The following is a 456051-nucleotide window of genomic DNA, read 5'->3' on the forward strand; positions in this document are numbered from 1 at the left end:
AGTACATCTTCTCCCGGCTGAACGACATCGGGGTGCCGACCCACTTCATCCGCCGGCTGAACATGCGCGAGCAGCTCATCCGGGAAGTGGAGATCATCCCGCTTGAGATCGTGGTGCGCAACGTGGCCGCCGGCTCCATCTCGACCCGCCTCGGGATCGAGGAAGGCACCCAGCTGCCGCGCTCGATCATCGAGTTCTATTACAAGAACGACGCGCTCAACGACCCGATGGTGTCGGAAGAGCACATCACCGCCTTCGGCTGGGCCACCACCCAGGAAATCGACGACATCATCGCCCTCGCGATCCGCGTCAACGACTTCCTGTCCGGCCTCTTCCTTGGCGCCGGCATCCGTCTTGTGGACTTCAAGATGGAATGCGGCCGCCTGTGGGAGAACGACATGATGCGGATCGTGGTCGCTGACGAGATCAGCCCCGATTCGTGCCGGCTCTGGGACATCAAGTCGAACGACAAGATGGACAAGGACCGCTTCCGCCGCGACATGGGCGGCCTCGTCGAGGCCTATACCGAGGTCGCGCGCCGGCTCGGGATCCTGATGGAGAACGATCCGACGCAGGGCAAGGGTCCCGTCCTCGTGAAGTGAGACGTCAATTCGGGCGGGGGCGTTGAGTCCTCTACCCGAAAAGTGCTAGGCGGGGGCCGGATCGGCCCCCGTTTTGCGTTGCTGAGCCCCATACGGGCTTGGCGATGCCCGGCGGTAGGCAAGCAACAGCGCGGGCGCAAGCGCGTGCCATGAAGGCGAGGTTTCCATGAAGGCCCGAGTGATCGTCACCCTCAAGTCGGCGGTGCTCGACCCGCAGGGCAAGGCCATCGAAGGCGCGCTGCGGTCGCTGGGTGTGGCCGGCGTGCAGAGCGTGCGGCAGGGGAAGGTGTTCGACGTGGAGCTGGCCGGCAACGACCGCACCGCCGCCGAGGGCGCCCTCAAGGACGCCTGCGACAAGCTCCTCGCCAACACCGTGATCGAGACCTACAAGGTCGAGTTCGCCGAGTGATGTGATATTCTGGCGGCCGCTTCAGGGAGCAAGGCCGCCGAGAGGGCATGATGGCCGAGATCACCAACGAGCTTCTCATCGAGGTTCCGAAGTCGATCCCGCGGGACGCAGCCCCCGGCCGGCGAGCCATGACGGCTCGCGAAGAGGTGATCGCCCGGCGCGATCCCCGACAGGCCGTGGGGCAGGACATGAACACCATATACGGCATGCACGCGGGCCGTGACGCGCGGCTCGCTCGCATCGAACGCAGGCTCGGCCTCGTCGGCATCCACTGAGAGATCATGAAACCAGCCGTCATCCTCTTCCCTGGCTCCAATCGTGAGCAGGACGCCGTGCGCGCGCTGCGGCTCGTCGCCGGCGCCAAGCCCCAGGTGGTGTGGCACGCCGAGCACGAGCTGCCCAAGGGCACCGACCTCGTGGTCCTGCCCGGCGGCTTCTCCTATGGCGACTATCTGCGCTGCGGCGCCATCGCCGCGCGGGCGAACATCATGGACGCGGTACGCGCCCACGCCGCCCGCGGCGGCCTGGTGCTCGGCATCTGCAACGGCTTCCAAATCCTGTGCGAGGCGGGGCTGCTGCCCGGCGTGCTGGTGCGCAACGCCCGCCTGCGCTTCGTCTGCCGCGAGGTGCTGCTCCGGGTGGAGCGGGCCGATACGCCCTTCACCAAGGCCTATCGCAAGGGCGAGCTGATCCGCATCCCGGTGGCCCACGGCGAAGGCAATTTCACCGCCTCCGAGGCCAACCTCGCGCGGATCGAGGGCGACGGCCGTGTCGCCTTCCGCTATGCGCGCCGCGACGGCCAGATCGACGAGACGGACGGCCCCAACGGCGCCATCAACGGGATCGCCGGCATCTATTCCGAGAAGTTCAACGTGCTCGGCATGATGCCCCACCCGGAAAACTACATCGAGCCGGAGATCGGCCCCACCGACGGACGCGGCCTCTTCGAGAGCCTCGCCGGCGCCCTCAAGGCGGCGTGAGCCGCGGCCTCAATTCGGATCGACGCCCGTGAACCTCATTCCCAATACCCCCCGCATCACGCCGGAACTCGTCGCCGAGCACGGCCTGAAGCCGGAGGAGTACGATCACTTCGTGAAGCTGATCGGCCGTGAGCCGACCATCACGGAGCTCGGCATCGTCTCCGCCATGTGGAACGAGCACTGCTCGTACAAGTCCTCCAAGGTCTGGCTGCGCACCCTGCCCACCACCGGCAAGCGCGTGATCCAGGGGCCGGGCGAGAATGCCGGCGTGGTGGACATCGGCGACGGCCTCGCCGTCGTGTTCAAGATGGAGAGCCACAACCACCCCTCCTTCATCGAGCCCTATCAGGGCGCGGGAACGGGCGTGGGCGGCATCCTGCGCGACGTGTTCACCATGGGCGCGCGGCCCATCGCGGCGCTCAACGCCTTGCGCTTCGGTGACTGCCACAATCTGAAGACCCGCCGCCTGCTGGCCGGCGTGGTGGCCGGCATCGGCGGCTATGGCAATTCCTTCGGCGTGCCCACGGTGGGCGGCTCGGTGGGCTTCCACAAGCGCTACAACGGCAACATCCTCGTCAACGCCATGGCCGTCGGCCTCGCGAAGACCGACGAGATCTTCTACGCGGCGGCCACCGGCGTCGGCCGCGCCATCGTCTATCTCGGCTCGAAGACCGGCCGCGACGGCATCCACGGCGCCACCATGGCTTCGGCCGAGTTCGGTGCCGACGCCGAGGAGAAGCGCCCCACCGTGCAGGTCGGCGACCCCTTCGCCGAGAAGCTGCTGCTGGAAGCGTGCCTCGAGATCATGCAGGCGGGCTGCGTGGTGGCGATCCAAGACATGGGCGCCGCCGGCCTCACCTGCTCCGCCGTGGAGATGGGCGCCAAGGGTGACCTGGGCGTGGAGCTGAACCTCGACGCCGTGCCCTGCCGCGAAACCGGCATGACGGCCTATGAGATGATGCTCTCGGAGAGCCAGGAGCGCATGCTCATGGTGATCGCCGACGGCAAGGAAGACGAGGCGGAGGCCATCTTCCGCAAGTGGGGCCTCGACTTCGCCATCGTCGGCCACACCACCGACACCCTGCGCTTCGTGGTGAAGCACAAGGGCCTCGTGGAAGCAGACCTCCCCATCAAGGAGCTGGGCGACGAAGCGCCGGAATACCGTCGTCCCTACGAGGAGCCGGCCCCGCGCCCCGAGATCCTGCCTTCGGACGTGCGCACCACCGCCTCGGTGGCGGACGCGCTGGAGCGGCTCATCGCCTCCCCGGACCTGTGCTCCAAGCGCTGGGTGTGGGAGCAGTACGACCACCTCATCCTCGGCAATACCGTGCAGCGGCCGGGCGGCGACGCCGCGGTGGTGCGCGTGAATGACGGGCCCAAGGCCCTCGCCATGACCACCGACGTGACGCCCCGCTATTGCGAGGCCGGCCCCTTCGAGGGCGGCAAGCAGGCGGTGGCCGAGGCGTGGCGGAATCTCACCGCCGTGGGCGCCACCCCCATCGCCGTCACCGACAACCTGAACTTCGGCAACCCCGAGAAGCCGGAGATCATGGGCCAGTTCGTGGCCTGCGTGAAAGGCATCGGCGCGGCCTGCGAGGCGCTGGACTTCCCGGTCGTCTCCGGCAACGTCAGCCTCTACAACGAGACCAACGGCAAGGCGATCCTGCCCACCCCGACCATCGGCGGCGTCGGCTTGATCGAGGATCTCGACCAGACCATGACGCTGGATTTCAAGGCGGCGGGCGAGCCGGTGCTGCTCATCGGCAAGACCAAGGGCTGGCTCGGCGCCTCCGCCTTCCTCGCCACCGTGTGCGAGCGCGAGGAAGGGGCCCCGCCCCCGGTCGATCTCATCGCCGAGAAGCGCAACGGCGACTTCGTGCGCAACCTCATCCGCGACGGCGTCGCCACCGCCGTGCATGACGTATCGGACGGCGGCCTCCTGGTCGCACTGGCCGAAATGGCCATGGCCAGCGGCATCGGCGTCTCGCTGGAAGACGCGCCGGACGGCATGGACCCCTATGCGTGGTGGTTCGGCGAGGATCAGGCGCGCTACGTGGTCACCGTCGCGTCCGGCCAGGGCGCCGAGGTGATCCACAAGGCGGAGATGGCCGGCGTGCCGGTCATGAAGATCGGCAAGACCGGCGGCGACCGCTTGATCGTGCCGGACGACCGCTCGATAGTCGTGGAATCGCTGAAGGATCGGCACGAGACGTGGCTGCCCATCTACATGGGCGCCTCGTCCTGACGCTTTCGCGCACAGCAAGGACGTTTCGACCATGCCCATGAATGCCCGCGACATCGAGCAGCTCATCAAAGATGCGCTGCCCGACGCGACCGTGGTGATCGAGGATCTGGCTGGGGACGGCGACCACTACGCCGCCCGCATCGTTTCGGCCTCGTTCCGCGGCAAGAGCCGGGTGCAGCAGCACCAGATGGTCTATGCCGCCCTCAAGGGGAACATGGGCGGCGTGCTGCACGCCCTCGCCCTGCAGACCTCCGCGCCGACCGAATAGAGCGGCTTCCTGCGCACCGCGTGCGCCGCACCATCGCGGCGCCCCAACACGCGCCTGTGCAAGCGTGTCGCCGCCGTGTCGCGCCCTGCACCCTTGCGCTTTGGGCCACATGGGCCGATCTTTATCGGCGGAAGGCCTTCTTTCCGGCCGCAGACATTGGATTTGAGACCATGGGCATTCGTGACGATATCGACGCCATCGTGAAGTCTGGCGATGTGGTGCTGTTCATGAAGGGCACGCCGCAGTTCCCGCAGTGCGGCTTCTCCGGCCAGGTGGTGCAGATTCTCGACCACGTGGGCGTCCCCTTCAAGGGCGTGAACGTGCTCGAGAACGACATGATCCGCCAGGGCATCAAGGACTACGCCAACTGGCCGACCATCCCGCAGCTCTACATCAAGGGCGAGTTCGTGGGCGGCTGCGACATCGTCCGCGAGATGTTCCAGTCGGGCGAGCTGGTCCCGCTGCTGGAAGAGAAGGGCGTCGCCATTCGCGACCGCGCCATCGGCTGATTCTAGCAGCGTGAACGCACCGCCATCGGCGCCTGAGGCGGCCTTGCCGCCGGCCCCGCTCCCGCCGCCGCAAGCGGCGGGTTGGGGGCTCAAGGTCGCCATGGCTTTCGGGCTGCTGGCGGATGCCGGTGTCGTCATCCTGCTCATCGCCATTTCCGGCTTCGTCTTCGGCGGGCCGGAAGGTGCGCGGGGCGAAATTTACGCCGTGATGGAATGGGCCGGCGCGGTGGCGACCTTCGTCGTTCCGCCTGCGATCGGTCTCTGGTTCTGGCGGCGCGGCCGGCCCGATCTTGGCATCGCGCTCGCATGGCTTCCGCCGCTCGCGGCACTGGCCGCCTTGGCCCTCGGGCTGCTCTAGATCACCCCTGCCCGGCCAATAGCCGGCGGCGCGATGCCGCCGGCTATTTTCGTGCGAGTCTCAGGCGGCGAGACCCTTCTGCCGCTTCGCCGCCGTCAGCGTGTTCTGTAGCAAGCAGGCGATGGTCATCGGCCCGACACCGCCGGGAACCGGCGTGATGAGGCCGGCAATGCCCTGCGCTTCCGCATAGGCCACGTCGCCCACGAGGCGCGTCTTGCCGTCGTCCTTCGGCACCCGGTTGATGCCCACGTCGATCACCGTCGCGCCCGGCTTGATCCAGTCGCCCCGCACCATCTCCGGTCGGCCCACCGCCGCCACCAGGATATCCGCCGTGCGGCATTCGCCGGGCAGGTCGCGGGTGCGGGAATGGGCGATGGTGACGGTGCAGTCTTCCTTCAGCAGCAGCTGCGCCGCCGGCTTGCCGACGATGTTCGAGCGGCCGACCACCACCGCCTTGAGGCCGGCGAGGCTGCCGAGATGGTGCTTGAGCAGCATGATGCAGCCGAGCGGCGTGCAGGGCACCAGCGCGTCGAGACCCACCGCGAGGCGGCCGGCATTCACCACATGGAAGCCGTCCACATCCTTGGCGGGATCGATGGCGGCGATGACCTTGGTGGCATCGATCTGCGCCGGCAGCGGCAGCTGGACGAGGATGCCGTTCACCGCCGGGTCGGCGTTCAGCTTCGCCACGAGGGCGAGAACGTCCGCCTCCGGGGTATCGGCCGGCAGCTTGTGCTCGAAGGAGGCCATGCCGGCCTCGGCCGTCTGGGCCGCCTTGTTGCGCACATAGACCTGGCTGGCAGGGTCCTCGCCCACCAGAACCACGGCGAGGCCGGGGGTGAGGCCGGCGCTGGCCTTGAGGGCGGACACCTCCTCGGCGATGCGGGCGCGCAGGCCGGCCGCGAAGGCCTTGCCGTCGATGGGTTTGGTCTCGATCACGAAGCACCCCCAGGAATCATCGGGAGACCGGCGCTGGGCGAGGCCGGCTCCGCTTGCTGTTCGGCAATTCCCCGTCCTTGTCGGCAGGCGGGGCGGCTGAGGCAAGGCCAAATGCATGCCGGAACGCCGCAGCTGTGGTGCTTACAGCGCGCATATATTTCGTGTAAAGAAAATTATCTTATCTGATGGAAAGATCAGGCCCGCGCCGCGCCGCCCGCGCTGGCCTGCAGCGTCTCGTCCTGCCGACGCAGCATGTCGATGGCGGCGGCGATGGGGAGCGGCGGGGCGAACAGGTAGCCCTGGGCGGTCGGCATCCCGATGGCGCGCAGGAAGCGCAGCTGCTCCCGCGTCTCCACCCCCTCCGCAGTCACGTTGATGCGGAGCGACTGGGCGAGCTTGAGCTTGTGCTCGATGACCGCCGCCACGTCCGGATCGGTGCAGGCCTTCAGCGTGAAGGAGCGGTCGATCTTGATGCGGCTGATGGGAAAGCGGCTGACATGGTGCAGCGAGGCGTAGCCTGTGCCGTAATCATCGAGGGCGATGCCGACCCCGAGCGCGCGCAGCGCTTCGAACGTGCGGCTCAGCTCCGACGCGGTGTTGAGCACGATGGTCTCCGGCACCTCGATCTCCAGCCGCGCGGGATCGAAGCGAGTCTCCTGGAGGATGGTCGCGACCTGCTCGGCGAAGTCCGGCGCCTTCATGGTGGCGGGGGCGATATTCACGGAGATGGACATGCCAGGCAGGGCCGCCGCCTCGATGCAGGCGCGGCGCATGCCGTAGAGGTCCAGCCCGGCGATGATGTGCATCTCCTCGGCCATGGCGATGAACTGGGCCGGCAGCAGGCGGCCGAGCCGGGGATGGTCCCAGCGCAGCAGCGTCTCGAAGCCGACCACGCGCCCGCTCACCACGTCCACCTGCGGCTGATAGGAGATGACCAGCTCGCCCCGCTCCAGCGCCCCGCCGAGGGCGCTTTCGATCTCGCGGCGGGCATTGCGCTCGCTCTCGAGCTGCGTGTCGAAGCGGCAGAGGGTGTCGCCGCCGGTATCCTTGGCCCGGTAGAGCGCAATGTCGGCCCGCCGCATCAGGTCGCTGGCGGAAACCGCATCCTGCGGCGCCTCCGCGACGCCGATGGAGGCCGAGACGCGGATTTCCCCGGCGCCATCCGGAACGGGCGGCTTCAGCTCCGCCCGCAGGCGATTGAGAACCTCGTCGATTTCGCCGGGGTGCGCGGCCGGGAAAAAGGCGACGAACTCGTCGCCGCCGAACCGCCCCACCACGCCACGCTCGCCGATGGCGGTGGCGATGCGGCCCGCGACCGCCTTCAGCAGCAGGTCGCCGGCGCCGTGGCCTGCGGTGTCGTTGATGAGCTTGAAGTCGTCGAGGTCGATGAAGAGCAGCACCAGCCGCTGGTCGGACGCCAGGCCCGCGAGCGCCGATTCCAGCGCCTCGATGAAATAGCCGCGGTTGAACAGGCCCGTCAGATAGTCGCGCGAGGCCATCTCGCGGGCCTGCGCCTCGCTTTCGGCGAGGACGGCGGCGACCCGCATGGCGCGGAACATCATGACGAGGAAGGTCACCGAGAGCAGCGTGGTGAGCACCGCCAGTGCTGGCAGGGCATTGCGCAGCAGGCTCCGGCCGGGCTGGGCGCCGCGCCAGGCCAGTTCCGCCTCGGTGCCGTCATAGAGATTGGGGACGGCGGTGCCGACGCGGTCGGGATGGTTGGTGGCGCCGCGGCCGGTGCGCAATTGCACGTCGTGCAGATGGGCGGGCGCGGCGAGGCTCTGGAGCAGCGAATCGTCGAGCAGGTCCACCGTCACCGCCACCAGTGGCTGCGGCGCCTTGATGTCATCCGTCCGCTCCGAGAACGGGCGGGCCACCAGGATGCCGGCGCCGTCCTTGCTGGCGACGAGGCCGGCGCGGCCGGCGCGGCCCTCCGCCAGAGCCCGGGCAACGGCGGGGCGGATCCAGGCGTAGGCCTTGCGCTCGCCCGGCTTCCCGTTCTCGGACGAATAGAGCACGTCGCCGTTGGCGTCGGTGATGTAGATGAATTCGAGCCCGAACCCCTCGTTGAGCCGCCGGCCGAAGCGCTCGTGCAGCCGGGCGAGGTCGCCGGCCGCAAGCTGGGTCAGGACCTGCTTCTCGTCTTCCGAGGTGGCCATGGCCTGCTGGATGAGGGATTCATGGGCCTGCAGCGCCGCCAGAAGAGCCAGCCGCTCCCGCATGCCGGCCTTCTCGTCCTGCTTCATGCCGGCATAGATGAACACGCCGACGAGCCCCGCCACCAGAAGCGCGAGCGCAGCCAGCCCGGCCAGGAGCGGAATGTGGACGTGACGGCCGGACGGGCGAGAAATGACGACACCCTCCCTGGAACCTCGTTCCAGATCGAAAATGCCGCGCTGAGAGCCGGAATTGACGCCGCGCGGCAGAAAATGCGGCTGTGACGGCCGGATTTATCTCTATGTCCGATAGATTTGGACCTTGCGCAAGGTTGTTTCGACCTTCTCCAAATCCGTGCCGCCGACCGGCGAGCGAGCAACCATCGGGGTTCAACCAGGGGGACGTCTTCCGCCTCGACGGCAATCTATACTGACGCAGCGACAGGGGCCGTCACGGCGCCCGGCGCGGCGCGGGGCGCGCATTCACCTTGCAGTGCAGCACCTTGCACTGCACACGCCGGATGGTGGCGGCAAAAAACAACGCCGCCCGGCTGAGGATGTCCCAGCCGGGCGGCGAAGTATTACCCAAGGTGAAGCCGCCGACGGCGGCGGCTTTCAGCTGGCGGCAGGCACCAGGAAGCGGTCGGCATCGGCGCGCGTGGCGACGATTTCGGTCAGCTCTCCGACGCCGGTGGTGAGCAGCACGCGCTCCACCTGCGGGTCGCAGTTGAACAGCACCAGCTTGCCGCCGCGCTTGTAGAGGGACTTGGCGTTGGCGAGGATGAGGCGGATGCCGATGGAGGCGAGGAAGGTCACGCCCGCCATGTCCACCAGCGCCACATGGGCATGGCTCGCCAGGGCGCTGAAGGTGGTCTCGATTTCCGCCGCGCCGGCAATGTCCATGCGGCCGGCGAGGGAAATGACGATCTGCCCGGGTTCGAGCGGAGTGGAATCGAGCTTCATGGCGGTCCGCCGTGGTTCGCTGAGCCGTGCGCCCGCAACCGGTGCGATTGCGGGCTATCCGGCTCCTCTTCCCACCCGGCCTTTACAGTTTTGTGACAGCGCGCCGGGGCGGCCCGCCTGCCCCGGCAGCGCGGGGCGGGCGGTCAGCCGAGGGCAGCAATGCGTGCGTCCAGCGCCTCGCCCACCGGAAGGTCCGCCACCTCTTCCACCGCGAGGCCGCCGCCCGCGAGATGATGGACCATGGGGAAGAAGCGCCCGGCGCAGCCCTCGCTCTTCGCCAGCATGTCAGTCCAGAGCCGGTCGAAGGTGTCGAGCACCGGCCCGAGTGGCGCCACGGGAAGCTGCTGGCCGGAATAGCGCGGGAATTTGTTGGTCAGCTTCTTCCAGTCGTCCTTGAGCGCGTCGCGCAGCACGGGGTCAGCGGTGAGGCGGGCATCACGGCCGCCGCGCTCGTAGGTGGCGCGGGTTTCCATCAAGGAGAGGAGCAGCGCGTTGGACCGGCTCCGCAGCAGCGGCCGCAGGCGTTCCACGAACAGCTTGCGCAGCGCATCCACATAGTCCGGATCGGAAAGGCCGACCTCCTGGCCGCCCACTGCGGGACCGGGGGCGAACTTCGCCGCCGCCGTGGCGAAGCGTTCTGCCGGCCAGTCCCCAGCCGGGCGGGAGGTGAGGAGCAGGACAATGCCGGGCGGGATCGCTCCAGGGCCGGGCAGGAGCGCGAGGGCCTCAGCATCCGCCCCTTCCAGCCCGTCGATGCAGACCAGCAGGCGCTTGGCCCCCTGCCCCGTTGCCGCCCCGGCGAGCGCCGCGAGCCAGCCGGCGAAGGTGTCCGGACTGGCGGATGCCCCCGACGCGTCCGGCGCGGGACACGCGAATTCGGCCTCAAACGCTGCCTTCAGCGCCTCGACCAGCGCCGCCGGGCTCGCGTCTGCCGCAAGGCCCACGGCGATGGCGCGGGCGCCGCTGGAGATGGCGCTGTCGATGCCCTCAGGACTGCCGTCGTTGGCGGTCCGCCGGGCGATGATGCCGCGCACGAACCGCGTCTTGCCGGCGCCGGCAGGCATCCGCAGCCAATAGAGGCCGCTTTCATGGCTGACAAGGAAGGAGCGGAACGGGGTCCGCACATGGGCGGGGGACACGTAGTCCGAGTCGGTCTCAAGGGAGAGCGGGAACGGCTGGGCTGTCAGCTGTGCTGTCATGGGAGGCTCCGGGGCGAGAGCATGGATCGCCTTCCGGCCGCTCTCGGTCCCGGCGGGTTTCGGCCAACAATCCAGACAGGAAACCCCAAGCATTTAGCGTGCCCCGGCCGGATCGCCGGGGGCACGTCGCCCGCCGCCCTGCCCGCGGCGCCTCAGCGCTTGCGGTCGCCGCCGGCGAAATTGCTGGTGTGGCCTTCCTTCGTCGCCTGCGCGCGCCAGGCCTTGGCCACCGCCTTCAGCTTCTGGTCGGGCGCGATGCGCGACACCATCTGCTCCGCGCGGGTGCTGCCGCACGACGGGCAGACGGGCGTGTCGGACGACGAGATGAGGAGTTCGAACTCCTTGTCGCAATCGGGACAATGGAAATTGTAGAGCGGCACGCCGAGCCTCCTGTCCTGTTCCGGGGGCACGTCCGCGCGTCCGGCGCAAGTCCTTGAAAGACCACGCGCAAGCCGCTGCCGACGTGCTGCGGCGCCGCGCTGCCGCCGTCGCCCGGTAGCGCGCGCCGGCTTCTGCCAAGCAGGAAGTGGGCCAGATGGCGGAGGAGCGTCCGTCAGCCCACGGTCTCGATGCCGAGCACCTTCTCCAGTACCCCGGCGGGGTCTTCATCCAGCATCAGGGACGTGCCCATGAGCAGCGCCTTGGCGCCGGCCGTGGCGAGCCGCTCCCGGTCTTCCGCCGTGCCGAGGCCGCCTTCCGCCACCACGAAGGCCTTTTCCGGCGGGATCAGCGGGATCAGCGCCTCGCAGGTGCCGGGCACGAGCTCGAAGGTGTGGATGTTGCGGTTGGTGACGCAGATGAGGTCCGACCCCGCCGCCAGCGCCGCTTCCACATCGGCGGGGGTATGCACCTGAACCAGCACGTCGAGGGCAATGGAGGCGGCGCGCTCGCGATAGGCGGGAAGGTCCGGCCCCAGCAGCGCCGCCGAGAGCACCACCGCATCCGCGCCGGCGAGCCGCGCCTCAAGGATCTGGTATACGTCGTAGATGATGTCCTGGGCGAGGATGGTCAGGTCCACCGCGCCGCGCACGGTGGCGAGGTCCGAATAGGAGCCGCGGAAGGATTGCCGCTCCACCGCCACCGAAAGGGCCGCCGCGCCCACCGCCTCGAAATCCTCGGCCAGCGCCTTGTAGGGCACCATGGTCTTCAATGCCGGCTCGAACGGCGAGCCGCCCTTCAGCTCGCAGATGATGCCGGGCTTGCCGGTGGCCCGGAAGGCGGCGGCGAGCGCGCCCTGGAAGCCGCGGGTCATGGGCATCTCGCCCACCTTGCCCTGGATCTGGCCCAGCGAGCGGCGGGCCTTGGCCTTGGCGAGCTGGTCGCGGCGCTGGAGGAGAAACGGCTTCAGCCGGCTGCTTTCGGGCAGGATCATGAAAGAACGTCCACGGCAAAGGAGGCAGAGAAACGAGGCGCGCTAACGAACGGGACCAAACGCCCCGATTTGAAAAAGTCGCTTCAGCTTCACAGATTTCGCGCGCTTTGGCCATGCCGCTTTCGCACCGCGGCAGAGGCGGCGGCGCGGTTGGCCCTTTCCTCTCGCAGCGCAACGCGCGATGATCCGCCCATTCTTTGCTTGATCGAGTTTTTGAAGATGTTCACGCGCGTCTGCAAAGCGGAAACCGTTGCCGAAGGTGGCATGCGGCTGGTGATCGCCGACAATCACCTCATCGTCCTCGCCTGGCCCGACAATGGGGAGATCCGCGCCTTCCAGGGCGTCTGCCCCCATTCGAACGCGCCGCTCAACGAGGCGGAGTTCGACGGCACCGTCCTCGTCTGCCCCATCCACCGCTGGACCTGGGACCTGAATTCCGGCGCCCCCCTCGAGCCGCAGGAAAGCGCGCTCGCGGAATATCCGGTGAAGGTGGAAGATGGCGTCGTCTATATCGACACGGAAGGCATAGAGCCCCTGTTCGCCGCGCCCTGAGAGCGCCGCAGCCAGCCCAGACAATCAGTGGAGGCGCCGCGCCGGGTGCATGGCCGGGGCGCGGCCAAAGCCGGAGTTCGACCCGTGACAGATGAGACCGCCGCCCAGACCGCCATCATCGTCGGCGCAGGCAAGGGGCTGTCCGCCTCCCTCGCCCGCCGCCTCGCCCGCGAGGGCTTTCGCGTCGCCCTCGTGGCGCGCGACGTGGACAAGCTCGCCCCCCTCGTCGCCGAGACCGGGGCACGCGCCTACGCCGCCGACGCACAGAACGCGCCCGCCATCGAAGGCGTCTTCGCCGAGGTGGACAAGGCCTTCGGCCCGCCCGACCTCGTGGTGTTCAACGCCTCCATGCGCTACCGCGGCCCGGTGGAGGTGCTGGACCCGGCCGACGTGATGGAGGCCTATTCCGTCGGCGCCTTCGCCGGCTTCCTCACCGCGCAGGCCGCGACGCGGCGCATGCTGGCGCGGGGACAGGGCTCCCTCTTCTTCACCGGCGCCACCGCCAGCGTGAAGGCCATGCCCCATTCGGTGCCCTTCGCCATGGCGAAGTTCGCCCTGCGTGCGCTGGCGCAGGGCCTCGCGCGCGAACTCGGCCCGCGCGGCATCCATGTGGCGCACTTCATCCTCGACGGCGGCATCGCCTCGTCCTGGGCGACGGCGGGAGAGCCAGGTCCGGCGGACAAGTGGCTCGATCCCGACGCCATCGCCGAGACCTACCTGTCCGTCCACCGCCAGCACCGCTCGGCCTGGACCTGCGAGCTGGACCTGCGGCCATGGGTGGAGAAGTTCTGAAGCCCCTGCGTTAAGCCTGCCGCCGCCCGTGCATTGTGGCGGGCGGGGCGGCATGCCATCTTCCGGTCCCAACGACGGGAGGATTTCGTGCCGCATTCCATGGTCAACGGCCGCCAGATCAAGGCCGGCCGCGCCCTGCTCGGCTGGTCGCGCAAGGATCTGGCCGAGCGCACCGGCGTGACCGCCGACACCGTGAAGGTGGTTGAGCAGGATGCCGTCACGCTGGAAGCCCTCGCCTCCACGCGCACCCGGCTGTGCGCCACGCTCGAGGCCGAGGGCATCAATTTCCTGAACGGCGGCGGCATGGGCGTGCAGATCGTTCCCAAGGACGAGGGCATCCGCGCCGAAGACCTCAACGCCTCCAACGACGACTGACGAGCCCCATGATCCTGCACAATTTCGCCGCCCGCCACTGGATCATCGTGGCGATCATCCTCGTCATCGCGACGCTCGCCTATCTCGGCAGCTGGTCCTGATCGGCTGATCGCGGACGCGGAAGGGCATCTCCGCAATCACCTTCGTCATGGCCGGGCTTGTCCCGGCCATCCACGTGGTCAGGCCGGGCAAGCTTCCTGTGAGCATCGCGCCATCGGCCCGACGTGGATGCCCGGGACAAGCCCGGGCATGACGGCTTGAAGGCGGATAAAGACGCGCCTTCGCTCGTCATTCGTGCCCGATTCCCAAGCCCTCGTGGACCGGGCCCCTCCCCTCACTTCACCAGCAGCAGCGCGAAGCCGTCATAACCTTTGGTGCCGACGGTCTGCACCGCCGTGGCGGTGAGGCGCGGTTCGGCGCCGGCGATCTCGTAGGTGCGGCGGATGCCGTTGACCGAGGCGTCCTCGCTTTCGGCATCGAGCACCCGGCCGGCGCGCACCACGTTGTCGCAGACGATGAGCGTGCCCGGCCGCGACAGGCGCAGCGCCCAGTCGAGATAGGCCGGATTGCTCGGCTTGTCGGCGTCGATGAAGATGAGGTCGAACGGCCCCGCCCCTTCCGCCGCCAGCACCGGCAGCGTCTCGATGGCCGGGGCGACGCGCAGGTCGATGCGCTCGGCCAAGCCGGCGCGGGCGAAATTGGCGCGGGCGACGGCGGCGTGGTGGGCGTCCGCCTCCAGCGTCACCACCGTCCCGTCCTCGGGCAGAGCCCGGGCGAGGAAGATGGTGCTGTAGCCGCCCAGCGTGCCGATTTCGAGGATGCGCCGCGCACCCATCATGCGGGCGAAGATGTGGAGCATCTGCCCCTGCGCCGCCGAGACGCTGATGGCCGGCAGGCCCGCTTGCTCACAGGCGGCCTGCACGTCGTCGAGCACCGGATCGGCCGGCAGCAACTGCTCAACGATGAAGGCGTCCATCTCCTCCCAGAGTGGCGAATGCATGTCCCTCTCCCACGATCATTGCCGGCGCAATGAATACCGCTTGCATGAAGGATTTGCGTCGGCTGTCCGGGTTCAATCCTGGTCGCTCTCCCGCGCGGCGCGGATGGATAGCACGGCATAGGCCACCACCAGCGCCAGCTCCACCAGCGTGAACAGCATCAGCCGTGTCATGCCGGCCGGCGCCCATACGCCGAGCACCACCTGAGTCAGTGTCGCGAGTAGCCAGAGCACGATGGCCCAGCCGGCGCGCAGCCAGAGCCCGACGCCGGCGATGGGATCGATGATCGCCGCCCAGATCACCGCCGCCTGCGCGGCCATGGGCATGGCTTCGAAGCGGCTCGCCGGCCCGTCGCCGATGCCGAGGATCACCGCCCAGTGGATGATGCCTTCCAGCAGCAGAAAGGCCGCGACGCCGCGCAGGAACAGGAACAGCCGCCGCCGCCAGGGCGAGAGATTTTCCCATTGGGCTCGGGCGCTGGCGTCGATGGGATCGTAATGACTCATGTGCCGGGGGCCAGAAGTTCCAGTTCGTCGGGTATGGGATCGAAATGCGCCGCGATGACGGCCGGGTCCACCTCCGCCAGGGTCGCCGGCTGCCATTGGGGGGCGTTGTCACGATCAACGAGGACCGCGCGCACGCCTTCGTAGAAATCATGCCCCGCCGCGACGCGGTTCACCACCCGGAATTCCAGCTTCAGGCAGTCACCCAGCTCCAGCTCCGGCCCGCGCCGCATCTGCTCCATGGTGATGGAGAGGCTGGTGGGCGACTTGCCGGCGATGTCGGTGAGGAGCGTGGTGGCGAACGCCGCATGGGGTCCCTCGCCCTCCGCCACCGCCTGCAGCGCGCCGAGAATGCCGGCGAGGTGGCCCCGCCCGAAGGCGTCGGCGATGAAGTCCGCGCGATCGGCGAAGGCGCCGGGGCCGGGCTCGATGCGATGGTCGGCGATGATGCGCTCCACATCGCCGCCCGCGCACAGCGCCTCCTCCAGCGCCGGGAAGGCGGCGCTCGGCACCACGTCGGTCGCGAGGCCGCAGGCGAAGGCCTCGGCGGCGCGGATGCGCGTGCCGGTCAGCGCCAGGAACACGCCGAAAGCGCCCGGCAGGCGCGGCAGCACATGGGTGCCGCCCACGTCCGGGAACAGGCCGATATTCACCTCCGGCATGGCGAACAGATACTTGTCGCCCGCCACACGGTGCGCGCCATGGGCCGAGAGGCCGAAGCCGCCGCCCATGCAGATGCCGTCGACCAGCGCCACATAGGGCTTGGGGAAGCTGCCGATATAGTCGTTGAGGACATATTCCTCGCGCCAGAACTGCAGCGATTCGGCGGTGTTGCCGGCGCGGCCGAGGTCGTAGAGGGAGCGCACGTCGCCGCCGGCGCAGAAGGCCTTCTCGCCCGCCGCCTTGATGACCACGCGGGTGACGGCCGGGTCCTGCGCCCATTGCCGCAGGCGCGGCAGTATCTCGCGCACCATGGAGAGGTTGAGCGCGTTGAGCGCCTTCGGACGGTTGAGGGTGATGACCCCGGCTTCGCCCTTCACCTCGAGCAGGACTTCAGGCTCCGTGGTCATTCATCCCTCCCCGTTCCGCCCCCGCCGCTGAGCGACGGTCGTTGCCGGCAGGGTTAGACGCGGCCGGAGGGAGCGTCAACGCGAGCCGGCGCACCGTGGCCGTGCGGCTGCGCACACGCTGAACGTGCACGCACGGGTGAACTTGCCGTGACGCTCCGCCGCGTCCCCTCGCGGGCGGAGGTCGGCGGGTCTATAAGGTCGGCTTGGCGCCCCTTCGCGGGCGAACGAAGAACGAGCGCATCATGCCCCTCTCCAAGCCCCGCCTGCATGCCGTTTCCGAAGCCGAAGCCACCGCCAGCCGGCTCGGCCTCGTCCACCGCCCCCGGCGGAACCGGAAGACGGACTGGGCGCGCCGGCTGGTGCGCGAGGCGACGCTCACCGTCGACGACCTGATCTGGCCGATCTTCGTCATGAACGGGCAGGCCACCCGGACCCCCATTCCGTCCATGCCCGGCGTCGAGCGCCTGACGGTGGACGAGGCGGTGCGCGCGGCCGAGATGGCGGCAAAGCTGAAGATCCCGGCCCTCGCCATCTTCCCCTATATCGACCCCTCCCGTCGCGACCCCACCGGCAGCGAGGCGCTGAACGACAACAATCTCGTCTGCCAGACGCTCCGCGCCATCAAGGCCGAAATTCCCAACCTCGGCCTCATCACCGACGTGGCGCTCGACCCCTTCACCAGCCACGGCCATGACGGCCTGCTGGAGGATGGCCGCATCCTCAATGACGAGACGGTGGAACTCCTCGTGCGTCAGGCGCTGGTGCAGGCCGAGGCCGGGGCGGACGTGATCGCCCCCTCGGACATGATGGACGGCCGTGTCGGCGCCATCCGCGCCGGGCTCGACGCCAACGGCTTTGAGGACGTGCAGATCATGTCCTATGCGGCGAAGTACGCTTCCGCCTTCTACGGCCCGTTCCGCGACGCCATCGGCACCGCCAAGACCCTCTCGGGCGACAAGCGCACCTATCAGATGGACCCCGGCAATGGCCTGGAGGCCATCCGCGAGGCCGCCCTCGACGTGGAGGAAGGCGCGGACATGCTGATGGTGAAGCCCGGTTTGCCCTATCTCGACATCGTGTGGCGGCTGAAGGAGGCCTTCGGCCTCCCGACCTTCGCCTATCAGGTGTCCGGCGAGTACGCGATGATCGAGGGCGCCATCCGCAACGGCTGGGTGGACGGCGACCGCATCGTCCCGGAGAGCCTGCTCGCCTTCAAGCGCGCCGGCGCCGACGGCATCCTCACCTATTTCGCGCCGCGCGTGGCGCAGGCCCTGGCCGAACGGGGCTGAAGCCCCTCGCGGGAGAAGACGAATGACCGTGCCCGCGACGGCGCTGGAAATCGAAACGCCTCGGGACCTGCCCGTCACCCTCGCCGATGTGGAGGGCGCGTGGCCGCTGGTCCGCGCCTCCGTGCTGCGCACGCCGACCCTGCGCGCCCCCCGCCTCTCCGCCTTCACCGGCGCCGAGGTCTATGTGAAGTACGAGAACCTTCAGGCCACCGCCTCCTTCAAGGAGCGCGGCGCGCTGGTGAAGCTCTCGCGCCTCACGCCGGAGGAAGCGCGGCGCGGCGCCGTCGCGATGTCGGCCGGCAACCATGCGCAGGCGGTGGCCTATCACGGCACGCGGCTCGGCATCTCCACCCTCATCGTGATGCCAGAGACGACGCCGCAGGTGAAGGTGGCCGCCACCGAGGCCTTCGGCGCCGAGGTGGTGCTGTTCGGTGAGACCGTGGCCGACGCCTATGAGGAGGCCGAGCGCATCTCCAAGGCGCAGGGCCGCGTCTTCGTCCACCCCTATGACGATGTGGACGTGATCGCCGGCCAGGGCTCCGTGGCGCTGGAGATGATCGAGGACGGGCCGGCCTTCGACGCCGTGCTGGTGCCCATCGGCGGCGGCGGGCTCATCGCCGGCATGGCAGTGGCCTTCGCCGGCCGCTCGCCTGCCACGCAGGTGGTGGGCGTCGAGACCCAGCTCTATCCCGCCATGTGGACCGCCATGACCGGCGAGGCCCGCCCCTGCGGTGGCCCGACGCTGGCCGAAGGCATCGCCGTGCGCAACGTGGGGGAGATCACCTCCCGCATTGTCCGGCGCCTCGTGCCCCATGTGGTGCTGGTGGACGAGACGGCGCTGGAGCGGGCGGTGAACGCCTTCCTCATGCATCAGAAGACACTGGCGGAAGGCGCGGGCGCCGCCGGCCTCGCCGCCCTCATCGCCGAGCCGGAGCGCTTCCGGGGCAAGACGGTGGGCCTCGTCGTCTCCGGCGGCAACATCGACCCGCGCATGATCGCCGGCATCCTGCTGCGCGAGCTGGAGCGGGAAGAGCGCATCGTCTCCTTCCGCCTCACCATCCTCGATCGGCCAGGCATGCTGGGGCGCATTGCAACCCTGCTCGGCAAGCTCGGCGCCAACATCCTGGAAGTGCACCACCGCCGCACCTTCCTCGACGTCCCCGCCAAGGGCACCCGCCTCGACCTCACGGTGGAAACGCGCGACCAGGCCCACGCCGAGCTGATCCAGAAGGCGCTGGAAGGCGAAGGGCTGCCGGTGCAACGGCTGGGGGCGGGTGGCGCGGACTGGTAGGGGGTCGGCCCTTACGCCGCCCTGTCAGCCAATGGGGCGTTCCCGTACGTTGTTCGCGTCATGCCCGGGCTCGTCCCGGGCATCCACGTCAGGCCGGCGCAACACTGCGCCGCAAGGTATCCCCGGCCAATCTACGTGGATGGCCGGGACAAGCCCGGCCATGACGGCAGCTCTTTTACCGGGACGCCTGCTCGCGCAGTCGCGGGCCGCCGAACCGCCCTCGCGCCCCGGACGCATGCAGCGATAGCGGAATACGAGCCGGGGGCCAGCGCAGGGGTTCGCCGAAGGCGCTTCCGAACCCGATGACCCTCGGATTTAGCTCGCTGCGCGGGTGTCTTGCGCTGGGCCCCGGATCCGCGCTCCGGCTATCGCCGTCGCTTGTCCGGGGCACAGCCCTCTCAAGCCCGACCGAACACCCGCTTGAAGATGTTGTCCACGTTCTTGAAGTGGTAGCCGAGGTCGAACTTCTCGTTGATGTCCTCCTCGGACAGATACTTGCGCACGTCCGCATCGTTGAGGAGGAAGGTGCGGAAGTCGCCCTCGCCGCGCCAGACGCGCATGGCGTTGCGCTGCACGAGACGATAGCTGTCCTCACGGCTGGCGCCCTTCTGGGTGAGGGCGAGGAGGACGCGCTGGGAGTGGATGAGGCCCCCCAGCTTGTCCATGTTCTTCTGCATGTTATCGGTGTGGACGACGAGCTTGTCCATCACGCCGGTGAGACGCGCGAGGGCGAAGTCCAGCGTCACGGTGGAGTCGGGCCCGATCATGCGCTCGACGGAGGAGTGGGAGATGTCCCGCTCGTGCCACAGGGCCACATTCTCCAGCGCCGGGGTCACATAGGCGCGCACCATGCGGGCAAGGCCGGTGAGGTTCTCGGTGAGCACCGGGTTGCGCTTGTGGGGCATGGCCGAGGAGCCCTTCTGCTCGGGGGAGAAATACTCCTCCGCCTCCAGCACCTCGGTGCGCTGAAGATGCCGCACCTCGGTGGCGAGCCGCTCCACGGAGGAGGCGACCACGCCGAGCACGGCGAAGAACATGGCGTGCCGGTCGCGCGGGATGACCTGGGTGGAGACGGTCTCCACCTTCAGCCCCATCTTTTCCGCCACATGGGCCTCAACCGCCGGGTCGATATGGGCGAAGGTGCCCACCGCGCCGGAGATGGCGCAGGTGGCGATCTCCTCCCGCGCCGCCACGAGGCGGGCGCGCGAGCGCTGGAACTCGGCTGCGGCGATGGCCAGCTTCACGCCGAAGGTGGTGGGCTCGGCATGGATGCCGTGGGAGCGGCCGACCGTGGGCGTCAACTTGAACTCGAACGCCCGGCGCTCCAGCACCGCAAGCAGCTTGTCCACGTCGGCGATCAGCAGGTCTGCCGCGCGGGCGAGCTGCACGGCGAGGCAGGTGTCCAGCACGTCCGATGACGTCATGCCCTGATGAACGAAGCGCGCTTCCGGCCCCACGAACTCGGCGAGATGGGTGAGGAAGGCGATGACGTCGTGCTTCACCTCGCGCTCGATGGCGTCGATGCGCTCCACGTCGAACTCGGCCTTGCCGCCCAGCTCCCAGATCTTGGCTGCGGCCTCCTTGGGGACGATGCCAAGCTCGGCCATGGCGTCGGCGGCATGGGCCTCGATCTCGAACCAGATGCGGAAGCGGGCCTCGGGGGACCAGATGGAGGCCATTTCCGGCCGGCTGTAACGCGGGATCATGGATCGATGCTCGTCAAAATGTCAGGCAGGCGGCTCGTCTAGCAGATGACGGCGGCCGGGGGTAGCGGCGCGGCTCACGCCTTGCGGCGGCCGGCGGCGCTGACGCGGCGCGCCAGCGGCAGCATGACCACCGGCAGCAGGTAGATGGGAAATTGTGCTGCCGCTACGTAAAGCCACGTTTCGTGTGGCAGGACGGCGCCGGTGGCGGCGATCACCACCGCCATGTTGCGGTGGCCGCCGCAGAAGCCGAGCATCATCGCATCCCCAGGATCGACGGCGCGGAAGATGAGCGCGGTCGCGCCGAAGCCCAGCAGCGAGACGAAGAAGGCCAACGCGACCAGCCCCGCCATGAAGCCGGGCTGGTCGAGGAAGGCATAGGTTACCCCGTCCATCAGCCCGACGGCGAGAAGGCCCAGCAGCACCACGTTCAGCCCGTCGAGATGGGCGGAAATGGCTTCCACACGCTTGAGACCCAGCAGCCGGCGGATGAGGAGGCCGGCCCCCATGGTGCCGCCCACCACCGCGGCGAGCCTGAGCGCGAGCGCCAGCGGATCGAGCGCCAGCGCGCCGCCCGAGAAGTGGAACACCAGCCCGGGCGCGGTGAGCGGCGTCAGCGCCATGCCGCCGAGCATGGTCACCAGCACCAGCCGCGCATCGAGGCCAAGCAGCGCCGCGAAGGCGGGGGCGGACATGATGGGCGGGGCCGAGGCCTGCATGATGAGGGCGAGCACGATGGCGTTGGGCTCGCCGAGAAGCCGCGTGAAGAGCCCCATCGCGAGCGGCAGCACCAGCATGACCCAGGCGCAGGCCAGCACTGCGATGCCCGCGCGCCGCACGGTGAAGGCCCCGGCCATGGAGGTGCGCACGAAGGCCAGCACCAGCAGCGCGAGGATGGTGGGCACCACCAGCGGCTTCGCCAGCGCCGCGAACGGCGGCAGGGCGAGCCCGATGAACACGCTCAGCGCCACCGCCGGCGCGCTCCGCCGGCCAAGCCAGGCCAGAAGGCGCGTCAAAGCGAGCGCGGGCAGGAAGCCAGGGCTCATGGGCGAGATCTTGTGCGGGAAAGGGGCATCGAATGGGCCTCGGTCGCTTCTAGCCCCTGCCGGTATCTAATGGAAGCCACGGACGTGTCACCCATGGTGATCGGCCAGAACCGGCCGGCTCCCTCTCCCCTTGCGGGAGAGGGCTGGGGTGAGGGGTGTGGCGCCGCAAGAGCAGAGGCGCGAGAGGGTGGAGAGGCCCCCCTCCCCCCAGCCCCTTCGCGCTCCGGACGCATGGAGCGCAGCGGAGTGCGAGCCGAGGCACAGCGCAATCATATCCGCTTGTCATCGCCCGGCGTGTCCGGGCGATCCACCGTGCCGCTTGAGCAATGTCCGAAGGATTAACCAGGCCATTCCGTGGATCGCCCGGACACGCCGGGCGATGACGGCGACGCGGGAACTATTGTGCTGAACCCCGATCAGCGCTCCGGCTGTGCCGTCGCTTGTCCGGGGAACGGAGCGCTGGCGGCCAGGGGTCGCCGCCCCACGGAAACCCACCACTGGCGGCCGGGGCGTGTTCCGGGTAGCGTCCACGGGAAACCGGAAACACCCCTTGCCGAAGCGCCCAACCAAGCCGCCCACCCGTACCCACGCCAGCAAGGACGGCCGCGCCGCCAAGCCATCCCACGCGGAGAGGCCAGCACGCGCGACGAAATCCCGTGCCGCGCGCAAGCAGGCCGCCGCGGCCCATGAGGCGGCGGCGCTCGCCGTTGCGCCGCTGGCCACCGGCGAAATGCCGACCAAGGCGCAGGTGCTGGCCTTCATCGCCACCCAGAACGGCGAGGTGGGAAAGCGCGAGATCGCCCGCGCCTTCGGCCTCTCGGCGGCGCAGAAGGTGGAATTGAAGCAGCTCCTGCGGGACCTCTCCGAGGAGGGCACGGTGAGCCGCGAGCGGCGGCGCCTGCATGTGCCCGGCGCGCTGCCGGCGGTGGTGCTGGCCGACATCGTCTCCCGCGACGGCGACGGCGAACTGGTCGCCGTGCCCGTCGAGTGGGACAGCGAGGCCCAGGGCGAGGCACCGCACATTCTCGTCCAGGTGCCGCGCCGCGCGTCGGGACCGGCGCCAGGATTGTCGGACCGGGTGCTGCTGCGCATCGTGGAAGGCTCCATCGAGCATGCGGTCCCCCATGTGGGCCGCGTCATCAAGGTGCTGGAGAAGGCCCGCAAGCAGACCATGGGCATCTTCCGCGCCGCTCCGCAGGGCGGCGGCGGGCGCATCATCCCCATCGACAAGAAGCAGCTCGGCCGCGAATTGCAGGTGCCCCCCGGCGCCGAGCATGAGGCGGAGGACGGCGATCTCGTCACGGTCGAGCTGATGCGCCAGCGGGTGTTCGGCCTGCCGACCGCGCGGGTGAAGGAGAAGCTGGGGTCGCTGAAGTCCGAGAAGGCGGTGAGCCTCATCGCCATCCACGCCCACGGCATCCCCAACGCCTTCCCGGACGTGGTGCTGAAAGAGGCCGAGGCGGCGAAGCAGATCACCGTGCGCGGCCGCGAGGACTGGCGCGGTCTGCCCCTCGTCACCATCGATCCGCCGGACGCCAAGGACCATGACGACGCCGTCCATGCGGCGGCGGACGAGGACGGCGGCTTCATCGTCACCGTCGCCATCGCCGACGTCTCCGCCTATGTGCGGCCCGGCACGGCGCTGGACCGCGAGGCGCTGATCCGGGGCAATTCGGTCTATTTCCCCGATCGCGTCGTGCCCATGCTGCCGGAGCGCATCTCCAACGATCTGTGCTCCCTGCGCCCGGACGAGGACCGGCCGGCGCTGGCGGTGCGCCTCGTCATCGGCGCGGATGGGAGGAAGCGCAGCCACAGCTTCCACCGCATCCTCATGCGCTCGGCCGGCAAGCTCGCCTATGCGCAGGCGCAGAACGCCATTGAGGGCCGCACCGACGACATCACCGATCCGCTGGTGGAAGGCGTGCTCAAGCCGCTCTATGCGGCCTATGCCTGCGTGAGGAAGGCGCGCGACGCCCGCCAGCCCCTCGACCTCGATTTGCCCGAGCGCAAGATCATCCTCAAGCCCGACGGCACGGTGGACCGGGTGGTGGTGCCGGAGCGGCTGGACGCCCACCGGCTGATCGAGGAGTTCATGATCCTCGCCAACGTCGCCGCCGCCGAGACGCTGGAGGAGAAGAAGACTCCCCTCATCTACCGCGTCCATGACGGCCCGACGCTGGCCAAGCTCTCGGCCCTGCGCGACTTCCTCAAGACGCTGGACATCGGCCTGCCGAAGACCGACCAGGTGCGCCCCTCCCACTTCAACCGCATCCTGGACGAGGTGAAGGACACCGACGCCGCCCCGCTGGTGAACCAGGTGATCCTGCGCAGCCAGAGCCAGGCGGAGTACGCTTCCGAGAATTACGGCCATTTCGGCCTGAACCTGCGCCGCTACGCCCATTTCACCTCGCCCATCCGGCGCTATGCGGACCTCATCGTCCATCGCGGGCTCGTGCGGGCGCTGGGCGTGGGCAAGGACGGGCTGCCGGACGATGCCACCGTCGAGAGCCTCGGCGAGGTGGCGGCCGCCATTTCCGTTACGGAACGTCGCGCCATGGCGGCGGAGCGGGAGACGGTGGATCGGCTCATCGCCCATCACCTCGCCGACCAGATCGGTGCCACCTTCAATGGCCGCATCACCGGGGCGACCAAGGCGGGACTCTTCGTCGCGCTCGACATCACCGGGGCGGACGGCTTCATTCCCGCCTCAACCCTGGGCCAGGACTATTACCGGTACGACGAAGTGCGGCAGGCGCTGGTGGGGGACCGCACCGGCGAAATGCACCGCATCGGCGACCGGGTGGAGGTCAAGCTGGTGGAGGCCGCCCCGGTGGCCGGTGCGCTCCGGTTTGAGCTTCTGAGCGAAGGCTCCTATGTAAAGGGACCACGCGGGGGTGGACCGCAGCGCCGCGGTGCGCCGTCCGGTTTCGCCGGCAGGCCGGGCAAATCCTTGCCGGGCCGGGCAAAACCAGGCAAGTCGGGTTCCGGCAAGGCCAGCCCCGGCAAGGCCAAGCCCGGAGGTGGCAGGCGCTGAGGCGTCCGGCCGGCACAACGTTGGAGAAGCGCGCTCCTCAGGAGCGACCGAGAGGTTCAGGACCGTGACCACGCCGACCGGCATGACCGTGACCCAGAAGCTGTCGGCCCCCGATGAGGCGCCGACCGGCAATGTTCCGGGCGCGCCTGCCGTCGGCGGCGCCTTCGAACTTCCCCCGCCCCGCCGCGAGGTGCCCGGCGCGCTGATGCGGGGCGCGCGGTGCCTGTGCCCCGCCTGCGGCTCCGGCAGCATGTTTTCCAGCTACCTGAAGGTCACGCCCTTCTGCGCCACCTGCGGCGAGGAGCTGTATCACCACCGCGCCGACGACGCGCCGCCCTATGCGGTGATCTTCGTGGTGGGCCACATCGTGGTCCCGCTCATGGTGCTGGTGGAGGAATTGTACCGGCCGGAGGTGTGGGTGCACCTCTCGCTCTGGCTGCCGCTGACCTTGGTGCTCTGCCTCGCCCTGCTGCCGCCGCTGAAGGGCATGCTGGTGAACCTGCAATGGGCGCTGCGCATGCACGGCTTTGATTCCGGCAGCGACGAACGGGAGGCGCCGCCCGAAGGCGCCATCCGTCCCGTCATCCGCGCCGTCCGTCCGACCCTCTGAGAACCATGAACGATTTCGCGACCCGCCTGACCGCTTCCGAGCGGCGTCAGGATTCCCCGAACGTCCGCCCGAGCGACGCCGCCACCCTCATCCTCATCGACCGCAAGGGCAAGAAGCCCCGCGTGCTGATGGGGCGGCGGCATCCCAAGCTCAAGTTCCTGCCGGGCGTCTACGTCTTTCCCGGCGGCCGGCTGGAGAAGGCCGACAAGACCATGCCGGTCTACGGCTTCCTCGATGCCGACAGCGAGCGCCGGCTGCTCACCAACGTGCAGCGCCCGAGCCTCGGCCGCGCCCGGGGCCTCGCCGCCGCCGCCATCCGCGAGATGTATGAAGAGACCGGCCTGCTGGTGGGCACCAAGGAGTGCGGCGCGCCGGAAGCCCCCTGCGACGACTGGCGGGTGTTCGAGGAGCGCGGCGTGTTCCCGGACCTCGGCGCCCTCAGCTTCGTCGCCCGCGCCATCACCCCGCCCCGCCGCCCCCGGCGCTTCGACACCCGCTTCTTCGTCGCCGACGCCTCGGCCGTGTGCGACGAGGTGAAGGGGCTGGTGGGCGAGGATTCGGAACTCATCGATCTCGCCTGGCTCACCTTCGCGGAGACGGAGAAGCAGGAGCTTCCCACCATCACCCGCGTGGTTCTGGAAGAACTGGCCGCCCGCATCGATGCCGGGTTCGGCCCGCGCCTGCCGGTGCCCTCCTACGCCATGGTCCGCGGACACTTCGTCCGCACCCTCCTGGATTGAAGCCGAACGCGATGCATGCTCCCCACGGGTCCCTCGGCCACATGAGCCGGACGGCCTCCATCGCAGCCGCGATCTCCGCCATCACGGTGGTGGGTGTTGGCATCAGCCTGTCCATCCCCCTGCTGGCGCTGGAGCTGGAATCGCGCGGCATCGCCAACAAGTGGATCGGCATCAACACCGCCGTGGCGGGCATCGCCACCATCTTCACCGCGCCCTTCGTGCCGCTGCTGGTGCGCAAGATGGGGCTGCGCGCGCTGCTGGTGGGGGCCATCATCCTGGCCGCCGCGAGCCTCGTGGGCTTCAAGGCGGCGCCGTCCTTCCTCATGTGGTTCCCGCTGCGCTTCGCCTTCGGCGCGGCGCTGTGCATCCTGTTCGCGGTCTCGGAATTCTGGATCAATGCCCTCGCCCCGCCGAACCGGCGCGGGCTCATCATGGGCATCTATGCCACCGCGCTGTCGCTGGGCGCGGCGCTGGGGCCGACCATCCTCAGCGTGCTCGGCGCCTCCGGCTGGGCGCCCTACCTCGCCGGCGCCGTGGTGCTGCTGCTGGGTGCCATCCCCATCCTGCTGGCGCGGGGAATCACCCCGCGCATCCATGACGACAGCCATCACGGCGTGCTCACCTTCGTGCGCCGCTCGCCCTCGGCGGTGCTGGCGGCGCTGGTGTTCGGCGCCATCGAGACGGCGGTGATGACCTTCCTGCCGCTCTACGGCCTGCGCCTCGGCCTCTCCGAGACCAGCGCGGCGCTGCTGCTGACGGCGGCGGTGCTGGGCAACGTCGCCTTCCAGATCCCCATCGGCCTCATCAGCGACAAGGTGGACCGGCGGGTGCTGCTGTTCTGCTGCTCGCTGGCGGGCGCAGCGGGCGCCTTCACCTTGCCCTTCGTGCCGGTGTCGAGCCCGTGGTTCCTGGCCATGATCTTCCTCGCCACGGGCGTGGTGGGCTCGCTCTACACCGTGGGCCTCGCCCATCTCGGCGAGCGATTCCATGGCGCGGACCTCGCGGCAGCCAATGCGGCGTTCGTGATGCTCTATTCCGTGGGCCTCATCGCCGGCCCGCCTCTGGCCGGCGCGGGCATGGACCTTTACAACCCCTATGGCTTCGCTTTCGTCATCTCCACCATGCTGGCCGTCTATGCGGCCATCGTCGCCGGGCGGCTGATGACACGGGGCCGGAGGGCGGCGTGATCCACCGCAAGGATGGCCCACCCTTGACATTATGGGCGCATTGAGAGAGTTTCCGCGCCCACGAGCCGCCGGAGACCGGCAGCGCGTCCGTTCTTCTTTTCGCCACCTCACGGTTTGCAAAAACCAGACGGTCGCACGCCGCACGCGGCACCCAGGGATCAAGACATGGCCAAGGCTGCAACCATCAAGATCAAGCTCCTGTCCTCGGCGGACACGGGCGTGTTCTACGTCACCAAGAAGAATTCCCGCACCAAGACCGACAAGATCGTGCTCAAGAAGTACGATCCGGTGGTGCGCAAGCACGTCGAGTTCCGCGAAACCAAGATCAAGTGATTCCGCTGCGGCGCTGGACATCGGCGCCGCGCGGCCTACAATCTGAGGTTCATCGTGACTGGACAGGGCACCCTCCGGGTGCCCTTTTCTTTTGCGCGGGAGACGGGCGCCGGGAGGCGCCCTTTTCGTTTGTGCGGTCGGGCGGCGGGTGATTCCCCCTACCGCCCCTGCCGCAGCGCGTTGAGCACGGCGATGGAGGCATAGCCGTCCGCCGGCGTGATTCCCGCTTTCTGCTGGAAGGCGCGCACCGCCCGCATGGTGTCGGCGCCCACGCGGCCATCGGATCCGCCGGTGTTGAAGCCGGCCGCCGTGAGGCGCTGCTGCACCTCCTGGATCTCCGCCAACGTCAGCGCCCGCTCGCCACCGGGCCAGGAGGCGACGAACGGCCCCTCCCCCATCACCCGGTCGCCCAGATGCACCACCGCCAGCGCGTAGTTGGAGGACGGGTTATAGGAGCGCACCGCATAGAAATTGTGGAGCAGCAGCAGCGCCGGCCCGCCCGGACCACCCGGCAGCCAGAGCCGCGCCGGCTCGTCATAGGCGGACAGCGACTGCCCCTCGATGGTGGTGAGACCGAGTTCGCCCCACTGGGAGAGCGGGCGGCGCGTCTTGTTGTCGGCGAGGTCGGAATTGAAATTGCCCGGCAGCTTCGCCTCGAAGCCCCACGGCTCGCCGCGCCGGTACTTGCCGCGCTTCACCAGATAATTGGCGGTGCCGGCCAGCGCGTCGTCCGGCTTGCCGAAGGGGGAGATGCGCCCGTCGCCGTCGAAATCCACGCCCATGTTGAGCCAGACCTCGGGCATCCACTGGGTGTGGCCCATGGCGCCGGCCCACGAGCCGGTCATCTCCTGCGGCGTGCCCCAGCCGCGCTCGACGATGACGAGGGCGTTGAGAAGCTCCGCCTCCCAGTATTTGCGCCGCCGCGCATCACCCCACGCCAGCGCCGCCAGCGAATTGAAGATGGGCTTCATGTGGGCGGGGTTGGAGAGCACCTCGCCATAGGCGCTTTCCATGCCCCAATAGCCGAGCATCACCCGGCGATCGACGCCGAACGCCTGCTCGATGCGATCCAGCAGCCCGGAATATTGCTTGGCTTTCTGCCGGCCGGTGGAGATGCGCCAGTCGGAGACGCGGCGGTTGAGATACTGCCAGGACTGCTCCGTGAACTCTTCCTGGTTGCGGTCCTGGGCATAGACCGCAGTGTCCGGCTTCAGGCCGCTGAACACCTTGTTGTAGGTGGCATCCGACACGCCGCGGGCCCGGGCCCGGGCGCGGAAGGTCTCGACCCATTTGGGAAACGGCTGCGCCGCCTGCTGGGCGAAGACCGGCGGGGCGAGAAGGCCGGTACCGGCCAGAAATGCGCTCCCCGCAAGAGAGAGGGTAAAGGCGCGGCGGCCGATGAGCAGGCGGGATCGGTCGTCGGTCATGTCTCTCCCGGTCAGGTCAGCTAGAGGAGGTGAAGGGCCGGGCGGAGGCCAGCACCTCGGGATCGGCCACGGTGCGGCCGACGATGGCGGTGACACGCTCCGGCTCGAACGGCCGCAGCGTGGAGATGAGGCGCACAGGCGCCGTATCGGGCGGCGCCACGGCCGGGCCGATGAGCTGCGTCACCCGCCGGGCGATGGCGGGGGCGGGGTCGATCCAGGTGACGGGCCACGGCGCGAGGCGCTCGAAGCGGTCCACCAGCAGGGGATAATGGGTGCAGGCGAGAACCACCGTGTCGGTGCGCCGGCCACCGGCGGAGACGAAGCAGGGCGCGATCTCGGCGAGGATGTCTTCATCATCCACCGGATCGCCGGATATGGCCGCCTCGGCGAGGCCCGCGAGGCGATCGCTGGGCACGAGGGCCACGTCGCAGCCCTGCGCGAACTCGCGCACGAGGCCGGCCGTATAGTCCCGCCGGACGGTGCCGGGGGTGGCGAGAACGCTGACCCGTTTCGTCCGCGACGCGATGCAGGCCGGCTTGATGGCCGGCACGGTGCCGATGAAGGGCAGCGCATGGCGCGCGCGCAGGCTCGGCAGCGCCAACGTGGAAATGGTGTTGCAGGCGATGACCACGAGATCGGGCGAAACATCGGCGATCAGGCGGTCCACCACATGGCCGACGCGCTCCAGCATCACGTCGTCGGTGAGCGCGCCATAGGGAAAGGCCGCATCATCCGCCGCATAGACAAGGCGCGCATCCGGCCGGGCCTTGGCCACCTCGCGGAAGACGGACAATCCGCCCACCCCCGAATCGAACACGAGAATGGTCGGCGCGACGTCGGGGTGGGACGCGGTCGCGGTCAGCGGGGCGGCGAGGGAGGTCACGGCGGAACTCTCGATGGCAGCGTATGCCATGGCTTATCCTCAATGGCGCAGGCGAGATTGTGACGGCAGCACCGTAAAGGAAGGGTGAGCGGCGAGCGCGTGGCACGGCGGCCGCTGCGGGCGCACGCCCCAGAGACTGAGCGCCGCCGTCAGGCAAGCCAACGAAACGCGCGCCGGACCGAGGCGTGGCCATTGGCATGGATGGGTTCGCCATGGGCCATCACCACGCGCTCGATCGGCCATCGGAGGATCCGTTCAAGCCCCCTTCTGGCAGCCTCGCGGTCCACGAAGGCCACGCGGAACTTCCTCGGAACTTCCGGCTCGGGCGCGGTCATCAGGTCGATCCTGGCGACCCAAGCGCGCCAGCCTGTGAACCAAGTGGGTGCGAAATGCTGGATGAGGTCGGTAACGAGCAGCGTGGCGCTGGGGCGATGGAAGAAGACCACCTCGGTGGTGATCAGATTGCCCTGCATCGGCACCTGATCGATGTCGGCCGCCCAGTCCGAGGGAGGCTCTTCGCCGAGTTCTACCGCCATATCGAGGTCCGGGCGGCGTTGGCGAAGTCCCGGAGCGGCATGGATGCGAGCGGCGGGATAGGCCACCTGCCATTGGCCGAGGAACCGGTCGTGCAGCGTGTTCGGCGCGATCAGGTACCGCAAGGGACCGAGGGCCTCGACCGCGCGCCGCAGCGCATCGGACAGCGCGACGGGTGACCAGATGAACAGCGATCCTTCCGCCAGCCGAACCACCACCGTGCGGGTGGGATAATGGAAGCCGGCACCAGCCGTGACGACCGGCCCGTCGGCGATCCAGAGGTTCGGTCCAAAAGCCTGCAAAGCCGTCATGCGGCGACCTTTCGATTGCCAAGGCTCGTGCACTTGAGCGAATTAATTTATACTCATGTATAAAATTATACATGAGTATAATTATGTCTTCTGTCAAGCGCACCGACCGATCGCGCGGCCTTATCCTTGACGCCGCCGACACGGTGTTCCGTGAGAAGGGCTTCGCGGCCGCCGGCGTGGAGGAGATCGCCGCCCGCGCGGGGCTAACCCGCAAGACGGTCTACAACCTGTTCGGCTCCAAGGAGGAGATCGCGCACCACCTGATCGCGCGTGCCGAAGCGCTGGATCAGGGCTATCGCGCCCGCATGGCGGCGAACGAGAATGCGCTCCGCGTGCTGGAGACGATCCTGTTGGACAGCGCTAAGTGGTGCCTGGCCAACCCCTCCCTCGCGCGTCTGGCGCTGGCGCCGGCAGAACGGCCGCGCCTCGAACCGCCCGCCGATCGGCCGTCCTTTCAGGGGTTGGTCCGGGACGTGCTGCTGCTCGGCCAAAGGCAGGCGGTGATCCGCGGCGACGAGGATGCCAATTTCATGAGCCTGGTGCTGCTGGGCGTCTATGGTCAGGCCATGCTGACCGCGCTGGCGGGCGGGCGGTTCGACCCGCATGACGTCTTGCGCCTGATCCGGGTGGTCGTGGAGGGCATCGGCCACCAGACCACATGAGAGGCCCCCGCCCCCACGCCGAAACGTCAGCGCCGTTGACGCTTGACATACGCTATATCTGAATGACTATAGCTTCATTGCCAGAGCGGGTTTGGATCATGGCCATGCAGGACGAGGCGCCGCAGCGGGACGACATCATCGGGCAGGATCTCCTGTCGTTCGACGTCGCGGTGGACGGCAGCCGTTTCCGCATGAGCTTCAGCCAGCCGGACGGCTCCAGTGCCTCGCTGAACCTGCCCTCGGACTGCCTGCGCGCTTTGGTGATGACGCTGCCCAAGATGATGGCCGAGGTGCTGCGCGCCCAGTACAAGGACGAGAGCCTGCGCCTCGTCTATCCCGCCCACATGGTGCGGGTGGAGCAGGCCTCGGAGCCCTCCACCCTGATCCTCACCCTCGCCACGCCGGACGGGTTCGAGGTGTCCTTCGCGCTGGGCGGCCGACAGCTCCAGACGCTGGCCGCGGCCCATGCCAGCATCGGCCGCACGAGCGAGGCGGCACCTGTCTTCAACTGAGATTCATCCCTTTTTTGCCGAGCGACCAACCCCAACTGACCCGTTCGATTTTCCTCAAGACAACGCGATTTCACGCGGACCGGCACCCACTTCCCCGGAAAGCGTCCTGATCTCTCGTGTGGCATCTCGAACCGGAGGCACCGGGAGCCGAAAGGCCCCCGGTGCCAATTTTTTGCGTCAGCGGACCGGATAGGGGCGCCGCCGCACCGGTGGATCAACCCGCCTTCTTGAACTTCGCCGCCTCCTCCGAGCCGCCGGTAGCATTGCCCTTGGAATAGGAATGGGCGCCGACGCCGGCGAGGGTGCCGCCCTGGACGATGAGATATTCGTCGCGGATGGGGCGCCCCTCGAAGAAGCATTCGAGAATTTCACGCGTGCCGGCCGCATAGCGGGCCTGAGCGGTGAGCGAGGTGCCGGACATGTGCGGGGTCATGCCGTTCCACGCCATGGTGCGCCAGGGGTGATCGGCCGGCGCCGGCTGCGGGAACCACACGTCGCCGGCGTAGCCGGCGAGCCGGCCGCTCTCCAGCGCCCGGGCGATGGCGTCGCGGTCGCACAGCTTGCCGCGCGCGGTGTTGACGATGTAGGCGCCGCGCTTGAACAGCTTCAGCGTCTCCTCGTTCACCATGTGCTCGGTCTCGGGATGCAGCGGGCAGTTCAGCGTCACCACATCGCAATGGGGGTACATCTCCTCGCGGGTGGCGTGGAAGGTGAGGTTCAGCTCCTTCTCGATGGCCTCAGGCAGGCGGTGGCGGTCGGTGTAGTGCAGCTTCACGTCGAACGGCGCGAGGCGGCGCAGCACGGCAAGGCCGATGCGGCCGGCGGCCACGGTGCCGACGCTCATGGCCTCAAGATCGTAGGAGTGCTGCACGCAATCGGCGATGTTCCAGCCGCCCTTCCGCGCCCAGTCATGGGCCGGCAGATAGTTGCGCACCAGGCCGAGAATCATCATCACCACATGCTCGGCGACACTGATCGAGTTGCAGTAGGTGACCTCCGCGACGGTGACGCCCCGGTCGATGGCCGACTGCAGGTCCACGTGGTCCGAGCCGATGCCGGCGGTGAGCGCCAGCTTGAGGTTCTTGGCCTTGGCGAAGCGCTCGGGCGTCAGATAGGCCGGCCAGAACGGCTGGGAGATGACGATGTCCGCATCCACCAGCTCCTTCTCGAACACCGAATCCGGGCCGTCCTTGTCGGAGGTCACCACCAGCGTGTGACCGTTGGCTTCCAGATATCTGCGCAGCCCCAGTTCGCCGGAGACGCTGCCGAGCATGGTGCCGGGGATGAAGTCGATGGCCTTCGGCGTCGGCAGGGTCTGGCCGCCGGGATAGTGGTCGATCTTCGGCAGGTCGTCGCGGGCATAGGTCTTCGGCAGGCCGCCGATGGGATCGTCGTAGAGAACGCAGAGCACCTTGGCCATGGTTTCCTCCTTGAGGCGATGGAGGCGCGCGTCCGCGATCGCCGGATGGAGACCGGCGCCGGTCGGAACGGGACGCATTTGGGACGATCCGCGGGGCGGCCTGAGGCCACCGCGCCGCGCTTCCATCTTGAGGCCGGCGCAGGTCGCGTCCGGCTTGTGCGAGTTAAGGACGGGGGCGGCGGCCGGTCCAATCGTTTGGCGGCAACGATTGATAGCCTTCTGCGATAAGCGCCCTCAGGCGCAGGCGGTGAGGGCCGGCGGACGGGCCACGCTCTCGCCCAGCCGGCGCGCCGCATGGCGCATGAAGGCGCCGGCCAGCGGCGATTGCGGGTCGCGATCGGAGGTCACGACGCCGACGCTCTGGCTGTGCACCGGGTCCACCAGCGGGATCGCGACGAGATGGTCCGGCGCCTCGAAGGTTTCGAGATAGGTGTGGGGCACGATGCCGGACCACGCCCCGGAGCGCACCAGCGACCACACGCCGAGAAAGGTGTTGGCCTCGATGCGCGGATTGGAGGCCACCCCCGCCTCGGCGAGGATGCGGTCGACGATGCGCCGGTTCTGCATGTCGCTGGTGAGCAAGCACAAGGGATGCGCCGCCGCCTCCGACCAGCCGATGGCGTTGCGGCCGGAGAAGGCGCCGGCGGCGGTGACGAAGACATAGGTCTCGTCATAGAGCGCGATGGAGCGCACCCGCGCCAGCGGCTCGTTCTCGAAATAGGTGACGCCCGCGTCGATATCGAGCGTGTCGAGCCCGCGCTGGATGGCGGTGGAGGCAAGCGAGAGCAGTTGCACCCGCACATTGGGATAGCGGGCGCAGAAGCCGTTCACCAGTGCCGGCAAAGCGGGGATGGCGGCCGGAATCGCGCCGATCCGCAGGGTGCCGGACAGGCCGCTCGACGCGTCCGAGAGGTCCTGCCGCATACCGTTATAATCGGCCACCATGCGCTGCGCCCAGGCGAGCACCCGCTCGCCCTCCAAAGTCAGCCCCAGGAAGCGGTGGGAGCGGATGACGAGGGGCAGGCCCAGCTCCTCCTCCAGCTTGCGGATGCCGGCCGAGAGGCCCGGCTGCGACACCCGGCAGGCTTCCGCCGCCCGCCCGAAATGCCCCTCGCGGGCCACCGCCACGAGATATTCGAGCTGGCGCATGAACATGTGTTTGCCCTTCCTGGTGCCTGCATGCCTATCTTATATATCGATGGGAATAGCGACAAGGTGCCCCGGGGTTTGATAAGCTGCGCGTATTGGAGAGGCGCCGTCGGTGCGCGGGCTCCGGACGAGGTTCTATGGCGTCGCTGAGCGTGAGAATCGATCTTGCTCCCGGAGGCCGGCTCGGCCCCGGCAAGATCGAGCTTCTGGAGAAGATCGAGGCGCTCGGCTCCATCTCCGCGGCGGGGCGGGAAATGGACATGTCCTATCGCCGGGCATGGGAACTGGTGGAAGAGCTGAACGCGCTCTTCCCTGCCCCGCTCGTCTCCGCCCGCTCCGGCGGCAAGCACGGCGGCGGCACGGCGCTCACGGCGCTGGGGCAAGCGGTCGTCGCCAATTACCGCGCGATCGAGAAGGCCGCCGATGCAGCGACCCGCGCGGCCGTGGCGGAGCTGGAGGCGGAACTCGCCGCCACCCCCACCGCGGCCGAATAATCCCTTCCCCTCAAGCCCGCGCGGCGCCTGAGCGTAAGGCGCGCGAACTCCGCGCGGCCGGCTCTAGGCCCGCGCCGCCCGCAGCGCCGCCGCAGCCGCCACAGGCCCCAGCACCAGCGCGAACAGAGCGAGCCCCGCCAGCACGCGGAACGGCGTGCCGAACGGCACCGGCCCCACCACCGCCGCCTGCGTCGCCGACACGGCGAAGATCAGCACGGGGATGGTGAGGGGAATCACCAGCACCGCGATCAGCAGTCCACCCCGCCGGAACGCCCCGGCGAAGGCCGCGCCGATGAGGCCGAGAAAGGTCACGGCCGGCGTGCCCACCAGCAGCGTCAGCACCACCGCGCCGATGGCGGCGGGCTCGAGATTCAGCATCAGCGCCAGCACCGGCGCGGCGAGCACCAGAGGCAGGCCGGTGGCGAGCCAGTGGGCGAGGCCCTTGGCGGCCGCGGTCAGTTCCAGCGGCAGGGCGGAGAGGGTGAGGGCATCGAGCGAGCCATCCTCCGCATCGGAGGCGAACAGGCGCTCCAGCCCGATGAGGCTCGCCAGCAGCGCGCCGATCCACAGGATCGCCGGGCCGATGCGCGCCAGCAGCACGAGGTCCGGCCCCACCGCGAACGGCACCACCGTCACCACGCTGAGGAAGAACACCACGCCCAGCCCCGCGCCCCCGCCGGAGCCCAGCGACAGCGCCAGATCCCGGCGCACGATGGCAAGGAAGGCGGCGATCATGGGCGGCCTCCCAGCCGGAGTTCGTCCGTGGGGCCGAGGTCGAGCGGCGCGTGGGTGGCGGCGATGAGGAGGCCGCCATCGGCGAGATGGGCACGGCCGAAGGCGGCGAAGCGGGCCTGCGCCTTCACGTCGAGAGCGGTGGTCGGCTCGTCCAGCACCCATATCGGACGCTTGGCGACGAGAAGGCGGGCGATGGCGAGGCGGCGCTTCTGCCCGGCGGAGAGCACCTGCGCGCGCAGCCGGCCGAGGCCGCCGAGGCCCACCTCCTCCAGCGCCTCTTCCACCTGAAGTCCGCCGCCGCCGAGCACAGTGCGCCAGAAAGCGAGATTGGCGGCGACCGTAAGCGCGCCCTTCACCGCATCCTCATGCCCGAGATAATGCAGGTGCTCGCCCACGGACTCGCCGCCGCCCGAAGAACCGTCATCAAGGCGCACGGTACCTGAGGTGGGGGCGAGCAGTCCGGCGAGGATGCGCAGCAGCGAGGATTTGCCGGCGCCGTTGGGCCCGACCACCACCAGCGCCCGCCCGGCGGCCGCCGACACGGCAAGGCCCTCGAACAGGAGCTTGAAACCTCTTCGGCAGGAAAGGTTATCCCCTACCAGCGCCTTGACCGTCATGCGTTGCTCACCCCTGCCTTTTGGTGCATTGCACATTCAACGCTGTTATCGCATGACCGCGCTTTGAAATGGCTCTATAAAGCCCGCAGCCGCGCCGTCCAAGGTGGTGGAGAAAAGACCTCCACCGTCGAAGGAGGTGCTGTTTCGGTCGATCATCGAACCGGAGTTTTCCAGCCGTGACCTCCCTCGACAGCTTCAAGTGCCGCACAACCCTGACGGTAGACGACAAAGAGTACGTCTATTACGATCTCGCGCTGGCGGAGAAGAATGGCCTTCCGGGCATTTCCGCCCTCCCCTTCTCCATGAAGGTGCTGCTCGAGAACCTGCTGCGCTTCGAGGATGGTCGCTCCGTCACGAAGGAAGACGTGATCTCGGTCGCCGACTGGGTGAACAACCGCGGCAAGGCCGAGAAGGAAATCGCCTATCGCCCCGCGCGCGTGCTGATGCAGGACTTCACCGGCGTTCCGGCGGTGGTGGACCTCGCCGCCATGCGCGACGCCATGGTGGCCCTCGGCGGCGATCCCGAGCGCATCAACCCGCTGGTTCCCGTGGATCTGGTGATCGATCACTCAGTGATCGTGAACTTCTTCGGTGACAACAAGGCGTTCGGCAAGAACGTCGAGGAAGAATACAAGCAGAACCAGGAGCGCTACCGCTTCCTGAAGTGGGGCCAGAACGCGTTCGACAATTTCCGCGTCGTTCCGCCCGGCACCGGCATCTGCCATCAGGTGAATCTCGAATACCTCGCCCAGACCGTCTGGACCCGCAAGGAAGAGATCGGCGGCAAGAAGGTCGAGGTGGCCTATCCCGATACGCTCGTGGGCACCGACTCGCACACCACCATGGTCAACGGCCTGGGCGTGCTCGGCTGGGGCGTGGGCGGCATCGAGGCCGAGGCGGCCATGCTCGGCCAGCCCATCTCCATGCTCATCCCCGAGGTGATCGGCTTCAAGCTCGACGGCAAGCTGCGCGAGGGCATCACCGCCACCGACCTCGTGCTCACCGTCACCCAGATGCTCCGCAAGAAGGGCGTCGTGGGCAAGTTCGTGGAATTCTACGGCCCGGGCCTGGATCACCTCTCCCTCGCCGACCGCGCCACCATCGCCAACATGGCCCCGGAATACGGCGCCACCTGCGGCTTCTTCCCGGTGGACAAGGAAACCATCGACTATCTCGACGAGACCGGCCGCAAGGACAGCCGCGTCGCGCTGGTGGAGAAGTACTCCAAGGCGCAAGGCATGTGGCGCAAGAAGGACACTCCGGACCCGGTGTTCACCGACACCCTGGAGCTGGACCTCGACACGGTTCTGCCGTCCCTCGCCGGCCCCAAGCGCCCGCAGGACCGCGTGCTGCTCTCCGACACCAAGACCGGCTTCGTGTCCGCCTTGGAAGGCGAGTTCAAGAAGCCCGGTGAGGCCGCCAAGCGCGTTCCCGTCACCGGCACCGACTACACGCTCGGCCACGGCGACGTGGTGATCGCCGCCATCACCTCCTGCACCAACACCTCCAACCCCTCCGTGCTGATCGCCGCCGGCCTGTTGGCCAAGGCCGCCGTGAAGCGCGGCCTGAAGTCCAAGCCGTGGGTGAAGACCTCGCTCGCGCCCGGCTCGCAGGTAGTGGAAGGCTATCTGAAGGCCGCCGGCCTGCAGGAATATCTCGACGACGTGGGCTTCAACCTGGTCGGCTTCGGCTGCACCACCTGCATCGGCAATTCCGGCCCGCTGCCGGAGCCGATCTCCGAGGCGATCAACAAGAACGACCTCGTGGCCGGCGCCGTCATCTCCGGCAACCGCAACTTCGAAGGCCGCGTGAACCCGGACGTGAAGGCGAACTACCTCGCCTCCCCGCCTTTGGTGGTCGCCTATGCGCTCGCCGGCTCGCTGCAGATCGACCTGACCACCGAGCCTCTCGGCACGGACAAGGACGGCAAGCCCGTGTACCTCAAGGATATTTGGCCTTCCAACAAGGAAGTGGCCCAGTACATCCGCGAGAACGTTACCAAGAAGATGTTCAAGGAAAAGTATTCTGACGTTTTCAAGGGCGACGAGCACTGGCAGAAGATCGCCGTGCCCACCGGCCAGACCTATGCCTGGCAGGACACCTCGACCTACGTGCAGAATCCGCCCTATTTCGTCGGGATGCAGAAGCAGCCGGAGCCGGTCAAGGACATCATCGATGCCCGGATCATGGGCCTGTTCCTCGACTCCATCACCACCGACCACATCTCGCCGGCCGGCTCCATCAAGCAGGCGTCCCCGGCGGGCCAGTACCTGATCGATCATCAGGTGCGCCCGGTGGACTTCAACCAGTACGGCACCCGCCGCGGCAACCATGAAGTGATGATGCGGGGCACCTTCGCCAACATCCGCATCAAGAACCAGATGGTGCCGGGCGTGGAAGGCGGCGTGACCATCCACTATCCGGATGGCGCGCAGCTGCCCATCTACGACGCGGCCATGCAGTACAAGGCCGAGGGCGTTCCGCTGGTGGTGTTCGCCGGCAAGGAATACGGCACCGGCTCCTCCCGCGACTGGGCGGCGAAGGGCACCAAGCTGCTCGGCGTGCGCGCCGTGGTGGCCCAGTCCTTCGAGCGTATCCACCGCTCGAACCTGGTCGGCATGGGCATCGTGCCGCTGGTGTTCAAGGACGGCGAGAGCTGGCAGAGCCTCGGCATCAAGGGCGACGAGATCGTCACCCTCAAGGGCATCGAGGGCGACCTCAAGCCCCGCCAGACGCTCACCGCCGAGATCAAGTTCGCCGACGGCACCGTGAAGAACGTCGAGCTCATCTGCCGTATCGATACGCTGGACGAGCTGGACTACTTCCGCAACGGCGGCATCCTGCCCTACGTGCTGCGCTCGCTCGCGGCCTGATCTCCTTCGGGGGCCCTTGGGGGTCCTGACAGAGACGTGACTGACGCCGGCCCGACGCCTGTCGGGCCGGCGTTTTCATGTGGCGGGCGTGTAAATGATACCGCTCCGACACCCTATTGTGACTGGAGTGCGGTGCGTCGGTCGGTTATTGCGGGGACACATTCCGCCAACAACCGCATTGCGCCCCATGATGTTGAACCGCTCCGCCCTCGCGCTCGTCCTCGCCCTCGCCGCCTCGCCGGCGCTGGCGCAGACCCAGCCGAAGGTGGTGGTGGAGCTGTTCACCAGCCAGGGCTGCGCCTCCTGCCCGCCCGCCGACGCGCTGCTGAACGATCTCGCCAAGGATCCGCAGGTGCTCGCGCTCACCCTCTCGGTAGACTACTGGGACTATGTGGGCTGGAAGGACACCCTCGCCCTCCACGGCCACTCCCTGCGCCAGAAGGCCTATGCCGAGCAGCGGCCGGACAAGAAGATCTACACCCCCCAGATGGTCATCGACGGCCAGATCGCCGCCAAGGGCAGCGACCGCGCCGCCGTGCAGCGCGCCGTCATGACCGCCCGCGCCTCCGGCGGCCTCTCCCTTCCCGTCGAGGTGAAGCGGGACGGCGACGCCCTCGAAATCACCCTGCCCCAGCCCCTCTCCATCGAGGACGGTGCCGAGCTGTGGGCCTGCCCGGTGTCGCGCACCCAGTCGGTCTCCATCGGCCGCGGCGAGAATGGCGGACGCAACGTCACCTACTCCAACGTGGTGCGCGGCTGGACCCGCGTCGCTCGCTGGCAGGGGGATGTCCGCACCTTCCGGGTGCCGCTGAAGGACCTCCACCGGGAAGGCATGGATGCGGTGGCGGTGATGGTGCAGACCGGCACCCCGGCCGCCCCCGGACAGATCGTCGGCGCGACCCTCTTCCCGCTCGACTGAACCGGCATTTCACCGAACCTGCGCCGAACCCACCCGAACCACCCGTTTTAATCGCCTGAATCGTCCCGGCATCCCGGGCCGATTCGGCTCGCGCTGTGCGTGGTCGCGGGGCCAAAAAAAAGGCCATCCGCATGGGATGGCCTACATCGGGGGTCTGAAGTCGGTGCGTAGCAGTGGCCGGTTCGCGCACACCCCGGGGGGCTGGGGGGCTGGGATAGACCGGAGCGCCTCGCGAACCGGCCCTGCTACACGAAGAAAGATCGCGCCGGCCCGCGGCACGCGATTGGCCGAATTCCGGCGACACTGTGATTCCATTGACGTTGGCGTGATAGGTATCTAGATGCCATCCGGAGATCGGGAGCAGCCGGCTACGGATTGGCCTTGAAAGGGCTCGCCGGCAGAGGGATCATGTGGAAATGCAAGCGTCCCAACCCCGGCAGCCCCGCTGGAAAGTGACGCCAGACAAGGACAAGGAGGCCCGATGGGAGACATCGAACCCATAGTCCTGCAGCGGCGCGGCGCCTCGCCGGTCCAGCCCTCCACGCCCACCCCCGCCCCCCTTCGCGTCACCTTTGACCGCCGCGAGCTGGACCGGATCCTCGACCTCTACGGCCGCATGGTCGCCCAGGGCGAATGGCGGGACTACGCCATTGATTTCCAACGCGACAAGGCCGTCTTCTGCATCTATCGCCGCGCCATGGACGTCCCTCTCTACCGCATAGAGAAGGACCCCCGCCTCGCCCGGAAGCAGGGCATCTATAGCGTCGTCTCGCAGACCGGCCTCATCCTGAAGCGCGGCCACGAACTGCCCCGCGTCCTGGCCGTGCTCGAAAAGCCGCTGCGCACCATCTGAGCCGGCGTCCGGACACAAAAAAAGGCCGGGACATGCCCGGCCTGAAACTCTGATGCGAAATCCGAATCAGCCGCGATTCGCGCCCTTGCGCCGCAGGCGGACGACCACGTCCACGCGGGCGACCTCATAGCCTTCCGGCGGCTCAGGCAGCAGGTTCACAGCCACGTCCGCAGCCGGAATGTCCACCAGATCGTTCTGGCCTTCGACGAAGAAATGGTGGTGGTCGGAGGCGTTGGTGTCGAAATAGGTCTTCGAGCCATCCACCGCAACCTCGCGCAGGAGGCTCACTTCCGTGAACTGGTGCAGCGTGTTGTAGACGGTGGCGAGCGACACCGGGAAGCGCGCCTTGATGGCTTCCTCGTGCAGGATTTCCGCCGTCACATGCCGGTCGCCCTTGGCGAACAGCAGCCAGCCGAGGGCCAGACGCTGGCGGGTGGGCCGCAGGCCAACTTCCTTCAGCATCTCGCGAACGTCATGGAACGGGCAGCCGGTGCGACGCGTCGTGTTCACATCCCGCAGCTGGGCGACGGGAAGGATCGGTTCGACCTGCATGTCACCGCCCTGGGAGAAGGAGGTGCTGAAGGTGGTACGGGCGCGGGGCATCTCGGTCATTTCGGCTGCAATCTTCGTAGCTAAAACCAAAATATGCGCCGCCGAGGGAAACGCAATGCGAATGCCTCCGAAGACGACTAGCAAATTTATACCCCATGCTGCACAGCAGCGCCATACGGGCGGGCCTGAGTAAGAACATTTCCAAGGTAGGGGCGCACCATCGGCCCCTGCGTCACTTCAGGTCACATGAGCGTCAATCAACGCCCCGCGCATGGACAATGACGCCTCGGCCAAGCTATCGCGGGGCTTGGCCGTCGACCGCGAACGGAGCTTGCCTTGTATCCGACCACGAAGGAAACCGCGTCCCTGCTGCTGGTGGCAGGCTCTGTCATGGCCCTCAGCGCTGCCTGGTATTTCCAGCTGGTCGTGGGGCTGGCGCCCTGCCCCCTTTGCCTCGACCAGCGCATCGCCTATTACGCCGCCATCCCCTTGGGACTGATCGCCTTCTTTCTCTCCCGGAGCGGCCGGTCCGGACCGGCGCGGGTCCTGCTCGCCCTGCTGGGCGTCGCTATGCTCGCGAACGCTGGCCTTGCGATCTACCACGCCGGCATCGAATGGCAGTTCTGGACCGGTCCCACGGCCTGCACCGGCGCACCCGTGGCAACGAGCAATGTGCTCTCCGCCCTCAAGGGCGCCCGCGTGCCCCGCTGCGACGAAGCGGCGTGGCGGATGTTCGGCCTGTCCATGGCGGGCTGGAACGCGTTGATCGCCCTGGGGCTGTCCGCGGTCGGGTTCGCTGGCGCGACGACCGGTCGCAAGGCCTGATCGGGGCTGGGACGAGACCAGTCCCAAGGGCGGCCAATCTATGTCACTTCATCCGAATTATGGGCGCCCGATCTCATCTGATCCTGTCGTTAGCTTTAGCTGCGAAGGCGATAGCCCGTGAGCTTCTCGAGCTTTTCGAGGCGTTCCTCTCTGTTGGCGCACCCGACAAGCTCGCGCTCATACTCCACGACTTTTGATCCGACCAGAAATCGATACCAGCCTCCCTGCAGGAAGTGGTAGATCAAACCAGGTTGCCCATCAAAAAATCCAAGCTTTAATATGTATCTATAAATAAAAAACCCTGCAGGCCCCACCCACAAAGGTAATTTGTTATAAACCCCCTCCTTAATCCAACGCTTTATCGAAGCCTGGAAAGACGCAGAACCGCCTGGGATTTCCTCGTCCATCGGAAAGAGGCGGTACTTTCGATTCAACACATCTATAGCTTCGCGTGTAGCGTATTTATTGTGCTTGTCCGTGAAGAAGGTGAGATCATTGATATTGTGGTCTGAAAAACCGCCGTCGAACGTCACGGTTCGTCCGCCCCACGTGATGATATGCTCGTCCATCCACCGGTTCTCGACCCGCCCGTGACCGCGCCGCCAAATGCGCAGGAGGATGAGCGGATAGCGCCCACCGTGCCGAATCCAGCGATCCATGAAAATGTGCTTGCGCTTCAGGTTAATGCCAACCACATCGGTGCCCAGCGTCGGCAGCTTCGCCTCGATTTCCGCCGCGAGATCGGGCTCGATCACCTCGTCGGCATCGAGACGCATGATCCAGGAACCGGTGATCGGCGCGTTCTGGACTCCCCACTCGAACTGCTGTGCCTGATTGACGAACTTGTTCTTTAGAACCATTGCGCCGCCGGCTTCCGCGAGTTCGACGGTTCGATCGTTGGAAAAGCTGTCGATGACAAAGATTTCCTTGGCGATCCCACGTATGGATTCAAGCGCGCGGACGATGTGGCGCTCTTCGTTGTACGTGAGGATGACGACCGACAGGTCAAGCATCGTTCTCCCCCCCGGCCAGGATCTCCTGGAACTCCTTGGCAAATTGCTGGTCAGGCGCCCATCCGGCGACCGCCAGGTTGGCTTCCAGGTGGCGCTCCGCAAACATGGAGGACAGGACAACGCCGGTCGGATTGTTGGCGAAGGCGTACCGCATCAGGCTCTCCGGCTCCCAGCGATCGGTCGCGATACCCCATCGGCGGGCGAAGGCTTCCAAGCGTGTACGCTTGGCGAGATCGAGCCCCCTGATCCGCTCAAGCGCGCCCGAGCCAATGACGCCATGGGTGGCGAGCAGAGGCTCTCGTGCCCAAGGAAGCCGTCGCACCGCATCCGCGGCGCCATCAAAGGGCGAATCCGGGAACTGAACCACATCCGGCTGCCGGCCCGCTGAGGCGGCGGCGCCGATCGCCGCAACAGGACCGGCGACCGAGATCGCGCGGATCTTCCCCTTGGTGACCAATGCCTGAAGCGCGGCTTGTGTCTCGGCGCTCGCGACGCTCGTCGGCAACGGATCATGGAAAGCAAAGACGTCCAAGTAATCGGTTCCGAGCTGGCGCAGGCTTTCGTCCAGCCACGTCTCGATCTCCGAAGGCGCAATTCCCCTGTTCTCGCCCGTCCCGCGCGAGCGCCGCGCCACCTGCCGCAGCCCTGGCACCAGGCTCACAGCGCGTCGAGCCAGCGGCCGCAGCACCTGCGCCGCGAAGGACACATTCGGGCGGGAAATGCCGAACTTGGAGCAGATGACCACATCCTTCCGCCGCGCCCCCAGGCTCTTGCCCAACAGTTGCTCGGCATGACCGTCCCCATATGGCGGCGCCACGTCAAACCATGTCACGCCGCGATCCAAGGCGCGGGCGATGGCTCTCTCTCCGTCTGCCTGCGAGACGCGAGATCCAAGCGAAGCGCAGCCGAAGGCGATGCAAGACACCTCGCGCTGAAGGGCGGGGACGAAAACCTGTCTCAAGCACGTGCCCCTTCATGAAGGAGAGATGAATTGGGCTCGGCGGCGACATCCGCCCCCGCGCACTTGAGCCCCGCCAGATGGTCGGCAAGCCGCAGCCCGAGGGCCACCGCAACAAACGTGGGATTGGCCTGTCCCGACGACGGCAGCACCGAGCTTCCCGCCACGAACAGATTTTCGACGCCATGAACCCGGCACTGGGCATCGACCACCCCGTCGGAGGGCGTCGCGGCCATGCGGGTGGTGCCCGCCTGATGGAAGCCATCCGCGGCCTGGTCGAGCACCGCCGCCAGACGTGCCTCTCGATCGGCCTGGCGGTAGATCAGCTGCCCCACCCCGCCACGCTGCAAGGCTGCATCGATGAGCTCGTGGGAGCGCACGACGGATTCCGCATCCCCGTGCGCAAATCTCAGGTCCACGTCCAGATAGGGCATGCCCAGAGCATCGAAGCGATCGGAAAGGACCACCCGCGAAGCAGAATGCGGCGCGTGCTCCCCGTGATAGTGCAGCGAATAACGACCCGCCCTATTGCGGACGATGAAGCCCGGTTGACGAGGTTTGGTGAGGAAACGGGCTCGCAGGATTTTCAGGATGCCCGACAAGGTTCCGAATGGTGAGCGCAGCACGTTCCGGACGTGGCGCCCCCAGTGGCGCGGCTGGCCGCCGACGTGCGCAACCCGGACCCCCTCCGAAGCAAGCCGGCGTCCAACCGGGGCGAAGGCCAATGCACACCAAACCAGCGAAAGCACACCATTGCCATGCTCGTGCTGGTGGAATGGCGGATTATCGATCCAGAAGGCGGTGTTCAGCACCCCCTCCCGCATCTGTGTCTCGCCCGGCAGGTTCATACGCCGCCGAACATAGGCGCCCTCATCTTGGAAGAAATCATGGTCTGCGACCGAGGTTGGATCGGCCAGCACGATCTCGGCAATCTTGCCGGAGATGTGCCCCATGTAGGTCCGGCCCAGAGGCCCCCCAACGCCCCCGAAGGCGCGCGGATGCGATCTCTGAGACACAAGGAGAAGTCGCGCCGTTTCCAGACCGCCACAGGCCAGCACTGTGAGCGGAGGCGTGATCCGCAGGGAGCCCAAGGCGCCGCCAACCGTGAGAGACTCGACCCGCCGCTCATTGGCATCGAGATGCACGGCGGTGACGGCGGCCCCGAGAACCACGGTGATGCGACGAGACGTTTCGAGGCGCCTGCGATGCAGGACACCCATGTTGATCTGAGGCGTCCATCGCTCCAGGCGCTGGAACTCCACGTCTCCTAGCGAGCCGACCGCGGAAAGCGCGGTGAAGCGCGCCGGCCCGATCCCGAAATAGGCGGAGGCCCGCGCGTAATAGGTCTCGATTTCGGCGTGGGGAATGGGCCAGACCGCATCCGGCACGGACGGCCGATGGGCAAAGTCGATGTCATCGAATGGGACGCATCGCCCGCCCCACCAGCGCGATGTGCCCCCCAAGGCGCGGCACATGGCGATGTCCGTCGGCGCGTGACGCTGCTCATCGACCTTGTGGCCGGCACCGAGGCCCGCCGCGAAAGCGTCGGGCTGCTCCTGGCCCGCCTCCAGGAGCAGAACGCTCAGGCCAGCCTCCTCACACGCCAGCGCCACGGCAATGCCCACGGGGCCGCTGCCGACGACGCAGACGTCGTGCGGCGGAAGGCCCGACAATTGGCCGAGAGAGACGAACATTTCTGCCGCGCCCTAGTTGGGACAATCGGGGAAGCGAACGTTCCGGGGCTTGATCGCCTTGGCCGGATTGCCCACGTAGACCGTCCAGGGTTCGAGATTCTTGAAGGCGCAAGACCTCGCCCCCAGCACCGCACCCCGTCCCACCGTCACGCCCGGTCCCACGAAAGCCTGCGCTGCCACCCAAGCCCGGGCCTCGATCCTGATCGGCGCCGAGCGCAGCTGGAAATTGACGTCCTCGATGTCATGCGTGCCGGCGCAGATGTAGGCGCCCTGCGAGACCAGGGCATAGGGCTCGAGCACGATGCGGCCCATGGAATAGACCGTCACATCAGGCCCGATGAAGGCGTAGTCACCCACCTCGAGATTGGCCGGAGACCAGATTCGCGCGCTCGGATAGATCCCGGCCGTGGGGGCGATCGTCGCGCCGAACCCGCGCAGGATCATGCGCCTCCACCCGTGCCACTTCGGCAGGGTCCACCGCGCCAGCAGCAGCCACGTGATGCGAAATGCCGTGCGGTGAAGAAGGTTCGCCAGGGTGAAGCTGGACCCGCCACGCCAAGTATCCACCCGGCTCGCATCAAGAATATCTCTATCGCTCATAGCTTGGCCTCACCCCTCATCCCTGACGCCCGTCTCACCGGAATTGATCGGCGGAGGAGAGATAGTCCTTGACGTAGCGGGTCAGCCCCTCTTCCAGGCCCGTGGTCGGCCGGTTATAGCCGGCCGCCGCGAGCTTATCGAGCGCCGCGCAGGTGTAATACTGGTACTTGCCCTTGAGGCTCTGCGGAAGATCGATGAACTCGACACGTTCCTCGACGCCCATGGCCGAAAATACGATCTTGGCCTTGTCTAGGAACGAGCGGGCGGATCCCGACCCGACATTGTAGAGGCCGGACTTCACGCCTTGGGTCTTCAGCGCCCATAGCGCGACATCAACGCAGTCGTCGACCCACACGAAATCCCGCAATTGCTCACCGTCAGCATAGTCGGGATTGTCGGAGCGGAACAGGCGGACGAAGCCCTTGTCGCGGATCTGCTCGAACAGCTGGACCGCCACCGAGCGCTGGCCGCCCTTGTGGTACTCATTCGGTCCATAGACGTTGAAGAACTTGAGCCCCGCCCACAGGGGCGGCGTCGGCTCCCCGCGCTTCACCCGGTCAACGACAAAGCGATCGAAGACGTTCTTGCTCCAGCCGTAGGGATTGAGCGGCCTCAGGTCGGACAGATAGGCCTCGTCGTCGCGGTCCAGAAAGCCCTGATCGCCATCGCCGTAGGTGGCCGCCGATGAGGCATAGACCAGCGGGATCTGGTTGGCGGTCGCGAACGTCCACAGGTCGATGGACAGACGCACGTTGTTGTGGACGATCAGGTCCACATCCGTCTCGGTGGTCGTGGAGATGGCACCCATGTGGACGATGCCGGCGATCTTGGAGGCGTTGGCCTTCAGGAACGCATCGCACGCCTCCGGGCGCACCAGATCCAGCAGCCGGCGCTTGGCGATGTTGCGCCATTTGATGTCATTCGTGCCGAGGGTATCGACGATCACGATTTCCTCGCCTGCGGCATCGAGCGCCGCCGCGATGTTCGAGCCGATGAAGCCCGTCCCGCCGGTAATCACATACATGGGTATCGCATCCTAAGTTCGGCCGGCCATGGCGTCACGGCATGCGTCGTTGAGATCCTCGGCGGCGCGGCTGACCTCGAACGAGGACAGGAATATCGCGCGCGCCCGTTCACCGATCACCTGGCGTTCGTCGATGCTGAGAGCGGCAAAGCGGCGCAGCAGGCGGACAACGCCCGGCCGGTCGTCCTCATCCGCGAAGCCGCCGCCTGCGGTCACCTCACGCCAGATATTGACCTTGTTGGTGATGAAGACCGGCTTGGCGCAGGCCATCGCTTCGGCCACCACAATCCCGAAGTTCTCCTGGTGTGAAGGCAGGACGAAGGCCTCGCAGCCGTGGAACCCGCCCCACTTGGCATCGCCCCGCAGCATGCCCGGCCAGTGGATACGGTCGGCGATGCCGCGCCGCTCGGCCTGAGCCTTCAGTTCGGCAAGATAGTCGTCCGAGACCGGGCCGGCCATGACCAGATCGACATCGCCCCCGTCGCTCGCGATTTCGGCAAAGGCATCGATGAGCAGATCGCAGCCCTTCTTGGGATGGATGCGGCTGAGATAGAGCAGATAGGGGCGCCGAAGGTTGGGCACCAGCGCGCGAAACGCCTCGGTCTGCCCGGGGCGCAGCGGGCCGGGATCGGAGGTACCGTAGGCCACCACCCGCTCCTTCGCCCGATAGGGCGTGAAGGACTGACGGGCGAGAATGCGCTCCTCCTCGCTGGTGAAGAGCACGGCCCGCGCATTGTTCACGAGCGGGCCTTCGTTGAACCACCAGAGCGCCTGCTTCATCGCGCCCTTGAGGGGGAAGTTCCGTTTGAACCAGGGGTCCAGCATGCCGTGGCTCATCACGAGATAGGGCACGTCCGCGCCCACAAGCGCGGCACGCGCCCCCACAGTCGAGAAGTTCCAGAGCCCATGGACCGTTACCACATCATAGTCGTGCGTATGGGCCTTCAGCCAAGGGATGAAGGCCGGGCAATAGCCGTAGCGATGCCAAGGACGCCTCACGCCACCAGAGGTCTTGTCCATCGGCTCGCCGCACGCGAAGACCTTCAGCGGAAAATCCTTCACCCACGGCGCATCCGGCGGATCGAGACACACCACGTGCTCCTCAACGCCCGCGGATGCGTGGAACGGAGCCTGCTGACGGATGCCCTCGATGGGGCCTCCGTGCCGTGGATCCACGCTGGCAATGACCCTTAGTCGCAACCGCATTGGAACCCCGAAGATTGAAACATGAAGTGAGTTCCCATGCGCGTTGGGGCGCCAAAGAGAATGTCAGGCATCGCAAAGTAGATTTGCGACAATATACATTCAAATGACCCCATCGTGGAGCTTATAGTAACTGAGCATGCGGCTGTCGTCGCCATAAGCCGGTTCACCGCCCGAGCATCAGGACAAGCACGGACATGCCACCATGGAGCAGCAGGAGTGCCGCCGCGATGCCGGTGGCCCCTTCCGACAGCGCCCAGCTGTAAGCGAGCACTGCGCACAAGGCAGTCAGCCCCACGAAAAGATAGGACAAGCGCACATGCCGGTTGATGGCGGCGATTGGTGTGAACAGGCATCCCCACCACATCTCCGCCGCCACCGCAGCGTTGAGCAGGGCGAAGAACGGGTAGACCACCGCCACGTGGCCATGCGTCCACAATTCCATGACGTAGGGACCGAGCGCCCACAGGCCGAGGCAGTAGGCGACGATGCCCGCAATACCGATCAGCACATGGATGCGCTTCAGCCTGGCGAAGGCGCTGGTGTTTCCCTGCCCATGCAACCGGGAATATTCGGGCGCAAAGGAGTAATTGATGAGGTTGGCGGCGGACGTCCCCATGCGCGCCAGGGTCCGGGAGGTGGAGAACAGTACGGTCTCCTGCGCGGTCGCGACCGCACCCAGCAGCACGATCGGTCCCTGGATCGCCAGAGCCTGCGCGAGCCCGAGCAGCATGTAGCTGAAAGAGGGATTGGCCATGCGGCGGATCTCGGCGAGCCGAGCGCCCTTGAGCCCGAGTGGAATGTCCGGCGCCACGCTTCTCAGCCAGATCCACAGGCCGAGCGTGCAGGCGACACGCATCACCAGCACGGCCAGCGCCGCCAGCTCGACCCGCGTGGTGAGCAGGGCAACGGCTACCGTGGCGATGCCCTCCAGCAGGCGCGACGTCGCACCCCAGGTCACTTCGGCCGCCGGCCGGCCGGCGGCGCGCACCCCGGCGCACAGTAGAAGGAGGAACTGGTTCACCACCACGCTGCCCACCAGGAAAAGAATGGTGAGCTTGGCAGCGGTCTCGGTGAGCGGACCAAGAGCGAAAGCCTGCGTCAGCGTGACGGCCTCGATGCCGAGGCCGCAGGCGGCAAGGATAACCGCCGCAGCCACCAGCAGCAGGGCGAAGACGCTGTGATAAACCCGCAAGACACCGGCGTGATCGGATGACGCAGCATGCATCACCATGCTGTTCTTTGCCACCAGGGTGAAGCCGAAGTCGCTCAGCGTGAGATAGCTCGGCACCGCATAGAGCACGAGCCACCCGCCGTAGCGATCCGCCCCCCAGGCGGAGAGCAGGAACGGCACCTGCAACAATTGCACTGCGATGATGACGATCTGGTTGTAGATCTGCGCGGTGAAGGTGAAGCCCACCCTGCGGAAGGCGAGAAGGCGGCTCATGTCAGCATGCACCTTCTCTGCCGGTCGGCGGTTGCAGGATAATGGTCCCGATCACAGCGCGCGATCCTTCCGTCAACCGAGCAGCTCGGCAACTGCGGACACGACCTGCTCCACGGCGATGGCCCGGACGCCGCGCATGTCATGCAATGTCCGGTTATCACCCACGTAGGGATGCCACTTTCGCGGCCGATTGAAGTCTCCGAACAAACCGACGCACGGCACACGCACCGCCGAGGCGAGATGCAGCGGACCGGAATCGTGCCCGATGAACACTCGCGAGCCCTTGATGGCCGCCGCCGATTCACGCGGCGAGAGCGTGCCGCATTGGTTGGAGACCGGACCAGGCCAGGCATCGCGCACCGTCTGTACCCGCTCGGCATCCTCGCGCGCGCCGACCACGAGCAGGCCATGGTCCGGCCGGCTTCTGCCGATCGCCGTCAGAAGCCGGCGCCAGTTATCGATGCCCCAATCCTTCTGCGCCGCCTTGCCGCCCATGTTGATAGCGATGACCGGCGCCCCACCGAGCCCGGCCACGGCCTGACTGCCGGCAGCGATCTCCGCAGCATCAAGCGAGAGATCCCAATTGGCCTGATCGTGCAGGTCGATGGGGCCGAGGCAGCTGAGCGCACGGGCCAGGCGCTCGCATTCCGGCTCCTCCTCCCCCGAGCCCTGCACGACGCGACAGGTGTCGAGATCGCGAGTCCACGGGACGCCGTGCAAATTTCTGAAGCCGCACAGCCGGAAATAGGCAACGTCCCGATACACCCCTGCAAGGCCGCGGGAGGGCATCAGGTAGATCATGGTGTCTGTTTCAAGCTCCAACAGCCGGCGCCGCAGATCCCACAGCGCGGCGGGACTGCGCGTGCCGACGGGATAGGAAATGGCCCGGTGAACCAGCGAGGTTCCGAGCACTGTGAGCAAAGGCGCAGCCTTCGAGGAAATGGGAATGTTGGTAAGCACGATGCGCTCGTGCTCCGGATAAAGCTCGGCGATCCGTCGGAAAAACGGCACGGCGATGATGGTGTCGCCGAGGCTGCCCAGGCGATAGATGAGTAGGCGCTTCATCAGAACAGAATCCCAGGGCGGGGCGGAGCGCGTCCGAAAGCAGAGGCCATTCAGCTGGAGCGCGCTTGGGAGAGCAGGGTAGAAAGGGGCGGCGCGAGAGGCTTCTCAGACGGCGGGAGCGGTCGCTTCGGACTCAGCCCCCTCCCTCATGCGGCGTATCGTGTTTGTCGTACTGCGCCCAGGCACCAGCTCGAACCGTAGCACCCGTCCGCCGCGCGCCAGCACGCTGTCGGCACCCACGATTTCGGAGACCTGGTAGTCGGCCCCCTTCACCAGTACGTCGGGCTTCAGCTCTTCAATCAATTCCTTGGGCGTGTCCTCCTCGAACACCACCACCAGATCGACAGACCCAAGGGCAGCGATCACCTGCGCGCGGTCGGTCTCGCTGTTCACCGGCCGCGTCGGCCCCTTGAGGCGTTTAACGGAGGAATCGGCGTTCACCGCCACGACGAGGCGATCGCAGTTCGCTCGCGAAAACTCGAGGATGCCCACATGGCCGACATGCAGCACATCGAAACAGCCATTGGTGAAGCCCACGGCAAGTCCGTGCCGTTGCCAGGCCGCAACCTGCGCAGCCGCGTCCTTGCGCGACACCACCTTTACCAAAGAGGGTGGCCCTTCGGACGGGCTTTGCCTGTCGAGCTCTACGATTAGCTCGGCGCGCGAGACTGTAGCGGTGCCGCGCTTGGCCACCACCACCCCCGCCGCCGCATTGGCGATAAAGGCCGCCTCCTCCAGTGGACCGCCAGCGCCGATAACAAGGGAAAGGGCAGCGATAACCGTATCGCCAGCACCGACCACGTCGGCCACTTCGCGCGCCGCCGTCGGGATATGCACTGGTTCACCCGTCCTCTGGACAAGAGTCATCCCCTTCTCCGAACGCGTGACAAGCACGGCGCCGATGTTGGTATCGGCCAGCACCTTACGGCCGGCGGCGACAGCGGATGCGTCGTCATCACCCTGAATGCCGGTGGCCATCCAGACTTCATGCAGATTGGGCGTGACGAGCGTGGCGCCATCGTAGCGCGAGAGGTTTGAAGTCTTCGGATCAACGATGATGGGCGCCCCACGGCGGGTCGCGACTTCCACGGCCCGCTGAATCACCCGGGGCGTCAGCACCCCCTTGGCGTAGTCCGACAGCACCAGCACGTCGTGCTCCGGCAGCGCGGCCACGACCTGCGCGATGATCGCGTCCTCGATCTCCTCCGCCACAGGAGAGCTGTCCTCACTATCCGAGCGCAGCATGTGCTGGCCTTGGGCGACGAAGCGCACTTTTTCCGTCGTGGGGCGGGACGGCGAGGCCAGGAACATGGACACGACCCCGGGAGTCTCATCGACGATCCGACGCAACTCGGCACCGCCCGCATCCGCGCCCGTGACGCCGATGAGCGTGCACTGCCCCCCGAGCGAGGCAATGTTGCGTGCCACGTTGGCGGAGCCGCCCGCGATGGTGGTCGAACCGGTCACGGAGAGGACCGGGACGGGGCTCTCCGGCGAGATGCGACGGGCCGATCCCGTCACAAAGCGGTCGAGCATCACATCGCCGAGGCACAGGACACGCACGCGCGGGAAAGAATCAATAATGGACATCTCGCCCCCTCGAAGTGACCAGACCGCTCGGCTGGCAACATCCTGTTCCAAATGTGGGCCCTGCGCCCTTGCGACGTACCATCTGCGGCACCATGGAATCCCTTCAACGCCACGCTGGTCCGGCCGGCGTCGACAGCCGCAGGTCGCCCCACCTGAGGGTTTTCACGCTCGCGCCCATCCCGGTGGAAACCAAGTCTCGCTCCGAGGCCTGGGCGGCCTCGATGTCCGCCACCGCGATGTTTTCGTCTACCGGACCCAGCGTCACGCTCGCAGTCAGGAGGGTTGAACCCAACCGCTCGGGAGAGATGTGGCCGTTGAGCGGAATCGCCAATTCCGCCGCGGCCAGCCCTGCCTCGGTCCGCACGGTCCAGCGACCCGACATGTCCACGCCGTCGAACATGCAGGGGCCGCCGCGCACCACGGCCTTCCAGTTCTGGCACGCGAGGACGAAGACACCGGCATCGAGCTGCTCGGCATGGGCACCCGCGCCTTCAACGGACACGCGAAAAACGAGGGACTTTCCCGGATAGCCGGATCGCGAGCGGTCGGCGGATACGTGCCTGTCACCACTGTTGATGACGGGATAGCAGGCGATGAGAACGCTGCGTTCCTTCTGCTGCGCCCTTATGCCGAAAGACGCGAAATCATATCCGTCCTTCATCACACGCGCGCGGAACACGGCCGGCTTGGGCAAGGCCTTCCAATAGCCGATCAGGGGACGAGCCTGGACCCAGCAATTTCCGATTGACGCGCTCCCCAAGCAAACGTCCTGTTCGAGCCACGTGGTACTCCATAACTCCTCGCCGGATTCGGGAAAGCTCCGCACACGCTCCCGAACGTTCCGAGGCAGCGGGTTCCGGTCCGTGAAATAGACCTGCAAATCCTCCGGACAGGGAAGCATGTTCCAGCTCGGCGGCTGCAAGGGAAGATTGCGATCGACGACCTCCCGACCCAACCGAACAGCCACCTGCGACCATAAAAGCGGCGTCAGCAGGTCTGCATAATACCGGCTATGCGGACCAGCCCATTGCCCAGTCGCGGGATGGAAATGGAACGCGACGACCTCCCAAGCCGATCGCCAAAGAGAGCGCAGCGACTGGAAGGGCGCCTGATCGCCAAGATAATGAATCGAACTTTCGAACTCACTCAATGCGGTGAGCGTGTAGGTCGGGCTATTATATTCAACAAATCCACCCTGATCACGCGTGTATCGAAAGAACCGATCAAGCAGATTTGCACCGTATGCGGACAAATCGGGCCGGCCCAAAAGACGGCCGCTCATGGCGGTCACGCGAATGGCCATCGACACCACATTGGTCGCATCGAGACCGACATTGCGGCGCATGATGCAACCGCAAGCATGGTTCAAGGCAGATCGTGCACGCTCGGTCGCTTCGGCATCCAGCAGCTCGGAATGGTTCCAGAGCATCTCGCAGTATCTGGCACCTATGAAGTTCGCCCAGTTGAGATCGGGTGGGCGCATTGCAGAAAGCGGCTCTTCCGCAAACCATGGCCACGTCCCATAGGTCGGGCTAGCCTGATCTACATCTTGTAGCTGCGCCATACGCTCGATGATCCGGGCGATGCGATGCCTTGCCTCCGGCTGGCCGTAATCTGCCAACGCAACGGCGTAGTCCATGCTGTCGCGCGTCGGGTGAACCTGCATTGCCTCCGTTGTCAACGTAGCGTAGCCAGGTCCTCCACCGTGCCGAACAAGGAGCCCGGCAACTTCGTCCCACCGCGTCGGCGCCATCCGCTTGTCAACGCTGTAGCCAGGCTCTGCTGCTGCAGGATCGATGGTCAGGCCAAAGAGACCTCCCAGCAGAGAGCCCGATAGCAGCTCCAGAATTTCTCTGCGTTGCAGCTTCATGAATCAAGCTCCGCCCAGAACCGTTGCAGGCTCAAGCGAGGAAAAAGCGCGACGGACTTTCTTGTCATTGGGATTGCGCCCCCTCTTGCGGAGGCTTGGCAATTCCCATGGCATCGAGCGCGACCTTCACAACGACAGCAAACGCCACGATAAACAGTAGGTTACGAAAAATATAAATAAATACGCCCGATAAATCAGCCTCTACGATAATAAGAAAAGACGTCCCTATAAAGAGCCCGAAAGGATTTCCGAACAATGGACCAGACAGGCCATTGAGAATTACAAAAAGAATCAAAACAGCGATGCCGGGCAAAAAAAGCACGCCCAAGCCACCACCGACCGCGAAAGAACTCGCAACCAAGCCAACTACCGGCCGAGCAACAATCCCACGGGCACGGAAATTGTAAAACCAGGCAATCTCATCAACGGAAGCGGCAGCACTCTTGGTCACCAAGAAAGATGGCAAGACGCTGGACCACACATTTAATGCATCAAACCCCATTTCCCCTACGGTTTCCGAACCACTCACCACAAGGTTAATAGGGTGGATCAAGCACAGACGGTCAATGTTGAGCATAAATGGAAAAAAATAGTTTAGCCTCGGATCACTCGAAGCACCATAACCCGCCAGGACAGCCTCCGACTGCGCCTGCAATTCGAAAGGATCGAATGATGCCCGCTCCATTACCTCATACGCCAGATCCAAACGCTCCAAGATCGGCAATTCTTTCGCCTGACCGCGTGTAATGTGAATTGCAGGGGAAACATAAAACATCAAAATGAAAGTCAACGCACCACCAAGTACAGCTTCACGGATAATATTGATCCTGGATTTGTTCATCAGGAACACAACGAACGCAGCCGATATACTCGCAATAAAAGACTGTTTTACATTTCCCGCCAATGACACAAACATGATTATCAAAAGCATTCCGCCCAAACGAGCAATACCGCGCCGACTACCGTGTCGGTCAGAAAACGCTAGCGACGCTTCGCAGACCACCGCAAATATCGTTATGAAATAAAACGTGCCAAAAAATCCAATTCCTTCACCGCTATCAACGGCCACTTGCGTCGCCACAGGCCGAAGAAAAACATGCAACGTATCAAACGCAATCCCAATTGGAAAAAAAATCGAAACGCATTTACCAAGTATGGCATCGTCCGATAGATAAGATGACATTTCCCTTGAAAATTTAAACCTGAAACCAATATTACGCGAAACGACATATGCAACAGTTATAGACATAAATCCGGCCAGAATAACAACGGATGCCAAATCTGGGACATCTAGATTTTCATCGACCGGCTGCAAAAGAGCGGTTTTAATTACCAAAGCAAACGTTCCATAATATAAAATAAACAAGAAATATAGAATATCACCCGCACGATGATCTCGAATTGACAAGGAAAAGCAGCCGCAAATGGATATAAGGTAAAGTGATAAAATCACAAAAATATTCGCGCCCATAAAAATCTGGACGCACGCGAGGGCGGTAACAAGACAAAAGTAAATGACAGGTGCGGTCGACTTCATTTTACCACCCTTAATTCAGCGCCCTGTCACGATCGCTACTCGACACAAATTCGCTCCTATTGCGCCGCGCGAAAGTCGCATTAGCTTCGCTGTACAAAAAGCACTTGCTCCATTTTATCCATCGCTCCCTTCTCGGACAAGGTCGCAGCAAGAGCGAGGCATTGCTCGCGGGTTTCCGCCACAGCGCCCGCGGCGTGCGCACTCAGAGCATCGGCCATCGCGCGCGGATCTCCCGGCGTAACAAGGGTCGCGGCGCCGACGAGGAAGTCGGCAAGTTCGGTTCCCGGCTCGGCCGTGACCAAGATCGGCCGGCCGCTCGCCAGCATGCCGCCGAGCTTGGACGGCAGCACCAGATCCGCTGCGCTCGCCTGCTGCGGCAGAAGGTGCAGGTCGCACAGGCTCAGGAACTCGGGCAGACGGGCATAGGGCTGGAACGGCAGGAAATGCACGTTGGGAAGGCCCGCCGCCTGCCGCTGTAGGTCTGCTAGCGAGGGCCCCTCGCCCGCGATGGCGAAGACGATGTCGGAGCTGTCCGACAGCTGTCTCGCGGCCTCGACCACCACGTCAAGCCCCTGCTTGGGGCCGATGTTGCCGGAATAGAGCGCCACGAAGGCATCGCGCGGCAGGCCAAGCTCCTCGCGATAGGCATAGGCCGTCGGAAGGGGACGAACGTGGCCGAGATCGACCCAGTTGCGCACCAAGGCAATGCGCTCCTCGGGAATACCCTTCTGAGCGATCCGCTCCGCCATGCGCTGAGAGATGGTGACGATGGTGTCGAACCGCGACAGGCAAAAACGCTCGAACGCCGCAGCGAGCCGCTTCAGCCCCCCTGCACCGCCCAAATGCCCCACCGCGAAGGCCGCATCCACTTCCAGATCCTGCACATGCAGCACGGTGCGCGCGCCGGTCAGCCATGCCGAGAGCAGCACGAACGGGGCCGCAAAGAGCGTCGGCTCGATGGAAAGCACGGTGTCCGGCCGCCGGCGCAGCGCCCGCCACAGCGTCACAGGGGCTGAAGAGGCGGCGAACGACATGGGCGCGATCAAGCGCCAAATGCCGCCCATGGCGGACCTGACCAGCACGGGACAGCGGTAGAGCCGTGCACCGTCTCGCTCTTCTGTGGAATAGCGGTTGCGATAAGGGGCCTTCACCGTCCAGCCGGGGTAATGGGGCGGCGCGGTCACCACCTCAACCTCATGGCCGCGGCCAGCCATGAGCGCCACCAGCTCTCCGGTGTATTTGCCGCAGCCTGTGAGTTCCGGTGCGTGGTTCATGGCAGAGACGAGGAGCTTGCCCATTTAAATTCCGTTCTTGACGCGCGCCTGTCGCCGCAGCCTCAGCTCGCGGCCCTGAGCGCGCCCTGGTTCTCCAGGAACCAGCGGTAGCTCGCTGAAATGCCCTCGCGCAGGGGGATGGAGGGCGCCCAGCCGAGCGCACGCAGGCGGTCCGCGCTCATCAGCTTGCGCGGCGTGCCATCGGGCTTGGAGAGGTCGTGCACGATCTCGCCGGTAAAGCCCACCACGTCGCAGACCGTGCGGGTCAGCTCCAGGATCGTCACGTCGTCGCCCGAGCCCACGTTGACGTGGGTGTCGTCCGAATAGGCCTTCATCAGAAGCACACAGGCGTCGGCGCAATCGTCCACGTGGAGGAACTCGCGGCGGGGCGTTCCCGTGCCCCACATGACGATTTCCTTGTCGCCCCGCAGCTTCGCCTCATGCGCCTTGCGGATGAGCGCCGGCATCACGTGACTGGAATTGAGGTCGAAATTGTCGCCCGGCCCGTAGAGGTTGGTCGGCATGGCCGAGATGAAGTCACTGCCGTGCTGTCGACGGTAGGCCTGCGCCAGCTTGATGCCGGCGATCTTGGCCACCGCGTACCATTCATTGGTCGGCTCAAGCGGCCCAGTGAGCAGGGAATCCTCGATGATGGGCTGCGGCGCCATCTTGGGGTAGATGCACGACGACCCCAGAAACAGCAGCTTTTCGACACCGAAGCGGTGAGAGGCCTCGATGATGTTCGCCTCGATCATCAGGTTGTCATAGAGAAAATCGGCCGGATAAGTGTCGTTGGCGAGGATGCCGCCGACTTTCGCCGCGGCCAGGAACACCGCGTTCGGCCGGGTCCGTTCCAAGAAAGCGCGCACGGCAGCCTGGTCCTTCAGGTCCACTTCGGAGCGGGACGCAGTAATGACCTCGCACCCCTCCCGTCCCAGCCGTCGAACGATGGCCGAGCCCACCATGCCGCGATGGCCGGCGACCCAGACTTTCTTGCCCTCGAGCGCGTAGGACCCCATCTCAGGCTTCCTTCATGACGGTCGAGGTCTGCATAACCTTGAGGTCCTCGGCGACCATCTCGCGGCAGAGCTCACGCACCGAGGTCTCGTGGCTCCAGCCCAACTTCTCGTGGGCCTTCTTGGGATTGCCAATGAGCAGATCCACCTCGGTGGGGCGGAAGTAGCGCGGGTCGACCTCGACGAGGCAGCGGCCCGACAGCTTGTCGTAGCCCTTCTCCTCCACGCCGCTGCCGCGCCACTCCAGCTCGATGCCCACGTCCTCGAATGCCCATTGAACGAATTGGCGCACCTCCGTGGTCTCGCCAGTGGCGAGCACGTAGTCGTCGGCGGTTTCCTGCTGAAGGATCAGCCACATGCCGCGCACATACTCGCGGGCATGGCCCCAGTCGCGCTTGGCGTCGAGATTGCCGAGGTAGAGCTTTTGCTGCTTGCCGTGCCGGATCGCGGCGACCGCGCGGGTGATCTTGCGGGTGACGAAGGTCTCACCGCGCAGCGGGCTCTCATGGTTGAACAGGATCCCGTTGGAGGCGTGCATCCCGTAGGCTTCGCGGTAGTTCACCACGATCCAATAGGCATAGAGCTTGGCCGCCGCGTAGGGGCTGCGAGGATAGAACGGCGTGGTCTCGGACTGCGGCACTTCCTGCACCAGCCCGTACAGCTCTGACGTTGAGGCCTGATAGAAGCGCGTCTTCTTCTCAAGGCCCAGGATCCGGATGGCTTCGAGGAGGCGCAGAGCGCCGATCGCATCGGCATTGGCCGTGTATTCCGGCGTCTCGAAGGACACCTGCACGTGGCTCTGCGCCGCAAGGTTGTAGATTTCGTCCGGCTGACACTGCTGCACAACCCGGATCAGGTTGGTTGAGTCGGTCATGTCCCCGTAGTGCAGGACGAACCGCGGATCGGCCTCGTGCGGGTCCTGGTAGATGTGCTCGATGCGCCCGGTGTTGAAGGATGAGGAGCGGCGCTTGATGCCGTGAACGGTGTATCCCTTCGCGAGCAGCAACTCTGCCAGGTAGGCGCCATCTTGACCGGTCACGCCGGTGAGAAGTGCAACCTTGCCGTTGGACGGAACCTTCACGGACATTTATCGCCTCACTTTATGCTAATAGCTCCGCAGCGGCCCGGCCCATCCGGCCCGGCCCCGCCCGGCCCCCAAATACCCAGAACTCGCGTAGGACGCACGCCGCCGCGACATGGCGCGCTACCGCACTGCGGGTGAAACGACAGCGTCGCTCCGCCCAACTTTATCTTCGCACGACACCCGCAATACGTGCGTACAACACGGTAAACTCAACCCGCCGGAGCGAGCACATATCGGCAAATCTTCGATCGGACGCTACAGTTCATCAATGACAGAAGCAACGCGACGCACTTCCGACCATCCAGTCTTTCGAAAATGCCGCGCCCGCCGGCACGCGGCCCGGACACCAAGCGAACCGGATCGCCCTTCTTCAAGCTGCCGTCGACGACAGTGATGCCGTCGTTGGCCGTGGCGGCCACCATCGCTTCCACTCCCCATGCGGAACCGGCTGCGGACGCTCGCGCGCCATCACTGTACCGGGCACACCCAAAGTGCTGTTGATGGATCGCCAGCGGCGACGATCAGGATCTAAGCGCGCGAAACCATAGCGAGGAAACATGAAGGCACGGATGGTTTCGATCCGAAGGGCGCGCCGCCACGCTTGCCACATCCGGGGGAAGAACACCTCGAAACCCTGGCGATCGAGCTGCCCCTGCGCCACCGCCTCCATGCGCGGGAGCGCATAGATCACATGCCAGCGCGGCCGGGCGACCATGAGGAAGGAGGGAAGCGTCATTGCCGTGAATCTATCTCGCCACGCGCTTGACCAATTCGCTAAGCGAGCAATCCACCAATGCTGGACGAAGCGACACCTCCCAGCACGAGAGAGCCGAAATCCAGCCTCGAAACGCCCGCCCCCGACGCTTTGACGACATACGCCCAACCCGACCCACCAACGCACCAAGCAGGTCCATCAAGCGCCCGCACGCTGCGCATACGAGCAACGCCGACAAGACGACGAACTACGTAGATTGCCTTAGCCGATGCGCATTTATTTTGCAATGCAGAAAATTAGGCAGAGATAAAAGAATCAATTAATTCAATGAATTGATGAAGCCACACCAAGACACACCTTCGACCCGCCGCGCGTTCATTGCGCACCGCACTCTTGTGGTGCCCCACACCGCCGAAAGCCTCCCAAACCCCACAGAAGGTCGGGAGAGAGCCCACGCCGCGGAAGGCAAACTCGGCAGATCGTGTCGGCACGACACGCCCAGCGCCAGAAACTCGCACAGCGCACCACCAGCCACCCATACGCACCTGACGAAGAATTGAGTCGATCCAAATTTCGCAAAATGCAAAAAACAATGAAATTGAGGCTAATGGAAAAGTAGAAATCCGACATGCGACAGATTGACAGACAGCACCGCTGACACAGGAATGCAGGCCAAGGCACCAATATTTCGGCACCCTCTCCTTATCCAGTCCTCGGCAGAGGCGGAGCCACCCTCAATTTAACACCCATCCGCGAGCGTCCGGAACGTCGATTTTGCATTTGCGAACATCCGCGATCCATACTTCGGCCCCCGGCACACATCGTCCACACCCCCTAAAGCCGCCGCGCGAGGCCCAAGTGGCCGAACCCGTTCGGATCCATGGAACCTTTTGTCGCACAACTATAAATTCTCAACGATCGCGCACATTTGCAAACCGACGAGCGCTGAAACATCGCCGCCTTCCGACAGGTAGGGTGACCGGACTGATCGCGCGTTTGGTTGCGCTGCAGCATGGCCTCGCGCTACAATATTGCGCATAACTTATTCATTGCAGTGTACTGCAAAACGTCATTGAGAATCCGTATCGGTACACGTAATTAGCGGCCAGCTGACCTCGTCTGGTCGCGCAGCTTGGGGAAGTGGGGATCATGCGGGTTGCGATGATTGGCGCGGGCTACGTGGGATTGGTGTCTGGGGCCTGCTTCGCGGACTTCGGCCACATTGTCACCTGCGTGGACACGCATGCCGGCAAGATCGAAGCCCTCAAGCGGGGCGAGATTCCGATCTATGAACCCGGCCTTGCCGAGCTCGTCGCGAGCAATGTGAAGGCCGAGCGTCTGTACTTCACCACCAGCCTCGCGGAGGGGGTCAAGGACGCCGACGCCGTGTTCATCGCGGTGGGTACGCCCTCGCGCCGGGGCGACGGCCACGCCGACCTGTCCTACGTGTACCAAGCCGCGCGTGACATCGCCGCCGCCATCAGCCGCTATACGGTCGTGGTGACCAAATCCACGGTGCCTGTAGGCACGGGCGACGAGGTGGAGCGCATCATCTGCGAGACGCGCCCGGAGGCGGAATTCGCCGTCGTCTCCAATCCCGAGTTCCTCCGCGAAGGCGCAGCCATCACCGATTTCAAGCGCCCCGATCGCATTGTGTTGGGCACCGAGGACGAGCGCGCCCGCCATGTGATGACCGAGCTCTACCGTCCGCTCTTCCTCAACCAGTCGCCGCTGCTCTTCACCTCGCGCCGCACCGCCGAGCTGACCAAGTACGCAGCAAATGCCTTCCTCGCCACCAAGATCACCTTCATCAACGAGATCGCCGATTTGTGCGAGCAGGTGGGCGGCAATGTCCAGGACGTGGCCCGCGGCATCGGCCTCGACAACCGCATCGGCTCGAAGTTCCTGCATGCCGGCCCGGGCTACGGCGGCTCCTGCTTTCCGAAGGACACCCTCGCCCTCATGAAGACGGCGCAGGACTATGGCACCCCCGTCCGCATCGTCGAAACCGTGGTGGCGGTGAACGACCAGCGCAAGCGCGCCATGGCGCGCAAAGTCACCGAGGCACTCGGTGGGTCGGTGCGCGGCAAGACCATCGGCGTGCTGGGCCTCACCTTCAAGCCCAACACCGACGACATGCGCGATGCGCCCTCCATAGCCATCATCACCGCCCTCCAGGACGGCGGCGCCATCATCAAGGCGCATGATCCTGAGGGCATCGAGCAGGCCAAGCTCGTCCTCGACAACGTCACCTATGTGGACAATCCCTATCAGGCCGCCGAGGGCGCCGATGCGCTGGTGCTCGTCACGGAGTGGGACGCCTTCCGCGCGCTCGACCTAAAGCGGATCCACAGCATGATGGCGCAGCCAGTGGTGATCGACCTGCGCAACATCTATCGCCCAGACGAGATGGAAAGCCTCGGCTTTCGCTATTCCAGCGTTGGCCGGCGCAGCTTCGCCGGCGCCTGAGCCGCATTGCCGCCCGGCCGCACTCCTTGTGCAACGGGCAGCCGCATTGCGGTAGACTGCCTCGTTCCAACGCCAGGCGCCTTCCATGACAAGCCAAACTCAGCCCGAGACCCACCCCGCCGACGGAAAGATCATTCCAGTCGTTCTGGCTGGAGGATCGGGAACGCGTCTGTGGCCGCTCTCGCGCAACAGCCTGCCGAAGCAATTCCTGCCGCTCGCGTCGGAAAAGACGCTGTATCAGGACACGCTGCTGCGGTCGGCGCCCGACGACGTGTTCGGTCCGCCCGTGGTTGTGGCCAATGAGGAGTTTCGCTTCTTCGCGCAGCGTCAGGCCCGTGCAATCGGCATCGACGCCACCGTCATGCTCGAGCCTGCCCGGCGCGACAGCGCCCCTGCCCTTCTCGCGGCGGCCCGCTATGTGGCTGACACCTACGGTCCAGAGACGCTGGTGCTCGCGCTCGCCTCCGACCACGTGGTGCAGGACAAGGCGGCCTTCCGGGAGGCCGTTCTGCTGGGCGCGAAGATCGCACGCCTCGGACGCATTGTGACCTTCGGCATCTCACCCACGGAGCCGCGCACCAGCTACGGCTATATCCGGCTCGGCACCGAGCTTGACCCGCTCGGCGCGTATGAGGTGGACTCCTTCGTCGAGAAGCCGGATCGCGCGACGGCAGAGCTTTACGTCCAGGCTGGCTACCTCTGGAATTCCGGCAATTTCCTCTTTCCCGCCGGTCTCCTCCTGGAGGAGGCCGAAGGCTATGAGCCGGCCATCTCGGCCGCCGTCAACTCGGCCGTGGCGAACGCCAAGGTTGATCTGGTCGGCTTCCTGCGTCTCGATTCGGCGGCCTTCAAGTCGGCCCCCGCCAAGTCCATCGACTTCGCCGTGATGGAGCGCACGCGCCTTGCGGCGGTGGTGCGCGGCAGCTTCGGCTGGTCGGACGTTGGCGCGTGGGACGCGCTCCATGAGATCGGCTCACATGACCCGAAAGGCAATGTCACGGTCGGATCCGTCCAGTTGCTGGACACCGCCAATTCCTACGTCCGTTCGGATGGCCCGCTGGTGACCACCATCGGGATCGACGGCCTGTCCGTGATCGCGACCTACGACGCCGTGCTGGTCATGCTGTCCAACCGCAGCCAGGACGTCAAGCACCTCGTCAATCTGCTGAAGACGCACAACCCCCGGGAGGTCGACGAGCACCTCACCGTCCACCGGCCGTGGGGCACGCTGGAGAGCGTGTGCGAAGGCGAGCGCTTCCAGGTGAAGAAGATCGTCGTCGAGCCCGGTGGCGTGCTCTCGCTGCAGAAGCACTACCACCGATCCGAGCATTGGATCGTGGTGCACGGCACGGCCGAGGTCACGCTGGAGGATCGCACCTTCATCGTGCACGAGAACGAATCCACCTACCTGCCCATCGGCACCGTCCACCGCCTCAAGAACCCAGGCAAGATTCCGCTGGAGCTCATCGAGGTCCAGACCGGCTCCTATCTTGGCGATGACGACATCACCCGCTTCGAGGACATCTACCAGCGCGCCTAAGCGCGCTGGTCCCGAAGAGCGGGAAAGGGCAGCCTAGGCGAGGCCGCCGGCCTTCAGCAGAACCACGAAGGCCGAGAGGATGTGGTAGAAGGACGAAGCTGGCGCCGCCTCGTCCAGGAACGAGCCATCGGCCAGCCACTGGTCGCGCCACAGGCCGGCCACGGGCACGTCCAGATACACCTTCAGAACCTCGAACGCCTCGCGCGCATCGGCAACGAAGCTTTCCCGCGCCACGGCGTCAGTCGTCGCAGCTGCAAACACAAGCGCGGTCCGCAGGCGCTCCGTCTGCGCCCACAGCCGGGCGCGTGGAACGGTCGGCGTTCCCGCGGCATCCACGGCGAAGATCGCCGCACGGCGGTCCGGGGCGATGCCGAAGCGGGTGCCGAAGGCGTAGAGCCGATCCGCCGCAGCGCGGTGATCGACAGCCAGCAGGTCGCCCGCATGGCGGAACAGATAGGCCCACTCGAACTGGTGCCCCGGCTCGCGCACGGCGCCCGGCGCGCCTTCCGCGAAGTTCCAGTCCCCATTGTAATATTCGCCGATGGCGCCGGTCTGCGGATCCAGGAGGCGCGTCGCGCCCAGTTCGACGATCGCACGCGCGACACCTTCGAAAGGCTCGCTGACGCCCTCCGCGACCCACGCGAGCTCGGCTTCCAGAAGGTGCATGTGCGGATTGGAGCGCAGCGGGAGGACACGGGGCGTCGCCTCCTCGAAGCCGATCACCGGGTGCGCGCGCTGCGCCGTCAGTTCAGCCTGCAACGAGCGGGCTGCCGCGAGCAAGTCCGTGTCTCCGATTCCAGCCCCATGGGCATGGGCGAGGGCGAACAGCACGAACGCCTGATCGTAGAGGTCGGCCGTCTCGTCCAGGGGCGAGCCATCCGGTGTCACGAGGCAGCGGAAGAGCCCGTCCGGACGGCGGAAGCGGCTCATGAAGAAGGAGAGGCCGTGCGCGGCGGCTTCTCGCCAGGGTCCCTGCCAGCCGAGGCGCCCGCCCTCGATGAAGGCATAGGTCTGCCGCGTCTGGACCCGCAGACGGCGCGGCGCGATCACCGGCTTTCCATCGAGCGCGATCTTCTCGTAGAAGCCACCCGCCGGGTCCGCGCCCACCTGCCACCAGAGCGGCAGCGCGGCATCGAACAGCCATTCACGCGCCCAGCGAGCCTCGGCCTCGAGCTTCATCGCGACTCCCCCATCTCCGCAGCGGCCGATCTTGACCGGCCGAGCCGAACACCGCCATTTCTGCTCCCATTGCACTGCAGCGACAAATTGTATCTCCTCGTGCCCCTTGGGCGGAACGGAGCCGTGGCCTTGTGTTCTCATGGCCCGGCCCTTGTGCTAGAGCACGCGCCGATGCGGCTTTGTCGCGAGGCGAGCCCGATTCCATCCGGTCCTTGGAAAGGTGGATACGCTTGTGACGGCATTCCTCCCGCTTGGCCTGCCCGACGTCATCCTCGTCCGGCCGCGCCGCTTCGGCGATGCGCGAGGCTATTTCTGCGAGACCTATGTGAAGCCCGTATATGCGGCGAACGGGATCGGCGCGGATTTCGTGCAGGACAACGAGTCCTTGTCGGCGCAGGTCGGCACCATCCGCGGGCTGCACATGCAGGCTCCCCCCTTCGCCCAGGCGAAGCTAGTGCGGGTGCTCTCCGGCGCCATCTACGACGTGGCGGTGGACGTGCGGAAGGGCTCGCCTACCTACGGCCAATGGGCCGGCGCGCGGCTCACGGCCGAGGGCGGCGAGCAGCTATACATACCCCAGGGTTTTGCCCACGGCTTTTGCACCCTCGCGCCGGACACGCGCGTCGCCTATAAGGTGGACGCGGTCTATGATCGGGCGAGCGAATGCGGGATCATTTGGGACGATCCGGACCTCTCCATCGACTGGACCCTGGGTGACGGCGAGAAGATCCTCTCGGAGAAGGATCGCATCTTGCCTCGCCTCAAGGATTTCGACAGTCCGTTCGCCTATCAGGGGACGGCGGCGAACGAAAGGTAGCTTCATGCGGGTGTTGGTGACGGGTGGCGCGGGCTTCATCGGCTCGGCAGTGGTGCGGCACCTCGTGGGGCTTGGCCACCACGTTCTGACCTTCGACAAGCTGACCTATGCCGGCAACCTCGCCTCCCTCGCGCCGGTGGCTGAAGATCCGCGCTATGCCTTCGTGCAGGCCGACATCTGCGACGCCGGCGCCGTGCGTGCCGCACTGGAGGGTTTCAAGCCCGACCTCGTGATGCACCTCGCTGCGGAATCCCACGTGGACCGCTCCATCGACGGGCCGGGTGACTTCATCTCCACCAATGTGGTTGGCACCTACACCATGCTGCAGGAGGCCCTGCGCTACTGGCGGACACTGCCGGGACCGCAGAAGGAGGCCTTCCGCTTCCACCACATCTCCACTGACGAAGTGTTCGGCAGCCTCGGCGCCGAGGGGCTGTTCCGGGAGGACACCCCCTACCAGCCGAACTCGCCCTACTCCGCCTCCAAGGCGGCCTCCGACCATCTGGTCCGCGCGTGGTTCCACACCTATGGCCTGCCGGCGGTGATGTCGAACTGCTCGAACAATTACGGGCCCTACCACTTCCCCGAGAAGCTCATCCCCCTCGTCACGCTGAACGCGCTGGAGGGCGCGGATCTGCCCGTCTACGGCACGGGCGAGAACGTGCGGGACTGGCTGTTCGTGGAGGACCACGCCGAGGCCCTGTTCCTCATCGCCACCAAGGGTCGCCCGGGCGAGAGCTACAATGTGGGCGGCGCCTGCGAGCGGCGGAACATCGACGTGGTGCGCACCATCTGCGCCATTCTCGACGATCTCGTGCCGGACGCCACCATCGGCAAGCGTGAGGGGCTGATCCGCTTCGTCACCGATCGGCCTGGCCATGATGCGCGCTATGCCATCGATTTCTCCAAGCTGAAGGCGGAGCTCGGCTGGTCGCCGCGCGAGACGTTCGAGACGGGTCTTGAGAAGACCATCCGCTGGTATCTCGCCAACCGTCCGTGGTGGGAGCCGCTGCGCCAGCGCTATCAGGGCCAGCGGCTGGGGCTGGACAAGGCGCCGACCACCGGCGCGAAACTGGGGCTCGCATCTTGACGCGCATTCTTCTGTTCGGTGCCGGTGGACAGCTCGGGCGCGAAACGGCTGCGCTGGCCGGTGAGCGGGGCATCGATCTCGTTGCCCTCGGCCATGCCGACCTCGACATTTCCGATCCGGTTGCCGTCGCTCGCGCGCTTGAAGCGGCGCGTCCCGATGCGCTCATCAATGCCGCGGCTTACACCGCCGTGGACAAGGCCGAGAGCGAGCCGGACCTCGCCGCCCGCATCAATGCCTTCGCGCCCGGCCTCATCGCCGAGCGCTGCGCCCGCTATCGCACGCCCTTCATCCATGTCTCCACGGACTACGTGTTCGACGGCACCAAGCGGGGCGCCTATGTGGAGGCGGACCCGGTGGCGCCCCTCGGCGTCTACGGCCGCACCAAGGCCGCCGGCGAGGCGGCGGTGCGCGCCGCGCACGAACGCCATGTCATCGTGCGCACCTCGTGGGTCTACGGCGCCCACGGCAACAATTTCCTTAAGACCATGCTGCGCCTCGCAGGCGAGCGCGATCAGTTGCGGGTCGTGGCCGACCAGCGCGGCTGCCCCACCGCCACGCGCGACCTCGCCGAGGCGGTGCTCGCTGCCGCGCTGGCGGCCGCCAAGGGCGATGCCCGCTGGGGCACCTACCATTTCGCCGGACGCGGCGTGACCACCTGGCACGGCTTCGCCAGCGCCATCGTGGCGGCGGCCGAACCCCACACCGGCCGCAAGCCGGAGGTGACCCCCATCACCACGGCCGATTATCCGACGCCCGCCAGCCGCCCGAAGAATTCGGAACTGGCCAGCGACCTGTTCGAGCGCACCTTCGGCGTGCGTGCCGCCCCGTGGGAGCAGCGCGCCCGCGAGGTGGTGGACGCGCTGCTCGCCAAAGCCTCGCTCGCCACGCCCCCCCAGCCGGAGGCTCAGGAGCCCGAGAAGGCGCCCGCCCCCGCATCCGCAATTCCCGCGCCGCAATCCGAGGAAGCATCGTGAAGGGTATCATTCTAGCCGGCGGCTCCGGCACCCGGCTTCATCCCATCACGCTCGTCGTCTCCAAGCAGTTGCTGCCGGTCTACGACAAGCCGATGATCTATTATCCCCTCTGCACGCTGATGATGGCGGGCATTCGGGACATCCTGATCATCACCACGCCGCACGATGCCGCGCTGTTCCAGGCTTTGCTGAAGGACGGCAGCCAGTTCGGCATCAACCTCACATATGCGGTGCAGGAGCATCCGCGCGGCCTCGCCGACGCCTTCATCGTCGGCCGCGAGTTCGTGGGCAATGACCGCGTGGCGCTGGTGCTGGGCGACAACCTCTTCTTCGGCCACGGCCTGCCCGAGCTTCTGGCCGACGCGGCGCGGCGGGAGACGGGGGCCACTGTGTTCGGCTATCCGGTCCAGGACCCCGAGCGCTATGGCGTGGCGGAGATGGACGCTTCCGGCAAGGTTCTGTCGCTGGAGGAGAAGCCGAAGGTTCCGAAATCGAACCTCGCGGTGACCGGCCTCTATTTCTACGACAACCGGGTGGTCGATATCGCCGCCAACCTCGCCCCCTCCCCGCGCGGCGAGATCGAGATCACGGACGTCAACAAGGCCTATCTTGAGCTCGGCGAGCTACGCGTCGCCATGATGGGCCGCGGCTTTGCCTGGCTCGACACGGGCACGCCGGATTCACTGGTGGAGGCCGCCCAGTTCGTCCAGATCCTGGAAAAGCGGCAGGGCCTGCGCATCTCCTCCCCCGAAGAAGTGGCCTACCGCGCCGGCTTCATCGACCGGGCCGGGCTGGAGGCGCGGGCGCACGACCTCGCCAAGTCGAGCTACGGCCAGTATCTGGCGCGCGTGGCCGCCGGCACCGCCTGACCAACGGACGGGGCCAAGAGAAACGAGCCCATGGGCCGCGCCGACTGCGGACACCCGCCGCACTTTTGAAGCGCGGCCACATCCTGTAGGGTGGCGGCCGTCTTCCCTTGCTTGAGCTTTGCGGGGTCATCGCCGTTCCGGCGCGCCGCACTTTGTCGAGACCGGACTTTCGAGATGAGCAATTTCAACGAAGAGACCGTCACCAGCGTCCACCACTGGACCGACAACCTCTTCTCCTTCACCTGCACCCGCGATCCCGGTCTGCGCTTCCTCAACGGCCAGTTCACGATGATCGGCCTGCTCGTGGACGGCAAGCCGCTGCTGCGCGCCTATTCCATGGCGAGCGCAAACTACGAGGAAGAGCTGCAGTTCTTCTCCATCAAGGTGCAGAACGGCCCCCTCACCTCCCGCCTCCAGCACCTCAAGGTGGGGGACAAGATCCTCGTCGGCCGCAAGCCCACCGGCACGCTGGTGCAGGACAGCCTGCTGCCCGGCAAGCGCCTCTATCTCCTCTCCACCGGCACGGGCCTCGCGCCCTTCCTGTCGGTGGTGAAGGACCCGGAGGCCTACGACCGGTTCGAGAAGGTCATCCTCATCCACGGCACCCGCACGGTGGCCGAGCTCGCCTATGACGCGTACCTGACCCAAACCCTGCCCGACGACGAGATCCTCGGCGAGGAAGTGAAGGCGAAGCTCGTCTACTACCCGACCGTGACGCGCGAGCCCTTCCGCAACCAGGGCCGCATCACGGACCTCATAACCTCCGGCAAGCTCTTCACCGACCTCGGTCTCCCGGTCATGTCGCCCGAGGAAGACCGCCTGATGCTCTGCGGCAGCCCGCAGATGCTGAAGGATGTGGTGGACCTTCTGGAATCGCGTGGCTTCGCCGAGGGCAGCCAGTCGGCGCCGGGCCACTACGTCATCGAGAAGGCATTCGTGGAGCGCTGAGGCCACGTCTCAGCCGATCAGACGGTCAATGGGCAGCGCCGGGTCGTAGCGGCCGCAGTATCTCGTCGAGGCGCGCCGCGAGTAGCTCGTGCGCTTCCTTGGAAAGGTGAACCTCGTCGGTGGCGAGATGCCATGGCAGGGTCGTCTTATCGCCGACGAGCAACGCATCGGCATCCAGGATCAGGACGTTGTCTGCCGCCAGCCCGCGAATGTGGGCGTTCACCTCGTCGATGATAGCATAGACCCGGTCGGACCAGAACGGCCGCCGGATCAGCCTCGGTGTCGTCGGGCGCACGATGGTGGACACGATCGCGACCGCACCGGACGCAGCGGCTTCCTGCGCGAAGCGTAAGCGTCGTCCCGAGCGCACCTTCATCGGCAGGGCGCGAGAGCGCAGTTTGACGATCCTGCATGGAGGATCGTTTTGTGTCTGGGCTTGACCATAGACTTGAGCCGGAGGTTGAGGTCCGGCGCTTCGAAGTGATCACCGGCGCGATGGGGCGCCGACGCTGGACGGCGGACGACCGGGCGCGGATCCTGGAAGAAACGCTCGTTCCCGGTGCCGTGGTCTCGGCGGTTGCCCGTCGCCACGGCCTGACACCGCAGCAACTGTTCACCTGGCGCCGTGCGGCACGCAAGGCAAGCGAGATGATGCCGGCGTTCGTGCCGGCCGTGGTCGCGCCGGAAGCGGCTCCGGCATCTGCGTCCGTCCCACCGTCACGGCCGAAGCGGCGTGGCCGGCGACGTCGCGCGGCAGCCATCGAGGTCGATGTCGGCGGGGTCAGGGTGACAATCGAGAACGGGGCCTCGCCGGCCACCATCGCAGCGGTGATCGGCGTGCTGAAGGCCGGGTCGTGATCGGCCCGAGCGGCGCAGTCCGCGTCATGGTGGCGACGCGGCCGGTGGACTTCCGCAAAGGGGCGGAGGGGCTCGCCGCCTTGGTGCGCGAGACCATGGGCGCCGATCCGTTCTCCGGCACGGTGTACGTGTTCCGGGCCAAGCGCGCGGACCGGGTGAAGCTGGTGTTCTGGGACGGGACCGGCGTCGTGCTGGTGGCGAAGAGGCTGGAGGATGGGGAGTTCCGCTGGCCGAAGATCGAGGACGGCACCCTGCAGCTGACGGCGGCCCAGCTCCAGGCCCTGCTTGAGGGCCTCGACTGGCGACGGGTCCACGAGGTGCAACGCACGACGACACCGGTCGCCGCCAGCTGAAGAGGCTCGCAGGGGCCCGGCGAATATGATTCTATCTTTGCCATGGCTTCGCTCTCCACCGAGCTCCCCCACGATCCCGAGACGCTCCAGGCGATGCTGGTCGCGCGGGATGCGGAGATCGAGCGCCTGAGCCAGATCATCAAGGAGCTGCAGCGTCACCGCTTCGGGCGCCGGGCGGAGAGCCTCCCCGAGGACCAGCTGCTGCTGGCCCTGGAAGAGGCCGAGCAGGTCGAGGCCTCTGGCTTCGCCGCATCCGAGGATGAGGCGCCGGCCGAGAAGGCCGAACGGGTCGCCAAACGCCGTACGAACCGGGGCGCTGCCCGCCCATCTGCCGCGGATCGAGACCGTGGTCGATATCGAGAGCGACATCTGCCCGTGCTGTTCCGGCAAGCTGCACCGCATCGGCGAGGACGTGGCCGAGCGGCTCGACATGGTACCCGCCCAGTTCCGCGTCCTGGTGGTGCGCCGGCCGAAATATGCCTGCCGTTCCTGCGCCGACGTGGTGGTGCAGGCTCCGGCGCCGGCACGGCTGATCGAGGGCGGACTGCCGACCGAAGCGACCGTCGCTCATGTGCTCGTCTCCAAATATGCCGACCATCTGCCCCTGTATCGCCAGGCCCAGATCTACGGGCGCCAGGGCATCGCGCTCGACCGTTCGACGCTGGCGGACTGGGTCGGGCGCGCGGCCTTCCTGCTGCGGCCTGTCCATGAGCGGCTGCTGGCGGTGCTGAGGGCCTCGCCCAAGCTGTTCGCCGACGAGACCACGGCGCCGGTGCTCGATCCCGGGCGAGGCCGGACCAAGACCGGGCAGCTCTTCGTCTATGCCCGTGATGACCGTCCATGGGGCGGCGCGGGTCCGCCTGCCGTCGCTTATGTCTATGCGCCGGATCGCAAGGGTGAGCGGCCCATCGCCCATCTCGACGGCTTCACCGGCATCCTGCAGGTCGACGGCTATGGCGGCTACAAAGCGCTGGCCGGACGCAACACGGTGAAGCTGGCGTTCTGCTGGGCGCATGTGCGCCGCCGCTTCTACGAGCTCGCCCAGGCAGGCCCGGCGCCGATCGCCAGTGAAGCCCTGCAGCGCATCGCCGAACTCTACCACGTCGAGGCTGCGATCCGGGGCCGGCCCCCGGATGAGCGCCAGGCCACGCGCCGGGAGAAAAGCAGACCGACCATCGAGGCCCTCGAGCCGTGGCTGCGGGCGAAGCTGGCGCTGATCAGCCAGAAGACCAAGCTCGCCGAGGCGATCCGCTATGCGCTCTCGCGCTGGGAGGGCCTCACCCTGTTCCTCGACGACGGCCGCGTCGAGCTGGACAACAACATCGTGGAGCGCTCCATCCGACCCTTGGCCCTCACCCGGAAGAATGCGCTCTTCGCCGGCTCCGACGGGGGTGCCGAGCACTGGGCCGTCATCGCTTCGCAGGTCGAGACCTGCAAGCTCAACGGCATCGACCCCCAGGCCTATCTCGCGGACGTCATCACCCGCATCGTCAACGGCCATCCCAACAGCCGCATCGACGACCTCATGCCATGGGCCTACCCAGCACAGCCCGCCCTCAGCAACGTGGCCTGATCACGACGGTTACCGCGAAGCGTGACACGTTGGCCTTGAGGTTGGCCACGGCCGCCCGCTCCATGCCGGGAAGATTGGCGGCGGCCACCGCATCATTGATGCCCGTGACGATGAGCACCACCCTTGGCCGCAGATCGATGACGTCGTTCTGGAATCGATAGCTGGCCTGGACCGAGCTCTCGCCCGACACGCCCCGGCTCACCACCTGCCATGCCGATCCGGTGTCCCCGCTCACAGTGGTCTGGTGGGCGCGGGAATCGCCGAAGATGACAATGCGATCTTTGCCACTCGACTGCAGCGCCCGGTTCGCTTCGGCGAAGCGTCCCGGATCGATGGGACGCAGACGGAGCTCGGACCGGTCCTGGAAAAATGATCTGGCACCCATGACCGCTGACGTAAGCGAGCCGGCAAGAAGCAGGCAGAGGAGACTCAACACAACAAGAGCCGCTGCCGGCCAATTCATCGCCTTGGGTCCATACCTGCGACGCACTCCCGGATCATCCCTTCCCGACCGGCCGCGCATCAACCGGCGGTCGGCAATCCGGTCAAAGCTCTCGTCACGTGGTGGGGCCCACTTTGGGCACAGCCTCGGCGGCATCCTGCGCGGACGGCGCCCCAGGACGCCGAAGGACGCGCTTCCTGATCAGCTTTCGCTCCTCGCGCGGCAGGAAAGACCGGCCGAGGCCAAGGCCGACGACGGACAGATAGATGATCAGGAAGCCAGGGATCTGCAATGGAAAGTCGAAACTCGTATGAACGAGCCCGATCATACCGACAAGAAGCCCGGCCAAGATATAGGGATCGCTGGGCCGGCGGATGGCCCCCCGCACCAACAGGAACCCGCAGAGCGCGACAAAGGCGAACACCACCAGTGCGAGCGGAATGCCGCCTTCGAAGGTCAGCTCGAGGGGCGTGCTGTGGCCGATATCGAACACGGCCAGCGTTCCGAGATCCTCAGTGCGGAACTGTGGGAAGCTCTCCGCGAAACTGCCCAGCCCGTAGCCGATGAGGGGCCGATCAGCGATCGCACCGATCATCATCTCGTAGGCTTCGTAGCGTCCGAGAATATCGAAACCGAGCTTCGCCTGTCGCTCGCGCCATGCCCCGCCCGACACGCCGTAGACGAGGGACAACAGGACGAGAATGCCGAACGCGACCTTGAAGATGGAGGCGCGCTTGCGCAGGCGAAGCTTCGAGACGATAGCGCCGATCGCCGCAAGAAGCGTCAGAACGACACCGGCGCGCGAAAGCGTCAGGGGCAAAAGGACCAGCACGAACAGACCAGCAAACGCAGCTATGGTGCGGCGGCGGCCGCCCTCGCCACTGAACAGGCCTGACAACGGCTTGTTTTCGCGCACCGCGACAAGAGCTGGAGGCAGCAGCAGGGCCAGCACGATGAGCGCGGCCGACCCGAGATAGATCGCCGAGGTATTCTTGTTCAGGAAGAAGGTCGTCAGCGAACCATTCTGGTCGAAGGGGCGCAGACTGTCGGAATCGAAGATGAATCCGACCAGCCCAATGAAGCCGTAGATACAGGCAGCGCCGACAATGGAGCGCAACACGATGTCGGCCCGGCGGCGATCGGGGCCAATGATGATGGCGGCCGTCAGCACCAGTGCCGCCAGGAGCGGCCGACCGAGAAAGAGGAGCGGCGAGTGACGGACCGAACCGGACAGGGGAGGAATTTCCATGCCCAGGATCTTGCCCGTCTCCGACCATATCGGGAGCGGCGCGGGGCCTGGAGAGATGGACTGAAGGAAGGCGACGAGAGCATAGGCCGCCAGAACGATCAGCAGCCCCCCCAGCACCAAAGCCGCCCCACGTGAGACGTCGCGATAGCTGATGAGGAGCACGGAGACCGCTGCGAACGCCGTCCAGACCTGGACCCAAAGCAGCGCGACCGATCCGTCCGGAACGGGAGCCAAGATCACCATGGCCAGGAAAACCCAGAAACCCATACGATCCGTCAGGCTCCGCGCGCGGCGCCGACGCCCGCGGACCTCCGGCGATCCGTCCGCTTTTGCCTCGTCTGTCACTTCCACGGCCGGCTCCCCAGGGGTTCGACCGCCGGCAGATCGATGTCCTCGCCACCATTGCGGATAACGTCGGCCGCACGCTTCTGGGCCCGCTCAGGCGCCTGGGCCAAGACGTCGCGGATGAAGACGCGGGCGTCCGGCTTGGCGGCGAGGTACTGCTCGCCTACGAATTCACCCCATTGCTTCACGGCGAGCCAGTTCACTGACTGCTTCAAGTCGGCCAGTTCAGCCGGATCCAGCTTGGGATACAGCGAAAGCAGGATCTCCATGCGACGGATGAGGGGCCAGCCCTCGTAAGCTCCTGTCTGGAAAGACTTTCTCAGGTAAGTCCGCAACAGCGGCGAATCCTCGTTCCGGATATGCTCGATCCAGGCGAGAATGGTCCAGGCCCGGGGCGATCCTGGACTGCACGCCAAGCTGGCCTTTGCCGCCTGCTCTGTCGCCGTCAGCCGTCTGTCCGCGAGGTCGGCATCATCCCCTTGAAACGCAGTTTCTGCGAGGGCGGCGCGGACAACGGCGAGGTCCTGAAGCGCCTGATAATCACAGACTGGATCCGATAGTACCACGGACATATCTGCGTCCATGGCCTCGATCAGCGCCGCATCGTATGGTTCACCCGCCATCATGTGCAACGCTACGGGGCGAAGAAACAACCCTGAATCTATGCGCTTGACACCAGTCGACACGGACAGCCAGAGCGCGGCCCCAACGACCATGACGAGGCCCACAAGGCGGGCCGCCAGCTTCACAACAGGCTTTCCAGCCGAACTCGGGTAACCCTCCTGGTGGGGACCTCCCGTGTCGGAAACAGCCCCCTGGCCGGCCGCAGCGATCGCGGCCTTGATCGGATCAGGACTCCCGGCCATAGCTCGCATAGTATTTGTGGTAGTAATACTTACTACCATAGTCCTCAAGGCTGCGCAGCGCCTTCAAGTCAGCCTTATTCAACAGGCAGCCTAGCACTTTTTCGTAGACGGTCGGCGCATTCTGCAGCGTATTCGCGACCAGATCCCGGTTCGAAGAGCCCCAGTCGAGAACGTAGACATAACCGTCCACGATATGAGTGGATGCCATGACGTCGACAACGGGTGCGAGCGGCGGGAAATCGATGACGATATAATCAACTTCCCGCTTCAAGGCGTCCAGCACCGCGGACATTTGCTCCGAGGCCAGAATCTCGTTGGTGTGAACGATGTCGCCGGGCACGACGGCGGGAATGAAGCGCAACCCCGTCATCCGGTCAACGATGCTCACCTCTTCGAGCGTTGCCTTACCAAAAACCAGCTCGAGAAGACCGGCACTGCGGCCGGGCGCCAGTCGGCGCGTCAGGGTCGGATTGCGCAGATCGCCGTCGATGAGGACACAACGCTGTCCGCTATGGGCGATCAGCTGAGCAAAATTCGCCGAAACCGTCGACTTTCCTTCTTTTGGCAGCGTCGAGACGATGCCAATCACCTTCACCGCTCGGCTGTGAATTGACACATCTGCCGCAACCTTGACCGAGCGCAGTGTCTCGGAAAAGCGCGAGAAGGGATCGGAAGTCACCTGGCGCATAATGCCGGTGGAGCTGTCGAAGGCACTCTGGCCCGCAGGAACCGGCGTCGCCACCGACGAGGGCAGCAGCGGCAGTACGCCGAGGCAATCCAGCCCCAGATAGCGCTCCACGTCAGCCGGCAGCCGGAAGGTCCGGTTCATCCTCTCGCGCCACATGCCAACGCCGAATCCGGCCAGCAGCCCGACGAAGAGGCCACCCGCGACAATCAGAGTGGTTCGCGGAGAAGTCGCGCGCAGGGGCGGCGAGGCGTCGGTGATCAGGCGCGCTTCGGTTATCGGAAACGACTGCTGCTGCGTCGCCTGCATGAAGCGCTGCAGGAAGTTGTCGTACAGTGCGCGATAGGACTGCGCATTGCTTTCGAGTTCGCGAAGCTCAACCTGAGCCTGCCCGGTCAGCTTGGCCTGGACCATCAACTGCTCAAGGCTGGACGAAAGGCTCGCCTCACGAGCGCGGGAGATTTCGAGATCGGACTTGTAGGTCTCGGCAATGCGCGACAGCTCGGTGAAGAGCGAGCGCTGCAGACCCTTGATCTCGCTGTTAAGATTGATCACCGCGATATGGTCAGGGCCGTAGCGCTTGGACCAGTCCGCCTCGCGCTTCACGGCATCGAGATACTGAGTCCGCAGGCGGCTGATGACCTCGTTGTTGAGCACATCCGAAACGACCTCATCGCTCGTGCCCGTCACGCCGCCCTGCTTGATAATGCTGTTGACGCGCTCGTAGCGCGCCTGCGCCTCGGCGACGGACGTCCTCGCCGTGATCAGCTGAGTATTCAGCTCGGACAGCTGCTGGTCCGAGATAAGGCCCCGCTGCGTATCTATGATGTTGTTCTTGGCCTTGAAGTCCTGCACCGCACGGTCAGCTGCCAGCGCCTGATCGCGCAGTTCGGCGATGCGGTCCTGAAGCCAGACGCTGGCGCGACGGGTCGCCTGATACTTGGCCTCAAGCTGGTCGACGATATAGGCCTCGGCGAGCTGGTTCGCCACGTCGGCCGCCTGAGTGGGATCGGCCGACCTGTAGTCGATATTGATGACGTAGCTCAGGCCAACGCGCTTGACACGCAAACGCTTGCCGAAATCGATGATCTGCGTCCGTTCGAGCTCGTAGTCGCTCTTGGGCGTATTGCTGACGAGGAAGGGCAGCAAGAACCCGGCCACGGAGCTGAATACCGAGTTGCCGTTCTCCTCGATTTCCTTCTTCTTCGCCTCGACGAGCTTCAGCTCCTTGATGACCGCCTTGGCGATGCGCTCCGACTGAAGAATCTGGACTTGGCTGTCGATGCCACTGGAGTCCATCACGCCGGTCAGCTGAGGCATAACCTCCAAGCCGCGGGCCTGCTGCGTATCGATCAGCAACTCGGCGCTTGCCGTGTATTGCGGCGTTGCAACAAAGCAATAGAGAGCAGCAAGACTCGCCAACGCGCCTGCAACGATTGCGATGACCCACTTCTGACGCCGGACCACCTGAAGCAGATTAACCAGATCGAGCGCGCCTTCGGTCTGGATATTCAGAGACTTCCCCGGCCCAGACTTGTCGATACGAAGCATGCCGCTAAAGCCCCGCTAACATCAGATGCAGTCGAAGCACACGCACCGCCCAAGCAGAAGCCCGGCAAGCTGACACCCCGAAAGGATTCCTGCCGAGTACGCCCGCGCGACTGGGCGCATCAAACGAAAGTGGCCCGCCTCACGCATCCCCTGACCAACTCAATCGCGACGGTCAAGGAACAAAGGAAGTGGGCCACCTGATTGGTTTTGTAAGGCGGATCAGCAGCCGAAGCGGCAGAACGGCGAAACCGGACGGCCGAGGAACTTACTGATGCGCTGGTCATACTTGTAAGCGCGATACTGGATCAGCGACCACTTCCAGCCACCAGCATTGTTGGCGGCAGCCTGGGTGCCAAAACGGTTGGCCGGCTGGAAATTGGCGTTGCTACGCAGAGACGCAAAACGCTCACCCCAAAGGCCGGCAGCCTGCGACGGCATGACCGCCCCAAGGACCAGACCCGCGACAGCAGCGCCCGTGAGCACCGCCTTGATCTTGGAAACTTTCGCCATCGCCCGCACTCCGATTAAGTGGACCATGTTTACCACAAGCCCTGTGGCGCTGCAACAATCCCGGGAAAACGCCTGCACGCCGGACGGCAAGTCTACTGGACTTTCGCGAAAAACGACCTACCTTGCTACCCAGAACTTGCGCGGCGGACCTGAAGTTCCTGCCCACCTTCATCTTCTCCGGCGTACTCTTCAGGACCGGTGATGACCGGATCGTCCCTTCTAGTACGTTGAGATATAATGGGCGCAAGCTTGGCCGTCTGACTGGCCGTCTCTTTCGCCTGAGGCACGCCGGGCGCTGATACCTTCAGGCCGTGGCGCTCTCGCCACACCAGCACAAGACCTGCTGAAACGACCGCCCCCGCCCCCATCAACACCAGAGAATCGGGCCATTCCCCGAAGGCGAGCACCCCGAACAGGGTGGCCCAGATCAAGGTCGCATAGTTCAGCGGTGCCACGACCGAGGCCGGCGCATAGCGCGTGGCTGTGGTCATCAGGATCTGGCCGAGCCCGCCGGCGATGCCGGTCGCAATGAGAACGAGACTGGTGCGGAGATCCGGAACGACCCATCCCAGCGGCAAGGTCGCGAGACCCGCGAGAGACGCCACGATGGAGAAGTAGAAGACGATCGCTTCGCTGGTCTCCGTCCGCGTCAGATGCCGGACCTGGGTGACCGCGAGCCCGGCGATCACGGCCCCGACCAGGGCCATGGCCGCCCCGATCAGCGGCCCCGGCCCACTCCCCAGCGAGGCATGGGTAAATGAAGGCCACAGCATGAGGAGGATGCCGGCAAAGCCGACACCAAGCACCGCCCAGCGATAGGCAGGGACGCGCTCTCCCAGAAGAACGGCGGCGAGAAGCACGGCGACCAGCGGCGTCACGTAGGTAAAGGCAACGGCCTCGGCGAGCGGGATGAAGGCAAGCGCTGCGAAGCTGAGCCACATGGCGCTCACGCCTACCAGCCCGCGCACCACATGGCCGAGCGGCTGGCGCGTGACGAGCGCGCTGGTCATCCGCCACTTCCACAGCAGCCAGATCACCAGCGGGATGAGGCCGAAGGCGCTGCGCGCGAACACGACCTGTCCGCTCGGCACATCGTCTGCCACGAAGCGCACGAGCGCGGACATGATGGCGAAGAAGAACGTGGAGCTGATTTGCAGGGCGATGCCTGCTGGGGCATTCATGAGGAAAATCCGATGGGTAGACGTCATATAGCGCCTTGAGGACGGGACGGGCATGCGGATGCTGCAAGGCAGAGGTTCGAGCCCCGCGTCCAGGGAGGAGGAGCCGGTGTCATCTCGGGAGCTGGGGGAAGCGCCGATCTTCGGCCGAAACGTCCTGCGGGCGTTCACGTCGCGCGCATGCCGCGCCCTCCGGGCCGCGATAGCGGGAGGGCTTGCCGTCCTGATGTGCGCGGCGGCCGCAATCCCGCTCAAAGGAGCCGAGGCTGCGCAGGACCCGGTGCGCATGGTTCTCGATCGGCCCACCCTCACCGCTCTGGAGGGCCGGGGCTTCGCATTCGCCGCCCTTCTCGGGGCCCCGCGCGCCGCCACGCTGGCCGAGCTTCGATCGGCCAGCCCAATCTATGCCGACCTTGCCCGCTGGATCTCCGATGACGTGAAGGCGCTGCGCGCCGAGATGGCTGCCAACCGACGGCCGCTGCACGAGGTCACGGACGACAATGTCGGACGGATCATGGACCTGCGCTGGCTCGCCTCGCCCCTCGCCAGCTTCAGGCTCATCGGCGTGGTCAACCGGACGGACCGGCGGGATTTCACCGCGCTCACAGATCGGCCGTCGTGCGGCGAGGTACGGCTCATCTACCGCCTCGCCTACCGTTTCCAAAGGGGCGCCACCACCTACGCGTCGCGGCTGCCCATCAACATCAATGCGGTGTTCGACGCCCCTCACGCGCCAGGTGGCGCATGCCCCGATCTCGCCCGCTTCTGGACGCCGCCGCCCGCGCTTTCCAGGTCCGGGGACATGGCGGAGTGGCTTGCCGCCGGCCCGCTCCGCGGCCTTTCCCTTCGGCAGATCGAGGTGAATGCGCAGGTGGTGCGCCTGCCCTCCGGCATGGAGACGGAACTGGGCGGCCAGGCCATCTATCTGATGCGCGTCTTCCGCATCGAAGGCGACCATCTGGTGCCGAAGCCGCTTGAGAACACGCCGGACGTGGCGCGCCTGTCCAAGGATGCCGCGCTGAAGGCCCGGCTCGTCGACTATGTGCGCGGCCATCTTCCGGAGATCGATCGCAGCGTCTATCAGCTGCCGGACGCCTTCTTGGCGGAAAAGGCGCTCTCCTTCTCAACCTTCGGCAGCGCGCGTACGGCGAACCACCCGTTCGCCAGCCTGTTCACGCCTTCGGATTTCGCCGGCCTTGCGTATGAGCAGCTCAGCTATGTGGCCTCCCCGGCAGGCCTGATCGCTCGGCTCGACGACAATACCTGCACCGGTTGCCATCAGGGCGCAGCGACAGCGGGCTTCCATCTCATCGGCTTCGATGAGCCCGGCACATCGCCTTTCAACGTGGTCAAGGTGCCGGTCTCGCCGCACCTTCATGCCGACGATGTCAGGCGCCGGGCCTACCTTCACGCCCTTGCAGAGGGTCGTACGCCTGAAACCTTCCGCCCGCTGTCCATGACACCGCCGGCCGACTGGTCTCGCCCGGGACTGCCCGCGGCCGGGGCCGCGGCGGCGACCATGGCCTGCCTACTCCCCCAGCACGAGACAGCCTTACGCACGAGCTGGCGATGCGGCGAAGGATTCGCCTGCGAGGCGATCGCCCACAACCCGCGCCTGCCCGTGGGGACCGGGCAATGCATGCCAAAACGCGCCACCGGAATCGTTTCCGGCATGGCCTGCCTTTCGGGCGAATTGGTGCCCGGCGTGGCGCCTTATCTCGACCGGTTTCGGATCGTACGGCAGATCAACAGCCCTTCCCCCTCGGCTTCGCCGGCTTCCTACACCTGCCGCCCCGCCAAGCTCGGCGTTCCGGGGGGCTCCGCATACCGCCAATGCACGGAGGCGGAGCGCACCTTCGCCGGCAAAGGCGCCTCAGGCGATCAACGCCCCCCGGAGATCTGCGCCTTCGTGGGCGGGAAAGCCTTCGATTTGTGCGTTGCAACAGATAATTTCGCAAAATGCATGAGCGCCAGCGTCGCCCGCGGCAATCGCCCGGCATGCGGCGAAGGCCGATTCTGCCGGGAGGACTTCATGTGCCAGGCTCTTCCGTCGAATCTGGCCGGCGCCGCGGCTTTGGCCAACGACACCGGATACTGCTCGCCCACCTACTTCGTGTTCCAGATGCGCATCGACGGCCACCCCGACCCCGAACGCGGCGTGCCGTAGTGAGGTATCACTATATTTTTCAAGATGTTGTGAACCCCTCCTCTCCGTCAATGCCCCGCTTGCGTCGGATCGCCGGCGCACCCAGCGCGCCTCGCAGCGGCGTATTGACGCATCGCGGTAGTCCAGTGGGCGAGATTGCGGAGGGTCAAAAGGGTCGCGGGCGGATAGTCAAAATTCTTGATTCGAGGGCGAAAGGCGCGGCGTTGGCCGTGAGACAAACCTTGGGCTGCGAAAAGGTGCATCGCCGGTATGTCAATGCCAAAAGACGAGGCTTCCGCCGTTAGGCCAAGCACTTGGAATTTATTCTGCGGTGCAGCATTGCCCAAAACTTGAGCGCACGACTTGAGCGACATCATCGCACAAGTCGACGAGCCATCTCGACGAGCAAAAAGTCATTGTCCTGTTTTCATCTTCCGGCATTCAACTCACCTACACACGATTCGGACAGGCATTTATTTGAGATTTTTCGGATATTTCGACGATCTATTCTTACTGTAACTGATTGTTTCAAGGATATGACGCTGGAGTATACACCCTCTGGCCCGGCTTTACTCACTTGTCGATCTCCTGCCGAAGTGCTATGTTCACCTCACAATTTCACATCTCCTTGCGGTAGCCATCTGCCGACTGAGGGACGAATGTCGCTTTCCACGGACAACATGCGGGTTGAACGGGCGAGCGAAGCGCATCGGTCTGGGGTCACCCCTACGCTCGACTACGCGTCGATGCCGCCGCTCTTCGTTGTGGCCGACGTCGTCCTTATTCTGGGACTGAGCATCCTCGTCGATTTCCTGTTCTCGGCACAATTGAGCAGCGGGTTCGAGGTCACGCAGCCCGTTGGCATCGGCATTCTCGCGGCTGTGGCCTTCGTGCTCACCACCATCTCGCGCGGGCTCTACAAGCCGTGGCGCATGGTGCGTGTGGTCGAGGAAGTGCGCGCGACGATGGTCAACTGGACCTTCGCCATCCTCGTCGTCGCAACGGTGATCTTCTGCCTCAAGGTGGCGGGAAGCACGTCGCGCGTCTCCACCGGGGCCTTTGCCGTTCTCGGCTTCTTCGCTCTCCCGGCAGCCCGTTGGGCGATGGCTGTCTGGCTGCGTCGGGCCATTGCGAGCGGCGCCGTGAAGGGACGCGCAACCATTCTGGTCGGCGACGCGGGCGAACTCGCCAAGGTGGTACCTGCCCACATGCTGGTGCGGCTCGGCCTGAACGAGGTGCGGCGCTTCAGCCTCTCCACGCCGGATGGTTCTGCGAAGGAGCTGCTCTCTACATCCGACAAGGATGCGCTGAAGGCGGCGCTGCAGTTCGCCCGGCAGCACCGCGTCGAGGAAATCGTCCTCGCCATGCCGTGGAGCGACGTGGATCGGCTCGATGCCGTGCGCGCCCGGCTGCGCTCGGTGCCGCTTCCGGTAAAGCTTCTTCCGGACGAGATCATCAGCGAGCTGCTCGACGCGCCGCGCGTCGATTTCGGCTCGTCCATCGCCATTGAGGTCCAGCGCGCACCCCTGTCGCGCTTCGAGCTGGCGCAGAAGCGCCTTCTGGACATTGCCGTCGCCAGCTGCGCCGTTCTCCTGTTGCTGCCCCTGTTCGCCATCATCGCCACCGCGATCAAGCTCGACAGCCGCGGCCCGGTGATCTTCCGTCAGCGCCGCAACGGCTTCGGCGGCCGTGAATTCACCATCTACAAGTTCCGCTCCATGACGGTGATGGAGGACGGGACGAAGGTTGTGCAGGCGCAGCGCAACGACAAGCGCGTCACGCGTGTCGGCCGCTTCCTGCGCGCATCGAGCCTCGACGAGCTACCGCAGGTGCTAAACGTGCTGTTCGGGCAGATGTCCATCGTGGGACCGCGGCCCCATGCGATCGCTCATGACGACGAATATTCGAAGCTGATTTCCGGCTATGCGTTCCGCCACCACGTCAAGCCGGGCATCACCGGCTGGGCCCAGGTGCAGGGCTTCCGCGGCGAGACTGCGGAGCTTGAGCAGATGGAGCGCCGGATCGAGATGGACCTCTGGTACATCAACAATTGGTCGGTCTGGATCGATATCAAGATCATCCTGAAGACCTTCCTCGAGGTCCTGCGCAAGGAAGCCTATTGAGGCGCTGCCGGGGGAGCATGGCGGTTCGGCCCGCTCTCCTGCCTTGCGATGAGCCTTCCGGATGCGCGACTGAAAAGGCGCATCGTTCGCTCGGCGGCTTTGCCTGTCCTGCGACCCCGATCAATCGGCTCGCCCGTTGAAGCACCGCAAAAGCGCCCCTGCCAGCGGTCGCGAACCTTGACCAAATTGCTCCTGCTCCCTTGCCGCCGGGTCGCCTAGCCGGACAACGTAATCGCAAATCCTCGGCAATATTTGATTAACCCTACCGTTTGATCAAAGCAGACGTCGGATCATTTTTCATCGCCCCCTTCCCACCCATTTGAGTAAATGCAACGCAACAATCGCGCTAACGACTGCTGGGGGGCAGATAAAATGATAGCCGAATCCGTTCTGGCCCTATGGGGCATGTTGTGCTGCTCGGTGGCCTATATCGTCTTCATGGTCCGCGTGAGCTGAGGGGAGAACGGGAGGGCCAAGAGCCCGCCAGCAGTTCGCCCCGCTCACCCTGACCCGCTCTTGGGCAGAGCCAAACGCCGGAGAAGCCCGGCGCGCTCCTCGCTCCGAACTCGTGCCGCCCTCCCCTTGCTGGCTCACTACGAACAGGTGGCCGAACCCTGACGGCCGCCGGCTCGGTCCGCCCCCTGCTCTTTGGGCGCGTTGATGCCGCGGGAGCGCTGATCTAAGAATGCGGGCGACCCCGGCGAAGCTTCCGCCGTCCGGCGCGATCTTTGCGGGGACCGTTCTTGACCTTCACCAAAGCCCCCATCTTCGTCACCGGCGCGGCCGGTTTCATCGGCGCCGCCGTCGCCGAGCGGTTGCTTGCGATGGGGCAGGCCGTCGTCGGCATCGACGATCTCAACGCCTATTATGACGTGCGGCTCAAGGAAGCCCGGCTCGCCCGGCTGATGAGCCACCCCGGCTTCAGCTTCGAGCGCCTGACCTTGGCGGACCGCGCCGCCACCGCCGATGTCTTCGCCCGCCACCGGCCGAGCCATGTGGTCCATCTCGCGGCGCAGGCGGGCGTGCGCTACTCCATCGAGCATCCCGAGACCTACATCGACTCGAACCTCGTGGGCTTCGGCAATGTGCTGGAAGGCTGCCGCCATGGCGGCGTCGCGCACCTCGTCTATGCCTCATCGAGCTCGGTCTACGGCGCCAATACCGATTTGCCCTTCCGGGTGGAACAGACGGTGGACCACCCCATCAGCCTCTACGCCGCCACCAAGAAGGCGAACGAGCTGATGGCCCACGCTTATTCCCACCTCTACCGGCTGCCGGTGAGCGGGCTGCGCTTTTTCACCGTCTACGGCCCGTGGGGACGGCCGGACATGGCGGTGTTCCTGTTCACCGATGCCATCTGGCACGGCCGGCCGATCAAGGTGTTCAACAACGGCGACATGCAGCGGGACTTCACCTTCATCGACGATGTGGTGGATGCCGTGGTCGCTCTGCTCCCCAAGCCCGCGACGCCCGATCCCGCCTGGACCGGGGCGGACCCGGACCCGGCGACCTCGAACGCGCCCTATCGCATCTACAATGTGGGCAACCACAGCCCCGAGCCGCTGATGGCGCTGATCGGCCATATCGAGGAGGCTTTGGGCCGCAAGGCGGAGCTGGACTTCCAGCCCATGCAGGCCGGAGACGTGCAGGCCACCTTCGCCGACGTCACCAGCCTCGCGCAGGCGGTGGACTTCGCGCCGCGCACCCCCCTGAAGGAGGGCGTCGCCCGCTTCGCCACATGGTATCGCGAGGTCTGGCTCGGCCAGATCGCGAAGGAAAACTAGGCGGCCTCAGCCGCGCGAATTGTCCTCGACCATCCGGGCGACGGCATCGCCGGCGGCGGCCAGCGTCTCCGGCTCGCGGGCGCGCACCACGAGATTGGTCTTGTAGCGCCCGTCCACCTCGTCGCGGAACGGGTAGGAGCCGATGATGGCGTCGGGATAGGTCTCGGCGATCTTGCGCAACGGGGCGGCGATGTCGCCCTCCTTCGCCTCGGCGAGGATCGTGCGCGAGAGCATGGGCCGGCCCTTGCGCAGCTCCGGCAGCACCGCCTCCAGCATCGACTGCATGATGCGTGGCACGCCGGCCATGACGATGACGTTCCCGATGCGGAAGCCAGGCGCCTTGGACACCTCGTTCACCACGAGGGTCGCGCCGGCGGGAATGCGCGCCATGCGCAGGCGCGCCTCGTTCAGGTCCTTCTCGGCGATATATTCGAGCAGCATGGCGCGGGCGCGCGGATCCACGTCGATGGAAACCCCGAAGGCCTTGGCGATGGCGTCGGCGGTAATGTCGTCATGGGTCGGGCCGATGCCGCCGGTGGTGAAGACATAGTCGAAGCGGGCACGCAGCGCGTTGACCGCCGCCACGATGTCCTCTTCCACGTCTGCCACCACCCGGACCTCCCGCAGGTCGATGCCCACGTCGGTCAGCCGCTCGGCGATGTGACCGATATTCTTGTCCTTGGTCCGGCCGGAGAGAACCTCGTCGCCAATCACGATCAGCGCAGCCGTGACCGATCGCGCGTCGCCTGCCTCAACCATGTCTCAGATCCCTGCCCTTGCCGGCGTCAGCCGGGGTTTGTTTGCCTAAAATCAAGGCACATTTAAAGCGTGAGCGGCGCATTCGCTCCGCTTTCCCGTTTAGCACTTCTTTGGCACGATGTTTGTTAAGTTCATGGGGTGCTTCCCCGGGGCGTGGAGTGTCGATCCCAATGCCGCATGCGTTCGATGAAATGTCCAGTACCGACGGCGGGGTAAGGCCGGCCTACGAGACCCTCCAGCGCTGGCTCGCCGAAGTGCCCCAGGACGTGCTGGACCATCGGCGCAAGGAGGCCGAATTCATCTTCCGGCGAATCGGCATCACCTTCGCCGTCTATGGCGAGCAGAACGCCCAGGAACGCCTCATCCCCTTCGACATCGTGCCCCGCATCCTCACCAAGGACGAGTGGAGCCGCCTGTCCCGTGGGCTCGAGCAGCGCGTCAAGGCGCTGAACATGTACATCAAGGACGTGTACTCGAAGCGGGAGATTCTCAAAGCCGGCGTGGTGCCTGAGAACCTCGTCTACCAAAACCCCGCCTTCCGCCCGGAAATGAACGGGCAGCGCGTGCCGCACGATCTCTATGTCCACATTGCCGGCATCGACATCGTCCGCACCGACCCCGACAAATTCTATGTGCTGGAAGACAACGCCCGCACCCCGTCCGGCGTCTCCTACATGCTGGAGAACCGGGAAATCATGCTGCGGCTGTTCCCGGAGCTGTTCTCCATGCACCGCGTCGCGCCGGTGGAGAATTACGCCGACGACCTGCTCGCCACCCTGCGCTCGCTCTCGCCCCATGGCGGCCATGAGCCGAACGTGGTGATCCTCACCCCCGGCATCCACAATTCGGCCTATTACGAGCACTCGTTCCTCGCGGACAAGCTGGGCGTCGACCTCGTGGAGGGTCGCGACCTGTTCGTGAAGGATGCGGTGGTCTACATGCGCACCACCGAAGGGCCGAAGCGGGTGGACGTGATCTACCGCCGCCTCGACGACGACTTCCTCGATCCCCTCGCCTTCCGCCGCGACAGCGTGCTCGGCGTGCCGGGGCTGATGAGCGCCTACCAGGCCGGAAACGTCACCCTGACCAATGCCGTGGGAACGGGCGTCGCCGACGACAAGGCCGTCTATTCCTACATGCCGGACATCATCAAGTTCTACCTCGGCGAGGAGCCCCTGCTCCCCAACGTGCCGACCTGGCGCTGCCGCGAGGCGGACCATCTGAAGTACGTGCTGGAGCACTTGCCCGAGCTGGTGGTGAAGGAAGTGCACGGCTCCGGCGGCTACGGCATGCTGGTGGGCCCGGCCTCCGACAAGGCGCAGATCGAGAAGTTCCGCGACAAGCTCAAGGCAGACCCGGCCAACTTCATCGCCCAGCCGACGCTGGCGCTCTCCACCTGCCCGACACTGGTGGAAAAGGGCATCGCCCCGCGCCACGTGGACCTGCGCCCGTTCATCCTCTCCGGCTCCGACAAGGTGCGCATCGTCCCCGGCGGCCTCACCCGCGTCGCCATGAAGGAGGGCTCCCTCGTGGTGAATTCCAGCCAGGGCGGCGGCACCAAGGACACCTGGGTGCTAGACGCATGAGCGCGAGCGCTCACGCTCTGGGTCCTCGACGCATGAGCGCCGGCGCTCATGCTCTGGGTTCTGGATGCAGGAGCAGGGGCGCTCACGCTTTCGCTTTTCCACGCATGGGCGCTATCGTTCGTGCAGGTTTCTCCCCGCGCACGGGCATCCCGGCCCGTGCCACAGCCGGAGCCGGGGCCCCGCCCGGTTCCCCCGCCTGAACCGCCCCCGGAGGCGCCACGCCATCCGGGTGCAGGACGCATGAGCGCGGCCGAACCGCGCCGCGCACCCTCTCCTTCCGCAACGGGCTCCCCATGCTTTCCCGCACCGCCGACAACCTCTACTGGCTGACCCGCTACGTCGAACGCGCCGACTGCCTGGCCCGCATCCTCGACGTCTCCCAGCGCCTCGCCTACACGCCCGTGACCTACGGCGGCTCCACCAACGAGTGGAGTTCGGCCGTACTCACCGCAGGCTGCGCCGACGAGTTCGTCGCGCGCTATGGTCCGCTGGAGGAGGCGAAGGAGGAGAACGTGGTGTCGTTCCTCGCCTTCGAGTCGGAGAACCCCTCCTCCATCCGCAACTGCTTCGAGGTGGCCCGCACCAACGCCCGTTCGGTGCGCACGGCGCTGACCTCGGAGATGTGGGATGTGATCAATTCCGCCTGGATCGAGCTGCGCAATTTCCCCAACCGCGCGTTGACGCGCGACGAGCTCTCGCGCTTCCTCGCCTTCGTGAAGGAGACGTCGCTGCGCTTCGACGGGGCGACTTTCCGCACCATGCTGCGCAATGACGGCTACTGGTTCGCTCGCTCCGGCGCCCAGCTGGAGCGTGCCGACAACACCGCCCGCATCCTCGACGTGAAGTATCACGTGCTGCTGCCGGAGAAAGAGCACATCGGCGGCCCGCTCGACTACTTCCAGTGGGCGTCCATCCTGCGCTCGGTCTCGGCGCTCACCGCCTTCCACTGGGTCTATCGCGACAGCGTGAAACCGTGGCTGGTGGCGGATCTGCTCATCCTGAACCGGCAGATGCCGCGTTCGCTGGCGGCCTGCTACGACAGCCTCGCCCGCAATCTGGACGACATCGCCTCGGTCTATGGTCGGCAGGGTCCGTCCCAGCGGCAGGCGCGTGCCATGCTGGCGCGGCTCACCAACAAGTCCATCGACGATATCTTCCAGACAGGCCTGCACGAGTTCATTTCCGAGTTCATCTCGGACAACAACAAGCTCGGCGCCGAGATCACCGAGCAGTATCTGACCTGACCCCGGGGCCGATCGCGGCCCCATCAGCTTCCCCGTCGGCGCGGCCGGCTCGCGCCGGGGGACTGTCAGTCGCGGCGCGCGCGCCGCATCGTCACCAGGGACTCCCGCAATGCGCATCCGCATCCGCCACGAGATCACCCAGCGCTTCGAGCCCGGCACCCGCAACATGGCCGTGACCGTGCGCCTGACCCCGCGCGCCCATGAGGGCCAGTTCATCCTGCGCTGGGCGCTGGACCTCAATTCCGACTGCCGCCTCCACCCGCAAGAGGATGCGTTCGGCAACCTCTGCCACACCTTTTCCGTGGACGGGCCGGCCGATCAGCTGACCGTCTGCGCCGAAGGCGAGATCGAGACGCAGGACACGACCGGCATCGTGCGCGGCACGGTGGAGCGCTTCCCTCCCTCCCTGTTCCTGCGCCAGACCGACCTCACGGAAGTTGATCCGGCCGTGGCCGCCCTCGCCGACGCGATCGAAGCGCCCAAGGACGACCCGCTGGCCCAGCTCCACGCCCTCATGGTCAAGGTTCACGAGAGCGTGGAAGAGCAGGAAGGCCCGACGCTGGGCGATCCCCTGAGCGCGGCCGAGGCCGTGAAGGCGGGCACCGCCTGCGCCGGCAGCATCGCCCATGTCTTCACCGCCGCCGCCCGCCATCTCGGCCTGCCGGCGCGCCACATCTCCGGCTATGTCGCGCCGGAGACCGGCGAGGAGGGCGAGGGTGAGGCGCGGCATTGGGCCGAGGCCCATGTGCCCAAGATCGGCTGGGTCTCGTTCGATGCCGGCCGCAACATCTGCGGCACGGAAAACTATGTCCGCCTCGCCGTGGGCCTCGATGCCGTGGGCGTGCAAGCGCTGCGCAGCACCGGCCTCGATGTGGAGGAGCGCATCAGCGCCCTCGACGGCCGTGCCCCGCAGAAGCTGGCGCAGGCCCAGAGCCAGGGACAGAACTGACTCCGTAGCCTCTGAGCAGAAGATGAGCCGGCGCAGGATGGAGCCCGCGCCGGGCCAGACGCAAAGCCGCGCCAACGCTTGATTTTTCGCGTATCGCCCGCGCCCATGCGCTAGCGCAAGGACGCGGCGCCGCAGACCGTCTAGGCAGGAGACATCAGCCCCAGCCGAGGATCGGCCGCGATGTCCATCCACACCCCGTCGTCGCCTCCCGCCGAGGGCGCGGCCCATGCCGGACTGCCTGCACCGACGCTCTTCGCCAGCCGGCAGGCCACCCTGCCCCCGGTGAAGCTCTCCGTCCGCCATGTGAGCTTCTATTATGGCGACGCGATCGCCCTCAGGGACATCTCGGTCGACCTGCGCGCCAACTGCGTCACCGCCTTCATCGGCCCGTCGGGCTGCGGAAAGTCGACGCTGCTGCGGATCTTCAACCGCATGTTCGAGCTTTACCCGGACCAGAGGGTGGAGGGCGACGTTCTGCTCGACGGCGTGAGCATTCTCGGCGACGCCATGGACCCTGCGCGCGTCAGGGCGCGCATCGGCATGGTGTTCCAGAAGCCGACGCCGTTCCCCATGTCGATCTACGACAACGTGGCCATCGGCCTGCGCATCAATGAGGAGCTGAAGCCGGCCGATCTCGACCTGCGGGTGGAGGAGGCCCTGCGCAAGGCGGCCCTTTGGGACGAGGTGAAGGACATCCTGCCCCGGAGCGGCCTCAGCCTCTCCGGCGGCCAGCAGCAGCGCCTGTGCATCGCCCGCACCATCGCCCTCAAACCGGAGGTGATCCTGCTCGACGAGCCCTGCTCGGCCCTCGACCCCATCACTACGGCGCGGATCGAGGAGACCATCGAGGAGCTGAAGGCGCACTACACCTTCGTCATCGTCACCCACAACCTCCAGCAGGCGGCGCGCATCTCCGATTTCACCGGCTTCATGTATCTCGGCGAGATGGTGGAGTTCGGGCCGACGCAAGACCTCTTCACCCACCCCCGGGACCGGCGGACGCAGGATTACGTCACCGGCCGGTTCGGCTGAGGTCATCAGCTGCGCGCCGGTGCGGGCTTGACCCCCCGCCCGCGCCCTGCAATCTCCTCCCCCAACAGGGAGACATGCGCATGACCGCCACGCCGGCTTACGATCCGCAGAACATCTTCGCCCGCATCCTTCGCGGCGAACTGCCGGCGCACAAGGTCTATGAGGACGACAAGACCCTCGCCTTCCTCGACATCATGCCGCGCTGCCCCGGCCATACGCTGGTCATCCCCAAGGCGCCGGCCCGCAACATCCTCGACATCGCGCCCGAGGACCTCGCCTATGTGGCGACCATCGCCAAGAAGGTGGCCATCGCCGGCATGAAGGCCTTCGGGGCGGATGGAATCACCATCCAGCAGTTCAACGAGGAGGCCGGCGGGCAGGTGGTGTTCCACCTCCATGTCCACGTCATCCCGCGCCATTCGGGTGTGCCCATGAAGCCGCCCGCGAGCGAGATGGAGAAGCCCGACGTGCTCGCCGCCCATGCGGAGCGGCTGCGCGCCGCCCTCGCCGGCTGAGCCGCCGCGTGGATCTGCGCAATGCGGCCGGGGTGAAGGTGCGCGCGCCGGCGCGACTGCATCTCGGCTTTCTCGATCTCGGCGGATCGCTCGGCCGCCGCTTCGGCTCGCTCGGCATCGCGCTGGAGCGGCCGGGCACCGAGGTGACGGTCCGCCGCAGTACCACGGACGCCGCCGAGGGACCGGACCGCGACCGGGCCGCCCGCGCGCGGGATCTGGTGCGCGACAAGCTCGGCATAGACGGGCGTTTCGCCATCGACGTGGACGCCGCTTTGCCGGCCCATGGCGGGCTCGGCTCCGGCACGCAGCTGGCTCTGGCGGTGGGCGTCGCGGTAGCAAGGCTCTCCGGGCATGATCTGTCGCCCCGGGCGGTGGCCACCGTGCTCGGGCGCGGCCGGCGCTCGGCCATCGGCATGGAGGCGTTCGCGGCCGGCGGGGTGATCCTCGACGGCGGCAAGGCGCTCGATGGCCCAGAGGCCAGCGCGCCGCCGCCTTTGCTTTCGCGATTCCCGGTGCCGGAGAGCTGGCGCATCCTGCTGGTGTTCGACGCCGCCCGCGAAGGCTTGAGCGGCCCGCAGGAGACGGCGGCCATGGCCACCCTGCCGCCCTTTCCGGCGGAGCAGGCGGCCCATCTGTGCCACCGCATGCTGCTTGAGGCGCTGCCGGCGCTGGCAGCTGCGGATGCGGACGGCTTCGGCAGCGTCATCGGCCACTGGCAGCGCGTGCTGGGCGATCATTATGCCGCGGCGCAGGGCGGCGGGCGCTTCCTGAGCCCGCAGGTTGCGGAAGCCATCGCTGCAATCGAGGCCGAAGGCATCCCCGGCGTCGGCCAAAGCTCGTGGGGGCCGACCGGATTCGCCATTGTCGATGGCGAGGAGACTGCGGCGCGACTGGCGGCCACCTTGCGCCGCCGCTTCGCATCGTTCACAAACCTGTCATTCGATTGCGTGCGAGGAAACAATCAGGGCGCGGACATCATCGCTCTCTGAGTACCGCCCGCGCGGCACCGGACAGGACGGGAGGAAGGCGCGTCACCGCACAGGCCGCGCCGCATAAAAGGCCCCGCAAGTGGGCTCCGAACCAACAGGCTGGGATCCAGATGGATATTGCTCTCATTGCCATTTCCGCCCGGCCGCTGGCGGCCAGCGCCGCCCGCGCCGGCTTCGCGGCACTCTCGTTCGACCTGTTCGCCGATCTGGATACCTGCGCCCACACCGCGCGCTGCGTGCGCGTGCACAAGAAGAACGGCTGCGCCTTCGACGGGGATGACCTGATCCAGGCGCTCCACTCCCTCGCGCCCACGGGTCTGCCCGTGGTGCTGGGCGGCGGGCTTGAGGACGACACCGCCCTCATGACCCGCATCGCCGAGCGCAACCCCATCCTCGGCAACGCGCCGGCGATCGTGCGCGTGCTGAAGGACCCCATCGCCCTTGCCGCCCTCGCGGCCCATCTCGGCGTCCCCTTCCCGGCCGTGACGCTCGAAGCGCCCACCGCCGAGACCTTCGGCGGCACGCCGGTGCTGGAGAAGAAGATCGGCGGCGCCGGCGGCGCCCATATCAGCCGCAGGGCCCCCGGCGATCTCTCCCCGCCTGCACCGGGCCACTATCTCCAGCGCGAGGTGGAGGGCCAGTCCCTCTCGCTGCTGCTGCTGTCCAATGGCAGCGCCGCCCGGATCGTCGGCGCCTCCCGGCAATGGCGCTCGCAGGACGAGGAACATCCCTTCCGCTATGGCGGTGCCACCGGGCCTGTGGCCCTGCCGGAAGCGTTCGCCGCCGAGATGCTGAAGGGGGCGCTCAGCATCACGCTCGCATGCGGCCTGGTGGGGCTCGTCTCGCTCGACTTCGTGGTGAACGACGACAACTGGTTCCTGGTGGAGGTGAACCCCCGCCCCGGCGCGACCCTCGACATCTTCGACACAGATCCCCTGCCGCCGCTGCTCGGCCTGCACCTCGCGGCCTGCGGCGGAAAGCTGCCGGAAGTGCTGCCCGTGCCCGCGCAGGCGCACGCCGCCGGCGTCATCTATGCCGCGCACGACATGGTGGTGCCGCAGGATGCGTGGCCCGAATTCGTGGCCGATCGTCCGCCGGCAGGCGCCTCGGTGCTGAAGGGGGCCCCGCTCTGCACCGTGCGCGCGACCGGCCCCACGCCGGAAGTCGCCGAGGCGCGGATGCGCGAGCGCACGCAGGCCCTGCTGCGCGACTTCGGCCTCGGCGCGGTAATGGAACCCGCTCCGTGATCCCTTTCCCCGTCACCGCATGAGGGCTCTTGCGCCGGCCGAGGTGGCGGAAGCCTTCCGCGCCGCCTGTCTTGCCGAACTGTCGGCGCTGAAACCCGGCAACGTGCATGTCTTCGCGGCCGGGCACGGCATGGAAACCGCACAGTTCGAGGCCGCAGCCACAGCCGCAGCGCCGGCCGTGGCCGATCCGACCCTTCGCGTCGGGGCGCGGGTGCTGGCGGCGGTGGAGGCCTCCCTCGCTGTCGCCGGCTGCAACACCAATCTCGGCATCATCCTGCTCTGCGCGCCCCTTGCGATGGCGGCCGAGAGCGGCGGACCGCTTCGGGAACATCTGACCGTCGTCCTGGATGGCCTCGATCTTTCAGATGCGGCAGCGACCTTCCGCGCCATCGCGGCCGCCTCGCCCGGTGGCCTCGGCGCATCGGCCGAGGCGGATGTGCGCGCTCCGGCCAGCGTCACGCTCAAGGACGCCATGGCGCTCGCCGCCGATCGCGACGCCATCGCCCGCCAGTATGTGACCGGATATGCCGACCTCTTCGCGCTGGGTGTTCCCGTGCTTGCCGGTGAACCGCTCGCGCGTCAGCGCATTGAAGACGCCTACCTCGCCTTCCTGGCGACACTTCCAGACAGCCACATCGCCCGCAAGTTCGGGCTGGCGCAGGCGGAAGCCGTGCGGATGGAGGCAGCGGCCTTCCGCGGCAGGCTCGCTGGCCTGTCACCGGCAGAACGCCACGACGCGCTCCTCGCTTTCGATGCCGCTCTCAAGGCCCGCGGGCTCAACCCCGGCACCAGCGCCGACCTCACCGTGGCCAGCATCTTCGCCGCGCTGATGACTGCACGGGCCGAAGCCTGAGGCGGAGCGGCCCCTAGTCCCCTTGTAAGGTGGAAAGGGCGCACGATGCCGGGCGCTCCGCCCGGCTCGCGCGCCCGGACCTTTCAGAACTTCACCGCCAGCGTCGCCTTGCCAGCGTTGTAGCTGGTGCCATCACCAGCCATGCCCTCATAGGCCAGCGAGAAGGTGGCGCCCGTGCTGAAGGCGAAGTCGACACCCGCCGAGCCGACGATGCTGTCCTCGGCGATGGCGAGGCCGTCGATGCCGAAGGCGGTGCCGGTGTTGATGAAGCTCAGCACCGTCTGCGGCGTCACATCGCCGAAGGCGTGCCGCCAGCCGGCCGAGGCATGGGGCGTCACGACGATGCCTGAGGCGTTGAAGCTGGTGGCGATGCGCAAGCCGAGGGTGGAATAGGCGGTGTCGAACGACGAGCCGGTGGAGGCGAGGCCGGCGATGGGCGCGTTGTTCTCGATGAAGCTGCCGAGGTCCACGCTGGTCCAGCCGATGCCGGCGAACGGCTCCAGCGCCACGCCGCTGAACGCGAAGGTGTAGCCGGCCTCGGCGAAGAGGTTGCCGGCGGTGCCGTTATAGCTCGCCTTCGGGCTTTCGCCGGTGAGGGCGACGAAGCGGCTCTGGTCGATGCTGCTCCAGCCGTAGCTGGCGCCGGCGCGGAGCTTGATCGCGTCGAAAGTCGCGCCACCGTAGGCGGCGATGCGCCAGGTCTCGGTGTTCGCGGAAGCCGCATCGGCGCTGGTGGAGGCGGAGGAATAGCCGGCGGCGAGGCCCAGCACCCAGTTGCTGGCGGAGAGGTCCGCGCCGATCAGCAGGCCACCGAGATTGGTGTCGGCGGCCGCGGCATTGCCATTGGCGGAGGTGGAGAGCCACTGGCCGTAGCCCTGCGCCCAGGTGGTCCACACCGGACCCGGCTCGGGCGCCTTGACGGCCTTGAAGGCCTGCGCGCCCGGCGTCGCCGGATCGGCATAGGCGCGGGCCGGACCGCCAGCACCGAGCGCGGCTTCCGCGCCCTTGGCGCCGGTGTAGCCCGCCTGCCGCAGACGGCCGAGGATGAGGTCGTTGACCATCATGTTCTCGGTGGCCATCTGCCCGGGCAGGGTGGCGTAGAGGTCACCAGAGAGCTGGGAGAGGGCGAGACTGGGGCTGTCGCCCAGCGACTGGGTGACGAACGCGGTGTAGAGGGCGGACGTCTTCGTCGGCCCGATGCCCGCGCGCTCCAGCGCGCCGGCCACCGAACGCTGGTTCGGGGTCGCGGCGTAGGTGGCGAAGGCGATGCCGTTGCGTTCGAGCTCCAGATAGACGTGGGTCGCGTCGTAGCTCAGTTCCGGAGCGATGAAGAGATACGCGGGTCCGTAGGTGTTGAGCGTTCCGAACGTCCCGCTGATCCCGCCTGCGGACGACAGGAGGGTGTAGCGCGCGCCCCACTCCAGTTGACCTGCGACGAAGACCCGGTTGTCCGCCCCGTTGAGGGTCGTCTTTCCATCGACCTTGATCAAGTCGGAGGAGCCATCGGGATTGATGTTGGCCCAGTAACTGGTGTCGGTCAGGGAAACATCGCCCTTCACGGCGATGGTGCCCGTCGCGTTGGACGGGCCGGTTGACGGGTCGATGATGATGTCCACCGCATCGAGGCTGCCAATGGTGCCATGGCCCCAGATTCCGCGCGGCCCGGTGGAACCTGCCTCGCTTTTGAAGTGGGCGTCGGGGGCATAGAGGTCATTAAGACCAAAGCTCCCGCTCTTGCCCATGTTCAAGGTGCCGGAGAAGGTGCTGGTGCCGGAGAGATAGACCGACCCGTCGGTGACCACTTCCTCGAAATGGCGATAGGTCGCGGCGTTCCCCACTTGGCCGAGATCGAAGTCGAGCACCCCGCTCGTGGTCTTGAGCGAAAGCGTATCGACCCCGCCCTGCGCATCGACGATGCCGACCACCTTGCTGCCCGCGCCGACGACGAACAGGTCGTTGCCGTTGCCCATCTGCACCGCATAGGTGGTGCCCGAGATGGTGCCGTAATTGACGACGGTGAGGGACTTGGTGGGATCGACGCCCGAATTCACATAGCGGATGCCGTAGCCGTCGAGGCCCTGGATGGTGCCGTAATTGGTGATGCTCATGGCGGCGTAGGCATCGCCGCTGTTGCTGTCGTCGACCAGGATGCCGTTGTTGGCGCCGGAGATCAGGGCCGAGGTGTGGGCGGCGTCGCCATTGGTGATCACGCCGCCGCCGATGGCGATGCCCTCTGAGGTGCTGGGCGTCGTCTCGCCCGGCTTGATGCCCTTGGAGCCGAGACCCTCGATGGTGCCGTAGTTCAGGACCGTGCCGGCATGGTCGAAGTCCACGCCGTCGCCATCGCCGAAGCTCGCGGCCGGATCGAAGGTGCCGGAGATCGTGCCGTAATTGGTCAGCGTGCCCGTGCCGTTGGAATTCACGCCCGAGCCGTTGCGGCCCTCGATGGTGCCGTTGTTAGTGACGATCAGGTTGTCGTCCGAGCCGGTGGCCTTGATGCCGTGATAGGCGCCGGAGATGAGGGCGCCGGCATAGTTGTTCACCTTGAGGGTGATCGCCTGCCCCTGGTCATCGCCGCTCACCTTGACGGCGGAGTTGTTCTGCGTGTCCGCGGTCCCAGCGGCGTAATAGGACGAGATCGTCCCGTAATTGTTGATCGTGACGCCGTTGGTGCCCTGGATGCCGTCATTGTCGGCGGCGGTGATCAGGCCAGTCTTCTCGTTGGTGATCGTGATCGTCGCGTTGGTGGAATAGATGTCGCCGAGATCGATCCCCTGCCCGCCCGACTTCGACTGGATCGTCCCCGCATTGGTGATGGAGATCACCGGCGCGGCGGTGCTGGTGGTCTTGGACGAGATCTTGATGGCATCATCCGTGCCGGTGATGACGCCGCCCGCCTCATTGGTGATGGTCAGGCTCTTCAGCGTGTCGAAGTTCGATGCGGTGTCGAACTTGATCGCCCGCTTGCCGGACGAGGTGGTCTCGATCGTCCCGGAATTGGTGATGCCGATGATGCCGCCGCCGAGGCGGATGGCATCCGAGCCGGCCGAGGAGATGGTGCCGGTGTTGCCGATGGTGACGGTGGCGGTCGCCGAGGTCGCCTTGTCGAAGTCCAGCGCCTGCCCGGTCTGCGAGCTGATCGTGCCGTCGTTGTTGACGATGACCGTGCCGTTGGCGAGCGGACCGTTGATGCGGAACGCGTCGTCCTTGGAGGTGACCTTGCCGCCCACCTTGTTGTTCAGCGTGAAGCTGCCGGTGAAGGCACCCGTGGTGTCGATGGTCCGGTTGGTGGAGGTGATGGTGCCGGAATTGGTGATGACCACACCGGGAGAGGTCGTGGCGTTGCCGTTCCAAACGATGGAGGCGGAGGAGCCGGTGTTCAGCGTTGCGCCGGCATCGATGGTGCCGGTGTCGCTGCCGGAGACGGTCTGCTGCCCGGTGGCCGGCGGCACGGTGAACGATCCGGCAAGGGCGGGCATCGCGGAGCCGGAGCAGACGAGAGCCAGGACGAAGCGGCTGGCGGACGACTGAAGCAGCGGCAGACGGATCATCATGGAGGGCAATTCCGGGCGCGAGGATCGAGAAGCTCGGCCCTGCCTAGGGGTGCGATGCTACAGTTCCATGACACGGGGCACCCTTGCGGCACCTCCATTTTCCAGTGTGGCGAGAAGGTTACAGTGAACCACGCTCCAGACTGGGCGTGACGCGCTTCTGCAACCGCGACTGACTTACCCTACGTCACGCCCATCGACGCGCGGTCTCGGGATCGATCCGTCCGTCATGGAGGGCGCTCGCCACCAGCGCGCCGGCGATTCCCGCCTGGGCGAGCGTTTCGAGATCGACCGGCCCGCGTACGCCGCCGGCAGCGTAGAGCGCCGGCGTCACCCCCTGCCGCTCGGCCAGCCGGCCGGTGCGCTCCAGCGCATCCATGTCCGGCCCCTCGCCGCTGCCGACACTGGCGAGCGTCATGACGATCACGCGCTCAGGCCACAGGCGTGCATCGCGGTGCGCACGCTCCGGACCGCGCGGTCCCGCGGCATCGTGGTCCAGGGAGAGAATCACACCGTCCACCGCGAGCGCGGCCTCCACGTCGGCCTCGCCGAGGCTTTCCGTGCCCACGATGGGAATACCGGGTCCGGATTTGGCGCGTGCGGCGATGCGCGCCGGGTCACCCTCCCCGGCGTCCACCCAAAGCGCGAGGCCGGGGAAGGTGCGGCGGAGGTCGCGCAGCGCCGCGTCATTGCCGCCGACGCCGGTTATCGCATCGATATCAGCCACATAGAGGGTGCGGAACGGGGCGAGCGACAACAGCCCCGCCACCACGTCGCAGGGCGTTGCGGTGGGCGAAAGCGGCGTGACGATGGGGCGATAGGCCTCGCGCTCGCCCCTGTGGGCACGCACGACCACCCCTCCCTTCAGGTCAACGACGGGGATAAGCTGCATATCGAGGTCCGGCTGAGCTTGTGCGAGAGGAGCCCCATGCGCGTCTTCATCTGCGAGTACGTGACATCCGGTGGCATGCGCGACAAGCCCCTGCCGGAGGCGGCTCTGGCGGAGGGTCGCCTGATCCGCGACGCCATCGTCACCGATCTCCAGGAGCTCGTCGGCATCAACGTGGTGCTGGCCTATGACGACCGCCTGCCGCCGCCCAACGAGGAGGCGGTGCCGGTGCGCAAGGGCGCAGACCCGTGGATCACCTGGTCCGGCCTCGCCCAGGACGCCGACGTGGTGTGGCCCATCGCCCCCGAGGCCGGTGGGCTTCTGGCCCGTCTCGCCCGGCTGATGCGTGAGGGCGGCGCCCGCACGCTCGCCAGCTCCAGCGAGGCCATCATCCTCACCTCGAACCGGATGGCGCTGGCCCGCCGCCTCGCAGAGTACGGCATTCCGCACGTGCCGACCTATCCGATCGACGCGCTGCCCTCCGGGCTCGACGGCGATCTGGTGACGCGGCCCGAGGAAGGCACGGGCTGGTCGGCCGCCCGCGCCTGGCCGAACAGGGCCGCCCTGCCCCGCTCCGGCGGCCTCATCGTCCAGCCCTTCCTCAACGGCAACCTCGCCAGCCTCAGCGTGCTGGTGCGGCCGGACGGGGTGACGCTGCTCGCGGCGAACCGTCTCAGCATCAGCCACCTTGTGGGCGTGTTCGCTTTCGAGGGCGTGCAGGTCGGCGGCATCGCGGATGAGGACGGACGCCTCGCCCAGACAGCGCGACGGGTCGCGGAAGCCATTCCCGGCCTCTCCGGCATCGTCTGCATCGACGTGATCCTGACGCCCGAAGGCCCGGTGGTGGCGGAGGTGAACCCCCGCGTCACCGCGTCCTACGCCGGGCTTCACGCCGCGCTCGGCGTCAATCCGCTCGCCTTCGTGCCCGAATTGATCCGCGAGGGCGTGCCACCCTCCATGCCGCGTCTGCCGCGTCCGACACCGGTCGAGGTGAAGATCCGTTGAAAGCAGCCGGCGAAACCAATAGGAAGGCAGCGAGTTTGAGGCAGGGGGTGCGCCCGTGGCGACGCCTCCTCGCGAGGATGAGATGACCTCCGACGATCCCACCGCCCTTGCGGACACCCAGCCCGACGCGAGCTCCGCGCCCCGCACCCGCCCCCACAACACCGACCGGCTGTTCCTGCGGCAACTGCCCTTCTATGCGCGTCACGGCGTGTACGACGCGGAGCGGGAGCTGGGTCAGCGCTTCATCATCGATGTGGACTGCTGGCTCGACACCCGCCCCGCCGCCTGGGCGGACGATGCGGCGCTCACGGTGTCCTACCAGGGCATCTACGAGCAGGTCGCGGCGGTGGTGGCGGATGATCCCGTCCACCTCATCGAGACGCTGGCGGAGCGCATCTCCACCCGCCTCCTGGACCATTTCGAGATGGTCGAGCAGGTGCGCGTGGTGGTGCACAAGCCCGGCGCGCCTGTCACCGGCGTGTTTGGCGATGTCGGTATAGAGATCGTCCGCACCCGCTGAGGCGGGGCAAGACGAAACCCGATCGGACTGCCGTCGGCTCAGCCGCCGGATCGAAGGAGAGCACAAGGTGAGCGTTGCGGTGAGCCTCAAGACCTATCTCGCGGACTGGGCAGGGAGCGACGCCTCTCGACAGGCCGTGGCCGCCACCGTGACCGCCATCGCCGAAGCAGGGCTCGGCATCGCCGACCTCGTGGCCCGCGGCCCGCTGGAAGAAGGGCTCGCCAATATCCGTGGCGTCGATCCCAATGCCGGCGGCGACGCCCAGAAGGAGCTGGACGTGGTGGCCGAGGAGCTGATCCGCGAGAAGCTCCTGCCGACCCCCACCGCCTTTCTCGCCTCCGAGGAGAGCGAGGAGCTGATCCCGCTCAATCCCGAAGGTCGCCTCGTGGTGGCGGTGGACCCGCTGGACGGCTCGTCCAACATCGACACCAACGTGTCCGTGGGCACCATCTACTCCATCATGCCCTATGACGCTTCGGCGTTCGCCAAGCCCGAGGACGCGGTGATGCGGCCGGGCTCGGCGCAGGTCGCGGCCGGTTTCCTCGCCTATGGCCCGGCGACCATCCTCGTCGCCACCTTCGGCGAAGGCACGCAGGTGTTCGTGCACGACCGCCGCACCGGCGAGTTCCTGCTGGCGCGCAGCGATGTGGAAATCCCCACCGAGACCAAGGAATACGGGATCAACCAGTCCAACGTCCGGCACTGGGACGCGCCCATGCAGCGCTATCTCGCCGATTGCCTCGCCGGCAAGGAAGGCCCGCGGGGCAAGGACTTCAACATGCGCTGGGTCGGCTCCATGGTGGCCGACGCCTTCCGCATCTTCACCCGCGGCGGCGTCTACGTATACCCGCGCGACAAGCGCAAGGGCTACGACAACGGCCGCCTGCGCCTGATCTACGAGGCCTTCCCCCTCGCCTTCCTGGTAGAGCAGGCCAAGGGCGGCGCCACCGACGGCACGTCTCGCATCCTCGACATCACCCCCCACCACATCCACCAGCGCATCCCGCTGGTGTTCGGCTCCAAGGCCGAGGTGGACACCATCGCGTCCTATTACTGACCAAGCGGTCTCCCGCTGCCCCCGTGGGGACGTCTCCCCACGGGCCACTCTCTTGACCTCCCCCGGAAAAAAACGTTCGATCGTTTCCTTGAAGCGCAGCCGCCGGCAGAGCGGTGCCGTGGGAGGTGACGATGCTCGTTCCGGCCGATGACTATGCGGGGCTGCTGCGCGCCTTTTCCTGGCAGGTGCCGGCCCGCTTCAACATGGGCGTCGCCTGCGCCGATGCCCATGCGGACGGCTCGGGCAAGCCGGCGCTGATCTTCGTGGAGGAGACGGGCGCCGTCCGCTCCTACAGCTTCGACGAGCTGAAAGCTCTCACCAACCGCTTCGCCAATGTGCTGGTCGCCAAGGGCCTCGGGCCCGGCGACCGGGTGGCGGTGTTCCTGCCGCAGGCGCCCGAGACGGCCATCGCCCACATCGCCGCCTTCAAGGCGGGGATGATCTCCGTGCCGCTCTTCACCCTGTTCGGCGACGAGGCGCTGGAATTCCGCCTCGCCGCCTCGGGCGCCAAGGTGCTGGTGACGGACCTCGGCGGCCTCGCCAAGCTGATGCGCGTGAGGGATCACCTGCCGGACCTCGCCCACGTCTTCGTCATCGGCCCGGACGCGGGCGGCGCCCTCTCCTTCGACGCGGCGCTGGCGCAGGGCTCGGACCGCTTCACGCCGGTGGATACGGGGCCGGACGATCCCGGCATCATCATCTTCACCTCGGGCACCACCGGAAACCCGAAGGGCGCCCTACACGGCCACCGGGTGCTGCTGGGGCACCTGCCCTGCATCGAGTTCGTCCACCAATACATGCCGCAGCCCGGCGACCTGCACTGGACGCCGGCCGACTGGGCGTGGATCGGCGGGCTGTTCGACGTGCTCTTCCCCTCGCTCTATTTCGGCGTGCCGGTGCTCGCCCACCGGGCGAAGAAGTTCGATCCCGACGCCGCCATGGCCCTCATGGCGGACCACCATGTGCGTAACGTCTTCCTGCCGCCCACGGCGCTGAAGCTGCTGCGGCAGGCGGATGTGAAGCATGCCGGCCTGAAACTGCGCTCCCTCCTCACCGGCGGCGAGACGCTGGGGGCGGAGCTGGGCGCGTTCGTGCAGGAGCGGCTGGGCGTCGAGGCGCGGGAGATCTACGGCCAGACCGAGTGTAATCTCGTGGTCGGCTCCAACTCCAGCTTCTTCCCCATCCGCCCCGGCTCCATGGGCAAGGCCATCCCCGGCCATGACGTGCGCATCGTGGACGACGCGGGCCAAGAGCTTCCCCGCGGCACGGAGGGCCATATCGGCATCCGCCGCGGCGATCCGGTGATGATGCTGGAATATTGGAAGAATCCCGAGGCCACCGCGCACAAATATGCTGGCGACTTCCTCCTCACCGGCGACATGGGCCGGCAGGATGAGGAGGGCTATCTCTGGTACGTCGGCCGCGCCGACGACGTGATTACCTCAGCCGGCTACCGCATCGGCCCCGGCGAGATCGAGGACTGCATCCTCAAGCACCCGGCGGTGGCGCTGGTTGCGGTGGTGGGCGTGCCGGATGCGCTTCGCACGGAGGCGGTGAAGGCCTGGATCGTGCCCAAGGCGGGCGTCGCCCCCTCCGAGGCGCTGGCGAAGGACATCCAGGACTTCGTGAAGACCCGCCTTTCGGCCCACGAATATCCCCGCCACGTCGCCTTCACCGATACCCTACCCATGACCGCCACCGGCAAGATTCTCCGCCGTGAGTTGCGCGCCCGGGGGTAGCCGGGAGCCGCCCCCGACGTTCCCGGGAAAGACTGCGGCGGATCGCGCCTCAAAGCCGTAAGCCGGCTGTCAGCTTGGCTTCCTAGTGTCATCGCCGTACGAGGGGAGGCTTGCGGTGCGTGCCCCCATCGCTTACGGGAGGGGCTGCCTGAAATCCGTAAGCTGGCCCGAGGCCGGATAGGTAGTGACATTCGACATGGGGGAGGCCGCGGCACTCTCCTCCACGTTCCCGGGAGGACCTGCGCAGGCTGTCCCCAGCGCGACCGTACCTTCGACCCGTCGTTTCGCAAGGCCGCAGGATAACGCACAAAGAATGCCGGATTCCGCGCCTGTTCCCTTCGGTTCCCCGTCTTCCCGCGGCCCCGGCATCGTCCGGCAGAGCAGCGCCGAGCCCGAATCCGATGCGGCCGTCGGTGTGCTGCCCGCGGTGCCGCGCCTGTCAGTCATCGTCCCCACCTTCAATGAGCGCGGCAATGTGGAGCGCATGCTCGTCGGCATCGACGGCGCGCTGAAGGGCGTCCCCTACGAGGTCATCTTCGTCGACGACGATTCGCCTGACGGAACGGCGGACACCGTGCGGCAGATCGGCGAGCGGGATCCCCGCGTCCGCTGCATCCGCAGGATCGGCCGGCGCGGCCTCGCTGGCGCCTGCATCGAGGGGATGCTGGCTGCCCAGGCGCCACTCGTCGCCGTCATCGACGGCGATCTCCAGCACGATGTGAACGTGCTCAGGACCATGCTCGATCGGTCCCCCGACGCCGACCTCGTGGTGGCCAGCCGCTATGTGGATGGCGGCAGCGCCGACGGGCTGAACCGCCGCCGCGGCGCCATGAGCCGCACGGCAACCGGCATGGCGCGCCGCATCCTCGGCATCAAGACGTCCGACCCCATGAGCGGCTGCTTCCTCATCCGCCGTGCGCTGGTGGAACGCCTCGCGCCCTCCCTCTCGCCGAACGGCTTCAAGATCCTCCTGGACATCATGACAGCAAGCAAGGAACCGATGCGGATCGTGGAAGTGCCCATGGCCTTCGCCGCCCGCGACGAGGGTGACAGCAAGCTCGACAGCCGCACGATGCTCGACTTCCTGACCCTCCTGATCTTCAAGGTCAGCGGCGGTGCCATCTCGCCCCGGTTCGTCTGGTTCTCGGCCGTGGGCGGCGCGGGGCTGGTGCTGCACCTGCTGATGCTGAAGGGCGGGCTGCTCGTCGGGCTTGGCTTCGCAGTGGCCCAGTCCATCGCGACCATCGGCGCCATGACGTCGAACTTCGCCATGAACAACGTCTTCACCTATCGCGACCGGAGGGTGAGCGGCCTCGCCATGCTCCCAGCTTTGCTCAAGTTCTACCTCATCTGCGGTGCCGGCGCGGTGGCCAATGTGGGCGTCGCCAGCTGGGTGTTCGAGGGCGGATGGCGCTGGTGGCTCGCGGGCGTTGCCGGCTCCATCATCGGCGCGGTCTGGAACTTCGCTATGACCTCCCTGTTCGTCTGGGGACCCTCCAAGTGAGCGTTTCCACGCCAGGTCTCGCGCGGCCTGGCGTCGGCGACCGACCTGCGGGCCTCCGGACGCTGCAGGAGCGGATTTCGCCCGCCTCGGCCCTTGCCGCGGTGCTCATTTTCGCGCTGGCCGTGCGTCTCCTGTTCGCGGCAACCACCGGCCTCGGCAACGACGAATCCTACACCGTCGTCACCAGCCGCATCCCCGCGCTCAGCTATTTCGACCATCCGCCAATGGCCTGGTGGCTGGCGCATTATTCCGCTGTCCTCTTCGGCTCGGAGGCGCCGCTCGCAGTGCGGGCGCCGTTCCTGCTGCTCTCCACCCTCTCGACCCTGCTCATGTATCTGCTCACGGCCCGGCTGTTCGGCCGCTGGGCCGGTGTGTGGGCGGCGCTGCTGATGGCCTGCGCGCCCGTGCTGGGGCTCACCAGCGCCACCTGGGTGCTGCCGGATGGACCGCTCATCGCCTTCCTGCTCGCGGGGTCGCTGGTGATCGCGCACGTCCTGTTCGACGAGCGGGCCCATCCTGCCCTGTGGCTGCTGGCCGGTGCCTTCGGCGGGCTGGCGCTGCTCTCCAAATATCACGGCGTGTTCCTGTTCGCCGGCACCTTCCTGTTCCTGCTGCTGTGCCCGCGGCAGCGCAAATGGCTCGCCACCGTATGGCCCTATGCCGGCGGCGTGGTCGCCCTCGTCCTGTTCTCGCCGGTCATTGCCTGGAACATCGGCAATGGCTTCGCCTCCCTCGCCTTCCAGAGCGCGCGGGCGTCGGCGGCGGGCTTCCACCCGCTGATGGCGCTGATGGTGGTGGGCGGCATCGCCCTGTTCCTGACGCCCTGGATCTGGGTCGGCCTCGTGGCGGCGGCGGTGCGCGCGCTCAGGGCCCGGCCCGTCAACCCGCGCGCGCTCCTGCTCATATGCCTCGCGGCCGGACCGGTGCTGGTGTTCCCGGTGGTCGCGGCCTGGTCGGGTGCCAAGCCCTTCTTCCACTGGGCCGCGCCCGGCTATCTCATGCTCTTCCCTCTGCTCGGCCGGGCCACCGCGCGGCGCTGGGCCGCCAACGCCGCGATCCGGGGCTGGACGGTCTGGTCCGCCGGCTTCACCGCAGCGGGCGTGGCGGTGATCGCCACGGTCTCCATGGTTCCGTCCCTCGGTACGGCCTTCTCAGCCACCGGGGGCGATCCGCTGCGTGAACTCGCGACCTGGAGCGATCTCGACGCCGCGATCCGGCGCCAGGGGCTGACACCCGGCCCCTATGCCTTCGTGGTGACGCCCGTCTGGCACATGGGCGGAAAGGTGGGCTATGCTCTCGGCCCCTCCTGGCCGGTTGCCTGCATGGGGGACGATTGCCGCGGCTTCCTCATGAGCGACATCCAGCACGGCCGCAAAGGCGCCGATGCGGTGCTCGTGCTCGACGCCGCCGGCTCCAACGCCCAGATGAACGCCATGCGTCGGCGCTTTCAAAGCGTCGAATCGCTGGGAACGGTGGAAATCCGCCACGCCGGTACGGCGGTCGCGCTGGTGGTGCTGGCGACGGGGCATGGCTATCTCGGCGACGCCTCGCCGCGATAGCCCCGCGCGGGGCTGCTTTTGGCCCCCCCTACCCCGTCTCTTCAAAAGCCTGCGCCGTGAGAGTTTGGCTTTGAGCGTCGCAAGCGAGGGCGGTGGCCAGTGGCGCGCGCTCGCTCTAAGCGACGGTTAGGAGATGCTGCGCGGCCGTGACCGATTGCGCGCGTCCCAGAGCGGCGGCGGCACCTCCAGCGCCGATGGGGAGGGCCTTCCCCCGGCGTGCGGACCCGGGTGTCACCGAGGCCAGCCAAGCGCTCCAGCGGTCTCCGCTCCCGGCCTCCACCCAAGGACCGGCTTTGTGGCCCAGAGGCTTCGGCAATTGGACCGCAATGGACGCCACCACCAACGACGTCGGCCTCTCCGCCAAAACGCAACAGAGGGGAGCCGTTCCGGCCAAATGGCAGGAAAGGACCAAGCCGTCCGTCGGCATGAAGGCGGCGGCTTGGTTCATTCCATACAGATGCGCAGCGGCCGCACGACACGATGGGCCGCCGCCCCGACGCCTCTCAAATCGCCCTGGAAGGGTCGAGAGAGCCTGACGTCGCCGAAGGAGCATCTTGGACGCTCCGCGGCATTATCAGAGGCTCTGGAGCCGTCGTAGGCGATGGCGGGGTGCGGACTGCCCATCCAGGGCGCCATGGGAATGCATCCCCGGCCTTAGGGGCGCCCTTCGAGGGCCATCAGCCCGCTGATCTAAGCCAGTTTGAAGAAGGTCAGGCCGCGTGCCGCGCAGGCCGAGCACAAGCGGCAGAAAGGGTGCCGGTCTGAAGTCATCGAGCCGGTGTGAATTCGAAGAGGAGGATGCCCCAAGCGCAGCTGGCGCGGAGCGAATAGCCAAATCATCTCAGGGTGATGAATGGCGGGAGTGACGGGGCTCGAACCCGCGACCTCCGGCGTGACAGGCCGGCGCTCTAACCAACTGAGCTACACCCCCGAACCGGCGGCAGGTCTTGCCGACCGCCGAGGAGAGCGGCGTGGTACGGCACCCCTCCGCCCAAGTCAAGCAAGCCGCGCATTTTTTGCCGGGAAGTTGTCCACAGCCCCCTTAGAATTGAGCTCTGGCAACGCTTTTCGGCACTACCGACGCTCTGTGTTCTGACCTGTGGATGAAGGGATTCGCGGAGCGCGCGGCGGCGCGAACGGCGCACACGCGCGGGGGCGGAATCGCGGATGGCGAAGTGAAGAGAGAAAGGAGCCGGACATGGTGGGCGGTGACGGGCTCGAACCGCCGACCCTCTCGGTGTAAACGAGATGCTCTACCAACTGAGCTAACCGCCCGGTCGTCGCAGGACCTTCCGGCGCTATAGTCCGCCCGGGCCGCAGCGGCAAGGGTGGGCATGCGGCTGGAGCGTGGACAGCGGCTGCACGACGACATGGCGCGTGCCCGTCCGCCGGACGCCCTCAGGAAAAACGGCTTTGGGAAACGTCGGCACGATGGCCGGATCTTGCGCTTGGCGCGCAGGCGCTTTGTGCGCCTCCGATCCGCGAGGCTGGGGCTCGCCGGATCGGGGACGCTCCGCCCGGTACGGCCGGGCCGGGAGCGTCCGGATAGCCCTCCGGACATCGATCCGGAGAGGCACATGCAGCGGCAGTACGGCCGGCGCAGCGCGCGCCCGGGCCGAGGGCCGGATCAGTCGTTGACGGCTTCCTTGAGACCCTTGCCGGGGGTGAACTTCGGCGCCTTGGAAGCCTTGATCTTCACCGGCTTGCCGGTGCGCGGGTTGCGGCCTTCACGGGCAGCGCGCGTCACCACGGAGAAGCTGCCGAAACCGATCAGCTTGACTTCCTCGCCATCCTTGAGCGCCTTGGCGATGATGTCGAAGGTCGCGTCCACAGCCGCAGCCGCAGCGGTCTTCGTCAGCTTTGCCTCTTCGGCCACGGCGGCGATCAGTTCGTTCTTGGTGGTCATCTGACCTTTCCTTCCGTTGTCAGAACGCGAATCGTGCAGGGCGAGCCCCGACGAACGGCGCGAGCATCACGGAAAATAAGGCTTTTGCAAGCGCGATTGGCGCCAAACCCGCACCAATGCACGATTTTGCGCTGTGCGCCTGCGAAGAAGCGGGGTGCGGGCGAGGCGTGGCGCTGCGTCGGCTACGCCCCTAAGTCATTGAAAAGACTGAGGGCGCGCCCCGCACACCCCGAAGGTCCGGGGATGGCGGCGACACGCCCTCGAAAATTGTTCAGAAACTGTTGAAACAGGCCGGGTTGCGGACAATCCGGCCTGTTTTTTCGCGTCAGTGGGCGACCACGCCCGCATTGTCCTCGTCGGCGACCGGCGGGTTGTTCACCGGACGCTCTTCCCAGGTGATCGGCTCGGGCGGGCGAACCAATGCGTTGGCCAGCACCTCGTCCATGCGCGACACCGGCACGATCTCCAGCGCGTTCTTCACGTTGGCCGGGATATCCGCCAGATCCTTGGCGTTCTCCTCGGGGATCAGCACCTTCTTGATGCCGCCGCGCAGGGCCGCAAGGAGCTTCTCCTTGAGACCGCCGATGGGCAGCACCCGGCCGCGCAGGGTGATCTCGCCGGTCATCGCCACGTCGCGACGGACGGGGATGCCGGTGATGACCGACACGATGGCGGTGGCCATCGCGACGCCGGCGGACGGACCGTCCTTCGGGGTCGCCCCCTCGGGAACGTGGACGTGGATGTCGCGCCGCTCGAACAGAGGCGGCTCGATGCCGAAGTCGACTGCCCGCGAACGGACGTAGGACGCCGCCGCGGAGATGCTCTCCTTCATCACGTCACGCAGGTTGCCCGTGACCGTCATCTTGCCCTTGCCGGGCATCATGAGGCCCTCGATGGTCAGCAGCTCGCCGCCCACCTCGGTCCAGGCGAGGCCCGTGACGACACCCACCTGGTCCTCGCTCTCCACCTCGCCGTAGCGGAAGCGCGGCGCGCCGATGAAGTCCTCAAGGTTCTTGCCCGTGACCTTCACCGACTTCTTCTTGGACAGCATGAGCTCCTTCACCGCCTTGCGGGCGAGGGTGGAGATCTCACGCTCGAGGTTGCGCACGCCCGCTTCCCGCGTGTAGCGGCGAATGAGGGTGAGCAGGGCCTCGTTGTCGATGGTCCACTCCTTCTCGGTCATGCCGTGCTTCTGGAGCGAGTTGGGGATCAGGTGCTTGCGCGCGATCTCCACCTTCTCGTCTTCCGTGTAGCCGGCGATGCGGATCACCTCCATGCGGTCCAGAAGGGCCGGCGGGATGTTCAGCGTGTTCGCCGTAGTCACGAACATGACGTTCGAGAGGTCGTAATCCACCTCAAGATAGTGGTCGTTGAAGGTGTGGTTCTGCTCGGGGTCGAGAACCTCGAGCAGGGCCGAGGACGGATCGCCGCGGAAATCGGCGCCCATCTTGTCGATCTCGTCCAGCAGGAAGAGGGGGTTGGCCTTCTTCGCCTTCCGCATCGACTGGATGATCTTGCCCGGCATGGAGCCGATATAGGTCCGCCTGTGGCCACGGATCTCCGCCTCGTCGCGCACGCCGCCGAGGGCCACGCGCACGAACTCACGGCCCGTCGCCTTGGCGATGGACTTGCCGAGCGAGGTCTTGCCGACGCCGGGAGGGCCGACGAGGCACAGGATGGGCCCGGTGAGCTTGTTGGCGCGGCTCTGGACCGCCAGGTACTCGACGATGCGCTCCTTGACCTTGTCGAGGCCGTAGTGATCGCTGTCGAGGATCTCCTGGGCGTAGTTCAGATCCTTCTTGACCTTGCTCTTCACGCCCCACGGGATGGAGAGCAGCCAGTCCAGATAGTTGCGCACGACGGTGGCTTCAGCCGACATGGGCGACATCTGGCGGAGCTTCTTCAGCTCGTGCGTCGCCTTCTCGCGGGCTTCCTTGGTGAGCTTGGTCCGCTTGATGCGGTCCTCCAGCTCCTGCAGGTCGTCCTTGCCGTCCTCGTCGCCCAGCTCCTTCTGGATCGCCTTCATCTGCTCGTTCAGGTAGTACTCGCGCTGGGTCTTCTCCATCTGCCGCTTCACGCGGGTCCGGATGCGCTTCTCCACCTGGAGCACGGAGATCTCGCTCTCCATCAGGCCGAGCACCTTCTCGAGGCGATCGGGAACCTTCAGGGTCTCGAGCACGCCCTGCTTCTCGGGGATCTTCACCGCGAGATGCGAGGCGACAGTGTCGGCGAGCTTGGAGTGGTCGTCGATCTGGCTGACGACGCCGACCACCTCGGGCGACACCTTCTTGTTGAGCTTCACATAATTCTCGAACTCGGTGACCACCGAGCGCGCGAGCGCCTCGCCCTCGACGCGGTCGCCGACCTCGTCATTGAGCGTGATGGCCTCGGCCTCGTAGAGGTCGGTCCGTTCGGTATAGCGGGTCACCTGGGCGCGGCTGACGCCCTCGACCAGCACCTTCACGGTGCCGTCGGGCAGCTTCAGCAGCTGCAGCACGGTCGCGAGCGTGCCCACCGAGAAAATGGCCTCGGGGGCCGGATCGTCATCCGACGCATTCTCCTGGGTGGCGAGCAGGATGTAGGTATCGCCGCGCATAACCTCTTCGAGAGCGCGAATGGACTTTTCGCGGCCCACGAACAGGGGGACGATCATGTGGGGAAACACCACGATGTCGCGAAGCGGGAGGACCGGGAAGGTCTGGGACACTCCGGCAACGAGCGGCGGGCGCGGCTTCTGGCTCGTCATGACGCAATCCTTTCAAGAAGTGCACGCGCTGGATTTGGGCGCAGAACTGCGTTGCCGCGCGTGCACGCGGCCGGAGACGGGCGTGGATTTTCAATGCTGAAGCGGCTTGCGCCGCAGGAGGCACGAGGTCCGACCCCCGAGACCGGAACTTTCGAAAAGTAGATGGACACGCAACCTGCCCGTTTCAAGGGCACACCATTGACCTCTTTGGAGGATCGTCCCTTGCGGGCGAGCCCCCCGAGAAGAGGGCGAACCGGCGCGTCGGCCCCGGTCGTCATCTCCCGCCTCATGCCCCGGGCCCTGACCCGAACCGGGACCATCCGCCGGCCGGAACGGATCCGGGCCGGCTGAACTCCGGTCGTGTCCCGCCCTCTCCCGAAACCGCGAGGTCTGGGGAGAGGTGCGGGGCGCGACACGTCACGCACTGGCGCCCGCGTCGCCGACGCGATCGGCATAGATGTAGAGCGGGCGCGCATTCTGCTCGACGACTTCCCGGCTGATCACCACTTCCTCGACCCCTTCGAGACCGGGGAGATCGAACATGGTGTCCAGCAGGATGCCTTCCATGATGGACCGGAGGCCACGGGCGCCGGTCTTGCGCTCGATCGCCTTGCGGGCGATGGCACCGAGGGCCTCCTCGTGGATGGTGAGGTCCACGCTCTCCATCTCGAACAGCCGCTGGTACTGCTTGACCAGGGCGTTCTTCGGCTCGGAGAGGATCTTCTTCAGCGCCTCCTCGTCGAGGTCACCCAGCGTCGCCAGCACGGGCAGGCGGCCGATGAACTCGGGGATGAGGCCGTACTTCAGCAGATCCTCGGGCTCGACCTCGCGGAACACCTCGCCGGGACGACGATCCTCGGGCGGCGCCACCTTGGCCTGGAAGCCGATGGAGGTGGAGCCCTTGGAACGGGACGAGATGATCTTGTCGAGGCCGGCGAAGGCGCCGCCGCAGATGAAGAGGATGTTGGTGGTGTCCACCTGCAGGAATTCTTGCTGGGGATGCTTGCGGCCGCCCTGCGGAGGAACGGACGCGACCGTGCCTTCCATGATCTTCAGCAGGGCCTGCTGCACGCCCTCGCCCGAGACGTCGCGGGTGATGGACGGATTGTCAGATTTGCGACTGATCTTGTCGATCTCGTCGATGTAGACGATGCCGCGCTGCGCCCGCTCGACATTGTAGTCGGCAGCCTGGAGCAGCTTGAGGATGATGTTCTCCACGTCCTCGCCCACGTAACCGGCTTCGGTCAGCGTGGTGGCGTCGGCCATGGTGAACGGCACATCGAGGATGCGCGCCAGCGTCTGCGCGAGCAGCGTCTTGCCCGAGCCGGTAGGCCCGATCAGCAGGATGTTGGACTTCGCGAGTTCCACGTCGCCGTGCTTGGTGGCGTGGTTGAGACGCTTGTAGTGGTTGTGCACCGCCACGGAGAGGACCTTCTTCGCGTGGTCCTGGCCGATGACATAGTCATCGAGGACCTTGCGGATCTCCTTCGGGGTCGGGATGCCATCCCGCGACTTCACCAGAGAGGACTTCGACTCTTCCCGGATGATGTCCATGCACAACTCGACGCATTCGTCGCAGATGAACACGGTGGGTCCGGCGATGAGCTTCCTGACCTCATGCTGGCTTTTGCCGCAGAACGAGCAATAAAGCGTGTTCTTGCTGTCGCTGCCGCCGGTCTTGCTCATCTCACGTCTCCTAACGCCCTCACGAACCGGACATATGACCGGCCGTCTCGTCAGGGCCTCATATGGGGCTTGTACGAAGCAAAAACCTCGCCAAGCCCGAATGTGGTGATCAACTCGCCAAAAGCCAACCACCCTGAGGCGACGCGATCAAGGCAGGCTGGCGACATTCCCCAGACCAAGGGACGCGCCGCCGCCGACCTGAAGGTCGCGCCGTCCGCCGATCGTCTGCCCACGACCTTTCGCAAGTCTGAACCCGGAACTCATTACGAAGTCCGGGCCCCGACGGTTCATGGCCCTGAAACGCGAAGGCCCCCACCATCAGGCGGGGGCCGACTACGCGGCATCCGATGCCGGCTTAACGACATGCAAGCGCGATCTTGCACCGCACGCAAGTGGGGCAATGCGTGAACGCCGGGCGTGTTGCCCAACTATCGCAATCGCCCCGTCTGCGCTTGCGGCCAAGCTCGTGCTCGACCTCAGGCGGCCTTCACGGCCTCGTCGGTCGGGCGCTTGTCGATCACGGAATCGATGAGCCCGAACTCCTTGGCGGCTTCCGACGTCATGAAGTTGTCGCGCTCGAGGGCGTTCTCGATGGCCTCGAAGGGCTGGCCGGTATGCTTCACGTAGATTTCATTCAGCCGCTTCTTGAGGCTGAGGATTTCCTGAGCGTGGAGCATGATGTCCGTCACCTGGCCCTGGAAGCCGCCGGACGGCTGATGGACCATGATTCGGGCGTTAGGCAGCGCGAATCGCATCCCCTTCTCGCCTGCGGTCAGCAGCAGCGAGCCCATGGAGGCCGCCTGGCCGATGCAGAGCGTCGACACCGCCGGCTTGATGAACTGCATGGTGTCGTAGATGGCGAGGCCCGACGTCACCACTCCCCCGGGGGAGTTGATGTACATCGAGATTTCCTTCTTCGGGTTGTCCGCCTCGAGGAACAGCAGCTGCGCCACCGCGAGCGTGGCCATGCCGTCCTCGACCGGGCCGGTGAGGAAAAGGATGCGCTCCTTCAGGAGGCGGGAAAAGATGTCGTAGGACCGCTCGCCACGGTTGGTCTGCTCGACCACCATGGGGATCAGGTAATTCATGTAAGTATCAACAGGATCACGCATCTTAAAACCCCCAGGGGCGCATAGGGAGGGCGCGGGTAAAGGCACGCCGCTGCCGGCGTGCCGCGCGAATTCGTCGCAGGACGGATCGCGACCCGAGCCTCAGGCCGCCTTCTCGTCCTCGTCATCCTTGAAGAGCTCTTCCTTGGTGACCGTCTTCTCGGTCACGTTGGCAAGCTCCAGGAGGAAGTCGACGACCTTCTCCTCGAACAGGGGGGCGCGCACGGACGCCAGAGCCTCGGGGGTGCGGCGGTAATAGTCCCACACCTGCTGCTCCTGGCCGGGGAACTGGCGGGCCCGTTCGACCACCGCGCGCGTCACCTCGTCGTCGGAAACCTGGATATTGTTGCGCTCCCCGATTTCCGCAAGCACCAGGCCGAGGCGCACGCGGCGCTCGGCGATGCGGCGGTAGTCCTGGCGAGCCTCGTCCTCGGTGGTGCCTTCATCGACGAAGGTGCGGCCCTGGGCGGCGAGATCCTCGTTCACCCGGCTCCACACGCCGTAGAACTCCTGCTCCACGAGGCCTTCCGGCACGTCGAACTTGTGGGTCGCGTCGAGGCCGTCCAGCAGAGCGCGCTTCACCTTCTGGCGGGCGGCGCCGGCATATTCCTGCGCGATGCGGGCCTTCACGGTCTCCCGGAGCTTCTCGACACTCTCCTGGCCGAGAGTCGCGGCGAAGGCATCGTCCACCGCGATCGCACCGGGTGCGTCGACGGACTTGACGGTCACTTCGAAGGTCGCGGCCTTGCCGGCGAGTTCCTTGGCCGCGTAAGCCTCGGGGAAGTTCACGTTGAGGGTGCGGTTCTCGCCCGCCGAAGCGCCGACGAGCTGCTCCTCGAAGCCGGGGATGAAGCCCTTGGAGCCGATGAGGACGTCGATGTCCTGGCCTTCGCCGCCCTGGAACTTCTCGCCGTCCACATAGCCGGTGAAGTCGATGGTGACGCGGTCACCCTCGGCGGCCGGGCCTTCCTTGGTGGCGAAGGGGCGGTTGGCATCGGCGATGCGCTGCACCGCCTCGTCCACCTCAGCCTCGGTCACCTCGACCACGGGCTTCTCGACGGAGATGTCCTTGAAATTGCCGAGCTCGATCTTCGGCAGGATCTCCAGCTCCACGTCGTAGGCGAGGTCCTTGCCGCCATCGAGCAGGGTCTGGAACTGGGGGTCCTCTTCCGGACCCTTGATCCGGGGCTGGAGCGCCAGCTTGAAGCCGTGCTCCTCGACGATCTTGCCGTTGGTCTCGTTGACGGTCTGCTCGATGATCTCGGACATCACGGACTTGCCGTAGACGCGCTTGAGATGGGCCACGGGCACCTTGCCGGGGCGGAAGCCGTTCAGCTTCACCTGGCCCTTGAGCTCGTTGAGCCGGGCGTCGGCCCGGGCGTCGAGGTCGGCGGCGGACACCACCACACGGAAAGCGCGCTTGAGGCCCTCGGCCCCGGTCTCGGTCACCTGCATCGTCTTGCCTTCACATCCTCATCGCGCCAGGCGCGTTAACTTGAATTCAGCGCTGTCACCGGCATCCCGCGGCAATCGCCGGAGGCCGCGCGGCACGGTGGACCTGCCCCGACCGGACCACCTTGCGGCGGCCGGCGCGCGGGCTTGCGGCGGCATTGGTGCGGGCGGAGGGTTTCGAACCCCCACGACTTGCGTCACGGGAACCTAAATCCCGCGCGTCTACCAGTTCCGCCACGCCCGCGGCCCCGTCTCGCCAAAGGCCCGTCGCGCCCAAAGGCCCGTCATGCCTGCGAGGTGTCGCCGGGCACGGGGACGGCACCGAAGCGCTTGAGCGCACGACGCCTCCGGGCACAGCTCCACCGCTCGCGCACGAGGCCGCACGCGCCGTTCGGGTCGCGGCTTATATCATGCCCGTGCGGTCGCGCAGCAAGAAAATGGCGCCCGCGACCGCACGCTCCCCATCGCGCGTGCATCACGGCACGACGCCGCATCCCCGCCCGAGGAGCAGCCTGCGGAGCGTATGGCCGGCCGGCGGAAGATTGTATGCCGCCAAGCTTTCGCTCGCAGATGAGATCAAAGGAGGTGCCGCGTCGACGGAGCAGTCCGTGCAGCGGCGCTGGGGAACGCTTGAGCAAAGCCGCTTGCCCTTTTTCCGGCCGCGTAACATGGTCCACCCACCCCGCCAGGAGATGCCGCGTGAGCCCGTCGATTCCCTCTCGTCGCAACGTTCTCAAGGGGGCTGCGGCCCTGTCGTTCGCCGGCGCTGCCGGTGCCCTGTTGCCGGACTGGGCGTTGGCGCAGGGCCAAGGCGCCGGCCCCGTCTCGCTCACGGCCACGGAAGGCACCCGGCCGGCCATCGCCGGTCAGGGCAACCTTGCGCTCTTCAACGATTCTCTGCCGGGCCCCGTGCTGCGGGTGACGAAGGGGAGTGAACTTCAGGTCCAGTTCGCCAATGCGCTCAAGGAGAGCGTGGGCCTGACGTGGCAGGGCGTGCGGTTGCCGACCGATGCCGCCACTTCCGCCTCCGCGGCCGTCGCTGGCGGGCAGAACAAGCTGATCCGGCTCACGCCCAAGGATGCCGGCACCTTCTGGTACCACGCCACGTCCCCGGCCCTCGCCCGCCGCGCGCTCTCCGGCGCGCTCATCGTGGCCGAGCCCGGCACGCCAGCCTACGCCTCCGACAACCTGCTGTTCATCCAGTCGTTTCCGCCCGAGAGCGGGGTGCCGATCTTCCCGGTGAACGGCGAGTTCTCGCCGACATTTCAGGGTCCCGCCAGCGGACGCAGCCGGCTGCGGCTCGTGAACGCCACGCCCCTGTTCCTCCGCCTGCGGCTGAAGGGCCCGGCCGCTTACGCCATTGCCATCGACGGGCAGCCGGTCGCCCAGCCGTTCGAACTGAAGGACGGCCGCCTCCAGATGCCGCCGGGCGGGCGGGTGGATGTCGCCGCGACCATCGACGACGCGGATGCCACCATCATCGAGATCGAGACATCGCAGGAGCCGATCCGGCTCGCGGTGGTGACGCCGGTCGGGCCCGCAGGCCCCCTGCCCTCCGGCCCGCCCGCGCCGCTCCCGCCAAACGATTTGCCGGCTGACATTCCGCTGAAGGATGCCGTTCGCGTCGAGCTGCCCATCGGAGGGAAGAGCGGCGCCTCCACCTCGCTCGGCACCGTGAAGTCAGGCAAGGCAATGGTTCTGACCCTCACCAACAGCCTCGATGCTCCGGTGTCGGTCCATGTCGCCGGCCACGCGGTGCGGCTGCTCGACGGCCTCGACGATGGCTGGAAGCCGTGGTGGCACGACACAGTTCCTGTGCCGGCTAAAGCGACAGTAAGGGTGGCCCTTCTGGCCCAGACGACCGGGACGTGGAGCGTTACGGCGCAGCGGGGCGGCGATGGCGAGGTCGTCGCCTCGGCGACGTATCAGGTCACGGCCTGACCGGTTTTTCCCGCCGAATCAGAGACCTATGCGGCCGGAACCGCCCGGCCGCCCGGCGCATAGGCCCCGCTGGGGCGCGTGACGACGTGGCCCGCCAGACGAAGATGTCGACTTTGATTCGCTTGCGCGCGTCAAGCTTTTTCGATGGCAGCGTATAGCCGGCTATAGACCCCTCTCAAAGCCTCTGGCAGATCGTCCGCGATAAGCCCCGGCCCGGCCTCCCGGGCTGCCTCTCCGTGCAGCCAGACGGCGGCGCACGCCGCCTCGAAGGGCGGCATGCCCTGTGCCAGCAGGCCGCCGGCGATACCCGCCAGTACATCCCCTGCCCCAGCTGTCGCCAGGTAGGGCGGCGCATTCTCGGCGATGGCGGCTCGGCCGTCGGGATGGGCGATCACCGTGTCCGCCCCCTTCAGCACCACCACGGCCCCGAGCCTGCGCGCGGCGGCGCGGGTGCGGGCGAGCTTGGAGGGTGCCCCGAGAACATCGCCGTCGCCATGGAACATGCGGGCGAATTCACCCTCGTGGGGGGTGACGATGAGGCCGGCGCTGGATGCCGCCACTGCTGCGAGCGCCCAGGGCACGCCCTCGTAGCTGGTCAGCGCATCGGCATCGAGCACCAGGCGGCGGCCGGGGGCGGCCACGTCGATCTTGCAGCGGGCCTCCGCTCCACTGCCGAGGCCCGGTCCCAGCACCACCGTGTTCAGGCGCCGGTCTGCCAGCAACTCCGCCAGCTCCCCTGCCCCATCCACCGGGCGCGGCATGATGGCGGCATAAGAGGCCGCCTGCAGCGGCAGGGCCTCCCGCGGCAGGGCGATGGTGACGAGCCCGGCGCCGGCCCGCAGCGCGCCGCGCGCGGAAAGCCGAGCGGCGCCGGAGGTCCAGGCCGGGCCGCTCACCACCACCGCATGGCCGCGGGAATATTTGTGTCCGCCGGCGGTAGGGACAGGAAAGGCATCCCGCCAGAGGGCCGGCATGTCGACGAACGTCTGCGGGCGAATCGCGTCCAGCGCCTCATCGGGAATGCCGATGTCGGCGACCCGCACCCGCCCGCACAGGCTGCGCCCCGGCTCCAGCAGATGCCCCGGCTTGCGGCGAAAGAAGGTGACCGTCTCCACGGCCTGCGCCGCCGCGCCGCGCACCTTGCCGGTGGCGCCGTCCAGCCCCGAAGGCAGGTCCACGGCGACGATGGGCTTGCCGGACTGCGCCATGCGCTCCACCAGCGCCCGCGCCGCGCCGTCGAGGTCACGGGCGAGGCCGGCGCCGAACAGGGCATCCACGATCACCCCCGCCTCATCGAGATCGACGGCGGCCGGCTCCTCCACCGCCCCGCGCCAGCGCTCGGCGGCGCGGCGGGCATCGCCGGTCAGCTTGTCCCTGTCGCCCAGCAGCGCGAGGCGCACCTTGAAGCCCCGCTGCGCCAGCACCCGCGCCGCGACGAATCCGTCGCCACCGTTATTGCCCGGACCGCAGAGCACGAGGATGCGCGTGGGATAGGGGTAGCGGGCGACCGCATCGGCCACGGCGGTGCCGGCGCGGTCCATCAGCGTCATGGACGGCGTGCCCATTTCGACGGCGAATTTGTCCGCGCGCGCCATTTCATTCGGATCAAGCAGTGCGTGCACCGATGCCCCCGTCCTCAGATGCTCAGATCATGCTCATGTCGGCGAACTGAAAACCGGCATATAAGCTCAATAATTCATCACGCAGATCAAGAACTAGGCATTGCGCCCGACCCGACTTGCTTGTCTTCTGCATGGGCAAATGACCCAAGGCATGGCACATATCATGCTTACAAAAGGCGTCTCGACCGTGCGGCGGCGGATCGGGTCAGGGAGACGGAGCGGATGAAGAAGATCGAGGCAATCATCAAGCCCTTCAAGCTCGATGAGGTGAAGGAAGCCCTTCAGGACGTCGGCCTGCAAGGCATTACGGTTACGGAGGCCAAGGGATTCGGCCGCCAGAAGGGCCATACCGAGCTCTACCGCGGTGCCGAATATGTGGTCGATTTCCTGCCGAAGGTGAAAATCGAGGTTGTCCTCTCCGACGATATGGTAGATCGAGCCGTCGATGCCATTCGCCGTGCGGCCCAGACCGGGCGGATCGGAGACGGGAAGATCTTCGTGTCGTCCATCGAAGAGGCGATCCGTATCCGGACCGGCGAATCCGGCCTCGACGCGATCTGACGCGTCCAAAACAAATCGTCCAAGAAACGAACTGCAGGCCAGCAGAAAGGTAGCAAACCCCATGACGACCAAGACGGCCAAGGACGTCCTCGATCTCATCAAGAGCGAGGACGTGAAATATGTCGACCTGCGCTTCACCGATCCGCGCGGCAAGTGGCAGCATGTCACGTTCGACATCAGCATGGTCGACGAGGAATTCCTGACCGAAGGCACCGCCTTCGACGGTTCGTCCATCGCCGGCTGGAAGGCCATCAACGAGTCCGACATGCTGCTCATGCCGGATCCGACGACCACCTGCATCGACCCCTTCTTCTCGGAGACCACGCTCTCCATCGTCTGCGACGTGCTTGAGCCCACCACGGGCCAGCCCTACGGCCGCGACCCGCGCTCCATCGCCCGGAAGGCCGAGGCCTATGCCAAGTCCACCGGCGTGGGCGACGCGGTGTATTTCGGCCCCGAGGCCGAGTTCTTCATCTTCGACGACGTGCGCTTCAAGGCGGACCCGTACAACACCGGCTTCAAGCTCGACTCCATCGAGCTGCCGACCAACGGCGACACCGAGTATGAGGGCGGCAACCTCGGCCACCGCGTGAAGACCAAGGGCGGCTACTTCCCCGTGCCCCCCATCGACTCGGCGCAGGACATGCGCTCCGAGATGCTGGCCGCCATGGCCAAGATGGGCGCCAAGGTGGAGAAGCACCACCACGAGGTGGCCTCCGCCCAGCACGAGCTCGGCCTCAAGTTCGGCTCGCTCGTGACGATGGCCGACCACCTGCAGGTCTACAAGTACTGCATCCACCAGGTGGCCAACATCTACGGCAAGACGGCGACCTTCATGCCGAAGCCGGTGTTCGGCGACAACGGCTCGGGCATGCACGTGCACCAGTCGATCTGGAAGGAGGGCAAGCCCCTCTTCGCCGGCGACAAGTATGCCGATCTCTCCGAGTACTGCCTGTGGTACATCGGCGGCATCATCAAGCACGCCAAGTCGCTGAACGCCTTCACCAACCCGCTGACCAACTCCTACAAGCGTTTGGTCCCGGGCTATGAGGCCCCCGTGCTGCTCGCCTACTCGGCGCGCAACCGCTCGGCCTCCTGCCGCATCCCCTACACCAACAACCCGAAGGCCAAGCGCGTCGAGGTTCGCTTCCCCGATCCCGGCGCGAACCCCTACCTCGCCTTCGCGGCCCTGTTCATGGCGGGCATGGACGGCATCCTGAACCGGATCGACCCCGGCCAGGCCATGGACAAGGATCTCTACGACCTGCCCCCGGCCGAGCTGAAGCAGATCCCGACCGTCTGCGGCTCGCTCCGCGAGGCGCTTGCCTCCCTCGAGGCGGACCACGAGTATCTGCTGAAGGGCGACGTGTTCCAGAAGGACTTCATCGAGTCCTACATCGACCTGAAGATGGCCGAGGTGATGCGCTTCGAGATGACGCCGCACCCGGTCGAGTTCGAGATGTACTACTCGGTCTGATCGACCTTCATCCCAAAGCAGAACGGGCGCCCTTCGGGGCGCCCGTTTTCGTTTGTGGCGGTGTCTTGCGCCCGTCCGGCTCGGTCGCCCGGCTCAGCCAGCGTCGCCGCCCTCGCCACTCCCTGCCGACCCGCCACCCGTCTTGCGGGCAGCAGCGCGGGCGTTGTTCTCGGCCTTGCGGGCCTCGCGCCCTTCCCTGCCCTCTTCCAGCGCCGTCACCGCCCCATGCAGGGTGGCGAGGTCCTGCCGGGTGAGACCCAGCCGGTGGAAAATGTTGCGCAGGTTGCGGATGGTGGAGGGTGCCTTCTCCGGCGAGCGGAAGAAGCCGGAGGTCTGCAGCGCCGTCTCCAGATGGTCGAAGAAGGCGAAGAGATCGCCCTTGTCGGCGAGCGGCGAGCGATCCGGCGGGGCGAACGGCAGGGCGCCGCCGCTTTCCGCCTTCGACCACTCATAGCCCGCGACCGCGACGCAGGTGGCGAGGTTCAGCGAGGCGAAGGCCGGGTTCACCGGAAGGGTGAGGATGGCATCGCACAGCGATACCTCCTCCGTATAGAGGCCGGTGCGCTCGCGGCCGAACACCAGCGCCACCTCCTCGCCGGCGGCCATACGGCTGCGGGCCTCCGCCGTGGCCTCATCCGCCCCGACCACCCGCTTCGCCATGCCGCGCTCGCGAGCGGTGGTGGCGAAGGCGAACTTCACGTCGTGCAGCGCCGCGCGCAGGTCCGGGAAGAGCTGCGCCTCGTCGAGAATGCGGTCGGCCCCGGCGGCGAAGGTGCGCGCCCGGTCGTTCGGCCAACCCTGGCGCGGGTTCACGATGCGCAGGCGCGACAGGCCGAAATTGCCCATGGCGCGCGCCGCCGAGCCGATATTGTCCCCAAGTTGCGGCTCCACCAGGATGATGAGCGGCCCCCCCGCCGTCCACGGCTTGGTGCTGTCGGTACCCGAACCCGGCATGTGGTCTCCCTTGTCGGCGCCTTGGTCGCACACGGCGCCCGGACGTGTCGATACCCGGACGAAAGGCGGGCCCCGCGTGGGAAACGATCTCACGGCATTAGCCGGGTTTCCGTCTTGCGCCGCACTGCACCGGTGCTATAGCGGCCCGTGCCGGAGGCCGGTGGCGCCGCAATGCAGCGCCATCGCCTCCCCCGCTTTACCAAGGCTCATTGAGCAGTCGCGAAAGGCCGTCCCATGGCGAAGATCAAGGTGGCAAATCCGGTCGTCGAGCTCGACGGCGACGAGATGACCCGGATCATCTGGCAGTACATCAAGGACAAGCTGATCCACCCCTATCTCGACCTCGACCTCGAATATTACGACCTTTCCGTCGAGAACCGCGACGCCACCAACGATCAGGTCACGATCGCCGCCGCCGAGGCCATCAAGAAGCACGGCGTGGGCGTGAAGTGCGCCACCATCACGCCGGACGAGGCCCGCGTGAAGGAATTCAACCTCAAGGAAATGTGGAAGTCGCCCAACGGCACCATCCGCAACATCCTTGGCGGCGTGATCTTCCGCGAGCCCATCATCTGCAAGAACGTGCCGCGCCTGGTGCCGGGCTGGACCCAGCCCATCGTCGTCGGCCGTCACGCCTTCGGCGACCAGTATCGCGCCACCGACTTCAAGGTGCCCGGCAAGGGCAAGCTGACCATCTCCTTCGTGGGCGAGGACGGCACGAAGATCGACAAGGAAGTCTACAGCTTCCCCGGCGCCGGCGTGGCCATGGCCATGTACAACCTCGACGAGTCGATCCGCGAGTTCGCCCGCGCCTCGCTCAATTACGGCCTGCTGCGCAACTATCCCGTCTACCTCTCCACCAAGAACACGATCCTCAAGGCCTATGACGGCCGCTTCAAGGACATCTTCCAGGAAGTCTACGAGGCCGAGTTCAAGGCCGAGTTCGACAAGCGCGGCCTCACCTACGAGCACCGCCTCATCGACGACATGGTGGCCTCGGCCCTCAAGTGGTCGGGCGGCTATGTGTGGGCCTGCAAGAACTACGACGGCGACGTGCAGTCCGACATCGTGGCCCAGGGCTTCGGCTCGCTCGGCCTGATGACCTCGGTGCTGATGACGCCCGATGGCAAGACGGTGGAGGCGGAAGCCGCCCACGGCACCGTCACCCGCCACTATCGCGAGCACCAGAAGGGCAAGGAGACCTCCACCAACTCCATCGCCTCCATCTTCGCCTGGACCCGCGGCCTCGCCCATCGTGCCAAGCTCGACGGCAACGAGGAACTCGCCAAGTTCGCCGCAACGCTGGAGAAGGTGTGCGTGGACACGGTCGAGGCCGGCGACATGACCAAGGACCTCGCGCTCCTCGTCGGCGCCGACCAGAAGTGGCTCTCCACCACCGGCTTCCTGGACAAGGTGTCGGAGAACCTCACCAAGGCCATGGCGGCCTGAGGCACACGACATTTGGCGGCAGCCCAGGCCGCCGCCGCAATCCCGAAGGGGCCGCCATGCGCGGCCCCTTTTCTTTTGGCGGGAAAGGTCAGGCGGCCGGAGCGTCGCCCTCGGGCCTCACGTCCGGATGGAGTTCCGAAAGCCGGCCGATCACGTCGGGATGGCGCAAGGCGAGCATGTACAGCTCGTTTTCCTCGATGGAGAGGATCTTGGTCTTCGCGACCGCCCGTACCGCCACCGGATCGGGCTTCGTGTGACCCGGCAGAAGCCCGAACACCTCGCCCGGCCCCAGCGTGCGGACCCCGTCGGTCCCCTCCATCTCCACCTTTCCCTCCAGCACCACGAACAGGTGCGCCGCCTCCTCGCCCCGCCGCACCACATGATGGCCGCGGTCGAAGCTGCGGGAGTGCAAAACCGGCAGGATGTCGCCCAGCACGGGCGCTTCGAGGTCGGAAAAGGGAGGCAGCCGGGCGATCATGGAGAAGGTGACGACGAAATTGTGCTTCGAGATCACCTCGGCAAAGGAGCCGGCGATAATGGCGATGGGCAGCGCCAGCATCATCAGGCCGGAAATCATGGTGATGCCGCCGATGAGCCGGCCGAGATTGGTCACCGGCACCACGTCGCCATAACCCACCGTGGTCAGCGTCGTGATCGCCCACCACATGGCGAGCGGGATGGAGCCGAACTTGTCCGGCTGAACATTGCGCTCCGTGAGATACATGGCGGTGGCCGACATGAGCACGCCGGAGCACAGGATGATGAGGCAGGAGAGCAGCGCATAGCGCTCGCGCTTGATGGCGAGATAGAGCGCGTTGAAGCCGGAGGAATAGCGCGCGAGCTTCAGGAAACGCACGAGGCGCAGCACCAGCAAAGCGTGGGGATCGAAATCGGTCGCCAGCGCCACGAACCACGGCAGGATGGCGATGAGGTCGATCAGCGCCGGAACGGTCAAGGCGTAGCTGAGGCGCGCGCGGGTGTTCGACATGCTGCGCCTGAGCGGATGCTCCGGCGCCACCCACAGGCGGAAGCCGTATTCCACCGTGAAGATGAGCAGCGCGGTGAATTCGCCGATCTTGAACCACCACGCGTCGCGGATTTCCAGGGATTGCACGGTCGCCAGCACGGCGCCGGTCACCGACAGCAGCACCATTCCGATCAGGAAATAATGGACGAAGTCCGCCGTGCGGTCGCCGGGAAGGTCTCGCTCCAGGATGTCGAACACACGCCGCCGGGCCGATTGCTCCTTCATCTCGTCCTCAAATCCCCTGCCCGCTTTGGCTTCGCGCGCCACCGAGCGCTGTCTCGATGCGGGCTCGGGCGCGCTCGGTGCGCGCCGCCACCACCTCGTCCGGCAAACCAAGCTGCGTCAAGAGGCGCGCGGCGAGCTGCAGGCTCGCCTCCTGCGCCTCCGGTATCACGCCTGATACCCCGAGCGCCGACAGCCGGTGAGCATGCTCGGTATCCTTCGCGCGAGCGATGATCGCCGCGTCCGGCCAGTGCTGGCGCACGGCACCCGCCATGCGCTCGGCCGCGTTGGGGGCATCGAGGGTCACCACGAACACGGTGGCGCGCTCGGCACCCAGGCGCTCGAGCATCTCCGCGCGCCCGGCATCCCCGAAATAGACCGGCAGGCCTTCGACCCGCGCCTCGGCCACGCGGCGGGGATCGTTGTCGAGCGCCACATAAGCGACGCCCTCTTCCTCCAACGCGTCCGCCACCATGCGGCCCACCCGCCCGAAGCCGCCGATGACCACATGGCCCTCAGCGCTGCTCTGCACCGGCGCGGCGAGGTTGTCGTTGAGGCGGGCATCCAGCGTCCGCCCCAGCCGCCGGCCCAGCCGCGCAAGGAACGGCGTTGCCGCGAGGCTTAGGCCCACCATGGCGATGAGGACGCCAGCATCGGCCCGCGGCAGCGCGCCGCTCGCCGCCAGAAGCGCCAGCACCACGAGGGCGAATTCCCCGGTTTGCGCCAGCAGCACCGCCGCCTCCGCCGCCGCCGGTGGCGCAACTTTCATCAGGCGGCCGGCGGCATAGGTGAACACGACCTTCACGGCGAGGATGCAGGCGACGCCGCCCAGCACCCAGCCGAGCCGGGGCAGCACCACGGCGAAATCGACGCTCATGCCCACGGTGACGAAGAACACGCCGATGAGCAGGCCCTTGAACGGCTCCAGATCCACCTCGATCTGGTGACGGTAGGCCGTCTCCGACAGCAGCATCCCGGCAAGGAAGGCGCCGAGCGCGCTGGAGAGACCCGCCCGATGGGTGACCGCGGCGGAGCCCACCACCACCACCAGCGTGATCGCCATGATGAGATCGCGCGAGCGCGTGGAGGCGGCAGCCGCGACCAGAGGCGCCAGCACGAAGCGTCCCGCCACCAGGATCAGCGCCACGGCGCCCACCGCCTTGACGAGCGCGAGGGCGGCCAGCGTCAGCACGTCCGGCGCATTGCCGGTGAGAAGCTCCGCCGCCAGGAGGATGGGCACCACCATCAGGTCCTGAAACAGCAGGACGGCGATGACGAGCTGGCCGAGCGGGGCAAGGGCACGGTGCTGGTCGATGAGCAGCTGGCTCACGACCGCCGTCGATGAAAGGGCGAGCGCCGAGCCCAGCACCAGAGCCACACCCGGCGGGTATCCGACGAGCACCGCCCCCAGCGCCAGCGGGACACCACAAAACACCACCTGCAGGCAGCCGACGCCGAACACCTCGCGCCGCAGCGCCCACAGGCGCGCGGTGGAGAATTCAAGCCCCAGCAGAAACAGCAAGAAGACGATGCCGAGTTCGCCGAACGGCGCCGCCCGTTCGGGACTGGAAATGGTGACGAAGCGGACCAGCGGCAGCGTATCGGCCAGGCGCCCGAGCCCGTGCGGGCCGACGAGCGCTCCCACGGCGATGAAACCCACCACGGCGCCGATACGGGCGCGGTGAAAGAGCGGCACCAGCACCCCGGCGGCGAGGAGATAGACGAACGCATCCTTCAGGAAGCTGTCGTTCACCGCACCGCCACTCCGCTGCCTTCCGCCGGCGCCCCCACCCCTGTGTGGCAAGAAGGAATGACGCTGCGCAAGGGGCTTACGTCAAATCCACCCCGAACGCGTCAGATAAAACGCGCCTGAGCGCTACCCGGGCCGAACCGGGCGGCCGCAGTGTCGCGGACGCCGTCAGGTTGCAAGACCGCCTCGCGGGTCAACCCGCGAGGGCGGCCTCAATGGCGGAGAGGGCCGCGTCGGCCTTGTCGCCGTCGGGTCCGCCGGCCTGGGCCATGTCGGGACGGCCACCGCCGCCCTTGCCGCCCAGCGCCTCGGCGCCCCGACGGACCAAAGCAACGGCATCGACGCGGGCGGTGAGGTCGGCGGTGACACCCACCACGATGCCGGCCTTGCCGTCGGACGTGACGCCGACGATGGCGACGACGCCCGAGCCGATCTGCTTCTTGCCCTCGTCCACCAGGCCCTTGAGATCCTTGATCTCGATGCCTTCCACCTGACGCGCCAGGAGCTTGATGTCGCCAACCGTGCGCACGGCGTCGCCCGAGCCCTGGTTGCCGCCCATGGCGAGCTTCTTGCGGGTCTCGGCCAGCTCACGCTCCAGCTTGCGCCGCTCCTCCACGAGGGCGGCGACGCGCGCCTCCACCTCGGCCACCGGCGCCTTGAGCGTGGAGGCGGTGGCAATGAGGGCGGCGCTCGCGCCGTTGAGATGCTTGCGGGCCGCGCGGGCGGTCAGCGCCTCGATGCGACGGACGCCGGACGCCACCGCGCCCTCGGAGACCACGGAGATGAGGCCGATGTCGCCGGTGCGCTTCACATGGGTGCCGCCGCACAGCTCCACCGAGTAGGGCGCTCCGTTGCCGTCGTCCGTCCCCATGGAGACGACGCGCACCTCCTCGCCATACTTCTCGCCGAACAAAGCGCGGGCGCCGGACTTGATGGCGTCGTCCACCGCGAGGATGCGCGTCTCCACCGGCTCATTACGCAGCACGAAGCGGTTGGCGATCTCCTCAACCTCCGCCACCTCGGCCTCGCTGAGGGGCTTGGGATGGGAGAAATCGAAGCGCAGGCGGTCGGGGGCGACCAGCGAGCCCTTCTGCGCCACATGCTCGCCGAGCACCCGGCGCAGCGCCTCGTGCAGGAGATGGGTGGCGGAATGGTTGGCGCGCACGGCGGCGCGGCGATCATGCTCCACCTCCAGCACCAGGGCGGTGCCGGGCTTGAGCGTGCCGCTCTCGACCTTCACATCGTGCAGGAACAGGTCGCCCAGCTTCTTCTGGGTCGCGCGCACCTCCGCGACGATGCCGCCCTCGCCGGTCATGCGGCCGGTGTCGCCCACCTGACCACCGGATTCGGCGTAGAAAGGCGTCTGGTTGAGCACCACGAGGCCGGTCTCGCCGGCATTGAGGGCCGCAACCTCGGCGCCGTCGCGCACGAGGGCGGTGACCACGCCTTCCGCCTTCTCGGTATCGTAGCCGAGGAAGTCGGTGGCGCCGACCTTGTCGCGCACCGCGAACCACAGCGTGTCGGTCGCCGCCTCGCCGGAGCCGGCCCAGTTGGCGCGGGCCTCCGCCTTCTGACGAGCCATGGCGGCGTCGAACGCGTCGGTGTCGACGCTGATGCCGCGGGCGCGCAGGGCGTCCTGGGTCAGATCGAGAGGAAAGCCGTAGGTGTCGTAGAGCTTAAATGCCACCTCGCCGGGGAAGCTCGCGCCGGAGACGAGGCCCTGGCTCTCCTCTTCGAGGATGGAGAGGCCGCGCTCGAGCGTGCGGCGGAAGCGGGTCTCCTCGAGCAGCAGCGTCTCTTCGGCCAGCGGCTCGGCGCGCACGATCTCGGGATAGGCCCGGCCCATCTCGCGCACCAGAATGGGCACGAGGCGGTGCATCAGGGGATCCTTGGCACCGAGCAGCTGCGCGTGGCGCATGGCGCGGCGCATGATGCGGCGCAGGACGTAGCCGCGGCCCTCATTGGAGGGCAGCACGCCGTCGGCGGTGAGGAAGACCGACGCGCGCAGGTGATCGGCGATCACCCGGTGGCTCGCCTTCTGCGGACCCTCGGGATCGACGCCGGTGAATTCCGCGACCTCGGCGATGAGGGCGCGCATGAGGTCGGTTTCGTAATTGTCGTGGGTGCCCTGCAGCACCGCCGAGATGCGCTCGAGGCCCATGCCGGTGTCGATGGACGGCCGCGGCAGGCCGACGCGCTCGCCGCCCGGCAGCTGCTCATACTGCATGAACACGAGATTCCAGATCTCGATAAAGCGGTCGCCGTCCTGGTCCGCCGAGCCGGGCGGGCCACCGAAGATGTGGGGGCCGTGGTCGAAGAAGATTTCCGAGCAGGGGCCGCACGGGCCGGTGTCGCCCATGGACCAGAAATTGTCCGAGGACGCGATGCGGATGATGCGGTCGTCGGAAAGCCCGGCGATCTTCTTCCACAGGCCGTAGGCTTCTTCGTCCTCGCTGTAGACGGTGACGAGCAGGCGGTCCTTCGGCAATTCGAAGGTGCGGGTCACGAGGTTCCAGGCGAGCTCGATCGCGCGATCCTTGAAATAGTCGCCGAACGAGAAATTGCCGAGCATCTCGAAGAAGGTGTGGTGCCGCGCGGTGTAGCCCACATTGTCGAGGTCGTTGTGCTTGCCGCCGGCCCTGACGCACTTCTGCGACGTCACCGCCCGCGAATAGGGCCGCTTCTCGACGCCGGTGAAGACGTTCTTGAACTGCACCATGCCCGCATTGGTGAACATGAGCGTGGGGTCGTTATGCGGCACGAGGGGCGACGAGGCGACGGCCTCGTGGCCCTCCTTGACGAAGTAGTCGATGAAGCTCGACCGGATCTCGTTGACGCCGCTCATGTGCCGGCACTGTCCCTCGGAGGCCGGGCCTTGCGGCCGCCGGCTCTGGTGATCGCTGCGCGCGCCAGCGCCTTGGGCCGAGCTTGGGGCCATCCCTCGGGCGTCGCGCGGTTCCCTCGGCCGACGCGGCCGGCGGAACCGGGTTCGTTTAACGATGGGCCCGCCACTTGTCCAGAAACGCGAGGCAGCAAAGGCAGAGCGGGCGGAGCCTTGCCGGCACCGCCCGCTCTAAAAGGCTGTCAGGACCACGTCCGGGGCTGACGCATCACGCGTCGGCTTCCGACCCCTCGGCATCCTCTTCCGGATCGCCGGCGAGAATCTTCTCGGCGATGAGGCCGGCATTCTGGCGGATGGCCGCCTCGATGCGCGCCGCCACCTCCTGGTTCTGCTTCAGGAAGGTCTTCGCATTCTCGCGGCCCTGGCCGAGGCGCTGGCTGTCGTGGGAGAACCAGGCGCCGGACTTCTCAACCACGCCGGCCTTGACGCCGAGATCGAGCAGTTCGCCGGTCTTGGAGACGCCCTCGCCATACATGATGTCGAACTCGACCTGCTTGAAGGGCGGGGCCAGCTTGTTCTTCACCACCTTCACGCGGGTCTGGTTGCCCACCACCTCGTCGCGCTCCTTGATGGCGCCGATGCGGCGGATGTCGAGGCGGATCGAGGCGTAGAACTTCAGCGCGTTGCCGCCCGTGGTGGTCTCCGGCGAGCCGTACATCACGCCGATCTTCATCCGGATCTGGTTGATGAAGATGACCATGGTGTTGGACTTGGAGATGGAGGCGGTGAGCTTGCGCAGCGCCTGGCTCATGAGCCGCGCCTGCAGGCCGGGCTGGTTGTCGCCCATCTCGCCATCGAGCTCAGCCCGGGGGGTCAGGGCAGCAACCGAATCCACCACCAGCACGTCGACGGCGCCGGAGCGCACCAGCGTGTCGGCGATCTCCAGCGCCTGCTCGCCGGCGTCGGGCTGGGAGATCAGCAGATCGTCGAGGTTCACGCCCAGCTTGCGGGCATAGATCGGGTCCAGCGCATGCTCGGCGTCGATGAAGGCACAGGTGCCGCCGCGCTTCTGGGATTCGGCGATGGTGTGAAGCGCGAGCGTGGTCTTGCCCGACGATTCGGGGCCGTAAATCTCCACGACGCGCCCCTTGGGCAGGCCGCCGATGCCCAGCGCGATATCGAGTCCCAACGAGCCGGTGGGAATGCTCTCGATCTCCAAGGCCTTGCCGCCCTTGCCGAGCCGCATGATGGAGCCTTTGCCGAAATGCCGTTCGATCTGCGAGAGCGCGGCATCCAGCGCCTTGGTCTTGTCCATGGAAGAACCTTCGACGAGTCGGAGTGTTGCCTGAGTCATCGCCGCGCTCCGGTGCCGGTGCAAGGGGAATTAAGAACGTAGCGGTTGTACCCCTTCTGTTCTCTGTTCGCAATATGTTCTCTTTTGTCCACAGTGTGTGGATAACATTTGGTATAACAGAGCGCCTTCGAGCTGCTGCCGGGGCCATCGAGGCCCCGGCCCGCTCCCCTCAGTAAATGCCGGTTTCCACAGCCACGCGCCGATAGCCGGCGCCGGCCGTGAAGCCTCCGTCGATCACGAAGTCCTCGCCGGTGATGAAGGCGGAGCGATCCGAGGCGAGGAACAGCACCAGCTCGGCGATCTCCTCCGGCGTGCCGCTGCGGCCCATGGGTGTCATGCCGATCATCGGCTGGAGATGCGGGCTCGCGGCGTTCAGGGCCGTCACCACGAGGCCGGGGCATACGGCGTTCACGCGGATGCCGCGCGCGGCATATTCCATGGCGGCGCTGCGGGTGAGGCCGCGCAGGCCCCATTTGCTCGCCGTGTAGGCCGGATCGTAATGGCCGGAAAAGGCGCTGTTCGACGAGATGTTGACGATGCTGCCGCCGCCGGTCTCCTCCATCAGCGGCGCAGCGGCCCGGATGCCGAGGAAGGCGCCGGTGAGGTTGACCTTGAGCACCCGCTCCCACGCGTCCGGCTCCGTGGCCGAGACGGTGCTGCGATTGATGATGCCGGCATTGTTGATGAGGATGTCGAGCCGCCCCTTCCAGGCCCGCGCCGCCTCGATGGTCTGAGACCAGTCGGCCGGGTTGGTCACGTCGAGCGTGCGGAAGCGGGCTTCGATGCCTTGGGCGGCGAGTTCCGCCACGAACGCCTCGCCCTCGGGTGCGAGCACGTCGCAGACCAGCACTGCCGCGCCCTCGATGCCCAGACGCCGCGCTTCCGCCGCCCCCTGCCCCCGCGCGCCCCCGGTGACGATGGCGACGCGCCCCTCCAGTTCCTTCATGCGTTTCTCCCCGGCTTATCTGTTCGGGCCCGGCTGGCCGTCTGCTCTCGAGCCCGATCGCAGCCGCCGGAAAGCCCCTTGCCACAGAATTTAGAATAAACTAAAAATCGCATAATACGAGATTAATCGTCACTCAACGATCTCCGGACTCGACATGCTCGCAGAACCGGGACGCGGGGGAGGGAAAACAATGCTGCAAGGAAAGGTCGCCCTCATCACGGGGGCGGGCATCGGGATTGGCCGTTGCGCGGCGGAGCTGTTCGCCCGCCATGGCGGGCGCATCGTCGTCGCCGAGATCAACGAAGAGGCCGGGCGGGAAACGGCGGCGCGCATTCATGCCGCCGGCGGTGATGCGCGGTTCGTGCGGACCGACGTGACCGATGCGGCGAGCGTCGAGGCGGCGGTGGCGGCCGGCGTCGCGCACTATGGCCGTCTTGACGTGATCTACAACAACGCCGGGGGCTCGACGACCCGCGACAGCGATCTCACCCGCGCGCCGGACGACGAGTTCTGGCGGGCGATGACGCTCGATCTGCATGGCACCTGGCTGGTCAGCCGCTTCGGTATTCCCGAGCTCATCAAGGCCGGCGGCGGCGCGGTGGTGAATGCGGCGTCCGTGGTGGCCCTCATGGGCTGGCCGGGCAAGGATGCCTACACCGCCGCCAAGGGCGCCGTCGCCGCGCTCACCCGCTCCATGGCGGTGGAATACGCGCCCCACAACATCCGCGTGAACGCGGTGGCGCCGGGCGTCACCCGCACGCCGCGGGTGGTGGCGCAGCTGGAGCAATTGGAGACCACGCAGCGGCTCACCGCCGCCCACCTGCTGGGCATGGTGGAGCCGGAGCATGTGGCGCAGGCGGCGCTTTTCCTCGCGTCCGAGGCGTCCGGCCGAACCACCGGGCATGTGCTGCCCGTGGACAGCGGCCTCTCCATCTCCTGATCCAACCCAACGTCCTCGTCGCGCACGCAGACGGCCGAGCACCGTCCTGCGGCGCGCGGGTGTGATCCCCACCGGCGGGATCAGGACCTCAGCCACCCGCCCTACAGGAGGGGTCTGTTGATCATCCATATCCTCAACGGCTTCGTTTACGGGGGCCTGCTCTATCTGGTCGCCATCGGGCTGGTGCTCATCTTCGGGATCCGGCAGGTGGTGAACTTCGCCCACGGCAGCCTCTTCATGCTGGGCGCCTATGTGGGCTATGCGGCCACCGCGATTGCCGGCTTCTGGGCGGGCGTGGTGGCGGCGACGCTGGTGCTCGCCATCCTCGGCCTGCTCCTTGACCGCGCGGTGTTTCGCCCGCTGCAGGACCAGGACCCCATCGTCACCCTGCTCGTCACCTTCGGTCTCCTTCTGGTGATCGAGGATCTCGTGCGCACGGTCTGGGGCAAGGACACGCTCACCATCGCCATGCCCGACCTGCTCAGCGGCACGCTGCGCATCGCGGGCGAGGACTTTCCGGTCTACCGCCTGTTCGTCATCCTGGTCGCGGCGGGCATGGGCGCGGGGCTCACCTTGTGGCTGAAGCGCAGCCGCATCGGCCTTTACGTGCGTGCCTTCGCCTCCGATCCCCTCACCACCGGCACGCAGGGCGTGGACACCGAGCGCGTGAGCGCCGCCGTGGTCGCGCTGGGCGCGGGATTTGCGGGGCTCGCGGGCATCATCGCAGGGCCGCTTCTCGCCCTCTCGCCGGCCATGGGCGGGTCGATCCTCATCGAGAGCTTCATCGTGGTGGTGGTGGGCGGATTCGGCAGCTTCTCCGGCGCCTTCGTGGCGGCCCTGGTCATCGGCCAACTCCAGAACCTCGGCATCGTCTTCATCCCCTCCTTCTCCACCATGATCCCCTTCCTGCTCATGATGCTCATTCTGCTGTGGCGTCCCCTCGGCCTCACCGGGAGGGCGGCATGACGAGCCCAGCCACGCTCACGGCCACCGCCCCGGCGCGTCCGGCGCGCGCGCCGGGCAGTGTCCTCGCCCTCGTCGTGTTGGGGACCGGATGCCTGCTGCCCTTCGCCGGCGCCTCGCCGCTTCTCCTGTCGCTGCTGGTGCAGGCCATCATCGGCGCCATGCTGGCCACCGGAGTGGGCTTCCTGGTGCGGCAGAACGGCATGGTCAGCTTCGGCCATGCCCTGTTCTTCGGCCTCGGCGGCTATGTGCTCGGCGTGCCCATGGCGCATGGGCTGCTGCCGCCGGAAATGGCGGTGCTGCTGGCGCTGCTGGTGCCGGCGCTGCTGGCCTTTCTGCTCGGCCTCGTCATCACGCGCATTCCCGGCGTCGCCTTCTCCATGCTCAGCCTCGCCTGCGCGCAGACCTTCTACGAGGTGGTGCTGAAGGTACGCACCCTGGCCAACGGCGACGACGGCATGTCCGTCACCTTCCCCGCCCGCCTGTTCGGGCTGGACGTGGGGCTGCTGCAGGATCCGCGCTCCATGTACCTCATCTGCTGGGTGCTGCTGGCGGCCGTTCTCGTCGGGCTGTGGCTGTTCACGCGCTCGCCCTATGGCCTGCTGACCCTCGCCATCCGCTCGAACGAGGAGCGGGCGCGCTTCATCGGCTACGAGACCGTGGTGCCGCGTGCGGCGGTCTATGCGCTGTCCGCCGGCGTCGCGGGCCTCGCGGGGGTGCTCGCCACCTTCTACAACGGCTTCATCTCTCCCGACATGATGCACTGGACCCTCTCCGGCTCGGCGCTGGTCATGGCCGTCATCGGCGGCACGCGGGCCGTGTGGGGGCCGGCGCTGGGCGCGGTGGTGTTCTTCTTCTTCAAGGAGATCGTCGGCGACGCCACCGAGCACTGGCCGGCGGTGATCGGCATCACCCTCATCGTGGTCACCCTGTGCGCGCCGGCCGGCCTCAGCGGGCTGCTCGCACGCCTCTTCGCGCGGAGGGCAGCATGACACTTCCGGCCATCGAGGGGCGCGCCCTCTCCCGCACCTATGGCGGGTTCCGCGCGCTGGACGGCGTGGACCTGAAGGTAGCGCGCGGCGAGGTGCGCGGCATCATCGGCCCCAACGGAGCAGGAAAATCCACGCTCATGGACGTGCTCACCGGCCGTGCGGCCTCCCGCGGCGGCACGGTGCTGCTGGGCGGGCGGGACATAAGCGCGCTGGCGCCCCGCGCCCGCCAGCGCGCCGGCCTCGCCCGCTCCTTCCAGAAGACCAATGTCTTCCTCGATCTCACCGTCGGCGAGCAGATCCGCCTCGCCGGCCGCTGCGCGACGCTCGACAACGGCGAGGAGGTGCTGGTGGCGCTGGGCCTCGCCGAGATCGCCCATCGTCCCGCAGCCGACATCTCCTATGGCGACCGGCGCCGTCTCGATCTCGCTTTGGCGCTGGTGGGGCGCCCGCAGGTGCTGCTGCTCGACGAGCCGGCGGCCGGCCTCACGGTGGAAGAATCCCTCGCCATGGCCGACCTGCTGAAGGATCTCGCCCGGCGCTGGCACGTCACGGTGCTGCTGGTGGAGCACGACATGGAGGTGGTGTTCGGCATCTGCGACCGCATCACCGTGCTCCATCTCGGCCGCCTTCTCGCCGAGGGCACCCCAGCCGAAATCCGGTCCGATCCGCGGGTCATCTCCGCCTATCTGGGGACTGCTGCATGACCTTGCTCAGCTTCGATGCCGTGGATGCCTTCTACGGGCGCGCCCAGGTGCTGAGGGGCGTGAGCCTCGCCATCGGCAAGGGCGAGCGCGTGGGGCTGCTCGGACGCAACGGCGTCGGCAAGACCACGGTGGTCAACGCCCTGCAGGGCATCGCCCAGGTGGGCCGAGGGGCCGTGGTGATGGCCGGGCAGCCGGCGCCGCGCATCCGCCACTACAGCGCCGCCCGGGCCGGCATCTCCGTGGTGCCGCAGGGTCGGCGGATCATCCCCGCGCTCAGCGTGCGGGAGAACCTCCTGCTCGGCGCCGCCGTCGCCCGTCCCGGCCCCTGGACCCTGGCCCGCGTCTTCGAGCTGTTCCCGGTGCTGAAGGAGCGCCAGCACACGCCCGGCACCGCCCTGAGCGGCGGCCAGCAGCAGATGCTCGCCATCGGCCGCGCCCTGATGGCCAACCCCGACCTCCTCGTGCTGGACGAGCCGTCCGAGGGGCTGGCGCCGGTGATCGTGGATGAGCTCGCCGAGGTCTTCGTGCGCCTCGCCGACGAGGGCACGAGCCTGCTCCTCATCGAGCAGCACATCAGCCTCATCCGCCGCGTGGTGGAAAGATACCACATCATGTCCAAGGGGATGATCGTCGACAGCGGACCGCTGGCCCAGCTGACGACGGAAAAGCTCAAGCAACACGTCGCCGTTTGAAGGCGTGAACAAGGGTGGAACTGCCAATGGGATGGACGATGCGTTTGGGCGGCGCGCTCGCGGCCGCCATGATGCTGCCGGTGGCGGCGATGGCGCAGGAGCCGCTGCGGATCGGCGTGCCGACCGCGCTGACCGGCACCTATGCCGACCTCGGCAGCCAGGTGAAGCGCGCCATCGCCTTCGCCGCCGCCGAAGCCAACGCAGCGGGCGGCATCGACGGCCACAAGGTGGAGGTGGAATACCTCGACACGGAGGCCAAGCCCGATCTCGCCCGGCGCCAGGCGGAAAAGCTCGCGCTCCAGGGCAACAAGGTGCTCATCGGCGCCATCGCCTCCGGCGAGGCCCTTGCCATCGCTCCCCTGCTGGCGCGTTGGGACGCGCTCTACATCGCGACCACCAACAAGAGCGACAAGATCACCGCCGAGGCCTGCGTGCCGCGCATGTTCCGCGTCAACCGGCCGGACAGCTCCGACGCCGCCACCATGGCGCCCTGGCTGAAGGGCCGCAGCGAGGAGACATGGGCGGTGATGGCCGCCGATATCGCCTGGGGCCGCGATGTCGCCGCAAGCTTCGGCAAGGCCGCCGCGGCACAGGGCAAGAAGGTGGTGCTGGAGAATTTCTCCGCCCTCGGCACCAACGATTTCGCGACCTACATCCAGAAGATCAAGGATTCCGGCGCCAAGGGCGTGTGGGTGGCACTGGCGGGGCGCGATGCGGTGAACTTCGCCATGCAGGCCAAGCAGGCCGGCCTTCTCGACAGCGCCACCGTGGCCGGGGTTAGCTTCGTGACCGACAACACGGTCGCCTCCATCGGCGATGCGGCCAAGGGCGTCGCCGGCATCATCAATTACTCGTCCACCCTCGACAATCCGGCCAACAAGGCGTTCGTGGCGGCGTGGGAGAAGGCCTATCCCGGCACCACGCCGACGAACTTCGAGGGCGAGACCTACATCGCGATGCAGGTGCTGTTCCAGGCGGTGAAAGCCGCCGGCAGCGTGAAGGCGGCGGACATCGCCAAGGCCCTGCCGGGCCGCACCTACGCGACCATCCTCGGCGACCAGCAGATGCGCCGCGAGGACAACCAGCTGGTGGGGCCGAACTTCTTCGGCGTGGTCGAGGTGTTCGACGGCAAGCTGCGGCCGGTGGTGAAGATGTCGGTTCCCGCGGAGACCGCCACCGTCGCGCCGAGCCCGGCCTGCAAGATCGCCGGCTGACAAGGAGGGGCGGCGTTCGCGGGAGCGCCGCCCGTTCTCATTCCACGGGAGAGGCATCCTCGGGGGCGAGGGTGCGAATCTTGCGCGGACGCGCCGCCCGCTGCGCCGGCCGGTCCCCGGCCTCGCCGGCGATGGCGCTGGTGATGCGGGCGGCCAGCTGCTTGATCTCGCTCACCAGATCTTCCTTGCCGGCGCTCTGGAAGCGGGACTCGCGCACCGCGAACACCACGCTGCCGAGGATGCGCCGCTCCGCATCGAACACCGGCGCGCCGATGCCCACGAGATCGGGGATCACCTCGCCCCGCGTGACGCAATAGCCGTCGCGACGCAGGCGGGACATGTTGGAGCGGAACTGCTCCCAGTTCTCGCCGAGGCCGGCCTCGCGCACCAATTCCCCGTGCCACAGCATGATGTTGCGCAACTGGTAGGGAGTCAGATGGGCAAGGATGGTCTTCGCCATGGCGCCGCGGAACATGGGCATGGGGCGACCGCGCTCGTAATATTCCGGCACCGAGCGCTCGGGCCAGACGATATCCGCGCACATGACCTTGTCGCCGTAGTAGCTGCACAGCATCACGTTGATGCCGAGGCGCGCGCTCACGTCCCGCATGGGCGCGCCGGCGCGGGTCAGCAGCGGGTCGGCCCGGCGCACGAGGCGGTCGAGTTCGATGATGCGCGGGCCGAGCACATAGCTGCCGCCGGTGGTGGGCGCGAGCAGCCCCGAATCGCACAAAGACTGGATGTAGCGATAGGCCGTGGCGCGCGAGGCACCGGCCGCCTGCACGTCCTCGAGCTGGATGCTCATGCGCTCTTCGCCGAAAAGGTCCAGAACCTTCAGCATCTTGTCGAGACTGCTCATGGCTGCGTCCCTCCGGCTCGCCGCTTCATGCACCCGGGGCGCACCATCTGTCGGCGCATTATAGGGTCCATGTCCGCGAATTGAAATTTGCGAGCAGTTTCAAAATCTGCCCCGCCGCGCCCACCTCGGCGGCTCGACCCTGCGACGTGGCCGGCAGGCAAGGCTCTGCAAAGCGCGCCAACACAATGCCATGAGACATTGACATAGCTCAAGATGCGGAAATAGTCTCACAATACGAGAATAATATAATAACTAGGAAGCGCCGTGTTCAGTTCTGAAGAGGCTCCGATGGGGGCCCTTGTCGCATCTGCATGTCCCCGGAAGGACCGACCGTGACGCCCCGCGCGCCCTACGACCTCACCGGCATGCGCATCCTGCTTACCGGCGCTGCCGGCGGCATTGGCCGCGCGACGGCGCAGCTGTGCGCGAGCCTCGGTGCCGAGATGGTGCTGACCGACGCCGGGCCCGCCCCCGGCCTTGCCGAGGACCTGCCGCGCGATCACGGCCAGGCCCACAGCTACGCCGCCTGCGACGTGCGCGACCGGGCCGCGGTGGAGGCCCTGTGCCAATCGGCCGGCCCCTTGGATGCGGCGGTGCTGAATGCCGGCATCTTCCCGCAGGAGCAGTGGCTTGCAGACGATTGGGACGACCTGTTCCACGAGGTGATGGCGGTGAACGTGGCCGGGCCGGCGCATTTTGCCCGCGCGCTCGTTCCAGCCATGAAGGCGCGGGGCAACGGCCGCATCGTCCTCCTCGGCTCGGTTGCCGCCCACACCGGCGGCACCTATGCCCATTCCCCGGTGAGCTATGCGGCGTCCAAGGGCGCGGTCCACACCTTCGTGCGCTGGCTGGCGCGCCGCGCCGCGCCGGAAGTGCTGGTGAATGCGGTGGCGCCCGGGTCCACCCTCACGCGCATGGTGGCCACTGCCGATCCCAAGGCGCTGGAGGCGATGCCCGTGCCGCGCTTCGGCCGGCCGGAAGAGATCGCCTGGCCCATCGCCTTCCTGTGCTCCCCCGGCGCCAGCTTCGTGTGCGGCGCCATTCTGGACGTGAACGGCGGCGCCTACATGGGCTGAGGGCCCAAGCGTCCTTCAATCGGGAAAACACCATGTTGCTGGAAGGCAAGGTTGCCATCATCACGGGCGCGGGCAGCCCGCAGGGGATCGGCTATGGCGTGGCGCGCCGCTTCGCGCGGGAGGGGGCGCGGGTGGCGTTGCTCGATCGCTCGCCCCGGCCGTCGCAGGAGATGGAGCGCGAACTTGGCCCCAACGCCATGACGGTGGTGGCCGACGTGCGCGACGAGGCGGCCTGCGCCGCCGCCATCGCCGAAGTGGTGGAGCGCTGGGGACGCCTCGACGTGCTCGTCAACAATGCCGGCGTGGTGCAGGCCCGCCGCACGCGGGACATCTCGCGTGACGACTACGATCTGGTGCTGGATGTGAACCTGCGCGGCACGCTGCTCATGTCCCAGCAGGCGCTGGCACACATGGGGCCGGGCGGGTCCATAGTATGCATCGCCTCCATCGCCGCCCAGCGCGGCGGCGGGCTCATGGGCGGGCCGCACTATGCCGCCTCCAAGGGAGGCGTGCTGGCGCTGGTGAAGTCCATGGCCCGCGAATTCGGGCCGGCCGGCATCCGCGTCAATGCGGTCAATCCCGGCGTCATTCTCACCGGCATGACCGCCGGAGCCTATGAGGGCGAACGGGGCGCGAGCGTCATCTCCACCATTCCGCTCGCCCGGCTCGGGACGCCGGATGACGTGGCCGGCGCCTGCCTGTTCCTGGCTTCGGATCTGGCCGGCTACATCACCGGAGCGTCGGTGGATGTGAATGGCGGAATGCACATGCACTGACGGTCGGCGCATGTTGACACTAGTCTCATAAAATGAGATTTTTAGTTATTCGCTCTTAAGGCAGAAAACGACCTGCAAAGGCAGGCAGCATTGGGCGCCCCGACGTCCGATCATGGGGAGGAAACACAGATGAAGCGCATGCTGGCCCGCACCGCCCTTGCCCTGGCGGTGGGCGGTCTTTCCCTCGCGGCGACCTCCGCCGCACGGGCGCAGTTCACCGATGGAGTCGTCCGCATCGGCGTGCTCAACGACCAGAACGGCATCTATGCCGACATGGCCGGCCCCGGCTCGGTCGCGGCCGCGAAGATCGCGGTGGAGGAGATCGGCGGCAAGATCGGCAACACGCCCATCGAGATCATCGTCGGCGACCACCAGAACAAGCCGGACATCGGCCTCAACATCGCGCGCAAGTGGCTGGACGTGGACGGCGTCGACATGATCGCCGACATTCCCAATTCCTCCATCTCCCTGGCGCTGGTCCAGCTGGTGAAGGAAAAGAACAAGGTGGCCGTCATCGCCACCTCCAACAGCAATCGCCTGACCGGTGATTCCTGCACGCCCAATCATGTCCACTGGACGCTGGACAATTACTCCCTCGCCAAGAGCACGGCGACGGAAGTGCTGAAGTCGGGCGGCAGCAGCTGGTATTTCGTGACGGTGGACTATGCCTTCGGCCACGACATGGAGCGCGAGGCGGGGCAGATCGTGAAGAATGCCGGCGGCACCGTGGTCGGCTCCGTCCGCCACCCGCTCGGCTCGTCGGACCTCTCCTCCTTCCTGCTGCAGGCCCAGGCCTCCGGCGCCAAGGTGATCGGCTTCGCCAATTCCGGCGCCGACTTCACCAATTCCATGAAGCAGTCGGCAGAATTCGGCCTCACCCAGGGCAAGCAGAAGCTGGCAGCGCTCGCCGTGTATCTCACGGACATCAAGTCCCTCGGCCTCACCAGCGGCCAGGGGCTCTATCTCAGCGAGCCGTTCTACTGGGATCTCAATGACCAGACCCGCGCCTTCGCCAAGAAGTTCTCGGAGAAGATGAACGGCGCCATGCCCACCTCCTTCCAGGCCGGCGTCTATTCAGGCGTGCTGCATTATCTGAAGGCGGTCCAGGCCCTCAACAGCGACGCGGATGGTCGCGCCATCGTCGCCAAGATGAAGGATCTGCCCACGGACGACCTCGCCTTCGGCAAGGGCTATGTGCGGGCCGACGGCCGCAAGATCCACCCCATGTACCTGTTCAAGGTGAAGAGCCCGGCCGAATCCAAGGGACCGTGGGACCTCTACACCAAGATCGGCGAGACACCCGCCGACCAGGCCTTCAAGCCCCTCGAGGCCGGCGGCTGCGCGCTGGTGAAGCAGAACTGAGTCCGCCGGGCCTTTCCCTTTCAGCGAAGCCGGGAGGCTGCGGGCTCCCGGCCGAATGCCCCGCGCATCCACAGTCCCGCATCGATTTTCAGGAGCAGAAGATGGTCGCAATCACCCCCGGCCTCGCCGGCGAGGACAAGCTCGGTCCGAAAGATTCCCGCTACGTCGACGTGCCGAGCCTGCCGTGGAAGCCCACCCCCACCAAGGGCATCGACATGAAGATCCTGCTCCTCGACGAGGAGACCGGGCTCATGACCGCCCTCTTCCGCTGGCAGCCCGGCACGGAGCTGCCCCGCCACGAGCATGTGGAGATCGAACAGACCTACGTGCTGGAAGGCAGCATCGTGGACGCCGAGGGCGAGGCGCTCTCCGGCAATTATGTCTGGCGCCCGGCCGGCAACCAGCATGTGGCCCGCTCTCCCAACGGCGCGCTCGTCATCTCCATGTTCCTGCGTCCCAACAAGTTTCTCGACGGCGACCTCGCCGGTCAGGAACTGAAGTAAGTCCAGGGACACACCGGGGCGGCCGGGCTTGGGTCCGGCCCCTTGGCTGAACGAGAGAGCGTCATGCGCATCGTCCGCTTTGAACATCAGGGCCGCATCCAGTTCGGCACGCGACGGGATGACCACGTAACCCCCTTCGCCGGGGTGGCAGGGGGATCCTTCACCGCCCTTCTGGCGGCCCTTGCGGACGGCGCGCATGTCCCGCAGGCCACCCCCATTCCTCAGGCGCAGGTGAGCCTGCTGCCGCCGGTGCCGCTCACCGGGAAGATCATCTGCATCGGCCTCAACTATGCGGACCACGCCCGCGAGGGCGGCCACCCCATTCCCACCTATCCGGCGGTCTTCCTGCGCACCGCCACCTCGCTGGTGGGCCACGGGCAGCCGCTGGTACGCCCGGCGCTCTCCGAGCAGTTCGACTATGAGGCCGAGCTTGCGGTGGTGATCGGGCGGACCGCGCACCGCGTCCGTGCGGCCGATGCCCTGCACCATGTCGCGGGCTATTCCTGCTTCAATGACGGGTCGATCCGGGATTTCCAGCGCAAGTCCACCCAGTGGACCATGGGCAAGAACTTCGACCGCTCCGGCTCCGTCGGCCCTGAGCTGGTGACGCCGGACGAGTTGCCATCCGGGGTCGACAATCTGCGCATCGCCGCGCGCCTCAATGGCGAGACGCTGCAGGACGGCTCCACCCGGGAGATGATCTTCCCCGTGGCGGATTTGATCGAGACCTTGTCCGCCGTCATGACGCTGGAGCCCGGCGACGTCATCGCCACCGGCACGCCGGCTGGCGTCGGCTTCGCCCGCACGCCGCCGCGCTTCATGGAGGCCGGCGACCTCATCGAGATCGAGATCGAGGGCATCGGCATCCTCGCCAATACCATCGTGGACGAGGCGCCCGACGCCGCCGAACAGGAAAGCCATCGCCCATGATCGTCGAAGAGCGGATGTACGTGCTCCACACCGAGGTGAACATCGCCGACTACATGGCGATCTACACCAGCGAGGGCCTGCCGCTGCAGCGGGAGATTCTCGGCGGCTTCCTCGGCTATTTCACCACCGAGATCGGCACGCAGAACCAGCTCGTCCATTTCTGGGCGTATGCGGACCTGGAGGAGCGGCGCAAGCGGCGCGAGAAACTGGCGGCGCAGCCCGGCTGGCAGGCGTGCCTCGTGAAGATACGGCCCATGATCATGACCATGGAGAACCGCATCCTCGTCCCCACCGCCTTTTCCCCCTGGCCCGGCGCGACGCCGAGCCTCGCGGCGGGCAGCGGGCAGGCGTGACGTTTTCCGTGTCGAGCAGGCCTTGCAGAGATTGACGTTGCAAGGCCTCCTCGGCCGAACCGATTTCAACGCCCTTCCCCCTACAGCCTCCTCCAGCAGCCCCGCTGCGCGCACCGTCTTCGCAGATGCAGTGAAACCTTGAGCCCTCCTGCCGCGTTGAGGCGTCAGACACGCGAGACCTACCCATCCTCGGTAGTCATCGCGCCGGCGCCGCCGGAGGAGACACACATGCGCATCGCCCAAGTCGCGCCGCTCATCGAGAGCGTGCCGCCGCGCCGCTATGGGGGAACCGAACGTATCGTCTCCTACCTCACCGAGGAATTGGTGGCGCAGGGCCATGACGTGACGCTGTTCGCCAGCGGCGACTCGCTCACTTCAGCCCAGCTTGAGCCCATGTGCGAGACGGGTTTGCGTCTCTCCACCGGCCCCGTCGATCCCGTCGTCTTCCACCTGCTCATGCTGGAGCAGGTGCGGCGGCGCGCGGACGAGTTCGATCTCATCCATGTGCATGTGGACGTGCTGCACTATCCGGTGCTGAAGGAGCTTGCGCCGCGCACGCTCACCACCCTGCATGGCCGGCTCGACAGCGTCGCCGCCCAGCGGCTCTACGCGCTGTATGACGAATTTCCGCTGGTCTCCATCTCCAATCACCAGCGCAAGCCCATGCCGCCGGTGAACTGGGCCTCCACGATCTACCACGGCCTGCCGGAAGCGCTCCTGCCGTTCAATCCGACGGGGGGCGACTATCTCGCCTTCCTCGGCCGCATCTCGCCGGAAAAGCGCCCCGACCGCGCGATCGAGATCGCCGCCCGCGCGGGGCTGCCGCTCAAGATCGCGGCGAAGGTGGACCAGGCGGACCTGGAATATTGGGAAACGAAGATCCGCCCCATGGTGGAAGCCACCCCCGGCGTCGAATTCATCGGCGAGATCGACGAGCGGCAGAAGGCGCAGTTCCTCGGCAATGCCAAGGCCCTGATCTTCCCCATCGATTGGCCCGAACCGTTCGGGCTGGTGATGATAGAGGCCATGTCCTGCGGCACGCCGACCATCGCCTATGGCTGCGGCTCGGTTCCGGAGGTGCTGGAGAACGGACTGACCGGCTACATCGTCCGCAGTCAGGATGAGGCGGTGGCCCGCGTCGCCGATCTGGACCGGCTCGACCGCGCCGCCATCCGCCACACCTTCGAGAAGCGTTTCTCGGCGGCGCGGATGGCGCGGGACTATGTGGCGCTCTACCAGCGCCTTGCCGCGCCCTCCTCCCCCCGGATGGTGCCGCGTGAGTTGGTCAACGGGAGCCTCAATGTCGCCGTCTGACGCCGCGGCCCGGGCTGCCGCCGCAGACTCGCAGGAGCCGGGCTATGCCATCGCCGCCAGCGCCTCGCAGATCGAGGCGATGCCGCGCACGCTCAAGCACGACGAGACGTTCGCCGTGTTCGATGCCCATGGCGATGCCGTCCCCGGTCTCGCCAGCAACCATGGCCTGTTCCACCGCGACACGCGGCACCTCTCGCAATTCTTCCTCACCATCGACGGGGTGCGGCCGCTGCTACTCGGCTCCACGGTGCGGGACGACAACGCAACGCTGAGCTGCGACCTCACCAATCCCGACCTGCCGGCGCGCAACGGCGAGGGCGAGCTGGCGCACGACCTCATCCATTTGCGCCGCTCGCGCTTCCTGTTCCGCGGCGCGTGTCATGAATGCCTGTCCGTTCGCAATTTCGATGGCGAGACGCGCACCTTCGAGATCGGCCTCTTCTTCGATGCCGATTTCGTGGATTTGTTCGAAGTGCGCGGGTCGCATCGGGCAAAGCGCGGGCGGATGGCGGCGCCTGTGGTGGGGGAGAGCCATGTGGTCCTCTCCTATCGCGGTCTCGACGAGCACACCCGCACCACCCGCCTCGCCTTCGCCCCCCGGCCCAGTGTCCTGAAGGCAGATCGCGCGCTCTACCGGCTGACCCTGAAGCCCGGCGAGGGCTTCGTGATTTTCGCGGAGATCCGGTGCGACGGCGCCGAGCCGGAGCGCGATGCCCGGCAGGCGTTCCGGCTCGGCCTCAAGGACATCCGCGCCGACATGCGGATACGGACGGCGCGCTCGGCGGGCGTTTCCTCCTCCAACGATCATTTCAACGAGGGCCTGCGCCGCGCGGTGAGCGACCTCAACGTCCTCATCACCGATCTGCCCGAAGGCCCCTACCCCTATGCGGGCGTGCCTTGGTTCTCGACCGTGTTCGGACGCGACGCGATCATCACCGCGTTCGAGACCCTGTGGCTGACGCCCTCTCTGGCGCGCGGCGTGCTGCTGCATCTCGCCGCCAACCAGGCCACCACCTTTGATCCCGAGGCCGATGCCGAGCCCGGCAAGATCCTGCACGAGGTGCGCTTCGGCGAGATGGCGGAACTCGGCGAGGTGCCGTTCCGCCGCTATTACGGCAGCATCGATTCCACCCCGCTCTTCGTCATGCTGGCCGGCGCCTATCTGGAGCGCACCGGCGACGTTGAGACGGTTCGCATGCTGCGGCCGGCCATCGAGGCCGCGCTCGACTGGATGCGCGAGCATGGCGACCGCGACGGGGACGGCTTCATCGAATACGGCCGCCGACGCGGGGACGGGCTGGTGAACCAGGGCTGGAAGGACAGCCACGACAGCATCTTCCATGCGGACGGACGGCTCGCCAAAGGCCCCATCGCGCTGGTGGAGGTGCAGGGCTATGCCTATGCGGCGTGGAATGCCGCGGCCGCCATTGCGCGCGTCCTCGGCGCCCCGGATGCGGCGGAGGCCCATGCGGCGCGGGCGCGCGACCTGCGTGCCGCCTTCGACGCCGCCTTCTTCGACGCGGCCCTCGGCACCTACGTCCTCGCGCTGGACGGCGACAAGGCGCCCTGCCGCGTCCGCACCTCCAATGCCGGGCACGCCCTGTTCTCCGGCATCGCCCTGCCCGAGCGGGCGGAAGCGGTGGCGGCGACCTTGATGAACAGCAGTTCCTTTTCCGGCTGGGGCGTGCGGACGCTCGCGGCCGGCGAGGCGCGCTTCAATCCCATGAGCTATCACAACGGCTCGGTGTGGCCGCACGACAACGCCGTGGTCGCGCTGGGGCTGGCGCGCTACGGCTTCCGGGCCGAGGCGGCGCGCATCTTCGAGGGGCTGTTCCGAGCCTCGGTCTATTTCGACCTGCGGCGCATCCCCGAGCTGTTCTGCGGCTTTGCCCGCCAGCGCAACCGGGGGCCGGTGGGCTATCCGGTCGCCTGCGCGCCGCAGGCCTGGGCGGCGGCGGCTCCTCTTGCCCTTCTCCAGGCCTCGCTTGGCCTCAGCTTCGACGTGGCGGAACGGCGCGCGGTGTTCGAGCGGCCCATGCTGCCGGAATTCCTCGACACGCTCACCCTCACCGGCCTCGCCGTCGCGGATGGGCATATCGACGTGAAAGTGGAGCGTGTGAAAGCCTCCGCCGCCCTGTCGGTGATCGACCGGCAGGGCGACGTCGGCATTCGCGTGGAGTCCTGACCCTATTCCGCCGCCGGCGGATAGTTGGAGGGGAAAAGCGCCTTGCGAGAGTCCTCGTCGCCCGACGCCTTGAACGCGTGGTCCTTGCCCACTTCGCGGGCGCGGGCGGCGGCGGGGCGGGCGTCGATCTCGGCGAACCAGCGCTTGATGTGCGGGAAGCGCGCGAGAGGATCATCCTCGCCCTTCAGCACGCGGGACGCCCGCCCGATCCAGCCCCAGGCCGACATGTCGGCGATGGTGTAGTCCGCACCGGTGACATAGGGGCGGGTGGCGAGCAGGTCGTCGAGCACCTGATAGTGCCGCTCCGCCTCGCGTCGGTAGCGGTTCACGGCATAGCCGAGGCCCTCGGGCGCGGCGTGCTGGAAATGCACCGCCTGACCGGAGAAGGGCCCGAGACCGCTGGCCAGGAACAGGAGCCAGGAGAGCAGTTCCGGCCGGTCCTTGGGATCACCACCGAAGCGGCCGGTCTTCTCGGCGAGGTAGAGCAGGATCGCGGTGGAATCGAACACCCGCGCCTCGCCGCCGCCCGGCCCTTCCGTATCGACGATGGCCGGCACCTTGCCGTTGGGATTGATGGCGCGGAACGCCGGCAGGTGCTGCTCGCCCTTGGCCGTATCGACCGGGACGATCTCGTAGGGAAGGCCCGTCTCCTCAAGGAAGAGCGCGACCTTGGCCGGGTTGGGCGTGGGATGGAAATAGAAGCGGATCAACGGGATCACCCTTCGCTGGCAGCCGCCGAAGCGGGCACGTTTGCGTTTTAGAACGACTGATATAGAATGCACGCATCGGACACCCGCGCAAGCTGTCCGCATCGCAAAATACTGTCGCATGCCAGATCTCGGCGGCGGCATGACACGCCATGGATGATCCAGAATGATCGACCTGCATTATTGGCCGACCCCGAACGGTCACAAGATCACGATGTTTCTCGAAGAAGCGTGCGTCGACTACACCATCATCCCCGTCGACATCAACGCAGGCGACCAGTTCAAGCCGGATTTTCTGGCCATCGCCCCCAACAACCGCATGCCAGCCATCGTTGACCATGCCCCCACCGATGGTGGCGCGGCCATTTCGGTGTTCGAATCCGGCGCCATCCTGCTCTATCTCGCCGAGAAGACCGGCCGCTTCGTTCCCACCGACGTGCGCGGCCGCAAGAGCGTGCTGGAATGGCTGTTCTGGCAGGTGGGCGGGCTGGGTCCCATGGCGGGGCAGAACCACCATTTCGTCCAGTACGCCCCGGAGCGCATCCCCTATGCCATGGAGCGCTACGTGAAGGAGACGAACCGTCTCTATGGCGTGCTCAACACGCGCCTCGGCAAGAGCGCGAACGTGGCGGGCGAGGAGTATTCCATCGCCGACATGGCCATCTACCCCTGGATCGTGCCGCACCAGCGTCAGCAGCAGGATCTCGACACCTTCCCGAACCTGAAGCGCTGGTTCGAGGCGGTGGCGGCGCGCCCGGCCACCATCGCGGCCTATGCGAAGGGCGAGCCCTTCACCAAGCGTCCGACGGTGACCGAGGAAGGCAAGAAAATCTTGTTCGGCCAGACCGCACACTAGGCCGGATGACGTCTCCCCCGGCGCGGGTTACGCTGCGCCGGGAGAGGCGGAAAGACGCGGGAAAGACAGGGGACCATGGCGCGGCCGAGGGCGTTCGACGAGGGCGAGGTACTGGACGCGGCGCTGCGCTGCTTCTGGACCCGCGGCTACGAGGCGACCTCCGTGCGCGATCTCGCCTCCTCCATGGGCCTCACCGGCGCGAGCCTCTACAATGCCTTCGGCGACAAGCGCACGCTCTATGAGAAGGCGCTGGAGCGCTATGCCAGCCACAGTATGGCGGAACGCATCCGCCGGCTGGAGGCGCCGGACATCGCCCCGCGCGACGCCATATCCTCCTTCTTCCGGGAGACACTGGAGCGGGCGCTGGACGATCCCGAGATGAAGGGCTGCTTCGTGGTGAACGCCGCGGTGGAGATGGGGCCGCACGACCCCGAGCTTCGCGCCGCCGCCCTCGCCTCCCTCGGTGAGGTAGAGGCCTTCCTCACCCGCCGCATCGAGGCCGGCCGCGCGGATGGCACCATCCAGAACCGGGAAACCGCGCAGGAGCTGGCGCGCATGCTCCTCGGCGTCCATCTTGGCCTCCGGGTGCTGGCGCGCCTGCGCCCCGGCCGCGAACTGCTGGAGGGGGTGGTGAAACCCGCCCTCGCCGCCCTCGATCCGCACGTGCCGGGCTGATCCCGCCCGCGCCCCCGCCCTCCACGACAGGACGCCGCCCATGATCCGGGCCTATGTGTTCGATGCCTATGGCACGCTGTTCGACGTCCAATCGGTCAGTGCCGTGACCGATGCGGCCTTCCCCGGCCATGGTGAGATCATCACCCAGGTGTGGCGGATGAAGCAGCTGGAATACAGCTGGCTGTGCTCGCTCATGGGTGATTATCAGGACTTCTGGTCCGTGACCCGCCGCGCCCTCACCTACACGCTTGGCATCCTGGGGCTTCAGCCCAGCGAGCGGTTGTTCGACGACATTGCCGAGGCCTACAATCGCCTCACGCCCTATTCCGATGCGGCCGAGGCGTTGGCAGGCCTGACGGGCGTGCGTCGGGCGATCCTGTCCAATGGGAGCCCCGCCATGCTCCAGGCGCTGGTGGGCAACTCGCCGCTCGCGCCTTTCATCGAGGACACCATCAGCGTCGATCCCAAGCGCTGCTTCAAGCCCGACCCGCGCGCCTACGAGTTGGTGGAGGAACGACTGGGCGTGAAGCCCGGCGAGGTGATGTTCGTCTCCTCCAACGGCTTCGACATCGCCGGTGCGAAGAGGTTCGGGTTCAACGTGGCCCGCATCTCCCGCGTGCCGCAAGCCGACCTCGCCGCCGAGCTTGCAGGAAGCGGCCCCTTGTCGGCATCCGCCTTCTACCGCGCCCTGCGGACGCAGGAGGAAGCCCTCGGCTATCCCCCGGACATAGTGGTCACGAGCCTGTCCGAGCTTGCGGCCCCTCCTACTCAAGGCGGAGGCCGGGAGCCTATTTCAGCAGCGCCTCGGTGAAGTCCTCCTGAAACTCTTTCAGCTCCACGGGATTGATGTCCGAGACAGCCCAATAGGACAGCCCCGCCTCGCTCCAGCCCAGGAGCGTATAGCCGTCGCGGCCCTTCACCGTGCGCGCGCCGGACGCGCCGGGCCAGACGAAGACGTTGATGACATGGCCGTTGCGGCGATAGACGAGGGCCGCGACCACCCGTCCCCCCACATAATCGAGCCGGCCGCCCACGAGCGGAAACCCGCGTGCGGCGAGGTCCACCACCGGCGGGGAGAAATCGATGCGGCCGCCGAACCACGGCTTCACCGTGTGCTGGTTGGACGACGCCACGTCGGTGAGATGGTCCGCGAGCAGGGATCGCACATGACCGGCGACTAACTCGTCCTCCAGGGCACCCCCGCGCGGCGGCAGCACTGCGATGACCAGCGCCACCGCCAGCACCGCAAGGGAGGGCACGAGGCTCCACCGCGCGAACCGTTCGCCCATCAGGGTGCGCCCCATACCACCCCTCAAGCGGCGCCACAGCGTAGCGGGGCTCCAGGCGGCCGGCGAGGCATTGGCCGCCTCCGCCGCGAGGGCAGCGACCACGCTCTCGCGCAGCCCCTCCGGCACCGGCCACCGCGCTTGCCCGGAGGCTAGGAGCGCATGGCTGCCTTCGAGCCGGCGCAGGTGCGCGGCGCAGGCCGGACAAGAGGCCAGATGCCGCTCCACCTCCAAGACGTGGACGGCATCGAGTTCCCCATCGAGGTAGGAATTGAGGAGCGCGTCCCACTCCGCGCAGGGTTCGGGCGCGCAATCCGTGCTTTCGCTCATCGCACCGCCTCCGCCCCGGCGGCGACGCGCTCCCACAGGTCGGCGAAATGGCGTCGCGCGCGGGAGAGACGCGACATGACAGTGCCCACCGGCACGCCCGCGACGTCGGCGATCTCGCGATAGGAGAGTTCATCCAGCTCGCGCAGCACCAGCACCTCGCGCAGGGGCTCGGGCAGCAGCTCGAGAATGCCGCGCACCCGGTCGGCCTGCGAGCGGCGCAGCAGGATTGTTTCCGGCGTCTCGCCGTCCACCAGCAGATCGAGCGCGTCTTCCGCTTCGCTGCCTTCTTGTGCGGCCACCGCGTCCGGCGCGCGGCGCTGCATCTCACGGCGCCGGTGATCGCGCCAAGTGAGGTGGCAGTTGCGCACGATGGCGAGCAGCCATGCCCGCGCGCTGCCGCCCTTGAAATCGGCGAAGGCGCGATAGGCCCGCAGATAGGCGTCCTGCACGATATCCTGCGCGGCATCAGCATCGCAGGTGAGATAGCGGGCGAGGGTATAGGCCGCATCGAGATGCGGCAGCACGCTGGTGCGGAAGTGCGCCGCCTCAGTTGCGGTCAGCGGCCGTCCGGGCCGCACGTCCTCGGCACGCCCGGCCGCGCCCTCCGACGGAGCCGCGGCGACGGCGAAGAACGCGCGCACAGCTTCGGCGACGGCCCCGAAAACACCGCCTAGGACGCCGCGCCTGCCGTCCGCGCTCGGGCCACGACAAGGCCGCGCGCATGCCTGCGGGAAGGCCGCAATCGAGATCATCCCGTCTCCGTTCCGGATGGAGGGGGCAGCCGCAGCCGCCCCGGACCGGGCATCAGCCGCCCGCCTTCACGATGACCTTTCCGACCATGTGCGGGTGAAGGGAACAGAAATAAGAGTAATCTCCCGCAGTCGTGAAGGTGAAGGAGAACTTACCTTCCGTATCGAGAGCCTTCGACCGGAATGCCTGCTTCTTATCGACCACCGTATGAGGAATATCGTCATTATTGACCCAGGTCACCGTGGTGCCTGGCGTGACGGTGACTTCGGCCGGTGTGAAGGTAAAATTGTCGATGCTGACCGTGACATCCTCGGCAGCGGCCGGCGTCGCGAGGGCACCGAAGGCAAGACAGATGGCGAGGACCGCGACCTGAGGCGGAAGGGGAAGAGGCGACTGTTTCACAGATGAAGCTCCTGACGGATGACACCGGCCGCAGCCGGCCATGACGGAGGAAGGGCGACGGGGGCGGCTCAGCCTTCGAGCGGCGTGTCGATGATGGCGAGCGGCTCGGAGCCGCGGACGAAGTTGACCGTGGCGATGCCGAGATTCTTCTTCAGTTCGCCCGCCGGCAGCTTCAGCGGCCCGGGCGAGGGCGCGGTGCCGGGGGCGGGCTGCGGGAAGGCCGTGGACCGTGCGGTGTGGAAGGAGACATTGCCCTCCACCTTCTGCATCACCTGGTGGATGTGCCCGTTGAGCACCGTCACCGAGCCGAACCTCTTCAGGTAGGACAGGGCCTCCAGCCCATCGGCGGTGCCCCAGCCCCATTCGGGATAGACGGTCCACAGGGGGATGTGGGCGAACACCACGAGGGGTGTCGAGGACGGCAGGCCGGCGACATCGTTCTCCAGCCATTCCAGCTGCTCGGTGCCGAGATTGCCGAGGCCGCCCGCCTTCAGGTTCACCACGTTCACCAGCGCGATGAAATGCACGCCGCCATGGTCATAGCTGTACCAGCCGGCGCCCTTCGCGCCCTTGCCGTAGCGGTCGAGATAGGCCTTGCCCTGACCGTCGTCGAGGAGGTCGTGCTCGCCGGGCACGTAGAAGACGGGGATGCCGGCCTCCTTGATGATCTGATCGGCGTCGTCGAATTCCTTGTCCTTGGACAGGTGGCTGATGTCGCCGGTGTGGATCATGAAGGCGGGCTTCTCCTTCAGCGTCCGGATGCGGGCAACCGCCTCCCGCAGCGTGCCAAGCGCATCCGGATTGGCGGCCTTGTCGAAGCCCACATGGCTGTCGGAAATCTGCAGGAAGGTCAGCGCCTTCTGCGGCTCGGCCGCGAGCGCGCGCCCGAGACCGACGCCGCTCGCGACGCCGCCGGAGATGGACCACAGGATGCCGGTGCCGGCCCAGGTCATGCACTCAAGGAAGCCGCGCCGGTCGATGCCGTCAGCATCAAGGCGCGGGGCGGTCTCGGAGGACGGCCGTTCGTGTCTGCTCATGGATCTCTCCGCATGGCGCCGGGGGCTCCCGGCGCTGCGACCGCGCACCCATATGGAGCGGCGCGGTCGAAGCGTGGGCGTCACCTCAGGGCGTCCCACATGGGCAAAGACCGGGGAGCGAGCCGGTTTATTCCCGACCGGAGAGATTTTTTGCGGCGGATGACACCGGCAAAGCGGCGAGCCGGCTTCGCAGGCGGGGCACGGTGAAGGTCACGAAGGCCCGCAGCTTAGCCGCCGGCAGGCGCGCCTCGGGATAGACGATGGCCACCGGCAGGGGCGGGCCTTCATAGTCCTCCAGCAGTAAAGAGAGGCGCCCGGCGGCCACCGCCTCCTCCACCTGATAGGAGAGCACGCGCGTGATGCCGCGCCCGCGCACGGCCGCGTCGATAGCCGCCTCGGCACCGTTCACCACATAGTGCGGGCGTACCGTCACCTGCTTGCGCGAGCCGCCTCCAGGACCAGGCGCGAAGCTCCAGATGGAATTGTCGGTGATCTGGGAGAAGGAGACGATGCGGTGGCCGGCGAGGTCCGCCGGCACCTGCGGCATGCCGTGGGCGGCGAGATAGGCGGGGCTGGCGCAGACCACGCGGCGCACCTCTCCCACCCGGGCGGCGACAAGGCTGGAATCCGGCAGGTGTCCGATGCGCACTGCCGCGTCGTGGCCTTCGTCGATCAGGCTCACCACGCGATCCACAAGCAGCAGGCGCGCTTCCAGCTTCGGGTTCGCCTCCAGCAGGTCCTCCACCAGCGGCGCCACATGCAGCCGGCCGAAGGTGACGGGCGCAGTCAAGGAGAGGAGGCCGCGCGGGTCGGTGCGCTCGCCGGCCGCGAGCTGATCCGCCTCGGCGAGTTCGGCGAGGATGGCGCGGCAGGCTGCGAGATAGCGCTCGCCGGCCTTAGTGAGGTGCAGCGCGCGCGTGGTGCGGTGAAGGAGGCGCGTGCCCAGCCGCTCCTCCAGCAGCGCCACTGCGCGCGTGATCGCTGCCGGCGAGCGCCCGAGCCGCCGCGCCGCGCCAGCAAGGCTCCCCTCGTCCAGCGCGGCGACGAAGGCGGTCATGGCGTCGATACGGTCCATCGCCTGATTTCAGATAATGAAACAATAGCTTTCAAATTATAGCCGTTCTGCACAAGAGCGGGAAGCCCTAGCTATTGGTCACCGGGCCGCGATGAAACGACGGCCCGCCCCGAAGCGAAATGCGAAAGGCGCGCCCGTGAACCACTCTTCGAGCCGCATCCCGGCCCTCGATCCCGCTACCACCACCGGCAAGGCGAAGGACCTGCTCGCCGCAGTCCAGGCGAAGTTCGGCGCCACCCCGAACCTCTTCAAGGTCGCCGCCAACGCCCCCGCCGCTCTGGAAGGCCTCATCGGCCTGTCCGGCGCGCTGGGCGGCGGCGCGCTGCCGGCGAAGATGCGCGAAAGCCTCGCCATCGCCGTCGCCGAGGTGAATGGCTGCGACTATTGCCTCTCCGCCCACACCCTCATCGGCAAGGGCGCCGGCCTCTCCGACGCCGATATCACCCTGGCCCGCGCCGGCCGCGCGGCTGACAGCAAGGCGGAAGCCGCCATCGCCTTCGCCCGCGCGGTGGTCTCGCGCCGCGGCCAGGTGAGCGATGCGGACCTTTCCGCCGCCCGCGCCGCCGGCCTTGATGACGGCGCGCTGGTGGAGGTGGTGGCGCACGTCGCCGTGAACATCTTCACCAACTACCTCAACAACGTCGCCGGCACCGAGATCGACTTTCCCGTGGTGCGCTCCGGCACGCCGCGGGCCGCCTGAGGCCTGCGGCCGGCATCCGAACGCGCTCCACCGGACGAACCGCCCCTCAAACGGCGGAGCGTGGGCGGGTGCCAGCCGAAGCCTCACAGCCGGGCCCCTCAGGGGGCCCGGCACCTTGTGCTTTCAGAAGGAGGCTGTCATGTCCGAACCCCTTACAATCACGCCCTCCAGCGATGTCGCCTTCACGGCGGCGGTGAAGGCGGCGCAGCAGGCGCGCGGCTCCCGCCAGGCCTATGCCCGCGTCGAGGCGCGCGGCGGCTTCCGCACGGAGCTGACGCCGGATTTCGTGCAATTCCTCGGCGGGATCGACACCGCCTTCCTCGCCACCGCGAATGCCGACGGCCAGCCCTATGTCCAGCATCGCGGCGGGCCGAAGGGCTTCATCCGAGTCCTCGACGCGCACACCCTCGGCATGGCGGATTTCAGCGGCAACCGGCAGTACATCACGGTCGGCAATGCCTCGGAGAACCCGAAGGCCTTCCTCTTCCTGATGGACTACACCCACCGCCGCCGCATCAAGGTGTGGGGCGAGCTCTCCGTGGTGGAGGGCGATGCGGACCTCGTGGCGCGCGTGATGCCGGAGGATTACGGCGCCATTCCCGAGCGCGCCTTGCTCTTCAAGGTCTCGGTCTGGGACATCAACTGCCCGCAGCACATCCCGCAGAAGATCGACGCCCCGCTCGTCGCCGCCGCCCTGCAGGAGCGCGAGGCGCGCATCGCCGCGCTGGAGATGGAAGTCGCGCGCCTGCGCGGCCTGGTCGGCGCGGGCGATGCCGCAGGTACGTGAAGCAAATCCCCCGTTCACTCGTTCGTGATCGACGTAACGGGAGCCGCTTCCGCCGCGAATTCACTCACAGACAAGCAAAACCAGAACGGGGACGAGCCATGATCGACCTGCGCGAGGGCGTGCGCACACGCGCCCCGGGGTCTGGAGACCTGTGCGCCATCGCCGTGATGGCGAAGGCGTCCGCACCGGGCCGCACCAAGACCCGGCTCTGTCCGCCGCTCGATCCCAGGGAGGCGGCGGCGTTCAACACCGCCTTCATCCAGGACATCGTGGGCAACATCCTCGCCGCCGGGCGAATGGCGCCCGTCACGCCCTACGTGGCCTATGGGCCGGCGGGGGCCGCGCATTTCTTCGATGCCGTGCTGCCGCCGGGCGTCGGCCGGATGGAGGCAGTGGCCCCCGACTTCGGCGCCTGCCTGACGATGACCCTCGCTCACCTCTTCGACCTCGGACATCCCGCAGCGGCCGTATTGAATGCCGACAGCCCGACATTGCCCCCCGCCCTGCTCGCGGAACTCGCCGATGTGCTGGCCCAGCCCGGCGACCGCGCGGTTCTCGGCCCGTCCACGGACGGCGGCTATTACGTACTCGGCCTGAAAGCGCCGCACTGGCACCTGTTCGCAGACATCGACTGGAGCACTGAGCGCGTCTTTGAGCAAACGCTGGCCCGCGCCGCCGAGATCGGCCTTCCCGTCCATGTGCTGCCGCCCTGGTACGACGTGGACGATGCGCAGGCGCTGCGCCTGCTCCATGGCGAGTTGATCGCAGGCGTCCCCTTCGGCACCGCGCCCCTCGCCCGCGGCGCGGCGCGCAACAGCGCGGACCTGCTCCGGCGCCTCCTCGCCCAGGGACGCCTCGCCGAACGGCTCGGCCTGCCCGTTGCCGATATCGATGCTCCCTGCCGCCGCGCCTCCTGATCGCGGCCGCCTCCCCCTTCCAGCAACGGATCCTGACGATGAACGCTCTCACCCCCGGCGCGCCCGCCGTCTCCCGCCGCTATTTCGAGCGGGCGGAAACGGACCGCACCAGCGTGCCGGTCCGAAAGCCGGTTTGCCTCTATCTGGAGACCACGAACCGCTGCAACCTGCTCTGCACCACCTGCCCGCGCACCTATGAGGAGCTCGAGCCGCCGGCGGACATGAGCTGGGAGCTGTTCACCTCCATCGTGGACCAGATCCCCGATCTCGAACGCTGCGTGCTGCATGGTGTCGGCGAGCCCATGCTGGTGCCGGACCTCGACCGCATGGTCCGCTATCTCAAGGACCGCGGCACCTACGTGCTGTTCAACACCAACGGCACGGTGCTGACCGAGAAGAACGGCCGGGCGATGATCGCCGCCGGCCTCGACGAATTGCGCGTCTCCCTCGATGCCGCCAACGCGCATTCCTACCGCGCCATCCGCGGCAAGAACTACTTCGACCGCATCCTGAAGAATGTGCGCGCCTTCCGTGACCTTCAGGAGCGCGAGGGCCACACCAATCCCCGCGTCTCCGCCTGGCTGACGGGCCTCAAGGAGACGATCTCCGAACTACCGGACTTCGTGCGTGTGGCGGCGGAGCTGGGGGTGCGGGAAGTCTATCTTCAGCGCCTCGTCTTCTTCGAGCAGGAGGCCATCGGCCGGGCCCGCCCGGACCAGGCGCTCTATGAGCAGATCAACACCGACGAGGCCGCCTATATCGCCGAGGCGGCGCGGGTGGCGGCGGAGCTGGGGATGGTTTTCTCCGCCTCCGGCGCGGCATCCGAGCCCGGCATGAGCCTGAAGCGGCCGGAGGAAGGCTCGCCCTGGTCCATGTGCCGGCGGCCGTGGACGGTGATGTACTTCACCGCCAACGGGCGCGCCCTGCCCTGCTGCATCGCGCCCTTCTCCCAGCGCGGCTACGAGAACTACACGCTGGGCGATGCGACAACCCAGTCGCTGTCCGACATCTGGCACGGCGACGCCTACAAGGCGTTCCGCGCCGGCCTCCTCTCCGAAACGCCGCCGGCCGCCTGTGCCAATTGCGGCCTGCGCTGGAGCCTCTAGATGGCCCGCGCAGGCGCTCCGAGGGTCGCGCTCGTCATCCCGACGCTGAACGAGTCCGAGGCCATTGCCGGCACCCTCGCGGAGATTCCGACCGGCGTCGTGGATCTCGTGGTGGTCGCCGATGGCGGCTCCATCGACGGCACGCAGGAGATTGCGGCGGCGGCGGGGGCCACCGTGCTCGCCTCCGGCCGCGGCTTTGGCCGTGCCTGCCTGGAAGGCGTGTGCGAGGCCCGCGACGCCGACATCATCGCCTTCATGGATGCGGATGGGGCGGACGACCCTGCCTTCCTGCCGGCGCTGCTGAAGCCGCTCGTCGATGGGAAAGCCGACTTCGCCATCGCCTCCCGCACCCGTGGTGTGCGCGAGCCCGGCGCCATGGCCTGGCATCAGGTCGCGGCGGGGCGCGCGGCGGGCTTCGGCATCCGCGCCCTCTACGGCGTCGCCTATTCGGACATGTGCACCTTCCGCGCCATCCGCCGCGACGCGCTGGTCGGTCTCGGCATGCGGGAACTCACCTACGGCTGGAACATCGAGATGCAGATGCGCGCCGCCCGCGCCGGGCTCGCCATCGTCGAAATTCCCGTCGCCTACCGCCGCCGCAGGGGCGGCGTCTCGAAGGTCGCCGGCAACCTCTCCACCACCCTGACCGCCGGCACCCGCATCGTCTCCACCTTCCTGCGGGTCGCGACCGGAAAAGCCCCGCCAGCGGCCACCCCCGCCGTCGCGCCGAACAAGATGTGAGTGATCGCCATGCTGCTGCAGCCCCTCGACGAAGCCGACGACATCTCGCGCATGCGCGCCGTGCCTGTACCCTCCAGTTTCCTGCCGTCCGGTTTCCTGCCGCTGATCGAGCGGGCGGACCATCGCGCGCCGTCGGTGTTCCGGCCCGAGAACATGATGCGCGAGGCGCGCCGCCAGAAAGGGCTCGACGCCGGCCCGGTGCCGCGCGTGGTGCTGCTCGATCCCGACGGCGACATGGTGGACTATGTGCGCGCGCATTTCGGCGCCGTCCGCTCGCCCTACTGGGCCTGCTACCACACGGACATGTGGACGTGGGAGGTGGAGGGCCTCTCCTTCGGCATCGTCGGCTATGCGGTGGGGGCGTCCTTCTCCGTGCTGGTGGCGGAGCAGGCCTTCGTCTGCGGCTGCGAGCTGCTGATCTCGGTCGCCTCGGCCGGGCAGATCGCCGAGCACGCGCCGCCCTCCTACCACATCATCATCGACCGGGCGCTGCGCGACGAGGGCACGAGCTACCACTACCTGCCGCCCGCGCCCTTCGCCCCGGCGGACCCGGAGGTCATCACCATCGCCCGCGCCGCCTGCAGCGAGGAAGCGGGGCCGGTGCTGACCGGCGCCACCTGGACCACCGACGCCCCCTTCCGCGAAACCGAGGCCGCCATCGCGCGTCGCAAGGCCGAGGGCCTGCTGGCGGTGGAGATGGAAGCCGCCGCGCTCTACGCCTTCGCCCACGCGCAGGCCAAGCCTGTGCTGTGCCTCGCCCACGTCACCAACCAGCTCGGCCGGGTGCATGGCGACTTCGAGAAGGGCGACCACAACGGCGCCGCGCGCTCCATCGCCCTCGCCGCCGGCTTCGCCACCGCCTGGATGGCGCACTGCGCCGAAACCGTTTCCCTGCGCTGAGAGGACGGCCCCGATGCTCGACCGCACCGCCTATCTCGCCCTCGACGCCGTGAGCCTGCCACGCCGCCTCGGCGGACGGCCGGAGCTTCTGGACCGGCTCGGGCCGGCCGAGGCCTGGCAGGTGCGCGAGGTGGGGGACGGCAACCTCAATCTCGTCTTCATCGTCGAGGGGCCAAAGGGCTCCATCGTGGTGAAGCAGGCCCTGCCCTATGCCCGCGTGGTGGGCGAGAGCTGGCCCATGTCCCTCGACCGCGCCTTCTTCGAGCACGAAGCGCTCTCGCGCCTCGGCGCGCGCGATCCCGGCCGCACGCCGGAACTCATCGTCTTCGATCCCGCCCAGGCGATGCTCGCCATGGAGCACCTGACCCCGCACAAGGTGGCGCGCCGCGCTTTCATGGAGGGGGAGGAGCTGCCGCTCCTCGGCACGCATCTCGGGCTCTACCTCGCCCGCACGCTCTTCCGGGGCTCGGACTGGTCCATGCCCACGACGGCGCGCAAGGCCGATCTCGCCTTGTTCGCGGGCAATGCGGAGCTCGCCGGTATCACCGAGGAACTGGTCTTCTCCGACCCGTTCAAGGCCGCCGCCCTCAACCGGCACACGCCGGGGCTCGAAGACATCGCCGCCGCCTTCCGCGCCGACCGCCCGCTGAAGCTCGCGGCAGTGGAGATGAAGGCGCGGTTTGCGACCTGCGCCGAGACGCTTCTGCATGGCGACCTGCACACCGGATCGGTGATGGCGACGCCCACCGACACGCGGGTGATCGACGCCGAGTTCGCCCTCTATGGCCCCATGGGCTTCGACGTGGGCGTATGCCTCGCCAACCTCTGGATGGCCGCCTTCGCGCAGGAGGCCCACCGCACCGACGCGCGGGCGGCGGCTACCTATTGCGAATTCCTGCTGGCCACCGCCGGCATCCTGTGGCGGACCTTCGAGGCGGAATTCTCCCGCCTCTGGGCGAGCGAACGCACCGGCATCCTCGGCGGCGCCGACCTGTTCGAGGCGCAGGGGGACGAGGCCGGCGCGAAGGCGGCCCTGACGACCCATCTCACGTCGGTCTGGCAGGATGCGCTGGGCTTCGCCGGCATGGAGATCAGCCGCCGCATCCTCGGCCTTGCCCACATAGCCGAGTTCGAGACCATCGCGGACATCGGCCTGCGCGCGCGACTGGAACGGCGCGCCCTCGCCTTCGGCCGGCACCTCGCGCTAAACCGGCGGCAGATCCCCTCCATCGAGGCGGCGAACCTCCTCGCGGAAACGCAAAGGGCGCGGCCATGACCGCACCCTTTCCCGATCAGCGCCGGGTGATGGCGATGCGGATGATGTCGTCCGCCGACACGTTCTGGCCCGCGCCCGCCGTCCAGGAGGCGAGCTTCGGCAGGTCGTCGCGGGGGATGTCGAGGAGCGCGATCTGCCGGCCGAGGATCGCCACCGTCTCGATGGGCACCGGCACCGGACGTCCGCCACGGCCGAACCAGCCGCCCACCGGCACCACGAGCACGATGCCGCCCTCGGGTGTGCGCGCCACCTCGGTGACGAAGCCCAGTGTGCGGTCATCGAAATCGAGCAGCGGCAGGCCCACGAGATCGCCCACCCGCACCTTCTGGGGAAAACGCTCCGCCATCCGCTCGGCGGGGGTGAGGTCGTCCTCCCCCGGCGCGGTCTGTGTGTTGGCGTGGGGTGGACCGCCCGCGAAGGCCGGCGCGCTGATACCGGCCGCGCCGAGAACAAGGGCGAGCGCAAGAACAGAACGACTTGGGCGCATGAAAAGACTCCATGTTCGTTTATCTGACGATATACATCGCCATATACGATCCGCGGTCAATATTTATTACACGATCCAAAACTAAATATAATAAACCCGAAGCAAGAGTGATGCACATGAAAGAACATACATCAAGACGCATGCATCCGCTTGCCTTGCGGATCATGCACTGGACCAACGCCATCGCCATGATCGTGATGATCGGCAGCGGCTGGAAAATCTACAATGACGAGGTGATCTTCGGCTTCCTGCACTTCCCGCAGCCGATCGTGCTCGGCGTGTGGGCCCAGCACGCGCTGCAGTGGCACTTCTTCGGCATGTGGGTGCTGGTGCTGAACGGCCTCGCTTATCTCGCCTACGGCATCGCGACCGGCCGCTTCGCCCGCCTGCTCTTCCCCATTCGCCCGCGCGAAGTGATCGCCGAGGCCGTCGCCGCTTTGACCTTCCGCCTCAAGCACCAGGATCTGACCCACTACAATGCGGTGCAGAAGGTGCTCTATGTGGGTGTCATCACCATCATCGTGGTGCAGGTGGCCTCCGGCCTCGCCATCTGGAAGCCGGTGCAGTTCTCCGGGCTCGTCTCGATGTTCGGCGGCTTCCAGTCCGCACGGCTGATCCACTTCCTCGGCATGGCGACCATCGTGCTGTTCATGGTGGTGCACGTGGCCCTGGCGCTGCTGGTGCCGAAGACGCTGCTCGCCATGTTCACCGGCGGCCCCCGCCTGCCCGACCCCGCGCCCCTGCACGCCGATGGCGCGCCCGCGCCCGATCCCTCGCGCTGACCTGAGGCCACGCAAATGTCCCTCCGCTCCTTCTTCCGGCCAAACCGGACCTCCATTGCGCGACCCGACCAGAGCCTCATGGTCGAGAACCGGGCCCTTCTCGAGCGTATCGACCGCCGCAAGCTGCTGCGCGGCTCGCTGAGCCTCGGCGCGCTGTCGCTCCTCGCCGGCTGCGACATCTCCAATCGCGAAGAAGTCCAGGGGGTTCTACGAACTGTCTCCGACTTCAACGACGGCGTGCAGGCCGCTTTGTTCGACCCGAAGCGGCTCGCCCCCACCTATTCCCGCGACCTCGTGGTGAAACCGCCACGCTTCAACGCCTATTACGAGATCGACGAGGTGAAGCCGGTGGACCTCTCCACCTGGAAGCTGGAGCTGTCCGGCCTCGTGAAGGACAAGCGGCCGTGGACGCTGGATCGCGTCAATGCCCTGCCGCAGCAGGAAGTGATCATCCGCCACATCTGCGTGGAGGGATGGGATTATATCGGCCAGTGGTCCGGCCCGAACCTGAGGGATTTCCTCACCCGCGTGGGCGCGGATCTCTCGGCCAAATACATCGCCTTCTACGGCAATGACGACTACATGGAGAGCATAGACATGGCCTCCGCGCTCCATCCGCAGACCATCCTCGCCACGCATTATGCGGGCGAGCCCATCACAGACCCGTTCGGCGCGCCCATGCGGCTGCGCACGGCGGTGAAGCTCGGGTTCAAGAATCCCAAATGGATCCGCGCCATCGAGGTGACCAACACCTACCCCCTCGGCTTCTGGGAGAAGCAGGGCTTCAACTGGTTCGCCGGCCTGTGACGGCCGGCGCCGCCCGCTAATGGTGTCCCTGCCGAGCCTTCTCTCGTGCATCCCGCTGGCGCTCCTCCTGTGGGTCACGCCGGGCTGGTTTCTGGCGCGCGGACTGGGCCAAGGCCGAACGGCGGCGCTGGCGCTGGCGCCCGCGCTCGGCTGGGCGACGCAGAACCCCGCCGCCCTCGCCCTGGCCCATCTGTTCGGCCTTTCGCCCGCCGTGGTCATTGGATCGGCGGCGCTGGTGAGCCTGTGCGCGCTCGCCCTTCCGCGTGCCTCGGCTGGAGCGCGATTTCCCGTACTCGCGCTCGCCTTCGCCGGGCTGCTAGCGCTGGTGCCTATGCTGGGCGTGCTGCCGAAGGTGATGCCGGACGGGGTCATCGCGCTCGCCTCCCCCATCTACGACCACGCCAAGATCATCCTGATCGACGAGATCGCACAGAACGGCACCATCCCACCCGCCAATCCGGTGTTCGGGGCAGGCGGCGCGGCGGGGACGGTGGCCTATTATTATCTCTGGCACTTCGGCGCGGCGGAACTCGCCATCCTGTCCGGCGCGCACGGCTGGGCGGCAGATGCGGCGGCCACCTGGTTCACCGGCTTCGCAGCGCTCGCGCTGGTAGGGGCTCTCGCCTTCCGACTGCGCCCCGGCATGTCCGCCCCACTCCTTGCGCTCCTCGCCGCATCGGCGGGCTCGCTGCGGCCGGTGGCGGCGGCGCTCTTCGGCGGGGCGCGGGTGGATTTCGCGCTTGAACCCGCCTCGGGCCTCGCCGGCCTCCTCTACCAGACGAGCTGGAGCCCGCATCATGTCGCCTCCGCCACGGCCTGCGTGACCGCGGTGCTGCTGATGGCACGGTTGCGCACGGGCTCCGGTGCCGGGCCAGGGGCGGTGATTGCGGGGCTGATCGGGCTCGCCGCAGCAGCGGCCTTCGGCAGTTCCCTGTGGGTGGGCGGCGTCACCTTCGCGATGGCGGGGACGACGGCGGCGCTGGTGCTGGCATTCTCCCGCCCGGCGAAGGGCCGCCTGCGCTTTCTCGCGGCGCTCGCGGGCGCGGCGCTCGTGGCGCTGGTGCTGGTCGCCCCTCTGCTGGTGGCGCAGATCCATGCGGCGGCGGCACGGGGCGGCGGCACGCCGCTTCAGTTCGCGCCCCTGCCCGTGCTCGGCCCCGGATGGACGGAAGCCGCACGCGCGGTGCTCGATCCCCTCGCCTATTGGCTGGTGCTGCTGCCGGTGGAATTCCCCGCCAACCTGTTCGCGGGGGTGGCGGGCCTCGCTCTCGTGCTGGCCGGGCGCACGGGCGGCAAGCCGGCCCGGCGGCTCGCGCCGCCACTGGCGGCGCTGGCGATTGTCGCGCTGGCGGTGAGCGCCACCCTGCAGAGCACGGCGGGAGAGAACAACGATCTCGGCTGGCGCGCCGTGCTGCCCGCCATTCTGGTGCTGGCAGCCTTCGCGGGCGCGGCACTGTCGGCGGCACTGTCTTGGGCCGTGCAATCGATGCGCGCTCGGCAAGGTCGCGTCGGTCTCGCCGTCGGTCTCGCTCTTGTTGCTCTCGGACTGCCGGACACCTTCGCCCTCACCCACCGCAACATCGTGGGCGAACCGAGCACAGACGGCCGCGTCTTCGCCGACGACCCGGCTCTGTGGCGGGCAGTGCGACGGGAGATCGGTCCTGAGGTGCGGATCGCCAGCAATCCGGCGCGGCTGGAAAAGCTGACGCCCTGGCCCATCAACCTGTCGTGGGCCCTCCTGTCGCGCCGCCGCTCGTGCTTCGGCGGGCCGGAGATGGCGCTCGCCTTCGCCCCACTCTCGGCGGCGGAGCGCGCTGAAGCGGCGATGCTCTTTGAACGGGTTTTCGCTGGCACCGGAACGGCGGAGGACGTTGCGACCTTGCGCCGGACCTTCGGCTGCGGCGCCATCGTCGTCACCGCGCAGGATGGCGCCTGGAGTGCCGATCCCTTCGCGTCCAGCCCGCTCTATCGGCTGGTGGAGGAAGAAGATGGTCGGTGGCGCATCTATGTGGCGAGCGAGCCCGTGCGCTGACACCCTCCTGAAACGCGAAAAGCCGGCCGCGATGGGAAACCACCGCGGCCGGCTTTTGTGAGAGGCGCTCAGCTGTTGCCGAGGCCGCGATCACCGAGCTTGAACAGCGCGCGATCGGCATCGGAGAGGTTGTGCTCGGGCTTCTGCGCGCCGGCAAAGCCGTGGTGCGCCCCGGTATCGACGCCATAGCCGAGCGGCGCATGATCGGTGGGGGTGATGCCGGCCGCGACGCGCAGGCTTTCGCGGTTAACGGCAGTCTCGGTCTCGTCGGCGAAGGCGGCGGTGCCGAAGGCCAGCGCAGAAGCGAGGACGGCGAGGGAAAGGATCGACTTACGCATGTATTTTCTCCAGTATCGAAGCGTTGATGCTGGATATTCCGCAAATCCGGGCATTCAAGTTACAGGCAAGACGAAATAGACGTTCAACAGATATTGAGATCTGGTGCGCGCCTGCCGAAAGACGCCCAAACGCAGTCCCGGCAAGGTCTCCCCGGCCTTTCCCCGCCGCCCTCGCATCCTCGTGATCTCGTCGCCTGTAACCTTTCAGCGCCGCCCCGCGAATTCGTGCTCATGAGGGGGATCTTCATGAGCCGAGAAACCGATCTGGAAGCGCTGATGCGCGCGAGCCAGTCCGGCGATGCCGAGGCGCACCGGGCGCTTCTGCAGCATTTGTCCGTGCGTCTGCGCAGCTATTTCCGCAACCGCCTGCGCCGCAGCGGCGCCGGGGCGGACGATGCGGAGGACCTGGTGCAGGACACCCTTCTGGTGCTGCATACCAAGCGCCATACCTATGATGGCTCCTCGCCCGTCCTCGCCTGGACCTACGGCATCGCCCGCTACAAGCTCATCGACCATTTGCGTCTCAACGCGCGGGCGCTCCGCAACGTGCAGATCGACGACATGGACGATCTGGCCGACGTGGACAGATACGAGGCGGTGGATACTTCGCGTGAACTGCACCGGGCGCTGGAGACCCTGCCCCGGCATTTCCGGCTGCCCATCGAATACGTGAAAATCGAGGGCCTCAGCATCGCCGAGGCCGCAGCCCGCATCGGCATGACGGATGCCGCAGTGAAAATCGGAATCCATCGCGGCATGAAGAAGCTTGCTGCCCTTTTGTCGGAGGCACGCCCATGAACACCGACGACCTCATCGATTTCCTCGCCACACGCGTCGAGGCGGTGGACCCGGGCCGGCAGGACCGCCTGCTGACGCTCGCCATGGCGGGCTCGCTCTGCCTTGCGGCGGTCGCCTGCGTCTTCGCGCTGGGGGTGCGGCCGGACCTGTTGCGGGCGGTGGGCACGTTCGACTTCGTGCTGAAGGTCGGCTTCCTCGCCACCATGGTGGCCATCGCCGCCCACGGGCTGCGCCGCGCCGCGCGAGCCGGGCGGGCAAGCGGCAAGCTGCTCCGCCTCGCCCTTTTGCCGCTAGCGCTGGTGTGGTTCGCGGCGGTGATGCAGATCGTCGCCACGCCCGCGACCAGCGGCATGGCGACCATGTTCAACGACTGGTACGTCTGCGTGCTCGCCATTCCGCTTCTGTCGGTCATTCCGCTCGTGGTGCTCACGCTGGTGCTGCGCGAGACAGCACCGACCGACCTGCACTATTGCGGGGCGCTGCTCGGCCTTGTGGCCGGCGGCATCGGCGCGCTCGCCTATGCGTCCTTCTGCGTGAACGATGCGCCGGTCTATGTGGGCATCTGGTACGCGGCGGGCCTTGCCATCGTCGCCGGCTTCGGTTGGCTGACGGGGCCGCGCTTTCTCAAGTGGTGAGCCACGCCCCGGCCGCCGCCCGCGCGGGAAACGCGGACGGCGGCCGGGTCATGTTCCCCTCAACGCGCGGCGGGCTTGCCGGGCGCGATGGCGGGGAGCGAGCGCGCGAGGAAGTCGCGCATCAGGACGGCGATCTCGGCGCCCTTGTCTTCCAGGGCGAAATGGCCGCTGTTCAGCAGATAAAGCTCCGCCTTCGGCAGATCCCTGAGATAGGCCCGCGCGCCGGCGGCCGGGAAGATCTCGTCATTGGCGCCCCAGACGATGAGCGTCGGCGGCTTCCTCTCCCGGAAGAAGGCGTGGAACTGCGGATAGAGGGCGATGTTGCTCGCATAATCCTTGAACAGATCGAGCATGATCTCGTCCACGCCGGGCCGGTCGAGCAGCGCCTGATCCACCAGCCAGGTGTCGGGATCGATGCGGGAGACGTCGGCAACGCCGTTCACATATTGGGAGCGGGTCGCCTCGGGCGTCAGGCCCGCGCGCAACGCCTCCCGGTTGGCCTGAGATCCGTCCGCCCAATAGGCCTTGAGCGGCGACCAGAAGGGGCTCAGGCCGTCTTCGTAGGCATTGCCGTTCTGCACCACCAGCGCCGTCACGCGCTCGGGGTGCTTGAGCGCCAGCCGGTAGCCCACCGGCGCGCCGTAATCCATCACATAGAGTGCGTAGCGCTCGGCCCCGAGGGTGCCCATGAGCCCGTCCACGAGATCGGCGAAGGCGGCGAACCCATAGGTGAATTGCGCGCGGTCCGGCACGCCGCTGTGGCCGAAGCCCGGATAGTCCGGCGCGATCACCCGGTAGCGGTCGGCGAGCAGCGGAATGAGGTTTCGGAACATGTGCGAGGACGAGGGAAAGCCGTGCAGCAGCAGGAGCACCGGCGCATCCACAGGCCCCGCCTCGCGATAGAAGATCTCGACTCCGCCGATGCTTTTGGACCGGTAGTGCACCGTGGGCGAGAAGGCGGCCGGCACCGTGGGCGTGGCGGCGGGCGCGGCCGGCGAAGCGGCGGATGTGGGGGTGGGCAGCGACAGGGCGACGAGGACGGCCATCGCGGCGAGCGAAATCCGTCCCGAAATTGAGGTTGGGGAAAGCGTCAGGGGCACGAGGCTGGCTCCATTGGAGGGCCGCCGCGCCGGAGGGCCCGGCGCGGCGGTGTCGGGATCGATCTCAGGCGATGCGGGCGAGAAAGCCGCGGATGGCGCCGGCGATCTCCGGCAGATGGGTTTCCAGCGCGAAGTGGCCGGCGTCGTATGTGTGCACTTCGGTCGCGGGCACCAGCGCCTTGAACAGGTCGCGGCCCTCGGCGGTGAAGAAGGGATCGTTGTCGCCCCACACCACGAGGATGTTGGGCTGGCGGTCCTTCAGATAGGCCTGGAAGGCGGGATAGGCGCCCACATTGTCCTGGTAGCGATAGAGCAGTTCCAGCTGGATCCGGTCGTTGCCGGGGCGGTCGAGCAGCGCCTGGTCGTGGGTCCAGGTGTCGGGCGAGAGGCGGTCGGCGCGGGTGGACGAGCCGTGCTCGTACTGGAAGCGCGTGGTCTCGGCGGCGAGGAAGCCGCGGACGGGCTTCTCCGTCTCCGCGTTGCGGTCGGTCCAGTAGGGGCCGAATGCGGCGGCCGCATTGGCGTGGAAGCCTTCGAGGTTCGCCACCGCGTTCTGCACGATGAGCCCCGTGACCCGCTCGGGATGCCGGGCCGCGAGCCGGAAGCCAACGGGGCCGCCATAATCCTGCATGTAGAGCGCATAACGGCGGATGCCGAGCCCTTCGAGCAGCGCCTCAACCACATCGGCGAGCTTGTCGAAGCTGTAGGCGAACGCCTCGGGCGCCGGCGCGCTGGACTGGCCGAAGCCCGGATAGTCCGGGGCGATCACCCGGTAGCGGTCGGCCAGCGCGGGAATGAGGTTGCGGAACATGTGAGAGGAGGAGGGAAAGCCATGCAGCAGCACGACCACCGGCGCATCGGCCGGGCCGGCCTCCCGATAAAAGATGTCGAGCCCCTGGATGGCGGCGCGGTGATAGGCGACCTCGGTCCGGGCGCCGGGGCGCGCGGGGGTGTTGACGGCATGCATGGAATGTCTCCGCGTAACTGGCTTAATGCCACTTATGGGGTTACACGCCATTCATAACCTGTCAATGCCATTTTATAAGGTTACGTCCGCAATGCGCGCTTGTGCGCACCCGGTAATCGCTTATCTTTCCGGTTACACGTCCGCCGAAGCCTCACCGGCACAATGCAGGGTCAGGCGGCAGACAGACGAGAGAATCGCGTGAACACACCGCAGGAGAACGATTTCCGCGACGGGATGCCCTTTTTGGGCAGTCGCCTGTGGATCGATCTCGTCAATTCCGCCCCGGCCGCACTGGGCGATTTTCTCGCCACGGACGATGGCTGGCACCGCTGGCTGCAAGCTGCCGGGCTCGATGCCGGCGCCGCCGATGCGCTGCGGTCACAGGCGCTCGCTCTGCGTGAAACGCTCGCCCGCCTGTTCGAATGCCTCAGGACCGGCAGCAGGCCGAAGCCCGCCGACCTCGAGCGCGTCAACGACCTGCTTGCGGCGGGTGCGCCCCAGCCGCGCCTCGCCTGGCGGGGCGGCGCGCTGGTGGTGGAAGAGCACAGGCCGGAGGGTGCCGGCCCGCTCGCCGCCATCGCCGCCGATTTCGCGGATTTTGCCGCCCGTCACGAGCCGGCGCGGCTCCGGCACTGCGCCAATCCCGAGTGCAGCCTCGTCTTCTACGACACCGCGCGCAACGGCACCCGGCGCTGGTGCTCCATGGCCGCCTGCGGAAACCGCAGCAAGGTGCGCAGCCACCGCCTGCGCGCATCGGCTGTCACCGAGGGATAGGCCCCGTTCAGCAGGCCCGCTGGCCCGCGTCCCGTTCCACCGCGCCCGGCGGCACGAAGACCGCCGCCTGGCCAAGGCGCGCCTCGAACTCCTCCGCAGGCACCGGGCGGCCGAACAGATAGCCCTGCCCTTCCGGACAATGGCGCTCGGCGAGGTAGGCCCGCTCGGCCTCGGTCTCGATGCCCTCGGCGATCACGTCCATGTCGAGAGCCCGCCCCATCTCCAGGATGGCGGCGATGACCGCCGCCTCGCGCGGCGCGTGCAGCATGGCCTGAACGAAGCTGCGATCGAGCTTGATGCAGCTCACCGGAAACCGGGTCAGCAGGCTGAGCGAGGCATAGCCGGTGCCGAAATCGTCGAAGGCGATACGGACGCCCATCTGCCGCAGCCGCGCCAAGGCGTCGATGGCGTTGGAATGATCCGAGAGCACGATGTTCTCGGTGATCTCAAGCTCCAGCGCCTCCGGCGGCAGACCGTGCCGCGCCAGCGACTCCTCCACCTCGCGGGGTAGATCGCCGGTGCGAAACTGCGAGGCGAAGAGATTGACGGCCATGCGGAAATCGGCGGCGCCCTGCCGTCGCCAGCGGGCCGCCTGGGCGCACCCCTCCTCGATGACCCAACGCCCAACCTGGGGCGCCAGCGCACTCCCCTCCAGCGTCGGCAGGAAGGCCGCCGGAGACAGCAGGCCGCGGCTGGGATGCATCCAGCGGATGAGCGCTTCCGCGCCGATCAGCGCCCCGTCCGACAGGCGCACCTGCGGCTGATAGAAAAGCAGGAATTCCCCGTTCGCCACCGCCCGGTGGAGATCGATGCTGGAGAGACGACGGTCCATCGCATCGGTGCGCAGCGCCGGAGAATAGAGCGCCACGTTCGCGCTCGCCTCGGCCTTGGCGGCGTGGAGCGCGAGGTCGGCATCGCCGATCAGTTCCACCGGCTCCTGCGCATCGCGCGGGGACAGCGCAATGCCGCAGCTCGCACTGATCCGCATGTCTTCGTGCCCGATGGGGGCAAGCTCGGAGATCTTGGCCAGAAGCTGGCGGGCGAAGGGCTTGGCCGCCTCCGCCGTCAGCCCGCAGACCAGCATCGCGAACTCGTCTCCACCCACGCGCGCGACGGCGGTGCCGCCCGACGCCTCGGCGACCAGAAGCTGGCCGATGGCCCTCAACACATCGTCGCCCGCGGCAGGGCCGAGGATGTTGTTGATGTCCTTGAAGCCGTCCACGTCCACCATCAGCAGTCCGCAGGCGCGGCCGGAGAGAAGCGCCGCCTCGACCGCCCGGTAGAACTGGCGGCGGTTGGGCAGACCGGTCAAGGCGTCGATCTGGGCGAGGTGCGCGAGGTGCTCCGGCCCTACGACCCGGTTCGGGGCTGCCGTTCGGCCCGCCGACGCGGCCATGGCGATGCGGCGAATTTCCAGCCGATCCATCACCATGTGGGCGAGGTCGCTCAGGCGGACACGATCCTCGGCGCTGAAGCCGTCATAGGGCACGGTATCGAGAATGCAGAGCACGCCGATGGCGTGGCCTTCCGCCGAGAGCAGTGGCACGCCGGCATAGAAGCGGATGTTGGTGGGGCCGGAAACCAGCGGATTGTCGTGAAAGCGATCATCGTGCGTGGCGTCCGGCACGACCATGGTGGCGCCCTGGAGGATGGTGTGGGCGCAGAAGGACACTTCCCGGCGCTTGTCCACGTCATCGCCAAACCCGGCGCTTGCCGCGAAGAACACGCTATCGGCGCCGATCATGTTCACGGCGGCCATCGGTACGTTGAAGACCCGCAGGGCCATCTCGACCAGCGGCGTCAGGCCGGCGACTGTCCCCTGGCCGTCCAGGCCATAACTATCGAGCGCCGCGAGACGGTCTTTCTCGTGGGGAGGTATTTGAGGACATTTCATCCCTTTTCCCCCTTTCGTCAGCAGCTTAGGCCAAGCGAAATCGGGCATTTATTCGCCTCAAAGTAGCACGATGCGACCTTGAGCGCGAGCAGGGGGTGTCCTGAGCCGTCTCGGGATCGATACGTAAACCGGTGCGTACCCGGCTCCCTCCCTCACCGGCGAAACGCAAAAGGGCCGCCTTGCGGCGACCCTTTTGAGACCTTGGAACCAAGGATTTGGTTGCGGGGGTGCGCAGTGACCGGCCCCCGCCGAGCGGCTCAGGCGCCCTGCTGCGGCGGATGTCGGCCTTATCCGCTTCATCGACTGCGGAGGCGGAAGCTTTGGCCGATCAGGGTTCGATGCGCTCAATGATGGTCGCGGTGCCGATGCCGCCACCACAGCACATGGATTGCAGACCGAACCGCCCACCACGCCGCTCAAGCTCGCCGATCAGCAGCGTCATCAGCCGCGCCCCGGACGAGCCCAGCGGATGGCCCATGGCAATAGCCCCGCCGTTCACGTTCACCCGAGAGAGGTCGGGTTGGATATCCTCGATCCAGTCCCCGAGCACCGAAGCAAATGCCTCGTTGATCTCGAACAGATCAATGTCGCCCAGCGCCAGCCCGGCGCGGCTGAGTATGCCCCGTGTCGCCGGGATCGGGCCGGTGAGCATGATCTCAGGATCTACACCGACGACCAATTGCGCATGGAGGCGGGCGCGGGGCGTAAGCCCCAGAAAGCGGGCCTTGCTGGCGCTCATGAGCAGGAGTGCGGCCGCGCCATCCGAGACCTGACTGGCATTGCCCGCCGTCACCCGCCCGGCCGGCCGGAACGACGGCTTCAGCGTGGCGAGCTTCTCCACGCTTGATCCCGGCCGCACACCCTCGTCCCGCGTGAGCACTACGCCGTCGGCTCCCTCGACAGGGATCATGTCGGCGTCGAAGCGGCCCGCCTCCTGCGCCGCGGCGGCGCGGCGATGGCTTTCCACGGAGAGCTCATCCAGATAGATGCGATCGAGGTGCCACCGTTCCGCGATCCGCTCGGCCGCTTCCCCCATGCTGGGCATGGAGAAGCGCTCTACCAGATCCTTCGGATAACGCGCGCCGTAGCGCGTGTCGTCATTGCCGCCACGGGTGGCCGACATGATTTCGACACCGCCGGCCACAACCACATCGCAGACGCCGGATCGGATCACCTCAGTTGGAGCGTCGACAACGCGCGTGAGATCGAGGCTGGAATCTTCCACCGCGCCGATACCCTTGAAGGGCTTGCGGTGCTGATGGGCGTGCCCGGGCCTAAGCTGCGCACCACCGTGGAAGCCTGGAATGCCGCTGTCGCGGCGGGCCGCGACACGGCGTTTGGACGGCTGCCGGAAACCATGGCGCCAATCAGCGAGCCTCCCTTCTATTTCGGGCGGGTTCGCCCCATCGTCATCAACACCCAGGGTGGTCCGTGCCACGATGTGCGCCAGCGCGTGCTGGACCCCTTCGGCGCGCCAATCCCCGGCCTCTACGCCGCGGGGGAACTCGGCAGCCTGTTCGGTCACATCTATATGAGCGGCGGCAACCTCGCCGAATGTGTCGTCGGCGGCCGCACCGCCGGCCGGCAGGCGGCCGAGGCGCGATCACGGGCGCTCCAGCCTGAGGCGTAGAAGTGGGCCAGAGATCTCGATCTAGGCGGCTCGATCGAGCCCGAGCTACTGAATGGCTGCCGTGCGCCTTGACCCGACCTACACGCTGGCGAGCGGGCCGTAAGCCCAGGCCTTGCAGACGATCTTCCAGCCGTCGGCATACTTTACCAAAAGGAGGTCATCGACGAAGCGGTTGGGCAGCAAAGCGTCACGCACCCGCACATGGGCGGTGGAGGGGCTGGTCAGCGTGACGGCGACCACTTCGTCGTGGCGCGGGTCGTTGCGCGAGGCAGGGGCGGCCCGTCCCGCCACCCGCTCCATATAGGCATCCATGCCGAGGGCCGCGGTGTTTCCGCCCTCGGAGGAGAAGAGCTGGGCCTGCGGATGGAAGGCCTTCCGGAAGCCTTCGACGCTACCGAAGTAGAGCGCATCGAAATAGCCCTGCACCACGGCCAGAATGTCTTCGATCTCGTTCATCCCCGGGCGCCTTCCATTGCCGTGTTGTGCTCGCGATCCGCGAGAAAGAGGTTTTCATCGAGAATGCCAAGAAGGGTCTCGGCTTCCTGCTCCGCGATGATGAGGGGCGGCGCGAGGAAGAGGGAGACCTGCTCCCCGCTGGTGCCGATCACCGCGCCCTGGGCCAGCGCGCCCGCCGCCACTCGCGAGGCGATGGGAGGCTCAGCCGTATCGGCGCGCCAGTCGCGCCAGTCCGGGCCGAACAATTCGATGGTCCAGTGGAGGCCCTGTCCGGCCACCCGGGCAACACTGGGATGGCGGGCGGCGATCTCGCGCAGGCGGCGGGCGAAGAGCGTTTCCAGCGCCGCGACCCGCGCCAGCAGGTCCTCCTCCACAAGGATATCCAGATAGGCGGACACCGCGGCCATCGCCATGGGATGGCCGCGCAATGTGCCGTAGTTCTGCCAGCTCTTTCCGTCGAGCTCGGCCAGCACGTCCTTGGAGAGGATGATCGCCGCAACCGGCGCCATGCCGCCGCCGAGGCCCTTGCCCAGCGTGACTATGTCCGGCCGGCTCGCACCCCCGGTGAAGGCGAAGTGGCGGCCGGCGCGGCCGAGGCCGGTCACCACCTCGTCGGCGATCCAGAGCGTGCCGCAGCTGCGCGCGAGGTCCGCCATCGCATCCTGATAGGCCGCGTCGTGATAGAAGCCTCCCTGGGTGTAGTCGACGATCACGGCGGCCGACTGGGACAGCTTGCCGGCTTCGCCCGCGAGGCGCTCTGCGGCAGAGACCTGAGACGGGGCGGCATCGGCGAGATAGAGTGCGCCATCGGGCGCGGGCAACACATGCACCTGCGCGCCGGGCGGCGGCACCTTGGTGACGCCCGGGGCGGCGAGGCCGCCATGCCAGTGCGGCTGGACCGTGACATCGCGGCTCAGACCGACAAGGCCGTGATAGGCGCGCTCGCGGGTGGCGATGGCCTTCCGGCCCGTAATGGCCTGCGACAGCGAGAGCGCGAGGTCGTTGGCCTCGCTGCCGCTCAAGCAGAAGCGCACGGCGCCCGCCCAGTGCGTCTCCTCGCTCAGGCCCACCTCGAAGAGACGCTCGGCTGCGGCGTCCCGCCCGCGCCAGTTCCAGCCCTCGCTCACCATCGGAAGGGAGGCCGCCTCGCGCAGTGCAGCGGCCATGCGCGGATGGCCATGCCCCAGCGGACCGCCGGTATTGCTGCCGTCGAGAACCCTGCGTCCGTCGCTGAGATGGAAATAGACGCCCTCGCCCCCCACCACCAGCGGCGCAGCCGAGCCGGCGTTAAGACCCGTCCGAAGCAGCCTGCTCATTGCGCGTTCCTTACCCGTCATGGGGGCGAACCTAGAAAGGCACGCTGGATCGCGATAGCTCCAGTTTCAGGGATAATCGGTGAGCCAGATTTCTAGGCCGGAAAGAGCGCGGCGACGGCCGAGAGCTTGCCGAACGCCTCCTCCTTGGGGAGCCGGCCATAGCCGATGATCAGTCCCTGGCGATCCGCCGGCCCCACGTAGCATTGCGAAAGAGGCTGCACGAAATGGCCGGTGCCGCGACTGCGGCGGGAAATGTCCGTGTCGCTGATGCGGTCCGCGAGGCCGGGACGGAACTGTGCCGTCAGGTGCAGGCCAGCTGGGAGCGAGGCGATTTCCACCTTGTTGCCCATCAGCGCCTCGACCGCATCGATCACCGCCTTCTGGCGTTCCGCATACACCTTGCGCATGCGCCGGATGTACCGCAGCAGGTGGCCTTCGCGCAGGAACCGCGCGAGCGCGAGCTGAGCGGTACCTGCGGGATGCACGTCGACCCGCGCGCGGCCGCGGCCGAAGGCGTCGACAAAGCGCGGGCTCGCCACCAGATAGCCCATGCGCAGGCTCGGCAGCATGACCTTTGAGAAGGTCCCGAGATAGACCACCCGCCCCGAGCGATCGAGCGACTTGAGGGAGGCTGTCATGCTGCCGCGATGGCGGAATTCGGAATTGTAATCGTCCTCGATGATCCAGCTGCCCTGCCGGTTGGCCCATTCCAGCAGCGCCTGGCGCCGCTCCAGCGCCATAGGCACGCCGAGCGGAAACTGGTGCGAGGGCGTCACGACCGCCACCTTGGCGTTGGGCGCGCGCCGGATCCCCTCCTCTACCACCAGTCCCTTGTCGTCCACCGGCACCGGAACGAGCCGTGCGCCGGCGGCCTTCAGGCTCCAGCGGGCCTCGATGAAGCCGGGCTCCTCCACCCACACCTCGTCACCCGGATTGAGCAGCATGCGGCTGCACAGATTGAGCGCGCCGGAACTGGCGGAGGTGATGGCCACCTCCTCCGGCTGGCACAGCAGGCCGCGCACCGCACCGAGATATTCCGCCGTCGCCTCGCGCAAGGGCGTCCAGCCCAGCGGCGACATGTCGATACAGGCGGAGGGCGGCGGGTTCGCCCAGCTCTGGCGCAGCATCCGCGACCAGACCTCGAACGGGAAGGTGGAGAGATCCGGGGCGCCCGGACTGAAGGGGGAGCCGAGGTCGAACTCGTAGCCGGTCTCCAGCACCGCCTGCCAGGCGTCGGACAGCCAGTCCCCATCGGTCCCGGCTTCGGCGACGGGCAAAGCGGCGCCCGAGGATTTCGCCACGGCGGCGACCTCGACGCCGCCGCGCGGCACCGAGCGCAGATAGCCTTCCGAATAGAGGAGGTCGAAGGCGGTGAGGACGATGGCGCGCGAGCAGCCCAGCTCTTCCGCCAGCGTCCTCGACCCCGCCAGCCGCGTGCCGGCCTGGAGCCGGCCGTCCAGGATCTGATTGCGCAGATGGGCGGCAACCTGCTGGTAGAGTGGCAGGTCGGAGCCGCGGTCCAGTCCGAGCCCGGCCATGGAAATGCGGCGCCCGGCGGCGGCAGGCCCGGCGACGCGGCGTTCCCTGGGTTGGCTCGGCACGGTTCGGCGCCCCTCAGCTCGAAGGCGGTGGCGCTCCAAAGCCGCCCCCGCCGCATCCCTCTATGGTGACGAGATCGCCCGCCTCAAGCAGAAGGTTGGCCTTGCCCGGCAGGGCCGAGACGACCCCGTCGCGCTCGAGGGTGATCACATAGGGCGCGCCCGCTTCGCCACCTTGCAGGCCATAGGGCGGAATCTTCGTGCGCTCCACGCAGGTGGTCAACCACATGGAGGGCGCCAGCACCCGGTAGCTGCGCACAATCCCGTCGCCGCCCACATACCGGCCCTTGCCGCCCGCACCCCGGCGGATGGACTGGCGCTCCACCCGAATGGCATAGTTGGCCTCGATCACCTCGGCGGGGGTGTTGGAGGTGTTGGCGAGGTGGACACGGGTCGCGGGCGCGCCATCCCGGTCGTGTCGCGCGCCCTCTCCCCCGCCATGGACCTCGTAGAGCATCCGCCAGCTCTCGTCCGGCAGCGGCTCGGCAAAGGCGAGGAGGCCGGACGTGGCCGGGCCGCCCGCCGAAAGGCGCTCGGGGATGACATTTTCCATGGCCCGGAACACCGCATCCACGACCCGCATGGAGGTCTCATGGTTGCCGGCGGCCACCGCCGCCTTCCACCCCGGCTCCAGAATGGATCCCGGCCGGGTGATGATGGTGAGCGGGCGCAGGGCGCCGGCATTTTGCTGCATGTCCCGCCCGCTCAGGATGCGCGCCGCATAGACGACGGCGGAGCGGGCGATGAACGGCGTCGTGTTGCAGAAGGTGGCCACCCGGTCGGCGGAGCCGGACAGGTCAAAGGTGGCCTCATCGCCGCGGATCTCGATGCGCACATGGATGCGCGAGGGGGCAGCATCCGGCCCGCCGTCATCGAGGAAGTCGTCCCCCTCATAGGTGCCGTCCGGCAGGTCGGCGATGGCCGCCCGCATCTCGGCCTCGGAGAGGTCGTGAAGACGCGCCATGGCGGCAATGAAGGTGTCGGTGCCGTGCTGCGCGCACATTTCGCGGATGCGCCGCTCGGCCGCGCTCGTGGCGGCCAGCTGCGCCAGCAGATCGCCCTCGCAGGACACGGGATCGCGAACATTGGCGAGGATGAAGTCGAGGACGGGACGGTTGACGCCATCCGTGTTGGCGATCAGCAGCGGGGGAATGCGGATGGCCTCCTGGAAGGTATCCACCGCATTCGCCAGATAGCTGCCCGGCCAGGTGCCGCCCACGTCCGGCCAATGGGCCAAGCTCAAGGCGAACGCAACCAGTCGGCCGTCAACGAACACGGGGCGTGCGACCTTCACGTCGTTGAGGTGGTTTCCGCCAAGCGCGCCCACATTGTAGACGATCGCGTCTCCCTCGCGCATGGTCGCGGCGGGATACACCTTCAGCAGTTCCGGGACCGTGTAGCACATGGCGCCCAGATGGATGGGGATGTCCCGGCCCTGGCCGACAAGGCCCCCGGCCGCATCCATGATCGCAGACGACAGGTCTCCCGCCTCCCGCAGCAGCGGGGAGCGCGCGGAGCGGGTCATCACGAGGCTCATCTCCTCGGCCGCAGCCGAGAGGCCATGACGGATCACCTCGACGACGAAGGGGTCCAGGGTGCTCATGCTGCGCTCCGCGTCATGAAGAGATTGCCGAGGTCGTCGGGGCGCACCTGCCAGCCGGGGGGCACCACCACCGTGGACCAGGCATCCTCGATAATGGCTGGACCGAAGGTGACGCCGGACATGGTCTCGCGCGGAACAATGGCCGTCTCGACGGCACCGGAGGCATCGAACACGCACAGGCGCGACCGTGCCGTCCCCTGTGCCCGTCCCACGTCCGGACGCGAGAACGGAACCGACGAGGGCTTTCGCGCCTGGATCCGGAGGGCTTCGATGACGCAGGCCTCCTCCGTCGCATAGCCGAACAGGTCCCGGTGGCGGCGATGGAAGTCCGCCTCGAGCCGCGCCTGGTCCAGCGGCATGGTGAAGGGGACAGGGATGCTGTCGCTCTGGGCGCTGTAGCGCATCAGCGCCACATGCTCCACGGTGATCTCCTCCCGCGCGATTCCGTTGGCCAGGAGTGGCCCGGTCGCCTCCCCCGAAAGCTCCGCAACCCGCGCGGCGAAGGCCGCGTGCGGGAAGTTAGCGAGCGGCATCCGCACCGTACCCTGCTGGAGAAAAGAGAAGTCGGCCGTAAGGCATCCGAGCGCCGAGAACGCGCTGGACGCGGCTGGCACGATGATCTCCGAGAGGCCGTACATGTCGGCGAGCCCCGCCGCATGCATGGGGCCGCCACCGCCGAAGGCAAGGAGGGTGCAATCGCGTCCGTCCACGCCCCGCTCAACCGTCACGCGCCGCAGCGCCCGCGCCATGGCGGCGCCCGCCACCTTGATGATGCCCATCGCCGTCTCGGTGATGCCGAAGCCCAGCTCGGCGGCAATGGGCGCGATGACCCGCCGCGCCGCCTCCACGTCGATCTGGATCGTATCGCCAAGCCGTGCCTCGGGATCGAGATAGCCCAGCACCGCATTGGCATCGGTGATGGTGGGCCGATCGCCGCCGCGCCCGTAGCAGGCCGGCCCGGGCATGGAACCGGCGCTCTTCGGGCCTACCGCCAGGCCACCCGGCCCGAGCGTGACGATAGAGCCGCCGCCGGCCCCGATGGAATGCACCGCGAGCATGGGCTGGCGCAGGGGGCGCCCACCCATCATGCGGGTGTCGGTCATCTCGGCGGCGCCATCGACGATCAGGCACACATCGGTGGTGGTGCCGCCCATGTCGAAGGTGAGCACCCGCGGCCGGTCGAGGGTGCGGGCCATGCGGGCGGAGGCTGAGACGCCGGCGGCAGGGCCGGACATGGCCATCACCAGCGGGCGGCGCTTCACCGCCGGCACGGGCACCATGGCGCCGGCCGAATGGAACACCTGCAGTCCCGCGCCGATGGGCAGGCGGCGCTCCAGCTCGGTGAGATACTCCACGGCGATCGGCATGGCCGCCGCGTTGAAGGCCGTGGAAGAGGCCCGCTCATATTCGCGCGCCTCGGGATTGATCTCGTGCGACACGCAGACATGGGGAACTACGCCTTCGAGCGCCGCCCCGATCTCCTTCTCGTGCGCCGGGTTGGCATAGGAGTGCAGCAGGCAGATCGCGACGCTCTCCACCGCATTGGCCACGAGCCACGCCTTGAGGCGCTCGACCTCGGCTTTAGCCAGCGCTTCGACCACCTTGCCCGTGGGGTCGAGGCGCTCCCGGATGCCGAAGCATAGGCTCGCCGGCACCAGCGGCAGCGCCTTGGGCCTGATGTCGAGGCGGTAGAGTTCCTCGCGACGATAGCGGGCGATTTCCAGCACGTCCTCGAAGCCGGCGGTCGCCACCAGCGCCACGCGCGGCAGGCGCTCCTCCACCAGAGCGTTGGTGACGCGGGTGGTGCCGTGGACGAAGCGGCGCACCGCTTCCGGCGCCACGCCCACCGCCGCCAGGGCTTCGAGCATGGCGGTGACCGGGGCATCGGGGCGGGAGGGGACCTTGGCGATCCGCGTCTCGTTGGTGTCGGGCCTGACGGCGATGATATCGGTGAACGTGCCGCCGATGTCTGTGCCGATGTCCCATAGCCTCGTCGTCACGTCGGTTCTCTCCTGCCTCGCCACGCGCCATCAGGCGGTGGCGGCCTGCACGGGTTCGAAATGAGGGATGGCACCGAGCAGTTCGCGGGTGTACGCGGCCTGCGGATTGCGGAAGAGGGCGTGGCTTTCCCCCTCCTCCACGATGCGGCCGTGGCGCATGACGATCGTGCGCTCGCACATCATCCGCACCACGTTGAGGTCGTGGCTGACGAACAGAAAGGCGAGGCCCTCGTCGCGCCGCAGATCGTCGAGCAGTTTCAGCACCACCGCCTGCACAGAAACATCGAGGGCCGCCGTGGGCTCGTCCAGCACCAGGAGGCGCGGCTCCACCGCGACGGCGCGGGCGATGCCGATGCGCGCCTTCTGGCCGCCTGAGAGCTGATGGGGGAAGCGCGAGAGCAGGTCCGGCGACAGGCCGCAGCGTTCGGCCACCTCTTCCACCCGCCGCTTCACCTGCGCCCCATCAGTGAGCTTGGCGAGGCGCCGCACCGGCCGGGCGATGCATTCGAAGGCGGTGAAGCGGGGATTGAGGCTCTCGTGCGGATCCTGGAACACGATCTGGATCTCGCGTCGCCAGGGAGACTCGTGAAAGGTCCTCAGGGGGATCGCACCGATGTCCACCCCATCGAACAGGAGGCGTCCGCCGTCCGCATCTGCAAGCCGGCAGACGATGCGCGACAGGGTGCTCTTGCCCGAACCGGACTCTCCCACCAGGCCAAGGCTTTCGCCGGCTTTCAGGGTGAGGGAGACATCCTCGACCGCCAGCGTGCTGTCGAAGCGCTTCACGATGCTCGACGCGTCCAGCAGCACCCGCGCCTCGCGTGGCACGGCGAATGGGGCGCGTGCGACACTAGGCGTCTCGCCCACCAGTTCGTCGACGGTGGAGGTCGGCGTCGGGGAAGCAGCCACCAGCCTGCGGGTGTAGGGATGGGACGGATGGCGGAAGATGTCGACGGCGGGCGCGGCCTCGACCACCCGGCCCTGCTGCATCACCATCACGTCCCGGCAATAGCTGGCGGCCAGCCCCAGATCATGGGTGATGAGGATGAGCGCCATGCCCCGCTCGGCCGTGAGCCCCGCGATGAGGTCCATCACCGTCTTCTGGGTGGTGACGTCGAGGCCCGTGGTCGGCTCGTCGGCAATGAGCAAAGAGGGGTTGCAGGCGATGGCCATGGCGATCATGACCCGCTGGCACATGCCCCCAGACAGCTCCGCCGGATAGGCGTCGAAGCGCTTGTCCGCGTCACGGATGCGAACCGCCTCCAGCAGCTCCAGCGCGCGGGCCCGCAGCACCGCCTTGGGCAGGTTCTCGTGGGCGGCGATGGCGTCCATGACCTGGAGGCCAATGGAGCGGATGGGATTGAGGGCCGTGCGCGGGCTCTGGAACACCATGGAGATGGCGGCCCCGCGCAGCGCCTTCATGCGGGCCGGATCGGCGCGGGTGATGTCCTCGCCCCGGAACAGGATGCGGCCCTTGGGGATGCGCGCGGCCCGGTCCAGAAGCTGCGTCACGGCATAGGCAGTCACCGATTTGCCCGAGCCGCTCTCGCCCACCACCGCCAGCGTGCCGCCCGGCGCGAGTTGGAGGTCGATGCCGCGGACCGCCTCCACCATTCCCGCGCGGGTGCTGAAGGCAACGTGCAGGTTCTGAATGTCGAGGAGGGGGCCGCTCACGTGCGCATCCTCGGATCGAGAATGTCGCGCAGGCCATCGCCCAGGAGGTTGAAGCAGAGCACGGCCAGCATCAGCGCGAGGCCGGGAAAGGCCACCAGCCACCATTGGCCGTTGCCGATGAAGCGGGCGCCCTCGGCTACCATGATCCCCCATTCCGGGGTGGGGGCCTGCACGCCGAGGCCGAGGAAGGACAGGCCCGCCGCGTTCAGGATGGCCCAGCCGAGATTGAGCGATATCTGCACCGCCATGGCCGGCAGGATGTTGGGCAGGAGATAAGCGAGAACGATGGTGGCGTGGCTTTCTCCACCGGCCCGCGCCGCTTCCACCCAGCCGGCATGGCGGCGCACGTTCACCTCGGCACGGGCGAAGCGGATGTAGAAGGGCAGATTGATGAGCGCGGTGGCGATGACGATGTTCTCCACCCGGTTGCCGAGCGCGGCCACCAGTGCCATGGCCAACACGAACAGCGGAAAGGCCATCAGCACATCCACCAGACGGCCCACAGAGCGGTCGACGCGGCCGCCCGCATAGCCGCACAGGGCCCCGATGGTCGCGCCGGCCGCGAAAGACAGGAGGACCGCGGAGACGGCGATGCCGAGATCGAGCCGCGTGGCCCCGATCAGACGGCTGAAGATGTCACGGCCCAGCTGATCGGTGCCCGCCCAGTGGGTCGCGGATGGCGGCTGGAGCGCGGCGGGGACGTTGGAGGCGATGGGATCATAGGGCGTGATCCACGGCGCGAGGACGGCGATGGCGACGAGCACCACGGCGCCGGCCGCCGCGCAGGCCGTCACCGGATTGCCGCGCAGCACCCATCCGGCATGGCGAAGCGTGGCGCTCATTGGAGGGAGATCCGCGGATCGACGATGCCGTAGAGGACATCGATGATGAGATTGACCATCACGAAGATGACCGCGATGAGCAGCACGAAGCCCTGCACCGGCGCATAGTCAGAGGCGAGGAGCGCATCGAGCGCGTAGGAGCCGATGCCGGGCCAGGAAAACACCTTCTCCACCAGCACGTTTGCGCCGAGCATGGTGGAGAAGACGATACCGATGATGGTCAGCACCGGCAGCAGCGCGTTCCTGAGCGCATAGACCACGACCACCCGCCAATCCGACATGCCGACCGAGCGGGCGGTGCGGATGAAGTCCGAGCCGAGCACCGAGAGCAGCGACGCCCGTGTCATGCGCGCCAGCGGCGCAAGCACGAAGAGCGCCATGGTGCAGGCCGGGAGGATGAGCTGCCCGAAGGCCGCCTTCCAGCCCGCCAGATCCCCCACCAGGAGGAAATCGATCAGCAGGAAGCCGGTGATCCCCGGCGGGGGTGCTGCGAAAATATCGACGCGCCCTGTGGGATCGGGCGCGAGGCCGAGCAGATAGTAGAACACATAGATCAAGAGCAGGCCGGTGACGAAGGTCGGCACGCACACGCCGAGCGTGCACACGAACCGCACGCCGTGGTCCAGCAGGGAGTTCGGCCGCAGGGCCGCGAGGATGCCCAGTGGCAGCGCCAGCGCCAGGGCCAGCACCAGGGCAAACAGGGTCAGCTCCAGCGAGGCGGGCATCCGCTCGGCGAGATCGGCGATCACCGGCTGGCCGGTTGTCATGGACTGGCCGAGATTGCCCCGAGCGAGGTCGCCCACATAGCGCACGAACTGCTCCGGGATGGGCCGATCAAGGCCCATCGTCTCGCGGATCTGGGCCATCTCGGCCTGTCCGGCATTGGGCCCGGAGGCGAAGAACGCCGCCGGGTCTCCCGGCAGCACGCGCATCAGCAGGAAGGTGAACAGGACCACCCCGAAGAGCGCCGGCAGGGAGGCCAGAAGATGCTTCCCCACCCTGCGGCCGATATTGAGCAGCGCGGACATGCCCTCAGGCCCTGCGCAGGTCTCGGTAGTCCACCTGCCCATGAAACCAGTAGGTGTAGCCGTCGATGGCGGGAGCCATCACCGCGTCCTGGTTGGGTTGCCAAACCATGATCATCGGCACGTCGCGGGCCGCGATGTCGACCATCTGGCGACAGGTGGCCTCGTACGTGGCCGCGTCGGCCTCGAAACGCGCGGCCTGCGCCAGCGCGTCCAGCTTGGGATCGGAGAAGCCGCTGAAGTTCCAGCGGTGGTCGCCGGTGAAATAGTTGCGCAGGAAATAGTCCGGCGCCGGCAGCCAAGCCGTTCCTGCGGAGATGAAGAACGGCACGCGCCGCTCCACTTCCATGCTGGCCATCTGGGCCGGAGGCAGCTTCTGGATGGACACGTCCACGCCGACGGCGCCAAGGGCCTCCCGGATCAGCGTCGCCATCGGCTCGGCGACGGCGGCGACGCCGGCCGAGAAGGAGAAGGTGGTCTTGAAGCCATTGGGGAAGCCCGCTTCCGCCAGCAGCGCCTTCGCCTTGGCGGGGTCGGTCCGGAAAGGCAGGGGCTGGGGGAAGGTGCCGTTGGGCGCCTCGGTCCAGGTGGCACCGAACAGGGCCCGGCCCCGGCGGAACAGGGCGGCCTCGAACATGGCCTCGTAGGGAAGCGCGGCCGCGAGCGCGGCCCGCACCTTGGGATTGTCGAACGGCGCCATGCGGGTGTTGAACACGATGGCGGTGAAGCCATTGATCTGCGGCGTCGCCACCAGCTTGATCTTGCCGCGCGCTTCCAGCGCACTGATGTCGCTGGACTGCAGATCGATGGCGATGTCTGCATCGCCGCGCTCAAGAAGGTTGGCGCGGGTGGCGGCTTCCGGGACGGTCTGGGCGATGACGCGGCGGAAGTAGGGAAGCATCCCGCCCGCGCCATTCTTCCACGCCTCGTTGCGCTTCAGGATGGTCTGCTGGCCGGACTTATACTGCTCCACCACATAGGCGCCGCCGCCGGCGGTGTTCTCCTTGAGCCAGGTCTGCGCCCACGGATCCTCGGCGGTGGCGTTACGGCGCGCCAGCGTGCTGTTGAACATGGGCGAGAGCGGAACCGCGAGATTGGCGAGCGCGAGCCGGTCCGGCCTGTCGAGGGAGACTTCGACCACCCCCTCGCCGAGCACCTTGAACTGTTCCGGCTTCACCAGCGAGCCGGTGGCGATCTGCCCCGCCGCAAGGGATTTGGCGGAAACGGCGCGATCGAGCGACCATTTCACATCCTCGGCAGTGACCGGGGAACCGTCGTGCCAGGTGGCGCCCTTGCGCAGATGGAAGGTGAAGGTGCGACCGTCCGCGGAGCGGTCGACCTTCTCAGCGAGCTCGCCGCGAATGTTATCGAAGTCGAAGACCCAGGAGCCATTGACCTGCTTGCGGCCGTAGGAAGCCAGGCGATCGTACACTGCGGTGGACAGGCCGAAGGATTCGCGCGTGGCCCCTGGCGTGGTCGGGTCCAGGGTGTTCACGGTGCCGGCGAGCACGTGGCGCAGGGTCTCTGCACGGGTCTGCGCCTGCGCGTCAGCCACGCGGCCGAACGCACCCAAGGCCCCTCCGGCTGCGGACGCGAGCACGGCTTTCAGGCCCTGCCTTCTGGTGAAGGCGAAGCGATCGAAACTCATGGTCCAGACCCCTCTGGTCGGAAGGAAGGTTCGACGTCATTCGACGTTCGGATCTTTTTCTGGCTCAGAACATGACAGCTCCGCGGCTAATCGATAGGTCCAGAATTGGCTCAAAAGAATGTGCCAGATCCCCTCATAGCGTGAGCCAGCGACAGGAATAAGTTCTATATTACCTCAATCGATGAGCGTGACTTTGCCCCTTCTTGCCCCGCAGCAGGTGCCGCGAAGTTCATGCATCAGCGAGGTGTGAAGCCCTCAATCGCCTGCCTGCTGGCGGAGTCGGCCGCTGCCAGCGGCACGACGGCAGGCATCACGCTCGACCCGACATTCACGATCACACCGGAGCGCCGAATGCGGCGCGACCATGCGCGCGCCTCATTGACGTTACGTAATATGCTACGAACCGGAGCAGGCTGGGTGCGCACCGCGGCGCGCGACCGGCGGACGGCGGCGGAGGCGTTACGATGATGAGAAACCTGTTGCTTCTGCTCGGGGAAAGCCCCGCCGGCACGGTTGCCAACGCGTATGCGAGAGCGCTTGCCCGGCGCGGCGAGGTTTCCCTGACTGCACTTAGCGGGATCGATCTTTCCTACATCGAAGCCCCCATGCTGGGGACCATTGGGGCCGCCGCCTATCATGCGCGCATGGAAAGCGGCCTCCAGACTGAGGCCGAGCGTGCCAGCAATACCTTGACCGAGGCGTTCGCGCGGGATTGCGCGCGCGAAGGCATCCCCGCCACCCAGCTTGCCTTCAAGGGAGACCCCTTCGAGCAGGTCACAGCCGCAAGTGCGCTCTGCGATCTCGTCGTCACCGGCCACGACGTGACGTTCCGCGGCACCGGCAGCGAGCGCAATTCGGATACGCTGAGCCAGCTCCTCCACGCCGCGCCACGGCCCGTGCTGGTCTGCCCCGACGTGGCGCCGGCCGGCGGCGACGTGCTGGTGGCCTATGACGGCAGCCTCCCCGCCATGCGCGCGCTCCAGCTCTTCGTGCTGCTGGGGTGCTGGGCGGACCGCAGGATCACCGTCGTCTCGGTCGATACGCAGGGCGAGACGGCGGAACGCCTCGCGGCGGATGCTCAGACCTATCTCAGCCGGCATGGCTACGAGGTGTCGATCAGGCCGATCACCTCAGGCGCCCATCCCTCCGAGGTCATCGACAGGCATGTGGTGGACGGATTCGAGCTCCTGGTGATGGGCGCCTATGGGCGCCGCGGCCTCAGGGAGTTCATCTTCGGCTCCACCACGCAAACCGTCGTGGGCCTGCCGAAAACCTGTGTCTTCCTGTATCACTGAGGCGGGGGCGGTCACCTCCGCCGCCGGCACTTCCCGGCGGCTCCGCGGGGGCTTCGGCCTCATCCACCTGACATCCCGCAGGCGAGACGAGACCTCGACCGCATGACACTCCTTCTCGTTGTTCTCGTGCCGTTTTTCGGCGCGCTGCTGCCGCCGCTGGTCATCCGCTCGGGCCGCAACACCTGTGCGATGGCGACAGGGGCCGTCACGCTGCTGGCTCTCGCACTGCTTATGAGCCACGCGCCGGCCGTGTTCTTGGGCGAGGTTCCGAAAGCGGAAATACCATGGGTACCGGCCATTGGCCTGTCTTTCTCGGTGTTCGCGGACGGGCTCGGCTTCTTCTTCGCCGCGATGATCCTCACCATCGGCCTCCTCGTCATCATCTATGCGCGCTATTACCTGTCGCGCGAGGATCCCATGGGCCGCTTCTTCACCTATCTGCTCCTGTTCCAGGGGGCGATGGTGGGAGTGGTGCTGTCGGACAACGTCATCGCGCTGCTCGTCTTCTGGGAGATGACGAGCCTCACCTCCTTCCTGCTCATCGGCTTCTGGCGCAAGCGCGCCGACGCGCGGCAGGGCGCGCGCATGGCTCTGGTGGTGACAGGCGGCGGCGGCCTCGCGCTCATCGCCGGGTTGCTGCTGGTGGCGGAAGCCGCAGGCTCCTACCAGTTGTCGGAAATCCTGGTGCGGGGCGACATCGTGCGCGCCTCCCCGCTCTACCTGCCGGCGCTGCTGCTGGTGCTCCTGGGGGCCTTCACCAAGTCGGCCCAGTTCCCGTTCCATTTCTGGCTGCCCCACGCCATGGCGGCGCCGACCCCGGTCTCGGCCTATCTGCACTCCGCCACCATGGTGAAGGCAGGCGTGTTCCTGCTCGCGCGCCTGTGGCCGGTGCTCGCCGGCACGGACGTCTGGTTCCTGATCGTTGCCCCGGTGGGCCTTGCCACCATGCTGATCGGCGCGGTGATCGCCCTGTTCAAGGATGATCTGAAGGCGCTGCTGGCCTTCTCCACCGTGAGCCATCTGGGCCTCATGACCATGCTGCTCGGCTTCGGCACACCCATGGCAGCGGTGGCGGCGGTGTTCCATATCGTCAACCACGCCACCTTCAAGGCCGCCCTGTTCATGAGCGCCGGCATCGTGGATCACGAGACGGGCACGCGCGACATCCGGCGTCTCGGTGGGCTCGTGTGGCTGATGCCCGTCACGGGCACGCTGGCGCTGCTGGCGTCCGCCTCCATGGCCGGCGTGCCGCTGTTCAACGGCTTCCTGTCCAAGGAGATGATGCTGGAGGAGGCCGCCCACACCGCCTATCTCGGCCTCGACTTCCTGTTCCCCGTGCTGGCGACGGTGGCCGCGCTGTTCTCGGTGGCCTATTCGGCTCGCTTCGCCATCGGCACCTTCCTGGGCAAGGCGCGGCACGATTATCCCCACCAGCCACACGATCCGCCGGTGGGCATGTGGCTGCCCGTGGCCGTGCTGGTGGTGCCGGTCATCGCCATCGGCATCCTGCCCGGCGTCGTCGCGGGCCCGCTGGTGGCGCTGACCGCCGGCGCGGTGATCGGCGGCCCGCTGCCGGAGTATCATCTCGCTTTGTGGCACGGCATCACCCCCGCTTTGGTCATGAGCCTTGCCGCTTTCGCCGGCGCCGCGCTGCTCCTGCTCGGTTTCGGCCGCGCCGATGCGCTGCGCCTCCGCCTGCCGCGCCCGGATGCCAAGGCCATGTTCGAGACGGCCAGCGCCGGGCTGGTCGTCGCCAGCCGCCGCGCCGTGGCGGCGGTCCATGACGGATCGCTGCCGCGCTATGCCGGCGTGATCCTCGCCACGCTGGTGGCGGTCGGCGGCTACGGTTTCTGGAGCGCGACGCATGCGGCCGGAACCCGGCCGCTGCTGCCGGTGAGCCTGCCGGCCGCGACCGCCTTCCTTGCCCTGCTGCTCGCCAGCGGCATGGTTCTGCTGCGCCATGGCGACCGGCTCACCGCGCTGATCCTCACCGGCGTGGTGGGCGTCATCGTGGCCCTCGCCTTCCTCCAGTTTTCCGCGCCCGATCTCGCCTTGACGCAGATTTCCGTGGACGTGGTGACGACCATCCTGATGCTGCTTGCCCTCAACCTTCTGCCGAAGACGACGCCGCCTGAGGAAAGCCGTGCCGTGCGGTGGCGCGACGGTCTCCTGGCAGGGCTCGCGGGCCTCGGCGTCGCCGCTCTCGCCTATGGCGTGATGACCCGGGACGGCACCTCCATCTCGGACTATTACCTCGCCGAATCCAAACCCGGCGGCGGCGGCACGAACGTCGTCAACGTGATCCTGGTGGACTTCCGCGGCTACGATACCTTTGCCGAGATCATCGTGCTCGGCATCGCCGCCCTCGCCATCTATGCGCTGCTGGACCCGGCCCTGAAAGGCGCCGCCGTGCGCCGGATCAAGGCGATGCTGCCGCACGAGGAGGCGATGGACGCCCATCCCCTGCTTCTCGTTATGGCGACCCGCGTGCTGCTGCCGCTGTCGCTGGTGGTGGGCACCTACATCTTCCTGCGCGGTCACAACGAGCCGGGCGGCGGCTTCATCGCCGGCCTCGTGGTGGCCATCGCCCTGATCATGCAATACATCGCCTCCGGCTATGGCTGGGCGGCGGAGCGCATGCGGGTGGATGCGCAATCCTACATCGGCGCGGGCGTCGCCATCGCCGGCCTCACGGGCGTGGCGGCCTTCCTGTTCGGGCGGCCCTTCCTCACCTCCACCTTCGGCTATCTGACGTGGCCTGTGGTGGGCAAGTTCGAGGTCGCGTCCGCCATGGCGTTCGATCTCGGCGTGTTCCTCACCGTGGTGGGCGTGATGGTGCTGTCGCTGGCCCAGCTCTCCCGCGTCGCACGGCGGATCGATCCCGCCCCGCACAATCCGGAGCCCATGGATGTCCGGCTGGAGCCCGCCGCCTCCCGGGCGCGGGAGGGCTGAGCCATGGAGCTGCTTCTCGCCGCCGGCATCGGCATCCTCACCGCCGTCGGGCTCTATCTGGTGTTCCGAGCGCACACGTTCCCGGTGATCCTCGGCCTCACCTTCCTGTCCTACGCGGTGAACCTCTTCCTGTTCGCCATGGGCCGGCTCGCCATCGATCGGCCGCCGGTGATCGTGCCCGATGCGGCCGCCTACACCGACCCGCTGCCGCAGGCGCTGGTGCTCACCGCCATCGTCATCTCCTTCGGCATGACCGCCTTGATCGTCGTCCTGGCGCTGCGCGGCTTCCTGGAGACCGGCTCCGACAGCTCCCACCTCGACGCGCCGCGCGGCGGCAAGGGAGATGCGTCGTGACGCCCGCCATCTCCGCCCTCGACCACGCCATCATCCTGCCGGTGCTGCTGCCCGCGCTCACCGCCGCCTTTCTCGTGCTCGCGCTGCGCCATCACCTGCGTCGCGAGCGCATCGTCTCTCTCGCGGCAACCGGGCTGTTGCTTGCCCTCGCAATAGTCCTGTTCGCGCTCGCCTCCGATGGGACGGTCCGCGCCTACCGGCTCGGCGACTGGCCGGCGCCCTACGGGATCACCCTGGTGCTGGACCGGCTCTCGGCGACGATGCTGCTCCTCACCGCCGTTCTCGCCGGCTGCGTGCTGATCTATGCGGCCGGCGGGGTGGATGGGCGCGGACGGCATTTCCACCCGCTGTTCCAGTTCCAGCTCATGGGCATCAACGGCGCCTTCCTCACCGGCGACGTGTTCAACCTGTTCGTGTTCTTCGAGGTGATGCTGATCGCCTCATACGGCCTGATGTTGCACGGCGGCGGCCCCGGTCGGCTGAAGGCCGGATTCCAGTATGTCGCGATCAACCTGCTCGCTTCCGCCGTCTTCCTGGTGGGCGTCGGCCTGATCTATGCCGTCACCGGCACGCTCAACATGGCCGACCTCGCGGTGAAGGTGCCGCAGGTTGCGCCGGCCGATGCCGCCTTGCTGAAGACGGGCGCACTGCTGCTCTTCCTCGTCTTCGCCACTAAGGCCGCGCTGGTGCCGCTGCACTGGTGGCTGCCGGCCACCTATGCCGGCACGTCCGCGCCAGCCGCCGCTTTGTTCATGATCATGACCAAGGTCGGCGCCTACGCCATCATCCGCGTCTATGGCCTGGTCTTCGGGGCCGGTGCCGGGCCCCTTGCGCTGGCGGCGGCCCCCTTTGTGATGCCCGCCGCGCTGGCGACGCTGGTGGTGGGGACGATCGGGCTCGTGGGGAGCCGGAAGCTGCGCGATCTCAGCGCCTTCGCGGTCATCGCATCCATGGGCACGCTGCTCATCGCCGTGGGCTTGTTCGATGTCGAGGGTCTGTCTGCCGGCCTCTATTATCTCGTGCACTCGACGCTGGCCGGGGCGGCGCTCTTCCTCATCGCCGGCATCGTGCAGGAGCAGCGCGGCGCCGCAAGCGACCGGCTGATCCCGGCCCCCGCCATGGGCGGGGAGACGCTGCTCGGCGGGCTCTTCTTCCTCGCCGCCATCGCCCTCGTGGGCCTGCCGCCGCTGTCCGGCTTCATCGGCAAGGTGATGATCCTCCAAGCCGTGCGCACCTGTGCCATCTGGCCCTGGATCTGGGCTGCCATCCTCGGCGCAAGCCTCTTGATGACCTTCGGATTTGCCCGGGCGGGCTCGGTGCTGTTCTGGGCCAGCGGGCCGGTCTCGGAGCGAAAGCCCCTGCCAGCGCTGCCGGGGCTTGCGGCAGTGGTGCTCCTGCTCGCGGCCATCGTCGGATGGGCGCTCGCGGCAGGGCCGGCCACGCAGGCGCTCAGCCTTGCCGCCCGGCAGGCCCTCGACCGCAATTCCTACATCGAGGCCGTGCTGCTGCCCGGCGCGCCCGCCGCATCGGAGAAGTGACATGCGCGCGCGGCTTCTCCCCCATCCCTTGCTGACGTTGCTCCTCATCCTCGTCTTCATCTTCCTGATGAACGAAGCGACGCCGGGCGTGGTGGTGCTCGGCATCGTCCTCGGCATCGTCATCCCGCTCCTCACCGCGCCGTTCTGGCCCGGCCGGCCCATGCTGAAGGCGCCGCTGACGATCGCGAGCTACGTGCTGATCGTGCTGTGGGACATCGTTCGATCCAACATCGAGGTCGCGGGGATCATCCTGTTCCGGCCGGCCGACAGGCTGCGCACCCGCTATGTGACCGTGCCCCTCGACATCGTGACGCCGGAGGCCATCGCCGTCCTCGCCGGCACCATCACCATGACACCGGGCACCGTGAGCGCCGACCTCAGTGCGGACGGCAGGGCCCTTCTGGTGCACTGCCTCGACGCAGGCGACCCCGAAGGCGCCGTCGCCGCCATAAAGGCGCGCTACGAAAGCCGGCTGAAGAGGATCTTCGAATGATCACCATCGCCATCGCCATCGCGGCGGGCGCCATCTGCCTGGCCCTCGGCCTCACCCTGTACCGGCTGGTGGTCGGTCCCGATGCCACCGACCGGGTGCTGGCGCTGGACACGCTGGTGATCGAGGCCATCGCGCTGATCGTGCTGATCGGCATCGCCTACGGCACAGGCATGTATTTCGAGGCGGCGCTGCTGTTCGCCATGGTCGGCTTCGTCACCACCGTGGCCTTCTGCAAGTTCCTGCTGCGCGGCAACGTGATCGAATAGGAGGGGCGCATGAACCCGGTCATCGAGGCTGTCGTCGCCGCGCTCATTCTGGTCGGCGCTTTCTTTCTGCTCGTGGGCGCACTCGGCCTCGCCCGCCTGCCGAACATGATGTCCCGCCTGCACGGGCCGACCAAGGCGACCACGCTGGGCATCGGCTCCCTGCTGATCGCCTCCATCGTCTATTTCACCGCGACACGGGGCAGCTTCTCCGTTCACGAACTGCTTATCACCCTGTTTCTTTTCCTAACCGCTCCCGTCAGCGCGCAGATGCTGGCGAAGGCCCATCTCCTGCGCAGTCGGGAGGAGCAGAGCCGTGTGACCCCAACCGGCCGGCCGGCGGATTGGGCGACGCTCGCAAAAGGTACCCACGACGCCTCGTAGGGGCGGGCGACTTGCTGTGAGCTTCGGGCGACTGGTGTGCCTCCATAGCGCGCCATCACCTGCCCCCTAAGCTCGGCGCGAATTGGGGGCGTGATATTCCATGTGACGGGATCGAAATCGGCTTCGGTGCGGACCCGGGCCCAAACGCAAAAGGGCCGCCTTGCGGCGACCCTTTTGAGACCTTGAAACCAAGGATTTGGTTGCGGGGGCGCGCAACCATCTCAACTTGCTGTTCCGATCCGCGGCATAGTGACGTCGTGCGGAACTTCATGTCCGCGCCCTCTACCGCCATCGGCATAAGGTGGAACCTGTTCGCCACTCAAGAACTGGCGCAATATCGCCACCCGGAACGCCCGATGCGGGCATACCTTTTTCTCCACTCGCACATCGTCGCAGACGTCATCTCCTAGCATATATAACGTGTCCTGAGCCAATCAGTGCTCGGGCATGGTTTCAGGGGCGGGCGACCTGATCAAAATCACGATCGTGACGGTGCGCGGCATCGTAGGCGGTTTCGGAGAGCCCTCGCTTCCAGTAGCCGATCGCCACCAGGGCGGCCTGAGGCATCCCGCGGTCCCTGACGAGATGCGATCGAATGGTTCGCACCGACGCGGATTCGGCTGCGATCCAGGCTGAACAGCCGGTGTCGCAAGGCCGGTCCAGCGCAACGACCGCATCGGCGAGCAGGCGCGTGGTTCCCGGCGCCGCGCCGCGCCGCATGAGCCAGGCAACCTCCATCCCAGCAGGCTTTTGCAGCGGCAGGCAATCCTCCTCGTCGTCCACCTCGATGAAGCAGGCGCCCCGTGCACGGCCAGGCAGGCGTTCGAGAATGCTCGCGATCGATGGCAGTCCGCAGTCATCGCCGACGAGCAGATGAAAGTCCGCATCCGGCAGGATCCGTCCGCCGGGGCCGCCGACGCCCACCAGATCGCCGGGACGGGCGCGGCGAGCAAACTGCGCAGCCGGTCCGTCGCCCCCGTGGCAAGCGAAATCCACCGTCAGTTCGCCCCTGTCTGCATCGAACCGACGGGCCGAAAACGTCCGAACGGCAGGACGTCGCCCGTCCGCCGGCCAAATGGGGTGACCATCGCGATCCGCCAGCGGCCATTCGGGTGGGGAAAGACCAGCTGGCGGAATGAGCAGCTTTATGTTGGGGCCATCGCCGAACCCCTCGATCTCCGCGCCGCCGAGCACGATGCGGCGCATACGCCGCGCGACCTGTTCCGTGCGCAGCACCTCCAGCACCCGGATGCCGCGATAGCGCGCGGCGCGACCCTTCGCCGTCAACGGCGCCCCTCGCCTGCCGGCACCGGGCCGAGAAAGGCAGCAAGGCCCATAAGGAGGGCGTAGGGCGCAGCGGACGTATGCGTCTGGCCGGGAATAACGAACAAGGTCACGTCCAGCGGTGCGCCCGGCAAGGCGGCAAGTTCGGCAGCGAGATCGCGGGCGCTGTCCACCATCCGCCGCTCGGCGAGCTTGCGGGCCAAGGCTTCGGAATCCTCCCGATCGCGAAGGGCGGGATGGAGGTCCTGCTCATAGGCACCGACGGTGATGAGGACACGGCGGGGCGGCTTCGGTAGCCGCCCCGCGAGCCCATCCGCCTCCTTGAGCACCGCGCCATCCGCCCACCACAGGGAGGGGCTCGCGGCGACATACGTGGAGAAGGCAGCCGGACGCGTGAACAGTACATGCAACGTGAACAGGCCACCGAAGGAATGGCCGATCAGGGCTTGCCGGGAGGGGTCAACCCTGAAGGCACCAGCGATGACCGGCTTGAGTTCGTCCTCGATAAAGGCAAGGAAGGCGTCCGCACCCCCCGTGCCTTCGGGTGTGAGATAGGTCCACGATCCCTTCTGCGGCGTCGCCTTCACCGAGGTGAGGTCGAGCGCACGCCGCGTCATGTTGATAGGCGCGTCGCCGGGATAGCCGATGGCGACCATCAGGGCCGGCTCCATCAATCCACCCTGGGCGCGGGTCTGTGTGCGGACGATGTCGGCGAGGGTGCCGGCGACCGAATTGCCGTCCAGCACGTAGGCCACGGGATAGCCGGCGGTGGGCGGCGGCTCCTTCGGCACCGCGATGAAGATGCGATACGGCAGGCCGGCCTTGGAAATGAGGGTGCGTTCCTCGAGGCCCGGGATCGCCACCGGGTCCGCCGCGACGGAAAGACCCGGTATCAATGCAAGGCCTGCGGCAAGCGCGAGGGGAGCGAGGGTCTTCAGCATGGTCAGTAGGTCGCGCTCACTTTCAGCCAGTAGCCGCGCGGCTCGCCGTAGAAATTGAAAAGGGCCGTCGATCCGACGCGGGTGTAGTAGACTTCGTCGAAGAGATTGGTGGCGGTGAGGGTCGCCTTCCAGTTCTCGTTGAATTTGTAGCCCAGTTGCGCGTCCACCACCGTGTAACCGTCCTCCGTGAGGGTCACGCCGCCGGACTTGGTGTAGAAGCTGGAGAGGATCTTGATGCCGCCCGCCACATGCCAGCCCTTCAGGGTGGGGTCCTGGAACTCGTACTTGGTCCACAGATTGTAGTTGTGCTTCGGCGTATAGGTGCTGAAGCCCGCTTTCAGCTGGGCCGGCGTGGCGGTGAGATATTCCGTCTCGGTGTAGGTATAGCCGGCATAGATCTCCCAGCCCGGCGCCAGCTTGCCGCTGACTTCCGCCTCCCAGCCCAAGACCTGCACCTCTCCCGAGGCGACGTAGACATTCGCAACATCGGTTGCGAGCGCGCGGTTGTTGTCGCGAATGAGGAACATGGCCGCCGAAGCATTGAGAGCCCCGTCGAAGAAGGAGCCCTTCAGCCCCGCCTCATACTGGTAGCCTTGGCGTGGCGGCAGCACGTCGCCGGCGGCGTTCAGCTCGGTCTGGGGCACGAAGGTGGTGGTGTAGCTGCCATAGGCCGAAACCTCCTTGGTGAGATCCACCACGAAGCCGGCATAGGGCAGGAATTCGTTGTCGACATCCACGGAACTCGTGGTGCGCGTGAGGCTGCCGCCGGTTGCGGTGGTCACGTTCGAGGTCGCGTCGTACCAGGACAACCGCCCGCCGAGGATGATGTGCACCTGCTCGATGGGGTTGATCTTGGCCTGGCCATAGACGCCGTACTGGGTGGGGTCGGTCACGCTCTCCCGATTGTAGAGTGTGACAGGCTCGAGCACCGCATAGGGATTGAAATTATAGATGTTGTAGGTGCCGGGCAGCGTGGTCGAGGTGGGCGAGAGCTGGGTCTGGTCCACGCTGCGGAAGTCGGCGCCCACCGTGATGTTATGCTCCTGGCCAAAGGCCTGGACCGGCGTTGCCACATGGGCATCCCCGGAGAGGGAAGTCTCCCACACCTTCGCCGCCGTGTATTGCATGGTGAAATTGCCGAGCGTCGCGGGATTGATGCTCACGGCGGACCGGCCATAGGCGTATTTGTAATCGATGTAGCGGTCCGAATAGCGCAGAGAGGCCTTGGCCTCGCCGCCGTCGGCGAGGTCGTGCTTCAACTCGGCGAGATAGTCCGTGGTCTCATTGTCGAAGCGGTTCCACAAGCCGCCCACGAAGGTCGAGCGCGGCACGTCGAGCAGTTTGCCCTCGCCATTCCCAAGATTGATGGCCGGCAGCCCGTTGAAGGGCAGCATCTCGCGCTCCTGGTGCCAGGCATAGAGCGAGAGGGTGGTGTCGTCGGTGATGTCGAAGGCGAGGGTGCCGTAGCCGACCCAGACCTGATTCTGGTTGTAGTCGACGAAGCTGTCGCGGTCCTGGAAGGCGCCGCCGATGCGCGCGCGCACCGTGCCCTTCTCGTTGAGCTTGCCGCCCGCGTCCACCTCGGCGCGCACGAAGTCCCACGAGCCGTAGCTGACGTCGGAATTGAGGAAATATTTGTCGAGGGCCGGCTTCAGCGTGCCGTTGATGACGCCGCCCGGCCCTCCGTTGCCGCCGCCGGCGCTGCCGTAGAAGAGACCGGCCGGCCCCTTCAGCACGTCGAGGCGGTCGAAGATGAAGAGGTCCGGCTGGGTGCCGAGGATGGAGGAGAGCGGTGCCGGCAGGTTATTCACCAACAACGTGTCGATCTCGAAGCCGCGGGAGAAGATGGAGGAGCGGCCCTGGTCGTTGGCGAGAATCACCATGCCGGTGGTGCGGCGCATGGCGTCTTCAAGTTGGGTGAAGTTCTGGTCATCGATGCGCTGGCGCGTCACCGTGGAAATGGACTGGGGGATTTCCCGCACCGGCGTCGGCGCACCGACGCCCACGGTTGTTTCGGAGGCCGTGTAGGTGTCCTTGCCCTCGGTATAGACCCCCGCCTGCCCGCTCTCGGCGTCCACCGACACCGTGCCGATAAAGGTCTCCGGCTCCACCGTCTGCGCAAGTGCCGGAACCGCCGCCAGAGCCGAGACTACCACACCGGAAATCAGCGCCGCTCCGGCGCGGCGTGCAGGCAGTTCGGGCGCAACCGCACCTTTGTTCGAAAGTCGAAAACGACGCATCACAATCCCCGCCTGATACCCATAAGCCAAGACAAACCATGCGGGAACGGAGTCTTGCCTAAATTGGCCGTAGGGTCCTTTGCGGGATGATGCAAATCTTTTGAGCGCTCGCCTAAAGAATGGAACTGATAGAGCTTCAGGCTCACGAATTCTCACTGATTGGAATGATAATAAATCAATCCTTTCTGGCCCCGGTTGACAGGCGCGGGTGAGGCGCGCCCATTTGGACCATGAGCGATCCTTCACCGCATCGACGCCTGCAGGGGCGGCCGGTGGCCCCGCCGATGGGCGAGGACCAACTGGTGAGCTGCGCCCAGATCGCCGCCTTGTCGCGCCTCGCCGGCACCGCCTTTTCCGTGACGGCGCCGCAGTCCGTAGCCAACGTGCCGGTGCTGCGCGGCAGCTATGTGATGACCGCGCTGCGCAGCGGCGTCGTCGTTCACGCCACCGACACCTGGGATCTGCACGACCTGACAAGCCAAGTGGTGCATTCCGAGGGCATTACGCTGAGCCTGTTTCTGGAAGGCCATGCGGACGTGTCGCTTGGCGGACGGCCGTTCCGCTTTGGTCGGGCGGCTGGCGGCGATGCGGCGGTGCTGGTGCGCACCCAGCCGGACCTGTTCATCCGCAAGGGCCGGCGCGGACTGCACGTGCGCAAGGTGAATATCACCGTTCCTGCCGAATGGCTCGCCGCCGCGGAGGCGGACAGGATGGATCGGCAGGGGCAGATGCGCCGCATCACCGGCGACCACCTCGCCAACGTGCGCTGGACCGCCTCCGCCCGGCTCGCCGCTATCGCCGAGCAGATTCTGCTGGCGCCGCCCTATGCTCCATTCCTGCGCGATCTCTATTTGGAGAGCCGGGCGATGGAATTGCTGTTCGAGGCCTTCTCCATGATCGGGGACGGAGCGGTCGAGTCAGAACGCCCGCGGCCTCGGCTCAAGCAGCGCATGTGGCACGTGCAGGATTATCTGGAAGCACGCCTCGGCGAGGGGCTCAGCCTGGAGCAGGTGGCGCAGGAGGCCGGCATGAGCGTCACCAGCCTGCAGCGCGCCTTCCGCAGCGTCTTCGGAAGCACCGTGTTCGAATACGTCAGGAAGCGCCGGCTGGAGCGGGCACGCGATGCGCTGGTGGCGGAAGGCATCTCCGTGACCGAAGCCGCGACCATTGCTGGCTACACCTCCTCCGCCAATTTTTCGACCGCCTTCAAGCGCGCCTTCGGCGTGCCACCCAAATCCATGCGGTGATGCCGGTGCCTGGCCTTACACCCGGCGCGGCAAAGGGCTGCGGCACAAGTCGCCTGCACCCGGATGTGCATTCTCTAGAATAAATGCTAAAAGTTTCAAATATATATGGATCTTTGAGTAATCGTCAAAAACATTTGCGGGAACGGCGCGCGTATCCATGTCAGCTCTTGTTCGCAGGTCAAATTCGTTTGGCTTCGCCCGCCTGGCGTGGCTGTTGCTGACGATCGTCGGCGCGACGCCGCTGCTGGCGCCGGCGGTCCAGGCGGCCGATGTCATCGTGGAACACGCGCGCGGCAAGACGGCAGTCAACGCGCCTCCGCAAAGAACCATCGTCTTCGACATCGGTGCGCTCGATACGCTCCACGCGCTGGGGGCTGCGGTCGTCGGCGTGCCTGGCTCCAATCTTCCCGACTACCTTGGGACGTATCGTGACCGCCGCTACGCGAAGGTCGGCACCCTGTTCGAACCCGATTACGAGGCCGTGAACGCGGCAGAGCCGGATCTCATCATCGTAGGGCCGCGTTCGGCCGCGAAATATGCAGACTTGTCGCGTCTCGCGCCCACCGTCGACCTCACCGTGCCCGCAGACCGCTTCGTGTCGGGCACGCGGGCTCAGGTTGAACTCCTGGGCCGTCTCTATGGCAAGGAGGGGGAGGCCTCCGCGCTGACGGCACGGCTCGATGCTGCCATCGGACGGGTCAAGGCTGTGGCTTCCAAGGCCGGCACCGTCCTGCTGGTGATGGTCAACGGCGGCAAGCTCACAGCCTTCGGTGCCGGCTCGCGCTTCGGCTGGCTCTACGACGAGTTGGGGCTGAGGCCCATCGCCAAGAGCGCCGCTGCATCCGCCCATGGCGAGGTCGTGTCCTTCGAATACATCCTCAAGACGGACCCGGATTGGCTTCTGGTGCTCGACCGCGATGCGGCGACCGGCCATGCGGGCATGGCAGCGCGTGCCGTGATGGACAACGAGATCATCGCCGCCACCCACGCCGCGCGCAACGGCCGCATCCTCTATTTGGACCCGGTCCGTTGGTACATCGTCGGCAACGGCGGCGCTGCTTTGCCGACCATTGTCGAGACACTCGCCTCCGCCTTCGAGGCGAAGCAGGGTCAGTAGACATGCTGCCCCGCGAGGGATCTCCCGGCGCCGCGCGCATGTTCTCGCCACCATTCGCCGGCGCACTCGCCGGTCTCGTGGCGCTGGCCGGGGTGAGCGTGCTCGTCGGGGTCGGCGTGACACCGCTGGCGCTGTTCACGGGTGAGGCGGGACACGGTCTGCTGGTGCTGGCGGCGAGCCGTATCCCCCGCACGCTGGCACTGGTGTTCGCCGGCCTCGCCATGGGCGTCTGCGCGGCGCTCATGCAGATGATGTTCCGCAACCGCTTCGTGGAGCCGACCACGGCCGGGACAGCGCAGGCGGCGACGCTTGGCCTCCTCGTCGCCACCATCGCCGCGCCGGACTGGCCGCCGCTTGCGAAGATGGCGGTGGCAACCGCCTTCGCCCTCGTCGCCACCTTGCTCTTTCTCAAGATCATCGCCCGCGTGGCCTTCCGCGGCGCGGTGCTGGTGCCACTGGTGGGGCTGATGCTCGGCGGGGTCATCGACGCCCTCTCCGTCTTCATCGCCTATCGCTATGATCTTCTGCAGGCGCTGGGGGCGTGGACGACAGGAAATTTCTCCGGCGTGCTGCGGGGGCGCTATGAACTGCTCTGGCTCACGGTTGTGCTGGCGGGCATCGCCTATGCCACTGCCGATCGCTTCACCGCCGCTGGGTTGGGGGATGCCTTCGCCACCAATCTCGGCCTCGATTACCGGCGCATCGTCGCCATGGGCCTCGCCATCGTCGCCCTCGCCACCGCCGCCTGCATCGCCACGGCCGGAACCGTCCCCTTCCTCGGCCTGATCGTCGCCAATCTGGTGGCCCTGGCGCTCGGCGACAATCTTCGCCGGACGCTGCCTTGGATCGCTCTGTCCGGAGCGGCCTTCCTGCTGGCCTGCGATATCGTCGGGCGGCTGGTGCGCTATCCCTACGAAATTCCGGTGGGTACCGTGGCCGGCGTCGCGGGCAGCGCGCTGTTTCTCTATCTTCTCCTCAGGCGGCGGCTGCGCCTTGGCTGAGGCAGGACACACCCGGGCACGCAATGTGCTCCTTCTCCTCGGCTTCGTTGCGCTGCTGGCGATGGCGAGCTTCATGACCGTGGGCGCACGCGGAAACTGGGGCTTCGTTCTCACTCTGCGCGGCGGCAAGCTGGCGGGGCTGGTGCTGGTGGGCATTGCGGTCGCGGTGTCCACGGTGCTGTTCCAGACACTCACGGAAAACCGCATTCTCACGCCTGCCGTGATGGGCTTCGACGCCCTGTATGTGACGCTGCAGACGCTCGCTGTGTTCGGGCTCGGTGGAGGCGCCGCGACGGCGCTCGATCCCCGCCTTCGCTTTTTCGCGGAGGCGGTGCTTCTGACCGCTGCGGTGCTCGCCCTGTTCCGCTGGCTGTTCGACGGGCGTCGGGGGCTTCATCTAGTGGTGCTGTCCGGCCTCGTCTTCGGGGTGCTGTGCCGCGGGCTCGCCAATCTCCTCCAGCGCATCCTGGACCCGAATGAGTTCTCGGTGCTCCAGTCCATGATGTTCACCCGCTTCAACATGGTGGACACGAACCTGCTGCCGGTGGCCGCCCTGATTATCCTCGCCGCCTGCGTCGTGGCAGTGCGGCTCGTGCCGGTGCTTGACGTGCTCGCGCTGGGGCGCGACGCGGCGATCAGCCTGGGCGTGGACCACGGCCGCATGGTGAAGCTCCTCATCGTGCTGGTGGCGCTGCTGGTGTCCGTGTCCACGGCGCTGGTCGGGCCGGTGATGTTCTTCGGACTGCTGGTCTCGAACTTCGCCTACATCGCCCTGGGCACTGACCGCCACCGCTACACCCTGCCGGCCGCCGCCCTGATCGCCATCGCCTGCCTTGCCGCCGGCCAGACCGTGCTGGAGCGCGTGCTGGGCTATGACGCGGCCCTGAGCGTGGTCATTGAGTTCGGCGGCGGCATCGTCTTCATCCTGCTACTGCTGCGCGGGGCGCGTGCATGATCAAGGTCGCCAACGTCTCCAAATCCTATGGCACCACGCGTGTGCTCGACGATGTGAGCCTGAGCCTGCCGAAGGGCGGCCTCACCGCCCTCATCGGGCCGAACGGCGCCGGCAAGTCCACCCTCCTCTCCATCATGGCCCGCCTGCTCTCACCCGATGCGGGGACTGTGCACGTGGATGGGCTGGACGTCTTCGCGACCCCCGGCGCGGTTCTGGCCCGCCGGCTCGCCATCCTGAAGCAAAACAACCAGATCACGCCGCGCCTTACGGTGGCCGAGCTGGTCGCCTTCGGCCGCTTCCCCTATTCCCGGGGCCGCCTTACGCGCGAGGACGCCGAGCGGGTTTCCGACGCCATCGCCTATGTGGACCTGTCTGCGGTGCAGGACCGTCTCATCGACGAACTGTCCGGCGGGCAGAGGCAACGCGCCTTCATCGCCATGGTGCTCGCGCAGGATCCCGCCTGCCTGCTGCTGGACGAGCCGCTGAACAATCTCGACATGAAACATGCCGCGGCGATCATGCGCCTGCTGCGCCGCGCCGCTGACGATCTCGGCAAGACGGTGGTGGTGGTGATCCACGACATCAATTTCGCGTCGTGCCACGCGGACCGGATCGTCGCCATGAAGGAGGGGCGGTTGATCCTCCAGGAGGCTCCCGCGGCCGTCATGCGCCCGGAGGTCCTGCGAGCCGTCTACGACATGGACATTGCCGTGCACGAGATCGCGGGCACGCGCCTCGCGGCCTATTATCGATAGTCTCGCCCTAGAGACGCGGCAGGAGCGCGAGCAGGGCATCGGCGAGGGCACCGCGCCAGACCAGATAATCGTGCCCGCCGGCATATTCAAGGTAACTCACGTCATATCCCTTCGCCCGCAGCACATCGCGCAGGTGGCGCGATGTCTCCAGAATGCCGGGCGTATCCTCGTGTGCCGCCTCGAACAGGCCGGCGGTCAGGTGAAAGCGCACGGCGCGAACCGGCTCCGTCGCAACCTGCTCGGCCACATGCTCCGGAGCGTCCGCGGGCGCGCTGTCCGGATGCCACCAGAACGACCCGGACAAGGCGATGGCGTTGCCGAAGCGGTCTGGATGGCGCAGCGCGACCGTCGCGGCCGCGAGCCCGCCATAGCTCGATCCCGCGAGGATGGTGCGCACGGCTGGGATGTTCGCCCCGGTCCGGGACCGGACGAGAGGGAGGACCTCGCCCGCCATGTAATCAGCGAAGGCGTCATTGCCCGGAAGTTCCCGGCTGCGTGTCGGCGGATCGATTTCGGAGACGAAGACGGCGACCACAGGCGGAAGCCGTCCCTCAGCGATGAGATTGTCGAGGATGGTCGGGGTCGGCACCTTGGTGAGATAGGCGCGGGCGTCGAACACAATGAGCAACACGTTGCGCGGGTCCTTCGGATCAAAGCCCGGCGGGGTGTAGATCGTGATCGTGCGGGTGTTGCCGAGGCGCCGGCTCGCAATCCGAACCTCCGAAAGGGCACCGTGGGGGACATTCCTCGGGGTCAGGCCGGGCTGGACCGGAGCCCCGGGCAGTTCCAGCGTCGAATCCTGATTGTAGGCGTCCGGGGCGTCGGCGGGCCAGGGCGCGTGGTTCAGCGGGTCGGCTGCGGCCGTGGCCAGCAGAGCCATGCGGCGTTCCCGCCGGCTGCCGGGAAGGTCCGGCACGTCCGGCGCCAGCTTGTAGGACAGGCGGGTGTCGGGAGGAACCCGAAAGCTCTCGAACCAGACATCGCTGTCGCCAAGCCGCTGCAACCATTCATGGTCGCCGGAGGGAGCGCCGACGAGGCGGACGTTGGTGCGGGCGCCCCGCGCGAGGAAAGTGAGGATGACGTCGCCGTCTCCACCCGGCTCGACCAGGGGCGTGCCGCGCTGCCTCACCTCCTCCCAGAATGTCTGCGTCGTCCCGCCGCGTGCGATCTCTGCCGAGAGTGCGGCCATCCTCGGGCTCATCAGCGAGGAGGCCGGCGCCGTCTGTTGACCGGGGGCAAGCCGCATCGTGATCTCGAGCGACGCCATCCCGGCGGCGCGGGCCGTTGCCACCAACCGCAGGCCGGTCTGCGGCACCATGAACTGGAAGGTCGCCACCCCCTCGGCATCGCTGGCGAGCCGCCTGAGGTGACGGCCGTCGGCGAAGATGAGGTCGAGGTCGAAGCGACCCGCCTTCACCTTCAACTGGCCCCGGACATAGTCGCCCGGATGCGCATCCAGCGCGAGGATGGCGCTGCTGCCGACCGGCATCTCCGGCAGGTCGACACGCCCACCACCCGCGAGACGCGCGGATGCCAAAGGCCGATCCATCGCAGTCCCCTGCGCCGCTGCGCGCAGCGGCGCAGGGGCAAACGCCAGTATGGCCAACGCGAACAGGATGCGAGCCGCGCAAAGAACGGGGCGCGCACAAAGCCCGCTCCATTCTGTCGGCCCGCCCCCACATGATGCAGTGCTCCTCACCAATTGTATTTCACGCTCCCGGTCACTGAGAGACCCTCCCCGTAGAAGCACGCATAGGCATTGGCGCAGGAGGCCACATAGGTCAGGTCGCCGATATTCTTGGCATTGACCTGCAACTGGGCCCCCTTCATCCGGGCGTCGAGCACGCCGAGGTCATACTTCAGCATGGCATCGAACAGGGTATAGGCCGGCACCTCGAAGGTGTTGGCATTGTTGCCCCAGCTGGTGCCGATGTAGCGCACGCCTCCGCCCACCTCCAGCCCGCGCAGGGTGCCGCTGTCGAAGGCGTAGGTGGCCCACAGCGACGCCGTGTTCTGCGGGATGCGCGAGGGGGTCTTGCCCAGCTCGCTCGCCACGCCGGTCTCCGTGATGGTGCTGTCGATATAGGAATAGGCGGCGATAAGTGAGATGTTCTTGTTCACCTCGGTGCGGGCGGAGAATTCGAAGCCGCGATTGTGGACCTCGCCGATCTGCTGATAGACATAGGCGCCATAAGCCGGGACATAGATGTTCTGCACCACGTTCTGCTGCCAGATGTCGTAGAAGGCTGCGGTGAGCAGGGTGCGGGTGCCTTCCGGCGCATACTTCACGCCCACCTCGAACTGCTGCGCGGTGGTCGGCTTGAACGGCGCCTCGCCGGAGGGCGGCGCATAGATCGCCGGCTCGAACGAGGTGGAATAGCTCGCATAGGGCGCGATGCCGTTCGAGAAGGTGTAAAGGGCGCCGACCCGATAGGTGAAGGCGCTGTCATTGTAGCCCACCGCGCTCGGGCTCACATATTCGGTGATGGACGTATCGGCCCAGTCCTCGCGGATGCCGGCGATCAGGTGCAGGTCGCCGATCTTGACCTGATCCTGAAGGTAGAGGCCGAGCTGGCCCGCGGACATTTCCTGGTCCGAATAGGGGCTGAGCACCAGATTGGAGAAATTATAGCCGTAGATGGGGTTGGTGAGGCTGATGGTGGGCACGTCCGACCAGTTGTAGCCCCAGTTGTACTCGCGCGAGCGGAAGCGATAGTCGAGGCCGGCGAGGATGGTGTGTTCCGCGGGACCGGTGGAAAGCTTGAACTCGGCCTGATTGTCGTTGGTGAAAGTGCCCCAGGTATCGCCGCCGCCGGAAGCCGTGCGGTGAACCACGGTGTTGGCCCCCGTCTTTGGAGTAGCCATAGCCCTTGATGGGCCACACCGTGCCGGCCGCATCGAGGAAGTTGCGGTAGCCGAAGTCCGGTTCGTACTCGAAGCCGGAAAGAATGGTGAGGGTCGTGTCGGCGCTGGGCGCCCAGGTCAGCGAGGGGGCGATGGCGATGCCCTGCTGCTTGGCAAAATTCTCCTGCAGATTGGTGGAAAGGCCGGTTCCGACGATGCGGAAGGCCAGGGTGTCGCTGCCGACGATGCGGTCGGAGAAGTCGAACGAGCCCTGGAACATCATGTTGTTGCCGATGGTCAGTTCCACCTCGCGCAGGGGATGGTCGAAGATCGGCTTCTTGCTGACCATGTTGATGATGCCGCCGGGATTGACCTGGCCATAAAGCACCGACGAGGGACCGGCGAGCAGTTCGACCCGCTCGAGCAGGTAAGGGTAGATCTTGGCATAGTCGGCGTCACCGCCCAGCAGCATGCCGTCGAGATAGCGCGGCACATAGGCGAAGCCACGGACGATAACCTCGTCGCGCACGTTCGAGGCGCCGCGATACTCCGAGAACACACCGGGCGTGTACCGCAGGGCCTCGGCGACCGACTCGACCTGCTGGTCTTCCATCTGCTGCCGCGGCACCACGGAGATGGATTGCGGGGTCTCCGCGATGGGCGTGTCCGTCTTGGTGCCGCTCAGGCTCTGGCGCGCGACATAGCCCTGCACCGGGCCGTCGCCGCGCTCATCGAGGGCGTCGACATTCACCGTTCCCAGCGCGACAGCGGGGCTCTCCTGCGCCTGAGCGGCGCTGACCGCCAGCAGGCTGACAGCACCAAGGAGACCGGCGTGAAAAGCCGTGCGAGAACCGAAAGCGGATCGGCAATGAAAGACCATGGTCCAAGCCCCTGAAAACACGTCACGCGCGCCCCTTCGCGTGAGAAACCTTGACGCAGCACCACATGTATAAGATTTAGTATTTCATGCGTCGACGTCAGTGGTCGTTGCGCGAGCAGAAAAGATTTTCGCAAAAACGGCATGCGGGCAGCGCGAACTGCATGTCTTGAATCTTAGGAATTCTAAAGTGCGGTCTTGAGAATGGATATCCCACAGCATTTGTTCGTCGGAACCGTCGACGGGGAGCCAAATTGCGCACCCGACACAACGGTTTATGAGATTTGGCCGAAATTCGTCGTGATGGTGCTGCTGCAGGGAGCCCAGCATTTCGTCATCGATGACGCGCCATTCCGGATCGACGCCGGCTGCGGCGACGATGCGCGTCCGGTTGTCTTCCTGCTCAATGTTGCCCGATTTGCCCGTCTGCGATTCGAGAACGACAGCACCATTCCCTTGCGGAAGATTATGATCTCGGCCCCCCATCCCTGGATGGATTGGCTCATGCGGACCCGCGGAAACGGCAGCTCTGCGCTGCACGATTTCCTGTCGACGCATCTGGCCCAGCTGAGCTTTCCCGTCAGCGTCCACATCCGGCAACTCGCGGAGCAGATCCTCCAGCCGCCGCCGTCCATGGAAGGGGAAGTGCGCGCGCTCTACCGCAACTCGCGGGCCCTCGACATCATGTGCCTCGCCTGCGTCGCCATGTCCGAACGTTCGGAGGAGGAACGGCCCCGGCCTCAGCTGGTGAGCCGACGGCGCAGCGAGCGGGTGCGCGATTATGTGCTGGAGAATCTCGACAAGAGCCTGACCATCGAGGAGATCGCCGCGGAAGTGGGGGCCAGCGTCTCCTCAGTGCAGCGGCACTTCAAGGAACACTTCCAGATGACCGTGTTCGAGTTCATTCGCCGCGAGCGGCTGGCGCAGGCTTGTGCCTCTCTGGAGCGCGAGGGCGTCACCATCGCTCAAGCCGCCTATTCGGCCGGATATGCCGACCCTTCCAACTTCACGGTGGCCTTCAAGAAGGTCTATGGCGTGCCGCCCAAGTTCAAGCGTCGGTAGGCATCAGCCGCGCAGGGTCGCCCCGCCATCCACATAGAGGTCGGCCATGGTGATGTGGCCGGCCCGATCGGAGGCGAGGAAAACCACCGCGTCCGCCACGTCCTGTGGCGTCGCGAGCTTGCCGAGCGGAATCCCGGCCTTGAAGGTTTGCGGCGAGCCGGCGATGACGGCTGCGGCGCCTTCCGGACCGGCCCACATGCCGGTCTGCATCGGCGTCAGGGTCGATCCGGGGGCGACGATGTTGCAGCGGATGCCATGCGGCGCCAGTTCCAGCCCGAGGCAGCGGGTGAACATGGTGGCGGCGGCCTTGGAGGCGGCATAGGCAGCCATGGCATGGCGCGGCACGCCTGCGGCATTCGAGCTGACCACCACGATGACCCCTTCCCCGCGTGGCGCCATGCGCCGACCCAACGCACGGCCCAGGTGGAACACCCCATCCACGTTCACGGCAAAGACGCGGCGCCAGTCGGCGTCGGACATCTGCGTCACCAGTCCCGTGGCCAGGATGCCGGCGACGCTGATGCCGGCATGGATCGGGCCGAGCCGCTTCTCCACCTCCGCCACCAGGGCTTCGGTGGCGGCGGAATCCGCAACGTCGAGCGCCATGGGGTGCAGGCGATCGGAGGGCGAAAGTCTTGAAATATCAACGTCTGTCGCCACAACCCGCGCGCCTTCTGCGAGGAAGGCCTCGGCCACGGCGCGGCCGATGCCACCTGAGGCGCCGGTGACGAGGACGAGCCTGCCTTCAAGGCCGGATGAACGCATCAGTACCTCCCGCGACGGGTCACAGGACATCCATAGCCTGCTGCGCGACCAGCGGCACACCGCACACGTCCGCAACGTAAGCAATTGCGGAATCGTGCTTTTCCCGAGAGAAGTCGGCGACCGCATCGGCGATGAAGAAGGGCTCGATGTCGCGCATGAAGGCGTCGGCGGCGGTGAGCAGGCAGCCAATGTGGGCGTAGACGCCGCAGATGACGAGCTGGTCACGGCCGCGGGCGCGCATCAGCGCTTCAAGATTGCTCCGCTGGAATCCACTGTACCGGTGTTTGACAAGCACGATGTCCGTATCGTTCGGGGCCAGTTCAGGCACGATCGGGCGGTGTTCAGTAGGGTCAGTCATGCCGGCGCCCCAGAGATCGGCCTGGAGCCCCCGGTCGCGCCGGTCCTGCTTCACCTCCTGCGCGGTGTAGAATATCGGGATACCTGCGCCGCGGCAGTGCGCAACCAGTCGGGCGATGTTGGCGACAACCGGCGCGAGGGGGCTCTCTTCCGCGGCGTAGGGACGCAGGAAATAGCGCTGCATGTCGTGCACCAGCAGCGCCGCCCGCTGACGCTCGGCGACCCAGGGCGCGCGCGCCTTCGGCAAGTCGGACTGGGTGGGCAGCGCATAGGGGGCGATGGCAGGAAGGCCGGGCCGCGGGGTGACGGCGGCCATGGTGCGGGCGGTTGCGGCGGACATCAGGCGGTTTCCTTCTCGCGGGCGATGAGCATGTCCCTTAGTCGGGCGCGCAGCTCCTTGCGGCTGACCTTGCCAGCGGCGGTGGTGGCGAAGGCGTCCACCAGCACCACCTGGTTCGGCACCTTGAACGGGGCGATATCGCGCCCGCGCATGAAGGCCTTCACCTCCGAAGCCTTCAGCCCCGGCACCTTGGCGATGACGAAGGCGCAGCTGCGCTCTCCGAGCATGGGGTCGGGCATGGCCACCACGGCAGCATCAAAGATGGCGGGATGGGCGAGGAGATGGTCCTCCACCTCCTCGGCCGAGATCTTCTCGCCAGCGCGGTTGATGTGGTCGCCCGCCCGCCCCTGCACGTCGAGATAGCCGCCGGGCAGGCGCCGCACGATGTCGCCGGTGCGGTAGAAGCCGTCCGCCGTGAAGCTCCGCGCATTGGCGGCGGGGTCGTCGTAATAGGCGCGGATGGTATAGGGGCCGCGCGTCAGCAGATGCCCCGGCGTGCCGTCCGGCACGGGATGGCCAAGGTCGTCCACCACCAGCACCTCGTCGTCGGGGCTGATGGGGCGGCCCTGGGTCTCGATCACCGCCGCGTCGGGGTCGTCGAGCCGGGTGTAGTTCACCAGCCCCTCAGCCATGCCGAACACCTGCTGGAGCGCGCAGCCGAGAGTGGGCCGCACCCGCCGCGCCGCCTCGGGCGCGAATTTGGCGCCGCCCACCTGAAGCACCTCCAGGCTGGAAAGATCGTGCCCCGTCGTCGCCGCCGCCTGCATCCACAGGAGCGCCAGGGGCGGCACGAGGCCGGTGAGCGTGACCTTCTCGCGGGCGATGAGGGGAAAGGCCACCTCCGGGCTCGGCGCCGGCGCCAGCACCACGCGGCCGCCCGCATGGAGCGTGCCCATGTGGCCCGGCGAGCTCATGGGAAAATTGTGCGCCACCGGCAAAGCGGCGAGATAGACCGTGCGGGCGGTGACACCGCAGATCTCATTGCTGGCGCGGAAACTGTAGATGTAGTCGTCATGGGTGCGGGGAATGAGCTTCGGCAGGCCTGTGCTGCCACCGGAAATCTGCAGGAAGGCGACCGAGGCCGGATCGGGATCGTCCGGCAAGGGTCCAGCGCCGGTCACGGCGTCGAGGGGCAAAAAGCCATCCAGGCCATCCCCCTCCCCCGCAATCACCACATGGCGCAGCGCCGGGGCCTCGACCCTGAGGGCGCGGGCGAGCGGGCGATAGTCGAAGCCGGCATAGTGGTCGCAGGCCACATAGCCGGCCGCCTCCGAGCGCCGGGCGAGATGGGCCACCTCGGCAAGGCGGTGGGCCGCCAGCGCATAGACCGGCACAAGCCCGGCGCGGAACAGGCCGAAGACGACGGAAAAGAACTCCGCCACATTGCCGAGTTGCACCAGCACCCGCGCCCCGGGCGCGAGCCCGAGGGCGAGGAATCCGGCCGCATGGGCCTCGGCGCGGCGGTTCAGCTCGCCATAGGTCCAGCGCCGCTCCCCGTCCACGATGGCCACGGCGTCGGGCCGCTCCGCCGCCTGCCGCCGGAGCATGGCGGGGAAGGTCTCGCCGCGCCAGTAGCCGGCGGCCCGGTAGCGGGCGGCGAAGGCCTCGGGCCAGATCTGCCGGGGGCTGCTCACGAGCGGGCTCCGGGTGTCGCGGCAATTCCGAGCGCGTTCAGCAGGGCGCCGAACTTGGCGGCCGTCTCCTCGGTTTCCGCCTGCGGGTCGGAGCCGGGCACGATCCCGGCCCCGGCATAGAGGCGGGCCGTGGCGCCGGAGATTTCCGCACAGCGGATGGTTACGTACCAGGCGCCGTCGCCGCGCCCGTCACACCAGCCCGCCGTCCCGGCATAGAAATCCCGGTCATAGCCTTCGAGCGTGCCGATGTGACGGGCGGCCGCCGCGCGGGGCACGCCGCACACGGCGGGGGTCGGGTGCAGCGTGGCGGCGAGCAGAGCGGCGGAGTGGTCGGGGTCCTTAAGGTCGCCCTTGATGCGGGTGCCGAGGTGCCACATGCTGGCCGTGCTGGCGAGGGCCATCCCCTCCGGCCGGAACAGGCGGCGGCAGAATGGCGCCAGCGTATCGAGGATGAATTCCACCACGAGGGCATGTTCGCGCCGGTCCTTGCCCGATGCGGCGAGACCGGCCGCGGCGGCCGCGTCCTCGGCAAGGTCGGCCCGGCGGCGGGCGGAACCGGCGAGCGGATGGGAGGAGATGCGTGCTCCGGATTTCGCCAGCAGCAGTTCCGGCGTCGCTCCGGCCATCACGCGAGGCACGCCGTCGCGTGGCAGCAGGGGCACGAGGAAGGCCGTGACCGCGGGATCGACGGCCAGCCGGCGGAACAGGGCCGGCAGGTCGATGGCATGGTCGGCGGTGGCGAGGAGGCTGCGGGACAGCACGATCTTCCTGAGCCCGCCAGGCTGGCCCGCCTCCACCGCCATTTGCGCGAGGGCCTTTTGCACCGACGCGGCGTAGCCCTCTGCGGAGGGCTCCGGAACGAGCTGCCAGCCCTGGCCGGGCGCGGCCGGCACCGGGCTCAGCGGCGCGGCGCAGCGCACCGCCTCGGCGGCCTGCCAGAGGCAATCCCCGGCGCCGCGATCGAACGGCAGGGCGCCCGCCACCACGGCCTCGCGGCCCGCCTCCCCGAAGAAGGCATCCAGCCGCGCACCCAGCGTGTCCGCCGCGCCGCGTGGCAGCGCCGCGGCGGCGCCGGTGCCATGCAGCAGTCGTCCGCGCGACTGGAAGGCGAACACGCTTCCCGCCGCGCCGGGACACGGGGCGGGGTCCAGCGCCGGCAGCGCGCCGAAAGCACGCAGCGGAGCGGGACGCAGGGACGCAGGAGCGGGTGGACGGACTGTGGGACGTGCCAGCACATTCATGGCCGACCTCCGTGCAGGTGAAAGGGAAACTAGCCCGCCATCTGGCTGGCACGGCTCAGGCTTCGCCGCTGGCCCGCGTCGCTCTCCTCGATCAGCGCATTGAGCAGCGGACCGAGGATTTCCAGGGAGGCGGGGGAAACGATGTCCTCGTGCGAGCAATGGGCGAGACGATGGATGGAAAGCTGCCCGACCCGGGGCTTCCACGCCCCCTCGGGGTCGATCTCCGGCAGCATGGATTTCATGGCCACGAACAAGGTGACGTGGCCGTCGTAGTCTTCCGTCCGCGCCTGAGACAGCAATGTCACGGCGTCCCGGTAGTTCTCGAAGATGTGGCCGAACATTTCTTCCTTCTCGCGGCGGAAATCGTCGTCCATGACGTCGGCCATGGCCTCGTTGATGAACCTTTCCTGCTCGCGCTCGGCGCCGATATTGGCCTGTGCGCCCTCGGGATCGCTCCAGTCGTGGGCCTCGGCGGGATAGGTGTCGAGCAGGCCGAGGAAGCGCACCTCCTCGCCCAGACGGCGCAGGCGCACCGCCATGCCGTAGGCGATGGTGCCGCCCAGCGAATAGCCGAGGAGATAATAGGGGCCGCTCGGCTGCACCTCGCGCAGGATGGCGAGTTGGCGGTCGCACACTTCGTCCATGTCGGCGCCCGTGGCGATGGGGCCGAGGGGCCGCGGCGACTGAAGGCCGACGATGGGCATGTCGCGCCGCAGATAGCGCGACAGCACGCTGTACTGCCACGACACCCCGGACGCCGGATAGATGCAGACGAGCGGCGCGCCGCGCCCCTCGCGCAGGCGGACGACAAGATCGAAGCCGCTTTTCGCCATGCCGCCCACGATGTCGCCGGCGACGAGATGCTCGGCGAGCCGCGCGACGGTGGGCATCAGCACGATCTGGCCCACGGAGACCTGCCGCTTCAGCTCGCGCCGGATGCGCGCGGCGAGTCGCATGGCCAGCAGGGAATGCCCGCCGAGGGCGAAGAAGTCGTCGTCCGCGGCGACGCTCTCGCGCTCCAGCAGATCGGCGAAGATGGCGGCGAGGCGGCTCTCCAGCCCCTCCGCCGGCGGACGGCCGCCCGTTCCGGCGTCAGAAAGGTTCGGCAGCGGCAGGGCCTTGCGGTCGAGCTTGCCGTTGGGCGAGACCGGGACGGCATCGAGGGTCACCAGCGCCGCCGGCACCATGTGGGCGGGCAGCACCGCCTTCAGGGCAGCCCGCACCGCATCGAGGTCGAGGGCCGCGCCGGGGGCCGGCACCAGATAGCCGACAATCTGGCGCGCATCGGCCCCCGCCACGGTCACCGCCCCGCCGAGGCTCGCCGCATGGGCGATGGCGCGGGCCACGCCCGGCAGCCTCTCCATCTGCGCCTCGATCTCGCCCAGCTCCACGCGCTGGCCGCGGATCTTGATCTGGTGGTCGGTGCGGCCGAGATACTCCACCTCGCCGCTCGCCAGCCAGCGGGCTACGTCGCCGGTGCGGTACATGCGCGCGCCCTCGGCGAAGGGATCGGCGACGAACCGCTCGGCGGTGAGGCCGGGGCGGTTGAGATAGCCGTGGCCGAGTTGCACGCCGCACAGATAAAGCTCGCCCGCGCCCCCCACCGGCACCGGTCGCAGATGATGGTCGAGGATGCGCAGCGCGGTGTTCCACACCGGTCGTCCGATGGGCACGCCCCCCTCGCCCTCGGCGAGCGGCCCGGTGGCAGGCGCGGAGGTCACGTCCACGGCGGCCTCGGTGGGACCGTAGAGATTGTGCAGCCGGGCCTCCGGCAGAGCGGCGGCAAAGCTGCGGGCAAGGCCCTTCCCCAGCGCCTCGCCGCTGGCGAACACCGTGCGCAGGCTGCGGCAGTCGGTCCCCCGTCCGGCGTCTTCCACCGCATCGAGGAAGAGGACGAGCATGGACGGCACGAAATGCAGCGTCGTCACGCCATGGGTGGCGATGAGGCCGATGAGCGCGTCGGGATCGCGGTGCGCCTCCGGCGGCGGCATCACCAGCCGCGCGCCGACGACGTAGGACCAGAAGAATTCCCACACCGAGACATCGAAGCCGCACGGCGTTTTCTGCAGCACCACGTCGCTGCCATCGAGCGGATAGGCGTGCTGCATCCACAGGATGCGGTTGACGATGGCCCGGTGCGGGATCACCGCCGCCTTGGGCCGGCCGGTGGTGCCGGAGGTGTAGAGCACATAGGCCGGATGATCGGGCGCGAGGCCATCCGTCGGCACGTGTTCCCCGGCCTCGACATCGGGGTCGGCGAGGATATCGAAGACCAGTGCCGGCATGTGCTCCGGAAGCAGGGCGCGCGTTGCGCTGTCGGTGACGACGAGCCGGGGCGCGGCGTCGTCGAGCATGTAGGCGAGCCGTTCGGAGGGATAGCCGAGGTCGAGGGGCAGGAAGGCGGCGCCCGCCTCGATCACCGCCAGCAAAGCGAGGCTGAGCCGCGCCGAGCGCGGCAGCGCCACCGCCACCACGTCGCCGGGCCGGACCCCGGCCGCGCGCAGGTCCCGCGCGAGGCGCAGCACCTGGTGGCGGACCTCCCTGAAAGTCAGGGCACCGGCCTCGTCGACCAGCGCCACCGCCTCCGGCGTGCGCGCCGCCTGCGCCACCAGGAGGTCACGCAGGGTGAGCGCAGGCAGCGGCCGCTCCGTGGCGTTGACGGACGCCATGAAGGCGAGGTCCTCGGCGGAGGCCATGGGGAGCGCGGCGAGCGGCAGGCCGGGCGCGGTGGCGAGGGCCTCGAGGAGGCCGGCGATGCGCCGGACGAAGGCGCCGGCATCGGCCAGGGCGCCCCGGTTTTCCACCAGCAGCGTCAGCGCCGCGCCGGGCAGCACCAGCAAGGCGAGCGGATAATGGCTGTAGCCGCGGTTGCGGATGTCGGCGAGCCTGAGGCCGGCCATGTCCTGGTCGAGATAGTCGCTGTCGGGATAGTTCTCCACCACCAGAAGGGTATCGAACAGGGCGCCGCTGCCGGCGGCTTCCTGGATCTCGCCGAGCCCCAGGCCGTCGTGCTCCATCAGCCGGGCGTGGCGGGACTGCATGGCCTCCATCTGGTCCCACAGGCTCGCGCCGGCCTCGAGACGGACGCGGACGGGGACGGTGTTGAGGAACAGGCCGACCTGAGCCTCGATCCCGGGCACCTGCGCGGCGCGGCCGGAGACGGGGGTGCCGAACACCACGTCATCGCGCCCTGCCATGACACCGACCACTGCCGCCCACACCGCCTGCATGAGAACGTTGAGCGTGACCCCGCGCCGACGCGCCTCGCCGAGCAGCGCCTCGGTCCGCTCGGGGCTCAGCGCGAAGACGGCCTCCTCCACGGTGCCGGTGGGCGGGACCTGCTCAAACAACCGGCACGGAGCCACGCCGGCGAGCGCCTCCGCCCATATCGACCGGCTTTCCGAGAGGTCCCGTGCCGCCAGGGTTCGCACCACCTCCCCGTAGGAGACCGGCAGCGCCGGAAGCGGAGCGTCCTCGCGATAGGCGCGGATGACGTCACGCAGCAGGAGCGGCGTGGACCAGCCGTCGATCATCAGGTGATGGACGAGGACGATAAGCACATGGCGCTCGGGCGCGAGGCGCACGAGGTCGGCATGGACAAGCCGCCGGAAGGCGGGCGCGACGAGGCTGCGCTCCCCTGCCCCGGTTTCGATCCGTTCGAGGGCGGCGGCGCGGGCGCCGGGCTCCAGCGCCAGGAGGTCATGGACGGCGAAGGGCCACAGGGCCCCCTCCCCTGGTTCCGGCACCACCAGCAGCGGCTCCTCGCCCGCCGTGTCGAACAGCCCGCCGAGCTGGGGATGCCGGCGCATCACCGCATCGAACGCCCGCCTGAGGCGCGGCACGTCGAGGGGACCTTCCAGCTCGATGCGGGTGAAGGCGTTGTAATTGTCCGCCTGTCCGCCGAGCTGGGCGTGGAACAGCATGCCCTTCTGCGTCGGCAGCACCGGCAGAACCTCGTCGATGGCGCCGTAGCGCGCCTTGAGCGCGATCATCTCCATCTGCGCCACCCGGTGCTTCGGCGCGGGCGTCGCCGCGGCGGCGGGCGCAATGGCCGTCATGGCATGGGCCATGCGGCGGGGATCACGGCACAGGAAGACATCCCGCGGGCGCAGGGAAAAACCTTCCCCGCGCAGGAGATTGCAGAGCACGATGGCGCTGATGCTGTCGCCCCCCAGGGCGAAGAAGTCGCTTTCGGCATCCACGGCCGGCAATTTGAGGGCCGCCGCCATGGCCCGGGCCACGCGCATCTCCTCGGGTGTCGATGGCGCAACGGCCACCGCTGCGGACGGAGATGGGAGGCGGGCGCGGTCCACCTTCCCATTCACATTGAGCGGGAAGGCCTCCAGGATCGTGACGATGGCCGGCACCATATAGTCCGGCAGGCGATCCCTGAGCGAACTGCGCAGGTCCTGGGCGCGCCAGCCCCGCGCGCGGGGATCGTCCACGCCTTCCAGCGTGCAATAGGCGAGGAGACGGTGGCTCTCGTTGATGGGCTCGGCCACCACCAGCGCGGTCTCCACGCCAGGCAGCGCGGCCAGCGCGCTCTCGACCTCCGACAGCTCGACGCGGTAGCCGCGGATCTTCACCTGATGATCGGCGCGGCCGAGGAATTCGATCTGACCATCCGCTGTCCAGCGCACCAGATCGCCCGTGCGATACATGACCCCGCCGTCGGCGGCCGGATCAGCCACGAACCGCTCGGCGGTGAGGCCGGGCCGGCCGCAATAGCCGCGGGCGAGGCCCGGTCCGGCGATGTAGAGTTCGCCCACCGCACCGGTGGGAACGGCATCAAGCCGCCGGTCAAGGACCCGGACGCACGTATTGCCGATGGGCCGCCCCACGACAGGAACCAGAGTCTCGTGGATGTCGGCGCGCAGCGTGTCCACGGTGTATTCGGTCGGTCCATAGAGATTGTGGGCGTGAAGGGCCGGATGGCGCCGCAGGGCGCTCCACAGGCTGGGCGACGCCGCCTCTCCGCCGATCAACAGCACGGTCGGATGGTGGCTTCCGCCCTCCATCAGCCCCGAGCCCAGCATCTGCGCGCAGAAGGACGGCGGAAGGTCGAACGCGTCGATCGATCGCTCGCGCATGTGCGCGACGAGCGCGTGGGCATCGCGCCGCAGGTCTTCGTCGATGACGTGCAGTTCCTGCCCCAGGATCATCCAGAACAGCTGGAGCCAGGAGGAATCGAAGGCGAAGGAATGGGTGTGCGCCGCCCTGAGCGCGCGGCCCGGATGCTGGGCGCGGAACGCCGCGAGGCCGGGGCCGTAGATGTCGCGCCTGTGCGACGAGACGAGGTTGAGAAGCGCGCCGTGGGTATCCATCACCCCCTTGGGGCGTCCGGTGGAGCCCGAGGTGAAGATGAGGGCCGCCACGTCTTCCGCGCGGATCGGCCGGGTGCGTTCGTCGGCGCGGATCGCCATGCCGGACAGGCTGGCGAGCATGGCGGAAAATACCGGGTCATCGAGGCACAGCGCCCGGACGCCGGCCGGCACGTGGCGGGCCGCTGCTTGCGTGGTCAGCGCCAGCCGGGGGCGCGCATCGGCGCACATGGCGGCGAGGCGCTCCGCCGGATGATCGAGGTCGAGCGGCATATAGGCGCCGCCGCTGGTCAGCACCGCCATGAGGGCAACCACCGCGTCGGCCGAGCGCGGCAGGGCGACCGCCACCGGCTCGCCCGGCCGAACGCCCTCAGCCATCAGACGGCGCGCCAGCCGGAACGCCTGCGCCGACAGCGCCGCGAAGGTGAGCCGCCGCGCCCCGCAGACGAGGGCGACCGCCTCGGGCGTGCGGGCGGCCTGCGACACGAAGAGGTCAAGGATCGTCGCCGCGCGATCGAGCGGCGGCGTCGGCACGCCTTCCGCCCAGCGGGCGAGGGCGCCGGCCTCCTGCGGCCCCATGACGGGCAGCGCGCAGACCGGGGTTAGGGGCTCCTGCCGGAAGGCCTCCAGCAGGCATTCCAGCCGGGCGCCGTGGAGCGTGAGATCGACCGGGGCATAACGGCCCGAATCCGCGCGCAGCTCCAGTGTGATCCGGCCGTGATGGATCTGCAGGCCGAATTCGATGTCGTCCACCGGGCCGGTGGCGATGTGGCGGGTGGTGCCGCGCACCCCGCCGAAGTCGAGGTCGTAGTCGAACAGGCGATAATTCACCACCGGGCCATAGAGCGCCCGGCCGCTGCCCACATAGCCGAGGTCGCGCTGGATCTGCTCGGCGTCGTAGCGCTGGTGGCGCCGCACCTCGCGCAGGGCGGCCTTCACCCGCTCCGACGTGTGGAGCAGACCGGCGGCCGGATCAATCTCGATGCGCACCGGCAGGACATTGACCGTCGGCGCGACGGCAGCGGCAGCGGCAGAACCCATTCGGCGCATGAAGGGCACGCCCAGCACCTGCTGCGTCCCGCCGCCCATGCGGTGGAGATAGGCCGCCACCGCAGCCATCAGGATGTCGAACACCGCGACGCCGGCTTCAGCGGCGATGGCCTCCAGCGCCGGCAGCATCTCCTTTGGAAAGGTGCGGCTGGACGCGATAATGCGGGCGGGCGCCGCCTCCGCCGGACCGGCGCCGAGGCGGGCCGACAGATCGCACGGGGGCGGAAGATCCCGGCAATAGGCGCCCCAGAAGGCGCGATCGCGACCGCAGGCCGGGGAGGCGATATAGGCGTAATGCTCCTCCACCACGGCAGCGGCGCCGGTGAAGGGCGAAGGCCCCGCCGGCCGCCCCTCCGTCCGCGCCGTATAGATCTCGGCGATGCGGCGCGTGAGGGCGGTGAAGCTGAAGCCGTCCAGCATCAGATGGTGATAGCGTTGGTACCAAAGCCAACGCGGCGGCGCCCCGTCCGGCGCAAGCCGCATGAGCACCTGCCGGCAAAGCGGGCGCGCGCCGTTCGCGGGCAGGCTCTCGGCGATGTCCTCAGCCATCAGCGCCTGCGCCGCCGCCACGGGATCGGCGGTGCCGGAAAGATCAAGATGCTCCAGCCTCCCACCAGCCGCCGCGCTGACCTGCGGCAACACCTGCCAGGTACCCGCCTCGTCCGAGAAGAAGCGCGCGCCGACGGTGTCCGCCTCGGCGAGGCCGGACGCAACCGCATCCGCGAAGGCGTCGATCGCGATGGGACCGTCGAGTTCCACCGCGTGGGCGATGACATAGGTGTTGCCCCGCCGGTCGATCTGGTCGGCGAGCCAGATGCCCAGCTGGGTGCTGACGAGGGGGAGCATGCGCATGGGAAACGTCTTCCGGTCAGCCGGCAATGGGCATCAGGTCGCGCCATTCGCTCTCGATGAAAGCGAGGCAGGACGCGCGTGCGTCCGGGCCGTGCACGATGCGCCAGCCCGGCGGCGGCGCGCGGAACGTGGGCCACAGGCTGTACTGGCCGGCGGCATTCACCAGCGCCAGGAACGCGCTGCGCTCATCGTCGAAAGGGTTGACGTGCTGGTCGTCCACCGTCGCCTCCTCACGCTGCGTTGGTGGACTTGCTCTTGAGCAGGTCCCAGAGGGCATCGAGGGTGGCGCAGCGGGAGAGTTCGACGAAGCTCACCTCCACATGCGCGGCCTTCCACTCGCTGACGAGCTGCATGGCGGCGATGGAGTTCAGGCCGAAATCCATGAGGTTGTCATCGTCCGCGGGCTCCTCGTCGAGGAAGCGCCGCAGCTGGGCACGCAGCGCGTCCTTGGACAAGGGAGCGGCAGGGCCAGGCTCGGCAAGGCACGTATCGGAGATCAAGGCGTCATCCTTCCGGTGAAGGTGATGTGCAGATAACCGGCACTGTGCACCCGCATCGCGCGACGGCGTGAGGCGCCCGGAAGGAAAAAAGCCATGAATGATCGTCAAATACTGTAGATTTGTTCAAATGAACAGATCTATATTTGCAGTCTGCTATTCGTGCGCCAGCGCCACCACGGGGTCGAGCCGCGCCGCGCGGTCGGCCGGCATGGTGCCGAACACGAGGCCGGTGCCGATGGCGGCGGCAAGCGCCAGCGCGATGGCCTTCAGCTGGAACACGACGGAAAAGCCCAGCATCAGCGCCGCGCCGATACCGGTGCCGAGCCCCAGCGCCACCCCCGCGAGGCCGCCCACGGCGGCGAGGATCATCGCCTCGGCCAGGAACTGGCTGCGAATGTCGGCGGCGGAGGCGCCCACCGCCATGCGGATACCGATCTCGCGCGTGCGCTCCGTGACGCTCATGAGCATGATGTTCATGACGCCGATGCCGCCCACCAGCAGCGACACCGAGGCGACCACCGCCAGCAGCCCGGCCATGGCCGACTGGGTCTGCGCCAGCGCGGCGATGCGGCTTGCCATGTCGTTGACGAAGAAATCCTCCATGCGATGGCGCGCCGCCAGCGTTTCGGTGATGAGGCGCTTGGTTTCGGCGAGGCGCGCTGTGTCCTTCACGGTAATCTGGATGCCGCCGAGGTCGGTGGAGCCGATCAGCCGGCTCGCGGCTGTGGACAGCGGCAGCACCGCCCGGTCGTCGCGGTCCATGCCACGCTCGTCCGGGCCCTTGGGTTCGAGAACGCCGGTGACGAGGAAAGGGATGCCGTTGGCCAGCACGTGGCGCCCGGTCGGGTCGGCGACGCCAGGAAAAAGCCGCGCCGCCACCGCGGCGCCGAGCACCATCACCGGCGCCCCTGCCCGCTCGTCCGCCGTGGTGAAGAAGGAGCCCGGGCTGGTCCGCCAGCGGAACGTTTCGGGATAGGCAACTGAGGTGCCGAACGCCTCCGAGCGGATGGTGACGGCGCCCGCTGTGAGGGTGACGGTGGTCCAGCGGCCGGGGTTGACCGCCTTGACGTTGGGCAGGCTCTCCAGCGCCTGCGCGTCGGCGAGGGTCATGCGACCACCGGGCAGCGCCGGGTTGTCATTGTCCGGCATCACCACGATCCAGTCGGTGCCGGTGGCGGCGGCGCGGGCGAGCACCTCGCGGCGGGTGCCCTCGCCGATGGCCATCATGGCGATCACCGAGGCGGTGCCGATGACGATGCCGAGCAGGGTGAGCGCGGTACGGAACGGATTGCCGGAGAGCCCGGCGAGGGCGGAGCGCAACGCCTCGGACAAGGCGAACCAGGCCGGCGCAGCCCGCGCCGGCGCCATCGCCGTGGCGGGCGGCGCGACGACTTCCGGCCCCCCGCTGTCGCTGACGATCTGCCCGTCGCGGATCTCCACGATCCGCCGCGCACGGCGCGCCACTTCAGGGTCGTGGGTGATGAGGATAACCGTGTGGCCCTCCTCCGCGAGGGATTTCAAGAGGTCCATCACGGCGGCGCCGCTGGCGCTGTCGAGGGCGCCGGTGGGCTCGTCGGCGAGGATCACGCGCCCGCCGTTCATCAAAGCGCGGGCGATGGAGACACGCTGCTGCTGGCCGCCGGAGAGCTGGTCCGGCCGGTGGTCCAGCCGGTCCCCGAGGCCGAGCCGTGCAAGCAGGCCGGACGCGCGCTGGTCCCGCGCGGCGCCGTCGAGGCCGGCATAGACCGCCGGCAGCGCCGCATTGCTCCGCGCGCTCACGCCCGGCAACAGATGGTAGCGCTGGAACACGAAGCCGAACACGGCGCGCCGCAGCCGCGCCTGGGCATCGCGCGACAGGGTGCTCACATCCGCCCCGGCGAAGCGGTAGCTGCCGCCGCTCGGCCGGTCGAGCAGCCCGAGGATATGCATGAGCGTGGACTTGCCCGAGCCCGACTGCCCGACGATGGCGACGAATTCGCCGGCATGGATGGTGAGGTCGATGCCCCGCAGCACCTCGGTCGTCACCGACCCTTCGGTGAAGGCGCGGCGAATGCCGGACATGGCGATGAGCGGCTCGCGCGGCGCCGTCACTGGGTGAAGCGGATGGCGCTCCGCTCCTCCTGCGCGCGCTCGCCGGTGATGACGCGCTCTCCCTCGGCGAGCCCTTCCAGCACCTCCGCCTCGAAGCGGGTGCGCACGCCGATCCGAACCGCGCGGCCGACGATACCCTCCGGTCCGATGACCCGCACGGTGGCGCGGTCCCGCGCGCCCTCCACCGGCTTCAGCGCCGCAACGGGCACGATCAGCGCGTTCTCTGCCCGCGCGGTGACGAAGAAGGTCTGCGCGCTCATCTGCGGGCGCAGCTCGCCGTCCGGGTTGGGCACGTCGAACAAAGCGGTGTAGAGCACCACGCCGTTGCCGATGGCGCTGCCGGCGGAGGGCGGGGTACCGCCGGAGCCTGCCGCCTGCGCCGGGCCGGGCAGGATCTGCCGCACGGCGCTTTCCCAGCGCTTGTCGGGATGCCCGAGGGTGGAGAACCACACCGGCATGCCCACCTTAAGCCGTGGCACGTCCGCCTCCGCCACCTGCGTCCAGACCGTCATTACCGAGAGATCGGCGATGCGCAGCACTTGCGGCGTCTGGTAGGTGGCGACCAGGGTCTGGCCCTGCCGCGCCTCGACCGACACCACGGTCCCGGCCATGGGGGCGTAGATCTTGGTGTAGCGCAACTGCGCCTCGTTGGAGCGCAGGGTGGCCGCCAGCTGCCGGATCTGCGCGCGGGTCATCTCAAGCTGCGCGGCGGCGGCGGCCGACTCCATGGCGGCGCGGTCGTTCTCCTCGGTGCTGGTGAACTGGTTGCGCGCGAGGCGCGCCTGACGCTGTGCGCGGTCATTGGCGAAGCGGGCGCGGGCCTCCAGATCGATCAACTGGGCCTTGAGGCGGGCGATCTCGGCCTCGCCGGCCTCCACCTGCGCTTCCTGCAGGGTCGGGTCGATCTCTGCGAGAAGCTGGCCCTCCGCCACCCTGTCGCCCTCATGCACGTGGAGGCGCAGCAACTGTCCGGAGGCCTGCGCGCCCACGTCCACATAGTCGCGGGGCTGGAGACGACCGAGGGCGCTCACGCTCTCCTCGATGCTGCCACGACGAACCACCGCCGTGTCGAAGCGCGGTTCTTCGGAATTGGCGCCGGGCCGGGCATCAAGCACGAAGACCCCGGCCCCCAGCGCCGCCACCAGCGCCAGCAGCAGGCCGCCGCGCCGGTCGATACGGGTGGACAGCACGCCCACGGCCTAGCCTTCCGCCGCCGGCCGGCCCTCACCGGCAAGCGCGGGGTCCGGCTGTCGGTGCGGGTTGAAGCCGAGGCTCAGCAGCCCGCCGACCACCAGCGCGCCGAAGCCCATGACCATCAGGCCGGTCTTCGGCAGGGCCTGCGCCAGCGCGCCGATGCCGACCGCGCCAATGCTGTCGCCGGCGACATCCTGCGCCGCCCACAGGCTGTTGATGCGGCCGAGGAATTGGTCCGGCGTGTGGTCCTGGATGATGGTGTATTGCAGGAGAGAGGCGACCGAATTGGCGTAGCCATAGGCCACGAGGGCGCCGAGCATCGGCGCGATATGGCCCGCCGCACCGAGCGCGATCACGCTGGCGAAGGCGACGGCGCACAAGGCGGACATGGCAAGCTCTGGCCGGCGCAGGCCGTGCGCCCAGCCGCTCAGCATCGCGCCTAGGGTCGCGCCCAGCGGCACCGCCGAATGCATGAGACCGATCTCGAACGCGCCGCCCCCCAGCGTCTCCGAGACGATGGCCGGAAACAGGATGCGGATGGAGGTGGTGAAGGTCAGCAGCGTGCCCATGGCAAAGACGAAGAGCAGGCGCCGCTGGCGAAACAGGAAACCGAAGGCCGAGGCCATCATCCGCAGCGGATGCTGCGCCTCCTGTCGCTCCGGCGCCATGGACGGCAGTGAGAGGAGCGTCAGCACGGTGACGAGGGTGCCGACGGCCGCACCCACATAGTTCCAGAAAAGACCGTCCAGGGCGATGATCGCGCCGCCCACGGCGGGAGAGACGATGGTAGCGAAGCGCGTCACCAGCATGCCGAGCGCACCCGCCTGCATGATGTTCTCGCGCCCGACGATGAACGGCATGGCCGCCATGAGCGCCGACACGCCCAGCGCGCCGAAGAACCCGTCCCACAAGGCCAGCGCGTAGAGGATGGTCAGCGACGAAGACTCCATGACGCTGTTGAGCGCGAGGCCGAGAAAGCCGATCCCGCAGGTGGTCCGCGCGAACAGGATCAGGTCGCGCCGGTCGCATGTATCCGAGAGGACGCCGCCAATGAGCAGGCCCGCGAACATGCCGATGCCATCGAGCGCCGCCACCAGGCCGACCTGCACGGTCGAGCCCGTCAGCGTGAAAACCTGCACCGGCACGCTCACGGTGAGCAGGCCGAGGCTCATCAGCGAGATGCCACGGGCGATGAGCAGATTGCGAAAAGCAGGATTGCGCCGGAGCAACGACTGATCGACCAGGAACCTCACGACGTGCCTCGCATCAAGAATCCGGTGCGGCGCACAGGTGCGCGCGACGCCGCTGAGGTGGCCGGTTCAACATCTATAAAAGGATAAACATAGCTACCGCCTGAGGTCCACGGATGAAAGGATGACTGAGGCGTCAAATATCCTTGCGCAGGCGTATATTTTTGCAAATTAGATTAGAATTTATAAAATTATAGTATTTGATCAATCTATCTCAACCGGGATATTTCTCCCGCGCAGAAGGGAACGCCGGAGCATGCGGGGCCGATCTGTGGCCTGCCGCCGATTGAGTGTGTGAACGGCGTGCTGCGAACGCTGCACGCCGATGCGCCCGAGCATGACAGCCCAGCACGACGGCGACCCGGAGGCCTTCACCCGGAACGCGTCCATGGCGCTCTACGTGGCTCGCATTGCCCCTCGGGCCGAGATGCCGGAAGGAGCAACTTCAACCAGCACCAACTGGCGGCGGGATTCAAACCGAATGGCCTCCGGGGATCTGGGGCGATTTCTTCGCTGAGAAAAGCAAGAGCCAATCGATAGCCACACAGGAGCCGTCAACTGATGTTGTACTTCTTTAGCCGATAGGCGAGCGTCGGGCGGCTGATGCTGAGGAGGCGCGCAGCAAGGGAGAGGTTACCCTTCGCCTCCGACAAGGCGAGGCGCAGTATGCGGGCCTCGGTGTCGGCGAGAGGCTGGAGCGCGCCGCGTTCCGCCGCCTCGTCCAAATCGTCCGCTTCCGAGCTTTGCAGCAACGCGCCGTTCTTCTGCACCACGAAAGTGGTGTCGGTCACCTCCTCGCCGGTGGTGAAGAGGTGGCAGAGGTCCAGCGCGCCGCCCTCGTCGGCGAGGATGACAGCGCGCTCCACCAGATTTTCCATCTCGCGCACATTGCCGGGCCAATTGTAGGTGATGAGGGCGTCCACCGCCCGCTCGCGAAAGCCGGTGACACTCTTGCGGTGCTTCGCGCACGCGCGTCGCATGAACCAGTTCATCAGCAGGGGGATGTCGTCGCGCCGATCCCGCAGCGGCGGCACGCGGATGGGGAAGACGTTGAGGCGGTAGAACAGATCCTCGCGAAAGGTTCCATCCTTCACGGCATTCCGCAGGTTGACGTTGGTGGCCGCGATCACCCGCACGTCGACCTTGCGCACGCGGGAATCCCCCACCCGCTCGATCTCGCCTTCCTGCAGCGCGCGGAGCAGCTTGCCCTGGGCGGTGTAGCTGAGAGTGCCGATCTCGTCGAGGAACAGCGTGCCGCCGTGCGCGCGCTCGAACCGACCCGCTCGAGAGGCCGTGGCACCGGTGAAGGCCCCGCGCTCCACGCCGAACAGCTCGGACTCGATCAATTGCTCGGGGATGGACGCGCAATTGACCGCCACGAACGGGCCCTTGGCGCGGCAGCTGAGACGGTGGAGGTTGTGTGAGAAGATTTCCTTGCCTACCCCGCTCTCGCCGAGGAACAGCACGGTCGCCTCCGTGGGCGCGACCTTCTTCACCAAATGGCACACGGTGTTGAAACCGCTGGAGATGCCGACCATGCCGAAATCATTGTCCGGCAGCGCTACGTCGAGTGCCGCAAGGCGCGCGGTGGCGGGCAGCTTCCCGCTCGGGGCGGGATTGAACTTCACGAAGTCGCCGATCTGCAGGAAGCGCAGATCCTCGCGCGCCTCCTCGCCCCATTCCTCGGCAGGGCGGCCTATGACCCGGCACTTGGTGTGGCCGGTGCATTTGCATTCGAGTTCCCGCCACAGGATCGGCCGGCCCATGAAAGTGCTGGTATAGCCACAGGCATATCCCACCAGCATCCAGCAGGCCGGCTCGTCCCCAAGGCCATAGCTGGCGAGGTGCGCCTCGGCCTCGGCGCAGTCGATGAGATGGAAATCGCCGTAGTAGCGGCCGTTCGCCACATCGATGTCGAGCGCCACCGGCTCGCAATGGACGATCCCCTCCAGCGACACGAGCTGCGGGCCAGCGAGGAAACTGTCCAGCGTGTTCGATCCGGAACGCAGCTTCTTCGCCATCTTGGCGTCGTTGGCGCCGGCCTGATAGCCGATGCGGGTGATGAGACCGCGCGCGGTCTCCTTGCCGAGGCTCTCGATCAGTTCCTGGCGCAACGCGCCGAGGGAGCTGACGTGCATCAGCATCATGCGCTGGTCGTCGAGCCGGATACGCCCCTGCTGGGGGGCGAAACGCAAGCGGTCGGCGAGGTCGTGGATTTCCGGGACATGGATGTCCGAGAGGCTGGCCTCCGCCCGCGTCCAGACATCGGAGGAAGGCGCGCGCGCCTCCCCCGGCAGGCCGGTCTGCCGGTGCAGGCGACGCTTCAGTCGCGCGCTCCGCTCGTCTCTCATGGCGATGGCGAGGCCTCTCCCTGGTCGGCTTCTTGTTTTGACGCCGACAGTGCTGCCGGTCGTTTCCTCCGCCGCTCCAACGCCCGGAACGAAAAGCTCAGAAGAAGCGATCGAAATGGATGCGTGCGAGGGGCACGGTCCAGTTGACAATCAGAAGCTTCTGCAGCGCCTCCGTCATCGGCGGCGGACCGGCGAAATAGAATTCACATTCCGCTGCGCGGTGTCCCACCGCACGTTCCACCTCCTCATGGACGAAGCCGCGCACCCCGTCCCACCCGCTGTCGTCCGCCTCAGCCGAGAGAACCGGCGTGTATGCGGCAACGCCACCCTGCGCCGCCCCCATCAACGCTGGGAAGCACAGATCCTCACGCGTGCGCGCCCCTTCGAAGACGAAAAGCCGGCGCCCCGGCATCGCCTCCACCGCTGCCCGTGCCACCGACACCACCGGGCCGATGCCAGAGCCGCCGGCGATGCACACCACGTCGCGCGGCGCCTCGGCTCGAAAATGAGCATGGCCGTAGGGGCCGTCAAGTTCGAGCGTATCACCGATCTCAACCGCGTCGAACATCGCATTGCTGCCCCGCCCACCGGGAACCCGGCGAATGACGAAACGCCACTCGCCCTCCCCGTTGGGCAGGTTTGACATGGAATAGGCCCGTGCCCCCTCCGCCCCCGGCGGCCGGAAGATGGCATATTGGCCGGCGATGAAATGTGCCGGCTCGGCCGTCCTGAGCACGAATTCGGACATGCTGGAGGTCACGGGGCGCCGACAGGCGAGAACCGCCTTCATCCGGCGGGGCGGAACGGGCGGGCGATATTCCTCGCCGGTCCGCATTTTTATGGTGCAGTCGGAGCGCGGCCGCGACTGGCAGGCAAGGCGTTTGCCCCGCCGCCGATCGCGCTCGGAGAGGCCCGGCGCCTCCTCCCACAGCGTCTCCATCTCACCGGCGACGAGATCAAAGCGGCAGCTGCCGCATCCGCCCACGTTGCAGTCGTAGGGGAACCCCACGCCTGCGCGCAGCGCGCCCCTCAGCAGCGTGTCCTCGCCGGCGGAGACGTCGAAGCCGTCCCCGCCTTCCAGCGTGATCCGATGGCTCATGTCCGACGCCCCGGTCAGGCGCCGAGGCCGAGGCCGCGGCGATAGGCTGCGACCGCCGCCTTGGCCACGTTCGCCCCGTCGCGGGCGTCGGGCAAGCGGGAGCTGTAGGCGTCGATGGCGGCATCGCCCAGCGGCGCCCATTTGGCGAGCCCGTCGTTGAGCACCTGGCGATTGCCCTCGGTCTCAAGCATCAGGGCTACCAGCGCCGAGGTCCAGCGGCGGTGCCGGTCGGCATCGAGGAGTTGCGCATCACACAGCAGGCCGAGCAGGGTGTCGCCATTGTGCCGCGCCGCCTGGCCGAGCCCGCGCAGCACCGCTTCCTCCAGCGCCGGGCGAGCGACGAGGTTCATGGCCACGAAGTGCTCGCCCCACTCATAGGTGGCAAGGCCCTTCTCCACCAGCTCACGGAACCCTTGCCAGGCGGAATCGGTCTCCCAGATCGTCTGCTCGCCGGTGCCGAAGCCGTGATCGTCGAAGCTCTTGGCGAGTTCGCGGGTCCGGTAGGCGGTGTGGGTGAGCCAGCGCAGTGAATCCGCCGTCTGATAGGTGGCGACATTGGAGATGGTGGAGGCCGGCGCCATCTGGCACAGATAGGCGGAGCCCATCTGCAGCGTGTGGAACAGGTAGCGCACCGGCGTGTAGATGCGCGCAAGGTGGCGCACCCAGGAGCGCTCAAGCATCGCGTCGTGGCCGCGCTCGGAGAACTGGTCGAACAGGCCGAAGACGTAGTTCTCCTGCCCGTCCTGGAGCATGTTGTAGGTGCGATAGACCATCTCGTCGGGATCGCGGAAGGCGTTCCAGTCGGGATGAACCAGCGGGCTGGCGTTGCGGTAGGTCTTGTACCACTTGGCCGGCGGGAAATCCGGGTCGAGTTCGAACGGCGCGTCAGGCCGGTCGGTGGTGTAATGGAGGTTGGTGGAGACGATCTCGTATTCGCTCGGCTTGCGGCGGCGGGCGGCGAGATGGCTCCAGGTCTTCAGCGGCTGGGCGATTGCGGGCTGGTTCATCGTCTTCCCTCCCGGGTCAGAGTGTTTTTTCGTAGTAGAAACGGACGTGATCCTCGGTCATCTCGATGCGTCCGGCGAAGGAGCCGAGGTTGATCTCCAGTTCTTGCATGCGGAATGGCCGGCCGAGCGTGCGCTCCAGCGTCGCCCGACGCAGGATCATCTCGCCCTCGGCCTCGATGCGCACGTAGGCGAGCTTGTCATCCACGTTGATGGTCTTGCCGGGATTGTCCTCTTCGGCCGCCTCGATGACGCCGGCCGTAAGCGGGCCGGCGCGCAGGATGGGGCCGACCCGGTTGTTGCGGTAGCCATTGGCCACGTCCTTGACTGTCACGTTGGTCTCCTCCCGATGTTTTCGTTGCAGCCCTCGGCTGTCGGCCGGAGCCCTGGGTCTTGGGTCTTGGGGCGACTGGGTCCGCGGTGTGTGCTGTCTTCGCTCAGGCGCCGCGCGGGCATTTCTGCGCTGCTTTCGCTCAGGCGCCGCGCGGGCTTAGGTGTGGGCGAAGCGGGGCTCGACGCCTTCGGTCGAGACCAGGATGGATTCGCCCACCACCTTCACCGGATATTCGGCGAGGTGGCAGTCCTTCGGGTTCACGCCCCGCCCGGTGCCGGCATCGAAGGTCCATTGGTGGGCGCGGCACATGAGAACCCCACCCTCCAGCTTGCCCTCCGAGAGAGGAATGTCCTGGTGCGGGCAGATGCCCTGGAAGGCGCGGATGTCGCCGCCCTCCGGCCAGACGAGCAGGATCACCTGCCCATCCACCTCCACCTCCGCCATGTCCCCTTCCCAAAGGTCGTCGAGCGTCGCCGCAAGCTTGAAACTCATGATCCCTCACGCATCGCAGAAGATGAACTCAAGGGTTTCCATCGGGCGAATGCCGCTTTCGGCGAGCCGCATCTCCCGCGGAAAGAAATCCGCGTCACCCTGGCGGCGCACCCGGACCACCTTGTCGGGCCGCGGCGCAACGCGCACGCCCACAGAGTGACCGGCGGCGGCCGCGGCGACCTCATCCATGGTGTTTTCGGTATCAACGGGCACAAGCAGCAGCACGAAGTCGTGCTGGAAATTGGAGATGACGGGGAACAAAGCCATGACGGGCTCCTTGTCCGGCCGATGTGGCCCTATGGGTTGAAATGCGCGCACCGCCCCGCGCCGCGGCGAAGGCCGCCGCGGCCGTACCGGCACCCGCAACGTTCGTGCGCGACGCGCCTATTCGGCGGCCATGCGGCCCCGGTAGGCATCCACCCAGGCGTAGCCGTGGGCATCGTCGCCGCACTCGCCGGGCTGGAGGTTCATGTAGGTGAGCGCGCCCAGGAGGTCGGCAGGCTGGATCTGACCGGCGAGGAACCGATCCACCAGCGACATGTGTCCGCGGTAGCGCTTCGGATCCTGCTCGAAGATCCAGCGGTCGATCTCGGAATTGAAGTGGTAGAGCCGCCCGTCATAGTTGAGCGGATAGTCTTTCACGTTCCAACCGTTGCCCGGAATGGCGCAGATCGGGATCTGGCTCATGTTGCACACGATGGGCAGGGTCTGCGGCAGGGTGCGCTCGGGATGGCCGGCGACGAGATTGTCGATGATGACGTCCCACGCCTTGCCGAACGTGTCGTTCCAGCCGGGATATTTTTCCTCCAGCCAGTCGCGGCAATCGGGCGTCACGCCCGCCGCCGGGTTCCACCACAGGGTCGGCCGCCAGAACCACAGGCCCATCTGGTAGGCGTGGTGCTGATAGTCGAATTCCGCGATCATCTTGTCCCAATACCAGGGCAAATCGAGGCCGAGGTCGAGCAACGAGCGCTCGAACTGGTCGACGATCCACTCCTGCATGAATTCCTTGAACGATTGCTTCCGGTGATGGAGCGGCGTGTTGTAGTCCATCGACGGGCCGGTGAGGATGCAGAAGATCCGCCAGGCACGGCCAATGGCGATATCCACCAGCTTCTGCGCCTCCGCCTTGCGGCCGTTAGAAATCAGCACCTGGAGCGCCGGGCCGCCGATCTGCGCATGGCGGGATTCGTCCGTCTGGATCGAGGAGATCAGGCTCGAGAAGGTATAGTCGCCGGCCTCCGCCGCATCGGCCGCGAGTCCGAGGAACTGCATATTGGTGAAGCCGGTCTCGAAGGCGAAGGTCAGCATCACCGCGATCTCGGTGGCGCTCCTCGCCATGAACAGGTCGTCGAAGGCGTGACGCGCCGCGATCGCCGCCCATTCATTGGTGTGGTAGGCCTTGTGGCCCCAATCGAACTGGCGGTCCTTCGGGCAGTATTCGTGCGGGAAGAAGAGCTGCAGCTGGGCGTGGCGGTTCTCGTCCATCATGCCGAAGGTGGCCATGTTGCGCATGCCCGGCGCGCGGCCGAAGCGGGCCATGCGGGCCTCCGCGCTCATCGCCGCATATTCGCCCAGCGCAATGGCGCCGTAGTGCGACTTCAGGATCGAGCGCCAGCCCGGGTCGGCATCCTCGAAGATGCGGCTGCGCTGCAGCGCGGCCTTCACCGAATAGGCGCCGGCATCCTTCTCGCGCTGGACGCTGACATATTCGGGGAAGGAGGTCTTGTAGGGCTCGTCATAGACCTCCCACTTCTCCCCCGGCACCCCCTGCGCCCCGGTCATGACGTCCGGGAAGAGGTCTTCATCGGTGACGAATTTCGGCGTCCAGTTGGTGGAGCGCGCGATGTCGTACCACTCGGATCGATCGAGCAATGCCATGGCTTCTTCCTTGGGCTTGTCTGTTTTGCGGACGTGTCAGTTGTTCGGACTTGTCGTTTATTGGGAGCCGGAGAGCTTCCGCCACCGATCTCCCTTCGTTGAGCAAGATGAATGCCAGCATCCGGGGGCAGACCTGCGATTTCGCTGCGCAGCATTCGACCCGCGGCGCCATTTCAATTCACCTTCAATACTTTCCGCGAGCGCGAGCCCAATTTTCGCAGCTTCCCGGAGCCAGCGGTTGCGGCGCACACGAAAGCCGCTCCTCGCCGCCCTGCCCCCAAGTCTTCGAATTGGTGAAAATCGGTCGATGTCCCGATGAGCCATTTCACTATTTCATCAAATGCACAGCTCAGCATTCGGATTGACCGGGAGAAGCGGCGCTTTCCGGCTACAACCATGGCTTCAGCCCCGGCCAATACGCTGTTATCAAGCATATGCCGGCAGCATGAAGAGACATGGCGAACGGTTCTAGGTTCTGCGAATACGTCTATACATTCACAGTCCGCCGTTCCCCGCCCACTTTCCGCCTCAGAAGCGGTAGGTCACACCCGTGAACAGCACCAGTGGATCGAGCTTCACGTCGGCGGCGATGGGCATGCCGCCGAGGGTTCCCGTGGCGTCCACGGTCAGGTAGAGCTTCTTCACATCGAAGAAGACCGCCCAGTTGCGGGCGAGGATGTAGTCGACGCCGGCTTGTAGCACGAAGGCGGGCGCGCCGTTCACCGACAGGTTCTGCACCGTTCCGGACTTGGAATTGAAGATAAGGCCATAGCCCAGGCCGGCGCCGACATAAGGCTGGATCGGGCCGAAATTCTTGAAATGATAATGGGCGGTCACGGTCGCCGGGCCATAGGTGACCTTGCCGAGAGTGCCGAGGGCGGTCGCCGTTCCCGTCCCCGTCAGGCTCGTGGTGGGCGGATAGCCACCCGTCAGGCTGACGGCGATGTTGTCGGTGAAGAAATAGCCGACCTCGAACAGGGCGGTGACATTGTTGTCCGCATGGGCGGACGCGCCGGTCACGGGGCCCATGGAGGAGGTGATGGTGGCACCGGAATCGAACAGCACGCCGCCGACGCCGAGCCGCACATACCAGGACGGGTCCGGCAGCGGCGTCGCGGTCGCAGGCGCCGTGGCGAGATCGGCCGCGTGGGCACCGGCCGGCAGGGCGATTGCCGCTGCCACTCCGGCCGCTCCGACGAGGAGCGATCGCCATCCCATGTTCCCCAAATTCCTCATATCCCCCTCCAAGTTCATTGCCTTGCCGCGCCGTGCGTGATGCCGACCCGTGCCGATTGAACCCATGCCCGTCAGATGCCCCGGAAGACCGGGCTCTTCTTCTCCGCGCCGTCCGAGGCTGTCAGGAACCGCTCAGTGAAGATGTGTTTCTCGAACAGCCGCCCGCGCATCAGCGCGCCGATGGAGGCCTCGATCATCGGTGGAGGGCCACACAGATAGGCGCTCTGCCCCTCGAACGTGCCGTCGAACACGTGCTCCGCCACCTCATGCACGAATCCGCGCGCGCCGGCCCATCCGCTCCCGTCCGGCTCGGCCGAGAGCACCGGCACGTAGCGGAAATGAGGGTGGCGCCGCACCAGGTCCTCGAACAGCGCGCGATCGTAGAGGTCGAGCTCGGCCCGCACCCCGTGGATGAGCGTGATGGGTGCGCTCCAGCCCTCGGCGAGGAGGTCGAGAACCATCGACCGGGGGCTCGACACGCCGGTCCCGCCGGCGAGGAACAGCAGCGGCCCGCCGCGGCTCTTGCGCACGAAAAAACGGCCATAGGGGCCGGAGAAGCGCACCCGGTCGCCCACCTTGAGCTGATCGTGCAGGAAAGCCGTGCCCTGCCCGCCCGGAACGCGGCGGATCTGCAGGTCCACATGCTCCCGCTCATGCGGCGGGTTGGCGATGGAAAAGGCGCGGGTGCCCGCGACCGTGGGAATGTGCAGGTTGATATATTGACCCGCCTGGAAATCCATGGCGCCGTCGAGGGCGAGGCGGATGCCCTTGACGTCGTGAGTGAGATCCGCGATCGCCGCCACGGTGGCGTCGTAGTCCGCCACGGGAATGCGACGCTGGTCGGGATCCTCGTCGACTTCCGCCTCGATCACCACGTCTTCGAGGAGCCGGGCGGTGCATGCGAGCGTCTTGCCGCCCGCCCGCTCGAAATCCATCAAGGCGAACGGCGAGGCCTCGGCATGGTCCACCTGGCCGTCCACCACGTCCACCTTGCAGGTGCCACAGAGGCCGTGACCACAGGCGTGGGGCAGCCAGATGCCAGCCCTGAGGCAGGCATCGAGAATGGTCTGCCCGTCCGCGACAGTGATGACCTCGCCCAAGGGCTCAATGGTTAGCTCGTGCCCCATGCCCGCCGCCTCAGTTCGCCGAGCCCTTCCAGCCATGGAGGCCGGGGGTCTTGAAGCGCAGGAGGGATTTGTGCCCGAGGCCGTTGGCTTCGAGGGATAATGAGAGGTCAGGCACCATCCGCACCCCGTCGATCTGCCACTCAACCTTGCTCCAGTCGATGCGAGCGGCATCGGGGTGGGCGGCATAGGCCGGCGCGATCACATCGGACACCAGCGCGCCGAACGACAGCGTTGGCGGCAGCGGAAAGGCGATGGCTGCGCAGAACGACAGATGATCTTCCCAATGCACATAGACGAGGATGTTGCCGTGGAAGTTCTTGCGCGCATCCCGCACCGTCACGTGATCAAGATACTCGGCCGTATCAAGGGCGTTGAGCATGGCCTTCTCCTCAGCCTGCGGCCCGCGCCGCGGCGGCGTGCCAGTCGTTCCAGAGCTTTTCGTCGGGGGAGCCGACGTAATCCATGTTGTCGGCACCGGCATTCAGTCGATACCAGGCGAGCACATCCGGAATGCTGGCCCCGCCGCAATTCCCCTGGAAGATCTGCTGCACGGGCATCCAGGCCTGGACATACTTCTGGGGCTCGGCGTCGAAGATATCCTTGCAGCCGTCCGAACAGAAATGGTAGGTCTCGCCCTCAACTTGGGAGCAGCGGAACGCGATCTTCGTCGGGTCGCCCGGCTCGGTGTAGACCATCGGGATCTGGCAGACCTGACAGAGCTGCGGCAGGGAATTGTTGTAGAACCGCTGGCCCTGCTTCTCCATCTCCGCCCACATCTCGAAACGCGGACGATAGTATTTGTCGAAGGTGTTCGGGTATTTCTCCGACAGCCAGTCCATGTGCGCACGATCGGGCATCCAGGTGTGGAAGGCCGCGGCGTGGGTGTACTGGTAGAAGGTGGCCCAGTTCTGGTGCGAGATGTGCTCGGCGTCGGCGGTGGCGACGTCGGCATATTTCGGCACTTTCAGGCCGTAGCGGGCGAGATCGGTGAAGAGGGAGCCGCCGGCCTCGGTGAAGTAGATTTCCCAGGCCTCCTTCCAGCTCATCACCTTCTTCGGCAGCATGTAGTCCATCATCATGGCCACGAGGCCGAGCACGCGGTGGCCGCGCCAGAACCACTTGTCCACCCAACGCTGCACGATGGGCAGGTTGTCCGCATCCTGCTCCAGCAGGAACTTGATGACCTCGATGCCGAGCGTCATGTGGCGGCTCTCGTCCGACTGGGCGGAAAAGCCGAAGGTTACGGTGGACATGTCACCGTTGTAGGCTGCCCCCGACATGAACGGCACGAACAGGAGGTTCGTCAGCACGTACTCGAAGGCAAACCCGATGGCGATCATGTATTCGAACGGGCCCGCCGTGCGCGCATCATCGAAGAACGACTTGGGCACGGAGAGGTACCACACCCGGTCGTGCATGTGGCGGAACTCGGAAAGCCCGTCGAAATACTTGTTGTAGTGGCTGATGGTGTGGATCTGCGTCTGCACGTGCCGCAGTTCGTCCAGCGACTGCATCTGCGCGGCGACGCGTGGACCGACCCCGCGCAGGTGGCGTCCGGCGAAGGCGAACCCGCGGTGCGCCTGGTATTCGAGCGGCGACACACCGGTGAGGAACAATTTCAGGACGTTGGTGTAGCGCGCATCGGAGATGCCGGTCTGCCCGTTATTCTGCGCGAAGGCGTCGAGCACGGCGTAGAGCTTGCGCTCCTTCTCGCCCTGGAACTTCCAGTAGGCATCCATGGTGAGCCGGAAGGGATCCTCCCAGGCCGACCAGTCCTTGATCTTGATGCCCTCGAAGCGATCGTAGGGAAACACCTTGTCCATGGGCTGGTAGGTGGTCTCCCAGTCGAGCCCGCGGGTCATCAGGGCGTAACGCTGCTTCAGGCCGAGCTTCTTCGGTGTCATGCCGTGGTCCTTCCGCAAAAGCTCAATGCTTCCAGCTGAGGGTGAAATGGTCGTCGTCCTCATCGAGGTTGCCGGCCATGGAGACGATGACGAGCTGCAGCTCCTGCGGGTCCCAGGCGCGGCCGATGCGCGCTTCAACTGAAGCACGGCGCACCACCAACTCGTCATCGCGGTCGAGCTTGACGGCACCGGGCATGTTGAGCACCCGGCAGCCCGGATTGTCGGCGAGGATCGCCTCGATGATCGGCCGGGCGTCGTCATTGTGGAGAAGGGTAATGGAGGCGATCTGGGCCATGAGCGGTGATCCTTGGCGAGCTTTCGTCAGAGCGTGAGGCCGAGCCGGGCGGCGCGCGCGCGGGCGGCAGAGGCGGCAGTCACGGCCGCGGCACCCTCCCCCGTGAGCAATCCCGACAACGCCACGCCGGCCGCCTCCGCGCGATCGATCCAGTAGCGCGCCCAGGCCGAGACAAGGGCCGCGTTCTCGGCGCTCTCGGCCGCCACGACCTTGATGACGTGATCGGACCACTTGCCCTCTTCGGCGGCCCAATCGGCCATGAACTCGGTGAGCATCGCGACGGGGATGGTGACCGGACCGAAGGCGGCTTCGGTGCAGGCGTAGACGAGATCGAGCAACACCGCGTTCACGCCGAGCGCCTGCGCCACGAACAGCTGGAACCAGTCGCGTTCCACAAGGGTGTCCTCAATGAGCTGGCGCACGCCTTGCCATTCGGGCGCGTTCATCCAGGCCGCCTTGGCGGTGTCGAGCGACGTGCCGGTATGGCGGTCGATGACGAGGCCGATGCGCGAGACGATCTGGGCCATGCCGAGGTGATCGCCGGCGGAGAAGATGCTGGGCGCCGTCACCGCCGTGCCGTAGCCACGCTGGCAGATCTCCGTCATGTTCATGTTGGCGCCCCAGTGCAGGTGGCGCACCGGCAGCAGCCCGGCCACGAGCTTCGCCTTCAGTCCGTCGTCGGCCCTGGCGAAGAGATCGCGTTCCTCGACAAAGGTGAAATTGCGCTCCACCGCCTGGTTCATGTTGGCGCGGGCAATATTGTAGGCACCGTAATAATATTGACGGGGGTCGAGCAACGCATACCAGTCCCGCATCACGACCTCGGTCTTGCGCGGGTCGTAGATGTTGAACTGGGGCTCCCACAGGGGCCGATAATGAAAATGATCGGTGGGCTGGAGGTCGAAGGTTGCCTCCTGGTAGCGTGACGCCGGCTTGTCGCCGCCAAGGCGCCGTGCCACGTGACCGAACGTCTGCCGCCTCGGCTCCAGGTCGATGGTCTTGATCTGAACAGTCACCACGTCCTCCAATAGAGCCACTCGAGGGCCCGATATTGCTTTCATCCGGCGTCTTCTCGCGCTCGGTTTACTTCTGTTTGCTTGGACGGGAGCGATCTACAGGCGCTCGTCCTGTGCAGCGCCCGTCACCGTGCGCTGCAACAGTCCCGGCTGGCCGGCCCGCCATGCCATCTGCTCGATAGCCCCGGACGTCTGCGCATCGAGCGCCGACACCGCCGCGCCGCGCAACTGGCAGAATTCCTCGAAGGCCCGCGCCGGCAAGATCAGCTCAACGGCCAGGTCACCGCCATAGAGGGCGAACTCGAATTCGACGAAGCGGCCAAGACGCGTGCCCAGGATGCGGACCCGGGCCTGCATCGGATCGCCGGCCGGAGATTCAGCGGAGGCCGCTGTGCCGGCGTCGGGAGCGCCGGCATGGCCGGAGCCACCGCCCTGCGAGAGGGAATGAGCCAATGTCCCGCCTCCCCGGAATGAGCGGGGCCCACCTTTTGGGGCCCATCGTTGTTGTTTTGGTTATCGGCGCCGCTGATTTCGATGTCAACGATAATTTCGAGAAAATCGAAATTACCGAACTTATTCCTGCAACTCGAAACATGGCGGCGTGCGCGTCAAGCTCCCTCGCCCAGGAAATCAGCGACGAGACGATTGAACCGGCCGGCCTGCTCAATCTGGGTCCAGTGGCCGCAGCGGCCGAACACATGCAGTTGCGCGCGATCGATGAGATCGGCGAGGCGCAGCGAGACGTCGAGGGGTATCACCCGGTCCTCGCGGCCGTGGACGATCAGCACCTCATGCGGCAACGCGCGGATCTGCGCCTCGCTGCTCGCCAGCGCATCGAGATGCCGCTGGCGTGGTGCCGGGAACATAGCGGAGAAGCTCTCCTGGAATCCGGGGCGGATGGAGGCCCGGAAGCGCAGCTCGGCGAGTTCATCCGTAACGAGGCCGCGGTCGAACGCGAAGACATCCAAGAGTGCCCGCATGGCCGCGAATGAGGGCTCATAGCCCCACACTTTCTCCAGCCCCTCGGAGATGGGAAAGGACAGCCCGACACTGCCCATGAGCACCAGCCGGCGAACCCGCGCGGGATGCGCCACCGCCAGCGCCAGCCCGATGGCACCGCCGAACGAATTGCCGACGATATCCACCCGCTCCAGCCCCAGCGCGTCCATCAGGTCGAGCACCTGCCGGACCCAGATCTCGCGGGTCCACGCGAGACCGGCTGGCCGGTCGCTGAAGCCGAAGCCCACCATGTCGGGCGCGACCACGCGGAAGCGTTCCGACAGCGCGGGGATGATACCGCGCCAGTTGGCCCAGGCCGACACGCCCGGACCCGAGCCGTGAATCAGCAGCACGGGCGCGCCGCTGCCGCGATCATGCACATTGGTCGCGAAGGCGCCGGTGCGCACGCTGGCGCCGATCTCCGGATTATCGTCAGGCATGGGACACCCCTTCTTGTCGCGCGGCCGATCGCCGGCACGCGCGCGCCAGCACATCCCGCGCGCCGTCCGGCGCCGGAGCAGGTCGAAAAATGCGAGAATCGGACGGCGCGCCCCGCTCGGGGCGCCAGATCAGGTGAGCGCGGGTAGGTTGCGGCTCAGCAGGGCGAGGGTCTTGTCGATGTGCTCGGCCTCGAGGCGGCAGGCCAGATCCACATTGCGGGCCAACGCGGCTTCGAGAATGGCCTTATGCTCGGCATGCACGTCGCGCGGCTCGAAGCGGGCGGCGAGCGATATGCGGCGATAGCGCTCCGATTGCTGGAAGAGAATGCCGTGCATGTGCTTCACCCAGCGCGACGGGCAGGCGCCGATCAGCGTGAAATGGAAGTCGCGGTTGCGCGCCTCGAACTCGTCGCGCAACTCGGTGGATTCGGCCTTCTCCTCCACCAGTTTCTCCTCCACCTTCGACAGACGGTGATAGGCGCCCACCAGCGCCCCCTCCCAGGCGTCATCGCCGAAGATGATGGATTGGCGCAGCGCCTCGATCTCCACCAGCTTCCGTGCGGCGGTGAGGTCGGCGAAGTCGTCCAGGGAGATCTCCGCCACCCGGAAGCCACGCTGCTCCTCCGAGGTCACCAGCGCCTCGCCCACCAGCCGCGTCAGCGCTTCGCGCAGGGTGGACGCGCCGACGCCGTAGCGCTCGCGCAGCATCTCGAAGCGCAGCTTGAGGCCCGGGGGCAACGCCCCGGTCAGAATGTCCTGGCGGAGAGTCTCGTAAGCGGCCTCGACGAGGCTGCGCGCGCCAACCACCTTCGCCTGGCGGCCGGCGACCTCCGCTGCATTCTTTTCCATGGTGAACCTGTCCTCGGCGGGCGATCGCGTCGGAGCGTCGATCGCGCCTGACGATAGCGCGCGTCGATTTTTTTCTCAAGATCGCGACATCTCCATAATGACGAATATTCAATAAAAAACGTGAAAACAAAAAATCTCGAAAATTTATTGACACCCTCGCTGGAGCCGGCGCATATGCAGGGCAACACGGCCCGAAAGTGGCCGGACCCGAGGAAACGGAAGGGTGCGATGACCGATCTACTCCCAACCGCCGGACGCAATGGCGACTCCACAAGCACAACGTTGGGCCGTTGCTTCGGCGGTTGCGCGGAAAGCTGCCCGCTCGCCGGGCTCGGCCGCTGTTCCGGCGGCACGTCGGCGGCTCCTGAAACGCCGGCTACGGCGCGCCGGGTGACGGTCACCATCGAGGGTCACGGCAGCGCGTCCGTCAGCACGGAGGAGCGGCTCCTGGTGGCGCTTGAGCGGGCCCGGGGGCTCGGCCAGATCACCGGGCTCCCGCGCAAGCTGCCGGTCGGCTGTCGGCGCGGCGGCTGCGGCATCTGCCGCGCCCAGGTGATCGCTGGAGACTATCGGCGCGCCCCCATGAGCCGGGAGCACGTCTCTCTGTCCGATGAAGCCGAGGGCGTCGTCCTGACGTGCGCGATCTACGCGCAAAGCGATTTGATGCTGCGGCTCGATGCCCGGCTGCCCGCCAGACGAAACTGCGACGGCAATGACTAGCTCGCGGATCGGGCCACCAAGATGCGCCAGTCACATTTGGCGACAAAACGAGGGAGGAGAGCATTCATGGCGCACACGGGCGTTCTGAGACCTGGCTTCATTCAGTTGCGCGTGCTCGACATGCTGGCCGCCGTCGAACACTATTCCAAGCGGATCGGCCTGCATCAGGTTTCCGAAGAGGCGGACGGCCGCGTCTACCTGAAATCGGCTGACGAATTCGACCATCACAGCTTCGTCCTGCGCCGCGCCGACACCGCCGGCTTTGACCTCATGGCCTTCAAGGTCCGCACCGACGCCGACCTCGACGCATTCGAGCAACGCATCGTGGCTTACGGCTATCCGGTCGATCACGTGCCGGCCGGCGAACAGCCCGGCATCGGCCGCCGCATCGGCTGGACGCTGGCCTCCGGCCACCGCATCGAGTTGTTCGCCCACGCCGAGCAGTCCGATCCCAAGCCTAGCGCCCACAATCCGGACGTCTGGATCACCGAGCCGCACGGCATGCGCGCCCGCCGCTTCGACCATGCCCTGCTCTACGGGCCGGAAATCGAGAAGAACCTGGAATTCTTCGAGACCGTGCTCGATTTCCGCTGCGCCGAGCGCCTCGACATGCCGGACGGCGTGCTGGCCATCTGGCTCACCGCCGGCATGAAGGCGCATGACATCGCGTTCGTGAAATATCCCGAGCCCGGCAAGTTTCACCACGCCTCGTTCGAGCTGGAGAACTGGAACGACGTGGGCCACGCGGCCGATATCATCGCCCGCTACGACATCTCCATCGACATCGGCCCCACCCGCCACGGCATCACGCGCGGCCAGACCATTTATTTCTTCGACCCCTCCGGCAACCGGAATGAAGTCTTCACCGGCGGCTATACTTACTATCCCGACCACCCGACCCGCACCTGGGACCACGAACAGGTGGGCAAGGCCATCTTTTACTACGAGCGGGAGATGAACGAAGCCTTCCTCTCAGTGGTGACCTGAGACGGAGATGACGATCTCCCACGGCATCCGCAGCATCACCGCTGCGGCGGCCGCGCGCGCGGCCGAGGCGGCCCTCGCCTGCGGGGCCGGACGCGGAGCGGCGGTGGTCGCCGCGGTGGTGGACCATGGCGGGCACCTCCTTGCCTTGCTGCGGGCGGACGGTGCGTTCACCGCCTCGCTCGACATGGCCCGCGACAAGGCCTGGACCGCCGCCACCTTCGGCATGTCGACCGACCGCCTGTGCGCGCTGGTGGACGGCCATGAGGTGCTGCGCGACGGCATCGGCCACCGCCCGGGCGTCATCTTGTTCGGCGGCGGCACGCCCCTCCTGGAAGAGGGCCACCTGATCGGCGCCATCGGCGTGTCAGGCGGATCGGAAGACGACGACCGCGCATGCGCGGAGGCCGGGATCAAGGCTCTCGGTCTGTGAGGGCGGCTGGCGGCCGCCGGGTTCCAAGAGGAGAGGCAAGAATGTCGGTCCACCCGCTGCTCGAACGCAGGCCCCTCTCGCAATCGAGCGCGCGCCGCGACGCCGCGCACTTCATCGACGGCGAGTTCACCCAAGGCGCGACCGGCATGGGCTGGGACAATATCTGCCCGGTGGACGGCAGCCGCATCGGCCGCGTGCCGGAAGGCGGCCGCGCCGAGGTGGATGCGGCGGTGGCGGCGGCAGCCGCCGCCCTCGATGGCCCCTGGGGCCGGATGACGGTCACCGAGCGCACCGACCTCCTCGCAGAGGTGGCCGCGGGCATCGACCGCCGGTTCGACGACTTCCTCGAGGCCGAATGCCTCGACACCGGCAAGCCCATGTCGCTGGCCGCGCACATCGACATCCCGCGCGGCGCGGCCAACTTCAAGATGTTCACCGACGTGGCCAAGACCATCGCCACGGAATGCTTCCAGATGCCCACCCCCGACGGCGCCGGTGCGCTCAATTATGCCCTGCGCCGCCCGCGCGGCGTCATCGCCGTCATCTCGCCCTGGAACCTGCCGCTGCTGCTGATGACCTGGAAGGTCGGGCCGGCGCTGGCGCTGGGCAACACGGTGGTGGTGAAGCCCTCGGAGGAGACCCCCCTCACCGCCACCCTGCTCGGCGAAGTGATGAACGCGGTGGGCCTGCCCCGCGGCGTCTACAACGTGGTCCACGGCCTCGGCCCGCAATCGGCCGGCGAATTCCTGACGCAGCATCCGCGCGTGAACGGCATCACCTTCACCGGCGAGACGCGCACAGGCGAGGCCATCATGCGGCAGGCCGCCCATGGCATCCGCCCGGTATCGTTCGAACTGGGCGGCAAGAATGCAGCTCTCGTTTTCGCCGACTGCGACCTCGACAAGGCGGTGGAGGGCACGCTGCGCTCCGCTTTCTCCAATTGCGGGCAGGTCTGCCTCGGCACCGAACGGGTCTATGTGGAACGGCCCATCTTCGACGCCTTCGTCGCCCGCCTGAAGGCCGGCGCGGCGGCCCTTCGCCCCGGCCGTCCCGAGGACCCCGCGACCGGCATCGGTCCGCTGATCTCGAAGGAGCACCAGGACAAGGTGCTCGCCTATTACGCCCGCGCCGTGGAGCAGGGTGCGACCGTAGTGATGGGCGGCGGCGTGCCGCCCATGCCCGACGACCTTGCCAACGGCAATTGGGTCGAGCCGACCATCTGGACCGGCCTCGCTGACGACGCCGATTGCGTGACCCAGGAGATCTTCGGCCCCTGCTGCCACGTCCGCCCCTTCGATACGGAAGAGGAGGCGGTGCGCCTCGCCAACGCCACGCCCTACGGCCTCGCCGCCGCCGTGTGGACGGAAAGCCTCGCCCGCGCCCATCGCGTCGCCGAGTGCATGGAGGTTGGCATCTGCTGGGTGAACTCCTGGTTCCTGCGCGACCTGCGCACCGCCTTCGGCGGCGCCAAGGCCTCCGGCATCGGCCGCGAAGGCGGCGTTCACAGCCTCGAGTTCTACACCGAGATCAGCAACGTGTGCGTCAAGCTCTGAAAACCCGGAAATTCTCCAATGACCACATTGCAAGAGGCAGCCACCCAGGCGGCGATCCGCGAAGCCGCCGACCGCCTCCACGCCGCGGCGGCTAACGGCACGCCCACCGGTCCCATTCGCGACCTCCTCAGGGAAGGCGACGTAGACGCCGCCTATGCGGTGCAGCGGATCAACACGGAGCGGGCGCTTGCCGCCGGCCGCCGGCTGGTCGGCCGCAAGACCGGCCTCACCTCGGTCGCGGTGCAGCGCCAGCTCGGCGTGAACCAGCCCGACTACGGCATGCTGTTCGCGGACATGGCGCGGCCCGAGGGGCTCGACGTCGCCATCGCCGACGTGCTCCAGCCCAAGGCGGAGGCGGAGATCGCCTTCGTCCTCGGGCGCGACCTCGACGGCGAGCAACTCACCGTGGCGGACCTGTTCCGTGCGGTGGAGTATGCGGTACCGGCCATCGAGATCGTCGGCAGCCGCGTCGCCGGCTGGGACATCCGCATCACCGACACCATCGCCGACAACGCCTCTTCAGGCCTTTACGTGCTCGGGTCGCGGCCGACGCGGCTCACCGACTTCGATCCGCGCCTGTGCGGGATGGTGATGGAGAAGAAGGGCGAGCCAGTGTCGGTGGGCGCCGGCGCGGCCTGCCTCGGCTCGCCGCTTACCGCCATCTTGTGGCTGGCGAAGGTGATGGCGCGGGTCGGCCTGCCCATGCGCGCCGGCGACACCATTCTGTCCGGCGCCCTCGGCCCCATGGTCGCGGTGGAGGCCGGCGACGTGTTCGACGTGCGCATCGACGGCCTCGGCTCGGTGCGCGCAGCCTTCGCCTGAGGCGCACGACGCCTCCCCCTTGTCGATTGCGAGGAGTTGAGTGTATGGCAAAAATCAAGGCCGCGATCATCGGGTCCGGGAATATCGGGACGGACCTGATGATCAAGATCATGCGCATGTCGCGCCATCTGGAGATGGGCGCCATGGTGGGGATCGATCCGGCGTCCGACGGCCTCGCCCGGGCGGCGCGGCTCGGGGTGCCGGTGACGCACGAGGGGATCGAAGGCCTCACCCGCCTGCCCAATTACGCCGAGATCGGCGTGGTGTTCGATGCCACCTCCGCCAAAGCTCACATCGCCAATGACGCGGTGCTGCAGAAGGACGGCAAGAAGGTCATCGACCTCACCCCCGCCGCCATCGGCCCCTTCACCATCCCCGCCATCAATGGCGAGGCCAATCTCGACGCCTCCAACGTCAATATGGTCACCTGCGGCGGCCAGGCCACCATCCCCATGGTCCATGCCGTGCGCCGCGCCACCGACCGGGTGATCTGGGGCGAGATCGTCGCCTCCATCTCCTCGAAGTCCGCCGGTCCGGGCACCCGCGCCAATATCGACGAGTTCACCGAGACCACCTCGAAGGCTATCGAGGTGCTGGGAGGCGCCGAGCGTGGCAAGGCGGTCATCATCCTCAACCCGGCCGAGCCGCCCCTGATCATGCGCGACACTGTCTTCACCCTCTCGCAGGGCGGCACGCGCGAGGCCATCGAGGCCTCCATCCTGGAGATGGTCGAGACCGTGAAGGCCTATGTGCCCGGCTATCGCCTGAAGCAGAAGGTGCAGTTCGAGGAGATCGGGAACAACGCGCCCGTCCGCATCCCCGGCGTCGGTCCGGTGACCGGCCTCAAGACCACCATCCTGCTCGAGGTGGAGGGCGCCGCCCACTATCTGCCGGCCTATGCCGGAAACCTAGACATCATGACCTCGGCCGCCTTGGTCTCCGCCGACCGCTGGGCCGCCCGTTTCCTTGCGAAGGAGGCCGCGTGATGGCCCGCCCGAACCCGGACAAGCTCTACATCCAGGACGTCACCCTGCGCGACGGCATGCACGCCATCCGCCACCAGTACGACCTTGCCACCACCCGCGCCATCGCCCGGGCCCTGGACCGGGCCGGCGTCGACGCCATCGAGATCAGCCATGGCGACGGCCTCACCGGCGCTACCTTCAACTACGGCTTCGGCGCCCATGACGACCTGGAATGGATCGCCGCGGTGGCGGAGGAGTGCAGCCGCGCCGTCGCCACCGTCCTGCTCATTCCCGGCATCGGCACGGTGCATGATCTGAAGGCCGCCTATGAGGCCGGCGCCCGCTCGGTGCGGGTGTGCACCCACTGCACCGAGGCCGATGTCTCCCGCCAGCATATCGAGGCGGCGCGGGCGCTCGGCATGGACACGGCGAGCTTCCTGATGATGGCGCACATGATCCCGGCCGAGCGGCTGGCCGAGCAGGCGAAGCTCATGGAGAGCTACGGCTCGGAATGCGTCTACGCCACCGACTCCGCCGGCGCGCTGCTGCCGGAGGACTATACGCTACGCGTGAAGACGCTGCGCGACGCGCTGAAGCCCGAGACGGAGATCGGCGTCCACACCCACCACAACCTGACCCTCGGCGTCGCCAATGCCGTGGCGGGCATCGAGGCGGGGGCGGTGCGGGTGGATGCGTCGCTCGCCGGCATGGGCGCGGGCGCGGGCAACGCGCCGCTGGAGGCGCTCGTCGCAGTGCTGAACCGCAAGGGCATCGAGACCGGCTGCGATCTCAACATCCTCATGGACGCCGCCGACGACCTGGTGCGGCCGCTGCAGGACCGCCCCGTGCGGGTGGACCGCGAAAGCCTGTCGCTGGGCTATGCCGGCGTCTATTCCAGCTTCCTGCGCCACGCCGAGGCCGCCTCGAAGACCTACGGCGTCGACACCCGCGACATCCTCGCCGAACTCGGCCGCCGCCGCATGGTCGGTGGGCAGGAGGACATGATCGTCGATGTCGCCCTCGATCTCCTCAAGAGCCGGGGGGAAGCGGCATGACCAGCCTTGCGGGCATCGCCCAGATTGTCGACGAGGCGGCGCGCACCGCCACCCCTATCCCCCAGCTTACCGACAGCCAGCCCAGCCTAACGGTCGATGACGCCTATGCCATCCAGGCCCTCTCCGTCGCCCGACGCCGGGCACGGGGAGAGCGGCGGGCCGGGTTCAAGATGGGGCTCACCTCAAGGGCCAAGATGGCCCAGGTGGGCGTCAGCGAGGTGGTCTGGGGCCGCCTGACGGACGCCATGCGACTCGAGGAGGGCGCCGTGCTCCACCGCGCCCGCTACGTACATCCGCGCGTGGAGCCGGAGGTCGCCTACATTCTGAAGAAGCCGCTGGAGGGCGATGTTTCGGCGGCGGAGGCGCTCGCCGCCGTCGAGGCCGTGGCCCCGGCCATGGAGATCATCGACAGCCGATACCGCTGCTTCAAGTTTGCCCTGCCGGACGTGATCGCCGACAACTCCTCCTCCTCGGGCTTCTATGTGGGAGGCTGGGCGCCGGCGACGAGCGACGTTGCCAATCTCGGCATCCTCATGGAGGTTGACGGTCGCCCGGTGCAGGTGGGCTCCACCGCCGCAATCCTCGGCAACCCCATCCGCAGCCTCGTCGCAGCGGCCCGGCTGGTGGCCAAGGCGGGGGAAAGGCTGGAGGCGGGCGACATCGTGCTCGCCGGCGGTGCCACGGCGGCCTATCCGTTGACGCCGGGACAGTTCGTCCAGACCACGTTCCAGTCCCTGGGACGGCTTTCCTTCCACGTGGAGGCGTGACGCCATGCCCATCATCGAGATCACCATGATTGAGGGCCGTCCGTTCGAGAAGAAGAAGCGCATGGTAAAGGAGGTGACGAACGCCGTCGTCGCCTCTCTCGACGCCCCGCGCGAGGCGGTGCGCATCATCATCCGCGAGGTGCCCGCCTGGCACTTCGCCGCCGCCGGCGTGGTTAAGGGCGAGCCGGAATAGGGTTGCCGCCCCCCTGAGGCGGCACGTTTCTCTTGCTCTTGGCACGGACCAGACGACCTAGGCAGCGGACTCATAAGGTCTTGATCCAGATGCGGACGGCAGCGAGCTTGAGGGCTGCGAGGAAGTTGTCCGGGCGGCGATCGTAGCGCGTGGCGAGGCCGCGCATCTGTTTGATGCGGTTGAAGAAGCGCTCGATGTGGTTCCTCTGGCGGTAGAGCCACGGGCTGAAAGCGAAGGTCCGCTTGCGGATGAAGCGCGGCGGCACATTGGCAAAAGCGCCGCGTTGCGCCGTCTCGGCGCGGATGGCATCGGTGTCGTAGGCCTTGTCGGCGAGGAGGATGCCGCCTGGGGCGAGGCGGGCCAGCAGTTCCCGCCCTACGGGTGCATCGCCCGCTTGTCCGGCGGTCAGAGCGAGATGGATAGGCCTGCCTTCAGCATCGACTAAGGCATGGATCTTAGTTGTCAGGCCGCCCCGGGAGCGTCCCATGTGCAACGATTGTCGGCGCCCCCTTTTTGATCGCGGCGCCGTGCTGGTGAACGCGAACGCAGGAGCTATCGAACATGACGATGTCGCCGTCATAGGCGGCCGAGACAGCTTCCAGCAGCTTGTCCCAGACCCTGGCCGCCCGCCAGCGCACGAAGCGGTTGTAGAGGGTTGTACGCCGTCCATAGCGCTCCGGCACATCCCGCCACGGCGCGCCGGTCCGAAAGCGCCAGAGAATGCCGTTGATGACCCGCCGGTCATCAACCCGCGCCACGCCCCGCACCTTGTTCGGCAGCAGCGGCGCGATGATCGCCCATTCCGCGTCGGTCAGTTCGTGACGGCGCATCTGTTAGCCTCCCAGTGCGGGAGCTTGAATCACGACACGCTCAGACGCGCAAATTTATGGGACCACTGCCTAGAGTTGAAGTCGGAGATCGGATGCATCTTCGCCGCGAACTTCGAGGCGCATGGCGCGCGTAAGGTCAGGCGGCAGGTTAACCGGGAGTGCGTCAGATTGGCTTGCCCGGCACGACCGATGGCCGGTCCATTGCTGTGGTCTGGTGCATCATTCGGCCAGGCAACCGATTGAAGCCAGTTTCCGGACGGTCTGATTCAAACCAACCGGCCTCGGCCACGGCACGGTTCACGCCCTGTTTCTGGTCAAGCACAAGCAGGAGATCTCCAGCGTTGCCGTCTTCGGTCAGGCCGATGAGCTGGTATTCGATGGGTACAGGCGGCGCTGCCGTCATCGTTCTCCCCCCTCCAGGCCGCCACGCAACGGATTGATGATCTGGAGCCCGGCGAAGTCCTTCTCGTTGTCAGTGACCACCACGCATTCGTTCGCACCGGCGACGGCGGCGATGATCATGTCGAGTCCACTACGGGGACGACCCGCCACCTTGCCCTCCGCCATCAGCCGCGCCCAGATCAGGCAGGCCTTGGCGTCGAAGGATAAAATGCGGCCCGTGAACAGGGCCTGCGGCCCCTCCGGCCCGACAAACCAGGCGTCGAGCGCATCGCGTTTCTTGCCGCGGGGCTTTTCCAGAATGCCACGTCGAATTTCAGCGACGGTCAATGAAGCAATAAACAGGTCCTCGTCGCGCTGCGCTGCCATCCAAGCCAGCAACGACGCCGACGGCTGCGGCTTGACGATATTGCTGATGATGTTGGTATCGAGGAGATAGCGCGTCACAGATCGACCTTACGCCCCTCTTCACGCGGGCGGGAAAGATCAAGCTCCGCGCCCACCAGCGGCGAGCGGCGTAAAGCGGTGAGGATGCCGCCGGGCTTGGGTGGTTCGCCAGCGACGACTGTCTTCACGGCCGCGCGAACCTCCTCCGCTTCCGGCCCTTCCTCAGCCAGACGACGGGCAAGTGCGCGTATCAGCTCGCGATCGGATTCGAGCGCCATGATCTCGAAGCGCGTAAAGCCGCGCTGCGTCAGACGGGCGCGGTAATTCTGGATCGCTCTCTTCTGTGCAGCATTGCCCATGGTCACCCTCCATGTTATATCTGGATATATATTCCAGATATGTTGTACAGACAAGCGAGGACGCGAGGGCGAAACGCGTTTCAGACAGGCTTGGCCAGAGAGCGGATCGCCGCGCCATCCGATGCCGGTATTTTCCGTCTGCTGTGAAGCGCTTTTCTACGCCGGGTGGCGCCAGCACCGGCAACAATATGCTGAATGCCGTCGAATACTCTCCGTTGGTTTGTATTGCTTATACTTCGATTCACATCAATCGTGAAGCCGATCAACTTGCAATCGCTATTGAACGGCGCAACGATGGACCAGGACAAAGGCCAGCAGCAAAGGAGTGCGCTTCGGCTCGTCGAGCCGGAGCTGTCGCTCGTGCGCCGCGGCGACGGTCCCGACCCGCGCCTGAGCGAGTTGGCTCGCCTGCTTGCCCGTCGTGCTGCGCGGGAGGTGTTCGAAGAGCAGATGAGGGAACGCAGCACGACGCGCTCCTGACACCTCGGGAGAGTGCGCTTTGAAAGTCGCGATCTACGCCCGCTATTCGTCCGACAATCAGCGCTACGCCTCCATCGCCGACCAGCTTCGCATCTGCCGCGTCCATGCCGAGAAGCAGGGTTGGCAGGTGGTCGAGGAATATAGCGATCACGCCATTTCCGGCGCCTCCCTTCTTCGTCCCGGCATCCAAGCCCTAATCTCGGACGCGGCGCGCGGCCGTTTCCAGTACGTGCTGGCCGAGGCGATGGATCGTCTGTAGCGCGATCAGGAGGACATCGCCGGCCTCTACAAGCGCATGGCCTATGCGGACGTGAAGATCGTCACGCTCTCCGAGGGCGAAGTCACGCATCCGCATGTCGGCCTCAAGGGCACGATGAACGCCTTGTTCCTCAAGGATCTCGCCGATAAGACGCGCCGAGGCCAGCGCGGGCGCGTCGAGATGGGCAAGTCCGGCGGCGGAAACGCCTATGGCATGATGTGGTGAAGAAGTTCGACGCCGGCGGCGAGCCCATACGCGGCGACCGGACCATCAACGAGTTCCAGGCGGGGGTCATCCGCCGTATCTTCCGTGACTATTCGGCCGGAAGGTCGGCGAAGCGAATTGCCTTCGAGCTGAACAAGGAGGGCATCTCCGCACCGGCCGGTGGAGAATGGGGCTTCAGCACGATCAACGGCAATCCAAAGCGCGGCAACGGAATCCTCAACAACGAGATGTACGTTGGCAAGCTGGTCTGGAACCGCCAGCGCTTCATCAAAGACCCGGACACTGGCAAGCGCCAGGCGCGCATAAACCCGGAGGAGGACTGGATCACCCAGGATGTGCCCGAGTTGCGCATCCTTGACGACGAGCTGTGGCAGGCGGTCAAGGATCGCCAGAAAGCCGTCAAACTGAACCGTAGCGACGATGGCGAGACCGAGAACCACTTCCGGGAACGTCGGCGCCCCAAATACCTTTTCTCGGGCCTAACCAAGTGCGCCTGCTGTGGCGGTGGCTATTCGATGATCTCGGCTGACCTAGTTGGCTGCTCGACAGCCCGGAACAAGGGCACTTGCGACAATCGCAGGAACATCCGACGCGATCAGTTCGAGACGCGCGTCCTGAACGCGCTGCGCCATCACCTGATGGACCCAGCGCTGTTCAAAGAATTCTGCGAGGAATTCACCCGCGAGATGAATCGGCTGCGCATGGAAGGCCGAGCGTCGATCGATGCGGCCGAGGCCGAGATCAAGCGAATCGATCCGGAGCTGGACAAGCTGATGAAGCTCATCCTCGCGTCCGACAGCGACGACGCCCCCACCCGGATGATGAAGCAGATGAAGGAGCTGGAGGCTCGCCAGAAGGAGCTAAAAGCGTTCCTGCAGGACGCCCAGGAGCCGCCGCCCCTCTTGCATCCAAACATGGCGCATCACTACCACGCCCAGGTGGACGAGCTGTATGCGGCGCTTCAGGAGGATTCGGAGGAAAAGCGGATGACGGCGGCCGACCTGATTCGCTCGCTGGTGAAGGAGATCATCCTGACGCCGGCAGAAGGCGAGCTTCGGGTCGACGTGCGAGGTGATCTGGCTGGAATTCTTGCGATTTCGCTCAAAAGCAAACGGCCCGCCAGAGGGGCGGGCCGATCGCAAGTCGAGATGGTTGCGGGGGCAGGATTTGAACCTGCGACCTTCAGGTTATGAGCCTGACGAGCTACCGGGCTGCTCCACCCCGCGTCAGAACCGAGAGTTTGCCGGCGAACCGGCTGTCGGCGAGGCGTATGTAGCAATCCCCGCCCCCGATGGAAAGGGCATGGGGCATTATTTGTGGTCTGACGCTCCTACCCTGTGGACGACGCATGCCTCGCGATACCGCCCGAACCGCCGCAAAACCTTGCCCGGCAACGCGCGGTGCGGGAAGCGCCACGCTTCAGACGTGGAGAAAATAAGCGCCGCCGATGAGCACGATCTCGCCCACCACCACCCCGGCGAACACCGAGCGGCGCACCAGCAGGAAGCCCATCACCCCCGCGGCGACCGCCCCGAGGCGCAGCGCCAGCGGTACCTCCGCGAGGGCGCCAGCCGGCGCGAACAGGAGGCGCGCGATCACGGCGGCGAGGAGCGCAGTGGCCACCGCCCGCACCCAGTGGAAGACGGCGCTGCCCTCCTCCACGCGGCGACCGGCAATGACCGCAAGGGTGCGCCACACCTCGGTCGGTAGGAAGCCGAGCAGAATCACCAGCAGCAGGGCGGTGCCCTCGCTCATCGGGGCGATCATCGACGCCGCTCCAGCAGCCGGCCACCGATGAAGGCAAGCGTGCCTCCGCCGATGCCGGAGATCATCAGGTCAAGCCCGCCCTCGAGATGCAGCGTCAGCGGCATCAGGATGAGGCCGGCGGCAAGCGCCAGCCAATCGGTGGCCGAGACCGCGTTGCGCACCATCAGCACGGTGAAGGACAGGGGCGTGAGCAGCAGCAGGCCAGCCGCGACCCAGCCGGGCACCTCGCCGGCGACGGTGTAGCCCGCCACGGTGCCCAGGCAGCTCACGCCGATCAGCGACAGGCCGAGCCCGAGGGTGAAGGGCACGCGCGCCTCGCCGGGCAGGTGCGGCAGCATGCGGAGCCCTTCGAGCCAGACCGTCATCGCGACGAAATGGGCGCATACCAGCTCCCAGAACAGGCTGCGGCGCGGCCCGCGCATATAGGGCGCCACCGAGACCACCATGGGCAGGAGGCGCATGGAGGAGAGGCCGACGGCGAGCGCGATGGCCGGCAGCGCCGTGCCCGCCGCAAGGCCGCCGATGAGGATCAGCTGTGCCGGCAGGGCCCACACGAGCAGGGTCGAGGCGACGCCGGCCCCGAGCGGAAATCCAACCCCATGCAGCACCGCGCCGAAGCCCAGATAGCTCGCGAACAGCACCAGTGCCGGCACCGACACGGCCTTGCGCATGCCCTGGAAGAAATACACCGGCGGCGCATGATGCGCGTGGTGAAGGGAAGGCGGGGCGTTCACGGGGAAGGATCCGGGGCAAGGGGCAGATGGGCGCACGGGTCGCCGGTCACCGGCGAATGCCTCCAAATAGCATCTCCGCCGGCAGCCGGGGAGTGATCCCGCCGCAGGGCCCCAGCGCCGGTCATGCGGGAACGGAACGTCTGCCGAGAGCCTGCGGGTGGTGCGGACGGCGGGACTCGAACCCGCACGCCTTGCGGCGCAAGATTTTAAGTCCGAATTTCGTCACCGACAGGGTGGTGTGGGCGGCGGGGATCGAACCCGCAAGCCCTTACGGGCGAGGCATTTTAAGTGCCTTGCGTCTACCAGTTTCGCCACGCCCACTCCGCCACCGGAGACAGACCTGTCACCACGTCTGTCACCAGCCCTGTCACCCGTCGGCACTCCCTCCTTCCAACGCCCGAAGCGCATCGTCAAGGTGCTTGGGTGCAAGGTGGGAGTACCGCAACGTCGTCTGCACGGTCTTGTGTCCCATCCACATGCGAACACGCATGAGGTCCACCCCGTTCTGCACGAGGCGGGAGGCACAGGTGTGCCGGAAGGTGTGGATAACGGCGTCGTTGAGGAACGGTAGGTGGGTGCGCAGCCGGGACCACAAGCTGCGCAGTCCGTGCCGGTTGATGTCAGCGAACGGGCCGGAAGCAGCCGGCGCCTCCGCCTTCCGGCGGGCAAGCGCCTCCCGAGCGCGGGCCGTCAGCGGGACCGACCGATGGTTGCCCGCCTTCGTTTCCCAGAACGTGGCCGTGCGGCCGCCGTTGGAGATGTCGCTCCAGCCCAGCTTGAACGCCTCGCCCTTGCGAGCGCCGGTGTCCGCCAGGAAGATGAAGAGGTCACGCTCGGCGTGGCACCCCCACAGCCGGAGGGTCAGGAGGATTTGCTCTTCCTCCTCGGGGGTGAACCAGCGGATGCGGCTCTCACCCTCCTTCTGCCAGGGCAACTCGGGGGTCTTAGCGATGCGGCCGAGCGACACGGCGGCCTTCGCAAGGCGGGACACGGCGGCGAGGCGCCGGTTGATCGTGCTCCCGGAGAGCTGGCGCTCGTCCTGGAGGTGCTCCACATATTCGTGGATCGAGGTGGCCGAGAGCGCCTCCGCGATGTCCGTCTCCGGGCCGACCCAATCCACGAAGAGGCGGGCACTCAGCGTCGACGCCCCGGACTTCATGTTCGACCAGCGGATTTTCACGACGTGGTCGAACAGGCCTCGGATGGTGGAGATGCCGGCGACGCCGGTCGCAGGCCGCGCAGCGGAAGGGCCAGTCGGCAGAGCCTTGCCACGCTTGATGGCGGCCCGAGCTTCCAGCTCCCAGGCCTCCGCCTCTGCCTTGGTGCGGAAGCCGAACTCACGATAGCGGGTGCCGCCCGCAGTGAAGTCTGCGAACCAGTTATTCCCTTTCAACCGGGGTGACATGGGGCGATCCTCCTTCAAGATCGCGAAGGGCATCGGCCACCAGCCTGTTGCCCCCGTTGGTGAGGTGCAGCAGCTTCTGGCGCCAGTCCTGCGTGTCTTCGACCGTGTGGATAAGCTCAAGGCCGGGCGTCTCCCGGTCCCCGCGCCGGGTGAGGCGACCCATGATGCGAGACAGCGAGCCGGACTTAAGCTCCAGCGTCTCGCCGATGTCCCGCTGGATGATGCCCGGCTGAGCAGCCACCATCAGCAACGTCAGCACCTCTTCGACCGTGACCTTCGGGTCCACCGAGCGGAAGCGCTGGAGTGCAGAGGCAAGCCGTTCGGCCTGGGCACGATCCGTGGGAGATAGTCGGGGCGTCGTCTTGATTGCTGACATGGAGGCCTCTCAAGTTCCGGGAAATGCCCGCTCTGTCATACGACCCGGAAGAGGAAGCGTCCAGTCGGCGCCGTTCTACCTTCGGGCGAAGACAGCTCGCAGGAGGAGATTGGGGAACACAAAGGCTCGCGCTGGCCCACCAGTGGCCCGCACGGCCTCGGGGGATGGGCAAGTCATTGGGTAGATACCCTCTGCCGCAGCCAAGGCCTTCGCCTCCTCCTCGAACTCCAGAGCATCTAAACCTGGGCTTTCCATGAAGTAGAGGGCCTCGGGTTCATGCCGCGCCAACCACCCCCATACTGTGTCGCTTCCGTCGGGAATATCCGATGACAGAAACTCTAATAACGGCACCGCGCTCATAACTTAAGCATCCTTTCCGCGTCGACGACACGTAGCGTCAGCTCCCCCGTGCGGTCAAGAACGAAATGGGAACACTTTCCTACGACAGGTTGCAGGACGGCTCCCGATTGGTGTAAGAACAGAACATGAACAAGACCCCGAAATGTGGCCCGCTCGTGTCCTCGATTTCGCCGTGGCAGCAGGTGATCGCCACCTGTGGAAGATGCGGCAATCTCGCCGCGATGGACCCGACCCGCTGGCCCAAAAGCGCCAGCTTGACCGACATCCAAGCGCGGCTTAAGTGCAAACGCTGCAACGCGAAAACGGGGGCCAAGCTGCTCATCGGCCCCCGCTACCCAAGGTAATCAACAGCGGACGATGCCGCCCCGCTGCCACACCTCATATTGCAACTCGGCGACGTTGATGCCCTGCTCTTCGAGCCAGTCGGCGATCTCGTCGGGGTGGTCCCGCAAGACGGAACGGATAGTGGCGGACCGGGACGGCGGCTCCCGCTGCTCCTCCCAATAAGCGTCGTCTGTGAAGGATTTTTTTCCTAGATACCGGCTACCGCCCCAGGAATTGCGACCGTGTGACTCAACTTGGCCGGGAACTCTCTTTGCTACGAGCTTCGACCAGTCCGCCGCCAAGAGCGCATCGAGCAGCCCCGCCGCGAACTGGAGGCACTGCGTCTCGTTTTCCCAGTGCTGGTTGAGGTAGCCCACTGCGATGTTGGTGCATTCCGGCACCAGATCGGTGTAGTTGGCCGTGTCCGTGAACGTGCCTCCGGTGTCCGGCTTAAGCTCGGGCATCGCAAGCGCCTCGGCGAGGGACTGCGCGAACTCATCCGAGCAGCACCGCCCGCCAGCTTGGTGGGTCACGATGGAGTTGAAGCCCCGCCGGTCGAAGGCGATGGCGTACTGGATGCCGGCGAGCAGGCCCGGCGTATCGTGGGCGATGAAGTCTGAGCCCAGGCCGCCACACTCCTCGTCCCGGTGGAAGACGTAGAGGCCGGGCACCCCCGCCTTTATCATCTCCGTCATGAGCCAGACGCCCGTCGTGCAGTCCGCACCGAGGCAATTGGAGGCGCCCCCCGCCCGCACCGTGTCGCCGGAGATGATGAGCCGCTGCATCCCGCCTTCGCGGTGAACGGTGTCGGTGTGGCAGGACCACAGGATTGGCGCGTCCCCGATCCGCTTGATCCGGTTCCCGTACCCGTCGATCTCGCAACCCAGCGGATCGATGTACTCGTGGATGAAGCGGCGCTCCGTCTTGGAGCCGCCGGGGCGTCGATAGGCGAGCATGGCAAGCAGCGTTGCCACCTTGCCCTCGGGTCGCGGAGGGGCGAGTGTCATTCCAATGGCTCCCAGTTTCGGGGTGTCGTCGTTTTGTCAGGGATCAGGCGTGGCGCATGTCCACGGCGTCGCACCACCACCCCCGATCCGGCGCCATACCGGGAAGGGCGCCAGCGTTGTGGCCTTCCGCCGTGTCAAACTCGACCAGCCAGTTCATCCGGCCGGTCCCGTCGTTGGCCCGGATGGTGCCGAGCACGTCCTTGTCGTGCCGTTCGGGAGCGCTCACCAAAACCCGGTCGCCGACCTTGAACTCGCCCGGCTGGCGGGCGTCCGGGATCGGCAGGGTCGCCTGTCCGGCCTCTTCGGCAGCGCGAAGCTCGCGTTCGGTGGCCGGGCGGGCGACGTGCTCGCCGTTCTCCCGCTTGGCGTGGCAATCGAGGCAGACCACCTCGCCGTCGATCTCCTCACCCTCCTCATTCGGGAAGTTGTCGCCACAATCGGGGCAGCTGAAGCCGTTCGCGGCGAAGTGCTCGGCGCACCACACATCGCCGTCCGCCATCGTCACCCGCTCTGAGTTCGGGTAGTTCTCGCCGGTCGCGTCGCAGGTGAAGCCGTGGTTCTCGAAGTGGGAGCGCGACCACTCTTCGCCGTCCGCCATCTCAATGCGGTTGTCGTAGTCCCACCACTCGCTTGTGGCGTCGCAGAGGAAGGCGCTTTCATCCCGGCACCCTTCGCACCAATCCTCGCCGATGACATGGCCTCGCGAATTGATCGTGTACACATGCCGCATCTCGCTGGGGTCGTGCCGTTCCTCGCAGCGTTCGCAGGGCTCCCCCATCGGCTCGGTCACACCGTCGGTTCTGTCGCAGGTGACATCGCCATCCTCATCGATGATGAGGAAGTGTCCCGTGTCGCGGGCTCGGAGGGCGCCGTCCACGTAGGGCGCCACGAAGCCTTCCCCACATTCCACCCGGAGCATCCGGGCTCCGTCCAGGGCGTCGTTCTGGTAGCCGGCCGCCAGCAGCAGCTTTCGGAGCCGCGTCACGTCGCCATACATGCGGCCGTAAATCTTGCGCTCCGGCCACACCAAGACCCGGCCGGTGATTGCCTCGTCGCGCTCGATATAGGCCACGGCGAGGTCGCCGGCTGCGTACACGCGGACCGGGTGGAAGGGGCTAACAAATTCGTCGGCCTCATAGGCCATGCAGGAACTCGGACCCTTCACGTAGACCCGCTCGATCTCGTCCGCCGTCCGGGCGAAGAGCAGCAGGTTCTCCTCGCGCTCCGAGGTGAACGCCGTGGCGATATCCCGGATTTCGTCCGGGGACAGCACCTCGGAGAAATATCGCGTCAGGTAGACGCCGACCTTGAGCCGCGTCTGGCGATCCGCCGCACCCTTCGCGGGGCTTTCGGTGAACGCCACCATGTCCGGCCGCTCGGTCGAGACGTGCAGGAAGTGCTCGCGCCACGGCTCCGAGCCGAGGAACCACGGCGCATCGTTGAACGGGACGTGCTGATAGGTGCCGTCCTCAAAGCGCAGCGCCTCGCGCCGCTTCCATTCGCCGTCATCCGCCAGCGGACGCGGCTGCACCTTCTCGCCGCGCTCGGCAGTGAGCTTGCGGGCGACCTCGGCGGCTTCGCGCCCCGTGTCGAAGACGAACGGCTTGCCGTCCTCCATGAGCACAGGCACGGGCGCCCCGCCGGTCAGCATGACCAGTTGGAACATGGCAGCATCCTCGATTTGTCAGCTATGGGTTACGGTTCCGGCCCGCGCGGCCGCGCCGCTTGAGGCGGTTGATGGAGAAGGCCAGGAAGGCGGCGAAGAGCACCGAGGCGACCAGCCAGCCGCCCAAGATCGCGAGAAGGTCGCCCATGGCTCAGCCCTCCGGCCGCAGACGGAAGACGCGGCACGGCGCCGTCACGTCCACGCCGTTGTGCGCGGTCCGCCAATCGTGGTGGAAGAACCAGAAGGAGCCCGGCAGCGCGGCGCCGGTGTCCAACATCCGCGCCTTCAGCACGGCCTCATTCAGCCCGCCCGAGAAGCTCGCGAGCCCACTCCGGTCCAGATAGAAGGTGCCGCCGGGCGACGTCTGGATGTCATCTCCCCAGTCGTAGGAGAAGCGCTCCATGTGGCCGTCCGGGAACACCAGATAGTCGCCGATGCGAGGGCCGGGAATGGCGTCCCGCGCCGCTATGCGCAGTGCCAGAAGCTCGGCGTCGCGTTCATCGAATTTCGGCCTCACGCCCCGCCCTCCCCTTCCATGGGGATGTGCCAGCGGGCCGACAGGTGCTTGGCGATGGCCTCGGCGCGTTCCCGCGTCGCGGCGTCGGTGATGGCCCAAAACTCGCCATCGGAAAGGCGAGCGTAGACGGTCCACATCTCCGCCAGATCGTCCGAGCAGGGGACGAAGTACGTGCCGCCCTCCTCCTCCGGCGCCGTGTCGTCGCGGACCCCGCCGACCACAAGCCGTCGGTAGTGGCGCAGCTCTTCCGTGGCCGGCTCCTTGCCGTCGTAGCAGCAATTGAACAGGTCCGCGTCGGTGAAGGTGTCGGCCATGCCTCAGCCCTCCCCGTAGCTGTCCGGGACCACGAAGAAAGCCCCCTCTTGCGGCCGCTCGACATTGACGAACACGTAGCCGCTCCCGTCCGGCGAGCCTCCGGCCACCCATCGGCCCGTCCAGCCGAGCGACGACGCCAGCCGGAAGGCGGTGTCAGCGTGGTTCTGGTAGACGCCGGCGCCGTGGTCCCAAGCATCGACGCGCCGACGCGCCGCGCACTTGGCGACCACCTGCCCCGAGCCGTTGGCGTCGGTTTGGTATCGCGTCACGATGGCTTGCACTTCGCAGCCTCCTCGGTTTGTCAGGCATCGGGCGATTGCACCCGCCGTGGCGGCACCTTGTGGGAGCCGCCCTAGCTGGCACGTCACCAGTTCCAAGGCTTGGCGCCTCGCGCCTTGCAGATGGCGTTGGCCTCGCGCTTGCCAGCGACGCGGACCTTCTCCGCAGTCGCGAACTCCTCCCCATTGGAGGGCCGAGCGCAGAGCGTGAGGGTGAAGCCCCCGCCGCTGGCCCTGTGCAGATACGCAACCATTTTGTCGGCCTCCTCGATTTGTCAGGTACTAGGCGAACTGATAGCCACCAAGCGGCTCGCGATAGCGCACCGCCCATCCGACCGAGCGCGAGCGATCCGCCTCGATCCTCTCGCACAGGACGGCTTCCGCCTTGCGCTTGCCGCTCCGCTCAAAGGCTCGCGCCGTCGCTTCGGCCCGCTCCTTGCGGATGAACACCGTAACCAGACGATTGACGCGCACCATGGCGCCCTCTCCTCTCCCGTGGGGATGCTGCAACCGACCGTCAACGGATCGGCTCTAGCATCACCAGCGCGGCGGGCCGTCCCTCTTCAAGGATCGTCGCCCGCCGCATAGGTGTTTGATTGTGTTTCATTTTTTGATGCCAGCATGGGGAACGTCCTGTCCCGCGCCATCCCTTCGGTTCCTAGCTGGCGTCCGCTTGCTATCGCGTCCGCACCCGCCTCCGAAGGCCTCGCCGCTGCTATGCGGTCCGGTGGCTTGGATGCACCCGCCTCGCCGCCTAGGGCCCCTTGCCGAGCACCCTCCGCCCGCATCGCGTTCGGTTTAGGTGGTGGCGCTATATCCGTTCCCCATCGCACGGGGTGCGGCATGGCCACATGGCTACCTGCCCTAGGTGTCCCGTGAGAGGGGCCACCCGACGCGATATGACAAGGGTGCGGTTATCGTCTTCCCGCACTGTCGGCGCCTCCGGGCTTGGTGCCCGTCTCGCGTTGCGTGTTCGCCGGAGGGTTTCGGTTCCCTCAATCCTGCCCCCTGTCCGGCCGGAGGCTCGCCTAGTGCAATCCCGTGTCCCGCTTCCCCTCCCCTGCCCCGCCTTCGGCCCCGTTGCCGTCTGGCGTGCCGCTTTCGACACCCCGAATATGTGACATCCCCGATTTGTCAGCAAACCCGATTTTCGATGTTTCCAGCTTGAGAGGCGCTAGACCGGGCCGAAAGCTTTGATTTGCAACGTCTCACGGGCCAACGAAAAAATTTCTCCAGCCCCCTTGCAACACTCCGAAAATGGCAGTTATCCACAGGCCAAATCACCCCCGACCGCGCAGAAATTACAGATAAAAATCATTGGCTTATGAGGTAAAGGGGACTGATTTGGCACGTCCCGACATCGGGATTATCCCGAAACGTCGATTTTCTCGCTTGCGGGGATGATCGGCGCGATCTAGAAGGGAGGGGAAGACGGGCCAAGGTGGCGCGGCAGGGAGCCCCTAGCGGGCGGCAGGAGGCGGGAAGAGCCGGAAGGAGGCGGCAGGCGATGGCAGGAGCGAAAAAGACAGATAGCGACAGACAGGGACGCGAAAGGCGCGGGCCGAACGCCACGGGGAGCACGGGGCCACCACGGCACCCCTTCCCCGGCGCTAGGACGCTCTAGCGGATGCCATATCCAACGCGAACCGAGCAACCGCAACGGTTTGCACGGGACAGGTGACACGCCCCGGTGACAGGCGGCACGGCGGCAGGGTCCGGCCAGCGGCCTAGGAGCCGGCTCGACCTCGATCGGAGGGGGCCACGGGGGGTCCGCGCCACGCTCTATTCCATCGACCCCGCTTCAGATTTTTCGACAGGATCGCCCCGAACTCCTTCAGCGCCTCCAGGTGTCCTGCGTCGACAGCCCCGAGTGCCCGCCAGAGCCCCTTCCGTCCCACCTGACGTTGGCGAGGAACACGACTGCCAGGAGGATCAGGCCAATGCCGATGGTGAGGGCTTGGTCTTTCATGGGAGGTGGTCTTCCTACGGGTCCCTTGGAGAGCACTGGAAGGGCTCTATAAGGGACACCTACAGAGAACACTACCTCACCCCCGCCCCTGCTATGGGGGAACCTAAATGGCCGCAGGAGGCAGGAGAGGGGCGCCAGGCCCCTCCCCCTCTATCGCCGCTGCATCACGCTGGAGGACCACCGCTCGCGATCTGCGGGCCGCCCCAAGGCGTGAGCCATGAACCGCTCCAGCTCCCTGTCGAAGATGCTCTCCTTGTGGGAGAGGGCGGCCTTCTCCGTGTCGCGAGCCATGACCTTGGCCCAGTACGCCACGGCGCCGGCAAGGGCGTCCAGGCGGTCGTCGTGGGCCAGGGCGCCCCGGTCGGGGGTGATGCGCGTCATCTGGTAGAAGAGCCGGCAGTCGCGCTGGGCGTCAGGCTCGTAGGCGTCGGTGGAGCGGAAGTCGCCCTCGACCACGGAGGGGCACACCACGAGCCTGTGCTGGTTCATCACCGGCTCCAGGGTGGAGATGATGCGGGCCTCCTTCTGCGAGGAGGACCAATCAGCGTCCTCGACCTTCACCGGGTAGACCTTCTGGGAGACCGACTTCAGCAGGGCCGTGAACATGCCGCCGCCGTAGTTGGGCTCGGCCAGCACGACGTTCACCTGCTGGCGCCGGGCGATCATCATCAGGGCCGTGAGGGTGTCCTCGTCGTAGCCGCCCCGGAAGCCGCCGGCAGCGGTCAGGAACATGCGGCCATGGAGGACCTTCACCACCGCGTAGGAGGTCTCGTCCTTGCCCCGGCCCGAGGGGTCGACGAACATCGCGGCGCCCTCCCACTCGGCGAAGGCCCCGGAAGTCCAGGCCGGCTGGTGGTAGCGGTCCCCGGCGAGCCCCACGTTCGGAAGCTGGTCGAGCACCTGCTGCGGCCCGGAAGCCCAGACGAGGTCGGTCGGCCCCCGGTAGGTGTCGAGCGGGTAGACGATGAGGTCGGCCAGCTTGAGCGGATAGCGGTCGGCGTCCGAGAGGGACGTGTCGAGCTGGAACTGAAGGGCGAACCCCGAGCGCCCGTAGGAGGCCTCGCGTTCGAGAAGGTCGTCGTGGGTGAACCGCCGGATGTCGGTCGGGAAGCCAGCGAGCGACGGGTCCTTGTCGAGGGCGTTGGAGATGAATGGCGCGAGCTTGGCGCCGTACTTCTCGCGCTTCTCCTCAGTCGGGTAGCGGGCCGGCCAGATGCGGACGACGTAACCGCGCTCGGGCAGGATGTTGTAGATGGACTGCTCGGACTGCGGGGTGCCGAGGTAGATGACGCGGCCGCCCGGCTTGAGCACCGCGTCGAACTCCTTCACGGCCTCTGCGAGCTTATCGCGGAGTGCCTGGGTGGCGGAGTTGTTGGGGACCTCGATGTCGTCGGCCACGATCACGTCGGCGCGGGAGCCGGCGATCTGGCCCGTGATGCCCACCGACTTCACCGAAGGGGCGTGGTCCGGCTTGGCCGGCCCCACGTCGAAGGCGACCTTGCTTTCACGCTGGTCGGGCCGGGGCTCCAGGAAGCGGAGCACATCCAGCTCTCGGATGAGGCGGAGGGTGAAGGTGGAGAAGTCGTCGGCCCGCTGCTTGGAGGCGGACACGACGAGGATCTTCATCTGCGGATTGCAGTAGAGGAGCCAGCAGACGAAGGCCGACGTGACCCAGCTCTTCCCGACGCCCCGGAACGCCTCGATCACCAGACGGCGCGGGCCGTGCTGGAGGAAGTGGGCGATGTCGTACTGGACGGGAGTCGGCTCGGGCAGGTTCAGGTGCTGCCAGACGAGCCAGAGGAAGTTGCGGAAGTCGGCCTTGAGCGGGTCGGGATTGGTCTTGCTGGTGGTCCCGAGGAGATGCTTCTTGAGGGACGTCATGTGGGGCTGGAGAGGGCGCAGGAGCGCCGTCCCGGCTGCTCTGGAGGGGTTCTCCAGGCCGGCGAAACGGGCTCCTGCGGGGCTCTCAGTCGATCCGGCGGCGCCTGGCTCGGCGGGGTGCCGAGGGCTGCGGGTCGGGGAAGTGAATGAAGCCGATGGGGTGCTTCTCGGGCAGAGGCTCTTCGGCTTCGCTGAAGGTGCTTTGGTGGCCGATGCCGAGGTAGGGATTGTAGGGCGCCCAGTCCGGGACGGAGCCGGGGACCGAGATCGGAGGCGAAGCTTCCATCAGTCGATGATGTCCGGGTCCGGGGGCTCGGGCTGGAACGGGAGGAGGCCGGCGAGCCGGTCCTCCAGTTCCCCCGCATCGGAGGCTCGGGCGTCTACGCCGTTGTCCTTGAGAAGACGCACGGCGGCGGCGAGGTCGCCCGAAGTCGCCTTGCCATCGCGAATGCGGTCGATGAACTCCTGGGCGAGCAGTCCGTGGAGCTGCTCCAGGAGGCTCAGTGTGGCCTTGGTGCTCATCGGATGAGCGCCGCCAGGGCGGCCTTCAGGTCGATGAAGTTGGTCGCGATCCAGGCGGCCGCCGCTGCCGCGCCCGTGAGATACCACTGGCGCTTCTCAAGAGAGGCGATGCGGTCGTCCTGCGACGAGAGGCGAGCCTCGATGCGTTCTGCCGTGTCGTAGATCGCGTCGACCTTGCCTTCGAGGCGGCCGAGGTCGCGGTTGAGGTCCTCGGTCACGGCAGGAGCACCGCGGGATCGGACCACGTATCCCCGTAGAACTTGCCGCCAGAGGCGAACGCGGAGGTGAACAGCGCCTGCTCTACCGCCAGGGCTGCTGCGGCCTCTTCCGCGAAGGTGCCGCCCGCGCCGTTGTTCGCCCGCTTGGTCTTGGACAAATCCTCGATCTTGGATCGGTAGAGGATCAGGCTCGGCGACTTGTTCTGGTTGAAGCCAGCCCAAGCCGTTTCGCGGCCGAGAATTGCCGGGGTCACATAGAACGTAGCAAGGCTCGCGGGCTTGGAGTTCGTCCAAGCCGACGCACCCACGTACGTCATAGCCGGAGTGTTGGCCGGTCCCAGCGCCGTAGGGCCACGCATAAACCCGATGGCGCTGGGGTTGAACCGATCGAAGTACGTGAAATACAGGAAGTTAGCCGTCGAGGACGAACTATTCACCATGTGCATCATCGACTGCGGAGCGCCGTTCCCGGTCGTAATACCGAGCCGCGTGATGATGTACCAGTTGATGGCGAAAAGAGCCGAGCCGGGAACTGCATCGAGGAGGCCCTGACGCAAGTCCGCAAGGGGCGTGATGCGCCAGTAGTCAGCGCCCGCCGCCTGCCCGACCTGAGACGAAACCGCGTGAATGCCGCCCTTCGCGGTGCGCTCCACCTTGAAGGAGGTATCACCGGCCGAACGGACATACTCGACCGTCCAGTCCAGAAGGGACGCGGACTTGCCGAGCGCCGCCGCAGCGGTGTCGCGGGCGATGTTCGTGAAGGTGCCGGAGGTCGGGACCACGCCCGCCGTGAGGCCGCTCTGCGAATGCGCGGCATCGAAGAGGAAAAGGGTGCCGGGAGACATGCCGGCGTCAGGGTAGAGGATCGGCAGCGTCGTGTCGGAGACCGCCGCGTCGAGCTTAAGCGCGTAGGGCAATTAGACCCATCCTTTGGCCCGGAGGATGCGGGCGATGAGGTTTGCGATGATGGTGTAGCCGGGGCCGAGCAGATGCACGCTGTCGGAGCGCAGCGACGCGGGAACAGTGTCCCCGGCGATGTCGGAGGTGTCCTGCGAGGTGGCAGTGATGCCCGCCTCCGCGAGCCCGAAGTCGATCAGGTAGCGGCGGACGTCGACGAAGCAGTCGCCGAAGTGGCGGGCCAGCTCCGCATTGACCTTGGCGATGTTCCGGTAGGCGGTCGTTCCCGAGGTCTCGCCGGCCCCGTTGCAGACGGACAGGACCAGCACCCGCGTGTTCTTCGGAGTGAGCCGGTCCACCATGGCGATCACGTCATCACGAACGGCAGCGGTGAAGGAGTTGTTGTTCCTCCCGGACCAGATGATCACGATGTTCTGCTCGTGCTGGGTGGCCGTGTCGGGGAAGAACACGGTGTCGGGCGGGCACGCCACAGCGCTCCCGGAGGCCGCGCGAGTGAACGTCCAGTTGCCCGAGGTGTCGGTCGACATGGTGCCGGCGACGCCCGCGAGCTTGCCCGTCGACGTGCCGCTGTAGTTGCCGGAGTTGTAGAGGATGTTGACCGACTTGGCGGTGACGGCAACGCCGCCCGTGGCCGGGATCGTGTCGCCGCTGACCGTGACCTTGATCGGAACGCCGCCCTGCCGGGCCGCAATCTGCGTCGAGGTCTGCCCGCCGATCCCCTGATTGGAGATGGAGGTGCTGGACAGGAGGCCCGCGAGGACGCCGGGGTAGGTCGTGCCGCTTCCGCCTGCGCCGGCCGTCATGCTGTCGCCCCAGCAGGTGATGGCGGACAGAGGCCAGAGCTTCTGATCCACAAGGGCAGAGGCAACGAGGGGGCCGAGGTCGGAGGCCGAGACGCCAACTCCGGGCGCGAGGGCGGCCTTCAGCCGGCCTTCCGGCGTGATGCCGAGCACCACGCGCCGATTGGCGTCGATCAGCGCCCAGACGTAGCCGCTCTCCGGGGGCGTTGCGACCCACGAGAAGGCCGCAGGCGGCAGGCGGCCAAGAACAGCGGGGTCGAGCGCCGCAGCCGGCACGTTCGAGGTTTCGGTCAGCCGCGCCTGAAAGCGGCCATCAATACGGAAGCCGCCGAGCAGGCGGTTGTCGGCATCGACGACGGGAAGTGCATATCCGCTCTCAGAGGCCACGAGGACGGCCCTAAGAGAGCTGAAGCGGGTGTCGAGGACCTTCTTGACGCTGGCCGGGCTGGTCGCAACATCCGTCGCGGCGCCCGTGATGGTCTGGGCGTCGGACGCCATCGCCACGGGGGAGATGTCTCCGTCGCGACGCCATGCCCCGGCCGTGGTGGCATAGCCGCCGTACACGCCAGCATTCACCACGCCCGCCACGTCGTCAGAGGGGGAGACCGCGGATCGGCCGGTGTGGGTGCCGGTGTCGGCCGGGGATACGGTCGCCCGTTGCCCCACGAAGGTGGGCGTGAGCGCCGCTAGGGCGGTCCAGCTCGGAGCAGACACGACGGTCGCAACGGCGGAAGCGCTCGCGGCTGCGTTCACCGCAACGATCTTCGCGGCGTCGACCTCGGCGGCCTTGGTGGAGACGGCTGCGACGCCGGCCTGGGTCGCGGCACGGTCACTGGCGGCCTGCTGGGCGTACACCCGAGCCTGCTCGCTCGCTGCCACGGCGGCGGTGCCGTCAATGTCGTCGAGACGTTCGGCGGAGGAGCTGGCCTTCTCAAGGGCTTCCTGCCCGACGAAGAGACTTTGCTCCAGGGCGAGGTTCAGCGTGTCGCTGGACAGAGCCGAGCCGTCGGCCGGGAACTCGACGATGGGAGCATCGGCGGGGGTACTACGGGAAATTTGCACCACCGCCGGTGCAACCGGGGCGGCGGCCAAGCGGATGGTGGTGGGCGTCACCCAGCCGAACTCGGCGGGGGTTTTGTCGACCTGGACGATGACGTGAGACGGGTCGAGGTAGGGGAACGGGACGGCAAAGTCCGTCTGCACCCCATCCCCAGGATACGAGATGGTGGTTTCGGCCATTACTCTGTGAGAGGTGCGGCCCGCCGCCCCAACGAAGGAGCTGGCGGGCCTGAGTGGATTAGTCGGTCGAGCCCATGATGAGGTCCGCGACGCTGTAGCCGCCGTTGCGGGGCGGCCGGACGGGGGCATCCTGGATCATTCGGCCGAGCGCCTGCTGGACGAGGAAGTTGTTCTGGAAGGGCACGGGGGCGACGAGCTGCTTCCACTCCTGCTGCGACCGCTCGCGGCCGGTGATGAGGGGGCGGAAGAGAGCGCCGGGCGCCTGGGCAAGGGCATCCGTCATGGCGAACGTCGGGTTGCCCCACAGGGCGCTGGACGGTAGGCCGGAGTTGCGGAAGCCGAAGATCGGGTTGGCACCGATGGCGTTAGCCCCGAAGGTGTCGACGAGGGTCGGGATCAGCGAGGAGTAGGCGCCGAGCTGGAAGGTCGCCGCCGCAAAGGCGCCGGGGGCCATCCGCTCCGCGATGAACTTCTCCGGGTCCTCGGCAGTCGCCGCCTGCATCCTGGTGCGCACGGCATAGAGGGTGGCCGCCGCGAACGTGGAATAGAGCACGTCGGCGAAGGCCTCCCCGTCCCGCATGGCGACGCCGTGCAGGATGTTCATGTGCCATGCGTTGAGCGCGAAGCGGCGGAGCTGGATGAAGTTCTTGAACACCGGCGAGCGGTCCCAGACCGTGCCGGCGCCGAAGTCCTGCTCCATCACCACGCGACCGGCACCGCGATGGACGGCGTTGGCGAAGGCGTTGAGCGCCTCCTGATCGGTCCAGTTGCCGGGGTTGAAGCCGGTGATGGCCTCCCCGAGGATGCCCTGCCGCGACGTGGCGTGCTGCTGCATCTGCGACAGGACACGGGTGAGCATGACATCGTCCATGCCGAACCACTTCATGCGCTCCAGCTCGGCCCCGCGAAGGAGGGTGAGGTCGATGCCGTTCGCGGTCATTGCCCGGCGGGCGTCATCGAAGAAGCGCTGCGCCATGACACCGGAGGCGGCCGCCTTGAGCCGGCGGTTGATGGCCGGCATCCCGGACATCTTGAGGACGCTCTCCGCAGCAACGCGAGAGCCCCCGACCACGCCACGCAGGAAGCTGTTGCCGATGGTGTCCATGCTGTCGTCGGCAGGAGCCCGGCGCATGGAGAACGGCCGGAACTCGTCGGCGAACGCAAAGACCGCCTGGAGGTCGCGGACCAGCCCGCTGCGGGGCTGAAGGGCGCCCCCGTTGACGATGTCCATGCGGAAGGACGGCATGTGCTGGAGCATGGCACGAACGCCCCCGAGGGAAGCGAGGCGGCCGGCGTCGGCAAGAGCGGAGAGGCCGAAGGAGCCACCGAAGATGGTCGTGGCCGCATTGCGGGCCAGCTCCAAGAGCTGATCGACAGTCCCGCCGGTGAGGGCGTGGGGCACGCCGCGAACGCGGTCGAACATCTCCTGCGCCAGGGCGGCGTCCTTCGCGATCTCCTCCGGCGTCTGGCCGGCATCGAAGCCGCGCGAGCGGGCCTCATTCAGGAGACCCTCGAACTCATTGACGGAGCGGATGCCGTCAACAATGCGGTTGCCCTGCCCGTCCACCACCTGTGCCCGACCCAGCGCCCGCCATGCGGAGGACTGGTGGTTGTAGTGGTCGAACAGCTCGAAGGCGTTGGTCTCGACGAAGTCGGCCATGCGGGCGCCAGACTGGGGATGAACCCAGTGCTCGTCGAGGTCCAGCTTGAAGTGCGCGAAGTCCGGGCGGGTCCCCTGCGGGAGGCGCGAGAGGATGTCGTCAATGTCGGTCTGGGCGATGCCGAGCTGCTGCATGTAGCTCCGCAGCACGTCCGCCGTCGCCCCGTTGCGGGCGATCATCTGGAACTCGTCGATGTTGAACTCGCGGCCGACGAGGTTGCGGAACATGCCGTCTGCGATGGTGAACGCCTGATTGCCGAGCTGAGGGTGGCTGGAAAGCAGCGCCCCCTCCACCCACTCGATGAACCGGCGGCCGGAGGGATCGGCGTCCGCGATCTTGTCCACCCGCCACTTCCGGGGCTGGTACTGGGGATCGGCGGGCACCCCGTCCATGCCGGCCAAGGGGCGGCCGGGGTTGTTGGGGGTGTCGAAGCGGGGGTCGGCGTGGCCGCGCAGGTGGTCGGCGTAGGCTTCCGTCAGCACCCGGTCGACGCGGGCCGCCTGGGGCGAATAGAAGGCATCCCGGTTCGGGCGCGGGTCCTGCCGGTACGCGTAGACCTCGTCGGCGAACTCCTGCCATGCACGGCCGATGCCCTTGGTGCGCTCCCAGAAGCGGAAGTTGCGGGCTTGCGCCCATTCGTCGAACTGCGGGTAGACCGTCGAGTAGACGCGATCCTGCCAGCCCGTGCGGATCATGGCCGCCATCTCGCCGATGGACTGCGGGTTGACCACGCGCTCCCCGTTGGGGCCGACACGGCCCACGACGTCCAGCCCGAAGAGCTGGCCCATCATGCGGATGGCGGGGTTGCGGGAAGCCCCTGCCCTGCCCGCCATGTCCGGCCGGAGCTGGGCGATAGCGGTGCGAGAGGCGTCGTCCTGCCCCACCCGAGCGAGGGCGCCCTGCGAGAACTGGAGGGTGCTCTGCGTCGAGATGGCGGAGCTGAGGTTGCCGGCCTCGGTGGGCTGGGCAAGCTCGTTCATGGCGCGGCCCATGGCGGCGGCGCCCTTGTCGGCGATGTCACGGGTGGCCGGGTTCTTGGCCAGGGGGCCGAAGGCGAACCCAAGGCCGAGCCCCCATGCGGCGGCGTAGGCGTAGTCCGAACCCTCGACCGCCTTGCCGGCCAGATCGTTCGCCCCGGTGAGGGCGAGGTTGCCGGTCGCGGCACCACCGGCGGCGGCGAGGCGCTCGGCGACCCGGCCAGCCTTCATCGCGCCGCCTGCGAAGGCCCCCAGGCTCCCAGACGCCACACTAACGGAGAAGTCGATGGGATCGACAAGGCTGGAGACGAGGCCCGCGCCGACACCCGACCACCCAGCCTCGGCCAGCGTCGCCTCGTTGGCGAATTGCCGGCGGGCCTGCTCGGTCAGATAGTCGGAGTGGGCGGCGGATACGCCGATCAGGCGGTCCCAGTATTTCTCCGGGAGGCCCTGCTTGCGCTGCTCCAGTTCGTCGAGGGTGGGCCGGTAAGCCGCGTCGGCGGAGAAGCGGAACATGGCGCTGTGCGAGAACAGGGTGGCGGAAGTGCTCTCGTCCGCCGCCGCCTCATAGGCCTGCCAGAAGCTGGGAGCGGGCCGAAAGGCTTCGATCTGCGACGTGATCGAGGCGGCCTTGCTGCCGACGGGGGCGAAGGCGGGGGCCGTATCGACGTGAGGGACAACCGCTCCCGTCGCCTGCATCAGTGGCGCACCGCCAAGCTCGGACCATGGCAGGTCCCTGTCACGACCACCGCCGGGGAACCAGTTCTCGCGGCTGATCGGACCCCAGTATTTTCCGGCTCCTCCCCGGATCGAGCCGGCGTCCCCGACGAGCTTCTTGATGATGGCCACGCCTGCGGCTGCATTCTGAGCCGGGTCAGCGAGCTGCTCGGGGGTGAAGGGATTGCCGCCGTTGAGCCCGTAGTTCCGGGCGTCGTCGTAGGAGAGCTGGAGGAGCCCCCGCGATCCACCCCGGAACTGGCCCACGTCGCCGACCGTCTCGTTCTTCAGACCGCTCTCATGGGCGGCGAGGCCAGTCAGGAACGTCGCCCATTCGCGAGCGGAGCCGGTGCGGATGCCGTACTTTGCACCGTCGGCCGGCACAAGCCCGACGAGGCCCTGGCGCTCGGCCTCGGTCTCGAAGAGCTTGAAAACGTGGCGGGGGTCCATGGCACCCTTGCGCCATTCGCGGCCTTGCGCCTGCGGGACGATGGGAGCTTGGTTCGGGTCTCCCGGCCGGGCAGGAACAGGGTCCACCGAGCCAGCGGATTGCGTGGGCAGTGGAAGCGCCTGATCGGCTTGCTGGGTATTCGGCAGGGACTGTGCCGGAGGGGCCTGGACGGGCGCCAGATCGGCCCCCTGGGTATCAGGAAGCTCGGCCTCGGGCGCCGGCAGGTTCACAGCTTCGATGTTCGTCTGCGGCCCGAGGCCGAGGGTATCTTCCATGGGCTAGGGGGTTCGATCCTGGTTGATGGAGAAGGGAGTGAAGGCAGGCGCCGCGCCGCCTGAAAGGACGCCGAGGAAGCCGCCGGCCGGAGCCTGGACTACGGGTGTCGGGGCCATCCGGTTCTGGAGGATGTGTTCGCTCTTCTCGACGCCCATGCGCTTGTCGAGGGCGCGGAGGTCCTTGTCGGTGAAGCGCAGGGGCTGGCCATCGCCAGCGAAGAGCGGGTAGCCGGTCGTGGCGTCGATGACGCGATAGACCCCGTTCTCGAAGCGGACCGACATGCCCGAGGGGTCGGTCACGCCTTGCGCCTCAAGGGCGCCCTTGAACTGGGTGAAGGTGTCGCTGAAGGCACGGTCGAACACCGGCTCCTTCCCCTTCACGAGGAACGGGGAGCGGTCGAACATGATCTGCCGGTTGATGACCGGGACGTTGGCGGAGATGTCGGTCTGGACGGCCGTGATCGCGTCGCGGGCGGAGATGCCCTGGGTCCGCACCAGGAGCTTGGCGCGGCGGGCGATCTCGCTCTGCACCTGTCCCGAGTTCGTGGCCTTGCCGTCGAAGAACCAGCCGACCGGGTTGTACCAGGAGTAGTCGCTCTCGCGGACCAGCTTCTTGGTGGCTTCGTCGACCCGCTGGAACTCGAACTTGACCTGCTCGCCGCCGGCGCTCTCCGGTTCGAGAACACGGGCGGCCCCGGCCATGGCCACTTCGTCCGGCTTGCCCATCTTCCGCAGGAGGTGGAACGTCTCGTAGAAGTCCCGCTCCTTGGGATCGAGCATCCCCTCGACATAGGCGGGACTGCGGGTCCGCAGGGCCTCGTAGAGGGAAGCCGCCTGGAGGGCGCGGCGCTGCTTGGCGGGATCTGTCAGGGACGCGGCGCTTCCCACGTCCACCAAGGAGGACTTGAGGAAGCCCTTCCACTCGGGGTTCTCAATGCCGGCGGGGACGAACTGCTCCGCCTGAGCGGCGAAAACCTGCCCGTTGACCACGCCGGCCGGCTGGCCGTTGAACTGCTTGGCGACGGACTGGCGGGTGTTCTGGGCCTGGAAGACCACGGCCCCGTCCTTCTGCTCCTTGGCGGAGATGAGCTTGCGCTCCCCGGTGTAGGGGTTCTCGATGTACACGTCCTGCACAGCGTCGAAGGAGCCGTCGCCGCGCTGGAGCGCGTCCCGAGCGGCGTTGAACAGGCCGGCCTTCTGCTGCGTCTCATAGTCCTTGGCGAGCACCTTCATGGCCTCGCTGCGGATCATGGACACGTCGTTGGCGAAGCGGGGGTTGGCCGACAGGGGGCCGATGTCCTGACCGCCATCGACGGACTTGCGGGGCGCATCGAGGATGGCGAGGACGTTGCGGGCCGATTGCGGGGTGGCCCCGTGTTCGCTGGAGACGGAGGTCTTCAGGACGCCGACGAGGTTATCGTCCAGCCTGTCGAAGGGACGCTTCGTGACTTGCTGGAGTTCCCCATAGGCGGTGCGCAGCCGGGCCGCCACTTGATCCGGCGGGAGGCCGGAGAGCGTGCCGTCGCGGAGCACGTTGCCGAAGCCGGCGGTGACGATGCCGTCATCCCGCTTGCCGGCGTACTCCTGCATCTGGACGCGCTGCATCTCCCGCAGCTTGGCAACCGTCCCCTCGGTCGACACCCGGAACTTCTCCAGGGCGTGAACGGTGCCCGGCAGGCCCCCGTTGTCGAGGTAGGCCTTGGCCTGGGTGGAGACGAAGGCATCCACGTCCACCGGATTGCCATTGGCGTCGAGGAGGGACTGCCCACCCTGGGGGCCGTACTGGGTGAGTAGCCGGTTCTCGAAGTCCTGCCCGGCCCGCTGCCCCAGCACCGCATCGGTCGCGGCAACCGCCACAGGATCGGAGTTGTAGGGGACCGTGCCGTTGGCCCGGGCGGTGCGGAGCTGGTCGTTGGTGCTCGACGCGATGAAGCGGTTCACCTCGGCGAGGCGGGCGTCCTCCTGCGCCTTCTTCGCGCGGGGATCGTGGGCGAACTGCGAGATGGTCGAGGAGAAGCCGGAGAGCGCCTGGGCGAGGCGCTCCATGTCGTTGTTGACGGCCGGCCTGGGCGGCGGAGCGTAGGTGTCGCCGGAGACCTGGGGGACGCGGAGGGACTGGGGAGCGCCGATGTCGGGGACTTCAACGCGGCCGTGAGGAGTGGGCATCAGACCCCCTTGAAGGCGCCTACGGCCCCGGAGAGGCCGCTGATGAGGAACGGGAGGAAGGACGGGCTATCGGCCCGCTGGACGGAGTTGATGCGGGCCTCGGTCTGCGCCTTCACGGTGTCCATGTCGGCGTAGGTGGCGGCCTGCTCCATGCTGAACTGGGAGGAGCGAGCCTCCTTCTTCTGGCCCTCGGCCGCGAAGAAGCTGCCCATGAGCGCATCGACCGACAGGCCGGTCACTCCGGCTTCTCCGGCCGCCGCCTGGGCGGTGCCGCGAGCCTTCAGGCCCTCGATGCCCATCTGCATCATGTCCCTGCTGGCGGCGTCGCGCTGCTGGATTTCACGATGCTGGAGCTGGGCGTACTGGTTGCCGGCCGCGATGTTCGCCGCCTGGGCGTTCTGGACGTAATATTCGTTCTGCTGCTTGGCCTGCTGCGCGGCGCCCATATAGCCGACAGCGGAGCTGGCGATGCTCAGGGCGGCGCCGATGGCCGGAAGGGCTGCGATGCACATGGCTGAAGTCTTGCGAACTCGACGAAGGGGCGGCCCTCCGCGCCCCATGGAGCTTCACGAATAAGCGTGAAGCCGAGCCATTGGAGCCAGCGGAGGTGCAGCGCGTTGCGGGCGTCGGCCCGATTGATGAGGAGGGGGTACTGGGTGTTGTAGCGCTCCACCCACCGCTGGCTCTGCCGAAGGAACTCGACCGAGTGGGCGGCAAGCTGGTCGCTGCCGAGGAGCCAGATCACGCCGACGTGGGGGTGGTTGAAGACCGGATCGATGCCGAACAGGCCGGCGATCTGGTGGTCATCGGTGAACATGGCCCACGCTTCGTGGCCGGCTTCGACCATATCGGGAAGGAGCAGCTCCGGGGGCAGACCGGCCGAGGCGTGAACCTCAGCGCGGTCGGCGGCCCGAAGAAGGGGGCAGAGCGCCACGGCGTGTTCCCGCGCCGCCGGCAGGACGTATCCCATCAGGTCTGGCGCAGCTTGGGGTTCCAGGACCCCCGCCACCCGCCGGACATGAAGCCCGAGGGGAGCCAGGTGTCGTTGATGATCTCCACCTTGACCCGGTCGGATCGGCTCATGATCGGCACGTTGAAGCGGCCGGTGGCCAGCACGACCTTGCCCAGGACGTTGCCAGGGTCTCCGAAGATGCGGCCGGAGAAGTCGTAGGCGGACGTGGGCCGCCCTTCCGGCGTCACCTCCACGCGGAAATACCCGGCCGTGTCGTGGGACAGGGTCAGGTGGTGGAGCTGAAGGCGTCCGTCGATCTGCGTGACGGTCCCGCCATCCGAGCCAGTGCGGCGCGGGAAGATCGCCGAGAACCTGTAGCGGGACACGTAGGGCCGGCCGAAGAGGAACTCCTCGCCGCGCGTGTCGCCTCGAAGGACAAGGGTGGCCCCGGAGACGCGCTTGACCACGGCGTTCGATCCCACCACCCCTGTGCCGCCGGTGACGACTGCCTGGGTGTCGGCCGCCACGGGGAACGGCAGGGTGTAGGTGGTCTCGTCCGTCGCCAAGCTGTAGGCGGGGGCGGCGAGCGCCGAGGACCCGACGCGACGATCCAGGCCGACCAGCGCCCCGATACTCTCGTCCGTGGCGGCGGGCTCCATCCTGAGCGTCTCCAGCCAGACGGCCCCGTCCCGGCTCACCAGAAGGGCGAGCTGGGAGTTGAGGAAGGCCAAGTCCAGGATGGTCGCGCCGTTGAATGTCCAGCGGCACCAGGAGGACAGGACCTTCTGGTTGTCCTGCCAGAAGAACGAGTAGACGTAGAGGGCGCCGGGGTCCCCGTCCGAGAGCGCCACGAGAACGTTCTGGTCCGGGCTCGCGGCGATCTTGCGGACACCCGTCGGGATGTAGCTGGGGACGTGGGAGGTGACGCTCTGTGCGTCCCCCGTCTCCGTCGATTTGTCGAAGAAGAAGTCGTAGACCGCCGCCCAATCGCGGTTCACCAGGGCGTCCGACACGAAGAAGACGCTCTTGCCGGTCATCACCGGCTTCACCCGCTTCGAGCACGAGAACTCGGTGAGCGGCCGCAGCGACACGGACTTGGGCGTAAGCAGGTCGTTGCCGGCAAGGCGGAACTGCGTCTCGGTCGAGAACACCAGCAGGTAGTCCTGCGTGGGCAATGCGTGCTTCAGGAGCGAGACCTTGATGTGGCTCGCGGCCACGTCGATGGGGTCATCGTCGAGCAGCGCGGTTGCCGTGGTTCGCCAGAAGTCGAAGAACGAACCCGATCGGGACATGATGACACTCTCGTCGGAGAGGAAGCCCAGGCGGTTCCGGTGGAAGAAGATGTCGGTGATCGTGTTGCCGACGAACGAGGGGTCGGGGCTGATCTTGTCGGCGTCGCCGCACTTGCGAGGGTCCCACTCGGCAGGCTTGAAGGTGAACGTCCCGTCCGCCTCGCGCACCAGGGTGTGGGGCATGGAGCCGGCATCGAAGCCGAGCTTGACCCCGCCCTTGACGGTCTCCTTCCAGATGACCGTGGAGTCGGCGTCGGAGCCCTCTTTGGTGATCTTGACCCAGTAATTGTCCTGGGTTGTGCCGTCGTCGCCCGACACCTCGGCAACGAAGCCGACAGGGCCGAAGGCGGGCAGGTCCGAGAACCGCTGGGCGGTACCCTTCACCACCTTCATGGCGTTGCCGTTGAAGCCGTCCTCGACGGAGATGGTGAAGTCGCCGGTCGCCTTCGAGACGTGGATGGCGTTCTGATAGCGTGTAACGGTCCAGCCGTTGGCGGCCGTGATGCCGTTCGCCGTCATGATCTTCACCACTCGGCCGGCATTGGCTCCCTGCGACAGGACGTTCGACGTGTTATCGGAAGAGGACGCCTGCCCGTAGATGGCCCGCCCTTCGGTGCCGTCCGGCCCACGGAACATCCCGCTGTCATTCGGATCGGTGCCGTCGATCAGCACCTGGGCGATGAAGGTGGTATCGGCCGCCGGCTCGTTCGATGCGAGGCCGGACTTGGGAACGAGGTAGTGTGCGACGACAGTTCCGTCGATCAGGACCTTGTAGCTCTTGCCGTAGTTGCCCTGCATCACATGGATGAGGGCTTCCTTCACGCGCACCGGGGACGCGGCTGCGCCCATCTGCACCGTCTTGCAAGTGTTCACGATGAACGTGTAGTCGGCCACCGTTAGGGCCTTGTAGTCCTCGGCGGGCGAGGTCGCGCCGGACAGGTAGCCCCAGCCGTTCGGGGCGTTAACGGTCTTCTCGACGCCCTGGAAGTCGAAGACCCGCAGGGTTCCCGAGGAGAGGACGGCGACGTAGCGCTCGCTCTCATCCCGGTCGATGATGTGGAAGAAGGCGCCGGCGGGAACCGCGCTCAGGATGCGGGCGACGTGCTCGGTCGGCGGCCGCTTCTTCAAGCCCTTGACGATGGTGGAGTAGAAGTTCTCCTGGAGGTCTCCCTGGGACGGGAGCCGCATGACCAGCGCCTGTTGGGAGACGCCGCCCAGGAGGTTGGGGATGGTCCCCGAGGTCACTGCCACGAGCGGCCCCGGCGGCGCAGTATGCGGGACGGCGTGGCGGCATCGAGGACGTTGTAGTCGGCAGCGTCGGCCTCATCGGAGAGGAACTCGGCGCGGGCCTGGGCTTCGTCCTTGGCGCTGAAGGTGTGGGCCTCCGCGTCGCTCAGGAAGCGGTCCTGGAAGCGGCGCAAGGCTGCGATGGTGACATAGTTGCGGGCCGTCTCGGGAAGCTGGTCGAACGGTAGGCCGCGAACCAGATCGACGGTGACAGCCCGACGGATGGCGAAGGTGTGCGCGACGGGGTCGTAGAGACGCTGGCCACGCTGGACCAGATTGGTGTCGTCGGCGCTGTCGACCTTCAGGGCGTCGAGGGGGAGGATGATCTCTCCGTTGACGTTGGGGGTGATGCGGTAGGCGAACTCGGTGTTGAACGACCAGCCCGTCTTCTGGAGCTGGCGGGAGAAGAGGGACACGAGGGCGCGAGCAGCAGCAACGTCAACGGGGAGAACACCCAGCAGGGTGCCCACCGGCGTCTCGCCGATGGAGGCGAGGAGCGCGTTGACGGCCTCCAGCTCGGAAGTCGGAGTGAGGAAGTCGGTGGACATGGCAGGGAAAAGACAGGCGGAGGCCCCGAAGGACCCCCGCCCATGTCAGGTGTTGGAGTTTGTGGTCAGGCCACCGCGCCCGTGGCGATCTCGATCGCGCAATCGGGGCGGAGCTTGTCGTGGCCGACGGCGTACTTGGCGACCATGAAGGTGCCCTGCCGGCGGATTTCGTACTCGCTCTCCATCGCCAGATCGAGGAGCTGCACGGTGCCGGCCGCCATCTTGTTGAAGACGAGACCGACCGTGGTTCGGAAGTCGCCCTGGTACTTGGCCGGGCCGGCCGTCACCTGGGTCGAGGGGACATGGTTGGACTTCACAATCGGGAAGCCGGCCACGGTGTCGACCTTACCGGAGGCGACGGAGCCCGCGCCGCCGAGCTGGGTGTTCACCAGCCGGTCGCGCTGCGCGAGCAGGTAATACTGCGCCGGGCGGAACACCGCCTGGGTGTCTTCAAGGCCCACGTCCTTCTCGTCGAGGGTCTGGGCGGCGGTGAACAGGGCCGCCTCCAGCTTCGCCGGATCGGTGGCCATGGCCGCGTCAGTGATGCGGGAGCCGCCGGGACGGCCGGTGAGCGGGGAGGCAGCGCGGGCCGCAAGCGCGATGACGCGAGCGACGTTCTGGTCGTAGGTGTTGGCGAGGACGCGGCCCAGTTCGGCGGAATAGGGCTGGCGCACGTCGTAGTGGTTCATCGCCTCGTCGATGTTGGCGATGAAGGTGGACGACACGAGAAGGTCGTCGACGGTGATGACGGTCTCAGCGTGCGGGATGGACGAACCGTCGATCCAGCCGCCCGGCGTGTGGTAGCCGGCCGACGCCTTACCGATCAGCGGGAACTGGGCGGACTTGCCGTTGCTGATCTGGCGGACGAAGTGGAGAGCCTTGAAGATGACCTTGCGCTCGAACTCGGTGAGAACCTCACCCGAGAAGATCTTCAGGAAGAGGGCGTCAGTGGCGCCAGCGCCGTTGATCTGACCGAGACGGGAGAGCGAAGTGTCCTGGGCGTTTGCCATGAGAGAAAGCCTGATGCTTGAGGATGGTGGTCCTCGGCACCAGCAAACGTTCGGTAGTTGTTACAGACAGAACCTCAGCCCTTGTCTGTAACAGCCGCTGTTGCGCGGGGCCGTGGTCGCCCCCTAGGGAGGGGCACGACGTCACGAGCGATCAGAAATATTATCCTTCAGCAAACTTACACATCCTATTTTTTCTCAATACCGACGAATGTCACTTGCCTTTCGGTAGAACGCCCTTCGTCCAACTGGGCCTCATCATCGGATCCGGCGTATTCGCTGATCAGCCTTTCCTGCTCTGGCGTCAACAGATACTTTAGAAAATAGCCATGTTGGGGAATATGAACAAATCTATCCTTATTTCGCCACAAGATCGTTCCGATATATCTTGCCGGGTCAAGGCTGGGGAATTTAATGCCAAGCTTTAGGAGTTCATCGACAAGCTGAGGGCGCGAGAGCGGAACCCCCCTCGTGGCAAGGACCCGTTCTGCGGCGTCCGCAAAAGCTTGTGGGTTCACCCTGGGCCTGATTCGAACCATGCGCGTGGCCGGTTCCTGGACCACCTTCGCCGTCCCCGGCTTCGGCGCTTGAGCGTTGTACCCAACATTCACAGGCATACCGGAGGATCCAGGGTTCACCTGTTTCTCGTTTGTTCCTTGGGAAAACTTCTCATGGAGCCGCAAGAACGTCTCAATCTCCGCAAGCTCGCGCTGTAGTTCGTCCCGCCTTTTTATCGCATTTGCAAGGGCTTGATCCATAGCCACGTCCTCCAGAACCATCTGCTGGATCGTAGCACCAAACGCAGAAGCACCAAAGCGTGGATTCCGTTAACCATGCAGCGGCGGATTTGAACCCTACTTGCGGTCACGCCGCAGATGGTTCACAATGATAAGGCATGGGGAAAAAGAAGACCTCGACCGACCTTCCACGTCGGTCGAGGCCCCTTCAATGACCCAGAGATTGGTGGTGCAAGCATACCAATCTGCAAACGGGTACGTCTGCGGTGTATCGTCCACCTGACAGGACACCTTACCGCAATGTGTCTCGGGCGAGCAAGAGGCTGCTTCACAATCTATGGAGGCAGCGATGGTTCACGTTCGCTCCTACACGAGGGTTCGGTACGGGCGCCTTGAGTGGGTCTGCGCCCACTGGCGCCGCGCCTGGGGTTCTTGCGGCTACGGCCGCTAATGAAGTGGGCCGTCGGGTTTTCCCCGGCGGCCTTTTTTTCAGGCAAGGCTACAACCGGGCCTTGCATTCAACATTACAGCCCCCAACTTGAGCTTTACCGAAACCCAGGAGTGAAGAAATGTCCGAGAAGCTTGACGCATATCTGAAGTCTCTCGACGACTACGAGGCTGCTGAGCACACCATGCTTGAACTAGACAGACAGCTTTCCGCAGTTGCCGCTGCCGTCCGCAATCGTACTCCGCCCTTTTCCAAGGCCACGACGACCAATTGGCCGACCGGAGACGACCTTCAGAGGCAGTACAAAAACTTCATTGTCGCGTCGAACGCCTGCGAGTCGGCTTGGCGAGATGTGCCGGAAGGGGAAAAGAAGCGTGTCGACCCGCCGCCGTTCTTGGCCCGGAAGATCCCGGATTGATATAGTCCAACAGCAGGACCTTTTGACTTGACTGTCCTCCCACGGACTCAACCGCCGCAGCGGTCGAGCTTCTGGTAGTGCTTGTCGAGCGCCACCGCATAGTCGCAGGTGGCATTGTCGCCGGCCTTGCAGGCCCGCTCCAGCACGTCAATCGTGGGAGCGGGCACGTTAGCCAGCTTCGGGCACTTAACGGCCCGGACGGTTGCGTCGCCGCAGGCTGTCAAAAGCAGCGTCAGCGACACCAGGAGCGCTGTCAATCGCATCCCACTGCCTTTCGATCTTCTTCACGGCGGACACCTGCTTCTCCCGTTCAGCCGCCTTCCCCGCCGAGCGCCCCTTGAGGAACACGGCGGAGAGGACGGCAGCGACCACGCCGAAGATGGCGAGGTACTTCTTGAACGGGGACAGGAGGTTGACGATGAACAGCCAGACGGCCGTCATCGGTTGCGGAGCCAGAGGTAGACGCCGCCGGCCACGATGGCAGCGACGGCCACCGCGATGAGGGCGACGGAGCCGTAGGAGGCGATACCAGAGACGGTGTCCACGGCCTGCTTTACGGGCTCGGCGACGGTGTTGACCGCGTCCACGCCCTCCTTGACGGCCACCACAACGGCGGTTCCGGCAGTGGCGCCGGCGGCGATGTCTCGCTTGGATACGGGCTTCTTCGGCGCATCCACCTCCTCGGGGACGTTCTCCACCTCGTGCGGCTCGGGGAGCGCCTTGGGGGTCGATGCCCACAGGCCCTGCTCGCCGTCGCGGCGCCGGACCAGACCACGCATCACCTCGCCCTTGGAACGGATGAACTCGTCGAACTTGGCGTAGGTGGCGGCCGAGTTGCCCCGGTTCATGGGGGCAACGAGCTTCTTTAGGTTCGCCTCGCCGCAATTGAAGGTGAACGACACGAGGGCATCGAACTGGCCCTGGGTCATCGGCACCTTCACGATGCGGTTGACGGCCTCCTCGCACTCGTCGAGGTCCACGTCGAGGATTTCGCGGGCCTGCGCCTCGGTGACGTAGGTGCCCGGAACGACCTTGAGGGGGTGCTTGGCGGCGTTGGTGTGGCCGTAGCCGATGGTGAGGGTGCCCTTGACGGGGCCGCCGGTGTACTCGCGGTACCGGCCCTTAACCGCCGGAACCTTGTCGTCGTAGACGTAGGGGACGAAGCTCTCGAAGCTCTTGATGAACTTCAGGCCAGCGACCGAGAGCTTCATGTTGGAAGCCATGCGGGCTTGGGGGTCCTTAAGTGGAGAAGCGGTAGTCCGTCTTCTTCAGCCGCTCCTCGACCTGCTTGCGGTAGACAGGGTCCTTGGAATAGCGAGGGTCGCCCACGGCGGCAGTCAGCTCGGCCTGGGAGGCGAAGCCACCGACGGGGGCGGACGGAGCACCAGCGTTGATGAGGGTGGGCTCCTTGCCGTTCGCAGCGACGAAGCGGGAGTGGAGGCCCTTGATGGCGAACAGGGCGGCGTTGTGGTCGCCGCTCGTGACGGAGGCGTCGAACTGCTTGGCCTCCTGCGGGGTGAGCGCGGTCTTGGCCCAGGCGATCATGGCCGGGTAGGTCTCAGCGCCGCCGCCGGCCGCGTAAAGCTCCGCTTCCTGGGTCTTGGCGATGACCTTGCGACCCTCGATGTAGTCGTCGATCACCTTGCGAGCGTCCTCGCCGAGGACAGCCTTGAGCCCCTCCGCGATCTTCTCGCGGTTCTCAGGGGCCACGTCGCCGGTTGTGGCGAACTCCTCGTTGAAGGGCGTCATGTCGAAGCCGGCCTTGGCGACCACCTGCTGGGCGGCCTCCTGCTGGGCATCAGGCTTCGGGGTCTCCGCCGGCTTGTTGCCTTCGGGGGTGGCCGCAGGGTCCGGCTCCTTGCCCTTCTCCAGCTCGGCGAGGCGCTGCTGGGCGCGGGTCAGCTCCGCCTTGGTGTCGGCTAGCGCCTTCTCCAGGTTGGGCGACGTGCCCTCCGGCTGGCCGGGCGCGGCCGGGGTGCCGGTGGCGGGAGCCTGGGCGTCCGGCTTGGGGGCCTCGGAGCCCGTGGGATCGGCAGTGACGGTGACGCGCTCGACCATCAGAAGCTCTCGATCACCAGACCGGAGGGAAGCTCGACGCGGGCGCCCGGAACCACGTTCGGGGCGTAATCGGGGGACACGTCATCCATGGGCGCGGAGGGGCCGGGCTCGGCCTTGCGGGGGCGGCGCTTCTGGGTGGTGTCGGCGGGCACGGGATCGGTGACGGTTTCGTCGGTCATTGGGCCTGCTGGGGTTGGGATTGCTGCATCTGGGTCTGGATCATGCCGCCGAGCTGGCGGATGCCCTCGGGACCCAGCTTCTCGATGAGGGACTGGAGGAGCTGCTGCTGCTGGTCGCCGGCCGTCTCGCCCTCGGTGGCGATGAGGCCGCCGGTGTCGATGCCGTAGGAGGCGGCAGACCGCTTGAGGAACTCGGTGGGCTTCAGGTACTTCATGGCCAGCTCGGGGCCGAGCACCTGGAGGATGTCGGCGACGAACAGCTTCAGGTTCTGCTGGTCGTAGCCCCGACCGATGGCCTGGAGGCCGGTGACGATCTGCGGCTGAACGAGGTCGCCGGGGAGCTGGCCCACCTTCCGGTTCTTCTCCATGCGCCGCTCGAACAGGCGGACCACGGGAAGCTGGAACTCGGCGCCGAGGAGCGTGTAGACGCCGCCGAGGGCGTCATCCAGCTCGGAGGCCATGTAGCGGATTTCCTCGGCAGTCACCCGCTCGCCCGACCGCTGGATCGCGGTGTTGAGCATGAAGGCGAAGGCGAGGGACTGGGCGATATCGGCGGCCTGCTGGCGAGCGATGGAGAGGTCCACCTGCCGGTTGGTCTGCACGACACCCACGTCGTTCACGTCGCCGGCAATGGTGTCGCCGGTGCGGGCCTTCGCGAACATGCGGAGCTGCACGGTGCCGTTCGGCGAGACCACGAAGATCACGCGAGCGGCTGCGGCAGAGCCTTCGACGATGGCCTCGCAGAGCCCTTCCAGGCTGTCGAGGTCGCCGAGGTATTCCTCCACATAGGGCCGGCCGTAGTCCTCGCCCGGCTGCACCGAGAGGCGCAGGGGGAGCCACGGCATGTCCTCGGGCTTGTAGCTCCCGTCGCTGCCAGGAACCCGGATGCCGGAGATTTCCTGGTAGACCGCCCACATCTCACCTTCGAGGTGGATGCGGGTGTAGAGCTTGAGGTCCTTCTCCTCGGCGCCGGGGCCGGAGGCTCCTGGGGCGTCCTTGGTGATGGCTTCGCGGGTCTCCTTGGGGAGCGCCGCGCGGGCGACCTGCTCCTCGACGACGATCTCCAGCAGGTTGCCGGAGGCGTCGCGCTTGACGACGTACTGGTCGAGCCGGAAGGCGCGGGCACGGCCCGAGGTCGGGATGTAGAGGAGGACGTTGCCCGAGACGATCAGGTGTTGGAGCGCCACGAACGCCACGGGACGGAAGAGTGCGCTCTCCATCTCGGCGAGCACGGCCTTCTCTCGGGCGCTGAGGGCGGTCTCCACTTCGCCCCGCATGTCCGGCCGGTTCGTCAGCTTCTGCAAGGCCTGATCGTCGATCTGGTAGCGGAAGAACGGGGTGTTCGGCGGGAAGAGGGAGAGGAGAAGCTTGGAGCTTAGGGTCCTGATGCCTCGCGCCCCGAGGGACTGGTACGGCGTTTCGAGCACCGAGTCGGGGCCGAAGCCATCCGGCGGCATCAGGTAGGGTACGGTGAGGGCGGCGCAGTCACGAGCCCGTCGCAGGAACGGGTCTCGCGCTGCTGTCAGTGCGCTGTAACGCTGCGCCGCCGGCGAGACGGCCTCGATCACATCACTGCTGGATGGTGAGGCCCGACCCGCTGGTCGGCGAGTTCAGATCAATGCGCAGCGCACTGCGCCCACGGCGGGCGCCATCGGCCGCCGAGTTGGCGTTCTTCGCAGTGGTGGTTGCCTCGTTGAAGGCGGGCGAAGTGGGCTTGTCTCCCGGAGGAGCCGGCGGGGCCGCGACGGGTTCCACCGTGGCGGGCTTGGAGCCTCCGCCTAGGCACATGGTCAGTTCTCCTGCTGGTCGATGTAGAGTTGTCGGAGGTGCTCGACGACGTTGCGCGACCCGATGGCTTCGCGGACCTGGGAAAAGTCCGTCCAGGAGGGGTCGAGCTTGTTGGGGAATGTCTGGTCGAGGTAGTCCAGAAGCTCTCGGCTGATCTCAGGCACCTGCAAACCAGGAGAAGAGGCGTGAGATAGGCTTTGGTGGAACCTATTTCCGCCGTCCTCCCCGCCCCTGTTCAGGCGGGCCATCAGGGGCGATACCAGCGCAGGAAAGACATCCCGATTACGCCGGCCTTCTCACGGAGCATGTCCAAGGAGCCGTCGTTGATGAGGGTGTAGTCGAACCGTCGGCTGTCGAGCCGCCCGTTGGAAGCGTGCTCCTCCGTCTCCGGCGCGTCGGGGCGGACGATCTTGACCACATGGCCGCCCAACTCGCGGATGAGGTCGAACTCGTTCTCAAAGCGGACGTCGTCGAAGACTACGGCCTCGCCCCGCAGGAGTGCCCGTTCCGCTTTGAGCCGGGCGATGTCGACCCACAGGGTGGGACTGACCGTCTCTCGCCCCCATTCCGTGCCCAGGGTCTGGAGGATGCGGCGAGGAGTGGTGCCGAGGCCCGGGATGGGATCATCCTTCGCCGGTCCGGTCAGCACTTCCCATGCCTCGGCCTCTTCGCCACGCAGGAAGGGGGCGATGATCGGCAGCGCCGCCTCGCGAAGAGGGTCGGCGAAGCTCATCAGGGACACGTACTGTCGGTTGACCGCGCCGCTGCGGAAAAGGGCGCCGGCGACTTCACTCTTCCCCGAGCGGGAACGCGGGGAGTACAGGCCGATCAGTGGGGCTGCCAGAGAATGGGCTCCTTGTTCGCGTGGTCGTAGTCGGTGAACCGCAGGATGCGGGCGAGGCGGGCCTGAATGAGCGCCTCATCCTCGGTCAGTCCGGCCTTCTCGAAGGCGGCGACAATGGCCGGCCAGCCCGCAGCCGCGATGGCGGGGGCTCGCTTCGCGCCGATGCCGGGACAGCCGGGGTACTTGTCGACGGGGTCGCCGGTCAGGGTCTGGAGCAGGTGGGCCATGTCGGCCTCTTCCTCGCTCACCTCGGTCCACGTCTGGCGGTTGAAGTCGTAGATCGTGGTCGGGATTTGCGCGAGGTCCTTGTCGCCCGAGACGATCACGACGCGCCGCTTGGCGTTCTTCGGGTGCGTGGCGAGGATGCCGAGCACGTCGTCGGCTTCCAGCCCCGGCCACATGGCGTCGGCGTAGTTCTGGGACACCCACTCCTTGAGAGCCCTGTGGACCAGCGGCTTGCGCCCCCGCCCCTCCTTGTAGGTGGGCCAGAAGGAGTGCCGGAACACGGGGCCGGAGGGCGAGAAGACCATCACCAGCTCGGCGGAGGGGTCTTCAACGATGTCCTCGGCGTCGGCGACGAGGCTGCGGAACTTGTCCTTGGCGTCGTCGAGGTCGGCCGTCAGCGTCCAGACCTCACCATCCCAGTCCGTCGCCCGCTCCACGGCAACAGCCGAGCGGTGGACGAACATATCGGCGTCGATGAGGACGAGGGTCCCCTTGCTCACTCGTCGCCGGCCTCGAAGGTCACGGGGCAGGCGATGCCATACTTGGACTGGAGGAGGTCCATCCAATCCAGAACGTCTACGATGCTCATGCGGGCTCCTTCGCGATGTGTTTGAGAATGTTCTTGGCGTCTTGCGGGTGGACCTGGAACCACTCGGTGGTCCCCACCCGGTGCCCCCGCATGGCCTCGTGGAACTGCCGCTCGAAGGCGCGGCGGTCGGGCACGAGGATGGCGGCCGTGATGGCGAAGTCCCGGAAGGGGCTGGAGGTCTGGTAGACCTTCACCCTGTCCTTCAGGTCCTTGGCCGAGCCGACCTTGACGTGGCCGGGCCATGCGGGGTTGTGGAGGATGTAGACCCACCCCTCAGTGGGTTGCGGCCCAGTTCGGCCCAATGTCGAAGTTGCCTTTCAGGGGGCAGCGGAAGGCGAAGAACTGACCGGCCTTGCGGATCGCGTCGGCGGCAAGGGTGCCCACCGTCTCGGCAAGGTGGGGCCTTGCTTCAAGCTGCCACTCGTCGTGGTAGGTGATGACAAACTCGTAGTCCTCGCCCGGCACGAGGCCGGCGGCCTGGAGGTCGGCGTCGAGGATGACCTGCGCCTTCTTCATGAGGACGGCGCCGGCGGACTGGAGGAGCGTGTTGAGGGCAGAGTGCTCGCCTCGGACCCGCAGCTTGCGGCCGTCGAGCCCGATGAGATAGCCCCGCCCCTTCACCGCCTTGGCGACAGCCGCGACGAGGCGTCCCATGGCGGGGATCTTGGCCAGGAACTTGGCCCGGCCGTGCTTGCCGGCGCTGATGAGCTTCTGCCGGCCGAGAAGGCCGAGTAGCGTCAGGCCCAGCTTGAAGTCCCCTGCCCCGTAAATGAAGGCGTAGAACCAGGTCTTGGCCGTCTCACGGTCACAGCCCAGCGCCGCAGCGTTGAGCGTGTGCATGTCCGTGCCCTCTTCCTTCTTCCCTTCGAGCACGGTCTTGATGTAGGCGCCGCCGTCGTAGCGGGCCATGAAGCCGGCAAGACAGCGCAGCTCCAGCGCGTCCGCGTCACAGCCGACAAGCACGAAGCCCGTGCTGGCCATGAACAGCGCCCGCATCTCCTTGCCGTAGGGCGTACCGACGCGGGGCACGTTGGCGATGACCCGGTGCGTCATGCGCCCGGTCACGGCCCCGTTCTGGATCACCCGCCCGAAGACGCGCCCCCGCTTCTCCTTCCTGATCCAGGCCTCGCGCCCGTCGCCGAGCTGCCCGAGGCGCTTGGCCACGAGGAAGTATTCGGCGAGGACCTTGGCCTGGGGATAGGGAAGCGTGCCGAGGATTTCGTCGTCGAGCTTGGGGGTGCCGTCCTTGGTGAACTCGTTCGGCTTCCACCCGAGCTGCATCATGCGCTCGGCGACCTGCTTGCGGCTTCCGGGGTTGAACGGAACCACCTTCACCTTGTGGGTGAGGACGCCCTTCACGTAGCCCCTGGCCTTGTTGTTGGCCTTGGGGGTGAACGGGGTGCGGACTTCCTTGGGCGGGAAGACCTTCATCAACTCGTCCGCCAGTTCCTGCCGGCGGGCCGAAAGGGTGGCGTAGAGGCGCTGGGCGGCCGGCACGTCGAAGGCAAAGCCCCGGCGCTCCTGACGCTGGATGATCCATGCGAGGTCGTGTTCGAGCTTGACGCACTCCTCGCCCCAGCCGGTGGCCAGTTCGTCCTGCTGGCGCTTCCACAGCTTGCAGGTGACGGCCACGTCCTGCTCGCAGTAGTCCTGCATGATCGAGGACCAGCTTTCCCAGCCGCCCTTGTAGTCGCCCTTGTATTCCCCGAGCCGATGGCCCCAGGCTTCCAGGGACTGGCGGCCGATGAGCTGCTTCGGGAGCCGGCCCTTATCCGCCAGCGGGAAGTCGATGGCCTCGATGACCTCCTTCGGATACAGGAGGTGGCCAAGGATCAACGTGTCCCGGACGATCCCGCGCGGCTTCCAGTCAGGGTAGACCTTCTGGAGTGCGGGGATATCGAAGCCGATGACGTTGTGGCCGAGGATCAGGTCCGCTTCGGCGAGGAGCCTGAGGCCGAGCTGGACCGGCTCGTAGCCGGCATGGTCAGAGCAGGAGACCATCTGCCCCGTCGCCGGGTCGGCGATGACGAGGCAGTGGACCTTTGTGAGTTCGTCGAGGAGGCCGTCAGTTTCGATGTCGAAGACGAGCGTCTTCAATCGGAGTGGCCCAAGGTCAGCCCTTGGCCCCGGCCGACAGCGCGTCGGCGACGGCGCGGCCGACATCCTGAGAAAGCTTGAATGCCCGGCGCGGGCAGATGGTCCAGGTGAAGAAGCCGGGGACGTGGAGCTCAACGGCGGGCTTGCCGTCGGCGCCCGTGACCGTCTTGGCCGTGAAGTTGGCCGGGCCGATATAGGTCTGGTGGTCGGTGCTCAACTAGAAGTCATCCGTGCTGGCGTCGAAGCCCCGTTCCGCGCCCTCGAAGAGGCGGCCGGTGTCTTGCGCGTAGTGCAGGGGAAGGGTGAAGCCGTTGGCGCGGCCGGTGTAGCGGTCCTTGAGGACGCGGAAGGTCGTGACCTTGCGCTCCTCCTCGTCGTCGGCCTGGGTGTTCCGCTCCATGCCGAACATGAAGTGGGACCAGTAGCCGATGGCGCGGGAACCCTTGAACTGCTTGATGGTGACGCGGCCGCCTTCCTCGTGGGGCTTGCCCTCCGGGGTGGAGAGGTGGCTGACGAACAGGACCCAGATGTCCAGTTCCTTCACGAGGCCGCCTAGTTCGGCCATGATCTTCTCAAGCGACCCGCGCTCTTCGTCGCCGTGCCCGGCCAACGCGGTCAGGTGGTCGATGTAGAAGACCCGGACGCCGTGGCTGTGCCGCAGATAGCGGATGCGGGTGGACACCACGTCCCAGTCGCAGGCGCCGAAGTGGTCATAGAGGAACAGGCCGCCAAACCGCTGGAGGTCGCCGATGGCGGTCTTCAGCTCCGGCTTGGTCCAGCTCCCGTCGGGAACATGAAACGTCCGCCCGGCGTGTTTGCCGGCGACGCGCTTGACGGTCTCCACCGGCTGCTGCTCGAAGGCGAACACGCCCACCTTCAGGCCCAGATCGACGATGTCGAAAGCGATCTGCTGGGACATGAAGTCGGACTTGCCGATGCCCGTCCCCGCGCCGAGGGCCACGGCCTCGCCGTAGCGGCGGCCGAAGGTCTTGCCGTCGTTGAGGGACGGGAAGCACCATGGCAGGCCGGCCTCGGGATCGGCGAGAGCCTGCTCGGCGAGGTCGTCGAGCGTGACGATGCCGTCCGGCCGGAACTCGGCGGGCGACCACAGCGCGTCGATCAGCTCCTTGCGCCGCCCCTCCTGGAGCATGGCGTTCGGGTCCTTGAGGGGGAGCTTGATGATCCGCGCCCGGCCCGGCGGGAAGAGGCCGAGGCATTCCTCCGTCGCGGCCCGGCCCGGGTCATCCTGATCGAAGCACAGGTCGATGTGCTCGAACTTGAGGAGCCACTCCAGGTTGTTGGAGAGGGACTTCTTCGCTCCCTGTGCACCGTTTGGAAGGGACACGACAGGCCAGCGGTAGGCCAACTCCTGGAACACGGTGAGGGCGTCGATCTCCCCCTCGGTGACGATCACGCGCTTGCCGCCGTCGCGCCAGAGGTGCTGGAGATAGAGGCCGGCGGACTTGGTGTCGCCGAGGAACTTGAACTCCTTGCCCCTGCCCCGGACCTTCTGGGCAACGATGGCGCCCGTCTCGTCCCGGTAGTTCGCGACCTGGACCAGCTCGCCGCCCATTTCGGAGACGGTGTAGCCGGCGCGGCGGCAGGTCTCCTCCACGAGGTGGCGCTTCGGGAGGTCCTGGGCTTCCCCAACAGGGAGGAGGCCCTTCATCTTGGGCTTGGTCTCGCGCTCGGTGGGCGCCACCCCGTTCTCCCCCGGCGTATGGGCGCCGCAGGAGAAGCAGTAGGAGTGCCCGTCCGAGTAGGTTGCACAGGCGTCGGAGGAGCCGCACGCATCGCACGGCCCCTTGCCGACAAGCTCACTGTCCGTTGACGACCTCCACCGTGTGGACGGCGGTGCGGAAGTGGTTCGTCACCTCGGCGACGAAGGTGTTCTTGAAGCCCTGACCGAGCTTCGCCTTGGCTTCGCGCTGCGCGACCTCGGGCTGGAAGTAAGGCCCATAGGCGAAGTCCTTGCCCGAGGCGTCATTCGTGATGACGAAGAAGGTGCCGACCCGGCACCCGGAGGCATCGATGACCTGCATCACGCGGCCGCCTTCTGGTCCTTGGCGCCGAGGTAGTGATACCGGACGTACATCTGGCCGGTGGTGTCGTACTTCTTCTCACGGGCGAAGCGGTGGCCCAGCTCCTCCAGGTCGTTGATCCGCCGGGAGAGCGAGCGGATGCGGAACATCGAGGAGGCCTCCTGGGCGCTGATCGAGGCGTGCTTCTTGAAGTGCGCCAGCAGCCAGTCGAGCTGCGGGCGGGACATGACGGGGGTGAAAGCCATGGTCTGTCGTTCCTTTGTTGAGGGTGCTTGAGAGCTGACAGGGAAACGGGGAGAGCAATCGCCCTCCCCGTCCGGGGTCATTTGGTGGGGGACCAGCCGAGGGCGCGGCGAGCGGCCGCGACGCAGGCGGGGTTGGCCGCCTCGTTGATCCACTCTTGCGGTATCCAGCGGTGGGCGTAGAGGAAGCCGTTCTTCTCGCACCACATGGCGTAGGAGGTCTTGCTGGCCTTCCCGATCTTGGCGTTCGGGTTGGAGAAGACGAAGCGGATGTCGAGGTCGGGGTAGTCGGCCTTGATGAAGAGGTGCTTCTGTCGGTCGGTGGTGACGAAGCGCCCCTTGCTCTCGATCACGATGCCGTTCGGAAGGATGAAGTCCGGCCGGTAGGTGCGAGGCTTGGAAGGCTGGGTGAACTTGAGGACGTGCTCTTCATACGTGACCGGCTGACCCGCCTTGCGGAGCTGGTCGGCGATCTTCTCTTCGAGGCCGGAGCGATAGCCCTCGACCTGCGCCCGCTGCTCAGAAGTCAGCGGACGTGTCGTCTTCGCCATCCGCCGCGTCGGTGTCGTCACTGCCGCCGAAGGTGTCCTCGCGGTCGGCCGCCTCGTAGCCGCCCTCGACCTCGCCGAACGCACTCTCGCGCTCGCCGCCGCCGCTCACCAGCTCGATGATCTGGACGCCGACGATCTCCAGCGTGAGGCCCACGACGTTGTCCTTGGCAGCGTAGTAGGCATAGACGTCACAGTCGGCCCGCAGCTTCGAGCCGCCCCACACAGCCGGCGGGGGCAGGAGCTTCTTGCCCTTGCTGTCGAAGACGTTGACCTTCGCCTTCCACGGTGTGCCGTCCTTCTTCTCGCCGGACGCGGTCTTCTTCGGGGAGATGCGGTACTGGCCCGTCTCGTTCCCCTCCTCGTCCTCCAGGGCCTTGATGGGCAGGTCTTCCTTGCCCATGCGCTTGGCCTTGACGGCATTGGGGGTGTCGCCGAAGTGCTCCTTCTTCAGCTCCTCGAAGCCCTTGTCGAGCAGGGGCTGGAGCTTGGCGCGGATGGTGTCGGCGGTCGCCTCGTCATAGATCAGCGGGCAGCGATACTCGCCTTCAGGCTTCCACTTCGTGTCGGGGGTGACGAGGTGCGGGTAGCTCGCCACGCCGATGGGGGTGACGAACGAACCAACCTTGATCTTGTTGCGCTTCTTCTTGTCGGCCAAAGGGTCTCTCTCAGTTGTCCGGGCGGATTTCGATGGTGGTGGGGCAGTAGCCGAGGCTCATCAGGTCGACGGCGAGGTCGAACGGGATGGGCTCGCCGGCGGCGACCATGAGCTGGGCGCGGCGGAGGGTGGGATTTGCGGGCATCAGTGGCGGGTGCTCCAAAGGGCCTGCGCAGAGGCCACGGAATAAAGGTTGCCTCCGTCAGCCGGCACGAAGCGGAACTGACCACGGCTGTTGACGCAGAAGTCGGTGAGCGCCTTGCCCACCTCCCCGTTTGACATCCACTGCGGGGCGTAGCCGGCGGCCTTCAGCTCGCGGGCGAAGAACTGGGGCTTCTGGTCCTCTAGAGCGAGCCGGCGGCCGATGGCCTCCAGCCGCTTGATGACGTCGCCCATGATCCCCTTGGCGCCGAGGGCGTCGACCACCCGCGCGGCCAACTCCTCGGCGGTGACTTCGCCCGTCGCGACCTTCTCCTCGCCCATGATGTAGGCCCCATCCTTGCGGATGGCCGGGAGCACAACGCGCGTCACCCAGTCCTGGAAGGCGCGGGCCTCAGGCTTATCGGAGCGCATGATGAGCTTGTAGAGCCCGCTCTCGGAGACGGTTGCGTGGTTCTGAGGACCCCGGAGGGTGGGTAGGCGGGCTACCCCCCGTTCGTCGGGGGCCAAGGTACTGCGCTGGTGATACCGCAGGTTTTCGCGTGTCCAGCCCAGAGCTTCCGGGATGTCTCCCGCGACCCACCAAGGGGCGCCGTCGACCAGCACCACACGCACATCATGGCCGTTGAAGTTGAACAGGGAGAGGTCGTTCACGCCCGGCCCTCCCCGATCTTGTCGACGATGACGGCGCGATGGTCGAGCAGTTTCATGGACGCGGTCAGCATCTCCGGCGACATGCGGAGGGATGCCTCGTAGGCGTCATTGAGACCGCTGATGAACGCTCGCAGGCCATTCATGGCGAACTCGGCGCCCGCGAGAAACGCGGCGGGGTTCTCCCGAAACCGCGCCTCGAAATTCGTGGTGTCCACGCTCATTTCAGCTCGTGCTCCGCATAGAGGCGCAGCGCCCGGAACTCGGGTCGCTCGCCGTGGATGGTGTCGGCCGTCATGTTCGCGGCCACGGTGTAGGCGTGGGTGGGGTCCAGGCCGTGGGTCTTGCAGACCTGGAGGAAGAGCACCGCAGCGGCCACGGATTGGGTGGCCGGCGGGTGGTCCTGGAGACGGTCAACGAGCTGCATGGCTGCTTGAGCCACCGCCTCGGAAGGCGCGTTGACCATGGCGTCGAGGTTCATTGTCAGCCGAGCAGACCTGCGATCTTGCCGCTGGCGGCCAAGGCGCGGGCGGCTTCGGTCGTGTGCTCCTTCGACTGGCGCTGGAGCTTCGCCGCTTCAGCCACCTTGCGGTCGGCCTCGGCGTTCTGGCGGGCGGCGTGGGCGTCGAGCTTCTTCACGATCTTCGAGAGCGGCCCCACGATGCTGTCGGTGGAGCGGCGGCGGATGGACGGGAGCTTCATGGCTTCTCCTTGTCAGGCTGCGAGGGAGATGATCTGGGCGTGGACCTTCGAGATGGGCTGAAAGCTCACCGCGCGGCCGGGCTCGTTGGCCTCTCGGGCGAGGCGCTTGAAGTGCTCCTCCCGCCCCGGCTCCTGCATCTTGGTGATGCGGTCGAGGAGGTCGGACACGCTCTCTTCCGGGAGGATGATCTGCTTCGTCCGAGCGAGGGACGGAGCGAAGTGGACGAGGTCTTCGAGGCGCTCGACGCGGCGCGAGGTCCAGCTCGGCTGGGCGTCGACGGGCTTGAAGCCGGACCAGTCGATCTCGCCGTGCATGTGGATGTTGACCTGCCGGCTCATAATCTTGACCGGGAGGGTGATGCCAGCGAGCGACGACGGATCGTAGTAGGAGCGCTCGAAGTCCCAGTGGGCGACCTCGGTGAGCGCGGTCGTCTCAAGACCATCGTGCCGGAAGGCAATCCGCAGCGTGTTGCGGTAGAGGTCTTGCTCAGCGGAGAGCGACCACCCCGCCTGCTGGAGGCGGAAGGTGTCCGTCTCCCACCCGGCCCAGTTCAGCCGAACCGGACGCGAGAGGATGCGGCCGGGGCCGTCACGCATTCGAGCCGAGGTCCCGGACGATTGCGTCGTACTCCAGGCGGAGGTTGGCAAGCACCCGCTCGGCCTGTGCGATCTGGCGGAGCTTCGCCTCCAGCTTGGAGACCGCCGCGTCGGACTGCTCCTTCGCGATCTTCTCGCGGGCCTTCTGCTCCACAGCCTTGATGTCGATCATGCGTTTTTCCTGTCGTCGTTGTGGGTGTCGAGGATCAGCTCGCCCAGGAAGGCGAGGAACTTTTGGATCACCTGCACTCAGAGCGCCCGGAACCGAACGCCAGGAGCCAGAGGGGGAGCCACGAGCCTGTCGAGGCGGAGGGCGAGGGAGCCGGGGCAGTGACGGCCGGGGCGGGCAGCACCTTGTGGCCGGGCGGCGGCGGCCGCGACGGCGTGTAGCTCGGGCGGGGAGCCGGAGGCGGCGTGACCGCACGGGGCACGGGCGGGACCGAAGGGCGGGCAGTCATTACCGGGACCGACACTCGGCCCACGGACACAACGGCGGCCTGCACAGGGGCCAGCAATCCCACGGACTTCTTGGGCGGGCACGGGCGGCTCGGGCCGCAGGCAGCGAGGGCCAGCGGCAGGAGCGCAATCAGGACGCGGCGCTTGGTCATCATATTGAGCGCCTAACTCACTGCCGGGCGCCGAGGGCGGAGGCAGGCCCTCCGTAGATGCGGCGGCAGGCGGCCATGAAGCGGCCGTACCACTCCTTGCGCTCGGCGACGGTCATCTTGCGGAAGTCGAAGTGGGCACCGTTGCAGACCGTGGCGTCCCAATGGGCGGCACCGAGGCGGATGGTCATGGTGTGCTGAGGCATGGGCGAGATGTTCCAATTTAGCTTTGGTGGGTCCAAATTCGGGATGATCCCGATTTGTCAGCTATCAGGCAAAAAAATAGGCGGACTCCTCCACCTGATGCAGATCGAGGCACCCCATCGCGGGAGGCAAAGGCAGCTCGGAGGCGATCTCCGGGGGAAGCGCGGCGGCCACGGCCGCTCGGAACTCCTCCAGAACATTGTGCTCCGTGTACATGGAGACGAAGGCCGCCCGCAGATGGTGCGCAAGGCGGTCGGTGTCTGCGGCGTGGGTTCCATAGCTGTCGTGGATCATGGCGAACGAGGTGATCCCCTCCGCCACGCACCGCTGAATGGTGAGCATCATGGCGGATGCGTCCAGCGAGTGGACGAAGTTCGGGCTGATTGCCAACGCCTGCTTCGAGGCATCTAGGCTGTCTGCCTCCCCGAACACGCCGACCTTGATGATCGACCCGCGCAACCGGCTCTTGATCCTCCTCTCGTTGATGTTGCGGTACTCCTGATGGGCCACGAACCCGCTGGGGGTGGTCCACTGGATGGGGTTGCCGTGCCGCGTAGCCACCCGCGCGACGCGCTGGAGCCACGTCATCACCTGCCGGGCGGCCACGACAACATCGCCGATGGATGCCCAGATGATGGAGGCAAGGTAGGCCTCGGCCCGGACTAGCTCGTCGCCGAAGGGGTTCTCCTTGCCGTCCTTGATCTGCTCTCGGACTGCGGCTCGGGTGTACTCAAGGCAAGAGGTCATGGTTCCACCGTAGGGCAGCACCATCACCGGCCGCTTGGTGATCTTCCGGTTGATCCCGAAGTCCACCCACCCGCGAGCCACCCATGCCTTCTCGTCATCGCTGTCGGCTACGGCGCTGAGCCGCTCCGTCGTTCTGTTGGCGACCCGCTGGTAGATGTCCTGCGGCTTCTCAGCCGGCAGGAGGTTCACCGCTGCGCCACCCACCGGGTCCCGGAGCATGGCGGAGAAATGCTGGAGGCCGTTGCAGGAGCCATCGAGGGCGATGGGAAGTCGGGAGACGTAGCGGGTGGGTGATGGCTCGCCGAACCCTGTCCCCCACGCCTCCGTCCACTCGAAGCACCACGCGAGGAAGCTCCAGGGGCTGTCGGCCTCGGTCCACCAGCGGTGCGTTAGCGGGTCCGCTGCGCAGTCTCCCGCCCTTTGGCGGTGCTCGTAGGCCCATGCCTCCCGGTCATCGAAGCTCGCTTTGTCGAAGCCGAACACATTGGCCCCGTGGATAGCGAGCCAGCGAAGGCCCGCCTTGCCCAACGGCTTCCCCTCCGCGAAGTGCAGGAGCGCCTTGGCTCGGTCGGAGCCTTGCGGCTGGAGGGTGTTGGGGATGGCGTAGACCCGCCCCCGGAAGTCGAGCTGGTGCGGAAAGAAGATGGCGGGCTCGTTGCGGTACTCGCGCCCCACGGAGATGAGCTGAGCCATCTCCAGCCGGCGGCCCTCGTCCTCCGCATTCTGCTTGTAGACTAGCTTCGCCCGCTCCTTCCACTCACGCTTGGCCGCATCGTTGGTGTCGATGTCGAACGGCGTGGGCGGGAGTGGGTTCGGGTCCGGCCCGACGATGCCGGGCAGCAAGATGCCCCGCTCCATCGCCTCCTCCATGACGCCCAGGATGCGCCGGTTGATCGCCCAGCGGGTGGCCTGGAGGGCGTTGATGCCGACGAAGACGGGCTCCATTGCCGCTGCTTTGAGGGCCTCGACGTGCGCCTTGTACGTCCGCTTCACGAGTGCGAAGGGGCGCACGGCGTGGGTCAGGTAGCCCCCGCCGGATGTTCCCAGCCACGGGATCGGAGGGACCACGGTGGGCGTGAGCGCCGGCCGCAGGAGGGAGGCCTTGCTGTTGTGATCGTCCACCCAGCGGCGCCCGATGTCCGAAAGCCGCACCTGCTTGATCGTCTTGTTCTTCCGCACTGGCACATCCTCGACCACGAGGAGGCCGGTGTGCTCGATGAGTAGCTCGATGAGCTTGGTCCCCACATGCACCTTGTCCACGGTCGACCACCTGGGCAGCTCGATCTCAGCCGCACGGGCGGCTGCTGCATAGATCAGCTCGGCATGTACCGGGTCCCAGGACTTGCGCCGGACGCTGCGCTCCACCGTGCGGAAGAGAGCCGGCGCCCGCTCGTCGAAGACCGCCATGCGCAGCTCGTCCTCCAGCGCCGAGGCGATATCCCGGCACACCTGGAGGAAGGAGCAGCCGCCGGCGGAGGTGTTCAGGGCAGCGTGTAGGGAGAGGAAAGCGATGAGGTCGGCCGGCAGGGGAGCCAACAGGCCTGTCGCAAAGGCAGGCCGCCCCCTCCCCCGCTTGGGCGCGAGCAGCTTCTCAACGGCGGCGGTCATGGGGGCCAGTAGGTGGCGGGTGATCTCAAGCCCACCTGCCGTCTCAGCCAGCGCACCCCGAGCCTCCGCCTTGCGCACTCCTTCCATGAAACGGTGCGCACCCACGTCCCGCATCATCTCCTCAAGGGCCAGCTCCCGGCCCAAGTCGAGGGTCTCGATGTTCACGTCTTGTTCTCCGTTCTGTCACTGGTGACGTCACTGTCGGCCCGTCACCAACATCTTCTGCGTTTTTGGAAGTGTCCCCGATTTCGGGGGTGATAGACGACAAGCGGAGTTGGCGCAAGCCTTTTCGGGCTTGCTGCCAAACGTCAGCTATCAATCACTGGATTTTAAGTCTCGTGCGTCTACCGGTTTCGCCACGTCCGCGGGTCCGGGCGCATGGCCCAGTGGACGTGTCTTAGAGCATGTTTCGCGGCGGGAGTGTACCTCCTGCCGCGCCGGCTTCCACCGCGACGAGGCGCGGGCCGATGGGCCGTGCCGTCAGGCGCGCGGCCGCGCTTCGCGCCGTCAGATGCGGGGCCGCGCTTCGCGCTCGAGGCGCAAGCACAGGATGGCGCCGATCATCAGGCCGCCGATGAGGCTGATGTGCTCCACCACCACGTGGAACTCGAACAGGCGCTGCTCGCCCTGCATGGTCCAGAAGGGGTGGGCGATGGGGATGGTCAGCGCCGTGAATACCGCCAGCATGCCGAAGCCGAGCCAGGCCATCCGGTTGGCGATGACCATGGCCGAGCCGCCGAGCAGCACGAAGATGGCGAGCGGCACGAAGAACAGCGCCGGCTTCACGCCGAAGAACTCGAACAGCGCCAGCGCCCCGCCGAAGTTGAACAGCTTGTCCAGGCCCGCCCCCCAGAAGATGAACGTGAGCAGGGCACGGGCGACGATGCCGAATGCGGGGCTCGACAGGAGGGCGGCGATGGGACGAGGGGTCAAGATGGCACCTGTGGGCAGTTGAGACGGCGCGCGCGGGCGTCGGCCGAAGCCGTCATCCACGCGACATGCCTCTCTTGCCGGGGCCAGTCTGAACGGCGGCTGAACCGCCCTCCCCGTCCCGCGCCGGCGCGCCACTCAGGACGCGTCGACGGCCACCGGGGTGATGGCGACGGATTCGCCGCAGCCGCAGGAGGACGTCTGGTTGGGGTTGTTGAAGACAAACTGGGACGAGACCTTGTCCGTCTTGAAATCCATCTCGGTGCCGATAAGGAACAGCACCGCCTTTGAATCGACCACCACCTTCACGCCCTTGTCCTCGACCACCGCGTCGAGCGGCGCCACATCGGTGGTGAAGTCGAGCTTGTAGGACATGCCGGCGCATCCGCCGTTCTCGATGCCCACACGCACCGCGGTGCCTGGCTCGGACTCGGCCAGGATTTCGCGCAGGCGCTCGGCGGCGATATCGGTGATCCGGATGACCGGCGGCAGGCTGCGCCGGGCGGGGCGAGCGGGGGGTGTTTCAGCGACACTCATGGCAGACCTCCAGACCCGGCCGGTTCAAGGTCGGCGGGCCAGCCTCCTACAAATGGTGGATGATCGCGGCAGGAGCAAGTCTCAGGACCAAGTCTCACGACAAGGTATCGGCGGAAGGCGGAACGTCCGCAGGGTGGCGTACCGGGCCTGTGGTTGGTATTTTACAGCCAAGTCATAGGGAAATTGCGTGATTTCGCTTTTTCCCGCGAACGGCCAAGATATAGGTCTCACTACGGCGGCGGCTTGTCCGCCGGATCGCGGCGGCAAAGAGGCGGCTAGACGAGGCATGATGAGGGCGCAACCGGCCAGAGGGCGGGTCCGCGCGGCGACCGCGCTCACGGCGGTAGCTGCGCTATGGAGCCGTGCGGCCGAAGCCCAGCCCTCCCTCGCGGCTGGCGGTCTCGGCGGCGCGCCGACGCTCAAGACCACGCTCATTGCCCTCATCGCCGCCGCCGTAATCGGCACCGCCGCATTCATGGCTACGCTCGTCGTCGCCCGGCGCCGTGCGGCCGCGGGGACGCCGACCGAGACCACACCGGCACCGCGCAAGACCGGCGCGGCCCCCGCCGTGCCGAACTCCAGGGGCGCCATGCGCGCCGTGCTCCTGCTGCTGGGCCTCGGCGCCATCCTCCTCGTGGTGACGGTGCTCGTCTATCAGGCGAGCGTGCAGTCGGCGCTCTCCGAAACACGCAAGCTGCTCGGCACCCTGGCGGAGGTGCAGGTGCGCAACCTCGCCCAGGAGCGCCAGCGCCTGGAGACGGGCGCGCTGGCGCTGGGATCGAGCCGATTCCTCGCCGACGACGTGGCCGGCTGGCACGGCGAACCCTCCTCCGAGCGACGCGAGCGCCTGCGCCTGCTGCTCGGCGAGAGCGCGCGCGCCTTCGGCTTCACCGGGGCCGAGCTGTGGGCCAACAACGGCGCCTTCATCATGGCCTCCGGCGCGGAGCCCGGCCGGCCTGATATGGCGGAGATGGTGCGGCAGGTGGCGGCCACCGGCCAGATGGCGGAAGCCCCGCCGCCACGCGATTCCACACGGGCCGGGGGCTTCGCCTTCCTGGTCAACGTGCCGGTGCGCGACGCCGAGCATGACCCCTGCTGCGTGCTGTTCCTGCAGTCGGCGGTGCGGCCGGAAGCCCATCCCATGCTCTCGGCCGTGTTCCGCACCGCCCGCAGCGCCGAGGCGCTGCTGGTGGGGCCGGACCCGCGCGGCGGCGTGCGCGTCACCTCCGCCGTCTCGCGCGACCAGGCCGCGCCGCTGCCGCGCACCTTCGTGGCCGACCCCTACCCCTTCGCCGCCGCCAGCGACCGCCCGGGCCAGAGCGGCGCGGGCAGCGATCCCTCCGGCCGCGCCGTGCTGGCGGTGCGGACACCCATCCCCGGCGACCAGTCCTCCCTCGTGCTGAAGGTGGACCGCGACGAGATTCTGGGCGGCGCCCGCACCTCCGCCTTCTTCTCGGCGGCGCTCGCCTGCGCGCTGCTGCTGCTGGCGGTGGCGGTGGGGCGAGGCCTGCTGCAGAAGTCGCGCATGCGCGATGCGGCGCGTGAGCTTTCCGCCGCCCGTGCGGTGAGCGAGGCGGAAGCGCGCTTCCGCGCCGCCTTCGATCAAGCCGCCACCGGCATCCTCCATCTCGACCTCGACGGCACCATCCTGCGCGCCAACGACAAGGCCTGCCGCATGCTCGGCCGGCCGGCCAGCGCGCTGACCGGCGAACGCCTCTGGCAGCTGAGGAGCCCGGACCACGCCGCCGCCGGCGCCGACGTGATCCGCCCGCTCCTCGACGGCCGGATGGCGGAAATCGAGACCGAGGAAAGCCTCGTTCACCCAGACGGGTCGGCCGTCTGGCTCGCCTTCACCTTCTCGCTGGTGCGCAACGCGGATGGCGCGGCGGACCATCTGCTGCTGGTGGCACAGGACATTTCCGCCCGACGGGCCGCCGAAGCCGCCTTGCGTGAGAGCGAGGAGCGTTTCGGCCTCGCGGTGAAGGGCTCGGACCAGGGCGTGTGGGATCTGAACGTCCGCACCGGCAGCCTCTATCTCTCCCAGCGCGCGCGGGAGATGCTCGGCGTCGGCGCCGACGAGGCCGTGGACATCCGGCGGCCGTGGCACGAACTGCTCCACCCCGAAGACCGCCGCAAGGTGGCACCGGCCTGGAAGGCGTTCCTGAGCGGCGGGGTGCCGACGCTGGAGCTGGACATCCGCCTGCGCCGGCCGGACGGCAGCTATCACGATTTCCGCTGGAACGGCCTCGCCGCCCGCGACGCCGCTGGCACCATCAGCCGCGCGGTCGGCCTCCTAGCCGACATCACCAGCTCCAAGCAGACCGAGCGCCACCTGCGGCTCGCCGCAGCGGTGTTCGCCAATTCCCACGACGGGCTGGTGGTGACGAACCTCAAGTCCGAGGTGTCCGCCGTCAATCCGGCCTTCTCGCGCATCACCGGCTACGCAGAGGAGGAAATTCTCGGCCAGAACATGCGCCTCCTCCATTCCGGCCGCCACGACCGCGAGTTCTACCGCAGCCTGTGGAGCGAGCTGACCACCGCCGGCATCTGGCAGGGCGAGATCTGGAACCGCCGCAAGAACGGGGAAATCTTCCTCCAGCAGCTCAACATCAGCACGGTCTATGACGATTGCGGCGCGGCGCAGAATTTCGTTGGCGCCTTCCAGGACATCACCCAGGCCAAGCATTCCGAGTTCGAGCTGGACCGCATCGCCCATTACGACCCGCTCACCGATTTGCCGAACCGCACGCTCCTCGCCTCCCTGCTCGACCTCGCGGTGAGCCGGCCGGGCTCGCGCTGCGCGGTGCTGTTCGTGGACCTCGACCGCTTCAAGACCGTCAATGACAGCCTCGGCCACATGGCCGGCGACGCCGTACTGCAGATGGCCGCCCAGCGCATCCAGGACGAGCTGGAGGCCGGCGCCACGCTCGGGCGCCATGGCGGCGACGAGTTCGTCATCATCCTCGAGGGCATTGCGGGACCCGAGGATGCCGCCACCCTCGCCAACCATGTCATCCAGCAGATGGGCCGCCCCTTCTCCATGCCGGGCGGCGGGGAAATCTATCTCGGCGCCAGCGTCGGCATCAGCCTGTTCCCGGAGGACGCGGACACGCCGGCGAGCCTGCTCCAGCACGCGGATTCCGCTCTTGCGGAAGCGAAATCCCACGGCCGCGGCGGCTATGCCTTCTACACCCAGGCGCTCACCCGCGGCGCCCGCGTGCGCATGGAGATGGAAGCGGACCTGCGGCGCGCCCTCGCGCGCGACGAGTTCATCCTGAACTTCCAGCCGGTTGTGAACCTCGCCACCGGCCGCATCACCGGCACCGAGGCGCTGGTGCGCTGGCAGAGCCCCACCCACGGCCTCGTCACCCCCAACCGCTTCATCCCGCTGGCCGAGGAGACCGGGCTCATCGAGCCTCTGGGCAACTGGGTGATGGAGGCCGCCTGCCGGCAGATGGCCGAGTGGCTCGACAAGGGGGCCGACCTCGACTTCATCGCGGTGAACCTGTCACCGCGCCAGTTCCAGCGCGGCGCGCTGTGCGAGTTCGTGGACGACGTCCTGCGTCGCACCGGCCTGCCGGCGCACAAGCTGGAGGTGGAGATCACCGAGAGCCTGCTGTTCGACGCCCGCGCTGCGGCGGAGCGCAAGCTGCGCCAGCTGAAGGACACCGGCGTGCGCATCGCCCTCGACGATTTCGGCACGGGCTATTCCTCGCTCGCCTATCTCAAGCGCTTCCCCATCTCGAAGCTGAAGATCGACCGCAGCTTCGTGCGCGACCTGCCGCGCGCCGCCGATGCGGAGATCGCCACGGCGATCATTTCCATCGCCCGCGCGCTCGGCTTCTCGGTGGTGGCTGAGGGCATCGAGGATCCGCGCCAGCACGACTTCCTGAAGGCCCGAGGCTGCGATTTCGGCCAGGGCCATCTGTTCAGCCGGGCGGTGACGGGCGAGCGCCTGCTGCGCCTTGCGCTCAGCGGGCCCCTGGCGCCGGGGCCGGCACCGGGCACGCCGCGCGGCGCGGGCCCGATCGGCAGCACCTCCCTGCACTGATGCCGGAGGGTGGGCCTATTCCACGGTCTTGAAGGGCAGCGGGATGTCTTCCAGCGAGATGATGCCGCTGGTCATGATGTAGACGATGCCGGCGGTGACCACGAGCGCGATGAGGCTGGTGGCGATCACCTTGTAGAGCATCAGCGGCCGCACCGGCGCGCCGGGATCGGTGCCGGGGGTGATGTCCGCGCTCTCCGCCTGGGAGCGCACGCCCCATGGCAGCACGGCGAACAGGCTGGTCCACCACACGATGAAATAGATGGCGACGACGGCACCGACCGACACGGCGTCTTCCTTGATTGGCGGCGCCGGCCTTCTGGCGCCGCGGATGCGGGTTCATGCCATCGGCCCCGGTCTTCGACCGGCACCGAGAGGGCTCGCTCAGGCGCCGCGCCAGCCGGGCCAGAGGCGCGGGCCTTTGGCCTCAGGCCTGTTCCAGCTCCACCAGTGTGCCGTTGAAGTCCTTCGGGTGAAGGAACAGCACGGGCTTGCCGTGGGCGCCGATCTTCGGCTCGCCCGAACCGAGGACGCGCGCGCCCTTGGCCTTGAGCTGGTCGCGAGCGACGATGATGTCGTCCACCTCGTAGCACAGATGGTGGATGCCGCCGTCCGGATTGCGCTCCAGGAACTTTGCGATGGGCGAATCTGCGCCGAGCGGCTCCAGGAATTCGATCTTGGTGTTGGGCAGGGTCACGAACACCGTGGTCACCCCATGCTCAACCTGCGGCACGGCAGCGGAGACATCCGCGCCGAGCGTGTCGCGATAGAGCGCCGAGGCGGCCGCGATGTCGCGCACCGCGATGGCCACGTGATTGAGCCGTCCGATCATGTTTCCCTCCGGTTCCTCACCGATCCATAGCGCAACAGGGCGGGCCGAGAAACACGACCTCCGCAGGAGAGGGGCTCACCCTGCCTCGCTCGGGCGCCGCGCCGGCTTGATGCAGAGGCGGAGCCTCCGCATCGCTCACACCTCCAGCACGTGAACGTGGCAGACCGGCTTCTTGCCCCACACCGCGTTCACCGCCGAACGCACGGCCCGCTCCAGGCTCTCGGCCAGCGCCTCGGGATCGCGTCGGCGGGCCTTGGGCAGGTTGTCGAGGGTGGCGACCACCGTGTCGAGCACGTGGTCGAGCATGTCCACGCCGCCCTCCCCGCGCTCCGGCACGCCGGTGATCTCGACGGAGGGATCGCCCGCAAGGCCGCCCTGCTTGTTCACCGCGACGGCGATGGAGATGGCGCCCACGAAGCTCAGCTTGCGCCGCTCGGGGATGGCGCGCGCGCCCTCGGCCAGCAGCAGGCGGCCATCCTTGTAGAGGCGGCCGAAGGGCACGTCGTCCACCCGCTCGGCCGGGCCGGGCGCGAGGCGAATGACGTTGCCGTCATAGCAGTTCAGCACCTCCGGTACGCCAAGGCGGCGGGCGAGCAGAGCGTGCTCGTGCAGGTGCAGCGCCTCGCCATGCACCGGGATCGCCACCTGCGGGCGGATCATGCGGTACATCTCCTCCAGCTCGCCGCGCCGGGGATGGCCGGAGACGTGGACAAGGGCCGTGCGATCGGTGATGACCTCCACCCCGCGCTTGATAAGCGCGTTGACGATGTGGTTCACCACCTTCTCGTTGCCGGGAATGGTGCGCGAGGAGAACACCACCTGATCGCCCGGCGACAGGGCGATCTCGGGATGATCGTCATCGGCGATGCGGCGCAGCGCGGCGCGCGGCTCGCCCTGGCTGCCGGTGAGGATGGCCACCACCCGCTCGCGCGGCAGGTATCCATAGGCGTCCGCGCCGCGGAAGGCGGGAATGCCGTCCAGCAGCCCCTGCTCGCGGGCGACGCCGATGACGCGCTCCAGCGCCCGGCCCACCAGCACCACCTCGCGACCATTGGCATATGCCGCCTCGGCGATGCCGCGGATGCGGGCCACGTTGGACGAGAAGGTGGTGAAGGCGATGCGGTGCTTCGCCTTGGCGACGATGGCCTTCAGCGAGGCCCCCACATCCGCCTCGGATGGAGAGATGCCGTCGCGGATGGCGTTGGTGGAATCGCAGATGATGGCGCGCACGCCCTCGTCGCCCAGCGCCTTCAGCCGCGCAATGTCGGTGGCCTCGCCGACGAGGGGCGTCGGGTCGAGCTTCCAGTCGCCCGTGTGCACGACAAGCCCGGCCGCCGTGCGGATGGCGAGGGCGTGGCTGTCCGGGATGGAGTGCGACACCGGCACGAATTCCACCGAGAACGGCCCGATCTGCACCGGCTGGCGCGCGCGCACCACCTCGATAGGCAGCTCGGAGGGGGCACCGGGCTCCCCGGCACGCTTGGCTTCCAGCAGGCCGGCGGTGAAGCGGGTGGTGTAGATGGGGCACTTCAGGCGCGGCCAGAGGTCCAGCACCGCGCCGATATGGTCCTCATGACCATGGGTCAGCACGAGGCCGGCGATCTTCTTGCGCTCGGTCTCCAGGAAGCGGATGTCGGGCAGCACGAGGTCGACGCCGGGCGCCTCGTCCCCCGCGAAACTCATGCCGAGATCGACGATGAGCCATTCCCGCGCCTTCTTCGGACCGAAGCCGTAGAGGCCGAGATTCATTCCGATCTCGCCCACGCCGCCGAGGGGCGCAAAGACCAGTTCTTCCGAGGGTGCCATCAAAGGGTCACTTCCAAACGCAGCGCCCGGCGCGCCGGCGCATGGGAGCGCCGACGAGCGCGTGACGCGCCAAACAGGAAAAGCCCCGCGACGCGAGGCTCAGGAAAAGGCGGGCGGGCATATGATGGAGCCCCGCCGCCGCATTGCAAGCCTTCAGACCCCGCCGCGACGATCAGTCGGGCTTGCCGAGGGACACATCCCCCGCGGTGATGATCTCGGCCACGCCGTCCCGACGCCGCAGCATCATGGCGCCGCGCGTATCGATGTTCTCGAAGCGCCCTACCACCTCGCGCTCGCCGATCTTGACGCTCACCTGATCGCCCATGCCGAGGGCATGGCGCATCCAGTCCGAGCGGATGGCGGGAAAGCCCGCGCCGGCGTTCCACTGGTTGAGGCGCACCGCCATGGCAAGGTCGAGCGCTTCCAGCATCCGGTCGGGCGCGGTGGGCGCGCCGAGGGCTTCCAGGCTGGTCGCCTTGTAGGGCAGATCCTCGGGATGATGCAGGCAGTTGACGCCGAAGCCGATGACGGCGGCGGGGCGGCCGTGCGGATCGGTGCCGCCCTCCACCAGGATGCCGGCCACCTTGCCGCCCTCGATCAGGAGGTCGTTCGGCCATTTGAGCTTCATGTGCTCGGTCGCGATCTGCGGCGCGGCGGAGATCACCGCATCCCGCAGCGCGAGGCCGGCGACGAAGCAGAGCTGGGCCAGGTTCGCCACCGGCGCCGGATTGGGCAGCACCAGGGTGGCGAAGAGATTGCCGAGCTCAGACGTCCACGGACGGCCGCGGCGTCCCCGCCCGGCCGTCTGGATGTCGGCGACCAGCCACACCGGGAAGGTCTCGCCCCGCTGGAGGCGCGCCATCCCCTCGGCGTTGGTGGAGCCGATCTGGGTGAAGCGGACGATGGGAACCGTGGAACCCTGGAATTCGTAATGAGCCATCGTCTCAGAAGAGCGAACGGGCAGCGGCACTCGCAGCCTCGATAAGAGGAGCGGGATAGACGAAATAGAAGATGGTGAAAAGGCCACTCACCGCCAGAACCGCCTTCAGCTCGGTCGGCATGGGGTCGAAGGCGTCCACCGGCTCGTCGAAATACATGATCTTGACGATCCGCAGGTAATAGAAGGCGCCTACCACCGAGGCGAGCACGCCCACCACGGAGAGGCCATACAGGCCCGCCTGGATGGCCGCGACGAACACGTAGTACTTGGCGAGGAAGCCCGCGAGCGGCGGGATGCCGGCCAGCGAGAACATCAGCGCGCCCAGCATCAGCGCCATCAGCGGGTTGCGGCGGGCAAGACCGGCGAGGTCGTCCACCGTCTCCACCGCCTGGCCCTTGCGGCGCATGGTGAGCACGCAGGCGAAGGTGCCGAGCGTCATCATCAGGTAGATGGCCATGTAGACCAGCACGCCGCGCACGCCCTCGGCGGTGCCGGCGGCGAGGCCGACGAGGGCGAAGCCCATGTGGCCGATGGAGGAGTAGGCGAGCAGTCGCTTGATGTTGCGCTGGCCGATGGCGGCGAAGGCGCCGAGCACCATGGAGGCAAGCGACACGAAGGCGACGATCTGCTGCCACTGGTGCGAGACGTGGGGGAACGCCTCGATCAGCACGCGCACGAAGATGGCCATGCCGGCAACCTTCGGGGCGGAGGCGAAGAAGGCGGTGACCGGGGTGGGCGCGCCTTCATAGACGTCCGGCGTCCACATGTGGAACGGCACGGCCGACACCTTGAAGCACAGGCCCGCCACCAGGAACACGAGGCCGAAGATGAGGCCGATGCTCGGCTCCTTGGCCACGGCGGCGATCTGCAGGAAGTTCACCGAGCCGGTGAAGCCGTAGATCAGCGAGGCGCCGTAGAGCAGCATGCCCGAGGAGAGTGCGCCGAGGACGAAATATTTCAGGCCCGCCTCGGTGGAGCGCACCGAGTCGCGATTGATGGCGGCCACCACGTAGAGCGAGAGGCTCATCAGCTCGAGGCCGAGATAGAGGGCGATGAGGTCACCGGCCGACACCAGCATGAACATGCCGAGCGTGGCGATCACCACCAGCACCGCATATTCGAACTTCGCCTGCTTCTCCCGCGCCTGCCAGTCCACCGACATGATGAGGGAGACCAGCGCGCCGATGGAGACCAGCACCTTCATGAAGCGGCCGAAGGGATCGATCACCAGCGAGCCGTTGAAGGCGGAGACTTCGGTGCCCGGCTGAAGCAGCACCAGCACGCCCGCCGCGGCGAGCACCGCGATGGCAAGGCCCGTGACCAGATTGGCCGAGCCCTCCCCGCGGAACGCACCGATGAGGATCAGCACGATGGCCGAGACGGCGAGCACCAGTTCCGGCAGGACCGCGCCGAGGGGAGGCAGGAGCTGCGACATGAGGCGTCCTCGAAAATCAGAAGCTCAGCAGCAGGGCGGTCTTCACCGCGCCGGCCACGGAATCGGTGCGCGCGACGACCGCGTTCACCGCATGGGATGTCATGTTGAGGATGGGCGCGGGCCACACGCCGAACAGGATGGTGAGGATCACCAGCGGGACCATGATGACGATCTCGCGGGGCGAGAGATCCATCATGGACTTCAGCTTCTCCTTCTCCAGCGGGCCGAACACGACGCGCCAGTAGAGCCACAGGGCGTAGGCCGCGGAGAGGATGACGCCGGTGGCCGCGAAGAAGGCGACCCAGGTGTTGCGCTCGAAGGCTGCGAGCATGGTCAGGAACTCGCCGATGAAGCCCGACGTGCCCGGCAGGCCGACATTCGCCATGGTGAACACCATCAGCACCGTGGCGTAGAGCGGCATGCGCTTCACGAGGCCGCCATAGGCGGCGATTTCGCGGGTGTGCAGGCGGTCGTAGATGACGCCCACACACAGGAACAGCGCGGCCGAGACGAAGCCGTGGGAGATCATGAGGAACATGGCGCCCTGCAGGCCCTGCTCGTTCATGGCGAAGATGCCCATGGTCACGAAGCCCATATGGGCGATGGACGAGTAGGCGATCAGCTTCTTGATGTCCTCCTGCACCAGCGCGACGAGCGAGGTGTAGATGATGGCCACCACGGAAAGGGTGAACACCAGAGGCGCGAAATAGTGGCTCGCCTCCGGGAACATGGGCAGCGAGAAGCGCAGGAAGCCGTAGCCGCCCATCTTCAGGAGCACGCCCGCCAGGATGACGGAGCCGGCCGTCGGCGCTTCCACGTGGGCATCAGGCAGCCAGGTGTGCACCGGCCACATGGGCATCTTCACCGCGAAGGAGGCGAAGAAAGCGAGCCATAGCCAGAACTGCATGCCCGACGGGAAGCCGAACTGCATCAGGGTGGGCACGTCGGTGGTGCCGGCCTTCCAGTACATGGCCATGATGGCGAGCATCATCAGCACGGAGCCGGCCAGCGTGTAGAGGAAGAACTTGAAGGCCGCATAGATGCGGCGCGGCCCGCCCCACACGCCGATGATGAGGAACATCGGGATGAGGCCGCCCTCGAAGAAGAAGTAGAAGAGGACGAGGTCGAGGGCCGTGAAGGTGCCGAGCATCATGGTCTCGAGCACCAGGAAGGCGATCATGTATTCCTTCACGCGCTTATGCACGCTCTCCCAGGAGGCCAGGATGCAGAAGGGCATGAGGAAGGTGGTGAGGATGACGAAGGGCAGCGAGATGCCGTCCACACCCATGTGGTAGGAAGCGAGATCGCCGAGCCACGCCTTCTTTTCCACGAACTGGAAGCCGGGAGCCGAGGCGTCGAAGCCCGGCAGCAGCAGCAGCGACACCAGGAAGGTGACGAGCGTGGTCCACAGCGCCACCCATCGGGCGTTGCGCGCGGAGACCTCGTCGTCGCCCCGCACCACGAGGATGAAGAGCGCCCCGACCAGCGGCAGGAAGGTGACGACGGAGAGGATGGGCCAGTCGGTCATCGTCACACTCCGGCGAACATGAACCAGGTGATGAGGGCCGCGACGCCGATCAGCATCACGAAGGCGTAGTGGTAGAGGTAGCCGGTCTGCAGCCGCACCACCCCGCGGGTGATGTCGAGCACGCGGGCCGAGACGCCATCCGGGCCGAAGCCGTCGATGATCGTGCCGTCACCACGCTTCCACAGGGTGCGGCCGAGCCAGAGGGCCGGACGCACAAAGAGGAAGTTGTAGATCTCGTCGAAGTACCACTTGTTCAGGAGGAACTGGTACAGCGCGTCCTGCGACTTCGCGAGCTGCACGGGCACCTTCGGGTTCACCAGATAGAACCAGATGGCGAAGAGCGAGCCGATCACCATCATCACCGTGGGCATGTAGGCCGCCCAGCCGGGAATCTCGTGCATGGCGTGGAGAATGTGGTTCTCCGCCCCCATGAAGATCGAATGGCGGAAGAAGTGCTCCACGCCGTGCCCGACGAAGATGCCGTGGAAGGCCCAGCCCGCGAAGATCGCTCCGAGGGACAGCACGGCCAGCGGAATGGTCATCACCAGCGGGCTCTCGTGCGCGGCCTCATAATGATGATGGTCGTGCGGGTGACCCCAGAAGGTGAGGAAGATCAGGCGCCAGGAATAGAAGGCGGTGAGCGCCGCGGCGATCACGGTCATCCAGTAGCCGTAGACGTGGAAGTAGTTGTGGCTCGCATAGGCCGCCTCGATGATGGCGTCCTTGGAGTAATAGCCGGCGAGGAAGGGGAAGCCGGTGATGGCCAGCGTGCCGATCACCATCGTCCAGTAGGTGAAGGGGATCTTCTTCCGAAGGCCGCCCATGTGCCGCATGTCCTGCTCATGGTGCATGGCGTGGATGACCGAGCCGGCACCGAGGAAGAGCAGCGCCTTGAAGAAGGCGTGCGTGAGCAGGTGGAACATGCCGATGGAATAGGCGCCCGCGCCCATGGCCACGAACATGTAGCCGAGCTGGGAGCAGGTGGAGTAGGCGATCACCTTCTTGATGTCGTTCTGCACCAGGCCAACGGTGGCGGCGAAGAAGGCGGTGGTGGCGCCCACCAGCATCACCACGTTGAGCGCGGTCTGCGACAGCTCGAAGATGGGCGACATGCGCGCCACCATGAACACGCCCGCGGTCACCATGGTGGCGGCGTGGATGAGGGCCGAGACCGGGGTCGGGCCTTCCATCGCGTCCGGCAGCCAGGTGTGCAGCAGGAACTGGGCCGACTTGCCGCACGCGCCGACGAACAGCAGCAGCGCGATCACCGTCGGCGCATCCCAGTGGTGGCCCAGGAAGGTGATGGTCTTGCCGGCAAGGCCCGGGGCGGCGGCGAACACCTCCTCGAAGGCGATGGAGCCGGTCATCACGAAGATGGCGAAGATGCCCAGCATGAAGCCGAAGTCGCCCACGCGGTTCACTACGAAGGCCTTCATGGCCGCCGCGTTCGCCGAGGGCTTCTCATACCAGAAGCCGATGAGCAGGTAGGAGGCGAGGCCCACGCCTTCCCAGCCGAAGAAAAGCTGGAGCAGGTTGTCCGCCGTCACCAGCATGAGCATGGCGAAGGTGAACAGCGAGAGATAGGCGAAGAAGCGCGGCCGGCTCGGATCCTCGTGCATGTAGCCGATGGAGTAGAGATGGACGAGCGAGGACACGGTGGTGACGACGATCAGCATGATCACCGTCATGGTGTCGATGCGGAACGCCCAGTCGACCTTGAGGTCGCCCACATAGATCCACTTCATCACCTGCACGCGCGTGTCGTGGTCGCCGAAGCCGACCGAGAAGAACGCGATCCAGGAGAGCAGGCACGCGACGAACAGGAAGGAGGTGGTCACCACCTCGCTGGCGCGGTCACCGATCTTCTTGCCGAACAGGCCGGCAATGAGGAAGCCGAGAAGGGGGAGGAAGACAATCGCCTGATACATGGCCTCAGCCCTTCATGGCGTTGATGTCCTCGACGGCGATCGAACCGCGGTTGCGGTAGAACACCACGAGGATGGCGAGGCCGATGGCCGCCTCGGCTGCGGCGACGGTGAGCACGAGCAGCGCGAACACCTGGCCCGTCAGGTTCCCGAGGAAGGCGGAGAACGAGACGAGGTTGATGTTCACGGCGAGCAGGATCAGCTCCACCGACATGAGGATGACGATGACGTTCTTCCGGTTGAGGAAGATGCCGAGCGTCCCGAGCGTGAACAGGATCGCCGCGACGGTCAGATAGTGGGAGAGACCGATGTCCATGCCCATCCCCCTCAGAGGCCCTGGCCGGGACGCACCTTCACCACCTCGATGGTGGAGGAGCGCGTCACCTGAGCCGTGATGTTCTGCCGGCGCACGTTCACCTTGTGGCGCAGCGTGAGCACGATGGCGCCGATCATGGCGACGAGCAGCACGAAGCCGGCGGCCTGAAAGAAGTAGATGTAGTCCGTGTAGAGCACCTGCGCGATGGCGCGCACGTTGCTCTCCGTGGCGATGCCGCCCGGCGAGGACTTCACGGCCGAGGAGACCCCGGGGCCGGTCACCCACGCCCCCACCACCAGCACCAGCTCGGCGAGGAAGATGAGGCCGACGACGACGCCCACCGGCAGGTATTGCAGGAAGCCCTGGCGCAGCTCCACGAAGTCCACGTCGAGCATCATCACGACGAAGAGGAAGAGCACCGCCACCGCGCCCACATAGACCACCACCAGGATCAGCGCGAGGAACTCGGCGCCGATGAGGATGAAGAGGCCCGCCGCGTTCACGAACGCGAGGATGAGGAACAGAACCGACTGCACCGGGTTGCGGGAGGAGATCACCATGAAGGCGGACGCCACCAGCACGAAGGCGAAGAGATAGAAAAACGCTGCCGCGACGCTCATGCGCGTAGCCCCCCTGCCCGCGGCGCGCCCGCGCCGGTCATGTCCGGCCCCGCAAGGCGGCCAGCCCCTCTGATGTCCTGACGCATCCCGAAAACCCGACGCATCCCGAAAGTCCGATCTATGGCGCCGCGCGTCGCCACGCGTCGCCGGTCCCGTTCCAGAAGACCGGCAGGATGCCGGCCGTGTTCGTTTCGCCGCTCAGCGATAAGGCGCGTCGAGCGCGATGGACCGCGCGATCTCGCGCTCCCACCGGTCGCCGTTCGCGAGCAGCTTTTCCTTGTCGTAGTAGAGTTCCTCGCGCGTCTCGGTGGCGAACTCGAAGTTCGGTCCCTCGACGATGGCATCCACCGGGCACGCCTCCTGGCAGAAGCCGCAATAGATGCATTTCACCATGTCGATGTCGTAACGGGTGGTGCGGCGCGTGCCGTCGTTGCGGCGCGGGCCGGCCTCGATGGTAATGGCCTGCGCTGGGCAGATGGCCTCGCACAGCTTGCAGGCGATACAGCGCTCTTCCCCGTTGGGATAGCGGCGCAGGGCGTGCTCGCCGCGGAAGCGCGGCGAGAGCGGGCCCTTCTCGAAGGGATAGTTCAACGTCGCCTTGGGCTTGAAGAAATAGCGCATGGCGAGGAAGAAACCCGAGACGAGCTCGGTGAGAAAGATGGCGCGCGCGGCCTGATCGAGCTTCACAGGCGCTCTCCCCGAAGGCTGTGCGAAAGGGCGGAAGGAACGGTCATTGCGGCGCCGTCCCGGTGAAGTGCAGCACGCCCGCGACCACCACGACGGCGACGAGGGAGATCGGCAGGAACACCTTCCAGCCGAGCCGCATGAGCTGGTCGTAGCGATAGCGGGGCACCATGGCCTTCGCCATCGCGAACAGGAAGAACATGAAGCAGAGCTTGAGGACGAACCACACCAGCCCCGGCACCCAGGTGAAGGGCGCGAACGGGATGGGCGAGAGCCAGCCGCCGAGGAACAGGATGGTTCCCATGGCGCACATGGTCATGATCGCCACGTACTCGCCGAGCATGAACAGCAGATAGGGGGTCGAGCCGTATTCGGTCATGAAGCCCGCCACCAGTTCCGACTCCGCTTCCACGAGGTCGAAGGGCGGGCGGTTCGTCTCGGCCAGGGCCGACACGAAGAAGATGACGAACATGGGCAGCAGCGGCAGCCAGTACCAGCCGAGGAAGCCGAAGCGGCCGTTCTGCGCCTCGACGATCTCCGAGAGGTTCAGCGAGCCGGCGCACATCAGCACGGTGATGATGACGAAGCCGATGGAGACTTCGTAGGACACCATCTGCGCCGCGGAGCGGAGCGCGGCGAGGAAGGGATACTTCGAGTTCGAAGCCCAGCCGCCCATGATGATGCCATACACGCCGAGCGACGAGATGGCGAAGATGTAGAGCACGCCGACATTCAGGTCGGCGATGACCCAGCCCGGTGCGATCGGCACCACCGCCCAGGCGGCAAGCGCCAGCACGCAGGTGACGAGCGGGGCCAACAGGAAGATCGCCTTGTTGGCGCCCGACGGGATGGTGGGCTCCTTCAGCACGAACTTGAGAAGGTCGGCGAAGGATTGCAGGAGGCCGAACGGCCCCACCACGTTGGGACCGCGGCGCAGCTGCACCGCCGCCCAGATCTTGCGGTCCGCCAGCAGGATGAAGGCGATGAAGATCAGGAGCGCCACGAGCAGAGCAAGGCTCTGCCCGAGGATGATGAGCACCTGGATGAGGGTGTCCTGCCAGTTCATGTCCGCGTTTCCGTGAAGCTCGCAGCCGTCCGGTTCACCGTGCCCATCGCCTACTCCGCCGCTTCCGCCGCCGCCGCAAGGCGCAGCGCGGAGCATTCGGCCATCACGGCGGAAGCCCGCGCGATGGGGTTGGTGAGGAAGAAGTCCTCGATCACCGGCGCGAACGCCGTCTTGTCCACGCTGCCGCCGACACCCGCAAGGGCCGACACGGCACCGGCATCAGCCTCCACCGCCTCGTCGATATGGCCGAGGTGGGGATAGGCCGAGACGAGTTGGGCGCGCAGCGCCTGCATGTTGTCGAAGGCCAGGGTCTGGCCCAGCACTTCGGACAGAGCCCGCAGGATCGCCCAGTCCTCGCGCGCCTCGCCGGGCGGGAAGGCGGCGCGGTTGGCGAACTGCACCCGGCCTTCCGTGTTCACATAGATGCCCGACTTCTCGGGATAGGCGGCGCCGGGCAGGATCACGTCCGCCCGGTGGGCGCCGCGATCACCATGGGTGCCGAGATAGACGACGAAGGCGCCGGGGGCGACCTCCACTTCGTCCGCGCCCATCAGGAAAGCCACGTCCAGCGCGCCGGGGGCGATCATGGCCGCAACGTCCAGCCCGCCGGCGCCGGGCACTGCGCCCACATCGAGGGCACCGACGCGGGCCGCCGCGGTGTGCAGCACGCCGAAGCCGTTCCAGCCGTCCTTCACCGCGCCCACGGCAACCGCCACGCGGGCGGCCAGCGAGAGCACCGCGGCGCCATCCGGCCGGGCCAGCGCGCCCTGGCCGACGATGACCAGCGGCCGCTCGGCCTTGCGCAGGATGTCGCCGAAGGCGGACGAGCCGGCGAGATCGGCGAGGCTGTCGGGGCCGGCGCCGAGATAGTCGTAGGTGTAGGTGAGGTCCACCTTGGTGCCGATGAGGCCGATCTTCAGCCCGCCCTGGCGCCAGCGCTTGCGGATGCGCGCATTGATGACGGACGCCTCATGCCGCGGGTCGCTACCCACGAGGAGGATGGCGTCGGCCTGCTCGATGCCGGCGATGGTGGGATTGAACACGTAGGACGCGCGGCCCAGCGCCGGATCGAGCTTGGCGCCGTCCTGACGCGCGTCGATGTTGGCGGAGCCGAGCTTGCCCATGAGCGTCTTGAGGGCGAACACCTCTTCCACGCTGGCAAGGTCGCCGATGAGCGCGCCGATCCTGGCGGGAGCGGTGCCCTTCACCTTGGCGGCGATGGCGGCAAACGCCTCGCTCCAGGTGGCGGACACGAGGCGGCCGTCCTTGCGCACATAGGGGCGATCAAGGCGCTGGACCTTCAGGCCGTCCCACACATAGCGGGACTTGTCGGAGATCCACTCCTCGTTCACCACGTCGTTGTTGCGCGGCAGGAAGCGCATGACCTCGCGACCGCGGGTGTCGATGCGGATGTTGGAGCCGACCGCATCCATGACGTCGATGGACTCGGTCTTCACCAGTTCCCACGGCCGGGCGTGAAACTGGTAGGGCTTGTGGGTCAGCGCGCCCACCGGGCAGAGGTCCGCCACGTTGCCCTGCATCTCGGAACGCATGGCGTGCTCGAGATAGGTGGTGATCTCCATATCCTCGCCGCGGCCGATGGCCCCGAGGTCCGGCACGCCGGCCACTTCCGTGGAGAAGCGCACGCAGCGGGTGCACTGGATGCACCGGTTCATGGAGGTCTTGACCAGCGGGCCGATATACTTGTCTTCCACGGCGCGCTTGTTCTCGGCGAAGCGCGAGGTGTCCGCGCCGTAGGCCATGGCCTGGTCCTGCAGGTCGCACTCGCCGCCCTGATCGCAGATCGGGCAATCCAGCGGGTGGTTGATGAGCAGGAACTCCATCACCCCTTCGCGGGCCTTCTTCACCATTGGGCTCTTGGTGAGCACCACGGGCGGCTCGCCGTTGGGGCCGGGGCGCAGGTCCTTCACCGCCATGGCGCAGGACGCCGTGGGCTTGGGCGGGCCGCCCTTCACTTCCACAAGGCACATGCGGCAGTTGCCCGCGATGGACAGCCGCTCATGGAAGCAGAAGCGCGGAATCTCGACGCCCGCCGCCTCGCACGCCTGAAGCAGCGTGTATTCGGCAGGTACATCGACCTCGGTTCCGTCGACGACGATCTTCGCCATCACTTCCACCTCACCTTGTGCCGCGCTCTGCACGGCCGGGGCCGAACGCACAGCGCCCGCCCCTTAAGACATCCCTCCCCGCCCGTCGCGTCGGCGCGCCCGGCGGGGTGCTTGCTACTCCGCCGCCACCGGAACCACCGGCTCCGGATGCGGGTTGGCGGCATACTGGTCGATGCGCGCCTCGATCACGTGACGATAGTGCCGGATGAGGCCCTGCACCGGCCACGCGGCGGCATCGCCGAGCGCGCAGATGGTGTGCCCCTCGATCTGGGTGGTGACTTCCAGCAGCAAGTCGATCTCGCGCTTCTGGGCGCGGCCCTCGGCCATGCGGTTGACCACGCGCCACATCCAGCCGGTGCCCTCGCGGCACGGCGTGCACTGGCCGCAGCTCTCATGCTTGAAGAAGGCGGAGATGCGGGCGATGGCCTTGATGATGTCGGTGGACTTGTCCATCACCAGCACGCCAGCGGTGCCGAAAGACGACTTCACCGCGCGGGTGCCGTCGAAGTCCATGATGAGATCTTCGCACTGCTCGCCGGGGATCACCGGGCAGGACGCGCCGCCGGGGATGATGCCGAGCAGGTTGTCCCAGCCGCCGCGGATACCGCCGCCATGCTTCTCCACGAGCTCCTTGAAGGGGATGCTCATGGCCTCTTCCACCACGCAGGGCGTGTTCACGTGGCCGGCCAGGGAGAACAGCTTGGTGCCCACATTGTTCGGGCGGCCGATGGAGGAGAACCAGGCCGCGCCCCGCCGCAGGATGGTGGGGGCGACCGCGATGCTCTCCACGTTGTTCACCGTGGTGGGGCAGCCATAGAGGCCCATGTTCGCGGGGAACGGGGGCTTCAGGCGCGGCATGCCCTTCTTGCCCTCGAGGCTCTCCAGCAGCGCGGTTTCCTCGCCGCAGATATAGGCGCCGGCACCGTGGTGCACATAGAGGTCGAAGGGATAGTCGTGGACGTTGTCCTTGCCGATGAGGCGCGCCTCATAGGCCTGGTCCACCGCCGCCTGCAGGCGCTCGCGCTCGAAGATGTATTCGCCGCGGATGTAGATGTAGGCCGCGTGGGCGCCCATGGCGAAGGAGGCGATCAGGCAGCCCTCGATCAGCGTATGCGGATCGTTGCGCATGATCTCCCGGTCCTTGCAGGTGCCGGGCTCGGATTCGTCGGCGTTCACCACCAGATAGTGGGGGCGGCCATCGGACTGCTTGGGCATGAAGGACCACTTCATGCCTGTCGAGAAGCCGGCGCCGCCGCGGCCGCGCAGGCCCGACGCCTTCATCTCGTTGATGATCCAGTCGCGGCCCTTTTCCAGGATGGCCTTGGTGCCGTCCCAGTTGCCGCGCTTGAGGGCGCCCTGCAGACCGAAGTCGTGGAAGCCGTAGAGATTGGTGAAGATGCGGTCCTTGTCGGCGAGCATGGGCCTCACTCCTCCGGATCGCGCACGCCGGTGCCGGTCTTCACCGGCTCACGGTCGGAACCTGTAACGGACGGGCTGGAGGCCTGCGCCTCCGCGGCGATAGCCTCGCGCTTGTCGCGGGTGTCGGCGCCGTCGGCCGCCTTTTCCTGGGCCGCCGCCGTGGCGCCCAGGGGATCGGCCGGGCTCTCCGACGCCGCGCGGGCGCGGCCGGCGGAGAGGAGATCCGGCGTCTCCGTGCCACCACCGCCGGCGGCGGGCACGGTGGCCTTGAAATCATAGAGCGCGGGATCGAGCAGCACGCGCGGGCCGCCCTCCGGCTCGGAGCCCTTGCGCGAATTCTGCGGACCCACGCTCACCGGACGGCCGGCAGCGAGATCGTCGAGCAGCTTCTCGAAGTTCTCGGGGGTCAGGTCTTCGTAATAATCATCGTTGATCTGCACCATGGGGGCATTGGTGCAGGCGCCCAGGCATTCCACCTCGAGCCAGGAGAAGGTGCCGTCGGCCGAGACGTGCCGCTCGTGGCCGATCTTCTTCTCGCAGACGTGCTTGATGGCTTCCGCGCCGCGCAGCATGCAGGGCGTGGTGCCGCACAGCTGGACGAAATACTTCCCCACCGGCTCAAGGTTGAACATGGTGTAGAAGGTGGCGATCTCCAGCACGCGGATATTCGCCATGCCGAGGCGATCGGCGACCGCGCGGATGGCGGGCTCGGGCAGCCAGCCGCCGGCGGCCTTCTGGGTTTCCCACAGCAAGGGCACCACGGCGCTGGCCTGCCGGCCTTCCGGATACTTGGCGATCAGCTTCTGCGCGATGGCCTCAAGCTCCGGCGTGAAGCTGAAGCTCTCGGGCTGCTCGGCGGCGAGGCGGCGGACGGACATGGTTCAGATCCCGGAAGAAGCCGCGCGCAAGCGCGCCGGCATCGGGCAAAGGGCGAGAGAAAGGCGGGCCATCAGCGGTCCACCTCCCCGAACACGATGTCGAGCGAGCCGAGCACCGCGGAAACGTCGGCCAGCATGTGGCCGCGATTGAGGAAGTCCATGGCCTGCAGGTGCGCGAAGCCCGGAGCGCGGATCTTGCAGCGGTACGGCTTGTTGGTGCCGTCCGACACGAGATAGACGCCGAACTCGCCCTTGGGCGCTTCCACCGCGGCATACACGTCGCCTTCCGGCACGTGGAAGCCCTCGGTGTAGAGCTTGAAGTGGTGGATGAGCGCTTCCATCGAGCGCTTCATCTCGGCCCGCTTCGGCGGCGCGACCTTGTGGTCCTGAGTGTGGACCGGTCCCGTCTCCTTCAGCAGGCGTTCGACGCACTGCTTCATGATGTACGTGGACTGGCGCATCTCCTCCATGCGGACGAGATAGCGGTCGTAGCAGTCGCCGTGCTTGCCCACCGGAATGTCGAAATCGAGTTCCGAATAGCACTCGTAGGGCTGCGCGCGGCGCAGGTCCCATGCCGCGCCGGAGCCGCGCAGCACCGGGCCGGAGAAGCCCCAGGACAGCGCCTCGTCCACCGAGACGATGCCGATGTCCACGGTGCGCTGCTTGAAGATGCGGTTGTTGGTGACGAGGGCGTCGAGGTCCGCCACCAGCTTCAGGAACGGGTCGCAGAAGGCACCGATGTCTTCCACCAGCTGCCGGGGCAGGTCCTGATGGACGCCGCCGGGCCGGAAATAGGCGGCATGCATGCGGCTGCCGGAGGCGCGCTCATAGAAGATCATGAGCTTCTCGCGCTCCTCGAAGCCCCACAGCGGCGGGGTCAGCGCGCCCACGTCCATGGCGAACGTGGTGACGTTGAGGAGGTGGGAGAGCAGGCGCCCGATCTCGGAATAGAGCACGCGGATGAGCTGGCCGCGCTTGGGCACCTCGATGCCCAGCAGCTTCTCCACCGCGAGGCAGTAAGCGTGCTCCTGGTTCATCGGCGCGCAATAATCGAGCCGGTCGAAATAGGGCACGGCCTGAAGGTAGGTCTTGGCCTCGATCAGCTTCTCGGTGCCGCGGTGCAGGAGGCCGATGTGCGGGTCCACCCGCTCCACCACCTCGCCGTCCAGCTCCAGCACAAGGCGCAGCACGCCGTGCGCCGCAGGATGCTGCGGGCCGAAATTGATCTGGAAGTTGCGGACCTTGTCCGCGGGCTTCATCTCGTCGGCGACATCAACCATGAGACGCTCCCTCACCCGGCCTTGGGCGGCGCGGGCGGCTGGCCCGAGGCCTTCTCGTCACCGGGAAGGACGTATTCGACGCCCTCCCACGGCGAGAGGAAGTCGAAGTTCCGGAACTCCTGCGGCAGGCGGACCGGCTCGTAGACCACGCGCTTCTGGGCGTCGTCGTAGCGCACCTCCACGAAGCCCGTGGTCGGGAAGTCCTTGCGCAGAGGGTGGCCGTCGAAGCCGTAGTCCGTCAGCAGGCGGCGCAGCTCCGGGTGGCCGGTGAACAGGATGCCGTACATGTCGTAGGCTTCCCGCTCGAACCAGTTGGCACCGGGGAAGACGCCGGTGATGGAGGGCACCGGGGTGTCCTCGTCGGTGGCGACCTTGAGGCGGATGCGGGCGTTCTGCTTCACGGAAAGCAGGTGATACACCACGTCGAACCGCTTCTCGCGGGCCGGATAGTCCACGCCGCACACGTCCACGATGCAGGTGAACTGGCAGGCCGGATCATCCCGGAGGAAGGTCACCGCCTTGACGATCTGCGACGGCTCGATGAGCAGCGCCAGCTCGCCATAGGCGATCTCGGTGCCGATCACCACGCCCGGCAGGGCGCCCGATACGTGGGCGGCGAGGTCGTTGAGGGTCTCGTCCATCACACCGGCTCCCGATCAGCGCTCGATGGTGCCGACGCGGCGGATCTTCTTCTGCAGCAGCAGGATGCCGTAGAGCAGCGCTTCCGCGGTGGGCGGGCAGCCCGGCACGTAGATGTCCACCGGCACGATGCGATCGCAGCCGCGCACCACCGAATAGGAGAAGTGGTAGTAGCCGCCGCCATTGGCGCAGGAGCCCATGGAGATGACGTAGCGCGGCTCCGGCATCTGGTCGTAGACCTTGCGCAGGGCCGGGGCCATCTTGTTGGTCAGCGTGCCGGCGACGATCATCACGTCCGACTGGCGCGGCGAGGCGCGCGGCGCAAAGCCGAAGCGCTCCACGTCGTAGCGCGGCATGGAGGCCTGCATCATCTCCACCGCGCAGCAGGCGAGACCGAAGGTCATCCACATGAGGGAGCCGGTGCGCGCCCAGGTGATGAGATCATCGGCGGTGGTGAGGAGAAAGCCCTTGTCCGCCAGCTCGTTGTTGATCTCCTTGAAGAAGGGATCATCAGCGCCGACGGGACGGCCGGTGGAGGGATCGACGATGCCGGTCGAGGCGCGTGCGATCTCGGGCTTGGTGGCCGAAGGGGTCAGTCCCATTCCAGAGCTCCCTTGCGCCATTCGTAGATGAACCCGACGGTGAGCACGCCGAGGAAGATCATCATCGACCAGAAGCCGAGGTCGCCGAGGCCACCGAAGCTGATCGCCCACGGGAAGAGGAAGGCGACCTCAAGGTCGAAGATGATGAAGAGGATGGACACCAGGTAGAATCGCACGTCGAACGTCATGCGCGCGTCGTCGAATGCGTTGAAGCCGCACTCGTACGCGGACAGCTTCTCCGGGTCCGGGTTCTGGTAGGCGACGATGAAGGGCGACACCAGCAGGGCCAGGCCGATCACCGCGGAAACGCCGATGAAGATCACCACCGGCAGATAGTCCATGAGCAACGCGTTCATCTTGCTCGCACCTCGGAGCGCTCGGTCGGTGCCGTGGGCAGCGCGCTTGGCTCACCCATCAGGGTCAAAAGGAGCTTGAAACGGCTGATCGCCTGAAGCGTTACCGCGCCGTCCGGCTAGAGAAGTTCGAAACGACGCGAGAGCCTTATCGCAGCGCCAGAAGGGAGGCAAGTGCGCGGTTCGGCCAAGGTGTCATGCCTTTGGTGGAGGATCGCGGGTGCGTCCGGGGCAGCCCGTCCGCGACCGCCGCGCCGCCCCTTTCGCAGCGCCGCGAAAGCTGGGCCGGAGCCGGCTTGCGCTTCTCTCGCGGGAGGTAGATCGGGAGGGCCTCAATTCTGTGCAAGATGCGGTTGCGAGCGACTGTTGCATCCGTGCGACACAATGCCGTGTGCATCTTCCAGCCTTCCCCTGCCCTGCGGACCGGCGAAGGCTCCGGCATCCGTAGGCCTCCCGGCGCGAGCGAGTCGCGCCGGGAGTTGCCGAAGCGCCGGGGCGCATCCGCCACGGCGATTCTGTGAGGGTCGGCGCCGGGGCGTGCCCGGCACCAGCTCAGCGATGGGGGCGTGCGCCGCCCGGACGGCCACCGCCGCCGCCACCGACGCGTCCGCCACCCTGGAACTTGGCACCACCGCCGCCACCGCCGCGGTACTGCTTCGGCGGCCCGGCCGGACGGCTGGCGGGCTTCACGCTCGTCTTGCCGCCGCCGCCCTTCTTGAGCTGCTGCGACCCGCCGGTCGGCTTGACCGGCTTCGCCGTGGGGGCCGCACCGCCCGGCTTGCCCGCACCGCCGGCCCCACCGGGCTTGCCGGGAGCACCGGGACCGCCTGGCTTGCCCGGAGCGCCGGGACCACCCGGACCACCGGGAGTGCCCGGTCCACCCGGCTTGCCCGGACCACCCGGACCACCCGGATAACCGGGACCGCCGGGACCGCCCGGCTTACCGGGACCACCCGGACCACCCGGACCACCGGGACCACCCGGTCCGCCGGGCTTGCCGGGGCCACCAACGCCGCCGGGGCCACCCGGATAGCCGGGCTTACCCGGAAGCGGCTTGCCGGGATTCGGCTTCCACGGACCCACCGGGCCGCCCGGACCACCAGGATAACCAGGACCACCCGGCTTGCCGGGATAGCCCGGATAACCGGGACCGCCGGGCTTGCCCGGGTAGCCGGGATAACCCGGGCCTCCGGGATAGCCGGGAGGCGGGGGCCAGCCGGGATGGCCGGGACCACCGGGCCAGCCGCCCGGCGGGCGGGGCGGCGGCGGGCGCCAGCCGGGATAGCCCGGCCACGGCGGCGGATAGACCCAGCCGCGGCCCCAGTTCCACGGATTGCTCCAGGCGCTGCCCACCAGCACCCCGGCGCCGAAAGCCAGCAGGCCGACGCCGGCCGCGGTGTAGATGGTGGAGGAATCGTAGGTCGGCACATAGACCACGTTGGGGTCGGCCGAGGTGATGTAGACCACATTCCGGCCGTCCTCCTGCCGGGTGGTCACGACCTGCTTGTCGTTGGTCTTCAGCGAGCCGGCCGCCTCGGCCTTGGCGCGCAGGGCCTGGATGGCCACCGACACGTCCTCCGGCTGGCTGACGAAGGCGTAGCCGATGGACTGGGTGGCATCGAGGTTTTCATTCAGCTTGGCGACCACGGTGGGGAAGCGCGTCAGCGCCTTCACCGAGGAGTCCCACTTCTGGGCATCGGCGCCGGAGAAATCGCCCTTCTTCACCGCGCTCTTGTGGCTCTCCAGCCAGCGCTGCGCCTGCACCAGCTCCAGCGGATAGGCGGTGGCCGGCAGCATCTGCGCGAGCAAAGTGTCTGGATAGAGCGCATAGGGCGCGAGCAGGGTTTCCAGCTCGGCGAGGGTGTAGAGCGCGGACGCCGGCGGCGTATCGGCGGGCGGCGCCCCGGCCGGAACGACCGGAACCGGCGCGGCCCCCGCAGGAGCAGCGCCGGCAGGCGCGACAGGTGCAGGCGCAGCCGGCGGCGTCACGGCCGTGGTGGCGGGCGGAGCCGCAGGAGGCGCGACCGGCGGCGCCACCTCGGGCGCCACTTGCGGCGCGGCCGCGGGCGGCGTCGTGGGTGGCGGGATCGGCGCCTGGGTTGCTGCCGCGCCGGCGTCGGGCGCGCTCTGCTGGGCGAAGGCCGGATAGAGGCTCGTGGTCCAGCCGAAGGCCAGCGCCACGGCGATGCGGGACCAGCCCGCCAGTTCCCGGCGCCGCATATTCGTGCGTCTTGATGTCAAGTCAGGGTCCTCCCCCTCGCCGGCCAGCCCGACCGCAGATCGGGCGCGGTGGCCTGATCTGGCGACCGCCGGGCGGGCCGCGCCTTGACAATGCGCAATCGCGGGCTGCCCGTCTAGAGCGCGCGGCCACTTGCCCAAACGCCGGACGGGAGCCGATATGCCCGTTTTCTCATAACGTTAGAGAACAGCAGCGGTACCCACCGGCGCAGGATCAGGCCCTGAGCGTCTCGCTCACGGCGGCGACCAGCTGCTTCAGCGAGAAGGGCTTAGGCAGGAAGGAGAAATGCTCGCTCGGCGGCAGGTTGCGGGCGAACGCCTCCTCTGCATAGCCGGAAATGAAGATCACCTTCAGCCCCGGCTCGCGGCTGCGCAATTCCCGCAGCAGGGTCGGGCCGTCCATCTCCGGCATCACCACGTCGGAGATGACGAGATCGACCTTGCCCTCGCGCTCGATCAATTCCAGCGCCTCGACACCGCTGGCGGCGGCCAGCACTTCGTAGCCGCGATTGGCGAGCGCGCGGCTGGCGAAGGCGCGCACCGCGTCCTCGTCCTCCACCAGCAGCACGCGACGCCCCTGCCCCGTGGTGTCGCCGGCCTTGGGCTCCGGCTCGGCGGGCTTGGGCGCCTCTTCCTCCTCGGTGCCGGCCACATGACGGGGCAGGAACACGCGGAAGATGGTGCCGCGCCCCATCTCGCTGTCGGCGAGGATGGTGCCGCCGGTCTGCTGCACGATGCCATAGACGGTGGACAGGCCGAGCCCGGTGCCCTTGCCCACTTCCTTGGTGGAGAAGAAGGGCTCGAAGATCTTGTCCATGATGTCGGGCGGGATGCCGGTGCCGGTGTCCACCACCTCCACCATCACATAGTCGCCCTCCGGCAGCCCCTGCCCGTAGGCGGCGCAGCCGGCGGCCGGCACGTTGCCGGTGCGGATGGTGAGGGTGCCGCCGTCGGGCATGGCGTCGCGGGCATTGACCGCGAGGTTCACGATCACCTGCTCGAACTGGTTCACGTCCACCTTCACCGGCCACAAATCGCGGGCGTGCTCCACGTCGAGGGTGATGCGCTCGCCGATGAGGCGGCGCAGCAAGGCGGCGGCGTCCGAGATCACGTCGCCGAGCTCGATCACCTGCGGGCGCAGGGTCTGGCGGCGGGAGAAGGCGAGCAGCTGCCGCACGAGGCCGGCGGCGCGGTTCGCGTTCTGCTTGATCTGCATGATGTCCGGGAAGGACGGATCGCTCGGCCGGTGCTTGGCGAGGAGCAGGTCGCAATAGCCGATGATGGCGGTGAGCACGTTGTTGAAGTCGTGCGCCACGCCGCCGGCGAGGTGCCCCACCGCCTGCAACTTCTGCGACTGGGCGAACTGCACCTCCAGCGCCCGCTGCTCGGTCATGTCGATGGCGCACAAGGCGATGTCGCCGCTGGGATCGAGGGGCGCCGCATAGAAACGGACCGAGCGGGCGCTGCCGCCGGCCAAGGTCACGTCGCAGGGCGCCGGCGGCTCGCTGGCGCCGGCGGCTGCCGCGAGCAGCGCCTCCGTGCCGGAGGGGTCCGAAACCAGCGCGGTCAGCGGGCGGCCGGCTGCATCGCGGCCAAACAGGCGCTCGAAGGCCGCATTGGCGGCCCGCACGCCACCGGAGCGGTCCACCAGCGCCATGGCCAGCGGCGCCCGGCGGAAGAACAGGTCGCCGAGAACCTCGGTGCCGTCGCGCCGCGGGGCCGGGGTGTCCGTGGTCCGGGGGGAAGCGGCGCCAAGCGCGCCTTCCACCGCGTCGAGCGGCAGGGCGACGGCGCCGGTGCCGTCAGGGGCAGCGGCGATGCGCAGCAGAACCGGTAGCGCCGCGCCGTCCTTGCGCCGGAGCGAGGCCACCAGCGAGGCGCGGCCGCCATTCGCCTGCGCCGCCGCGAGGGCGGGCATGCTTTCCGGGGCGATGATGCGGCTGAGCGCCATGCCATCCGGCCCCCATTCGGCGAGGGCGTAGCCGAGCATGCGGCAGAAGGTGAGGTTGGGGTCAACCACCCGCCCGCCGACGATGCGCAGCAGCCCGGCCGGCAATTCTTCCCAAGATGCCACGAGGTCCGGCCCGGCGTAGCCCTCGGGGGCCGCCGGCGTCGGTGCAGGTGCATTGGCTTCGGTCGCAGGAAGCGGAGCGGGAACGGGAACAGCGACGACCGGCGCAGGCGCCACCACCACCGGGTCGGGCGGACGCACCGCGGGCGCGGCCGGCAGCGGCTTCGCGACAACCGGCGCGACAGGAGGAGGCGCGACAGGATGCGCGGCGGGAGCAGGCACCGGAGCGAAAGTCGGCGCCTCGCCCTCGGCGGTATCGACCATGCGCAGCGTCCACAGCACGCGCCGCGGTCCGCCCACGGGATGCACGGAGACCTCGAGCTGCCGCCCGCGCACGCCGCTACCGAAGGGCATGGTGCTCAGGTGGACCGTCGAGCCGGCAACGGCATTGAGCAGCTCACCCACGGTCGTCTGGCTGCCGGGAATGCGGGAGAGGAAGCGCTCGGGCAGAGGCGGCTCGGCGGTACCACTGCGGCACATGCGCAGATAGGCTGCGTTCGCCTCGACGATCCGTTCGCCATCCTCGACCACGGCCATGGCGTCGCCGGATGCCGCAAGGGCAATCGCGCCCAGCGGGTCCTCCGGCTCGGCGCCCTTGAAGGTGCGGCGGGCGGCCAGGAACAGTTCAACCACCCCGACCACGGCCAGCGCCGCGATGATGGCCGAGGGTATGCCGCCGCCGTCGCGCCCGAGGATGGTCGCGCCCACGAAGCCCCCCGCCAGCGCGAAGGCGACGATGAAAAGCCGGGTGCCCAGCGGCCCCGCCCGACGGCTCTTCTTGCGCCGGACGGTGGTTCCCTGGTCCTTCTTCTGGCGACCCCGCATGCGCTCTTGTACCATTCCGGCGATCCGTTCAGGCGATCTGCCGCCCTGATGCGTGCACCATTCGCACGGATTTAAGGGAGAGAATCGCCGGTGACTTAAATCCTGCCACGATTATCAACAAAACCTTAGGCCCTGAGGCTCACGATGCGCGACCGGCGCGGCTATTGGCGCGAGCGGGCGTCTAGGCATTTCGTGATATTGACGGCGTGAGGGCCCACAGGGCATCGCGCGTTCCGGATATGGATGCCGGAGGGAGGCTGCCGACGGGCCATGGCCTGGGGACGCGCCCGGTTCGAGTAAAGCGGAGGCATGATGCTACAGCAGTTGTTCGGTACCCAGCTCGCGTTTCCGATTCGGGTGGCCATCGCCGCCATCGTGATCGCCGCGCTGCTGGGCTTGACGGTGCTGGTGATGCGCCGCCTCGCCGGCCGCGCCGCCGGAGGCGACCGCCGCGGCCGTACGGGCCCCCGCCTGTCCGTGCTCGACAGCGTCTCCGTGGACCAGCGTCGCCGCCTCGTCCTCGTACGCCGGGACGAGGTGGAACACCTGCTGCTGATCGGCGGCAACAGCGACCTCGTCATCGAGCAGAACATCGGCGCGACCGAGGCAGTGGAAACCGCACCCGCCGCCGTGCCCCCGCCGCGCGAGGCCCCGACCCTGCAGCGGCCCACCCCGCGCCGCCCCCTTTCCGCCGCCCCTGCCCCGGCGGTGCTGGCCGCCGAGACCGCCGCCCCCGGCCTGCCGGCCCCCGAGCCCGCACCGTCGGACGCCGCTGCCGCCCCCGCCACCGAGACCCGAGAGGAGCGCCGCTCCGCCTTGGCCCGCCGTCCGCTGATGCGGGGCGATGGCACCCTCTCCGGCCGCCCCGCCTCGCGCACGGCCGCCACTCCCGAGCCCGCCCCGGCAAAGGAGCCCGTACGGGCCGAGGCGCCGCGCCCCGATCAGGCCCGCCTCGACGCCCTCAAGGCCGAGTTCGCCGCCAGCACGCCGACCATCGATGCCCCCAAGGTCGACGCGCCCAAAATTGATGCGCCCAAGATCGAGGCCGCCCGGGTCGAGTCCGTGAAGGTGGAGGCGCCCCGTCCCGAGGTGGCGAAGGCCGAGCCCCCCAAGGTCGAGCCCGAGGATGCGCCCCCCGCGGTGAGCGAAGTGGCGGCGGAACTCGAGGACCTCACCCACCGGCTCGATGCCGCCCTCGTCCACCCGCAGCCGGCCACCGCCGCGCCGCAGATCAGCCTTTCCGATCTCCTCGGTGACGAGCCTGCGGCCCCCGCAGAGCCGGCCCCGGTGCCCCGCCCCGAGCCGGTGATCGAGCCCCCCCCGCCGCCGCGCAGCGAGGGCCCGTTGTCCCGGTTCCTCTCCCAGTCGCGCAACCGCTCGGCGGAGACGCGTCCTGTGGAGCCCCGCGCCATTGAGCCCCGGCCGCGCGTCGATGCGCCCCCGCGCACCGAAGCCCCCCGCACCGAGGCGCCGATGCGCCCGCGCGAATTCGCCTTCCGCCCGGCCGGCGAGAACCGCCCGCTGCCGGCACCGGAGCAGGCGCGCCGCGACCCCCTCGCCTTGCGCGATGTGAGCCGCGAGGCGCCGCCCCTGCGGCCCGAGACCACGAGCCCGCTGCTGCGCGCGCCCTCCCCAAGCGTGGCCCCGGCGTCCCCGGAGGTCGCCCCGCCGGTGATCCATGCGCCGGCGCCGTCCCATGCGGCCCCGCCGGTGGCCGCGCCCCCGAGCGCTCCTCATGCCGGTGAGGCGCCCGCCGTCGAGCCCGACGCGTCGCGCGACCCGCTGGACGATTTCGACGCCGAGATGGCGAACCTGCTCGGCCGCACCAACGCGCGCAGCCGCTGACCCTTCGCCGGCTCCGGCCGGGCCCAGACGCAAGAAGGCCGGCGGGGCGATGGCTCCGCCGGCCTTCTTCACATTTGAAATCGTTGCGCCGGAAGAAACCGCCGGAGAAAGCGGCTCAGTCGTCGCGATAGACCCGCTCGCGCCGCTCGTGGCGCTCCTGCGCCTCCACCGAGAGGGTGGCGATGGGCCGGGCCTCGAGGCGCTTCAGCGAGATGGGCTCGCCGGTGTCCTCGCAATAGCCGTAGGAGCCGTCCTCGATCCGCTGGAGCGCCGCGTCGATCTTGGCGATCAGCTTGCGCTGGCGGTCACGGGCGCGCAGCTCGATGGAGCGGTCGGTTTCGGACGAGGCCCGGTCTGCCAGATCCGGGTGATTCTGGTTCTCGTCCTGAAGGTGCTGCAGGGTCTCGCGGGCCTCCTTCAGGATGTCGTCCTTCCAACGCAGCAGCTTGAGGCGAAAATATTCGCGCTGCCGGTCATTCATGAAGGGCTCGTCCTCACGGGGCCGATAGTCCTCGTCGATTTGGATCGACATCAGCAAGGTCCTCGATATGCGTCGCTCTGCCGTCGAAGCGAGACGCTGCAAGGCGGATCATGCCCATCCGGCCTTGCATGGAGCCAAGCACCGACGACGAACTCCCCGTCACGGAACTTAGGAGCTGCCGCCCCGGCCGTGCGGGCCGGCGGAGCCGACCTTTCGGCCAGGAGGACGCCCCATGGTCGCCGCGCTTATATCGACGCCTTCGGGTTCCGACAACCGGCATATCCTTGCCCGGTGGGCGCCGCCCCTTGACGGATGGGCGCCACGTGCCGACCTTGCTGCGGCGCGACAGGCGGCGGAAGGGATCAAGTCTCATGCGGTTCGAGGGCACGAAGAGCTATGTGGCCACCGACGACCTCAAGGTCGCCGTCAATGCGGCCCTCGTCCTCGAACGCCCCCTGCTCATCAAGGGCGAGCCCGGAACGGGAAAAACCGTTCTAGCGCAGGAGGTTGCAGAAGCCCTCGGAGCGCCGCTGATCGAGTGGCACGTCAAATCCACCACCAAGGCGCAGCAGGGCCTCTACGAGTATGACGCGGTGGCCCGCCTGCGCGACAGCCAGCTCGGCGACCCCAAGGTCCACGATATCGCCAACTACATCCGCAAGGGAAAGTTGTGGACGGCCTTCTCCTCCCCCGTCCGGCCGGTGCTGCTGATCGACGAGGTGGACAAGGCGGACATCGAGTTTCCCAACGATCTGCTGCAGGAACTCGACCGCATGGAGTTCCATGTCTACGAGACCGGCGAGCAGGTGAAGGCGGCGCAGCGCCCCCTCGTCATCATCACCTCCAACAATGAGAAGGAGCTGCCGGACGCCTTCCTGCGCCGCTGCTTCTTCCACTACATCCGCTTCCCCGATCCCGAGACCATGCGGGCCATCGTCGAGGTGCACTTCCCCGGCATCAAGCAGCGCCTGGTGGGCGAGGCCCTGCGCATCTTCTACGAGCTGCGCGATGTGCCCGGCCTGAAGAAGAAGCCCTCCACCTCCGAGCTGATCGACTGGCTGAAGCTGCTCATGGCCGAGGACATCGAGCTGGAAACCCTGCGCGAGAAGGACGTGCGCAAGGCCATTCCCCCGCTCGCCGGCGCGCTGCTCAAGAACGAGCAGGACGTGCACATGTTCGAGCGCCTCGCCTTCCTCGCCCGGCGGGAGCAGCGCTGATCCATGGACGCGACGCAGATCCTCGTCGCCCTCCTCATCATCGGCGCGCCGCTGGCGCTGTTCCTCAGCCTGCGCGGCGGTGGCAAGGCGGGCGGCGGCGGCACGAAGCCCGACGCTGCCCGGCCGGACACCGGGCCGAACCGCGCGCGGCCGCCGGCCGATTACGGGATCGGCCGCGAAGACTCCCCTGCCCCGTCCGCATCGACAGCCAACAGCAGCGAGCAGGACAGCGCCAATGCGCAGCGGGCAGCCGCTGCGGCGGCGGCCGGCGGCGCGCTGATCATCGCGGCGGGATATTCCGCCCATCACCATTCCGGCGAGGCGGGGGGCGAATCCCCCCATGTGGGCCATAGCGGCGGCGGCCCCGATGCCGGTGACAGCGGCGGCTCGGGAGACGGGGACGGTGGCGGCGGAGGTGGTGGCGATTAGGGTCGTCCGCCGCCGCTCGGGGAACAACACTTAGCCAACCTGCGAAGTTTTCCTTGCAAGCATCATCCGCGCGCATATACTTAGCCACATGGCTAAGCATGATCCCGATCTTTCGCTGCTCTTCCACGCCCTGGCCGATCCGACCCGCCGGTCGATCCTGACGCGCCTCGCCGAGGGGCCGGCAGCGGTGACGGATCTCGCCGGCCCCACCGGCCTGCGCCTGCCCACCGTCATGCGGCATCTGTCCGTGCTGGAGGAGGCCGGGCTGATCGCCACGACCAAGGACGGGCGCGTGCGCACCTGCGCCATCCGCCCGGAGGCGCTGGAGCCCGCCCGCACCTGGCTCGACGAACAGCGCGCGCTCTGGGAGGCCCGGCTCGACCGGCTGGACGCCTTCGTGACCAACGTGATGAAGGGAGGAAACCAATGACCCTGCAGGACGCCCCCGGCCGCTTCGCCACGCTGACTTTCACGCGCGAGGTCGCCGCGCCGCTCGCGACCCTCTGGCAGGCCTGGACCGCCCCGGCCGCACGGGCGGTGTGGGCCGCGCCCACGCCCGCCGTGACGGTGGAATTTCTGGAGGCAGACACACGCGTGGGCGGCCGCGAGGTCTCGCTTTGCAAGGTCGCGGGCGCGCCCGACATCAGGTGCGAATGCGGCTGGCTGGCGATCACCCCCGCCGCGCGCAGCGTGAACTATGAGGTGGTCTCCACCTCAGGCGAAACCCAATCGGCGGCGCTGGTGACGGCGGACTTCTCCGGCGACGGCGCGCGCAGCCGGCTGGTGGTGACCGTCCAGCTCTCCTCGCTCGCCGGGGATATGGAGGCGGGATACCGGCAGGGTTTCGAGGCCGGGCTCGGCAATCTCGCCGACGCGGCCGAGCGCACCATGGTTCTGGAGCGGGTCATCAAGGCTCCGCGCGCCGTGGTCTGGGGGGCGTGGATGAACCCGCAGTCGCTGCCGCTATGGTGGGGGCCGGAGGGCTTCTCCTGCCGCACCACGCGCATCGATCTGCGGCAGGGCGGCGAATGGGTGTTCGACATGATCGGTCCGGACGGCACCGTCTTCCCCAACCACCATCTCTACCGGGAGGTGCGGCCGCAGGAGCGGATCGCCTATTCCCTGCTCTGGGGCGAGAACGGGCCGAAGCATGCCGACGCCTGGGCGGCGTTCGACGAACAGGACGGGACGACCAAGGTCACGCTGGGCATGGTGTTCAGCACGGCGGCCGAATTTCAGACCGCCAAGGGCTTCGGCGCGGTGGAACTCGGCCAGCAGACACTGGCCAAGCTGGAACGGCGCGTCACGGGCTGAAATTCAGCCCGGAACCCTCACCGCCAAATCTCTCACCACCAAGATTTGCCGATGTTGAAGGTGTAGCTCAGCGAGACGCCGGCGGTGAACTGGTTGGCATCGGTGGTCAGCGGCGAGGAGGCCGCATCGCCGAGGAGGCGGCCATAACCGCCGAACACGCCCGTTTCGAAGCCGTTGCGGAAATTGTAGGTGAGCTGCGCCATGGCGCCCACCATGTCGAAGCCGGCGGAGGCGTTGTAGACCGGCAGCGGATTGCCGAACGCATTGGCGACGACGGCCTGGACCGGCGTGACGCCGAAATAGGTGCTCATATAGCCCGAGCCGCCATAGGTGAGGCGGGGGCCGACGGCGAAGCGCCACTGGCCGTAGGGCAGGATCACGTCGGCGCCGAGCAGGCCACGGATACCTTCGAAGCCGCCCACGCCGTAGCGCAGTTCCGCGCGGGTGCGCAGCCAGTCGGTGATGTACCACTCGGCGAAGGCGCCGGCTTCCAGCGCCGGATCGATGTTGCCGAGGCCGGTGAGGCGATAGGAATCGCCGGAATCACGGCCCCAGTCGATGCGCCCGACCGCGCCGATGCGGAAATTGCCGGTGTCGAACAGGGCCAGGGACGGGTTGTCGTCCACGCTGCGGAAGACGTTGAGCTGGCTCGCCTTGCGGACGGAGAAGATGAGACCGGGCCGGAAGGAATAATTGTCCGCGCCGGGATAGCTCGGGTCCGCCGAGACGGACGCGCCGATGGTGAGGTACCAGTCCTCATTGGCCGAGGGCGGGACCGGGGTGGGCGGCGGCGGGGTGAACAGGTCGGCCGCATGCGCGACACCGCAGGCCCCCCCGGCGAGCACCGTGGCGAGGAGGAGGGAACGCAGCTTCGGGAACACGACCATCGGGTGACCTCTGACAGAACCTGCGGCCATCCTGCGGCCGGGCGGCTTTACGAAATGCCAAAACCGCACGGCTGGTGCACGGCAATAAAGCCGGCAAATCCGCTACTGCAAGGTGAGGGTTAACCAAGCGTTGGGTCAAGGCCGCCGCGACGATCCCGGCCCCGCGTTGCAGATCGGCAACGCCCGCCCGGCGCGCCGGGCCAGGAATGCGCGTTAGTAGGCCCCTCAGGAAGGCGCGTCAGGAGGCGCGGCGGCGCCGGCTGATGAAGACCGCGATGCCCACGCCCACCAGCGACGCGGCGAGGCCGTACCAGGTGAGCGCATATTCCAGATGGCGGTTGGGAAAGGCGATGCGGGTGCCGCCGCCGATGGGCAGGCCGCCCGGCATCGGCGTCGCATCGGCATCAATGAGGAAGGGCGCGGCGCCGAAAATGCCCCGGGCGGCGGCGATCTCGGCCGGCTCCATGCGGTAGAAGCTGCCATGGGCCGGATCGTTGGCCGGCACGAACCAGCTCGCCTCCTCGGGGAAGCGCAGCAGGCCGATCACCTCCACCTCACCCTTGACCTCACCCTCCGCCCGCGTCGCGGGATCGCGCCGGTCGGACGGGACGAAGCCGCGATTGACGAGGATGGGCGGGCCATCCGCCCGAATCAGCGGCGTCACCACGAGGAACCCCTGCCCCTTCACCGGGCCGGCGGCATCCTCTCCGCGCACGGTGTAGACGAGGGCTTCTTTCGCGTGATCGAAGGTGCCGCGTACCTTCACCCGGCGATATTCGTCCTCCTCGCGGGTCAGCGCGGACCAGCGGGCGGGGGGCGGCACGTTCTCGGGGGCGGCGTGGACGCGCGCCTCCACGCGGGCGAGCAGCGCCTCCTTCCAGGCGAGGCGATTGAGCTGCCATGTCCCGAGGCCGACCAGCACCGCGAACGCGGCGCAGGCCAGCACGAAGAGGACGAGGCCGCGCCCGCGCGGCGCGGCGGAAGGCGTATTGCCGGTCACTGGCCGTGATGGTCCAGCCGGCCCTCGGAGGCCTTGTTGCGATACTGCAGCGCCACCATCAGCGCCTTCAGCGGTCGCAACAGGCCGAGGGTGACGACGAGGATGGCCGGGATCCATAGCAGCGCGTGCACCCACATGGGCGGCTCGAACTTCGCCTCCACCCAGAAGGCGAGCGCGACCACGATGAAGCCCGCGAACAGGATGACGAACACCGCCGGCCCGTCGCCGGCATCGGCGAAGTCATAGTCGAGGCCGCAGGAGGTGCACTTGGGCGCGAGGTCCAGGAAGCCCTTGAACAGCGGGCCGCGACCGCAGCGCGGACATCGGCAGGAGAGGCCCGCCGCGAAGGGGGAGACCGGGGCGTGATAGGGATCGAGCGACACGGCGCACCTCCGGTGCCGAAATGAGAAGGCCGGCGCGTGGGTGCGCCGGCCTGATGCTTGTCTCTGGCGCGGTGAGACCCGCGCGGCTCAGGCGTGTCCGCCCTGCGCCCACACATAGATGAAGGTGAACAGGAACAGCCACACCACGTCCACGAAGTGCCAGTACCAGGCGGCCGCCTCGAAGCCGAAATGCTTCTGGGGGGTGAAGTCGCCCATGTAGGTGCGCATCAGGCACACGGCGAGGAAGATGGTGCCGACGATCACATGGAAGCCGTGGAAGCCGGTCGCCATGAAGAAGGTCGCGCCATAGATGTTGCCGGCGAAGTGGAAGTGCGCGTGGTAGTACTCGTACGCTTGGCACATGGAGAACAGGACGCCGAGCACCACCGTGCACCACAGGCCCCACTTCAGGCCCTGGCGGTCGCCATGCACCAGCGCGTGGTGCGCCCAGGTCACGGTCGTGCCGGAGGTCAGCAGGATCAGCGTGTTGAGCAGCGGCAGGTGCCAGGGATCGAGGCTCTCGATGCCCTTGGGCGGCCACATCCCGCCGGTGAATTCCATGCGCTGGAAGTTGATGGCCTCGCCGGCGAATAGCGACGCATCGAAGAAGGCCCAGAACCAGGCGACGAAGAACATCACCTCGGAGGCGATGAACAGGATCACGCCATAGCGCAGGCCGAGCACCACCACGCGGGTATGGAAGCCGGCGCGGCTCTCGCGGATCACGTCCCGCCACCAGCCGAACATGGTGTAGAGCACGCCGAGGAAGCCCACCGTCATGATGAGCGCGGTGCCGCCGTGCATCCACACCACGGCGCCCGAGGTGAGGATCAGCGCCGCGACCGAGCCGATGATCGGCCACGGGCTCGGGTCCACCACGTGGTAATCGTGCTTCTTGATATGTACGTCGGCCATGGCGAACCGGCCTCCCCTTTTCCCTGTCTCGTCCAGCCCGCCCGGTTGGCGACCGGGGAGCCTGTTCCTGTCCTGAGCGGCAATGCCGCCCGAATGTGATGCCCCGGCGGGGCGGTGATCCTTGCGCGCCCTTAGACTTGCGCCCTAGAGCGGCTTGCGCACCCCGTCGGCCTCCGCGCGGACCTGCGGCTTGTCCGACTTCGCCGGGAAGAAGGTGTAGGACAGGGTGATGTCCTTCAGCGTCTTCAGGTCCGGATCGTCGGCGATGGCCGGGTCCACGTAGAACACCACGGGCATGTCCATCTTCTCGCGGCCGGCGAGCGTCTGCTCCTCGAAGCAGAAGCACTGCAGCTTCACGAAATAGGCGCCGGCCTGGGGCGGCGACACGTTGTAGGTGGCGTTGGCGCGGGTGTCGTCGGCGGAGCGATTGGTGGCACTGTAGTGCGCGAGGCTCGTGGCGCCGATCTTCACCGTCATCTCGCGCTGCTCTGGCGCGAAGGCCCACGGCAGGCCGGGCGAGACGTTGGCGTCGAAGCGGATGGTGATCTCGCGATCGAGCGGCGCGGCGGTGGGCGTCGCGCCCACGCGGGTTGCGCCGCCGAAGCCGGTGAGCGAGCAGAACATGGCGTAGAGCGGCACGGAGGCGTAGGTGACGCCCACCATGGCGGCGATGAAGCCGACGCACGCGGCCGCCACCACCCAGTGACGGGCGGCGCGGGGTACGCTCTCAGCAATCTGCTCGTTCGCCTCGGCCATTCCTCGTCCTCGCGTCCGGATGCCCCCCGGACCCCTTGCCTGCCTGATCCCGCCTGCCCCGTTCCGTCCCCTGCCCTAGAGCGGGCGGTGGAGGACGTTGGGACCGAGCTTCACGATGGTCACCACGTAGAACAGCAGTGCCAGGAACCCCAGCACCGAGGCGATGGCGATGCTGCGCGCCCGCCGCCGCTTCAACTGCTCCGGTGTCAGCACCACGCCCTCCTCCTGCGGAGGACGCGGCTTCTGCTTCTTTTCACCGCTCATCGCAGCAGGCCACTGATGACCGCCTCGCCGAGCAGCGTCGCGAACAATGCAAACAGATACACGATGGAAAATCCGAACAGGCCCTTGGCCGCCTTCACCGCCGCCTCGCCCTCACGGACGCGGAAGACGCGCACAGCGAGGACGATCATCCAGGCTCCGGCCAGCACCGAGACCGCGCCATAGGCGAGGCCGGCATAGCCGAGGAAAGCGGGGCTCGCGGCCAGCGGCACGAGGAACAGGGTGTAGAGGAGGATCTGGAGGCGGGTCTCGTCCGGCCCCGCCGTCACCGGCAGCATGGGCACGCCGGCGCGGGCGTAGTCGTCGGCCCGGTAGAGCGCCAGCGCCCAGAAGTGGGGCGGCGTCCAGAAGAAGATGATGGCGAACAGCAGCACCGGCTCCAGCGACACCGTGCCGGACGCGGCGGCCCAGGCGACCAAAGGCGGGAAGGCGCCGGCGGCGCCGCCGATGACGATGTTCTGCGAGGTCGAGCGCTTCAGCCACATGGTGTAGATCACCACATAGAAGAAGATAGTGAAGGCGAGCAGCGCGCCGGACAGCGCATTGACCAGGAGGCCGAGCACCACGACGGAAAAGGCGGAGAGGGTGAGGCCGAAGGCCAGAGCTTCCTGGCCGGTGACGCGGCCGGACGGCACGGGACGGCCACGGGTGCGGGCCATCACGGCGTCGATGTCGGCGTCCCACCACATGTTGAGCGCGCCGGAGGCGCCCGCGCCGACGGCGATGCACAAGAGCGCGGTGAAGGCGATGACCGGATGCACGTCGCCCGGCGCGCGGACGAGGCCGACCAGCGCCGTGAAGATCACCAGCGACATGACGCGGGGCTTCAGGAGCTCGAAATAGTCGCGCGGCGCGGCATGGCCCTCGCCGGCGGCGACGCCGGCCGACGCAACGCCGCCCGACGCCATGGCGTACGGGTCGGGTCCGGTCAGGCTGGCACGCTCATCACTCATTTCGATACTCCGCACATCCCTGAACACACGTTCGAGACTGGCTTACGGGACTTTGCTTCGGAGAGACCGGCCCGGGGGAAACCCCGCTGGGCCGAAGGGAGCCGCGGTTTCCCGCGGCTCCGGAGCTTCGTCACTGCCTCACTTGATGCGGGGCAGGACCTCGAACTGGTGGTAGGGCGGCGGGGAGGACAGGGTCCATTCCAGCGTGGTCGCGCCCTCGCCCCACGGATTGTCCGCCGCCTTTTCCTTGCGCAGGAAGGCGAGCGTGGTGCCCGTGAGGAAGATCAGCACGGCGATGCCCGAGATGTAGGAACCGATGGACGAGACGAAGTTCCAGTGGGCGAACGCATCCGGATAGTCCGCATAGCGGCGGGGCATGCCGGCGAGGCCGAGGAAGTGCTGCGGGAAGAACACCAGGTTCACGCCGATGAAGGTGACCCAGAAGTGCAGCTTGCCCCAGAACTCGGGGATCATGTAGCCGAACATCTTCGGGAACCAGTAGTACCAGCCCGCGAAGATGGCGAAGACGGCGCCGAGCGACAGCACGTAGTGGAAGTGCGCCACCACGTAATAGGTGTCGTGCAGCGAACGGTCGATGCCCGCGTTGGAGAGCACGACGCCGGTGACGCCACCCACGGTGAACAGGAAGATGAAGCCGATCGCCCACAGCATGGGCGTGCGGAACTGGATGGAGCCGCCCCACATGGTGGCGATCCACGAGAAGATTTTCACGCCCGTGGGCACCGCGATGATCATAGTCGCGGCGACGAAGTAGGACTGCGTGCCGGAGGACAGGCCCACCGTGTACATGTGGTGCGCCCACACCACGAAGCCCACCACGCCGATGGCGACCATCGCGTAGGCCATGCCGAGATAGCCGAACACGGGCTTGCGCGAGAAGGTGGAGATGATGTGGGAGATCAGCCCGAAGCCGGGCAGGATCAGGATGTACACCTCGGGGTGGCCGAAGAACCAGAACAGGTGCTGGAACAGGATCGGATCACCGCCGCCGGCCGGATCGAAGAAGGTGGTGCCGAAGTTGCGGTCCGTCAGCAGCATGGTGATGGCGCCGGCCAGAACGGGCAGCGACAGCAGCAGCAGGAAGCCGGTGATGAGCTGCGACCAGGCAAACAGCGGCATCTTGTGCAGCGTCATGCCCGGGGCGCGCATGTTGAAGATGGTGGTGATGAGGTTGATGGCGCCGAGCAGCGAGGACGCGCCGGCGATGTGCAGCGAGAAGATCAGCAGGTCCATGGCCGGGCCGGGGTGGCCGAGCTTGGACGAGAGCGGGGGATAGATGGTCCAGCCGCCGCCGAAGCCGTTGGTGCCCGGCGCGCCTTCCACGAACAGCGAGGAGAGCGCGAGAATGAAGGCGGGCGGCAGCAGCCAGAAGGCGATGTTGTTGATGCGCGGGAACGCGGTGTCCGGCGCGCCGATCATCAGCGGGGCGAAGTAGTTGCCGTAGCCGCCGATGAGCGCGGGCATCACCATGAAGAAGATCATGATGAGGCCGTGGCCGGTGGTGAACACGTTGAAGGTCTGCGGATCCTTGAAGATCTGGAGACCCGGCTCCTGCAGCTCCATGCGGATGGCGATGGAGAGGGCGCCGCCCACGATCCCCGCCACGATGGCGAAGATCAGGTACATCACGCCGATGTCCTTGTGGTTGGTCGAGAAGACCCAGCGCTTCCAGCCCGTGGGGATGTGGGAATCGTGGGTGTCGTGATCGTCGTGATGGCTGTGGGTGACTGCCTCGGTGGCCATTCCCGCTTTCCTCGTGTTCCCGGCGCCGGCCCCGTCCCGCCGCGCCGCATCTACCCTGGAAACCGCCCGGCCGTCCGCCGCGCGGGGAAACGTCGTGGGCCTGCGCGAAGCAGGCTCTTAAGATCAGCGCGCAGTCGCGGCACCCTCGAGGGTGCCGGCATCGGCGAACTTGCCCTCGGCGTCCTTGGCGGAGGCGAACTTGGCCTTGGCCTGGGCGACCCAGGCGTTGAAGTCGGCCTCGCTCACGGCGCGCACGGCGATGGGCATGAAGGCGTGGTCGCGGCCGCACAGCTCGGAGCACTGACCGTAATAGACGCCCTCGCGGGTGATCTTGAACCAGCTCTCGTTCAGGCGGCCCGGCATGGCGTCGATCTTCACGCCGAAGGAGGGCACCGCGAAGGAGTGGATCACGTCCGCCGCCGTCACCTGGATGCGGATGTTCTTGTTGATCGGGACCACCACCTCGTTGTCCACCGCGAGGAGGCGGGGCTGGCCGGGCTTCAGGTCCTTCTCGGCGACGAGGTAGGAGTCGAAGCCGAAGCCGCCGTTATCCGGATACTCGTAGGACCAGTACCACTGGTGGCCGGTGACCTTCACGGTGAGGTCGGGCTTGGGGATGTTCAGCTCAAGGTGCAGCAGCCGGAACGAGGGGATGGCGATGGCCACGAGGATCAGCACCGGCACCACCGTCCAGGCCACCTCGATCAGCGTGTTGTGGCTGGTCTTGGAGGGCACCGGATTGGCGCGCTCGTTGAAGCGCACGACCACGATCACCAGCAGCACCAGCACGAACAGCACGATGGCGGTAATGATGGTGATGAGCAGCACGTTGAAGTGGTGGATGTTCTCCATCACCGGCGTGGCGGCATCCTGCAGATTGATCTGCCACGGGGCGGGCTGGCCCATCTGGGCGTTCGCCCCCGCGCTCGCGAACATCGCCGCGGCGAACACGCCGGCGGCGAGGGCAGCATCGCGCAGACGGGCCGCGGTGCGAATGAGCGACATCATCTTCTACCCATCTCCCTGGCCGGCGGATGTCCGCCGGAAATTTCCCTGCCGCCGGGGCGCCGAAGCAGCGCGTCACGGGGCCCTTATTCGAGTGCGAGACCGCGCTTTGCAGCCGCATGCAACTGCGTTGTTTTTGGGCAGGCACTCTCCCTAAGATTCATCAAACACAATTGGGGGCGCCTTGCAATCGCCCGGGGTTTGCCCAATTGGACAAAACGTCCAAGCCCGCTTTGGCCGGCGACGGCGGGCGCGTCGGGCGTTTTAGTAACCAATTGTTCTAACTCCACTTTAGCCGGCCCCACCCACCCCCTCGAACGAGTCGCACGGGGTTCGAAACGGGGCGCAAGAGACAAAATACCGCGCACCCCGTGCGTGGTTTACGCAAGGGTGCGCGGCCGGATTGCCGGCGGGGGAAAGTCGGTCCTGCCCCATTGTTGACGCGATGCCTTGGGCATTAAGGCATTGGTTCACGAAATCAGATAAGGCAGGATCGCCCGGCCTCCCCCGCCGGACACTGCCGGAGCTTGCGATGGTCCTGTCGTTCCGACCTTTTTCCGCCATTGAGACCGATCGCGCCGAGACGCCCGGACCCGCGACCCGCCGCGCCGGGGGGCGCGCGCTCGTGCTGTTCGTCGGCGCCTTCGTGGCCGCACTGCTCTCGGCGGCGGCCCCGGCGGCGGCGCAGGGCGTGGTGAAGTCGGTGTTCGGCGAATGGCAGATTCGCTGCGATACGCCGCCCGGCGCGCAGAGCGAGCAGTGCGTGCTGCTCCAGTCGGTGCAGGCGGAGGACCGGCCCAATGTCGGCCTCACCGTGATCGTGCTGAAGACGTCGGACCAGAAGAGCCGCCTCCTGCGCGTGCTGGCGCCGCTCGGCGTGCTGCTGCCCGCCGGCCTCGGCCTCAAGATCGACGACCAGGACATCGGCCGCGCCGGATTCGTGCGCTGCCTGCCCAATGGCTGCGTCGCCGAGGTGGTGATGGACGAAACCCTCGTCGGCCGCCTCAAGACCGGCAAGCTCGCCACCTTCATCATCTTCCAGACGCCGGAAGAGGGCATCGGCGTTCCGCTGAGCCTCAACGGATTCGGCCCGGGATTTGATGCCCTTAAGTAAGGTCGCAGGCCGTCGTCATGCTTCGGCGGACGGCCACCACCACGCCGCGTCGACGGCATGGTTTCGACACGCTCGCCCGTCATGAGCGACGAGCAGGGGCCACCGGGGATGCGTGGCTTCGAAGTTGCTTGAAGCAACCCTTGCGGAAGGCGTTCTGATCCGTCAGGGATCGGGACGGTCGGGGGAGGACGTCGCGCATGCCAGTCGATGAACACGCCTTGTTCGCCGGGGCACTGGCCTTCATGTGCGCCGCCGTCATCGCGGTCCTCGTCGCCAAGCGCATCGGCTTCTCACCCATCGTCGGTTACCTGCTGGTCGGCATCGCCATCGGCCCCATCGGGTTCAATGTGGCCGACCCCTCCGTCGTGCATACCGTGGCCGAGCTGGGCGTGGTCATGCTCCTGTTCCTCGTCGGGCTGGAGCTGAAGCCGTCCCACCTCCTCTCCATGGGGCATTACATCTTCGGGCTGGGCACGGCGCAGCTGGTACTCACCTCCCTCGCCTTCGCGCTCCTCGCTTATTTCGGCCTCGGCTTCGGCGTCGCCGCAGCGGTGGTCAGCGGCCTCGCGCTCTCGGTCTCGGGCACGGCCATCGCGCTCCAGCTGGTGGGCGAGCGCGGCGACCTCGCCAGCCCCTACGGCCAGCGCACCTTCTCCATCCTGCTGTTCCAGGACATCGCGGTGGTGCCCCTGCTGGCGCTGGTGCCGCTGCTCGCCCCCGGCGGCGAGAGCGAGATCCACGATCCCAAGGGCACGCTGATCCAGGCCGGCATGGCGGTGGGCGCCATCGCGGTCATCGTGGTCGCCGGCCGCTACCTGCTCAATCCCCTGTTCCGGGTGCTGGCCCGCTCCGGAGCCCGTGAGGCGATGACGGCGGCGGCGCTGATGGTGGTGCTGGGCGCTGCCGGCCTCATGGAAATCGCGGGCATGTCGGCCGCCATGGGCGCCTTCCTCGCCGGCCTGCTCCTGTCCGAGAGCACCTTCCGGCACGAACTCGAAGCCAATGTGGACGCCTTCCGCGGCCTGCTGCTCGCCATCTTCTTCATGAGCATCGGCATGACGCTGAACATCGACGTGATCCTCCACCACATCCCGCGCCTGGTGGTGGGCGCGCTGGCGGTGGCGGTCATCAAGTCGGTGGTGGTCTATCTGGTGTTCCGGGCCGACAACATCGCCCCTGGCGATTCCCTGCGGGCCTCCGTCGCGCTGATGGCGGCGGGCGAATTCGCCTTCGTGCTGTTCCCGCTCGGCCTCGCCAACGGCATCCTGCGCACCGAGCAGACCGACCTGCTCATCGCCCTCGCCGCGCTCACCATGGTGCTCGGCCCCCTCCTCTTCGCCGGCGTCTCGCGCTACCTGCCGCGCTTCACCCCGCCGGCCCCGGAGCCGCCCGCGGACGATTTCACTGATGCCGACGGCTCGGTGCTGGTCATCGGCTTCGGCCGGTTCGGGCAGATCGTCTCCCAGTGCCTTCTGGCGCAGGACGTGAGCGTGACGATCATCGACAAGGACGTGGAGATGATCCAGAGCGCCGGCCGGTTCGGCGTGCACATCTATTATGGCGACGGCACCAGACTCGACGTTCTTCGCGCCGCTGGCGCGGAGACGATGGAAGTGATCTGCATCTGCGTGGACAACAAGGAAGACGCCAACCGCATCGTGGAGATCGTGCGCGCCTCCATTCCCGGCCCGCGCCTGTTCGTGCGCAGCTTCGATCGCGTGCATTCCATGGAGCTGGTGCGGCTCGGGGTCGATTTCGAGCTGCGCGAGACCCTCGAATCGGCCCTCTCCTTCGGCGCCCGCACCCTCGAGGCGCTGGGCGTGAGCGAGAGCGCCGCCGAAGCCCGCATCGCCGACGTGCGCGAACGCGACCGCGCGCGGCTGGAGCGGCAGATGCAGGACGGCCTGTTCGCCGGCGGCGATGCCTTCTCCCGGCCGAAGGTGGAGCCTGAGCCCCTCACCGAACCCGAACGCCGCGCCCGCCCCCTCAATCCCGAGGCGCAGGACATCCTCACCCACGAGACAGAATTCTCGGGGTGATGGGGCCGGAGGCCCGCCGCTTGTCCGGGGAAAGAGGCGTCGGGGCTCCAAGCTAGGCCGGCGACGATGTGAGTGGCGGCATGACCGGTGGGGGTCTCCCGCACCAAACGTCATGGCCGGGCTTGTCCCGGCCATCCACGTGGTTCGGCCGGGAACACCCCACCAGACATCGCACCTGCGGCCCGACGTGGATGCCCGGGACAAGCCCGGGCATGACGACCGCGAGCAGAGGGAACCGCTGTTCGAGCAAGGGGGACGCCCTTGGGCTCCAAGCGCAGGCGGCGGGTGCGGCTAGCCACCTCCCGCCCCGGATGCATGAAGCGCATGCGGAATGCGAGCCGGAGCCCAGCGCAAAAGACCGCCGAAGGCACTTCCGAACCTCAGCGCTCCAAAGCATTGCCCCTCTGCGCGGGAGCCTTGCGCTGGCCCCCGGATCACCGCTCCGGCTAAAGCCGTCGCTTGTCCGGGGAACGCGCTTCTCCCACAGGTGAGAGCCGCCTGCCGCCGCGGCCCGGAGCGGTATCCGGCCCCTCCCCGCCCCTCTGTTCAATTCACCTGACGCTACAGAACCATTTCGTGATTTCGGCAGGACGATGGCGTAAGCTTCCTGCCAAGATTTCGGGCAGAAGCCGGGGCGGGACGCCTCCGCCCGTTGCACGCCCGCGGTCTGACGGAGTTCGTGTATGGATCAGTTCGTGGAGATGCTGCGCGCGGCCCAGGGCGGGCACGCGATGGAGAATATCGGCCGCATGTACGGCCTTTCCGCGCAGCAGGCCCAGCAGGTAGCCGAGGCGGTGATGCCCGCCTTCGCCGAGGCGTTCAAGCAGGCCTCCCAGTCTCCAGAATCTCTCGCCGCCCTGATGGCGCTGATGACCAGCGGCCCCTACGGCGCCTTCTATTCCCAGCCGGCCGCCCCGGCCGAGCTGACCCGCGCCGGCTCCGAGGCGCTCGATACCGTTTTCGGATCGTCGGAAGTCAGCCGCGCCGTGGCCGCCCACGTCGCCTCCACCACCGGCCTCGGCATGGCCATGGTGAAGCAGGTGATGCCGAGCTATGCCACCCTGGTGGTGGGCGGGCTCGCAAAGTCGCTCGCCGCCTCCGGCGCGCTGCAGCAGATGCTGGCCGCCATGCTGAGCCGCATGCCGGGCCAGACCGAGCACAAGATCGCGCCCATCTCCTCGGGCAATCCCTGGATCGACGCGTTCCTCGCCTTCACCAGCACCGCCACCGAGCAGGGCGGCCGGTCCTACAGCACCGGCAATCCGTGGGCAGATGCCTATGCCCAGATGATGTTCCAGCGCGCCGCCCCGGCTCCCGCGCCCCAGCGCAATCCGGCCAACGCATGGCAGGACGTGGTGAACGCCATGTCCAAGACCATGATGCAGGCCGGCGTGCCGCCTACCCGCGAGAAGCCGCCGGAGCCTCCGCCGGCGCCGCTTGTGCCGTTCCAGAACTTCTTCGCGCAGATGTTCGCCCAGGGCTTTCCGCCGCCCTTCCCGCCGCCCGCCCAGCCCGGCGCGGCGGATACCAGCCGGCAGGGCTATACCGTGCCGGACTTCTGGCTCGACATCATGCGTACGGCCGCCGCCTCCATGGCCGCCGCCACCCAGGGCATGAATACCGCCACGCAGAATGTGCAGGAGGCCGAAACCCTGCCGCCGGACCGCCCCCGCCTCGGCCGCGCCGAGAGCGACAAGTCTTCGGGCGGCAACGGCAAGTAAGGGGCTCGGGTCAGCAGCTTTCGCCAAAAAAATCGACCCGCGCCGGTTGCGGACGGCGCGGGTCGAGGCGCGGCGGAGTCGAGGGGCGCTTCCGCCGAATTCGTGTGGGATCAGTCGGCCGGGTAGCCGCGCCAGGCGGCGAGCCGCGCCGCAGCCCGGCGCTCCTTGGCGCGGACCACCAGAAGCTGGGTCGGATCCTCGAACAGCGGCGCCGATACGGCATCGCGCACGTCCGCCCGCGTCACCCCGATGTCGCGGAGCATATGGTCATCGAGATGGGCGATCTCGGCCATCACCTGCCGTCGCTCCATGACGCGGCCGATGGTCTCCACCGCGCGCAGGCCCTTGGCGGCCACGCCGACGGCCGAGAGGCACAAAGCGGCGACCAGTTCGCCAGCGGGGGCGAAGGCGGTCCTGCGGGTTTCACCATGGTACGTCATCATCATCTCCGTTGCCTGGATGCGCTCCGCCGACCCTCCTTTCCGGGGCCGTGATGGTCTGAACACACCCGGCATGTGCCGAACGGGCCCGATAAGCCCACTGACACCCCGGTGAAACCACCCGATTTCGCGCCGCATCCAATCGGCAGGACCTTTCTGGATGCTGCGCACAAATCACGCTAGCGAATGTTTTTCATCTCTCGTATCGTTTTGCGTGATGAATGCGGCGACGGGGCGGCCGGCCCATGCGGCTGGCGCAGGGCTGCCCCACAGGAGCGCGACGATGACGGCCATGCTCGACCCCGACCAGCTGAAAACCTTTGTGGCCATTGCCGAAACCGGCAGTTTCACCAAGGCGGCGGAGGTGGTCCACAAGACCCAGTCGGCGGTCTCCATGCAGATGAAGCGGCTGGAAGAGCGGGTCGGCCGCCCCGTCTTCGTCCGCGACGGCCGCGCCTCCCGCCTCACCGAAGACGGCGAACGCCTCCTGGACTACGCCCGGCGCATCGTGAAGCTGAACATGGAGGCCGTCTCCAGCTTCGCCGACGCCGAGCTTTCGGGGCGCGTATGCCTCGGCGTGCCGGACGATTACGCCGACCGCTATCTACCTGATATCATGGCGCGATTTTCGCGCACGCATCCGTCCGTCGAGCTCACGGTGATCTGCGAGCCGACCGCCGAACTGGTGCAGTACATCGCCTCCGGCACCATCGATCTCGCCATCATCACCGCCACCGAAATCACCTCCCGCAACGCCCATGTGATCCGCCGGGAACGCCTGCTGTGGGTCTCCTCCGCCCGCCATGCGGCGCATCTGGAAACCCCGGTGCCGCTGGCTCTGGGGCGGCCCACCTGCCAGTGGCGGGAGATCGCCGTGTCGCGGCTGGCCGGCGCCGGGCGCGGACACCGCATCCTCTACACCAGCCCCAATTGCGGCGCGGTGGTCGCGGCTGTTCTCTCGGGCCTCGCGGTGTCGGTGCTGCCGGAATCGGCGCTGCGGACGGGGATGCGCGTGCTCGGCGCGGCGGAGGGGTACCCTCCCCTACCCCCTTGCGATATCGGGCTTTTGCGCAATCGCCACGAGCCGTCCCCGCTGGCCGATGCACTCGCCCAGCACATCGTGCAGGGCCTAGACAACCTCACCGAAGTGGACGCGGCGGAGTAGGCCGCGCGGCCTGTCACACCGTCTCGGCGTAGCGCTCGTAGGCGTCCTCGACCGTGAGGATGTGCGAGCGCATGGCCTGTGCCGCCTCCGCCTTGTCGCCGCGCAGGATGGCCGTCACCACCCGGTCGTGTTCCTCGTAGGAACGGGCAAGGCGGCCGAGGGTGCGAAACTGCGCGCGGCGGAACGGCTGCAGCCGGGCGCGGGTGGCGAGCGTCAGCTCGGTCAGGTAGTCGTTGTGGCTGCCGGCATAGAGCGTTGTATGGAAACGCTCGTTGAGCACCGTATAGCTGCTTTCGTCGCCCCGGCGGGTGAGGTCCGCAAGCTCGGCATGGATGGTTTCCAGCCCCGCCCGCTCCGCCGGCGTCATGTTCACCGCGCACAGGCCGGCGCACAGGGCTTCCAGTTCCGCCATCACGTCGAACATGCCGCGCAGCCGCTCCAGGGACGGCTGGGCGACGAGCGCGCTGCGATGGGGCCGCGCCTCCACGAGGCCGGAGGCGGCGAGGTCGCGCAACGCTTCCCGCACCGGGGTGCGGGAAACGCCGTAACGCTTTGCGATATCGACCTCTTCCAGCGCCGTGCCGGGAGCGAGGCGCCCACGCACGATATCGTCGGCGATCTGCAGGCGCAGTTCCTCGGTGCGCGTCACCGGGCGCCCGACGGCGCGGCGCTTGCGGACCCGCGGGGTCGGGGCCGACGTCTTCAGGATGGGTGGCGCGAACAGGGTCATGTGCAAGATTTTACCGGGATTCCCGCCTCAGGCGAAATCCGTGAAACGTCGTAAGCCGGTGGCGGTTCACGCCGTCGGCTCGTCGATCATGGAGACGTGGGCGGCCACCACACGCCAGCCGTCCGGCTGCCGCACCCAGGTCTGCTGCTGGCGCCCAACCTTGCCCGGCGCGTTGTCGCGGTAGAACAGCGTGGATGCCACGGCGAAATCGCGGCCGTAGGTGGTGATGACCGTCTGCGCCAGGTTGCGCGCGAGGCCCACCGGCGAGCGGGCGCGGCGGAAGGCGCGGATGGCGTCCATGCCGTAGAGGCTCTCGCCGCCGCCAAAGCGGATGGTGCGCGGATCGTCCCGAAAAAGGGCCTCCAGCGTCTCCACGTCGTTGCCCACAAGCGCGGCCTCATAGAGCGCGAACGCGGCTTCCACCTCGGCCTTCACCTCGGGAATGTCGATCTCCAACACGTCCTCCTTCAAAGGGTCGCGGCAGGGGCTGCGGCGACGCCCAGCCGCTCCAGCTCCGCAGCCACGCGCAATGCCATGTCCTCCCGCCACGGCGGGGCAATCACCTGTACACCGATGGGCAGGTCCGGCGCATCGCCCACATCAACCCGCACCGGCACGGCCACCACGGGCAGGCCGATGAAGGAGATGGGCTGGGTGAACAGGCCGAGATTCGGCCGCACCAGCATCTCCTCGCCATCGAGCACGAAGGTCTTCTGCCCCAGCTTCGGCGCCCGGGAGGGCGTAGCGGGGGCGAGCAGCACATCGTGTGTCTCGAACAGCTTCAGCATTTCGCCCCGGAAGTGCCGCCGGAAGCGCTGGGCGGCATCGACCCACGAGGCGGGAATGGCGAGGCCGGCCAGCAGCCGATCGCGTACGGCGGGGTCGAAATCCTCAGCCCGCACGGCGAGGCGCCGGGCGTGGAGGCTCGCGCCCTCAGCGGCGGTGATGATGTAGGCGGAGGCGCGGGCGCGGGCGGCATCGGGAATGTCCACCAGATCGCGTGCGCCGAGCGCGGCGGCGACTGCATCCACGGCGGCGAACGCTTCCGGTTGCGCCTTGGCGCGGAACCAACCCCCGGCGATGGCGATGCGCAGCCCGTCGATCCCCTCCCCGATCAGCCCGGCGACGGGCTCGACGGGGCGTGGCGTCTGGCCGGGATCGCGGGCGTCCTCGCCCTGCATGGCGTCATAGGAGAGCGCGAGGTCGGCGACGGAGCGGGCGAGCGGCCCGAGGTGGTCCAGCGCCGTCACAAAGGGAAAGCTGCCGCCCCGCCCCAGCCGGCCATAGGTGGGCTTCAGCCCGAACGTGCCGCACAGGGAGGACGGCACGCGGATGGAGCCGTTGGTGTCGGAGCCCAGCGCAAGGGGCACCATGGCCGCAGCCACCGCCGCTCCGGTGCCGCCGGAGGAGCCGCCGGACATGCGGGTCAGATCGTGCGGATTGCGCGAGGCGCCGTCATGGACGTTCTCGCCGGTGAAGTCATAGGCGTATTCGCCCATGTTCAGACCGCCGACGAGGATGGCGCCCGCCGTCTCCAGCCGCTCCACCAGAAAGGCGTCCTGCGCGGACGGTTGACGCTCCCGATTGATCTTCGAGCCGGCGCGGGTGGGCAGGCCCGCAATATCGAACAGGTTCTTCACCGCGAACGGCACGCCCGCGAGCGGCCCCAGCGGTTCGCCGGCGGCGCGGGCGGCGTCGATCCGATCCGCATGGGCGCGGGCACGCTCGGCGGTGAGGTCGGTGAAGGCGTTGATCGCCGGATCAAGGGCCGCGATGCGGGCCAGCGTCGCCTCAATGATCGCGCGGGCGGAGACGGTGCCGGACGCAACGGCGGCAGCGATCTCGGCGGCGGTCGCGCTGGCGAGGCGGGTGGCGTCGGGAACGGGGACAGGCGCGTTCATGACCACCTCACGGACGATACACGGGGGCCGGTTCCTCGGCATCGCCGAGGTCGAGGCTCCGGACCAGAGTCGCCGCATCGGCGATGCTGCGCAGATAGGACAGCGCCTCCGTGCGCCATTCCGGACGCGCGGTGATGCCATGGGCGGAGAGCGCCCCATCGAGAAGCTGGGCGAGGGCGGCGTCCTCGACCCGCGGCAGGGTGGTTTCGTTGGCCATTGGGCGCCTCAGACCGGGGGATGGGGAATGGCGGCGATGAGTTCGCGGGTATAGGCGTCCTTGGGTGCTTCCAGCACCTCCCGCGCGGTCCCCTCCTCCACGATCCGCCCTTGCCGCATCACGATCACCCGGTCGCACAGCAGGCCGACCACATGGAGGTCGTGGGAGACGAACAGATAGCTCATCCCGAGCCGCTGCTTCAGCTCTTCCAGCAGGTTCAGGACCACGGCCTGCACCGACACGTCCAGCGCCGCCGTCGGCTCGTCCAGGATGACGAGATCAGGATCGAGCGCGATGGCGCGGGCGATGCCGATGCGGGCCTTCTGGCCGCCTGACAGCTGGTGGGGGAAACGCTCCAGCAGATTCTGCGGCAGGCCCACCATCTCGGCAAGCTCAGCCACGCGGGCATCGAGCTTCGCGCCGCCCGAATAGCCGCCCATGCGCAGCAGCGGATCGGCAATGGCGCGGGCGGCCGTGTAGCGGGGATTGAGGCTCTCGGTCGGATCCTGGAACACCATCTGGATGCGCTTGCGCATGGGATGGTGAGCGAAGTCCTTGGCCGGGATCGCGCCGATGTCCTCGCCGGCGAAGGTGATCTTCCCCGCCGTCGGATCGATGAGGCGCATCACCATGGTGGAGGTGGTGGACTTGCCGCAGCCGCTCTCGCCCACGAGGCCGACGCTTTCGCCGCGCTTCACCTCGAAGGAGATACCGTCCACGGCGCGGAAGATGGTCTCCTCCGGCGTCAGGGGCTTGCCCTTGAGCTTGGCGAGGAAGGCCGAGGGCGCGCCCTGGCGGGGATATTCGCGCACCAGGTTCTCGACGGTGAGAAGCGGCGCACCGGCGTCGGCTACGGGTGAGCGCGCCGCAGCCGCGGTGGGCGCGCCCTCGCCTTCCGGCAACAGGTCCTTCAGCGTGATGCCCGGCCGGGGCGTCGCGCGCATGAGCTTGCGGGTGTAGGGGTGCTGGGGATCGCGGAAGATGCGCTCGGCCGGCGCGGTCTCCACCACCTTGCCCTTCTCCATCACCATCACCGTGTCGCAATAGGTGGCGGCGAGACCGAGGTCGTGGGTGATGAGGATGGTGGACATGCCGCGCTCGCGCGTCAGCTCCGTCACGAGGTCCATCACCGCCTTCTGGGTGGTCACGTCGAGGCCGGTGGTGGGCTCATCCGCGATCATCAGTTGCGGCCGGCAAGCCAACGCTAGCGCGATGACGATGCGCTGGCACATGCCGCCGGACAGTTCGAACGGATAGGCGTGGTAGCGGTCCTCCGGCCGGGCGATGCGCACCTGCTTGAGGATGTCGATGACCTTGTGCTTCACGTTGCGCGGATCGGCCTGCACATGCTGGAGCAGCACGTCGCCGATCTGCGCGCCCACCGTGCGGATGGGGTTCAGCGCGGCCCGCGGGTTCTGGAAGATCATCGACATCTCGCGACCGCGCAGGTCGCGCATCTCGCTCTCGGGCGCATGGGCGACGTCGATGCCGGAGAAGGTGATGGAGCCTTCCGCGATGCGGCCGGCCCGGTCGAGGATGCGCATCACCGTGTAGGAGGTGACGGACTTGCCGGAGCCCGATTCCCCCACGATGCCCAGCGTTTCGCCCTTGCCGAGGGTCAGGTCCACCTTGCTCACCGCCGTGACGATGCCGCGGCGGGTCGCGAACTCGACGGTGAGGTCGCGCACCTCCAGCAGCGGGCCGCTCGGCGCTTCGGAGGACTTGGCGGCGTGTTCCTTCACGTCCACAACTCCATGCATGGCGGCCTCCATCAGGTGCGGCGCTGGGGATCGACGATGTCGCGCAGACCGTCGCCCAGGAGGTTGAAGCAGAAGACCGCGAACATGAGCGCGAGACCGGGGAACAGCGCGATCCACCATTCGCCGGAGACGATGTAGGCCGAGCCCTCGGCCACCATGATGCCCCACTCCGGCGTCGGCGGACGCACGCCGAGGCCGATGAAGGAGAGGCCGGCGGCGTTGAGGATGGCGTAGCCCATGGTGAGCGACATCTGCACCATCATGATGGGCATGATGTTGGGCAGGATGGTCGTCAGCAGGATGCGCCACTCCGAATTGCCGGTGAGCCGGGCCGCCTGCACATAGCCGGCGTTGCGGCGGATGGCGGCTTCGGACTTCGCCACGCGCACATAGAGCGGGAAGTTGATGATGGCGGTGGCGATGACGATGTTCGTCACTGTATTGCCCAGCGCCGCGACGATGCCCATGGCCAGCACGAACAGCGGGAAGGCCATGATGGTGTCGGAGATGCGGCCGATGATCCGGTCCGTCCACCCTCCGAAGAAGCCCGACGCGATGCCGGCGACGCCGCCCACGGCGAACACCAGCGCCACGGAGAAGATGGCGATTGCCATGTCCAGCCGGCTCGCCACCACGACGCGGGAGAAGATGTCCCGGCCGAGATTGTCGGTGCCGAACCAATGCGCGGCCGAGGGCGGCTGCAAGGCGGCGGCCGTGTCTGAGGCGAGCGGGTCATAGGGCACGATGAACGGCCCGAACGTGGCGCACACCACCAGCACCAGGAACATGCCGAAGGCGATGCCCGTGACCGGGTTATCCGAGATCACGTAGCGGGCGTGGGCGAGCGTGGCGGCGAGGCCGCCCGGGGCCTTTTGGGTATCGGCCGTGGCGAGGGTCATGCTTCGCTCCGCGCGCGGGGATCGATGATGCCGTAGGCAAGGTCGATCAGGAGGTTGAGGATCACGTAGAGGATCGCCATGGCGAGCACGAAGCCCTGCACCGGTGCGTAGTCCGAGGTGATGAGCGCCTCGACCGCATAGGAGCCGATGCCCGGCCAGGCGAACACCTTCTCCACCAGCACGTTGGCGCCGAGGAGGAAGGAGAACACCATGCCCAGCGTGGTCACCACGGGGAGCATGGCATTGCGGAAAGCGTAGGTGATGATGACCGTGTAGTCCGTCAGGCCCGCCGCCTTCGCCGTGCGTACGAACTCGGAGGAGAGCACCGCCAGCATGGAGGCGCGGGTCATGCGGGCGATGGGGGCGAGGGCGAAGATGGCGAGCGTGATGGCGGGCACCGCCAGTTGCGCCAGCGCGGCGCGGAAGGTCTCGAAGTCGCGCGCGATCAGGCTGTCAATGAGATAGAAGCCCGTCACCGTCTCCGGTGCCGAGAAGAACACGTCGAGCCGCCCCAGCGGCGCCGGCGCCCATCCCAGCTTGAAGTAGAAGACATAGACCAGCAGCAGCCCGGTGAAGAACACCGGCAGCGACACGCCGGCCGTGGTGATGATGCGGCAAGCATGGTCGATCCACGATCCCTGTCGCACCGCCGCAATGATGCCGAAGGGCACCGCGATCAGCAGCGCCAGCACCAACCCCGCCAACGTCAGTTCGGCCGAGGCCGGCAGGCGGGACGCGATCTCGGTCGCGACCGGCTGGCCGGTGGAGAGTGAAGAGCCCAGGTCGCCATGCGCCAGCGCCGAGACGTAGTCGGCGAACTGAGCCGGTAACGACTTGTCGAGACCGAGCTTGGTGCGGATCTCGGCGATGGCCTGCGGCGTCGCCGCCGGGCCCGCGAAATAGGCCGCCGTGTCGCCGGGCAGCACGCGGGTGAGCAGGAAGGTCACGATCACCACGCCGATCAGGCTGGGCACGGCTGTGGCGAGACGACTGCCTAGGAGCTTCAGCATGGCGATATCCCTGTGTGCGATCCGGACTGCGGGGCATCGGGCACCGCAGCCGCTTTGTCGTCTCCGGCGGACCGCCGGATGTGGGGTGAGGGGCGGCACCGATGCCGGGCATTCCGGGCCGAAACCCGGGCGCCGGTTTCCGCCCCCGGCGCCACCCCTCACGCCGCTTCCTCCCTTGAGAGGAAGGGGAAAGACCTCAGCCCTTCTGGAAGGCGCGATAGTCGAGCCGGCGGTGGAACCAGTATTCGTAGCCGGTGATGTTCTTCTGCATCGCGACGTTGACGAACGGCTGGTAGAGCGGAATGCGCGGCACATCGGCAAAGGCGAGATCCACCATGCCCTTCACGTCCGTATCATAGGCCGCCTTGTCGCCGCTCGCCGCCGCCGCACGGGCACCGTCGATGAAGGTGTCCATGGCCGCCGACTGGTAGCTCATGGTGTTGAAGACCGAATTGGAGCCGTGGTAGCACCAGAAGAAGAAGTATTCTGGATAGTCGAGCCATCCCGAGAACACGTTGGTGTAGAGCGGCAGCACCTTTTTGTTCAGCTCCGTGCGCCAGTTGGCGCCGGGGATCTTGTTGATGGTGGTCTTGATGCCGATCTGCGCGAGGTTTTCCTGCAGCAGCACGCAGATGGGCTCGTTGACGCCGGCAAAGCCGAGATCGAAGGAGAGCGTGGTGTCGATGCCGCCGGCATAGCCCGCCTCCGCCATCAGCTGCTTGGCCTTTGCGAGGTCGGTCTTGAACTTGGTGGGCTGCGGCCAGGCCACCTTGGTGGCGGCATCGGCCGGCGCGCCGAACATGGGGCGGCCGAGGCCGTAGAGCACGGCCTCCATGATCTTCTCATAGGGAATGGCGTAGGCGACGGCCTCGCGCACCTTCGGATTGTCGAAGGGCGGGCTCTTCACGTTCATGCCGATGTACTGCACGCCGTTGGAGTACGGCACCGACGTGATGTTGAGCTTGCCGGCCTGCTTCAGCTCCACGAAATCCTTATTGGGCAGGTCATAGGAGATGTCCGCGTCGCCGCGCTCCATCAGCGCCCGGCGATTGCCGGCGGAGGGCACCATGCGCCAGATCACACGCTTGATCTTGGGCAGCGGGCCGCCCTTCCAGTCGTCGAAGCGCTCGAAGATCACCTCGGTGCCGGGCGTCCACTTGGTGACGCGATAGGCGCCGGAGCCGGCGGTGTTCTGCTTGGTGTATTCGAGGCCCCAGGGATCCTTCTCGGTGGCGTTCTTCTTCACCAGCTCGGAATTGATGACGCACGGCACGATGACGGCGAGGTCGGGGATGGTGAGGCGATCCTTGCGCAGGAAGTCCACGCGCACCGTGTGGTCGTCCACCACCACGAACTGCTCCGGCTTCTCCAGCGAGCCGGCCTTCATCTGGAAGGTGGGGAAGCCGCCCACAGAGACGGCGCGGTCCAGCGACCACTTCACGTCCTTGGCGGTGACAGGGGTGCCGTCCTGGAAGGTCGCGTTTTTCTTCAGCTTGAAGGTGACGGACATGTCACCGATGTTCATGTCCTCGGCGAGCTCGCCCTTGAGCTTGTCACGGTCGTAGTAGCGGACGCCTTCCTTCTCGGTCATCTCGTGGGTGATGAGCCGGTCATAGGTGTTCCAGCTGGCTTCGTAGCCGGGCACGTTGGTGCCGACGCCGTGAATGTCGAGATTGTTCGGCCCGCTCTCCGAGACGATCAGCAGAGTCTCGTTCCGGGCCTGCGCCTTTGCCGGCGAGAACACCGCCGGGGCTGCGACGCCCGCGCCGCTCGCGACGGCGGTGGCGGAGGCGGACTTCATGAATTCGCGGCGGTTCATCGGCAACGTCCCTGTGGTGGCGGTCGCCAAGTGCCATTCAAGCCGCGTGCCAATTGCATACAGTTTTTGAAATTTATCGTAAAATCAATTCACTAGAATACCCATCCAGTCGATCAACACAGCAACACAGAGCGGTATATGATCATTATTTGTGCAACACCGTGCGCATTGCATGCAATTTAATGCGCGTGACTGCGGCAGCGCTTGCACAGCAAGTCGCCAGCAGCCGCTTCACGAAGATCAGGAGGGCAGCACGTCCGGGCCGGCGGACGCCGCGGCGGCGCGCTCGGCCTTCCAGGCCTTCATCTGGCGCCGATAGCGCACAGTCGATACCGGCAGCAGCGCCAGATAGAGGATGGTGCAGAAGGAAAGCACGATCCAGGGATAGCTCGCCAGCAGGGCGAAATAGATGGCCACGGCCACGAACAGCGGCAGCACCATATCCCGTCGCACCCGCCGCCCCAGCGTCTTGCCCGACCAGGCAGGCACCGTGGAGATCATCAGGAAGGCGATGGCGAGGCAATAGACCAGCGCGATCAAAGCGCTCACCCGCCCGTGCGGCAGGCCGATCAGTTCCAGATAGACCGGCAGCAGCACGGTAATGGCGCCCGCCGGGGCCGGAATGCCGGTGAAGTAGTCGCCCGCGAAGGGCGGCTTGTTCGGATCGTCCAGCATCACGTTGAAGCGCGCAAGCCGCAGCGCGGCGCAGATGGCGTAGGCGAGCGCGGCGATCCAGCCAAACGAGCCGGCTTCCTTAAGGCCCCAGAAATAGAGCATCAGGGCCGGCACGCAGCCGAAGTTCACGAAGTCGGCGAGGCTGTCCAGCTCCGCACCGAAGCGCGAGGTGCCCTTCAGCGCCCGCGCCAGCCGACCGTCCACCCCGTCGAGGATGGCGGCGAACACGATGGCCGCCAGCGCCAGTTCGATCCGCTCCTCGATGGCGAGCCGCACGGCGGTAAGGCCGGAGCACAGCGCGAGCAGCGTCACAAGATTGGGCAGGAGCACGCGGATCGGCACCTTGCCGATGCTGCCGCCGAGGCGCGGCCGGGGCCGGCCTTCAGGATCGAACGGGGGAAAGGGCGTTTCCATCAGCTCACCCGATAGGCGGTCTCGCGCTGCTGCGGCTGGGAGAGATCGCACAGGACCGTCTCGCCCGCCACCGTCAACTGCCCTTCGCTGACCAGCACGCGCGACCCCACCGGCAGATAGACGTCAACACGGGAGCCGAAGCGGATCAGGCCGAAGCGCTCGCCGGAACCGATGGACTCACCCTCCCGCACGAATGAGACGATGCGGCGGGCCACGAGGCCGGCGATCTGCACGCAACCCACCCGGCAGTAGGGCGTGGAGATGATGAGGCCGTTGCGCTCATTGTCCTCGCTCGCCTTGTCGAGGTCGGCATTGAGGAAGAGGCCCGGCTTGTAGGCGATGCGCTCGATGCGTCCCGTCACCGGTGCTCGGTTCACGTGGACGTTGAACACATTCATGAAGATGGACACCCGCAGCAGCGGCTCGTCGGAAAGATCCAGCTCCCGCGGCGGCCGCGCCAGACCCACCTGCGACACACGTCCATCCGCCGGCGCGATGACGAGCCCCTCGCGCACCGGCGTCACCCGCTCGGGATCGCGGAAGAACAGAGCCGTCCAGAGGGCGAGGCCGAAGCCGATCATGCCGAAGAAGGTGGAGAACACGAACAGCACGAGCGCGATCACCACCGCGATGGCGATGAACGGATAGCCCTCCCGATGAATCGGAACGAGGGTCTTGCGGATGCTGGCAATGATCGACAACAGGTGTCTCCAGGGTCGCCCGGCAGGCCGCCCCGGATGGCGCCGCGCGGGCATGGTCTGCGCACAGGTAGTCAGCCGCCGCCCCGCCGTCAAATGGCGGAACGCCGCTCTACCTCACGCCCCGGCACGGCGGAAGGCGCCCGGGCTCAGGTCCGTCCACTTGCGGAATGCCCGATGGAAGGCACTCGGCTCGGAAAAGCCAAGCTCCGCCGCGATCTCGCCCACGGGCCGGTCGGTGGCCCGCAGCAGGTCCTCGGCCCGCAGCCGGCGCAGGTCGTCCTTGATGTCGCGATAGGCGGCGCCCTCTTCGGCGAGCCGGCGACGCAGGGTCGAAGCCGGCAGGCGCAACTGCCGGGCAAGCTCCACGAACGAAGGCCACGCCGACGCCGGCAGCTCCCGGAGCCGGGCGCGGACCCGGGCGGCAAGCCCTTCATCGTGCCGGTATCGCACGAGGATGTTCGCCGGCGCGCCCCGCAGAAAATCCCGCAGCGCCCGCTCGCTGCGGTGGGCCGGCAGCTTCAGGAAGGTCGCATCGAAGGCGAGCCGGCTCTCCGGCGCGTCGAAACGGACGGGAGCACCAAAGAACAGCCGGTAGTCCGCCCCATGCTCCGGCGGACCGCAGCGGAAATCCACCTGTCGGATCGGAATGCGCCGGCCCACCAGCCAGCAGGTGATGCCATGGAGGATGATCCAGTAGGTGCGGTAGGCGAAGGCCGAGCGCGCGCCGCCTTTGTCCAAGAGCACGACGGACGCCAGGCCGTCGCCGACCACAAGCTCGCCGCTCGGGTCATCCAGCACCACCCGCAGGAATCGCAGCGCCCGCCGCAGGGCCTGCTCCAGCGTCTGCGCGCCCATGAGCGCATGGCAGAGCAGCGTGAAGCTGCCACAGCGCATGGGGCGGGCGGCGAGGCCGAAGAACTCGTCGTCCAGCGCCTCGGCGGCCGCCGTCCACAGCGCCCCATACTGCTCGGCCGAGACCGCCTCCGTCACCGGCAGCGCGAGCCCGGCCCGTGCGAGCACCGGACCGGCGTCGATGCCCTGCGCCGTCAGGCAGCCGAGGGCATCGTCCACGAAGGTGCCGGAGATCATCCGCCGTTCCACGCCGCGCTCCTAAATGGCAAAATCGCTCATCTGAATAGATCGCTAGTGTCATCGAATGTCACTCGGCTTTTCTGCTAGACGAGACGCAACGGCCGCCGAAGCGGCGGCATGTCTCCCTGGGAGGGGCACCATGAAGATTGAAGGGCGCGTCTTTCTCGTCACCGGTGGCGGCTCTGGCCTGGGCGCGGCGGTGTCGCGGATGGTGGTGGACAATGGGGGCCGCGTGGTCCTCGTCGACATCAATGCCGACGCCGGTGCCGCCATGGCCGCCGAACTCGGCGATGCCGCCCGCTTCCAGCGCGCCGACGTGAGCAACGAAGCCGATGGCAAGGCCGCCATCCAACTCGCCCTCGACAGCTTCGGCCATGTTCACGGTCTCGTGAACTGCGCGGGCGTCGCCCCCGGTGAGAAGGTGGTCGGCCGCGACGGCCCGCACCGGCTCGAAAGCTTCGTGCGCGGCATCACCGTCAATCTCATCGGCACCTTCAACATGCTTCGACTCGCCGCCGATGCCATGGTGAAGGAAGAGCCGGATGGGGAGGGCGAGCGCGGCGTCATCGTCAACACCGCCTCCGTCGCCGCCTTCGACGGGCAGATCGGCCAGGCCGCCTATGCCGCCTCGAAGGGCGGCGTCGCCGCCCTCACCCTTCCGGTGGCGCGCGAGCTGGCGCGGTTCGGCATCCGCGTCGTCACCATCGCCCCCGGCATCTTCGAGACGCCCATGATGGCCGGCCTGCCACAGGACGTGCAGGACAGCCTCGGCAAGAGCGTGCCCTTCCCCTCGCGCCTAGGACGGCCGTCCGAATATGCCGCCCTCGTCAAGCACATCTGCGAGAACAACATGCTGAACGGCGAGGTCATCCGCCTCGACGGCGCGCTGCGGATGGCGCCGCGCTGAGCCCTTCCCGCTGACGACTTCCTCCCGCGACCGGAGACAAGACTCATGACGGCTTCCGACCCCATCGTCATCGTCGGCACCGCCCGCACGCCCATGGGCGGCTTTCAGGGCGACCTGAAGGATGTGGCCGCGCCCGCGCTCGGCGCCGCGGCCATCGGTGCCGCCCTCGCACGCGCCGGCCTCGCGCCGGATCAGGTGGAGGAAGTGGTGTTCGGCTGCGTGCTGCCGGCAGGCCTCGGCCAGGCCCCGGCGCGGCAGGCTGCGCTGGGCGCCGGCCTTCCTCTGTCCACCGGCGCCACCACGGTCAACAAGATGTGCGGCTCGGGCATGAAGGCGGCCATGTTCGCCCATGACCTCCTCGCCGCCGGCTCCGCCTCCGTCGCGGTTGCGGGCGGCATGGAAAGCATGACCAACGCGCCCTACCTGCTCGACCGCGCCCGCGGCGGCTACCGCATGGGGCACGGCAAGGTCATCGACCACATGTTCTTCGACGGCCTCGAGGATGCCTACGACAAGGGCCGCCTCATGGGCACCTTCGCGGAGGAGTGCGCGGAGGCCTACCAGTTCACCCGCGAGGCGCAGGACGCCTTCGCCATCGCCTCCCTCACCAAGGCACAGAAGGCCATGGCAGATGGCGCCTTCGACCAGGAGATCACGCCCGTCACCGTGAAGGCCGGCAAGACCGAGCGCGTGGTGGCGGCAGACGAGCAGCCGCCCAAGGCGAAGCTGGACAAGATCCCGACGCTGAAGCCCGCCTTCCGCGATGGCGGCACGGTGACCGCGGCGAACTCCTCTTCCATCTCCGACGGCGCGGCCGCCCTCGTGCTCATGCGCCGCTCGGAGGCGGAGAAGCGCGGCCTCACGCCGCTCGCCGCCATCGTCGGCCATTCCACCCACGCCCAGGCGCCGAACCTCTTCACCACGGCTCCCATCGGCGCGGTGCAGAAGCTCGCCGGGAAGACCGGCTGGGATCTGAAGGACGTGGACCTGTTCGAGATCAACGAGGCGTTCGCCGTGGTGCCCATGGCCGCCATGCGCGACCTCGGCCTGCCCGAGGACAAGGTGAACGTCCACGGCGGCGCCTGCGCCCTCGGCCATCCCATCGGGGCTTCGGGGGCCCGGGTGATGGTGACGCTGCTGGCGGCACTGGAGCGCTACGGGCTCAAGCGTGGCATCGCCTCGCTGTGCATCGGCGGCGGCGAGGCGACGGCGGTAGCCATCGAGCGCCTGAGCTGAGGTCACCAAAGACATCTAACAACAAGAACCGGAGGAGCGTGCCATGATCCTCACCGAAACCCAGGTGGCCATCCGCGACGCGGTGCGTGCCTTCGCCTCCGAGCGCCTCGCGCCCGGAGCCGCGGCGCGGGACAGGGAGCATCGCTTTCCCGGCGAGGAGCTGAAGGAGCTGGGCGCCCTCGGCTTCCTTGGCATGCTGGTGCCCGAGGACCACGGCGGCTCTGCCACAGATCTCGTCTCCTATGCCCTCGCGCTAGAGGAGATCGCGGCGGCGGACGGTGCGTGCTCCACCATTGTCAGCGTGCACTCGTCTGTCGGCTGCATGCCCATCGTCAAGTTCGGCACGCCGGCGCAGAAGGAGCGTTTCCTGCCGAAGCTCGCCTCCGGCGAATGGATCGGCGGCTTTGCCCTCACCGAGCCGCAGGCCGGATCGGACGCCGCCGCCCTGCGCACCCGTGCCCGCCGGGACGGCGATCACTACGTGCTCTCCGGCGCCAAGCAGTTCATAACGTCGGGCAAGAACGGCGATGTCATCATCGTCTTCGCCGTCACCGACCCGGACGCGGGCAAGAAGGGCATTTCCGCCTTCATCGTGCCCACCGACACGCCCGGCTACGAGGTGGTGCGGGTGGAGGAGAAGCTCGGTCAGCACTCCTCCGATACCTGCCAGCTCGCCTTCAACGACATGCGCCTGCCCGCCGACCTGCGGCTTGGCTCCGAAGGCGAGGGCCTCAAGATCGCCCTCTCGAACCTGGAAGGCGGGCGCATCGGCATCGCCTCCCAGTGCGTCGGCATGGCACGGGCGGCATTCGAGGCAGCGCGGACCTATGCGAAGGAGCGCGTGACCTTCGGCAAGCCCATCATGGAGCATCAGGCGGTCGCCTTCCGCCTCGCCGACATGGCGACCCGCATCGAGGCGGCGCGCCAGATGGTGCTACACGCCGCCTCCCTGCGCGAGGCCGGCCTGCCCTGCCTCACCGAGGCGTCCATGGCGAAGCTGTTCGCGTCCGAGATGGCGGAGCAGGTGTGCTCCTCCGCCATCCAGACCTTCGGCGGCTACGGCTACCTGGCGGACTTCCCGGTGGAGCGCATCTATCGCGACGTGCGGGTGTGCCAGATCTATGAGGGCACCAGCGACGTGCAGCGCATCGTGATTGCGCGGGGGCTGTGATGGTGGAGACCCCCTCCCCCGCCCCCCGCGGCCCCCTCGCCGGCATCCGCGTCGTCGACCTCTCCCGGCTCGCCCCCGGCCCCTATTGCACCATGCTGCTCGCGGATTTCGGGGCGGAGGTGATCGTGGTGGGCGGCGGACGAGCCGGCGTTGCCATTCCGGAATTCTCCCGCGGCAAGCGGCATATCTCCCTCGACCTGAAAGCACCCGCCGGGCGGGCGGCGCTGCACGCGCTGGTGAAGACCGCCGACGTGCTGGTGGAAGGCTTCCGCCCCGGCGTCGCCGACCGGATCGGGGCGGGCTATGAGACGCTGGCGGCGCTCAATCCGCGCCTCGTCTACTGCTCGTTGACCGGCTTCGGGCAGGACGGCCCCCGCGCGCTGGAGGCGGGGCACGACATCACCTATCTCGCGCTGGCCGGCGTGCTCGGTTCGATGGGGCCGAAGGACGGCCCGCCCCAGGCGCCGCTCAACCTCGTCGCGGACTTCGCCGGCGGCAGCCTGATCGCCGCGCTGGGCATCCTCGCCGCGGTGATCGAGGCGAAGAGCACCGGACAGGGCCAGAAGATCGACGCCGCCATGGTCGACGGCGCGCTCTCCATGATGGCGATGCACTGGCCGCTCTGGAAGACACCCCACTGGCCCGCACGGGGCGACGGGCTGCTCGGCGGCGGGACACCCTTCTATCGTTCCTATCGCTGCGCTGACGGCGGGTTCATCGCTGTGGGCGCGCTAGAGCGGGGCTTCTTTGAAGCACTGTGGCGGCGTCTCGACCTAGGCGAGCCGCCGGACCACATGAGACGCGACCTGTGGCCGGAGATTGAACGCACCCTGGAGGCCGCCTTCACGGCGCAACCACGCGACCATTGGACCGCCCTGTTCGCGGGGACGGACGCCTGCGTCGCGCCGGTTCTGGCGCCGGACGAGGTGTGGAGCGATCCCCACATCGCAGCCCGGCATCCGGAGAGCGGGCCGAACCGCGTGCCCGCCGTTCCCCGCCTCTCCCGCACGCCGGCGCAAGCCCGCCCGCTCGATCTCGGCGACTGCACCGCAGAGGTGCTGCGCGAGGCCGGCCTTAGCGACGAGGACATTGCCGCCGCGGCTGCATCCGCCGACTCGGGGGGCCGCTCCGGCCTCGACTGGCCGCCGGAGCTGCGCTGACTTCAGAAGGTGGGATGGGCCGCGGCTGCCTTTGACTTATGCAAAGCGCGGCTGTCGTCCGGCGCCTCGTCGCGCTCGAACATGCCATAGTCGCGCACCACGGCGGCGACCCTCAGGCGATAGTCGCGGAACACGCCGGCCCGCCCGGCCGCCTGCGTCCTGCGATGGGAGGTGAGGTTGCGCCAAGCCTTCACCGATTCCTCATCGCGCCAGATGGAGAGCGAGAGCATCTTGCCCGGATTGGTGAGGCTCTCGAACCGCTCGACCGAGATGAAGCCGTCCATCTTCTCAAGGTCCACGCGCAGGCGCGCGGCAAGATCGAGATAGGTGTCGCGCTGGCCCTCGGCCGGCCACACCTCGAAAATGATGGCGATCATGCCCCCCTCTTCCCCTTCTTGTTTTTGGCCCGGACTAGACCTTGTCGCCCGGCCGACGCTGCACCTCCGGGAACACCCACATGGCGACGACCATGAAGACGCCGAGGAAGGCAACCGCATATTTGGGTCCCTCCTGCCCGAGCGCCGCCTGGAAGGCATAGCCCGCCGCCGCAACGGCGAGGACGACGAGGGAGAGGATGAACTTGATGTGGGTTGGCATGGGATTTCCCCTCTTGCTGGCCGGACGGTGCCGGCGCTGACCTTCAGATGAGGGCGCCGCCGCCGGGAATCGCGGCCCAGACGGCGAGCGCCATTGCCTGGAGCGCAATCAACGCGGCGAGGCCACGGCGTCCATCACGGAACGATGTCGGCAGCAGATCGAACGGTGCCGGAGCGAACAGCAGCACGAGGCCGCCGACGACGATGAGGCTGGTGAGGCGCAGGTTGGCGTAGCCGTAGACCAGCGCCGCAGCCGCCAGCGCCAGCCACAGCAGGCTGTTTACCAGAACGAGGGCGCGCCCCCCCGCCTGCCGCGCCCCCACCGGACGGGTGCTCGCCGGGAACATGCCTGAGAGCACGAGGAAACCGAGGCAGGCCGCCGTCCACAGCCCCGCGAAGATCGCGAGGCCGGCCACATTGGGTTCGATCGCGGCCATGCCCTCACTCCGCCGGAGCGACATGGGCGGAGCCGCCCGTCTTGCTCTTCGGGGTGCGCGCGGTGCGCCGCATGTCGGTCTTCAGATGGCGGGTGTCATAGCCATTGAAGAGATGGCCGAGGAGCCCGCGGTTGAGGTCCGACGTGCCGAACGCCCAGTCCATGATGGGGAAGGTGAGGTTCATGTTGCGCTCCATCATGAGCGACTGATTGTGGTGCGCGGCGTGGTGGCGGCGATTGGTGTTGATGAAGGGGACGTTCCGCACGAACCAGTTCTCATCGATGTGCGTGGTGAAGTGCATGAATTCGTAGAGCAGATAGACCGAGGTGGTCGTGGCGATGAACAGCCAGCCCACGTTCGGCGAGACCAGCCAGCCGAACACGATGGCGCCGGGAATGGACATGAGCGTGAAGGTCACCAGCGCATAGGGCGGGAAGAAGGTGACGCGCCAGTCATGATGCCCAGCAAAGCGCATCTCTTCCTCGGTGAAGAACTGGTGATGCATCAGCGTGTGGCGGTTATAGACCGCGCGGAACAGCGGAAAGCTCGACGGCCGGTGCATCACGTAGCGGTGGAGCCACCACTCGAAAAAATTGCAGAACAGGAACACGACCGGAATGGTCAACCACTCCCACCAGCGGATCGCGTGCATGTTCGAGGTGTAGATGTAGAGGGCGGTGAAGCCGATCGTGTAGATGATGGCGATGTGCAGCCAGCCATTATACCAGCCGGTGACGCGCTCGCGGTAGGTCGCGCGGTATTTGCGCTGCCGATCCGTCATGGGGCTCGAGGTGAGTTCCATCGCTCTCTCCCTTGCGCGCTGTCGGTGCGCGCCATTGTATTGATTCTCTCGGCGCCGCTTGGGGGCGCCGGCTCCTGAACACCCCGACTGCTGAACGCGCCGGTGCCTGGAGCCGTCGCCCGCCCCAGCTCCCTCGCGCCCGGACGGGGGAAGGATGCTCCGCGACGGCGGATGCACCAGTAATATGTCAGCCACACATCATATGCAAGGCATCGATCCAGCGCCACCGGAAGCCTGACAGCCCGTGAATGCGACCAAAGTTCAACAACTTAACAATTTGATTCAGTTCAATTTTTCCGACCAGCCTTCCTTAAAAATGATCCAGATCAAAAAAGCTGCTTGCAGGCATTCTTTTGGCATATCTATGATATGTCAGTTCACGAAGGCGGGCACGAGACCTGCCTAGGGGAGGACGCCAATGAACATTTCTCGCCGCACATTGATGCGGGGGATCGGTGCTGCCGGTCTCGCCGCTGCCGCTCCGGGGGTTTTCTCCCCGGCCATCGCCCAGTCCAAGCCGGTGCGCATCGGCATTCTTGCACCGCGCTCCGGAGCCATGGGCACGGTGGGCGAATGCGGAGTCCGCGCGGTGCAATGGGCGGCTGAGCGGATGAACAAGGATGGCGGCATAGCCGGCCGCCCGATCGAACTGGTGTTCGAGGAAGAGACCTCGCCGAAGGACACCATCGAGCGGTTCCGCCGCCTGGCGCTGCAGGAGAAGGTGGACTGCGTGCAGGGCCTCATCTCCACCGGCGTGTCGCTCGGCGTCGCGCCTGTGGCGGAGGAGGAGCAGGCGCTCCTCATCATGTGGGACGGCACCACCCAGGACGGCGTCAAGGAAGCGATGCCGAAGTCGCGCTACGTCTTCCGCTCCACCGACAATGAATGCGAGGCGGTGATAGCCTCGCTGCTTGCGATCAAATACTTCAAGGGTAAGATCAAGCGCATCGCCGGCATCAATCCGGACTATTCCTATGGCCGCAACAACTGGGAGGCTTTCCAGCAGATCCTGAAACGCGCGGGCGTCGAAGTGGAGGTGGTGGCCGAGCAGTGGCCGAAGGTCGGCACCATGGACCTCACCTCCCACGTCGCAGCGCTGAAGGCGGCCAAACCCGACTTCATCTTCTCCTCCATGCTGTTCGCGGACCTACCCGTATTCATGAAGCAGGGATCCGCCGCCGGATTGTTCGAGGGCGTGAACCTCGCGCTGCCCGCCGCCGGCTGGCAGATCAACCAGCTGAAGAAGGAGTTCATGCCCGAGAATATCGTCTTCGGGCACAACACGCTCTACTTCGCCCTGCCCAATGCCTCGCCGCTTCAGAAGGCGTTCGTGGAAGATTACATGGGCCGCTACAAGGAGGCGCCGCACTGGGAGGCGGATCGCGCCTATTTTGCGCTCGCCGCCTACAAGGCCGGCGTGGAGGCGGCGGCCAAGGCCACCGGGCGCTGGCCCAAGCTCAACGAGATCATCGAATCGATCCCCAAGCAGAAGGTGGAGAGCCTCGGCGGGCCGGGCCAGTTCCGCGCCGACAAGATCGCCGAGCAGACCTTCTACCAGGGCCTTTCCACCAACCAGAATTCCTACGACTTCCCGACGCTGAAGACGGTGGACAGCTTCACCGCCGACCAGCTCCAGAAGCCGCCGGGCATGGACTTCTGGGAATGGCTCAAGACCTCCAAGCTTCCCGTCTGAGGAGCGCCGCGTGACCGTCTTCCTCGACGTCCTCCTCGGCGGCGTGTTTCACGCCGCCATTCTCTTCCTCGTCGCCGCCGGGCTCCAGCTGGTGTTCGGCGTGCAGAAGGTCATCAACCTCGCCTGCGGTTCCTTCTATGCGCTGGGCGCCTATTTCGGCATCACAGCCGTGGGCCTCGCCTCGGCCGTGGGCTTTCCGGCCTGGACCGTTCTCCCGGTGCTCGTTCTCGCGGGGCTGGTGATCGGCCTCGTGGGCCTGCCGGTGGAGCGCATATTGCGGACCGTCTATCGGCGGGACGAGAGCTATCAATTGCTCCTGACCTTCGGGCTGCTCCTGATGTTCCAGGACGTGTTCCGCTTCTTCTGGGGCGCGACGCCGCGGACATTGGACAATGCCTATCTCGCATACGGCACGGCCGAATTCCTCGGCCTTCGGGTGCCCACCTACAACCTCCTCGTGATCGCCGCTTCCATCGCCATCGCGGTCGCGCTCGGCGCGTTCCTGCAGAGGACGCGCACGGGGCGCATCATCCGCGCCACGGCGGAAAACCGGGACATGAGCGAGGGTCTCGGCGTCAATTCCTCCCGCGTGTTCGCCGCCGTGTTCACGGTCGGCTGCATGCTCGGCACGGTGGGCGGCGCGCTGGTGGTGCCAGCCTCGGCCTCCTCCCTCGACATGGCGGTGGAGCTGGTGGTGGAAGCCTTCGCGGTGGTTGTCATCGGCGGGCTCGGCTCCATGCGCGGCGCGCTGGCCGGTGCACTCATCGTCGGCCTTATCCGTGCAGCGGCCATCATGGTGCTGCCCGAGGCCGAGATTCTCTCCATCTATCTGGTCGTCATCGCCGTGCTCATCCTGCGGCCGGCCGGACTTTTCGGAAAGGCAATGGCATGAGCACCCCGACCTCCGCCCCGGCCACGGTGGCGCCGGCCGTGTCCCCAAACATCTGGCGACCCTCGGGGCTCATATCCTTCCTGGTGATCATCGTCGCCATGGCGGGCCTGCCCCTCGTCGCCTCCACCTACACGCTCACTTTGATGGTGCCGTTCTTCGGCTTCGCCATCGCCCTGCTCGGCTTCAACCTGCTGTTGGGCTACACCGGCCTCCTCTCCTTCGGCCACGCCATGTTCCTCGGCATCGGCGCCTATGCGGCGGCATTGATGACCTCGAAGCTGGGCGTCCGGTCGCTGGAGCTGACCCTCCTCGTCGCGGTGGCGGCGGCAGTGGTCATCGCGGTGCCGGTGGGCTTCCTGTGCGTGCGCTACACGCGCATCTTCTTCGGCATGCTGACGCTGGCGTTCGGCATGCTGTTCCACTCCATCCTGTTCAAGTTCTACGGCCTCACCGGCGGCGACCAGGGCATGAGGGTGATGCGCCCGCTGCTGTTCGGCATGGAGTTCGAGGGCGGCAAGACCGCCTTCATCACCGGGCCGTTCTACTACTACGCTCTCGGCCTGCTCACCCTGCTCGGATACGCCATGTGGCGGATCGTGCGCTCGCCCTTCGGCCTCCACCTCACGGCGATCAGGGAGAACGCGCAGAAGGCGGCCTATCTCGGTGTCACCGTCTCGCGGATGCGGCTGGCGGCCTACGTTATCTCCGGCGTCTACGGCGCCATCGGCGGGGTGATCCTCGCCGTCACCATCGGCCTTGCGGACCCGGAGATCGTCTACTGGACGCAGTCCGGCAACCTCGTCTTCATGGCGGTCCTTGGCGGCTCCGGCGCCTTTGCCGGCCCGGTGGTGGGCGGCCTCGCCTTCGTGCTGCTGCAGGACACGGTGATGTCCGCCACGCAGTACTGGCGGTTCGTGATGGGCGCGGTGCTGGTGCTCATCGTCATCTTCTTCCCGCGGGGGATCGCCGGCCTGTTCGGCGACGCCTTCGCCCGCCTCAAGCGCGGGAGCTGACCCATGGCCTCAAGCGCCCTTCTCTCCGCCCATCAGGTCTCCAAGAGCTACGGCGACTTCCACGCGCTCCGGAACGTGTCGGTGCATGTGGACGATGGTGAATTCATCTCCATCGTCGGCCCCAACGGAGCGGGTAAGTCCACCCTGGTCAACGTGCTCACGGGGCTGCTGAAGCCCACGACCGGGCACGTCCATTTCCGCGGGCAGGACATCGCCGGCATCGGGCCGGTGGAACTCTCCCGTCGCGGCATGGCGCGGGGGTTCCAGCTGGTGAACATCTTCCCCGCGCTCACCGTACGCGAGACGCTGGGCGTTGCCGCCGCCTCGCGCCTGAGGCGCATCGGCAATCCCTTCCGCAGCCTCAGCGCCGATCAGGAGGTCCGCGACGCCGTGGAGGAGGTGGCCGACATCTTCAACCTGCGCCACCGTCTCGACCAGCAGGCGAGCGCCCTCTCCCAGGGCGAGAAGAAGCTGCTGGACGTGGCGAGCGCCTTCGCGCTCAAGCCGGAACTGATCCTCATCGACGAGCCCACTTCCGGCGTCTCCACCGGCGACAAGCACGCCATCATGGAGCTGCTGGTCGCGGCCTCCCGCAAGGCCGGTGTGCGCGGCATCATCCAGGTGGAGCACGACATGGATCTCGTGGCCCGCTACTCGGACCGCATCGTCGCGCTTCAGGCAGGCAGTGTGCTGGCGGACGAGAAGCCGGAAACCTTCTTCAAGGATCCCGCCCTCATCGCCGCCGTGGTGGGCACGCGACCGCCGAAGATGACCCCGAAAACAGCTGTTCAGGAGATCCGCCCATGCTGAGCATTTCGGGCCTCAAGGTCGACATCGCCGGCAGCCGCATCCTCTCCGGCATCGACCTCGCCGTGGAGCCGGGCGAACTCGTCTGCCTCATCGGCCGCAACGGCGCGGGCAAGACCACCACGTTCCGCTCCATCATGGGCTATCGCAAGCCCGCCGCAGGCTCCATCCGCTTCGCCGGCAAGGAGCTGATCGGCCGCGCCCCGCATGAGATCGCCCAGATGGGCGTGGGATTCTCGCCGGAGGAATCGGAAGTCTATGCCGACCTCACGGTCGCCGAGAACCTGGAGCTGCCGACCTGGACGCGCCGCTCCAAGTTGTCGGAGAAGGATCGCGTCGAACGCTCCCTAAACGTCTTCCCCAAGCTTCGGCAATATCTGCACCGGGGCGGCGCACAGCTCTCCGGCGGTGAGCGCAAGATGGTGTCGGTGGCCCGCGCCCTCGCGCTCGACCCGAGCCTGCTGCTGCTGGACGAGCCGTTCGAGGGTCTTTCCCCCGCCATCATCCCGGTCATCTCGGAGGGCATCGCCTCCATCCGCGCCATGGGGCAGGCCGTGCTGATGGCCGAATCCAACGTCCACCACCTCCCGGATTATGTAGATCGCCTCTACGTGCTGGAGCGCGGTGAGATGATCTTCTCCGGCACGCTGGCGGAGGCGTACCGCGACAAGGCGGTGATGCGCGTCATCGCCGGCGAGGTGGAGCTGGAGCACGCCTGACCCATGCCCCTCACCTATCGTGCCGCGGTGCTCCACGCGCCGCAGATGCCGCTCGCCATGGAGACGGTGGAAGCCGCCCCGCTCGGACCGTCGGACGTGCTGGTCCGCATCAAGGCCGCCGGCCTTTGCCACACCGATCTCGAGGTGATCGAAGGCGGCCTCGCCTACCCCATGCCCATCGTGCTCGGCCACGAGGCGGCGGGCATCGTGGAGGAGGTCGGGCGGGAGGCGAAGGGCGTCCGCAAGGGCGACCATGTGGTGCTCTCCTGGAACCCCCATTGCGGCCACTGCTTCTATTGCGACCGCTCTCTACCCATCCTTTGCGAGGGCTATCTCGCGGAAGGCCCGAAAGCCCGTACCTTTGATGGCGCCGCCAAGGCGCGGCTCAAGGACGGACGGGAGCTGGGGAACCTCATGTTTCTTGGAGCCTTCGGCGAATACTGCATCGTCACCGACCAGCAGGCCGTGCCGGTGCCGCGCGAGCTGCCGTTCGAGGAGGCCTGCCTCATCGGCTGCGGGATCATGACGGGCGTTGGAGCTGCCCTCAACGTGGCCCACATCGCGCCCGGCGATACGGCGCTCGTCATCGGCTGCGGCGCCGTGGGGCTAGCAGCGGTGCAGGGCGCGCGGCTGGCCGGCGCAGAGACCATCCTTGCCGCCGATCTCGACGACGCAAAGCTTGCCCTCGCCCGCGCCATGGGGGCGACCCATACGGTGAATGCCCGGACCGGTGACGTGGTGGAAGCGGCCCGCGCCCTCACCCAGGGCCGGGGTGCCGACGTGGTGCTCGAATCCGCCGGCAGCCCCATCGCCTTCCGCGCAACGGTCGAGGCGGTGCGGCCAGGCGGCGAGGTGATCTGGCTCGGCAAGATCGACGTGACGAAGGACGTGTCCTTCCGCTGGGGATCGCTGATGGCGGAAAAGCGCATCCGCCGCGTCTCCTATGGCGGCGCCCGCCCCGCCCGCGACTTCCCCTTCCTCGCCCGAGCCGCGCTTGCCGAACGACTGGATCTCAAGGGCCTGATCTCCCGCCGCATCGCGCTGAGCGAGATCAACGACGGGTTCGCCGCGCTGAAGGCCGGGGAGACGATCCGAAGCGTCGTGGTTTTCTGAAAGTTGAAGACGCCCTCTCCCCTTGCGGAGAGGGCGGATTACCCCTCACGCATCCAGCGTCTTGCGCGCGAAATCCTCGATGTAATCCACGAGGTTGGAAGCTGCGGTCTCGGCCGCCTTGCGGTCGCGGCGGGCCACCGCCTCGGCCACCTCGGCGTGAAGCCGGGCAGCGAGCGGCAGGTCTGCCACTTCCTTGTAGTGCTGGTACCAGAAGCGGCGCGACAGGGCGTTCATGAGGCCCATGGAGCGCACCGCGAATTCGTTGCGCGAGGCCTGCGCCATCAAGAGATTGAAGCGCCGGTCGAGGCGCATGAAGGCGAGGTCGTCCTCCACCTCCGCCGCCTGCCGCATGGAGCCAGCGATCTCGGCGAAGGCCTCCCGCTCCTCGGCCGTGGCGCGCTCGGCGGCGAGGCCGGCCATCAGCACCTCAAGCACCCGCCGGACCTCAAGCAGCCGAAGCTGGGTGCGCAGGTTGATGTCCGACACCAGCACGCCCCGCCGGGGCAGCACCACCACAAGGCCGTCCCGCGCCAGCCGTTGCAGCGCCTCGCGGATGGGGGTGCGGCCGATCTTCAGGCGATCCGAAAGCGTGAGTTCGGAAAGCACCGCGCCGGGCGGCAGTTGCAGCGTCGCGATCAGCTCCTCAAGGATGCGATAGGCGCGATCGGTGAGGCTCGCATCCTCCGCCGGCGCCTCCTCGCGACGTGGGCGGCGGGCCGGCGCACGGGGCTCCTTGCGGGTCTCGCGCAGCGGCTCGAGCAGGATATCGAGGCCGACATCCGCATCCTCCAACACCAAATGCCGCTTCTGACGTTTCACCGGCGTCTTGGAAAGCGCCCTGGAGACCACCTTGGACCCCGCCTTCGCCATGTCGCCCGCTCCTGTTCCGTCGAGAAAAGTGTGACGACGGATTCGCGGCCCGCCGTCAAGCCTCGGAGCGTCTTGTGGCTCAGGCCGCGACGCGGGGGAGCGCGGCAGCGATGTCGTCGGAGGTCATCTCCCACTCATTGGCGAAGTTCGCCACCACCTCGCGCATGAACTGATCGTGCAGCGCATAGGCGCGGCGATCATCGCCGAGGTGATCGGCAAGCAAGGCAAGGGCGAGTTGGGCGGGGGCCTGCCCCTCATAGCTCCACTCGAAGCCGTCGCTGCTCAGTTTGGCGATGTCGGTGCGCTGCGGCAGCGGCTTGCCGTCCACCGTCACCGCGATGCCGTCGATGGTGCGATCTCCCCGATAGGTCTTCATGCGTCCTGCCCTGCCTTTTATTGCCCGTCCAATTGGGATTGCACTGATATGTTACATGAGCAGCAGGAGCCGTTCAACGGCCCTGCGACGCGAAAGCCGCGCGCGCGGCGGCGCGCCCTCGGGTAAGGTCGGCACTTTCAGACGGGGGATTGCGATGACGACGACGATCTATGGCATCAAGGCCTGCGACACCATGAAGAAGGCGCGCGGCTGGCTCGACGAGAAGAGCGTCGCCTATGCCTTCCACGACTACAAGTCGGCCGGCATCGATGCGAAGACGCTGGAAGGCTGGGCGAAGAAAGTCGGCTGGGACAAGCTGCTCAACAGGGCCGGCACGACCTTCCGGAAGCTTCCCGACGCCGACAAGGCGGACATCGACGAGGCCAAGGCCCTGGCGCTGATGCTCGCACACCCGTCCATGATCAAGCGCCCGGTGCTGGAGCACGGGCGCGATCTGATCGTCGGGTTCAAGCCGGAGGACTATGCGGCGAAGGTGAAGTGAGGCCGGCCTGCGCCGGCCTCGGGACCTTCTTGATGCTCAGGATGCCTCGGCCGCCGGAGGCACCTCGGCCGGCGCGTTCAGCGCTTCGGCGAAGCTGGTGAAGAACTGGTCGGAGAGCTTCTTGGCAGTCGCCTGCACGAGGCGCCCGCCAAGAGAGGCGAGCTTGCCGCCGATCTGGGCGTCCGCCACGTAGGTCAGGATGGTGTCGGCGCCATCCTCGGCCAGCGAGACCTTGGCCTCGCCCTTGGCGAAGCCGGCGATGCCTCCATTGCCCTGCCCGACGATGCGGCAACCGGCCGGCGCCTCCATGTCGGTGAGTTCCACCGAGCCGGAGAAGGTGGCCGAGACGGGCCCGACCTTCACCTGCACCTTTGCGGCATAGGCATTGTCGCCCGTCTGCTCCAACTCCTTGCATCCGGGAATGCAGCGCTTGAGCATTTCGGGGTCAAGGATCGCCTTCCACACGGTCTCGCGCGGGGCGCTGATGCGATATTCGCCGGTCAGTTCCACGGGATGGTCCTCCCCTTGTTCTCGTTCGCGCGTGCCGCTCTTCGGCGATGGCGCTCAGACCGCACAATAGCGATCCTGGATGTCCTTGTCGGCGAGCAGTGCAGCAGCGCTTGACTGATGCACCAGCTCCCCTTGATCGATGATGATGGCGCGGCTCGCGAGATTGAGCGCCCATTCCACATTCTGCTCCACCAGAAGCAGCGTCGTGCCCTGGTCTCTCAGGCGGCGGAAGAGGACGCCCATCTCCTCCACCAGCACGGGCATGATGCCCTCGGAGGGCTCGTCCAGCAGCACCATCTTCGGCTTGGAGATGATGGCGCGGGCAATGGCGAGCATCTGCTGCTCGCCGCCGGACATGGTGGTCCCCTGCTGCTCCAGCCGCTCCTTCAGGCGCGGGAAGCTCTTGGCGATTTCGTCGATGGCCGCCCGCTCGTCCGTTCGGCCGGCCGCGACCAGGCCGAGCTGCAGGTTTTCCCGAACTGTGAGGCCGGGGACGATGCGCCGATCCTCCGGCACGTAGCCGAGGCCGAGGCGAAACCGGGCGTGGGCGCCGAGCGGGAGCAGGTCCGTGCCGTCGAACGTCACCCGGCCTTCAGCCCGCGGCATCAGCCCCATGACGGCCCGCAGCGTCGAGGTCTTGCCGGCGCCGTTGCGGCCGACGAGGGCAACGATCTCGCCCTGTTCGATCTTGAACGTCAGATCATGGACGACGTGGCTCGGCCCGTACCAGGCGTTGAGCTTTTCGACCTCAAGCATAGCCATCGTTCTGCCCCAGATAGACGCGGCGGACTTCCGGATCGGCCTGTACCGCTGTCGGCGTGCCGTCGGCGATGAGCCGGCCGTGATGCAGCACAAGGATGCGGTCCGACAGGCCGAGGATCATCTTCATCTTGTGCTCGACCAGGAGAATGGTGCGGTCCGCCGCGAGGCGCTCGATGAGCGCCACCATGTCCTTGGTCTCTTCCGGCCCCATGCCTGCGGTCGGCTCATCCAGCAAAAGCAGCTCCGGGTTCGCCACCAGCGCGATGGCGATCTCAAGCGCCCGTTGCTCGCCATGGGCGAGGTCACGGGCACGGCGGGCGCGGCGATGGGTGAGGCCCACTTCGCCGAGGGCCGCCTCAGCCTTCTGGCTGAGTTCAGGATAACGATCGCGATGGCTGAAGACATCGTAGCGGGTCTTCAGCGCCTGCGCCGCCACGCGCACATTCTCTTCCACCGACAGCTCGGGGAAGAGGTTGGTGATCTGATAGGAGCGCGCGATACCGAGATGGGCAAAGCGGTGCTGCTTCAGCCCCTTGAGCTCTTGCCCCTTGAACCGGATGGAGCCGGTGGAGGGCTGGAGCACGCCGGACAGCACATTGAAGAACGTGCTCTTGCCGGCGCCATTGGGGCCGATCACCGCCGTCACCTTGTTGCGCTCGAACTTCGCCGAGATACCGGCGAGGGCGACGAAGCCGCCGAAAGAGCGGCCCACGTCCGTCACTTCCATCAGCGCGGTCATGACGCCCTCCTGCGGCGCGTGAGCTGGATCAGGCTGCCCCAGATGCCCTTGGGCAGGAACAGCACGAACAGGATGAAGACGATGCCGACGATGAGCTGCCAGTGTGTGGTCCAGAGGGAGGCGACATCCTCGATGAGAAGGAACACCAGCGCCCCCACGAACGGCCCGAAGAAGGAGCCGGCGCCGCCCAGCATGGTCATCATCACCACGATGGACGAGGTGTGAACGCTCAGCGCATCGAGGGGCACGATGGAGAGGTGCAGGGCGGAGAGGGTCCCGGCGAGCCCGCACAAGGCGCCGGACAGGATGAAGGACAGCAGCTTGGTGCGCTCCACGTCGAAGCCGCAGGCGCGGGCCCGGGTCTCGTTCTCACGCACCGCCTCGATGGCCGCGCCAAAGGGCGAGTTCAGAACCCGCGACACGAACCACAGGGCCAGCGCCGCGAAGAACATGATGAAATAGTATTTCGCCAGCGGGTTCAGCAGATTCACCGAAAAGCCGCCGATCAGGTCCGCCTTCGCCACGGTGAAGCCGCGCAGGCCGTTCTCGCCGCCGGTCCAGCCGGAGGCCTGGAGCGCGACGTAATAGACCAACTGCGCCAGGGCCAGCGTGACCATGCAGAAATAGATGCCGCGGGTGCGGATGGAGAGCGCGCCGATCACCGCTGAGAGCAGGCTCGCGCCGACAATGCCGGTAAGCATGGCGGGGAACCAGCCGAAACCGAGATGGGCGATGGCCATGCCGGTCAGGTACGCCCCCGTTCCGAAGAAGGCGGCATGGCCGAAAGAGAGGAGGCCCGTGTAGCCGAACAGCAGGTTGAAGCCCACGGTGAACAGGCCGTAGATCAGCACGTTCACCGCCAGCGCCTGCGACGGCAGCACGAAGGGCAGCACCGCCAGCACGGCGATGGTGAGCGGCACGCGCCAGCGGTCCAGCGCGGCGCCGGCCTTCGGCAAAGCGCGCGGCGCCACGCCCTGCCCGGCGGCGAGGTCGGTTGTGGTCATGGTGTCGTCTCCGTTCACGCGCCGGTACCCTCAGGCGCCCGCCGGCCGGCCGAACAGGCCCTGCGGTCGGACGAGGAGGATGAGGGCCATCAGGCCGAACATGACGATGGTCGCCATCTCCGGAGCGAACAGCGCGGTCATGCTCACCGCGACGCCCACGAGCAGTCCCGCCACCACGGCCCCAAGCAGCGAGCCCATGCCGCCGATGACGGTGACGACGAAAGCCTCCGCCAGCACCAGGGTGCCCATCTCCGGGCTGACATTGCGCATGGGCGCCGCCAGCACGCCGCCGAGCGCGGTGAGGCCGACGCCGAGGCCGAACACAAGCAGCCACAGGCGGCTCACGTCCACGCCCAGCACCTTCATGATGAGCGGATCGCGCGCGCCAGCCCGCACGATGAGGCCGAAGCGCGTCTTCTCCAGCGCCACCCAGAGCAGCAGCAAGATGACAGCCACCACGCCCACCACGAACAGGCGGTAGATGGGGAAATAGCCCACCCCGAGGTCCACCACGCCCTGCAGCGCGTCCGGCGCCGAGAAGGGGATGCCGTCCGTGCCGAAGGTGATGCGCACCGTCTCCACCAGCACATAGCCGAGGCCGAAGGTGAGCAGCAGCGGGTCGTCCGGCGTGCGGCCATAGAGCGGCCGGATCAGGAAGCGCTCGATCGCCATGCCGAGCACACCGACGGCGATGGGGGCGACGATGAGCGCCCACCAGAAGCTTCCCGTCTGCGCGGCGATCCACAGCCCCGCATAGGCGCCCACCATGAACAGGGCGCCATGGGCGAAGTTCACGATGCCGAGCATGCCGAACACGATGGTGAGCCCGAGGGCGACCATCACCAGGATCGCCCCGAGCGCGAGCCCGGAGAACAGCTGCATGAGGATGAGTTCAAGGTCCATCGGGCGTCTCTCGGGGCGGTCCAGTCAGGTGCTTCCCTCTCCCGCACGGGGAGAGGGCGCTTGTCGCAGGAGCGACCGGTCTCAGGTCGGGAAGCCCAGCTCGCCGCAGGAACGCAGCATCTGCTCGGAGCCGGGGACGTTCTCCACGATGTCGAACAGGTCCTGCTCGCTCTTCATGTCGGCCTTCGCCTTGGACTTCAGGACCAGCACCGACTGCACCGACTGGTGGTCGCACTTGCGGAAGTATTGCGGACCCTTGGCCACGTCGTACTTCAGGCCTTCCAACGCCTCGACCACCTTGTCCGTGTCGGTGCCGCCGGCCTTCGCCATGGCCAGGAGCAGCGCGGAAACACCAGTAAATCCGTAGGCGCCGTAATCGGTCGGAAGCGAGCCATAGGCCGCCTTGTAGGCATCGTTGAACGCCTTGGCGGAGGGAACGGTGCTCTCCAGCGCCCAATAATAGTTCGCCCCGCCGATGATGCCCTCGAACACATCGGGCGCCACGGCGATGCGCTGGTTGTGCAGCAGCACCGGCACCACGATCTGCATCTGTTTCTTCATGCCGAAATCGTTGGCCTGCTTGATCGAGTTGGCCTGGTCGCGGCCGAAGTTGCAGATGGCGAGGATGTCCGGCTTCAGGGAGCGGATGCGCGGCATCAGCGTGGAATAATCCGCCGCGCCGAAGGGGTGGAGGATCTCGCCGACGATCTCGGCGCCCAGCTCGCCCGCTGCGCGCTTGAAGCCGCGCATCATCTCGTGGCCATAGGCGTAGTCGGCGCCGAGCAGCGCCACCTTCGAGCCCTTCTTAAAGGTCGCCCGCGCCACGGCGGCCGTGGTCATGTGCGGGTTCAGTGCCTCGTGGAAGGTATACTTCGAGAAGTCCTTCACCTCGTTGATGGTGTCGGATTGGCTGATGGAGACATAGATGACGCCGCGGGCGCGTGTCACTTCGTTCACCGCGAGCTGAACGGCGCTGGAGAGGGCCCCGACGACCGCGTGGACCTTGTCCTTTTCGATCAGCTCGAGGGTGCGGGTGGCGGCCTCGCCGGCGTTCAGCTTGTCGTCGCGGACCAGCAGTTCGACCTTGCGGCCGGCGATACCGCCCTTGTCGTTGACGAGCTTCACGGCGAGTTCCGCGCTCTTCACCTGATCCTTCGCCTCGGCACCGAAGGGGCCGGTGAGCGGGGTGGGGAAGCCGATGCGGATGGTGTCCGCCTGCGCGCGGACGATGGCCGGCGAGGCGATGAGGCCGACGCCCGCGGCGCCGAGGCCGGCAAGCACGGTACGGCGGGATACGCTGGAGAGGGGATGGTCGGTCCGCTTGGTCATGAAATCCTCCCGGTGTGTCTTGTTTTTTGGCTGTGGGCGGTCGTCAGAAGGCACCGAGCGCTTTCAGGATGCGCGCGGGGGTCATGGGAATCTGGGTCAGCTCGGCGTTGAGCGGCGCGAGCGCGTCGTTGACGGCATTGAGCGCGGCGGCGGACGAAGCGGCGGTGCCCGCCTCCCCGCAGCCCTTGGCGCCGAGTTCCGTATCGTGGGTCGGCGTTTCCATGTGGGCGATGACGATGTCCGGCATCTCGCAGGACATCGGCACGAGATAATCGGCCAGCGAGCCGTTCACGAGCTGGCCCGCATCGTCGTAGCGGCATTCCTCGAAGAAGGCGGCGCCAAGCCCTTGCACGACGCCGCCGCGCACCTGCTCCTCCACGAGAAGCGGATTGATGATGCGGCCGCAATCCTCCACCACGAAGTGCTTGAGGATTTTGACGAGTCCCGTCTCCGCATCCACCTCCACATGGCAGCCGTGGATGCCGTTGGTGAAGGCGAAGGGATATCCGGACGGTGCGAAATGATGCGCCACCGTGAGCTGCGCATCGGTGCCCGGCGGCAGCGTGTCTGAGCGGAAATAGGCGATGCGCGCGACCTCGGCGAGGCTGAGGCGCGCCGCGCCGCCCGCTTTGTCCACCACCTCGGCATCGACGAGATCGAGGTCGCCCGGCTGGGCTTGCAGGATGGCGGCGGCGACTTTGAGCACGTTCGCCTTGAGCTTCTTCGCGGCCTGCAGCGCCGTCTCGCCGCCAATGCCGGCGCCGCGGCAGGCCCAGGTGGCGCCGCCATGGGGCGTCACCTCGGTGTCGCCGGTGATGACACGCACGATGTCCCGCGACACACCGAGATAGTCGGCGACGATCTGGCCGATGATAGCCTCGGTGCCCTGCCCCTGCTCCGTCACCGAAATCAGGCAACGCACCTCGCCGGACGGCGTGATCTTGATGACCGCCCCATCCTGCGCCGAGATGCGCGCCCCGCCGATGCCGTAGAATGCGGGCGTGGGATTGGTGATCTCGACGAAGGCCGCGATGCCGACGCCGCGATGGATGCCACGGGCACGCAGCTCCGCCTGCTCGGCGCGCAGGCGATCATAGTCCATCAGCGTCTTGAGCTTCGCAAGGCATGCTTCGTGGGAGAGCTGCTCGAACTTGTAGCCGGTGAGCGACTGGCAGGGATAGGCGTCGTCCGGAATGAGGTTGCGCGCACGCACCTCGAACGGGTCCAGCCCGGTCGCAGCGGCCGCCTTCTCCATCAGATGCTCGGTCACCGCGCAGGCGATGGGGTGACCCACCGCGCGATACTGGCTCGTCTGCGTCTTGTTCTGGAACACCACCTTCAGGTCGGCCCGATAGGCCTCCAGCCGATAGGGCGCGCCGATGAGGCGGATGACCTGGTTGCCTTCCACCGCGCTGGTGCGGGGATAGGTGGAGAAGGCGCCGATGGCGGTCTCGTCCTCCACCGCCATGGCGAGGATGCGGCCGTCCGCGCCCACCGCCGCCTTCGCCTTCACACGATGGTCCCTGGCATGGATGTCGGAGACGAAGGCTTCCAGCCGGTCCGCCACAAACTTCACCGGCCGGCCCGCCAGCATGGACAGGCCGATGACCGCCATGTCCTCGTGATAGACGTGCAGCTTCACCCCGAAGGAGCCGCCCACGTCCGGCGCCGCCACCCGCACCCGGGCTTCCGGGATGCCATAGTGCCGCGAATAGAGATCCTGAAACTGGAAGGGCGTCTGGGTGCCATGGTGGACGGTCAGCGCATGCTCGCTGGCATCGTAATCGGCGATGAGCGCGCGCGGCTCCAGTGTCACGCCGGTATGACGGCCGAAGGCGAGGTCCGCTTCCACCACATGCGCGGCGGAGGCGAAGAGGTCGTCGACCGCGCCGCTTTCCAGCGCGCTGCGGAAGCAGAGATTGTCGGCGAAGCCCTCGACGAGGCGGGGCGCATCGGGCGCGAGGGCGGTGTCGAGGTCGGCGAGGACGGGCAGGTCCTCATACTCGATTTCCACCAGCTCGCAGGCATCCTCGGCAGCGGCGCGGCTTTCCGCCACCACGGCCACCACAGCCTGCCCGCTCCATGTCACGCGATCGATCGGCAGCGGCAGCTGCGGCTCCGATTTCATCCCCTTGAAATGGTCGAGCGTGCCCACCCACGGCGTGCACAGCTTGGCGAGATCTTCCCCCGTCGCCACCAGGGCAACGCCGGGCGCCGCGCGGGCGGCCTCCACATCGATGCGGACGATGCGGGCATGGGCGAAGGGCGAGCGCACGAAGGCCGCATGGAGCATGCGCGGCAGCTTCATGTCGGTGACGTAGTTGCCCCGCCCCGCCACCAGCCGCTTCGCATTGGGGCGAGGCAGCGGACGGCCCACATGCACGCCGGGCTCAAGATGGGGCGCCGCGCCGAGCGGACGGTCGAACGGGGCGTTCATTCTGCACCCTCCCCGTTCGCCTTGCGGGCAGCCACCTCGATGGCGTCGACGATGGCCTCATAACCGGTGCAGCGGCAATAATTGCCGGAGATGGCGTCGCGAATCTCCTCGCGATCCGGCACGCCACCGCGGGCGATCAGGGCGTGGGCGTTCACCAGCATCCCCGGCGTACAGAAGCCGCATTGCAGCGCATTGCGCTCATGGAACGCCTGCTGGAGCGGCGCCAGCGCGCCGCTCGCGACCAGCCCCTCCACCGTCTCCACAGACTGCCCCTGCGCCTGCACGGCGAAGACGAGGCAGGAATGCACCGGCACGCCGTCCAGCAGCACGAGGCAAGCGCCGCACGCCCCCATCTCGCAGCCCACATGGGTGGCGGTGAGTTCGAGATCCGTGCGCAGAAAATCCGCCAGCGTGGTGCGCGGCGCGACCATGCGCGCGACCTCCTCGCCATTGACGGTGAGGGACAGGGGGACAGCGCCCGCCATCATGTTCATGAGCAGGTCTCCAGCTTGCGCAGCAGGCGCCCGAGCAGGACGCGCGCGAGGTGGCGGCGCATGGCGGCGGGAATCTCCGCATCGTCCAGCGGGTCGATGTCGGCATCGAGCGCGCGCTGGGCGGCGGCAATGGTGTCGGCGTCGAGCGCCTTGCCGGCAATCTCCGCCTCGGCATTGCGGGCGCGCACCGGCGTCGAGCCGACCGAAAACAGGGCGATGCGCGGATTTGCGATCACCCCGCCGTCGCGCTCGGCCAGAATGCCGCCGCCGACCATGGCGTAATCGCCGCGACGCCGCGCCATCTCATCGAAAGCGCAGACATGACGCGGCCCGGCGGCAGGTACATGCAGCGCCACAAGGATTTCGCCGGGCTCGATGGCGGTCTGGTAGAGGTCCTGAAAGTAGTCGTCGGCGAGGACACGGCGCATGCCGTCGGCCCCGGAGATTTCCATCTCGGCGCCCATTGCCAGCATCATGGCCGGAAACTCGGACGCCGGATCGGCCAGCGCCACGCTGCCGCCGACCGTGCCGCGATTGCGGATGGCGGGGTGCGCGACGAAGGGCGCGGCAGCCGCAAGCAGCGGCGCGTGGGCGCGGATCAGCGGCTCGATCAGCGTTTCGGCATGGCGGGTGAGCGCACCGATGCGCAAGCTTTCCCCTTCCAGCCGCACGCCGCGCATTTCGGGAATCGCAGAGAGGTCAATCAGCACCTGCGGCGCCTGGAGCCGCATCGCCAGAGCCGGCACAAGGCTCTGCCCACCGGAAATATAGCTCGCATCCCCATCGGCCTCGGCAAAGGCGGCATGCGCCTCGGCAAGGCTCGACGGACGCGCATAGGCGAAAGCGCGGGCTTTCAAGGGCAGGTCCTCCCGGTCGTGGCTTCATTTTAGTGACCACTTGGTCACAACATGATCTGAGGCCGGTGCGCCTGTCAATAGTGCTGCGCGACCATTGCGGGAGAACTTGGGGCCAACGCCCAAAGGCCAATCATTGCATTGCAGCAATACGCTATTCCCGGATGGATATATGATTATTGCCTTGGCTGATCTTTTCTTCGACTTCGCTCCCGGCAAGACCTGTTATCGCGAGTGTGCGAGACGGCGCCGTTCCGAGCCGAGGCCCTTGGTGGTGCGGGAAGGTTGCGCTATCGCAGGAGGGTGGGCGCCCGGCCCATGCGCCGAACGGACTCGCCTTGAAGCCCACGCCCGACCAGAAGCCGACGCACCCCGCCCGCCCGCGCCGCCAGCACATGCGCGCAGCGGATCGCGAGCAGGCCATCATCGAGGAGGCGGTCCGCTTCTTCGCCGAGCAAGGATTCGAGGGGCAGACGCGGGAACTGGCAAAGCGGATGGGAATCACCCATTCCGCCATCTACCGCTACATCCCCTCCAAGGAAGCGCTCATCGAGCGGGTCTACGAGCACGTCTATCTCAGCCGCTGGAAAGCGGACTGGGCGACCCTCGTCACGGATCGATCGAGGCCGCTGGAGGCCCGGCTCACCCAATTCTATCTCGAATATGTCGAGCAGGTCTTCGACTACCACTGGGTGCGGATCTTCGCGTTCTCGGGCCTTAAATCATTCGACATCACAAGCCGTTACCTGGCGATCGTGCGGGACGAAATCATCCTGCCGGCCTGCGCGGAGTTGAGGGTGGAGCTGAAGCTGCCCACAACGGGCGAGATCCCGGTCGGCGAACGCGAGGCCGAGCTGTTCTGGGGGCTGCACGGACGCATTTTCTACCTCGCCATCCGCCGCTACGTGTACGGAACCACGACGCCGGAGGACCTTGGTCCCATCGTGCGGGACGCGGTTCGCGCCTTCCGGGCCGGCGTTGCGCCCGTGCTGAAGGACATCCTCGCGCAAGGTGAATCGTGACAAATCCTGCGGCAGCGGGGCTTTGACTCTTCTGACGCTGCGTCATGCCCGCCTCTCGCCAAGACGGACTTCGCTTGGTAAAGTTTCCGTGCGAACGGCCTTGTTCTCGCCGTCGTGATCTGGTCTAGCGAAGGGCGTAAAGGGAAAAGAAACCGAATTTCGGCAGGTTTGCAGGGACTGGCGGGAATGTGCGGCGGGGCCGCGCGGGCGCAGCGTCCAAGGCCGGTGGTCGGTCGGAGATGATCCGAACGGGCAAGCCTTGTGCAGTGCGAAGACCGAAGGACCCTGCGATGGACGAACGGAGCCGGTACCGACCGGCAGCGCTGATAGCGGGGACCATGAGGCACTCGAACCGGCAGGAATACGCGGCTTGGCAGGACCACGCGAGCGAGCACGACGCGCGCGCGGACCATGACGCAGGCTGGCGCGACCACGGTGAATGGGACCGCGACGACGCCGATCCCCATGCCGACTGGCATGACAGGGCCGACTGGCACTGGACACCGCACGTCCATGAGGAGGAGATCGACGCCTCCGACTACGATCCCCACGCTTCGGACCCCCGGCCGGAAGGCATGTCCCGCCGCGGCACGCTCGTCGGCATCGGCACGGGCATCGTCGCCGGCCTGATGGTTGCCGCTGGGGCCGTCTGGTATTCGCAGGGCTCGTTCGCGTTCGGCGTCTCCGCACCGCCACCCCAGGTGTCCCAGCGCCCCCTCGTCCGAGAGCTCAGCATGGCGGCTGCGGGCACCACAGTGACCGAAATTTCGCTCGTCGTCGGCTCCGGTTCTTTGGCCGTCGATGCGTCGAGCATCTACCTGACCAACGTGGCCATCGATGGCCGGTCCTTCGCGGCCTCGGCCGAGCCTTCCGACAATTCCGCGCGCCTCACCGGCCGCGTCGTACCCCTGCCGATGGCCAATCCGCTCAATCGGACTCAGATGACGGCGGCCGACGGAATCAAGGCGCTGGAACAGTTTGACCAGGGGGCCGTGCCCCTTCCGCTGCGCAAGCCGGCCATGCCGACCCAGCGCCTCGCCTACGCTTCCCTGCCCGACGCCTCCCTCACCGACACGCCCTCCGCCGTTCCCGGCAGCCAGGCCCCGGCCGTCGAAACCCCGCCGACGCTCTCCGAGGATGAGCCGGCGCTGCCCACGCCCGGCAGCGGCTATGCCATCTACGACATCAAGGCCAAGGTCGTTTACATGCCGAACGGGGATCGGCTGGAAGCCCATTCAGGCTACGGAGATACCTTCGACGACGTCCGCGCAGTCAACAAGCGGATGGTGGGTCCGACCCCGCCCAATACCTACCAGCTGACCATGCGCGAATCCCTGTTCCACGGCATCGAGGCGGTGCGCCTCAACCCCATCGGAACCGGCAGGATGTATGGCCGCGCCGGCATCCTCGCTCACCCCTATCTCCTTGGCCCGCGTGGAGATTCCAACGGCTGCGTGTCGGTCAAGGACTACGACAAGTTCCTCGCCGCCTTCAAACGGGGCGAGGTGAAGAAGATGGTGGTGGTGGCCGAGCTGAAGCATGGCCCCAAGAAAGAAGAGAACTTCCTTCTGTCCTTCCTGAAGCCCAAGGACCAGTAAGGCCACCCGCCCCGGCGGCAGCCTCCTGCGGGGCGGATTTTGCCCTGGGCGCCACGGCGACAATCCCGCCATGGCAAGGGCTTGGCCCGGGTTACGGTAGCAGCGAACCTCGCTTTCGCGTGCAGCGCGGCAGAAATGCGCGCCATTCTTGCGCCAGATCAAATTTCGTTGGCTTTTCGGATAGATACGGATGCTTCCGCACCCGTAGAGACCCGGAATTGACCCCCTCGGAGCGCGGACCTTAGCTGCGGCCATTCGCACCTGCGAAATGCAGCGTCCGGCCTGCCGAAACCGTTGGGCCGGCTAAAGACGGGAGCCCGTCATGGCCGCCGACACGCCCGCCCCCTCCCCCTTCCAGAACCTGCTGCCGTTCGACCCGAATGCCGCGATGTCGGCGTTCCAGAAGGGACTTTCACGGGCCTTCAACCCACCGTTCGGGGCCGGTTCGGTGACGATTCAGTCCGGACCGCTCGGCGCCTACCTGGTGGACGCCGCCCAGCGCCATGTCCTTTTCCTCGATCTCCTCCGCCGGAGGGGGAACGAGCAGCACGACATGACCTCCCACCCCATGGCGACGGTGCTCACCTTCGACCATGAGGTGCTGGTCAGCGGGCGGGCGCTGCCGCGACCGATCAACTACTCCCTCTCCCGCATCGTCCCCCCGCCGGGTGTCGCGGTGGACCCGCGGAAGCGGCCGGTGGTGGTGGTGGACCCGCGCGCGGGACAGGGACCGGGCATCGGCGGGTTCAAGACCGAGAGCGAGATCGGCGAGGCGCTGGGCACCGGGCATCCGGTCTACTTCATCGGCTTCGCCTCCGAGCCGGAGCCGGGGCAGACCTTTCTCGACGTCGTGGAAGGGCAGGTCACCTTCTTCGAGCGCATCCGCCAGATGCACCCGGAGGCGCCGCCCGCCTTCGCCATCGGCAATTGCCAGGCCGGCTACCAGACCTTGATGGTGGCGATGCTGCGGCCGGAGCTGTTCGGCCCCTGCATGGTGGCGGGCTCGCCCATGTCCTACTGGCAGGGCGTGCACGGCAAGAATCCCATGCGCTATTCCGGCGGCCTGCTCGGCGGCTCGTGGCTGACCAACCTCGTCAGCGACCTCGGCGGCGGCAAGTTCGACGGCACCTGGCTGATCCTGAACTTCGACAATCTGAACCCGGCCAACTGGCTGTGGGGCAAGCAGTATGACGTCTGGTCGAAGGTGGACACCGAAGGCCCGCGCTATCTCGAGTTCGAGAAGTGGTGGGGCGACTTCATCAAGCTGAACGGTGACGAGATCCAGTTCCTGGTGGACGAGTTCTTCATCGGCGACAAGCTCACCCGCAACGAGGTGCGCTCCACCGATGGCAAGGTGTTCGACCTGCGCAACATCTCCTCGCCGGTCATCGTCTTCACCTCGCAGGGCGACAACATCTCCCCGCCGCCGCAGACGCTGGGCTGGATCCTCGACCTCTACAAGGACGTGGACGACATCCGCGCCGAGGGCCGCACCATCGTCTATTGCATGAACCAGAAGGTGGGCCACCTCGCCATCTTCGTCTCGGCCAAGGTCGGGGCGAAGGAGGATGAGGAGCTGGTGCGCCTCATGGACCTCATCGACTGCCTGCCCCCCGGCCTCTACGAGCTGGTCATCGAGCCCGCCTCCGAAGAGCAGGTGAAGGCCGGCGGCCCGGCCTGGCATTCGCGCTTCGAGCTGCGCTCGCTGGACGACATCCGCGCCTATGGCCGCAACAGCGTCGAGGATGACCGCGCCTTCGCCGCCGCCCGGCGGGTGTCGGAGATCAACCACTCGCTCTACCGCACCTTCCTCCAGCCGGCGGTGAAGGCGATGGCGACGCCGCAGCTTGCGGATGCGCTGTTCCGCTTCAATCCGCTGCGGCTCTCCTACTCCCTGTTCGCCGATGCCAACCCGCTCATGAAGGGGGTGGAGAAGCTCGCCGCCGAGGTCACCACGGCCCGCAAGCCGGTGGACGCTTCCAATCCCTTCGTCACGGCACAGAACTTCTGGTCCGACCAGATCAACGCCGCTCTCGACGGCTGGCGCGATGTGCGCGACCGGGCGGTGGAGCAGACCTTCTTCGCGGTCTATGGCTCGCCGGTCCTTCAGGGGATGCTGGGCCTGAACATCCAGGAAAAGGTGCGCGAGCTGCCGGCCAACAGCCCGCAAAAGGAAGCCTTCCGCGATCGCAAGATCGCCGAGTTCCGCGCCCGCGTGGCCGAAGGTGGCTTCAACGAGGCGCTGGTGCGCGCCTCGCTCTACGTGCTCTCGGTGACGCGCGCCATGGACGAGTCCGCCGCGCGCTCGCTCAACGAGGCGCGCCAGAAGCTCACGCAGCTCTCCCTGCCCGAGTTCAAGACGCTGGTGCGCGACCAGTTCTACATCCTGCTCCTGGAACGGGAGACGGCGGTGGAAGCCATCGCTCATCTGGTCACGGGCCCGGGCCAGCGGCAGGAGTTGGTGAACACGGTGGCGGGCGTCGCCACGGCGGATGGCGCCTATACGCCCGGCGAGCGGGTGCTGGTGGAGCGCCTTGCCGACCTTCTCGGCGTCTCGGCGCCGAAGAACGTGGCGCTGGCGGCGGTGAACACCGCGCCGGCCCCCGTTTCCGGCCAGAGCCTCCCTGCAGCCGTCTGAGCCGGGAAGACGGGCGCGGCGCATCCCCCGCGCCGCGCCCGCCACGTCCTTTGCCTCGCCATCCCTGCCTGCGACGCGCCCGAGGAGGCCTGTTCGTGCCCACCATCGCCAATCGGCTGTTCGCGGACATCAAGACGGGCGACCGCGCGTCCGCCATCCGCACCATACGCACGCCGGACCTGCGCGCCTGGGGCGCGGCCTTCGGCGATGCCGGAATCATCGCCGGCGTCGGGGCGGGTCAGGCGGATGCCGGCCTTGCCGCCTCCCTGTTCGCCGCTCTGGTGGGCACCGCCCTGCCCGGCCCCGGCGCGACCATCCGCGCCTCCAGCGTGAGCATCGCCGCGCCGCTGCCGGCCGACGTGCCGCTCACCGTCTCCCTTGCCGTCCGCGAGACGAACGCGGCGGACCGCACGCTCGGCCTCGACGGCGAGATCGCCGCCCCCTCCGGCACCATCGTCGCCACCGCCGCCATCACCGTGACAGCGCCCGACACGGCCATCAGCGTCAGCGTGCCCGAGCACCGGCTGGAGGCGCTGCTGGAGCGCTGCAAGGGGCTCGATCCCCTGCCCACCGGCGTGGTCCATCCCTTGAGCCTCGATGCCCTCTCCGGCGCCCTCGATGCGGCGGCGGCGGGGCTCATCCAGCCGGTGCTGTTCGGGCCGGAGGCGGACATCCGCCGCATCGCCGCGTCCGGCGGCCTCGATCTTTCCGGCGCGCGCATCGTCTCCACCACGAGCGAGGAGGAGTCCGCCGCCAAGGCCGCCGCCGCGGCTGGCGCGGGCGAGGTGGGGGCGCTCATGAAGGGCAGCCTTCACACCGACGTGCTGCTCCATGCGGTGATGGCGAAGGAGGCGGGGCTGCGCACCGGCCGACTGCTGAGCCATTGCGCCATCATGTCCGTGCCCACCTATGCCCGACGCGTGCTGGTGACGGATGTGGCGCTCAACATCGCGCCCGACACCGACCAGAAGCGCGACATCTGCCAGAACGCCATCGGCCTGGCGAAGGCGCTGGGCATCGAGACGCCCAGGGTCGCGGTGCTGGCGGCGGTGGAGATGGTGCACACCAAGATGCCCGCCACCCTCGACGGCGCCATCCTCTCCAAGATGGCTGACCGGGGCCAGATCGTCGGCGGCATCGTGGACGGACCGCTCGACCTCGACGCGGCGGTGGATGCCGCGGCGGCGAACGTGAAGCACATCGTCTCGCCCGTCGCCGGCACGGCGGACGTGCTGCTGGTGCCCAACATCGAGGCCGGCAACATGGTCTACAAGAATCTCGGCTTCATGGCCGATGCCCAGTCCGCCGGCCTCGTGGTCGGCGCCCGCGTGCCGGTGATGCTGACGAGCCGCGCCGACAGCGCGGAAGCCCGGCGCTTCTCCGCCGCCGCGGCGGTGATCTACGCCGACGCGCTCAAGCGCGCCCCCGACGCCATCCTTCCCCACGCCGCCGACTGAGCGAGGCTGCCATGACCGACGCCGTTCTGGTCGTCAATTCCGGCTCCACCAGCCTCAAGTTCGGCGCCTATGGGACGTCGAACGTTAAGGACCCGCCGCTGCTTTGCCGAGGCGGCATCGACAGCATGGCGGGGGATCCGCACTTCATCGCCAAGGAGCCCGACGGCAAGCCCATCGACGCCCACGAATGGGGCTCCGGCCACGCCCTGAGCCACAAGGAGGCGCTGGGCTACATCGTCCAGTGGCTTGAGCAGCACGAGGCCAACATCAAGGTGGTGGCGGCCGGCCACCGCGTCGTGCTCGGCGGCACGCGCTTTGAGGGGCCGGCGAAGATCACGCCCGAGGTGCTGGACTATCTCGATGGCCTGTCCGCCATGGAGCCCTCCCACCAGCCGTTCAACGTGCGCGGCGCGCGGGCCATCGCCGAGGCCTTCCCCGGTTTGCCGCAGGTGGCGGTGTTCGACACCTCCTTCCACCGCACCATGCCGGAGGTGGCGCAGATCTACGCCTTGCCCAAGGCCGTGCGCGACACCGGCGTGCGGCACTGGGGCTATCACGGCATCTCCTACGACTATATCAGCCGGCAGGTGCCCAAGGTCGCGCCCGGCGCGCGGCGGGTCATCGTCGCCCATCTCGGCGGCGGCGCCTCGGTCTGCGCCATGCTGGATGGCAGGAGCGTCGAGACATCCATGGCGTTCGCCGGCCTCACCGGCCTGCCCATGGCAACCCGCTCCGGCGACGTGCCGGCCGACGTGATCTTCTATCTGCTGCGCTCCGCCGGCTACACCGCCGAGGCGCTGGAAAAGCTGCTCTACGGCCAGTCCGGCCTGCTCGGCCTTTCCGCCGACAGCGCCGACATGCGGGTGCTGCAGGACAGCGCGGCGGCCGACGACAGGCTGGCGGTGGACTATTTCGTCACCAGCCTCGTGAAGTTCATCGGCGCCTATGCGGCGGTGCTGGGCGGGCTCGATGCGCTCGTCTTCACCGCCGGCATCGGCGAGAACTCAGCCAAGGTGCGCGCCGCCGTGCTGGAGCGCCTCGCCACCTTCGGCCTCACCCTCGATCCGGCGGCCAATGCCGCCAACGGGCCGCGCATCACCACGGCGGACAGCGCCGTCGCGGCCTTCGTGATCCCCACCAATGAAGAACTGATGATCGCCCAGCACACGCTGGCGCTCACCCGTTCCGCCTGACCGGGAGAAGTCCAATGGCACAGAGCGCAGCCCGCATTGCCGCCCCCGCGCCGGCCGAGGCCCCGGCCGCGAAGCCGGCGGCGTCCTCCGGCGGGCCCGTCCGGCTCGACGCGGCGGCCATCTCCGCCAAGTTCACCGAGCTCGGCTCCTCGCCCAAGGGCCTCACCGCCACGGAGGCGGCCGAACGGCAGGCGAAATACGGCCCCAACGCCATCGTCGCCCATGAGGACAGCCGCTGGGAGAAGCTGGTCGGCTATTTCTGGGGGCCGATCCCCTGGATGATCGAGGCGGCGGCGCTGCTCTCCCTCATCCGCCAGGACTGGCCCGATTTCATCGTGGTGATGGGCCTGCTCATCTACAACGCCATCGTCGGCTTCTGGCAGGACAGCAAGGCCGCGAGCGCGCTGGCGGCGCTTAAGAAGGGCCTCGCGCTCAAGGCCCGCGTGCTGCGCGACAACAAGTGGATGACGGTGGACACCGCCGCCCTCGTGCCCGGCGATGTGGTGAGCGTCGCCGGCGGCGAGACCCTGCCCGCCGACATCCTGCTCGTCGAGGGCAAGTATCTCTCCGTCGACCAGGCGGCGCTGACGGGTGAATCGCTCCCCGTCTCCAAGGGCGTGGGCGACAGCGGCTATTCCGGCTCCATCGTGCGTCAGGGCACCATGACGGGTCTCGTCACCGCCACCGGCAATGCCACCTTCTTCGGCCGCACGGCGAAGCTCGTCGCCTCGGCGGGCGCCAAGTCGCACGCGGAAAAGGCGGTCATCCAGATGGGTGACTTCCTCATCATCCTCTCCGCCGCACTGGCGCTGGTGCTGGTGGTGGCGCAGGTCCACCGCGACATCATCGCCGACGGGCATTGGGAGTGGCAGCACGCCGGCGCCATCGTGCAAATCGTGCTGGTGCTGCTGGTGGCCTCCGTGCCGGTGGCGACGCCGGCGGTCATGTCCGTGACCATGGCCCTGGGCGCGCTGGCGCTTTCCAAGCAGCAGGCCATCGTCTCCCGCCTCTCGGCCATCGAGGAACTGGCGGGCGTGGACGTGCTGTGCTCCGACAAGACCGGCACGCTGACGCTGAACCAGCTCACCCTCCAGACGCCCATCCCGTGGGGCAAGGCGGAGCCTGAAGATCTCATCCTCGGCGCCGCGCTCGCTTCCCAGCGCCAGAGCGACGACGCCATCGACAAGGCGGTGATCGCCGCGGTGACCGACCCCAAGGTGCTCGACGGCTACAAGAGCGTGGACTTCACGCCCTTCGATCCCGTCAGCAAGAAGACCGTGGCGAGCGTCGCCGGCCCGGACGGCAAGACCGTGCATTTCGCCAAGGGCGCGCCGCAGGCCATCGCCGCCCAGTGCGGCCTCTCGGAGGCCGATGCGAAGGGCTATTTCGACGCGGTGGAAAAGCTCGCCCGCAGCGGCACCCGCGCGCTCGGCGTCGCCCGCTCGGACGACGGCAAGACCTGGACGCTGCTCGGCCTCCTGCCCATGCTCGACCCGCCCCGGCCCGATGCGGCGGAGACCATCGCCAAGGCCAAGGCGCTCGGCGTCTCCGTGAAGATGGTGACGGGCGACGACGTGGCCATCGGCGGGGAGATTTCCCGCCAGCTCGGCCTCGGCGACCATCTGCTGGTCGCGAGCGACGTGTTCGGCCAGGATTCCGGCCCCGAGCACATCGCCATCGACGCCGCCCGCGCGGTCGAGGTGGCCGACGGCTTCGGCCGCGTCTTCCCCGAGCACAAGTTCCAGATCGTGAAGGCCTTGCAGGAGCGCGGCCACATCGTCGCCATGACCGGCGACGGCGTGAACGACGCGCCCGCCTTGAAGCAGGCCGATTGCGGCGTCGCCGTCTCCGGCGCCACGGACGCGGCCCGCAGCGCCGCGGCGCTCATCCTCACCGCGCCGGGGCTCTCCACCATCATCAACGCCATCATGGAGGCGCGGGCGATCTTCGAGCGGATCACCAGCTACATCTACTACCGCATCGCCATGACGCTGAACATCATGCTGGTGGTGGTTCTGGTTTATCTGGTCTACGACTTCATGCCGCTCACCGCGATCATGATCGTCGTCATGGCGTTGCTTGACGACATCCCGATCATGACCATCGCCTATGACAATGTGAAGGTTCAGGACAGTCCGGTGCGCTGGAACATGCAGCGCATCCTCTCCTTCTCGACCATCATGGGCATCATGGCGCTGGTGCAGAGCTTCGGCATCGTCATGCTCGGCATGTTCTGGATGAAGAGCCCGGAGCTGATGGCGCGCCTGCCCATGGACCTGTCGCACATCCAGACCATGCTGTTCCTGCAATTGTGCGCCGGTGGACACCTCCTGTTCTTCGTCTCGCGGGTGCAGGGCACGCTGTTCCGCCCGCCCTATCCCAGCCTGCCCGTGCTCGCGGCGGTGATGGGCACGCAGGTGTTCGCGATCTTCATGTGCGCCTTCGGCTGGTTCATGCCGGCTCTGCCGTGGCTGCTCATCGGCGTGGTCTGGGCCTACTGCCTCGTGTGGACGCTGGTGATGGATCTCGTGAAGGTCATCTACTTCCGCTTCGTGAATGCGCGGGAGCGGCGCCAGAGCCGCATCGATGCGCCCATAGGGCAGGCCATGCCGGGGTAAGGAGAGAGCCCCTCTTTGCCTTTGCACCACCGTCATCGCCCGGCTCGTCCGGGCGATCCACGGTCAGGCCGGGGCGGGTCTTCCGGCATCGCGCGAGCGGATGGGTGGATCGCCCGGACAAGCCGGGCGATGACATCCGGGGAACGAGAGGCAGATGGCCCGGACCCCACCTGACGTGCCCCCTCTCCCCTTGCGGGAGAGGGTTGGGGTGAGGGGTGTGCCTCCGGCAGGACCGGCATCTGGGACTAACGGGCGGGCGCCCCCTCACCCCCGGCCCCTCTCCCGCGAGGGGAGAGGGAAGGCATGTGTAAGCGGCTAGCCCCCTTCACCGTCATCGCCCGGCTCGTCCGGGCGATCCACGGTCAGGCCGGGGCGGGTCTTCCGGCATCGCGCGAGCGGATGGGTGGATCGCCCGGACGAGCCGGGCGATGACACACAAAGGGGCGAATGCGCGGTTGGTTCGGAATGCGCCGGCACGCCCCCTCTCCCCTTGCGGGAGAGGGCTGGGGTGAGGGGTGTGCCTCCGGCAGAACCAGCATCTGAGACAAACGGACAGGCTTGCCCCCTCACCCCCGGCCCCTCTCCCGCAAGGGGAGAGGGGAGGCACAGCATCGCTTTGGTACTGGCCCCTCAGGCCTGACCCTGCGGCGCGGTTGCGTCGTCGGCGTGTGGCGAGGATGCTGCGGGCGCGTGGGGAGACCTTCGCGCCTGTTCTGCGTCACGATACCCGGACCGTTTCTGCCGATGACACGCCTTCTGCCCGCTCTCCTCCTCGCTTTTCTCCCGGTCGCGGCCCACGCCAATGACGACGTGCTGAAGCGCACCGCCACCGGCGCGGAGCAGGTGCTGCAGACGGTGGACTACGCCAACACGCGCTTCTCCCCGCTCAGGCAGATCGACGCCGGAAATGTCGGCCGCCTCCAGGTGGCGTGGACCTTCTCCACCGGCGTGCTGCGCGGCCACGAGGGCGCGCCGCTGGTGGTGGGGGACGTGATGTATGTCCACACCCCCTTCCCCAATGTGGTCTACGCCCTCGACCTGAAGAACGAGGGCCGCATCCTCTGGAAATACGAGCCCAGGCAGAAGAAGGACGTGGCCGCGGTGATGTGCTGCGATCTCGTCAATCGCGGCCTCGCTTATGCTGATGGCCTCGTCTTCCTGCATCAGGCCGACACCACCATCGTGGCGCTCGATGCGAAGACCGGGGCGAAGCGCTGGTCGGTGGCGAACGGTGACCCGGCGCTCGGCGCTTCCAACACCGCCACCGCAATGCCGGTGAAGGACAAGCTCATCGTCGGCATTTCCGGCGCCGAGGCCGGCGTGCGCGGGCACCTCTCCGCCTACGACCTGAAGGACGGCCACCTCGTCTGGCGCGCCTACAGCACCGGGCCAGACGCGGAGATGCTGTTCGACCCGGAAAGGACCACCGAGCTGGGCAAGCCGGTGGGCCGCGACTCGTCGCTGAAGAGCTGGTCGGGCGACCAGTGGAAGATCGGCGGCGGCGCCACCTGGGGCTGGTTCGCCTACGACCCGAAGCTCAACCTCGTCTATTACGGCACCGCCAACCCGGCCACCTGGAACCCCACCCAGCGGCCGGGAGATAATCGCTGGTCCGACACCATCATCGCCCGCGACGCGGACACGGGCGTCGCCCGCTGGGTCTACCAGATGACCCCCCACGACGAGTGGGACTATGACGGCGTCAACGAGATGATCCTCACCGAGCAGGAGGTGGACGGGAAACCCACGCCGCTCCTCACCCATTTCGACCGCAACGGCTTCGCCTACACGCTCAACCGCGAGACTGGCGCCCTGCTGCGCGCGGGGAAATACGAGACCACCGCGAACTGGGCGACCAGCATCGATCTCGACCCCAAAAGCCCCACCTATGGCCGCCCGAAGCGCGACCCGGCCTTCTCCACCGAGCGGGAGGGCGAGGATGTCACCTATACCGGCATCTGCCCCTCCTCCCTCGGCGCCAAAAACCAGCAGCCGGCGGCCTTCTCGCCGCAGACGCGGCTGTTCTATGTGCCCGTGACCCGCATGTGCATGGATTACGAGCCGTTCCACGTCGACTACGTTCCCGGCCAGCCCTATGTGGGCGCGACCCTCTCCATGCATCCCGCCCCGGGCAACGAGGGCAGCACGGGCGGCTTCCTCGCCTGGGACGCGCTGAAGGGCGAGGCGGTCTGGTCGAAGCCGGAGCTGTTCTCCATCTGGTCGGGCGCGCTGGCGACGGCGGGCGGCATCGTCTTCTACGGCACGCTGGAAGGCTGGCTGAAGGCGGTGGACGCCAAGACCGGCCAGGAGCTGTACCGCTTCAAGACGCCCTCCGGCATCGTCGGCAACGTCACCACCTTCATGCAGGGCGGCCGGCAATATGTGGCCGTGCTCTCCGGCGTCGGCGGCTGGGCCGGCATCGGCCTCGCCGCCGGCCTCAGCGACCCCGGCGACGGCTCCGGCGCCAACGAGGCCTATGCGGCGCTGAACCAGTATACGGCGCTGGGCGGGCAGCTCACGGTGTTCGCGCTGCCGAAGGGGGAGTGAGAGGGCGCCAGTGGGTCCGTTGTGTATGAGCGCGCTCTCGCGCCTCGGCCGACTGCAACGGAGCGCAGCGCAGTGGAAGGAGAGCCGTGGCCCAGCGCAAGAGGTCGCCGCCGAAGGCGGCTCTTCCCCAGGGCTCTGCGAAGCGATTTCCGGCTCCGCCGACCTTTCCCCTGGACCCCTGATCGGCGCTCCACCTCCGGTGGAGCTTGTCCGGGGAACGAGCGCCCCTACTGCGCGGCCGGCGGCACGCGGCTGAGGCGCGTGGCGAGGGTTTCCTCGCGGGACATGAGCCGGGCGATGGGGTCGCTCTTCAGGCGGGCGAATAGAATGTGGTCCTCCCACGTCCCGTTGATGCACAGATATTCCCGCGAATAGCCCTCGCGGGTGAAGCCGCAGCTTTCCAGCAGGCGGATCGAGGCCTGGTTGTTGGGCATGCAGGCCGCTTCCACCCGGCGCAAATGGAGCACGTCGTGGGCCACCGGCAGGAGGGCCGTCACCGCCGCCCGCATGTAGCCCTGCCCGGCATAGGGCGCGCCCATCCAGTAGCCGAGGCTGGCCGCCTGGCACACGCCGCGCCGCACATTTGAGAGGGTGAGGCCGCCGACCAGCTCGTCGTCCACCCGGCGGAAGATGAAGAGCGGATAGGCCTCGTCCGTCACCATGTCGCGGGCGTAGCGCCGCAGCCGGCGGCGGAAGGCGCCGCGGGTGAGATCATCGGACGGCCACAGGGGCTCCCAGGGCGTGAGGAAGCCGCGGCTGATGTCGCGCAGGGTCCGCCACGCCACGAAGTCCTTCATCTGCGGCACGCGCAGATAGACGCCCTTCCCCTCGATCGCAGGGAGGGGCTCGGCCGGGAAGGGAAAGAGTGCGGACAGCCACATCGGTTGCGCCCGAGCCAGTCTCCGTTGCCGGCGCAGCCGGCTAATGCCCTGAGAGACGCTGCACCACCCGCGCAGCCGGTTCAAGCCCGCCCTTCGGCCCGATGACGCTCAGCGTCGGCCGGCCGCGGCCGATGAGACGCGACGCCGCGGCACGCACCGCCGCCACATCCACCGCCTCCACCTTGGCGACGATCTCCTCCACCGGAATCACCCGGCCGAAGCCGAGGATCTGCCGGGCGAGCTGGTCGGCGCGGGCGCCGGAGCTTTCCAGCGCGGCGAGCAGCCCCACCTTCATCTGCGCCTTGGCGCGGGCCACTTCCAGCTCGGTCACGGTCTCGGCCGTGTCGAAGATCTGGTCCACCACCGCGTGGGAGAGTTCCTCCACGTCGCCGGTATCGGTGCCGGCATAGATGCCGAACAGGCCGGTGTCCTGATAGCTCCAGTGGAAGGCGTAGATGGAGTAGCAGAGCCCCCGCTCCTCCCGCACGTCCTGGAACAGCCGGGAGGACATGCCTCCGCCCAGCACGTTCGAGAGCACCTGAAGGGCGTGGTAGTCCGCATCCTTGTAGGAGCAACCCTCCAGCCCCATCAGGATGTGCACCTGCTCGAGGTCGCGCGCCGTCAACCGCGTGCCGCCGGCATAGGTGGCGGGCGACAGGTCCGGCGCGACGCCGTTGCCGACGCCGGAGAGGCGGGCGGAGGCCTCGTCCACGAGCCGCTCATGCTCCACCGCGCCGGCGGCGGAGACCACCATGCGCGGGCCGCGATAGGTACGCCCGAGATAGGCGCCGAGCTGGTCGCGGCTGAAGCCGCGCACCGTCTCCGGCGTGCCGAGGATGGAGCGGCCGACGCTCTGGCCGGGGAAGGCCTGCTCCTGGAACAGGTCGAACACCAGGTCGTCGGGCGTGTCCATGACCGCGCCGATCTCCTGCACGATCACGTTCTTCTCCCGCTCCAGCTCGTCGGGGGCGAAGGCCGGCTCGGTGAGGATGTCGGCGAGGATGTCGATGCCGAGGCCCACGTCCTCGCCCAGCACGCGGACATTGTAGGTGGTCTGCTCCACGGAGGTGGCGGCATTGATGTCGCCGCCCACCTGCTCGATCTCCTCGGCGATGCGCCGGGCGGAGCGGCGGCGGGTGCCCTTGAAGGCCATGTGCTCCAGAAGGTGCGAGATGCCGTGCTCGTCGCCCTTCTCGTCCCGCGCGCCGGCGCCCACCCAGATGCCGAGAGAGGCGGTGCCGAGATGGCTCATCTCGTCGGTGATGACGGTGATGCCGTTGTCGAGGGTGCTGATCTTCACGCTCATGCCGCGGCGCCCGCGCCGACCCGCGCCTTGGCGCGGATGAAGGCCTCGATGGCGACGAGGTCGTTGGGCAGCACGCTCACGGTTTCCTTGCGGGTCAGCAGGTCCGCCATGTGCGGCGGCAGGCCGGGCCGGTGGCCGGTGGCGGCTTCCACCGCATCGGGGAACTTGGCGGGATGGGCGGTGGAGAGGATCACCTGCGGCACCTTGGCGGCGTGCTCCACCTTGTCCGCCACCGCGAGGGCAACGGCGGTGTGCGGGTCGGCCAGATAGCCGGCGGACTGGTAGAGCCTGGCGATGGTGTTCGCCGTCTCCGGCTCGTCGGCGCGGCCGGCGGAGAAGTCGCCGCAGATGGTGGCGAGCGCGTCGTGCGGCACGGTGAAGGCGCCGGACTGGCTCAGCGAGGCCATGAGCTGGCGCACCTGAGCGCTGTCGCGGTCCAGCGCCTCGAACAGCAGGCGCTCGAAGTTGGACGACACCTGGATGTCCATGGACGGCGAGGAGGAGGGATGCACCCCCTTCACCTCATAGCGGCCGGTTTCCAGCGTGCGCACCAGGATGTCGTTGACGTTGGTGGCGATGGAGAGGTCGCGGATGGGCAGGCCCATGCGCTTGGCCACATAGCCGGCGAAGATGTCGCCGAAATTGCCGGTGGGCACCACGAACGACACCTCGCGGTGCGGCGCGCCCAGCGCGGTGGCGGCATAGAAATAATAGACCACCTGGGCGACGATGCGCGCCCAGTTGATGGAGTTCACCCCGGCCAGCGCGAGGGAATCGCGGAAGGCGTGGTGATTGAACATGGCCTTCACATGGGCCTGGCAATCGTCGAACGTGCCTTCCACGGCGATGGCGTGGACGTTGTGCGCGTTCACCGTGGTCATCTGCCGGCGCTGCACCTCGGACACCCGCTTGTGCGGGTAGAGGATGAACACGTCCACCGCATCCGAATGGCGGAACGCCTCGATGGCCGCGCTGCCGGTGTCGCCGGAGGTGGCGCCGACGATGGTGGCGCGGCTGCCGCGGGCGGCGAGCACATGGTCCATCAGGCGGGCGAGCAACTGCATCGCCACGTCCTTGAAGGCCAGCGTCGGGCCGTGGAACAGCTCCAGCAGGAAGCGGTTGGGACCGATCTGCGTCAGCGGCGTCACCGCCGGATGGCGGAAGGAGGCGTAGGCGTCGGCGATCATCAGATCGAGCACGCGCTCGGGCAGCGCATCGCCGACAAAGGGGGAAATCACCGCCTTGGCCACCGCCGGATAGGGTTTTCCCGCCAGCGCGGCGATCTGCTCCGCGCTCAGGGTGGGGAACGCCTCCGGCACATAGAGGCCGCCGTCGCGCGCCAGACCAGCCAGCAGCGCATCGGAAAACGACAGGACAGGAGCTTCGCCCCGGGTGGAAACGTAACGCACGGGCCCTCGACAGGTATTGAAAGGCCCAAAGCGGGCCTGCCGCCAAACTACCCGCAAGCGGCCTCGCGGGAAAGGCGGCGTGACGCGGGGTGTGCGGAGGTGGGGTGATGGCGTGGTGAAGGCGGTCGGGAGCCCGTCGCTATTGGGACCGTCGCGCCCGGGCTGGAACTCGTGGGCCGCACTCACAGGACGTCATGGCCGGGCTTGTCCCGGCCATCCACGTGGACCGGCCGGGAACACATCTACGGCCATCGGCCCGTCGGCCCGACGTGGATGCCCGCGACGAGCCCGGGCATGACGGTGGTGAAGGATGGGTCCTCCGGTCGAGCCGGAAGGGCGACGGGAGCGAGACCGCAGAGGGCGCCCCCCCTCCCCTCAGCTCTTTTCGCGCACGTAGCGGCCGGGGGCGTCTTCGATGGGGGTGAAGTGGCCGCCGCCGATGGGGCGGGCGGGCACGTCCTCGGGATAATAGCTGGAGAACCAGGTCAGCCAGTCCGGCCACCAGGAACCCTTGTGCTCCTGCGCGCCCTGGAGCCACAGGTCGTAGCTCGGCCCGGTGGGGCCGTCGGCCCAGTACTGGTACTTCATCTTGGCCGGCGGATTGACCACGCCGGCGATATGGCCCGAGCCCGCGAGCACGTAGCGCACCGGGCCGGAGAGCATGTTGGCGCCGATGAACACCGAGTTGGGCGGGGCGATGTGGTCTTCCCGCGTCGCCAGCGAATAGACCGGCACGTTCACCTTGGTCATGTCGATGCGCACGCCGGACAGCTCGGCGAGGCCGCGGGCGATGTTGTTGGTGAGGTAGCAGTTGCGCAGGTAATAGGAGTGGTTCGCCGCCGGCATCCGCGTGGAATCGGCGTTCCAGAACAGAAGGTCGAACGGGAACGGCGCCTTGCCCTTCATGTAGTTGTTCACCACATAGGGCCAGATCAGATCGTTCGAGCGCAGCATGTTGAAGGCCGAGGCCATCTTGCTGCCTTCCAGATATCCCGTCTGCTTCATCTTCCGCTCGATGGCGGCGAGCTGGTCCTCGTCCACGAACACCTTGAGATCGCCCGCATGGGTGAAATCGATCTGGGTGGTGAGGAAGGTCGCGGAGGCGATGCGGTCATCCCCCGTCGCGGCCATGTAGGCGAGCGTGGTGGCGAGCAGCGTGCCGCCGACGCAATAGCCCATGGCGTGGGCCTGCCGCTCGCCGGTGGCCACCGCCACCTTGTCGAGGGCGGCCATGATGCCCTCGCGCATGTAGTCGTCGAAGCCCTTCTCGGCGAGGCGGGCATCGGGATTGACCCAGGAGATGACGAAGACGCTGATGCCCTGGTCCACCAGCCAGCGGATGAAGGACTTCTCTGCCGTCAAATCGAGAATGTAGAACTTGTTGATCCACGGCGGCACGATGAGCAGCGGCATCTTTTTCACGCTGCCGGTCGTGGCCTCGTACTGGATGAGCTGCATCAGATCGTTTTCGTAGATCACCTTGCCCGGCGTGGTGGCGAGGTTCCGGCCCACCTCGAAGGCGCTCATGTCCGTCTGGCGAATCTTGAGCGAGCCGTTGCCGGCGACGAGGTCCCGCGTGAGGTTCTTCATGCCGTTGACGAGATTCTCGCCGGACGACGAGAAGGTCTCGCGGATCAGCTCCGGATTGGTCATCACGAAGTTGGAGGGCGAGATGGCGTTCGTCACCTGCTTCACCAGGAAGCCGGCCTTGTGCTTGGTGTGGGCGTCGAGGCCCTCGGCCTGCTCCACCATCTCCTCGGCCCAGCGGGTGGTGACGAGATAGGCCTGCTTGAGCGCGTCGAAGATCGGGCTTTCGCGCCAGCCCTCGTCCTTGAAGCGGGCGTCCTTGGCGTCCGGCGCGGTCACCGGCTCGACCTTCTCGCCGCCGAGGCGCTTCAAGGTGTTGGTCCAGACCGAGAGATAGCCGGTCATGAGGCGCGTTTGCGCCTCCAGCGAGCGCTGGGGATCGGTCATCCAGTATTCGGCGACCTGGCCCACGGTCTTGAGGGCGTCGGCGATCTCGTCGGCGAGGTCGTCGGTCTTGGCCTGGGTGCGCGGGCCGAGATAGGCGGCGAGCGCCTTGCTGCCCTCATCCACCATCTGCGCCAGATTCTGGGAGAAGGCCTCGATGTCGAGGCCGGAGCGGGCGCCTTCGCCCTTGCCGTCGCCGCCCTTGCCGTCAGCCTTGGACCCGGCGCCGGCCTTCGGCGCTTCCACCCTGGCCGCAGGGGGCGCTGATTCGGGCGCGGGATTCGGGGAGGTCTGGGCCGCGGGGGGGACGACGCTGAGATGCGCGGGGCCGCCCGCCGCAACCGGCGATTCCACCGACATCATGGGGGCGGCGGCGGATACGTTCGGCGTTTCCTCAACACGGGACATGCGCGTTTCCTTCTCGCGGGTCTTGCTCGCGGGCCGTTACGAAACGTAGCCCATCTTTATCGCTGCCTGCGCTTCCTTCATACTCTAGAGTGTGAAAGTGACAGGATCGAGCCTCACGGCCACGCCGGAGGCACCCTTTGACCCCCCTCCTTGGTCGAGCATGCGGTATGCCCGCACGGCACCGGCCCCTCAGGAGGTATCTCGCCCCGGTATCGTCACCGCCGGGTCCGGGAGCCATCCGGAACGGACAATGGACCTTTTCTCTCCGACGGCCCGCGGCCGTGCCGTCCCGACGCTGCGCGCCGCGCTTCTTCTCGCCTTGGCCGCGAGCCTGTCCGCCTGCGCCGGCTCGGGCATTCCGGGCCTTGCGCCGCCGCAGACCTCGGTGCCGGAGGTGGATGCCACCCATTTCCCCACCCTCGGCGGCCCCCAGCCCGACCGGCGCGAGCCCCTCACCACCGAGCAACAGCAGAAGCTGCAGCGGGACCTCGAACGCCTCGCCCGCCAGCAGCAGGCCAAGCAGGTGCCACAGGCGCAGTGAGCCGCCGGCCTGGACACCGGGCGATTTGAGTCATTGTGCAGTGCGATATGCGGGCCATCGCCCCATCGCGACCGCAATCAAGGCTTTTTCATTCACCGAACAGTGCTACAAAGCCCGACTGCCGCGCCGGGAGAGACATGCGCGGCCTCTGGAGCCATTGAGATGACGACCGATTTCCACCGCATTCGCCGGCTGCCGCCCTACGTGTTCGAGCAAGTGAACCGTGTGAAGGCCGCCGCCCGCAATGCCGGGGTGGACATCGTCGACCTCGGCATGGGCAACCCGGACCTCGACGCGCCGGCGCATGTCTATGAGAAGCTGAAAGAGACCATCGGCAAGCCGCGCACCGACCGCTATTCCGCCTCCAAGGGCATCCCCGGTCTGCGCAAGGCGCAGGCGGCCTATTACGAGCGGCGATTCGGCGTGAAGCTGGACCCCGACCGGCAGGTCGTGGCGACGCTGGGCTCCAAGGAAGGCTTCGCCAACATGGCGCAGGCCATCACCGCCCCCGGCGACGTGATCCTGACCCCCAATCCGTCCTACCCGATCCACGCCTTCGGCTTCCTCATGGCCGGCGGCGTCATCCGCTCGGTGCCGGCCGAGCCGGGGCCGGAATTCTTCCACGCCATGGAGCGGGCGGTTCAGCACTCCATCCCCAAGCCCATCGCGGTGGTGCTGTGCTATCCGTCGAACCCCACGGCCTGCGTGGCGGACCTCGAGTTCTACAAGGACGTGGTGGCCTTCGCGAAGAAGAACGACCTCATCGTTCTCTCCGACCTCGCTTATGCCGAGCTCTATTTCGACGGCAACCCGCCCCCCTCGGTGCTGCAGGTGCCGGGCGCCATGGACGTGGCGGTGGAATTCACCTCCATGTCCAAGACCTATTCCATGGCCGGCTGGCGCATGGGCTTCGCCGTGGGCAACGAGCGCCTCATCGCCGCGCTGTCGCGGGTGAAGTCCTATCTGGATTACGGCGCCTACACCCCCATCCAGGTGGCGGCCACCGCGGCGCTGAACGGCCCGCAGGAGTGCATCGCCGAGATGCGCGAGACCTACAAGAAGCGCCGCGACGCGCTGGTGGAGAGCTTCGGCCGCGCCGGCTGGAACATCCCCGTGCCGCGCGCCACCATGTTCGCGTGGTCGCCCATTCCGGAACCCTTCCGGGCCATGGGCTCCGTGGAATTCTCCAAGCTCCTCATCGAGAAGGCCGAGGTGGCGGTGTCGCCGGGCGTCGGCTTCGGCGAGCACGGCGACGAGTATGTCCGCATCGCCGTGGTGGAGAACGAGCAGCGCATCCGCCAGGCGGCGCGCAACATCCGCCGCTTCTTCGAGCAGGCCGGCACCACGCTGCACAACGTGGTTCCGCTCAGCGCCGCGCGCTGAAACAGGGCCAGCCGAGGACAGGAACCGGACTGACAGATGAGCGAACTGAAAGTGGGCCTCGCCGGCCTCGGCACCGTCGGGGCCGCGGTCTTCCGCATGCTCGAGCGCCGCGCCGGCGAGCTTGAGGCGCGCACCGGCCGCACCGTGAAGGTGACGGCCGTGGCCGCCCGCGACCGCAGCCGCGACCGTGGCGTCGATCTCTCGTCCGTGGCCTGGTTCGAGGACCCGGTGGCGCTTGCCCGCGAGGGCGACATCGACGTGTTCGTGGAGCTGATGGGCGGCGACGGCGACCCCGCCAAGGCGGCGGTCGCCGCCGCGCTCGACCGGGGCATTCCCGTCGTCACCGCCAACAAGGCACTGCTCGCCAAGTGCGGCGTGGAGCTTGCCCGCCGGGCCGAGGCCTCCGGCGCGGGCCTGCACTTCGAGGCGGCGGTGGCGGGCGGCATCCCCATCGTGAAGACGCTGCGCGAGGCGCTGGCCGGCAACGCCATCGAGCGCGTGTCGGGCATCCTCAACGGCACCTGCAACTACATCCTCACCCGCATGGCGGACGAGAAGCTCTCCTTCCACGTCTGCCTGACGGAAGCCCAGCGCCTCGGCTATGCGGAGGCGGACCCGACCTTCGACATCGACGGCTTCGACACCGCCCACAAGCTCGCCATCCTCACCTCGCTGGCCTTCGGCACGCAGGTGGATGCGGATGCGATCTATGTGGAGGGCATCCGCCAGCTCACCCTCGCCGACCTCGAGGCGGCGGACGATCTCGGCTACCGGGTGAAGCTGCTCGGCGTGGCGGTGAAGACCGACACCGGCATCGAGCAGCGCGTGCATCCCACCATGGTGCCGAAGCACTGGCCCATCGCGCAGGTTTCCGGCGTCACCAATGCGGTGGCGGTGGACGGCGATGCCGTGGCGCTGACGCTGGTCGGCCCCGGGGCCGGGGGCGATGCGACCGCCTCGGCGGTGGTGGGCGACATCTTCGACGTGGCGCGTGGCGCGAAGGGCTATGCCTTCGGCCTGCCGGTGGAGCGCCTCGCACGGGCCGAGCGCGCCGCCATGCAGCGCCACGAGGGCGGCTACTACATTCGCCTCGCCGTGGTGAACAAGCCGGGCACGGCGGCCACCATCACCCGCCGCATGGCGGACGAGCAGATCTCGCTGGAATCCATCGTCCAGCGCCAGCCGGGCGGCGGCGTGCCGTCCGACACCGCGCATGTGATCCTCATCACCTATGCCACGACCGAGGCCGCGGTGCGTCGCGCCATCGCCGCCATCGAGGCGGACGGCGTGGTTGCCTCCCTGCCCCAGGTCATCCGGATCGAGAAGGACTGATCCGGAGCGCGGCGACAAAACCAGAAGGACCGACGTCATGAGCGGTGCCCGGACGACCCAGAGGACGCCAGAGAAGGCCACGGAACACGGGCAGAGAGCCCCGCAGGTGCTCGACCGGCGCCTTGCCCTCGATATGGCCCAGGCCATGGAGCGCTGCGCCGTCGCCGCCGCCCGTTTGCGCGGCCACGGCGACGAGCAGGCCGCCGACATCGCCGCCATGACCGTCTGCCACCGCGAGGTGAACGAGATTCCGGTCTCCGGCACGCTGGTCATCGGCGAGGGCATCGAGGGCGAGTGCGACCAGCTCTTCGTCGGCGAGAAGCTGGGGCGCGGCGGGGCGGAAGTCGACCTCGCCGTGGACGCGCTCGAAGGCACCACGCTCTGCGCCAAGAACATGGAGGGCTCGCTCTGCGTGCTCGTGCTCGCCGAGCATGACACGCTGCTGAAGATGCCGCCCTGCTACATGGAGAAGATCGCCATCGGGCCGGGCTATCCGGAAGGCATCGTCTCCCTTTCCCAGAGCCCGCAGGACAACATCCGCGCGCTGGCCGAGGCCAAGGGCGTGCCGCCGTCCGACGTCACCGCCCTCATCCTCGACCGGCCGCGCCACGGCCCGCTGATCGACGCCGTGCGCAAGACCGGCGCGGCCATCAAGCTCATCACCGATGGCGACGTGGCGGGCGTGGTGCACACCGCCAACCCGCACGAGAGCGGCATCGACATCTATCTCGGCCTTGGTGGCGCCGCCGAGGGCGTGCTGGCCGCCGCCGCGCTGCGCTGCATCGGCGGGCAGATGGAAGGCCGCCTCGTGCTCGACACCGAGAAGAAGCGCGCCCAGGCCAAGGCCCTCGGCATTACCGACTTCTCCAAGGTCTACAAGCTGGACGAGATGGTGCGCGGCGACTGCCTGTTCGCCGCGACCGGGGTGACGGACGGCGCGCTGCTGAAGGGCGTTCGCTTCGGCCGGGACGTGATCTCCACCGACACCATCGTGATGCGCGCCGCCACCGGCACCGTGCGCCGCATCGCCACCGAGCACCGCGACTTCTCCAAGTTCCGCCTCGCGTGAGCACACCCCTTTAGGTGTCATCGCCCGGCTTGTCCGGGCGATCCACCCGTCCGCAGGCTGGATGTACGAAGACCTGCCCCGGTCCAGCCGTGGATTGCCCGGACAAGCCGGGCAATGACGGTCCCGGTTCTCCCCTCTCCCGTGCGGCGGCGGGGAGGCATCGCCAGTTCTTCCGCAAAACGTGGAACGGCCATGCGCACCCCTGTCTTTTCCCTGACGTGTGATTGGGTGTAAGCACCTTCGCCCCGTTCGCCGGCTGCGGCCGCGCGACGGGAGACCCCTCGGGAGAGCAAGATGTCTGACGCAAAGGCTAGGATCGCGGTATTGGGCGCCTCGGGCTACACCGGCTCCGAGCTGGTGCGCCTGCTGCTGCGCCATCCGCGCGTCGAGATCGTCGCGCTCACCGCGGACCGGAAGGCCGGCCAGTCCATGGCCGACGTGTTCCCCCAGTTCGCGCCCTTCCCGCTGCCCAAGCTCGTGACCATCGACGAGGTGGATTTCACCGCCGTCGACGTGGTGTTCTGCGCCCTGCCGCACGCCACCACCCAGCTCGTCATCAAGAAGGTGTTCGACGCGGCGCCGAACGTGAAGGTGGTGGACCTTTCCGCCGACTTCCGTCTCTCCGATCCTGGCGCCTATGAGGAATGGTACGGCCATCCCCACCAGGCGCTCGACCTCCAGAAGGAGGCGGCCTACGGCATCGCCGAGATCTATCGCGACGAGATCCGCAAGGCGCGCCTCGTCGCCAATCCCGGCTGCCATTCCTCCACCGCCATCCTGCCCATCGTGCCGCTGCTGGAAGCCGGCGCGCTGGAGCCGGAGACCATCGTGGTGGATTCCAAGACCGGCATGTCCGGCGCCGGGCGCTCGGCCAAGGAGGCCATGTTGTTCTCCGAGGTGTCGGAGGGCATCCACGCTTATGCCGTCTCCGGCCACCGCCACATGGGCGAGCTGGACCAGGAATTCTCCAAGGCCGCCGGCCGGCCGGTGAAGCCCATGTTCGTGCCGGTGCTCTCGCCCATGAACCGGGGCATCTACGCCACCATCTATGTGCGCACCACCGGCGCCACCGCCGAGGACCTGCACCGCATCCTGACCGACTTCTACAAGGGCGCGGCCTTCGTCCACGTGCTGCCCTTCGGCCAGGTGCCGCAGTCGCGGCATGTGCGCGGGTCCAACATGGTGTTCCTGGGGGTGGTGGCCGACCGCGTGCCCGGCCGGGCGATCATCATCTCCACGCTGGACAACCTCGTGAAGGGGGCGTCCGGCTCGGCTGTGCAGAACATGAACCTCGTCATGGGCTTCCCCGAGACCGAGGGGCTGGAGCAGATCGCGCTGATGCCGTGAGGCCGTGACGCCGACCTGATGCGAAAAGGCCGCGCCCGGTGAGGGCGCGGCCTTTTTCTTTTGGGGCACTCCTGCGGATCGCGGATCAGCCGCGGACCACCTCGACCGGGCCATGGTCGTCGCAATGGCCGTCGTGGGGGTGGTGCAGGTGGCCGTCCACGAGATAGTCGACATGATCGCCGTGGGGCACCGCCTCATGACCGCAGCCGGGGCCGTGGACATGGCCTGGCTCGTGGCCCGCGCAGCTGTGGTTGGGGGTGCAGCGGTCGGGATTGGTCTCGCTCACCGCGATCACATGCTCGTCCACATGGTCGCCGTGCATGTGGTGGAGGTGGCCGTCGTGGAGATAGTCCACGTGCCCCTCGTGGCGGATGGCGGTGTGGCCGCAGCCGGGGCCATGCTGGTGGTCGTGGTTCGGGTGGATCTTGCAGGTCCCAGACATGGCTTGCTCCTCGCTTCAATGATTCTCGCAGGCGTGCTCCACCGCGCTCGCCACGAGGGCCAGCACATGGTCGTCCGCCAGGTGATAGAGGATCGACTTGCCCTCGCGCCGCCGCCCGACGAGGCGCGCGGCATGAAGCACCTTCAGCCGCACCGACACCGTCGAGAGCTTCTCCCCCTGGGCCTCCGCCAACTCCGTGACCGAAGCCTCGCGACCGGCCAGCAGGATCAGCAGCCGCAGGCGCTGGGGATCGGCCAATGCGGAGAACATCCCCGCCGCCTCATCCACCTGCCGGCCCGTGAGCGAACGCTGCGCGTCGAAACTCATGTGAACACTCTATCAATCGTTGAAGCGTTGAAGTCAAGAGGTATCCAGGGCCTTTTCGACTCGGCCCGTGCTTCATCGTGCGCCTTCTGCCGGTTACCGCAAGGTCCGTCAGGTCCCCCATACCAATGGACAAGCTGTGTCCGGTCGCGGGCCGCACTAGTGTCCGGCCCGATCGCATTCTTACCTCCACCGGATTCGTCCCATGAGCTTTGTCGTCTGCCTTGCGGCACTCTTCTTCCTGATGCTCGTGGCCTATCGGGGCTTCAGCGTCATCCTGTTCGCCCCCGTCGCCGCCATCGGCGCGGTGCTGCTCACGGATCCGGCCGCGGTGCCGGTCGTCTTTTCCGGACTTTTCATGGAAAAGATGGTGGGCTTCATCAAGCTCTACTTCCCGGTGTTCCTGCTGGGCGCCGTCTTCGGCAAGCTCATCGAGCTGTCGGGCTTTTCGCGGTCCATCGTCGCTTCGGTGGTGAAGCTGCTGGGGCCAGGCCGCGCCATCCTCTCCATCGTGCTGGTGGGCGCCCTGCTGACCTACGGCGGCGTCTCGCTGTTCGTGGTGGTGTTCGCCGTCTATCCCTTCGGCGCGGAAATGTTCCGCCAGGTGGGCATTCCCAAGCGGCTCCTGCCGGCGGTGGTGGCGCTCGGGGCGTTCTCCTTCACCATGGACACGCTGCCCGGCACGCCGCAGATCCAGAACATCATCCCCACCACCTTCTTCCACACCACCGCTTATGCCGCGCCCATCCTGGGCCTCGTCGGAACCGCCTTCATTCTCGCGGTGGGGCTGTCCTACCTCGAGTTCCGCCGCCGCCAGGCGGCGAAGGCCGGCGAGGGTTACGGCACCGGCCACCTTAACGAGGTGGTGGTGGACGAGACCGTGCCGCTCGTTTCCCCGATTCTCGCCTTGCTGCCGCTGGTGGTGGTGGGCATCGCCAACCTGATCTTCGCCCGCCTCATCCCGCAGTGGTTCGAAGCCACCGCGACCGCCACGCTGGTTCCGGGCGCGGCCCCCGTCAGCGTGCCGACCAGCACCTGGGCGGCGATCTGGGCCGTGGAAGCCGCACTGCTTCTCGGCATTTTCACGGTCGCGGTGTTCGGCTTCAAATCCATCGCCGGCAAGTTCTCCACCGGCTCCAAGGATGCCGTGTCGGGCGCGCTGCTCGCGGGCCTCAACACCGCCACCGAGTACGGCTTCGGCGCGGTCATCTCGGCGCTGCCCGGCTTCCTTCTCATCAAGTCGGCGCTATCGGCCATCCCCAATCCGCTGGTCAACGAGGCCATCACCGTGACCACGCTGGCCGGCATCACCGGCTCGGCCTCGGGCGGCCTGTCCATCGCGCTCGCAGCCATGTCGGAGCAGTTCATCGCCCAGGCCAATGCCGCCGGCATCCCCATGGAGGTGCTGCACCGCGTCGCTTCCATGGCCTCCGGCGGCATGGACACGCTGCCCCACAACGGTGCCGTCATCACCCTACTCGCCGTGACCGGTCTGAGCCACCGGCAGGCCTATGGCGACATCTTCGCCATAACGCTGGTGAAGACCGCCGCGGTGTTCTTCGTGATCGGCTTCTATTATCTCACCGGCCTCTATTGAGCGGGTGCAGCGTCGCGTCCGGTCACGCCCGGGTCGCGGCGCTACAGGGGTTGGCAGGGAATGAGGCCGACCCGGCGGATGCCGCGGCGGCCTCAAGCCATTGCAGTGCAACAATTCTTATGAATTCCGAAGCTGGTGCTCGGCCGTAGGGCGCATTACTGTCCCGCTTGAGGACTCCCCTACCTGCGCCGGATTGACAGCCATGAGCTTCGTCGTCTGCCTCGCCGCGCTCTTCTTCCTGATGCTCGTGGCCTATCGCGGCTTCAGCGTCATCCTGTTCGCGCCGGTCGCCGCCATCGGCGCGGTGCTGCTGACCGATCCGGCGGCGGTGCCGGTGATCTTTTCCGGCCTGTTCATGGAAAAGATGGTGGGCTTCATCAAGCTCTACTTCCCGGTGTTCCTGCTGGGCGCCATCTTCGGCAAGCTCATCGAGCTGGCCGGCTTCTCGCGCTCCATCGTCTCGGCGGTGGTGAACCTGCTGGGGCCGAGGCGGGCCATCGTCTCCATCGTGCTGGTGGGCGCGGTGCTCACCTATGGCGGCGTCTCGCTGTTCGTGGTGGTGTTCGCGCTCTATCCCTTCGGCGCGGAGATGTTCCGGCAGGTGGGCATCCCCAAGCGCCTGCTGCCGGCGGTGATCGCGCTCGGCGCCTTCTCCTTCACGGCGGATACGCTGCCCGGCACGCCGCAGCTGCAGAACATCATCCCCACCGCCTTCTTCGGCACCACGGCCTATGCGGCGCCCATCCTCGGCATCGTCGGCTCCATCTTCATCTTCGTGACGGGCATCTCCTATCTGGAATTCCGCCGGATGCAGGCTCACCGCGCCGGCGAAGGCTACGGCACCGGCCACCTCAACGAGAGCCTGCCCGACGACAGCGTCCCGCCCGTGCCGCCGCTGCTCGCCGTACTGCCGCTGGTTGTGGTGGGCCTCGCCAACCTGTTCTTCGCCTGGCACATCCCCGGCTGGTTCGGGCCCCACGCCAGCGCGACGCTGGTGGAGGGCGGACCGGCGGTGAGCGTTGAGACCCACGTCTGGGCCGGCATCTGGGCGGTGGAGGCGGCACTACTCCTGGGCATCCTCACGGTGGTGGCGTTCGGCTACCGGGCCATCGCCGGCCATTTCGCCGGCGGCTCGAAGGAAGCAGTGGGCGGCGCGCTCCTCGCCGGCCTCAACACCGCCACGGAATACGGCTTCGGCGCGGTCATCGCGGCGCTGCCGGGCTTTCTCGTCATCAAGGCGGCGCTCACCTCCATCCCCAATCCCCTCATCAACGAGGCGATCACGGTGACGACCTTGGCCGGCATCACCGGCTCGGCCTCGGGCGGCCTCTCCATCGCGCTCGGGGCCATGGCGCAGCAATTCATCGCCGAGGCGCAGGCCTACGGCATTCCGCTGGAGGTGATGCACCGCGTGGCCTCCATGGCCGCCGGCGGCATGGACACGCTGCCGCACAACGGCGCGGTCATCACCCTGCTCACCGTGACCGGGCTGACGCACCGTCAGTCCTACGGCGACATCTTCGCCGTCACCATCATCAAGACCACCGCGGCCTTCTTCGTGATCGGCTTCTATTATCTCACCGGCCTCTATTGAGCAGATGCAGCATCGCCTTTAGGTTGCGGCGCAACATGGGCTGCGAGGGGTGGGTGCGGACATGGCTGAAGTCGGGGGGGCCGAAGCCGGGGGGGCCGATCCTGGAGGGGCCGCTGCCGGGGGGCAGGTGATCGCCGTCGCCAACATGAAGGGCGGGGTGGGCAAGACCACAACCGTGGTCATGCTGGCGGAAGGCTTCGCGGAGCAGGGCGCGCGGGTGGCGGTGGTCGATCTCGACGCACAGGCCAACGCCTCCTACTGCTTCGCCCATGACGACGAATTGCGGGCGATCCTCGACCGCCGCCAGTCCGTGACATCCTTCCTCGCCGACCGGCTGCTCTATGGTGATCGCACCTCCATCGCCCAGTACATCACGCCGAGCATCTGCCATGTGATGAAAGCGGGCGAGGAGCTGGCCATCGACATGGTGGTGGCGAGCCCCCGCCTGCGCCTGCTGGAACGCGAGATCGTGCTGCGGCTGGCGGAGAAGAATTACGGCCTGCGCTCGCTGGAGGGCCAGTCGCTGAAGGTGCTGGACGAGGCGCTCGCATACCTGCGCGCGCACTATGACGTGGTGCTGTTCGACTGCGCGCCCGGCATCTCCGCCTTCACCGAGGTGGCCATCCGCCTCGCCGACATGGTGATCGTGCCCACCATTCCCGACTATCTCTCCACCCTCGGCTTCGACGCCTTCCGCGCCTCGGTGTGGGAGAACGCCCATGTGACGCGCTCCACCCTGCCCCAGCCCCGGCGCCGGCCGCTGGTGCTGGCGAGCCGGGTGCACGCGCAGAAGATCCAGCATCGCGACACCCTCATCAGCCTCCGGGACGAGGCGGAGGAAGCGGATGCGGTCTATGAGATGTTCGACACGGAGGTCCGCAACCTCGCCGCCATCGAGCGGGCCATGGACCCGGAAAACTTTCCCTACGCGCCCTCCTTCGAGCAGAAATGGTACAACGCGGTGGATTCGGTGCGCGACTTGGTGAACGAGACGCGGAGGCGGCTCCATGGCTGAGACTTCGGATTTCTTCGCTCTGCTCGCGGCCATCGGCGGCAAGGCCGGCCTGTTCCCGGCCGGCGGCAATCTCGCGCGCAAGGCGGTGAACGAGATCGTCCGCGCCCAGCTGGTGGCGGAGGGGACGGACCTCGACGCCCTGCGCGCCATCCGCGCTTTGCTTGGCCCAGCCGCCTTCGCCGAGGCGCTGGACGGCGTGCCCGCCCCCAAGACCAAGACGCTGCTCACCCGCGTCGATCCCCACGCCCCGGCCCTCGCCCAGCCCGGCGACCGGGTGAAGGCGCTCCTCACCCTCGCGGATGCCAGCCGCGCGCCGGCTGCGCCGGCCGCCAAGCCCGCGAAGAAGGCCTCTTCCCGCAAGGCCCCTGCGGTGGCGCCCGCTCCAGCGGCGCCGGCCGAACCCGCGCCCCTCGATGGGAAGCCCGCGCCGCGCAAGCGCAAAATCACCGGGCGGACGGCGCTTCGGGTGTCGGAAGAGCGGTGAGCCCGCGAGGCGGGACTACGCTTGGTCCTTCTTCGGCGCCGGGTCCGGCCCCAGCGTGAAGATCTCCGCTACCGCCACGAAGGTGGGCACGAACAGGCACCACATGCCCACCGCGCGATAGAGCAAGGCGGCGGAGAGGCAGCCGCCGATGAAGGCGGCGAGGTTCGCGGTCATGCGCCCAAGGCGGGCGCGGGTGGCGGGGATGTTGGTGCCCTCCAGCGGCCGCCAGAGATTGGCGATGTCCACCAGCAGCTGCGTGAAGGTGCCGGTCATCATGGTGGAGGGCGGTGAATCGGTGAGGTGGGTGCGGTGGAGCGCGTTCTGCAGCGCCATGGCCGCCACCAGCGTCATGCCCATCATCACGGCGGCGGGGGCGTCGTGGTCGTAGAAGGGGCCGGACTGCACCGCCACCAGCGCCGCATGGGCGAGCAGCACGAGCTTTGCCGCCATCAGCACGCGGAAATCGTCCCGCCCGCGCCGAGCGAGGAACAGGCTCAGTTCCCGCGCGCACAGCACCACCACGGCGAACACCGGCAGCGCCGCCACCTTCGCCAGCGAGGGCGTATCGCCATGGGCCAGCGAGGCGGCGATGGTTACGAAATTGCCGGTCACATGGGCCGCGAACAGCCCGCCGAGCGCGACGAAGCCCGCCGCATCCACGAAGCCGGCATTGAAGCAGAGGAGGACGGCGAGCAGGACCTTCACGGCAGCAACCTCATCCGGCCTCTGCCACGTCGCGGATGCGCAGCGCCACCCGCGTCTCGCCCTGCCAGGTGTCGATGTCGAGGCACCCCGCCACATGCAGATTGCGTCCGCGAGCGGCCAGAAGCGCCCGGCCCAGCGGCTCCTCGGCGCAGCGGAAGGCGGTGGCTTTCAGCGTCGTGCCGTCCGGCGAAGAGATGCGGGCGCGCACATGGCCGGCGCCGAAGCTCTCCACATAGCTGATGCGGTGGCCGGGAAAGGCGAACACCGGCTCGGGATTGCCGGCGCCGAACGGGCCGGCGCGGGCGACCGTCTCCACGAGGTCCAAAGTGGCGCCCCGGGCGGTCAGCGCGCCGTCGATGGAAAGGGTGCCCTCGGCGCGGGCACGTTCCACATCCGGCGCGAGGCGCTGCTCCAGCTCCGCGCGTAGCGCGCCAAGCTGGCGGCGCTCCACCGTGAGGCCGGCCGCCATGGCATGGCCGCCGCCCTTCACCAGGAGCCCGCTCTCCACCGCCCCGCGGACCGCGCGGCCGATGTCCACGCCGGGAATGGAGCGGCCGGAGCCTGTGCCGGTCTCGCCATTGAAGGCGATGGCGAAAGCCGGGCGCTGGAAGCGCTCCTTCAGCCGCGCCGCGACGAGGCCGACGACGCCGGGATGCCAGCCCTCGCCGCTCACCACCACCACGGCGCCCTCCTCCGAGATGCCGAGCGCCGCGTGCGCCTCGGCCTCGGCGGCGGCGAGGATGGCGCGCTCCACCTCCTGCCGCTCGGCGTTCAGGCGGTCCAGCTCGGCGGCGATACCGCGCGCCTCGGCGGGGTCCTGCGTCAGCAGCAGGCGCGCGCCCAGCGTCGCCTCGCCGATGCGCCCGCCGGCATTGATGCGCGGGCCGATGAGAAAGCCGAGATGGAAGGGCCGCGGCGGCCCATCCAGCCGCGCCGCGTCCATCAGCGCCGTGAGGCCGATGCGGGTGCGCCGGCGCATGGCGATGAGCCCCTTCGCCACGAAGGCGCGGTTGAGGCCAATCAACGGCACCACGTCCGCCACCGTGGCCAGCGCCACGATGTCGAGGGCTTCGAGCAGGTCCGGCGCCGGCCGCTCGGCGTTGAAATGTCCGCTCTGGCGCAGCGCCCGCACGAGACCCACCGCCACCACGAAGGCGAGCCCGGCCGCGCAGACATGGCCGAGGCCGGAGAGGTCGTCCTCCCGGTTCGGGTTCACGATGGCAGTGGCGGGCGGCAGCGTCTCCCCCGCCTGATGGTGATCGATGACCACCACGTCCATGCCGAGCCGTTTCGCGGCCGCCAGCGGTTCCAGCGAGGTGGTGCCGCAATCCACCGTCACCAGCAGGGTCACGCCCCGCGCGGCGAGCTGCTCGATGGCCGGCACATTGGGGCCGTAGCCCTCGAAGATGCGATCCGGAATGTGGAAGAACGGGTCGAGCCCGCCGGCCTGGAGCACGCCCACCATGAGGGCGGTGGAGCAGGCGCCGTCCACGTCATAGTCGCCGAACACCGCCACCTGCTCGCCGGTGGTGACCGCGCGGGCGAGCCGCGCCACGGCGGCGGGCATGTCGGTGAGCGTGTCGGGATCGGGCAGAAGGGTGCGGATGGAGGGGTCGAGATAGCGCTCCACCTCGTCCAGCCCCACATTGCGGGCGGCGAGCACGCGGGCCAGCAGCTCGCTGATGCCGAAGCGCTGGGCCATGGCGAGCGCCGTCTGCCCTCCGCGCACGTCCAGCCGTTCCCGCCAGGTGCGGCCGGTGGCGGAGCGGGCGACGTCGAGGAAGAGGCGATTCGGTACGGCGATGTTCACGCGCGCATGAAGCCAGAGGAGAGACGCGGCGTCGAGCGCGGGCCGGGCATGGCTCAATTGTTGCCATTCTGTTCCCCTCGCCCGCCGGCTCTGTCACTATGGGGAAATCAGGGGCCGCGGCGCCGTCCCGATTCGCGCCGGCCCTGCCGTTCTGCTATCTGGCGCCCAAACCTCCGACCTCAGAGTCCCATGTCCAACACCGACAATTCCGACAGCGATAATTCCGACGATCTCTTCGCCGCCCGCCCGCGCGGTGCCAGCAAGTCGCCTGCGCGGGAATCGACCGGCAAGGAAAGCGCGCGCGGCAAGGCCGCCGTCGTGCCCGCCATGGCCGGCGACTATACCGCCGCCCATATCGAGGTGCTGGAAGGGCTGGAGCCGGTTCGGCGCCGGCCGGGCATGTATATCGGCGGCACCGATTCCAAGGCGCTACACCACCTCTTCGCCGAGGTGGTCGACAATTCCATGGACGAGGCCGTGGCTGGCCACGCCACCTTCATCGAGGTGCAACTCGGCGCCGACGGCTACCTCACCGTCTCGGACAATGGCCGCGGCATCCCGGTGGAGGAGCACCCGAAGTTTCCCGGCAAGTCGGCGCTCGAGGTCATCATGACCACGCTGCATGCCGGCGGTAAGTTCGACAGCAAGGTCTACGAGACCTCCGGCGGCCTGCACGGCGTCGGCGTCTCGGTGGTGAACGCCCTCTCCGACGACCTGGAGGTCGAGGTTGCGCGCAACCAGACCCTCTATCGCCAGAGCTTTTCCAAGGGCGTGCCGCAGGGTCCGCTGAAGGAAGTCGGCCGCATCACCAACCGCCGCGGCACCCGCGTGCGCTTCCATCCCGACCCGGAAATCTTCGGCGAGGGCGCCCATTTCGAGCCGGCCCGCGTGTTCCGCATGGCCCGCTCCAAGGCCTATCTGTTCGGCGGCGTGGAAATCCGCTGGTCGTGCGACCCCGAGCTGCTGAAGGCCGGCGAGAACATCCCGGAGAAGACGGTCTTCCGCTTCCCCGGCGGCCTCAAGGACTATCTGGCGGCGGACCTCGAAGGCAACACGCTGGTCCATCCGGACATCTTCGCCGGCCGCATCCAGAAGACCGGCGGCCACGGCTCCGTGGAATGGGCGGTGGCGTGGGTGGCGGATGCCGACGGCAGCATCTCCTCCTACTGCAACACCATCCCGACGCCCGACGGCGGCACCCATGAGAACGGCTTGCGCACGGTGCTGCTGAAGGGCCTGAAGGACCATGCGGAGCGCTCCGGCCAGGGCAAGCGCGGCGCCATCATCACCGGCGACGATGTGATCACCGGCTGCGCCGCCATGCTCTCGGTGTTCGTGCGTGAGCCGGAATTCCAGGGCCAGACCAAGGACCGCCTCGCCACCGCCGAGGCCGCCCGCATCGTCGAGCAAGCGCTGCGCGACCCGTTCGACCACTGGCTCGCCGCCAATCCCGTGCAGGCCTCGCGCCTGCTCGACCATGTGATCGACCGGGCCGAGGAGCGGCTGCGCCGCAAGCAGGAGAAGGAGGTCTCCCGCAAGACCGCCGTGCGCAAGCTGCGCCTGCCCGGCAAGCTGGCCGACTGCTCCAACACCGAGGCGGCCGGCTCCGAGATCTTCATCGTCGAGGGCGACTCGGCCGGCGGCTCGGCCAAGCAGGCGCGGGACCGCAAGACGCAGGCGGTGCTGCCCCTGCGCGGCAAGATCCTGAACGTCGCCAACGCCACGCGCGACAAGCTCGCAGCCAACCAGCAGCTCGCCGATCTCGGCCAGGCGCTGGGCTGCGGCACCCTCGCCCATTATCGCGAGGCGGACCTTCGCTACGAGAAGGTCATCATCATGACCGACGCCGACGTGGACGGGGCGCACATCGCCTCCCTCCTCGTCACCTATTTCTTCCGCCAGATGCCCAAGCTGATCGAGGAGGGCCACCTCTTCCTCGCCGTGCCGCCGCTCTACCGCATCACGCAGGGCGCCAAGACCCTCTATGCGCGGGACGACGCCCACCGCGAGCGGCTGCTGAAGAAGGAGTTTTCGGCCAAGGGCAAGGTGGATGTGGGCCGCTTCAAGGGCCTCGGCGAGATGATGCCGGCGCAGCTCAAGGAAACCACCATGGATCCGAAGACGCGCACCCTGCAGCGCGTCTCCGTGGAGGATGCCGAGCGCGCCGCCACCGTTGATCTCGTGGAACGGCTCATGGGCAACAAGCCGGAAGCCCGCTTCGCCTTCATCTCCGAGCGCGCCGCCTTCGCCGGCGAGGAGATGCTGGACATCTGAGCCGGCGCGGGGGCGCGGGCTGTGATCGGGGGGACTTAACGCCGCTGTCGCGGCGCCTCTGGCGGGGAAGACCATGGGGGATGAAACGAAAGTGACACGCGCGGGGCGCGGCGTGCGGCTCGCCGTGGCGGCGGGCCTTGCTGTGGCGACGCTGCTGCCGGGGGCGGCGCGGGCGCAGTCGTTCGGCAATGACGAGCAGTCCTGCGTCTATTACGGCTACTGGGCGGTCTCCGTCATCTATCTGGCGGCCAGCCAGGGCTGCGACTGGAAGCGCGCCAACGAATGGATCGACCCCATGCGCCACGCAAAATGGTGCATGGGCCAGTCGGCGCAATCCATGTCCAAGGCGCCGCAGGTCCACCGCAACGGCGTCACCGCCCGCTGCGCCAAGCAGGGCGCATCGGTGAAGATCAATATCTGACCCGGGCGGCCCGCCTCATTCCGGGGCGGGCTGCGCGTTCACGAACTCTCGGCCTTCACGAAATCCACGAAGGCCCGCAGCGGTGCCGGCATCAGCCGGCGGCTGGGGAAATAGAGGCGGGGGCCGGGGAAGTCCTGCTCCCAGTCCGTGAGCACCGGCACCAGCCGCCCGGCGTCAATGGAGGGCTTGAGCAGTTGGTCGAAGCTGTGGATCAGGCCGAGCCCCGCCTCGGCGGCAGCCACCTTGAGGTCAATGCTGGAGGCGACCAGCCTCCCCTCCGGCCGCACCTTCACGATTTCCCCCGCCTTCTCGAACTCCCACACCGGCATGTGCCCGCTGGCGAAGCGGTGGCGGATGGCGGCGTGCTTCAGCACGTCGTCGGGATGTTCGGGCCGGCCGTGCCGCGCCAGATAGGCCGGCGCGGCGGCGGTGACGAAGCGCTGCACGCGCGGGCCGATGGGAACGGCGATCATGTCCCGCTCCAGCCGCTCGTCATAGCGGATGCCGGCATCGAAGCCGCCCGCCACCACGTCGATGAAAGTGTCGTCCGCTGACACCTCCAACGTGACGCCGGGATGGCGCGCGAGGAAGGGAGTGGTAATCGGTGGCAGGATGACGCGCGCCACCGCGCTGGGCACGCTGAGCCGCAAGGTGCCGGTGGGGCTGTCGCGGAAGGCGTTCACCGCGTCGAGCGCGCCTTCCACCTCCGCCAACACGGGTGCGAGGCGTTCCATGAGCCGTTCGCCCGCCTCGGTGGGGGTGACGCTGCGGGTGGTGCGGTTGAGCAGGCGCACGCCCATGCGCGCCTCCAGCCGCCGCACCGCCGTGCTCAGGGCCGAGGGAGACACCCCGCGCGCCACCGCCGCCCCGCGAAAGCCGCGGGCACGCGCCACCGCCATGAAGGCATCGAGATCGGAGAGGCTGGCACCGGTCATTGTGCAAAATATTGCACAGGGCTTGCCGAACTCACAGGATTATCGAACAACCGATTGCGAGGCATGCTCCGGCCATCAAACACGCCATCCGGCCACGGAGCATGAAGATGACCGCCCTCGCCCCCTCCCCCCGCCGCCTCGGCACCACCGGCCCCGACGTCTTCCCCCTCGGCCTCGGCTGCATGGGCATGTCCGATCTCTACGGCCCCGCCGACCGCACGGAGAGCATCGCCACCCTCCACGCCGCACTCGATGCCGGCGTGACGCTGCTCGACACCGGCGATTTCTACGGCATGGGCCACAACGAGCTGCTCATCGCCGAGGCGCTGAAGGGTCGGCCGCGGGAGAACGTGGTGCTGAGCGTGAAGTTCGGCGCGCTGCGCGATCCCGCCGGCAACTGGATCGGCTTCGACGGGCGCCCGCAGGCGGTGAAGACGGCACTGGCCTACACGCTGAAGCGCCTCGGGGTGGATTACATCGACATCTACCGCCCGGCCCGCCTCGATCCCGTCGTGCCCATCGAGGAGACGGTGGGCGCCATCGCCGACATGGTTCAGGCCGGCTATGTGCGCCATGTGGGCCTCTCCGAGGTGGGCGCCGAAACCATCCGGCGGGCGGCGGCGGTGCATCCCGTCAGCGATCTCCAGATCGAATATTCGCTGATCTCCCGCGGCATCGAGGACGGCATCCTTCAGACCTGTCGGGACCTCGGCATCGGCATCACCGCCTATGGAGTGCTCTCGCGCGGCCTCATCAGCGGCCACTACCAGGCCTCCGGCGCCGCCTCGGACTTCCGCGCCCACAGCCCGCGCTTCCAAAGCGAGAACGTCGCCGAGAATTTGAAGCTGGTGGAGGCGCTCAGGCAGGTGGCGCAGGCGCGCGGGGCCTCGGTGGCGCAGGTGGCCATCGCCTGGGTGGCGGCGCAGGGCGCGGACATCCTGCCCCTCGTCGGCGCCCGCCGCCGCGACCGGCTCGCCGAGGCGCTGGGATCGCTCAACGTGACGCTCGATGCCGCGGCGCTGGCCGCCATCGAGGCCGCCATCCCCAAGGGCGCGGCGAAGGGCGAGCGCTATGCCGCCGCACAGATGGAAATGCTCGACAGCGAGCGCACCGGCGCCTGACGCACGCCTCCCCGAAGCGTCCCTAGAACGTCTCGGGGGGCGAGACATGGCCCCGCCGCGGCTGGAGCAGCCCGGCGGGGCCGGCCAGCACCAGCATGCCCACCCCGGCGGCGACGAACATGGCCGCGACACCGGCAAAGCCCGCCCCCTGCGTCAGCCCCAGCGCGCCCACCGCCTGGCCGATGAAGAAGGCGGAGGCGAACAGCGCCAGCGCCGATCCGCGCGCCTCCGGAGCCAGTTCCGTGGCGAGGATCTGGAGCACGTTGTGGATCATGTAGAAGGCGAAGCCCGCCCCGGCGAAGATCGCCGCCATGAGCACCAGCCCATGGGCGCGGCTGGCGAGAATGAGCAGCACGCCCACCCCCGCCGCGCCCCAGCGCACCATGCCACTAAGCCCGAGATAGCGCACCAGAAGCGGCACGGCGAACGTGTAGACGGCGCCGCCGACGGCGAAGGCCGCGAGCGCGATGCCCGCCTCCTTGGCATCGCCGATGCCCTGCTGGACCATCAGCGGCGCCACCAGCGGGAACACGCCGAAGCTCAGCGCCCCCTCGATGGCCACCACCCCATAGACCTTGATGGACAGGGGATTGCGCAGCACCAGCGCGTAGCGGGCCATGGAGGCCGCAAACGACAGCGGCTGGCGCTCGCCCTCCTCCGTCAGGCCGAACGTGGTGGCGAGCGCGGCGAGGGCGGCGACCCCGAAGGCGCACCAGAACACCTCGCGCCACCCCGCCATCTCCGCGATGAAGCCGGCCAGCGCCGAGCCGGAGAGCTGGCCCAGCACCAAAGCGAGCAACACCCGGCTGAGCGGCAGCGGCCGCTGCTCGAACGGTACCCGGTCGCCCACCGTCGCCAGCACCACGGGAATGATGCCGCCGGCGAAGGCGCCGCAGAAGACGCGGGAGGCGAGCAGCATCTCGTGGCTGGTGGCGGTGGCCGAGACCACGAGGCCGATGGTGAGCATGGCGAGGTTCACGCGGATGAGGCGCACCTTGCCCACCGCATCGCCGATGGGGCCGAACACCAGCTGCATCAGCGCATAGGGAAAGGTGAAGGCGCTGGCGAGCATCGCCACCTGCTGCAACGTCACCTGCAGCTCGCTCGCCAGGATGTTCAGCATGGGATCGACGACGCGCATGGAGAACGCGCTCGCGAACGCCGCAAGACCGAGGACCAGGAGGAAGGGCATGGGATCCGGAAGGACGCCGACAGGGACGCCATCCGTGCGGCGTCGGCCGGGACGGGTCAACCCGACGAGGCCGCATGGGTGCAGTGCACACTCATTCGTGACGCGCATGGCGCGTGCCCGCAAAGCGTGCATTTGCGCGCGAGCGCCCGCGGATTGGCGCTTTTCACGCGCCGAATCGGAGAGACCGGCCGGAAAACATTGACACGGCGCATCATTTTCTTATGTTGCTATGCGTCGTCCGAGATATGTCGAATCCAAGCGCGCCGACCGACGACCACTCGTCTGACCCCGTACGGCACGGGACGTTCGATCAGCGGCGCGCCGCCGCATCCAAAAGATGCAATGTCATTTTCCGAGCTCGGCCTGAGCGATAAGGTTCTCGCGGCTGTCGCCGATACTGGCTACACGACCCCGACCCCCATCCAGGCCCAGGCCATCCCCCATGTTCTCGCGCGCCGGGATGTTCTCGGCCTCGCGCAGACAGGTACCGGCAAGACCGCCGCCTTCACGCTCCCCATGCTGACGCTGCTGGAGCAGGGCCGCGCCCGTGCCCGCATGCCGCGCACTCTCATCCTGGAGCCCACCCGCGAGCTCGCGGCCCAGGTGGAAGAGAATTTCACGCGCTATGGCAAGTACAGCAAGCTGAACGTCGCCCTGCTCATTGGCGGCGTTTCCTTCGGCGACCAGGACACCAAGCTCGTTCGCGGCGTGGATGTGCTGATCGCCACCCCCGGCCGCCTGCTCGACCATGTGGAGCGCGGCCGCCTGCTCCTCTCCGGCATCGAAGTGCTCGTCATCGACGAGGCCGACCGCATGCTGGACATGGGCTTCATCCCGGACATCGAGCGCATCTGCAAGCTCGTGCCCTTCACCCGCCAGACGCTGTTCTTCTCGGCCACCATGCCGCCGGAGATCCAGCGCCTCGTCTCGCAGTTCCTCTCCAGCCCCGTGCGGGTGGAAGTCTCCAAGCCCGCGTCCACCGCCACGACGGTGACGCAGGAACTGGTCGCCTCCGGCCGCGAGGACTACGAGAAGCGCGAGGTCCTGCGCGAGCTGATCCGTAGCTGCGAAAACCTGCAGAACGGCATCATCTTCTGCAATCGCAAGCGCGATGTGGCGGTCCTCCACCGCTCGCTGCAGAAGCACGGCTTCAACGCCGTGGCCCTGCACGGCGACATGGACCAGCACGCCCGCATCAAGGCCCTGGACGAGTTCCGCAACGGCGAGGCGACCCTGCTGGTGGCCTCCGACGTGGCCGCCCGCGGCCTCGACATCCCGGCGGTGAGCCACGTCTTCAACTATGACGTGCCCCACCATTCCGAGGATTACGTCCACCGCATCGGCCGCACCGGCCGCGCCGGCCGCGCCGGTACGGCCTACACCATGGTCACGCACCTCGATGCCAAGTCCCTCTCGGCCATCGAGAAGCTCATCGGCAACCCGATCCCCTGGCATGGCGCGCCCCTGGGCGACGCCCCGCCGGCCTCCGAGCGCCGTGGGCGCGACGATGGCCGTTTGCGCGGCAAGCGCCGCATGGACAAGGAGCCCCGCGAGGGCCGTGGTGATCGCGAAGGTCGCGGCGAGCGTGAGCCGCGCCGCGAGCGCGAGCCCCGGGCCGAAGGCGCGGAGCGTGGGGAGCGTCCCGAGCGTCAGCCGCGGGCTGAACGGGCGGAGCGTCCCGAACGCGCCGATCGTCCTGAGCGCACGGAGCGTCCCGAGCGCACCGAACGTCCCGAGCGTCAGGAGCGGGAACGCGCCGCGCGTCCGGAACGGACCGCCGAGCGTGGCGACCGCCCCGAGCGCAACCGCCGTCCCGCCCGCGAGGAGGCCGCCGAGGCGCGCCCCCCGCGCCGCGAACGTGCCCCCGCCAACGAGCCGGCGGACATGTCCCACCTCCCCGCCTTCCTTCTGCGCCCCGTGCGCGTGAAGGCGGGTGCGTGAAGGCAGCCGCATGAAGGCGCGCGCCGACCTCCGGGCCGACGCGTCCTTTCAAATATTCTGATGGATCAGCGCGCCGCTCAGCCTTGGGCCGGCGCGCTTTTCTTTTTGGCGGTGGGCTTCTTCCCGGCCGCGCCGGCTGCCGGCTTCGCCTTCTTCGCAGACGCGCCGCCTGCCGGCTTCGCTTTGTTCGCAGACGCCCGGCCTGCCGGCCGGGCTTTGGCTTTGGCCTCATTGGCCGCATGGGCCACGAAGAGGGCGCGGCGGGCGAGGGCCGCGAGGTCGTCGGCATCGTCCAGCGCCTCTTCGGGCACGGACCAGAAACCGCCCATGGTGCGGGTGACGCCCTTGGCCACATAGCTGAAGGGCACGGAGCCCCGCCCCTTCAGATCCTCGGCCAGCGCCGCATCGGCCTTGAGATAGAAGCTGTCGCCGGCCCACAGGGCGAACATCAGCCCGTCCGCATAGAGCCCGGCCCCGCCGAACATGCGCCGGACGGCCACCGGGCCGAAGGCGGCGAAGAGATCGGCAATCGCGTCCTCGTCCATTCCCCCCTCCCCGCTCGCGCGTGGCCTTCCCCGCTCAGGCGCCGCGTGGGCTCTTGTTCCACCTCGCTCAAGCGCCGCGCGGCTTGAGCGCGCGGATCAGCCCACCAGCGCCAGCACCTGCGCGGCCGCGTCCATCTCGGTGCGGCGGGCGGCGCGGCGGGCGGTGGCGAGTTCGTCCTCGCCCCACTGCTCGCGGTTGAAATCCTCGTCCACATGGGCCGCCGTCCACGCCGCGTCGGCGGAGAGCGCCCCCTCGGCCACGGCCAGGGCGAGGAGGGCGGAGCCGGTCAGCGTCGTCATGGAATGCACGGCGGCGAGGCGCAGCGGATCGGCCGGCACCCGCGCCCGCACCTTCGCCAGCGACTCTTCCGGCTGCGCCACATGGGTGATGCCCTCGGCGAGATAGAAGCGCGCGCCGTGGGTGGCCTTCATCCAGTCCAGCACCGCATCCCAGTGCTTCGCCTGCCGGTCCAGCAGCTTCTGCGGACCGTCGGCGCGGTAGAAAAGCATGTCGGTGCCGGCATAGTTCACCACCTCGTCCGCCACCGCCTGCGCCTCCGGCGCCACCCGGTCGAGGGCGACGTTGACGAGGCGGGTCAGCGGCATGGTGAATGGGTCGATCTCGGTCTGCTGGGCCGCCCATTCGGCGGCCATGGCTTCGGCCAGCGCGCGGGTCGGCGCCTTGAGCAGGCCGCGCGCGGGGGTGCGGACGGGGCGGCCGTCGAGGAGGATGGTGAAGCCGCCCTCCCCCTCGCCCACGCTGACGTCCTTATAGAAGCGCTTGGGCAGAGGCGCCCGCTGGGCGGCGCGGGCGCGGGCGACGGGATCGCCCGGATCGCCGCTCTCCACATCTTCCAGGAACTCACGCATCTCAAGCTTTCCTCAGATCACGACGCGGCGGCGGGCCAGAAGCTCGGCGATGGCCTCGGGCACCTCGCGGAAGTGCTGGACGATCCGATCCGCGCCCGCCCGCTCCAGCGCCGGAACCTCATGATAACCCCAGGCGACGCCGAGCGCCGAGGCCCCGGCCTGCAGGGCCATGGAGATGTCATAGGTGGTATCGCCGATCACCACCGTATCCTCCGGCCGTGCGCCGATCTCCCCCATGGCCTGGAACACCATGGCCGGATGGGGCTTGGAGGGCGCGTCGTCGGCAGTCTGGATGGTGGAGAACCAGCCCTCCATGCCCTGCACGGACAGGATGCGGTTCACGCCCCGCCGCGACTTGCCGGTGACGATGCCGAGCACCACGTCCTCGCGCTGGCGCAGCCCCTCCAGCACCTCGCGGGCGCCGTCGAACATGGGCTCGGGGGCGTCCGCATTCAGCAGGCGGTTGAAGGCGACCTTGTAGGCATCGACCATCGCCTCGATGGGATAGGACGCATCCCCCTGCGACAGCACCGCGAAGGCCTGCGGCAAAGAGAGGCCCACCAGCGAGAGCAGCTTCTCCCGGTCCGGCACGGGCACGCCGTGGGCGGCGTGCACATCGTGCATGGCGGAGACGATGAGGTGCTGGCTGTCCACCAGCGTGCCGTCGCAATCGAACAGCACCAGCTTGAGGCCGGCGGAGGAGGAAGGTTCGGCGTCGGCTGCTGCGCTCATTTCTGCGTCATCTGCTGGGTCGCGATATCATAGGTCCATGTGGTGCCGGAGGGATCGACGAACAACACCTGCCGGAAGCCGCGCTGCTCGCACTGCTTGGGGAAGGGGCCGGCGACGATCAGCTCGGCCGCCGTCTTGGCCGGGAAGTTGAACTTGATGGTGAGCAGCGTCGCGTCGTCGCCGCCCGCGGTCACCGTCAGGTCGAGGCCGTTCTGGGCGAAGCTGTCCTGCTTGCTCTTGGCGAAGGCCCGGCGCGCGGCGGCGTCCGCGGCCGGTGCCGAGGCGGCGCCGTTCACCGTGGGCAGCGGCAGCGAAGCGTCCTGCGCCGGCGCGCCGGCGGGCGGTGTCGCCGGGGTCGGCGCGGCGGCCTGTGCCGGAGGCGGGGCGGGAGCGGGCGCCGGCTGGGCAGGCGCTACCTGTTGCGGGGCCGGAGCCGCCGGGGCCGGTGCTGTCGCCTGAGCTTGCGGCTGGGCGTCGGGCGTCTCTCCCGGCTCGGCCGACATGACCCACCAGACGAGGCCGCCCGAGATCAGCGCCACCACGGTGCCGCCGAGGCCCACGAGGAACGGCATCACATAGCTCGTATGGAGCTTGCGGCCGCAGAAGGGGCAATGGGCCTCCTCGGGATAGACCTGCGCCCCGCAGCCGGGACAGAAGTCGGGCCTCGGGTTCATCGCAATCACCTCCGCACGCTCGGCCCGGCAAGTCCCGGTCACCGTGGTCCCGGTCGCCGTAGCTCCGGTCCGCCCTGGCTGCGCCACGCTGGCGGCGTCACCCCGGCCGGTCCAGCACCTTGATCGATCGATGTGGCCCTGTGCCCGCGGCGCGCCGCGAATCGCAAGGCCTCCCCCGTCACCACGAATGCACGACGGGGCGGAGGAACAGAAGCCCCCGCCCCGTCATGTCCATTCCGAATGCGCCCTTAGGAGGGCAAGGCCGGCCCGCCGGCGCCCGCTATTTCCCGAAGCCGAGGTCGAGGGGCGGCGGTGACGTTGCGTCGAGGCCGGGGGTGAGGTTCTCGAACTGCTGCTGGATCTGCTGCTGGTCGAGCTGGATGCCGCCGCTCTTGTAGTGGGTCACCATGCCCGGGAAGAGGATGATGAGCGCCACCATCACGAGCTGGATGCACACGAACGGCACCGCGCCCCAGTAGATCTGCCCGGTGGTGACCGGCTGCATCATCTTGCCCGTCACCCGGTCCACATAGGGCACCTTCGCCGCCACCGAGCGCAGGAAGAACAAAGCGAAGCCGAAGGGCGGATGCATGAACGAGGTCTGCATGTTCACCGCCAGCATCACGCCGAACCAGATGAGGTCGATGCCGAGCTTGTCGGCGGCGGGCCCCAGCAGCGGGATGATGATGAAGGCCAGCTCGAAATAATCGAGGAAGAAGGCCAGCACGAAGACCAGCGCGTTCACCGCGATGAGGAAGCCGGTCTGGCCGCCGGGCAGCGACACCAGCAGTTCCTCTACCCACTTGTGCCCGTCCACCCCGTAGAAGGTGAGCGAGAACACGCGCGCGCCGAGCAGGATGAACAGCACGAAGGCGGAGAGCTTGGCGGTGGAATAGGTCGCCTGCCGCAGCAGGTCGAACTTCAGCCGGCCGCGGGCGAAGGCGAGGATGACCGCGCCAAGCGAGCCCATGGCGCCGCCCTCGGTCGGCGTCGCGACGCCGATGAAGATGGTGCCGAGCACGAGGAAGATGAGCGCCAGCGGCGGCACCATCACGAACACCACCTGCTCGGCGAGCTTGGACAGCAGCTTCAGCCGGAACACGCGGTTGATGACGGCCACCACGAAGGCGATGCCCACGGTGGCCGACATGGTGAGCACCACATAGTCGGCGCCGAACTTCACATGGCTCATCTCCATCAGCTCGATGGCGCCGGCGATGGACAAGGCGAGAGCGATGAAGAGCGAGGGCGTCAGCAGCTTCGCCGTGCCCGACATGATGAAGAACAACACCACGAATGAAACGATGCCCCACACCGCCATGTTGGCGACGCCGGGAAGCGCGCCCGCCGTCAGGCCCGGCAGGGAGCCCCGGGCGATCAGGAAGGCGAAGCCCGCCGCAGCCACCGCGCCCATGATGCGCGAGGGCAGCGTCCTCTGGTCCGGATCGCGCAGGGTCTGCGCCTCCAGCGGCAGGCCGGGCGCCGCGCTCGGGAAGATCGAGGACACGATGAAGATATAGAGCGCGTAGAGGCTGGCGAGCAGCAAACCGGGCACGAACGCGCCCTCATACATGTCGCCCACCGAGCGGTTCAGCTGGTCGGCCATGACGATGAGCACGAGGGAGGGCGGGATGATCTGCGCCAGCGTGCCCGACGCCGCGATGACGCCCGAGGCGACGCGCCGGTCGTAGCCGTAGCGCAGCATGATGGGCAGCGAGATGAGGCCCATGGAGATGACCGAGGCGGCCACCACGCCGGTGGTCGCGGCGAGCAGCGCGCCGACGAAGATCACCGCATAGGCGAGGCCGCCACGGATGGAGCCGAACACCTGCCCGATGGTGTCGAGCAGGTCTTCCGCCATGCCGGAGCGCTCGAGGACGAGGCCCATGAAGGTGAAGAAGGGCACCGCGAGGAGCACTTCGTTATTCATGGTGCCGTAGACGCGCTCGGGCAGCGCCTGCAGGAACTTGGGCTCGAACAGGCCGAGATAGATGCCGATGAGGCCGAAGATCAGGCCGTTGGCCGCCAGCGAGAAGGCCACCGGGTAGCCGAGCAGCAGGAACAGCACCAGCGCGCCGAACATGATCGGCGCCATGTTGTGGATGAACCAGCCGCGGAAGCCCGGCTCCGCCGCCATCGCCACGTCGGGCAGCGCGATGAGCAGGACGGCGAGGAGCGCGACGGCGAGCGCGGCGAGCGGGCGACGCTTCAGGAGCGTACGGACGAAGGACATGAACGCGCTCCTACTTCTTGGCCGCAGGGGCGACGGACGCGCCATCGGGAAGTTCCGCATCGGCCAGCAGGCGCTCGGCCTCGGCCGCAAGGGCCGCATGGCTGCCGCCCGCGCCCTCGTGGGGGTCCTCCATCTTCCCGGTGAAGATGGCGATGCGCTTGATGAGCTCGGAGATGCCCTGCAGCGTCAGGAAGAAGAAGCCCACCGGCACCAGCAGCTTCGCCGGCCACTGCGGCAGGCCGCCAGCATTCAGCGACTGCTCGTTGATCTCGAAGGAGGCCAGGAAGAAGGGCCACGAGGTCCACAGCAGCAGGATGGAGAAGGGCAGAAGGAAGAAGAGGTGGCCGAAGATGTCGATGCCATCGCGGGTGCGCTTGGGCAGCCGGGAATTCACGATGTCGATGCGGATGTGCTCGTTATCGATGAGGGTCCAGGACGCGCACAGCAGGAACACCGCGGCGAACAGCACCCATTGCAGCTCCAGCCACGAATTGGAGCTCATGTCGAACAGCTTGCGGATGATCGCATTGAGCGCCGACACAAGGATGGAGACGAGGATCAGCCACGCCGCGGCCTTGCCGATGCGGGTGTTGACGGCATCGATCCCCCGCGAGAGGGCGAGAAGGGCTGTCATTGGGATCATTTCCCTCGGGCTCGGCCGGAGATGGCTCCGGACTGCTTCTTCTTTGGCCTTCAGGCCTTGGCGCGCACCATAGGGGAAGATGCTGTGACTTCAAGCCGGAGGCGGTTACCAGACTGCCGAATGCGGCAGGGGTCAGACCAAAGTCGAAGACGCCGGCTTCAGCGCGGCGCGGGCGCGTCCGGCCAGGGCGGCGGACCGGGCAGACTCTGCCCTTGGGTGAAGCGGGCGGCGGCCCGGTCCCATTCCAGCACCCGGCCGGTTCCCGCGACCGGGCTGGGCGCCACGCACCACACCGCAAGGTCCGTGCCCTGGCGTGGCAGCAGCGTGATGGCCCGGCCGAGGCCCTCGAACGCCGCCGTGCTCTCCTCCACCTCCTGCGGCTCGGTGCGGCACAGGCTTTCATCCTGCGGCGGCATCACCTTGTCGGTGACCAGATTCCACCGCCCGGATGCGTGGGAATAGAAACGCACCCGCCCGCCGAGCGGCACACCACCGCGCAGCGCGCGTTCGCTGAGGCCGAGCAGCGGAAATCCCTCCCGGTCGAACCACACGGCGGCTTCCGTGACGAAGTGCGCCGCCCCGTCCCCGTCGCCCCGGTCGTCGATGCGCAGATAACCGTGCGGGACATCGAGGGTCAGCGTCACCCGCGCCCGCGGCCCGTAGAGGCGGCCGCCCGAGGCTGTGGCGCTGGCGGCCTCCCCCCGGATCTCGTAGTCGGGAAAGCCGGTCGCCTGGGCGATCTGGAGATCGCGGAACCAGTAGAGCACGCCCTCCCGCTCGGCCCCGGCACCGCCCGCCGCCGCCGGCGCGACGGCCAGAGCCGCCGCAGCAAGGCACAGCAGGGCGGCGCGCCTCATCCCTCCGGCGCTTCCAGGATAGGATCGTATTGCGAGGCGTCGAAGCCGAGCACCGCGAAGGTCTGCGCCATGTGCTGCGGCAGCGGCGCGGAGACGTCGATCACCCCATTGCCGCGCGGATGCGGGATGACGAGGCGGCGCGCCAGCAGGTGCAGGCGGTTCTGCAGGCCGCCGGGCAATTCCCAGTTCTCGATGTCGAAATACTTCGGGTCGCCGAGGATCGGATGGTGGATGTGGGCGAGATGCGCGCGCAGCTGGTGGGTGCGGCCCGTCACCGGCTTCAGCGACAGCCAGCTCATCTTCTGCGCAGCCTGGTCCACCACGGCGTAATAGGTGATGGCGTGGCTCGCCTCGTCCTCCCCATGGCGGGCGACGCGCATCTTCTCCTCGTCCTCGTCGCGGGCGAGATAGGTGGAGATGCGCCCCTGCCGCGGCTTCGGCACGCCGGGCACCACCGCCCAGTAGACCTTGCGCGCCTCGCGCGAGCGGAAGCTCTTGGCCAGCACCGAGGCGGCGAGCCGCGACTTGGCGATAAGCAGGCAGCCGGACGTATCCTTGTCGATGCGGTGGACGAGGCGGGGCTTCTGCCCGTCCCGGTCCTTCAGCGCCTCAAGCAGCCCGTCCACATGGCGATAGGTGCCCGAGCCGCCCTGCACGGCGAGGCCGAACGGCTTGTTCAGCACCATCACATCCTTGTCCTCGAACAGGGTGATGGATTTGATGAAGGCCCGGTCCTCCTCCAGCTTGCGCACGGCCGGGTCTTTCGACGCGCGCGGCTTTGCCGGCGGAGTGGCGCCGGGCTCGGCTGAGGCCGCGCAGGCACCGTCCTTGCCGGCCTCGCCGCTACGCGCCCCCTTTGCCGGGGCGGCCGCCGCCTCGGGCTCTTCCAGGCCGAGCGGGGGAATGCGCACGCTCTGGCCGGGCTCGACGCGGGAAGAGGTCTTCACCCGGCCGCCGTCCACCCGCACCTGCCCAGTGCGCACCAGCTTCTGCAGGTGCCCGAAGGAGAGGTCCGGATAATGCACCTTGAACCAGCGGTCGAGGCGCATGCCCGCCTCGTCCTCGGCCACGGTTCTGGTCACGACAGCCATATTCGACCTAGTCCTCGCGCAAACCCTTTGATGCCGCAGCAATAGAGCTTTCGCCGCGCCATGGCCACCGTCTCGCCGAAAGTCCTGCGCGCACTTAAGCCCGCGCGGCGCTTGAGCGTCGGCAGCGCGCCAAAACCCGCGCTGCGCCTGAGCGTCGGCAAACCCACCGTCACGTCAGGCTGCGCACCAGCATGATGCCGGCCCAGACGCCGCCGAAGCCCAGCAGCACCGAGCCGAGGGCATAGGCCAGCGCCATCCCCAGCTCGCCCCGCTCAGCCAGATAGAGGAAATCCAGCGAGAAGGTGGAGAAGGTGGTGTAGCCGCCCAGCACCCCGGTGGTGAGGAACAGCCGCACCGGCTGCGTCCAGGTCTCGCCGTCCTTGAAGGCGAGATAGCCCGCCATCAGCCCCATGATGAGGCTGCCCGACACGTTGATGAGGAAGGTGGCGAAGGGAAAGCCCGTGCCCAGCAGCCGCGGCACGGCCATGTTCACGAAATGCCGGATGGTGCCGCCGAGGCCGGCGCCGAGGAAGACGATGAGGGCGGGGGGCAGGGTCATGGCGGGTTCCGGAACTGATCAGGAGCGCGCACGGCGCGCGGCATGGAGAACGGCGAGGATGGTGATGCCATCCGCATCCACACGATAGATGACAAGGTAGGGCGTATCGGCGATGGCGAGTTGCCGCGTGCCCGGCACGGTGCCCGCTGGAGCGGACAAAGGGTGGTCTGCGAGATTGAGGATAGCCCGCTCGATGCGGGCGACAAGACGGCCCGCTGCGGCGGGGCTGTCGGAGGCGACGTAGTGCTCGATCTGCCTGAGGTGCCCGAGGGAGCGGGCACGGAAGGTGACCTTCATCCCCGGAAGCGGGCAAAAAAGGCTTCGACCTCCTCGGGGGACGCGTTCGGCTCCCCATCCTCCAGCGCGCGGCGGACCTCCTCCTCCTGCTCGGGGGTAAGGACATAGACCGCGCCCTCGCCGGCGCCGGCTTCGATCACGTGGAGGAACTCGCGGGCAAGCGCGTCCTGCTCGGCCTCGGGCAGGGCTTCAAGCTTCTCGATGAGTTCGCGCATCAGCCGGGTCATGGTCGCCTTCAGGAGTCCAGCCTCGGGGCGGATCATATACGAAGGCTCCCGCCCTCGCCATTTGCCCCGCTATTTCCCGCCGCGCTCGGACCGAAGGCGTGCCCAGTAGTCCAGACGCTTCTTGATCTCGCGCTCGAAGCCCCGCTCCACCGGGCGGTAGAAGTTCTGGCGGCCAAGCGCCTCGGGGAAATAGTTCTGGCCGGAGAAGGCATCCGGCTCGTCATGATCGTAGCGATAGCCGGTGCCGTAGCCCTCGGCCTTCATCAGCTTGGTCGGCGCGTTGAGGATAACCTTGGGCGGCACCAGCGAGCCGCCCTCCTTTGCGACGCGCATGGCGGCCTTGAAGGCGGTGTAGACGGCATTCGATTTCGGCGCGGTGGCCACATAGACGACCGCCTGCGCCAGCGCCAGTTCGCCCTCGGGGGAGCCGAGGAAGTCGTAGGCCTCCTTCGCCGCATTGGCGACGACGAGAGCCTGCGGGTCGGCATTGCCGATGTCCTCGATGGCCATGCGCACGATGCGCCGGGCGAGGAACAGCGGGCTCTCCCCCGCATCCAGCATGCGCGCGAGATAATAGAGCGCCGCGTCGGGGTCGGAGCCGCGCACCGCCTTGTGCAGCGCGGAGATGAGATTGTAGTGGCCGTCCTCGCTCTTGTCGTAGATGGGTGCCCGGCGCTGCACCACCTCGCTCAGGCCGGCGACGTCGAACACCTCGCCCGGCCGCCCGGCGCGCCACACCTCTTCCGCCAGCGTGAGGGAGGCGCGGCCGTCGCCATCGGCCATGTTCACCAGTGCCACCCGCGCTTCCTCGGTGAGGGGCAGTTCGCGGCCCTCCACCTCCTCGGCGCGGGCGAGCAGCTTGGCGACCGCCTCGGCATCGAGGGAGCGGAACACCAGCACCCGGGCGCGGGAGAGGAGCGCCGCGTTCAGCTCGAAGGAGGGATTTTCCGTGGTGGCGCCGACCAGCGTCACCGTGCCGTCCTCCATGACAGGCAGGAAGCTGTCCTGCTGGGCGCGGTTGAAGCGGTGAATCTCGTCCACGAATAGCAGCGTCGCGGTGCCCGAAAGCCGGCGGCCGCGGGCCTGCTCGAACACCTTCTTCAGGTCCGCGACGCCGGAGAAGATGGCGGAGATCTGCTCGAAGTGCAGGTCCGTGGCCGAGGCCAGCAGGCGCGCGACGGTGGTCTTGCCGGTGCCCGGCGGCCCCCACAGGATGAGCGAGCCGAGGGAGCGTGTCTCCAGCATGCGCGAGAGCACGCCATCCGGCCCCACCAGATGGTCCTGCCCCACCACCTCCGAGAGGCGCGACGGGCGCAGCCGGTCTGCGAGGGGGCGCGCCACCCCCTCCCCCAGTCCCGCCGCCTCGAACAGGTCGCTCATGGGTGCCTCGGCCGGTCCATCAGCCGCGCAGGACGGCGGTGATGCTGCGCCCGCCGCGCAGGACCGTCACCCGCCATCCCCGCTGGGGCACGGCGGCAAGCTGGTTGAGATCGCCGGTGCGGGCGACCTTCTCGTTGTTCACCTCGACGATGACGTCGCCGGGGCGGAAGCCGGCGGCGGCGGCGGGGGAGTTGTCCTGAACGTCATAGACCACGACGCCGGTGGCGTTGGTGTCCACCTTCAGTTCCTCCGCCACGGCCGGCGACAGGTTGACGATGGTGGCCCCGGCGAAGGGCGAGCGGCCACGCAGCAGCAGCTCCTCGCGCGGGACGGTCTCGGGTGCCACCTCCAGCACCACCACGAGAGTCTGATCCTTGCCGGAGCGGTTCACCAGCAGCGCCGCCTTGCCGCCGACGGGGCGGGTGGCGAGGCGGTAGTTGAGGGATTCGGGATCGTCGATGCCCTGCCCCTCCACCGACACCACGAGGTCGCCGGTCCTGAGCCCGGCCTTGGCGGCGGGGCTGCCGGCGGTCACGCTCTGCACCAGCACGCCGGTGGGGCGCGGCAGGCCGAGGCTTTCGGCGATATCCGGCGTCACCCGCTGCAGCTTGGCGCCGAGCCAGGGCCGCCGCACGGACTTGGAGCCGCTCTTGGCCTGCTCCACCACCACCCGGCCCATATTGGCGGGAATGGCGAAGCCGATGCCGTGGGAGCCGCCGGAGCGCGAATAGATGGCGGAATTGATGCCCACCACGCGCCCCGCCATGTCCACCAGCGGCCCGCCCGAATTGCCGGGATTGATGGCCGCATCGGTCTGGATGAAGAACTGATAGTCGGAGACGCCCACCTGCGTGCGGGCGAGCGCGGAGACGATGCCCTGCGTCACCGTCTGGCCGACGCCGAAGGGATCGCCGATGGCGAGCACCAGATCGCCCACGGCGAGATTGTCCGAATCGCCCAGCTCCAGGAAGGGGAAGCGCTCCTTCGCCTCGGTCTTGATGCGCAGCACGGCGAGGTCGGTGCGCTGGTCGCGCAGCAGCACCTCGGCCTCGTACTCGCGCCGGTCGTTGAGGGCGATGCGGATTTCGTCCGCCCCCTCGATCACATGGTAGTTGGTGAGCACCAGCCCCGAGGGATCGACGATCACCCCCGAGCCGAGCGAGCGCTGCACCCGCTCGGGCGCGCGCAGGCCAGGCCCCTCGCCGGGGCCACCGGGACCGCCGGGTCCGGGCATGCCGAAGAAGCGGCGGAAGAAGGGATCGTCGAAGATCGGGTTGACGCGCTGCTGCGCCGTCTTCAACGCATAGACGTTCACCACCGCCGGCGCCGTCTTCGCCACGACAGGCGCGAAGGTGAGCGTCACCTCCGCCTGCGACGCCGGAACACGCTGCTGCGCCGCCGGCTGGGCGAAGGCGGGCGTGCCGAGGAGAACCAGGCTTATGAGGCCGAGTGCCGGAGCACCCCTGCGAGCGATGCCCTTAAGCACGTTTGTCCAGATGCGGAAGTGGGAAGAAGCGATCATCCGTTTGCACCGTGAATAGATAGCATTCCGAACCGGGCGACGATCCGGCGCCTCGCCTCCCTACATAGTCATAGCCGACGTGAAGGCCAGCATGACCAAGCGACAGGCCCTGTAGAAGTTTTGACCCGCGACAACCACAACTCTGAATTGAACTCAGATTCGTCCCCTGTAAACTGAACCTGCGCATTGAGTGCGGGATCATGTCGGGGGGCGGGCGATGGGCCGGAACATCATCATTTTTTCCGACGGCACTGGACAGGGTAGCGGCATTCATTTCGACGAGCGCCGATCCAATATCTACAAGATGTACCGGGCCATGCGCTGCGGGCCCGACACCTCGGTCGATCCGAACGATCAGGCTGCGTTCTACGATCCGGGCCTTGGCTCCGAACTGGATGGGGCGAGCCATTATGGCGGCCCGATGAGATGGCTCTACAAGTTTGTGAGCCAAGCGACCGGCTTCGGCATCACCGCCAACATCATCGATTGCTACGCAGCACTCATCCGCCTCTGGCGCCCGGGTGACCGCATCTTCCTCTTTGGCTTCAGCCGCGGCGCGTACACCGTTCGCTGCCTGTCCGGCGTGATCCGACAGTGCGGGATCCCGACCCGCATGCCGGACGGCTCGCCCGTCCCGCTCGATGGCTATTCCACTCGCGAACTGGCCACCTATGCCGTCAAACACGTCTACCAGTTCACCACATCGAGGACTAAGGAGCGAGCGGACGAGCGCCAGAAGTTCCTGCTGGATACACGCTCGGCCATCGCAGCCCGCTTCCGTGCGGAGCACGGTTCGCAACATCTGGAATTGCCCGACCGACCCAACGTCGCGCCTTACTTCATCGGCGTCTTCGACACCGTGGCCTCGCTGATCGATCCAGCCAAGTTCGCGCTGTTCATACCGGCCGTTATCATCGCCATAGCGGCTGCCGCAGGAGCGGGCGTCTGGTTGTTCGCCCAGTCATGGACACTTGCTCTGCTGACAGCGAGCCTCATCGGTATCGCGATCGCCTTTATCGCTCTCGTGTACACCCATCTGAAGTTCGATTTCCGGGTCCCCGGGTACGATTGCAAGGACAGTCTCAGGACCGTCCACTTCACCGACCTTTTCCTGACCTTCGACGACAAGTCGCTCGATTCCCATGTCGCCTATGCCAAGCACGCCCTTTCCATTGACGAGAATCGCAAGCCCTTCGCCCGGGTCAAATGGGATCCGAGCGAGCAGCCCTTCCATGGCGAAAGAGACGATCACGGCCAGATCCGATTCGAACAGATATGGTTCAGCGGCGTCCATTCCGACATCGGTGGCAGCTATGAGGAGCAGGAATCCCGCCTCTCCGACATCGCACTGAAGTGGATGGTGGATTGTGCCACGGATATTCCGAACGGGCTAAGGTGCGACCCTGGCCTCCTTCGCACCTACCCCGATCCGCACGGCTTCCAGCACGACGCCCGCAAGGACGGTTTTCCCTGGCTTACGCGCAAGCTTGGCCTCACATACCCACTCGGACGGCGCGACCCGACGCCCGATGCCATCCTCCATCCTTCGGTCTATGACCGCTTTGATGCAGATGGCGTGCCGGTCTACGACCGGATCGAGCCCTATAGGCCGGCGGCGCTGACGGGCCACATCGACGTGGCCCATCTCTATCTCGAAACGAAATCAACCGAGCCGCAGAAGGCCGCGCGATCCCGCGTCTGGGCCCCGTCGAGCGGCGCCCCTCGCCCGGCTCCGCGCAAGATCTATCCCCAACGTCCCAAGGCCCGAAAGGTCCGGCAGCCAGACGCCAGCCGGCCTCGCAAGGGACATTAGACCTGAGGCAAACCGGCCCGTCTTTGGGGGCCGGCCGCCTGGGGAGGGCGGCGCACGTTGGGCACCCACTGCGGACTCCGCGCCGCGTCTTCGGCCGAAACATGAAAAAAGGGCGGTCCGAGGACCGCCCTTTTTCATAGCCTCAAATCAGCTGAAGCTCACGCAGCTTCGGCGGCAGCGGCAGCAGTGCGGGCGTGGTCGGCGGCGCCCTTGGCGTCCACGTCACGATCCACGAACTCGATCACCGCGACGGCGGTGTTGTCGCCATAGCGGAAGCCGGCCTTGACGATGCGGGTGTAGCCGCCCGGGCGGGCCGCATAGCGGGGCGCCAGCACGTCGAACAGCTTCTTGACCACGGCCTGGTCCTTCAGCTCGGCGATCGCCTGGCGGCGGGCGTGCAGGTCGCCGCGACGGGCGAGGGTCACGAGCTTCTCCACCACCGGGCGAAGATCCTTCGCCTTGGGCAGGGTGGTCACGATCTGCTCGTGGGTGATGAGGGCGCCCGCGAGGTTGGAGAACATCGCCTTGCGATGCTCCCAGGTGCGGTTGAACTTGCGATGAACCTTGCCGTGACGCATGACGGCGAACTCCTGAAGATGGCGACGGACGAGCCGGTCGAGTGGTTGCGCGGCTCGGGCCGCTCAAAAGGGGTCGGGGCAGCGTGCCGCCCCGGATTGCGGATCAGTAGTGCTCCTCGAAGCGCTTGGCCAGCTCTTCGATGTTCTCAGGCGGCCAGCCGGGCACTTCCATGCCGAGATGCAGGCCGAGGGAGGCGAGCACCTCCTTGATCTCGTTGAGCGACTTCCGGCCGAAGTTCGGCGTGCGGAGCATCTCCGTCTCGCTCTTCTGGATCAGGTCGCCGATATAGACGATGTTGTCGTTCTTCAGGCAGTTGGCCGAACGGACGGAGAGCTCAAGCTCGTCCACCTTCTTCAGCAGCGCCGGAGAGAACGGCAGCGTCTGGATCGCGGTTGCCTCGCTCTCGCGCTTGGGCTCCTCGAAGTTGACGAAGATCTCCAGCTGGTCCTGCAGGATGCGCGCGGCATAGGCCAGCGCGTCCTCGGCCGTGATCGAGCCGTTGGTCTCGATCTGGAGCGTCAGCTTGTCATAGTCGAGGATCTGACCCTCACGGGTGTTCTCGACCTTGTAGGAGACCTTGCGCACCGGCGAGTAGAGGCTGTCGATCGGGATCAGGCCGATCGGAGCATCCTCGGGACGGTTGCGGTCGGCGGCCACATAGCCCTTGCCGGTGTCGACCGTGAACTCGATGCGCAGCTCCGCGCCCTCGTCGAGGGTGCAGATCGGCAAATGCGGGTTCAGGATCTGCACGTCGCCGACGGTCTGGATGTCGCCAGCCAGCAGCACGCCGGGGCCGGTCTTCTTGGCCACCATGCGCTTCGGGCCGTCGCCCTGCATCTTGATGGCCACATCCTTCACGTTGAGGATGATGTCCGTCACGTCCTCGCGCACGCCGGGGATCGACGAGAACTCGTGCAGCACGCCGTCGATGTGGATCGAGGTCACAGCCGCGCCCTGCAGCGACGACAGGAGGATGCGGCGCAGGGCATTGCCGAGGGTCATGCCGAAGCCGCGCTCCAGCGGCTCGGCGATGACGGTCGCGAGGCGCTTGGGATCGTGGCCGGGATTGACCTGCAGCTTCTCGGGCTTGATCAGCTCTTGCCAGTTCTTCTGAATCACTTGCTTCACCTTGCTTTCTCGCCGGGCCACGGCAGCTGCCGGGGTGGTGAGCCTCAACCGGAGGCCTGGCCCGTCCCGCTCGGGGGAGGAGAAACCGGGCTTGATCCCCGCGGGCCGGGCCCGCGGAGGAACGAAGAGCGGATCAGACGCGACGGCGCTTGCGCGGACGGCAGCCGTTGTGCGGGATCGGCGTCACGTCGCGGATGGAGGTGACGAGGAAACCCGCGGCCTGCAGCGCGCGAAGGGCGGACTCACGGCCGGAACCCGGACCGCAGACTTCCACCTCGAGGGTGCGCATGCCGTGCTCGGCAGCCTTGCGGGCCGCGTCCTCAGCCGCGACCTGCGCGGCGTACGGGGTGGACTTGCGCGAGCCCTTGAAGCCCATGGCGCCGGCCGAGGACCAGGAGATGGTGTTGCCCTGGGCGTCGGTGATGGTGATCATGGTGTTGTTGAACGACGCGTTCACGTGCGCCACGCCAGAGGCGATGTTCTTGCGCTCGCGACGACGGACGCGTGTAGCTTCCTTGGCCATTCTTCTGTCGATCCTTCAGGCGCGCCCGTAGCTCCAGGCGCTCGGGATGGCCCACCATGGGCCGGAAATGACCGGAGCCGGCAAGGCCGGCATCCGGGAACTCAAAAAGCCTTGCGGCCGATCACTTCTTCTTGCCAGCGATCGGCTTCGCCGGGCCCTTGCGGGTGCGGGCGTTGGTGTGGGTGCGCTGGCCGCGCACCGGCAGGCCACGACGATGGCGCAGGCCGCGGTAGCAGCCGAGGTCCATCAGGCGCTTGATGTTCATCGCCACTTCGCGGCGCAGGTCGCCTTCCACGAGGTAGTCGCGGTCGATGGTCTCGCGGATCTGCAGCACTTCCTGGTCGGTCAGCTGGTTCACGCGACGCTCGGCGGGAATGCCCACCTTCTCGACGATCTCTTCAGCCTTCTTGGGGCCGATGCCGTGGATATACTGGAGCGCGATGACGACGCGCTTGTTGGTCGGGATGTTGACGCCTGCAATACGAGCCACTGCGCTCTCCATGTGAGCCTGCGCCCGAAGGCGGCTGGCCGGTTGTTGTCCCCGCGTCCGGTGGAGGCCGGCCCCTGCGGGATCTTGACGAATGCTGCCCCGGATACGACAAAGCCGCCGCCCTGCCCAACCCTTTCGGGTGGACCGAACGGCACCTTTTCCGAAGCGAGGAAGTGCCCATAGCGGAGATTCCGCGAGGGGTCAAGTGCGGGAGGGATCAGCGCCTCACCAGCGCGTAAAGCTGCTCCGCCGCCTGCCGCGATTGCCCCGCATCAGCGGACAATCCGATCTGCTCCTCGACAATCCGGATGAGCAAGGCGCTCAGTTCAGGCACCTCCGCCCCATTGCGAAGCGCCTGTAAGACGGGGATCAAATAATCATCATACTCATCTTGAGCATCGGGGACATCTCGTATTCCGATCGGGTCCCATACATTCAAGAGTACCTGCCTAACACCCTTCAGTAGTTCGTTCATTTCATTCATAGCGATCACCTTACTTCGGCCAAGCCGTTATCACTACACCTGCGGGATCGAGAACCACTGTCGCACCTGCGCCCCTAAATTGAGTGGACCCGTTGGCGCGCGGGACAATTCGCAAAGGGTTCTTGACAGCATCAAGAATGGCTGACGGCGACACGCCGCGATTGATTGCCTGGTTGATGCCGTGCCTTGTAAAGCCGGTAATACCCTCTGCCACTTGGACATATCGGCTGTGGTTGCTACTGGTCGCCCCTGATGAGGCGCCCAATCCCCCGGCCCATCTCCCGCCATCAGGATTTCCCGCTGGCACCCTCGGTTGCTCGGGATTGTATTTCCAAGCAAGCGAGCATCGCAGTAGCGCGACGCGCAAGCGCGTAGCCGCCAAGTCGGCCCGCACCCTTCCAACGTCAAACTTATCTGGGATAATATTCCGATCTCCACATCGCTATATATAGGAATATTCTCCTATCTTCAGACAAAAGAAAAGACCCCTTCGCTCGGCAGCGCGAAAGGGCCCTTCTTCAAATCCTCTATGTCAAATGGACCACGGCCGAAAAACGGCCGAAGCCCCCTGCCCTCACGCCGCCTCGGCGAGAACCCCGTCGATGGCGGCGGTGACCTGATCGATGGGCGCCATGCCGTCGATCTGCTTCAGCTGGCCGCGCGCCTTGTAATAGGGCGCGACCACGGCGGTATCGCGGTTGTAGGCTTCCAGGCGGGTCTTGAAGACCACCGGATCATCATCCTTGCGCACCGGCTCGCCCTTGGAGGCGGCCTCGGCGGCGCGGTTGAGGATGCGGTTGACCAGCTTCTCCTGGTCCACCACCAGCTCGATCACCGCGTCGAGCTTGAGGCCCTTCTCGGTGAGCAGATGGTCCAGCGCCTCGGCCTGCGCCACCGTGCGCGGGAAGCCGTCGAGGATGAAGCCGTTTCGGGCATCCGCCTCGCCGATGCGCTCGGCGATGATGCCGATGACGATCTCATCCGAGACCAGCCCGCCGGCATCCATCACCGCCTTCGCCTTCAGCCCCACCGGCGTGCCCGCGGCAACGGCCGCGCGCAGCATGTCTCCGGTGGAAAGCTGGACGATGCCGTGACGGGCCACCAGCCGCTGTGCCTGAGTTCCCTTGCCTGCCCCGGGCGGGCCCAACAGCACCAGCCTCATATTACTTCCTCCTCCCCCCGCGCAGCTTGGCCTTCTTGACCAGTCCTTCGTACTGGTGGGCCAACAGATGTCCCTGGATCTGGGACACGGTGTCCATGGTCACGCTGACCACGATCAGAAGCGACGTTCCTCCGAAATAGAACGGAAGAGAGGCGTAGGAAATCAGCAGTTCGGGGAAGAGGCAAACCGCCGCAATGTAGGCGGCGCCCACGACGGTGATGCGGGTGAGTACATAGTCGATGTACTCGGCCGTCCGCTCACCCGGGCGGATGCCCGGAATGAAGCCGCCGTGCTTCTTCAGATTGTCGGCCGTCTCCACCGGATTGAACACGATCGCGGTGTAGAAGAAGCAGAAGAACACGATCAGCGCCACATACAGCACCATGTAGAGCGGGCGCCCGTGGCCGATGTGGGTGGTGACGGTCTGCAGCCACTCCGGCCCCGAGCCCTGCATGAAGCTGGCGATGGTGGTGGGGATGAGCAGCAGCGAGGAGGCGAAGATCGGCGGGATGACGCCCGACGTGTTCAGCTTCAGCGGCAGATGCGAGGACTGGCCCTCATAGATGCGGTTGCCGACCTGGCGCTTGGGATACTGGATCAGCAGCCGGCGCTGGGCACGCTCCATGAACACGATGAAGGCGATGACCACCACGGCCATCACCAGCATGGCGAGAATCACCACGGTGGAGATGGCGCCCTCGCGGCCGAGTTCCAGCGTGCGCACGAAGGCGCCGGGCAGTTCGGCGACGATGCCGGCGAAGATGATGAGCGAGGTGCCGTTGCCGATGCCGCGCGAGGTGATCTGCTCACCCAGCCACATCAGGAACATGGTGCCGCCAGTCAGGGTGATGACCGTGGAGATGCGGAAGAACCAGCCCGGCTCCGCCACCACGCTACCCGAGCCCTCGAGGCCCACGGCGATGCCATAGGCCTGGAACAGGGCCAGCACCACGGTGAGGTAGCGGGTGTACTGGTTGAGCTGCTTGCGGCCCGCCTCGCCTTCCTTCTTCAGCGCCTCCAGCGTCGGCGAGACGCTGGTGAGGAGCTGGATGATGATGGAGGCGGAGATGTACGGCATGATGTTCAGGGCGAAGATGGCCATGCGCTGCACGGCGCCGCCCGAGAACATGTTGAAGAGGCCGATGATCCCCTGCTGGGCGTTCTTGAAGACGTCCGCCAGCGCGTCCGGATTGATGCCGGGCATGGGGATGTAGGTGCCGAGCCGATAGACGAGAAGCGCGCCGAGGGTGAACCAGATGCGCTTCTTCAGCTCCTCGGCCTTGCCGAGGGCACCGAAATTGAGGTTCGCCGCGAGTTGTTCCGCCGCCGAGACCATGCCTTGCTCCGATGGACGCCACCCTGGTGGGCGGCCCTTATATGAGGGCGCAACGCTCGGGTGCCAAGGCAAAGGGACCAGGGCTCCCCGCCGACGGTCCCGCTACCGGCTCCCTTGCCGAAGCGCTGGACCCTGGCGGGAGTGCCATGGGCCGGTGCCCGGGCGCGTCCTGGACGATCAGTCCCGAACGGAGCGTTGGGGCAAACTGGGCCGGCGCGACGGATGGCCGCAGTCCGGCAGGAAGAGCCGATATCCGGCCGATGGTGCGCCCGCCGGGGGCACGCGGGACCGATCCCGACTCGGATGCTGGAGGCCGAAGCCGCCCTCGCACCCGTCACACCTTCGGCGGCACCGGAGCGTCACCTGAAACCGGGCGCCTCAAAGGAGCGCCCGAAACACGAAGACCCGGCCAAGAGCCGGGCATCCGCAAGAGGTTGGCCCGAACATGGGTTCGGCGCGGCGGCATGAAGCCCCGCGCCGTCCCCTGTTCCGGATCAGCCTCGGCTCACTCGGCCTCGACGGCCGCCGCGAGCACGGTCACCAAGCCACCGGCCTTCTCCACAGCGGCGACGGCGGACTTGGTGGCGTAGGCCACTTCGAGCGTCACCTTGGCGGAGAGCTCACCGTTGCCGAGCACGCGCACACCATCCTTCACCCGGCGCAGCACGCCGGCGGTGACGAGGGCGGCCTCGGTCACGGGCTGGCCCGCGTCGAGACGGCCGGCATCGACCGCGGCCTGGATCTTGGCGAGTGAGACCTCGTTGTAATCCAGGCGGAAGATGTTGTGGAAGCCGCGCTTCGGCAGGCGACGATGCAGCGGCATCTGGCCGCCCTCGAAGCCCTTGATGGCGACGCCGGTCCGGGCCTTCTGGCCCTTCACGCCGCGACCCGCGGTCTTGCCCTTGCCGGAGCCAATGCCCCGACCCACGCGCATCCGCTTCTTGCGGGCGCCGGGATTGTCCCTGATTTCGTCGAGCTTCATGTCCCGCTCCTCACTCGACCACACGGACGAGGTGGGCGACCTTGGCGATCATGCCGCGGACGGCCGGGGTATCCTTGAGAGTGGAGCGGCGGTGCCGCTTGTTCAGCCCGAGGCCGACGAGGGTGGCCTCCTGATCGAACGGACGGCGGATCGGCGAGCCGATCTGCTCCACGGTGACTGTCTTGTCGCTCATGATGGCGCGCTCCTAATCCGACGCTCAGTCCGTCGCTTCCGCGTCTTCGACGCGGCGGCGGGACTGGAGCTGCGACACCTTGATGCCGCGACGCGCAGCGACCGAGCGCGGCGAGTCCTGGTTCTTCAGGGCGTCGAAAGTGGCGCGCACCATGTTGTAGGGGTTGGAAGACCCGAAGGACTTCGCCACCACATCGTGCATGCCGAGGGTTTCGAACACCGCGCGCATCGGGCCGCCGGCAATGATGCCGGTACCAGCCGGGGCGGCGCGGAGCACCACCTTGCCGGCGCCGTGGTGACCATGCACGTCGTGGTGCAGGGTCCGGCCTTCGCGCAGCGGCACGCGGATGAGGGCGCGCTTGGCGCTCTCGGTGGCCTTGCGGATCGCCTCCGGCACCTCGCGGGCCTTGCCGTGGCCGAAGCCGACGCGGCCCTTCTGGTCACCGACCACCACCAGGGCAGCGAAGCCGAAGCGACGGCCGCCCTTCACCACCTTGGCGACGCGGTTGATGTGGACCAGCTTGTCCACGAACGTATTGTCGCGGTCCTCGCGCTCGTGGCGCTGTTCCCGTTCACGGGCCATGTTCGCTCGTCCTTGCGTCAGAACTGAAGGCCGCCTTCGCGGGCGCCCTCAGCGAGCGCCTTGACGCGCCCATGATAGATGTATGCGCCACGATCGAACACGACCGCGGTCACGCCCTTGGCCATCGCCCGCTCGGCAACAAGCTTGCCGATGGTCTTGGCGGCCTCGGTGTCCGCACCGGTCTTCAGCGACCCGCGCAGATCCTTCTCGAGGCTCGATGCGGCGGCGAGAGTCTCGCCCTTCGCATCGTCGATGACCTGCGCATAGATGTGCTGCGAGGTCCGGTGCACCGACAGGCGCGGACGCCCGTTCGCAGCAACGCGGATCGCACGGCGCACCTTGGCCTTGCGGCGCGCCTGCGCCTCCAAATCCTTAGCCATGGTTCGCCTCCGTCACTTCTTCTTGCCTTCCTTGCGGAAGATGAATTCGCCGGCATACTTGACGCCCTTGCCCTTGTAGGGCTCGGGGCCACGGAACTCGCGGATCTCCGCCGCCACCTGGCCGACCTTCTGGCGGTCGATGCCCGTGACCACCACTTCGGTGGGCTTGGGGGTGACGATCTGGATGCCCTCGGGGATCGCGTAGATCACGTCGTGGCTGTAGCCGAGCGAGAGGTTCAGGTTCTTGCCCTGCACCGCCGCCTTGTAGCCGACGCCGGTGATCTCGAGCTTCTTCTCGAAGCCCTTGGTCACGCCTTCGACCAAGTTGGAGACCAGCGTGCGGGACATGCCCCACATGGCCTTGTGACGGGAGGTCTCGCCGTTCATCGAGAGCTGGATTTCCGAGCCCTCGATCTTGGCGGCGATCTCTTCCACCAGGATCACTTCAAGGGCGCCCTTCGGGCCCTTCACCTTCACCGTCTGTCCGTCCAGGCTGGCGGTGACGCCAGCCGGAATGGCGACGGGCAGCTTGCCGATCTTCGACATCTTGTCCTCCGTCGTCAGAACACGGTGAAGAGCACTTCGCCGCCGACGTTCTTGTCGCGGGCTTCGTGGTCGGCCATCACGCCCTGGGGCGTGGAGACGACGGCGATGCCGAGACCGTTGGCGACGCGGGGAAGGTTCTTGACCGCCGCATAGACGCGACGGCCGGGCTTCGACACGCGGGCGATCTCGCGGATCACCGGCGTTCCGTCGAAATACTTCAGCTCGATCTCGAACTCGGTACGGCCGTTGCCGTGGTCGGTCGAGGTGTAGCCGCGGATGTAGCCCTCGTCGCGAAGGACATCCAGGACCGAGGCGCGCAGACGCGAGCCGGGGGTCGAGGTCTTGTCCTTGCGGCGCATCTGGGCGTTGCGGATGCGGGTGATCAGATCGCCGATGGGATCAGTTACAGCCATCGTTCCCTCCTCACCAGCTCGACTTCACGAGGCCGGGCACCATGCCCTGGTTGCCCAGCTCGCGCAGCGCGATACGGCTCATCTTGAGCTTGCGGTAGAAGGCACGCGGACGGCCAGTCACCTCGCAGCGGTTGCGGATCCGGATCTTCGCGCCGTTGCGCGGCATTTCCGCCAGCTTGAGGGTCGCCTGGAAGCGCTCCTCGATCGGCAGGGTCTTGTCATTCACGATCGCCTTCAGACGCGCGCGCTTCGCCGCCTGGCCAGTGGCCAGCTTGCGGCGGCGCTCGTTCGTCTCGATCGCGCTCTTCTTCGCCATCTTTAGCTCCTGTTCTCCGCGTCTGAGCAGCTCGTCCTGAGCCCCTCACGGCCGGAAAATCACGTCCTCACTCGTCTCGTCGTCCGGGCCCGGCCATGAGCCGGAACCGAAGAGGCGCTTCGAGCGAAGCGCCCCTCATACCCGCTCACTGGCGGAAGGGGAAGTTGAAGGCCTTCAGAAGCGCGCGGGCTTCCTCGTCGGTCTTCGCCGTGGTGCACACGATGATGTCCATGCCCCAGATCTGCTCGACGCGGTCGTAGTTGATCTCGGGGAACACGATGTGCTCCTTCACGCCCATGGCATAGTTGCCACGGCCGTCAAAGCTCTTCGGGTTCAGGCCGCGGAAGTCGCGGACGCGGGGCAGAGCCACGGTCACGAGGCGGTCCATGAACTCGTACATGCGGGTCTTGCGAAGGGTGACCTTCGCGCCGACCGGCTGGTTCTCGCGCAGCTTGAAGTTCGAGATCGCCTTGCGGGCCCGGGTGATGACCGGCTTCTGGCCGGCGATCTGGGCGAGGTCCGCGGCGGCGGTCGTCACCTTCTTGGTGTCGGCGGTGGCTTCGCCCACGCCCATGTTGATGACGATCTTCTCGATGACCGGCACTTCCATGGCGTTCTTGTAGCCGAACTGCTCGATCATCTTCGGCCGCACCACCTCGTCATAGAAGGTGCGCAGCCGCGCGTTATAGGTCGCCTCAGCCATCGATCCTCTCCCCGGAACGCTTGGCCACGCGGACCTTGCGTCCGTCATCCAGCACCTCGAAGCCGACGCGGGTCGGCTTGCCGTCCTTGGGGTCGGCAATGGCGACGTTCGACAGGTGGATGGGAGCCTCCTTGGAGATGATCCCGCCTTCCTGGTTCGCCGACTGGCGCTGGTGACGCTTCACGATATTCACGCCGCGCACGAGAGCCTTCTCGTCCTTCGGCATCACCTGAATGACCTCGCCGGTGCGGCCCTTGTCGCGGCCGGCGAGGACGACGACCTTGTCGCCCTTCTTGATCTTCGCGGCCATCACAGCACCTCCGGCGCCAGCGAGATGATCTTCATGTGGTTCTTGGAGCGCAGCTCGCGCGGAACCGGTCCGAAGATGCGGGTACCCACCGGCTCCTTGTTGTTGTTGATCAGCACGGCCGCGTTGCGGTCGAAGCGGATCACGGAGCCATCGACGCGACGGATGTCCTTGGCGGTGCGAACCACCACGGCCTTCATCACGTCGCCCTTCTTCACGCGGCCGCGCGGGATCGCCTCCTTGACCGACACCACGATGATGTCGCCGACGTGGGCATACTTCCGCTTCGAGCCGCCAAGTACCTTGATGCACATGACGCGACGGGCGCCGGAATTGTCCGCCACGTCGAGATTGGTCTGCATCTGGATCATGACGCACCTGTTCTCGTCATCCAGCGCCGCCGGCGCACCGGCATTGCCTTAACCCTTGTTCGCCGTGCCCGCTCATCGGAACACGGTGTTGCCGCGGTGCGGTCTCCACTCGATCCTCCCTTAGGACGATCGACGGACCCGGCACCGGAGCCCTCCCAGCCGGACGATCCATCCGGACGGGAAACTCTCTATCAGACCTCGGCGCGCTTTTCGCCCTGGATCACGATCCAGTTCTTCAGCTTCGAGATCGGACGGTGCTCCTCGATCCAAACGGTATCACCCACATGCCAGGCATTGGCCTCGTCATGGGCATGGTACTTCTTGGACCGACGCACGGTCTTCTTGAGCAGCGGATGGGTGAAGCGGCGCTCCACCCGGACCACCACGGTCTTGTCGGTCTTGTCGCTCACCACGACGCCCTGGAGCACGCGCTTCGGCATCGCTTCCTCACTTCGCCTTCTGCACCGGCGAACCGGTGCGCTTATTAGTCTGCACGGTCTTGATCCGCGCGATGTCGCGGCGGATCTGCTTGGACCGGGCGGTATTCTCGAGCTGGCCCGTCGCCTTCTGGAAGCGCAGGTTGAACTGCTCCTTCTTCAGCTTCAGCAGCTCATCGGCGAGCTGATCGGGGCTGAGGGCCCGAACGTCCTCGGCTTTCATGAGCCTCTCCTCACTCGGCGATGCGCTGGATGAAGCGCGTCTTGATGGGCAGCTTCGCCGCGGCGAGGGTCAGCGCCTCGCGCGCGGTCTCGACGCTAACCCCGTCGATCTCGAACATGATACGGCCGGGCTTGACGCGGGCCGCCCAATACTCGGGCGCGCCCTTGCCCTTACCCATACGGACTTCCGTGGGCTTGGCCGACACCGGGACGTCGGGGAACACCCGGATCCAGACGCGTCCGGCGCGCTTCATGTGGCGGGTGAGCGCGCGGCGGGCCGCCTCGATCTGGCGGGCAGTCACGCGCTCCGGCTCGACGGCCTTGAGGCCGAATTCGCCGAAGTTCAATTCCGTGCCGCCCTTGGCGACGCCGTGAATGCGTCCCTTGAACTGCTTGCGGAACTTGGTGCGCTTGGGTTGCAGCATGGCTTGATCGCCTTCTCTCTAGCCGGCCATCAAGCCCGGGAGCCGCGGTCGCGGTCGCCGCGATCGCCACGCTCACGGTCACCGCGCTCGCGCCGCTGGGGACGCGAAGAGGGACCGGCTTCCTGCTCGGCCTGGCGCTTGTCCTGCGCCATGGGATCGTGCTCGAGGATCTCGCCCTTGAAGATCCACACCTTGACACCGCAGGTGCCGTAGGTGGTGAAGGCAGTGGCGGTGCCGTAGTCCACGTCCGCACGCAGGGTGTGCAGCGGAACGCGGCCCTCGCGGTACCACTCAAGGCGCGCGATCTCAGCGCCGCCGAGACGGCCCGAGCAATTGATACGGATGCCTTCGGCGCCGAGGCGCATGGCGGACTGCACGGCGCGCTTCATGGCGCGACGGAAGGCCACGCGGCGCTCCAGCTGCTGGGCGATGGACTCGGCGACAAGGCGCGCGTCGATTTCCGGCTTCCGGATCTCGACGATGTTGATGAAGACTTCCGAGTTGGTCATCTCGGAGACCTTCTTGCGCAGCTTGTCGATGTCCGCGCCCTTCTTGCCGATGACCACGCCCGGACGACCCGAGTAGATGGTCACGCGGCACTTCTTGTGCGGGCGCTCGATCACCACCTTGGACACCGCCGCCTGCTTGAGCTGCTTCATCAGCATCTCGCGGATCTTGATGTCCTCGTGCAGCAGCTTGCCGTACTCGCCCTTGTTGGCGAACCAGCGGCTGTCCCACGTGCGGTTGATGCCGAGCCGGAGCCCGACCGGATTGACCTTCTGACCCATCAGGCCCGCTCCTCGACTTCCCGCACCACGATGGTGATGTGGGCGAAGGGCTTCTCGATACGCGAGGCGCGACCGCGCGCCCGCGGCGAGAACCGCTTCATGACCAGACCCTTGCCCACGTGCGCCTCGGCGACGATGAGATCGTCGACATCGAGCTCGTGGTTGTTCTCGGCGTTGGCGATCGCGCTCTCGAGGCACTTCTTCACATCGCGGGCGATCCGCTTGTGAGAGAACTCGAGATCGGCGAGCGCCGTCGCCACCTTCTTGCCGCGGATCAGACCCGCGACCAGGTTGAGCTTCTGCGGCGAGACGCGCAGGTTGCGCGCCACCGCCTTGGCTTCGTTGTCCGCGAGCGCGCGGGGCTTTGCCTGCTTACCCATGACCGATCACCGCCGCTTCGACTTCTTGTCGGCCGCGTGCCCGTAGTAAGTCCGCGTCGGAGCGAACTCGCCGAACTTCTGGCCGATCATGTCCTCGGTGACATTCACGGGCACGTGCTTGTGACCGTTGTAGACGCCGAAGGTTAAGCCCACGAACTGGGGCAGAATGGTGGAGCGCCGGCTCCAGATCTTGATCACATCGCGGCGACCCGAACCCGCGGCAGCTTCCGCCTTCTTCAGCAGGTAGCCGTCGACGAACGGGCCTTTCCAGACAGAGCGAGACATAGCTCAGGCCCTCACTTCTTGCGCTTGTGGCGGCTGGACACGATGAACTTGTCCGTCGCCTTGTTGCTGCGGGTCTTCTTGCCCTTGGTGGGGATGCCCCAGGGCGTGACCGGATGACGGCCGCCCGAGGTGCGGCCTTCACCGCCGCCGTGCGGGTGATCCACCGGGTTCATGACGACGCCGCGGTTATGCGGACGCTGGCCCAGCCACCGGCTACGGCCGGCCTTGCCCAGCGAGATGTTCATGTGGTCCGGGTTCGAGACCGCACCGACGGTGGCGTAGCACGCACCGTGCACGAGGCGCTGCTCGCCGGAGTTCAGGCGAACGATCACGTAGCCTTCGTCGCGGCCGACAATCTGAGCGTAGGTGCCGGCGGAGCGGGCGATCTGACCGCCCTTGCCGATCTTCAGCTCGACGTTGTGCACGATCGTGCCGACCGGGAGCGAGGACAGCGGGCCGGCATTGCCGGGCTTCACGTCCACGTTGTCGCCGGCGATCACCTGGTCGCCAACGGCCAGGCGCTGCGGCGCCAGGATGTAGGCGAGTTCGCCGTCCTCATACTTGATGAGGGCGATGAACGAGGTGCGGTTCGGATCGTATTCCAGCCGCTCCACCGTCGCCGACATGCCGCGCTTGAGGCGCTTGAAGTCGACGAGACGATAGGTCTGCTTGTGGCCGCCGCCGCGGAAGCGGACGGTGATGCGGCCATTGTTGTTGCGTCCGCCCGAGGAGCTCTTGCCCTCGGTCAGGGTCTTGACCGGCTTGCCCTTGTAGAGGCCGGAGCGGTCCACGATCACGAGCTGGCGAAGGCTCGGCGTGACCGGCTTGAAATGCTTCAGCGCCATGGTCTTATCCCGTTCCCCTCGGCTCTCAGAGGCCCGTGGTGATGTCGATCTTCTGGCCCTCTTCGAGGGTCACGACCGCCTTCTTGACGTCGCTCTGGACGCCCTTGCGGCCCTTGAAGATCTTCGTCTTGCCCTTACGGACCAGCGTGTTCACGCTCTTGACCTTCACGTCGAAAAGCTTCTCCACGGCTTCCTTGATGGAAGGCTTGGAAGCGGTCTTCGCGACGTTGAAGACAACCTTGTTCTGCTCGCTCGCGGTCGTCGCCTTCTCGGTGATGACGGGCGAGACGATCACGTCGTAATGACGCGGTTCGATGTTGCGCGTGCTCATTTGAAGCGCGCCTCCAGCGCGTCCACGGCGGCCTTGGTCAGGACCAGGGTGTCGCGGCGCAGGATGTCATAGACGTTGATGCCCTGGATGGGCAGCACGTCCACGTAGGGCAGGTTGCGCGCCGCGAGCGCGATGTTCTGCTCCACCTGGGCGCCGTCCACGAAGAGAACGGACGAGATGCCGAGCTTCTCAAGCCGCTCCTTGAGCGCCTTGGTCTTCGGATCGGCCAGGTTGGCGGTGTCGAGCACGATGATCTGCTCGGCCTTCGCCTTCGACGACAGCGCATGCTTCAGCGCGAGGGCACGGACCTTCTTCGGCAGGTCGATGGCGTGCGAACGCACCACCGGGCCGAAGGCACGACCGCCGCCGCGGAACTGCGGAGCGGACGCGGCGCCGTGACGGGCGTTGCCGGTGCCCTTCTGCTTGTACAGCTTCTTGGACGTGCGGTTGATTTCCGAACGGCCCTTGGTGCGGTGCGTCCCGGCCTGGCGGCGCGAGAGCTGCCAGGTCACGCAACGATGCAGGATGTCCGCGCGCGGCTCGAGACCGAAGATCTCGTCCGACAGGATCACGGAGCCGGCTTCGGAGCCGTCGAGCGTCTTGACGGTGAGTTCCATCACGCGCCCTCCTCATTGGCGGCTTCAGCGGCGGGAGCCGCATCCGAACCGTTGCCGAGCTTGAACGCGCCGGGCTTGGGGGCCTCGGCGGGCAGCTTCTTCTTCACGGCGTCGCGAACGGTGATCCAGCCACCCGCGTGGCCGGGAACGGCGCCTTCGACGGCGATGAGGCCGCGCTCGACGTCGGTCATCACGACCTTCAGGTTCTGGGTGGTGACGGTGACGTCACCCATGTGGCCAGGCATCTTCTTGTTCTTGAAGGTCTTGCCGGGGTCCTGACGACCGCCGGTCGAACCGATCGAACGATGCGAGATGGAGACGCCGTGCGAGGCGCGAAGACCACCGAAGTTGTGGCGCTTCATGCCGCCGGCGAAGCCCTTGCCGATGGTGGTGCCGGTGACGTCCACATACTGGCCCACGACGAAGTGGTCAGCGGTGATCTCGGCACCGACGGGGATGAGCCCGTCTTCCGGCACGCGGAACTCGGCCATCTTCCGCTTGGGCTCGACCTGAGCCACGGCGAAGTGGCCGCGCTCGGCGCGGGTCACGTTCTTGGGCTTGCGACGGCCAGCACCGAGCTGGACCGCGACGTAGCCATTCTTGTCGAGCGTGCGGTGGGCAACCACCTGGCAGCTCTCAACCTTCAGCACAGTGACCGGCACGTGCTCGCCAGCATCGGTGAAGATGCGGGTCATGCCGACCTTCTGGGCGATGACGCCTGACCGCATGGTCGTGTCTCCTCGCACCACGTCAGAGCTTGATTTCGACGTCAACGCCGGCGGCGAGGTCGAGCTTCATCAGCGCGTCCACCGTCTGGGGCGTCGGATCGACGATATCGAGCAGGCGCTTGTGGGTGCGCATCTCGAACTGCTCACGCGACTTCTTGTCGATGTGAGGCGAACGGTTGACGGTGAACTTCTCGATCCGCGTGGGCAGCGGGATCGGGCCGCGCACCTGCGCACCCGTGCGCTTGGCCGTGGCGACGATCTCGCGCGTCGACGCATCGAGGATGCGGTGATCGAACGCCTTCAGGCGAATTCGAATGTTCTGGCCGTTCATGGCTCAATTGGCTCCAGGAAGAGGAAACGCGCACGCCGGTGCGCAGCGCGTTTCGTTCTTGTTGATCACTCGATGATGGCGGCGACGACGCCGGCGCCGACGGTGCGGCCGCCTTCACGGATGGCGAAGCGCAGCTTCTCCTCCATGGCGATCGGAACGATCAGGTGCACGTCCATCGACACGTTGTCGCCCGGCATCACCATCTCGGTGCCTTCGGGCAGCGTGCACACGCCGGTCACGTCCGTCGTGCGGAAGTAGAACTGCGGGCGGTAGTTGGTGAAGAACGGCGTGTGGCGGCCGCCCTCTTCCTTCGTCAGGATGTACGCCTCGGCCTTGAACTTCGTGTGCGGCTTCACCGAACCCGGCTTGCACACGACCTGGCCACGCTCCACGTCCTCACGCTTGGTGCCGCGCAGCAGGATGCCGACATTGTCGCCAGCCTGGCCCTGGTCGAGCAGCTTGCGGAACATCTCGACGCCGGTCACGGTCGTCTTGACGGTCGGGCGGATGCCGACGATCTCGACTTCCTCGCCGACCTTGATGATGCCGCGCTCGACACGGCCGGTCACCACGGTGCCGCGGCCGGAGATCGAGAACACGTCCTCGATCGGCATCAGGAACGGCAGGTCGATGGGACGCTCGGGCTGCGGGATGTAGGCGTCGACCGCCTCCATCAGCTTCAGCACCGCGTCACGGCCGAGCGCCGGATCGCCGTTCTCGAGCGCAACCAGCGCCGAGCCGCGGATGATCGGGATGTCGTCGCCGGGGAAGTCGTACTTCGAGAGGAGCTCGCGCACCTCCATCTCCACGAGCTCGAGGAGCTCCGGATCGTCGACCATGTCGCACTTGTTCAGGAACACCACCAGCGCCGGAACGCCGACCTGACGGGCGAGCAGGATGTGCTCGCGGGTCTGCGGCATCGGGCCGTCGGCGGCGGACACCACCAGGATCGCGCCGTCCATCTGCGCCGCGCCGGTGATCATGTTCTTCACGTAGTCGGCGTGCCCGGGGCAGTCGACGTGCGCGTAGTGGCGGTTGTTGGTCTCGTACTCCACGTGTGCCGTGGAGATCGTGATGCCGCGCGCCTTCTCTTCCGGCGCCTTGTCGATCTGGTCGTACGCCGTGAACGTCGCGCCGCCGGACTCCGCAAGAATCTTCGTGATCGCAGCCGTCAGCGACGTCTTGCCGTGATCAACGTGACCGATCGTGCCGATGTTGCAGTGCGGCTTCGAGCGGTTGAACTTCTCTTTGGCCATGGGACTCTCCGTTGGGTCTCTCTGGCGTGATCAGAAAGGGTGAAGTGGGGTTCAGGCCAACGCGATCACGCGTACTTGGCCTGAACCTCCTGAGCGACGTTCGACGGCACCTGCTCGTAGTGGTCGAACTGCATGGTGAAGGTGGCACGCCCCTGGCTGAAGGAGCGCAGGGTGTTCACGTAGCCGAACATGTTGGCGAGCGGCACCATCGCGTTGATGACGTTGGCGTTGCCACGCATGTCCTGGCCCTGAATCTGGCCACGACGGGAGTTCAGGTCGCCGATGACCGAGCCGGTATAGTCTTCCGGGGTCACCACCTCGACCTTCATGATCGGCTCCAGCAGCACCGAGGTGCCCTTCTGCAGGGCCTCGCGGAACGCCGCACGGGACGCGATCTCGAACGCCAGGGCCGACGAGTCCACTTCGTGGAACGCGCCGTCGGTGAGCGTCACCTTGACGTCCACCACCGGGAAGCCCGCCAGCACGCCGGCGCCAAGCACACTCTCGAGGCCCTTCTGGACGCCCGGGATGTACTCCTTCGGCACCGCGCCGCCGACGATGGCGCTCTCGAACGAGAAGCCCTTGCCGGCCTCGTTCGGCTCCACCGTGAACTTCACCCGCGCGAACTGGCCGGTACCACCGGTCTGCTTCTTGTGGGTGTAGTCCACCTCGGTCTTCTTCGTGAGGGTCTCACGATAGGCGACCTGCGGAGCGCCGATGTTGGCATCGACCTTGTAGGTGCGCTTCAGGATGTCGACCTTGATGTCGAGGTGCAGTTCGCCCATCCCCTTGAGGATGGTCTGGCCGCTCTCAAAGTCGGTCGACACGCGGAAGGACGGATCCTCGGCAGCCAGCTTGGACAGGGCAATGCCCAGCTTCTCCTGGTCGGCCTTGGACTTCGGCTCGATCGCGATCTCGATGACCGGCTCGGGGAATTCCATCTTCTCCAGGATCACAGCCTTGGCCGGATCGCAGAGGGTATCGCCGGTGCGCACATCCTTGAGGCCGGCGAGAGCGACGATGTCGCCCGCATAGGCTTCCTTGATGTCTTCCCGGTTGTTGGCATGCATCAGCAGCATCCGCCCGACGCGCTCACGCTTGTCGCGGGTGGAGTTGAGCAGGCCCATGCCGGTTTCCATCTTGCCGGCATAGACGCGGCAGAAGGTGATGGTGCCGACGAACGGGTCGTCCATGATCTTGAACGCGAGCACGGAGGTCGGCTCGTCGTCCGACGGAAGACGCACGGTGTCTTCCTCGGTCTTGAAGTCGATGCCCTTGATCGCGCCGCGATCGATCGGCGACGGCAGATAGTCCACCACCGCGTCGAGCAGGGGCTGCACGCCCTTGTTCTTGAAGGCCGAGCCGCAGAACACGGGGTTGAACTTGCGGCCGATGACGGCGAGGCGGATCAGGCGCTTGAGGGTCGCCTCGTCCGGCTCGGTGCCGTCGAGATAGGCAGCCATGGCGTCGTCGTCGAGCTCGACGGCGGCTTCCACCAGCTTGTTGCGGTATTCGGCGGCCTTGTCGGCGAGATCCGCGGGGATCTCCTCGTCATGGTACTTCGCGCCGAGGGCTTCGTCTTCCCACACGACCGCCTTCATGCGGACGAGGTCGATGATGCCCTTGAAGTTGCTCTCCGAGCCGATCGGAAGCTGGCAGCACACCGGGTTGCCGGCGACGCGGTCCACGATCATCTCGACGCAGCGGTAGAAGTCGGCGCCGATCTTGTCCATCTTGTTGACGAACACGACGCGCGGCACGTTGTACTTGTCCGCCTGGCGCCACACGGTCTCGGTCTGCGGCTCGACGCCCTGGTTGCCGTCCAGCACGCACACGGCGCCGTCGAGCACGCGGAGCGAACGCTCCACCTCGATGGTGAAGTCCACGTGCCCGGGGGTGTCGATGATGTTCAGGCGCTTGCCCTGCCAGATAGCAGTCGTCGCGGCCGACGTGATGGTGATGCCGCGTTCCTGCTCCTGGGTCATCCAGTCCATGGTGGCAGCGCCATCATGGACTTCGCCGATCTTGTGGCTCTTGCCGGTGTAATAGAGGATCCGCTCGGTCGTGGTGGTCTTGCCGGCATCAATGTGGGCCATGATGCCGAAGTTGCGGTAGTCCTCGATCGCGTGAGTACGGGCCATCGCTCAGTCCTCTCCGATCACCAGCGGTAATGCGAGAACGCGCGGTTGGCTTCCGCCATACGGTGCGTATCTTCGCGCTTCTTCACGGCGGAGCCGCGATTGTTGGCAGCATCGAGCAACTCGGCGGAGAGACGCTCCACCATGGTCTTCTCGTTGCGGGCGCGGGCCGAGGCGATGAGCCAGCGGATCGCGAGGGTCTGGCGACGCTCAGTGCGCACCTCGACCGGAACCTGGTAGGTCGCGCCACCGACGCGGCGGGAGCGAACTTCCACCGCGGGGGCAACGTTCTCGAGCGCCTGGATGAAGACCTCGACCGGATCGTGCTTCGCCTTGGCCTCGACCACGTCGAGGGCGCCATAGACGATGCCTTCGGCAACCGACTTCTTGCCGTCGCGCATGACGGAATTCATGAAGCGCGACAGGGTGGTCGAGCCATACTTGGCGTCCGGGATGACTTCGCGGCGCTCGGCCTTGTGACGACGGGACATCGTTCAGATCCTCACTATCACTTCGGCCGCTTCGCGCCGTACTTCGAACGGCGCTGCTTGCGGTTCTTCACGCCCTGGGTATCCAGCACGCCACGCAGAATGTGGTAGCGCACGCCGGGAAGATCCTTCACGCGGCCGCCACGGATCATCACCACGGAGTGTTCCTGAAGGTTGTGACCTTCACCGGGGATGTAGCCGATCACTTCGTAGCTGTTGGTGAGCCGCACCTTGGCGACCTTACGAAGAGCCGAGTTCGGCTTCTTCGGGGTCGTCGTGTAAACGCGCGTGCAAACGCCGCGCTTCTGCGGGCTCGCCTGGAGCGCCGGCGCCTTGTCGCGCGCCTTCTGCGCTTCGCGCGGCTTACGGATCAGCTGGTTGATCGTCGGCATGTACGCCTTCGCCTCGTCCTGATCTGCGGCCTTGGCCGCATCCTTCATTTCGACGACCCCTGTGAAGGATCGCCACGACTGGCCCCGAGGGGGCCTGAATTCCCTTCGCACCGACGAACACGAAAGGCGCCGTCCACCGCCCAAACGGGGGCAGACACGCCTTTCTCGCGACAGAGGATCACAGCGCGCTATACCGGGGCTTTTTTCCCGGCCGGCGCCGCGATCATGCACCTGAAGTTATCGCAGTGCTGTTCCTGGCAGCGTTTCGGCTTCAAGATCGGCCCTTCAAGCACTTGGGAGCGCTGAAATCGAAGGGAACAATCACTCAGACGCCGACCGCCTGCCGCGAAAGTGGGCTGCTTCTAACCGGAGAGTCGCGTTCAGTCAATAAGGATCGACCTGACTTTCCCGTAATTACGCGGCTTTGAGGCTTACGAAGGCGTGACCGCAGCCGTAAATCACACCCACCCCGCCGGTAATTCATTCTTTTTTAACAAATGACCCCTCCCGCGGCGCGGGAGGGGCGATCTTGAAAGGAATCAGCCGAGGAGGGCGGCGACGCCGTCGCGCTCTTCCAGCAGCTCCTTGAGGGTCTTGTCGAACTGGGCCTTGGAGAAGTCGTCCATGGGCAGGCCCTGGACCACTTCATACTCGCCCGCGGTGCAGATGGCAGGCATGCCGAAAACGATGCCCTCGGGCACGCCATAGGAGCCGTCGGAGGCTACGCCCATGGACACCCACTTGCCGGCGGTGCCGTGGATCCAGTCATGCATGTGGTCGATGGCGGCGTTGGCCGCGGAGGCCGCGGACGACAGGCCACGGGCCTCGATGATGGCGGCGCCGCGCTTGCCGACAGTCGGCAGCAGGGTCTCGCGATACCAGGTCTCATCGTTGATGAGCTCCGGCAGCGGCTTGCCCTTCACGGTGGCGAAGCGGTAGTCGGCATACATGGTCGGGGAGTGGTTGCCCCACACCGCCACCTTCTCGATGTCCTTGCTCTCGACGCCGGCCTTGGCCGCGAACTGCGACAAAGCGCGGTTGTGGTCGAGGCGGAGCATGGCGGTGATGTTGCGGGCCGGCAGGTCCGGGGCGCTCTTGGCGGTGATGTAGGCGTTGGTGTTGGCGGGGTTGCCGACCACCAGCACCTTCACGTCGCGCTTGGCCACCTCGTTCAGCGCCTTGCCCTGGACCTTGAAGATCTCGGCGTTGGCGGAGAGGAGGTCGGCGCGCTCCATGCCCTTCGAGCGCGGACGGGCGCCCACGAGAATCGCGGCGTCGATGTCCTTGAAGGCGACCTTGGGATCGTCGGTGATGACCACGCCCGCGAAATTCGGGAACGCGCAGTCCTCGATCTCCATCACCACGCCCTTCACCGCACCCTGCGCCTGGGGGAGGTCGAGAAGCTGGAGGATGACCGGCTGATCCTTGCCGAACAGGTCGCCGTTGGCGATGCGGAAAAGGAGAGAATAGCAAATCTGACCGGCGGCGCCCGTAACTGCGACGCGAACGGCGGGTTTGGTCATGAGAGGAAGCCCTTTGCCTTGGATGAGCCCCGAAGGCTCGGGCGCGCAATCTATGCTGCGGCGCGGCCGATGGAAAGGCGCTCGCGCACCCGTCAATCGGCCGCGCCGCACGACCTTCGGCTAAGCGCCTTGTGGCCGGTGCCTTCCCTTTCAGACGTTGGCCGGGACAGGCGGAAAGGCGGCGGCCTTGAGGAAGGCGAGCGTGCTCTCGAACTCTGCCGGCGTGACCCCGTAGTCGTAAATGCCATCATACAACCTGAAGAGACTGCCGCTGATCTCCACACGGAGCCGCGGCGGAGTCTCCCCCTCGGCGGGCAGCAGGCGGCAAGCGACGTTGACGTCGGGGCCCGACACATCTCCTCGGCAGAGGATGGCGGCTGCCCCGCTGGCTCTCAGGTCGTAGAGCTTGATGATGGTCACGTCCTTGGGCCCATCGGGATCGATGCGGATGAAGCCCTTGTCGGCCGCCGTCTTCTCCAGCGTGATGCTGTAGCGCTGACCGTTGGCGTCCACCGGATTGACCATAACCCGCATGATGTCCTCCCCCACCACCTCAAGGTGGCCGGGCCGGACAATACAACTAAAACGAGCCCTATGAAATAAGACAACCAAAGAGCCGGATGCCGTTACAGCACCACCACATGGTTGGGGATCTCGTTGCGGTCGTCGGGTTTGCGCGGGAGGGGGCCGGCGAGGAGGTCGCCGGCCTTCTCGACGCCGGCGACAAGCCCCTCGGCGAGGCTTCCCTCCCGGGCGCGGGCGGCGACCGCATCGCAGATGTCGCGCCAGGCGGCAGCGCCCAGCGGGCCGTGGGTGGCGTCATCGGCCACCACCTCCACCAGCCGCTCGCGCGCCGCGGCGAAGATGAGGATGCCGGTGCGCCCCGCCGTCTGGGGAATGCCGTAGCTCAGGAAGGTCTCGATGGCCGCATTGCGCGCCGCCGCCTTGAGCGCGAGGCGGGGCACCGCCTTCTCCGCCATTCCGGGCATCAGCAGCGCCGCAGCGAGGATGACGAACAGCATGGACTGCAGCGCCAGCGCCGAGAGCGCCGACATGGGATAGGCCAGCACGATGAGCCACGGCAGCACCAGCGCCGCCAGCGAGGCCCACAGGATGGAGAAGAAGGGGTGCTGCACCAGCGGCGCCCGTGTCACCACCACCCGGATCTCGGCAGACGTCTTGGCTTCCGCCAGCGTCACCGCCTCGGCGATGCGCTGAAGCGCGTGCTGCGGCAGGCCGTAGCGGCCCGCATCCTCGGTGGTGGTCGTCGTGGCGGATTGCTGGTTCACGGAAAGCTCTCACCCTACGCCGGCGGAACCGGCAGTTTGCAGGCGCACGGTAAAATCGCAAGGGCGGGCCGCACTACCAGTCGCCCGAGGCGCCGCCCCCGCCGGAGGAGCCGCCGCCGCCTGACCAGCCGCCGCCCGAAGAGCCACCGGACCAGCCGGAGCTGCCGGTGCCCCATTCCCACGAGATCGGACCGCCGGCCACCGCGCCGCCGCGCTTCCTGCGGGCCGCCGGGCCGCCCGGCCCGCCCCCGCGCACGACGCGCCAGATGATGAAGCCCATGAAGATGACCATCACCGCCAGGAAGATGAGGTTGTCCACCTCCTCCTCGGTCCAGTCGGAGGATTCCAGCTTCTTCGCCCGCGCTTTCGCCTCGTCCGGATCAAGGTTGAGGATTTCGAGGATGGCGTCCGTGCCTTTCACGATGCCGGCCGCCATGTCGCCGGACTTGAAGGCAGGCACGATGGCGTTGCGGATGATGGTGGCCGACACCGCGTCCGTGAGGATGCCTTCGAGCCCGTAGCCCACCTCGATGCGCACCTTGCGCTCGCTGGGGGCGACGAGGAGGAGCACGCCGTTGTTCTTCTTCGCCTGGCCGATCTGCCAGGTGCGGAACAGGCGGTTGGCGTAATCCTCGATGGAGGTGCCCTGCAGCGAGGGAACGGTGGCCACCACCAATTGGTCGCTGGCCTTCGCCTCCTGCGCCGCGAGCTTGGCATCCAGCGCAGCGAGGGTGCCGGCGTCGAGCACATGGGCGGCATCCACCACCCGCCCGGTGAGGGGCGGGAAGGTCAGCTCAGCCCATGCGGGCGCGACGGCGACGGACGCGACGGCAAGGCACAGCGCCAGAAGCCCGGCCAGCACGAGCGCGAAGCGCGTGGCCGGCCGGGGAACCGCAAGGGCGCGCGGCCGGCCCATCTGGTGGCCCATCGCCGTCACTCCCCGCTCAGTTGAACTTCACCTTCGGCACCTGCATCTGCTGCTCGGAGATGGTGAAGGTCTCCATGGGCTTGTAGGCGCGATAGAGGGTGGCGGCCCAAAGCGCCCCCGGGAAGGTCTTCAGCTCGGTGTTATAGACCCGCACCGCCTCGATATAATCGCGCCGTGCCACGGCGATGCGGTTCTCGGTGCCCTCGATCTGCGATTGCAAGGCGAGGAAGTTGGCGTTGGACTTCAGGTCCGGATAGGCCTCCGACACCGCGATCAGCCGGCCCAGCGCCGAGGACAGCCCCGCCTGCGCATCCTGGAACTGCTTGAACTGCTCGGGATTGGTGATGGTCGAGGCATCCACCCGGATGGAGGTGGCCTTGGCGCGCGCCTCGATCACCGAGGTCAGCACGTCCTTCTCCTGGGCGGCATAGCCCTTCACGGTTTCCACCAGATTGGGAATGAGGTCCGAGCGGCGCTGGTACTGGTTCAGCACCTCGCTCCACGCCGCCTTGGCGCGCTCCTCCTCGGTGGGAATCACATTGATGCCGCAGCCCGCCAGCGTCAGC

The 456051-nt window shown here is 67.3% G+C and carries 442 protein-coding genes, 5 tRNA genes and 3 pseudogenes (2 of these 450 only partly in view); 157 read left to right on the forward strand and 293 right to left on the reverse strand.

What is annotated here, in order from left to right; all coding sequences use genetic code 11:
* The 8 genes from purC to D7006_RS13150 all read left to right on the forward strand — a co-directional run.
* Window positions 1-602: the 3' portion of a phosphoribosylaminoimidazolesuccinocarboxamide synthase gene (gene purC / locus D7006_RS13115; protein WP_169120021.1), read on the forward strand. 193 nt of this gene lie to the left of the window's left edge; the window shows 602 of its 795 coding nt (coding positions 194-795); its start codon lies off the left edge, out of view; it ends in the stop codon at window positions 600-602.
* 166 nt (window positions 603-768) lie between these two features.
* Window positions 769-1011, forward strand: a complete 243-nt coding sequence (purS, locus tag D7006_RS13120; RefSeq protein WP_169120019.1) for a phosphoribosylformylglycinamidine synthase subunit PurS — start codon at window positions 769-771, stop codon at window positions 1009-1011.
* 47 nt (window positions 1012-1058) lie between these two features.
* On the forward strand, window positions 1059-1286 hold the full coding sequence (locus D7006_RS13125; RefSeq protein WP_237353295.1) for a hypothetical protein: 228 nt from the start codon (window positions 1059-1061) through the stop codon (window positions 1284-1286).
* A gap of 6 nt (window positions 1287-1292) precedes the next feature.
* Complete coding sequence (gene purQ, locus D7006_RS13130; RefSeq protein WP_169120015.1) at window positions 1293-1991, forward strand: phosphoribosylformylglycinamidine synthase subunit PurQ; 699 nt, start codon at window positions 1293-1295, stop codon at window positions 1989-1991.
* A gap of 37 nt (window positions 1992-2028) precedes the next feature.
* Window positions 2029-4236: a phosphoribosylformylglycinamidine synthase subunit PurL gene (gene purL, locus D7006_RS13135; protein WP_169121431.1), complete on the forward strand. Its 2208-nt coding sequence runs from the start codon at window positions 2029-2031 to the stop codon at window positions 4234-4236.
* A gap of 31 nt (window positions 4237-4267) precedes the next feature.
* Window positions 4268-4504, forward strand: a complete 237-nt coding sequence (locus D7006_RS13140; protein WP_237353296.1) for a BolA family protein — start codon at window positions 4268-4270, stop codon at window positions 4502-4504.
* A 170-nt stretch (window positions 4505-4674) separates the two neighbouring features.
* A complete protein-coding gene (gene grxD / locus D7006_RS13145) occupies window positions 4675-5013 on the forward strand; it encodes a Grx4 family monothiol glutaredoxin (protein ID WP_169120013.1) in 339 nt (112 codons plus the stop codon).
* A 100-nt stretch (window positions 5014-5113) separates the two neighbouring features.
* Window positions 5114-5371 (forward strand): hypothetical protein, encoded by a 258-nt coding sequence (locus D7006_RS13150; protein ID WP_237353297.1) that lies wholly within the window; start codon window positions 5114-5116, stop codon window positions 5369-5371.
* Between the two features lie 60 nt (window positions 5372-5431).
* On the opposite strand, the gene folD is transcribed toward D7006_RS13150, so the two are convergent.
* From folD to D7006_RS13180, 6 genes are all read right to left on the reverse strand, one after another.
* On the reverse strand, window positions 5432-6310 hold the full coding sequence (folD, locus tag D7006_RS13155) for a bifunctional methylenetetrahydrofolate dehydrogenase/methenyltetrahydrofolate cyclohydrolase FolD (RefSeq protein ID WP_237353298.1): 879 nt from the start codon (window positions 6308-6310) through the stop codon (window positions 5432-5434).
* 194 nt (window positions 6311-6504) lie between these two features.
* The gene (locus D7006_RS13160; RefSeq protein ID WP_237353299.1) at window positions 6505-8592 is read right to left on the reverse strand and encodes a bifunctional diguanylate cyclase/phosphodiesterase; all 2088 of its coding nucleotides are present in this window, start codon (window positions 8590-8592) and stop codon (window positions 6505-6507) included.
* 489 nt (window positions 8593-9081) lie between these two features.
* Window positions 9082-9429 (reverse strand): STAS domain-containing protein, encoded by a 348-nt coding sequence (locus tag D7006_RS13165; protein WP_229644746.1) that lies wholly within the window; start codon window positions 9427-9429, stop codon window positions 9082-9084.
* Window positions 9430-9572: 143 nt separating this feature from the next.
* Window positions 9573-10628, reverse strand: a complete 1056-nt coding sequence (locus D7006_RS13170; RefSeq protein ID WP_237353300.1) for a hypothetical protein — start codon at window positions 10626-10628, stop codon at window positions 9573-9575.
* Between the two features lie 152 nt (window positions 10629-10780).
* Window positions 10781-11038 (reverse strand): zinc ribbon domain-containing protein, encoded by a 258-nt coding sequence (locus D7006_RS13175; protein ID WP_309298272.1) that lies wholly within the window; start codon window positions 11036-11038, stop codon window positions 10781-10783.
* Between the two features lie 143 nt (window positions 11039-11181).
* Window positions 11182-12000, reverse strand: coding sequence for an indole-3-glycerol-phosphate synthase (locus D7006_RS13180; RefSeq protein ID WP_237353301.1), 819 nt, complete (start codon window positions 11998-12000; stop codon window positions 11182-11184).
* A 219-nt stretch (window positions 12001-12219) separates the two neighbouring features.
* On the opposite strand from D7006_RS13180, the gene D7006_RS13185 reads away from it, so the two are divergent.
* From D7006_RS13185 to D7006_RS13195, 3 genes are all read left to right on the forward strand, one after another.
* Window positions 12220-12552, forward strand: a complete 333-nt coding sequence (locus D7006_RS13185) for a Rieske 2Fe-2S domain-containing protein (RefSeq protein ID WP_169119999.1) — start codon at window positions 12220-12222, stop codon at window positions 12550-12552.
* A gap of 84 nt (window positions 12553-12636) precedes the next feature.
* The gene (locus D7006_RS13190) at window positions 12637-13344 is read left to right on the forward strand and encodes an SDR family NAD(P)-dependent oxidoreductase (protein WP_229644750.1); all 708 of its coding nucleotides are present in this window, start codon (window positions 12637-12639) and stop codon (window positions 13342-13344) included.
* Between the two features lie 87 nt (window positions 13345-13431).
* Window positions 13432-13719, forward strand: coding sequence for a helix-turn-helix transcriptional regulator (locus D7006_RS13195; protein WP_169119987.1), 288 nt, complete (start codon window positions 13432-13434; stop codon window positions 13717-13719).
* Window positions 13720-14053: 334 nt separating this feature from the next.
* On the opposite strand, the gene D7006_RS13200 is transcribed toward D7006_RS13195, so the two are convergent.
* From D7006_RS13200 to D7006_RS13210, 3 genes are all read right to left on the reverse strand, one after another.
* Window positions 14054-14719, reverse strand: a complete 666-nt coding sequence (locus tag D7006_RS13200) for an O-methyltransferase (protein WP_237353302.1) — start codon at window positions 14717-14719, stop codon at window positions 14054-14056.
* Window positions 14720-14791: 72 nt separating this feature from the next.
* Entirely contained in the window at window positions 14792-15223 is a 432-nt protein-coding gene (locus tag D7006_RS13205) for a DUF6163 family protein (RefSeq protein WP_169119983.1), read from the reverse strand.
* Window positions 15220-16290 (reverse strand): enoyl-CoA hydratase/isomerase family protein, encoded by a 1071-nt coding sequence (locus D7006_RS13210; protein WP_237353303.1) that lies wholly within the window; start codon window positions 16288-16290, stop codon window positions 15220-15222. The genes D7006_RS13205 and D7006_RS13210 overlap by 4 nt, the downstream gene beginning before the upstream one ends.
* A gap of 242 nt (window positions 16291-16532) precedes the next feature.
* Here D7006_RS13210 and hemB point away from each other — a divergent pair, with 242 nt between their 5' ends.
* Together hemB and D7006_RS13220 are read left to right on the forward strand one after the other, a co-directional pair.
* Window positions 16533-17579: a porphobilinogen synthase gene (gene hemB, locus D7006_RS13215; RefSeq protein WP_169119979.1), complete on the forward strand. Its 1047-nt coding sequence runs from the start codon at window positions 16533-16535 to the stop codon at window positions 17577-17579.
* Window positions 17580-17601: 22 nt separating this feature from the next.
* Window positions 17602-18870, forward strand: a complete 1269-nt coding sequence (locus D7006_RS13220; RefSeq protein WP_237353304.1) for a threonine ammonia-lyase — start codon at window positions 17602-17604, stop codon at window positions 18868-18870.
* 398 nt (window positions 18871-19268) lie between these two features.
* On the opposite strand, the gene purB is transcribed toward D7006_RS13220, so the two are convergent.
* On the reverse strand, window positions 19269-20576 hold the full coding sequence (gene purB / locus D7006_RS13225) for an adenylosuccinate lyase (protein WP_229644759.1): 1308 nt from the start codon (window positions 20574-20576) through the stop codon (window positions 19269-19271).
* Window positions 20577-20650: 74 nt separating this feature from the next.
* Entirely contained in the window at window positions 20651-21619 is a 969-nt protein-coding gene (locus tag D7006_RS13230; protein WP_237353305.1) for a hypothetical protein, read from the reverse strand.
* A 730-nt stretch (window positions 21620-22349) separates the two neighbouring features.
* On the opposite strand from D7006_RS13230, the gene rnr reads away from it, so the two are divergent.
* From rnr to rpmG, 5 genes are all read left to right on the forward strand, one after another.
* Window positions 22350-24653, forward strand: a complete 2304-nt coding sequence (gene rnr / locus D7006_RS13235; RefSeq protein WP_237356909.1) for a ribonuclease R — start codon at window positions 22350-22352, stop codon at window positions 24651-24653.
* 64 nt (window positions 24654-24717) lie between these two features.
* The gene (locus D7006_RS13240) at window positions 24718-25263 is read left to right on the forward strand and encodes a DUF983 domain-containing protein (RefSeq protein ID WP_371744944.1); all 546 of its coding nucleotides are present in this window, start codon (window positions 24718-24720) and stop codon (window positions 25261-25263) included.
* A gap of 5 nt (window positions 25264-25268) precedes the next feature.
* On the forward strand, window positions 25269-26003 hold the full coding sequence (locus D7006_RS13245; protein ID WP_237353306.1) for an NUDIX hydrolase: 735 nt from the start codon (window positions 25269-25271) through the stop codon (window positions 26001-26003).
* Window positions 26004-26014: 11 nt separating this feature from the next.
* A complete protein-coding gene (locus D7006_RS13250) occupies window positions 26015-27190 on the forward strand; it encodes an MFS transporter (protein ID WP_169119968.1) in 1176 nt (391 codons plus the stop codon).
* Between the two features lie 165 nt (window positions 27191-27355).
* Complete coding sequence (gene rpmG, locus D7006_RS13255) at window positions 27356-27523, forward strand: 50S ribosomal protein L33 (protein WP_012115832.1); 168 nt, start codon at window positions 27356-27358, stop codon at window positions 27521-27523.
* 158 nt (window positions 27524-27681) lie between these two features.
* Here the strand turns inward: rpmG and D7006_RS13260 are convergent, their stop codons facing one another.
* The 3 genes from D7006_RS13260 to D7006_RS13270 all read right to left on the reverse strand — a co-directional run bounded on the left by D7006_RS13260 (window position 27682) and on the right by D7006_RS13270 (window position 30678).
* A complete protein-coding gene (locus tag D7006_RS13260; RefSeq protein ID WP_237353307.1) occupies window positions 27682-28950 on the reverse strand; it encodes a lytic murein transglycosylase in 1269 nt (422 codons plus the stop codon).
* A gap of 16 nt (window positions 28951-28966) precedes the next feature.
* Complete coding sequence (gene murI / locus D7006_RS13265) at window positions 28967-29863, reverse strand: glutamate racemase (protein ID WP_237353308.1); 897 nt, start codon at window positions 29861-29863, stop codon at window positions 28967-28969.
* Window positions 29864-29982: 119 nt separating this feature from the next.
* On the reverse strand, window positions 29983-30678 hold the full coding sequence (locus D7006_RS13270) for a DUF4336 domain-containing protein (RefSeq protein WP_237353309.1): 696 nt from the start codon (window positions 30676-30678) through the stop codon (window positions 29983-29985).
* An 83-nt stretch (window positions 30679-30761) separates the two neighbouring features.
* On the opposite strand from D7006_RS13270, the gene D7006_RS13275 reads away from it, so the two are divergent.
* Complete coding sequence (locus D7006_RS13275; protein WP_237353310.1) at window positions 30762-31340, forward strand: TetR/AcrR family transcriptional regulator; 579 nt, start codon at window positions 30762-30764, stop codon at window positions 31338-31340.
* A gap of 98 nt (window positions 31341-31438) precedes the next feature.
* A complete protein-coding gene (locus D7006_RS13280) occupies window positions 31439-31852 on the forward strand; it encodes a hypothetical protein (protein ID WP_237353311.1) in 414 nt (137 codons plus the stop codon).
* Window positions 31853-32066: 214 nt separating this feature from the next.
* Here the strand turns inward: D7006_RS13280 and D7006_RS13285 are convergent, their stop codons facing one another.
* Window positions 32067-33272 carry an NAD-dependent formate dehydrogenase gene (locus D7006_RS13285; RefSeq protein WP_229644777.1) on the reverse strand — a complete coding sequence of 402 codons (1206 nt, stop codon included), beginning with the start codon at window positions 33270-33272 and terminating at the stop codon, window positions 32067-32069.
* Window positions 33273-33506: 234 nt separating this feature from the next.
* Window positions 33507-34427: a LysR family transcriptional regulator gene (locus D7006_RS13290; RefSeq protein WP_237353313.1), complete on the reverse strand. Its 921-nt coding sequence runs from the start codon at window positions 34425-34427 to the stop codon at window positions 33507-33509.
* A 131-nt stretch (window positions 34428-34558) separates the two neighbouring features.
* On the opposite strand from D7006_RS13290, the gene D7006_RS13295 reads away from it, so the two are divergent.
* Window positions 34559-34915, forward strand: a complete 357-nt coding sequence (locus D7006_RS13295; protein WP_169119957.1) for a winged helix-turn-helix domain-containing protein — start codon at window positions 34559-34561, stop codon at window positions 34913-34915.
* A gap of 63 nt (window positions 34916-34978) precedes the next feature.
* On the opposite strand, the gene ccmB is transcribed toward D7006_RS13295, so the two are convergent.
* Together ccmB and ccmA are read right to left on the reverse strand one after the other, a co-directional pair.
* The gene (gene ccmB / locus D7006_RS13300) at window positions 34979-35650 is read right to left on the reverse strand and encodes a heme exporter protein CcmB (protein ID WP_156026407.1); all 672 of its coding nucleotides are present in this window, start codon (window positions 35648-35650) and stop codon (window positions 34979-34981) included.
* Entirely contained in the window at window positions 35647-36267 is a 621-nt protein-coding gene (ccmA, locus tag D7006_RS13305) for a heme ABC exporter ATP-binding protein CcmA (protein WP_237353314.1), read from the reverse strand. Before ccmA ends, ccmB begins: the two co-directional genes overlap by 4 nt.
* A gap of 176 nt (window positions 36268-36443) precedes the next feature.
* Between ccmA and acnA the strand changes: the two genes are divergently transcribed.
* The 3 genes from acnA (at window position 36444) to D7006_RS13320 (ending at window position 40912) form a co-directional block, all read left to right on the forward strand.
* Entirely contained in the window at window positions 36444-39140 is a 2697-nt protein-coding gene (gene acnA / locus D7006_RS13310) for an aconitate hydratase AcnA (protein ID WP_237353316.1), read from the forward strand.
* A gap of 187 nt (window positions 39141-39327) precedes the next feature.
* A complete protein-coding gene (locus D7006_RS13315; protein WP_229644015.1) occupies window positions 39328-40059 on the forward strand; it encodes a thioredoxin family protein in 732 nt (243 codons plus the stop codon).
* A 481-nt stretch (window positions 40060-40540) separates the two neighbouring features.
* The gene (locus D7006_RS13320) at window positions 40541-40912 is read left to right on the forward strand and encodes a DUF2794 domain-containing protein (protein ID WP_237353318.1); all 372 of its coding nucleotides are present in this window, start codon (window positions 40541-40543) and stop codon (window positions 40910-40912) included.
* Window positions 40913-40978: 66 nt separating this feature from the next.
* Here D7006_RS13320 and irrA read toward each other — a convergent pair whose 3' ends face one another.
* The gene (gene irrA / locus D7006_RS13325) at window positions 40979-41464 is read right to left on the reverse strand and encodes an iron response transcriptional regulator IrrA (RefSeq protein WP_305852721.1); all 486 of its coding nucleotides are present in this window, start codon (window positions 41462-41464) and stop codon (window positions 40979-40981) included.
* A gap of 336 nt (window positions 41465-41800) precedes the next feature.
* Here irrA and D7006_RS13330 point away from each other — a divergent pair, with 336 nt between their 5' ends.
* On the forward strand, window positions 41801-42289 hold the full coding sequence (locus tag D7006_RS13330) for a disulfide bond formation protein B (protein ID WP_371744945.1): 489 nt from the start codon (window positions 41801-41803) through the stop codon (window positions 42287-42289).
* Between the two features lie 95 nt (window positions 42290-42384).
* On the opposite strand, the gene D7006_RS13335 is transcribed toward D7006_RS13330, so the two are convergent.
* The 15 genes from D7006_RS13335 to D7006_RS13405 all read right to left on the reverse strand — a co-directional run bounded on the left by D7006_RS13335 (window position 42385) and on the right by D7006_RS13405 (window position 60400).
* Window positions 42385-43302 (reverse strand): glycosyltransferase family 2 protein, encoded by a 918-nt coding sequence (locus D7006_RS13335; RefSeq protein ID WP_237353320.1) that lies wholly within the window; start codon window positions 43300-43302, stop codon window positions 42385-42387.
* Window positions 43295-44227, reverse strand: a complete 933-nt coding sequence (locus D7006_RS13340) for an aldo/keto reductase (protein ID WP_237356912.1) — start codon at window positions 44225-44227, stop codon at window positions 43295-43297. The genes D7006_RS13335 and D7006_RS13340 overlap by 8 nt, the downstream gene beginning before the upstream one ends.
* Window positions 44228-44259: 32 nt before the next feature.
* The gene (locus D7006_RS13345; protein ID WP_237353322.1) at window positions 44260-45954 is read right to left on the reverse strand and encodes a GMC oxidoreductase; all 1695 of its coding nucleotides are present in this window, start codon (window positions 45952-45954) and stop codon (window positions 44260-44262) included.
* 12 nt (window positions 45955-45966) lie between these two features.
* Complete coding sequence (locus tag D7006_RS13350) at window positions 45967-46554, reverse strand: putative colanic acid biosynthesis acetyltransferase (protein ID WP_237353324.1); 588 nt, start codon at window positions 46552-46554, stop codon at window positions 45967-45969.
* A gap of 34 nt (window positions 46555-46588) precedes the next feature.
* Complete coding sequence (gene rfaD / locus D7006_RS13355) at window positions 46589-47578, reverse strand: ADP-glyceromanno-heptose 6-epimerase (RefSeq protein WP_237353326.1); 990 nt, start codon at window positions 47576-47578, stop codon at window positions 46589-46591.
* A gap of 12 nt (window positions 47579-47590) precedes the next feature.
* The gene (locus D7006_RS13360; protein WP_371744946.1) at window positions 47591-48784 is read right to left on the reverse strand and encodes a glycosyltransferase; all 1194 of its coding nucleotides are present in this window, start codon (window positions 48782-48784) and stop codon (window positions 47591-47593) included.
* A gap of 163 nt (window positions 48785-48947) precedes the next feature.
* Window positions 48948-50228, reverse strand: a complete 1281-nt coding sequence (locus D7006_RS13365; RefSeq protein ID WP_237353329.1) for a lipopolysaccharide biosynthesis protein — start codon at window positions 50226-50228, stop codon at window positions 48948-48950.
* Window positions 50229-50300: 72 nt separating this feature from the next.
* The gene (locus D7006_RS13370) at window positions 50301-51293 is read right to left on the reverse strand and encodes a glycosyltransferase family 9 protein (protein WP_237353331.1); all 993 of its coding nucleotides are present in this window, start codon (window positions 51291-51293) and stop codon (window positions 50301-50303) included.
* 105 nt (window positions 51294-51398) lie between these two features.
* Window positions 51399-52883 (reverse strand): D-glycero-beta-D-manno-heptose-7-phosphate kinase, encoded by a 1485-nt coding sequence (gene rfaE1 / locus D7006_RS13375; RefSeq protein WP_237353333.1) that lies wholly within the window; start codon window positions 52881-52883, stop codon window positions 51399-51401.
* A gap of 103 nt (window positions 52884-52986) precedes the next feature.
* Window positions 52987-54753 carry a hypothetical protein gene (locus D7006_RS13380; protein ID WP_237353335.1) on the reverse strand — a complete coding sequence of 589 codons (1767 nt, stop codon included), beginning with the start codon at window positions 54751-54753 and terminating at the stop codon, window positions 52987-52989.
* Window positions 54754-54817: 64 nt separating this feature from the next.
* Window positions 54818-56290 (reverse strand): hypothetical protein, encoded by a 1473-nt coding sequence (locus D7006_RS13385; RefSeq protein ID WP_237353336.1) that lies wholly within the window; start codon window positions 56288-56290, stop codon window positions 54818-54820.
* 80 nt (window positions 56291-56370) lie between these two features.
* Window positions 56371-57588 (reverse strand): WcaI family glycosyltransferase, encoded by a 1218-nt coding sequence (locus D7006_RS13390; protein WP_237353338.1) that lies wholly within the window; start codon window positions 57586-57588, stop codon window positions 56371-56373.
* 38 nt (window positions 57589-57626) lie between these two features.
* A complete protein-coding gene (locus D7006_RS13395) occupies window positions 57627-58583 on the reverse strand; it encodes a GDP-L-fucose synthase (protein ID WP_237353340.1) in 957 nt (318 codons plus the stop codon).
* Window position 58584: 1 nt separating this feature from the next.
* Entirely contained in the window at window positions 58585-59667 is a 1083-nt protein-coding gene (gene gmd, locus D7006_RS13400) for a GDP-mannose 4,6-dehydratase (RefSeq protein ID WP_210257880.1), read from the reverse strand.
* A 367-nt stretch (window positions 59668-60034) separates the two neighbouring features.
* Entirely contained in the window at window positions 60035-60400 is a 366-nt protein-coding gene (locus tag D7006_RS13405) for a transcription termination/antitermination NusG family protein (protein ID WP_237353342.1), read from the reverse strand.
* Between the two features lie 1128 nt (window positions 60401-61528).
* On the opposite strand from D7006_RS13405, the gene D7006_RS13410 reads away from it, so the two are divergent.
* Entirely contained in the window at window positions 61529-62848 is a 1320-nt protein-coding gene (locus D7006_RS13410) for a UDP-glucose/GDP-mannose dehydrogenase family protein (RefSeq protein ID WP_237353344.1), read from the forward strand.
* A gap of 85 nt (window positions 62849-62933) precedes the next feature.
* Entirely contained in the window at window positions 62934-64388 is a 1455-nt protein-coding gene (locus tag D7006_RS13415; RefSeq protein WP_237353346.1) for a mannose-1-phosphate guanylyltransferase/mannose-6-phosphate isomerase, read from the forward strand.
* 33 nt (window positions 64389-64421) lie between these two features.
* Here D7006_RS13415 and D7006_RS13420 read toward each other — a convergent pair whose 3' ends face one another.
* Complete coding sequence (locus D7006_RS13420; protein WP_237353347.1) at window positions 64422-65567, reverse strand: AGE family epimerase/isomerase; 1146 nt, start codon at window positions 65565-65567, stop codon at window positions 64422-64424.
* 232 nt (window positions 65568-65799) lie between these two features.
* Between D7006_RS13420 and rfbC the strand changes: the two genes are divergently transcribed.
* The 5 genes from rfbC (at window position 65800) to D7006_RS13445 (ending at window position 70265) form a co-directional block, all read left to right on the forward strand.
* Window positions 65800-66384, forward strand: coding sequence for a dTDP-4-dehydrorhamnose 3,5-epimerase (gene rfbC / locus D7006_RS13425; protein ID WP_237353348.1), 585 nt, complete (start codon window positions 65800-65802; stop codon window positions 66382-66384).
* Window positions 66385-66388: 4 nt separating this feature from the next.
* Window positions 66389-67474, forward strand: a complete 1086-nt coding sequence (gene rfbB / locus D7006_RS13430; RefSeq protein WP_237353349.1) for a dTDP-glucose 4,6-dehydratase — start codon at window positions 66389-66391, stop codon at window positions 67472-67474.
* On the forward strand, window positions 67471-68448 hold the full coding sequence (gene rfbD / locus D7006_RS13435; protein WP_237353350.1) for a dTDP-4-dehydrorhamnose reductase: 978 nt from the start codon (window positions 67471-67473) through the stop codon (window positions 68446-68448). The genes rfbB and rfbD overlap by 4 nt, the downstream gene beginning before the upstream one ends.
* The gene (gene rfbA / locus D7006_RS13440; protein ID WP_024278750.1) at window positions 68445-69317 is read left to right on the forward strand and encodes a glucose-1-phosphate thymidylyltransferase RfbA; all 873 of its coding nucleotides are present in this window, start codon (window positions 68445-68447) and stop codon (window positions 69315-69317) included. The genes rfbD and rfbA overlap by 4 nt, the downstream gene beginning before the upstream one ends.
* Window positions 69318-69491: 174 nt before the next feature.
* The gene (locus tag D7006_RS13445) at window positions 69492-70265 is read left to right on the forward strand and encodes a ferredoxin--NADP reductase (RefSeq protein ID WP_237353351.1); all 774 of its coding nucleotides are present in this window, start codon (window positions 69492-69494) and stop codon (window positions 70263-70265) included.
* Window positions 70266-70290: 25 nt separating this feature from the next.
* Here the strand turns inward: D7006_RS13445 and D7006_RS13450 are convergent, their stop codons facing one another.
* Window positions 70291-70641 carry an SGNH/GDSL hydrolase family protein gene (locus D7006_RS13450; RefSeq protein WP_237353352.1) on the reverse strand — a complete coding sequence of 117 codons (351 nt, stop codon included), beginning with the start codon at window positions 70639-70641 and terminating at the stop codon, window positions 70291-70293.
* 35 nt (window positions 70642-70676) lie between these two features.
* Between D7006_RS13450 and D7006_RS13455 the strand changes: the two genes are divergently transcribed.
* The 3 genes and pseudogenes from D7006_RS13455 to D7006_RS13465 all read left to right on the forward strand — a co-directional run bounded on the left by D7006_RS13455 (window position 70677) and on the right by D7006_RS13465 (window position 73049).
* Window positions 70677-71123 (forward strand): transposase, encoded by a 447-nt coding sequence (locus D7006_RS13455; RefSeq protein WP_237353354.1) that lies wholly within the window; start codon window positions 70677-70679, stop codon window positions 71121-71123.
* On the forward strand, window positions 71120-71476 hold the full coding sequence (gene tnpB, locus D7006_RS13460; RefSeq protein WP_237353356.1) for an IS66 family insertion sequence element accessory protein TnpB: 357 nt from the start codon (window positions 71120-71122) through the stop codon (window positions 71474-71476). Before D7006_RS13455 ends, tnpB begins: the two co-directional genes overlap by 4 nt.
* A 42-nt stretch (window positions 71477-71518) precedes the next feature.
* Window positions 71519-73049 (forward strand): annotated as a pseudogene (locus D7006_RS13465) (IS66 family transposase).
* Here D7006_RS13465 and D7006_RS13470 read toward each other — a convergent pair.
* From D7006_RS13470 to D7006_RS13495, 6 genes are all read right to left on the reverse strand, one after another.
* A complete protein-coding gene (locus D7006_RS13470; RefSeq protein WP_237353357.1) occupies window positions 73033-73512 on the reverse strand; it encodes a hypothetical protein in 480 nt (159 codons plus the stop codon). The pseudogene D7006_RS13465 and the gene D7006_RS13470 sit on opposite strands and share 17 nt — an antisense overlap.
* A gap of 94 nt (window positions 73513-73606) precedes the next feature.
* The gene (locus tag D7006_RS13475) at window positions 73607-75091 is read right to left on the reverse strand and encodes an O-antigen ligase (protein WP_237353359.1); all 1485 of its coding nucleotides are present in this window, start codon (window positions 75089-75091) and stop codon (window positions 73607-73609) included.
* A complete protein-coding gene (locus tag D7006_RS13480; protein ID WP_237353361.1) occupies window positions 75082-75834 on the reverse strand; it encodes a hypothetical protein in 753 nt (250 codons plus the stop codon). Before D7006_RS13480 ends, D7006_RS13475 begins: the two co-directional genes overlap by 10 nt.
* Window positions 75835-75934: 100 nt before the next feature.
* The gene (locus D7006_RS13485; RefSeq protein ID WP_237353362.1) at window positions 75935-78187 is read right to left on the reverse strand and encodes a polysaccharide biosynthesis tyrosine autokinase; all 2253 of its coding nucleotides are present in this window, start codon (window positions 78185-78187) and stop codon (window positions 75935-75937) included.
* A 219-nt stretch (window positions 78188-78406) separates the two neighbouring features.
* A complete protein-coding gene (locus D7006_RS13490) occupies window positions 78407-78697 on the reverse strand; it encodes a hypothetical protein (RefSeq protein ID WP_237353364.1) in 291 nt (96 codons plus the stop codon).
* A gap of 125 nt (window positions 78698-78822) precedes the next feature.
* Entirely contained in the window at window positions 78823-79905 is a 1083-nt protein-coding gene (locus tag D7006_RS13495) for a DMT family transporter (protein WP_237353365.1), read from the reverse strand.
* A gap of 25 nt (window positions 79906-79930) precedes the next feature.
* On the opposite strand from D7006_RS13495, the gene D7006_RS13500 reads away from it, so the two are divergent.
* The 3 genes from D7006_RS13500 to D7006_RS13510 all read left to right on the forward strand — a co-directional run bounded on the left by D7006_RS13500 (window position 79931) and on the right by D7006_RS13510 (window position 85928).
* Window positions 79931-82042: a hypothetical protein gene (locus D7006_RS13500; RefSeq protein ID WP_237353367.1), complete on the forward strand. Its 2112-nt coding sequence runs from the start codon at window positions 79931-79933 to the stop codon at window positions 82040-82042.
* A gap of 638 nt (window positions 82043-82680) precedes the next feature.
* A complete protein-coding gene (locus D7006_RS13505) occupies window positions 82681-84144 on the forward strand; it encodes an undecaprenyl-phosphate glucose phosphotransferase (RefSeq protein ID WP_237353369.1) in 1464 nt (487 codons plus the stop codon).
* Window positions 84145-84887: 743 nt separating this feature from the next.
* Window positions 84888-85928 carry an NAD-dependent epimerase gene (locus D7006_RS13510; RefSeq protein WP_237353370.1) on the forward strand — a complete coding sequence of 347 codons (1041 nt, stop codon included), beginning with the start codon at window positions 84888-84890 and terminating at the stop codon, window positions 85926-85928.
* A gap of 6 nt (window positions 85929-85934) precedes the next feature.
* Here the strand turns inward: D7006_RS13510 and D7006_RS13515 are convergent, their stop codons facing one another.
* Window positions 85935-86687, reverse strand: coding sequence for a molybdopterin-binding protein (locus D7006_RS13515; protein ID WP_237353372.1), 753 nt, complete (start codon window positions 86685-86687; stop codon window positions 85935-85937).
* 170 nt (window positions 86688-86857) lie between these two features.
* Here D7006_RS13515 and D7006_RS13520 point away from each other — a divergent pair, with 170 nt between their 5' ends.
* The 8 genes from D7006_RS13520 to D7006_RS13555 all read left to right on the forward strand — a co-directional run bounded on the left by D7006_RS13520 (window position 86858) and on the right by D7006_RS13555 (window position 95102).
* Complete coding sequence (locus D7006_RS13520; RefSeq protein ID WP_169124178.1) at window positions 86858-88273, forward strand: circularly permuted type 2 ATP-grasp protein; 1416 nt, start codon at window positions 86858-86860, stop codon at window positions 88271-88273.
* A 293-nt stretch (window positions 88274-88566) separates the two neighbouring features.
* Window positions 88567-89517: an alpha-E domain-containing protein gene (locus tag D7006_RS13525; protein WP_024278738.1), complete on the forward strand. Its 951-nt coding sequence runs from the start codon at window positions 88567-88569 to the stop codon at window positions 89515-89517.
* 109 nt (window positions 89518-89626) lie between these two features.
* A complete protein-coding gene (locus tag D7006_RS13530; protein WP_229643889.1) occupies window positions 89627-90466 on the forward strand; it encodes a transglutaminase family protein in 840 nt (279 codons plus the stop codon).
* 180 nt (window positions 90467-90646) lie between these two features.
* The gene (gene pstB, locus D7006_RS13535) at window positions 90647-91498 is read left to right on the forward strand and encodes a phosphate ABC transporter ATP-binding protein PstB (RefSeq protein WP_237353374.1); all 852 of its coding nucleotides are present in this window, start codon (window positions 90647-90649) and stop codon (window positions 91496-91498) included.
* A gap of 80 nt (window positions 91499-91578) precedes the next feature.
* A complete protein-coding gene (locus tag D7006_RS13540; RefSeq protein WP_237353375.1) occupies window positions 91579-92013 on the forward strand; it encodes an HIT family protein in 435 nt (144 codons plus the stop codon).
* Window positions 92014-92021: 8 nt separating this feature from the next.
* A complete protein-coding gene (locus D7006_RS13545; RefSeq protein ID WP_237353377.1) occupies window positions 92022-93002 on the forward strand; it encodes a beta-ribofuranosylaminobenzene 5'-phosphate synthase family protein in 981 nt (326 codons plus the stop codon).
* A gap of 110 nt (window positions 93003-93112) precedes the next feature.
* Window positions 93113-94249, forward strand: a complete 1137-nt coding sequence (locus D7006_RS13550; RefSeq protein WP_237353379.1) for an ATP-grasp domain-containing protein — start codon at window positions 93113-93115, stop codon at window positions 94247-94249.
* 19 nt (window positions 94250-94268) lie between these two features.
* Window positions 94269-95102, forward strand: coding sequence for a triphosphoribosyl-dephospho-CoA synthase (locus tag D7006_RS13555; RefSeq protein ID WP_237353381.1), 834 nt, complete (start codon window positions 94269-94271; stop codon window positions 95100-95102).
* An 83-nt stretch (window positions 95103-95185) separates the two neighbouring features.
* On the opposite strand, the gene D7006_RS13560 is transcribed toward D7006_RS13555, so the two are convergent.
* Together D7006_RS13560 and D7006_RS13565 are read right to left on the reverse strand one after the other, a co-directional pair.
* Window positions 95186-98656 (reverse strand): autotransporter domain-containing protein, encoded by a 3471-nt coding sequence (locus tag D7006_RS13560; RefSeq protein ID WP_237353382.1) that lies wholly within the window; start codon window positions 98654-98656, stop codon window positions 95186-95188.
* 184 nt (window positions 98657-98840) lie between these two features.
* Window positions 98841-99545 (reverse strand): HisA/HisF-related TIM barrel protein, encoded by a 705-nt coding sequence (locus D7006_RS13565; protein ID WP_237353384.1) that lies wholly within the window; start codon window positions 99543-99545, stop codon window positions 98841-98843.
* Window positions 99546-99581: 36 nt separating this feature from the next.
* On the opposite strand from D7006_RS13565, the gene D7006_RS13570 reads away from it, so the two are divergent.
* From D7006_RS13570 to D7006_RS13595, 6 genes are all read left to right on the forward strand, one after another.
* Window positions 99582-100547, forward strand: a complete 966-nt coding sequence (locus D7006_RS13570) for an ATP-grasp domain-containing protein (protein WP_237353386.1) — start codon at window positions 99582-99584, stop codon at window positions 100545-100547.
* A gap of 55 nt (window positions 100548-100602) precedes the next feature.
* Window positions 100603-101067, forward strand: coding sequence for a dihydroneopterin aldolase (folB, locus tag D7006_RS13575; protein ID WP_237353387.1), 465 nt, complete (start codon window positions 100603-100605; stop codon window positions 101065-101067).
* Window positions 101068-101134: 67 nt separating this feature from the next.
* A complete protein-coding gene (locus D7006_RS13580) occupies window positions 101135-102124 on the forward strand; it encodes a class 1 fructose-bisphosphatase (protein WP_237353389.1) in 990 nt (329 codons plus the stop codon).
* 131 nt (window positions 102125-102255) lie between these two features.
* Window positions 102256-103863, forward strand: coding sequence for an acyl-CoA synthetase (locus D7006_RS13585; RefSeq protein WP_237353391.1), 1608 nt, complete (start codon window positions 102256-102258; stop codon window positions 103861-103863).
* A gap of 313 nt (window positions 103864-104176) precedes the next feature.
* Window positions 104177-105367, forward strand: coding sequence for a glycosyltransferase family 2 protein (locus D7006_RS13590; RefSeq protein ID WP_237353392.1), 1191 nt, complete (start codon window positions 104177-104179; stop codon window positions 105365-105367).
* Window positions 105364-106926 (forward strand): glycosyltransferase family 39 protein, encoded by a 1563-nt coding sequence (locus D7006_RS13595; protein WP_237353394.1) that lies wholly within the window; start codon window positions 105364-105366, stop codon window positions 106924-106926. The genes D7006_RS13590 and D7006_RS13595 overlap by 4 nt, the downstream gene beginning before the upstream one ends.
* Window positions 106927-107780: 854 nt before the next feature.
* Here the strand turns inward: D7006_RS13595 and D7006_RS13600 are convergent.
* The 8 genes from D7006_RS13600 to D7006_RS13635 form a co-directional block, all read right to left on the reverse strand.
* Window positions 107781-107857: transfer RNA gene (locus D7006_RS13600), tRNA-Asp, on the reverse strand.
* Window positions 107858-108125: 268 nt separating this feature from the next.
* Window positions 108126-108201: transfer RNA gene (locus D7006_RS13605), tRNA-Val, on the reverse strand.
* 352 nt (window positions 108202-108553) lie between these two features.
* Window positions 108554-108832 carry an HU family DNA-binding protein gene (locus tag D7006_RS13610; RefSeq protein WP_024278722.1) on the reverse strand — a complete coding sequence of 93 codons (279 nt, stop codon included), beginning with the start codon at window positions 108830-108832 and terminating at the stop codon, window positions 108554-108556.
* A gap of 325 nt (window positions 108833-109157) precedes the next feature.
* Window positions 109158-111578 carry an endopeptidase La gene (lon, locus tag D7006_RS13615; protein ID WP_169124191.1) on the reverse strand — a complete coding sequence of 807 codons (2421 nt, stop codon included), beginning with the start codon at window positions 111576-111578 and terminating at the stop codon, window positions 109158-109160.
* 417 nt (window positions 111579-111995) lie between these two features.
* Window positions 111996-113264: an ATP-dependent Clp protease ATP-binding subunit ClpX gene (clpX, locus tag D7006_RS13620; protein WP_024278720.1), complete on the reverse strand. Its 1269-nt coding sequence runs from the start codon at window positions 113262-113264 to the stop codon at window positions 111996-111998.
* A 476-nt stretch (window positions 113265-113740) separates the two neighbouring features.
* Window positions 113741-114376 carry an ATP-dependent Clp endopeptidase proteolytic subunit ClpP gene (gene clpP, locus D7006_RS13625; RefSeq protein ID WP_229644058.1) on the reverse strand — a complete coding sequence of 212 codons (636 nt, stop codon included), beginning with the start codon at window positions 114374-114376 and terminating at the stop codon, window positions 113741-113743.
* Between the two features lie 99 nt (window positions 114377-114475).
* Window positions 114476-115828 carry a trigger factor gene (gene tig / locus D7006_RS13630; RefSeq protein ID WP_237353396.1) on the reverse strand — a complete coding sequence of 451 codons (1353 nt, stop codon included), beginning with the start codon at window positions 115826-115828 and terminating at the stop codon, window positions 114476-114478.
* A gap of 156 nt (window positions 115829-115984) precedes the next feature.
* Window positions 115985-116069 (reverse strand) — tRNA-Leu (locus tag D7006_RS13635).
* A gap of 455 nt (window positions 116070-116524) precedes the next feature.
* Between D7006_RS13635 and D7006_RS13640 the strand changes: the two genes are divergently transcribed.
* Window positions 116525-117766 carry a multicopper oxidase family protein gene (locus tag D7006_RS13640; protein WP_237353398.1) on the forward strand — a complete coding sequence of 414 codons (1242 nt, stop codon included), beginning with the start codon at window positions 116525-116527 and terminating at the stop codon, window positions 117764-117766.
* 131 nt (window positions 117767-117897) lie between these two features.
* On the opposite strand, the gene D7006_RS13645 is transcribed toward D7006_RS13640, so the two are convergent.
* The gene (locus tag D7006_RS13645; RefSeq protein ID WP_237353400.1) at window positions 117898-119361 is read right to left on the reverse strand and encodes an NAD(P)H-hydrate dehydratase; all 1464 of its coding nucleotides are present in this window, start codon (window positions 119359-119361) and stop codon (window positions 117898-117900) included.
* 249 nt (window positions 119362-119610) lie between these two features.
* Between D7006_RS13645 and D7006_RS13650 the strand changes: the two genes are divergently transcribed.
* On the forward strand, window positions 119611-119949 hold the full coding sequence (locus tag D7006_RS13650) for a P-II family nitrogen regulator (RefSeq protein ID WP_012115561.1): 339 nt from the start codon (window positions 119611-119613) through the stop codon (window positions 119947-119949).
* A 61-nt stretch (window positions 119950-120010) separates the two neighbouring features.
* Window positions 120011-121426 (forward strand): type I glutamate--ammonia ligase, encoded by a 1416-nt coding sequence (glnA, locus tag D7006_RS13655; RefSeq protein WP_024278715.1) that lies wholly within the window; start codon window positions 120011-120013, stop codon window positions 121424-121426.
* A 93-nt stretch (window positions 121427-121519) separates the two neighbouring features.
* On the opposite strand, the gene D7006_RS13660 is transcribed toward glnA, so the two are convergent.
* Entirely contained in the window at window positions 121520-122380 is an 861-nt protein-coding gene (locus D7006_RS13660; RefSeq protein ID WP_237353401.1) for an RNA methyltransferase, read from the reverse strand.
* A 234-nt stretch (window positions 122381-122614) separates the two neighbouring features.
* Between D7006_RS13660 and D7006_RS13665 the strand changes: the two genes are divergently transcribed.
* Entirely contained in the window at window positions 122615-123829 is a 1215-nt protein-coding gene (locus tag D7006_RS13665) for an NADP-dependent isocitrate dehydrogenase (RefSeq protein WP_169124198.1), read from the forward strand.
* Between the two features lie 88 nt (window positions 123830-123917).
* Here the strand turns inward: D7006_RS13665 and D7006_RS13670 are convergent, their stop codons facing one another.
* The 5 genes from D7006_RS13670 to D7006_RS13690 all read right to left on the reverse strand — a co-directional run bounded on the left by D7006_RS13670 (window position 123918) and on the right by D7006_RS13690 (window position 131970).
* Window positions 123918-125081 carry a cyclic nucleotide-gated ion channel gene (locus tag D7006_RS13670; RefSeq protein ID WP_237353403.1) on the reverse strand — a complete coding sequence of 388 codons (1164 nt, stop codon included), beginning with the start codon at window positions 125079-125081 and terminating at the stop codon, window positions 123918-123920.
* A gap of 7 nt (window positions 125082-125088) precedes the next feature.
* Window positions 125089-126831 (reverse strand): cation:proton antiporter, encoded by a 1743-nt coding sequence (locus D7006_RS13675; RefSeq protein WP_237353405.1) that lies wholly within the window; start codon window positions 126829-126831, stop codon window positions 125089-125091.
* A gap of 190 nt (window positions 126832-127021) precedes the next feature.
* A complete protein-coding gene (alaS, locus tag D7006_RS13680; protein WP_169124201.1) occupies window positions 127022-129673 on the reverse strand; it encodes an alanine--tRNA ligase in 2652 nt (883 codons plus the stop codon).
* 265 nt (window positions 129674-129938) lie between these two features.
* Window positions 129939-131024 carry a recombinase RecA gene (recA, locus tag D7006_RS13685; protein WP_237353406.1) on the reverse strand — a complete coding sequence of 362 codons (1086 nt, stop codon included), beginning with the start codon at window positions 131022-131024 and terminating at the stop codon, window positions 129939-129941.
* Window positions 131025-131193: 169 nt separating this feature from the next.
* Window positions 131194-131970, reverse strand: coding sequence for an SDR family NAD(P)-dependent oxidoreductase (locus tag D7006_RS13690; protein ID WP_237353408.1), 777 nt, complete (start codon window positions 131968-131970; stop codon window positions 131194-131196).
* Window positions 131971-132160: 190 nt separating this feature from the next.
* Here D7006_RS13690 and D7006_RS13695 point away from each other — a divergent pair, with 190 nt between their 5' ends.
* From D7006_RS13695 to D7006_RS13720, 6 genes are all read left to right on the forward strand, one after another.
* Complete coding sequence (locus D7006_RS13695; protein WP_237353409.1) at window positions 132161-132910, forward strand: SDR family NAD(P)-dependent oxidoreductase; 750 nt, start codon at window positions 132161-132163, stop codon at window positions 132908-132910.
* A gap of 117 nt (window positions 132911-133027) precedes the next feature.
* Complete coding sequence (locus D7006_RS13700; RefSeq protein ID WP_237353410.1) at window positions 133028-133876, forward strand: branched-chain amino acid ABC transporter permease; 849 nt, start codon at window positions 133028-133030, stop codon at window positions 133874-133876.
* Window positions 133873-134865, forward strand: coding sequence for a branched-chain amino acid ABC transporter permease (locus tag D7006_RS13705; protein ID WP_237353412.1), 993 nt, complete (start codon window positions 133873-133875; stop codon window positions 134863-134865). The genes D7006_RS13700 and D7006_RS13705 overlap by 4 nt, the downstream gene beginning before the upstream one ends.
* The gene (locus D7006_RS13710) at window positions 134862-135569 is read left to right on the forward strand and encodes an ABC transporter ATP-binding protein (protein ID WP_237353414.1); all 708 of its coding nucleotides are present in this window, start codon (window positions 134862-134864) and stop codon (window positions 135567-135569) included. The genes D7006_RS13705 and D7006_RS13710 overlap by 4 nt, the downstream gene beginning before the upstream one ends.
* Window positions 135566-136261 (forward strand): ABC transporter ATP-binding protein, encoded by a 696-nt coding sequence (locus D7006_RS13715; protein ID WP_237353416.1) that lies wholly within the window; start codon window positions 135566-135568, stop codon window positions 136259-136261. Before D7006_RS13710 ends, D7006_RS13715 begins: the two co-directional genes overlap by 4 nt.
* Before the next feature lie 38 nt (window positions 136262-136299).
* Window positions 136300-137475, forward strand: a complete 1176-nt coding sequence (locus D7006_RS13720) for an ABC transporter substrate-binding protein (protein ID WP_237353418.1) — start codon at window positions 136300-136302, stop codon at window positions 137473-137475.
* A gap of 37 nt (window positions 137476-137512) precedes the next feature.
* Here the strand turns inward: D7006_RS13720 and D7006_RS13725 are convergent, their stop codons facing one another.
* Complete coding sequence (locus tag D7006_RS13725; protein WP_169124209.1) at window positions 137513-138334, reverse strand: IclR family transcriptional regulator; 822 nt, start codon at window positions 138332-138334, stop codon at window positions 137513-137515.
* 332 nt (window positions 138335-138666) lie between these two features.
* On the opposite strand from D7006_RS13725, the gene D7006_RS13730 reads away from it, so the two are divergent.
* The 8 genes from D7006_RS13730 to D7006_RS13765 all read left to right on the forward strand — a co-directional run bounded on the left by D7006_RS13730 (window position 138667) and on the right by D7006_RS13765 (window position 146833).
* Window positions 138667-139410, forward strand: a complete 744-nt coding sequence (locus tag D7006_RS13730) for an SDR family NAD(P)-dependent oxidoreductase (protein ID WP_237353420.1) — start codon at window positions 138667-138669, stop codon at window positions 139408-139410.
* 32 nt (window positions 139411-139442) lie between these two features.
* Window positions 139443-140186 (forward strand): SDR family NAD(P)-dependent oxidoreductase, encoded by a 744-nt coding sequence (locus D7006_RS13735; RefSeq protein ID WP_237353422.1) that lies wholly within the window; start codon window positions 139443-139445, stop codon window positions 140184-140186.
* A gap of 129 nt (window positions 140187-140315) precedes the next feature.
* Entirely contained in the window at window positions 140316-141548 is a 1233-nt protein-coding gene (locus tag D7006_RS13740) for an ABC transporter substrate-binding protein (RefSeq protein ID WP_229644073.1), read from the forward strand.
* A 101-nt stretch (window positions 141549-141649) separates the two neighbouring features.
* Window positions 141650-142051, forward strand: coding sequence for a cupin domain-containing protein (locus D7006_RS13745; protein ID WP_169124213.1), 402 nt, complete (start codon window positions 141650-141652; stop codon window positions 142049-142051).
* A 63-nt stretch (window positions 142052-142114) separates the two neighbouring features.
* On the forward strand, window positions 142115-142981 hold the full coding sequence (locus tag D7006_RS13750) for a fumarylacetoacetate hydrolase family protein (protein WP_237353423.1): 867 nt from the start codon (window positions 142115-142117) through the stop codon (window positions 142979-142981).
* Window positions 142978-143334, forward strand: a complete 357-nt coding sequence (locus tag D7006_RS13755) for an NIPSNAP family protein (protein ID WP_229644075.1) — start codon at window positions 142978-142980, stop codon at window positions 143332-143334. Before D7006_RS13750 ends, D7006_RS13755 begins: the two co-directional genes overlap by 4 nt.
* 228 nt (window positions 143335-143562) lie before the next feature.
* A complete protein-coding gene (locus D7006_RS13760) occupies window positions 143563-144648 on the forward strand; it encodes a glycosyltransferase family 4 protein (protein WP_237353424.1) in 1086 nt (361 codons plus the stop codon).
* A complete protein-coding gene (locus tag D7006_RS13765; RefSeq protein ID WP_237353425.1) occupies window positions 144635-146833 on the forward strand; it encodes a glycogen debranching N-terminal domain-containing protein in 2199 nt (732 codons plus the stop codon). Before D7006_RS13760 ends, D7006_RS13765 begins: the two co-directional genes overlap by 14 nt.
* A 2-nt stretch (window positions 146834-146835) precedes the next feature.
* Here the strand turns inward: D7006_RS13765 and D7006_RS13770 are convergent, their stop codons facing one another.
* A complete protein-coding gene (locus tag D7006_RS13770) occupies window positions 146836-147543 on the reverse strand; it encodes a glutathione S-transferase family protein (protein WP_237353426.1) in 708 nt (235 codons plus the stop codon).
* A gap of 163 nt (window positions 147544-147706) precedes the next feature.
* On the opposite strand from D7006_RS13770, the gene D7006_RS13775 reads away from it, so the two are divergent.
* From D7006_RS13775 to D7006_RS13785, 3 genes are all read left to right on the forward strand, one after another.
* Window positions 147707-148396, forward strand: a complete 690-nt coding sequence (locus D7006_RS13775) for a glutathione binding-like protein (RefSeq protein WP_237353427.1) — start codon at window positions 147707-147709, stop codon at window positions 148394-148396.
* 75 nt (window positions 148397-148471) lie between these two features.
* Window positions 148472-149071 carry a TetR/AcrR family transcriptional regulator gene (locus D7006_RS13780; protein ID WP_237353428.1) on the forward strand — a complete coding sequence of 200 codons (600 nt, stop codon included), beginning with the start codon at window positions 148472-148474 and terminating at the stop codon, window positions 149069-149071.
* A 40-nt stretch (window positions 149072-149111) separates the two neighbouring features.
* Entirely contained in the window at window positions 149112-149882 is a 771-nt protein-coding gene (locus tag D7006_RS13785; RefSeq protein ID WP_229644081.1) for a haloacid dehalogenase type II, read from the forward strand.
* Here the strand turns inward: D7006_RS13785 and D7006_RS13790 are convergent.
* From D7006_RS13790 to D7006_RS13810, 5 genes are all read right to left on the reverse strand, one after another.
* Window positions 149860-150687 (reverse strand): anti-sigma factor, encoded by an 828-nt coding sequence (locus tag D7006_RS13790; RefSeq protein WP_237353429.1) that lies wholly within the window; start codon window positions 150685-150687, stop codon window positions 149860-149862. The two genes, D7006_RS13785 and D7006_RS13790, sit on opposite strands and share 23 nt — an antisense overlap.
* Complete coding sequence (locus D7006_RS13795) at window positions 150684-151328, reverse strand: sigma-70 family RNA polymerase sigma factor (protein WP_237353430.1); 645 nt, start codon at window positions 151326-151328, stop codon at window positions 150684-150686. The genes D7006_RS13790 and D7006_RS13795 overlap by 4 nt, the downstream gene beginning before the upstream one ends.
* Window positions 151329-151491: 163 nt before the next feature.
* Window positions 151492-151839: a plastocyanin/azurin family copper-binding protein gene (locus D7006_RS13800; RefSeq protein ID WP_237353431.1), complete on the reverse strand. Its 348-nt coding sequence runs from the start codon at window positions 151837-151839 to the stop codon at window positions 151492-151494.
* Window positions 151840-151907: 68 nt separating this feature from the next.
* The gene (locus tag D7006_RS13805) at window positions 151908-152876 is read right to left on the reverse strand and encodes a metallophosphoesterase (RefSeq protein WP_371744947.1); all 969 of its coding nucleotides are present in this window, start codon (window positions 152874-152876) and stop codon (window positions 151908-151910) included.
* A gap of 127 nt (window positions 152877-153003) precedes the next feature.
* Window positions 153004-153951 carry a LysR family transcriptional regulator gene (locus D7006_RS13810; protein WP_229644084.1) on the reverse strand — a complete coding sequence of 316 codons (948 nt, stop codon included), beginning with the start codon at window positions 153949-153951 and terminating at the stop codon, window positions 153004-153006.
* A gap of 136 nt (window positions 153952-154087) precedes the next feature.
* On the opposite strand from D7006_RS13810, the gene D7006_RS13815 reads away from it, so the two are divergent.
* The 7 genes from D7006_RS13815 (at window position 154088) to mtnK (ending at window position 160378) form a co-directional block, all read left to right on the forward strand.
* On the forward strand, window positions 154088-154651 hold the full coding sequence (locus tag D7006_RS13815) for a carboxymuconolactone decarboxylase family protein (RefSeq protein ID WP_237353432.1): 564 nt from the start codon (window positions 154088-154090) through the stop codon (window positions 154649-154651).
* 139 nt (window positions 154652-154790) lie between these two features.
* Window positions 154791-155438 carry a pyridoxamine 5'-phosphate oxidase family protein gene (locus D7006_RS13820; protein WP_237353433.1) on the forward strand — a complete coding sequence of 216 codons (648 nt, stop codon included), beginning with the start codon at window positions 154791-154793 and terminating at the stop codon, window positions 155436-155438.
* Between the two features lie 98 nt (window positions 155439-155536).
* Window positions 155537-156355, forward strand: a complete 819-nt coding sequence (locus tag D7006_RS13825) for a TIGR04282 family arsenosugar biosynthesis glycosyltransferase (protein WP_237353434.1) — start codon at window positions 155537-155539, stop codon at window positions 156353-156355.
* Between the two features lie 38 nt (window positions 156356-156393).
* A complete protein-coding gene (locus D7006_RS13830) occupies window positions 156394-157461 on the forward strand; it encodes a radical SAM protein (RefSeq protein WP_169124229.1) in 1068 nt (355 codons plus the stop codon).
* The gene (locus tag D7006_RS13835) at window positions 157462-158202 is read left to right on the forward strand and encodes a glycosyltransferase family 2 protein (protein WP_237353435.1); all 741 of its coding nucleotides are present in this window, start codon (window positions 157462-157464) and stop codon (window positions 158200-158202) included.
* Window positions 158203-158211: 9 nt separating this feature from the next.
* Window positions 158212-159102, forward strand: a complete 891-nt coding sequence (locus D7006_RS13840; RefSeq protein WP_237353436.1) for a nucleoside phosphorylase — start codon at window positions 158212-158214, stop codon at window positions 159100-159102.
* Window positions 159103-159115: 13 nt separating this feature from the next.
* Window positions 159116-160378: an S-methyl-5-thioribose kinase gene (gene mtnK / locus D7006_RS13845; RefSeq protein WP_237353437.1), complete on the forward strand. Its 1263-nt coding sequence runs from the start codon at window positions 159116-159118 to the stop codon at window positions 160376-160378.
* A 16-nt stretch (window positions 160379-160394) separates the two neighbouring features.
* On the opposite strand, the gene D7006_RS13850 is transcribed toward mtnK, so the two are convergent.
* Window positions 160395-160865 (reverse strand): PRC-barrel domain-containing protein, encoded by a 471-nt coding sequence (locus D7006_RS13850; RefSeq protein WP_237353438.1) that lies wholly within the window; start codon window positions 160863-160865, stop codon window positions 160395-160397.
* A 116-nt stretch (window positions 160866-160981) separates the two neighbouring features.
* Between D7006_RS13850 and D7006_RS13855 the strand changes: the two genes are divergently transcribed.
* From D7006_RS13855 to D7006_RS13865, 3 genes are read left to right on the forward strand one after another with little or no spacing between them, the layout of a single operon-like run.
* A complete protein-coding gene (locus tag D7006_RS13855; RefSeq protein ID WP_237353439.1) occupies window positions 160982-161647 on the forward strand; it encodes a cytochrome b/b6 domain-containing protein in 666 nt (221 codons plus the stop codon).
* A 15-nt stretch (window positions 161648-161662) separates the two neighbouring features.
* Window positions 161663-162454 (forward strand): molybdopterin-dependent oxidoreductase, encoded by a 792-nt coding sequence (locus tag D7006_RS13860; protein ID WP_237353440.1) that lies wholly within the window; start codon window positions 161663-161665, stop codon window positions 162452-162454.
* 19 nt (window positions 162455-162473) lie between these two features.
* The gene (locus D7006_RS13865; protein WP_237353441.1) at window positions 162474-164486 is read left to right on the forward strand and encodes a hypothetical protein; all 2013 of its coding nucleotides are present in this window, start codon (window positions 162474-162476) and stop codon (window positions 164484-164486) included.
* Between the two features lie 68 nt (window positions 164487-164554).
* Here D7006_RS13865 and D7006_RS13870 read toward each other — a convergent pair whose 3' ends face one another.
* On the reverse strand, window positions 164555-164824 hold the full coding sequence (locus D7006_RS13870; protein ID WP_229644096.1) for a hypothetical protein: 270 nt from the start codon (window positions 164822-164824) through the stop codon (window positions 164555-164557).
* Window positions 164825-165070: 246 nt separating this feature from the next.
* Between D7006_RS13870 and D7006_RS13875 the strand changes: the two genes are divergently transcribed.
* The gene (locus D7006_RS13875; protein WP_229644097.1) at window positions 165071-165622 is read left to right on the forward strand and encodes a sigma-70 family RNA polymerase sigma factor; all 552 of its coding nucleotides are present in this window, start codon (window positions 165071-165073) and stop codon (window positions 165620-165622) included.
* Complete coding sequence (locus tag D7006_RS13880; protein WP_237353442.1) at window positions 165619-166257, forward strand: NrsF family protein; 639 nt, start codon at window positions 165619-165621, stop codon at window positions 166255-166257. The genes D7006_RS13875 and D7006_RS13880 overlap by 4 nt, the downstream gene beginning before the upstream one ends.
* 59 nt (window positions 166258-166316) lie before the next feature.
* Here the strand turns inward: D7006_RS13880 and D7006_RS13885 are convergent, their stop codons facing one another.
* A complete protein-coding gene (locus D7006_RS13885; protein ID WP_237353443.1) occupies window positions 166317-167303 on the reverse strand; it encodes an alpha/beta fold hydrolase in 987 nt (328 codons plus the stop codon).
* 118 nt (window positions 167304-167421) lie between these two features.
* Window positions 167422-168324: an alpha/beta fold hydrolase gene (locus tag D7006_RS13890; protein ID WP_237353444.1), complete on the reverse strand. Its 903-nt coding sequence runs from the start codon at window positions 168322-168324 to the stop codon at window positions 167422-167424.
* A 198-nt stretch (window positions 168325-168522) separates the two neighbouring features.
* Between D7006_RS13890 and D7006_RS13895 the strand changes: the two genes are divergently transcribed.
* Complete coding sequence (locus D7006_RS13895; RefSeq protein ID WP_237353445.1) at window positions 168523-169098, forward strand: ABATE domain-containing protein; 576 nt, start codon at window positions 168523-168525, stop codon at window positions 169096-169098.
* 7 nt (window positions 169099-169105) lie between these two features.
* On the opposite strand, the gene D7006_RS13900 is transcribed toward D7006_RS13895, so the two are convergent.
* Window positions 169106-170992: a bifunctional diguanylate cyclase/phosphodiesterase gene (locus tag D7006_RS13900; protein WP_237353446.1), complete on the reverse strand. Its 1887-nt coding sequence runs from the start codon at window positions 170990-170992 to the stop codon at window positions 169106-169108.
* A 328-nt stretch (window positions 170993-171320) separates the two neighbouring features.
* Entirely contained in the window at window positions 171321-172166 is an 846-nt protein-coding gene (locus D7006_RS13905; RefSeq protein WP_256444892.1) for a thiolase family protein, read from the reverse strand.
* Here D7006_RS13905 and D7006_RS13910 point away from each other — a divergent pair.
* Entirely contained in the window at window positions 172092-172622 is a 531-nt protein-coding gene (locus D7006_RS13910) for an FAD-binding protein (protein ID WP_237356914.1), read from the forward strand. The two genes, D7006_RS13905 and D7006_RS13910, sit on opposite strands and share 75 nt — an antisense overlap.
* A gap of 78 nt (window positions 172623-172700) precedes the next feature.
* On the opposite strand, the gene D7006_RS13915 is transcribed toward D7006_RS13910, so the two are convergent.
* The 10 genes and pseudogenes from D7006_RS13915 to D7006_RS13960 form a co-directional block, all read right to left on the reverse strand.
* Complete coding sequence (locus D7006_RS13915) at window positions 172701-173078, reverse strand: nuclear transport factor 2 family protein (RefSeq protein WP_237353448.1); 378 nt, start codon at window positions 173076-173078, stop codon at window positions 172701-172703.
* Window positions 173075-174394 (reverse strand): aspartate aminotransferase family protein, encoded by a 1320-nt coding sequence (locus D7006_RS13920; protein ID WP_237353449.1) that lies wholly within the window; start codon window positions 174392-174394, stop codon window positions 173075-173077. Before D7006_RS13920 ends, D7006_RS13915 begins: the two co-directional genes overlap by 4 nt.
* 92 nt (window positions 174395-174486) lie before the next feature.
* Entirely contained in the window at window positions 174487-175995 is a 1509-nt protein-coding gene (locus tag D7006_RS13925) for a PLP-dependent aminotransferase family protein (protein WP_237353450.1), read from the reverse strand.
* Between the two features lie 13 nt (window positions 175996-176008).
* Window positions 176009-177595, reverse strand: coding sequence for a hydantoinase B/oxoprolinase family protein (locus D7006_RS13930; RefSeq protein WP_237353451.1), 1587 nt, complete (start codon window positions 177593-177595; stop codon window positions 176009-176011).
* Window positions 177592-179595, reverse strand: coding sequence for a hydantoinase/oxoprolinase family protein (locus D7006_RS13935; protein ID WP_237353452.1), 2004 nt, complete (start codon window positions 179593-179595; stop codon window positions 177592-177594). Before D7006_RS13935 ends, D7006_RS13930 begins: the two co-directional genes overlap by 4 nt.
* Window positions 179596-179625: 30 nt before the next feature.
* A complete protein-coding gene (locus D7006_RS13940; RefSeq protein ID WP_237353453.1) occupies window positions 179626-181269 on the reverse strand; it encodes an ABC transporter ATP-binding protein in 1644 nt (547 codons plus the stop codon).
* Window positions 181266-182111, reverse strand: coding sequence for an ABC transporter permease (locus tag D7006_RS13945; RefSeq protein ID WP_237353454.1), 846 nt, complete (start codon window positions 182109-182111; stop codon window positions 181266-181268). Before D7006_RS13945 ends, D7006_RS13940 begins: the two co-directional genes overlap by 4 nt.
* Window positions 182108-183139 carry an ABC transporter permease gene (locus D7006_RS13950; RefSeq protein ID WP_237353455.1) on the reverse strand — a complete coding sequence of 344 codons (1032 nt, stop codon included), beginning with the start codon at window positions 183137-183139 and terminating at the stop codon, window positions 182108-182110. Before D7006_RS13950 ends, D7006_RS13945 begins: the two co-directional genes overlap by 4 nt.
* A 4-nt stretch (window positions 183140-183143) precedes the next feature.
* Window positions 183144-184784 (reverse strand): ABC transporter substrate-binding protein, encoded by a 1641-nt coding sequence (locus tag D7006_RS13955; protein ID WP_237353456.1) that lies wholly within the window; start codon window positions 184782-184784, stop codon window positions 183144-183146.
* A 225-nt stretch (window positions 184785-185009) separates the two neighbouring features.
* Window positions 185010-185140 (reverse strand): annotated as a pseudogene (locus D7006_RS13960) (short-chain dehydrogenase/reductase); the annotation flags it as partial.
* A 108-nt stretch (window positions 185141-185248) separates the two neighbouring features.
* Here D7006_RS13960 and D7006_RS13965 point away from each other — a divergent pair.
* From D7006_RS13965 to D7006_RS13995, 7 genes are all read left to right on the forward strand, one after another.
* Window positions 185249-186079: a universal stress protein gene (locus D7006_RS13965; RefSeq protein ID WP_237353457.1), complete on the forward strand. Its 831-nt coding sequence runs from the start codon at window positions 185249-185251 to the stop codon at window positions 186077-186079.
* A gap of 102 nt (window positions 186080-186181) precedes the next feature.
* Window positions 186182-189031 (forward strand): monovalent cation/H+ antiporter subunit A, encoded by a 2850-nt coding sequence (locus tag D7006_RS13970; RefSeq protein WP_237353458.1) that lies wholly within the window; start codon window positions 186182-186184, stop codon window positions 189029-189031.
* A gap of 3 nt (window positions 189032-189034) precedes the next feature.
* Window positions 189035-189385 carry a Na+/H+ antiporter subunit C gene (locus tag D7006_RS13975; protein WP_237353459.1) on the forward strand — a complete coding sequence of 117 codons (351 nt, stop codon included), beginning with the start codon at window positions 189035-189037 and terminating at the stop codon, window positions 189383-189385.
* Window positions 189382-190923, forward strand: coding sequence for a monovalent cation/H+ antiporter subunit D (locus tag D7006_RS13980; RefSeq protein ID WP_237353460.1), 1542 nt, complete (start codon window positions 189382-189384; stop codon window positions 190921-190923). The genes D7006_RS13975 and D7006_RS13980 overlap by 4 nt, the downstream gene beginning before the upstream one ends.
* A 1-nt stretch (window position 190924) precedes the next feature.
* Window positions 190925-191416, forward strand: coding sequence for a Na+/H+ antiporter subunit E (locus D7006_RS13985; RefSeq protein ID WP_237353461.1), 492 nt, complete (start codon window positions 190925-190927; stop codon window positions 191414-191416).
* Window positions 191413-191682: a K+/H+ antiporter subunit F gene (locus tag D7006_RS13990; RefSeq protein ID WP_237353462.1), complete on the forward strand. Its 270-nt coding sequence runs from the start codon at window positions 191413-191415 to the stop codon at window positions 191680-191682. Before D7006_RS13985 ends, D7006_RS13990 begins: the two co-directional genes overlap by 4 nt.
* Window positions 191683-191691: 9 nt before the next feature.
* Window positions 191692-192063: a Na+/H+ antiporter subunit G gene (locus tag D7006_RS13995; RefSeq protein ID WP_237353463.1), complete on the forward strand. Its 372-nt coding sequence runs from the start codon at window positions 191692-191694 to the stop codon at window positions 192061-192063.
* A gap of 453 nt (window positions 192064-192516) precedes the next feature.
* Here D7006_RS13995 and D7006_RS14000 read toward each other — a convergent pair whose 3' ends face one another.
* Genes D7006_RS14000 through D7006_RS14010 form a run of 3 tightly spaced genes read right to left on the reverse strand, consistent with a single transcriptional unit; the run spans window position 192517 to window position 196528 of the window.
* Entirely contained in the window at window positions 192517-193350 is an 834-nt protein-coding gene (locus D7006_RS14000; protein ID WP_237353464.1) for a siderophore-interacting protein, read from the reverse strand.
* Window positions 193347-194288: an alpha/beta hydrolase gene (locus D7006_RS14005; RefSeq protein WP_237353465.1), complete on the reverse strand. Its 942-nt coding sequence runs from the start codon at window positions 194286-194288 to the stop codon at window positions 193347-193349. The genes D7006_RS14000 and D7006_RS14005 overlap by 4 nt, the downstream gene beginning before the upstream one ends.
* Window positions 194289-194290: 2 nt before the next feature.
* Complete coding sequence (locus D7006_RS14010; RefSeq protein WP_237353466.1) at window positions 194291-196528, reverse strand: TonB-dependent siderophore receptor; 2238 nt, start codon at window positions 196526-196528, stop codon at window positions 194291-194293.
* 272 nt (window positions 196529-196800) lie between these two features.
* On the opposite strand from D7006_RS14010, the gene D7006_RS14015 reads away from it, so the two are divergent.
* The 5 genes from D7006_RS14015 to D7006_RS14035 all read left to right on the forward strand — a co-directional run bounded on the left by D7006_RS14015 (window position 196801) and on the right by D7006_RS14035 (window position 201603).
* Window positions 196801-197775: an AraC family transcriptional regulator gene (locus tag D7006_RS14015; protein ID WP_237353467.1), complete on the forward strand. Its 975-nt coding sequence runs from the start codon at window positions 196801-196803 to the stop codon at window positions 197773-197775.
* Window positions 197776-197989: 214 nt separating this feature from the next.
* Window positions 197990-198892: a siderophore ABC transporter substrate-binding protein gene (locus D7006_RS14020; protein ID WP_237353468.1), complete on the forward strand. Its 903-nt coding sequence runs from the start codon at window positions 197990-197992 to the stop codon at window positions 198890-198892.
* A 38-nt stretch (window positions 198893-198930) separates the two neighbouring features.
* Window positions 198931-199893, forward strand: coding sequence for an ABC transporter permease (locus D7006_RS14025; RefSeq protein WP_237353469.1), 963 nt, complete (start codon window positions 198931-198933; stop codon window positions 199891-199893).
* Between the two features lie 61 nt (window positions 199894-199954).
* Window positions 199955-200848, forward strand: coding sequence for an iron chelate uptake ABC transporter family permease subunit (locus D7006_RS14030; protein ID WP_237356915.1), 894 nt, complete (start codon window positions 199955-199957; stop codon window positions 200846-200848).
* On the forward strand, window positions 200845-201603 hold the full coding sequence (locus D7006_RS14035) for an ABC transporter ATP-binding protein (RefSeq protein ID WP_237353470.1): 759 nt from the start codon (window positions 200845-200847) through the stop codon (window positions 201601-201603). The genes D7006_RS14030 and D7006_RS14035 overlap by 4 nt, the downstream gene beginning before the upstream one ends.
* A 7-nt stretch (window positions 201604-201610) precedes the next feature.
* Here the strand turns inward: D7006_RS14035 and fes are convergent, their stop codons facing one another.
* From fes to D7006_RS14055, 4 genes and pseudogenes are all read right to left on the reverse strand, one after another.
* A complete protein-coding gene (gene fes / locus D7006_RS14040) occupies window positions 201611-203152 on the reverse strand; it encodes an enterochelin esterase (protein WP_237353471.1) in 1542 nt (513 codons plus the stop codon).
* A gap of 146 nt (window positions 203153-203298) precedes the next feature.
* Window positions 203299-204438 (reverse strand): TonB-dependent siderophore receptor, encoded by a 1140-nt coding sequence (locus tag D7006_RS14045; RefSeq protein ID WP_237353472.1) that lies wholly within the window; start codon window positions 204436-204438, stop codon window positions 203299-203301.
* 424 nt (window positions 204439-204862) lie between these two features.
* Window positions 204863-205327 (reverse strand): annotated as a pseudogene (locus D7006_RS25400) (TonB-dependent receptor plug domain-containing protein); the annotation flags it as partial.
* An 84-nt stretch (window positions 205328-205411) separates the two neighbouring features.
* A complete protein-coding gene (locus tag D7006_RS14055; protein ID WP_237353473.1) occupies window positions 205412-205810 on the reverse strand; it encodes a hypothetical protein in 399 nt (132 codons plus the stop codon).
* 18 nt (window positions 205811-205828) lie between these two features.
* On the opposite strand from D7006_RS14055, the gene D7006_RS14060 reads away from it, so the two are divergent.
* Entirely contained in the window at window positions 205829-206386 is a 558-nt protein-coding gene (locus tag D7006_RS14060) for an AraC family transcriptional regulator (RefSeq protein WP_237353474.1), read from the forward strand.
* 3 nt (window positions 206387-206389) lie between these two features.
* On the opposite strand, the gene D7006_RS14065 is transcribed toward D7006_RS14060, so the two are convergent.
* The 26 genes from D7006_RS14065 to D7006_RS14190 all read right to left on the reverse strand — a co-directional run bounded on the left by D7006_RS14065 (window position 206390) and on the right by D7006_RS14190 (window position 238008).
* Window positions 206390-207151, reverse strand: coding sequence for a 2,3-dihydro-2,3-dihydroxybenzoate dehydrogenase (locus tag D7006_RS14065; RefSeq protein WP_237353475.1), 762 nt, complete (start codon window positions 207149-207151; stop codon window positions 206390-206392).
* A gap of 19 nt (window positions 207152-207170) precedes the next feature.
* Complete coding sequence (locus tag D7006_RS14070; RefSeq protein ID WP_237353476.1) at window positions 207171-207848, reverse strand: isochorismatase family protein; 678 nt, start codon at window positions 207846-207848, stop codon at window positions 207171-207173.
* Window positions 207848-209482: a (2,3-dihydroxybenzoyl)adenylate synthase gene (locus tag D7006_RS14075; RefSeq protein WP_237353477.1), complete on the reverse strand. Its 1635-nt coding sequence runs from the start codon at window positions 209480-209482 to the stop codon at window positions 207848-207850. The genes D7006_RS14070 and D7006_RS14075 overlap by 1 nt, the downstream gene beginning before the upstream one ends.
* On the reverse strand, window positions 209479-210723 hold the full coding sequence (locus D7006_RS14080) for an isochorismate synthase MenF (protein ID WP_237353478.1): 1245 nt from the start codon (window positions 210721-210723) through the stop codon (window positions 209479-209481). Before D7006_RS14080 ends, D7006_RS14075 begins: the two co-directional genes overlap by 4 nt.
* 29 nt (window positions 210724-210752) lie before the next feature.
* Window positions 210753-217946, reverse strand: a complete 7194-nt coding sequence (locus D7006_RS14085; RefSeq protein WP_237353479.1) for a non-ribosomal peptide synthetase — start codon at window positions 217944-217946, stop codon at window positions 210753-210755.
* 16 nt (window positions 217947-217962) lie between these two features.
* A complete protein-coding gene (locus tag D7006_RS14090) occupies window positions 217963-218166 on the reverse strand; it encodes an MbtH family protein (protein ID WP_237353480.1) in 204 nt (67 codons plus the stop codon).
* 10 nt (window positions 218167-218176) lie between these two features.
* Window positions 218177-218446: a phosphopantetheine-binding protein gene (locus D7006_RS14095; protein WP_237353481.1), complete on the reverse strand. Its 270-nt coding sequence runs from the start codon at window positions 218444-218446 to the stop codon at window positions 218177-218179.
* 153 nt (window positions 218447-218599) lie between these two features.
* Window positions 218600-220507: an ABC transporter permease gene (locus D7006_RS14100; RefSeq protein ID WP_237353482.1), complete on the reverse strand. Its 1908-nt coding sequence runs from the start codon at window positions 220505-220507 to the stop codon at window positions 218600-218602.
* Between the two features lie 26 nt (window positions 220508-220533).
* Window positions 220534-221733, reverse strand: coding sequence for an efflux RND transporter periplasmic adaptor subunit (locus tag D7006_RS14105; protein ID WP_237353483.1), 1200 nt, complete (start codon window positions 221731-221733; stop codon window positions 220534-220536).
* A 3-nt stretch (window positions 221734-221736) separates the two neighbouring features.
* Window positions 221737-222984 carry an enterobactin transporter EntS gene (gene entS, locus D7006_RS14110; protein ID WP_237353484.1) on the reverse strand — a complete coding sequence of 416 codons (1248 nt, stop codon included), beginning with the start codon at window positions 222982-222984 and terminating at the stop codon, window positions 221737-221739.
* A 551-nt stretch (window positions 222985-223535) separates the two neighbouring features.
* Window positions 223536-225332, reverse strand: a complete 1797-nt coding sequence (locus tag D7006_RS14115; protein ID WP_237353485.1) for a sigma-54-dependent Fis family transcriptional regulator — start codon at window positions 225330-225332, stop codon at window positions 223536-223538.
* 97 nt (window positions 225333-225429) lie between these two features.
* Window positions 225430-226431, reverse strand: a complete 1002-nt coding sequence (locus tag D7006_RS14120) for a 2Fe-2S iron-sulfur cluster-binding protein (RefSeq protein ID WP_237353486.1) — start codon at window positions 226429-226431, stop codon at window positions 225430-225432.
* A gap of 14 nt (window positions 226432-226445) precedes the next feature.
* Window positions 226446-227438 carry an aromatic/alkene monooxygenase hydroxylase subunit beta gene (locus D7006_RS14125; protein WP_237353487.1) on the reverse strand — a complete coding sequence of 331 codons (993 nt, stop codon included), beginning with the start codon at window positions 227436-227438 and terminating at the stop codon, window positions 226446-226448.
* Between the two features lie 16 nt (window positions 227439-227454).
* A complete protein-coding gene (locus tag D7006_RS14130; protein ID WP_237353488.1) occupies window positions 227455-227769 on the reverse strand; it encodes an MmoB/DmpM family protein in 315 nt (104 codons plus the stop codon).
* 156 nt (window positions 227770-227925) lie between these two features.
* The gene (locus D7006_RS14135; RefSeq protein WP_237353489.1) at window positions 227926-228261 is read right to left on the reverse strand and encodes a Rieske 2Fe-2S domain-containing protein; all 336 of its coding nucleotides are present in this window, start codon (window positions 228259-228261) and stop codon (window positions 227926-227928) included.
* 6 nt (window positions 228262-228267) lie between these two features.
* Window positions 228268-228528, reverse strand: coding sequence for a toluene-4-monooxygenase system B family protein (locus tag D7006_RS14140; protein ID WP_237353490.1), 261 nt, complete (start codon window positions 228526-228528; stop codon window positions 228268-228270).
* 117 nt (window positions 228529-228645) lie between these two features.
* Complete coding sequence (locus tag D7006_RS14145) at window positions 228646-230142, reverse strand: YHS domain-containing protein (RefSeq protein ID WP_237353491.1); 1497 nt, start codon at window positions 230140-230142, stop codon at window positions 228646-228648.
* 528 nt (window positions 230143-230670) lie between these two features.
* Entirely contained in the window at window positions 230671-231324 is a 654-nt protein-coding gene (locus D7006_RS14150) for an OmpW family protein (RefSeq protein ID WP_237353492.1), read from the reverse strand.
* Window positions 231325-231449: 125 nt separating this feature from the next.
* Window positions 231450-232505, reverse strand: a complete 1056-nt coding sequence (locus D7006_RS14155; protein ID WP_237353493.1) for an NADH:ubiquinone reductase (Na(+)-transporting) subunit F — start codon at window positions 232503-232505, stop codon at window positions 231450-231452.
* A gap of 10 nt (window positions 232506-232515) precedes the next feature.
* On the reverse strand, window positions 232516-232884 hold the full coding sequence (locus D7006_RS14160; RefSeq protein WP_237353494.1) for a phenol hydroxylase subunit P4: 369 nt from the start codon (window positions 232882-232884) through the stop codon (window positions 232516-232518).
* 10 nt (window positions 232885-232894) lie between these two features.
* Window positions 232895-234409, reverse strand: coding sequence for an aromatic/alkene/methane monooxygenase hydroxylase/oxygenase subunit alpha (locus tag D7006_RS14165; RefSeq protein WP_237353495.1), 1515 nt, complete (start codon window positions 234407-234409; stop codon window positions 232895-232897).
* A gap of 22 nt (window positions 234410-234431) precedes the next feature.
* Window positions 234432-234704 carry an MmoB/DmpM family protein gene (locus D7006_RS14170; RefSeq protein ID WP_024280165.1) on the reverse strand — a complete coding sequence of 91 codons (273 nt, stop codon included), beginning with the start codon at window positions 234702-234704 and terminating at the stop codon, window positions 234432-234434.
* A 26-nt stretch (window positions 234705-234730) separates the two neighbouring features.
* Window positions 234731-235720, reverse strand: coding sequence for a hypothetical protein (locus D7006_RS14175; RefSeq protein WP_237353496.1), 990 nt, complete (start codon window positions 235718-235720; stop codon window positions 234731-234733).
* Between the two features lie 96 nt (window positions 235721-235816).
* Window positions 235817-236173, reverse strand: a complete 357-nt coding sequence (locus D7006_RS14180; RefSeq protein ID WP_237353497.1) for a phenol hydroxylase subunit — start codon at window positions 236171-236173, stop codon at window positions 235817-235819.
* 155 nt (window positions 236174-236328) lie between these two features.
* A complete protein-coding gene (locus tag D7006_RS14185; RefSeq protein WP_237353498.1) occupies window positions 236329-237159 on the reverse strand; it encodes an alpha/beta fold hydrolase in 831 nt (276 codons plus the stop codon).
* Between the two features lie 129 nt (window positions 237160-237288).
* Window positions 237289-238008, reverse strand: coding sequence for a GntR family transcriptional regulator (locus tag D7006_RS14190; RefSeq protein ID WP_237353499.1), 720 nt, complete (start codon window positions 238006-238008; stop codon window positions 237289-237291).
* 228 nt (window positions 238009-238236) lie between these two features.
* Here D7006_RS14190 and D7006_RS14195 point away from each other — a divergent pair, with 228 nt between their 5' ends.
* The 9 genes from D7006_RS14195 to D7006_RS14235 all read left to right on the forward strand — a co-directional run bounded on the left by D7006_RS14195 (window position 238237) and on the right by D7006_RS14235 (window position 245500).
* Window positions 238237-238728, forward strand: a complete 492-nt coding sequence (locus D7006_RS14195) for a 2Fe-2S iron-sulfur cluster-binding protein (RefSeq protein WP_237353500.1) — start codon at window positions 238237-238239, stop codon at window positions 238726-238728.
* 66 nt (window positions 238729-238794) lie between these two features.
* Entirely contained in the window at window positions 238795-239715 is a 921-nt protein-coding gene (locus D7006_RS14200) for a catechol 2,3-dioxygenase (RefSeq protein ID WP_237353501.1), read from the forward strand.
* 7 nt (window positions 239716-239722) lie between these two features.
* On the forward strand, window positions 239723-240145 hold the full coding sequence (locus D7006_RS14205) for a heme-binding protein (RefSeq protein WP_237353502.1): 423 nt from the start codon (window positions 239723-239725) through the stop codon (window positions 240143-240145).
* 41 nt (window positions 240146-240186) lie between these two features.
* Window positions 240187-241698: a 2-hydroxymuconic semialdehyde dehydrogenase gene (locus D7006_RS14210; RefSeq protein ID WP_237353503.1), complete on the forward strand. Its 1512-nt coding sequence runs from the start codon at window positions 240187-240189 to the stop codon at window positions 241696-241698.
* An 18-nt stretch (window positions 241699-241716) separates the two neighbouring features.
* Window positions 241717-242520, forward strand: a complete 804-nt coding sequence (locus tag D7006_RS14215; protein ID WP_237353504.1) for a 2-keto-4-pentenoate hydratase — start codon at window positions 241717-241719, stop codon at window positions 242518-242520.
* Window positions 242521-242564: 44 nt separating this feature from the next.
* The gene (locus D7006_RS14220; protein ID WP_237353505.1) at window positions 242565-243506 is read left to right on the forward strand and encodes an acetaldehyde dehydrogenase (acetylating); all 942 of its coding nucleotides are present in this window, start codon (window positions 242565-242567) and stop codon (window positions 243504-243506) included.
* Entirely contained in the window at window positions 243506-244540 is a 1035-nt protein-coding gene (gene dmpG, locus D7006_RS14225; RefSeq protein WP_237353506.1) for a 4-hydroxy-2-oxovalerate aldolase, read from the forward strand. The genes D7006_RS14220 and dmpG overlap by 1 nt, the downstream gene beginning before the upstream one ends.
* Entirely contained in the window at window positions 244537-245307 is a 771-nt protein-coding gene (locus D7006_RS14230; protein ID WP_237353507.1) for a 2-keto-4-pentenoate hydratase, read from the forward strand. The genes dmpG and D7006_RS14230 overlap by 4 nt, the downstream gene beginning before the upstream one ends.
* A 4-nt stretch (window positions 245308-245311) precedes the next feature.
* Entirely contained in the window at window positions 245312-245500 is a 189-nt protein-coding gene (locus D7006_RS14235; RefSeq protein ID WP_237353508.1) for a 2-hydroxymuconate tautomerase, read from the forward strand.
* Window positions 245501-245570: 70 nt separating this feature from the next.
* On the opposite strand, the gene D7006_RS14240 is transcribed toward D7006_RS14235, so the two are convergent.
* The 4 genes from D7006_RS14240 to D7006_RS14255 all read right to left on the reverse strand — a co-directional run bounded on the left by D7006_RS14240 (window position 245571) and on the right by D7006_RS14255 (window position 247475).
* Window positions 245571-246330 (reverse strand): IS5 family transposase gene (locus D7006_RS14240; RefSeq protein WP_237353509.1). Its coding sequence is split into 2 segments (ribosomal slippage): window positions 245571-246008 and window positions 246010-246330, totalling 759 coding nucleotides; the frame shifts between segments, so codons are not numbered across the junction.
* A 163-nt stretch (window positions 246331-246493) separates the two neighbouring features.
* Complete coding sequence (locus D7006_RS14245) at window positions 246494-246733, reverse strand: hypothetical protein (RefSeq protein WP_237353510.1); 240 nt, start codon at window positions 246731-246733, stop codon at window positions 246494-246496.
* On the reverse strand, window positions 246730-247176 hold the full coding sequence (locus tag D7006_RS14250) for a type II toxin-antitoxin system VapC family toxin (protein WP_237353511.1): 447 nt from the start codon (window positions 247174-247176) through the stop codon (window positions 246730-246732). The genes D7006_RS14245 and D7006_RS14250 overlap by 4 nt, the downstream gene beginning before the upstream one ends.
* Window positions 247173-247475, reverse strand: a complete 303-nt coding sequence (locus D7006_RS14255; RefSeq protein ID WP_237353512.1) for a hypothetical protein — start codon at window positions 247473-247475, stop codon at window positions 247173-247175. Before D7006_RS14255 ends, D7006_RS14250 begins: the two co-directional genes overlap by 4 nt.
* Before the next feature lie 252 nt (window positions 247476-247727).
* Between D7006_RS14255 and D7006_RS14260 the strand changes: the two genes are divergently transcribed.
* The 4 genes from D7006_RS14260 to D7006_RS14265 are packed head-to-tail and all read left to right on the forward strand — an operon-like array spanning window position 247728 to window position 249632.
* Complete coding sequence (locus tag D7006_RS14260; protein ID WP_237353513.1) at window positions 247728-247955, forward strand: hypothetical protein; 228 nt, start codon at window positions 247728-247730, stop codon at window positions 247953-247955.
* A 19-nt stretch (window positions 247956-247974) separates the two neighbouring features.
* A complete protein-coding gene (locus D7006_RS25405) occupies window positions 247975-248214 on the forward strand; it encodes a recombinase family protein (RefSeq protein ID WP_371744948.1) in 240 nt (79 codons plus the stop codon).
* A 36-nt stretch (window positions 248215-248250) separates the two neighbouring features.
* Window positions 248251-248439, forward strand: coding sequence for a hypothetical protein (locus D7006_RS25410; protein ID WP_371744949.1), 189 nt, complete (start codon window positions 248251-248253; stop codon window positions 248437-248439).
* Window positions 248436-249632 (forward strand): recombinase family protein, encoded by a 1197-nt coding sequence (locus tag D7006_RS14265; RefSeq protein WP_371745118.1) that lies wholly within the window; start codon window positions 248436-248438, stop codon window positions 249630-249632. Before D7006_RS25410 ends, D7006_RS14265 begins: the two co-directional genes overlap by 4 nt.
* Here D7006_RS14265 and D7006_RS14270 read toward each other — a convergent pair.
* The 6 genes from D7006_RS14270 to D7006_RS14295 all read right to left on the reverse strand — a co-directional run bounded on the left by D7006_RS14270 (window position 249589) and on the right by D7006_RS14295 (window position 252721).
* Window positions 249589-249665: transfer RNA gene (locus tag D7006_RS14270), tRNA-Met, on the reverse strand. The genes D7006_RS14265 and D7006_RS14270 overlap by 44 nt on opposite strands.
* A 193-nt stretch (window positions 249666-249858) precedes the next feature.
* Window positions 249859-250206, reverse strand: coding sequence for an AzlD domain-containing protein (locus D7006_RS14275; protein ID WP_237353514.1), 348 nt, complete (start codon window positions 250204-250206; stop codon window positions 249859-249861).
* Window positions 250203-250940 (reverse strand): AzlC family ABC transporter permease, encoded by a 738-nt coding sequence (locus D7006_RS14280; protein ID WP_229644187.1) that lies wholly within the window; start codon window positions 250938-250940, stop codon window positions 250203-250205. The genes D7006_RS14275 and D7006_RS14280 overlap by 4 nt, the downstream gene beginning before the upstream one ends.
* A 234-nt stretch (window positions 250941-251174) precedes the next feature.
* A tRNA-Leu gene (locus D7006_RS14285) sits at window positions 251175-251261 on the reverse strand.
* 46 nt (window positions 251262-251307) lie between these two features.
* Complete coding sequence (locus D7006_RS14290; RefSeq protein WP_237353515.1) at window positions 251308-252378, reverse strand: site-specific integrase; 1071 nt, start codon at window positions 252376-252378, stop codon at window positions 251308-251310.
* Window positions 252320-252721 (reverse strand): MarR family winged helix-turn-helix transcriptional regulator, encoded by a 402-nt coding sequence (locus D7006_RS14295; RefSeq protein WP_237353516.1) that lies wholly within the window; start codon window positions 252719-252721, stop codon window positions 252320-252322. Before D7006_RS14295 ends, D7006_RS14290 begins: the two co-directional genes overlap by 59 nt.
* 485 nt (window positions 252722-253206) lie before the next feature.
* On the opposite strand from D7006_RS14295, the gene D7006_RS14300 reads away from it, so the two are divergent.
* Window positions 253207-253425, forward strand: a complete 219-nt coding sequence (locus tag D7006_RS14300) for a hypothetical protein (RefSeq protein WP_237353517.1) — start codon at window positions 253207-253209, stop codon at window positions 253423-253425.
* Here D7006_RS14300 and D7006_RS14305 read toward each other — a convergent pair whose 3' ends face one another.
* From D7006_RS14305 to D7006_RS14405, 22 genes are all read right to left on the reverse strand, one after another.
* A complete protein-coding gene (locus D7006_RS14305; protein WP_237353518.1) occupies window positions 253426-254412 on the reverse strand; it encodes a hypothetical protein in 987 nt (328 codons plus the stop codon).
* Between the two features lie 43 nt (window positions 254413-254455).
* Window positions 254456-256078, reverse strand: coding sequence for a hypothetical protein (locus D7006_RS14310; protein WP_237353519.1), 1623 nt, complete (start codon window positions 256076-256078; stop codon window positions 254456-254458).
* A 22-nt stretch (window positions 256079-256100) separates the two neighbouring features.
* Window positions 256101-256226, reverse strand: a complete 126-nt coding sequence (locus D7006_RS25300) for a hypothetical protein (RefSeq protein WP_256444895.1) — start codon at window positions 256224-256226, stop codon at window positions 256101-256103.
* Window positions 256227-256229: 3 nt separating this feature from the next.
* The gene (locus D7006_RS14315; protein WP_237353520.1) at window positions 256230-256595 is read right to left on the reverse strand and encodes a hypothetical protein; all 366 of its coding nucleotides are present in this window, start codon (window positions 256593-256595) and stop codon (window positions 256230-256232) included.
* Window positions 256592-256909, reverse strand: a complete 318-nt coding sequence (locus tag D7006_RS14320) for a hypothetical protein (RefSeq protein ID WP_237353521.1) — start codon at window positions 256907-256909, stop codon at window positions 256592-256594. The genes D7006_RS14315 and D7006_RS14320 overlap by 4 nt, the downstream gene beginning before the upstream one ends.
* Window positions 256910-256912: 3 nt before the next feature.
* Window positions 256913-257179 carry a hypothetical protein gene (locus D7006_RS14325; protein WP_237353522.1) on the reverse strand — a complete coding sequence of 89 codons (267 nt, stop codon included), beginning with the start codon at window positions 257177-257179 and terminating at the stop codon, window positions 256913-256915.
* 95 nt (window positions 257180-257274) lie between these two features.
* Window positions 257275-257442: a hypothetical protein gene (locus tag D7006_RS14330; protein ID WP_237353523.1), complete on the reverse strand. Its 168-nt coding sequence runs from the start codon at window positions 257440-257442 to the stop codon at window positions 257275-257277.
* A 28-nt stretch (window positions 257443-257470) separates the two neighbouring features.
* The gene (locus D7006_RS14335; RefSeq protein WP_237353524.1) at window positions 257471-257665 is read right to left on the reverse strand and encodes a hypothetical protein; all 195 of its coding nucleotides are present in this window, start codon (window positions 257663-257665) and stop codon (window positions 257471-257473) included.
* 1642 nt (window positions 257666-259307) lie between these two features.
* Window positions 259308-261038, reverse strand: coding sequence for a phage terminase large subunit (terL, locus tag D7006_RS14340; protein WP_237353525.1), 1731 nt, complete (start codon window positions 261036-261038; stop codon window positions 259308-259310).
* A gap of 85 nt (window positions 261039-261123) precedes the next feature.
* Window positions 261124-261324 carry a hypothetical protein gene (locus tag D7006_RS14345; protein ID WP_237353526.1) on the reverse strand — a complete coding sequence of 67 codons (201 nt, stop codon included), beginning with the start codon at window positions 261322-261324 and terminating at the stop codon, window positions 261124-261126.
* Entirely contained in the window at window positions 261324-261560 is a 237-nt protein-coding gene (locus D7006_RS14350; protein WP_237353527.1) for a hypothetical protein, read from the reverse strand. Before D7006_RS14350 ends, D7006_RS14345 begins: the two co-directional genes overlap by 1 nt.
* The gene (locus D7006_RS14355; protein WP_237353528.1) at window positions 261557-261778 is read right to left on the reverse strand and encodes a hypothetical protein; all 222 of its coding nucleotides are present in this window, start codon (window positions 261776-261778) and stop codon (window positions 261557-261559) included. The genes D7006_RS14350 and D7006_RS14355 overlap by 4 nt, the downstream gene beginning before the upstream one ends.
* Window positions 261775-262695: a hypothetical protein gene (locus D7006_RS14360; protein WP_237353529.1), complete on the reverse strand. Its 921-nt coding sequence runs from the start codon at window positions 262693-262695 to the stop codon at window positions 261775-261777. Before D7006_RS14360 ends, D7006_RS14355 begins: the two co-directional genes overlap by 4 nt.
* Window positions 262696-264735 carry a phage tail fiber protein gene (locus D7006_RS14365; protein ID WP_237353530.1) on the reverse strand — a complete coding sequence of 680 codons (2040 nt, stop codon included), beginning with the start codon at window positions 264733-264735 and terminating at the stop codon, window positions 262696-262698.
* A gap of 58 nt (window positions 264736-264793) precedes the next feature.
* The gene (locus tag D7006_RS14370; RefSeq protein WP_237353531.1) at window positions 264794-268816 is read right to left on the reverse strand and encodes a transglycosylase SLT domain-containing protein; all 4023 of its coding nucleotides are present in this window, start codon (window positions 268814-268816) and stop codon (window positions 264794-264796) included.
* Window positions 268817-268819: 3 nt separating this feature from the next.
* Window positions 268820-270982, reverse strand: a complete 2163-nt coding sequence (locus tag D7006_RS14375) for a hypothetical protein (protein ID WP_237353532.1) — start codon at window positions 270980-270982, stop codon at window positions 268820-268822.
* The gene (locus D7006_RS14380; RefSeq protein WP_237353533.1) at window positions 270982-271494 is read right to left on the reverse strand and encodes a hypothetical protein; all 513 of its coding nucleotides are present in this window, start codon (window positions 271492-271494) and stop codon (window positions 270982-270984) included. The genes D7006_RS14375 and D7006_RS14380 overlap by 1 nt, the downstream gene beginning before the upstream one ends.
* The gene (locus D7006_RS14385) at window positions 271455-271799 is read right to left on the reverse strand and encodes a hypothetical protein (RefSeq protein WP_237353534.1); all 345 of its coding nucleotides are present in this window, start codon (window positions 271797-271799) and stop codon (window positions 271455-271457) included. Before D7006_RS14385 ends, D7006_RS14380 begins: the two co-directional genes overlap by 40 nt.
* A gap of 152 nt (window positions 271800-271951) precedes the next feature.
* Window positions 271952-274477 carry a hypothetical protein gene (locus D7006_RS14390; protein WP_237353535.1) on the reverse strand — a complete coding sequence of 842 codons (2526 nt, stop codon included), beginning with the start codon at window positions 274475-274477 and terminating at the stop codon, window positions 271952-271954.
* On the reverse strand, window positions 274468-275061 hold the full coding sequence (locus D7006_RS14395) for a hypothetical protein (protein WP_237353536.1): 594 nt from the start codon (window positions 275059-275061) through the stop codon (window positions 274468-274470). Before D7006_RS14395 ends, D7006_RS14390 begins: the two co-directional genes overlap by 10 nt.
* A 65-nt stretch (window positions 275062-275126) precedes the next feature.
* A complete protein-coding gene (locus D7006_RS14400; protein ID WP_237353537.1) occupies window positions 275127-276071 on the reverse strand; it encodes a hypothetical protein in 945 nt (314 codons plus the stop codon).
* A 185-nt stretch (window positions 276072-276256) separates the two neighbouring features.
* Window positions 276257-276847, reverse strand: coding sequence for a hypothetical protein (locus D7006_RS14405; RefSeq protein WP_237353538.1), 591 nt, complete (start codon window positions 276845-276847; stop codon window positions 276257-276259).
* A gap of 527 nt (window positions 276848-277374) precedes the next feature.
* Here D7006_RS14405 and D7006_RS14410 point away from each other — a divergent pair.
* Complete coding sequence (locus D7006_RS14410; protein WP_237353539.1) at window positions 277375-277671, forward strand: hypothetical protein; 297 nt, start codon at window positions 277375-277377, stop codon at window positions 277669-277671.
* A gap of 186 nt (window positions 277672-277857) precedes the next feature.
* Here D7006_RS14410 and D7006_RS14415 read toward each other — a convergent pair whose 3' ends face one another.
* The 28 genes from D7006_RS14415 to D7006_RS14550 all read right to left on the reverse strand — a co-directional run bounded on the left by D7006_RS14415 (window position 277858) and on the right by D7006_RS14550 (window position 295681).
* Window positions 277858-278112, reverse strand: coding sequence for a hypothetical protein (locus tag D7006_RS14415; protein ID WP_237353540.1), 255 nt, complete (start codon window positions 278110-278112; stop codon window positions 277858-277860).
* Window positions 278109-278894, reverse strand: a complete 786-nt coding sequence (locus D7006_RS14420; protein WP_237353541.1) for a lysozyme — start codon at window positions 278892-278894, stop codon at window positions 278109-278111. The genes D7006_RS14415 and D7006_RS14420 overlap by 4 nt, the downstream gene beginning before the upstream one ends.
* A gap of 16 nt (window positions 278895-278910) precedes the next feature.
* Entirely contained in the window at window positions 278911-279729 is an 819-nt protein-coding gene (locus D7006_RS14425) for a hypothetical protein (protein WP_237353542.1), read from the reverse strand.
* Window positions 279729-279908 carry a hypothetical protein gene (locus D7006_RS14430; RefSeq protein ID WP_237353543.1) on the reverse strand — a complete coding sequence of 60 codons (180 nt, stop codon included), beginning with the start codon at window positions 279906-279908 and terminating at the stop codon, window positions 279729-279731. The genes D7006_RS14425 and D7006_RS14430 overlap by 1 nt, the downstream gene beginning before the upstream one ends.
* The gene (locus D7006_RS14435) at window positions 279905-281476 is read right to left on the reverse strand and encodes a portal protein (RefSeq protein ID WP_237353544.1); all 1572 of its coding nucleotides are present in this window, start codon (window positions 281474-281476) and stop codon (window positions 279905-279907) included. The genes D7006_RS14430 and D7006_RS14435 overlap by 4 nt, the downstream gene beginning before the upstream one ends.
* Window position 281477: 1 nt before the next feature.
* A complete protein-coding gene (locus D7006_RS14440; protein ID WP_237353545.1) occupies window positions 281478-281696 on the reverse strand; it encodes a hypothetical protein in 219 nt (72 codons plus the stop codon).
* Between the two features lie 2 nt (window positions 281697-281698).
* Window positions 281699-281860 carry a hypothetical protein gene (locus D7006_RS14445; protein ID WP_237353546.1) on the reverse strand — a complete coding sequence of 54 codons (162 nt, stop codon included), beginning with the start codon at window positions 281858-281860 and terminating at the stop codon, window positions 281699-281701.
* A gap of 83 nt (window positions 281861-281943) precedes the next feature.
* Window positions 281944-282429: a hypothetical protein gene (locus D7006_RS14450; RefSeq protein ID WP_237353547.1), complete on the reverse strand. Its 486-nt coding sequence runs from the start codon at window positions 282427-282429 to the stop codon at window positions 281944-281946.
* 95 nt (window positions 282430-282524) lie between these two features.
* Window positions 282525-283265 (reverse strand): hypothetical protein, encoded by a 741-nt coding sequence (locus D7006_RS14455; RefSeq protein WP_237353548.1) that lies wholly within the window; start codon window positions 283263-283265, stop codon window positions 282525-282527.
* Window positions 283266-283350: 85 nt separating this feature from the next.
* A complete protein-coding gene (locus D7006_RS14460) occupies window positions 283351-283656 on the reverse strand; it encodes a GIY-YIG nuclease family protein (RefSeq protein ID WP_237353549.1) in 306 nt (101 codons plus the stop codon).
* Window positions 283628-285451, reverse strand: coding sequence for a DNA polymerase (locus D7006_RS14465; RefSeq protein WP_237353550.1), 1824 nt, complete (start codon window positions 285449-285451; stop codon window positions 283628-283630). Before D7006_RS14465 ends, D7006_RS14460 begins: the two co-directional genes overlap by 29 nt.
* A 16-nt stretch (window positions 285452-285467) precedes the next feature.
* Window positions 285468-285668, reverse strand: coding sequence for a hypothetical protein (locus D7006_RS14470; RefSeq protein ID WP_237353551.1), 201 nt, complete (start codon window positions 285666-285668; stop codon window positions 285468-285470).
* Window positions 285669-287153 (reverse strand): DnaB-like helicase C-terminal domain-containing protein, encoded by a 1485-nt coding sequence (locus D7006_RS14475; protein ID WP_237353552.1) that lies wholly within the window; start codon window positions 287151-287153, stop codon window positions 285669-285671. It abuts the gene before it with no gap.
* A 115-nt stretch (window positions 287154-287268) separates the two neighbouring features.
* The gene (locus tag D7006_RS14480) at window positions 287269-287493 is read right to left on the reverse strand and encodes a hypothetical protein (protein WP_237353553.1); all 225 of its coding nucleotides are present in this window, start codon (window positions 287491-287493) and stop codon (window positions 287269-287271) included.
* On the reverse strand, window positions 287493-287738 hold the full coding sequence (locus D7006_RS14485) for a helix-turn-helix domain-containing protein (protein ID WP_237353554.1): 246 nt from the start codon (window positions 287736-287738) through the stop codon (window positions 287493-287495). The genes D7006_RS14480 and D7006_RS14485 overlap by 1 nt, the downstream gene beginning before the upstream one ends.
* A 77-nt stretch (window positions 287739-287815) precedes the next feature.
* Complete coding sequence (locus D7006_RS14490; protein WP_237353555.1) at window positions 287816-288286, reverse strand: hypothetical protein; 471 nt, start codon at window positions 288284-288286, stop codon at window positions 287816-287818.
* A complete protein-coding gene (locus D7006_RS14495) occupies window positions 288255-288941 on the reverse strand; it encodes a hypothetical protein (protein ID WP_237353556.1) in 687 nt (228 codons plus the stop codon). Before D7006_RS14495 ends, D7006_RS14490 begins: the two co-directional genes overlap by 32 nt.
* A 10-nt stretch (window positions 288942-288951) precedes the next feature.
* Complete coding sequence (locus tag D7006_RS25305) at window positions 288952-289086, reverse strand: hypothetical protein (protein ID WP_256444896.1); 135 nt, start codon at window positions 289084-289086, stop codon at window positions 288952-288954.
* Window positions 289086-289754, reverse strand: a complete 669-nt coding sequence (locus tag D7006_RS14500) for a BRO family protein (protein WP_237353557.1) — start codon at window positions 289752-289754, stop codon at window positions 289086-289088. Before D7006_RS14500 ends, D7006_RS25305 begins: the two co-directional genes overlap by 1 nt.
* On the reverse strand, window positions 289751-289975 hold the full coding sequence (locus D7006_RS14505; RefSeq protein ID WP_237353558.1) for a hypothetical protein: 225 nt from the start codon (window positions 289973-289975) through the stop codon (window positions 289751-289753). The genes D7006_RS14500 and D7006_RS14505 overlap by 4 nt, the downstream gene beginning before the upstream one ends.
* Window positions 289972-290178, reverse strand: a complete 207-nt coding sequence (locus tag D7006_RS14510) for a hypothetical protein (RefSeq protein WP_237353559.1) — start codon at window positions 290176-290178, stop codon at window positions 289972-289974. The genes D7006_RS14505 and D7006_RS14510 overlap by 4 nt, the downstream gene beginning before the upstream one ends.
* Window positions 290179-290234: 56 nt before the next feature.
* Complete coding sequence (locus D7006_RS14515) at window positions 290235-290453, reverse strand: hypothetical protein (RefSeq protein ID WP_237353560.1); 219 nt, start codon at window positions 290451-290453, stop codon at window positions 290235-290237.
* A 12-nt stretch (window positions 290454-290465) separates the two neighbouring features.
* Window positions 290466-291050 carry a hypothetical protein gene (locus D7006_RS14520; protein WP_237353561.1) on the reverse strand — a complete coding sequence of 195 codons (585 nt, stop codon included), beginning with the start codon at window positions 291048-291050 and terminating at the stop codon, window positions 290466-290468.
* Window positions 291043-291222 carry a hypothetical protein gene (locus tag D7006_RS14525; RefSeq protein ID WP_237357011.1) on the reverse strand — a complete coding sequence of 60 codons (180 nt, stop codon included), beginning with the start codon at window positions 291220-291222 and terminating at the stop codon, window positions 291043-291045. Before D7006_RS14525 ends, D7006_RS14520 begins: the two co-directional genes overlap by 8 nt.
* A 453-nt stretch (window positions 291223-291675) precedes the next feature.
* Window positions 291676-291861 (reverse strand): hypothetical protein, encoded by a 186-nt coding sequence (locus D7006_RS14535; protein ID WP_237353562.1) that lies wholly within the window; start codon window positions 291859-291861, stop codon window positions 291676-291678.
* A 64-nt stretch (window positions 291862-291925) separates the two neighbouring features.
* A complete protein-coding gene (locus tag D7006_RS14540) occupies window positions 291926-294379 on the reverse strand; it encodes a DNA-directed RNA polymerase (RefSeq protein WP_237353563.1) in 2454 nt (817 codons plus the stop codon).
* 342 nt (window positions 294380-294721) lie between these two features.
* Window positions 294722-295147 carry a DoxX family protein gene (locus D7006_RS14545; RefSeq protein ID WP_237353564.1) on the reverse strand — a complete coding sequence of 142 codons (426 nt, stop codon included), beginning with the start codon at window positions 295145-295147 and terminating at the stop codon, window positions 294722-294724.
* Between the two features lie 135 nt (window positions 295148-295282).
* Window positions 295283-295681, reverse strand: coding sequence for an iron-sulfur cluster assembly accessory protein (locus D7006_RS14550; protein WP_169124246.1), 399 nt, complete (start codon window positions 295679-295681; stop codon window positions 295283-295285).
* 286 nt (window positions 295682-295967) lie between these two features.
* On the opposite strand from D7006_RS14550, the gene D7006_RS14555 reads away from it, so the two are divergent.
* Window positions 295968-299732, forward strand: a complete 3765-nt coding sequence (locus D7006_RS14555) for a bifunctional diguanylate cyclase/phosphodiesterase (RefSeq protein WP_237353565.1) — start codon at window positions 295968-295970, stop codon at window positions 299730-299732.
* A 15-nt stretch (window positions 299733-299747) separates the two neighbouring features.
* On the opposite strand, the gene D7006_RS14560 is transcribed toward D7006_RS14555, so the two are convergent.
* From D7006_RS14560 to D7006_RS14655, 20 genes are all read right to left on the reverse strand, one after another.
* Window positions 299748-300017, reverse strand: a complete 270-nt coding sequence (locus D7006_RS14560; protein ID WP_237353566.1) for a DUF1467 family protein — start codon at window positions 300015-300017, stop codon at window positions 299748-299750.
* A 139-nt stretch (window positions 300018-300156) separates the two neighbouring features.
* Window positions 300157-300561 (reverse strand): methylmalonyl-CoA epimerase, encoded by a 405-nt coding sequence (gene mce, locus D7006_RS14565; protein WP_169124249.1) that lies wholly within the window; start codon window positions 300559-300561, stop codon window positions 300157-300159.
* 135 nt (window positions 300562-300696) lie between these two features.
* Complete coding sequence (locus D7006_RS14570; RefSeq protein WP_169124250.1) at window positions 300697-302367, reverse strand: ribonuclease J; 1671 nt, start codon at window positions 302365-302367, stop codon at window positions 300697-300699.
* A 172-nt stretch (window positions 302368-302539) separates the two neighbouring features.
* A complete protein-coding gene (locus D7006_RS14575; RefSeq protein WP_169124251.1) occupies window positions 302540-303307 on the reverse strand; it encodes a biotin--[acetyl-CoA-carboxylase] ligase in 768 nt (255 codons plus the stop codon).
* A gap of 4 nt (window positions 303308-303311) precedes the next feature.
* On the reverse strand, window positions 303312-304742 hold the full coding sequence (nuoN, locus tag D7006_RS14580) for an NADH-quinone oxidoreductase subunit NuoN (protein WP_169124252.1): 1431 nt from the start codon (window positions 304740-304742) through the stop codon (window positions 303312-303314).
* A 16-nt stretch (window positions 304743-304758) separates the two neighbouring features.
* Window positions 304759-306270 carry an NADH-quinone oxidoreductase subunit M gene (locus D7006_RS14585; RefSeq protein ID WP_169124253.1) on the reverse strand — a complete coding sequence of 504 codons (1512 nt, stop codon included), beginning with the start codon at window positions 306268-306270 and terminating at the stop codon, window positions 304759-304761.
* A 2-nt stretch (window positions 306271-306272) separates the two neighbouring features.
* Window positions 306273-308198 (reverse strand): NADH-quinone oxidoreductase subunit L, encoded by a 1926-nt coding sequence (gene nuoL / locus D7006_RS14590; protein ID WP_169124254.1) that lies wholly within the window; start codon window positions 308196-308198, stop codon window positions 306273-306275.
* A 4-nt stretch (window positions 308199-308202) separates the two neighbouring features.
* Window positions 308203-308511 (reverse strand): NADH-quinone oxidoreductase subunit NuoK, encoded by a 309-nt coding sequence (gene nuoK, locus D7006_RS14595; protein WP_024278575.1) that lies wholly within the window; start codon window positions 308509-308511, stop codon window positions 308203-308205.
* Window positions 308512-308522: 11 nt separating this feature from the next.
* Window positions 308523-309131 (reverse strand): NADH-quinone oxidoreductase subunit J, encoded by a 609-nt coding sequence (locus tag D7006_RS14600; protein WP_169124255.1) that lies wholly within the window; start codon window positions 309129-309131, stop codon window positions 308523-308525.
* 198 nt (window positions 309132-309329) lie between these two features.
* Entirely contained in the window at window positions 309330-309818 is a 489-nt protein-coding gene (gene nuoI / locus D7006_RS14605) for an NADH-quinone oxidoreductase subunit NuoI (RefSeq protein ID WP_024278573.1), read from the reverse strand.
* A gap of 43 nt (window positions 309819-309861) precedes the next feature.
* Complete coding sequence (gene nuoH / locus D7006_RS14610) at window positions 309862-310881, reverse strand: NADH-quinone oxidoreductase subunit NuoH (protein ID WP_169124256.1); 1020 nt, start codon at window positions 310879-310881, stop codon at window positions 309862-309864.
* A 50-nt stretch (window positions 310882-310931) separates the two neighbouring features.
* Window positions 310932-313010, reverse strand: coding sequence for an NADH-quinone oxidoreductase subunit NuoG (gene nuoG, locus D7006_RS14615; protein ID WP_237353567.1), 2079 nt, complete (start codon window positions 313008-313010; stop codon window positions 310932-310934).
* Window positions 313011-313124: 114 nt separating this feature from the next.
* The gene (gene nuoF, locus D7006_RS14620; RefSeq protein WP_169124258.1) at window positions 313125-314429 is read right to left on the reverse strand and encodes an NADH-quinone oxidoreductase subunit NuoF; all 1305 of its coding nucleotides are present in this window, start codon (window positions 314427-314429) and stop codon (window positions 313125-313127) included.
* Between the two features lie 5 nt (window positions 314430-314434).
* The gene (gene nuoE, locus D7006_RS14625) at window positions 314435-315307 is read right to left on the reverse strand and encodes an NADH-quinone oxidoreductase subunit NuoE (protein WP_237353568.1); all 873 of its coding nucleotides are present in this window, start codon (window positions 315305-315307) and stop codon (window positions 314435-314437) included.
* Window positions 315308-315378: 71 nt separating this feature from the next.
* Entirely contained in the window at window positions 315379-316566 is a 1188-nt protein-coding gene (locus tag D7006_RS14630) for an NADH-quinone oxidoreductase subunit D (RefSeq protein ID WP_237356916.1), read from the reverse strand.
* A 32-nt stretch (window positions 316567-316598) separates the two neighbouring features.
* A complete protein-coding gene (locus tag D7006_RS14635) occupies window positions 316599-317228 on the reverse strand; it encodes an NADH-quinone oxidoreductase subunit C (protein WP_169124259.1) in 630 nt (209 codons plus the stop codon).
* A 15-nt stretch (window positions 317229-317243) separates the two neighbouring features.
* On the reverse strand, window positions 317244-317828 hold the full coding sequence (locus tag D7006_RS14640) for an NADH-quinone oxidoreductase subunit B family protein (protein ID WP_169124260.1): 585 nt from the start codon (window positions 317826-317828) through the stop codon (window positions 317244-317246).
* Complete coding sequence (locus D7006_RS14645; RefSeq protein WP_024278565.1) at window positions 317819-318184, reverse strand: NADH-quinone oxidoreductase subunit A; 366 nt, start codon at window positions 318182-318184, stop codon at window positions 317819-317821. Before D7006_RS14645 ends, D7006_RS14640 begins: the two co-directional genes overlap by 10 nt.
* 549 nt (window positions 318185-318733) lie before the next feature.
* Complete coding sequence (locus tag D7006_RS14650) at window positions 318734-320401, reverse strand: DUF3300 domain-containing protein (RefSeq protein ID WP_237353569.1); 1668 nt, start codon at window positions 320399-320401, stop codon at window positions 318734-318736.
* Window positions 320402-320633: 232 nt separating this feature from the next.
* Window positions 320634-323315 carry a PAS domain-containing sensor histidine kinase gene (locus D7006_RS14655; protein WP_237353570.1) on the reverse strand — a complete coding sequence of 894 codons (2682 nt, stop codon included), beginning with the start codon at window positions 323313-323315 and terminating at the stop codon, window positions 320634-320636.
* A gap of 309 nt (window positions 323316-323624) precedes the next feature.
* Between D7006_RS14655 and D7006_RS14660 the strand changes: the two genes are divergently transcribed.
* The gene (locus D7006_RS14660) at window positions 323625-325160 is read left to right on the forward strand and encodes a flagellar biosynthetic protein FliO (protein WP_237353571.1); all 1536 of its coding nucleotides are present in this window, start codon (window positions 323625-323627) and stop codon (window positions 325158-325160) included.
* Window positions 325161-325275: 115 nt separating this feature from the next.
* Here the strand turns inward: D7006_RS14660 and dksA are convergent, their stop codons facing one another.
* Window positions 325276-325692 carry an RNA polymerase-binding protein DksA gene (gene dksA / locus D7006_RS14665; RefSeq protein WP_168458155.1) on the reverse strand — a complete coding sequence of 139 codons (417 nt, stop codon included), beginning with the start codon at window positions 325690-325692 and terminating at the stop codon, window positions 325276-325278.
* A gap of 320 nt (window positions 325693-326012) precedes the next feature.
* On the opposite strand from dksA, the gene D7006_RS14670 reads away from it, so the two are divergent.
* The 4 genes from D7006_RS14670 (at window position 326013) to D7006_RS14685 (ending at window position 328601) form a co-directional block, all read left to right on the forward strand.
* A complete protein-coding gene (locus tag D7006_RS14670; protein ID WP_024278560.1) occupies window positions 326013-326858 on the forward strand; it encodes a MoxR family ATPase in 846 nt (281 codons plus the stop codon).
* 3 nt (window positions 326859-326861) lie between these two features.
* The gene (locus D7006_RS14675) at window positions 326862-327287 is read left to right on the forward strand and encodes a hypothetical protein (protein WP_237353572.1); all 426 of its coding nucleotides are present in this window, start codon (window positions 326862-326864) and stop codon (window positions 327285-327287) included.
* 88 nt (window positions 327288-327375) lie between these two features.
* Complete coding sequence (locus D7006_RS14680; protein WP_237353573.1) at window positions 327376-327717, forward strand: helix-turn-helix transcriptional regulator; 342 nt, start codon at window positions 327376-327378, stop codon at window positions 327715-327717.
* Window positions 327714-328601, forward strand: a complete 888-nt coding sequence (locus D7006_RS14685) for an SRPBCC family protein (protein ID WP_237353574.1) — start codon at window positions 327714-327716, stop codon at window positions 328599-328601. Before D7006_RS14680 ends, D7006_RS14685 begins: the two co-directional genes overlap by 4 nt.
* A gap of 32 nt (window positions 328602-328633) precedes the next feature.
* Here the strand turns inward: D7006_RS14685 and D7006_RS14690 are convergent, their stop codons facing one another.
* From D7006_RS14690 to coxB, 9 genes are all read right to left on the reverse strand, one after another.
* Entirely contained in the window at window positions 328634-329488 is an 855-nt protein-coding gene (locus D7006_RS14690; protein ID WP_237353575.1) for a MipA/OmpV family protein, read from the reverse strand.
* Window positions 329489-329726: 238 nt separating this feature from the next.
* Window positions 329727-330488, reverse strand: coding sequence for an SURF1 family protein (locus tag D7006_RS14695; protein WP_237353576.1), 762 nt, complete (start codon window positions 330486-330488; stop codon window positions 329727-329729).
* The gene (locus D7006_RS14700; protein WP_169124266.1) at window positions 330485-330871 is read right to left on the reverse strand and encodes a DUF983 domain-containing protein; all 387 of its coding nucleotides are present in this window, start codon (window positions 330869-330871) and stop codon (window positions 330485-330487) included. The genes D7006_RS14695 and D7006_RS14700 overlap by 4 nt, the downstream gene beginning before the upstream one ends.
* Window positions 330872-330958: 87 nt before the next feature.
* The gene (locus D7006_RS14705; protein ID WP_169124267.1) at window positions 330959-331786 is read right to left on the reverse strand and encodes a cytochrome c oxidase subunit 3; all 828 of its coding nucleotides are present in this window, start codon (window positions 331784-331786) and stop codon (window positions 330959-330961) included.
* 144 nt (window positions 331787-331930) lie between these two features.
* Window positions 331931-332542 carry a cytochrome c oxidase assembly protein gene (locus D7006_RS14710; protein ID WP_237353577.1) on the reverse strand — a complete coding sequence of 204 codons (612 nt, stop codon included), beginning with the start codon at window positions 332540-332542 and terminating at the stop codon, window positions 331931-331933.
* A 75-nt stretch (window positions 332543-332617) separates the two neighbouring features.
* Entirely contained in the window at window positions 332618-332806 is a 189-nt protein-coding gene (locus tag D7006_RS14715; protein ID WP_229644828.1) for a hypothetical protein, read from the reverse strand.
* On the reverse strand, window positions 332803-333777 hold the full coding sequence (locus D7006_RS14720) for a heme o synthase (protein WP_237353578.1): 975 nt from the start codon (window positions 333775-333777) through the stop codon (window positions 332803-332805). Before D7006_RS14720 ends, D7006_RS14715 begins: the two co-directional genes overlap by 4 nt.
* A 138-nt stretch (window positions 333778-333915) precedes the next feature.
* Window positions 333916-335541 (reverse strand): cytochrome c oxidase subunit I, encoded by a 1626-nt coding sequence (gene ctaD / locus D7006_RS14725; protein WP_237353579.1) that lies wholly within the window; start codon window positions 335539-335541, stop codon window positions 333916-333918.
* Between the two features lie 123 nt (window positions 335542-335664).
* Window positions 335665-336477: a cytochrome c oxidase subunit II gene (gene coxB, locus D7006_RS14730; RefSeq protein WP_229646995.1), complete on the reverse strand. Its 813-nt coding sequence runs from the start codon at window positions 336475-336477 to the stop codon at window positions 335665-335667.
* Between the two features lie 601 nt (window positions 336478-337078).
* Here coxB and D7006_RS14735 point away from each other — a divergent pair.
* From D7006_RS14735 to D7006_RS14745, 3 genes are all read left to right on the forward strand, one after another.
* Complete coding sequence (locus D7006_RS14735; RefSeq protein WP_229644831.1) at window positions 337079-337660, forward strand: invasion associated locus B family protein; 582 nt, start codon at window positions 337079-337081, stop codon at window positions 337658-337660.
* A gap of 197 nt (window positions 337661-337857) precedes the next feature.
* Entirely contained in the window at window positions 337858-339699 is a 1842-nt protein-coding gene (locus D7006_RS14740) for a monovalent cation:proton antiporter-2 (CPA2) family protein (RefSeq protein WP_237353581.1), read from the forward strand.
* A gap of 683 nt (window positions 339700-340382) precedes the next feature.
* The gene (locus tag D7006_RS14745; protein ID WP_169124274.1) at window positions 340383-341420 is read left to right on the forward strand and encodes a DUF937 domain-containing protein; all 1038 of its coding nucleotides are present in this window, start codon (window positions 340383-340385) and stop codon (window positions 341418-341420) included.
* Between the two features lie 110 nt (window positions 341421-341530).
* On the opposite strand, the gene D7006_RS14750 is transcribed toward D7006_RS14745, so the two are convergent.
* Entirely contained in the window at window positions 341531-341866 is a 336-nt protein-coding gene (locus D7006_RS14750) for a DUF1127 domain-containing protein (RefSeq protein ID WP_229644833.1), read from the reverse strand.
* Between the two features lie 277 nt (window positions 341867-342143).
* Here D7006_RS14750 and D7006_RS14755 point away from each other — a divergent pair, with 277 nt between their 5' ends.
* Complete coding sequence (locus tag D7006_RS14755; RefSeq protein ID WP_169124276.1) at window positions 342144-343025, forward strand: LysR substrate-binding domain-containing protein; 882 nt, start codon at window positions 342144-342146, stop codon at window positions 343023-343025.
* Window positions 343026-343038: 13 nt separating this feature from the next.
* Here the strand turns inward: D7006_RS14755 and D7006_RS14760 are convergent, their stop codons facing one another.
* The 11 genes from D7006_RS14760 to D7006_RS14810 form a co-directional block, all read right to left on the reverse strand.
* On the reverse strand, window positions 343039-343755 hold the full coding sequence (locus D7006_RS14760) for a GntR family transcriptional regulator (protein ID WP_237353582.1): 717 nt from the start codon (window positions 343753-343755) through the stop codon (window positions 343039-343041).
* 66 nt (window positions 343756-343821) lie between these two features.
* On the reverse strand, window positions 343822-344211 hold the full coding sequence (gene hpxZ, locus D7006_RS14765; RefSeq protein WP_237356917.1) for an oxalurate catabolism protein HpxZ: 390 nt from the start codon (window positions 344209-344211) through the stop codon (window positions 343822-343824).
* Window positions 344212-344222: 11 nt separating this feature from the next.
* A complete protein-coding gene (locus D7006_RS14770; protein WP_237353583.1) occupies window positions 344223-345656 on the reverse strand; it encodes an AtzE family amidohydrolase in 1434 nt (477 codons plus the stop codon).
* A gap of 7 nt (window positions 345657-345663) precedes the next feature.
* A complete protein-coding gene (locus D7006_RS14775; RefSeq protein WP_169124278.1) occupies window positions 345664-345873 on the reverse strand; it encodes an AtzG-like protein in 210 nt (69 codons plus the stop codon).
* An 8-nt stretch (window positions 345874-345881) separates the two neighbouring features.
* A complete protein-coding gene (locus D7006_RS14780) occupies window positions 345882-347633 on the reverse strand; it encodes an ABC transporter ATP-binding protein (RefSeq protein ID WP_237353584.1) in 1752 nt (583 codons plus the stop codon).
* A gap of 11 nt (window positions 347634-347644) precedes the next feature.
* Window positions 347645-348532 carry an ABC transporter permease gene (locus tag D7006_RS14785; RefSeq protein WP_169124280.1) on the reverse strand — a complete coding sequence of 296 codons (888 nt, stop codon included), beginning with the start codon at window positions 348530-348532 and terminating at the stop codon, window positions 347645-347647.
* A complete protein-coding gene (locus D7006_RS14790; protein WP_169124281.1) occupies window positions 348529-349542 on the reverse strand; it encodes an ABC transporter permease in 1014 nt (337 codons plus the stop codon). Before D7006_RS14790 ends, D7006_RS14785 begins: the two co-directional genes overlap by 4 nt.
* Before the next feature lie 196 nt (window positions 349543-349738).
* Window positions 349739-351361 (reverse strand): ABC transporter substrate-binding protein, encoded by a 1623-nt coding sequence (locus tag D7006_RS14795; protein ID WP_237353585.1) that lies wholly within the window; start codon window positions 351359-351361, stop codon window positions 349739-349741.
* Window positions 351362-351601: 240 nt separating this feature from the next.
* Window positions 351602-352450 carry a CDP-diacylglycerol--serine O-phosphatidyltransferase gene (gene pssA, locus D7006_RS14800; RefSeq protein WP_229644840.1) on the reverse strand — a complete coding sequence of 283 codons (849 nt, stop codon included), beginning with the start codon at window positions 352448-352450 and terminating at the stop codon, window positions 351602-351604.
* Entirely contained in the window at window positions 352450-353151 is a 702-nt protein-coding gene (locus D7006_RS14805) for a phosphatidylserine decarboxylase (RefSeq protein ID WP_169124284.1), read from the reverse strand. Before D7006_RS14805 ends, pssA begins: the two co-directional genes overlap by 1 nt.
* Window positions 353152-353265: 114 nt before the next feature.
* Entirely contained in the window at window positions 353266-354252 is a 987-nt protein-coding gene (locus D7006_RS14810) for an AraC family transcriptional regulator (protein WP_237353586.1), read from the reverse strand.
* A 130-nt stretch (window positions 354253-354382) separates the two neighbouring features.
* Between D7006_RS14810 and D7006_RS14815 the strand changes: the two genes are divergently transcribed.
* The 4 genes from D7006_RS14815 to D7006_RS14830 are packed head-to-tail and all read left to right on the forward strand — an operon-like array spanning window position 354383 to window position 358717.
* Window positions 354383-355150 carry a 3-hydroxyacyl-CoA dehydrogenase gene (locus tag D7006_RS14815; RefSeq protein WP_169124285.1) on the forward strand — a complete coding sequence of 256 codons (768 nt, stop codon included), beginning with the start codon at window positions 354383-354385 and terminating at the stop codon, window positions 355148-355150.
* A 45-nt stretch (window positions 355151-355195) separates the two neighbouring features.
* Complete coding sequence (locus tag D7006_RS14820; RefSeq protein WP_237353587.1) at window positions 355196-356386, forward strand: acetyl-CoA C-acyltransferase; 1191 nt, start codon at window positions 355196-355198, stop codon at window positions 356384-356386.
* A 43-nt stretch (window positions 356387-356429) separates the two neighbouring features.
* Window positions 356430-357557 (forward strand): acyl-CoA dehydrogenase family protein, encoded by a 1128-nt coding sequence (locus tag D7006_RS14825; RefSeq protein ID WP_237353588.1) that lies wholly within the window; start codon window positions 356430-356432, stop codon window positions 357555-357557.
* Window positions 357557-358717: a CaiB/BaiF CoA-transferase family protein gene (locus tag D7006_RS14830; protein WP_237353589.1), complete on the forward strand. Its 1161-nt coding sequence runs from the start codon at window positions 357557-357559 to the stop codon at window positions 358715-358717. Before D7006_RS14825 ends, D7006_RS14830 begins: the two co-directional genes overlap by 1 nt.
* A gap of 2 nt (window positions 358718-358719) precedes the next feature.
* Here D7006_RS14830 and D7006_RS14835 read toward each other — a convergent pair whose 3' ends face one another.
* The 4 genes from D7006_RS14835 to D7006_RS14850 are packed head-to-tail and all read right to left on the reverse strand — an operon-like array spanning window position 358720 to window position 360552.
* A complete protein-coding gene (locus D7006_RS14835; RefSeq protein WP_237353590.1) occupies window positions 358720-359094 on the reverse strand; it encodes an antibiotic biosynthesis monooxygenase in 375 nt (124 codons plus the stop codon).
* A gap of 34 nt (window positions 359095-359128) precedes the next feature.
* Window positions 359129-359314, reverse strand: coding sequence for a hypothetical protein (locus D7006_RS14840; protein WP_229643882.1), 186 nt, complete (start codon window positions 359312-359314; stop codon window positions 359129-359131).
* Window positions 359315-359357: 43 nt separating this feature from the next.
* On the reverse strand, window positions 359358-359750 hold the full coding sequence (locus D7006_RS14845; protein WP_237353591.1) for a hypothetical protein: 393 nt from the start codon (window positions 359748-359750) through the stop codon (window positions 359358-359360).
* Between the two features lie 4 nt (window positions 359751-359754).
* Window positions 359755-360552: a sterol desaturase family protein gene (locus D7006_RS14850; RefSeq protein WP_237353592.1), complete on the reverse strand. Its 798-nt coding sequence runs from the start codon at window positions 360550-360552 to the stop codon at window positions 359755-359757.
* Between the two features lie 418 nt (window positions 360553-360970).
* On the opposite strand from D7006_RS14850, the gene D7006_RS14855 reads away from it, so the two are divergent.
* The 6 genes from D7006_RS14855 to D7006_RS14880 are packed head-to-tail and all read left to right on the forward strand — an operon-like array spanning window position 360971 to window position 366789.
* On the forward strand, window positions 360971-362245 hold the full coding sequence (locus D7006_RS14855; protein ID WP_237353593.1) for an ABC transporter substrate-binding protein: 1275 nt from the start codon (window positions 360971-360973) through the stop codon (window positions 362243-362245).
* Window positions 362246-362255: 10 nt separating this feature from the next.
* Entirely contained in the window at window positions 362256-363137 is an 882-nt protein-coding gene (locus D7006_RS14860) for a branched-chain amino acid ABC transporter permease (RefSeq protein WP_229643878.1), read from the forward strand.
* Window positions 363134-364150: a branched-chain amino acid ABC transporter permease gene (locus D7006_RS14865; RefSeq protein ID WP_237353594.1), complete on the forward strand. Its 1017-nt coding sequence runs from the start codon at window positions 363134-363136 to the stop codon at window positions 364148-364150. Before D7006_RS14860 ends, D7006_RS14865 begins: the two co-directional genes overlap by 4 nt.
* 3 nt (window positions 364151-364153) lie before the next feature.
* Window positions 364154-364960 carry an ABC transporter ATP-binding protein gene (locus tag D7006_RS14870; protein ID WP_237353595.1) on the forward strand — a complete coding sequence of 269 codons (807 nt, stop codon included), beginning with the start codon at window positions 364154-364156 and terminating at the stop codon, window positions 364958-364960.
* Complete coding sequence (locus D7006_RS14875; protein WP_237353596.1) at window positions 364954-365676, forward strand: ABC transporter ATP-binding protein; 723 nt, start codon at window positions 364954-364956, stop codon at window positions 365674-365676. The genes D7006_RS14870 and D7006_RS14875 overlap by 7 nt, the downstream gene beginning before the upstream one ends.
* A gap of 3 nt (window positions 365677-365679) precedes the next feature.
* Window positions 365680-366789 (forward strand): Zn-dependent alcohol dehydrogenase, encoded by a 1110-nt coding sequence (locus D7006_RS14880; RefSeq protein ID WP_237353597.1) that lies wholly within the window; start codon window positions 365680-365682, stop codon window positions 366787-366789.
* 45 nt (window positions 366790-366834) lie between these two features.
* Here the strand turns inward: D7006_RS14880 and D7006_RS14885 are convergent, their stop codons facing one another.
* Window positions 366835-367659 carry a GntR family transcriptional regulator gene (locus D7006_RS14885; RefSeq protein ID WP_229643873.1) on the reverse strand — a complete coding sequence of 275 codons (825 nt, stop codon included), beginning with the start codon at window positions 367657-367659 and terminating at the stop codon, window positions 366835-366837.
* 79 nt (window positions 367660-367738) lie between these two features.
* On the reverse strand, window positions 367739-368035 hold the full coding sequence (locus D7006_RS14890) for a DUF6166 domain-containing protein (protein WP_169124298.1): 297 nt from the start codon (window positions 368033-368035) through the stop codon (window positions 367739-367741).
* Window positions 368036-368189: 154 nt separating this feature from the next.
* Between D7006_RS14890 and D7006_RS14895 the strand changes: the two genes are divergently transcribed.
* Window positions 368190-368537, forward strand: coding sequence for an ArsC family reductase (locus D7006_RS14895; protein ID WP_237353598.1), 348 nt, complete (start codon window positions 368190-368192; stop codon window positions 368535-368537).
* Between the two features lie 36 nt (window positions 368538-368573).
* Here the strand turns inward: D7006_RS14895 and D7006_RS14900 are convergent, their stop codons facing one another.
* From D7006_RS14900 to D7006_RS14940, 9 genes are all read right to left on the reverse strand, one after another.
* Window positions 368574-369047, reverse strand: coding sequence for a CoxG family protein (locus D7006_RS14900; RefSeq protein WP_169124300.1), 474 nt, complete (start codon window positions 369045-369047; stop codon window positions 368574-368576).
* 54 nt (window positions 369048-369101) lie between these two features.
* Window positions 369102-369803, reverse strand: a complete 702-nt coding sequence (locus tag D7006_RS14905; protein WP_229643872.1) for an ABC transporter ATP-binding protein — start codon at window positions 369801-369803, stop codon at window positions 369102-369104.
* Window positions 369796-370548, reverse strand: coding sequence for an ABC transporter ATP-binding protein (locus D7006_RS14910; protein ID WP_229643871.1), 753 nt, complete (start codon window positions 370546-370548; stop codon window positions 369796-369798). Before D7006_RS14910 ends, D7006_RS14905 begins: the two co-directional genes overlap by 8 nt.
* On the reverse strand, window positions 370545-371552 hold the full coding sequence (locus D7006_RS14915; protein WP_169124303.1) for a branched-chain amino acid ABC transporter permease: 1008 nt from the start codon (window positions 371550-371552) through the stop codon (window positions 370545-370547). The genes D7006_RS14910 and D7006_RS14915 overlap by 4 nt, the downstream gene beginning before the upstream one ends.
* A gap of 30 nt (window positions 371553-371582) precedes the next feature.
* Window positions 371583-372455, reverse strand: coding sequence for a branched-chain amino acid ABC transporter permease (locus D7006_RS14920; RefSeq protein WP_169124304.1), 873 nt, complete (start codon window positions 372453-372455; stop codon window positions 371583-371585).
* A gap of 81 nt (window positions 372456-372536) precedes the next feature.
* Window positions 372537-373784: an ABC transporter substrate-binding protein gene (locus D7006_RS14925; RefSeq protein WP_237353599.1), complete on the reverse strand. Its 1248-nt coding sequence runs from the start codon at window positions 373782-373784 to the stop codon at window positions 372537-372539.
* A 43-nt stretch (window positions 373785-373827) separates the two neighbouring features.
* Window positions 373828-376221, reverse strand: a complete 2394-nt coding sequence (locus D7006_RS14930; RefSeq protein WP_237353600.1) for a xanthine dehydrogenase family protein molybdopterin-binding subunit — start codon at window positions 376219-376221, stop codon at window positions 373828-373830.
* Window positions 376218-376706, reverse strand: a complete 489-nt coding sequence (locus D7006_RS14935; RefSeq protein WP_237356918.1) for a (2Fe-2S)-binding protein — start codon at window positions 376704-376706, stop codon at window positions 376218-376220. The genes D7006_RS14930 and D7006_RS14935 overlap by 4 nt, the downstream gene beginning before the upstream one ends.
* A gap of 5 nt (window positions 376707-376711) precedes the next feature.
* The gene (locus D7006_RS14940; RefSeq protein ID WP_237353601.1) at window positions 376712-377572 is read right to left on the reverse strand and encodes a xanthine dehydrogenase family protein subunit M; all 861 of its coding nucleotides are present in this window, start codon (window positions 377570-377572) and stop codon (window positions 376712-376714) included.
* A gap of 392 nt (window positions 377573-377964) precedes the next feature.
* Here D7006_RS14940 and D7006_RS14945 point away from each other — a divergent pair, with 392 nt between their 5' ends.
* From D7006_RS14945 to D7006_RS14975, 7 genes are all read left to right on the forward strand, one after another.
* Window positions 377965-378591, forward strand: coding sequence for a TetR/AcrR family transcriptional regulator (locus D7006_RS14945; RefSeq protein ID WP_237356919.1), 627 nt, complete (start codon window positions 377965-377967; stop codon window positions 378589-378591).
* Between the two features lie 338 nt (window positions 378592-378929).
* Complete coding sequence (locus D7006_RS14950; RefSeq protein ID WP_229643867.1) at window positions 378930-380189, forward strand: DUF2778 domain-containing protein; 1260 nt, start codon at window positions 378930-378932, stop codon at window positions 380187-380189.
* A 322-nt stretch (window positions 380190-380511) separates the two neighbouring features.
* A complete protein-coding gene (locus D7006_RS14955; protein ID WP_237353602.1) occupies window positions 380512-382827 on the forward strand; it encodes a DUF3141 domain-containing protein in 2316 nt (771 codons plus the stop codon).
* A gap of 95 nt (window positions 382828-382922) precedes the next feature.
* A complete protein-coding gene (locus tag D7006_RS14960) occupies window positions 382923-384284 on the forward strand; it encodes a bifunctional enoyl-CoA hydratase/phosphate acetyltransferase (RefSeq protein ID WP_237353603.1) in 1362 nt (453 codons plus the stop codon).
* An 11-nt stretch (window positions 384285-384295) separates the two neighbouring features.
* A complete protein-coding gene (locus tag D7006_RS14965; RefSeq protein WP_237353604.1) occupies window positions 384296-385477 on the forward strand; it encodes an acetate/propionate family kinase in 1182 nt (393 codons plus the stop codon).
* Window positions 385478-385491: 14 nt separating this feature from the next.
* A complete protein-coding gene (locus tag D7006_RS14970; protein ID WP_237353605.1) occupies window positions 385492-388095 on the forward strand; it encodes a plasma-membrane proton-efflux P-type ATPase in 2604 nt (867 codons plus the stop codon).
* Between the two features lie 744 nt (window positions 388096-388839).
* Window positions 388840-390642: a methanol/ethanol family PQQ-dependent dehydrogenase gene (locus D7006_RS14975; protein ID WP_237353606.1), complete on the forward strand. Its 1803-nt coding sequence runs from the start codon at window positions 388840-388842 to the stop codon at window positions 390640-390642.
* A 227-nt stretch (window positions 390643-390869) separates the two neighbouring features.
* On the opposite strand, the gene D7006_RS14980 is transcribed toward D7006_RS14975, so the two are convergent.
* From D7006_RS14980 to phaC, 4 genes are all read right to left on the reverse strand, one after another.
* Window positions 390870-391523, reverse strand: a complete 654-nt coding sequence (locus D7006_RS14980; protein WP_229643861.1) for a GNAT family N-acetyltransferase — start codon at window positions 391521-391523, stop codon at window positions 390870-390872.
* A 40-nt stretch (window positions 391524-391563) separates the two neighbouring features.
* Window positions 391564-392829: a pitrilysin family protein gene (locus D7006_RS14985; protein ID WP_237353607.1), complete on the reverse strand. Its 1266-nt coding sequence runs from the start codon at window positions 392827-392829 to the stop codon at window positions 391564-391566.
* Window positions 392826-394238, reverse strand: coding sequence for a threonine synthase (gene thrC, locus D7006_RS14990; protein WP_237353608.1), 1413 nt, complete (start codon window positions 394236-394238; stop codon window positions 392826-392828). The genes D7006_RS14985 and thrC overlap by 4 nt, the downstream gene beginning before the upstream one ends.
* A gap of 375 nt (window positions 394239-394613) precedes the next feature.
* Entirely contained in the window at window positions 394614-396617 is a 2004-nt protein-coding gene (gene phaC / locus D7006_RS14995) for a class I poly(R)-hydroxyalkanoic acid synthase (protein ID WP_237353609.1), read from the reverse strand.
* Window positions 396618-396867: 250 nt separating this feature from the next.
* Here phaC and D7006_RS15000 point away from each other — a divergent pair, with 250 nt between their 5' ends.
* The 5 genes from D7006_RS15000 to argC all read left to right on the forward strand — a co-directional run bounded on the left by D7006_RS15000 (window position 396868) and on the right by argC (window position 402289).
* Window positions 396868-397158 carry a hypothetical protein gene (locus D7006_RS15000; RefSeq protein ID WP_237353610.1) on the forward strand — a complete coding sequence of 97 codons (291 nt, stop codon included), beginning with the start codon at window positions 396868-396870 and terminating at the stop codon, window positions 397156-397158.
* Window positions 397159-397320: 162 nt separating this feature from the next.
* On the forward strand, window positions 397321-398541 hold the full coding sequence (locus tag D7006_RS15005) for an LL-diaminopimelate aminotransferase (protein WP_169124316.1): 1221 nt from the start codon (window positions 397321-397323) through the stop codon (window positions 398539-398541).
* Window positions 398542-398577: 36 nt separating this feature from the next.
* Complete coding sequence (locus tag D7006_RS15010) at window positions 398578-399873, forward strand: homoserine dehydrogenase (protein WP_237353611.1); 1296 nt, start codon at window positions 398578-398580, stop codon at window positions 399871-399873.
* A gap of 133 nt (window positions 399874-400006) precedes the next feature.
* Window positions 400007-400942 carry a class II fructose-bisphosphatase gene (gene glpX, locus D7006_RS15015; protein ID WP_237356920.1) on the forward strand — a complete coding sequence of 312 codons (936 nt, stop codon included), beginning with the start codon at window positions 400007-400009 and terminating at the stop codon, window positions 400940-400942.
* A gap of 294 nt (window positions 400943-401236) precedes the next feature.
* Complete coding sequence (gene argC, locus D7006_RS15020; protein WP_237353612.1) at window positions 401237-402289, forward strand: N-acetyl-gamma-glutamyl-phosphate reductase; 1053 nt, start codon at window positions 401237-401239, stop codon at window positions 402287-402289.
* A gap of 85 nt (window positions 402290-402374) precedes the next feature.
* On the opposite strand, the gene D7006_RS15025 is transcribed toward argC, so the two are convergent.
* The gene (locus tag D7006_RS15025; protein WP_237353613.1) at window positions 402375-402731 is read right to left on the reverse strand and encodes a hypothetical protein; all 357 of its coding nucleotides are present in this window, start codon (window positions 402729-402731) and stop codon (window positions 402375-402377) included.
* A 15-nt stretch (window positions 402732-402746) separates the two neighbouring features.
* Window positions 402747-403058, reverse strand: a complete 312-nt coding sequence (locus tag D7006_RS15030) for a helix-turn-helix transcriptional regulator (protein WP_169124321.1) — start codon at window positions 403056-403058, stop codon at window positions 402747-402749.
* A gap of 202 nt (window positions 403059-403260) precedes the next feature.
* Here D7006_RS15030 and D7006_RS15035 point away from each other — a divergent pair, with 202 nt between their 5' ends.
* The 4 genes from D7006_RS15035 to D7006_RS15050 all read left to right on the forward strand — a co-directional run bounded on the left by D7006_RS15035 (window position 403261) and on the right by D7006_RS15050 (window position 407745).
* Window positions 403261-404652 (forward strand): GntP family permease, encoded by a 1392-nt coding sequence (locus D7006_RS15035; RefSeq protein ID WP_237353614.1) that lies wholly within the window; start codon window positions 403261-403263, stop codon window positions 404650-404652.
* A 202-nt stretch (window positions 404653-404854) separates the two neighbouring features.
* Window positions 404855-406246 (forward strand): GntP family permease, encoded by a 1392-nt coding sequence (locus D7006_RS15040; protein WP_237353615.1) that lies wholly within the window; start codon window positions 404855-404857, stop codon window positions 406244-406246.
* Between the two features lie 61 nt (window positions 406247-406307).
* Complete coding sequence (locus D7006_RS15045; RefSeq protein ID WP_237353616.1) at window positions 406308-407261, forward strand: ParA family protein; 954 nt, start codon at window positions 406308-406310, stop codon at window positions 407259-407261.
* The gene (locus D7006_RS15050; protein WP_237353617.1) at window positions 407254-407745 is read left to right on the forward strand and encodes a hypothetical protein; all 492 of its coding nucleotides are present in this window, start codon (window positions 407254-407256) and stop codon (window positions 407743-407745) included. Before D7006_RS15045 ends, D7006_RS15050 begins: the two co-directional genes overlap by 8 nt.
* Window positions 407746-407760: 15 nt before the next feature.
* Here D7006_RS15050 and D7006_RS15055 read toward each other — a convergent pair whose 3' ends face one another.
* On the reverse strand, window positions 407761-408450 hold the full coding sequence (locus tag D7006_RS15055; RefSeq protein ID WP_237353618.1) for a YoaK family protein: 690 nt from the start codon (window positions 408448-408450) through the stop codon (window positions 407761-407763).
* Between the two features lie 10 nt (window positions 408451-408460).
* On the reverse strand, window positions 408461-410260 hold the full coding sequence (recJ, locus tag D7006_RS15060) for a single-stranded-DNA-specific exonuclease RecJ (RefSeq protein WP_237356921.1): 1800 nt from the start codon (window positions 410258-410260) through the stop codon (window positions 408461-408463).
* 189 nt (window positions 410261-410449) lie between these two features.
* Here recJ and parE point away from each other — a divergent pair, with 189 nt between their 5' ends.
* Both parE and D7006_RS15070 read left to right on the forward strand, forming a co-directional pair.
* Window positions 410450-412534, forward strand: a complete 2085-nt coding sequence (parE, locus tag D7006_RS15065; RefSeq protein ID WP_237353619.1) for a DNA topoisomerase IV subunit B — start codon at window positions 410450-410452, stop codon at window positions 412532-412534.
* 73 nt (window positions 412535-412607) lie between these two features.
* Window positions 412608-412955: a hypothetical protein gene (locus D7006_RS15070; protein ID WP_237353620.1), complete on the forward strand. Its 348-nt coding sequence runs from the start codon at window positions 412608-412610 to the stop codon at window positions 412953-412955.
* Between the two features lie 38 nt (window positions 412956-412993).
* On the opposite strand, the gene D7006_RS15075 is transcribed toward D7006_RS15070, so the two are convergent.
* Complete coding sequence (locus D7006_RS15075) at window positions 412994-413890, reverse strand: LysR family transcriptional regulator (RefSeq protein WP_229644934.1); 897 nt, start codon at window positions 413888-413890, stop codon at window positions 412994-412996.
* 107 nt (window positions 413891-413997) lie between these two features.
* On the opposite strand from D7006_RS15075, the gene D7006_RS15080 reads away from it, so the two are divergent.
* Window positions 413998-415011: an aldo/keto reductase gene (locus D7006_RS15080; protein WP_237353621.1), complete on the forward strand. Its 1014-nt coding sequence runs from the start codon at window positions 413998-414000 to the stop codon at window positions 415009-415011.
* 22 nt (window positions 415012-415033) lie between these two features.
* Here the strand turns inward: D7006_RS15080 and D7006_RS15085 are convergent, their stop codons facing one another.
* Entirely contained in the window at window positions 415034-416203 is a 1170-nt protein-coding gene (locus D7006_RS15085; RefSeq protein ID WP_237353622.1) for an MFS transporter, read from the reverse strand.
* Window positions 416204-416545: 342 nt separating this feature from the next.
* Between D7006_RS15085 and D7006_RS15090 the strand changes: the two genes are divergently transcribed.
* Complete coding sequence (locus tag D7006_RS15090) at window positions 416546-418144, forward strand: DEAD/DEAH box helicase (RefSeq protein ID WP_237353623.1); 1599 nt, start codon at window positions 416546-416548, stop codon at window positions 418142-418144.
* A 77-nt stretch (window positions 418145-418221) separates the two neighbouring features.
* Here D7006_RS15090 and D7006_RS15095 read toward each other — a convergent pair whose 3' ends face one another.
* The 13 genes from D7006_RS15095 to D7006_RS15155 all read right to left on the reverse strand — a co-directional run bounded on the left by D7006_RS15095 (window position 418222) and on the right by D7006_RS15155 (window position 429774).
* Window positions 418222-418689, reverse strand: coding sequence for a TfoX/Sxy family protein (locus tag D7006_RS15095; RefSeq protein ID WP_237353624.1), 468 nt, complete (start codon window positions 418687-418689; stop codon window positions 418222-418224).
* Window positions 418690-418785: 96 nt separating this feature from the next.
* Window positions 418786-419559 (reverse strand): ATP12 family chaperone protein, encoded by a 774-nt coding sequence (locus D7006_RS15100; RefSeq protein ID WP_237353625.1) that lies wholly within the window; start codon window positions 419557-419559, stop codon window positions 418786-418788.
* 12 nt (window positions 419560-419571) lie between these two features.
* Window positions 419572-420291 (reverse strand): HAD-IA family hydrolase, encoded by a 720-nt coding sequence (locus D7006_RS15105; RefSeq protein WP_169124336.1) that lies wholly within the window; start codon window positions 420289-420291, stop codon window positions 419572-419574.
* Window positions 420288-420965 carry a zinc ribbon domain-containing protein gene (locus D7006_RS15110; protein ID WP_237353626.1) on the reverse strand — a complete coding sequence of 226 codons (678 nt, stop codon included), beginning with the start codon at window positions 420963-420965 and terminating at the stop codon, window positions 420288-420290. The genes D7006_RS15105 and D7006_RS15110 overlap by 4 nt, the downstream gene beginning before the upstream one ends.
* A 280-nt stretch (window positions 420966-421245) precedes the next feature.
* A complete protein-coding gene (locus D7006_RS15115) occupies window positions 421246-423102 on the reverse strand; it encodes a TRAP transporter large permease subunit (protein WP_237356922.1) in 1857 nt (618 codons plus the stop codon).
* Window positions 423103-423208: 106 nt separating this feature from the next.
* On the reverse strand, window positions 423209-423832 hold the full coding sequence (locus tag D7006_RS15120; protein WP_237353627.1) for a TRAP transporter small permease subunit: 624 nt from the start codon (window positions 423830-423832) through the stop codon (window positions 423209-423211).
* Window positions 423833-423999: 167 nt separating this feature from the next.
* Window positions 424000-424698 carry a hypothetical protein gene (locus D7006_RS15125; RefSeq protein ID WP_237353628.1) on the reverse strand — a complete coding sequence of 233 codons (699 nt, stop codon included), beginning with the start codon at window positions 424696-424698 and terminating at the stop codon, window positions 424000-424002.
* A complete protein-coding gene (locus D7006_RS15130; RefSeq protein ID WP_237353629.1) occupies window positions 424695-425789 on the reverse strand; it encodes an RluA family pseudouridine synthase in 1095 nt (364 codons plus the stop codon). The genes D7006_RS15125 and D7006_RS15130 overlap by 4 nt, the downstream gene beginning before the upstream one ends.
* 169 nt (window positions 425790-425958) lie before the next feature.
* Window positions 425959-426348, reverse strand: coding sequence for a fluoride efflux transporter CrcB (crcB, locus tag D7006_RS15135; RefSeq protein ID WP_229644945.1), 390 nt, complete (start codon window positions 426346-426348; stop codon window positions 425959-425961).
* Between the two features lie 18 nt (window positions 426349-426366).
* Window positions 426367-426645, reverse strand: coding sequence for a type II toxin-antitoxin system RelE/ParE family toxin (locus D7006_RS15140; protein WP_237353630.1), 279 nt, complete (start codon window positions 426643-426645; stop codon window positions 426367-426369).
* Window positions 426642-426908, reverse strand: coding sequence for a hypothetical protein (locus D7006_RS15145; protein ID WP_237353631.1), 267 nt, complete (start codon window positions 426906-426908; stop codon window positions 426642-426644). Before D7006_RS15145 ends, D7006_RS15140 begins: the two co-directional genes overlap by 4 nt.
* Before the next feature lie 33 nt (window positions 426909-426941).
* Window positions 426942-428252: a replication-associated recombination protein A gene (locus tag D7006_RS15150; RefSeq protein WP_237353632.1), complete on the reverse strand. Its 1311-nt coding sequence runs from the start codon at window positions 428250-428252 to the stop codon at window positions 426942-426944.
* 19 nt (window positions 428253-428271) lie between these two features.
* Window positions 428272-429774 carry a DegQ family serine endoprotease gene (locus D7006_RS15155; protein WP_237353633.1) on the reverse strand — a complete coding sequence of 501 codons (1503 nt, stop codon included), beginning with the start codon at window positions 429772-429774 and terminating at the stop codon, window positions 428272-428274.
* A gap of 217 nt (window positions 429775-429991) precedes the next feature.
* On the opposite strand from D7006_RS15155, the gene D7006_RS15160 reads away from it, so the two are divergent.
* Window positions 429992-431587 carry a DUF2235 domain-containing protein gene (locus D7006_RS15160; protein WP_237353634.1) on the forward strand — a complete coding sequence of 532 codons (1596 nt, stop codon included), beginning with the start codon at window positions 429992-429994 and terminating at the stop codon, window positions 431585-431587.
* A gap of 158 nt (window positions 431588-431745) precedes the next feature.
* On the opposite strand, the gene rplQ is transcribed toward D7006_RS15160, so the two are convergent.
* The 37 genes from rplQ to D7006_RS15345 all read right to left on the reverse strand — a co-directional run.
* Window positions 431746-432165: a 50S ribosomal protein L17 gene (gene rplQ / locus D7006_RS15165; protein WP_169124348.1), complete on the reverse strand. Its 420-nt coding sequence runs from the start codon at window positions 432163-432165 to the stop codon at window positions 431746-431748.
* Between the two features lie 103 nt (window positions 432166-432268).
* A complete protein-coding gene (locus D7006_RS15170) occupies window positions 432269-433285 on the reverse strand; it encodes a DNA-directed RNA polymerase subunit alpha (protein ID WP_169124384.1) in 1017 nt (338 codons plus the stop codon).
* Window positions 433286-433427: 142 nt separating this feature from the next.
* Window positions 433428-433817 carry a 30S ribosomal protein S11 gene (gene rpsK, locus D7006_RS15175; RefSeq protein ID WP_169124349.1) on the reverse strand — a complete coding sequence of 130 codons (390 nt, stop codon included), beginning with the start codon at window positions 433815-433817 and terminating at the stop codon, window positions 433428-433430.
* A 121-nt stretch (window positions 433818-433938) separates the two neighbouring features.
* Window positions 433939-434307, reverse strand: coding sequence for a 30S ribosomal protein S13 (gene rpsM / locus D7006_RS15180; protein ID WP_169124350.1), 369 nt, complete (start codon window positions 434305-434307; stop codon window positions 433939-433941).
* A gap of 217 nt (window positions 434308-434524) precedes the next feature.
* Window positions 434525-434791, reverse strand: coding sequence for a hypothetical protein (locus D7006_RS15185; protein WP_169124351.1), 267 nt, complete (start codon window positions 434789-434791; stop codon window positions 434525-434527).
* A 574-nt stretch (window positions 434792-435365) separates the two neighbouring features.
* Window positions 435366-435953 carry an adenylate kinase gene (locus D7006_RS15190; protein ID WP_169124352.1) on the reverse strand — a complete coding sequence of 196 codons (588 nt, stop codon included), beginning with the start codon at window positions 435951-435953 and terminating at the stop codon, window positions 435366-435368.
* Window position 435954: 1 nt separating this feature from the next.
* Window positions 435955-437289, reverse strand: coding sequence for a preprotein translocase subunit SecY (secY, locus tag D7006_RS15195; RefSeq protein WP_169124353.1), 1335 nt, complete (start codon window positions 437287-437289; stop codon window positions 435955-435957).
* Window positions 437290-437794: 505 nt separating this feature from the next.
* On the reverse strand, window positions 437795-438271 hold the full coding sequence (rplO, locus tag D7006_RS15200) for a 50S ribosomal protein L15 (protein WP_237353635.1): 477 nt from the start codon (window positions 438269-438271) through the stop codon (window positions 437795-437797).
* A gap of 10 nt (window positions 438272-438281) precedes the next feature.
* On the reverse strand, window positions 438282-438464 hold the full coding sequence (gene rpmD / locus D7006_RS15205) for a 50S ribosomal protein L30 (protein WP_012116751.1): 183 nt from the start codon (window positions 438462-438464) through the stop codon (window positions 438282-438284).
* Between the two features lie 24 nt (window positions 438465-438488).
* The gene (rpsE, locus tag D7006_RS15210; protein ID WP_024278457.1) at window positions 438489-439046 is read right to left on the reverse strand and encodes a 30S ribosomal protein S5; all 558 of its coding nucleotides are present in this window, start codon (window positions 439044-439046) and stop codon (window positions 438489-438491) included.
* A gap of 17 nt (window positions 439047-439063) precedes the next feature.
* Window positions 439064-439426, reverse strand: a complete 363-nt coding sequence (rplR, locus tag D7006_RS15215) for a 50S ribosomal protein L18 (RefSeq protein ID WP_024278456.1) — start codon at window positions 439424-439426, stop codon at window positions 439064-439066.
* Window positions 439427-439438: 12 nt separating this feature from the next.
* Window positions 439439-439972 (reverse strand): 50S ribosomal protein L6, encoded by a 534-nt coding sequence (gene rplF, locus D7006_RS15220; RefSeq protein ID WP_169124355.1) that lies wholly within the window; start codon window positions 439970-439972, stop codon window positions 439439-439441.
* A 14-nt stretch (window positions 439973-439986) separates the two neighbouring features.
* Window positions 439987-440385, reverse strand: coding sequence for a 30S ribosomal protein S8 (gene rpsH / locus D7006_RS15225; RefSeq protein WP_168458247.1), 399 nt, complete (start codon window positions 440383-440385; stop codon window positions 439987-439989).
* 10 nt (window positions 440386-440395) lie between these two features.
* Window positions 440396-440701, reverse strand: a complete 306-nt coding sequence (gene rpsN, locus D7006_RS15230; RefSeq protein ID WP_024278453.1) for a 30S ribosomal protein S14 — start codon at window positions 440699-440701, stop codon at window positions 440396-440398.
* Window positions 440702-440846: 145 nt separating this feature from the next.
* A complete protein-coding gene (gene rplE / locus D7006_RS15235) occupies window positions 440847-441404 on the reverse strand; it encodes a 50S ribosomal protein L5 (RefSeq protein WP_169124356.1) in 558 nt (185 codons plus the stop codon).
* A complete protein-coding gene (rplX, locus tag D7006_RS15240; protein ID WP_029558958.1) occupies window positions 441397-441714 on the reverse strand; it encodes a 50S ribosomal protein L24 in 318 nt (105 codons plus the stop codon). Before rplX ends, rplE begins: the two co-directional genes overlap by 8 nt.
* Entirely contained in the window at window positions 441714-442082 is a 369-nt protein-coding gene (gene rplN, locus D7006_RS15245; RefSeq protein ID WP_138398138.1) for a 50S ribosomal protein L14, read from the reverse strand. Before rplN ends, rplX begins: the two co-directional genes overlap by 1 nt.
* Window positions 442083-442273: 191 nt before the next feature.
* A complete protein-coding gene (rpsQ, locus tag D7006_RS15250) occupies window positions 442274-442522 on the reverse strand; it encodes a 30S ribosomal protein S17 (RefSeq protein WP_169124358.1) in 249 nt (82 codons plus the stop codon).
* A 7-nt stretch (window positions 442523-442529) separates the two neighbouring features.
* A complete protein-coding gene (gene rpmC, locus D7006_RS15255; RefSeq protein WP_169124359.1) occupies window positions 442530-442742 on the reverse strand; it encodes a 50S ribosomal protein L29 in 213 nt (70 codons plus the stop codon).
* 10 nt (window positions 442743-442752) lie between these two features.
* The gene (gene rplP / locus D7006_RS15260; protein WP_169124360.1) at window positions 442753-443166 is read right to left on the reverse strand and encodes a 50S ribosomal protein L16; all 414 of its coding nucleotides are present in this window, start codon (window positions 443164-443166) and stop codon (window positions 442753-442755) included.
* 29 nt (window positions 443167-443195) lie between these two features.
* The gene (rpsC, locus tag D7006_RS15265) at window positions 443196-443954 is read right to left on the reverse strand and encodes a 30S ribosomal protein S3 (RefSeq protein WP_169124361.1); all 759 of its coding nucleotides are present in this window, start codon (window positions 443952-443954) and stop codon (window positions 443196-443198) included.
* Window positions 443954-444334, reverse strand: a complete 381-nt coding sequence (gene rplV, locus D7006_RS15270; protein ID WP_038193664.1) for a 50S ribosomal protein L22 — start codon at window positions 444332-444334, stop codon at window positions 443954-443956. The genes rpsC and rplV overlap by 1 nt, the downstream gene beginning before the upstream one ends.
* A 6-nt stretch (window positions 444335-444340) precedes the next feature.
* Window positions 444341-444619, reverse strand: coding sequence for a 30S ribosomal protein S19 (gene rpsS / locus D7006_RS15275; protein WP_168458251.1), 279 nt, complete (start codon window positions 444617-444619; stop codon window positions 444341-444343).
* A gap of 11 nt (window positions 444620-444630) precedes the next feature.
* On the reverse strand, window positions 444631-445464 hold the full coding sequence (rplB, locus tag D7006_RS15280) for a 50S ribosomal protein L2 (RefSeq protein ID WP_169124362.1): 834 nt from the start codon (window positions 445462-445464) through the stop codon (window positions 444631-444633).
* Between the two features lie 25 nt (window positions 445465-445489).
* Complete coding sequence (locus D7006_RS15285; protein ID WP_168458253.1) at window positions 445490-445795, reverse strand: 50S ribosomal protein L23; 306 nt, start codon at window positions 445793-445795, stop codon at window positions 445490-445492.
* The gene (gene rplD, locus D7006_RS15290) at window positions 445792-446412 is read right to left on the reverse strand and encodes a 50S ribosomal protein L4 (RefSeq protein ID WP_237353636.1); all 621 of its coding nucleotides are present in this window, start codon (window positions 446410-446412) and stop codon (window positions 445792-445794) included. Before rplD ends, D7006_RS15285 begins: the two co-directional genes overlap by 4 nt.
* Window positions 446412-447140, reverse strand: a complete 729-nt coding sequence (rplC, locus tag D7006_RS15295) for a 50S ribosomal protein L3 (RefSeq protein WP_169124364.1) — start codon at window positions 447138-447140, stop codon at window positions 446412-446414. Before rplC ends, rplD begins: the two co-directional genes overlap by 1 nt.
* Before the next feature lie 22 nt (window positions 447141-447162).
* Window positions 447163-447471 (reverse strand): 30S ribosomal protein S10, encoded by a 309-nt coding sequence (rpsJ, locus tag D7006_RS15300; RefSeq protein ID WP_012113701.1) that lies wholly within the window; start codon window positions 447469-447471, stop codon window positions 447163-447165.
* Window positions 447472-447536: 65 nt separating this feature from the next.
* On the reverse strand, window positions 447537-448727 hold the full coding sequence (tuf, locus tag D7006_RS15305) for an elongation factor Tu (protein WP_229645841.1): 1191 nt from the start codon (window positions 448725-448727) through the stop codon (window positions 447537-447539).
* 65 nt (window positions 448728-448792) lie between these two features.
* The gene (gene fusA, locus D7006_RS15310) at window positions 448793-450868 is read right to left on the reverse strand and encodes an elongation factor G (protein WP_169122763.1); all 2076 of its coding nucleotides are present in this window, start codon (window positions 450866-450868) and stop codon (window positions 448793-448795) included.
* 17 nt (window positions 450869-450885) lie between these two features.
* Window positions 450886-451356 carry a 30S ribosomal protein S7 gene (gene rpsG / locus D7006_RS15315; protein WP_024278437.1) on the reverse strand — a complete coding sequence of 157 codons (471 nt, stop codon included), beginning with the start codon at window positions 451354-451356 and terminating at the stop codon, window positions 450886-450888.
* A 17-nt stretch (window positions 451357-451373) separates the two neighbouring features.
* Window positions 451374-451745 carry a 30S ribosomal protein S12 gene (rpsL, locus tag D7006_RS15320; RefSeq protein WP_012113697.1) on the reverse strand — a complete coding sequence of 124 codons (372 nt, stop codon included), beginning with the start codon at window positions 451743-451745 and terminating at the stop codon, window positions 451374-451376.
* 539 nt (window positions 451746-452284) lie between these two features.
* On the reverse strand, window positions 452285-453268 hold the full coding sequence (locus tag D7006_RS15325) for a malate dehydrogenase (RefSeq protein WP_169122764.1): 984 nt from the start codon (window positions 453266-453268) through the stop codon (window positions 452285-452287).
* 150 nt (window positions 453269-453418) lie between these two features.
* A complete protein-coding gene (locus D7006_RS15330; RefSeq protein ID WP_237353637.1) occupies window positions 453419-453802 on the reverse strand; it encodes a hypothetical protein in 384 nt (127 codons plus the stop codon).
* A 92-nt stretch (window positions 453803-453894) separates the two neighbouring features.
* Window positions 453895-454557, reverse strand: a complete 663-nt coding sequence (locus tag D7006_RS15335; protein ID WP_237353638.1) for a TPM domain-containing protein — start codon at window positions 454555-454557, stop codon at window positions 453895-453897.
* 73 nt (window positions 454558-454630) lie between these two features.
* A complete protein-coding gene (locus tag D7006_RS15340) occupies window positions 454631-455485 on the reverse strand; it encodes a YgcG family protein (RefSeq protein WP_237353639.1) in 855 nt (284 codons plus the stop codon).
* A gap of 16 nt (window positions 455486-455501) precedes the next feature.
* Window positions 455502-456051: the 3' portion of a LemA family protein gene (locus D7006_RS15345; RefSeq protein ID WP_169122767.1), read on the reverse strand. Its footprint extends 62 nt past the window's final position; the window shows 550 of its 612 coding nt (coding positions 63-612); its start codon lies off the right edge, out of view; the stop codon is at window positions 455502-455504.

Source organism: Xanthobacter sp. YC-JY1 (assembly GCF_021730305.1).
Classification (GTDB): domain Bacteria; phylum Pseudomonadota; class Alphaproteobacteria; order Rhizobiales; family Xanthobacteraceae; genus Xanthobacter; species Xanthobacter flavus.

Coding starts and splice junctions, on each gene's coding strand:
- purS (WP_169120019.1), top strand. CDS start 769: ATGAAGGCCCGAGTGATCGTCACCCTCAAGTCGGCGGTGCTCGACCCG.
- D7006_RS13125 (WP_237353295.1), top strand. CDS start 1,059: ATGATGGCCGAGATCACCAACGAGCTTCTCATCGAGGTTCCGAAGTCG.
- purQ (WP_169120015.1), top strand. CDS start 1,293: ATGAAACCAGCCGTCATCCTCTTCCCTGGCTCCAATCGTGAGCAGGAC.
- D7006_RS13140 (WP_237353296.1), top strand. CDS start 4,268: ATGCCCATGAATGCCCGCGACATCGAGCAGCTCATCAAAGATGCGCTG.
- grxD (WP_169120013.1), top strand. CDS start 4,675: ATGGGCATTCGTGACGATATCGACGCCATCGTGAAGTCTGGCGATGTG.
- D7006_RS13150 (WP_237353297.1), top strand. CDS start 5,114: ATGGCTTTCGGGCTGCTGGCGGATGCCGGTGTCGTCATCCTGCTCATC.
- D7006_RS13165 (WP_229644746.1), bottom strand. CDS start 9,429: ATGAAGCTCGATTCCACTCCGCTCGAACCCGGGCAGATCGTCATTTCC.
- D7006_RS13170 (WP_237353300.1), bottom strand. CDS start 10,628: ATGACAGCACAGCTGACAGCCCAGCCGTTCCCGCTCTCCCTTGAGACC.
- D7006_RS13180 (WP_237353301.1), bottom strand. CDS start 12,000: ATGATCCTGCCCGAAAGCAGCCGGCTGAAGCCGTTTCTCCTCCAGCGC.
- D7006_RS13185 (WP_169119999.1), top strand. CDS start 12,220: ATGTTCACGCGCGTCTGCAAAGCGGAAACCGTTGCCGAAGGTGGCATG.
- D7006_RS13200 (WP_237353302.1), bottom strand. CDS start 14,719: ATGCATTCGCCACTCTGGGAGGAGATGGACGCCTTCATCGTTGAGCAG.
- D7006_RS13205 (WP_169119983.1), bottom strand. CDS start 15,223: ATGAGTCATTACGATCCCATCGACGCCAGCGCCCGAGCCCAATGGGAA.
- D7006_RS13210 (WP_237353303.1), bottom strand. CDS start 16,290: ATGACCACGGAGCCTGAAGTCCTGCTCGAGGTGAAGGGCGAAGCCGGG.
- hemB (WP_169119979.1), top strand. CDS start 16,533: ATGCCCCTCTCCAAGCCCCGCCTGCATGCCGTTTCCGAAGCCGAAGCC.
- D7006_RS13220 (WP_237353304.1), top strand. CDS start 17,602: ATGACCGTGCCCGCGACGGCGCTGGAAATCGAAACGCCTCGGGACCTG.
- purB (WP_229644759.1), bottom strand. CDS start 20,576: ATGATCCCGCGTTACAGCCGGCCGGAAATGGCCTCCATCTGGTCCCCC.
- D7006_RS13230 (WP_237353305.1), bottom strand. CDS start 21,619: ATGAGCCCTGGCTTCCTGCCCGCGCTCGCTTTGACGCGCCTTCTGGCC.
- rnr (WP_237356909.1), top strand. CDS start 22,350: ATGCCGACCAAGGCGCAGGTGCTGGCCTTCATCGCCACCCAGAACGGC.
- D7006_RS13245 (WP_237353306.1), top strand. CDS start 25,269: ATGAACGATTTCGCGACCCGCCTGACCGCTTCCGAGCGGCGTCAGGAT.
- D7006_RS13250 (WP_169119968.1), top strand. CDS start 26,015: ATGCATGCTCCCCACGGGTCCCTCGGCCACATGAGCCGGACGGCCTCC.
- rpmG (WP_012115832.1), top strand. CDS start 27,356: ATGGCCAAGGCTGCAACCATCAAGATCAAGCTCCTGTCCTCGGCGGAC.
- D7006_RS13260 (WP_237353307.1), bottom strand. CDS start 28,950: ATGACCGACGACCGATCCCGCCTGCTCATCGGCCGCCGCGCCTTTACC.
- murI (WP_237353308.1), bottom strand. CDS start 29,863: ATGGCATACGCTGCCATCGAGAGTTCCGCCGTGACCTCCCTCGCCGCC.
- D7006_RS13270 (WP_237353309.1), bottom strand. CDS start 30,678: ATGACGGCTTTGCAGGCTTTTGGACCGAACCTCTGGATCGCCGACGGG.
- D7006_RS13275 (WP_237353310.1), top strand. CDS start 30,762: ATGTCTTCTGTCAAGCGCACCGACCGATCGCGCGGCCTTATCCTTGAC.
- D7006_RS13280 (WP_237353311.1), top strand. CDS start 31,439: ATGGCCATGCAGGACGAGGCGCCGCAGCGGGACGACATCATCGGGCAG.
- D7006_RS13285 (WP_229644777.1), bottom strand. CDS start 33,272: ATGGCCAAGGTGCTCTGCGTTCTCTACGACGATCCCATCGGCGGCCTG.
- D7006_RS13290 (WP_237353313.1), bottom strand. CDS start 34,427: ATGTTCATGCGCCAGCTCGAATATCTCGTGGCGGTGGCCCGCGAGGGG.
- D7006_RS13295 (WP_169119957.1), top strand. CDS start 34,559: ATGGCGTCGCTGAGCGTGAGAATCGATCTTGCTCCCGGAGGCCGGCTC.
- ccmB (WP_156026407.1), bottom strand. CDS start 35,650: ATGATCGCCGCCTTCCTTGCCATCGTGCGCCGGGATCTGGCGCTGTCG.
- ccmA (WP_237353314.1), bottom strand. CDS start 36,267: ATGACGGTCAAGGCGCTGGTAGGGGATAACCTTTCCTGCCGAAGAGGT.
- D7006_RS13315 (WP_229644015.1), top strand. CDS start 39,328: ATGATGTTGAACCGCTCCGCCCTCGCGCTCGTCCTCGCCCTCGCCGCC.
- D7006_RS13320 (WP_237353318.1), top strand. CDS start 40,541: ATGGGAGACATCGAACCCATAGTCCTGCAGCGGCGCGGCGCCTCGCCG.
- irrA (WP_305852721.1), bottom strand. CDS start 41,464: ATGCAGGTCGAACCGATCCTTCCCGTCGCCCAGCTGCGGGATGTGAAC.
- D7006_RS13335 (WP_237353320.1), bottom strand. CDS start 43,302: ATGCTTGACCTGTCGGTCGTCATCCTCACGTACAACGAAGAGCGCCAC.
- D7006_RS13345 (WP_237353322.1), bottom strand. CDS start 45,954: ATGTTCGTCTCTCTCGGCCAATTGTCGGGCCTTCCGCCGCACGACGTC.
- D7006_RS13350 (WP_237353324.1), bottom strand. CDS start 46,554: ATGAGCGATAGAGATATTCTTGATGCGAGCCGGGTGGATACTTGGCGT.
- rfaD (WP_237353326.1), bottom strand. CDS start 47,578: ATGTATGTGATTACCGGCGGGACGGGCTTCATCGGCTCGAACATCGCG.
- D7006_RS13360 (WP_371744946.1), bottom strand. CDS start 48,784: ATGCGGTTGCGACTAAGGGTCATTGCCAGCGTGGATCCACGGCACGGA.
- D7006_RS13365 (WP_237353329.1), bottom strand. CDS start 50,228: ATGAGCCGCCTTCTCGCCTTCCGCAGGGTGGGCTTCACCTTCACCGCG.
- D7006_RS13370 (WP_237353331.1), bottom strand. CDS start 51,293: ATGAAGCGCCTACTCATCTATCGCCTGGGCAGCCTCGGCGACACCATC.
- rfaE1 (WP_237353333.1), bottom strand. CDS start 52,883: ATGTCCATTATTGATTCTTTCCCGCGCGTGCGTGTCCTGTGCCTCGGC.
- D7006_RS13380 (WP_237353335.1), bottom strand. CDS start 54,753: ATGAAGCTGCAACGCAGAGAAATTCTGGAGCTGCTATCGGGCTCTCTG.
- D7006_RS13385 (WP_237353336.1), bottom strand. CDS start 56,290: ATGAAGTCGACCGCACCTGTCATTTACTTTTGTCTTGTTACCGCCCTC.
- D7006_RS13390 (WP_237353338.1), bottom strand. CDS start 57,588: ATGGGCAAGCTCCTCGTCTCTGCCATGAACCACGCACCGGAACTCACA.
- D7006_RS13395 (WP_237353340.1), bottom strand. CDS start 58,583: ATGGGGTCCTACGCGCTCGAGGGCAAGAAAGTCTGGGTCGCCGGCCAT.
- gmd (WP_210257880.1), bottom strand. CDS start 59,667: ATGTCCGTGAAGGTTCCGTCCAACGGCAAGGTTGCACTTCTCACCGGC.
- D7006_RS13405 (WP_237353342.1), bottom strand. CDS start 60,400: ATGACGCTTCCCTCCTTCCTCATGGTCGCCCGGCCGCGCTGGCATGTG.
- D7006_RS13410 (WP_237353344.1), top strand. CDS start 61,529: ATGCGGGTTGCGATGATTGGCGCGGGCTACGTGGGATTGGTGTCTGGG.
- D7006_RS13415 (WP_237353346.1), top strand. CDS start 62,934: ATGACAAGCCAAACTCAGCCCGAGACCCACCCCGCCGACGGAAAGATC.
- D7006_RS13420 (WP_237353347.1), bottom strand. CDS start 65,567: ATGAAGCTCGAGGCCGAGGCTCGCTGGGCGCGTGAATGGCTGTTCGAT.
- rfbB (WP_237353349.1), top strand. CDS start 66,389: ATGCGGGTGTTGGTGACGGGTGGCGCGGGCTTCATCGGCTCGGCAGTG.
- D7006_RS13445 (WP_237353351.1), top strand. CDS start 69,492: ATGAGCAATTTCAACGAAGAGACCGTCACCAGCGTCCACCACTGGACC.
- D7006_RS13450 (WP_237353352.1), bottom strand. CDS start 70,641: ATGAAGGTGCGCTCGGGACGACGCTTACGCTTCGCGCAGGAAGCCGCT.
- D7006_RS13455 (WP_237353354.1), top strand. CDS start 70,677: ATGGAGGATCGTTTTGTGTCTGGGCTTGACCATAGACTTGAGCCGGAG.
- D7006_RS13470 (WP_237353357.1), bottom strand. CDS start 73,512: ATGAATTGGCCGGCAGCGGCTCTTGTTGTGTTGAGTCTCCTCTGCCTG.
- D7006_RS13485 (WP_237353362.1), bottom strand. CDS start 78,187: ATGCTTCGTATCGACAAGTCTGGGCCGGGGAAGTCTCTGAATATCCAG.
- D7006_RS13490 (WP_237353364.1), bottom strand. CDS start 78,697: ATGGCGAAAGTTTCCAAGATCAAGGCGGTGCTCACGGGCGCTGCTGTC.
- D7006_RS13495 (WP_237353365.1), bottom strand. CDS start 79,905: ATGACGTCTACCCATCGGATTTTCCTCATGAATGCCCCAGCAGGCATC.
- D7006_RS13500 (WP_237353367.1), top strand. CDS start 79,931: ATGCGGATGCTGCAAGGCAGAGGTTCGAGCCCCGCGTCCAGGGAGGAG.
- D7006_RS13505 (WP_237353369.1), top strand. CDS start 82,681: ATGTCGCTTTCCACGGACAACATGCGGGTTGAACGGGCGAGCGAAGCG.
- D7006_RS13515 (WP_237353372.1), bottom strand. CDS start 86,687: ATGGTTGAGGCAGGCGACGCGCGATCGGTCACGGCTGCGCTGATCGTG.
- D7006_RS13520 (WP_169124178.1), top strand. CDS start 86,858: ATGCCGCATGCGTTCGATGAAATGTCCAGTACCGACGGCGGGGTAAGG.
- D7006_RS13525 (WP_024278738.1), top strand. CDS start 88,567: ATGCTTTCCCGCACCGCCGACAACCTCTACTGGCTGACCCGCTACGTC.
- D7006_RS13530 (WP_229643889.1), top strand. CDS start 89,627: ATGCGCATCCGCATCCGCCACGAGATCACCCAGCGCTTCGAGCCCGGC.
- pstB (WP_237353374.1), top strand. CDS start 90,647: ATGTCCATCCACACCCCGTCGTCGCCTCCCGCCGAGGGCGCGGCCCAT.
- D7006_RS13540 (WP_237353375.1), top strand. CDS start 91,579: ATGACCGCCACGCCGGCTTACGATCCGCAGAACATCTTCGCCCGCATC.
- D7006_RS13550 (WP_237353379.1), top strand. CDS start 93,113: ATGGATATTGCTCTCATTGCCATTTCCGCCCGGCCGCTGGCGGCCAGC.
- D7006_RS13555 (WP_237353381.1), top strand. CDS start 94,269: ATGAGGGCTCTTGCGCCGGCCGAGGTGGCGGAAGCCTTCCGCGCCGCC.
- D7006_RS13560 (WP_237353382.1), bottom strand. CDS start 98,656: ATGATGATCCGTCTGCCGCTGCTTCAGTCGTCCGCCAGCCGCTTCGTC.
- D7006_RS13565 (WP_237353384.1), bottom strand. CDS start 99,545: ATGCAGCTTATCCCCGTCGTTGACCTGAAGGGAGGGGTGGTCGTGCGT.
- D7006_RS13570 (WP_237353386.1), top strand. CDS start 99,582: ATGCGCGTCTTCATCTGCGAGTACGTGACATCCGGTGGCATGCGCGAC.
- D7006_RS13585 (WP_237353391.1), top strand. CDS start 102,256: ATGCTCGTTCCGGCCGATGACTATGCGGGGCTGCTGCGCGCCTTTTCC.
- D7006_RS13590 (WP_237353392.1), top strand. CDS start 104,177: ATGCCGGATTCCGCGCCTGTTCCCTTCGGTTCCCCGTCTTCCCGCGGC.
- D7006_RS13610 (WP_024278722.1), bottom strand. CDS start 108,832: ATGACCACCAAGAACGAACTGATCGCCGCCGTGGCCGAAGAGGCAAAG.
- lon (WP_169124191.1), bottom strand. CDS start 111,578: ATGACGAGCCAGAAGCCGCGCCCGCCGCTCGTTGCCGGAGTGTCCCAG.
- clpX (WP_024278720.1), bottom strand. CDS start 113,264: ATGAGCAAGACCGGCGGCAGCGACAGCAAGAACACGCTTTATTGCTCG.
- clpP (WP_229644058.1), bottom strand. CDS start 114,376: ATGCGTGATCCTGTTGATACTTACATGAATTACCTGATCCCCATGGTG.
- tig (WP_237353396.1), bottom strand. CDS start 115,828: ATGCAGGTGACCGAGACCGGGGCCGAGGGCCTCAAGCGCGCTTTCCGT.
- D7006_RS13645 (WP_237353400.1), bottom strand. CDS start 119,361: ATGGCGCGCGCGGACAAATTCGCCGTCGAAATGGGCACGCCGTCCATG.
- D7006_RS13650 (WP_012115561.1), top strand. CDS start 119,611: ATGAAGAAGATCGAGGCAATCATCAAGCCCTTCAAGCTCGATGAGGTG.
- glnA (WP_024278715.1), top strand. CDS start 120,011: ATGACGACCAAGACGGCCAAGGACGTCCTCGATCTCATCAAGAGCGAG.
- D7006_RS13660 (WP_237353401.1), bottom strand. CDS start 122,380: ATGCCGGGTTCGGGTACCGACAGCACCAAGCCGTGGACGGCGGGGGGG.
- D7006_RS13665 (WP_169124198.1), top strand. CDS start 122,615: ATGGCGAAGATCAAGGTGGCAAATCCGGTCGTCGAGCTCGACGGCGAC.
- D7006_RS13670 (WP_237353403.1), bottom strand. CDS start 125,081: ATGAAGGAGCAATCGGCCCGGCGGCGTGTGTTCGACATCCTGGAGCGA.
- alaS (WP_169124201.1), bottom strand. CDS start 129,673: ATGAGCGGCGTCAACGAGATCCGGTCGAGCTTCATCGACTACTTCGTC.
- recA (WP_237353406.1), bottom strand. CDS start 131,024: ATGACTCAGGCAACACTCCGACTCGTCGAAGGTTCTTCCATGGACAAG.
- D7006_RS13690 (WP_237353408.1), bottom strand. CDS start 131,970: ATGAAGGAACTGGAGGGGCGCGTCGCCATCGTCACCGGGGGCGCGCGG.
- D7006_RS13695 (WP_237353409.1), top strand. CDS start 132,161: ATGCTGCAAGGAAAGGTCGCCCTCATCACGGGGGCGGGCATCGGGATT.
- D7006_RS13705 (WP_237353412.1), top strand. CDS start 133,873: ATGACGAGCCCAGCCACGCTCACGGCCACCGCCCCGGCGCGTCCGGCG.
- D7006_RS13710 (WP_237353414.1), top strand. CDS start 134,862: ATGACACTTCCGGCCATCGAGGGGCGCGCCCTCTCCCGCACCTATGGC.
- D7006_RS13715 (WP_237353416.1), top strand. CDS start 135,566: ATGACCTTGCTCAGCTTCGATGCCGTGGATGCCTTCTACGGGCGCGCC.
- D7006_RS13720 (WP_237353418.1), top strand. CDS start 136,300: ATGCGTTTGGGCGGCGCGCTCGCGGCCGCCATGATGCTGCCGGTGGCG.
- D7006_RS13725 (WP_169124209.1), bottom strand. CDS start 138,334: ATGAGCAGTCTCGACAAGATGCTGAAGGTTCTGGACCTTTTCGGCGAA.
- D7006_RS13735 (WP_237353422.1), top strand. CDS start 139,443: ATGTTGCTGGAAGGCAAGGTTGCCATCATCACGGGCGCGGGCAGCCCG.
- D7006_RS13740 (WP_229644073.1), top strand. CDS start 140,316: ATGAAGCGCATGCTGGCCCGCACCGCCCTTGCCCTGGCGGTGGGCGGT.
- D7006_RS13745 (WP_169124213.1), top strand. CDS start 141,650: ATGGTCGCAATCACCCCCGGCCTCGCCGGCGAGGACAAGCTCGGTCCG.
- D7006_RS13750 (WP_237353423.1), top strand. CDS start 142,115: ATGCGCATCGTCCGCTTTGAACATCAGGGCCGCATCCAGTTCGGCACG.
- D7006_RS13755 (WP_229644075.1), top strand. CDS start 142,978: ATGATCGTCGAAGAGCGGATGTACGTGCTCCACACCGAGGTGAACATC.
- D7006_RS13760 (WP_237353424.1), top strand. CDS start 143,563: ATGCGCATCGCCCAAGTCGCGCCGCTCATCGAGAGCGTGCCGCCGCGC.
- D7006_RS13765 (WP_237353425.1), top strand. CDS start 144,635: ATGTCGCCGTCTGACGCCGCGGCCCGGGCTGCCGCCGCAGACTCGCAG.
- D7006_RS13775 (WP_237353427.1), top strand. CDS start 147,707: ATGATCGACCTGCATTATTGGCCGACCCCGAACGGTCACAAGATCACG.
- D7006_RS13780 (WP_237353428.1), top strand. CDS start 148,472: ATGGCGCGGCCGAGGGCGTTCGACGAGGGCGAGGTACTGGACGCGGCG.
- D7006_RS13785 (WP_229644081.1), top strand. CDS start 149,112: ATGATCCGGGCCTATGTGTTCGATGCCTATGGCACGCTGTTCGACGTC.
- D7006_RS13790 (WP_237353429.1), bottom strand. CDS start 150,687: ATGAGCGAAAGCACGGATTGCGCGCCCGAACCCTGCGCGGAGTGGGAC.
- D7006_RS13805 (WP_371744947.1), bottom strand. CDS start 152,876: ATGAGCAGACACGAACGGCCGTCCTCCGAGACCGCCCCGCGCCTTGAT.
- D7006_RS13810 (WP_229644084.1), bottom strand. CDS start 153,951: ATGGACCGTATCGACGCCATGACCGCCTTCGTCGCCGCGCTGGACGAG.
- D7006_RS13820 (WP_237353433.1), top strand. CDS start 154,791: ATGTCCGAACCCCTTACAATCACGCCCTCCAGCGATGTCGCCTTCACG.
- D7006_RS13825 (WP_237353434.1), top strand. CDS start 155,537: ATGATCGACCTGCGCGAGGGCGTGCGCACACGCGCCCCGGGGTCTGGA.
- D7006_RS13830 (WP_169124229.1), top strand. CDS start 156,394: ATGAACGCTCTCACCCCCGGCGCGCCCGCCGTCTCCCGCCGCTATTTC.
- D7006_RS13835 (WP_237353435.1), top strand. CDS start 157,462: ATGGCCCGCGCAGGCGCTCCGAGGGTCGCGCTCGTCATCCCGACGCTG.
- D7006_RS13840 (WP_237353436.1), top strand. CDS start 158,212: ATGCTGCTGCAGCCCCTCGACGAAGCCGACGACATCTCGCGCATGCGC.
- mtnK (WP_237353437.1), top strand. CDS start 159,116: ATGCTCGACCGCACCGCCTATCTCGCCCTCGACGCCGTGAGCCTGCCA.
- D7006_RS13850 (WP_237353438.1), bottom strand. CDS start 160,865: ATGCGCCCAAGTCGTTCTGTTCTTGCGCTCGCCCTTGTTCTCGGCGCG.
- D7006_RS13855 (WP_237353439.1), top strand. CDS start 160,982: ATGAAAGAACATACATCAAGACGCATGCATCCGCTTGCCTTGCGGATC.
- D7006_RS13860 (WP_237353440.1), top strand. CDS start 161,663: ATGTCCCTCCGCTCCTTCTTCCGGCCAAACCGGACCTCCATTGCGCGA.
- D7006_RS13865 (WP_237353441.1), top strand. CDS start 162,474: ATGGTGTCCCTGCCGAGCCTTCTCTCGTGCATCCCGCTGGCGCTCCTC.
- D7006_RS13870 (WP_229644096.1), bottom strand. CDS start 164,824: ATGCGTAAGTCGATCCTTTCCCTCGCCGTCCTCGCTTCTGCGCTGGCC.
- D7006_RS13875 (WP_229644097.1), top strand. CDS start 165,071: ATGAGCCGAGAAACCGATCTGGAAGCGCTGATGCGCGCGAGCCAGTCC.
- D7006_RS13880 (WP_237353442.1), top strand. CDS start 165,619: ATGAACACCGACGACCTCATCGATTTCCTCGCCACACGCGTCGAGGCG.
- D7006_RS13885 (WP_237353443.1), bottom strand. CDS start 167,303: ATGGCCGTCCTCGTCGCCCTGTCGCTGCCCACCCCCACATCCGCCGCT.
- D7006_RS13890 (WP_237353444.1), bottom strand. CDS start 168,324: ATGCATGCCGTCAACACCCCCGCGCGCCCCGGCGCCCGGACCGAGGTC.
- D7006_RS13900 (WP_237353446.1), bottom strand. CDS start 170,992: ATGAAATGTCCTCAAATACCTCCCCACGAGAAAGACCGTCTCGCGGCG.
- D7006_RS13915 (WP_237353448.1), bottom strand. CDS start 173,078: ATGAACGAGATCGAAGACATTCTGGCCGTGGTGCAGGGCTATTTCGAT.
- D7006_RS13920 (WP_237353449.1), bottom strand. CDS start 174,394: ATGAGCAGGCTGCTTCGGACGGGTCTTAACGCCGGCTCGGCTGCGCCG.
- D7006_RS13930 (WP_237353451.1), bottom strand. CDS start 177,595: ATGAGCACCCTGGACCCCTTCGTCGTCGAGGTGATCCGTCATGGCCTC.
- D7006_RS13945 (WP_237353454.1), bottom strand. CDS start 182,111: ATGAGCGCCACGCTTCGCCATGCCGGATGGGTGCTGCGCGGCAATCCG.
- D7006_RS13950 (WP_237353455.1), bottom strand. CDS start 183,139: ATGTCCGCGCTGCTCAATATCGGCCGCAGGGTGGGGAAGCATCTTCTG.
- D7006_RS13955 (WP_237353456.1), bottom strand. CDS start 184,784: ATGAGTTTCGATCGCTTCGCCTTCACCAGAAGGCAGGGCCTGAAAGCC.
- D7006_RS13965 (WP_237353457.1), top strand. CDS start 185,249: ATGATGAGAAACCTGTTGCTTCTGCTCGGGGAAAGCCCCGCCGGCACG.
- D7006_RS13970 (WP_237353458.1), top strand. CDS start 186,182: ATGACACTCCTTCTCGTTGTTCTCGTGCCGTTTTTCGGCGCGCTGCTG.
- D7006_RS13975 (WP_237353459.1), top strand. CDS start 189,035: ATGGAGCTGCTTCTCGCCGCCGGCATCGGCATCCTCACCGCCGTCGGG.
- D7006_RS13985 (WP_237353461.1), top strand. CDS start 190,925: ATGCGCGCGCGGCTTCTCCCCCATCCCTTGCTGACGTTGCTCCTCATC.
- D7006_RS13990 (WP_237353462.1), top strand. CDS start 191,413: ATGATCACCATCGCCATCGCCATCGCGGCGGGCGCCATCTGCCTGGCC.
- D7006_RS13995 (WP_237353463.1), top strand. CDS start 191,692: ATGAACCCGGTCATCGAGGCTGTCGTCGCCGCGCTCATTCTGGTCGGC.
- D7006_RS14005 (WP_237353465.1), bottom strand. CDS start 194,288: ATGCTGAAGACCCTCGCTCCCCTCGCGCTTGCCGCAGGCCTTGCATTG.
- D7006_RS14010 (WP_237353466.1), bottom strand. CDS start 196,528: ATGCGTCGTTTTCGACTTTCGAACAAAGGTGCGGTTGCGCCCGAACTG.
- D7006_RS14025 (WP_237353469.1), top strand. CDS start 198,931: ATGTTCTCGCCACCATTCGCCGGCGCACTCGCCGGTCTCGTGGCGCTG.
- D7006_RS14030 (WP_237356915.1), top strand. CDS start 199,955: ATGGCGAGCTTCATGACCGTGGGCGCACGCGGAAACTGGGGCTTCGTT.
- D7006_RS14035 (WP_237353470.1), top strand. CDS start 200,845: ATGATCAAGGTCGCCAACGTCTCCAAATCCTATGGCACCACGCGTGTG.
- fes (WP_237353471.1), bottom strand. CDS start 203,152: ATGGATCGGCCTTTGGCATCCGCGCGTCTCGCGGGTGGTGGGCGTGTC.
- D7006_RS14055 (WP_237353473.1), bottom strand. CDS start 205,810: ATGGGGGGCCGAGATCATAATCTTCCGCAAGGGAATGGTGCTGTCGTT.
- D7006_RS14060 (WP_237353474.1), top strand. CDS start 205,829: ATGCGGACCCGCGGAAACGGCAGCTCTGCGCTGCACGATTTCCTGTCG.
- D7006_RS14065 (WP_237353475.1), bottom strand. CDS start 207,151: ATGCGTTCATCCGGCCTTGAAGGCAGGCTCGTCCTCGTCACCGGCGCC.
- D7006_RS14070 (WP_237353476.1), bottom strand. CDS start 207,848: ATGTCCGCCGCAACCGCCCGCACCATGGCCGCCGTCACCCCGCGGCCC.
- D7006_RS14080 (WP_237353478.1), bottom strand. CDS start 210,723: ATGAATGTGCTGGCACGTCCCACAGTCCGTCCACCCGCTCCTGCGTCC.
- D7006_RS14085 (WP_237353479.1), bottom strand. CDS start 217,946: ATGCGCATGCTCCCCCTCGTCAGCACCCAGCTGGGCATCTGGCTCGCC.
- D7006_RS14100 (WP_237353482.1), bottom strand. CDS start 220,507: ATGTCCGGCATTCGCCGCGCCTTCACCGAAGGGTCGGTGACGACCGAG.
- D7006_RS14115 (WP_237353485.1), bottom strand. CDS start 225,332: ATGAGAGACGAGCGGAGCGCGCGACTGAAGCGTCGCCTGCACCGGCAG.
- D7006_RS14120 (WP_237353486.1), bottom strand. CDS start 226,431: ATGAGCCATCGGATCACGCTGGAAGGCGGGGACGGCTTCGACGTCTCC.
- D7006_RS14125 (WP_237353487.1), bottom strand. CDS start 227,438: ATGAACCAGCCCGCAATCGCCCAGCCGCTGAAGACCTGGAGCCATCTC.
- D7006_RS14135 (WP_237353489.1), bottom strand. CDS start 228,261: ATGAGTTTCAAGCTTGCGGCGACGCTCGACGACCTTTGGGAAGGGGAC.
- D7006_RS14140 (WP_237353490.1), bottom strand. CDS start 228,528: ATGGCTTTGTTCCCCGTCATCTCCAATTTCCAGCACGACTTCGTGCTG.
- D7006_RS14145 (WP_237353491.1), bottom strand. CDS start 230,142: ATGGCATTGCTCGATCGATCCGAGTGGTACGACATCGCGCGCTCCACC.
- D7006_RS14155 (WP_237353493.1), bottom strand. CDS start 232,505: ATGGGGCACGAGCTAACCATTGAGCCCTTGGGCGAGGTCATCACTGTC.
- D7006_RS14160 (WP_237353494.1), bottom strand. CDS start 232,884: ATGCTCAACGCCCTTGATACGGCCGAGTATCTTGATCACGTGACGGTG.
- D7006_RS14165 (WP_237353495.1), bottom strand. CDS start 234,409: ATGACACCGAAGAAGCTCGGCCTGAAGCAGCGTTACGCCCTGATGACC.
- D7006_RS14170 (WP_024280165.1), bottom strand. CDS start 234,704: ATGGCCCAGATCGCCTCCATTACCCTTCTCCACAATGACGACGCCCGG.
- D7006_RS14185 (WP_237353498.1), bottom strand. CDS start 237,159: ATGCCTGACGATAATCCGGAGATCGGCGCCAGCGTGCGCACCGGCGCC.
- D7006_RS14190 (WP_237353499.1), bottom strand. CDS start 238,008: ATGGAAAAGAATGCAGCGGAGGTCGCCGGCCGCCAGGCGAAGGTGGTT.
- D7006_RS14195 (WP_237353500.1), top strand. CDS start 238,237: ATGACCGATCTACTCCCAACCGCCGGACGCAATGGCGACTCCACAAGC.
- D7006_RS14200 (WP_237353501.1), top strand. CDS start 238,795: ATGGCGCACACGGGCGTTCTGAGACCTGGCTTCATTCAGTTGCGCGTG.
- D7006_RS14205 (WP_237353502.1), top strand. CDS start 239,723: ATGACGATCTCCCACGGCATCCGCAGCATCACCGCTGCGGCGGCCGCG.
- D7006_RS14210 (WP_237353503.1), top strand. CDS start 240,187: ATGTCGGTCCACCCGCTGCTCGAACGCAGGCCCCTCTCGCAATCGAGC.
- D7006_RS14215 (WP_237353504.1), top strand. CDS start 241,717: ATGACCACATTGCAAGAGGCAGCCACCCAGGCGGCGATCCGCGAAGCC.
- D7006_RS14220 (WP_237353505.1), top strand. CDS start 242,565: ATGGCAAAAATCAAGGCCGCGATCATCGGGTCCGGGAATATCGGGACG.
- dmpG (WP_237353506.1), top strand. CDS start 243,506: ATGGCCCGCCCGAACCCGGACAAGCTCTACATCCAGGACGTCACCCTG.
- D7006_RS14230 (WP_237353507.1), top strand. CDS start 244,537: ATGACCAGCCTTGCGGGCATCGCCCAGATTGTCGACGAGGCGGCGCGC.
- D7006_RS14235 (WP_237353508.1), top strand. CDS start 245,312: ATGCCCATCATCGAGATCACCATGATTGAGGGCCGTCCGTTCGAGAAG.
- D7006_RS14245 (WP_237353510.1), bottom strand. CDS start 246,733: ATGACGGCAGCGCCGCCTGTACCCATCGAATACCAGCTCATCGGCCTG.
- D7006_RS14255 (WP_237353512.1), bottom strand. CDS start 247,475: ATGGGCAATGCTGCACAGAAGAGAGCGATCCAGAATTACCGCGCCCGT.
- D7006_RS25410 (WP_371744949.1), top strand. CDS start 248,251: ATGGCCTATGCGGACGTGAAGATCGTCACGCTCTCCGAGGGCGAAGTC.
- D7006_RS14275 (WP_237353514.1), bottom strand. CDS start 250,206: ATGATCGCCCCGATGAGCGAGGGCACCGCCCTGCTGCTGGTGATTCTG.
- D7006_RS14290 (WP_237353515.1), bottom strand. CDS start 252,378: ATGCCCTTCGCGATCTTGAAGGAGGATCGCCCCATGTCACCCCGGTTG.
- D7006_RS14295 (WP_237353516.1), bottom strand. CDS start 252,721: ATGTCAGCAATCAAGACGACGCCCCGACTATCTCCCACGGATCGTGCC.
- D7006_RS14300 (WP_237353517.1), top strand. CDS start 253,207: ATGAACAAGACCCCGAAATGTGGCCCGCTCGTGTCCTCGATTTCGCCG.
- D7006_RS14305 (WP_237353518.1), bottom strand. CDS start 254,412: ATGACACTCGCCCCTCCGCGACCCGAGGGCAAGGTGGCAACGCTGCTT.
- D7006_RS14310 (WP_237353519.1), bottom strand. CDS start 256,078: ATGTTCCAACTGGTCATGCTGACCGGCGGGGCGCCCGTGCCTGTGCTC.
- D7006_RS25300 (WP_256444895.1), bottom strand. CDS start 256,226: ATGGGCGACCTTCTCGCGATCTTGGGCGGCTGGCTGGTCGCCTCGGTG.
- D7006_RS14320 (WP_237353521.1), bottom strand. CDS start 256,909: ATGGCCGACACCTTCACCGACGCGGACCTGTTCAATTGCTGCTACGAC.
- D7006_RS14330 (WP_237353523.1), bottom strand. CDS start 257,442: ATGGTTGCGTATCTGCACAGGGCCAGCGGCGGGGGCTTCACCCTCACG.
- D7006_RS14335 (WP_237353524.1), bottom strand. CDS start 257,665: ATGGTGCGCGTCAATCGTCTGGTTACGGTGTTCATCCGCAAGGAGCGG.
- terL (WP_237353525.1), bottom strand. CDS start 261,038: ATGACGTCCCTCAAGAAGCATCTCCTCGGGACCACCAGCAAGACCAAT.
- D7006_RS14345 (WP_237353526.1), bottom strand. CDS start 261,324: ATGGAAGCTTCGCCTCCGATCTCGGTCCCCGGCTCCGTCCCGGACTGG.
- D7006_RS14350 (WP_237353527.1), bottom strand. CDS start 261,560: ATGAGCACCAAGGCCACACTGAGCCTCCTGGAGCAGCTCCACGGACTG.
- D7006_RS14365 (WP_237353530.1), bottom strand. CDS start 264,735: ATGGCCGAAACCACCATCTCGTATCCTGGGGATGGGGTGCAGACGGAC.
- D7006_RS14370 (WP_237353531.1), bottom strand. CDS start 268,816: ATGGAAGATACCCTCGGCCTCGGGCCGCAGACGAACATCGAAGCTGTG.
- D7006_RS14375 (WP_237353532.1), bottom strand. CDS start 270,982: ATGCCCACTCCTCACGGCCGCGTTGAAGTCCCCGACATCGGCGCTCCC.
- D7006_RS14380 (WP_237353533.1), bottom strand. CDS start 271,494: ATGTGCATCGCAGCCCTTCCGGCCATCGGCGCCGCCCTGAGCATCGCC.
- D7006_RS14385 (WP_237353534.1), bottom strand. CDS start 271,799: ATGTTCACCGATGACCACCAGATCGCCGGCCTGTTCGGCATCGATCCG.
- D7006_RS14395 (WP_237353536.1), bottom strand. CDS start 275,061: ATGTCCACCGACTTCCTCACTCCGACTTCCGAGCTGGAGGCCGTCAAC.
- D7006_RS14400 (WP_237353537.1), bottom strand. CDS start 276,071: ATGGCAAACGCCCAGGACACTTCGCTCTCCCGTCTCGGTCAGATCAAC.
- D7006_RS14405 (WP_237353538.1), bottom strand. CDS start 276,847: ATGGTTCTGGAGGACGTGGCTATGGATCAAGCCCTTGCAAATGCGATA.
- D7006_RS14410 (WP_237353539.1), top strand. CDS start 277,375: ATGTCCGAGAAGCTTGACGCATATCTGAAGTCTCTCGACGACTACGAG.
- D7006_RS14415 (WP_237353540.1), bottom strand. CDS start 278,112: ATGACGGCCGTCTGGCTGTTCATCGTCAACCTCCTGTCCCCGTTCAAG.
- D7006_RS14420 (WP_237353541.1), bottom strand. CDS start 278,894: ATGGCTTCCAACATGAAGCTCTCGGTCGCTGGCCTGAAGTTCATCAAG.
- D7006_RS14425 (WP_237353542.1), bottom strand. CDS start 279,729: ATGGTCGAGCGCGTCACCGTCACTGCCGATCCCACGGGCTCCGAGGCC.
- D7006_RS14430 (WP_237353543.1), bottom strand. CDS start 279,908: ATGACCGACGAAACCGTCACCGATCCCGTGCCCGCCGACACCACCCAG.
- D7006_RS14440 (WP_237353545.1), bottom strand. CDS start 281,696: ATGTGCCTAGGCGGAGGCTCCAAGCCCGCCACGGTGGAACCCGTCGCG.
- D7006_RS14450 (WP_237353547.1), bottom strand. CDS start 282,429: ATGAGCTTCGCCGACCCTCTTCGCGAGGCGGCGCTGCCGATCATCGCC.
- D7006_RS14480 (WP_237353553.1), bottom strand. CDS start 287,493: ATGCAGGTCATCGATGCCTCCGGGTGCCGGGTCGGCACCTTCTTCGTC.
- D7006_RS14485 (WP_237353554.1), bottom strand. CDS start 287,738: ATGGCTTTCACCCCCGTCATGTCCCGCCCGCAGCTCGACTGGCTGCTG.
- D7006_RS14490 (WP_237353555.1), bottom strand. CDS start 288,286: ATGGCGAAGACGACACGTCCGCTGACTTCTGAGCAGCGGGCGCAGGTC.
- D7006_RS25305 (WP_256444896.1), bottom strand. CDS start 289,086: ATGCCCGCAAATCCCACCCTCCGCCGCGCCCAGCTCATGGTCGCCGCC.
- D7006_RS14505 (WP_237353558.1), bottom strand. CDS start 289,975: ATGAGCGTGGACACCACGAATTTCGAGGCGCGGTTTCGGGAGAACCCC.
- D7006_RS14510 (WP_237353559.1), bottom strand. CDS start 290,178: ATGCAGCTCGTTGACCGTCTCCAGGACCACCCGCCGGCCACCCAATCC.
- D7006_RS14515 (WP_237353560.1), bottom strand. CDS start 290,453: ATGAAGCTCCCGTCCATCCGCCGCCGCTCCACCGACAGCATCGTGGGG.
- D7006_RS14520 (WP_237353561.1), bottom strand. CDS start 291,050: ATGCGTGACGGCCCCGGCCGCATCCTCTCGCGTCCGGTTCGGCTGAAC.
- D7006_RS14525 (WP_237357011.1), bottom strand. CDS start 291,222: ATGATCGACATCAAGGCTGTGGAGCAGAAGGCCCGCGAGAAGATCGCG.
- D7006_RS14535 (WP_237353562.1), bottom strand. CDS start 291,861: ATGCCTCAGCACACCATGACCATCCGCCTCGGTGCCGCCCATTGGGAC.
- D7006_RS14550 (WP_169124246.1), bottom strand. CDS start 295,681: ATGAGTGTCGCTGAAACACCCCCCGCTCGCCCCGCCCGGCGCAGCCTG.
- D7006_RS14555 (WP_237353565.1), top strand. CDS start 295,968: ATGATGAGGGCGCAACCGGCCAGAGGGCGGGTCCGCGCGGCGACCGCG.
- mce (WP_169124249.1), bottom strand. CDS start 300,561: ATGATCGGACGGCTCAATCACGTGGCCATCGCGGTGCGCGACATCGCG.
- D7006_RS14570 (WP_169124250.1), bottom strand. CDS start 302,367: ATGGCACCCTCGGAAGAACTGGTCTTTGCGCCCCTCGGCGGCGTGGGC.
- D7006_RS14575 (WP_169124251.1), bottom strand. CDS start 303,307: ATGGCTCATTACGAATTCCAGGGTTCCACGGTTCCCATCGTCCGCTTC.
- nuoN (WP_169124252.1), bottom strand. CDS start 304,742: ATGTCGCAGCTCCTGCCTCCCCTCGGCGCGGTCCTGCCGGAACTGGTG.
- D7006_RS14585 (WP_169124253.1), bottom strand. CDS start 306,270: ATGACCGACTGGCCCATCCTCTCCGTCGTCACCTTCCTGCCGCTGGTC.
- nuoL (WP_169124254.1), bottom strand. CDS start 308,198: ATGTATCAGGCGATTGTCTTCCTCCCCCTTCTCGGCTTCCTCATTGCC.
- nuoK (WP_024278575.1), bottom strand. CDS start 308,511: ATGGACATCGGTCTCTCCCACTATCTGACCGTCGCGGCGATCCTGTTC.
- D7006_RS14600 (WP_169124255.1), bottom strand. CDS start 309,131: ATGAGCGTCGCGGCAGCGTTTTTCTATCTCTTCGCCTTCGTGCTGGTG.
- nuoH (WP_169124256.1), bottom strand. CDS start 310,881: ATGAACTGGCAGGACACCCTCATCCAGGTGCTCATCATCCTCGGGCAG.
- nuoG (WP_237353567.1), bottom strand. CDS start 313,010: ATGGCGAAGATCGTCGTCGACGGAACCGAGGTCGATGTACCTGCCGAA.
- nuoF (WP_169124258.1), bottom strand. CDS start 314,429: ATGCTCGCCGACAAGGACCGCATCTTCACCAATCTCTACGGCTTCCAC.
- nuoE (WP_237353568.1), bottom strand. CDS start 315,307: ATGTCCGTCCGCCGCCTCGCCGCCGAGCAGCCCGAGAGCTTCAGCTTC.
- D7006_RS14630 (WP_237356916.1), bottom strand. CDS start 316,566: ATGAAGCCCGCGGACAAGGTCCGCAACTTCCAGATCAATTTCGGCCCG.
- D7006_RS14635 (WP_169124259.1), bottom strand. CDS start 317,228: ATGGACGAGACCCTCAACGACCTCGCCGCCCACGTATCGGGCGCCCTG.
- D7006_RS14640 (WP_169124260.1), bottom strand. CDS start 317,828: ATGGGACTGACCCCTTCGGCCACCAAGCCCGAGATCGCACGCGCCTCG.
- D7006_RS14645 (WP_024278565.1), bottom strand. CDS start 318,184: ATGAACGCGTTGCTCATGGACTATCTGCCGGTGGTGATCTTCATCGGC.
- D7006_RS14650 (WP_237353569.1), bottom strand. CDS start 320,401: ATGCGGCGCCGGGAACTGGCGGGCTGGTCCCGCATCGCCGTGGCGCTG.
- D7006_RS14655 (WP_237353570.1), bottom strand. CDS start 323,315: ATGCGGGGTCGCCAGAAGAAGGACCAGGGAACCACCGTCCGGCGCAAG.
- D7006_RS14660 (WP_237353571.1), top strand. CDS start 323,625: ATGATGCTACAGCAGTTGTTCGGTACCCAGCTCGCGTTTCCGATTCGG.
- dksA (WP_168458155.1), bottom strand. CDS start 325,692: ATGTCGATCCAAATCGACGAGGACTATCGGCCCCGTGAGGACGAGCCC.
- D7006_RS14670 (WP_024278560.1), top strand. CDS start 326,013: ATGCGGTTCGAGGGCACGAAGAGCTATGTGGCCACCGACGACCTCAAG.
- D7006_RS14675 (WP_237353572.1), top strand. CDS start 326,862: ATGGACGCGACGCAGATCCTCGTCGCCCTCCTCATCATCGGCGCGCCG.
- D7006_RS14680 (WP_237353573.1), top strand. CDS start 327,376: ATGGCTAAGCATGATCCCGATCTTTCGCTGCTCTTCCACGCCCTGGCC.
- D7006_RS14685 (WP_237353574.1), top strand. CDS start 327,714: ATGACCCTGCAGGACGCCCCCGGCCGCTTCGCCACGCTGACTTTCACG.
- D7006_RS14690 (WP_237353575.1), bottom strand. CDS start 329,488: ATGGTCGTGTTCCCGAAGCTGCGTTCCCTCCTCCTCGCCACGGTGCTC.
- D7006_RS14705 (WP_169124267.1), bottom strand. CDS start 331,786: ATGGCCGACGTACATATCAAGAAGCACGATTACCACGTGGTGGACCCG.
- D7006_RS14710 (WP_237353577.1), bottom strand. CDS start 332,542: ATGGCCGAGGCGAACGAGCAGATTGCTGAGAGCGTACCCCGCGCCGCC.
- D7006_RS14715 (WP_229644828.1), bottom strand. CDS start 332,806: ATGAGCGGTGAAAAGAAGCAGAAGCCGCGTCCTCCGCAGGAGGAGGGC.
- D7006_RS14720 (WP_237353578.1), bottom strand. CDS start 333,777: ATGAGTGATGAGCGTGCCAGCCTGACCGGACCCGACCCGTACGCCATG.
- ctaD (WP_237353579.1), bottom strand. CDS start 335,541: ATGGCCACCGAGGCAGTCACCCACAGCCATCACGACGATCACGACACC.
- coxB (WP_229646995.1), bottom strand. CDS start 336,477: ATGTTCGCGAGCGCGGGGGCGAACGCCCAGATGGGCCAGCCCGCCCCG.
- D7006_RS14735 (WP_229644831.1), top strand. CDS start 337,079: ATGGTCCTGTCGTTCCGACCTTTTTCCGCCATTGAGACCGATCGCGCC.
- D7006_RS14740 (WP_237353581.1), top strand. CDS start 337,858: ATGCCAGTCGATGAACACGCCTTGTTCGCCGGGGCACTGGCCTTCATG.
- D7006_RS14745 (WP_169124274.1), top strand. CDS start 340,383: ATGGATCAGTTCGTGGAGATGCTGCGCGCGGCCCAGGGCGGGCACGCG.
- D7006_RS14750 (WP_229644833.1), bottom strand. CDS start 341,866: ATGATGATGACGTACCATGGTGAAACCCGCAGGACCGCCTTCGCCCCC.
- D7006_RS14755 (WP_169124276.1), top strand. CDS start 342,144: ATGACGGCCATGCTCGACCCCGACCAGCTGAAAACCTTTGTGGCCATT.
- D7006_RS14760 (WP_237353582.1), bottom strand. CDS start 343,755: ATGACCCTGTTCGCGCCACCCATCCTGAAGACGTCGGCCCCGACCCCG.
- D7006_RS14770 (WP_237353583.1), bottom strand. CDS start 345,656: ATGAACGCGCCTGTCCCCGTTCCCGACGCCACCCGCCTCGCCAGCGCG.
- D7006_RS14775 (WP_169124278.1), bottom strand. CDS start 345,873: ATGGCCAACGAAACCACCCTGCCGCGGGTCGAGGACGCCGCCCTCGCC.
- D7006_RS14780 (WP_237353584.1), bottom strand. CDS start 347,633: ATGCATGGAGTTGTGGACGTGAAGGAACACGCCGCCAAGTCCTCCGAA.
- D7006_RS14785 (WP_169124280.1), bottom strand. CDS start 348,532: ATGACCCTCGCCACGGCCGATACCCAAAAGGCCCCGGGCGGCCTCGCC.
- D7006_RS14790 (WP_169124281.1), bottom strand. CDS start 349,542: ATGCTGAAGCTCCTAGGCAGTCGTCTCGCCACAGCCGTGCCCAGCCTG.
- D7006_RS14795 (WP_237353585.1), bottom strand. CDS start 351,361: ATGAACCGCCGCGAATTCATGAAGTCCGCCTCCGCCACCGCCGTCGCG.
- pssA (WP_229644840.1), bottom strand. CDS start 352,450: ATGGAAACGCCCTTTCCCCCGTTCGATCCTGAAGGCCGGCCCCGGCCG.
- D7006_RS14815 (WP_169124285.1), top strand. CDS start 354,383: ATGAAGATTGAAGGGCGCGTCTTTCTCGTCACCGGTGGCGGCTCTGGC.
- D7006_RS14820 (WP_237353587.1), top strand. CDS start 355,196: ATGACGGCTTCCGACCCCATCGTCATCGTCGGCACCGCCCGCACGCCC.
- D7006_RS14825 (WP_237353588.1), top strand. CDS start 356,430: ATGATCCTCACCGAAACCCAGGTGGCCATCCGCGACGCGGTGCGTGCC.
- D7006_RS14830 (WP_237353589.1), top strand. CDS start 357,557: ATGGTGGAGACCCCCTCCCCCGCCCCCCGCGGCCCCCTCGCCGGCATC.
- D7006_RS14835 (WP_237353590.1), bottom strand. CDS start 359,094: ATGATCGCCATCATTTTCGAGGTGTGGCCGGCCGAGGGCCAGCGCGAC.
- D7006_RS14840 (WP_229643882.1), bottom strand. CDS start 359,314: ATGCCAACCCACATCAAGTTCATCCTCTCCCTCGTCGTCCTCGCCGTT.
- D7006_RS14845 (WP_237353591.1), bottom strand. CDS start 359,750: ATGGCCGCGATCGAACCCAATGTGGCCGGCCTCGCGATCTTCGCGGGG.
- D7006_RS14850 (WP_237353592.1), bottom strand. CDS start 360,552: ATGGAACTCACCTCGAGCCCCATGACGGATCGGCAGCGCAAATACCGC.
- D7006_RS14855 (WP_237353593.1), top strand. CDS start 360,971: ATGAACATTTCTCGCCGCACATTGATGCGGGGGATCGGTGCTGCCGGT.
- D7006_RS14865 (WP_237353594.1), top strand. CDS start 363,134: ATGAGCACCCCGACCTCCGCCCCGGCCACGGTGGCGCCGGCCGTGTCC.
- D7006_RS14870 (WP_237353595.1), top strand. CDS start 364,154: ATGGCCTCAAGCGCCCTTCTCTCCGCCCATCAGGTCTCCAAGAGCTAC.
- D7006_RS14875 (WP_237353596.1), top strand. CDS start 364,954: ATGCTGAGCATTTCGGGCCTCAAGGTCGACATCGCCGGCAGCCGCATC.
- D7006_RS14880 (WP_237353597.1), top strand. CDS start 365,680: ATGCCCCTCACCTATCGTGCCGCGGTGCTCCACGCGCCGCAGATGCCG.
- D7006_RS14885 (WP_229643873.1), bottom strand. CDS start 367,659: ATGGCGAAGGCGGGGTCCAAGGTGGTCTCCAGGGCGCTTTCCAAGACG.
- D7006_RS14890 (WP_169124298.1), bottom strand. CDS start 368,035: ATGAAGACCTATCGGGGAGATCGCACCATCGACGGCATCGCGGTGACG.
- D7006_RS14895 (WP_237353598.1), top strand. CDS start 368,190: ATGACGACGACGATCTATGGCATCAAGGCCTGCGACACCATGAAGAAG.
- D7006_RS14905 (WP_229643872.1), bottom strand. CDS start 369,803: ATGCTTGAGGTCGAAAAGCTCAACGCCTGGTACGGGCCGAGCCACGTC.
- D7006_RS14910 (WP_229643871.1), bottom strand. CDS start 370,548: ATGACCGCGCTGATGGAAGTGACGGACGTGGGCCGCTCTTTCGGCGGC.
- D7006_RS14915 (WP_169124303.1), bottom strand. CDS start 371,552: ATGACCACAACCGACCTCGCCGCCGGGCAGGGCGTGGCGCCGCGCGCT.
- D7006_RS14920 (WP_169124304.1), bottom strand. CDS start 372,455: ATGGACCTTGAACTCATCCTCATGCAGCTGTTCTCCGGGCTCGCGCTC.
- D7006_RS14925 (WP_237353599.1), bottom strand. CDS start 373,784: ATGACCAAGCGGACCGACCATCCCCTCTCCAGCGTATCCCGCCGTACC.
- D7006_RS14930 (WP_237353600.1), bottom strand. CDS start 376,221: ATGAACGCCCCGTTCGACCGTCCGCTCGGCGCGGCGCCCCATCTTGAG.
- D7006_RS14935 (WP_237356918.1), bottom strand. CDS start 376,706: ATGGCGGGCGCTGTCCCCCTGTCCCTCACCGTCAATGGCGAGGAGGTC.
- D7006_RS14945 (WP_237356919.1), top strand. CDS start 377,965: ATGCGCGCAGCGGATCGCGAGCAGGCCATCATCGAGGAGGCGGTCCGC.
- D7006_RS14950 (WP_229643867.1), top strand. CDS start 378,930: ATGAGGCACTCGAACCGGCAGGAATACGCGGCTTGGCAGGACCACGCG.
- D7006_RS14955 (WP_237353602.1), top strand. CDS start 380,512: ATGGCCGCCGACACGCCCGCCCCCTCCCCCTTCCAGAACCTGCTGCCG.
- D7006_RS14965 (WP_237353604.1), top strand. CDS start 384,296: ATGACCGACGCCGTTCTGGTCGTCAATTCCGGCTCCACCAGCCTCAAG.
- D7006_RS14970 (WP_237353605.1), top strand. CDS start 385,492: ATGGCACAGAGCGCAGCCCGCATTGCCGCCCCCGCGCCGGCCGAGGCC.
- D7006_RS14975 (WP_237353606.1), top strand. CDS start 388,840: ATGACACGCCTTCTGCCCGCTCTCCTCCTCGCTTTTCTCCCGGTCGCG.
- D7006_RS14980 (WP_229643861.1), bottom strand. CDS start 391,523: ATGTGGCTGTCCGCACTCTTTCCCTTCCCGGCCGAGCCCCTCCCTGCG.
- D7006_RS14985 (WP_237353607.1), bottom strand. CDS start 392,829: ATGAGCGTGAAGATCAGCACCCTCGACAACGGCATCACCGTCATCACC.
- phaC (WP_237353609.1), bottom strand. CDS start 396,617: ATGTCCCGTGTTGAGGAAACGCCGAACGTATCCGCCGCCGCCCCCATG.
- D7006_RS15000 (WP_237353610.1), top strand. CDS start 396,868: ATGGACCTTTTCTCTCCGACGGCCCGCGGCCGTGCCGTCCCGACGCTG.
- D7006_RS15005 (WP_169124316.1), top strand. CDS start 397,321: ATGACGACCGATTTCCACCGCATTCGCCGGCTGCCGCCCTACGTGTTC.
- D7006_RS15010 (WP_237353611.1), top strand. CDS start 398,578: ATGAGCGAACTGAAAGTGGGCCTCGCCGGCCTCGGCACCGTCGGGGCC.
- glpX (WP_237356920.1), top strand. CDS start 400,007: ATGGCCCAGGCCATGGAGCGCTGCGCCGTCGCCGCCGCCCGTTTGCGC.
- argC (WP_237353612.1), top strand. CDS start 401,237: ATGTCTGACGCAAAGGCTAGGATCGCGGTATTGGGCGCCTCGGGCTAC.
- D7006_RS15025 (WP_237353613.1), bottom strand. CDS start 402,731: ATGTCTGGGACCTGCAAGATCCACCCGAACCACGACCACCAGCATGGC.
- D7006_RS15030 (WP_169124321.1), bottom strand. CDS start 403,058: ATGAGTTTCGACGCGCAGCGTTCGCTCACGGGCCGGCAGGTGGATGAG.
- D7006_RS15035 (WP_237353614.1), top strand. CDS start 403,261: ATGAGCTTTGTCGTCTGCCTTGCGGCACTCTTCTTCCTGATGCTCGTG.
- D7006_RS15040 (WP_237353615.1), top strand. CDS start 404,855: ATGAGCTTCGTCGTCTGCCTCGCCGCGCTCTTCTTCCTGATGCTCGTG.
- D7006_RS15045 (WP_237353616.1), top strand. CDS start 406,308: ATGGCTGAAGTCGGGGGGGCCGAAGCCGGGGGGGCCGATCCTGGAGGG.
- D7006_RS15050 (WP_237353617.1), top strand. CDS start 407,254: ATGGCTGAGACTTCGGATTTCTTCGCTCTGCTCGCGGCCATCGGCGGC.
- parE (WP_237353619.1), top strand. CDS start 410,450: ATGTCCAACACCGACAATTCCGACAGCGATAATTCCGACGATCTCTTC.
- D7006_RS15070 (WP_237353620.1), top strand. CDS start 412,608: ATGGGGGATGAAACGAAAGTGACACGCGCGGGGCGCGGCGTGCGGCTC.
- D7006_RS15075 (WP_229644934.1), bottom strand. CDS start 413,890: ATGACCGGTGCCAGCCTCTCCGATCTCGATGCCTTCATGGCGGTGGCG.
- D7006_RS15080 (WP_237353621.1), top strand. CDS start 413,998: ATGACCGCCCTCGCCCCCTCCCCCCGCCGCCTCGGCACCACCGGCCCC.
- D7006_RS15085 (WP_237353622.1), bottom strand. CDS start 416,203: ATGCCCTTCCTCCTGGTCCTCGGTCTTGCGGCGTTCGCGAGCGCGTTC.
- D7006_RS15090 (WP_237353623.1), top strand. CDS start 416,546: ATGTCATTTTCCGAGCTCGGCCTGAGCGATAAGGTTCTCGCGGCTGTC.
- D7006_RS15095 (WP_237353624.1), bottom strand. CDS start 418,689: ATGGACGAGGACGCGATTGCCGATCTCTTCGCCGCCTTCGGCCCGGTG.
- D7006_RS15100 (WP_237353625.1), bottom strand. CDS start 419,559: ATGCGTGAGTTCCTGGAAGATGTGGAGAGCGGCGATCCGGGCGATCCC.
- D7006_RS15105 (WP_169124336.1), bottom strand. CDS start 420,291: ATGAGCGCAGCAGCCGACGCCGAACCTTCCTCCTCCGCCGGCCTCAAG.
- D7006_RS15110 (WP_237353626.1), bottom strand. CDS start 420,965: ATGAACCCGAGGCCCGACTTCTGTCCCGGCTGCGGGGCGCAGGTCTAT.
- D7006_RS15115 (WP_237356922.1), bottom strand. CDS start 423,102: ATGGCGGCGGAGCCGGGCTTCCGCGGCTGGTTCATCCACAACATGGCG.
- D7006_RS15120 (WP_237353627.1), bottom strand. CDS start 423,832: ATGACAGCCCTTCTCGCCCTCTCGCGGGGGATCGATGCCGTCAACACC.
- D7006_RS15125 (WP_237353628.1), bottom strand. CDS start 424,698: ATGAGGCGCGCCGCCCTGCTGTGCCTTGCTGCGGCGGCTCTGGCCGTC.
- D7006_RS15130 (WP_237353629.1), bottom strand. CDS start 425,789: ATGGCTGTCGTGACCAGAACCGTGGCCGAGGACGAGGCGGGCATGCGC.
- crcB (WP_229644945.1), bottom strand. CDS start 426,348: ATGACCCTGCCCCCCGCCCTCATCGTCTTCCTCGGCGCCGGCCTCGGC.
- D7006_RS15140 (WP_237353630.1), bottom strand. CDS start 426,645: ATGAAGGTCACCTTCCGTGCCCGCTCCCTCGGGCACCTCAGGCAGATC.
- D7006_RS15145 (WP_237353631.1), bottom strand. CDS start 426,908: ATGATCCGCCCCGAGGCTGGACTCCTGAAGGCGACCATGACCCGGCTG.
- D7006_RS15150 (WP_237353632.1), bottom strand. CDS start 428,252: ATGAGCGACCTGTTCGAGGCGGCGGGACTGGGGGAGGGGGTGGCGCGC.
- D7006_RS15155 (WP_237353633.1), bottom strand. CDS start 429,774: ATGATCGCTTCTTCCCACTTCCGCATCTGGACAAACGTGCTTAAGGGC.
- D7006_RS15160 (WP_237353634.1), top strand. CDS start 429,992: ATGGGCCGGAACATCATCATTTTTTCCGACGGCACTGGACAGGGTAGC.
- rplQ (WP_169124348.1), bottom strand. CDS start 432,165: ATGCGTCACGGCAAGGTTCATCGCAAGTTCAACCGCACCTGGGAGCAT.
- rpsK (WP_169124349.1), bottom strand. CDS start 433,817: ATGGCCAAGGAAGCTACACGCGTCCGTCGTCGCGAGCGCAAGAACATC.
- D7006_RS15185 (WP_169124351.1), bottom strand. CDS start 434,791: ATGAATGAAATGAACGAACTACTGAAGGGTGTTAGGCAGGTACTCTTG.
- D7006_RS15190 (WP_169124352.1), bottom strand. CDS start 435,953: ATGAGGCTGGTGCTGTTGGGCCCGCCCGGGGCAGGCAAGGGAACTCAG.
- secY (WP_169124353.1), bottom strand. CDS start 437,289: ATGGTCTCGGCGGCGGAACAACTCGCGGCGAACCTCAATTTCGGTGCC.
- rplO (WP_237353635.1), bottom strand. CDS start 438,271: ATGAAGCTCGACGAAATCAGGGACAATCCCGGCGCCCGCAAGAAGCGG.
- rpmD (WP_012116751.1), bottom strand. CDS start 438,464: ATGAGCGACAAGACAGTCACCGTGGAGCAGATCGGCTCGCCGATCCGC.
- rpsE (WP_024278457.1), bottom strand. CDS start 439,046: ATGGCCCGTGAACGGGAACAGCGCCACGAGCGCGAGGACCGCGACAAT.
- rplR (WP_024278456.1), bottom strand. CDS start 439,426: ATGGCTAAGGATTTGGAGGCGCAGGCGCGCCGCAAGGCCAAGGTGCGC.
- rplF (WP_169124355.1), bottom strand. CDS start 439,972: ATGTCGAAGATCGGCAAGCTGCCCGTCGCCATTCCGGCTGGCGTCACC.
- rpsH (WP_168458247.1), bottom strand. CDS start 440,385: ATGGCTGTAACTGATCCCATCGGCGATCTGATCACCCGCATCCGCAAC.
- rpsN (WP_024278453.1), bottom strand. CDS start 440,701: ATGGCGAAGAAGAGCGCGATCGAGACGAACGAGCGCCGCCGCAAGCTG.
- rplE (WP_169124356.1), bottom strand. CDS start 441,404: ATGGCTGAGGCGACCTATAACGCGCGGCTGCGCACCTTCTATGACGAG.
- rplX (WP_029558958.1), bottom strand. CDS start 441,714: ATGGCCGCGAAGATCAAGAAGGGCGACAAGGTCGTCGTCCTCGCCGGC.
- rplN (WP_138398138.1), bottom strand. CDS start 442,082: ATGATCCAGATGCAGACCAATCTCGACGTGGCGGACAATTCCGGCGCC.
- rpsQ (WP_169124358.1), bottom strand. CDS start 442,522: ATGCCGAAGCGCGTGCTCCAGGGCGTCGTGGTGAGCGACAAGACCGAC.
- rpmC (WP_169124359.1), bottom strand. CDS start 442,742: ATGAAAGCCGAGGACGTTCGGGCCCTCAGCCCCGATCAGCTCGCCGAT.
- rplP (WP_169124360.1), bottom strand. CDS start 443,166: ATGCTGCAACCCAAGCGCACCAAGTTCCGCAAGCAGTTCAAGGGACGC.
- rpsC (WP_169124361.1), bottom strand. CDS start 443,954: ATGGGTCAGAAGGTCAATCCGGTCGGGCTCCGGCTCGGCATCAACCGC.
- rplV (WP_038193664.1), bottom strand. CDS start 444,334: ATGGGTAAGCAGGCAAAGCCCCGCGCGCTCGCGGACAACGAAGCCAAG.
- rpsS (WP_168458251.1), bottom strand. CDS start 444,619: ATGTCTCGCTCTGTCTGGAAAGGCCCGTTCGTCGACGGCTACCTGCTG.
- rplB (WP_169124362.1), bottom strand. CDS start 445,464: ATGGCGCTGAAGCATTTCAAGCCGGTCACGCCGAGCCTTCGCCAGCTC.
- D7006_RS15285 (WP_168458253.1), bottom strand. CDS start 445,795: ATGAGCACGCGCAACATCGAACCGCGTCATTACGACGTGATCGTCTCG.
- rplD (WP_237353636.1), bottom strand. CDS start 446,412: ATGGAACTCACCGTCAAGACGCTCGACGGCTCCGAAGCCGGCTCCGTG.
- rplC (WP_169124364.1), bottom strand. CDS start 447,140: ATGCGGTCAGGCGTCATCGCCCAGAAGGTCGGCATGACCCGCATCTTC.
- rpsJ (WP_012113701.1), bottom strand. CDS start 447,471: ATGAACGGCCAGAACATTCGAATTCGCCTGAAGGCGTTCGATCACCGC.
- tuf (WP_229645841.1), bottom strand. CDS start 448,727: ATGGCCAAAGAGAAGTTCAACCGCTCGAAGCCGCACTGCAACATCGGC.
- fusA (WP_169122763.1), bottom strand. CDS start 450,868: ATGGCCCGTACTCACGCGATCGAGGACTACCGCAACTTCGGCATCATG.
- rpsG (WP_024278437.1), bottom strand. CDS start 451,356: ATGTCCCGTCGTCACAAGGCCGAGCGCCGCGAAGTCATCCCGGACGCC.
- rpsL (WP_012113697.1), bottom strand. CDS start 451,745: ATGCCGACGATCAACCAGCTGATCCGTAAGCCGCGCGAAGCGCAGAAG.
- D7006_RS15325 (WP_169122764.1), bottom strand. CDS start 453,268: ATGACCAAACCCGCCGTTCGCGTCGCAGTTACGGGCGCCGCCGGTCAG.
- D7006_RS15330 (WP_237353637.1), bottom strand. CDS start 453,802: ATGCGGGTTATGGTCAATCCGGTGGACGCCAACGGTCAGCGCTACAGC.
- D7006_RS15340 (WP_237353639.1), bottom strand. CDS start 455,485: ATGGGCCACCAGATGGGCCGGCCGCGCGCCCTTGCGGTTCCCCGGCCG.